Source organism: Variovorax sp. UC122_21 (genome assembly GCF_044056785.1).
Taxonomy (GTDB): Bacteria; Pseudomonadota; Gammaproteobacteria; order Burkholderiales; family Burkholderiaceae_C; genus Variovorax.
On record NZ_CP172004.1, the window covers coordinates 54,827 to 504,795 of the forward strand.

General features: G+C 69.8%; 376 protein-coding genes, 3 tRNA genes, 4 rRNA genes and 47 pseudogenes (2 of these 430 running past the window's edge). 221 read left to right on the top strand and 209 right to left on the bottom strand.

The features are described 5' to 3' along the window. Both ACHMXE_RS12450 and ACHMXE_RS12455 read right to left on the bottom strand, forming a co-directional pair. Positions 1-339, bottom strand: the 5' portion of a protein-coding gene (locus tag ACHMXE_RS12450) for a transposase (RefSeq protein WP_395349623.1). The gene continues 114 nt to the left of window position 1, outside the view; 339 of the gene's 453 nt are visible here — the first part of the coding sequence; the start codon lies at positions 337-339; its stop codon lies beyond the left edge, outside the window. A gap of 147 nt (positions 340-486) precedes the next feature. Then, entirely contained in the window at positions 487-1,083 is a 597-nt protein-coding gene (locus ACHMXE_RS12455) for a transposase domain-containing protein (protein ID WP_395349625.1), read from the bottom strand. 230 nt (positions 1,084-1,313) lie between these two features. Here ACHMXE_RS12455 and ACHMXE_RS12460 point away from each other — a divergent pair. Then, a pseudogene (locus ACHMXE_RS12460) lies at positions 1,314-1,610 on the top strand (transposase); the annotation flags it as partial. Between the two features lie 130 nt (positions 1,611-1,740). Here ACHMXE_RS12460 and ACHMXE_RS12465 read toward each other — a convergent pair. From ACHMXE_RS12465 to ACHMXE_RS12505, 9 genes and pseudogenes are all read right to left on the bottom strand, one after another. Beyond that, on the bottom strand, positions 1,741-2,829 hold the full coding sequence (locus tag ACHMXE_RS12465; RefSeq protein WP_395349626.1) for a pilus assembly protein: 1,089 nt from the start codon (positions 2,827-2,829) through the stop codon (positions 1,741-1,743). Then, positions 2,826-3,377 carry a PilC/PilY family type IV pilus protein gene (locus ACHMXE_RS12470; RefSeq protein ID WP_395353056.1) on the bottom strand — a complete coding sequence of 184 codons (552 nt, stop codon included), beginning with the start codon at positions 3,375-3,377 and terminating at the stop codon, positions 2,826-2,828. Before ACHMXE_RS12470 ends, ACHMXE_RS12465 begins: the two co-directional genes overlap by 4 nt. After that, on the bottom strand, positions 3,302-5,896 hold the full coding sequence (locus ACHMXE_RS12475) for a PA14 domain-containing protein (protein ID WP_395349628.1): 2,595 nt from the start codon (positions 5,894-5,896) through the stop codon (positions 3,302-3,304). The genes ACHMXE_RS12470 and ACHMXE_RS12475 overlap by 76 nt, the downstream gene beginning before the upstream one ends. Positions 5,897-6,031: 135 nt before the next feature. Further along, positions 6,032-6,493 carry a hypothetical protein gene (locus ACHMXE_RS12480; RefSeq protein ID WP_395349630.1) on the bottom strand — a complete coding sequence of 154 codons (462 nt, stop codon included), beginning with the start codon at positions 6,491-6,493 and terminating at the stop codon, positions 6,032-6,034. A 44-nt stretch (positions 6,494-6,537) separates the two neighbouring features. Then, positions 6,538-7,731 (bottom strand): PilW family protein, encoded by a 1,194-nt coding sequence (locus tag ACHMXE_RS12485; protein ID WP_395349631.1) that lies wholly within the window; start codon positions 7,729-7,731, stop codon positions 6,538-6,540. Then, positions 7,728-7,964, bottom strand: coding sequence for a hypothetical protein (locus tag ACHMXE_RS12490; protein ID WP_395353104.1), 237 nt, complete (start codon positions 7,962-7,964; stop codon positions 7,728-7,730). The genes ACHMXE_RS12485 and ACHMXE_RS12490 overlap by 4 nt, the downstream gene beginning before the upstream one ends. 21 nt (positions 7,965-7,985) lie before the next feature. Then, positions 7,986-8,243: pseudogene (locus tag ACHMXE_RS12495) on the bottom strand (prepilin-type N-terminal cleavage/methylation domain-containing protein); the annotation flags it as partial. Continuing rightward, positions 8,197-8,796: pseudogene (locus ACHMXE_RS12500) on the bottom strand (Tfp pilus assembly protein FimT/FimU); the annotation flags it as partial. The pseudogenes ACHMXE_RS12495 and ACHMXE_RS12500, both read right to left, overlap by 47 nt. Further along, positions 8,754-9,218 carry a type IV pilin protein gene (locus ACHMXE_RS12505; RefSeq protein WP_395349632.1) on the bottom strand — a complete coding sequence of 155 codons (465 nt, stop codon included), beginning with the start codon at positions 9,216-9,218 and terminating at the stop codon, positions 8,754-8,756. The pseudogene ACHMXE_RS12500 and the gene ACHMXE_RS12505, both read right to left, overlap by 43 nt. A gap of 190 nt (positions 9,219-9,408) precedes the next feature. Between ACHMXE_RS12505 and ACHMXE_RS12510 the strand changes: the two genes are divergently transcribed. Continuing rightward, complete coding sequence (locus ACHMXE_RS12510) at positions 9,409-11,148, top strand: PglL family O-oligosaccharyltransferase (RefSeq protein WP_395349633.1); 1,740 nt, start codon at positions 9,409-9,411, stop codon at positions 11,146-11,148. Here ACHMXE_RS12510 and moaC read toward each other — a convergent pair. After that, positions 11,145-11,639 carry a cyclic pyranopterin monophosphate synthase MoaC gene (gene moaC, locus ACHMXE_RS12515; protein WP_395349635.1) on the bottom strand — a complete coding sequence of 165 codons (495 nt, stop codon included), beginning with the start codon at positions 11,637-11,639 and terminating at the stop codon, positions 11,145-11,147. The two genes, ACHMXE_RS12510 and moaC, sit on opposite strands and share 4 nt — an antisense overlap. Before the next feature lie 151 nt (positions 11,640-11,790). Between moaC and ACHMXE_RS12520 the strand changes: the two genes are divergently transcribed. Beyond that, positions 11,791-13,281, top strand: a complete 1,491-nt coding sequence (locus tag ACHMXE_RS12520; RefSeq protein WP_395349636.1) for a M48 family metalloprotease — start codon at positions 11,791-11,793, stop codon at positions 13,279-13,281. A 16-nt stretch (positions 13,282-13,297) separates the two neighbouring features. Here ACHMXE_RS12520 and ACHMXE_RS12525 read toward each other — a convergent pair whose 3' ends face one another. The 3 genes and pseudogenes from ACHMXE_RS12525 to ACHMXE_RS12535 form a co-directional block, all read right to left on the bottom strand. Beyond that, entirely contained in the window at positions 13,298-13,651 is a 354-nt protein-coding gene (locus ACHMXE_RS12525) for a phage holin family protein (RefSeq protein WP_203203375.1), read from the bottom strand. Positions 13,652-13,804: 153 nt separating this feature from the next. Continuing rightward, positions 13,805-14,269, bottom strand: a complete 465-nt coding sequence (locus tag ACHMXE_RS12530) for a hypothetical protein (RefSeq protein ID WP_203203374.1) — start codon at positions 14,267-14,269, stop codon at positions 13,805-13,807. A 72-nt stretch (positions 14,270-14,341) separates the two neighbouring features. Further along, a pseudogene (locus ACHMXE_RS12535) lies at positions 14,342-15,087 on the bottom strand (TerC family protein). A 496-nt stretch (positions 15,088-15,583) separates the two neighbouring features. Here ACHMXE_RS12535 and ACHMXE_RS12540 point away from each other — a divergent pair. Next, positions 15,584-16,057, top strand: coding sequence for a DUF3717 domain-containing protein (locus ACHMXE_RS12540; RefSeq protein WP_395349637.1), 474 nt, complete (start codon positions 15,584-15,586; stop codon positions 16,055-16,057). 12 nt (positions 16,058-16,069) lie between these two features. After that, entirely contained in the window at positions 16,070-16,372 is a 303-nt protein-coding gene (locus ACHMXE_RS12545; protein WP_395349638.1) for a DUF2007 domain-containing protein, read from the top strand. 9 nt (positions 16,373-16,381) lie between these two features. Here ACHMXE_RS12545 and ACHMXE_RS12550 read toward each other — a convergent pair whose 3' ends face one another. From ACHMXE_RS12550 to purB, 4 genes are all read right to left on the bottom strand, one after another. Next, entirely contained in the window at positions 16,382-16,942 is a 561-nt protein-coding gene (locus ACHMXE_RS12550) for a YaeQ family protein (RefSeq protein ID WP_208513038.1), read from the bottom strand. Between the two features lie 64 nt (positions 16,943-17,006). Further along, positions 17,007-19,142 (bottom strand): TonB-dependent receptor family protein, encoded by a 2,136-nt coding sequence (locus ACHMXE_RS12555; RefSeq protein ID WP_395353058.1) that lies wholly within the window; start codon positions 19,140-19,142, stop codon positions 17,007-17,009. A gap of 136 nt (positions 19,143-19,278) precedes the next feature. Then, positions 19,279-20,412: a PepSY-associated TM helix domain-containing protein gene (locus ACHMXE_RS12560; protein WP_395349639.1), complete on the bottom strand. Its 1,134-nt coding sequence runs from the start codon at positions 20,410-20,412 to the stop codon at positions 19,279-19,281. Positions 20,413-20,615: 203 nt separating this feature from the next. Further along, positions 20,616-21,995: an adenylosuccinate lyase gene (gene purB / locus ACHMXE_RS12565; protein ID WP_057593677.1), complete on the bottom strand. Its 1,380-nt coding sequence runs from the start codon at positions 21,993-21,995 to the stop codon at positions 20,616-20,618. A 116-nt stretch (positions 21,996-22,111) separates the two neighbouring features. On the opposite strand from purB, the gene ACHMXE_RS12570 reads away from it, so the two are divergent. Beyond that, on the top strand, positions 22,112-22,723 hold the full coding sequence (locus ACHMXE_RS12570) for a glutathione S-transferase N-terminal domain-containing protein (protein WP_203203367.1): 612 nt from the start codon (positions 22,112-22,114) through the stop codon (positions 22,721-22,723). 73 nt (positions 22,724-22,796) lie between these two features. Here ACHMXE_RS12570 and ACHMXE_RS12575 read toward each other — a convergent pair whose 3' ends face one another. From ACHMXE_RS12575 to ACHMXE_RS12590, 4 genes and pseudogenes are all read right to left on the bottom strand, one after another. After that, entirely contained in the window at positions 22,797-24,041 is a 1,245-nt protein-coding gene (locus ACHMXE_RS12575) for a class I SAM-dependent methyltransferase (protein WP_395349641.1), read from the bottom strand. Further along, on the bottom strand, positions 24,038-24,841 hold the full coding sequence (locus ACHMXE_RS12580) for a DUF1365 domain-containing protein (protein WP_395349642.1): 804 nt from the start codon (positions 24,839-24,841) through the stop codon (positions 24,038-24,040). The genes ACHMXE_RS12575 and ACHMXE_RS12580 overlap by 4 nt, the downstream gene beginning before the upstream one ends. Continuing rightward, positions 24,838-26,153, bottom strand: a pseudogene (locus ACHMXE_RS12585) (NAD(P)/FAD-dependent oxidoreductase). Before ACHMXE_RS12585 ends, ACHMXE_RS12580 begins: the two are co-directional and overlap by 4 nt. Positions 26,154-26,480: 327 nt before the next feature. Continuing rightward, positions 26,481-27,083: a glutathione peroxidase gene (locus tag ACHMXE_RS12590; protein ID WP_209540570.1), complete on the bottom strand. Its 603-nt coding sequence runs from the start codon at positions 27,081-27,083 to the stop codon at positions 26,481-26,483. A 160-nt stretch (positions 27,084-27,243) separates the two neighbouring features. On the opposite strand from ACHMXE_RS12590, the gene ACHMXE_RS12595 reads away from it, so the two are divergent. The 3 genes and pseudogenes from ACHMXE_RS12595 to ACHMXE_RS12605 all read left to right on the top strand — a co-directional run bounded on the left by ACHMXE_RS12595 (position 27,244) and on the right by ACHMXE_RS12605 (position 29,639). Next, positions 27,244-28,101: a hypothetical protein gene (locus ACHMXE_RS12595; protein WP_057597796.1), complete on the top strand. Its 858-nt coding sequence runs from the start codon at positions 27,244-27,246 to the stop codon at positions 28,099-28,101. 91 nt (positions 28,102-28,192) lie between these two features. Continuing rightward, a pseudogene (locus ACHMXE_RS12600) lies at positions 28,193-29,087 on the top strand (RNA polymerase sigma-70 factor). A 90-nt stretch (positions 29,088-29,177) separates the two neighbouring features. Further along, the gene (locus tag ACHMXE_RS12605) at positions 29,178-29,639 is read left to right on the top strand and encodes a carboxymuconolactone decarboxylase family protein (RefSeq protein ID WP_203203362.1); all 462 of its coding nucleotides are present in this window, start codon (positions 29,178-29,180) and stop codon (positions 29,637-29,639) included. A gap of 167 nt (positions 29,640-29,806) precedes the next feature. Here the strand turns inward: ACHMXE_RS12605 and ACHMXE_RS12610 are convergent. Together ACHMXE_RS12610 and glnE are read right to left on the bottom strand one after the other, a co-directional pair. Next, positions 29,807-30,796, bottom strand: a pseudogene (locus ACHMXE_RS12610) (septal ring lytic transglycosylase RlpA family protein); the annotation flags it as partial. Positions 30,797-30,842: 46 nt separating this feature from the next. After that, on the bottom strand, positions 30,843-33,560 hold the full coding sequence (glnE, locus tag ACHMXE_RS12615; protein WP_395349644.1) for a bifunctional [glutamate--ammonia ligase]-adenylyl-L-tyrosine phosphorylase/[glutamate--ammonia-ligase] adenylyltransferase: 2,718 nt from the start codon (positions 33,558-33,560) through the stop codon (positions 30,843-30,845). Positions 33,561-33,685: 125 nt separating this feature from the next. Between glnE and ACHMXE_RS12620 the strand changes: the two are divergent. From ACHMXE_RS12620 to ACHMXE_RS12635, 4 genes and pseudogenes are all read left to right on the top strand, one after another. Then, positions 33,686-38,073, top strand: a pseudogene (locus ACHMXE_RS12620) (YhdP family protein). Further along, a complete protein-coding gene (locus ACHMXE_RS12625) occupies positions 38,070-38,885 on the top strand; it encodes a carbon-nitrogen hydrolase family protein (protein ID WP_395349646.1) in 816 nt (271 codons plus the stop codon). Before ACHMXE_RS12620 ends, ACHMXE_RS12625 begins: the two are co-directional and overlap by 4 nt. 11 nt (positions 38,886-38,896) lie before the next feature. Further along, positions 38,897-40,990, top strand: a complete 2,094-nt coding sequence (locus ACHMXE_RS12630) for a nitrogen regulation protein NR(II) (protein ID WP_395349647.1) — start codon at positions 38,897-38,899, stop codon at positions 40,988-40,990. 44 nt (positions 40,991-41,034) lie between these two features. Beyond that, complete coding sequence (locus ACHMXE_RS12635; protein ID WP_203203358.1) at positions 41,035-41,661, top strand: response regulator transcription factor; 627 nt, start codon at positions 41,035-41,037, stop codon at positions 41,659-41,661. A gap of 61 nt (positions 41,662-41,722) precedes the next feature. Here ACHMXE_RS12635 and ACHMXE_RS12640 read toward each other — a convergent pair whose 3' ends face one another. The 3 genes from ACHMXE_RS12640 to ACHMXE_RS12650 form a co-directional block, all read right to left on the bottom strand. Next, positions 41,723-42,295 (bottom strand): OmpA family protein, encoded by a 573-nt coding sequence (locus ACHMXE_RS12640; RefSeq protein WP_395349648.1) that lies wholly within the window; start codon positions 42,293-42,295, stop codon positions 41,723-41,725. Between the two features lie 109 nt (positions 42,296-42,404). Next, positions 42,405-43,067, bottom strand: coding sequence for an OmpA family protein (locus tag ACHMXE_RS12645; protein ID WP_057597447.1), 663 nt, complete (start codon positions 43,065-43,067; stop codon positions 42,405-42,407). Between the two features lie 195 nt (positions 43,068-43,262). Next, entirely contained in the window at positions 43,263-43,424 is a 162-nt protein-coding gene (locus ACHMXE_RS12650) for a hypothetical protein (RefSeq protein WP_203203356.1), read from the bottom strand. On the opposite strand from ACHMXE_RS12650, the pseudogene ACHMXE_RS12655 reads away from it, so the two are divergent. The 3 genes and pseudogenes from ACHMXE_RS12655 to ACHMXE_RS12665 all read left to right on the top strand — a co-directional run bounded on the left by ACHMXE_RS12655 (position 43,423) and on the right by ACHMXE_RS12665 (position 49,237). Next, positions 43,423-44,575: pseudogene (locus ACHMXE_RS12655) on the top strand (murein transglycosylase A). The gene ACHMXE_RS12650 and the pseudogene ACHMXE_RS12655 sit on opposite strands and share 2 nt — an antisense overlap. A gap of 200 nt (positions 44,576-44,775) precedes the next feature. Continuing rightward, positions 44,776-47,007, top strand: a complete 2,232-nt coding sequence (locus ACHMXE_RS12660; RefSeq protein WP_395349649.1) for a PhoX family protein — start codon at positions 44,776-44,778, stop codon at positions 47,005-47,007. 225 nt (positions 47,008-47,232) lie between these two features. Next, positions 47,233-49,237, top strand: a pseudogene (locus ACHMXE_RS12665) (PhoX family protein). Between the two features lie 18 nt (positions 49,238-49,255). Here the strand turns inward: ACHMXE_RS12665 and ACHMXE_RS12670 are convergent. Beyond that, positions 49,256-49,729: an Lrp/AsnC family transcriptional regulator gene (locus ACHMXE_RS12670; RefSeq protein ID WP_057595886.1), complete on the bottom strand. Its 474-nt coding sequence runs from the start codon at positions 49,727-49,729 to the stop codon at positions 49,256-49,258. 105 nt (positions 49,730-49,834) lie between these two features. Here ACHMXE_RS12670 and mdeB point away from each other — a divergent pair, with 105 nt between their 5' ends. From mdeB to ACHMXE_RS12730, 12 genes and pseudogenes are all read left to right on the top strand, one after another. Continuing rightward, positions 49,835-52,489, top strand: a complete 2,655-nt coding sequence (gene mdeB, locus ACHMXE_RS12675) for an alpha-ketoglutarate dehydrogenase (protein WP_395349650.1) — start codon at positions 49,835-49,837, stop codon at positions 52,487-52,489. Between the two features lie 90 nt (positions 52,490-52,579). Continuing rightward, on the top strand, positions 52,580-53,599 hold the full coding sequence (locus ACHMXE_RS12680) for a GlxA family transcriptional regulator (protein ID WP_395349651.1): 1,020 nt from the start codon (positions 52,580-52,582) through the stop codon (positions 53,597-53,599). Positions 53,600-53,602: 3 nt separating this feature from the next. Next, positions 53,603-54,775 carry an MFS transporter gene (locus ACHMXE_RS12685; protein ID WP_395349652.1) on the top strand — a complete coding sequence of 391 codons (1,173 nt, stop codon included), beginning with the start codon at positions 53,603-53,605 and terminating at the stop codon, positions 54,773-54,775. Positions 54,776-54,817: 42 nt separating this feature from the next. Continuing rightward, positions 54,818-55,628, top strand: a pseudogene (locus ACHMXE_RS12690) (FadR/GntR family transcriptional regulator). 82 nt (positions 55,629-55,710) lie between these two features. Next, complete coding sequence (gene ltnD / locus ACHMXE_RS12695) at positions 55,711-56,634, top strand: L-threonate dehydrogenase (RefSeq protein ID WP_395349653.1); 924 nt, start codon at positions 55,711-55,713, stop codon at positions 56,632-56,634. Beyond that, entirely contained in the window at positions 56,631-57,521 is an 891-nt protein-coding gene (locus ACHMXE_RS12700; protein ID WP_395349654.1) for an alpha/beta fold hydrolase, read from the top strand. Before ltnD ends, ACHMXE_RS12700 begins: the two co-directional genes overlap by 4 nt. Positions 57,522-57,555: 34 nt before the next feature. After that, complete coding sequence (gene denD / locus ACHMXE_RS12705; protein WP_395349655.1) at positions 57,556-58,569, top strand: D-erythronate dehydrogenase; 1,014 nt, start codon at positions 57,556-57,558, stop codon at positions 58,567-58,569. Positions 58,570-58,572: 3 nt separating this feature from the next. Then, positions 58,573-59,843: pseudogene (otnK, locus tag ACHMXE_RS12710) on the top strand (3-oxo-tetronate kinase). A 282-nt stretch (positions 59,844-60,125) separates the two neighbouring features. Next, entirely contained in the window at positions 60,126-60,800 is a 675-nt protein-coding gene (locus tag ACHMXE_RS12715; RefSeq protein ID WP_395349656.1) for an aldolase, read from the top strand. A gap of 45 nt (positions 60,801-60,845) precedes the next feature. Beyond that, positions 60,846-61,664, top strand: coding sequence for a 2-oxo-tetronate isomerase (gene otnI / locus ACHMXE_RS12720; protein ID WP_395349657.1), 819 nt, complete (start codon positions 60,846-60,848; stop codon positions 61,662-61,664). Next, entirely contained in the window at positions 61,646-62,854 is a 1,209-nt protein-coding gene (locus ACHMXE_RS12725) for an amidohydrolase family protein (protein ID WP_395349658.1), read from the top strand. The genes otnI and ACHMXE_RS12725 overlap by 19 nt, the downstream gene beginning before the upstream one ends. Next, on the top strand, positions 62,851-63,312 hold the full coding sequence (locus tag ACHMXE_RS12730; protein WP_203203341.1) for a RidA family protein: 462 nt from the start codon (positions 62,851-62,853) through the stop codon (positions 63,310-63,312). Before ACHMXE_RS12725 ends, ACHMXE_RS12730 begins: the two co-directional genes overlap by 4 nt. Before the next feature lie 132 nt (positions 63,313-63,444). On the opposite strand, the gene ACHMXE_RS12735 is transcribed toward ACHMXE_RS12730, so the two are convergent. From ACHMXE_RS12735 to ACHMXE_RS12815, 17 genes and pseudogenes are all read right to left on the bottom strand, one after another. After that, on the bottom strand, positions 63,445-64,110 hold the full coding sequence (locus ACHMXE_RS12735) for a TetR family transcriptional regulator C-terminal domain-containing protein (RefSeq protein WP_296742406.1): 666 nt from the start codon (positions 64,108-64,110) through the stop codon (positions 63,445-63,447). A gap of 8 nt (positions 64,111-64,118) precedes the next feature. Then, positions 64,119-65,090: a PDR/VanB family oxidoreductase gene (locus tag ACHMXE_RS12740; RefSeq protein ID WP_395349659.1), complete on the bottom strand. Its 972-nt coding sequence runs from the start codon at positions 65,088-65,090 to the stop codon at positions 64,119-64,121. Positions 65,091-65,121: 31 nt separating this feature from the next. After that, positions 65,122-65,712, bottom strand: a complete 591-nt coding sequence (locus tag ACHMXE_RS12745; RefSeq protein WP_057595873.1) for an NAD(P)H-dependent oxidoreductase — start codon at positions 65,710-65,712, stop codon at positions 65,122-65,124. A gap of 433 nt (positions 65,713-66,145) precedes the next feature. Beyond that, the gene (locus ACHMXE_RS12750) at positions 66,146-67,183 is read right to left on the bottom strand and encodes an ABC transporter substrate-binding protein (RefSeq protein WP_395353062.1); all 1,038 of its coding nucleotides are present in this window, start codon (positions 67,181-67,183) and stop codon (positions 66,146-66,148) included. A 942-nt stretch (positions 67,184-68,125) separates the two neighbouring features. Then, positions 68,126-68,638: pseudogene (locus tag ACHMXE_RS12755) on the bottom strand (FAD-binding oxidoreductase); the annotation flags it as partial. After that, positions 68,610-69,509 carry an ABC transporter permease gene (locus ACHMXE_RS12760; RefSeq protein WP_395349660.1) on the bottom strand — a complete coding sequence of 300 codons (900 nt, stop codon included), beginning with the start codon at positions 69,507-69,509 and terminating at the stop codon, positions 68,610-68,612. The gene ACHMXE_RS12760 and the pseudogene ACHMXE_RS12755, both read right to left, overlap by 29 nt. Further along, positions 69,487-70,293 carry an ABC transporter ATP-binding protein gene (locus ACHMXE_RS12765; protein WP_395349661.1) on the bottom strand — a complete coding sequence of 269 codons (807 nt, stop codon included), beginning with the start codon at positions 70,291-70,293 and terminating at the stop codon, positions 69,487-69,489. Before ACHMXE_RS12765 ends, ACHMXE_RS12760 begins: the two co-directional genes overlap by 23 nt. A 33-nt stretch (positions 70,294-70,326) precedes the next feature. Further along, positions 70,327-71,148: a creatininase family protein gene (locus tag ACHMXE_RS12770; RefSeq protein WP_203203336.1), complete on the bottom strand. Its 822-nt coding sequence runs from the start codon at positions 71,146-71,148 to the stop codon at positions 70,327-70,329. Positions 71,149-71,264: 116 nt separating this feature from the next. Continuing rightward, positions 71,265-72,428, bottom strand: coding sequence for an MFS transporter (locus ACHMXE_RS12775; RefSeq protein ID WP_395349662.1), 1,164 nt, complete (start codon positions 72,426-72,428; stop codon positions 71,265-71,267). A 19-nt stretch (positions 72,429-72,447) separates the two neighbouring features. Continuing rightward, positions 72,448-74,074 (bottom strand): annotated as a pseudogene (locus ACHMXE_RS12780) (MFS transporter). Positions 74,075-74,119: 45 nt separating this feature from the next. Next, entirely contained in the window at positions 74,120-74,890 is a 771-nt protein-coding gene (locus ACHMXE_RS12785; protein ID WP_057595865.1) for an amino acid ABC transporter permease, read from the bottom strand. A 90-nt stretch (positions 74,891-74,980) separates the two neighbouring features. Then, the gene (locus ACHMXE_RS12790) at positions 74,981-75,751 is read right to left on the bottom strand and encodes a basic amino acid ABC transporter substrate-binding protein (RefSeq protein WP_395349663.1); all 771 of its coding nucleotides are present in this window, start codon (positions 75,749-75,751) and stop codon (positions 74,981-74,983) included. A gap of 191 nt (positions 75,752-75,942) precedes the next feature. Beyond that, positions 75,943-76,275 carry a hypothetical protein gene (locus ACHMXE_RS12795; protein WP_395349664.1) on the bottom strand — a complete coding sequence of 111 codons (333 nt, stop codon included), beginning with the start codon at positions 76,273-76,275 and terminating at the stop codon, positions 75,943-75,945. A 3-nt stretch (positions 76,276-76,278) separates the two neighbouring features. Further along, positions 76,279-76,854: a hypothetical protein gene (locus ACHMXE_RS12800; protein WP_395349665.1), complete on the bottom strand. Its 576-nt coding sequence runs from the start codon at positions 76,852-76,854 to the stop codon at positions 76,279-76,281. Next, positions 76,835-79,330 (bottom strand): DUF2345 domain-containing protein, encoded by a 2,496-nt coding sequence (locus ACHMXE_RS12805; RefSeq protein WP_395349666.1) that lies wholly within the window; start codon positions 79,328-79,330, stop codon positions 76,835-76,837. Before ACHMXE_RS12805 ends, ACHMXE_RS12800 begins: the two co-directional genes overlap by 20 nt. 61 nt (positions 79,331-79,391) lie before the next feature. Beyond that, positions 79,392-81,139 (bottom strand): annotated as a pseudogene (locus ACHMXE_RS12810) (type VI secretion system Vgr family protein); the annotation flags it as partial. Positions 81,140-81,270: 131 nt separating this feature from the next. Continuing rightward, positions 81,271-81,747, bottom strand: coding sequence for an Lrp/AsnC family transcriptional regulator (locus tag ACHMXE_RS12815; protein ID WP_057594358.1), 477 nt, complete (start codon positions 81,745-81,747; stop codon positions 81,271-81,273). A 177-nt stretch (positions 81,748-81,924) separates the two neighbouring features. Between ACHMXE_RS12815 and ACHMXE_RS12820 the strand changes: the two genes are divergently transcribed. The 6 genes and pseudogenes from ACHMXE_RS12820 to ACHMXE_RS12845 all read left to right on the top strand — a co-directional run bounded on the left by ACHMXE_RS12820 (position 81,925) and on the right by ACHMXE_RS12845 (position 91,894). Next, complete coding sequence (locus ACHMXE_RS12820) at positions 81,925-82,089, top strand: hypothetical protein (RefSeq protein WP_395349667.1); 165 nt, start codon at positions 81,925-81,927, stop codon at positions 82,087-82,089. Further along, positions 82,086-85,689, top strand: a pseudogene (locus ACHMXE_RS12825) (indolepyruvate ferredoxin oxidoreductase family protein). Before ACHMXE_RS12820 ends, ACHMXE_RS12825 begins: the two are co-directional and overlap by 4 nt. 331 nt (positions 85,690-86,020) lie before the next feature. Next, the gene (gene yajC / locus ACHMXE_RS12830; protein ID WP_203203328.1) at positions 86,021-86,353 is read left to right on the top strand and encodes a preprotein translocase subunit YajC; all 333 of its coding nucleotides are present in this window, start codon (positions 86,021-86,023) and stop codon (positions 86,351-86,353) included. Between the two features lie 93 nt (positions 86,354-86,446). Further along, entirely contained in the window at positions 86,447-88,339 is a 1,893-nt protein-coding gene (gene secD / locus ACHMXE_RS12835) for a protein translocase subunit SecD (protein ID WP_395349669.1), read from the top strand. A gap of 12 nt (positions 88,340-88,351) precedes the next feature. Beyond that, positions 88,352-89,305, top strand: coding sequence for a protein translocase subunit SecF (secF, locus tag ACHMXE_RS12840; protein ID WP_093351319.1), 954 nt, complete (start codon positions 88,352-88,354; stop codon positions 89,303-89,305). 165 nt (positions 89,306-89,470) lie between these two features. Further along, entirely contained in the window at positions 89,471-91,894 is a 2,424-nt protein-coding gene (locus ACHMXE_RS12845; protein ID WP_395349670.1) for a DUF1631 family protein, read from the top strand. Between the two features lie 13 nt (positions 91,895-91,907). Here the strand turns inward: ACHMXE_RS12845 and ACHMXE_RS12850 are convergent, their stop codons facing one another. The 3 genes and pseudogenes from ACHMXE_RS12850 to ACHMXE_RS12860 form a co-directional block, all read right to left on the bottom strand. Next, positions 91,908-92,423 carry a DUF494 family protein gene (locus ACHMXE_RS12850; protein ID WP_209543227.1) on the bottom strand — a complete coding sequence of 172 codons (516 nt, stop codon included), beginning with the start codon at positions 92,421-92,423 and terminating at the stop codon, positions 91,908-91,910. Positions 92,424-92,559: 136 nt separating this feature from the next. Further along, positions 92,560-93,715: pseudogene (gene dprA, locus ACHMXE_RS12855) on the bottom strand (DNA-processing protein DprA). 16 nt (positions 93,716-93,731) lie between these two features. Continuing rightward, positions 93,732-94,949 (bottom strand): LysM domain-containing protein, encoded by a 1,218-nt coding sequence (locus ACHMXE_RS12860; RefSeq protein ID WP_209543224.1) that lies wholly within the window; start codon positions 94,947-94,949, stop codon positions 93,732-93,734. A 160-nt stretch (positions 94,950-95,109) separates the two neighbouring features. On the opposite strand from ACHMXE_RS12860, the gene def reads away from it, so the two are divergent. The 5 genes from def to ACHMXE_RS12885 are packed head-to-tail and all read left to right on the top strand — an operon-like array spanning position 95,110 to position 98,177. Beyond that, positions 95,110-95,631 (top strand): peptide deformylase, encoded by a 522-nt coding sequence (def, locus tag ACHMXE_RS12865; RefSeq protein WP_209543222.1) that lies wholly within the window; start codon positions 95,110-95,112, stop codon positions 95,629-95,631. A 3-nt stretch (positions 95,632-95,634) separates the two neighbouring features. Further along, positions 95,635-96,138: a hypothetical protein gene (locus tag ACHMXE_RS12870; protein ID WP_203203321.1), complete on the top strand. Its 504-nt coding sequence runs from the start codon at positions 95,635-95,637 to the stop codon at positions 96,136-96,138. Then, positions 96,135-97,094 carry a methionyl-tRNA formyltransferase gene (fmt, locus tag ACHMXE_RS12875; protein WP_395349671.1) on the top strand — a complete coding sequence of 320 codons (960 nt, stop codon included), beginning with the start codon at positions 96,135-96,137 and terminating at the stop codon, positions 97,092-97,094. The genes ACHMXE_RS12870 and fmt overlap by 4 nt, the downstream gene beginning before the upstream one ends. Before the next feature lie 7 nt (positions 97,095-97,101). Continuing rightward, a complete protein-coding gene (locus ACHMXE_RS12880) occupies positions 97,102-97,842 on the top strand; it encodes an AzlC family ABC transporter permease (RefSeq protein ID WP_093351299.1) in 741 nt (246 codons plus the stop codon). Continuing rightward, a complete protein-coding gene (locus tag ACHMXE_RS12885; RefSeq protein WP_093351297.1) occupies positions 97,839-98,177 on the top strand; it encodes an AzlD domain-containing protein in 339 nt (112 codons plus the stop codon). Before ACHMXE_RS12880 ends, ACHMXE_RS12885 begins: the two co-directional genes overlap by 4 nt. Here ACHMXE_RS12885 and ACHMXE_RS12890 read toward each other — a convergent pair. The 8 genes and pseudogenes from ACHMXE_RS12890 to ACHMXE_RS12925 form a co-directional block, all read right to left on the bottom strand. Then, positions 98,161-98,463, bottom strand: a complete 303-nt coding sequence (locus ACHMXE_RS12890) for an NAD-binding protein (protein WP_395353064.1) — start codon at positions 98,461-98,463, stop codon at positions 98,161-98,163. The two genes, ACHMXE_RS12885 and ACHMXE_RS12890, sit on opposite strands and share 17 nt — an antisense overlap. Positions 98,464-98,641: 178 nt before the next feature. After that, positions 98,642-99,106: pseudogene (locus ACHMXE_RS12895) on the bottom strand (NAD(P)-dependent oxidoreductase); the annotation flags it as partial. A gap of 37 nt (positions 99,107-99,143) precedes the next feature. Beyond that, positions 99,144-100,127 (bottom strand): Bug family tripartite tricarboxylate transporter substrate binding protein, encoded by a 984-nt coding sequence (locus tag ACHMXE_RS12900; protein WP_395349672.1) that lies wholly within the window; start codon positions 100,125-100,127, stop codon positions 99,144-99,146. Between the two features lie 47 nt (positions 100,128-100,174). Continuing rightward, positions 100,175-101,149, bottom strand: coding sequence for an MBL fold metallo-hydrolase (locus ACHMXE_RS12905; protein WP_395349673.1), 975 nt, complete (start codon positions 101,147-101,149; stop codon positions 100,175-100,177). Next, positions 101,146-101,355: a DUF2783 domain-containing protein gene (locus tag ACHMXE_RS12910; protein ID WP_395349674.1), complete on the bottom strand. Its 210-nt coding sequence runs from the start codon at positions 101,353-101,355 to the stop codon at positions 101,146-101,148. The genes ACHMXE_RS12905 and ACHMXE_RS12910 overlap by 4 nt, the downstream gene beginning before the upstream one ends. Next, positions 101,352-103,007, bottom strand: a complete 1,656-nt coding sequence (locus ACHMXE_RS12915) for an FAD-dependent monooxygenase (protein ID WP_395349675.1) — start codon at positions 103,005-103,007, stop codon at positions 101,352-101,354. The genes ACHMXE_RS12910 and ACHMXE_RS12915 overlap by 4 nt, the downstream gene beginning before the upstream one ends. Positions 103,008-103,022: 15 nt before the next feature. Continuing rightward, on the bottom strand, positions 103,023-104,144 hold the full coding sequence (locus ACHMXE_RS12920) for an alpha/beta hydrolase family protein (RefSeq protein ID WP_395349676.1): 1,122 nt from the start codon (positions 104,142-104,144) through the stop codon (positions 103,023-103,025). Further along, the gene (locus tag ACHMXE_RS12925; protein WP_057594377.1) at positions 104,137-104,682 is read right to left on the bottom strand and encodes a VOC family protein; all 546 of its coding nucleotides are present in this window, start codon (positions 104,680-104,682) and stop codon (positions 104,137-104,139) included. Before ACHMXE_RS12925 ends, ACHMXE_RS12920 begins: the two co-directional genes overlap by 8 nt. Before the next feature lie 106 nt (positions 104,683-104,788). Here ACHMXE_RS12925 and ACHMXE_RS12930 point away from each other — a divergent pair, with 106 nt between their 5' ends. The 8 genes and pseudogenes from ACHMXE_RS12930 to ACHMXE_RS12965 all read left to right on the top strand — a co-directional run bounded on the left by ACHMXE_RS12930 (position 104,789) and on the right by ACHMXE_RS12965 (position 113,547). Further along, on the top strand, positions 104,789-105,697 hold the full coding sequence (locus tag ACHMXE_RS12930) for a LysR family transcriptional regulator (RefSeq protein ID WP_093351278.1): 909 nt from the start codon (positions 104,789-104,791) through the stop codon (positions 105,695-105,697). A 102-nt stretch (positions 105,698-105,799) separates the two neighbouring features. Beyond that, a complete protein-coding gene (locus ACHMXE_RS12935) occupies positions 105,800-106,993 on the top strand; it encodes a phosphoglycerate kinase (RefSeq protein ID WP_395349677.1) in 1,194 nt (397 codons plus the stop codon). 100 nt (positions 106,994-107,093) lie between these two features. Further along, a complete protein-coding gene (gene pyk, locus ACHMXE_RS12940; RefSeq protein WP_093351273.1) occupies positions 107,094-108,542 on the top strand; it encodes a pyruvate kinase in 1,449 nt (482 codons plus the stop codon). Between the two features lie 556 nt (positions 108,543-109,098). Then, positions 109,099-109,701: an alpha/beta hydrolase gene (locus ACHMXE_RS12945; protein ID WP_395349678.1), complete on the top strand. Its 603-nt coding sequence runs from the start codon at positions 109,099-109,101 to the stop codon at positions 109,699-109,701. A gap of 66 nt (positions 109,702-109,767) precedes the next feature. Beyond that, a pseudogene (fba, locus tag ACHMXE_RS12950) lies at positions 109,768-110,833 on the top strand (class II fructose-bisphosphate aldolase). A gap of 103 nt (positions 110,834-110,936) precedes the next feature. Further along, positions 110,937-111,842 (top strand): phosphoribosylaminoimidazolesuccinocarboxamide synthase, encoded by a 906-nt coding sequence (locus tag ACHMXE_RS12955; protein WP_203203310.1) that lies wholly within the window; start codon positions 110,937-110,939, stop codon positions 111,840-111,842. Between the two features lie 182 nt (positions 111,843-112,024). Then, positions 112,025-113,140: a hypothetical protein gene (locus tag ACHMXE_RS12960; protein ID WP_395349679.1), complete on the top strand. Its 1,116-nt coding sequence runs from the start codon at positions 112,025-112,027 to the stop codon at positions 113,138-113,140. Next, entirely contained in the window at positions 113,032-113,547 is a 516-nt protein-coding gene (locus ACHMXE_RS12965) for a hypothetical protein (protein WP_395349680.1), read from the top strand. The genes ACHMXE_RS12960 and ACHMXE_RS12965 overlap by 109 nt, the downstream gene beginning before the upstream one ends. Before the next feature lie 22 nt (positions 113,548-113,569). Here the strand turns inward: ACHMXE_RS12965 and ACHMXE_RS12970 are convergent, their stop codons facing one another. From ACHMXE_RS12970 to ACHMXE_RS12985, 4 genes are all read right to left on the bottom strand, one after another. Next, positions 113,570-113,983, bottom strand: a complete 414-nt coding sequence (locus ACHMXE_RS12970) for an META domain-containing protein (RefSeq protein WP_395349681.1) — start codon at positions 113,981-113,983, stop codon at positions 113,570-113,572. A gap of 145 nt (positions 113,984-114,128) precedes the next feature. Continuing rightward, positions 114,129-115,430, bottom strand: a complete 1,302-nt coding sequence (locus ACHMXE_RS12975; protein ID WP_395353066.1) for a type II toxin-antitoxin system HipA family toxin — start codon at positions 115,428-115,430, stop codon at positions 114,129-114,131. Between the two features lie 41 nt (positions 115,431-115,471). Next, positions 115,472-115,771 carry a helix-turn-helix transcriptional regulator gene (locus ACHMXE_RS12980; RefSeq protein ID WP_203203307.1) on the bottom strand — a complete coding sequence of 100 codons (300 nt, stop codon included), beginning with the start codon at positions 115,769-115,771 and terminating at the stop codon, positions 115,472-115,474. A 131-nt stretch (positions 115,772-115,902) separates the two neighbouring features. Further along, entirely contained in the window at positions 115,903-116,823 is a 921-nt protein-coding gene (locus ACHMXE_RS12985; RefSeq protein ID WP_395349682.1) for a tetratricopeptide repeat protein, read from the bottom strand. A gap of 36 nt (positions 116,824-116,859) precedes the next feature. Here ACHMXE_RS12985 and purE point away from each other — a divergent pair, with 36 nt between their 5' ends. Genes purE through ACHMXE_RS13000 form a run of 3 tightly spaced genes read left to right on the top strand, consistent with a single transcriptional unit; the run spans position 116,860 to position 119,589 of the window. After that, complete coding sequence (purE, locus tag ACHMXE_RS12990) at positions 116,860-117,402, top strand: 5-(carboxyamino)imidazole ribonucleotide mutase (protein ID WP_395349684.1); 543 nt, start codon at positions 116,860-116,862, stop codon at positions 117,400-117,402. Continuing rightward, on the top strand, positions 117,399-118,580 hold the full coding sequence (locus ACHMXE_RS12995) for a 5-(carboxyamino)imidazole ribonucleotide synthase (RefSeq protein ID WP_395349685.1): 1,182 nt from the start codon (positions 117,399-117,401) through the stop codon (positions 118,578-118,580). Before purE ends, ACHMXE_RS12995 begins: the two co-directional genes overlap by 4 nt. Before the next feature lie 7 nt (positions 118,581-118,587). Further along, positions 118,588-119,589 carry an L-threonylcarbamoyladenylate synthase gene (locus tag ACHMXE_RS13000; RefSeq protein ID WP_203203303.1) on the top strand — a complete coding sequence of 334 codons (1,002 nt, stop codon included), beginning with the start codon at positions 118,588-118,590 and terminating at the stop codon, positions 119,587-119,589. Between the two features lie 69 nt (positions 119,590-119,658). Here the strand turns inward: ACHMXE_RS13000 and ACHMXE_RS13005 are convergent, their stop codons facing one another. From ACHMXE_RS13005 to ACHMXE_RS13015, 3 genes are all read right to left on the bottom strand, one after another. Further along, positions 119,659-121,260 (bottom strand): alpha/beta hydrolase family protein, encoded by a 1,602-nt coding sequence (locus tag ACHMXE_RS13005; RefSeq protein WP_395349686.1) that lies wholly within the window; start codon positions 121,258-121,260, stop codon positions 119,659-119,661. A 157-nt stretch (positions 121,261-121,417) separates the two neighbouring features. Further along, complete coding sequence (gene dacB, locus ACHMXE_RS13010) at positions 121,418-122,869, bottom strand: D-alanyl-D-alanine carboxypeptidase/D-alanyl-D-alanine-endopeptidase (RefSeq protein WP_395349687.1); 1,452 nt, start codon at positions 122,867-122,869, stop codon at positions 121,418-121,420. An 8-nt stretch (positions 122,870-122,877) separates the two neighbouring features. Beyond that, positions 122,878-123,465, bottom strand: coding sequence for an NUDIX domain-containing protein (locus tag ACHMXE_RS13015; protein ID WP_395349688.1), 588 nt, complete (start codon positions 123,463-123,465; stop codon positions 122,878-122,880). Positions 123,466-123,544: 79 nt separating this feature from the next. Here ACHMXE_RS13015 and ACHMXE_RS13020 point away from each other — a divergent pair, with 79 nt between their 5' ends. Genes ACHMXE_RS13020 through pyrF form a run of 6 tightly spaced genes read left to right on the top strand, consistent with a single transcriptional unit; the run spans position 123,545 to position 128,378 of the window. Then, on the top strand, positions 123,545-124,354 hold the full coding sequence (locus ACHMXE_RS13020) for a DeoR/GlpR family DNA-binding transcription regulator (protein ID WP_395349689.1): 810 nt from the start codon (positions 123,545-123,547) through the stop codon (positions 124,352-124,354). Positions 124,355-124,380: 26 nt separating this feature from the next. After that, positions 124,381-125,397 carry a DMT family transporter gene (locus ACHMXE_RS13025; protein ID WP_395349690.1) on the top strand — a complete coding sequence of 339 codons (1,017 nt, stop codon included), beginning with the start codon at positions 124,381-124,383 and terminating at the stop codon, positions 125,395-125,397. Continuing rightward, entirely contained in the window at positions 125,390-126,118 is a 729-nt protein-coding gene (gene tsaB / locus ACHMXE_RS13030) for a tRNA (adenosine(37)-N6)-threonylcarbamoyltransferase complex dimerization subunit type 1 TsaB (protein WP_093351232.1), read from the top strand. The genes ACHMXE_RS13025 and tsaB overlap by 8 nt, the downstream gene beginning before the upstream one ends. Then, positions 126,115-126,669 (top strand): ribosomal protein S18-alanine N-acetyltransferase, encoded by a 555-nt coding sequence (gene rimI / locus ACHMXE_RS13035; RefSeq protein WP_093351228.1) that lies wholly within the window; start codon positions 126,115-126,117, stop codon positions 126,667-126,669. Before tsaB ends, rimI begins: the two co-directional genes overlap by 4 nt. Continuing rightward, on the top strand, positions 126,666-127,499 hold the full coding sequence (locus ACHMXE_RS13040) for a uracil-DNA glycosylase family protein (protein ID WP_395349691.1): 834 nt from the start codon (positions 126,666-126,668) through the stop codon (positions 127,497-127,499). Before rimI ends, ACHMXE_RS13040 begins: the two co-directional genes overlap by 4 nt. Before the next feature lie 54 nt (positions 127,500-127,553). Further along, a complete protein-coding gene (pyrF, locus tag ACHMXE_RS13045; RefSeq protein WP_093351223.1) occupies positions 127,554-128,378 on the top strand; it encodes an orotidine-5'-phosphate decarboxylase in 825 nt (274 codons plus the stop codon). A gap of 94 nt (positions 128,379-128,472) precedes the next feature. Here pyrF and ACHMXE_RS13050 read toward each other — a convergent pair whose 3' ends face one another. Beyond that, positions 128,473-129,207, bottom strand: coding sequence for a helix-turn-helix transcriptional regulator (locus ACHMXE_RS13050; protein WP_057596203.1), 735 nt, complete (start codon positions 129,205-129,207; stop codon positions 128,473-128,475). Between the two features lie 157 nt (positions 129,208-129,364). On the opposite strand from ACHMXE_RS13050, the gene ACHMXE_RS13055 reads away from it, so the two are divergent. From ACHMXE_RS13055 to ACHMXE_RS13085, 7 genes and pseudogenes are all read left to right on the top strand, one after another. After that, the gene (locus ACHMXE_RS13055; RefSeq protein ID WP_395349692.1) at positions 129,365-130,222 is read left to right on the top strand and encodes a hypothetical protein; all 858 of its coding nucleotides are present in this window, start codon (positions 129,365-129,367) and stop codon (positions 130,220-130,222) included. A 70-nt stretch (positions 130,223-130,292) separates the two neighbouring features. After that, positions 130,293-132,225 (top strand): annotated as a pseudogene (locus ACHMXE_RS13060) (MFS transporter). Positions 132,226-132,415: 190 nt separating this feature from the next. Next, positions 132,416-132,916 (top strand): YiaA/YiaB family inner membrane protein, encoded by a 501-nt coding sequence (locus tag ACHMXE_RS13065; protein ID WP_395349693.1) that lies wholly within the window; start codon positions 132,416-132,418, stop codon positions 132,914-132,916. A 31-nt stretch (positions 132,917-132,947) separates the two neighbouring features. Beyond that, positions 132,948-133,428: pseudogene (locus tag ACHMXE_RS13070) on the top strand (hypothetical protein). Positions 133,429-133,445: 17 nt separating this feature from the next. Further along, positions 133,446-134,224 (top strand): annotated as a pseudogene (locus ACHMXE_RS13075) (DUF2145 domain-containing protein). Between the two features lie 37 nt (positions 134,225-134,261). After that, positions 134,262-135,352 (top strand): annotated as a pseudogene (locus ACHMXE_RS13080) (serine endopeptidase). 98 nt (positions 135,353-135,450) lie between these two features. Continuing rightward, the gene (locus tag ACHMXE_RS13085; RefSeq protein ID WP_395349694.1) at positions 135,451-135,834 is read left to right on the top strand and encodes a DUF3597 domain-containing protein; all 384 of its coding nucleotides are present in this window, start codon (positions 135,451-135,453) and stop codon (positions 135,832-135,834) included. 99 nt (positions 135,835-135,933) lie between these two features. Here the strand turns inward: ACHMXE_RS13085 and ACHMXE_RS13090 are convergent, their stop codons facing one another. From ACHMXE_RS13090 to queA, 3 genes are read right to left on the bottom strand one after another with little or no spacing between them, the layout of a single operon-like run. After that, the gene (locus ACHMXE_RS13090; RefSeq protein ID WP_395349695.1) at positions 135,934-136,710 is read right to left on the bottom strand and encodes an SDR family NAD(P)-dependent oxidoreductase; all 777 of its coding nucleotides are present in this window, start codon (positions 136,708-136,710) and stop codon (positions 135,934-135,936) included. A 59-nt stretch (positions 136,711-136,769) separates the two neighbouring features. Then, on the bottom strand, positions 136,770-137,942 hold the full coding sequence (gene tgt, locus ACHMXE_RS13095; RefSeq protein ID WP_395349696.1) for a tRNA guanosine(34) transglycosylase Tgt: 1,173 nt from the start codon (positions 137,940-137,942) through the stop codon (positions 136,770-136,772). Positions 137,943-137,976: 34 nt separating this feature from the next. Further along, on the bottom strand, positions 137,977-139,089 hold the full coding sequence (gene queA, locus ACHMXE_RS13100; RefSeq protein ID WP_395349697.1) for a tRNA preQ1(34) S-adenosylmethionine ribosyltransferase-isomerase QueA: 1,113 nt from the start codon (positions 139,087-139,089) through the stop codon (positions 137,977-137,979). Between the two features lie 141 nt (positions 139,090-139,230). On the opposite strand from queA, the gene ACHMXE_RS13105 reads away from it, so the two are divergent. Further along, positions 139,231-141,390, top strand: a complete 2,160-nt coding sequence (locus ACHMXE_RS13105) for a TIGR01777 family oxidoreductase (protein WP_395349698.1) — start codon at positions 139,231-139,233, stop codon at positions 141,388-141,390. A 136-nt stretch (positions 141,391-141,526) separates the two neighbouring features. Beyond that, positions 141,527-143,575: an ATP-dependent DNA helicase RecG gene (gene recG / locus ACHMXE_RS13110; protein WP_395349699.1), complete on the top strand. Its 2,049-nt coding sequence runs from the start codon at positions 141,527-141,529 to the stop codon at positions 143,573-143,575. Positions 143,576-143,587: 12 nt separating this feature from the next. Here the strand turns inward: recG and ACHMXE_RS13115 are convergent, their stop codons facing one another. The 4 genes from ACHMXE_RS13115 to ACHMXE_RS13130 all read right to left on the bottom strand — a co-directional run bounded on the left by ACHMXE_RS13115 (position 143,588) and on the right by ACHMXE_RS13130 (position 148,030). After that, positions 143,588-144,217 (bottom strand): LysE family translocator, encoded by a 630-nt coding sequence (locus ACHMXE_RS13115; protein ID WP_395349700.1) that lies wholly within the window; start codon positions 144,215-144,217, stop codon positions 143,588-143,590. A gap of 61 nt (positions 144,218-144,278) precedes the next feature. After that, on the bottom strand, positions 144,279-146,066 hold the full coding sequence (locus tag ACHMXE_RS13120; RefSeq protein ID WP_395349701.1) for a cytochrome c biogenesis protein DipZ: 1,788 nt from the start codon (positions 146,064-146,066) through the stop codon (positions 144,279-144,281). Positions 146,067-146,180: 114 nt separating this feature from the next. Then, on the bottom strand, positions 146,181-147,554 hold the full coding sequence (locus tag ACHMXE_RS13125) for a sensor histidine kinase (RefSeq protein ID WP_395349702.1): 1,374 nt from the start codon (positions 147,552-147,554) through the stop codon (positions 146,181-146,183). A gap of 56 nt (positions 147,555-147,610) precedes the next feature. Further along, positions 147,611-148,030 carry an organic hydroperoxide resistance protein gene (locus ACHMXE_RS13130; protein ID WP_057597880.1) on the bottom strand — a complete coding sequence of 140 codons (420 nt, stop codon included), beginning with the start codon at positions 148,028-148,030 and terminating at the stop codon, positions 147,611-147,613. Between the two features lie 266 nt (positions 148,031-148,296). Here ACHMXE_RS13130 and ACHMXE_RS13135 point away from each other — a divergent pair, with 266 nt between their 5' ends. Beyond that, a complete protein-coding gene (locus tag ACHMXE_RS13135; RefSeq protein WP_057597879.1) occupies positions 148,297-149,037 on the top strand; it encodes a response regulator in 741 nt (246 codons plus the stop codon). On the opposite strand, the gene ACHMXE_RS13140 is transcribed toward ACHMXE_RS13135, so the two are convergent. The 4 genes from ACHMXE_RS13140 to ACHMXE_RS13155 form a co-directional block, all read right to left on the bottom strand. Next, entirely contained in the window at positions 149,034-149,162 is a 129-nt protein-coding gene (locus tag ACHMXE_RS13140) for a hypothetical protein (protein ID WP_261212911.1), read from the bottom strand. The two genes, ACHMXE_RS13135 and ACHMXE_RS13140, sit on opposite strands and share 4 nt — an antisense overlap. Before the next feature lies 1 nt (position 149,163). Further along, positions 149,164-149,721 (bottom strand): thioredoxin family protein, encoded by a 558-nt coding sequence (locus tag ACHMXE_RS13145; protein WP_395349703.1) that lies wholly within the window; start codon positions 149,719-149,721, stop codon positions 149,164-149,166. A 135-nt stretch (positions 149,722-149,856) separates the two neighbouring features. Continuing rightward, complete coding sequence (locus ACHMXE_RS13150; RefSeq protein WP_395349705.1) at positions 149,857-150,837, bottom strand: tripartite tricarboxylate transporter substrate binding protein; 981 nt, start codon at positions 150,835-150,837, stop codon at positions 149,857-149,859. Positions 150,838-150,862: 25 nt separating this feature from the next. Then, positions 150,863-151,930 (bottom strand): GntG family PLP-dependent aldolase, encoded by a 1,068-nt coding sequence (locus ACHMXE_RS13155; protein ID WP_395349706.1) that lies wholly within the window; start codon positions 151,928-151,930, stop codon positions 150,863-150,865. 70 nt (positions 151,931-152,000) lie between these two features. Here ACHMXE_RS13155 and ACHMXE_RS13160 point away from each other — a divergent pair, with 70 nt between their 5' ends. The 6 genes from ACHMXE_RS13160 (at position 152,001) to ACHMXE_RS13185 (ending at position 156,781) form a co-directional block, all read left to right on the top strand. Beyond that, positions 152,001-152,933 carry a LysR substrate-binding domain-containing protein gene (locus ACHMXE_RS13160; protein ID WP_261212917.1) on the top strand — a complete coding sequence of 311 codons (933 nt, stop codon included), beginning with the start codon at positions 152,001-152,003 and terminating at the stop codon, positions 152,931-152,933. A 230-nt stretch (positions 152,934-153,163) separates the two neighbouring features. Next, entirely contained in the window at positions 153,164-153,559 is a 396-nt protein-coding gene (locus tag ACHMXE_RS13165) for a 4-oxalocrotonate tautomerase family protein (RefSeq protein ID WP_395349707.1), read from the top strand. A gap of 74 nt (positions 153,560-153,633) precedes the next feature. Beyond that, on the top strand, positions 153,634-154,599 hold the full coding sequence (locus ACHMXE_RS13170; RefSeq protein WP_203203276.1) for a LysR substrate-binding domain-containing protein: 966 nt from the start codon (positions 153,634-153,636) through the stop codon (positions 154,597-154,599). A 157-nt stretch (positions 154,600-154,756) separates the two neighbouring features. Further along, positions 154,757-155,338, top strand: coding sequence for a DNA starvation/stationary phase protection protein (locus ACHMXE_RS13175; protein WP_281080955.1), 582 nt, complete (start codon positions 154,757-154,759; stop codon positions 155,336-155,338). A gap of 57 nt (positions 155,339-155,395) precedes the next feature. Then, positions 155,396-156,235, top strand: coding sequence for a 4-hydroxybenzoate octaprenyltransferase (gene ubiA / locus ACHMXE_RS13180; protein WP_395349708.1), 840 nt, complete (start codon positions 155,396-155,398; stop codon positions 156,233-156,235). Positions 156,236-156,388: 153 nt separating this feature from the next. Further along, positions 156,389-156,781 carry a MaoC/PaaZ C-terminal domain-containing protein gene (locus ACHMXE_RS13185; RefSeq protein WP_395349709.1) on the top strand — a complete coding sequence of 131 codons (393 nt, stop codon included), beginning with the start codon at positions 156,389-156,391 and terminating at the stop codon, positions 156,779-156,781. Between the two features lie 6 nt (positions 156,782-156,787). Here ACHMXE_RS13185 and proC read toward each other — a convergent pair whose 3' ends face one another. Beyond that, entirely contained in the window at positions 156,788-157,645 is an 858-nt protein-coding gene (gene proC, locus ACHMXE_RS13190) for a pyrroline-5-carboxylate reductase (RefSeq protein WP_209543118.1), read from the bottom strand. Beyond that, a complete protein-coding gene (locus tag ACHMXE_RS13195; RefSeq protein ID WP_395349710.1) occupies positions 157,642-158,787 on the bottom strand; it encodes an esterase-like activity of phytase family protein in 1,146 nt (381 codons plus the stop codon). The genes proC and ACHMXE_RS13195 overlap by 4 nt, the downstream gene beginning before the upstream one ends. Before the next feature lie 271 nt (positions 158,788-159,058). Here ACHMXE_RS13195 and rplN point away from each other — a divergent pair, with 271 nt between their 5' ends. The 18 genes from rplN to ACHMXE_RS13285 all read left to right on the top strand — a co-directional run bounded on the left by rplN (position 159,059) and on the right by ACHMXE_RS13285 (position 167,987). After that, positions 159,059-159,427 carry a 50S ribosomal protein L14 gene (gene rplN, locus ACHMXE_RS13200; RefSeq protein WP_009124801.1) on the top strand — a complete coding sequence of 123 codons (369 nt, stop codon included), beginning with the start codon at positions 159,059-159,061 and terminating at the stop codon, positions 159,425-159,427. Between the two features lie 13 nt (positions 159,428-159,440). Continuing rightward, positions 159,441-159,773 carry a 50S ribosomal protein L24 gene (rplX, locus tag ACHMXE_RS13205; protein WP_057593144.1) on the top strand — a complete coding sequence of 111 codons (333 nt, stop codon included), beginning with the start codon at positions 159,441-159,443 and terminating at the stop codon, positions 159,771-159,773. An 11-nt stretch (positions 159,774-159,784) separates the two neighbouring features. Beyond that, positions 159,785-160,324 carry a 50S ribosomal protein L5 gene (gene rplE / locus ACHMXE_RS13210; protein ID WP_093351137.1) on the top strand — a complete coding sequence of 180 codons (540 nt, stop codon included), beginning with the start codon at positions 159,785-159,787 and terminating at the stop codon, positions 160,322-160,324. An 8-nt stretch (positions 160,325-160,332) separates the two neighbouring features. After that, a complete protein-coding gene (gene rpsN / locus ACHMXE_RS13215) occupies positions 160,333-160,638 on the top strand; it encodes a 30S ribosomal protein S14 (protein ID WP_057593146.1) in 306 nt (101 codons plus the stop codon). 20 nt (positions 160,639-160,658) lie between these two features. Further along, complete coding sequence (gene rpsH, locus ACHMXE_RS13220) at positions 160,659-161,054, top strand: 30S ribosomal protein S8 (RefSeq protein ID WP_093351135.1); 396 nt, start codon at positions 160,659-160,661, stop codon at positions 161,052-161,054. 25 nt (positions 161,055-161,079) lie between these two features. Then, positions 161,080-161,613: a 50S ribosomal protein L6 gene (gene rplF, locus ACHMXE_RS13225; RefSeq protein ID WP_203203272.1), complete on the top strand. Its 534-nt coding sequence runs from the start codon at positions 161,080-161,082 to the stop codon at positions 161,611-161,613. A gap of 14 nt (positions 161,614-161,627) precedes the next feature. Beyond that, positions 161,628-161,993 (top strand): 50S ribosomal protein L18, encoded by a 366-nt coding sequence (gene rplR / locus ACHMXE_RS13230; RefSeq protein ID WP_057593190.1) that lies wholly within the window; start codon positions 161,628-161,630, stop codon positions 161,991-161,993. An 18-nt stretch (positions 161,994-162,011) separates the two neighbouring features. Continuing rightward, entirely contained in the window at positions 162,012-162,530 is a 519-nt protein-coding gene (gene rpsE, locus ACHMXE_RS13235) for a 30S ribosomal protein S5 (protein ID WP_093242999.1), read from the top strand. A 35-nt stretch (positions 162,531-162,565) separates the two neighbouring features. After that, complete coding sequence (gene rpmD, locus ACHMXE_RS13240) at positions 162,566-162,751, top strand: 50S ribosomal protein L30 (protein ID WP_009124818.1); 186 nt, start codon at positions 162,566-162,568, stop codon at positions 162,749-162,751. Positions 162,752-162,762: 11 nt separating this feature from the next. Then, entirely contained in the window at positions 162,763-163,194 is a 432-nt protein-coding gene (rplO, locus tag ACHMXE_RS13245) for a 50S ribosomal protein L15 (RefSeq protein ID WP_093351127.1), read from the top strand. A 32-nt stretch (positions 163,195-163,226) separates the two neighbouring features. After that, positions 163,227-164,540, top strand: a complete 1,314-nt coding sequence (gene secY, locus ACHMXE_RS13250) for a preprotein translocase subunit SecY (protein WP_057593152.1) — start codon at positions 163,227-163,229, stop codon at positions 164,538-164,540. A 50-nt stretch (positions 164,541-164,590) separates the two neighbouring features. Next, a complete protein-coding gene (gene rpmJ / locus ACHMXE_RS13255; protein WP_038201958.1) occupies positions 164,591-164,704 on the top strand; it encodes a 50S ribosomal protein L36 in 114 nt (37 codons plus the stop codon). Positions 164,705-164,727: 23 nt separating this feature from the next. Next, positions 164,728-165,093, top strand: a complete 366-nt coding sequence (gene rpsM, locus ACHMXE_RS13260) for a 30S ribosomal protein S13 (RefSeq protein WP_013544105.1) — start codon at positions 164,728-164,730, stop codon at positions 165,091-165,093. Positions 165,094-165,106: 13 nt separating this feature from the next. Further along, positions 165,107-165,511 carry a 30S ribosomal protein S11 gene (gene rpsK, locus ACHMXE_RS13265; RefSeq protein ID WP_009124825.1) on the top strand — a complete coding sequence of 135 codons (405 nt, stop codon included), beginning with the start codon at positions 165,107-165,109 and terminating at the stop codon, positions 165,509-165,511. A 130-nt stretch (positions 165,512-165,641) separates the two neighbouring features. Further along, on the top strand, positions 165,642-166,265 hold the full coding sequence (gene rpsD / locus ACHMXE_RS13270; protein ID WP_203203271.1) for a 30S ribosomal protein S4: 624 nt from the start codon (positions 165,642-165,644) through the stop codon (positions 166,263-166,265). A gap of 145 nt (positions 166,266-166,410) precedes the next feature. Then, positions 166,411-167,400 (top strand): DNA-directed RNA polymerase subunit alpha, encoded by a 990-nt coding sequence (locus ACHMXE_RS13275; RefSeq protein ID WP_009124827.1) that lies wholly within the window; start codon positions 166,411-166,413, stop codon positions 167,398-167,400. Positions 167,401-167,487: 87 nt separating this feature from the next. After that, positions 167,488-167,889 carry a 50S ribosomal protein L17 gene (gene rplQ, locus ACHMXE_RS13280; protein ID WP_203203270.1) on the top strand — a complete coding sequence of 134 codons (402 nt, stop codon included), beginning with the start codon at positions 167,488-167,490 and terminating at the stop codon, positions 167,887-167,889. Between the two features lie 21 nt (positions 167,890-167,910). Beyond that, positions 167,911-167,987: transfer RNA gene (locus ACHMXE_RS13285), tRNA-Met, on the top strand. A gap of 146 nt (positions 167,988-168,133) precedes the next feature. Here the strand turns inward: ACHMXE_RS13285 and ACHMXE_RS13290 are convergent. The 6 genes and pseudogenes from ACHMXE_RS13290 to ACHMXE_RS13315 form a co-directional block, all read right to left on the bottom strand. Next, positions 168,134-168,532 (bottom strand): RidA family protein, encoded by a 399-nt coding sequence (locus ACHMXE_RS13290; RefSeq protein WP_395353068.1) that lies wholly within the window; start codon positions 168,530-168,532, stop codon positions 168,134-168,136. Continuing rightward, the gene (locus ACHMXE_RS13295; protein WP_203203269.1) at positions 168,526-170,178 is read right to left on the bottom strand and encodes an AMP-binding protein; all 1,653 of its coding nucleotides are present in this window, start codon (positions 170,176-170,178) and stop codon (positions 168,526-168,528) included. Before ACHMXE_RS13295 ends, ACHMXE_RS13290 begins: the two co-directional genes overlap by 7 nt. Further along, a pseudogene (locus tag ACHMXE_RS13300) lies at positions 170,175-171,367 on the bottom strand (acyl-CoA dehydrogenase family protein). Before ACHMXE_RS13300 ends, ACHMXE_RS13295 begins: the two are co-directional and overlap by 4 nt. A 4-nt stretch (positions 171,368-171,371) precedes the next feature. After that, the gene (locus tag ACHMXE_RS13305) at positions 171,372-172,226 is read right to left on the bottom strand and encodes an enoyl-CoA hydratase family protein (protein ID WP_209543109.1); all 855 of its coding nucleotides are present in this window, start codon (positions 172,224-172,226) and stop codon (positions 171,372-171,374) included. Further along, positions 172,223-172,702, bottom strand: a complete 480-nt coding sequence (locus ACHMXE_RS13310; protein WP_093351117.1) for a MarR family winged helix-turn-helix transcriptional regulator — start codon at positions 172,700-172,702, stop codon at positions 172,223-172,225. Before ACHMXE_RS13310 ends, ACHMXE_RS13305 begins: the two co-directional genes overlap by 4 nt. A 16-nt stretch (positions 172,703-172,718) precedes the next feature. Beyond that, positions 172,719-175,069: pseudogene (locus ACHMXE_RS13315) on the bottom strand (bifunctional salicylyl-CoA 5-hydroxylase/oxidoreductase). A 187-nt stretch (positions 175,070-175,256) separates the two neighbouring features. Here ACHMXE_RS13315 and ACHMXE_RS13320 point away from each other — a divergent pair. Then, on the top strand, positions 175,257-176,528 hold the full coding sequence (locus ACHMXE_RS13320; RefSeq protein ID WP_057593161.1) for a cyclopropane-fatty-acyl-phospholipid synthase family protein: 1,272 nt from the start codon (positions 175,257-175,259) through the stop codon (positions 176,526-176,528). A 13-nt stretch (positions 176,529-176,541) separates the two neighbouring features. Continuing rightward, the gene (locus ACHMXE_RS13325; protein ID WP_203203265.1) at positions 176,542-176,865 is read left to right on the top strand and encodes a DUF1840 domain-containing protein; all 324 of its coding nucleotides are present in this window, start codon (positions 176,542-176,544) and stop codon (positions 176,863-176,865) included. Positions 176,866-176,956: 91 nt separating this feature from the next. Here ACHMXE_RS13325 and ACHMXE_RS13330 read toward each other — a convergent pair whose 3' ends face one another. Both ACHMXE_RS13330 and ACHMXE_RS13335 read right to left on the bottom strand, forming a co-directional pair. Then, entirely contained in the window at positions 176,957-177,979 is a 1,023-nt protein-coding gene (locus tag ACHMXE_RS13330; RefSeq protein ID WP_395349712.1) for a Bug family tripartite tricarboxylate transporter substrate binding protein, read from the bottom strand. Positions 177,980-178,037: 58 nt separating this feature from the next. Then, complete coding sequence (locus ACHMXE_RS13335) at positions 178,038-178,976, bottom strand: LysR family transcriptional regulator (protein WP_395349714.1); 939 nt, start codon at positions 178,974-178,976, stop codon at positions 178,038-178,040. Positions 178,977-179,088: 112 nt separating this feature from the next. Between ACHMXE_RS13335 and ACHMXE_RS13340 the strand changes: the two genes are divergently transcribed. After that, entirely contained in the window at positions 179,089-179,856 is a 768-nt protein-coding gene (locus ACHMXE_RS13340; protein ID WP_395349715.1) for an SDR family oxidoreductase, read from the top strand. A gap of 21 nt (positions 179,857-179,877) precedes the next feature. Here ACHMXE_RS13340 and ACHMXE_RS13345 read toward each other — a convergent pair whose 3' ends face one another. Further along, positions 179,878-180,777: a LysR substrate-binding domain-containing protein gene (locus ACHMXE_RS13345; protein ID WP_395349716.1), complete on the bottom strand. Its 900-nt coding sequence runs from the start codon at positions 180,775-180,777 to the stop codon at positions 179,878-179,880. Positions 180,778-180,902: 125 nt separating this feature from the next. On the opposite strand from ACHMXE_RS13345, the gene ACHMXE_RS13350 reads away from it, so the two are divergent. Then, positions 180,903-181,589 (top strand): peroxiredoxin-like family protein, encoded by a 687-nt coding sequence (locus ACHMXE_RS13350; RefSeq protein WP_395349717.1) that lies wholly within the window; start codon positions 180,903-180,905, stop codon positions 181,587-181,589. On the opposite strand, the gene ACHMXE_RS13355 is transcribed toward ACHMXE_RS13350, so the two are convergent. The 4 genes from ACHMXE_RS13355 to ACHMXE_RS13370 all read right to left on the bottom strand — a co-directional run bounded on the left by ACHMXE_RS13355 (position 181,511) and on the right by ACHMXE_RS13370 (position 184,827). Beyond that, on the bottom strand, positions 181,511-182,020 hold the full coding sequence (locus ACHMXE_RS13355; protein ID WP_395349718.1) for a MarR family winged helix-turn-helix transcriptional regulator: 510 nt from the start codon (positions 182,018-182,020) through the stop codon (positions 181,511-181,513). The two genes, ACHMXE_RS13350 and ACHMXE_RS13355, sit on opposite strands and share 79 nt — an antisense overlap. Positions 182,021-182,037: 17 nt before the next feature. Further along, the gene (locus ACHMXE_RS13360; RefSeq protein ID WP_203203258.1) at positions 182,038-183,018 is read right to left on the bottom strand and encodes an alpha-ketoacid dehydrogenase subunit beta; all 981 of its coding nucleotides are present in this window, start codon (positions 183,016-183,018) and stop codon (positions 182,038-182,040) included. Continuing rightward, the gene (locus ACHMXE_RS13365) at positions 183,009-184,031 is read right to left on the bottom strand and encodes a thiamine pyrophosphate-dependent dehydrogenase E1 component subunit alpha (RefSeq protein WP_395349720.1); all 1,023 of its coding nucleotides are present in this window, start codon (positions 184,029-184,031) and stop codon (positions 183,009-183,011) included. The genes ACHMXE_RS13360 and ACHMXE_RS13365 overlap by 10 nt, the downstream gene beginning before the upstream one ends. A gap of 100 nt (positions 184,032-184,131) precedes the next feature. Beyond that, positions 184,132-184,827, bottom strand: a complete 696-nt coding sequence (locus ACHMXE_RS13370) for a GntR family transcriptional regulator (protein ID WP_395349722.1) — start codon at positions 184,825-184,827, stop codon at positions 184,132-184,134. A 179-nt stretch (positions 184,828-185,006) separates the two neighbouring features. On the opposite strand from ACHMXE_RS13370, the gene ACHMXE_RS13375 reads away from it, so the two are divergent. The 3 genes from ACHMXE_RS13375 to ACHMXE_RS13385 are packed head-to-tail and all read left to right on the top strand — an operon-like array spanning position 185,007 to position 187,961. Beyond that, on the top strand, positions 185,007-185,810 hold the full coding sequence (locus tag ACHMXE_RS13375) for a hypothetical protein (protein ID WP_209543080.1): 804 nt from the start codon (positions 185,007-185,009) through the stop codon (positions 185,808-185,810). Between the two features lie 43 nt (positions 185,811-185,853). Further along, the gene (locus ACHMXE_RS13380; protein ID WP_395349723.1) at positions 185,854-186,840 is read left to right on the top strand and encodes a tripartite tricarboxylate transporter substrate binding protein; all 987 of its coding nucleotides are present in this window, start codon (positions 185,854-185,856) and stop codon (positions 186,838-186,840) included. A 5-nt stretch (positions 186,841-186,845) separates the two neighbouring features. Continuing rightward, positions 186,846-187,961, top strand: a complete 1,116-nt coding sequence (locus ACHMXE_RS13385; RefSeq protein WP_395349725.1) for a TRAP transporter substrate-binding protein — start codon at positions 186,846-186,848, stop codon at positions 187,959-187,961. 36 nt (positions 187,962-187,997) lie between these two features. Here the strand turns inward: ACHMXE_RS13385 and fahA (ACHMXE_RS13390) are convergent, their stop codons facing one another. The 6 genes and pseudogenes from fahA (ACHMXE_RS13390) to ACHMXE_RS13415 form a co-directional block, all read right to left on the bottom strand. Then, entirely contained in the window at positions 187,998-189,266 is a 1,269-nt protein-coding gene (gene fahA / locus ACHMXE_RS13390; protein WP_395349726.1) for a fumarylacetoacetase, read from the bottom strand. A 121-nt stretch (positions 189,267-189,387) separates the two neighbouring features. Beyond that, a complete protein-coding gene (locus tag ACHMXE_RS13395) occupies positions 189,388-190,362 on the bottom strand; it encodes a tripartite tricarboxylate transporter substrate binding protein (protein WP_203203250.1) in 975 nt (324 codons plus the stop codon). Continuing rightward, positions 190,359-191,669, bottom strand: coding sequence for a homogentisate 1,2-dioxygenase (gene hmgA, locus ACHMXE_RS13400; RefSeq protein WP_395349727.1), 1,311 nt, complete (start codon positions 191,667-191,669; stop codon positions 190,359-190,361). Before hmgA ends, ACHMXE_RS13395 begins: the two co-directional genes overlap by 4 nt. A 21-nt stretch (positions 191,670-191,690) precedes the next feature. Then, positions 191,691-191,888, bottom strand: a complete 198-nt coding sequence (locus ACHMXE_RS13405; RefSeq protein WP_057593179.1) for a DUF2783 domain-containing protein — start codon at positions 191,886-191,888, stop codon at positions 191,691-191,693. Between the two features lie 25 nt (positions 191,889-191,913). Further along, a complete protein-coding gene (locus tag ACHMXE_RS13410; RefSeq protein ID WP_395349728.1) occupies positions 191,914-193,590 on the bottom strand; it encodes an FAD-dependent oxidoreductase in 1,677 nt (558 codons plus the stop codon). A 152-nt stretch (positions 193,591-193,742) separates the two neighbouring features. Beyond that, positions 193,743-194,703, bottom strand: a pseudogene (locus ACHMXE_RS13415) (MBL fold metallo-hydrolase). Between the two features lie 116 nt (positions 194,704-194,819). Here ACHMXE_RS13415 and ACHMXE_RS13420 point away from each other — a divergent pair. From ACHMXE_RS13420 to ACHMXE_RS13435, 4 genes are all read left to right on the top strand, one after another. Then, complete coding sequence (locus ACHMXE_RS13420; RefSeq protein ID WP_203203247.1) at positions 194,820-195,653, top strand: IclR family transcriptional regulator; 834 nt, start codon at positions 194,820-194,822, stop codon at positions 195,651-195,653. Between the two features lie 295 nt (positions 195,654-195,948). Continuing rightward, a complete protein-coding gene (locus ACHMXE_RS13425; RefSeq protein ID WP_395349729.1) occupies positions 195,949-196,908 on the top strand; it encodes a serine hydrolase domain-containing protein in 960 nt (319 codons plus the stop codon). After that, positions 196,905-197,189: a hypothetical protein gene (locus ACHMXE_RS13430; RefSeq protein ID WP_395349730.1), complete on the top strand. Its 285-nt coding sequence runs from the start codon at positions 196,905-196,907 to the stop codon at positions 197,187-197,189. Before ACHMXE_RS13425 ends, ACHMXE_RS13430 begins: the two co-directional genes overlap by 4 nt. Beyond that, positions 197,186-198,223 carry a hypothetical protein gene (locus ACHMXE_RS13435; protein WP_395349731.1) on the top strand — a complete coding sequence of 346 codons (1,038 nt, stop codon included), beginning with the start codon at positions 197,186-197,188 and terminating at the stop codon, positions 198,221-198,223. Before ACHMXE_RS13430 ends, ACHMXE_RS13435 begins: the two co-directional genes overlap by 4 nt. A 134-nt stretch (positions 198,224-198,357) precedes the next feature. On the opposite strand, the gene ACHMXE_RS13440 is transcribed toward ACHMXE_RS13435, so the two are convergent. The 6 genes from ACHMXE_RS13440 to ACHMXE_RS13465 all read right to left on the bottom strand — a co-directional run bounded on the left by ACHMXE_RS13440 (position 198,358) and on the right by ACHMXE_RS13465 (position 203,446). After that, positions 198,358-198,579, bottom strand: coding sequence for a hypothetical protein (locus ACHMXE_RS13440; RefSeq protein ID WP_057593185.1), 222 nt, complete (start codon positions 198,577-198,579; stop codon positions 198,358-198,360). A gap of 55 nt (positions 198,580-198,634) precedes the next feature. Beyond that, the gene (locus ACHMXE_RS13445) at positions 198,635-199,297 is read right to left on the bottom strand and encodes an ABC-type transport auxiliary lipoprotein family protein (protein ID WP_203203244.1); all 663 of its coding nucleotides are present in this window, start codon (positions 199,295-199,297) and stop codon (positions 198,635-198,637) included. 33 nt (positions 199,298-199,330) lie between these two features. Further along, positions 199,331-200,302 carry an MlaD family protein gene (locus tag ACHMXE_RS13450; RefSeq protein ID WP_203203243.1) on the bottom strand — a complete coding sequence of 324 codons (972 nt, stop codon included), beginning with the start codon at positions 200,300-200,302 and terminating at the stop codon, positions 199,331-199,333. Positions 200,303-200,305: 3 nt separating this feature from the next. Next, positions 200,306-201,160, bottom strand: a complete 855-nt coding sequence (locus ACHMXE_RS13455) for an ABC transporter ATP-binding protein (protein WP_203203242.1) — start codon at positions 201,158-201,160, stop codon at positions 200,306-200,308. Beyond that, on the bottom strand, positions 201,157-202,329 hold the full coding sequence (locus tag ACHMXE_RS13460; protein WP_395349733.1) for an MlaE family ABC transporter permease: 1,173 nt from the start codon (positions 202,327-202,329) through the stop codon (positions 201,157-201,159). The genes ACHMXE_RS13455 and ACHMXE_RS13460 overlap by 4 nt, the downstream gene beginning before the upstream one ends. A 220-nt stretch (positions 202,330-202,549) precedes the next feature. Then, positions 202,550-203,446, bottom strand: a complete 897-nt coding sequence (locus tag ACHMXE_RS13465; RefSeq protein WP_395349734.1) for a LysR family transcriptional regulator — start codon at positions 203,444-203,446, stop codon at positions 202,550-202,552. 126 nt (positions 203,447-203,572) lie between these two features. Here ACHMXE_RS13465 and ACHMXE_RS13470 point away from each other — a divergent pair. Continuing rightward, positions 203,573-205,226 (top strand): annotated as a pseudogene (locus ACHMXE_RS13470) (GMC family oxidoreductase). An 80-nt stretch (positions 205,227-205,306) separates the two neighbouring features. Here ACHMXE_RS13470 and tetR read toward each other — a convergent pair. Beyond that, positions 205,307-205,991, bottom strand: a pseudogene (gene tetR, locus ACHMXE_RS13475) (tetracycline resistance transcriptional repressor TetR). A gap of 93 nt (positions 205,992-206,084) precedes the next feature. Here tetR and tet point away from each other — a divergent pair. After that, positions 206,085-207,287 carry a Tet(A)/Tet(B)/Tet(C) family tetracycline efflux MFS transporter gene (gene tet / locus ACHMXE_RS13480; protein WP_395349735.1) on the top strand — a complete coding sequence of 401 codons (1,203 nt, stop codon included), beginning with the start codon at positions 206,085-206,087 and terminating at the stop codon, positions 207,285-207,287. A gap of 21 nt (positions 207,288-207,308) precedes the next feature. Here tet and ACHMXE_RS13485 read toward each other — a convergent pair whose 3' ends face one another. The 7 genes and pseudogenes from ACHMXE_RS13485 to ACHMXE_RS13515 form a co-directional block, all read right to left on the bottom strand. After that, the gene (locus ACHMXE_RS13485) at positions 207,309-208,373 is read right to left on the bottom strand and encodes an ABC transporter substrate-binding protein (protein WP_395349736.1); all 1,065 of its coding nucleotides are present in this window, start codon (positions 208,371-208,373) and stop codon (positions 207,309-207,311) included. A 116-nt stretch (positions 208,374-208,489) separates the two neighbouring features. Continuing rightward, a pseudogene (locus tag ACHMXE_RS13490) lies at positions 208,490-209,620 on the bottom strand (NAD(P)/FAD-dependent oxidoreductase); the annotation flags it as partial. After that, positions 209,617-211,026 (bottom strand): FAD-dependent oxidoreductase, encoded by a 1,410-nt coding sequence (locus ACHMXE_RS13495; protein WP_395349737.1) that lies wholly within the window; start codon positions 211,024-211,026, stop codon positions 209,617-209,619. The pseudogene ACHMXE_RS13490 and the gene ACHMXE_RS13495, both read right to left, overlap by 4 nt. Next, the gene (locus ACHMXE_RS13500; protein ID WP_209543049.1) at positions 211,023-211,319 is read right to left on the bottom strand and encodes a 2Fe-2S iron-sulfur cluster-binding protein; all 297 of its coding nucleotides are present in this window, start codon (positions 211,317-211,319) and stop codon (positions 211,023-211,025) included. The genes ACHMXE_RS13495 and ACHMXE_RS13500 overlap by 4 nt, the downstream gene beginning before the upstream one ends. Further along, positions 211,320-212,114, bottom strand: coding sequence for an ABC transporter permease (locus tag ACHMXE_RS13505; protein ID WP_395349738.1), 795 nt, complete (start codon positions 212,112-212,114; stop codon positions 211,320-211,322). It lies immediately after the preceding gene. A gap of 4 nt (positions 212,115-212,118) precedes the next feature. Then, positions 212,119-212,979 carry an ABC transporter permease gene (locus ACHMXE_RS13510; protein ID WP_395349739.1) on the bottom strand — a complete coding sequence of 287 codons (861 nt, stop codon included), beginning with the start codon at positions 212,977-212,979 and terminating at the stop codon, positions 212,119-212,121. Then, complete coding sequence (locus tag ACHMXE_RS13515; RefSeq protein WP_395349740.1) at positions 212,976-214,046, bottom strand: ABC transporter ATP-binding protein; 1,071 nt, start codon at positions 214,044-214,046, stop codon at positions 212,976-212,978. The genes ACHMXE_RS13510 and ACHMXE_RS13515 overlap by 4 nt, the downstream gene beginning before the upstream one ends. Positions 214,047-214,253: 207 nt before the next feature. Here ACHMXE_RS13515 and ACHMXE_RS13520 point away from each other — a divergent pair, with 207 nt between their 5' ends. After that, the gene (locus ACHMXE_RS13520; protein ID WP_203203229.1) at positions 214,254-215,090 is read left to right on the top strand and encodes an IclR family transcriptional regulator; all 837 of its coding nucleotides are present in this window, start codon (positions 214,254-214,256) and stop codon (positions 215,088-215,090) included. On the opposite strand, the gene ACHMXE_RS13525 is transcribed toward ACHMXE_RS13520, so the two are convergent. Continuing rightward, positions 215,080-215,583 carry a hypothetical protein gene (locus tag ACHMXE_RS13525; RefSeq protein ID WP_057597265.1) on the bottom strand — a complete coding sequence of 168 codons (504 nt, stop codon included), beginning with the start codon at positions 215,581-215,583 and terminating at the stop codon, positions 215,080-215,082. The two genes, ACHMXE_RS13520 and ACHMXE_RS13525, sit on opposite strands and share 11 nt — an antisense overlap. Positions 215,584-215,842: 259 nt before the next feature. Between ACHMXE_RS13525 and ACHMXE_RS13530 the strand changes: the two genes are divergently transcribed. From ACHMXE_RS13530 to ACHMXE_RS13545, 4 genes are all read left to right on the top strand, one after another. Then, a complete protein-coding gene (locus tag ACHMXE_RS13530) occupies positions 215,843-217,384 on the top strand; it encodes an aldehyde dehydrogenase family protein (protein ID WP_395349741.1) in 1,542 nt (513 codons plus the stop codon). A gap of 105 nt (positions 217,385-217,489) precedes the next feature. After that, on the top strand, positions 217,490-218,407 hold the full coding sequence (locus ACHMXE_RS13535; RefSeq protein WP_395349742.1) for an amino acid ABC transporter substrate-binding protein: 918 nt from the start codon (positions 217,490-217,492) through the stop codon (positions 218,405-218,407). Continuing rightward, positions 218,404-219,645 carry a pyridoxal phosphate-dependent aminotransferase gene (locus ACHMXE_RS13540; protein WP_395349743.1) on the top strand — a complete coding sequence of 414 codons (1,242 nt, stop codon included), beginning with the start codon at positions 218,404-218,406 and terminating at the stop codon, positions 219,643-219,645. The genes ACHMXE_RS13535 and ACHMXE_RS13540 overlap by 4 nt, the downstream gene beginning before the upstream one ends. Before the next feature lie 130 nt (positions 219,646-219,775). After that, positions 219,776-221,455, top strand: a complete 1,680-nt coding sequence (locus ACHMXE_RS13545) for a thiamine pyrophosphate-binding protein (RefSeq protein ID WP_395349744.1) — start codon at positions 219,776-219,778, stop codon at positions 221,453-221,455. Between the two features lie 8 nt (positions 221,456-221,463). Here the strand turns inward: ACHMXE_RS13545 and ACHMXE_RS13550 are convergent, their stop codons facing one another. Together ACHMXE_RS13550 and ACHMXE_RS13555 are read right to left on the bottom strand one after the other, a co-directional pair. Beyond that, the gene (locus ACHMXE_RS13550; protein ID WP_281080947.1) at positions 221,464-221,763 is read right to left on the bottom strand and encodes a hypothetical protein; all 300 of its coding nucleotides are present in this window, start codon (positions 221,761-221,763) and stop codon (positions 221,464-221,466) included. 21 nt (positions 221,764-221,784) lie between these two features. After that, entirely contained in the window at positions 221,785-223,020 is a 1,236-nt protein-coding gene (locus tag ACHMXE_RS13555) for an ammonium transporter (RefSeq protein ID WP_203203223.1), read from the bottom strand. 416 nt (positions 223,021-223,436) lie between these two features. On the opposite strand from ACHMXE_RS13555, the gene ACHMXE_RS13560 reads away from it, so the two are divergent. Further along, positions 223,437-224,195, top strand: coding sequence for a sulfite exporter TauE/SafE family protein (locus ACHMXE_RS13560; RefSeq protein WP_395349745.1), 759 nt, complete (start codon positions 223,437-223,439; stop codon positions 224,193-224,195). A gap of 57 nt (positions 224,196-224,252) precedes the next feature. Here the strand turns inward: ACHMXE_RS13560 and ACHMXE_RS13565 are convergent, their stop codons facing one another. The 5 genes from ACHMXE_RS13565 to ACHMXE_RS13585 form a co-directional block, all read right to left on the bottom strand. After that, positions 224,253-225,764, bottom strand: coding sequence for a tripartite tricarboxylate transporter permease (locus ACHMXE_RS13565; protein ID WP_093351011.1), 1,512 nt, complete (start codon positions 225,762-225,764; stop codon positions 224,253-224,255). Between the two features lie 13 nt (positions 225,765-225,777). Beyond that, on the bottom strand, positions 225,778-226,266 hold the full coding sequence (locus ACHMXE_RS13570; protein WP_093351008.1) for a tripartite tricarboxylate transporter TctB family protein: 489 nt from the start codon (positions 226,264-226,266) through the stop codon (positions 225,778-225,780). A gap of 213 nt (positions 226,267-226,479) precedes the next feature. Further along, complete coding sequence (locus ACHMXE_RS13575) at positions 226,480-226,929, bottom strand: RNA recognition motif domain-containing protein (protein WP_395349746.1); 450 nt, start codon at positions 226,927-226,929, stop codon at positions 226,480-226,482. A gap of 190 nt (positions 226,930-227,119) precedes the next feature. Further along, on the bottom strand, positions 227,120-227,356 hold the full coding sequence (locus ACHMXE_RS13580) for a DUF3820 family protein (protein ID WP_203203221.1): 237 nt from the start codon (positions 227,354-227,356) through the stop codon (positions 227,120-227,122). Further along, a complete protein-coding gene (locus tag ACHMXE_RS13585; protein ID WP_203203220.1) occupies positions 227,356-227,742 on the bottom strand; it encodes a translation initiation factor Sui1 in 387 nt (128 codons plus the stop codon). Before ACHMXE_RS13585 ends, ACHMXE_RS13580 begins: the two co-directional genes overlap by 1 nt. Positions 227,743-227,841: 99 nt before the next feature. Between ACHMXE_RS13585 and ACHMXE_RS13590 the strand changes: the two genes are divergently transcribed. Beyond that, positions 227,842-229,137, top strand: coding sequence for a DEAD/DEAH box helicase (locus ACHMXE_RS13590; protein WP_395349747.1), 1,296 nt, complete (start codon positions 227,842-227,844; stop codon positions 229,135-229,137). Between the two features lie 19 nt (positions 229,138-229,156). On the opposite strand, the gene ACHMXE_RS13595 is transcribed toward ACHMXE_RS13590, so the two are convergent. The 6 genes from ACHMXE_RS13595 to ACHMXE_RS13620 form a co-directional block, all read right to left on the bottom strand. Next, entirely contained in the window at positions 229,157-229,459 is a 303-nt protein-coding gene (locus ACHMXE_RS13595) for a Dabb family protein (protein WP_395349748.1), read from the bottom strand. Between the two features lie 153 nt (positions 229,460-229,612). Next, positions 229,613-230,773 (bottom strand): acyl-CoA dehydrogenase family protein, encoded by a 1,161-nt coding sequence (locus ACHMXE_RS13600; RefSeq protein ID WP_395349749.1) that lies wholly within the window; start codon positions 230,771-230,773, stop codon positions 229,613-229,615. A gap of 79 nt (positions 230,774-230,852) precedes the next feature. Next, on the bottom strand, positions 230,853-231,659 hold the full coding sequence (locus ACHMXE_RS13605) for an MHYT domain-containing protein (protein WP_395349750.1): 807 nt from the start codon (positions 231,657-231,659) through the stop codon (positions 230,853-230,855). A 144-nt stretch (positions 231,660-231,803) separates the two neighbouring features. Beyond that, complete coding sequence (locus ACHMXE_RS13610; RefSeq protein WP_395349751.1) at positions 231,804-233,147, bottom strand: hypothetical protein; 1,344 nt, start codon at positions 233,145-233,147, stop codon at positions 231,804-231,806. A 1,286-nt stretch (positions 233,148-234,433) separates the two neighbouring features. After that, on the bottom strand, positions 234,434-235,279 hold the full coding sequence (locus ACHMXE_RS13615; RefSeq protein WP_395349752.1) for an ABC transporter permease: 846 nt from the start codon (positions 235,277-235,279) through the stop codon (positions 234,434-234,436). A gap of 55 nt (positions 235,280-235,334) precedes the next feature. Then, the gene (locus tag ACHMXE_RS13620) at positions 235,335-236,240 is read right to left on the bottom strand and encodes an ATP-binding cassette domain-containing protein (protein ID WP_395353070.1); all 906 of its coding nucleotides are present in this window, start codon (positions 236,238-236,240) and stop codon (positions 235,335-235,337) included. 315 nt (positions 236,241-236,555) lie between these two features. Here ACHMXE_RS13620 and ACHMXE_RS13625 point away from each other — a divergent pair, with 315 nt between their 5' ends. Both ACHMXE_RS13625 and ACHMXE_RS13630 read left to right on the top strand, forming a co-directional pair. Next, positions 236,556-237,431, top strand: a complete 876-nt coding sequence (locus ACHMXE_RS13625; protein ID WP_395349753.1) for a hypothetical protein — start codon at positions 236,556-236,558, stop codon at positions 237,429-237,431. After that, the gene (locus ACHMXE_RS13630) at positions 237,428-238,198 is read left to right on the top strand and encodes a hypothetical protein (RefSeq protein WP_395349754.1); all 771 of its coding nucleotides are present in this window, start codon (positions 237,428-237,430) and stop codon (positions 238,196-238,198) included. The genes ACHMXE_RS13625 and ACHMXE_RS13630 overlap by 4 nt, the downstream gene beginning before the upstream one ends. Here ACHMXE_RS13630 and ACHMXE_RS13635 read toward each other — a convergent pair. Further along, positions 238,114-239,004 carry a LysR substrate-binding domain-containing protein gene (locus ACHMXE_RS13635; RefSeq protein WP_209543020.1) on the bottom strand — a complete coding sequence of 297 codons (891 nt, stop codon included), beginning with the start codon at positions 239,002-239,004 and terminating at the stop codon, positions 238,114-238,116. The genes ACHMXE_RS13630 and ACHMXE_RS13635 overlap by 85 nt on opposite strands. Positions 239,005-239,124: 120 nt before the next feature. Here ACHMXE_RS13635 and ACHMXE_RS13640 point away from each other — a divergent pair, with 120 nt between their 5' ends. Beyond that, positions 239,125-239,772, top strand: coding sequence for a glutathione S-transferase family protein (locus tag ACHMXE_RS13640; protein WP_395349755.1), 648 nt, complete (start codon positions 239,125-239,127; stop codon positions 239,770-239,772). 40 nt (positions 239,773-239,812) lie between these two features. Then, the gene (locus ACHMXE_RS13645; RefSeq protein WP_395349756.1) at positions 239,813-240,802 is read left to right on the top strand and encodes a pyridoxamine 5'-phosphate oxidase family protein; all 990 of its coding nucleotides are present in this window, start codon (positions 239,813-239,815) and stop codon (positions 240,800-240,802) included. 304 nt (positions 240,803-241,106) lie between these two features. Here ACHMXE_RS13645 and ACHMXE_RS13650 read toward each other — a convergent pair. After that, positions 241,107-242,036 (bottom strand): annotated as a pseudogene (locus ACHMXE_RS13650) (cytochrome P450); the annotation flags it as partial. Between the two features lie 82 nt (positions 242,037-242,118). Here ACHMXE_RS13650 and ACHMXE_RS13655 point away from each other — a divergent pair. Next, complete coding sequence (locus ACHMXE_RS13655; protein ID WP_395349757.1) at positions 242,119-242,820, top strand: ArsR/SmtB family transcription factor; 702 nt, start codon at positions 242,119-242,121, stop codon at positions 242,818-242,820. A gap of 12 nt (positions 242,821-242,832) precedes the next feature. On the opposite strand, the gene ACHMXE_RS13660 is transcribed toward ACHMXE_RS13655, so the two are convergent. From ACHMXE_RS13660 to ACHMXE_RS13690, 7 genes are all read right to left on the bottom strand, one after another. Continuing rightward, complete coding sequence (locus ACHMXE_RS13660) at positions 242,833-243,825, bottom strand: Bug family tripartite tricarboxylate transporter substrate binding protein (RefSeq protein WP_395349758.1); 993 nt, start codon at positions 243,823-243,825, stop codon at positions 242,833-242,835. Between the two features lie 147 nt (positions 243,826-243,972). Further along, positions 243,973-245,490 (bottom strand): AMP nucleosidase, encoded by a 1,518-nt coding sequence (locus ACHMXE_RS13665; RefSeq protein ID WP_203203206.1) that lies wholly within the window; start codon positions 245,488-245,490, stop codon positions 243,973-243,975. Between the two features lie 45 nt (positions 245,491-245,535). Then, the gene (locus ACHMXE_RS13670) at positions 245,536-246,084 is read right to left on the bottom strand and encodes a TIGR00725 family protein (protein WP_395349759.1); all 549 of its coding nucleotides are present in this window, start codon (positions 246,082-246,084) and stop codon (positions 245,536-245,538) included. Beyond that, on the bottom strand, positions 246,035-246,856 hold the full coding sequence (locus tag ACHMXE_RS13675) for an ABC transporter permease (RefSeq protein WP_057592579.1): 822 nt from the start codon (positions 246,854-246,856) through the stop codon (positions 246,035-246,037). The genes ACHMXE_RS13670 and ACHMXE_RS13675 overlap by 50 nt, the downstream gene beginning before the upstream one ends. Before the next feature lie 10 nt (positions 246,857-246,866). Then, complete coding sequence (locus ACHMXE_RS13680; protein ID WP_395349760.1) at positions 246,867-247,943, bottom strand: extracellular solute-binding protein; 1,077 nt, start codon at positions 247,941-247,943, stop codon at positions 246,867-246,869. Positions 247,944-247,971: 28 nt separating this feature from the next. Continuing rightward, on the bottom strand, positions 247,972-249,000 hold the full coding sequence (locus tag ACHMXE_RS13685) for an ABC transporter ATP-binding protein (protein ID WP_395349761.1): 1,029 nt from the start codon (positions 248,998-249,000) through the stop codon (positions 247,972-247,974). Further along, entirely contained in the window at positions 248,997-249,773 is a 777-nt protein-coding gene (locus ACHMXE_RS13690; RefSeq protein WP_203203201.1) for an ABC transporter permease, read from the bottom strand. The genes ACHMXE_RS13685 and ACHMXE_RS13690 overlap by 4 nt, the downstream gene beginning before the upstream one ends. Before the next feature lie 184 nt (positions 249,774-249,957). On the opposite strand from ACHMXE_RS13690, the gene ACHMXE_RS13695 reads away from it, so the two are divergent. Together ACHMXE_RS13695 and ACHMXE_RS13700 are read left to right on the top strand one after the other, a co-directional pair. Then, entirely contained in the window at positions 249,958-250,872 is a 915-nt protein-coding gene (locus ACHMXE_RS13695) for a LysR substrate-binding domain-containing protein (protein WP_057592576.1), read from the top strand. 55 nt (positions 250,873-250,927) lie between these two features. After that, positions 250,928-251,842, top strand: a complete 915-nt coding sequence (locus ACHMXE_RS13700; protein ID WP_395349762.1) for a ketopantoate reductase family protein — start codon at positions 250,928-250,930, stop codon at positions 251,840-251,842. A gap of 148 nt (positions 251,843-251,990) precedes the next feature. On the opposite strand, the pseudogene gorA reads toward ACHMXE_RS13700, so the two are convergent. Further along, a pseudogene (gene gorA, locus ACHMXE_RS13705) lies at positions 251,991-253,353 on the bottom strand (glutathione-disulfide reductase). A 139-nt stretch (positions 253,354-253,492) separates the two neighbouring features. Between gorA and ACHMXE_RS13710 the strand changes: the two are divergent. The 6 genes from ACHMXE_RS13710 to ACHMXE_RS13735 all read left to right on the top strand — a co-directional run bounded on the left by ACHMXE_RS13710 (position 253,493) and on the right by ACHMXE_RS13735 (position 261,179). Next, positions 253,493-255,532 (top strand): PEP/pyruvate-binding domain-containing protein, encoded by a 2,040-nt coding sequence (locus tag ACHMXE_RS13710; RefSeq protein WP_395349763.1) that lies wholly within the window; start codon positions 253,493-253,495, stop codon positions 255,530-255,532. Positions 255,533-255,548: 16 nt separating this feature from the next. After that, positions 255,549-256,442 carry a LysR family transcriptional regulator gene (locus tag ACHMXE_RS13715; protein ID WP_093354172.1) on the top strand — a complete coding sequence of 298 codons (894 nt, stop codon included), beginning with the start codon at positions 255,549-255,551 and terminating at the stop codon, positions 256,440-256,442. Between the two features lie 130 nt (positions 256,443-256,572). Beyond that, positions 256,573-257,958, top strand: coding sequence for an MFS transporter (locus ACHMXE_RS13720; RefSeq protein ID WP_395349764.1), 1,386 nt, complete (start codon positions 256,573-256,575; stop codon positions 257,956-257,958). Continuing rightward, a complete protein-coding gene (locus ACHMXE_RS13725; protein ID WP_208514023.1) occupies positions 257,955-259,160 on the top strand; it encodes a CaiB/BaiF CoA-transferase family protein in 1,206 nt (401 codons plus the stop codon). The genes ACHMXE_RS13720 and ACHMXE_RS13725 overlap by 4 nt, the downstream gene beginning before the upstream one ends. Beyond that, positions 259,157-260,164 (top strand): hydroxymethylglutaryl-CoA lyase, encoded by a 1,008-nt coding sequence (locus ACHMXE_RS13730; protein ID WP_209542983.1) that lies wholly within the window; start codon positions 259,157-259,159, stop codon positions 260,162-260,164. The genes ACHMXE_RS13725 and ACHMXE_RS13730 overlap by 4 nt, the downstream gene beginning before the upstream one ends. Positions 260,165-260,210: 46 nt before the next feature. After that, entirely contained in the window at positions 260,211-261,179 is a 969-nt protein-coding gene (locus ACHMXE_RS13735) for a tripartite tricarboxylate transporter substrate binding protein (RefSeq protein WP_057592569.1), read from the top strand. A gap of 64 nt (positions 261,180-261,243) precedes the next feature. Here the strand turns inward: ACHMXE_RS13735 and ACHMXE_RS13740 are convergent, their stop codons facing one another. The 3 genes from ACHMXE_RS13740 to ACHMXE_RS13750 all read right to left on the bottom strand — a co-directional run bounded on the left by ACHMXE_RS13740 (position 261,244) and on the right by ACHMXE_RS13750 (position 265,066). Continuing rightward, the gene (locus tag ACHMXE_RS13740) at positions 261,244-263,199 is read right to left on the bottom strand and encodes a TRAP transporter large permease subunit (RefSeq protein WP_395349765.1); all 1,956 of its coding nucleotides are present in this window, start codon (positions 263,197-263,199) and stop codon (positions 261,244-261,246) included. Further along, positions 263,196-263,825 carry a TRAP transporter small permease subunit gene (locus ACHMXE_RS13745; RefSeq protein ID WP_395349767.1) on the bottom strand — a complete coding sequence of 210 codons (630 nt, stop codon included), beginning with the start codon at positions 263,823-263,825 and terminating at the stop codon, positions 263,196-263,198. The genes ACHMXE_RS13740 and ACHMXE_RS13745 overlap by 4 nt, the downstream gene beginning before the upstream one ends. Before the next feature lie 125 nt (positions 263,826-263,950). Beyond that, a complete protein-coding gene (locus ACHMXE_RS13750; protein WP_203203190.1) occupies positions 263,951-265,066 on the bottom strand; it encodes a TRAP transporter substrate-binding protein in 1,116 nt (371 codons plus the stop codon). 226 nt (positions 265,067-265,292) lie between these two features. Between ACHMXE_RS13750 and ACHMXE_RS13755 the strand changes: the two genes are divergently transcribed. After that, the gene (locus ACHMXE_RS13755; RefSeq protein ID WP_203203189.1) at positions 265,293-265,703 is read left to right on the top strand and encodes a rhodanese-like domain-containing protein; all 411 of its coding nucleotides are present in this window, start codon (positions 265,293-265,295) and stop codon (positions 265,701-265,703) included. 326 nt (positions 265,704-266,029) lie between these two features. On the opposite strand, the gene lysM is transcribed toward ACHMXE_RS13755, so the two are convergent. After that, positions 266,030-266,494, bottom strand: coding sequence for a peptidoglycan-binding protein LysM (gene lysM, locus ACHMXE_RS13760; protein ID WP_209542968.1), 465 nt, complete (start codon positions 266,492-266,494; stop codon positions 266,030-266,032). 135 nt (positions 266,495-266,629) lie between these two features. Here lysM and ACHMXE_RS13765 point away from each other — a divergent pair, with 135 nt between their 5' ends. Beyond that, positions 266,630-267,412, top strand: a complete 783-nt coding sequence (locus ACHMXE_RS13765; RefSeq protein WP_093354459.1) for a type III pantothenate kinase — start codon at positions 266,630-266,632, stop codon at positions 267,410-267,412. A gap of 134 nt (positions 267,413-267,546) precedes the next feature. Here ACHMXE_RS13765 and ACHMXE_RS13770 read toward each other — a convergent pair whose 3' ends face one another. Beyond that, positions 267,547-268,812 (bottom strand): DUF445 domain-containing protein, encoded by a 1,266-nt coding sequence (locus ACHMXE_RS13770; protein ID WP_395349768.1) that lies wholly within the window; start codon positions 268,810-268,812, stop codon positions 267,547-267,549. An 11-nt stretch (positions 268,813-268,823) separates the two neighbouring features. Then, positions 268,824-269,990: an acetylornithine deacetylase gene (gene argE / locus ACHMXE_RS13775; RefSeq protein ID WP_209542966.1), complete on the bottom strand. Its 1,167-nt coding sequence runs from the start codon at positions 269,988-269,990 to the stop codon at positions 268,824-268,826. A gap of 136 nt (positions 269,991-270,126) precedes the next feature. Between argE and ACHMXE_RS13780 the strand changes: the two genes are divergently transcribed. The 3 genes from ACHMXE_RS13780 to ACHMXE_RS13790 all read left to right on the top strand — a co-directional run bounded on the left by ACHMXE_RS13780 (position 270,127) and on the right by ACHMXE_RS13790 (position 273,028). Next, positions 270,127-270,642 (top strand): deaminase, encoded by a 516-nt coding sequence (locus tag ACHMXE_RS13780; protein ID WP_395349769.1) that lies wholly within the window; start codon positions 270,127-270,129, stop codon positions 270,640-270,642. A gap of 74 nt (positions 270,643-270,716) precedes the next feature. Then, a complete protein-coding gene (locus ACHMXE_RS13785) occupies positions 270,717-271,919 on the top strand; it encodes a M20 aminoacylase family protein (protein WP_395349770.1) in 1,203 nt (400 codons plus the stop codon). After that, complete coding sequence (locus ACHMXE_RS13790; protein ID WP_208514011.1) at positions 271,916-273,028, top strand: M14 family metallopeptidase; 1,113 nt, start codon at positions 271,916-271,918, stop codon at positions 273,026-273,028. Before ACHMXE_RS13785 ends, ACHMXE_RS13790 begins: the two co-directional genes overlap by 4 nt. A 27-nt stretch (positions 273,029-273,055) precedes the next feature. On the opposite strand, the pseudogene ACHMXE_RS13795 reads toward ACHMXE_RS13790, so the two are convergent. Further along, positions 273,056-274,184, bottom strand: a pseudogene (locus ACHMXE_RS13795) (ABC transporter substrate-binding protein). Between the two features lie 81 nt (positions 274,185-274,265). On the opposite strand from ACHMXE_RS13795, the pseudogene ACHMXE_RS13800 reads away from it, so the two are divergent. The 3 genes and pseudogenes from ACHMXE_RS13800 (at position 274,266) to ACHMXE_RS13810 (ending at position 277,786) form a co-directional block, all read left to right on the top strand. Then, positions 274,266-276,352, top strand: a pseudogene (locus tag ACHMXE_RS13800) (molybdopterin-dependent oxidoreductase). After that, positions 276,349-277,479, top strand: coding sequence for an aminopeptidase (locus ACHMXE_RS13805; RefSeq protein ID WP_395349771.1), 1,131 nt, complete (start codon positions 276,349-276,351; stop codon positions 277,477-277,479). Before ACHMXE_RS13800 ends, ACHMXE_RS13805 begins: the two are co-directional and overlap by 4 nt. Continuing rightward, positions 277,472-277,786, top strand: a complete 315-nt coding sequence (locus ACHMXE_RS13810) for a polyhydroxyalkanoic acid system family protein (protein WP_203203177.1) — start codon at positions 277,472-277,474, stop codon at positions 277,784-277,786. Before ACHMXE_RS13805 ends, ACHMXE_RS13810 begins: the two co-directional genes overlap by 8 nt. A gap of 12 nt (positions 277,787-277,798) precedes the next feature. On the opposite strand, the gene ACHMXE_RS13815 is transcribed toward ACHMXE_RS13810, so the two are convergent. From ACHMXE_RS13815 to ACHMXE_RS13845, 7 genes and pseudogenes are all read right to left on the bottom strand, one after another. After that, positions 277,799-278,536: an SDR family oxidoreductase gene (locus ACHMXE_RS13815; protein WP_395349772.1), complete on the bottom strand. Its 738-nt coding sequence runs from the start codon at positions 278,534-278,536 to the stop codon at positions 277,799-277,801. A 163-nt stretch (positions 278,537-278,699) separates the two neighbouring features. Then, positions 278,700-280,305: pseudogene (locus tag ACHMXE_RS13820) on the bottom strand (FGGY-family carbohydrate kinase). Further along, positions 280,224-281,360: an alcohol dehydrogenase catalytic domain-containing protein gene (locus ACHMXE_RS13825; protein ID WP_395349773.1), complete on the bottom strand. Its 1,137-nt coding sequence runs from the start codon at positions 281,358-281,360 to the stop codon at positions 280,224-280,226. Before ACHMXE_RS13825 ends, ACHMXE_RS13820 begins: the two are co-directional and overlap by 82 nt. Positions 281,361-281,491: 131 nt before the next feature. Then, complete coding sequence (locus ACHMXE_RS13830; RefSeq protein ID WP_395349774.1) at positions 281,492-282,472, bottom strand: ABC transporter permease; 981 nt, start codon at positions 282,470-282,472, stop codon at positions 281,492-281,494. Beyond that, positions 282,469-283,969, bottom strand: a pseudogene (locus ACHMXE_RS13835) (sugar ABC transporter ATP-binding protein). The gene ACHMXE_RS13830 and the pseudogene ACHMXE_RS13835 overlap by 4 nt, the downstream one beginning before the upstream one ends. A 43-nt stretch (positions 283,970-284,012) precedes the next feature. Next, on the bottom strand, positions 284,013-284,933 hold the full coding sequence (locus ACHMXE_RS13840) for an ABC transporter substrate-binding protein (RefSeq protein ID WP_395349775.1): 921 nt from the start codon (positions 284,931-284,933) through the stop codon (positions 284,013-284,015). A 111-nt stretch (positions 284,934-285,044) separates the two neighbouring features. Further along, a complete protein-coding gene (locus ACHMXE_RS13845; protein ID WP_395349776.1) occupies positions 285,045-285,944 on the bottom strand; it encodes a helix-turn-helix domain-containing protein in 900 nt (299 codons plus the stop codon). Positions 285,945-286,278: 334 nt separating this feature from the next. Between ACHMXE_RS13845 and ACHMXE_RS13850 the strand changes: the two genes are divergently transcribed. Next, on the top strand, positions 286,279-287,526 hold the full coding sequence (locus tag ACHMXE_RS13850; protein ID WP_395349777.1) for a CaiB/BaiF CoA transferase family protein: 1,248 nt from the start codon (positions 286,279-286,281) through the stop codon (positions 287,524-287,526). A gap of 92 nt (positions 287,527-287,618) precedes the next feature. Here ACHMXE_RS13850 and ACHMXE_RS13855 read toward each other — a convergent pair whose 3' ends face one another. From ACHMXE_RS13855 to ACHMXE_RS13870, 4 genes are all read right to left on the bottom strand, one after another. Continuing rightward, positions 287,619-287,876, bottom strand: coding sequence for an acyl-CoA-binding protein (locus tag ACHMXE_RS13855; protein WP_057592544.1), 258 nt, complete (start codon positions 287,874-287,876; stop codon positions 287,619-287,621). An 89-nt stretch (positions 287,877-287,965) separates the two neighbouring features. Next, positions 287,966-288,721 carry a GntR family transcriptional regulator gene (locus ACHMXE_RS13860; RefSeq protein ID WP_203203169.1) on the bottom strand — a complete coding sequence of 252 codons (756 nt, stop codon included), beginning with the start codon at positions 288,719-288,721 and terminating at the stop codon, positions 287,966-287,968. Next, the gene (locus ACHMXE_RS13865) at positions 288,718-290,475 is read right to left on the bottom strand and encodes a glycerol-3-phosphate dehydrogenase/oxidase (protein ID WP_209542941.1); all 1,758 of its coding nucleotides are present in this window, start codon (positions 290,473-290,475) and stop codon (positions 288,718-288,720) included. The genes ACHMXE_RS13860 and ACHMXE_RS13865 overlap by 4 nt, the downstream gene beginning before the upstream one ends. Next, on the bottom strand, positions 290,472-291,998 hold the full coding sequence (locus ACHMXE_RS13870; protein ID WP_395349779.1) for an FGGY family carbohydrate kinase: 1,527 nt from the start codon (positions 291,996-291,998) through the stop codon (positions 290,472-290,474). The genes ACHMXE_RS13865 and ACHMXE_RS13870 overlap by 4 nt, the downstream gene beginning before the upstream one ends. A gap of 177 nt (positions 291,999-292,175) precedes the next feature. Here ACHMXE_RS13870 and ACHMXE_RS13875 point away from each other — a divergent pair, with 177 nt between their 5' ends. The 8 genes from ACHMXE_RS13875 (at position 292,176) to ACHMXE_RS13910 (ending at position 304,103) form a co-directional block, all read left to right on the top strand. Continuing rightward, positions 292,176-293,228, top strand: coding sequence for a substrate-binding domain-containing protein (locus ACHMXE_RS13875; RefSeq protein ID WP_203203166.1), 1,053 nt, complete (start codon positions 292,176-292,178; stop codon positions 293,226-293,228). Continuing rightward, complete coding sequence (locus ACHMXE_RS13880) at positions 293,225-294,748, top strand: sugar ABC transporter ATP-binding protein (RefSeq protein WP_281080941.1); 1,524 nt, start codon at positions 293,225-293,227, stop codon at positions 294,746-294,748. Before ACHMXE_RS13875 ends, ACHMXE_RS13880 begins: the two co-directional genes overlap by 4 nt. A gap of 107 nt (positions 294,749-294,855) precedes the next feature. Beyond that, positions 294,856-295,785, top strand: a complete 930-nt coding sequence (locus ACHMXE_RS13885) for an ABC transporter permease (protein WP_203206372.1) — start codon at positions 294,856-294,858, stop codon at positions 295,783-295,785. After that, complete coding sequence (locus ACHMXE_RS13890) at positions 295,782-296,762, top strand: aldo/keto reductase (RefSeq protein WP_395349780.1); 981 nt, start codon at positions 295,782-295,784, stop codon at positions 296,760-296,762. Before ACHMXE_RS13885 ends, ACHMXE_RS13890 begins: the two co-directional genes overlap by 4 nt. 173 nt (positions 296,763-296,935) lie before the next feature. Continuing rightward, positions 296,936-297,799: a class I fructose-bisphosphate aldolase gene (locus tag ACHMXE_RS13895; protein ID WP_203203164.1), complete on the top strand. Its 864-nt coding sequence runs from the start codon at positions 296,936-296,938 to the stop codon at positions 297,797-297,799. A gap of 173 nt (positions 297,800-297,972) precedes the next feature. Then, positions 297,973-302,688: an RICIN domain-containing protein gene (locus tag ACHMXE_RS13900; RefSeq protein ID WP_395349781.1), complete on the top strand. Its 4,716-nt coding sequence runs from the start codon at positions 297,973-297,975 to the stop codon at positions 302,686-302,688. Between the two features lie 204 nt (positions 302,689-302,892). Next, the gene (locus ACHMXE_RS13905) at positions 302,893-303,450 is read left to right on the top strand and encodes a sigma-70 family RNA polymerase sigma factor (RefSeq protein ID WP_203203162.1); all 558 of its coding nucleotides are present in this window, start codon (positions 302,893-302,895) and stop codon (positions 303,448-303,450) included. Next, the gene (locus ACHMXE_RS13910) at positions 303,447-304,103 is read left to right on the top strand and encodes a ChrR family anti-sigma-E factor (RefSeq protein WP_395349783.1); all 657 of its coding nucleotides are present in this window, start codon (positions 303,447-303,449) and stop codon (positions 304,101-304,103) included. The genes ACHMXE_RS13905 and ACHMXE_RS13910 overlap by 4 nt, the downstream gene beginning before the upstream one ends. 26 nt (positions 304,104-304,129) lie before the next feature. On the opposite strand, the pseudogene ACHMXE_RS13915 reads toward ACHMXE_RS13910, so the two are convergent. The 7 genes and pseudogenes from ACHMXE_RS13915 to ACHMXE_RS13945 all read right to left on the bottom strand — a co-directional run bounded on the left by ACHMXE_RS13915 (position 304,130) and on the right by ACHMXE_RS13945 (position 310,223). Further along, a pseudogene (locus tag ACHMXE_RS13915) lies at positions 304,130-305,688 on the bottom strand (cryptochrome/photolyase family protein). Positions 305,689-305,701: 13 nt separating this feature from the next. Then, a complete protein-coding gene (locus ACHMXE_RS13920; protein WP_203203159.1) occupies positions 305,702-306,271 on the bottom strand; it encodes a lipocalin family protein in 570 nt (189 codons plus the stop codon). A 51-nt stretch (positions 306,272-306,322) separates the two neighbouring features. Then, the gene (locus ACHMXE_RS13925) at positions 306,323-307,141 is read right to left on the bottom strand and encodes a hypothetical protein (RefSeq protein WP_281080939.1); all 819 of its coding nucleotides are present in this window, start codon (positions 307,139-307,141) and stop codon (positions 306,323-306,325) included. Positions 307,142-307,177: 36 nt separating this feature from the next. Then, complete coding sequence (locus ACHMXE_RS13930) at positions 307,178-307,882, bottom strand: TetR/AcrR family transcriptional regulator (protein WP_395349784.1); 705 nt, start codon at positions 307,880-307,882, stop codon at positions 307,178-307,180. Between the two features lie 181 nt (positions 307,883-308,063). Next, positions 308,064-308,585 (bottom strand): phasin family protein, encoded by a 522-nt coding sequence (locus ACHMXE_RS13935; protein WP_395349785.1) that lies wholly within the window; start codon positions 308,583-308,585, stop codon positions 308,064-308,066. A 134-nt stretch (positions 308,586-308,719) separates the two neighbouring features. After that, a complete protein-coding gene (locus ACHMXE_RS13940) occupies positions 308,720-309,169 on the bottom strand; it encodes an acyl-CoA thioesterase (protein ID WP_203203155.1) in 450 nt (149 codons plus the stop codon). A gap of 139 nt (positions 309,170-309,308) precedes the next feature. After that, positions 309,309-310,223 carry a LysR family transcriptional regulator gene (locus ACHMXE_RS13945; RefSeq protein WP_395349787.1) on the bottom strand — a complete coding sequence of 305 codons (915 nt, stop codon included), beginning with the start codon at positions 310,221-310,223 and terminating at the stop codon, positions 309,309-309,311. Positions 310,224-310,403: 180 nt separating this feature from the next. On the opposite strand from ACHMXE_RS13945, the pseudogene gtdA reads away from it, so the two are divergent. The 7 genes and pseudogenes from gtdA to ACHMXE_RS13980 all read left to right on the top strand — a co-directional run bounded on the left by gtdA (position 310,404) and on the right by ACHMXE_RS13980 (position 318,154). Continuing rightward, positions 310,404-311,481, top strand: a pseudogene (gene gtdA / locus ACHMXE_RS13950) (gentisate 1,2-dioxygenase). Between the two features lie 63 nt (positions 311,482-311,544). Further along, positions 311,545-312,249, top strand: coding sequence for a fumarylacetoacetate hydrolase family protein (locus ACHMXE_RS13955; protein WP_395349789.1), 705 nt, complete (start codon positions 311,545-311,547; stop codon positions 312,247-312,249). A gap of 11 nt (positions 312,250-312,260) precedes the next feature. Then, on the top strand, positions 312,261-313,514 hold the full coding sequence (locus ACHMXE_RS13960) for a 3-hydroxybenzoate 6-monooxygenase (RefSeq protein ID WP_395349790.1): 1,254 nt from the start codon (positions 312,261-312,263) through the stop codon (positions 313,512-313,514). A 61-nt stretch (positions 313,515-313,575) separates the two neighbouring features. After that, a complete protein-coding gene (locus ACHMXE_RS13965; RefSeq protein WP_203203151.1) occupies positions 313,576-314,562 on the top strand; it encodes a tripartite tricarboxylate transporter substrate binding protein in 987 nt (328 codons plus the stop codon). A 68-nt stretch (positions 314,563-314,630) separates the two neighbouring features. Next, positions 314,631-315,605, top strand: coding sequence for a tripartite tricarboxylate transporter substrate binding protein (locus ACHMXE_RS13970; protein WP_209542929.1), 975 nt, complete (start codon positions 314,631-314,633; stop codon positions 315,603-315,605). An 8-nt stretch (positions 315,606-315,613) separates the two neighbouring features. Beyond that, positions 315,614-316,954 carry an FAD-dependent oxidoreductase gene (locus tag ACHMXE_RS13975; RefSeq protein WP_395349791.1) on the top strand — a complete coding sequence of 447 codons (1,341 nt, stop codon included), beginning with the start codon at positions 315,614-315,616 and terminating at the stop codon, positions 316,952-316,954. Between the two features lie 306 nt (positions 316,955-317,260). Next, the gene (locus ACHMXE_RS13980) at positions 317,261-318,154 is read left to right on the top strand and encodes an acyl-CoA thioesterase (RefSeq protein WP_395349792.1); all 894 of its coding nucleotides are present in this window, start codon (positions 317,261-317,263) and stop codon (positions 318,152-318,154) included. 9 nt (positions 318,155-318,163) lie between these two features. On the opposite strand, the gene ACHMXE_RS13985 is transcribed toward ACHMXE_RS13980, so the two are convergent. The 7 genes from ACHMXE_RS13985 to ACHMXE_RS14015 all read right to left on the bottom strand — a co-directional run bounded on the left by ACHMXE_RS13985 (position 318,164) and on the right by ACHMXE_RS14015 (position 324,657). Next, positions 318,164-319,303, bottom strand: coding sequence for a porin (locus ACHMXE_RS13985; protein ID WP_395349793.1), 1,140 nt, complete (start codon positions 319,301-319,303; stop codon positions 318,164-318,166). A 154-nt stretch (positions 319,304-319,457) separates the two neighbouring features. Continuing rightward, positions 319,458-320,321, bottom strand: a complete 864-nt coding sequence (locus ACHMXE_RS13990) for a fumarylacetoacetate hydrolase family protein (protein ID WP_395349794.1) — start codon at positions 320,319-320,321, stop codon at positions 319,458-319,460. 1 nt (position 320,322) lies between these two features. Continuing rightward, positions 320,323-321,642 carry a fumarylacetoacetase gene (fahA, locus tag ACHMXE_RS13995; RefSeq protein WP_395349795.1) on the bottom strand — a complete coding sequence of 440 codons (1,320 nt, stop codon included), beginning with the start codon at positions 321,640-321,642 and terminating at the stop codon, positions 320,323-320,325. 41 nt (positions 321,643-321,683) lie between these two features. Next, positions 321,684-322,487, bottom strand: a complete 804-nt coding sequence (locus ACHMXE_RS14000; RefSeq protein WP_395349796.1) for a cyclase family protein — start codon at positions 322,485-322,487, stop codon at positions 321,684-321,686. A 35-nt stretch (positions 322,488-322,522) separates the two neighbouring features. Then, positions 322,523-323,509 carry a Bug family tripartite tricarboxylate transporter substrate binding protein gene (locus tag ACHMXE_RS14005; protein ID WP_395349797.1) on the bottom strand — a complete coding sequence of 329 codons (987 nt, stop codon included), beginning with the start codon at positions 323,507-323,509 and terminating at the stop codon, positions 322,523-322,525. Between the two features lie 60 nt (positions 323,510-323,569). Continuing rightward, positions 323,570-324,061 carry an acyl-CoA dehydrogenase family protein gene (locus ACHMXE_RS14010; protein ID WP_395353073.1) on the bottom strand — a complete coding sequence of 164 codons (492 nt, stop codon included), beginning with the start codon at positions 324,059-324,061 and terminating at the stop codon, positions 323,570-323,572. Positions 324,062-324,063: 2 nt separating this feature from the next. Next, positions 324,064-324,657 (bottom strand): hypothetical protein, encoded by a 594-nt coding sequence (locus ACHMXE_RS14015; RefSeq protein WP_395353075.1) that lies wholly within the window; start codon positions 324,655-324,657, stop codon positions 324,064-324,066. On the opposite strand from ACHMXE_RS14015, the gene ACHMXE_RS14020 reads away from it, so the two are divergent. From ACHMXE_RS14020 to ACHMXE_RS14035, 4 genes are all read left to right on the top strand, one after another. Then, positions 324,571-324,804 (top strand): hypothetical protein, encoded by a 234-nt coding sequence (locus ACHMXE_RS14020; protein ID WP_395353106.1) that lies wholly within the window; start codon positions 324,571-324,573, stop codon positions 324,802-324,804. The two genes, ACHMXE_RS14015 and ACHMXE_RS14020, sit on opposite strands and share 87 nt — an antisense overlap. 241 nt (positions 324,805-325,045) lie before the next feature. Then, positions 325,046-325,390, top strand: coding sequence for a VOC family protein (locus ACHMXE_RS14025; protein ID WP_395349798.1), 345 nt, complete (start codon positions 325,046-325,048; stop codon positions 325,388-325,390). 211 nt (positions 325,391-325,601) lie between these two features. Continuing rightward, a complete protein-coding gene (locus ACHMXE_RS14030; RefSeq protein WP_395349799.1) occupies positions 325,602-326,006 on the top strand; it encodes a flavin reductase family protein in 405 nt (134 codons plus the stop codon). Positions 326,007-326,064: 58 nt separating this feature from the next. Next, on the top strand, positions 326,065-326,748 hold the full coding sequence (locus ACHMXE_RS14035; RefSeq protein ID WP_395349800.1) for a TetR/AcrR family transcriptional regulator: 684 nt from the start codon (positions 326,065-326,067) through the stop codon (positions 326,746-326,748). Positions 326,749-326,761: 13 nt separating this feature from the next. Here the strand turns inward: ACHMXE_RS14035 and ACHMXE_RS14040 are convergent, their stop codons facing one another. Beyond that, entirely contained in the window at positions 326,762-327,484 is a 723-nt protein-coding gene (locus tag ACHMXE_RS14040; protein ID WP_203203138.1) for a GntR family transcriptional regulator, read from the bottom strand. Between the two features lie 148 nt (positions 327,485-327,632). Between ACHMXE_RS14040 and ACHMXE_RS14045 the strand changes: the two genes are divergently transcribed. From ACHMXE_RS14045 to ACHMXE_RS14110, 14 genes and pseudogenes are all read left to right on the top strand, one after another. Then, a complete protein-coding gene (locus ACHMXE_RS14045; RefSeq protein ID WP_395349801.1) occupies positions 327,633-328,412 on the top strand; it encodes an SDR family NAD(P)-dependent oxidoreductase in 780 nt (259 codons plus the stop codon). Positions 328,413-328,472: 60 nt separating this feature from the next. After that, positions 328,473-329,684: an ABC transporter substrate-binding protein gene (locus ACHMXE_RS14050; RefSeq protein ID WP_395349802.1), complete on the top strand. Its 1,212-nt coding sequence runs from the start codon at positions 328,473-328,475 to the stop codon at positions 329,682-329,684. A gap of 16 nt (positions 329,685-329,700) precedes the next feature. After that, positions 329,701-330,603, top strand: coding sequence for a branched-chain amino acid ABC transporter permease (locus ACHMXE_RS14055; protein ID WP_208507742.1), 903 nt, complete (start codon positions 329,701-329,703; stop codon positions 330,601-330,603). Between the two features lie 2 nt (positions 330,604-330,605). Next, the gene (locus tag ACHMXE_RS14060) at positions 330,606-331,571 is read left to right on the top strand and encodes a branched-chain amino acid ABC transporter permease (RefSeq protein ID WP_395349803.1); all 966 of its coding nucleotides are present in this window, start codon (positions 330,606-330,608) and stop codon (positions 331,569-331,571) included. Then, positions 331,568-332,344, top strand: a complete 777-nt coding sequence (locus tag ACHMXE_RS14065; RefSeq protein WP_395349804.1) for an ABC transporter ATP-binding protein — start codon at positions 331,568-331,570, stop codon at positions 332,342-332,344. Before ACHMXE_RS14060 ends, ACHMXE_RS14065 begins: the two co-directional genes overlap by 4 nt. Beyond that, positions 332,337-333,056, top strand: coding sequence for an ABC transporter ATP-binding protein (locus ACHMXE_RS14070; protein ID WP_057594693.1), 720 nt, complete (start codon positions 332,337-332,339; stop codon positions 333,054-333,056). The genes ACHMXE_RS14065 and ACHMXE_RS14070 overlap by 8 nt, the downstream gene beginning before the upstream one ends. A 28-nt stretch (positions 333,057-333,084) precedes the next feature. Next, positions 333,085-333,834, top strand: a complete 750-nt coding sequence (locus ACHMXE_RS14075; protein WP_203203132.1) for an SDR family NAD(P)-dependent oxidoreductase — start codon at positions 333,085-333,087, stop codon at positions 333,832-333,834. A 161-nt stretch (positions 333,835-333,995) separates the two neighbouring features. After that, a complete protein-coding gene (locus ACHMXE_RS14080) occupies positions 333,996-334,739 on the top strand; it encodes an SDR family NAD(P)-dependent oxidoreductase (protein WP_203203131.1) in 744 nt (247 codons plus the stop codon). Continuing rightward, a pseudogene (locus ACHMXE_RS14085) lies at positions 334,739-335,170 on the top strand (FAD-dependent oxidoreductase); the annotation flags it as partial. The gene ACHMXE_RS14080 and the pseudogene ACHMXE_RS14085, both read left to right, overlap by 1 nt. Positions 335,171-335,225: 55 nt before the next feature. Continuing rightward, positions 335,226-336,170 carry an FAD-binding protein gene (locus tag ACHMXE_RS14090; protein WP_395349805.1) on the top strand — a complete coding sequence of 315 codons (945 nt, stop codon included), beginning with the start codon at positions 335,226-335,228 and terminating at the stop codon, positions 336,168-336,170. Next, positions 336,055-336,456, top strand: a complete 402-nt coding sequence (locus tag ACHMXE_RS14095) for an FAD-binding protein (RefSeq protein WP_395353077.1) — start codon at positions 336,055-336,057, stop codon at positions 336,454-336,456. Before ACHMXE_RS14090 ends, ACHMXE_RS14095 begins: the two co-directional genes overlap by 116 nt. 22 nt (positions 336,457-336,478) lie before the next feature. Continuing rightward, the gene (locus ACHMXE_RS14100) at positions 336,479-337,087 is read left to right on the top strand and encodes a glutathione S-transferase (protein ID WP_395349806.1); all 609 of its coding nucleotides are present in this window, start codon (positions 336,479-336,481) and stop codon (positions 337,085-337,087) included. Between the two features lie 329 nt (positions 337,088-337,416). After that, entirely contained in the window at positions 337,417-338,127 is a 711-nt protein-coding gene (locus ACHMXE_RS14105; protein ID WP_395349807.1) for an SDR family oxidoreductase, read from the top strand. A 320-nt stretch (positions 338,128-338,447) separates the two neighbouring features. Then, a pseudogene (locus ACHMXE_RS14110) lies at positions 338,448-339,906 on the top strand (SulP family inorganic anion transporter). Between the two features lie 6 nt (positions 339,907-339,912). On the opposite strand, the gene ACHMXE_RS14115 reads toward ACHMXE_RS14110, so the two are convergent. Beyond that, the gene (locus ACHMXE_RS14115) at positions 339,913-340,860 is read right to left on the bottom strand and encodes an AraC family transcriptional regulator (RefSeq protein ID WP_395349808.1); all 948 of its coding nucleotides are present in this window, start codon (positions 340,858-340,860) and stop codon (positions 339,913-339,915) included. A 75-nt stretch (positions 340,861-340,935) separates the two neighbouring features. Here ACHMXE_RS14115 and ACHMXE_RS14120 point away from each other — a divergent pair, with 75 nt between their 5' ends. After that, positions 340,936-342,159 (top strand): multidrug effflux MFS transporter, encoded by a 1,224-nt coding sequence (locus tag ACHMXE_RS14120; RefSeq protein ID WP_395349809.1) that lies wholly within the window; start codon positions 340,936-340,938, stop codon positions 342,157-342,159. Positions 342,160-342,238: 79 nt separating this feature from the next. Beyond that, positions 342,239-342,874: a class I SAM-dependent methyltransferase gene (locus ACHMXE_RS14125; protein WP_395349810.1), complete on the top strand. Its 636-nt coding sequence runs from the start codon at positions 342,239-342,241 to the stop codon at positions 342,872-342,874. Here ACHMXE_RS14125 and ACHMXE_RS14130 read toward each other — a convergent pair. From ACHMXE_RS14130 to ACHMXE_RS14160, 7 genes and pseudogenes are all read right to left on the bottom strand, one after another. Further along, positions 342,859-343,561 (bottom strand): annotated as a pseudogene (locus ACHMXE_RS14130) (ABC transporter ATP-binding protein). The gene ACHMXE_RS14125 and the pseudogene ACHMXE_RS14130 sit on opposite strands and share 16 nt — an antisense overlap. Before the next feature lie 76 nt (positions 343,562-343,637). Then, positions 343,638-344,393: an ABC transporter ATP-binding protein gene (locus ACHMXE_RS14135; protein WP_057594685.1), complete on the bottom strand. Its 756-nt coding sequence runs from the start codon at positions 344,391-344,393 to the stop codon at positions 343,638-343,640. Beyond that, positions 344,390-345,340 carry a branched-chain amino acid ABC transporter permease gene (locus tag ACHMXE_RS14140; protein WP_395349811.1) on the bottom strand — a complete coding sequence of 317 codons (951 nt, stop codon included), beginning with the start codon at positions 345,338-345,340 and terminating at the stop codon, positions 344,390-344,392. Before ACHMXE_RS14140 ends, ACHMXE_RS14135 begins: the two co-directional genes overlap by 4 nt. Continuing rightward, the gene (locus ACHMXE_RS14145) at positions 345,337-346,257 is read right to left on the bottom strand and encodes a branched-chain amino acid ABC transporter permease (protein ID WP_057594683.1); all 921 of its coding nucleotides are present in this window, start codon (positions 346,255-346,257) and stop codon (positions 345,337-345,339) included. The genes ACHMXE_RS14140 and ACHMXE_RS14145 overlap by 4 nt, the downstream gene beginning before the upstream one ends. Before the next feature lie 166 nt (positions 346,258-346,423). Continuing rightward, positions 346,424-347,617 carry an ABC transporter substrate-binding protein gene (locus ACHMXE_RS14150; protein ID WP_395349812.1) on the bottom strand — a complete coding sequence of 398 codons (1,194 nt, stop codon included), beginning with the start codon at positions 347,615-347,617 and terminating at the stop codon, positions 346,424-346,426. A gap of 232 nt (positions 347,618-347,849) precedes the next feature. Then, positions 347,850-348,089: a F0F1 ATP synthase subunit C gene (atpE, locus tag ACHMXE_RS14155; RefSeq protein WP_057594681.1), complete on the bottom strand. Its 240-nt coding sequence runs from the start codon at positions 348,087-348,089 to the stop codon at positions 347,850-347,852. A 94-nt stretch (positions 348,090-348,183) separates the two neighbouring features. Beyond that, on the bottom strand, positions 348,184-349,071 hold the full coding sequence (locus ACHMXE_RS14160; RefSeq protein WP_209542914.1) for a DMT family transporter: 888 nt from the start codon (positions 349,069-349,071) through the stop codon (positions 348,184-348,186). A gap of 102 nt (positions 349,072-349,173) precedes the next feature. Here ACHMXE_RS14160 and ACHMXE_RS14165 point away from each other — a divergent pair, with 102 nt between their 5' ends. Together ACHMXE_RS14165 and ACHMXE_RS14170 are read left to right on the top strand one after the other, a co-directional pair. Next, positions 349,174-349,944 carry a hypothetical protein gene (locus tag ACHMXE_RS14165; protein ID WP_395349813.1) on the top strand — a complete coding sequence of 257 codons (771 nt, stop codon included), beginning with the start codon at positions 349,174-349,176 and terminating at the stop codon, positions 349,942-349,944. Beyond that, positions 349,941-350,420 carry a type II toxin-antitoxin system VapC family toxin gene (locus ACHMXE_RS14170; RefSeq protein ID WP_395349814.1) on the top strand — a complete coding sequence of 160 codons (480 nt, stop codon included), beginning with the start codon at positions 349,941-349,943 and terminating at the stop codon, positions 350,418-350,420. The genes ACHMXE_RS14165 and ACHMXE_RS14170 overlap by 4 nt, the downstream gene beginning before the upstream one ends. Positions 350,421-350,458: 38 nt before the next feature. On the opposite strand, the gene uvrA is transcribed toward ACHMXE_RS14170, so the two are convergent. Then, entirely contained in the window at positions 350,459-353,554 is a 3,096-nt protein-coding gene (gene uvrA, locus ACHMXE_RS14175; RefSeq protein ID WP_395349815.1) for an excinuclease ABC subunit UvrA, read from the bottom strand. A gap of 47 nt (positions 353,555-353,601) precedes the next feature. Further along, positions 353,602-354,969 (bottom strand): chloride channel protein, encoded by a 1,368-nt coding sequence (locus tag ACHMXE_RS14180; RefSeq protein ID WP_395349816.1) that lies wholly within the window; start codon positions 354,967-354,969, stop codon positions 353,602-353,604. Between the two features lie 138 nt (positions 354,970-355,107). Here ACHMXE_RS14180 and ssb point away from each other — a divergent pair, with 138 nt between their 5' ends. The 3 genes from ssb to ACHMXE_RS14195 all read left to right on the top strand — a co-directional run bounded on the left by ssb (position 355,108) and on the right by ACHMXE_RS14195 (position 359,579). Beyond that, complete coding sequence (ssb, locus tag ACHMXE_RS14185; protein WP_209542910.1) at positions 355,108-355,650, top strand: single-stranded DNA-binding protein; 543 nt, start codon at positions 355,108-355,110, stop codon at positions 355,648-355,650. Positions 355,651-356,187: 537 nt separating this feature from the next. Next, entirely contained in the window at positions 356,188-357,237 is a 1,050-nt protein-coding gene (locus ACHMXE_RS14190) for a ThuA domain-containing protein (protein WP_281080938.1), read from the top strand. A gap of 125 nt (positions 357,238-357,362) precedes the next feature. Beyond that, positions 357,363-359,579 carry a PQQ-binding-like beta-propeller repeat protein gene (locus ACHMXE_RS14195; protein WP_203203115.1) on the top strand — a complete coding sequence of 739 codons (2,217 nt, stop codon included), beginning with the start codon at positions 357,363-357,365 and terminating at the stop codon, positions 359,577-359,579. A gap of 83 nt (positions 359,580-359,662) precedes the next feature. Here ACHMXE_RS14195 and ACHMXE_RS14200 read toward each other — a convergent pair whose 3' ends face one another. Genes ACHMXE_RS14200 through ACHMXE_RS14220 form a run of 5 tightly spaced genes read right to left on the bottom strand, consistent with a single transcriptional unit; the run spans position 359,663 to position 364,471 of the window. Then, positions 359,663-361,105: an ELWxxDGT repeat protein gene (locus tag ACHMXE_RS14200; RefSeq protein ID WP_395349818.1), complete on the bottom strand. Its 1,443-nt coding sequence runs from the start codon at positions 361,103-361,105 to the stop codon at positions 359,663-359,665. Then, a complete protein-coding gene (locus ACHMXE_RS14205; RefSeq protein WP_203203113.1) occupies positions 361,105-362,385 on the bottom strand; it encodes a TRAP transporter large permease in 1,281 nt (426 codons plus the stop codon). The genes ACHMXE_RS14200 and ACHMXE_RS14205 overlap by 1 nt, the downstream gene beginning before the upstream one ends. After that, a complete protein-coding gene (locus ACHMXE_RS14210) occupies positions 362,382-362,936 on the bottom strand; it encodes a TRAP transporter small permease (protein ID WP_203203112.1) in 555 nt (184 codons plus the stop codon). The genes ACHMXE_RS14205 and ACHMXE_RS14210 overlap by 4 nt, the downstream gene beginning before the upstream one ends. A 57-nt stretch (positions 362,937-362,993) precedes the next feature. After that, on the bottom strand, positions 362,994-363,437 hold the full coding sequence (locus ACHMXE_RS14215) for a type II 3-dehydroquinate dehydratase (RefSeq protein ID WP_395349819.1): 444 nt from the start codon (positions 363,435-363,437) through the stop codon (positions 362,994-362,996). Positions 363,438-363,463: 26 nt separating this feature from the next. Continuing rightward, positions 363,464-364,471 carry a TRAP transporter substrate-binding protein gene (locus tag ACHMXE_RS14220; RefSeq protein WP_395349820.1) on the bottom strand — a complete coding sequence of 336 codons (1,008 nt, stop codon included), beginning with the start codon at positions 364,469-364,471 and terminating at the stop codon, positions 363,464-363,466. A gap of 30 nt (positions 364,472-364,501) precedes the next feature. On the opposite strand from ACHMXE_RS14220, the gene ACHMXE_RS14225 reads away from it, so the two are divergent. Beyond that, positions 364,502-364,627 carry a hypothetical protein gene (locus tag ACHMXE_RS14225; protein WP_395349821.1) on the top strand — a complete coding sequence of 42 codons (126 nt, stop codon included), beginning with the start codon at positions 364,502-364,504 and terminating at the stop codon, positions 364,625-364,627. A 1-nt stretch (position 364,628) separates the two neighbouring features. After that, the gene (locus ACHMXE_RS14230) at positions 364,629-365,411 is read left to right on the top strand and encodes an IclR family transcriptional regulator (RefSeq protein ID WP_203203109.1); all 783 of its coding nucleotides are present in this window, start codon (positions 364,629-364,631) and stop codon (positions 365,409-365,411) included. Here the strand turns inward: ACHMXE_RS14230 and rsmI are convergent. Beyond that, a complete protein-coding gene (gene rsmI, locus ACHMXE_RS14235) occupies positions 365,408-366,391 on the bottom strand; it encodes a 16S rRNA (cytidine(1402)-2'-O)-methyltransferase (RefSeq protein ID WP_395353080.1) in 984 nt (327 codons plus the stop codon). The two genes, ACHMXE_RS14230 and rsmI, sit on opposite strands and share 4 nt — an antisense overlap. Before the next feature lie 25 nt (positions 366,392-366,416). On the opposite strand from rsmI, the gene ACHMXE_RS14240 reads away from it, so the two are divergent. The 3 genes from ACHMXE_RS14240 to ACHMXE_RS14250 all read left to right on the top strand — a co-directional run bounded on the left by ACHMXE_RS14240 (position 366,417) and on the right by ACHMXE_RS14250 (position 368,650). Next, positions 366,417-366,800 carry a YraN family protein gene (locus ACHMXE_RS14240; protein ID WP_395349822.1) on the top strand — a complete coding sequence of 128 codons (384 nt, stop codon included), beginning with the start codon at positions 366,417-366,419 and terminating at the stop codon, positions 366,798-366,800. A gap of 217 nt (positions 366,801-367,017) precedes the next feature. Continuing rightward, a complete protein-coding gene (locus ACHMXE_RS14245; RefSeq protein ID WP_395349823.1) occupies positions 367,018-367,662 on the top strand; it encodes an SIS domain-containing protein in 645 nt (214 codons plus the stop codon). Positions 367,663-367,858: 196 nt separating this feature from the next. Further along, positions 367,859-368,650, top strand: a complete 792-nt coding sequence (locus ACHMXE_RS14250) for a BON domain-containing protein (RefSeq protein WP_281080937.1) — start codon at positions 367,859-367,861, stop codon at positions 368,648-368,650. Between the two features lie 67 nt (positions 368,651-368,717). Here the strand turns inward: ACHMXE_RS14250 and ACHMXE_RS14255 are convergent, their stop codons facing one another. After that, entirely contained in the window at positions 368,718-369,626 is a 909-nt protein-coding gene (locus ACHMXE_RS14255) for an NAD(P)-dependent oxidoreductase (RefSeq protein WP_395349824.1), read from the bottom strand. Between the two features lie 104 nt (positions 369,627-369,730). On the opposite strand from ACHMXE_RS14255, the gene ACHMXE_RS14260 reads away from it, so the two are divergent. Beyond that, positions 369,731-371,764 (top strand): MFS transporter, encoded by a 2,034-nt coding sequence (locus tag ACHMXE_RS14260; RefSeq protein WP_395349825.1) that lies wholly within the window; start codon positions 369,731-369,733, stop codon positions 371,762-371,764. Positions 371,765-371,779: 15 nt separating this feature from the next. Here the strand turns inward: ACHMXE_RS14260 and ACHMXE_RS14265 are convergent, their stop codons facing one another. Together ACHMXE_RS14265 and ACHMXE_RS14270 are read right to left on the bottom strand one after the other, a co-directional pair. Beyond that, positions 371,780-372,916, bottom strand: coding sequence for a PilT/PilU family type 4a pilus ATPase (locus ACHMXE_RS14265; protein ID WP_203203103.1), 1,137 nt, complete (start codon positions 372,914-372,916; stop codon positions 371,780-371,782). Between the two features lie 25 nt (positions 372,917-372,941). Further along, entirely contained in the window at positions 372,942-373,985 is a 1,044-nt protein-coding gene (locus ACHMXE_RS14270) for a type IV pilus twitching motility protein PilT (RefSeq protein WP_203203102.1), read from the bottom strand. A gap of 51 nt (positions 373,986-374,036) precedes the next feature. Between ACHMXE_RS14270 and ACHMXE_RS14275 the strand changes: the two genes are divergently transcribed. Continuing rightward, positions 374,037-374,738, top strand: coding sequence for a YggS family pyridoxal phosphate-dependent enzyme (locus ACHMXE_RS14275; protein WP_395349829.1), 702 nt, complete (start codon positions 374,037-374,039; stop codon positions 374,736-374,738). 10 nt (positions 374,739-374,748) lie between these two features. On the opposite strand, the gene ACHMXE_RS14280 is transcribed toward ACHMXE_RS14275, so the two are convergent. Next, positions 374,749-375,216 (bottom strand): Lrp/AsnC ligand binding domain-containing protein, encoded by a 468-nt coding sequence (locus ACHMXE_RS14280; RefSeq protein WP_395349831.1) that lies wholly within the window; start codon positions 375,214-375,216, stop codon positions 374,749-374,751. 112 nt (positions 375,217-375,328) lie between these two features. Here ACHMXE_RS14280 and putA point away from each other — a divergent pair. Further along, positions 375,329-378,305: pseudogene (gene putA / locus ACHMXE_RS14285) on the top strand (bifunctional proline dehydrogenase/L-glutamate gamma-semialdehyde dehydrogenase PutA). 15 nt (positions 378,306-378,320) lie between these two features. Here putA and ACHMXE_RS14290 read toward each other — a convergent pair. Continuing rightward, positions 378,321-378,800, bottom strand: a complete 480-nt coding sequence (locus ACHMXE_RS14290) for a hypothetical protein (protein ID WP_209542897.1) — start codon at positions 378,798-378,800, stop codon at positions 378,321-378,323. A gap of 277 nt (positions 378,801-379,077) precedes the next feature. On the opposite strand from ACHMXE_RS14290, the gene ACHMXE_RS14295 reads away from it, so the two are divergent. The 5 genes from ACHMXE_RS14295 to ACHMXE_RS14315 all read left to right on the top strand — a co-directional run bounded on the left by ACHMXE_RS14295 (position 379,078) and on the right by ACHMXE_RS14315 (position 382,927). Continuing rightward, a complete protein-coding gene (locus ACHMXE_RS14295) occupies positions 379,078-380,352 on the top strand; it encodes a Glu/Leu/Phe/Val dehydrogenase (protein WP_203203098.1) in 1,275 nt (424 codons plus the stop codon). A 120-nt stretch (positions 380,353-380,472) separates the two neighbouring features. Beyond that, complete coding sequence (locus ACHMXE_RS14300; RefSeq protein ID WP_395349832.1) at positions 380,473-381,126, top strand: nucleoside/nucleotide kinase family protein; 654 nt, start codon at positions 380,473-380,475, stop codon at positions 381,124-381,126. Positions 381,127-381,217: 91 nt separating this feature from the next. Beyond that, positions 381,218-381,913 carry a DUF2242 domain-containing protein gene (locus ACHMXE_RS14305; RefSeq protein ID WP_203203095.1) on the top strand — a complete coding sequence of 232 codons (696 nt, stop codon included), beginning with the start codon at positions 381,218-381,220 and terminating at the stop codon, positions 381,911-381,913. 4 nt (positions 381,914-381,917) lie between these two features. Continuing rightward, the gene (locus tag ACHMXE_RS14310) at positions 381,918-382,061 is read left to right on the top strand and encodes a hypothetical protein (RefSeq protein WP_395349833.1); all 144 of its coding nucleotides are present in this window, start codon (positions 381,918-381,920) and stop codon (positions 382,059-382,061) included. Continuing rightward, positions 382,061-382,927: an FUSC family protein gene (locus ACHMXE_RS14315; RefSeq protein ID WP_395349835.1), complete on the top strand. Its 867-nt coding sequence runs from the start codon at positions 382,061-382,063 to the stop codon at positions 382,925-382,927. The genes ACHMXE_RS14310 and ACHMXE_RS14315 overlap by 1 nt, the downstream gene beginning before the upstream one ends. On the opposite strand, the pseudogene rocF reads toward ACHMXE_RS14315, so the two are convergent. Both rocF and ACHMXE_RS14325 read right to left on the bottom strand, forming a co-directional pair. Beyond that, a pseudogene (rocF, locus tag ACHMXE_RS14320) lies at positions 382,924-383,844 on the bottom strand (arginase). The gene ACHMXE_RS14315 and the pseudogene rocF sit on opposite strands and share 4 nt — an antisense overlap. Before the next feature lies 1 nt (position 383,845). Continuing rightward, a complete protein-coding gene (locus ACHMXE_RS14325) occupies positions 383,846-385,906 on the bottom strand; it encodes a prolyl oligopeptidase family protein (RefSeq protein WP_395349837.1) in 2,061 nt (686 codons plus the stop codon). A 206-nt stretch (positions 385,907-386,112) separates the two neighbouring features. On the opposite strand from ACHMXE_RS14325, the gene ACHMXE_RS14330 reads away from it, so the two are divergent. From ACHMXE_RS14330 to ACHMXE_RS14350, 5 genes are all read left to right on the top strand, one after another. After that, positions 386,113-387,807 (top strand): wax ester/triacylglycerol synthase family O-acyltransferase, encoded by a 1,695-nt coding sequence (locus ACHMXE_RS14330; protein WP_395349839.1) that lies wholly within the window; start codon positions 386,113-386,115, stop codon positions 387,805-387,807. Positions 387,808-387,940: 133 nt separating this feature from the next. Beyond that, entirely contained in the window at positions 387,941-388,498 is a 558-nt protein-coding gene (locus ACHMXE_RS14335; protein WP_395349841.1) for a hypothetical protein, read from the top strand. Positions 388,499-388,572: 74 nt separating this feature from the next. Beyond that, a complete protein-coding gene (locus tag ACHMXE_RS14340; protein ID WP_203203089.1) occupies positions 388,573-389,091 on the top strand; it encodes a phasin family protein in 519 nt (172 codons plus the stop codon). Positions 389,092-389,122: 31 nt separating this feature from the next. Further along, positions 389,123-389,758 carry a TetR/AcrR family transcriptional regulator gene (locus tag ACHMXE_RS14345; RefSeq protein ID WP_203203088.1) on the top strand — a complete coding sequence of 212 codons (636 nt, stop codon included), beginning with the start codon at positions 389,123-389,125 and terminating at the stop codon, positions 389,756-389,758. Positions 389,759-389,856: 98 nt separating this feature from the next. Beyond that, positions 389,857-390,630, top strand: a complete 774-nt coding sequence (locus tag ACHMXE_RS14350) for an esterase/lipase family protein (protein WP_395349844.1) — start codon at positions 389,857-389,859, stop codon at positions 390,628-390,630. Positions 390,631-390,648: 18 nt separating this feature from the next. On the opposite strand, the gene ACHMXE_RS14355 is transcribed toward ACHMXE_RS14350, so the two are convergent. The 3 genes from ACHMXE_RS14355 to ACHMXE_RS14365 all read right to left on the bottom strand — a co-directional run bounded on the left by ACHMXE_RS14355 (position 390,649) and on the right by ACHMXE_RS14365 (position 394,779). Beyond that, complete coding sequence (locus ACHMXE_RS14355) at positions 390,649-391,419, bottom strand: winged helix-turn-helix domain-containing protein (protein ID WP_395349847.1); 771 nt, start codon at positions 391,417-391,419, stop codon at positions 390,649-390,651. Between the two features lie 143 nt (positions 391,420-391,562). Then, the gene (locus ACHMXE_RS14360; protein ID WP_395353082.1) at positions 391,563-391,958 is read right to left on the bottom strand and encodes a hypothetical protein; all 396 of its coding nucleotides are present in this window, start codon (positions 391,956-391,958) and stop codon (positions 391,563-391,565) included. Beyond that, a complete protein-coding gene (locus tag ACHMXE_RS14365; RefSeq protein ID WP_395349850.1) occupies positions 391,855-394,779 on the bottom strand; it encodes a cytochrome P450 in 2,925 nt (974 codons plus the stop codon). The genes ACHMXE_RS14360 and ACHMXE_RS14365 overlap by 104 nt, the downstream gene beginning before the upstream one ends. A gap of 374 nt (positions 394,780-395,153) precedes the next feature. Here ACHMXE_RS14365 and ACHMXE_RS14370 point away from each other — a divergent pair, with 374 nt between their 5' ends. The 4 genes and pseudogenes from ACHMXE_RS14370 (at position 395,154) to ACHMXE_RS14385 (ending at position 399,040) form a co-directional block, all read left to right on the top strand. Next, complete coding sequence (locus ACHMXE_RS14370; protein ID WP_203203084.1) at positions 395,154-396,122, top strand: TRAP transporter substrate-binding protein; 969 nt, start codon at positions 395,154-395,156, stop codon at positions 396,120-396,122. Between the two features lie 2 nt (positions 396,123-396,124). Beyond that, entirely contained in the window at positions 396,125-396,658 is a 534-nt protein-coding gene (locus ACHMXE_RS14375; protein ID WP_203203083.1) for a TRAP transporter small permease, read from the top strand. A gap of 7 nt (positions 396,659-396,665) precedes the next feature. Continuing rightward, positions 396,666-397,981, top strand: a pseudogene (locus ACHMXE_RS14380) (TRAP transporter large permease). A gap of 12 nt (positions 397,982-397,993) precedes the next feature. Next, the gene (locus ACHMXE_RS14385; RefSeq protein WP_395349852.1) at positions 397,994-399,040 is read left to right on the top strand and encodes a TRAP transporter substrate-binding protein; all 1,047 of its coding nucleotides are present in this window, start codon (positions 397,994-397,996) and stop codon (positions 399,038-399,040) included. A 39-nt stretch (positions 399,041-399,079) separates the two neighbouring features. Here ACHMXE_RS14385 and ACHMXE_RS14390 read toward each other — a convergent pair whose 3' ends face one another. Further along, on the bottom strand, positions 399,080-399,772 hold the full coding sequence (locus ACHMXE_RS14390) for a GntR family transcriptional regulator (protein ID WP_203203080.1): 693 nt from the start codon (positions 399,770-399,772) through the stop codon (positions 399,080-399,082). Between the two features lie 324 nt (positions 399,773-400,096). On the opposite strand from ACHMXE_RS14390, the gene ACHMXE_RS14395 reads away from it, so the two are divergent. The 3 genes and pseudogenes from ACHMXE_RS14395 to ACHMXE_RS14405 all read left to right on the top strand — a co-directional run bounded on the left by ACHMXE_RS14395 (position 400,097) and on the right by ACHMXE_RS14405 (position 404,217). Beyond that, entirely contained in the window at positions 400,097-400,888 is a 792-nt protein-coding gene (locus ACHMXE_RS14395; RefSeq protein WP_395349856.1) for a LamB/YcsF family protein, read from the top strand. Then, on the top strand, positions 400,888-402,492 hold the full coding sequence (locus tag ACHMXE_RS14400) for a 5-oxoprolinase/urea amidolyase family protein (protein ID WP_395353084.1): 1,605 nt from the start codon (positions 400,888-400,890) through the stop codon (positions 402,490-402,492). The genes ACHMXE_RS14395 and ACHMXE_RS14400 overlap by 1 nt, the downstream gene beginning before the upstream one ends. Then, positions 402,489-404,217: pseudogene (locus tag ACHMXE_RS14405) on the top strand (biotin carboxylase N-terminal domain-containing protein). Before ACHMXE_RS14400 ends, ACHMXE_RS14405 begins: the two are co-directional and overlap by 4 nt. Before the next feature lie 4 nt (positions 404,218-404,221). On the opposite strand, the gene ACHMXE_RS14410 reads toward ACHMXE_RS14405, so the two are convergent. Next, complete coding sequence (locus ACHMXE_RS14410) at positions 404,222-405,481, bottom strand: branched-chain amino acid ABC transporter substrate-binding protein (protein ID WP_395349857.1); 1,260 nt, start codon at positions 405,479-405,481, stop codon at positions 404,222-404,224. 23 nt (positions 405,482-405,504) lie between these two features. Beyond that, on the bottom strand, positions 405,505-406,176 hold the full coding sequence (locus ACHMXE_RS14415; protein ID WP_395353086.1) for a TetR/AcrR family transcriptional regulator: 672 nt from the start codon (positions 406,174-406,176) through the stop codon (positions 405,505-405,507). A gap of 178 nt (positions 406,177-406,354) precedes the next feature. On the opposite strand from ACHMXE_RS14415, the gene ACHMXE_RS14420 reads away from it, so the two are divergent. The 4 genes from ACHMXE_RS14420 to ACHMXE_RS14435 all read left to right on the top strand — a co-directional run bounded on the left by ACHMXE_RS14420 (position 406,355) and on the right by ACHMXE_RS14435 (position 413,209). Continuing rightward, on the top strand, positions 406,355-407,992 hold the full coding sequence (locus ACHMXE_RS14420; protein WP_395349859.1) for an AMP-binding protein: 1,638 nt from the start codon (positions 406,355-406,357) through the stop codon (positions 407,990-407,992). Positions 407,993-408,002: 10 nt separating this feature from the next. Further along, entirely contained in the window at positions 408,003-411,299 is a 3,297-nt protein-coding gene (locus ACHMXE_RS14425) for a carboxyl transferase domain-containing protein (protein WP_395349862.1), read from the top strand. 114 nt (positions 411,300-411,413) lie between these two features. Next, complete coding sequence (locus tag ACHMXE_RS14430; protein ID WP_395349864.1) at positions 411,414-412,688, top strand: SGNH/GDSL hydrolase family protein; 1,275 nt, start codon at positions 411,414-411,416, stop codon at positions 412,686-412,688. 143 nt (positions 412,689-412,831) lie between these two features. Then, a complete protein-coding gene (locus ACHMXE_RS14435; RefSeq protein WP_203203073.1) occupies positions 412,832-413,209 on the top strand; it encodes a YXWGXW repeat-containing protein in 378 nt (125 codons plus the stop codon). 79 nt (positions 413,210-413,288) lie between these two features. On the opposite strand, the gene purU is transcribed toward ACHMXE_RS14435, so the two are convergent. Further along, positions 413,289-414,143, bottom strand: a complete 855-nt coding sequence (gene purU, locus ACHMXE_RS14440; RefSeq protein ID WP_203203072.1) for a formyltetrahydrofolate deformylase — start codon at positions 414,141-414,143, stop codon at positions 413,289-413,291. A gap of 132 nt (positions 414,144-414,275) precedes the next feature. Here purU and ACHMXE_RS14445 point away from each other — a divergent pair, with 132 nt between their 5' ends. The 4 genes from ACHMXE_RS14445 to ACHMXE_RS14460 all read left to right on the top strand — a co-directional run bounded on the left by ACHMXE_RS14445 (position 414,276) and on the right by ACHMXE_RS14460 (position 423,532). Beyond that, a complete protein-coding gene (locus ACHMXE_RS14445; protein WP_395349868.1) occupies positions 414,276-415,610 on the top strand; it encodes an aminotransferase class III-fold pyridoxal phosphate-dependent enzyme in 1,335 nt (444 codons plus the stop codon). A gap of 257 nt (positions 415,611-415,867) precedes the next feature. After that, entirely contained in the window at positions 415,868-416,455 is a 588-nt protein-coding gene (locus tag ACHMXE_RS14450; RefSeq protein WP_395349870.1) for a hypothetical protein, read from the top strand. An 11-nt stretch (positions 416,456-416,466) separates the two neighbouring features. Next, entirely contained in the window at positions 416,467-418,062 is a 1,596-nt protein-coding gene (locus ACHMXE_RS14455) for a CsgG/HfaB family protein (RefSeq protein WP_395349872.1), read from the top strand. Between the two features lie 103 nt (positions 418,063-418,165). After that, positions 418,166-423,532 carry a hypothetical protein gene (locus tag ACHMXE_RS14460; RefSeq protein ID WP_395349874.1) on the top strand — a complete coding sequence of 1,789 codons (5,367 nt, stop codon included), beginning with the start codon at positions 418,166-418,168 and terminating at the stop codon, positions 423,530-423,532. Between the two features lie 61 nt (positions 423,533-423,593). Here ACHMXE_RS14460 and ACHMXE_RS14465 read toward each other — a convergent pair whose 3' ends face one another. Further along, the gene (locus tag ACHMXE_RS14465; RefSeq protein WP_395349875.1) at positions 423,594-424,445 is read right to left on the bottom strand and encodes a ChaN family lipoprotein; all 852 of its coding nucleotides are present in this window, start codon (positions 424,443-424,445) and stop codon (positions 423,594-423,596) included. Between the two features lie 71 nt (positions 424,446-424,516). On the opposite strand from ACHMXE_RS14465, the gene ACHMXE_RS14470 reads away from it, so the two are divergent. Next, positions 424,517-425,572, top strand: a complete 1,056-nt coding sequence (locus ACHMXE_RS14470) for an AbrB family transcriptional regulator (RefSeq protein WP_395349878.1) — start codon at positions 424,517-424,519, stop codon at positions 425,570-425,572. Between the two features lie 54 nt (positions 425,573-425,626). Here the strand turns inward: ACHMXE_RS14470 and ACHMXE_RS14475 are convergent, their stop codons facing one another. Continuing rightward, positions 425,627-425,905 (bottom strand): DUF3567 domain-containing protein, encoded by a 279-nt coding sequence (locus ACHMXE_RS14475; RefSeq protein ID WP_057597632.1) that lies wholly within the window; start codon positions 425,903-425,905, stop codon positions 425,627-425,629. Positions 425,906-426,022: 117 nt separating this feature from the next. Next, positions 426,023-427,207, bottom strand: coding sequence for a DUF3108 domain-containing protein (locus tag ACHMXE_RS14480; protein WP_395349880.1), 1,185 nt, complete (start codon positions 427,205-427,207; stop codon positions 426,023-426,025). Positions 427,208-427,339: 132 nt separating this feature from the next. On the opposite strand from ACHMXE_RS14480, the gene ACHMXE_RS14485 reads away from it, so the two are divergent. Then, positions 427,340-428,437 (top strand): fumarylacetoacetate hydrolase family protein, encoded by a 1,098-nt coding sequence (locus ACHMXE_RS14485; protein ID WP_395349882.1) that lies wholly within the window; start codon positions 427,340-427,342, stop codon positions 428,435-428,437. A 10-nt stretch (positions 428,438-428,447) separates the two neighbouring features. Here ACHMXE_RS14485 and ACHMXE_RS14490 read toward each other — a convergent pair whose 3' ends face one another. Further along, the gene (locus ACHMXE_RS14490; RefSeq protein ID WP_395349883.1) at positions 428,448-429,233 is read right to left on the bottom strand and encodes a response regulator transcription factor; all 786 of its coding nucleotides are present in this window, start codon (positions 429,231-429,233) and stop codon (positions 428,448-428,450) included. Between the two features lie 88 nt (positions 429,234-429,321). On the opposite strand from ACHMXE_RS14490, the gene ACHMXE_RS14495 reads away from it, so the two are divergent. From ACHMXE_RS14495 to ACHMXE_RS14505, 3 genes are read left to right on the top strand one after another with little or no spacing between them, the layout of a single operon-like run. Beyond that, entirely contained in the window at positions 429,322-431,124 is a 1,803-nt protein-coding gene (locus ACHMXE_RS14495; protein WP_395349884.1) for an FAD-dependent monooxygenase, read from the top strand. Beyond that, a complete protein-coding gene (locus ACHMXE_RS14500) occupies positions 431,121-431,342 on the top strand; it encodes a hypothetical protein (protein WP_209542871.1) in 222 nt (73 codons plus the stop codon). The genes ACHMXE_RS14495 and ACHMXE_RS14500 overlap by 4 nt, the downstream gene beginning before the upstream one ends. A 19-nt stretch (positions 431,343-431,361) precedes the next feature. Beyond that, positions 431,362-432,336 (top strand): tripartite tricarboxylate transporter substrate binding protein, encoded by a 975-nt coding sequence (locus ACHMXE_RS14505; protein ID WP_203203062.1) that lies wholly within the window; start codon positions 431,362-431,364, stop codon positions 432,334-432,336. Positions 432,337-432,355: 19 nt separating this feature from the next. Here ACHMXE_RS14505 and ACHMXE_RS14510 read toward each other — a convergent pair whose 3' ends face one another. Together ACHMXE_RS14510 and ACHMXE_RS14515 are read right to left on the bottom strand one after the other, a co-directional pair. Then, on the bottom strand, positions 432,356-433,564 hold the full coding sequence (locus tag ACHMXE_RS14510) for a hypothetical protein (RefSeq protein ID WP_395349885.1): 1,209 nt from the start codon (positions 433,562-433,564) through the stop codon (positions 432,356-432,358). Beyond that, positions 433,561-433,974, bottom strand: a complete 414-nt coding sequence (locus ACHMXE_RS14515) for a VOC family protein (RefSeq protein ID WP_093356034.1) — start codon at positions 433,972-433,974, stop codon at positions 433,561-433,563. The genes ACHMXE_RS14510 and ACHMXE_RS14515 overlap by 4 nt, the downstream gene beginning before the upstream one ends. A gap of 135 nt (positions 433,975-434,109) precedes the next feature. On the opposite strand from ACHMXE_RS14515, the gene ACHMXE_RS14520 reads away from it, so the two are divergent. The 5 genes and pseudogenes from ACHMXE_RS14520 (at position 434,110) to ACHMXE_RS14540 (ending at position 439,127) form a co-directional block, all read left to right on the top strand. After that, a complete protein-coding gene (locus ACHMXE_RS14520; protein ID WP_395349887.1) occupies positions 434,110-435,381 on the top strand; it encodes a TraB/GumN family protein in 1,272 nt (423 codons plus the stop codon). Between the two features lie 11 nt (positions 435,382-435,392). Beyond that, entirely contained in the window at positions 435,393-435,764 is a 372-nt protein-coding gene (locus ACHMXE_RS14525; protein WP_203203061.1) for a DUF2946 family protein, read from the top strand. Between the two features lie 117 nt (positions 435,765-435,881). Continuing rightward, the gene (locus tag ACHMXE_RS14530; RefSeq protein WP_395353088.1) at positions 435,882-438,176 is read left to right on the top strand and encodes a TonB-dependent receptor; all 2,295 of its coding nucleotides are present in this window, start codon (positions 435,882-435,884) and stop codon (positions 438,174-438,176) included. A gap of 44 nt (positions 438,177-438,220) precedes the next feature. Then, a pseudogene (locus ACHMXE_RS14535) lies at positions 438,221-438,883 on the top strand (DUF1775 domain-containing protein); the annotation flags it as partial. Positions 438,884-438,968: 85 nt separating this feature from the next. Continuing rightward, the gene (locus ACHMXE_RS14540; RefSeq protein WP_395353090.1) at positions 438,969-439,127 is read left to right on the top strand and encodes a hypothetical protein; all 159 of its coding nucleotides are present in this window, start codon (positions 438,969-438,971) and stop codon (positions 439,125-439,127) included. Between the two features lie 30 nt (positions 439,128-439,157). On the opposite strand, the pseudogene ACHMXE_RS14545 reads toward ACHMXE_RS14540, so the two are convergent. From ACHMXE_RS14545 to ACHMXE_RS14565, 5 genes and pseudogenes are all read right to left on the bottom strand, one after another. Continuing rightward, positions 439,158-440,940, bottom strand: a pseudogene (locus tag ACHMXE_RS14545) (phospholipase D family protein). A 97-nt stretch (positions 440,941-441,037) separates the two neighbouring features. Continuing rightward, the gene (locus ACHMXE_RS14550; RefSeq protein ID WP_395349889.1) at positions 441,038-441,481 is read right to left on the bottom strand and encodes an ABC transporter C-terminal domain-containing protein; all 444 of its coding nucleotides are present in this window, start codon (positions 441,479-441,481) and stop codon (positions 441,038-441,040) included. Then, positions 441,453-442,046: an ATP-binding cassette domain-containing protein gene (locus tag ACHMXE_RS14555; RefSeq protein ID WP_395349891.1), complete on the bottom strand. Its 594-nt coding sequence runs from the start codon at positions 442,044-442,046 to the stop codon at positions 441,453-441,455. Before ACHMXE_RS14555 ends, ACHMXE_RS14550 begins: the two co-directional genes overlap by 29 nt. Before the next feature lie 100 nt (positions 442,047-442,146). Next, a pseudogene (locus ACHMXE_RS14560) lies at positions 442,147-442,467 on the bottom strand (ABC transporter ATP-binding protein); the annotation flags it as partial. Continuing rightward, a complete protein-coding gene (locus ACHMXE_RS14565) occupies positions 442,368-442,934 on the bottom strand; it encodes an ATP-binding cassette domain-containing protein (RefSeq protein ID WP_395349893.1) in 567 nt (188 codons plus the stop codon). The gene ACHMXE_RS14565 and the pseudogene ACHMXE_RS14560, both read right to left, overlap by 100 nt. Positions 442,935-443,529: 595 nt before the next feature. On the opposite strand from ACHMXE_RS14565, the gene ACHMXE_RS14570 reads away from it, so the two are divergent. The 6 genes from ACHMXE_RS14570 to ACHMXE_RS14595 all read left to right on the top strand — a co-directional run. Then, positions 443,530-445,064: ribosomal RNA gene (locus tag ACHMXE_RS14570) — 16S ribosomal RNA — on the top strand. An 89-nt stretch (positions 445,065-445,153) separates the two neighbouring features. Then, positions 445,154-445,230: transfer RNA gene (locus ACHMXE_RS14575), tRNA-Ile, on the top strand. A 40-nt stretch (positions 445,231-445,270) separates the two neighbouring features. Then, a tRNA-Ala gene (locus tag ACHMXE_RS14580) sits at positions 445,271-445,344 on the top strand. Between the two features lie 317 nt (positions 445,345-445,661). Further along, positions 445,662-448,528, top strand: a 23S ribosomal RNA gene (locus ACHMXE_RS14585). Positions 448,529-448,670: 142 nt separating this feature from the next. After that, a 5S ribosomal RNA gene (gene rrf / locus ACHMXE_RS14590) occupies positions 448,671-448,783 on the top strand. A gap of 538 nt (positions 448,784-449,321) precedes the next feature. Next, positions 449,322-449,969, top strand: a 16S ribosomal RNA gene (locus tag ACHMXE_RS14595); it runs 888 nt beyond the window's last position. The 16S, 23S and 5S rRNA genes sit together here with 2 tRNA genes alongside, the layout of an rRNA operon.

A 449,969-nucleotide genomic window follows, 5' to 3' on the forward strand; every position in this document is an offset into this window, starting at 1 on the left:
GCGCCGAGGCGGCAGCACGAAGTAGCGCGACTGCGCCAGCAAGGCCTCCAACTGCTTGGGCAAGGTTCCCGCAGAGTCAAGACTGGGGATGGCCAGTAAATTCACGATGGCATAGCTGGCCGTGTGGAAGCTGATGCGCTGGGGTTCGACCTTCACATGCTCGGCCATCTTGCCCATCCAGCGGCGCAGCAGCGTGTAGGCGATCAGCACGCCCCACAACTCCTGGCGCACCAACTCGGGCTGCTCGCTGCGCAGCACCGGTTCTGCGTCCTGCAAGGACTGCTTGATCTCCCTGAACCCCAGCTCGATCTCCCAACGCTGGCGGTACAGATCGGCCATGGGCGCGCAGGATGCGCCCGAGCGTCCTGCACGAGGTGATGAAGCGCCGACGTCGCCCGCCCACGCTGACCTCGATCAGCCGGGCCTGCCAGTGGCTGGGCAACTGTGGGCGCAGTTGGCGCGCGCGCTGCGATTCGGGCATGCGGATCAACGCATCGCCCTCGGCGAGTCGCTCGACGACTCGTGGCGCAAGTTGTCCTTGGCCCGCATCAGCCAGTGGCGCTGCTCGCCCGCGGCCTGCCAGTCCAGCAGGAACGCGGCCGAGAAGTACCCTCGATCGAACAGGGTCACGGCGTGATCCACGCCCTTCAATTGCGCCGCCAAGCTCAGCTCGCCGCAGTCCATGCCGCCGATCCTGGCGTCCAGCAGTTCGTGGCTGTGAGTGTCCATCAGGCAGGTGGCGCGGATCTGCGGCCAGGGCAAAGGTCCATGCCGCGTGCTGCAGCTGCCCAATTGCTGGCGGTTGTCGGGCGTGTCCGGGGCTGACCACACCACGCCGTCCACGGCCAGCACCCGCAGCGCCTGCTCGCGCTGTGGCGAACGGCCCCAGGCCTGGGTCCGCAGCTCAAACAGCCGCTGCAGCGGTTCTTCGCCCAGGCGCTGACGGGCTTGCACGCTCACGCTGGGCGCGGGCAGCGCCTGCCCAGCCAGGCTCAACTCCAATTGTTGGACCCCCTGCCATAGCGGTCGCTTGCGAAACAGCGCCAGTCCAGTCACCAGCCACACCGCATGCTCGGCGGGCAACTTGCGCTTGCGGATGGAGGTCTTGCCGCTGGCCTTGAGCGCTGGTCTATCCAGGCTGAATCTATCAGTGCACTGAGTTCATCAACCCGATCGAGCACTCGCGGTAGCGTCTCGCGCAGGGCGCTCTATAGCAGGCTCATCAAGCAAAAAGGGGAACGTGTTCAACACGCTCCCCTTGTACTGGATCAGCTCGTCCCCGGGCTTAACTAACTGGTATTGGGGCTCTGGGCCGCAAGTTCCCCACGGTGGTGGCTGCTTGGCGTCGGGCCTGGGGTCGGGTGATCCCGTTCTTCGCGTTCGCACCGCCCATTCGCCGGGTGATCTACACGACCAACGCCATCGAGAGCATCAACGCGCGGCTGCGCAAGATCATCAAGACGCGGGGTCACTTCCCCGGCGACGACGCGGCTGCCAAGCTGATCTGGTCGGCGCTGTTCAACATCACGGCCGACTGAGAGCGTGCCGCCAAGGAGTGGCGAGAGGCGATGAATCAGTTTGCCATCGCCTATGGCGATCGGTTCATTTGAAGCGCCGCCCTGTAGCATGAGAGCGACTTGCACACAAAAATTCGGACAAGCCCCAGGACACCGGCCCTCTACTCGATATGGTCGACTCAACATATGCTCCTCCGATCACTCAATCTGTAGATCGATCGCGTTAGTCCACTGTTGGTACCTCACGCCAATTCAGCAGACGAAGGCCAAGCACGCCAGGCAATTTGATTGGGTTGTTTTTCATCTCACCTCTTACATCGCCGCTCACCAACCGTGTAGTTCCATCAACGCTCAAGAATCGCAAATCAGTCACAGCCGCTCCCACCGCATTAAATGCAACTATGTTTCCCGAACCATCAACAAGCGTTGATTTTCCAGTGCCGAAGTCGATCGCATAAACACGACTGTTACCCGAAGGCGAGCACGCGTCGCCTGTAGTCTGAAGCGTGGAGAAGGCCACCGCTCCGCTGTTGGATGTCGATGCATTGATCACACGCCAGCCCACGTTGCTGGTCACCCCGAGATCCGTGTACCACCCGCGACTGGTCGCAGACAGCGCGATGCCCTCGGTCAAGTTCGTTACCGCTTGCAGGTCATTTCGAACGATCGGGAAAGTCCCAGAGCTGAACGCGCTGGCCGTGCCATCGATCACGGCGTAGTAGCTCTGCTGTTGAGATGATTGAATATCGCTCGAATCCAACAATCGTCCCGTGCCGACCAGAACAAAGCGCTTCTTGCTCAACGGCTGAATCTCTATCAAAGGCTGTGTGGTGACCGGCTGGGACCGATCGGAGCCATCTGTAAACTTGGCGATCAAGGTGGGAGCTGGATAGTTCGCAGTACTTCCTTTCGCAAGCGTGAGATCGAACCGCCACATCTGGCCGTTGAGATCGCCCGCATAGACGGCGTCCGCCGTGCCATCGGTGAAATCCTGGACATATGCGGCCGCCTGCGCCATGCCTTCCGACTCTGAAGGAGTCGCGATCTTCTGGAGAAGCTGACCATTGGTCGGATTCACGATGTAAAGATAGCTACTCGTTCCGCCACCGTTGTAGCCGCTCGTGAGGATCGCAACCCAGCCATATTTGCGGGTCTTCACTACGACCGGCGCGCCATAGCTATACCCCATGTCCGAATCGGTGAACTCCCAAAGTACCTTGGCTGCAGCTTTTGCCTCTGTATTCATACTTGCAGGATTTGTCACATCCAGGGCATAAAACCCTTTCCCGCCCTTGCCGAGGCCGCCGATCAAGACGGTGCGCCAGTCCGAAGTCGCGGCGGATGTGGTCGTGAACGTACCCCTGCAGATTTGAAGTCGATATCGAAGGTATATGGTGTCGCATCGACGTAAAAACGATGCTGATAATAGGGATTGCCGAGCTTGGCCAGCAACCCGTCGTTGCCCGCAGAATTGCTTCCCCCAAACAGCAAGCTTGGAATGTAGGCAAACTGTTCATTGCCCGCATCCGTTCCAGTGAGCGCGCCATTGAACGCATGCACCATTCCGTCGTTCGCGCCGGTGTAAACCATCACCGGCCGATCCTTCCAAGTGGTCTTGAAGGCGGCATAGCCAGGATTGACCGAATCCGAGAAGTTGAGTGAGGGCGGGCCTGCGGGCGTAACCTTGGCATTGACTATGTCACCGAGCAGCAGATCGCGTTGACGGTAGGACTTGCTCGAGTCGCTTGACGTACGCTCGTTGGTTCTGTCTCCACGCAGCCAATTCAGATACTTCTGGCTATCGTTGCCGACGAAGGCCGTATTGAGAGATCCCTTTGAGCCGCCGTCAGACTGTTGTATCGAAAAGGAATTCCAGCGCTCGCACTCCGTGTTATGACGCGCCGCGCGGTATCCCATCCGGTGCCGGAAAGCTGAGCTTCCAGCTTTGTCTTTGTGTCCCACTTCAGAGTACTTGCTGGATTTCCGCTGGCGTCGAAGGTGATCTGATTCGCGCTCAAAAGGCCAGTCCAACTCTTCGAGTCGTATTGCGCGGCGTAGGAGGCGACACCTGTCGAAGATACCTGTGCGCTCGAAAGTGAAAAAGATGTCGTGTATGCGGAAATCTCGTTGGAGATTCGCTCGAAGGCTTGTTTGAGGCCCGCGACCATCGTGTCGGGACGACCCGCGGCAAAATAATTGTCTGGACGATTCCAAGTCGAGTTGTTTCTGACGTCCTTGAGGGTCTCTCCATTGGTCGACCACCAATCCAATGGAATGGTGCCGTCGAAGGTATAGGGATCGAAACCAGCGGGAATCTTCTTTTGATTGAGTCCGCCGAACTTTGCGGCCATGTAGAACTTGTTGTTTCGCGAGAAAGACTGCTCCAGAACGTCGACCCAATAGGTCTGCACTGTTTGCTTTCCCGTCAGGTCCGGACGGATATCCTTGGTGTTGGCCTCGAGTGCGAGACCCGCCATGTAATCTGTCGAACTCGATGCTCCCGTGAGAACCGTGGCTTGATTCGGTCCCATTGCTTGCAGCGACTTCACGTTGTTGGTGCTGCGGATGGCATCGAACATGGTGTCTGCCGAAACCTCCGTTGGCAATGAGGGCTCTCTGTCCGTCACAGTATTGCCAGGCACATTCTTGTCGCCGTGCGTGTAAATATCGCCAATACCGAGCACGAAATTGCGCTGGCAGGTGTACTGGATCGGATCCGTCCAGTTTGTGATCACAGGAAAGCCATCGGCCCAAGTGGTCTTGGTGGGAGCATCCGCGCCGTCCATGGCGCTCCATGTTGGCACGTTACCCAGATTTCGGTAGTACCGCAGCGCCGCATAAAACAATTCGTTCACCGGGTCATTGCTTTTGTAGCTTCCTGGAACGAGTTGCCCGAACTTGTTGAGATAATTCATTACCCCGCTGTCCGAGATGGTTACGCTGGTATTGGAGGTGGTAGCAGTGGCGTCGGTCGGGTCGGGATTGCGAATAAAGATGCCGGTGGTCGAGTCCCATTCTCTGTTGTCATTGGTCGTGGGGCCCTGGCCCGGCACGGGGTAGGTCGGACCGACGAATTTCTGACGAGCGCGAAGGACGCCGCCATCCCGGGTATAGGTACTGTCGTTCAGATATCCGAATGCGCTGAACCGCATCTTGTCGGCATATTGCTGAATCAGCCCTTCGGGTTTGTAGTTGCTACCGTATGCCTTGCAGTTGGTCTCCAGGCCGCCCGCTGCCGTGGACGCATCGCACACCTTGACGCGCACGGTGAAGTCGTAACTTCGAGTGCCATCACTGAAGCCCACGAACTCGGAGGCTGAAGGTGTTTTCCAGAGCAGTTGAAGTTGCGCGCCGCCCGAGCCTTCGTAGTAATCCATTCGCACTTTGAAGGATTGCCCCTTCGTCATGCTTATCGTTGTCGTGGTGTCCGTAGTGGGACCGTGATCTGTCCAGTTATTAATGACGCAGTTGCCACTCAGACCGGTGGTGCCGGAGCAAGTGCTAAAGCTGCTATTGACATTGGTTGCAACCCAAAGCCTTACGCCATCGTCTGAAATGGTCCGGAACGTGTAGTTTCCTGCTTCCGGGGCAGTAAACGTGCCATCGTAGCGAGCAGAGAAGCTGTCTTCATTGACGCCCGACGCCGGTGAACCGGAGCCCCAATCGTGATACGCGTTGTCATTGCTTACGGTCGCGGCGGCATTGCCGCTGACGGTCTTGTTGTTGTAGTACTTGACCGAAAACCCGCGTGACAATCCATCGTTCATTCCGAGTCGCATCTTGAACCCAAGGCCGTTGATGCTGATGCGAAGCGTACTTGCGGTGTAGGGCGTTGCGCCTGTGATCTCCGTCGCTGGGAGGTTGCGGTCATCGAAAAGCCCTTGTCCCGAATGCCATCCTTTTTCCAGAATGGTTTCGGTGGTCGTGTCGACGACGCGGCGTCCCCCGGTCATTGCCCATCGGAATGGATCGATGGTGGCCGTGGTGGCCCAGTTCAGAAAGTTGCCACTCCATTTTCCGGTGCAGGTGCGATTCGTTGCCTTGCCTTGGGGGTAAAAATAACTCAGATCGCCCTTGTCGGTCGAGCTCACGCCATTCGATGCGGTGTTCGCCTGATAGACATAGCATTTATCCGGATCGAAGTAGCCCAGAAACGTCGCGCTACTCGAATAGGTGTCCGTATGGGCCATGCGCGAGGCTGTCGGCCATTCAACCGACAAAGCCAATGCCAAATTACCGGGGACTTCGGAGGTCGAGAAGATCGGCTGATCGGCAAGTGTCGTTGCCAGCGAAACCGGCGAATGGGTTGCCAGCAGCGCAAATGCCAGCACACTGCACGTGAAAGCGCGGAGCCGGGGATATCTGAAGGAGTGATTCATGGCAATGCTTCTCGTGAGCTTCTTACTGTTCAGGCCGCGCAAAGGAGGCTTGCAAAAACACTTGCGTGTCTCGCGGACCCGTGACTCGCATGCTCAAGCGGTACGTGGTCGAAGGCGGAGGAGGCAGGCGAGTGCTCATCTCCTGACTGCTGCCGCCCCGCACGTCATTGACCGACGGGGGAAAACGCAGCCGGCGGCACCCAACGTGCCAGGTGAAGCAGCGGTACTGCAAAGTCGGTCGATGACATAGCGGATCGTGACTTTCGCAGTGTCGTCCTTGATGTCGTTGGCATCGGTGCCGACCGCATTGAATGCCGTGTTGCTGAGCAGCGCCGTTGGCACGCCGCGATCATTGGTCGCAAGCGCCGTGGCACTGTAGTTCGCCGATTTGAGGTTGCTGTTGCGTGCTGCGGGCGTGACAAGGGCACCGCTTCCGCTGAACTTGACCAGCACGGCATCGATGGCCTGCTCGCCTTGATTGATCAGATCCCGCTTGAAGGCGAGGTTGCCTGCACTGGCGAGCGAGGTGTTCATCGAGCGCACGACCGCGACCCCGCTTGCGAGCAGGATGACGAGGACAATGAGCGCGAACAGCAAGACGACTCCCTGCTGACGGGAGCGCGGCGAGAAAGAGCGAGATTTCATGATGTCGGCAACAAGAGCATGTTGCGAAGGGGAACGGTGAACTCCACCACGCGATGCCGGAAGTGGCGGTCGTCGCTGGAGATGGCATAGCTCTCTTGCAAAGCCGTGCCCAGATCGCTGAACAAGGCGAGGCTGCTTGGTGCCACGACATCCTTCTCGTAGTTGGCGCTCCTGACGACCATTGCGACTCGGACTGCCATGACGCGACGCACCTTTGCAGGAGTACTCATCATGGTGGTGATGTCGTACCCGTCCGCGTCGGGGGCCTCCCATGAATCTCCTGCCGAGGCGTTGAAGTTCCCATCTTCGTTCTTGTCGATGGCGTAAAGCGCGCGCAATTCGATCACCCCATCCGCAATGCCCTGCTGCGCTCGCTCGTCGAGTTCGGTTGCACTGGCCCCGCCAGCCATTTGCATGAAGTCATAGCTGACCAGCGTGCGGTTGGCATTGATGCCGAACATCTGCAATTGCAGATTGGATGCCTTGAAGTTGCCGATCGGGGTGAAGAAGGCGCTTCCACCAGAAACAAGCGTGCTCAAACTTGTGTCCGTGCCACTCGCGGCGTAGTAGGTGCTCCCGAGAGGGAGGTTGTCGTTGCCGGCGGTGTCCGCGAAGTCGGGGCTTGCATGGACTTGCTCGAGCAGGCAGTCGTCGGTTCCGCTTCGGCTCACGAGGCCGATATCGCCCTGCCGCAGTCCAATGGTGTTGTCGAGCCGTAGTGCGCCGGTGCCAGTTCCGGCAGATCGCACCGGCCGCGCGATGTCGCCCGCCGAAGAATTGCCACTCATCACCATCAACACGTCGGAGCCCGAGGCGGGGCGATAGATGAGCACCGGGGCAACGCGTACTTGCTGCGGAAATCCATTGAAGGGCGCGGGGAAGTCGGTCGTCCTCGGCAAGGTCGCAGTGCCTGCGCGCGTGATGTTCAGGCGACAACCGAAGATGCCCAGATCCCATGCTTGGGTGAAGCCCGAGCCCGCGCTGCGCAGCGCACGGTCGAGCACGTAGGCGGCGTAGCTGCCGGATTGATTGGCGTCATTGACGGCCGTGGTGCTGCGTTTCTGGCCTTCGCCGACGATGATCACGCTGGTGACTGCGAGCGTCACCACGAGGCCGATGACGATGGCAACCAGCAGTTCGACGAGCGTCACCCCGCTGTTGGGGTTGATCCGACGGGTCATCGTCTTCATGGCAGCACCACCCGGGTCGTCAGCTTGCTTTGAGCGGCGGCGCCGGGCGACTGCCAGGTGATCGTGACATCGGCCTGTCGGCCGGTCACTTGGTAGTTGCCATCGCCGTTGGGCAGCCCTCCTTTGTTGGGTCCCATATCTGCCACCTTTGCCCGCCAGGCTGTTTTGAACTCGGCCGGCAGAGAAGGCGTGCGCCGCAGCCACATCTCGCTGATCAATTCATTGGCAAGCAAGGCTGCTCGGTTCCGGTCTTCGGCGTCTCCGGAGAGTTGGATCGCGCGCGACTGCAGCCCGATCAGGCCGAGGATTCCGACGGAAAAAATGAGGATCGACACGAGAACCTCGAGGAGGGCCATGCCTTTCTGCGGTCGCGAGCGGAGAGCGGAAGTCATGCGGGCATCCATCGGGGTGGGAGTCCGACATCGTCTTCTTCGGGTCGCACAGGCGCACTTGGCCGCCCAGATTGACAAGAACACGCAATGAGCGATCTGCCCCAGGGAGAGTGATGTCATAGGCAGGCGGAGATGTGATATCCGCGCTGCAGGTCGCGCTTCCGGTTAAGCTGGTCAGCGCTGTGCTTGAGTTGGCAATCAGGCGCCCAACCGAGTTGAAGCAGATCGCGGCGGGGCCGGTGATCTTCACGCCTGCGCCGATGTCGGACAGGATGCCCGAGGAGATGAACACACTGCTTTCTTCGCTGCTCGAACTCATCGATGGCAAGGAGCGGACTGTCCAATAGTTGCCGTCGGCTTTGGCAGTAAACGTCGGACTGCTGGAAGTCGGTTTGCTGTCTGTCAGGGCGAAGACGACCTGGCGGCTGCGCCGCAAGGATTCGCTCCGTGCTTCGCGCAAGCCGTTCTGCAAGGCCTCCGCGACGGCACGAACCTTGCCATTGCGTACCCAGTCCATCATCGACGGAGCGGCGAGCATCATCAGGATGGCCAAAAGGGTGATGGTGACCATGAGTTCCACCAGGGTGAATCCCGAAAGACGTTCGACCGACGGTCTCTCATGGAATGCTTTCAGCACGACTGGCCTTTCTTCAAGACCCAGGCGCTCGTACATGTGCCCCAACCCGAAGAACCGGTGCCTGTGGTCGACCGGTCGCCGGCCTCATTGATCGTGTAGACGAAGTCGGTGGTCGGCCCGCTTCCCGTCGCCAACAACACGTACGTCGTGTCCGTTGGGGTGCCTGCCTTGCAGCTCAAAGTGAAGTTGCCGACCTTTCGCTTCGATTCATCCACCGCACAAGGGGTGGTGAAGTCCCCCGAGGTCTTGTAGGTGCGGTTATCTTGGAAATGCCGCTCCATGTTGGCGCGCATGGCCGCCAGCCCATTCGTTGCGTCGACCACCTGCCCGCGGAGGATGTAGTCGCGGTAGCTTGGCAATGCGATGGCTGCGAGGATCCCGATGATCGCGACGGTGATCATCACTTCGATGAGCGTGAAGCCGCATAAGTGGCGCCGGGGAAGTGATAGGGATTGCAAGGCCGGACCTTTCGTAGAGACGGACAGTCAATCTCGGCGATGAGCTGACGATTGGAAACAATGAGTGACAGATTGTCTCCATTGGTGTGCGGAGGGAGGTTCCGCCTGTCCTGGAAAATTTGCCGCTTGTCGGTGCAGAGAGGTAGATCGTCCAGGACCTCCTGCGCGAGCGGCGCAACAATCCCTCCGAATGACCTTTTCGGCCGCTTCGGGCTCAACGCCTTTTCTTGCCCCAAACCTCGGGCGATTTCGCTCGTGCTTGATCGCCGGGCCATTTCTCTGCCCGCTCGTGGCGGGCCCTTCGGCCAACGCGTGGCAGCTGCTCGCCTCCGGGCTCTGCGCGGCCGTGCTGTTGCTGTTGGCGAGTGGCGGTGCCGTCGATCGGCGCTTGGCCGCTTGGCTGGCTTGTTGCGTCGCGGCGCTTGCGCTTTCGTTCTCAGGCTTCGCGGACCTGCGCTTCATGGCCTGCGCGGCGTTGGCGGGCATCGGGTTGTCGGCGCTCGCCGGAGCCGGCAAAGAGGACCGGGTCGTGTCTATCCCGGCGGCGTTGGCCTGGGGCGTCCTGGCGGCCGGCGTCATCAACGCACTTGTCGGGCTGCTCCAGTACGGCAACCTGGCTGAAGACCTGTTGCCCTGGATCACCTCTCCCACCGCTGGCCGCGCCTGGGGACTGCTGCGCCAGCGCAACCAGTTCGGCACATCGATCAGCTTGGCCTTGGTCGCCGCCTTGTGGCTGTACGCAATGGGAGACTCCGGTCGCATACGGAGCAGCCTCGTCGCTGCTGTCGTGCTGCTCATTGCCGCCACCGCCGCATCAGGCTCCCGCACCGGCTTGCTCCAAGTGGTGCTGATCTCGGTCGCCGCGGGCGTCGTGGCCTGGAAGGAGCGCCGCATTGCTTCCGATCCAATCGCGGTTCGCCGCCTGCCGCCACCCTTGGCATTGCTGGCCATCCTCCCGCTCTACTTCGCCCTGAACTGGCTGCTACCCCAGCTCGCAGCCATCGGCACCCCCAGCAAGGCCATCGCCTCCGCCGGCGCCCTGGTCCATCGCCTCCAACCCGCCGCCCTCGGCAACGAAAGCCGCCTCACCCTCTGGCACAACGTCCTCTCCCTCATCGCCGAGCGCCCGCTCACGGGTTGGGGCTGGGGCGAACTCAGCTACGCCCATTTCATGGCCGTCTACCCGGGCCCGCGTTTCCCGGTGCTCCTGGACAATGCCCACAACCTCCCCCTGCATCTCGCAGTCGAACTCGGCATCCCCGCCGCCGTGCTGATCTGCGGCGGCTTCCTCTGGCTGGTGATTACCGCCCGCCCCTGGCGCGAGCGCGACCCGAACCGGCTCATGGCCTGGGGCCTGCTGGCCGTCATCCTCGTGCACAGCCTGCTCGAGTACCCGTTGTGGTACGGCCCCTTCCAGTTGGTCTTCGGCCTGTGCCTGGGCATGCTGTGGCCCGCGCGCGCCAGCAGCGATCGAGCGTCGCCGTCAGTGAAAAAGGCATGGCTTCCCGACGGCCGAAAGCTTTCGGCTCTGGCAAGCATCGCCCTGCTCTCGTTCGTCGTCTACGCCGCCTGGGACTACACCCGCATCAGCCAGATCTACCTGCCGCGCGACGAACGCCTGCCGCCCTGGCAGGACGACACGCTCGCCAAGGTCCGCGATTCCTGGCTGTTCGCGCGCCAGGTCGATTTCGCCGAACTGACGCTGACGCCGGTCACGCACGAGAACGCGGCGCGGATGCATGCGCTCGCCGAGCGGACGCTGCATTTCTCGCCGGAGCCGCGCGTGATCGTGAAGCTGATCGAGAGCGCCGAGCTCTCGGGCCATGACGAGGAGGCACGGCTGATCGCCGAGCGCTTCAGGGTGGCCTTCCCGCGCGACTACGCGCGCTGGCTCCAGCAGAACCCCGTCGAGACGCTGCCGGCTCCTTAGGCCGCGGGCGCGGCGGTCCAGCTCCCCGACTTACCGCCATGCTTCTCCACCACATGCACCCCGGTGACCGTCATCCCCCGGTCCACCGCCTTGCACATGTCGTACACGGTCAGGAGCGCGATCTGCACGGCGGTCAGCGCCTCCATCTCGACGCCGGTCGGCCCGACGGTCTCGACCGTGGCGGTGCATTGCACATGCGGCGTCGCGTCGCCGGCGTCCGACAGCGCCAGGTCGACCGCCACCCGGGTGATGGCCAGCGGATGGCACAGCGGGATCAGGTCGCTGGTCTTCTTGGCGGCCTGGATGCCGGCGATGCGCGCGATGCCGAGCACGTCGCCCTTCTTCGCGCTGCCCGAAGCGATCAGCGCCAGGGTCTCGGGCCGCATCTCGATGCGGCCGGTGGCCACGGCCACGCGGTGGGTGGCGGGCTTGGCGGCGACGTCGACCATGTGGGCCTGGCCCTGGGCGTCGAAATGGGTGAGTGAGCTCATGGGTGAACGTTCAAGAGGGAGGTGCATCATACGAGCCCGAGTTCTGGACAAGCCATGCCACGCTGGACCCCGCCCCCTCGCAAGAAACGACCTTTCGTCCCCCACTCTGCGGACGATTTGCGCTAGCGTTTTAATAGCATCGCAGGTGCTGATGCCGCCGCTGGCGCGCGCGCAGCTGCTGCCGGGGCTCGGCGACGGCGGCGAGATGACGGCGACTGCCGAGCGCCATCTGGGCGACCAGATCGCGCGCGAGCTCTACCGCGACACCGACTACACCGACGACCCGGTGATCGCCGACTACGTGCAGGAGATCTGGCAGCGCCTGCTGGCGGCGGCGCGGGTGCGCGGCGAGCTCACGCCCGAGCTCGACGAGCGCTATGCCTGGGTGGTGATGCTGGGGCGCGACCGCAACATCAACGCCTTCGCGCTGCCGGGCGGCTACCTCGGGCTCAACCTCGGGCTGGTGGCGGCGGTGGGCAGCCGCGACGAGCTGGCGACCGTGCTCGGGCACGAGCTGTCGCACGTCACGCAGCGCCACATCGCCCGCATGATGGACAAGCAGAGCAAGCAGTTCCCGCTGATGCTCGCGGGCCTGATCCTCGGCATGATCGCGGCGGGCAAGAGCCGCGGCGGCGGCGATGCAGGCCAGGCGATGGTCATGGGCAGCCAGGCGGCGTTCATGCAGAACCAGCTGAACTTCTCGCGCGACATGGAGCGCGAGGCCGACCGCGTGGGCTTCGGCGTGATGACGCAGGCCGGCTTCGCGCCGCAGGGCGCGGCCACGATGTTCGAGAAGCTGCAGTACGCCTCGCGGCTCAACGACAACGGCTCCTTCCCCTACCTGCGCAGCCATCCGCTGACGACCGAGCGCATCTCCGACATGCAGGGCCGCTTCCAGTTCCGCATGGACACGGTGCCGCCGCCGGTGCTGCTGATGGACCACGCGATGGTCTCTTCGCGCGCGCGCGTGCTGACGCGCCCCGGCGTCGACGTGCTGCGGCAATGGGTCGACGCGGCCTCCACCGGCGAGTTCGCCAGGAGCACGCCCGCCCAGCAGGCGGGCACGCTCTACGCGGCGGCACTGTCGGCCAAGCAACTGCGCGACCACAAGGCGGCGCGCGCGCTGGCGCAGCGGCTGGTCGAGCGCACGGCCGACGATGCCCCGGCCGCGCGCCAGGCGCGCTGGCTGCAGGCCGAGATCGAACTGGCGGCCGGCGGCGCGGGCGTGGCCAAGGCGGCCTCGCTGCTCGACGGCAAGGCCAAGTCGCGGCCCGAGATGCTGCTGGCCGCCGACGTCGCGGTGGCGAGCCGCCAACCGGCGCCGATGATCCCGGTGCTGCGCGACTGGGTGGCGGCGAATCCGCGCGATGCCACGGCCTGGCGCACGCTGGCCAATCTCTACGGCGCGCAGAACGACACGCTGCACGCGGTGCGCGCGGACGCCGAGTCGAACGTGGCGATCCTCGACTATCCGGCAGCGCGCGACCGCTTCAAGGCGGCGCAGGAACTGATCCGCCAGAGCCAGAGCGGCCGCCCGGGATCGGTGCCGATCGATCACTTCGAGGCGTCGATCATCGATACCCGCGCGCGCGAGATCGAAGTATTGGTGAAGCGGCAGGCCGAGGAGCCGGCGCTGCGTTAGCCGGCGGGTGGGCGGTTCAGCGGCGCGTCAGCAGCCCGCCGAGCGCGCTCTCGATCAGCAGGCCGAGCACCGAATAGAGCAGCGAACCCACGAGCGCGGCGAGGAAGCCGTTGACGTGGAAGCCCGCCAGCAGGCCGGAGGCGGCCCAGAACATCAGCGCGTTGATCACGAACAGGAACAGCCCGAGCGTGACGATGGTGACCGGCAGCGTGAGCACCACCAGCACCGGGCGCACGATCATGTTGAGCAGGCCGATGACCACGGCCGCGATCAGTGCCGCGCCGAAACTGCTGATCTGGACGCCGCTGTAGAGGTAGGCCACCGCGAGCAGCGCCACCGCGCTGAGCAGCCATTTGAGAAGGATGCGCATGCGGTCCAGGATACCGCAGCGCCGGGGCGGCGGCGAGCCGGACATGCCCGCGAACCCGCGTGGGACGGGGCGTTGGCAAGGCCCCAAAAAAAAACGGCTCCCGAAGGAGCCGTCGCCTGAGCGGGATGGCGCGGCACCGAGGCCGCGACCCTCTTACTCCGCCAGTTCGTTGGCCAGCACCAGCAGCGCGCCCATGCCCATCACGGCACCGGGAAAGGCCCAGCCTTGCTGGCCGGCCGGCTTCTGCTCGGGCGTGACCGGCTCGAGGTCCACGCCGACCTTCGGACGGCGGGCGTCGACCACGTGCGATGCCATGTGCTCGCGCTTGAGCTGCTGGGTGAGCTCGGTCAGCGGACCCTTGGCCAGCACGGCCGTGACCTGCCCACCGTTGCGCTCCAGCAGCGGCAGCAGCTGCGCCTGCAGCTTGCTGAACCACTTCGCGCGCCAGTTTTCGCGCGCGCTGTGGCTCACCCACTTGCTGATGCGATGCGTCATGCGCGGCGCGCAGGCCACGAGCACCCAATGACGCGCCACCACCGTATCGGCGTCCGGCGCCAGTTCGGCGAACTGTTCGCAGGCGTAGACGGCGTCGTCGACGTAAAGAATGATCTTTTCCATAGGGTGCTCCTTCAGGTAGTTAGAGTGGCAGAGACGGGTCGAAATGGATAGGGGACTTTCGTGGGGCCGGGCTCAGCTCGCGGTGGCCGGCGTCGAGGACTTGGCGCGAGCCTGGCGCGCGGCCACCCACTTGCCGATGGCCAGCACGAGCAGCGCGCCGATGATGCCGGAGGCGTACTTCACGACATCGGTCTGCGGCAGCTTCGGCACCCAGGTCCAGGCGGCGGGGTTGACCACGGCGGGGTCGGACACGGCCATGGTGCCGGCGATCCAGCCCAGCAGCATGCCGCCGAGCGTGATGATCATCGGGAAGCGGTCCATCAGCTTGATCACGAGCTGGCTGCCCCAGACGATGATCGGGATGCTCACGAGCAGGCCGAAGATCACGAGCGGCATCTGGTGGCCTTCGCCGGCGCCTTGAGCGGCACCCGCGATGGCGATCACGTTGTCGACGCTCATCACGAGGTCGGCAATGATCACGGTCTTGACGGCACCCAGAGCCTGTCGCTGCCGGCGATGTTGCCGTGCGCGTCGTCATGCTCGGGCGCCAGCAGCTTGACGCCGATCCACAGCAGCAGGATCGCGCCCACGAGCTTCAGGAACGGAATCGCCAGCAGGGTCAGCGCGAAGAAGATCAGGATCACGCGCAGCAGGATGGCGCCGGCGGTGCCCCACAGGATGCCCTGCGTGCGCTGGGCCGGCGGCAGCTTGCGGCAGGCCAGCGCGATCACGACGGCGTTGTCGCCGCCAAGAAGGATGTCGATCATGATGATCTGACCGACTGCGACCCAGAATTCCGGGGTCATGAACTGTTCCATAGTTTCCTCTGTGTCTTCGTGACCGTCCCGCCCCACCATGGCGTGGTGGCCGCGGGCATGGCACGTGCGATGCGTTTCGATTCATCCCGGGCGGGCTGATCGAAGCGAGGAAATGAAACCGGGTGACACCGGGGGATCCAACGACGCTTCGACCAAACCTGCACAGGTTCAAATCGAAGGTCTGGCTCGGCATGCGCATGGCCGCTGGGCGACATGCGCGATGCCCGACAGGCCGGAAGTGTTGTGCTTCGTATTGACGACCTGGCGATGTCCGTCGCTGTCGCGACGGCCGGGAGCTACTCCCCTTCGTGGGCGCGATTAGAGCATCGGCGCTCGCGCGCTGGCAACCGAAAGTTTCAAGCCTTCAAAAGGAAGGCGTTCAAAACCTGCATCGCAGCAAGGTCTATTGCTACAAGTTTGGTAGCAAGGATAACCTTCGGCGGTCTCGGGACATTGGCGGACTATGATCGCCCGCCCTGCCGATCTTTCTGCGTTCATGGCCGCCATCCACATCACCGACATCGAGGCCGCCATCAATCACTGGCGCGAGAAGAGCCCCTCGCCCGATGGCATCACGCTCGCGCCCGAGCTGCGCGCGCTGGCCGAGGTCTATGCGCTCATGGTCTACCACCACGAGGACGAGGTCGACGAGGTCGGCTTCCCGGCCGAGGCCTGGGCCGCCTGGCTGGACTGGTACCAGAGCACGCCCGACACCCCCTGCATCGCGATCTGCTCCACCAGCCAGGGCGACGACGAGTGCAAGGGCTGCGGGCGCAGCTTCGACGAGGTGCAGCACTGGCCCGCGATGACGCCGGCCGAGAAGCGCGTCACCTGGCGCCGCATCACCATGGAGGATTCGGCTTGGCGCTTCAACCGCTATGCCGAGCGCGCGCGCGAGGCCGAGCCGCCGAAGTGGCCCGACGAGCCGGACGATCCCGCCGTGCCCACCGGGCCCGAAGACGCGAGCTGAACGGCCGGCCCGATGCGTCGCCTCGCGCAAGCCCCCAACCTCGCCATCGCGACGCTGTGGGTGCATGCGCTGCGCGAGGATGGCGTGGCCGCCACGGTGCAGCGCGAGTACCTGGGCGCGGCGGCCGGTCAGCTGCCGCCCGACCAGTGCCTGCCCGAGATCTGGATCGACGACGAAAGCCAGTTCGAGCTCGCGCAGCGGCTGCTGCATGCGCTGCAGCATCGGCCGCAGCGCAGCTGGCAGTGCGTCTGCGGCGAGCGGATCGAGGGCGGTTTCGAGCAGTGCTGGCAGTGCGGCAAGATGATGCCGCTCTGAGATTCCAGGCTACTTCCAGCGCAGCAGCTCGATGTCGACGCTGTTCGCGCCGTCGCCGAGCGTCAGCGTGTTCTCCTGGATCGTCGCCTGCAACTGCATCGAGCGCTGCGCCAGCGCCGCGAGCGCCTGCGAGGCGGCCGTGGGCACGCGGTAGACGCTGAGGTTCTGCGGCCGCGAGAGCTTGTTCTCGATGCCGCGCCACCAGATCTCGGCCGCGTGGTTGAAGCAGTAGACGATCACCTGGTCGGCCTTGCCGCAGGCCTTGATGACGGGCTTGTCCTCGGGCTGGCCGACCTCGATCCACAGCCGGGTCTGGCCCGTGAAGTCGCGCAGCCAGACATCGGGCTCGTCCACGTTCGACAGGCCGGCGCCGAAGGCCAGCGTGCCGTCGCCGTTGCAGATGTCCTGCAGCTGGTGCGCGTTGAGCGCCAGCGCGACCAGCCGGATCATCATCCGCTCGTCGGTCTCGCTCGGATGGCGCGCCAGCGTGAGCGCATGGTCGGCGTAGTAGCCGTGGTCGATGTCGGCCACCGCGAGGTTGGCCTTGAAGATGGTGGATTTGAGCGCCATGGGTGCGCGAGTGTATGCGCGCGCTCCCGGGCCGGCGCCGGCCCGGGAGATGCCCGCAGCCCGATCAATAGGCGACCGAGGCCTGCAGGTACACGGTGCGCGGCTGGCCCACGTACTTGCCGCCGTTGTTGTCGACCGAGCGGTTGAAGTAGCGGCGGTCGAACAGGTTCTTCACGCCCACGGCCAGCTTGAGGTTGCGCATCGTCGGGCCGAAGTCGTAGCCGGCGCGCACGTTCATCACCGCGTAGCCGGGGATGTTGCCCAGGCGGCCGGTGCTGTCCTCGAGCGTGACGTAGCGCGCATTGGTGTCGGGCGAGCCCGGCGAGCGCTGCTTCGACTGCGCGTAGACGTCGGCGTTGAAGGTCCACGGGCCGCGCTCGTAGCGCGCGCCCAGCGTCGCCACCTGGCGCGAGTAGAACGGCAGGTCGCGGCCCGCGAAGGCGCCGGCCTTCTGGATCGCCTGCGTGTAGGTGTAGGTCGCCGACACCGACAGCCCCTTGAGGGCCGGGCTCAGATCGCCGAGTTCGTAGCGCAGCGCCGATTCCAGGCCGCGGTGGCGCGTGGCGCCCAGGTCGGTCCACTGGCCGACGTCGCCCGTGATCGAGCGCGCGAGCTGCAGCTCCTTGTCGAAGTTGATGTTGAACAGCGTGAGCTCCGAGCTCCAGGCCTCGCCCTTGTAGTGCGTGCCGATCTCATAGGTCTTCGCCTTCTCGGGATGCAGGCCGTCGGTGGACTGCGCGAGCTGCGCGTACTGCTGCGGGCCGAAGGACACGCCGGCGTTCGCGAACAGCGACCAGCGCTCGTTCATGCGGTACATCACCGACACGGTCGGCAGCCATTCGTTGGAGTCGATCTTCGGCGCGATCACGCTGGTGATGCGGCCGTTGGTGAGCCCCACCACGTCGTTGTGCGAGCGGATCGCCTCGTAGCGCACGCCGGGCGTCACGGTCCAGTTGCCGAAGTCGATGCGGTCGTCGATGTAGAAGGCGTTGGCGGTGGTGCCGCCGGCGCTGGTCTGGTAGGCCGGCTGCGCCAGCGTGGTGGCGTCGAAGCCCGGGCGCGGGCGGTAGTAGCTGCTGCGCGTGGCCACTTCCGAGCTGGACTCCTTGAGGTAGCGGTAGCCCACGCTGACTTCCTGCACCACGCTGCCCGAGTCGATCAGGCGCGAGTAGCGCGGCTCGATCGCGAAGGTGTGGTACTCGCGCGGCGCGGCCGTCAGGCGGCGCTGGTTGGCGCTGGTGCCCGTGCCTTCCTGCTCGAGGTGGCTGCCGCGGAACGAGTCGGTGTAGTAGGTCAGCAGCTCGAACTTGTTGATGCCGTCGTTGTGCGTGTAGCGCAGCGAGCCGTCGGTGCGCCGTCCGGTGAAGTCGTCGAAGGGACGGTCCGACTGGAACGGGTTCAGCGCGTACTGCGCCGTCGTCAGGCCGCCGGGCATGCGGCCCTGGCCTTCGAAGTGGTGCAGCGCCACCGCGATGTCGTCGGTCTTCGAGAAACGGTAGCTGCCCTTGAGCATCACGTCGTCGATGTTGGTCTTGTCGTTGCTCTGGCGGAAGCCCTCGCCGTGCGTGCCCGAGTACAGCAGCGCCAGGCCCAGGCCCTTGTCGTTGGTGCCGCCGACGAACACGCTGGGCGTCGACTTGGTGCCGCCTCCATGGCCCGCGCTCTCCACGCCGATGCTGGCCTCGGCGGCGAAGGTCTCGGGGATCGAGCGCGTCACGAAGTTGATGATGCCGCCCACGTTCTGCGGTCCGAAGCGCACCGAGCCGGCGCCGCGCACCACGTCCACGGTCTCGATGTTGCCCAGCGACAGCGGTGCCAGCGACAGCTGCGGCTGGCCGTAGGGCGCGTAGGCCAATGGCACGCCGTCCATCAGGATGGTGGAGCGCGGCGACAGGCGCGAGGTCAGGCCGCGCACGCCGACGTTCAGCGAGATGTCGCTGCCGCCGGTGCCGTTGCTCTCCTGCACCTGCACGCCCGGGATCTGGCGCAGCACGTCGCGCACGCTCGACGAGCCGCTCTCGCGGATCTGGCGCTGCTCGACGATGGTCCGCGCGCCCGGATGCTCGACGACCTTCTTCTCGGTCGGGCTGCCGAGCCAGTCACCGGTGACGGTGATGGCCTCGAGCGCCTTGCCGTCGGCGCCCGCGGGCGCATCGCCCTCGGCGGCGAAGCCGGGCAGGCTCAGGGGAAGCAGGGCCATCGCGATGGCGGTGCGTTTGAATGCAGACACGGGAACTCCTCGGTTTTCGAAATGGAAGAAGGAACGGGCGGGCGTGGGGCGCGTCGTTCGGGCAGGCCGGCGTCGTCGCGCCGTCGTCGAATCGCTGGGCGTGGGTTCAGGACGAGGGCCGCGCGAGCGCGGCGCTGCGCCGGGCCGCCTCGGCGGCCGTGCGGCGGCGCCGCCACCAGAGCCAGATGCCGCTGAAACCGAGGCCGCCGAGCGCCAGGCCCAGCAGCGCGGTCACGATCTCGTGGACCACGCCGCCGAGCTCGCCGGTGTGCAGCGGGAAGATCACCGCGACCCAGCCGTTGCCGGCATCGAGCTCCTGCCACTTGCGCGCCGCCAGCACCTCGCCGGTGACCGGGTGGAGCCAGGCCGAGCTGATGCCGTTGGGATGCGGGTCGTCGGGCAGCCTGAAGCGAACGCGCACGGGCCGGTCGGCCTTGCCCGGCACCACCACGTAGCCGATCGGCTGGCCCGGATGCACCTGCTGCGCGCGCGCCACGATTTCGTCGAGCGGCAGGCGCGGGCCCTGGGCCGCGCCCTTGGCGATCGTCGGCGCCTTGACCGGCTGCTGCCCCATGGCGGCGGAGATGAAGTCGCCCAGCGGCCGCCAGGCCATGTAGGCGCCGGTGGCGACCGACACCGCGATCAGCAGGCCGAGCACCGCGCCGCCCGTGCGGTGCAGGTCGAACAGCCCGCGCAGCAGGCCGCGGTTCAGCACGATGCGCAGCGACGGTGGCCAGCGCGTCGGCCACCACAGTACCAGGCCCGTCACCAGCAGCACCAGGTAGGCCAGCGCCACGAAGGCCAGGATGCCCTTGCCGGTCTTGTCGAGCAGCAGGCTGTTGTGGATCTTGTAGATCAGGCTGTAGGCACCTTCCTGGGTGCCGCGCCGGCCCTGTTCGGCGCCGGTGAAGGGATCGAGGTAGACCGTGCCGTCCCAGCTGCCGCGCACCAGCACCCAGTAGCTGTCGCCGGGCTGGCGCGGCGGGCGCAGGGTCAGGTTGGTGTCGGGGCCGAACTCGGCCAGCAACCGCTGGCGCAGCGCTTCCAGCGGCAGCCGCGCCGCGGTGGCGTCGCCGGCCGTGCGCGCGACGAAGAGTTCAGGGTGGGCCTGGCGGTCGAGGGGCTGGCCCACGACCAGTACCGCGCCGAGCAGGGCGGTGACGGCGAGGATCGGGCCGAGCGTGAGGCCGACCCAGCGGTGGATCTCGAGCCAGAGACGTCGCAGGGAAGCGCGCAGCATGGACGGCGGGGACGCCGAGGCGTCCGCACGGAAGTGTTGCTGGCTGGCGCACGGCCGGCGGGCGGCGTGCGTTGGCTGGGAAATTGGAAGGAAACCGGAAAGGGCGATCGAAACGGATCGCCCGTCCTTGAGGGGCCTCAGGCCGCCTCAGCGAGCAAACCAACCGCCTGGAAAAAGCGGTTGGTGCATCGATGCACAGGGCGTCAGATTCTACCGGCGAGTTCGGCCGCCTTGCCCACGTAGCTGGCCGGCGTCATGGCCAGCAGGCGGGCTTTTTCCTCTTCCGGAATCGCGAGCGAGCGGATCAGGCCATGCAGCGCCTCGGCGGTCACGGTCTGGCCGCGCGTCACTTCCTTGAGCTGCTCGTAGGCGCCCTGCACGCCGAAGCGGCGCATCACGGTCTGGATCGGCTCGGCCAGCACTTCCCACGAGGCGTCGAGGTCGGCCGCGAGCGCGTCGCGGTTGAGCTCGAGCTTGCCCAGGCCGGTTGCCAGGCTGGCATAGGCCAGGGTCGCGTAGCCGAAGGCCACGCCGATGTTGCGCAGCACCGTGCTGTCGGTCAGGTCGCGCTGCCAGCGGCTGATCGGCAGCTTCTCGCTCAGGTGGCGCAGCAGCGCATTGGCCAGGCCCAGGTTGCCCTCGGCGTTCTCGAAGTCGATCGGGTTGACCTTGTGCGGCATGGTCGAGGAGCCGATCTCGCCCTTCTTGAGCCGCTGCTTGAAGTAGCCCAGGCTCACGTAGCCCCAGACGTCGCGCGAGAAGTCGACCAGGATGGTGTTGGCGCGCGCCACGGCATCGAACAGCTCGGCCATGTAGTCGTGGGGCTCGATCTGGATGCTGTAGGGCTGGAAGCTCAGGCCCAGGCCCAGCGGCGCCGGGGTCTCGACGACCTTGCGGCTGAAGGCTTCCCAGTCGAAGTCGGGCCAGGCCGCCAGGTGGGCGTTGTAGTTGCCGACCGCGCCGTTCATCTTGCCCAGCAGCTGCACCGAGGCGATCTGCGCGCGCGCCTTCGACAGCCGCACCGCCACGTTGGCGATCTCCTTGCCGACCGTGGTCGGGCTGGCGGTCTGGCCGTGGGTGCGCGAGAGCATCGACACGTCGGCGAACTGGTGCGCCATCTCGCGCAGCTTGGCGATCAGGCCGTCGATCGCGGGCAGCAGCACGGTGTCGCGCGAGGCCTGGATCTGCAGCGCGTGGCTGGTGTTGTTGATGTCCTCGCTGGTGCAGGCGAAGTGCACGAACTCGGCCGCGGCCAGCAGCTCGGGGCGGGCCTCGAACTTGGACTTGATCCAGTATTCGACCGCCTTCACGTCGTGGTTGGTGGTCTTCTCGATCTCCTTGATGGCCAGCGCGTCGGCCTCGGAGAAGTGCGACACCAGGCCCATCAGGTACTTGCGGGCGCCGCCGGTCAGCGGCTTGAATTCGGCGAAGCCGCAGTCCGACAGCGCGATGAACCACGCCACTTCGACCTGCACGCGCCGGTGCATGTAGCCCTGCTCGCTCATCAGGGGACGCAGGGCCGCGAGTTTGGCCGCGTAACGGCCGTCCAGGGGGGAAAGGGCGGAGACGGTGGAGAAGCTCATGCCCGAATTTTAGGCGGGCCGCCCGGGGAGGAACCCGGTACACCGAAAGCCCGGCTTTGGCGTTCCCCTAAAATGATTATGAACAAACGTTATCAAAATCGAGGGAGAGCGCCTTCATGAAACTGATCGGATCCGCCGCCAGCCCCTATGTGCGCAAGGTGCGCGTGGTGCTGGCCGAGAAGCGGCTCGACTACCAGTTCGTGATCGAGGACGTCTGGTCGCCCGACACGACCATCGCCAATTCCAACCCCCTGGGCAAGGTGCCGTGCCTGATCATGGAGGGCGGCGAGGCGATGTTCGACTCGCGCGTGATCGTCGAATACATCGACACCCTGTCGCCGGTCGGCAAGCTGATTCCCCAGCAGAGCCGCGAGCGCGCCGAGGTCAAGACCTGGGAAGCGCTGGCCGACGGCGTGATGGACGCCGGCGTGCTGTGGCGCCTGGAGCGCACCTGGACCGGCCGCGCCGACGGCGAGCGCAGCGAGGCCTGGATCGACCGCCAGCGCGCCAAGGTCGAGGCCGGCGTGGCCGCCATGGCCAAGGGCCTGGGCGACAAGCCCTTCTGCAGCGGCATCCACCTGAGCCTGTCGGACATCGCGGTCGGTTGCACCCTGGGCTGGCTGAACCTGCGCTTCCCCGAGATCGAGTGGCGCGCCGACTACGCGAATCTCGCGAAGCTCTACGACAAGCTGATGCAGCGGCCGAGCTTCATCGACACCCAGCCCTGAGCCGCCGAGCGGCTGAACCGCGTTCGCCCATGAAAAAAGCGCCTTCCGGCGCTTTTTTGTCGTTGGCCCGACCTCAGGGCTTGCGCAGCGTGTACTGCACCACGTCGATGCTGCGCTCGGCGAAGGCCGCCTCGCAGTAGGCCAGGTAGAACTCCCAGATCCGCATGAAGCGCTCGTCGAAGCCCAGCTGCAGCACCTGGGCGCGCTGCGCCAGGAAGCGCTCGCGCCAGCGCCGCAGCGTCTCGGCGTAGTCGGCGCCGAAGGCGAATTCGTCGACCACTTCCAGCCCCGCGGCCTCGGCGGCGCGCCGGAACTCGCGCGGGCAGGGCAGGCAGCCGCCCGGGAAGATGTACTGCTGGATGAAGTCGGTGGCGTCCACGTAGCGCTCGAACAGAGCGTCGTCGATTACGATGCTCTGGATGCAGGCGCGCCCGCCCGGCTTGAGCAGCCGGCTCACGCTCGCGAAGTAGGTCGGCCAGTATTCGCGGCCCACGGCCTCGACCATCTCGATCGAGCAGATCGCATCGAAGGGCGTGTCGCCGGTGGTCCGGCCGATGTCGCGGTAGTCCTGCAGCCGCAGGTCGACCGGCAGGCCCTCGGTGCGCTGGCGCGCGTGGGCGAGCTGCTCGTGCGAGAGCGTCACGCCGGTCACGGCGGCGCCGAATTCGGTCGCGGCCTTCTCGGCCAGCGCGCCCCAGCCGCAGCCGATCTCGAGCACCCGGTCGCCGGGACGCACGCCCGCCATCTGGAGCGCGCGCCGCACCTTGGCGTGCTGCGCCTCGGGCATCGGCCGCGTCAGGTCGCCCTCGAACCAGGCCGACGAGTAGTTCATCGTCTCGTCGAGCCAGAGTTCGTAGAAGGCATTGCCCAGGTCGTAGTGCGCCTGGATGTTGCGTGCGCTGCCGGTCCTGCTGTTGCGGTTCAGCAGCAGGTGGCGCAGGCGGTAGAGCAGGCGGCCGGTCCAGCTGCCGTAGAAAACGTTCTCGATCGCGCGCCGGTTCGCCACGAACACGCGCAGCAGCTCGACCAGGTTCGGCGTGGTCCAGTCGCCCGCGATGTAGCTCTCGGCGAAGCCGATGTCGCCCGACTTCAGCGCGGCGCTGCAGACCGTCCAGTTGCGCAGCGTGAGCGAGGCGGTCGGGCCTTCGCCCGGCGCGGCGCCGAAGTGGCGCACCGAGTCGTCGGGCAGCCGCACGGTCAGCGAGCCGTGCGCCAGGCGTTGCAGCAGGCGCAGCACGCTGCGGGCCGCGCGCGGCGCGTCCTGCGGCAGGTGGAAGCCCGAGGCGGGCGAGTCGGCAGTGGTCGTCGTCGGGGTCATGGATTCGCCTGCGGCTGGCGCGGCTCGCCGCGCGACACGGAATGAAGCGGTGGGGCCGGCTTGTGGACGAAGGGCACGCGCTTGAGCCACAGCCGCGCGGCCTGCCAGTGGATGCGCGCGATCAGGCCCAGCGTCATGGCGGGGTAGCGCCAGAGCGCGCGCCGCAGGCTGGCCGCGTCGAGCGCCTGGAGTTCGCCGCCGACGCTGGTCTGCAGCAGCGGGCCGTCGGCGTCGTCGTGGTCGATGCGCACCAGGGTGCGCGTGCGTTCGGCGTCGGTGAAGAAGCGGAAGCGGTAGCTGCCGTCGATGCGGCAGAACGGCGAGACATGGAAGGCCTTGGTCGCGCGCAGCTCGGGGCCGAAGGCCGGCCGGTCGAGCAGGTAGCAGTGGCGCTCGCCGAAGGTGTTGTTGACCTCGACCACGATCGCGCGCAGCGCGCCCATGCGGTCGTGGCAGTACCAGAAGCTGACCGGCTTGAAGGTGTAGCCGAACACCCGCGGGTAGCAGTGCAGCCAGGCCTCGCCGTCGGCGTCGTCGATGCCGTGCGAGGCCAGCAGCTCGTCGAGCCAGGCCAGCGCGCCGCCGGCATCGGGCGCGCGGCCGTCGCCATGGTCGACGTCGTGGAAGGACAGCGCGCCGCGGCGGTTGAACGCGAGCGCCGGACTGCCGTCGCGGCGCAGGGCGCGCATCGGCAGCAGCAGGAAGAAGGTGGGATAGGCGAAGGCATTGCGGGCCGGGCGCAGCCGCGCATGCCGGACCTCGCCGAAGCCGATCAGCGGCAACGGCCCCGCCGTGGTCATGGGGCGGCTTTCCCGGTCGCCAGCTGCGCCTGCAGGCCGCGGGCCGCGGCCAGGCCGGCCTTCAGGCCGTCCTCGTGGAAGCCGTAGCCCATCCAGGCACCCGCGAACCAGGTGCGTTGCCGTCCCTGCAGCGCGGGCACCCGCGACTGGGCCTCGATCGCTGAGAGATCGAGCACCGGGTGGGCGTAGTCGTATTCGGCCATGACCTCACTACGCGCGATCTCGCGAACCGGATTCAGTGAAACGATCACCGGTTGCGACCAGGGCAGCGGTTGCAGCTTGTTGAGCAGGTAGTGCAGGCAGACCCCGCCCGACTCCCGCGCGCCGTCCGCGCGCTGGTAGTTCCACGCCGCCCAGGCGGAGGGCCGTTCGGGCAGCACCGAGGCGTCGGTGTGCAGCACCGCGTGGTTCGGCTGGTAGCGGATGGCGCCGAGCACCGCGGCCTCGGCAGGGCTGGGCTCGGCCAGCAGCGCCAGGGCCTGGTCGGAATGGGTGGCGAGCACCAGGTGGTCGAAGGCCTCGGTGCCGGCGTCGGTGGCGATGCGCACGCCGTCGGCGTCGCGCTCGATGCGCCGCACCGGCGTGTTCAGGCGCGCATCGGACAGGCCCGCGACGATCTTCTCGACGTAGCGGTGCGAGCCGCCGCGCACGGTGCGCCACTGCGGCCGGTTGGCGATCTGGATCAGGCCGTGGTTGTGGCAGAAGCGGATCATGGTCGCGACCGGGAAGGCCAGCATCTGCGCGGTCGGCAGCTCCAGATGCAGGCCATCATCGGCAGGAAATACCAGTCGCGAAACGCCGGGCCGAAGCGGTGGGCATCGAGGAAGTCGCCCAGCGGCTGTGCCAGTTCGCCCTCGGTGCCGGCGAGCGCGATGCGCGTGGTCAGCCGGTTGAAGCGCATCAGGTCGGCCAGCATGCCGAGGAAGCGCGGGTCGACGAGGTTGCGGCGCTGCGCGAACACGGTCGCGAGGCTGCTGCCGCTCCATTCGAGCCGGCCGCCGCTGGGCCGCGTGGCCTGGACCGAGAACGACATGTCCGAGTCGGCGGTCGCCACGCCCAGGTCGGCGAACAGGCGGATCAGCTCGGGGTAGGTGCGGTCGTTGTAGACCAGGAAGCCGGTGTCGACGCCGTGCGCGACGCGTTCGCGCGAGCCGGGCGACGTCGGCAGCGTGACCGTGGCCGTGTGGGCGTGACCACCGAAGTAGTCACTGGCTTCGAAGAGGGTGATGTGGGCCGAGTCGCGCAGCGCGTGGGCCGCGGCCAGTCCCGAGATGCCGGCGCCGACGATGGCGACCCGGGTCGGCGGCCTCATGGCACCGCCCCCGGGTTGGCTGGAAGACAAAAATGCTGCGAGGCGCCCCGACGCGAAGGAGGGAGGGAGGAAGGAGGAGAAGAATCGCCTCGGGATTTCGACCGGACGGCAAGCGCCCGGAAGACCTCGCAACATGAAAACCGTGGGGCATTCACTGCCCACGCGAGTTATGAGCGAGGACTTTGCCGCACGGTTCCCACCGCAGTGGTAAGCGTTTGTGACGATCCGTTCACAATCTGATTGACGCATCGGTAAATAATATTACCGATACGTCGCTGTGTGAACTGATCAGTTTAGATTTTGATCGTGGGTGCCAACTCACCGGCTTCAGCCCGGATTGGCCGCCAACTGCTTCTCGATGATCGAGATGAAGGCGTTCTCGTCCGGCGCCGTCATGCTCGACCAAGCCTGCACCACCTTGCCGTCGCGGCCGATCAGGTACTTGTAGAAGTTCCATTTGGGCGTCGTGCCCGAGGCCTGGGCCAGCTGCTTGAACAGCGGGTTGGCGTCCGAGCCACGGACCGAGGACTTGCCGAACATCGGGAATTTCACGCCGAAGGTGCTTTCGCAGAAGTCGGCGATCTCCTTGTTCGACGCCGATTCCTGGGCGAAATCGTTCGACGGGAAGCCCAGCACCACCAAGCCGCGCGCGCGGTATTTGCTGTCGAGCGCTTCCAGTCCCTTGTACTGCGGCGTGAAGCCGCAGAAGCTGGCGGTGTTGACCACCAGCACCACCTTGCCCGAGTACTGGCACAGCGACTGTGGTTTCTCGTCCTGCAGCCGCGGGAAGGTGTGTTGCAGTATGGCGGGGCAGCCTGCCGCCGCCTGGGGCGCGGCAGCCGGCGCGGGTGCCGCGGGTTGCTGGGCGAAGGCCGGTGCCGTGGCGGTCAACAGGCCGGCCATCAGGGCCATTGCCGACATACGGAGCATCGGGACCGACAATGGGGTGGGGGTTCGCATGGCGGGCTCCTGGTTCACAAAAAGGGGGGGCGCATCCGTGCCGCGACGGCGCACGTATTCGCATCATCGCGCGCCTGTCATGGATGCGCCAAACGTGCCGTTTAAAATCGGCGGCCTTAGAAAGATATAGATGCTCTATCCGGAACTCTTCAGACAGCTCGAATCCGTCCGCTGGGACATGGACAAGGACATCCCGTGGCAGTCGTTCGACGCTTCGCTGCTGTCCGAAGAGCAGGCGCAAACCATCAAGATGAACGCCATCACGGAGTGGGCGGCGCTGCCGGCCACCGAGATGTTCCTGCGCGACAACCGCCACGATAGCGATTTTTCCGCTTTCATGTCGATCTGGTTCTTCGAGGAGCAGAAGCACTCGCTGGTGCTGATGGAGTACCTCAAGCGCTTCAGCCCCCAGCACGCCCCCACCGAGGCCGAGCTGCACGAGGTGCGCTTCGACTTCGACCCGGCGCCCCCGCTCGAAACCCTGATGCTGCACTTCTGCGGCGAGATCCGCCTCAACCACTGGTACCGCCGTGCCGCCCAGTGGCACACCGAGCCGGTCATCAAGCACATCTACACCACGCTGAGCCAGGACGAAGCCCGCCACGGCGGCGCCTACCTGCGCTACATGAAGCGCGCGCTCGAGAAGTTCGGCGACGAGGCCCGTTCGGCCTTCACCAAGGTCGGCGTGCTGATGGCGAGCGCCCGGCGCACCGCCCAGGCGCTGCACCCGACCAACCTGCATGTGAACAAGGCGCTGTTCCCGAACGACACCATCCAGAGCCGCATGCCCGATCCGGACTGGCTCGAGCACTGGCTCGACAAGCAGATCAAGTTCGACGCCGTCTGGGAAACCAAGGTCGGCGAGCGCATCCTGCACAACCTGAGCCTGCTGATGAACCGCAGCTTCAAGACGGTCCAGGAACTGAACCGCTACCGCAAGGAACTGGCGGCCAGCCTCGGCCCCAAGCCCGAATACCAGGGCGCGTAAAGCCAGGACCGCAGAAAATCGCCCCGCACGCCGGGGCGATTTTTTTGGGGCGCCCCTGTCACAAACCGGCAACGCCAGCCGTCTTGCTTCCATGGACGCCGCCACCCTCGCCTTCGACCGCCACCGCCCGCGCCTGCAGGGCATCGCCTACCGCATGCTCGGTTCCGTGGCCGAGGCCGAGGAGGTCGTGCAGGACGCCTGGCTGCGCTGGCACGAAACCGCCACCGAGGCGCTCGACAGCACCGAGGCCTGGCTGGTCACGGTCGTGACCCGGCTCTCCATCGACCGGCTGCGCGCGGCCAAGGTGCAGCGCGAGCACTACAGCGGCCACTGGATGCCCGAGCCCATGCTCACCGAGTCGCCGGTCACGCCCGAGCAGATGCTCGAGCGCGCCGACGACGTCTCGGTGGCCTTCCTGGCCGTGCTCGAGCGGCTGGCGCCCGAGGCGCGCGCGGCCTTCCTGCTGCGCGAGGTGTTCGACACCGACTACGACGAGATCGCGCGCATGCTCGGCAAGAGCGAGGCCGCCTGCCGCCAGCTCGTGCACCGCGCCAAGACCCAGGTGCAGGAAGGGCGGCCGCGCTACCGCGTCTCGCGCGAGACCCAGATGCGGCTGCTGCGCAGCTTCGCCGAGGCCTCGGCCAAGGGCAGCGTGCGCGAGCTCGAGGCCTTCTTCACCGAGGAGGCCGAGCTGGTCGGCGACGGCGGCGGCAAGGTCCAGACCTTCACGCACGGGCTGGTCGGCGCGCGCCGCATCGCGCAGCTCTACTTCGCCGTGCAGCGGCGCCACGCGGGCGGCGAGCCGGAACGCAGCGTGCGCACCGAGCTGGTCGACCTCAACGGCGAGCCGGGCCTGCTGCGCTTCATCGGCGGCGTGCTCGAGTCGGCCCAGACCTTCGAGTTCGACGGCGACCGCATCGCACGCGTCGCGCGCGCAGCGCAATCCCGACAAGCTCGCGCGCATCGCCGCGGCCTTCGCGCGCTGATTTTTTTCCGACTTCGTGTCACAGGCCGGCGGGCCGGCGCGTCTTCAGTGTGTATCCCGATTTCATCGTCAACCACTGGAGAACAGCGCCATGAACACCACCCCCCGCCTCAACTGGTTCAAGACCGTGCCCAAGGCCTTCGAGGCCCTGCTGTCGGTCAACACCGCCATCGCCAACACCACGCTCGAGAAGAAGCTGGTCGACCTCGTGTTCGCCCGCGTCTCGCAGATCAACGGCTGTGCCTACTGCCTCGACATGCACGTGCGCGACCTGCGCAAGGAAGGCGAAGGCTGGCAGCGCATCAACAGCCTCCCGACCTGGCGCGAGATGAGCTTCTACGACGCGCGCGAGCGCGCCGCGCTGGCCTGGGCCGAATCGCTCACGCGCATGGCCGATCGCCACGATGCGCGCGATGCCGAGTACGAGGCGCTGAAGGCCGCCTTCAGCGACCTCGAAATCGCCGAGCTCACGGTCGCGGTGGCGCAGATCAATTCGTGGAACCGCATGAACGTCGCGATGCACGTGCCCGCGCCGGTCAAGCCGCTCGAATAAGTGCAGCGGCGGGCGCTTCTCAGCGCCGCTCGACCACCACCGGCGAGATGCGCAGGCTCTCGCGCACCTGCGACACCGCCTCGCCCGCTTCGCCGCGCGAGGCGAAGGGGACCGGCCTGCAGCCGGTGCGTGCCGGCCTCGCTGAACACGCGCAGCTGCGGTGCCAGGGAGGGCAGGCCGCGCGCGGCCTGGGCGCGCAGGGTTTCGGCGCCGCCGCGTTCGCGGAAGGCGCCGAGCTGGACCCAGAAGCCGGCCGACGGCGTGTCGGGCCCGGCCAGTGAAGCCGCGGCCGCAGCGGCCACCGCGGCGGGCGAGGGCCCGCTCGGCGGCGCGGCCGCGGCCGGTGCCAGCGGTGGCAGGGCGTTCACCACCATCGGCGGGCGCGGTCCCGGCGGCTCGACCTCGTCGTCGGCACCAGGCGCGGGCCCGGCCAGGGTGGACGGCGCCACCGGCATCGTCGACGCCTCGGGCGCGTTCGTTCCCACCGTCGAGACCCAGGCCGAGGGCACGGCCACCGGGGCGGCCACTGACGCGGTGGTTGCGCGCGCCGGCATCGGCGATGGCGGCACGTAGACCGGTGCAGCGGGCGAGGGCGCAGGAACGGGCGTCGCCGCCAGCATCGTGTCCGACCCGCGCCGCCAGGCGCCGGTGCGGATGTCCTCGTTCGTGATGCGCTCGATCTCCACCGGCGCCACGCCGCGCAGCAGGTCGAGCTTGAGCGCGGCCGTGTAGCTCAGGTCGATGACGCGGCCGTCGACGAAGGGCCCGCGGTCGTTCACGCGCACGATCGCCTCGCGGCCGTTGGCCGGGTTGCGCACGCGCACATAGCTCGGCAGCGGCAGCGTCTTGTGGGCCGCCGTCATCGCGTACATGTCGTAGGGCTCGCCGCTGGCCGTCGAGCCCGCGTGGAACTTGCGCCCGTACCAGGAGGCCAGGCCCGACTCGCGGAACGGCCGGTCGTCGGTGATCGGCGTGTAGCCGCGGCCGAGCACGCTGTAGGGCTTGCTGGTGCCGCCGCTGCCGCGGATCGGCTCGATGCGGGGCTCGGCGTCTGGCACGCGCTCGAGGTTCGATGGCGGGCTGCTGCCCGGACCGTCGCGGCCACCGCCGCCGCGCGGCCCGCTCGCGCATCCCGCGAGCACGAGGGCGACAGCCACCGCACAGGCGGCGCAGGCCGCGCTGGGTCGGCGGGCGCCGCGCGCCTCAACCAAACACGGCCCTCCACAGCGCCAGCATCGCCTCGCGCTGCATGGCCAGCGCGGGCGGCGTCACCTGCGTGGGTTCCTCGTTGAGGCGTGCGCGGTGCTGCACGCGCCGCAGCTCGCGGTAGGCCGCGGCCGCATTGCGGCCCACGCCCGCGGGCAGCAGGCCGGCGTCTTCGGCGCGGATCAGCAGCGCGATGTTGCCGAGGTTGGGGATCAGCTCCGGATGCGCGCCCGAGGCCGACAGCACCAGGAACTGCACCGCGAACTCGGCATCGACCATGCCGCCGGGGCTGTGCTTGACGTCGAAGCGGTCGGCCTTCACGGGCCGCGCGCCGCGCAGCTTGTCGCGCATCGCGATGATCTCGGCCTTCAGCGCCTCGCGGTTGCGCGGCGCCACCAGCACCGCCTCGCGCACCTGGTCGAAGCGCGCGCCCAGCTCGGCGCCGTGGTCCTCGCTGCCGAGCACGAAGCGCGCGCGCGTCATGGCCTGGTGTTCCCAGGTCCAGGCGGTGTTGCTGCCGCGGCCGAGCTGGTACTTCTCGTAGGCCTCGAAGCTGGTGGTCAGGAGGCCCGAGTTGCCGTTGGGCCGCAGCGCGGTGTCGATCTCGAACAGGTCGCCCTCGCGCGTCTTCACCGTGAGCCAGTTGATGAGCTTGCGCACGTAGGCCGCGTAGACCTCGCCGGCGCGCTCGTCGTCGTCGTCGTAGACGAACACGATGTCGAGGTCGCTGCCGTAGCCCAGTTCTTTGCCGCCCAGCTTGCCGTAGCCGATGATCGCGAACTGCGCCACCTCGCGGTGCCGGTTGCGCACGTGCGGCCAGCACCAGCGGGCGGTCACGCGCAAGGTGGTGTCGGCCAGCGCGCTCAGGTCGTCGGCCACCTGCTCGACGGTGATGCGGCCGTCCACGTCGCGCGCCAGGGTGCGGAACACCTCGGCATGGTGCGCGTGGCGCAGCAGGTTCAGCAGGCGCTCCTCGTCGGCCTCGCCGGTGCGGCTCAGCGAGGCATGGCGCGCCTCGAGCTCGCGCTCGAACTCGGCGGCCACGAAGCGGCCCGAGAGCATCTCGTCGCTGGCCAGCTCGTCGATCACGCCCGGATGCTGCATCAGGTAGCGCGCCGGCCAGCGCGCCGAGCCCAGCAGGCGCAGCAGCCGTTCCTGCACCGCGGGCCGTTCGACCAGCAGCGCGAGGTAGCTCTCGCGGCGCAGCAGCGGCTCGATCCAGTCGGCCCAGCGCAGCGCGGCCTCGACAGGGTGAGTGGTCTGGCCCTGGCCGTCGCCGTCGGGTTCGCGCAGCCACTGGCCGGTGCGCTGCACCAGCTGGCGCAAGCGCGCACGCGTTTCGTCGCGCAGCGCCATCATGCGCGGCGTCTCGCACCAGTCCTTGATGCGCTCGGCGAAGGCCGGCGGCAGCTCGTCGAGCAGGTCCGACAGCTCGGCCGGCGCGGCCGCCTTGCGCGCGCCGCTGCACTTGCCGTTGCAGGGCTTGTCGCCGCCCAGCAGCTTGTCGAACTCCTGCGCGACGAATTCGCGGTGGGTGTCGAGCTGGGCCAGGAACGGGCAGCAGTCGGCATAGCCGAGCGTCTGCGCGATCCAGCGCAGGTCCTCGTCGGCCACGGGCAGCGCATGGGTCTGCTGGTCGTCGAGGTACTGGATGCGGTGCTCGACCCGGCGCAGGAACTCGTAGGCCGCGGCCAGCGTGTCGGCGGTTTCCTGCGGCATCAGGCCGGCGCGCGCGAGCCGCTGCAGCGCATCGAGCGTGGGCCGGGTGCGCAGCTCGGGGAACTGGCCGCCGCGCACCACCTGCAGCAGCTGCACGGTGAACTCGATCTCGCGGATGCCGCCGCGCGAGAGCTTCACGTCGTTCGCGCGCTCGGGCCGGCCGGCGCTGCGGCGCGCCGACTGCTCGCGGATCTGGCGGTGCAGCACGCGCAGCGAATCGAACACGCTGTAGTCGAGGTAGCGGCGGAACACGAAGGGCAGCACCGCGCCGCGCAGGCCCTGGGCCTGGCCCTGCGCGACCACCTCGGTGGGTGCGACCACGCGGCTCTTCATCCAGGCGAAGCGCTCCCATTCGCGGCCCTGCACCTGGAAATACTCCTCCAGCGCATCGAGCGAGACCACGGGCGGCCCCGAGTTGCCGTTGGGCCGCAGCGCCAGGTCGACGCGGAACACGAAGCCGTGCTCGGTGGTGTCGCCCACCAGCGCGTAGATGCGCTTCACGGCGCGCGCGAAGTACTCCTGGTTCGCGAGCTTGCCGCGGCCCTGCGGGTCGCCGGTGGTGTCGCCGTCCTGGTCGTAGAGGTAGATGAGGTCGATGTCGCTCGACACGTTGAGCTCGCGCGCGCCGAGCTTGCCCATGCCCACGATCCACAGCTGCGAGCGCTGGCCGTCGGCGCCCAGCGGCGCGCCGTGCGCCGCGTCGAGTTCGGCGCAGGCCTCGCGGCAGGCGGTGTCGAGCGCGAACTCGGCGAGCTCGGTGACCGCGGTGGTCACCACGGCCAACGGGGCCTGGCGATCGCAGTCGAGTGTGACAAGGCGTTCCATCACCAACTGCCGCACGATGCGCAGGGCATCGCCCACGCCGTCGCCGCGCGCGCGCAGTGCCTCGTAGGCCTGCGTCATCGATGCGCGGCGCGGCTCCCCCTCGGGCAGCAGCGCGAGCTCGCCCGCATAGCGGCGGCGCAGGCGCTGCACGAAGCGCGAATAGGAGGACAACGCGGGCTTGTCCGCGTCGGGGGCTCGTCGATGCTGTAGCTGACAACTGATTCAAACTGGTGCTGGTTTCGGCGGAACCCGCCCCGATGGTGGCGGTCATAATTCCCGGCACAGCGCGATCCTCAATGAACGACACGGCGTCTTCCCCTTCACGTCTGCTCAAGATCACCGCTGTGACGGCGCGCTGGCTCCTGGGTCTTCTCGTGGCTGCGTGGCTTCTCCTGGCCCTGGCAGTCGTGGTCCTGCACGCGTGGATTGTGCCGCGAATCGGCGATTACCGTGGTGCGCTGGAGGCGCAGGCCAGCAAGGCGATCGGGGTGCCGGTGCGCATCGGTTCGATCACGGCCCGCTCGGGCAGCCTGTTCCCCGCCTTCGAGCTGCGCGACGTGGTGCTGCAGGACGCGCAGCAGCGCGAGGCGCTGCGCCTCGTGCGCGTGGTGGCCAGCGTCTCGCCGCGCTCGTTGTGGCGCTTCAATTTCGAGCAGCTCTACATCGAGGGCCCGGCGCTCGACGTGCGCCGCGACACTCAGGGAAAACTCCATGTCGCGGGCCTGCACATGTCGACCGATACGACCGGAGAGACCCGCGCCGCCGACTGGTTTTTCGCGCAGCGCGAACTGGTGATCGAGGGCGGCACGGTGCGCTGGACCGACGAGCAGCGTCAGGCCGAGCCGCTGATGCTGACCGACGTGCGCTTCGTGGCGCGCAACGGCGGCCGCCGCCATGGCCTGCGTCTCGATGCCACGCCGCCGGCCGGCTGGGGCGACCGCTTCACGCTGCGCGGCGAGTTCCGCCAGCCGCTGCTGTCGGTGCGCACCGGCCGCTGGCAGACCTGGGACGGCCAGATGTACGCCGACCTGCCCTACATCGACGTGACCCGGCTCGGGCGCTACGTGTCGATCGACGCGCGCATCCGCGAGGGCAACGGCGCGCTGCGGCTGTGGGCCGACGTGGACGAGGGCCAGATCGTCGGCGCCGCGGCCGACCTCGGGCTCGACCGCGTCGACGCCTCGCTCGGCCAGGGGCTGCAGCCGCTGGTGCTGCGCGCCGTCACGGGCCGGCTCGCGGGCCGGCTCACGGTCGACACGATGGAGTTCTCGACCACCGCGCTGCAGTTCGACACCGCCGACGGCCTGCGCTGGCCCGGCGGCAACCTCTGGCTGCAGCACACGCCGGCCAAGGGCCGCACGCCCGAGCACGGCGCGCTGCGCGCCGACCGGCTCGACCTCGCGGCGCTGGCGCTCATCGCCGACCGGCTGCCGCTCGGAGACGCCACCCACCGCGTGCTCGATGCCTACGGTCCGCGCGGACTGGTCGAGCGCATCGACCTGAACTGGCAGGGCTCGCTCGGCGCGCCCGACCGCTACCAGGCCAAGGGCCGCATCAGCGGGCTGCGCATCGCCTCGCAGGCTGGCGCGGCACCGGCGGAGACCCCTGCTGTCGCACCCACCACGCCCGCCACGCCCACCACGCCCACCACGCCCACCACGCCCACGGTCAAGCCGCCCGCCCAGACACCTTCCGCACCGTCGGCGAGCACCACGGCCGCCGCCACCCCGCCGCGCGTGCACCCCGGCACCCCCGGCCTCAGCGGCGCCACGCTCGACTTCGACGCCACCCACGCGGGCGGCACCGCCACGCTGGCGATCGCGCAGGGCGGGCTCGAATTCCCGGCGTGTTCGAGGAGCCCGCGATCCCGGTCGACCGGCTCTCGGCCCAGCTGCAGTGGAAGATCGACAACGGCAACACGCAGCTGCAGGTGTCGAAGCTGCGCTTCGCCAACGTCGATGCCGAGGGCGATGCAGAGGCCAGCTGGCGCACCAGCGACCCGGCCACCTCGAGCAGCAAGGCGCGCTTTCCCGGCGTGCTCGACCTGCGCGGCAAGCTGACCCGGGCCGACGGCACGCGGGTCTATCGCTACCTGCCGCTCGACATTCCGCAGCACACGCGCGACTACGTGCGCGACGCGGTCACCAAGGGCGTCGCGAGCAGCGTCGACTTCCGCGTGCGCGGCGACCTGCACGACATGCCCTTCATGGACCCGCGGCTCGGCGAGTTCCGCATCGCGGCCAGGGTGCAGGACGTGCACTACGCCTACGCGCCACCGCACGTGCCCGCGGCCGCCACGCCGGCGCCCGCTGCCGCGCGCGGCACCGCGGCCGCCCGCGTCGCCGCCGCGCCCAACCCGCCGACCGTCGCCCCGCCCGCCGCGCCCGGCGTGGCCCAGTGGCCCGCGATCACCGGCCTGTCGGGCGAACTGATCTTCGAGCGCGCCGGCATGCAGGTGCGCAACGCGCGCGGCCGGCTCGCGGGCGCCACCGCCATCGAGGTGTCGAAAGCCGAAGCGCAGATCCCCGACATGTCGCACCATGCCGCGCTGCTCAAGGTCGACGCACAGGCGCGCGGGCCGCTGGGCGAGCTGCTGCGCGTGGGCGCGCCGCTGGCCGGCGATGCCGGCGAGTTCCTGCGCGGCGTGCGCGCCAACGGCGTGGCCGACTACAAGCTGCACCTCGAGCTGCCGCTCGAGGCCATGGACAAGGCGAAGGTGCAGGCCAGCGTGGCCTTCGGCGACAACAACGAGGTGCAGCCGGTGCCCGAGGCGCCGCTGCTGACCCAGGCCAGGGGCACGCTGAACTTCACCGAGACCGGCTTCGCGCTGGCCGGCGTGCAGGCCCGGCTGCTCGGCGGCGACGTGCGCATCGACGGCCGCGGCCGCTACACCGGCCCGGCCGCGAGCCACGAGCTCGCGATCCGCGCGCAGGGCAGCGTCAGCGCCGAGGGCATGCGCGCCGCGCGCGAGGTCGACTGGCTCGCGCGGCTCGCGAAGAAGGCCACCGGCGCCACGCCCTACACCGCGAGCTTCTCGATGCGCGACGGTGCCTCCGAGTTCTCGGTGGCCAGCAGCCTGCAGGGCCTGGCGCTGCAGCTGCCCGCGCCGCTCGCGAAGAGCGCCGAGGAGCAGATGCCGCTGCGCATCGAGAAGAAGATCGTGCAGCGCGAGGCGCGCGCCGGCTCGGCGGGCAGCGCGGGCGCGGCCAGCGTCGCCACGCAGGACCAGATCGGGCTGGAGATCGGCCGCGTCGGCTCGGTGCAGTACGTGCGCGACATCTCTGGCAGCGAGCCGCGCGTGCTGCGCGGCGCCATCGCGGTCGGCCTCGCGGCCGGCGAGACCGCGAGCGTGCCCGAGCGCGGCGTGCTTGCCAACATCAACCTCGCGCGGCTCGACATGGCGGCCTGGCAGGCGGCCTTCGGCGAAGCCACCGGCGCGAGCGACGCCGATGTGCAGGCCGCGGCCGGCGACGAGGCCTCGCCCTACCTGCCCACGCGCATCGCGGTGCGCGCGCAGCAGCTCGGCGTGGCGGGCCGCACGCTGCACGAGGTGGTGCTCGGCGGCACGCGCGACGGCGCGCTGTGGCGCGCCAACATCGACGCCACCGAGCTCAGCGGCTATGCCGAGTACCGCCACGCCCAGGCCGGCCGGCTCTATGCGCGGCTCGCGCGGCTGAAGATCGCGCCGAGCGAGGCGCCCCAGGTCGAGGCCCTGCTCGACGAGCAGCCCGGCACCCTGCCCGCGCTCGACATCGTGATCGACGATTTCGAGCTGCTCGGCAAGCGCCTGGGCCGCGCCGAGATCGACGCGGTCAACCGCGGCGGCGTGGGCCGCGAATGGCTGCTCAACCGGCTGAGCTTCACCATGCCCGAGGCCAGCTTCGTGGCCAAGGGCACCTGGGCCGCGATCCCGGGCTCGGGCGGCGGCGGCCGCGCCGAGCAGCGCCGCACCGCCATGACCTTCCGGCTCGACATCAACGACGCCGGCGTCCTGCTCGGGCGCTTCGGCATGCCCGGCGTGCTGCGGCGCGGCAACGGCCGGCTCGAGGGCAACGTCGACTGGCGCGGCTCGCCGTTCTCCATCGACTACCCGAGCCTGGGCGGCCAGCTCGGCGTGAACGTCGAGTCGGGCCAGTTCCTCAAGGCCGACCCGGGCCTGGCCAAGCTGCTCGGCGTGCTGAGCCTGCAGGCGCTGCCGCGCCGGCTCACGCTCGACTTCCGCGACGTGTTCAGCCAGGGCTTCGCCTTCGACTTCATCCGCGGCGACGCGAAGATCGCCAACGGCACCGCGAGCACCAACAATCTGCAGATGAAGGGCGTGAACGCCGCTGCGCTGATGGACGGCTCGGCCGACATCGTCCACGAGACGCAGAACCTGCGCGTGGTGGTGGTGCCCGAGATCAACGCCGGCACCGCCGCGCTGGTGGCGACCGCGATCAACCCGGCCATCGGCCTCGGTACCTTCCTCGCGCAGTGGGTGCTGAGCAAGCCGCTGTCGAACGCGGCCACGCAGGAGTTCCAGATCGAGGGCACCTGGGCCGACCCCAAAATAGCGAAGGTGGCGCGCCCGCTGCTGCCCACGATGTCGAACAACCTGCCGCACCTGCCGGCCATCCCCAGCCTGCCGGGCATACCGGGGCTGCCGGCCGCGGGCGAGGGCAGGAGACCGGAGACCACGCAATGAAAGTCGCAGCCATCCAGATGGTGTCGGCCATCGCCCGCGAAGCCAACCTGGCCCGCGCGCACGACCTGCTCGCGCGGGCCGCCGCCGAGGGTGCCGAGCTCGCGGTGCTGCCCGAGTACTTCTGCATGATGGGCGCGCGCGACACCGACAAGCTGGCCTTGCGCGAGACCGCCGGCGCGGGCACGGTGCAGGGCTTCCTGGCCGACGCGGCGCGCGAGTTCGGCCTGTGGATCGTGGGCGGCACGCTGCCGATCGAGAGCCACGATGCCGACCACGTCTTCAACAGCTCGCTGGCGTTCTCGCCCGAGGGCAAGTGCGTGGCGCGCTACGACAAGATCCACCTGTTCTTCTTCGACAACGGCCGCGAACGCTTCGACGAGCGCCGCGTGATCGCGCCGGGCGCCGAGCCGGTGCTGTTCGAGCTGCCCTCGCGCGACGGCCATGCCTGGCGCATCGGCCTGAGCGTGTGCTACGACCTGCGCTTTCCCGAGCTCTACCGCGCGCTCTCGCGCCAGGGCGCCGACCTGCTGCTGGTGCCCAGCGCCTTCACCCACACCACGGGCGCCGCGCACTGGGAGGTGCTGCTGCGCGCGCGCGCCATCGAGAACCTGGCCTGGGTGGTCGCGCCCGCGCAGGGCGGCACGCACGAGAACGGCCGCCGCACCTGGGGCCAGTCGCTGATCGTCGATCCCTGGGGCACGGTGGTCGCGCAGCAGGCGAGCGAGGAGGGCGTGGTGCTGTTCGACATCGACACCGCCCAGCTCGAGCGCGCGCGCACGCAGCTGCCCGCGCTGTCGCACCGCATCCTGTAGGGCCGGGCGCGATGGCGGTGGATGCGTCCGATCTCGCGCCGCCGGAGCCGGCCTATGCGCCGCCACCGCTGCCGGTGCCGCCCTACCGCCGCCTCGTCGTCGGCTTCGCGCGCCTGCGCTCGCTGTGGCAGCGCTGGTTCCTCTGGCTGCTGCTCGCGATCCTGGTGCTGGCGCTGCTGGTCACCGTGGTCTGGCTTGCGGGCAAGCACGAGGTCGAGCAGGTGCAGGCCGCGCTCGACCGCGACACCGCCGATGCCGTGACCGACCTGCGCAGCGGCCTGCAGCGCAATGCCCAGAGCCTGCGCGCCACGCAGGCGCCCGGCCCCGACCGTTCGCACTGGCCCGAGGCCGCGGCCGCGCTGCTGCGCGAGCACCGCGAGTGGCTGCGGCTCGAATGGCGCGACGCGCAGCTGCGCGCGCTCGACGCGGTCGACACGCCCTACCGGCTGCACGTGCTCGATCCCGCGAGCCGCACGGCCGAGCAGTCCGACGTCTCGCTGGCCTGCGCCGCCGCGCGCAAGCTCGGCACGCCCGCCTACTCGCCGAGCCACTACGTGCCGCTGGGCGGCGGTGGCGGCATGGAGGTAATGGAGCTGTGCGTGCCGATGGACACCGGCGGCGGCTTCCTGGTGGCCAGCTACTCGCTGCGCGACACGCTGGCCGAGCTGGTCGGCCCCACGCTCACGCGCGGCCAGGAAGTGGCCTTCACCGAGACCGACGGCACCCGCCTCGTGGCCATCGGCACCGCGCGCCGCGTCGGCACGCGCGTGTTCACCGCGCAGCAGCTGATCGACCTGCCCGGCGCCGCGCTGATGTTGCGCGTGGACGGCTGGCGCGCCGCGCCCGACCTGTTCCCGAACGTGCTGACCGCGCTGGTCACGGCGATCTCGATCGCGCTGGTGTCGGTGCTGGTGCTGCTGGCGCGCGACACGCGGCGGCGCCTGCGCGCCGAGCGCGACCTCGCCGATTCGCTGGCCTTCCGCAAGGCGATGGAGGACTCGGTCATCACCGGCCTGCGCGCGCGCGACCTGCAGGGCCGCATCACCTACGTCAACCCGGCCTTCTGCGAGATGGTGGGCTTCAGCGCCGAGGAACTGATGGCGCGCGAGGCCAACGACGCGCCCTACTGGCCGACCGAGCTCGCGCACGAGTACCAGCAGCGCCAGGCGCGCCGGCTGGCCGGCGGCATGCCGCCGCGCGAGGGCTTCGAGTCGGTCTTCATGCGCAAGGACGGCACCCGCTTCCCGGTGCTGATCTTCGAGGCGCCGCTGCTCAACGCGCAGCGCGTGCAGACCGGCTGGATGAGCGCCTTCATCGACGTCAGCGAGCAGCGCCGCATCGAGGAGCTCTCGCGCGCCAGCCAGGAGCGGCTGCAGGCCAGCGCGCGGCTGGCCACCGTGGGCGAGATGGCCTCGCTGCTGAGCCACGAGCTCACCCAGCCGCTGGCCGCGATCGCCAGCTACGCCACCGGCTCGCTCAACATGCTCGGGCCCGACGCGCGCGGCGAGCAGGGCGAGGTGGCGATGGCGGTGCGCCGCATCGCCGAGCAGGCCGACCGCGCGGGCCAGGTGATCCGCAGCGTGCACGACTTCGTGCGCCGGCGCGACCGCACGCGCGAGGCGGTGGCGCCGCAGGCGCTGATCGATGCCGTGCTGCCGCTGGTGCGGCTGCAGGCGCGCAAGCTCGGCGTGATCATCGAGGTGGTGCTCGAGGACCGCCTGCCGGCCGCGATGTGCGACCGCACGCTGGTCGAGCAGGTGCTGCTGAACCTCGCGCGCAACGCGATGCAGGCGATGGACACGGCCGACAACATCGGCAACCGCGTGCTGCGGCTGCGCGTGGCGCGCGCGGTGGCGGTCGGCGGCAGCGGCGTCGACGATGCGCGGCGCTGGCTCGAGTTCTCGGTGGCCGACCTCGGCAGCGGCATCGGCGAGGAGGTCGCCGCGCGCCTGTTCACCCCCTTCTTCACCACCCGCGCCGATGGCATGGGGCTGGGCCTGAGCCTGTGCCGCACCGTGGTCGAGCAGCATGGCGGCGCGCTGATGTTCGAGCCGAATCGGCCGCGCGGCACCGTGTTCCGGTTTACCCTCCCGGCCGCGGCCTGATGCCGCCGTTCCCGACCCTTTTTTCGATTTTCTTCCCGACCGATATGCAACCGCTGATCGATGGCCTGATCTTCATCGTCGACGACGACGCCAGCGTGCGCGAGGCGCTGGCCTGGCTGCTGCGCTCGCGCCGCCTGGCGAGCGAGCACTACGGCAGCGCCGAGGCCTTCGAGCAGCGCCTGGCCGAGGGCCCGCTGCCCGAGCAGCCGCTGTGCCTGCTGCTCGACGTTCGCATGCCCGGCACCAGCGGGCTGGTGCTGTTCGACCGGCTGGTCGAGCGCGGCCTGCTCGCGGCCATGCCCGTGATCTTCCTGACCGGCCATGCCGACGTGCCGACCGCGGTCGACGCAGTGAAGCGCGGCGCCTTCGACTTCTGCGAGAAGCCTTTCTCGGACAACGCGCTGGTCGACCGCATCGAGCAGGCGCTGCTGCTGTCGCAGGACGCGCTCGAGGCGCGGCGCGCGCGCCGCGGGCTGTCCGACCGCATCGCCGAGCTGACCGAGCGCGAGCGCGACGTGATGCGGCTCGTGATCGAGGGGCTGCCCAACAAGCTGATCGCCGACCAGCTCGCGATCAGCGTGCGCACGGTGGAGGTCCATCGCGCGCGCGTGTTCGACAAGATGGAAGTGAAGTCGGCGGTCGAGCTCGCGAACAAGCTGCGCGGGCTCTGAGCGGCGCGTAAAAAAGCCCTCCGCGCGGGGAGGGCTGGCGATGCGCCGGTCGGGGCGGCGCTCAGGCCTTCTCGGCCACGAACAGTTCGACGCGGCGGTTCTGCGCGCGTCCCGCCACGGTGCCATTGTCGGCCACCGGCTCGCGCGAGCCGCGGCCGTCGGTGGTGACGGCGGTGGTCGACACGCCGCGGCCCACCAGGTGGTTGCGCACGCTGTCGGCGCGGCTCACCGAGAGGCGCTCGTTGCCTTCCTCGCTGCCGGTGTTGTCCGTGTGGCCGATCACGCGCACGCTGGCGGCGGTGGCGCTCTTCAGGCCATCGGCGACCTTGTCGAGCACCTGCGCCAGGTTGCGCTTGACGTTGGCGCGGCCGGTGTCGAACGACAGCTCGTTCGGGATCACGAGGTGCAGCTGGTTGTCGGCCGTCTGCTCGATCACCACGCCCGTGCCCTTGGTGGCGGCTTCCAGGTCGATCTTCAGCGTCGCCAGCCGCGCGGTCCAGCTGTTGGCGGCCGGAGCCTCGGTCTTGGCGGCGGGCGCGGCCCCGTCGGCCGGCGGCGTGGACGATTGCGAAGCGCAACCGGCGATGAACAACAGCACGGCCGCGGCCGCGCTCGAAACAACGAGCTTCCTCATGAATATTCCCTCGAATGAACCATTGGACAAGACGTGGATGTGGGCGCCGGTGGTCCGGCGCGCCTGCCTTCCCTGCAGGTGGTCGGCCGCCTCGGCGGCCGGCCGGTCGTCAGCCGCGCGGACCGCGCTCGCCGACGTAGATCTCGACGCGGCGGTTCTGTGCCCGGCCCGCGTCGCTGTTGTTGTCGGCGATCGGCTCGTGCGAGCCGCGGCCTTCGATGCGGAAGATGGCCGCGTTCACGCCGCGTGCCACCAGGTAGTCGCGCGTGCTCGCGGCACGGTCGACCGACAGCGGGTTGTTGATGGCGTCGGAGCCGGTGCTGTCGGTGTGGCCGATGATGCGCACCTCGGCGGCCGGGTTGTTGCGCAGGCCGCTGGCGAACTGGTCGAGCACCGGCGCGAAGTTGGGCTTGATGTTCGAGCGGCCCACGTCGAAGGAGACGTCGCTCGGGATCGCGAGCTTCAGCTCGTTGTTGGGGGTTTGCGTCACGGCCACGCCGGTGCCCTGCGTGGCGGCTTCCATCTGGCGCTTCTGCGCTTCCATGCGCTGCGACCACAGGTAGCCGCCGAGCGCGCCGGCCGCCGCGCCGACCACGGCACCGGTGCCGATCGCACCGCGGTTGCCGCCGGTGGCCGAGCCGATGACCGCGCCGCCCAGGGCGCCCGCGCCCGCGCCGATGGCGGTGTTGCGTTGCGTGTCGGACATGCCGCCGCCCGCGCAGCCCGCGAGAACGATGGCGAGCGAGGTGGTGGCGAGTACGAGTTTTTTCATGGCGATCCCTTTCGAGGTTGATTCAAGCGGGCACAGCTTAGCCTTGCGACGGCTGCGATGGTACGGCTTCCGAAGCCGCGCTGAAACACCCCAACCCTTGAAAAGCCCCGTGATTCCTCGCTGGATTGCTACCAAAGTAATAGCCGAGACGACCTTCTCCGACAGCGCGCGTCGACCCGGGACTGCACGACGAATTCACGGATGCGGCGGCGGGTCTTGTTCGTCCTTCGCGTCCCCCGTCCGGGGCTCGTCCTCCTCGTGCAGCTCGCCCTTCTTGCGGCCCGAGAACATGGTCCACCAGACGATGCCGATGAACAGGAGTCCGGCCGCGAGGGCTTCAAGCAAAATCAAACCCATGAGAAATGGACTCCAGTGGCTGGTTGGGCTCGCGATCGTAGCAACGCTGGCCGGCTGCTCCGTCGGGCCGCGCGTGCCCGACACCCCCCACCCGACCCCCCGTCGTGCAGCCGCCGCGCGACCTCGGCCCCCTCACCGGATCGATGACCCATCCCAAGAGCCGCTGGGTTCCCGTGGGCTGGGCCGAGCTGCCGGGCTTCGGCGAGGACCCGCTGCACGAGGCCTGGATCGCGCTGGTGGCGAACTGTTCGCGGCCCAATGCCGCCTTTGCGCCGTTGTGCCGCGACGTGCGCCAGCTCGCGATCGCGACCCTGGACGAGCAGCGCCAGTGGATGACGCAGCGGCTGCAGCCCTACCGCGTCGAATCGCTGGCCGGTTCGAGCGAGGGCAAGCTCACCAGCTACTACGAGCCGGTGTACGAGGCCTCGCGCGTGCCGACCGCGCAGTTCAACGTGCCGCTCTACCAAGTGCCGGCGGGCTTCGTGCCGCGCCGTCCCTGGTACACGCGCCAGGAGATCGAGACCCTGCCCGAGGCCCAGGCCGCGCTGCGCGGGCGCGAGATCGCCTGGATGGCCGACCCCATCGACGCGCTGATGCTGCACATCCAGGGTTCGGGCCGGCTGCGCCTGACCGAGCCCGACGGTTCGCAGCGCACCGTGCGCATGGCCTTCGCCGGCACCAACGAGCAGCCCTACCGCAGCGTGCAGCAGTGGCTGATGTCGCAGGGCGTGAGCCGGGTCAGCCGCTGGCCCGACGACACCAAGGCCTGGGTGGCGCAGAACCCGCAGCGCGTTTCGCAACTGCTGTGGAGCAACCCGCGCTACGTGTTCTTCCGCGAGGAGGATCTGAGCGAGGTCGACGCCGCCTTCGGCCCGCGCGGCGCCCAGGGCGTGCCGCTGACCGCGGGCCGCTCGATCGCGGTCGACCGCGAGAGCATTCCCTACGGCACGCCCGTGTGGCTGGCGTCGGCCGGCCCGTCGGCGCAGCTGCAGAAGCTGGTGGTGGCGCAGGACACCGGCAGCGCCATCGTGGGCGCGGTGCGCGCCGACTACTTCGCGGGCACCGGTGCCGATGCCGGGCGCTTCGCGGCGAGCATGAACCAGTCGCTGCGCCTGTGGGCGCTGTGGCCCAAGCAGCTGCCGCCGCCTTGAATCGCCGATCGAATCCACGAAGGGGGCTCGCAGCCCCCTTTTTCGTCCCGGCTGGCGCCGTCGCATGACGGCTTCGTGACAACCTCAAAAACGCGTATCGATTGAACCTGACCGGAGGCTGAGTAATTCACGGGACTGTCATCCGTTCTGCCTAACTTCGCGGGCTGGCTACTTTTCAACCCACGAGAAAGACAGCGCGCATGACCGCACCTACCCGCGACGACCCTTCGTACGATCTCGACGACGTCGGCACCAATCCCAGCAAGAACCCGTCGTTCAACGACCTGATCGCTTCGCGCCTGAGCCGCCGCCATCTGTTCGGCCTGGGCGTCGGCACCGCCGGCACCGCGCTGCTGCAGGCCTGCGGCGGCGGTGGTGGCAGCGGTGGCGGGTTCCTGCCCATCGTCCCGCCCCCGCCCGCGCCGGCACCCCCGCCGCCCGCGCCCCCGGCACCGCTGAAGCTCAACTTCAACCCCGTGGCCAAGAGCCTGGCCGACGTGGTCACCGTGCCCGCCGGCTACACCGCCAGCGTGCTCTATCGCCTGGGCGACCCGATCGCCGCCGGCGTGGCCGCGTACAAGAACGACGGCACCGACGATCCGGCCACCTACGACCGCCGCGCCGGCGACCACCACGACGGCATGACCTTCTTCGGCATGAACGGTTCGAACAAGTGGGACGCGGCCAACGCGACGCGCGGCCTGCTGGTGATGAACCATGAAGCCATCACGCCGTCGTTCCTGCATCCCAACGGCCAGACCGTCGTCGGCGGCGTGCGCACCGTGGCCGACGAGGTCAAGCGCGAGTTCTACCTGCACGGCGTGAGCGTGATCGAGGTCAACAAGAGCGGCAACAGCTGGAGCTACAAGCAGGACTCGAGCTTCAACCGCCGCGTCCACACGCTGACCGAGATGACTTTCTCGGGCCCCGCCGCCAAGACCGACTACCTGAAGACCAAGTTCTCGACCGACGGCAGCAAGACCCGCGGCACGCTCAACAACTGCGCCAACGGCACCACGCCGTGGGGCACCTACCTGACCTGCGAGGAGAACTGGGCCGGCTACTTCCGCCGCACGGCAGGCATGGCCAACGACGACAAGAACCGCACGGCCAAGGAACTCAAGTCCTTCAGCCGCTACGGCGTCGCCAGCACCGGCCGCGAACTCTGGGCCACCGTCACGCCCGACACCGCCGACAACCAGTACGGCCGCTGGAACACCGAGGTGCTCGGCGCCAGTGCCATCGCCGACTACCGCAACGGCCACAACACCTATGGCTGGGTGGTCGAGATCGACCCCTTCAACCCCTCGAGCACGCCGAAGAAGCGCACCGCGCTCGGCCGCTTCGGCCACGAGGGCGCCTGCCTCGGCCCGGTCGTGGTCGGCAAGCCGCTGGTCTGGTACATGGGCGACGACTCGCGCAACGAGTACATCTACAAGTTCGTCTCGACGAAGAACTGGGATGCGGCCGACGTCGGTGGCGGCATGGCCGCCGGCGACAAGTACATGGACGACGGCCGCCTCTACGTGGCCCGCTTCGATGCCGACGGCACCGGCAAGTGGCTCGAGCTCAAGCTCGGCGTCAACGGCATCACCTCGAGCAACACCAACTACGCCTTCGCCGACGCGGCCGACGTGGTGATCAATGCCCGCCTGGCCGCCGATTCCGCCGGCGCGACCAAGATGGACCGTCCCGAGTGGACCGCCGTGAATCCGAAGAACGGCGACGTCTATGTGACGCTGACCAACACCAACGCGAGTTCGCGTCCGATCGCCTCGACCGATGGCGCCAACCCGCGCTTCTACAACGACAAGAAGGGCACCTCTGACCAGAAGGGCAACCCCAACGGCCACATCGTGCGCTTCGCCGACGACAACGCCGACCCGGCCGCGCTGAGCTTCAAGTGGGACGTCTACCTGTTCGGCGCGCGCTCCACCGCCGCGGCCGACGTCAACGTGTCGCAGCTCTCGGCCGACAACGACTTCTCGAGCCCCGACGGCATGTGGTTCAGCCACGCCGCCCCGGGCCTGCTGTGGCTGCAGACCGACGACGGTGCCTACACCGACGTCACCAACTGCATGCTGCTGGCGGCGCTGCCGGGCAAGCTCGGCGACGGCGGCGCGAAGGTGATCACCAACACCGACGGCACGACCACGCTGACGCAGAACACCTTCGTGGGCAAGGCGCCCGGCACCGACGGCCTGCGCCGTTTCCTGGTGGGACCGAAGGACTGCGAGCTGACCGGCATCGCCGAGTCGGGCGATGGCCGCGCGCTGTTCGTGAACATCCAGCATCCGGGCGAGAACACGCCAGTCGCCGACCTCGGCGACCCGGCCAAGTTCATCAGCCACTGGCCGCAGGGCGGCAATGCCCGCCCGCGCTCGGCCACGCTGGTGATCACGAAGGACGACGGCGGCCTGATCGGCCTCTGAAACCCCATACCGCGGACCGGCCTCGCCGGTCCGCGCATGGGGCTCCCGGGGTGGAAGTGACACGCGGATGTCGTCGCATCCGCGTGCGTGGTGTCACGGCCTTGTCATGTGCGATGCACGTCGTCGTCACAGTAGTTAACTAAGGTTCGCGACTGACCGGCGGCGGAGAGAAACAGAGGCTGCACGGTCATCCCACGACACCCCACGACAACTCGGGAGAAATCCATGTCCGATTCCACCAAGGCGCAGTCCGGCGCCTCGCGCCGTCACGCCCTCAAGCTGCTGAGCGCAGCACCGATGCTGCCGCTCGGCGGCGTTGCCTTCCTGACCGCCTGCGGCGGTGGCGGCGGAGGCGGCAACGGCTTCCTGCCCATCGTTCCTCCGGCGCCCGCGCCGGCACCGGCTCCGGCCGCGCAGTTCGTCTCGGCCGAATTCATCGGCATGCCGGCGCCCTCGCTGGCCAATCCCGCCGCCATGGCGACCACCACGGTCGGCTCGACGCTCAAGGTCTCGTTCGACAACGGCAGTTCCACCGAATACCGTCTGGCCTACCACCCCTTCTTCCAGACCGGCGACATGGTGCCGGACGGCAAGGGCGGCAAGATCCTGGCGGGCGGTTACTACGACATCAAGAACCAGCCCATCATCGACAAATCGGTCGTGGGTTCGGAACGCCAGTTCTTCTCCGACGCACCGGACGGCAGCTCGCTGCTGAGCCTGCCCAACGCCAACGTGCCCGGCATCAAGGGCAAGCCGGTGTTCGCGGTCGTGCAGTTCGAGTACATGACGAAGAACCTGAAGGGCGAGGGCACCTACGGCCAGCTGCCGTCGCCGATCGCCGTGCTCACGCTCGACCAGGACCAGACCACCGGCAAGCTCGAACTGGTCAAGTACCACAACGTCGACATGTCCAGCGCCCACGGCCTGTGGATCACCTGCGGCGCGAGCCTCTCGCCCTGGGGCACCCACCTGTCGAGCGAGGAGTACGAACCCGATGCCTTCACCGCCTCGACCAGCGCGCAGTTCAAGGGCTACAGCAAGAACGTGTTCGGCGACGAGACCACGGCCCGCGCCTACCACTACGGCCACCTGCCCGAAGTCACCGTGAATCCCGACGGCACCGGCAGCGTCAAGAAGCACTACTGCCTGGGCCGCATCTCGCACGAGCTGATCCAGGTCATGCCCGACAACCGCACCGCGCTGATGGGCGACGACTACACCAACGGCGGCCTGTTCATGTTCGTGGCCGACAAGGAGAAGGATCTTTCGGCCGGCACGCTGTACGTCGCGAAGGTAGGCACCGGCTTCTCGATCGACCCCGCCGCCGCGGGCGCCGCACTGACCTGGATCCGCCTCGGCCACGCCACCAGCGCCGAGATCGAGGCCTTCGCCAACACGCTGCTGCCGACCGACATCATGGACGTGAAGTTCACCGATCCCGGCCAATGCCTCCTACACCCAGATCTTCGCCGACGGCGTCAAGCAGTGGGTCAAGCTGGTGCCCGGCATGGAGAAGGCCGCCGCCTTCCTCGAGACGCACCGCTACGCCAACCTCGTGGGCGCCAGCATGGCCTTCACCAAGATGGAAGGCACGACCGTCAATGCCAAGGACAAGATCGCCTACTCGGCACTGGCCAACATCCAGTCGTCGATGGTCAAGGGCAACGCTGCGTGGCGCTCGGATCTCAACGTCACGGTCGAAAAGGCGCTCGTGGCCGGCGGCGTGATGGCCCACAACCTGACCGGTGGCCAGAAGGACACCGGCGGCGCCGTGATCAACAGCGAATGGGTGCCCGTGAAGACCAGGGCCCTGATCGTGGGCGAGGACCTCGACACGGCCGACAGCCTCGGCAACAACGCCAATGCGGACAAGATCGCCAGCCCCGACAACATCAAGTTCTCGGAAAAGATGCGCACCCTGTTCATCGGCGAGGACAGCGGCAACCACGTCAACAACTTCCTGTGGGCCTACAACGTCGACACGAAGAAGCTCTCGCGCATCCTGTCGACCCCGACCGGTGCCGAGTGCACGGGCCTGCACGCGGTCGACGAGATCAACGGCTGGACGTACATCATGAGCAACTTCCAGCATCCGGGCGAGTTCATCAAGACCGCCAGCAGCGACGTCAAGAAGCTCGAGACGCTGATCAAGCAAAACTACAACCAGGGCTACAGCGCCGTGGTGGGGTACCTCACGGCCGATCCGGCGCAGCCGAAGCTCTCGAAGTAATCGGCCCCGCGGAAGCGATCAGGACGGCGCCGTCGGCAACGGCAGCGCCGTCTTGTATCGCACCTGCTTGAGCGCAAAACTCGAGCGGATCTTCTCGATTCCCGGGATCGGCGTGAGCTGCTCGAGGATGAATTTCTCGAGCGCCGCCATGTCCGCCACCGCGATGCGGATCAGGTAGTCGCTGTCGCCCGTCATCAGGTAGCACTCCATCACCTCGTCGTGCTCGGCGATGCGCTGCTCGAAGTCGGCCAGCGACTGCTTGCTCTGCGTCGTGAGGCTGATCGAGATGAACACGTTGAGGCCGAGGCCCAGCGCCTTGGCGCTCGCGAGCGCCACGTAGCGGTCGATCACGCCCTCGGTCTCGAGCAGCTTCACGCGCGCGAGGCAGGGCGAGGGCGACAGGTGCACGCGACGCGCGAGCTCCACGTTCGACAGCGCGCCGTCGCGCTGCAATTCGTCGAGGATGCGCAGGTCGATGGCGTCGAGTTGCATGAAATGCCGTGATTTGAAGGAATGACGGAATTTTATGCCGGCAAGCCGTCAAGCCGCGGGCTGCAGCAGTAGCCAATTCTTTTCTTGGCGGCTTAAAGTGCCGGCATGAACGCCCCGATTTCCGCCGACCAGATCCGTGCCCTGCTGCTCGACGAGGCAGCCCTGTCGCACGACCCCGATCCCGCCGAGACCGCCGAATGGCGCGAGTCCTTTCTCGCGCTAGCGCAGGTCCACGGCCCGCAGCGCGCGCGCCAGATGCTCGACGAACTCGCGCGGCTCGCGCGCCAGCAGCGCATCGGCTGGCAGCCGGAGCTGTCGACGCCGTACGTCAACACCATCGCGGCCGAGGACCAGCCGCCGTTCCCGGGCGACCTCGCGGTCGAGGAGAAGCTGGCCTCGCTGATGCGCTGGAACGCGCTCGCGATGGTGGCCAAGGCCAACCAGGCCTATGGCGAGCTCGGCGGCCACATCGCGAGCTATGCGAGCGCGGCCGACCTGTTCGAGACCGGCTTCAACCATTTCTTCCACGCGCGCAGCGCCGCTCACGGCGGCGACCTCGTGTTCTTCCAGCCGCACAGCGCGCCGGGCGTCTATGCGCGGGCCTACCTCGAAGGGCGCCTGAGCGAAGGCGACCTCGCGCACTACCGCCAGGAACTCACCGCGCCCGCCTTCGTCGACGGCAGCGGCGCGCGCGGCCTGTGCAGCTATCCGCATCCCTACCTGATGCCGGACTTCTGGCAGTTCCCCACCGGCTCGATGGGGATCGGCCCGATCAGCTCGATCTACCACGCGCGCTTCATGCGCTACCTCTCGCACCGCAACCTGCTGAACTGCGAAGGCCGCAAGGTCTGGGGCGTGTTCGGCGACGGCGAGATGGACGAGCCCGAATCGATGAGCGCGCTGACCCTGGCCGCGCGCGAGAAGCTCGACAACCTCGTGTGGGTGGTCAACTGCAACCTGCAGCGGCTCGATGGCCCGGTGCGCGGCAACGGCCGCATCATCGACGAGCTCGAAAAGCTGTTCGCGGGCGCCGGCTGGAACGTCATCAAGCTGGTCTGGGGCAGCGACTGGGACGGCCTGTTCGCGCGCGACACCAGCGGTGCGCTGGCGCGCGCCTTCGCCGCCACCGTCGACGGCCAGATGCAGACCTTCGCGGCCAAGGACGGGCGCTTCAACCGCGACAACTTCTTCGGCCAGAACCCCGAGCTCGCGCGCCTGGCCGAGGGCATGACCGACGAGCAGATCGACCGCCTCAAGCGCGGCGGGCACGACCTCGTGAAGATCCATGCCGCCTATGCCGCGGCCGCCGCCCACAAGGGCCGGCCCACCGTGATCCTGGCCCACACCAAGAAGGGCTACGGCATGGGCAGCGCGGCCCAGGGCAAGATGACCACGCACTCGCACAAGAAGATGGGCGAGGTCGACCTGATCGAGTTCCGCGACCGCTTCGACCTGCCGCTGAGCGACGCGCAGGCCGCCGCCATGGACTTCTACCGCCCGGCCGAGGACAGCGCCGAGATGCGCTACCTGCGCCAGCACCGCGAGGCGCTCGGCGGCGCCATGCCGCGCCGCGAAACCGCCTGCGAGCCCGTGCCCAAGCCCGAGCTCGCGAACTACGCGCAGTTCGCGGTCGCGGCCGCCGGCAAGGAGATGAGCACCACCATGGCCTTCGTGCGCCTCTTGGGCAACCTGCTCAAGGACAAGGCGCTGGGCCCGCGCATCGTGCCGATCGTGGCCGACGAGGCGCGCACCTTCGGCATGGCGAACCTGTTCAAGCAGGTCGGCATCTATTCGAGCGTGGGCCAGCGCTACGCGCCCGAGGACATCGGCTCGGTGCTGAGCTACCGCGAGGCCACCGACGGCCAGATCCTCGAGGAAGGCATCAGCGAGGCCGGCGCCATCGCGAGCTGGACCGCCGCGGCCACCAGCTACAGCGTGCACGGCCTGGCGATGCTGCCGTTCTACATCTACTACTCGATGTTCGGCTTCCAGCGCGTGGGCGACGCGATCTGGGCCGCGGCCGACCAGCGCGCGCGCGGTTTCCTGCTCGGCGCCACCTCGGGGCGCACCACGCTCGGCGGCGAGGGGCTGCAGCACCAGGACGGCAGCAGCCACCTCGTGGCCGCGACCATTCCCAACTGCAAGGCCTACGACCCGGCCTACGCGGGCGAGATGGCGGTGATCGTCGACGCGGGCATCCGCGAGATGATGGTCGAGCAGCAGGACGTGTTCTATTACGTCACGCTGATGAACGAGAACTACGCGCAGCCCGACGTGCCCGCGGGCGCCGAGGCCGACATCCTGCGCGGCTGCTATCGCTTCGGCACCTACGCGCCGGCCGCGGGCAAGGCGAAGAAGAAGGTCACGTTGATGGGCTCGGGCGCGATCCTCACCGAGGTGGTGAAGGCCGCGCAGCTGCTGGCCGACGAGGGCATCGAGGCCGAGGTGTTCAGCGTCACGAGCTGGAGCGAGCTCGCGCGCGACGGCCTGGCCTGCGAGCAGCGGGCCATCGCGGGCGAGGATGCCGGCGAGTCCTTCGTCGCACGCCAGCTCGGCCAGGGCAAGGCGCCGATCGTCGCCGCCACCGACTACGTGCGCGCCGTGCCCGAGAGCATCCGCGCCTTCCTGCCCGCGGGCCGCCGCTACCTCACGCTGGGCACCGACGGCTTCGGGCGCAGCGACACGCGCGCCGCGCTGCGTGGCTTCTTCGGCGTCGACGCGCAAAGCATCGCGAAGGCCGCGCGGCACGCGCTGGGCTGACCCGCCACACGGGCCGGCCACGCCGAAAGTGGCCGGATCCGTGGGGTCGTTGTCGTTGCGGCCAATCGCGGCGCGCACGACACTGCCGGCATGCAAACGCCGCGCGCCATCGCCTGCACGATCTACCCCGATGTCCAGGTGCTGGACGTCACCGGTCCGCTGCAGGTGTTCGCCTCGGCCAACGTCGAGCTGCAACGCCAGGGCCGCGCGGCCGGCTACTCGCTGCACCTGCTGGCCGACGCGGTGGGGCCGGTGGCCTGCTCGGCCGGCTTCTCGCTGCTGGCCGAGGCCGCGCGCGAGGACCAGGAACCGGCGCGCTTCGACACCGTGCTCGTGCCTGGCGGCTGGGGCGCCGAGGTCCAGTTGCGCAACGCGCCGCTGCTGGCCTGGCTCCAGCGCGCCGAGCCGCGCGTGCGCCGGCTCGGCTCGGTCTGCTCGGGCGCGCTGATCCTCGCGCAGGCCGGCCTGCTCGATGGCCGTTTCGCCACCACCCACTGGGACAGCGTCGAGGCGCTGCGCACGCGCCATCCCGCGGTCGAGGTGGCGGCCGACCGGCTCCACACCTACGACCCGAGCGGGCGCGAGGGCGACGGCCATGTCTTCACCTCGGCCGGCGTCACCACCGGCATCGACCTCGCGCTGGCGCTGGTCGAGCACGACCTCGGCCGCGCGATCGCGCTGGCGGTGGCGCGCCGGCTCGTGATGTTCCTGCGCCGGCCCGGCGGGCAGGCGCAGTTCAGCCGCTTCCTCGCGCCCGAGGCCACGCATGCGCCGCGGCTGTCGTCGCTGCTCGAATGGATCCCGGGCCAGCTCGCGGGCGACCTCTCGCTCGAGGTGCTGGCCGAGCGCGCCTGCATGCCGCCGCGCACCCTGAGCCGCGTGTTTCGGCGCGAGCTCGGCATGACGCCCGGCCACTACGTCGAGCGGGTGCGCGTCGAGGCCGCCTCGGCATTGCTGGCCCATGCGCAGACCTCGGTGTCGACGGTCGCGCGGCTGTGCGGCTTCGGCCATCCCGAGACGCTGCGGCGCAGCTTCCACAAGCACCTGGCCGTGAGCCCGCAGGCCTTCGCCGAACGCTTCGGCGCGGGCGCGCCGCGTGCGGGAGGCTGAGCGATGCAGCTGCTGCGCAACCCCGCGATCCGGCTGCTGTTCCTCGGCCAGGCGCTTTACTGGTCTTGCTCGATCATCGGCATCACGCTGACCTCGGTCGCGGGCCTGCGGCTCGCGCCCTGGCCCGCGCTGGCCACCCTGCCGCTCGCACTGCTGGTGCTCGGCAACCTCGCGGCCGTATCGCCGCTGTCGATGTTCATGCAGCGACGCGGCCGCCGCCATGGCCTGATGGGCGGCGCGCTGCTCGGCGTGGTGGGCGGGCTGGTCTGCGCCACGGGCCTGGGGCTCGGCAGCTTCGCGCTGTTCTGCCTCGGCGCAGCCTGCATCGGCGGCTACCAGGCCTCGGCCGGCTTCTACCGCTATGCCGCGCTCGAGGCCGTCGAGCCGCGCCACAAGGGCCGCGCCGCCGCGCTGGTGGTCGGCGGCGGTGTCTGCGCGGCCGTGTTCGCACCCGCCATCGCGGTCTGGACGCGCAACGCGCTGCCCGTGCCCTTCGTGGGCGCCTACCTCGCGATCGCGGTGCTCGCCCTGTGCGGCGTGGTCGCCATGTCGCGCTTGCGCGAAGGCGCGGCGCCGCCGGCCGTGGCGCGCGGCTGGGCCCAGATGCGCGCGCTGCTCGCGCGCCCGATGCTGCGCGCCGCCATCCTCATGACCGCCATCGGCCACGGCCTCATGGTGCTGGCGATGAACGCGACGCCGCTCGCGATGGACTTCTGCGGCTTCTCCGCCGCCGCGGCCGCGCAGGTGATCCAGTGGCACGTGCTCGGCATGTTCGCGCCGGCCTTCTTCGCCGGCGCGCTGGTCGACCGCTGGGGCAGCCGCCGCGTCGCGATGCTGGGCTCGGCGATCCTCGCGACCAGCGCCGCGGTCGCGCTCTCGGGCCAGGACTTCGCGCACTTCCTCGCGAGCTCGCTGCTGCTGGGCCTGGGCTGGAACCTGATGCTGATCGCCGGCACCACGTTGCTGGCCGAGGCCCATGCCGAGCACGAGCGCGGACCGGCGCAGGCGCTGATGGAGCTGAGCAACGGCACCACCGCCGTGCTGATGTCCTTCGGCTCGGGCGCGCTGCTCGCGGGCGTGGGGTGGACCGCGATCAATCTCGCGATGCTGCCGCTGCTGGCGTTTGCGTTGACGCTGCTGTGGCTCAATGCGCGGCCGGCGGTCGAACGCGCCTAGCAGGAACCACACGGGGGCCTGCGTTAGAGTCGCACCCCATTCATGACCGCCCGCTTCCAATCGCTCGCCCCCGCCGTCCGCCTGGCCGACCAGGTGGCCGATGCGCTGGCGGCCGAGGTGCGCAGCGGGCGCTTGTCCGAGGGCGATCGGCTGCCGACCGAGTCCGCGCTGGCCGAGCAGTTCGGTGTCAGCCGCACGGTGGTGCGCGAGGCGGTGTCGCGGCTCAAGTCGCTCGGGCTGGTCGACTCGCGCCAGGGCAGCGGCGTCTACGTGCGCGCGGCCGGGGTCGAGCCGTTGCGCTTCGAGATGCCGCACGTGGCCTCGCGCGAGGCCGTGATCCAGATGGTCGAGCTGCGCCGCGCGCTCGAGGCCGAGGTGGCGGCGCTGGCGGCCGAACGCCGCACCGACGAGGACGTGCGCCGCATCCGCGACGCGATCGCGGCGCTGCATGCGGCCGTGGCCGTGGGCGGCAACGGCGCCGAGGAGGACGTGCGCTTCCATCGCGCCATCGCCGAGGCGGCGCGCAATCCGTTCCTGATCGGCACCCTGCAGTACCTGCGCCAGTTCCTGCACGGCGCCACCCGCGTCACGCGCGCCAACGAGGCGCGCCGCGCCGACTTCGCGCGCGAGGTGGCGCAGGAACACGCGCGCATCGTCGAGGCGATCGAGGCCGGCGATCCGCTGGCGCGCGCGCGCGGCCGCCAAGACCCACATGGACAACGCGATCCGCCGCATCGAGCAGGCCGACCCGGCCTTCTGGCAGCAGGAGGGCGCGCAGCTCGCGCGGCCGCTGGTCGAGGGGCTGCAGGAGAGCGCGGCGGCCGGCAAGGGGCGGCGCAAGAAGGCTTCCTGAGGGGCGGGCAGGGAATTCCGGGCAGACAAAGTCATCTCAAATTTGTATGATGACCTGACAAATCATTCAGCCCCTTCCTTCCATGACAACTTCCTCCCCTCCCGTCGTCGGCCTCGTGGGCCTCGGCGCCATGGGCGCCGGCATGGCGCAGTCGCTGCGCCGCGCGGGCCATGCGCCGCACGTGTTCGACCTGCGCCGCGAGGCCGCGCAGGCCTTCGCGCGCGACGGCGGCACCGCCTGCGACACGCTGGCCGCGCTCGGCGCCGCCAGCGACATCGTGATCTCGGTCGTCGTGAACGCGCAGCAGACCGAGGCGGTGCTGTTCGGCGACGGCGGCACGCCGGGCTGCGCGGCTTCGATGAAGCCCGGCAGCCTGATCGTGATGTGCTCGACCGTCGACCCGAACTGGTCGGTGGCGCTCGAGGCGCGGCTCGCGAAGCTCGGCCTGCTCTACCTCGACGCGCCGATCTCGGGCGGCGCCGCCAAGGCCGCGAGCGGCCAGATGACGATGATGACCGCCGGCACGCCCGCGGCCTACGACAAGGCCGGCGGCGTGCTCGACGCGATGGCCGCCAAGGTCTACCGGCTCGGCGACAGCGCGGGCGCGGGCAGCAAGGTGAAGGTCATCAACCAGCTGCTGGCCGGCGTGCACATCGCGGCCGCGGCCGAGGCCATGGCGCTGGGCCTGCGCGAGGGCGTGGACCCGGCCGCGCTCTACGAGGTCATCACCCACAGCGCGGGCAACAGCTGGATGTTCGAGAACCGCATGGCGCACGTGCTCGCGGGCGACTACACGCCGCTGTCGGCGGTCGACATCTTCGTGAAGGACCTGGGCCTGGTGCTCGACGTGGCGCGCGCCAGCAAGTTTCCGCTGCCGCTGTCGTCCACCGCGCACCAGATGTTCATGCAGGCCTCGACCGCGGGCCATGCGCGCGAGGACGACAGCGCGGTGATCAAGATCTTCCCGGGCATCGAACTGCCGGCCGCGAAAGGAAATGCCTCGTGAGCGAACACAGGACCGTCGACACGCCGCTGCTGCGCATCGGCTACGAGGAATGGAACGCCACCGGCGCCGCCACCGTGGTGCTGGTGCACGGCTGGCCCGACAGCCCGCGCGGCTGGCATGGCGTGGCCGCGCGTCTGGCCGCCGCCGGCTGGCGCGTGCTGCTTCCCGCGCTGCGCGGCTTCGCGCCCACGCGCTTCCTGCATGCGGACACGCCGCGCAGCGGCCAGCTCTCGGCGCTGGGCCGCGACCTGCTCGACTTCATCGATGCGCTGGGGCTCGAGCGCCCCGCGCTGGTCGGCCACGACTGGGGCGCCCGCGCGGTGGCCAACGCCTGCGGGCTGCGCCCCGGCGTGGCAAGCGCACTGGCGCTGCTGTCGGTGGGCTACGGCACCAACGCGCCGGGCCAGCCGATGCCGCTCGAGCAGGCGCGCAACTACTGGTACCACTGGTACATGGCCACGCCGCGCGGCGAGCGCACGGTGCACGACGACCGCCTCGCCTTCACGCGCATGATGTGGCGCACCTGGGGCCCGCCCGGCTGGTACGACGAGGCCGAGTTCGACACCACCGCCGCCGCCTTCGAGGACGAGGACTGGGCCCGCGTGGTGGTGCATTCGTACCGCCATCGCTGGGGCTATGCGCCCGGCGATCCGCATTACGCGGCCGACGATGCGGCGCTCGATCCCGCGCCCGTGCTGTCGGTGCCCACGCTGGTGCTGCACGGCGCGGCCGATGCGTGCAATCATCCGGACAGCTCGGCGGGCAAGGAGCGCTTCTTCAGCGGCCCCTACCGCCGCGAGCTGCTGGACGGCGTGGGCCACTTCCCGCAGCGCGAGGCGCCCGACGCGGTGGCCGATGCGCTGCTGCGCTTCCTGCCGGCCCTCTGACCCACTTGCGAACGACCACCGAGACAAGACGACCATGAACATCCTCATCACCGGCGGCTGCGGCTTCCTCGGCGCGCGCCTCGCGCGCACGCTGCTCGCCCAGGGGCCGCTGGCGCTGGCCGGCGCCGCGCCGCAACCCATCGAACGCATCGTGCTGGCCGACCGCGTGGCGCCGCCGGCCGACCTCGCGGCCGACGCACGCGTGCAGTTCCTGCAGGGCGACCTGCTCGATCAGGCGCACAGCGGCGCATTGCCGATCGCGAGCAGCCAGCTCGTGTTCCACCTCGCGGCCGCCGTCAGCGGCGAATGCGAGGCCGACTTCGACCTCGGCATGCGCAGCAACCTCGACACCACGCGCGCGCTGCTCGAGGCCGCGCGCCGCGCCGGCCATGCGCCGGTGTTCGTGTTCTCGAGCTCGGTCGCGGTGTTCGGCGATTCGCCCGAGCAGCGGCTGCCGGCGCTGATCGAGGACACGACGCTGCCCACGCCGCAGAACAGCTACGGCATCCAGAAGTTCGTCGGCGAACAGTTGGTGGCCGACTTCACGCGCAAGGGCTTCGTGCAGGGCCGCAACGTGCGGCTGATGACGGTGTCGGTGCGCCCGGGCCGGCCCAACGGCGCGGCCTCGAGCTTCCTCAGCGGCATGCTGCGCGAACCGCTCGCGGGCGAACGCGCGCGCTGCCCGGTCGCGCCCGACACGCCGGTGGCACTCGCCTCGCCCGGCAACACCATCGCGGGCATCGTGCGCGCGGCCACGGCCAGCGGCGCCGAGTGGGGCGCGCGCACCGCGGTCAACCTGCCCGCGCTGACCACCACCGTGCGCGAGATGGCGCAGGCGCTCGAGCGCATCGCCGGCACCGAGGCAACGCGCCTGATCGATTGGGAACCCGACGCGGCGATCGCGAAGATCGTCACGAGCTGGCCCAGCCGCGTGCATGCGGCGCGTGCCGAGGCGCTGGGCCTGAAGGCCGATGCCAGCTTCGACGCGATCCTGCGCGACTACGTGCGCGAGAACCCGCAGGCGGTCAAACTCGCGGTGAAGGGCTGAGCGATGGCGAAGCTGCTGCTCGGCTGCATCGCCGACGATTTCACCGGCGCCACCGACCTCGCCAACAACCTGGTGCGCGCGGGCATGCGCGTGGTGCAGGCGATCGGCGTGCCCGCGGGCCCGCTGGCCGCCGACGTGGATGCGGTGGTGGTCGCGCTCAAGTCGCGCACCATCGCGCCGGCCGAAGCCATCGCGCAGTCGCTCGAGGCGCTGCGCTGGCTGCAGGCGCAGGGCGCGCAACAGATCTACTTCAAGTACTGCTCGACCTTCGACAGCACGCCGCGGGGCAACATCGGCCCGGTGACCGAGGCGCTGATGGAGGCGCTGGGCTGCGACTTCACCATCGCCACGCCGGCCTTCCCCGACAACAAGCGCACGGTGTTCAAGGGCTACCTGTTCGCGGGCGAGGTGCTGCTCAACGAGAGCGGCATGCAGAACCATCCGCTGACGCCGATGACCGACCCGAACCTGGTGCGGGTGCTGCAGGCGCAGTGCCGGCGCAAGGTGGGGCTGATCGATCACGCGGTGGTGGCGCGCGGCGCGGAAGCGATCGAGGCGCGCGTCGCGCAGCTGAAGGCCGAGGGCGTGTCGATCGCGATCGTCGACGCGGTGTCGAACGACGACCTGCTGCGCATGGGCCCGGCGCTCGCGAAGCTGCCGCTGGTCACAGCGGGTTCTGGCGTAGCCATCGGCCTGCCGGCCAATTTCGGCCTCGCGCCCTCCTCGCAGGCCAGCGCGCTGCCGAAGGCCGGCGGCCGCACGGCGGTGGTGTCGGGCAGCTGCTCGCTCGCCACCAACCGGCAGGTGCTCGACTTCATCGGCCGTGGCGGCGCGGCATTGGCCATCGATCCGCTGCGGATCGCGGCCGGTGTCGACGTCGCGGCCGAAGCGCTGGCCTGGGCCGCACCGCTGATCGACAAGGGGCCGGTGCTCGTCTACTCCACGGCCGAGGCCGGTGCCGTGAAGTCGGTGCAAGGCCAACTGGGCGTGGAAGAGGCCGGCGCGATGGTCGAGCGCACCATTGCCGCGATCGCGCGCGGGCTGGTCGAGCATGGTGTGCGCCAACTCGTGGTGGCGGGCGGCGAAACCTCCGGGGCTTGCGTACAGGCGCTCGGCATCGCGCAATTGCAGATCGGGCCGCAGATCGATCCGGGGGTGCCTTGGTGTCATGCGCGTTCTTCGTTGGCGCCTGACACGGGGGTGCATATCGCGTTGAAGTCGGGGAACTTCGGGGGGATGATTTCTTTACCAAAGCGTTTGCGGTGTTGGGGTGAACTGCCTGGGTCGTGTTCGGGGCGGGCTCACGCCGATGGGGTACTCCCCTCCGCGAATGTCCCCCGCCTTCGGCTCCTCCTTTATTTCGCTGCGGGGAGTACCCCATCGACGTGAGCCTGGACGCAATCGTTGTTGAACCGCCGGCACCACCGCAGCGTCTCCCGTGCACAGGGTATCGGGTGCTTCCCGCAGCGAAATAAAGGAGGAGCCCGAAGGGCGGGGGACATTCGCGGAGGGAAGTACCCGATGCCCTGTGCACGCACCCGAACAAGAAGCCAAAAATGACCGAAACAAAAGCAAGAGAAGAAATCTGCCGCACAGCAAAAAGCCTGTTCGACCGAGGCTACGTCCACGCCACCGCCGGCAACATCAGCGTGCGCCTGGAAGACGGTGGCTTCCTCATCACGCCGACCGATGCCTGCCTGGGCTTCCTCGACCCCGCGCGGCTCGCGAGGCTCGACGCGCAGGGCCAGCAGACCAGCGGTGACCGTGCCAGCAAGACCATCGCGCTGCACATGCGCATCTACGAAGCAGCGAGAGCTTTCGATGCCGATACTGCCTGCGTGATCCACACCCACAGCAGCCACTGCGTCGCACTCACGTTGAGCGGAACCAGCGACGAACTGCTGCCCGCCCTCACGCCCTACTTCGTGATGAAGGTCGGCCACGTGCCGCGCATCCACTACCACCGTCCGGGCGCGCCCGAAGCGGCCGCCGAGGTCGCGCGGGTCATCGCCCAGCGCGGTGCGGCCGGCGTGCCGGTCCGCGCCGTGATGCTCGACCGCCTCGGCCCCAACGTGTGGCACGACACCCCCGCCGCCGCGATGGCCGTGCTCGAGGAACTCGAGGAGACCGCCAGGCTCCACCTCATGACGCGCGACCATGCCACGCCACCCGCGCCGCTGTCGCCCGAACAGATCGCCGAACTGCGCTCGACCTTCGGCGCGCGCTGGTAAGTTCGTTCGAGACCACAATCGCCAGAACTTCAAAGAGACAACGCCATGCCACGCTTCGCCGCCAACCTCTCGATGCTCTATCCCGAGCTGGACTTCCTCGACCGCTTCGATGCCGCCGCGAAGGACGGCTTCGAGGCCGTCGAGTACCTGTTCCCCTATGCCTTCTCCAAGCAGGACATCGTCGCGCGCCTCCGGCACAACGGCCTGCAGCAGGTGCTCTTCAACGGCCCGCCCGGCAACTGGGACGGCGGCGAACGCGGCCTGGCCTGCCTGCCGGGGCGCGACGCCGAATTCCGCGAAGGCATTGCCAAGGCCATCGACTACGCGGTCGCGCTCGACTGCCCGCGCATCCACGTCATGGCCGGGCTGGTGCCCGAGGACCTCACGGCCGATGCCGTGCAGCAGGTGTACGTCGACAACCTGCGCTGGGCCGCCGAGGAGGCCGCGAAGGCCGGGCGCGACGTGCTGATCGAGCCGATCAACACGCGCGACATCCCGCGCTTCTTCCTCAACCGCCAGGACCATGCGCACGCCATCGTCGAAAGCATCGGCGCGCCCAACCTCAAGGTGCAGATGGACCTCTACCACTGCCAGATCGTCGAGGGCGACGTCGCGATGAAGCTGCGCCAGTACCTGCCCACCGGCCGCGTCGGCCACATCCAGATCGCCGGCGTGCCCGAGCGCCACGAGCCCGACATCGGCGAGCAGAACTATCCCTACCTGTTCCAGGTGATCGACGAGGTGTCGGCGCAATCCGGCTGGCAGGGCTGGGTCGGCTGCGAATACCGGCCGCGGCGCGGCAGTGAGCCCGGCGGCACCTCGGCCGGGCTGGGCTGGCTGCGCGCGTGGCGCGAGGCGCAGTGAAGCTCGAGGCGCTGCGCATCCCGAAGCCGCTGCGCGGCTTCGCGTCGGAGGCCGAGCTGTTCGACCTGGTGCTGGACGGCGATCGCGTGGCCTCGGTCGCGCCGAGCGCGCGGCAGGCTTCGGCGCGCGGCATCGTGCTGAGCGCCTGCGTCGACGCGCATGCGCACATCGACAAGAACTACACCGTGCAGGAAGTGGGTGCGGCGCAGGGCAACCTGTTCGCGGCCATCGAGCGCATGAACGGCCACCGCGCCGGCTGGACCGCCGAGTCGCTGCGCCCGCGTATGGAACGCGCGCTCGAGGACGCCTGGCGCAGCGGCACGCGCGCGCTGCGCACCCACCTCGATTGGGTGCAGCCCGAGGCGCCGGTCTCGCTCGCGGTGTTCGAATCGCTGCGCGAGGCCTGGCGCGGTCGCGTCGAGCTGCAGTTCGTCTCGCTCACGCCGCTCGACCTGTTCGCCGATGCCGAGGCCGGCGAGCGCATCGCGCGCGAGGTGGCGCGCGCGGGCGGCGCGCTGGGCGCCTTCGTCTACCGCAACGAGGCCCTGTTGCCCAAGCTCGACCGCGTGTTCGAGCTCGCGCACAAGCACGGGCTGTCGCTCGACTTCCATGTCGACGAGGGCCTCGATGCCGACGCCAGCGGCCTGCGCGCCATCGCGCAGCTGGTGCGCGCGCGCGGCTTCGCGGGCCGCGTGGTCTGCGGCCATGCCTGCTCGCTCTCGGTGCAGGACGATGCCGTGGCGCACGAAACCCTGGCGCTGTGCGCGGGCGCGGGCCTGCACCTGGTCGCGCTGCCCACCACCAACCTCTACCTGCAGGGCGCCTGGGACCGCACGCCGGTGCCGCGCGGCATCACGCGCATCCGCGAGGCCGCGGCACGCGGCTTGCGTGCGTGCCTGGCCACGGACAACGTGCAGGACGCCTTCTATCCCTACGGCAGCTACGACCTCGTCGAGACCTTCGGCCTCGGCGTGCAGGTGGCGCACCTCGCGCCGGCGCTCGACTGGATCGACAGCATCACGCTCGCGCCGGCGCGGGCGCTCGGGCTGGCCTGGGACGGTCGCATCGCCGCGGGTTGTCCGGCCGACCTGGTGGTGCTGGCCGCCACCGACGAACACGAACTCATCGACCCGCGCGGCCGCCGCCGCAGCGTCATCCGCGCGGGCCGGATCCTGGAGCACACCGCATGAGCATGGGCAAGCCGATGGCCAACTATGCCGCCGCCAAGCGCGTCGGCGATTTCGTCTACATGAGCGGCGTGGTCGCCGTCGACCCGGCCACGCGCCGCGCGGTCGCCGGCTACGACGCCATTCCCGAGGCCGGGCGCAGCGCGCTGCAGGGCCTGGGCTACGCCACCGGACAGATGTCGGTCGACGTGTTCGAGGCGCCGATCGTGGCGCAGAGCTGGTTCGTGCTGGAGCGGATCCGCCAGATCGCGGCCGAGCACGGCGGCACCATGGAGGACGTGGTGAAGCTGGTGCAGTACTTCCGCCACCTGCCGCACTACGCCTTCTACAACCGCGTGCGCGGCCTGTTCTATCCGGGCGAGCCGCCGGTCAGCACGGTGGTGGAGGTGTCGCGCTTCCTGCCGGGCGACGAGGTGCTGGTGGAGGTCGAGGCCACCATGTACCTGCCGCAGAAGCGGTGAAGCGCGGAAGTCGCTGCGCAACGATCCGTTCGGGCTGAGCTTGGCCTGTCCTGAGCTTGCCGAAGGATCGAAGCCTCGCGCGGCGCTTCGACAAGCTCAGCGTGAACGGTTCGTAGAGTACCGCCGAGCAAACTACCTGACGCCCGCACCCTTGAACAGGAACGCCGTCACCTGCTCGACCAGGTAATCGCGGTCCTGCGCGTCGCCGTGCTGCGCGGTGTTGCGGAAGTACGCGGCCTGGGTGGCGTGGTCGGCGTAGAACTGGGTCACGGCCCAGATGTGGAACAGCACCAGCATCGGGTCGGCCTCGTCCATCAGGCCCTGGTCCATCCAGTTGCGGATCACGGCGGCGGCCTGGTCGGTGCGCTGCTTGCTCGTGTCCATCAGGGGGTTGAGCACCGGCGCGCCGCGCAGCATCTCGGCCGTGAAGATGCGCGAACGCAGCGGATGCTCGAACGAGAACGCCATCTTGCGGCGGATCAGGTCGCCGAGCACCTTGCGCGGGCCCAGGGCCTCGTCGTCGAAGCCGAAGACCACGATCCAGTCGGTGAGGATGTCCTGCAGGATCTGCCGGTACAGCGCCTCCTTGCTGTCGATGTAGTAGTGCAGCTGCGCCTTCGAGAGCCCGGCCTTGTCGGCGATCGCCTGCGTCGAGGCGCCGGCCAGGCCCTCGCTCGCGAACACCTCGATCGCGGCCTGGTTGATCACGCCGAGCACCTGCGCGTACTTGCGCGAGCGCCCGCGCGTGGCGGGGCCCTCGGCGTCCTCGGCGGTGTCGACGGCGGTGGTCCTGGCCATGCGCGGTCTCAGAGCTGCACCACCAGCTCGGCCCCCTTGGCGCGCGAGCAGCACAGCGCCACCTTGTGGCGCCGCTCGCTGCCCGTGAGGCAGAAGTCGCGGTGCTCGGCGCCCTCGCCTTCGGCACCGACCACGCAGGTGCCGCACAGGCCCTGCTCGCACGACACCGGGATGTCGATGCCGACCTCGTGCAGCGCGTCGACCGCGGTCTGGTCGGCCGCCACCGGCACCGCGATGCCGCGCTGCGCGAGCCGCAGCACGAAGGGCTGGCCCGCGGTGGCGGCGGCATCGGTGGGCGCGGCGAAGTACTCGGCGTGGATCGCGTCCTCGGGCCACTGCGCGGCGGCCGCCGCGTCGCGCACCGCCTGCATGAAGCCGCCGGGGCCGCAGACATAGAGATGGGCGGCACCGGCATGCGCGGCCAGCAGCGCGCGCAGGTCGATGCGCTGCGAGGCATCGCCCTGGTCGAGGTGCAGCCGCACATGCGGTGCCAGCGCCGGAGCGCGCAGCGCCTCGGCGAAGGCCAGGTGCTCCTCGGCGCGCGCGAACACGCACAGCGTGAAGCCCTCGCCGCGCGCGGCCAGCGCCTGCGCCATCGCGAGCAGCGGCGTCATGCCGATGCCGCCGGCCAGCAGCAGGTGATGGCGCGCCTGCGCCTGCAGCGGGAAGGTGTTGCGCGGCGTGCTGATCGGCAGCAGGTCGCCCTCGCGCACGCGCTCGTGCATCGAGGCCGAGCCGCCGCGGCTCGCGGCCTCGCGCTTCACGCCGATCAGGTAGGACGAGACGGCGCCCGCCGAGGGCGCGCGCGCCAGCGAGTACTGGCGCGAGAAGCCGCCGGGCATGTGCACGTCGATGTGCGCGCCGGCCTCGTAGCCGGGCAGCGCGCGGCCCCAGGGATGGGCCAGTTCGAAGGCCAGGATTTCGGGCGTCTGGCGCGCGATGCGCGTCACGCGGACGGTGAGCGTGCGTTCGAGGCTCATGGTGTTTTCTCCCGGATCGTTGGGGTCGTGGTCACAGCGTTTGCAGCTTGCGCGCCACGCGCTCGATGAAGCGCGTGCGGTCGAGCGCGGTCACGGCGTTCATGTCGTGCAGCTGCAGCCAGGTCACCTTGCAGCGCCAGGCGAACAGGGCGCGCAGCGCGCGCGTGAACAGCCGCCGCCCGGGGTCGCCGATGGCCATCACGAACCAGCGCGGCGAGCCGCCCGTGGTGACCACCGTGAGGCGCTGGATGTGGCGCATGCCCGAGCGCGCGGCCTGGCCCTTGCGCTCGGCCGGCAGGAAGGCCACGCCGGGCAGCCACACCCGTTCCAGCCAGCCCTTGAGCATCGAGGGCGGTCCGTGGAACCAGGTGGGATAGACGAACACCAGGTGCTCGGCCCACAGCAGCGCCTCGACGTGGGGTTGCACGCGTTCGCGGATCAATTGGGTGTTGTCGAGGTACGCGATGCGTTCCTCGCGGGTCAGCGTCGGGTCGAAGCCCTCGGCGTACAGGTCGATGGCCCGGACCTGGTGGCGGGGTTCGAGGGCGGCGAGCGCCGTGCGGTAGAGCGCGTGGTTGAAGCTGTCAGGGTTCGGATGGCAATGAACGACGAGCGTTTTCATGGGAGGGCCGGTTCGCCGATAGGACCTGTTAACGCTATGCAAGGGGTCGCGAAGCTCGCCAGAGCCCGCCCATCAAGGCGCGTGACGCCGCGTGTGCGTCCGCACACGCAAGGAACGCAACGCCGAGGGGCGGGCTCTGGCGAGCTTCCCTTCCGGGTTGCCCCGCAAAGGGGCCGTCTGCGGCGTTGCCCGCGCTTGCAAGGCGCCAGCCTTGCTGCGCGCGGGCGCCTTGCATCCAGCCCCTTTGCGGGGCAACGCGACCCCTTGCATAGCGTTAACAGGTCCTAGGCGGCAATACGGGGTCAGAGCCCAGCGAATGAAGAGCCGCACGGTGCCTTATGGCATCCCAGGCGCCGGCATCTGACCCCGGCGCAAGCACCGCGCGGCCCGCGGAGAAATCGGTGTGGTCGTGGATCGGGTCCCTGCGTGCGGCTTACTTGCCCGTGAGCTTCTTGCGCACGTCCAGACCCACGCCCTTGTTGACGAACTGGGTCGTGACCACCTTCGACAGGTCGACCTCGCCGGGCTTGTAGAGGCCGGCCTTGACCATCTTGTCGTAGAAGTCCTTCACGCGTGCCTCGTCCATCGCGCCGATGCCCTTGGTCAGCGACTCGCCGCTGTCGACGATGCCCATCTTCTTCATGAGTTCGATCGAGCCCTGCAGCGCGGCCACGGGCGAGTCGGGATTGGTCTTGGCGATCAGCTCGTTGGCGGCCTTGTTGTCGCCGTAGAGGTAGTTGTTCCAGCCGATGATCGAGGCCTCGACGAACTTGCGCACCGTCTCGGGCTTGGTCTTCACCAGGTCGGCGCGCGTCTCGATGGTGGTCGAGTAGGTCGAGAAACCGTTGTCGGCCAGCAGCTGCACCACCGGGTCGAAGCCGGCCTGGGCCTTGATCGACAGCGGCTCGGAGATCGCGTAGCCCTGCTGGATCGACTTCTTGTCGGCCAGGAACGGACCCACGTTGAAGGTGTAGGGCTTGAGCTGCGAATCCTTGAAGCCGTGCTCCGACTTCATCCACTGCCAGAAGCTGAACTGGCCGTCCTTGCCGATGAAGGCCACGGGCGCCTTGGTCATCTCCTTGAAGCTGTCGAAGCCCTGGCCCGGGTGCGCGAACATGGCTTGCGGGTCCTTCTGGAAGAAGGCCGCGACCACCACCGTGGGCACGCCGTTCTTCACGTTGTCGAAGGACTGCAGCAGGTTGCCGGTCATCAGGAAATCGATCTTGCCGGCCGGCAGCATCGGCCGGTTGTTGACCATCGGGCCGCCCTGCTGGATCTCGACGTCGAGGCCGTACTTCTTGTAGGTGCCGTCCACCAGCGCCTGGTAGAAGCCGCCATGGCCGGCCTGCGCCTTCCAGTTGGTGGCGAACACCACCTTCTCCTGCGCCTGCGCGGCGAAGGCGGCGGCGGTCAGCGCCAGGCCGAGGGCCAGGCTGCCGAGCGGGCGGATGCGGAAAGCGGGGATGCGCATGGGGACGTGCTCCTGTGGAGGTTTTTTGGAAGGGACGCGAAGCCTAAATCTTTTCAGCGGTCGATGGCCATGTCGGGGGTCCAGCCGCGCGTCTTGCCGGGGTTCATCAGCCCCATCGGGTCGCTGCGCTTCTTGAACTCGATCTGCTGCGTGTCGATGGTCTTCATGCCGCCGTCCTCGATGGTCACCACGTGCGGGTTGAAGATCTTGCAGCCGCCCTGCGACTCGATCTCGCGGATCAGCTCGTACTGGCGCGCCTCGCCGGTCCAGCGCACCAGCAGGATGCCGAAGGTGCCGGCCTCGCCGCCCCGCGCGCGCGAAGTCCTGGTGCTGCAGCACCTCGTCGCCGAAGATCTCGAGGTGGCGCTCGACCACCGCGGGATCGAAGGGCTGCGCATAGGCCACCTGCAGGTAGGTCCAGCCGCGGTCCATCTTGAGCGCCTGCAGCGTCGTGTGGTTGAACGCGCATTCGTAGGCCGGCGGCAGGCCGGCCGCGAGCAGCTCGGCCTCGGTGCCGGCCAGCGCGATGTGGCCGCCGTGCGCGGCCGCGAGCGCGCGGAAGTCCTCCATCGACCCGGGCGCGACCATCGTGAAGACCGCGTGCCGGTCGGCGGGAAAGTGCTCGCCCATCGCCGTGTAGTAGGGCGAGAAGCGCGCCTCCACGGTCGACAGCAGGAACAGGTCGAGATCGGGCGTGCTGGCCGCGATGCCGAAGTCCAGCGCCGCGCGGTAGCGCTCGAACAGCACCGTGCAGTGCACCCAGTCGACGGCCGGGCTCAGCGCCACCTCCACGTCGAGGATCACGCCGTTGGTGCCGTAGGCATGGTGCACCTGCTGGATCTCGTCGCCCGCGAGCTCGATCACGCGCGGCTCGCGCTCCACCGTCATCACGCGCGCGCGCAGCAGGTTGCCGGGGTCGCGCAGGATGCCGTGGCGGAACGAGCCGATGCCGCCGAAGCCGCCCGCGATGAAGCCGCCGATGCTGGCCACGTGCCAGGTCGAGGGCCACATGCGCAGCGCCTGGCCGGTCTCGCGCGCGGCCAGGTCGATGTCGTGCATGCGCGCGCCGGCCTCCACCCGCATGCGGCCGTCGCCGATGTCGAGCACGCGGCACAGCTGCGTCACGTCCATCACCAGCCCGCCCTCGAGCGGCACGCACTGGCCGTAGTTGCCGGTGCCGCCCGCGCGCACCGTGAGCGGCAGCTTCCACCTGGCGGCGGTGGCGCAGACCTGGCGCACGTCGTCCTCGGTGCCGACCTTCACGACCAGCTCGGCCACGCAGCCCGAGAGCTGCGCCGTGAGGATCGGGCTGTACCAGAAGAAGTCCTTCGACAGCTGCTTGCGCTGGCCCGGCGCGGTCACCAGGTTCAGGCCCGCGAGGTCGCGGCGCACCGCGTCCCAGTCGACGGCCGGGGCGAGCGAGGTCCTAGCGTTCACGGCGCATTTCGCTTTCATGCCAGTGGCCCAGCACCAGGCGCGACAGCGCGGCGAAGACGATGAAGATCACGATCCCGAGCAGCGACACCAAGAGCAGCGCCGCGAACATCATCGGGATCTCGGTGCGGAAGCTCGACTCGAGGATGCGCGAGGCCAGCCCGGTTTCCTTGCCGGCCGTGCCCGCGGTGAACTCGGCCACCACCGCGCCGATCAGGCTCAGGCCGCCCGCGATCTTCAGGCCCGCCATGAAGTAGGGCAGCGCGCTGGGCGCGAGCAGGTAGCGGAAGGTCTGCCAGGGCGAGGCCTTGTAGAGCTGGAACAGGTCGCGCAGGTTGCTGTCGGCGCTCTTGAGGCCCACCACCGTGTTCGACAGGATCGGGAAGAAGGCCACGATCCAGGCGCACAGCAGCAGTGCCGCGGTGGTGCTCGAGACGTAGATCAGGATCAGCGGCGCGATCGCGATGATCGGCGTGACCTGCAGGATCACCGCGATCGGGAACAGCCCGATCTCCACCCACTTGAACAGCGCGAAAGCGATCGCCAGCAGCACGCCGCCGACGATGGCCGCGGCCAGCGCGAGCAGCGTGAGCCGCACGGTGAACCACAGCGCGCTCGACAGCGTGTCCCAGTTGTCGAACAGCGTCTTCAGGATCAGCGAGGGCGCGGGCAGGATGTAGTGCGGGATGTTGTTGGCGCGCACGGTCCATTCCCACAGCAGCAGCAGCGCGCCGACCACCACCGCGGGCACCACGATGCGCAGCAGCGATTCGCGCCGGCGCTGCCGGTCCTCGTGCGCGCGCTGGGCGTCGGCCGAGGGCGTGGCGGTGTCGTCCTCGTGCAGGGCGGGAGCAACGGGGACCGCGGTCTCAGTGATCGATGTCGACGCCATGCAGGGCTCCATGCAGGGATCGGGACACCGCGGTGCAGTGCGCGTTGTAGCGGCTCGAGGTGCGGAAGGCCTCGCCGCGCGGGTAGGGCTCGTCGATGCGGATCTCGTCGATGACGCGGCCCGGGCGCGCGGCCATCACCACGATGCGGTTCGAGAGGTAGACCGACTCGTAGACGCTGTGCGTGACGAACACCACCGAGAAGCGGTGCTCGCGCCAGATCGCGAGCAGGTCGTTGTTGAGCTTGATGCGCGTCATCTCGTCGAGCGCGGCGAAGGGCTCGTCCATCAGCAGCAGGCGCGGGTGCGTGACCAGCGCGCGCGCGATCGACACCCGCATCTTCATGCCGCCCGAGAGCTCGCGCGGATAGACGTCGGCGAAGCGCGAGAGCCCGACCATCTCGAGCACCTGCTGCACCACGGGCGCGGCGGCATCGCGCTTCATGCCCGCGAGCTTGAGCGGCAGCCAGACGTTGTCGAACACCTTGGCCCAGGGCATCAGCGTGGGTTCCTGGAACACGAAGCCCAGGTCGCGGTCGGTGCGCGCGGCGGCGCCGCCGGTCCAGGCCATCTCGCCGCTGCTGGCGCGCGTGAGGCCGGCGATCAGCCGCAGCGCCGTGCTCTTGCCGCAGCCCGAGGGGCCGAGGAAGCTGATGAAGTCGTGCGCGCCGATGTCGAGCGACATGCCCTGCAGCGCGAGCGTGCCGTTGGCGAAGCGCTTGCCGACATTGCGCAGCCGGACCAGCGGCGCTTCGGCATCGGGGGTGGATGGCGTGGTGCTTTCCATGGGGTGTTCCGGAGGGCGTGGCGGGGCGCGAGCCTAGCGCCAGGCGGGCTCGTTGGCCAGGCGCGACAGCGGGAAGCGGTCGATCTCGTGCAGCAGGTCGACGAAGCGCCGGCCCACGTGGTCGAGCACCGCGGCGCCCTTCTCGGCGGTGGCGCGGGTGGCGTCGCCGGCCGCGCCCATCGGGTTGATGTCGTGCATCTGCCAGCCGAGCTTGCCGCTGGGCGTGATCGAGAGGTACTTGTTCTCGGCCGCGAGGTCCTCGGTCATCGAGTGGAAGTTGCGGAACTGGTCGGCGCGCACGTAGTCGGGCGTGAGGTGCAGCATCACCGAGCTCTCGAGGTCGCCGGCGTGGATGCCATGCTTGCCCTCGTGCGCGGTGAACAGGCCCTCGGGCAGGCCCAGCGTGTACCAGTTGGCGGCCACCACCATCATCCCGTGCGCTTCGCGCAGGTCGCGCGCCACGATGTCCATCACGCTCATCTGGCCGCCGTGGCTGTTGTAGAGCACCAGCTTGCGCACGCCGGCACGCGCCACGCAGGCGCCGATGTCGGTCCACATCGCGATCAGCGTGCTGGCCGAGACCGTGAGCGTGCCCGGGTAGCGCGAGTGCTCGTTGCTCTTGCCGTAGGGCACCGTGGGCAGGAACAGCACGGGCAGGTCGTCGGGCAGATGGGGGAGCGTGGCGCGCACCATGCCGTCGATGGTGGCGGTGTCGGTCGACATCGGCAGGTGCGGACCGTGCTGCTCGGTGGCGCCCACCGGCAGCACGGCGATCAGCCGTTCGCGGTCGAGGCGGGAGAACTCTTCGCTGGTCAGGTCCGACCAGAAGCGGCTGCGCAGGGTGACCGGGTTCATCGGGGTGGTCCTCGTTCGTGGCGACGGCGCGGATGATGACCTAAATTATCCGAATGGTCAAAAAAGTCGCGTCAGGGTTTTCCACGGGCTGCCGCCCCGCGCTCGGGTCGCCGCGCTCAGGTCGTCGCCACCCCGGCCTTGCGCCACGGCCACGGCAGCAGCAGGCAGGCGCCGACCAGCGTCACGCCGCCGGCCAGCGCGCAGAACACCTCGACCGGGAAGCGCGGCACCACGCTGCCGAGCAGGAACGAGACCGAAAAGATGCCGAGGTTGAGCAGGCTCGCGTGATAGGAGTTGATGGTGCCGCGGTAGCGCTCGGACAGCGCGCTGAGCCGCGCATGGTGCAGCGGTCCCGCGCAGCCGTAGCCGAAGGCCCAGGGCAGGCCGAGCAGCACCAGCTGCGTGGTCGAGCCCACCGGCAGCGCCAGACCCAGCAGGCCCGCCGCCGCGGCCAGCGCCGCCAGCGGCAGCGCGGCTTCGCGGAGCGCGCGCTGCAGCCGGCCGCTGGCCAGGTTGCCGGCGATCACGGCCAGGCCGAACAGGCCGGCGATCAGGCCGGTGTCGGTCGACGACAGCACCAGCTTGCGCGCCGCCACCTCGGCCACCACCGCGCCGAAGCCCGCCACCCAGCCGAGCCAGAGGTAGCTGACCGCGAGCCGCCGCCGCACGCCGGGCGTGCGCAGCGCCTGCGCATGGGTGGCGAGGAAGCCCGCGTGCGACGCGGCCGCGGGCACGCGCTGGACGAAGGCGCGCGTCACCGCGAGAAAGGCCAGCGCGGCCATCGCCGCGAGCGTGTAGTAGGCCGAGCGCCAGCCCGCGGTGTCGGTCAGCCAGCCGGCCACCACCGGCGTGAGCACGAAGGCCAGCATCAGGCCGACGAACACGTGGCTGAGCCGGCGGCCGATCTGCTCGGGCGGCGATTCGTCGGCCACCAGCCACAGCGCATTGGGCTGGATCAGACCCGCACACAGCCCGGCCAGCGCCGACAGCACGATCGCCACCGCCAGGCTCGGCGCGCTCGGGAGCGCGGCGCTCAGCAGCGCGAAGCCCAGCAGCCCGGCCTGCAGCGGCCGCCGGCGGCCCCAGCGGTCCGACAGCGGCCCGGCGATCAGCGCGAAGGCGCCGTAGGCGAGCCCGTAGGCGGCCGGCAGGTAGGCGATGGCGCTCGAGCGCACGCCGAGGTCGGCGCTCATCGCGCCCATCATCGGGCCCGCCACCACCTCGGCCGAGCCGATGAGGAACAGGCAGCAGAACAGCGTGGCGACCTGGGTCGTCTTCATGGCTTGGGCGCTCCGTGGATCAGCGGCGCACGACGTAGCGCGTGACCACCGGCGGCGATTCGCCGAGGTGGAAGGCCAGCCGGCGCTCGCGCAGCGCCATGTCGGCGGCGGTCGCGCGGTTGAAGCGGCGCAGGTGCTCGGTCCAGCTCTCGTCGACGATCTGCTCGACGTAGCGGCCCGGCTCGCCGATGTCGTGCAGCAGCTCCCAGCCGATCGCGCCCTGGCTCAGCCGCGCGCGGCGCGTCTGCTGCATCACCAGGTGGAAGGCCGCGGCGCGCGCAGGGTCGATGATGAATTCGACGTTGATCACCACGCGGCCGTTCTCCTGCGGCGCCTCGGAAGGCGGCCCCGAGGCCCAGCCGGCCTTGGCGGGCGTGGTGTCGTCCTCGCCCGAGACGTCGGTGACCCAGCGCAGCGCGGCCAGCATCAGCAGCGTGCCGGTGATCGAGGCCACGATCAGGCTCATCCGCAAGTCGGTGACCGTGGCCACCTGGCCCCACAGCGCGGCGCCGATCGCGCTCGCGCCCATGATCGCCATCTGGTAGGTCGACATGCCGCGCGCACGCACCCAGTCGGGCAGCGCGAGCTGGGCCGACACCGACAGCGAATTGGCCACCGTGATCCAGGCCATGCCGCCGAAGAACATCGCCGGCACCGCGACCCAGGCATTGGGCGCGAAGGCCATCACCGCCGTGGCGGCCGACTGCAGCGCGGTGCCGCGCAGCACCAGCTGGTCGCGTCCCAGCGCCTGGCGCAGCCGCGGCAGGAACAGCACCGCCACGATCGCGCCCGAGCCCATGGCCGCCAGCAGCAGGGTGAAGGTGCCCGCGCCGCCGCCCTGAAGGTTGCGTGCCAGCAGCGGCAGCAGCGCCAGCAGCGCCGTCGAATGGAAGAAGAAGATCGTGATGCGGCTGAGCACCGCGCGCATGCGCTGCGACTGCCAGACGAACTGCACGCCCACGCGCATCGCGCTGATCAGCCGCTCGCGGCCCAGCGGATTGGGCGTGTGCTCGCGGCGCCAGCGCAGCACCACGAAGCCCGAGGCCACCGACAGCACCGCGTTGAGCGCGAACACCCAGACGCTGCCCGCGCTCGCGATCAGCATGCCGGCCGTGAGCGGGCCGATGATGCGCGAGGCATTCATCGCGATGCCGTTGAGCCCGAGCGCGGCCGGCAGCTGCGGGCGCGGCACCAGCTCGGGCACGATGGCCGAGAACACCGGCCAGCGCAGCGCCAGCCCGATGCCGTTCGGCGAAAGTCAACGCCAGCAGCAGCGGCGCCGTCATCATGTCGAGCGCGATCGCGGCGCACAGCACGATCGCCGTGCCCGCGAGCCAGAACTGCGTGGCCATCAGCCAGCGCCGGCGGTCGAGGATGTCGGCCAGCGCGCCGCTGGGCAGGCCGAGCAGGAACACCGGCAGCGTGGAGGCCGACTGCACCAGCGCGACCCAGATCGGCGAGGTGGTCAGCGAGGTCATCATCCACGCCGCCGCCACGTCGTTCATCCACATGCAGATGTTGGCGATCAGCCAGGTGCTCCACAGCATGCGGAACACCGGCAGCTTCAGCGGCTCGAGCGCGGCGAGCTTGGGCGGCTTCGGCCGCGCGGGCGGGATGGGCGTCTCTTCGGGCGATATCGGGGGCATGTGGGGCTATTGTCGCCGCGAGGCCCCGAGCCGGTCAGCCAGCGGTCAGCCGCGGTCGCTGCGCGCGAGCCGGTGCTCGAGCCGGCGCAGCAGCGTGGTCAGCACCAGCGTCATCACCCAGTAGATCACCGAGATCGCGAGATAGGGCTCCCAGTAGCGCGCATAGGCGCCGGCCACCGTGCGCGCCGCGTAGGCGAGTTCGGCCAGGCCGATGGCGGAGACCAGGGAGGTGTCCTTCAGCAGCGCGATCGCGTTGTTGCCCAGCGGCGGCAGCATGCGGCGGAAGGCCTGCGGCAGCACCACGTAGCGCATCACCTGCGCCGGGTTGAAGCCCAGCGAGCGGCCGGCGTCGAACTGGCCGCGCGAGATCGACTGGATGCCCGCGCGGAACACCTCGGAGATGTAGGCCGCCGAATTGAGCGTGAGTGCCACCACGCCAGAGATCAGCGCGCCGTGCTCCTGTTTGAGCGTGCGCGCGAGTTCGCCGTCGATCAGCAGGCCGGACGTGGGGTGGATGAACACCGGCATCACCGCGAAGTGGATCAAGAGGATCTGCACGAACAGCGGCGTGCCGCGGAAGAAGCTCACGTACACCGTGGCCGGCCAGCGCAGGAAGAAGCGCGCCACCCAGGTCCAGGGTGCGTGCCGCGGCTGCGCGAGCCGCGCCAGCGCCAGGCACAGGCCCCAGCTCGCGCCCAGCAGCACGCAGACCACCGTCATGCGCAAGGTCATCCAGGCGCCCTGCCAGAACAGGTCCTTGTATTCGACCAGGATGTCCCAGCGGAACCATCCGAACAGCAACACCGGTTGTTCCATGGCGGCTTCCTTCAATGCAGAGAAACGAACGAAAAGAAAACGAAACGGCCGCGAAGCGCGGCCGTGGGAGCAGAACGGGGGCCGTGCGGCTCAGCGCACGTTCGGGTCCTTGTTGAACCACTTCTTGTAGATCGTCACGTAGCTGCCGTCGGCGCGGATCGCCGCCAGGCCGGCCGTGAGCTTGTCGAGCAGCGCCCTGTCGCCCTTCTTCACCACGATGCCGAAGCCTTCCTCGGGGAAGGACTTGTCGTCGAGGGTCTTCAGCTCGGGGTTCTGCGACACGCGGTAGGCGATCACGCCGTTGTCGCCCATCGCCGCGTCGACGCCGCCGCCGGCCAGCTCGGAGATGATCAGCGGCGTGCTCTCGAAGCGGCGGATGTTCGGGCTGGTCTTGCCGAACTCGCGCGATGCGATGTCGTCGGCCGTCGAGGCGCTCACCACCGCGATCTTCTTGCCCGTGAGGTCCTTGAGCGAGGCGACCGTGCTGTTCTTCGGCAGCGCGATCAACTGGCGCGCCGCGAAGTACGGCGGCGTGAAGTCGTAGCTCTGCTTGCGCTTCTCGTTGATCGTCACGCCCGAGATCACCAGGTCGACGTCGCCGTTGTTGAGCGCGCCGAAGATGCCCGTGAACGGCGTGTTCACGATCTTGATCTTCAGGCCCTGCTGCTTCGCGATGGCGTTGATGATGTCGATGTCGAAACCGACGATCTGCTTGTCCTTGTTCTCGAACGCGAACGGCGCATAGGTGGCGCTGGACGCCACGGTCAGTTCGCGGTTCTGCGCCTGGGCGGGCGCCAGGGCACCGAAAGCCATCACGGCAGCGGCAAAGCCAAGCGCCAGGGCGCGGCGGGTGGGGGTCATGCGGGGTCCTTGGGTGCGCGGGGGGGGGGCGGGGTTGGGGTGGGCGAGGATTTTAGGCTGGCGGCAGGCCTTGCCCTGGAGTTTCGCGATCCCCTATTCGCGCTTGCCCCATTGGCAGCCGGCGTCCGCGAAGCCCGCTGCGACGTCCAGTTCGAACGACTGCACCTTGTTTTTTGCAAAGTTCCTGTAGCTCAGCAGATAGCTGGAAACGCCCAGGCCTGCGCCTTCTCTCGAAAGGATGTACTCCCCGGAGGGCGCGTTGTTCGTGATTTCGATCCAGGCGCTGGCACGGTCCGGATCGGCGGTCTTCCCCGATCGGCAGCGACGAGGGGGATCTTCTTGGTGGACTTCTCGTACTTCACGAAACCCGCGCTCCAGTTCCTCGTGCTGTCGTGATAGAGGCGCAGCTCCAACCGGATGGGGCGTGTCGAGCCGGAGGTGAAGCAGGAGGTTTCGCTCGATGTCCCGGCATTGGCAACCGGTGCCAGGGCCAGGCCGAGAAGCAGCATGAAAAGGGATTGCATGGGCTAGGGAACCTGTCTGGTGAGTGAAACGTTGATCGTGTGATGTGCAAGAACGTATTGGGTCCTGGGCCGAGGCGGGGTGCCGCTCAGCACCGGACGGCCCTGTGCGTCCAAGACGGCTTCCTTTTGGCTGTTCCGTCGCCAGGCAAAGCCGATGCTTTCGCTGCCACTGCTCGAGACGTCTTCCAGAAAAAAGTATTTGAGATGAATGGCGCTCTGAAGACGTGCCTCGAGGCCGTTCAGGTTCTGGATCGCGACATATCCGTTGACGTCGTTGCTCACGCGGATCACGTCTGCCTGCGAAGTCCCGGCATCCAGATGGCTCAGCATGTTCTCTCTCCTGACCACATAGAAGCAGGCGCTGTCGACGCAGTTGTCCGCGTGATGAGTTCCACGATTGTCCGCCGCGATCAGGGCGTCCGGGTTCCATCCGAGCGCTGGAAATGCGGTGGAAGGAGAGGTTCTCGGAAATCCTCGGAAGTCCCCATAGGACTTGTAGTTGCTCAGATGGGTCAGCTGGATCAGGCCCCGGCCGAAATAGGGCGCGTAGTTGGCACGCTCACCGGCGATTTCTTTCACGAGGGCGAGATTTCCGGTTTCGGGAATGACGTGGGAGAAGAAGTGAAGAAGCCTCTGCCTGGCCGCGCTGATTCCATACTTTCTCGCCGCCTTGTTGAACGGCAGGATCCAGTTGTTCGCGCGCGCGATCGCCGTCTGCCAAGGTGTGGTTGCTGGCCTGAAAGTGGTTCCGTGGAGATGCAGCAGCGTCCGGGGAAAGCACTGCGCGAACTCCGTAGCGCTGAGCCACCCGCAGGCGCGCATGTGCGCGATGAACTCTCTGGGATGAAAGCGCCAGTCGGCACGTTTGAGTTCCTGAGGCAAGCCGAGGAAGCTCACGGCCTTGGCGTGTTTCACGAATCGGTCCCGACTTCCGGGCACCCGTGGCATCGTCATCGGCGGGCTTCAGATCCGCGGTTTCCAGCCAGCCATAACTGGCTTCTATTTCCGTTTGATCCCATTCGGTGGGGAAGCGGCAGATCGCGCGACGCAGCCGGGCACGGACTTGTGTTTCCCCGAGGCGTTTGACGAGCTCCTCGCGCTCCATCCGGCGTTTGTTGCTCGGATCCGGATCGCGTATCGACGCTTTGAGGTTGCGGGAGTCGCAACGCAGGTCGGATGGCGTGCCGTCGTCGTCGAAGAAGTTCCAGCCGGCGATGGTCGGAAAGTCGGCATCGCTGAATTTCAGGGTTCCGGCGGCGTTGAGATCCACCCACAGTTCGCCCTCGCTCGTGACGATCTTGCGCCAGTGCACGGCATCGGCCGGTAGTGGATCGGAGCCGAGATTGCGGCCGAAGCGCAGCAGTTCATACCAACCGCTGGCGCTGCTGCGGGCCTGGTCGGCGGACGGCAGGGCGTCATGGCGGTCTTTCGCCGCGGCACAGAGGTCATATTCGAAGCGTCCGCGCGGTGTAGGGCTGGCCGTGTGCCGGATGTAGTCATGCCGGCTGTCGAGACGCGGTGCGCCGATGGGCTGGCCATGCCGGTCGAATGTGGCCAACATGGCATTCCCTTCTTCGTGGGCGATGCGCAACCACAGTGGGACGCGCAAGGTATCGGGTGGGAAGTGGTCGGTGGCCGCGCTGGCGCCACCGCCGGCAGGCAGGGCCGAACGAACATGCATCGACGGGCGATGTGTGGACGTTGGCGTGCCGGCTGGAAGGTAGATGTAGGCGTTGCCGAAGACGCTGTCTGTGCGCCCGTCGGTTGCAGGTACGAACGCGATGTCCGGGTCGGCCCAGCGAGGCGCGCGTCCTGTGAGGTGGCGAAGATTGGTTTCGTCGCAACAGATCTCGAAATGAAGCTGCCCTGCGTGGCCGTAGATCTGGCCTGGCATGCCGATGACTTCCTTGCGGTAGATGGCGTCGCCAGGTGCCCATGGTGCGTTCGTTCGACGGCTGCGGGACAGGCTCTCCAGGTGCATGTAGACGCTGTAGTAGACGACCTCCGTCGCCGTCGCCTGCGCAGCCCCGATCTCTGTCCGATGCTCGATGGCCATGAACCCGTCGCTGGTCCAGGCCGCGGTGGGCGGGCTGGCGCCGAAGGGGTTGTAGTTGAGCGGATGGTGGAGGTCGCTGTTCGGCGTGGTCGGCGCATGCACGAAGACGACCCTGCCGTCGGCGACGGCGCGCACCGGCAGGTAGGCACCGGCGGATTGCGGGGCCTGGATGTGCAGGCCGTTGTGCCAGGCCAGTTGCAGGCTCAGCGGGAACGAGCCTTCGGGCGCCTGCGTGCCGGGCAGGCGCGAGGCCGGCGGGGCCATCGCGACGTCGAGCCAGGCGCTTTCGGATTGGCCGGCGGCACGCTCGGGGAGGAAGGGAGGGCTGATGATCACGGCGCGCGCTCGACGTTTCGCTTTCAGAGCGACACCGGATAGGCCGCGTCCCGGTCGGGCGACCGTCGCCATGGCGCACGCGAAAAGGTCTGGCGCTCGAGGGGCCTCTGCATCGGCCCCACCTGCGCATGCAGCGCCGCATGTTCCTGCCAGGTACCGGCGGTGCCATGCACGATCCCCCTGCGCGCTCCATTCGGTGTAGCTGCCGCCGCCGACGATCACGACCTTCTTGCGGGCGCTGATGTGGAGCTCGCCGTCGATGCTCCGGATCCGCACGTCCTTGTGCGCGAGCAGCACCAGCTCGTCCGCATGGGCTTCGAGGTCGATCGGTCCTTCGGCGGCGATGAAGCGGATGCCGTGCCGCTGCGTGAAGGCGCGGATGCCCTCGGCGGCGCTGGCGAGCCAGCGTTTCGCGCTGCTGAAGCTGAGATGCCCACGGCTCGTGAAGGCCGCGTGGGCCTTGGCGTGCAGGTGCATCGCGCCCGATGTGGAAGCCGCGATGCCGGCGGGGCTCGCGAGCACCAGGTGCGGCGCTTCCAGTTCGGGGAAAGGGGCGCCCGTGTCGACGATGGCCGCGTTCTGCTTCGCGAGCGCCTGCTGCACTTCGTGCTGATCGATACCGGCGTCCTGCGCGCGGTGCAGCCGGGCGGCTTCCGCGAGCATGTCGGTGCTGTTCCTGCGCACCGGCCAGCCGCGCCGTGGTCTCGCCCATGTCCAGCGCATGGTTCGCCGCGTTCGGCCGGGCTTCGGTGGTGATCAGCATCCCGCGCGCTGCCCGCAGCACCCCGTGCCCGTCGGTGCGCAGCTCGAAGCCCTCGCCGCGCTCCTCCTTGCGCCCCGCATGGTCCTCGATGCGCGCGAAGCGCCCCAGGCTCAGCACGCTGCACTGGTGGTCGCTCCTGAGCTGCGCCTGGATCCGGTCGGGCGTGTCGTCGAGCACCAGATGGTTGCTGCGCCCCGCCGCGGCATTGCCGCCGCCCTCGGTCAGCTCGCGGCTCCTGAACCCGCTGAGCGCGGCTTGACCCGGCAGCGCCCACGGCGGCAGGTTGCCCCGGTCGTGCACCCGCCCCGTGCAGATCGGCAGGTCGGCATCGCCGCCGATGAAGCTCACGATCACTTCCTGGCCGATGCGCGGCAGGAAGACACCGCCGAGCTGGTTGCCGGCCCACGGCGCGCTCACGCGCAGCCAGCAACTGCTGTGGGCGTCGTGCGCGCCCTCGCGGTCCCAGGGGAACTGCACCTTGATGCGGCCCAGGGCATCGGTCCAGAGGTTCTGGCCCGCGGGTCCGACCACCCTTGCGACCTGCGGGCCGACGGCCACGGGCTTGGGCCGCACGAGCGCGGGGCGCAGCGGTTCGGCCAGCGGGTGGGCGGTGAAGTCGAGATTCACGCGCCAGTGTTCGCGGCGATTGCTGTCGGCGCCGACTTCCTCGATCAGGAAGCGGGTGTCGAGCGCGAGGTATTCGGTGGCCTCGATTTCCTGGCGTGGGTGGCCATGCAGGCGGAAGGTGTGTCCCGGAGCCAGACCTCGGAGAGGACCGCTCCCCGCACGCGGACCGTTTCGGCGCGCAAGGCCTGCACGCGAAGCAGTGCGAGCTGACGTCCCTCGGCGAATGGGTCGTTCGCCGCCTCCTCGAATCCCCCACGCCCGGCCCTCGGCTGCGCCCAGTGGCTGCCGCCCACCGAGTCATGCCAGTTGTAGACCTCGGCCTTTGAATCGCCCTGGCTGACGGAGAGATCGGCGCGCGGCCGCATGTAGTCGTACTCCCGGCTCGCATACCGCCCGCTGGCCAGCCGATGCATCGGCACGAAGCCGTGGACGTACTCCGCATCGAGCTTCCAGCCCGGTGGGTGGAAGTCCAGGTCGCGGTAGCGCCCGGCGGCGGGAGCAAACGCCCCCGCCCCATCGCCCAGCACCAGCCGGTGCGCCCCGCCCGCATGCTCGAAGTGATAGCCGATGCCCCACTCCTGGCACAACCGCTCGAAGAAGGCGAAGTCGCTCTCGTTGAACTGGGTCTGGTAGTCGCGCGGCGGATAGTGTTCGGCGAGGCGCCAGCAGACGGGGAAGGGGTAGCGCGCGAGCAGGGCCTCGAGGATCTGGACGACCGTCAGGTCCTGGAAGATCCTGCAGTCGGTGCGCAGCTCGGCCAGGTGCAGCCAGGGCCGCAATGTCAGCATGTACTGCGCGTGGCGGCCCGCCTCGCCGAGGAAGGCAGCCTCGGCGACGAGCGCGTTGATCTCGCGCATGCCGTCCAGCCCGTCGTCGAGCGCGATGCGGCAGTGGATCTCGCGGCCGATGAAGGCATCGAGGTCGAGGTCGGCGTCACCGGGCGACTCGAGCAGCAGCTCATAACAAAACAGCGCGTTGAGCCCCTCGCGGCCCGACAGCCGCACGGCCCGCAGCGCGGGCTGACCATCGACGAGGGGAAGCGCCGGTCCAAGGACCGACAGCGTGCGCGGCAGATTCGACATCGGCGTGACCTCCAGGGAAACGAGGTCGCGCAGTGTGCAAGCGCCATCGCGTTGGCACTGCAAACAATGGTCATCCACGCAAGCGAGCGCTCACAAAAGCGCCGCAAGGCGGAGAAATGTCATGGCCGCCGCTACTTCGCCAGGTGCCCCAGCGGCAGCGCGCTGCTCGCCTTCACCTCGCCGAGCGAGAAGCTGGTGTGCAGGTCCTTCACGTTCGGCAGGTTCATCAGGTGCTGCCGCGCGAAGGCGGAGAAACCGTCGAGGTCGCGCGCCACCACCTGCAGCTCGAAGGTGCCGGTGCCGCTGATGTAGTGGCAGGCGACGACCTCGGGCATCTTGCGGATGGCGTCCTCGAGCTTGCGGGTCGCTTCGTTGGTGACGCGCTCGGTGTCGACGCGCACGAAAGCGAGCACGCCCAGCCCGATCTTGTGCCGGTCGATCTCGGCGCGGTAGCCCTTGATGAAGCCGGCCTCTTCCAGCGCACGCACGCGGCGCCAGCAGGGCGCGGCCGACAGGCCCACGCGCTGCGCAAGCTCGGCGTTGGTGAGGCGGCCATCGGTCTGCAGTTCTTGCAGGATGGCAAGGTCGAACTTGTCAATGCTTTCCATAAGGCCCGATGTTAAGCAATCTTCTTTCTGGAAGTGGCTTTTTGGGGGCATGGAAAGCAAACACCTGTCGCGGACCCGGCATACACTTTGCGTGATCATGGGCTCGCGCCCGACCGGGCACAGACCCGCACCTATCAGCCAGGCCCACAAGGCTCTGCCACCACGGAGACGACAGACATGAATGCCCCGCTGCCCGAGCACATCCGCCGCGCGCTAGAAACCGTCACGATCGACGACAACCCGCAACGCGGGTTGCGCCGAAGGCACAAGTACGGCGCGGACGGCGTAGCCGGACGCACTGGATTTGGCGGCGAGCATGTTTGCGAAGGGAGTGCCGTATGAACGCCCCGCTGCCCGAGCACATCCCGCCGCGCGCTCGAAACCGTCACGCTCGACGACAAATACAGCCTCGACTACGGGCGCGCATTCATGAGCGGGGTCCAGGCCCTGGTCAAGCTGCCGATGCTGCAGCGCCTGCGCGACAAGCAGGTCGGCAAGAACACCGCCGGCTTCATCAGCGGCTACCGCGGTTCGCCGCTCGGCGGCTACGACCAGGCGCTGTGGAAGGCCAGCAAGTTCCTCAAGGAACAGAACATCGTCTTCCAGCCCGGCGTGAACGAAGAGCTCGCCGCCACCGCGCTGTGGGGCACCCAGCAGCTGGGCTTCTCGCCGCAGGGCACCAACAAGTTCGACGGCGTCTTCGGCATCTGGTACGGCAAGGGCCCGGGCGTGGACCGCTGCTCCGACGTCTTCAAGCACGCCAACATGGCGGGCACCACCGCCTGGGGCGGCGTGATCGCGGTGGCCGGCGACGACCACATCTCCAAGAGCTCGACCGCGGCGCACCAGAGCGACCACATCTTCAAGGCCTGCGGCACGCCGGTGTTCTTCCCGGCCAACGTGCAGGAAATCCTCGACCTGGGCATCCACGCCTTCGCGCTGAGCCGCTTCTCGGGCGTGTGGTCGGGCATGAAGACGATCCAGGAGATCGTCGAGTCGAGCGCCACGGCCATGATCGACCCCGAGCGCGTCGACATCGTGATCCCGACCGACTTCGAGATGCCGCCCGGCGGCCTGCACATCCGCTGGCCCGACCATGCGCTGGAGCAGGAAGCCCGGCTCATGCACTACAAGTGGTATGCCGCGCTGGCCTACATTCGCGCCAACCGCCTCAACCACAACGTGATCGAGGGCCCGAACGACCGCTTCGGCATCATGGCCAGCGGCAAGGCCTACAACGACACCCGCCAGGCCCTGATCGACCTGGGCCTGGACGACGCGGCCTGCCGCCAGCTCGGCATCCGGCTGCACAAGGTGGGCGTGGTGTGGCCGCTCGAGGCGCAGCTGACGCGCGAGTTCGCCACCGGCCTGCAGGAGATCCTGGTGGTCGAGGAGAAGCGCCAGGTCATCGAATACCAGCTCAAGGAAGAGCTCTACAACTGGCGCTCCGACGTGCGGCCCAACGTGGTCGGCAAGTTCGACGAGGGCGAGGTGCACGCGGCCGAGGGCTACTCGGGCGGCGAATGGTCGATGCCCAACCCGACCGCCCACACGCTGCTGCGCGCCAACGCCGACCTGAACCCGGCGCTGATCGCCAAGGCGATCGCCGGGCGCCTCAAGAAGACGGGCGTGCTGCCCGCCGGCTCCGACATGGCGGCGCGCATCGACGCGCAGCTCGCGATCCTCGAGGCCAAGGAACGCTCGATGCAGGTGATCCAGGCCGAGGGCGTGAAGGACGCGCGCCAGCCCTGGTTCTGCTCGGGCTGCCCGCACAACACCAGCACCGTCGTGCCCGAGGGCTCGCGTGCCATGGGCGGCATCGGCTGCCACTTCATGGCGACCTGGATGGACCGCTCCACCATCGGCTTCACGCAGATGGGCGGCGAGGGCGTGCCATGGGTCGGCCAGCAGCCGTTCACGACCGACCAGCACATCTTCGCCAACCTCGGCGACGGCACCTACTTCCACAGCGGCCTGCTGGCGATCCGCCAGAGCATCGCGGCCGGCGTGAACATCACCTACAAGATCCTCTACAACGACGCGGTTGCGATGACCGGCGGCCAGACCGTGGGCGAGCGCCCCGAGGGCCACTCGGTGCTGCAGATCGCCGAGAGCCTGCATGCTGAGGGCGCGAAGAAGGTGGTGATCGTGACCGACGAGCCCGAGAAGTACGAGGGCGTCAGCATCCCGGGCGACCACGTGCAGGTCAAGCACCGCGACCTGCTCGACGAGATCCAGCGCGAGTTCCGCGCGATGCCGGGTACCACGGCCATCATCTACGACCAGACCTGCGCCACCGAGAAGCGCCGCCGCCGCAAGCGGGGCACGGCCGTCGACCCGGCCAAGCGCGTGGTCATCAACGAGCTGGTCTGCGAAGGCTGCGGCGACTGCGGCGTGCAGAGCAACTGCCTGAGCGTGGAGCCGCTGGAGACCGAGTTCGGCCGCAAGCGCGCGATCAACCAGAGCACCTGCAACAAGGACATGAGCTGCCTCAAGGGCTTCTGCCCGAGCTTCGTCAGCGTCGAGGGCGGCCAGCTCAAGAAGAAGGCGAAGAACAAGGCGGCCACGCCGGCCGAGTTCGGCCTGCTGCCCGAGCCCGCGATCCCGTCGCTGGCCGGCGGCAAGGTCTGGGGCGTGGTGGTGGCCGGTGTCGGCGGCACCGGCGTGATCACCATCGGCCAGCTGCTGGGCATGGCCGCGCACATCGAGGCCAAGGGCATCGTCACGCAGGACGCGGCCGGCCTGGCGCAAAAGGGCGGCGCCACCTGGAGCCACGTGCTGATCGGCGACACCCAGGGCGACATCCGCACCACCCGCGTGGGCACTGCGGCGGCCGACCTGATCCTGGCCTGCGACCCGCTGGTGTCGGTGAACGGCGAGACCATGGCGCGCATGCGCGAGGGCCGCACCCACGTGGCGCTCAACACGCACAGCACGCCCACGGCGGCCTTCGTGCGCAATGCCAACTGGCAGAACCCCGAGGACGCCTGTGCCGCCGAGATCGCGCGCGCCGTGGGCGCCGAGGGCGTGGGCGCCTTCGATGCCGACGCGGCCGCGACCGCGCTGATGGGCGACACCATCTACGTCAACCCGATGATCCTGGGCTACGCCTGGCAGAAGGGCTGGATCCCGCTGGCGCACGAGTCGCTGATGCGTGCGATCGAGCTCAACGCCGTGGCGATCGAGAACAACAAGGCCGCCTTCGAATGGGGTCGCCAGGCCGCCGTGCGGCCCGACGAGCTGCAAAAGCGCGTGCGCCCCGGCCAGGTGATCGAGTTCAAGAAGCGCGAGAGCGTCGACAGCCTGGTGGCGCGCCGCGTCGAGTTCCTGACCGGCTACCAGAACGCGGCCTATGCCGACGAGTACCGCCGCTTCGTCGCCAAGGTGCAGCAGGCCGAGACCAGCCTGACCGGCAAGAGCTCGCTGACGGAGGCGGTCGCGCGCTACCTGTTCAAGCTCATGGCCTACAAGGACGAGTACGAGGTCGCGCGGCTGCACACCGACCGCGCCTTCCTCGAGCGCATCGAGGGCATGTTCGAGGGCGACTTCAAGCTCAACTACCACCTCGCGCCGCCGCTGATCGCGAAGAAGAACGCCAAGGGCCATTTGCTCAAGCAGAAGTTCGGCCCCTCGATGCTGACGGGCTTCAGGCTGCTGGCGAAGCTCAAGGGCCTGCGCGGCACCGCCTTCGACCTGTTCGGCCGCACCGAGGAACGCAAGACCGAGCGCGCGCTGATCGGCGAGTACCGCGCGAGCATCGACGAGGTGATCGGCGCGCTGCGCGCCGACAACCATGCGCTGGCGCTCGAGATCGCCACGCTGCCCGAGCAGATCCGCGGCTACGGCCACGTGAAGGAGCGCAACCTCGACGCCGCGCGCATCCGCTGGAACGAGCTGCTGGCCAAGTGGCGCCAGCCCCGCGCCGAGCGCGTCGCGGCCTGAGCGCGCGCTCGGCCGCGCCGACGCCGGGCCCGCGGGCCTGGCGCCGAAACCGTGCTGTCACAGGCACGGTCTAGGATCGATGCTATTCAAAGCATAGCAATCCAGGAGCGCCTCTCCCCCTTCGAATGCCCACCGCCTCGCGCCGGATAAGCGCGTGGGGCGGCGCGTCGCCACGAATACAATGCCCGGTGCTGTGCGCGGCCCAGCCCGCCGAGCTTCGATTTGGGGCCCGTGCCCGTCGGCCCTTGGCCCCTTGAAGGCCCGGGTGCCGCCAGACCCCGAGCCCGGCTCGCGCCGGCGCCCTTACCTCTTCCCTCTGTTGGAGACTTCCTTGTTCATTTCTACCGCTTTCGCCCAGACCGCCGCTCCCGCTGCCGGAGGTGGCGACATGATGTCCTCGCTGGGCAGCATGCTCCCCCTGGTGCTCATGTTCGTGGTGCTGTATTTCGTCATGATCCGCCCGCAGATGAAGCGCCAGAAGGAAGCCCGCGCCATGATCGAGGCGCTGGTCAAGGGCGACGAAGTCGCCACCGCCGGCGGCGTGCTCGGCAAGATCACCTCGGTCGGCGACCAGTACCTGGGCCTCGAGATCGCCAACGGCGTCGAGATCAAGGTGCAGCGCAGCGCGGTGGTGCAGGTGCTGCCCAAGGGCGCCGTCAAATAAGAAAGAAAAGCGTGGCCCGGTCTTGCGCTTCGTTGCCGCGGACCTCAAGTCACGCCGTGTCCCGTTCCCGCCGTCTCTGAAAAGCGCGATCTCATGAACCGTTACCCGGTCTGGAAGTACGCGATCATCGTGATCGTGCTGCTCGTGGGGCTGATCTATGCCCTGCCCAATTTCTTCGGCGAGGCACCTGCGGTGCAGGTCTCGTCGGCCAAGTCGACCGTCAAGGTCGACGCCGCCACCCAGACCCGCGTCGAGGAGGCCCTGAAGGCGGGCAGCCTCGTGCCCGATCTGATCACGCTCGACGGCGGTTCGCTGCGCGCGCGCTTCGGCAGCCCCGACGAGCAGCTCAAGGCGCGCGACCTGATCCAGCATGCGCTGGTGCCCGATACCGCCGACCCGCCCTACACGGTGGCGCTGAACCTGGTGTCGCGCTCGCCCAAGTGGCTCACCGCGCTGCACGCCTTCCCGATGTACCTGGGGCTCGACCTGCGCGGCGGCGTCGACTTCCTGCTGCAGGTCGACATGAAGGGCGCCATCGACAAGAAGGCCGAGTCCTTCGCGAGCGACCTGCGCACCAACTTCCGCTCGAAGGACATCCGCGGCACCCAGGTGAGCCGCAACGGCCAGGCCGTCGAGGTGAGCTTCCGCGACGCCGCGGCGCTGGAAAAGGCCAGGCAGCTGATCCAGGACCAGTTCCCCGACCTCACGACCACCGACGGTCCGGACGGCAGCAACTGGCGCCTCGTCGCCACCATCAAGCCCGAGGCCGCGCGCCGCCTGCAGGACGCCGCGCTCAAGCAGAACATCACCACGCTGCACAACCGGATCAACGAACTCGGCGTGGCCGAGCCCGTGATCCAGCAGCAGGGCATCGACCGCATCGTCGTGCAGCTGCCGGGCGTGCAGGACACCGCCAAGGCCAAGGAAATCCTCGGCCGCACCGCCACCCTCGAGATGCGCCTGGTCGACGAATCGTCCGAAGGCCGCGCGGCCGAGCTCAGCGGCGGACCGGTGCCCTTCGGTTCCGAGAAGTTCTTCGATCGTTCGGGCCGCCCGGTGATCGTCAAGAAGCAGGTGCTGGTCACCGGCGAGAACCTCACCGACGCGCAGCCCGGCTTCGACCAGCAGAGCAACCAGCCCAAGGTCGACCTGACGATGGATGCCAAGGGCGGCAACATCATGCGCGACGTCAGCCGCGAGAACTACAAGAAGCGCATGGCGATGATGATCTTCGAGAAGGGCAAGGGCGAAGTGCTCACGGCTCCCTCGATCAACGGCGAGCTGGGCAACCGCTTCCAGGTCTCGGGCTCGATGAGCGTGACCGAGGCCAACGACCTCGCGCTGCTGCTGCGCGCCGGCTCGCTGGCCGCGCCGATGGAGATCATCCAGGAACGCACCATCGGCCCGACGCTGGGCGCCGACAACATCGACAAGGGCATCAAGTCCGTGATGTACGGCTTCCTGGCGATCATGGTCTTCATGTGCGTGTACTACGCGCTGTTCGGCCTGTTCTCGTCGATCGCGCTGGCGGTCAACCTGCTGCTGCTGGTGGCGCTGCTGTCGATGATCCAGGCCACGCTCACGCTGCCCGGCATCGCGGCCATGGCGCTCGCGATCGGCGTGGCGATCGACTCCAACGTGCTGATCAACGAGCGCGTGCGCGAGGAGCTGCGCAACGGCGCCTCGCCGCAGGCGGCGATCCATGCCGGCTACGACCGCGCCTGGGGCACCATCCTCGACTCCAACGTGACCACGCTGATCGCGGGCATCGCGCTGCTGGCCTTCGGCTCCGGCCCGGTGCGCGGCTTTGCGGTGGTGCACTGCCTGGGCATCGTGACCTCGATGTTCTCGGCCGTGTTCTTCTCGCGCGGCATCGTGAACTTCTGGTACGGCGGCAAGAAGAAGCTCAAGAGCGTGTCGATCGGCACCGTCTGGCGCCCCAAGACCGATAGCGCCGACGGCACGTCCGTGGCCGAAGCCAAGTAAGGAAAGAAGGCCATGGAGTTCTTCCGCATCCACCGCACCATCCCGTTCATGCGCCATGCCCTGGTGCTGAACATCATCTCCTTCGCGACCTTCGCGCTGGCGGTGTTCTTCCTGATGCACCGCGGCCTGCACCTGTCGGTCGAGTTCACCGGCGGCACCGTGATGGAGGTGGCCTATTCGCAGCCCGCCGACGTGGGCAAGATCCGCGACGCCGTGAGCAAGCTCGGCTATCAGGAAGTGCTGGTGCAGAACTACGGCAGTTCGCGCGACGTGCAGATCCGCCTGCCGGCGCGCCAGGGCATGAGCGCCGAACAGCAGAGCGTGCCGGTGATGGCCGCGCTCAAGGCCATCGACCCTTCCGCCACGCAGCGCGGCATCGAGTTCGTCGGCCCGCAGGTGGGCGAGGAGCTCACCACCAACGGCCTGAAGGCACTGGGCATGGTGGTGGTCGGGATCATGATCTACCTGGCGTTCCGCTTCGAATGGAAGTTCGCGCTCGCCACCGTGCTCGCCAACCTGCACGACGTGGTGATCATCCTGGGCTTCTTCGCCTTCTTCCAGTGGGAGTTCTCGCTCGCGGTGCTGGCGGCGGTGCTAGCGGTGCTGGGCTACTCGGTGAACGAATCGGTCGTGATCTTCGACCGGATCCGCGAGAACTTCCGGCGCTACCGGAAGATGACCACCACCGAGATCATCGACAACGCGATCACCTCGACCATCAGCCGGACCATCATCACCCACGGCTCCACGCAGCTCGTGGTGCTGTCGATGTTCTTCTTCGGCGGCCCGACGCTGCACTACTTCGCGCTGGCGCTCACCATCGGCATCTGCTTCGGCATCTATTCGTCGTGCTTCGTGGCGGCCGCCATCGCGATGTGGCTCGGCATCAAGCGCGAGGACCTGATCAAGGGCCCGGTCAAGCGCGACGGCGATCCGGACGATCCGAACGCCGGCGCGGTGGTCTGAAGCGGCGCCGCTGCGGCGTGCGCTGGGCAAGGTAAAGTCGGGCCCGTCCCTCGCCGCGAGGCGCCCATGCAACGCGACCGGGCGCGCACCCTTGTGCGGATGCGCTTCCCGATGCAAGCTCGCGTCTGTCGGGTGAAACCGGTACCTGCCCCCTGATCTTCCTCAATGAGCATCGCGCGATCAGCCTCGTCCCTGCAGCTCGCTCGCGAGACGCGTGAGCGTTTCGTGCTGGCGACGGAAGGTGCCATCGTTCCGCTGGCCCGCGCCATCCGCGACCGCCTGACCCAGCTGGCTTCCGAGGTCGGCAGCGCGCGCGCCATGCAGGAGAACCGCGACGATTTCGTGGCCTTCCAGGGCCATGCCTCGCAATGGGTGTCGCTCGCGCAGACCGGCTGGCGCAAGGCGCTCGGCGAGAGCGGCGCCAGCGGCTTCCACAGCTCGACCTCGCACACGCAGATGCTGCGGCTCGAGCTGATCGGCGACGAGGTGGTGGAAAGCAACATCCTGTCCTCGCGCCTGGCGCAGAGGATCCACGACCGCGCGAGCTTCGAGCTCAGCGACCTGCGGCTGCGCATCCAGCACCTCGAGGGCACGAGCGAGCTCGACGGCAAGGACGTGCTCAAGCCCGAGACCCTGGCCAAGCTGCTGGTCGAGCAGTGGCTGGCCGCCGGCCTGAGCCGCCAGCTCTGGACCCGCGTGCAGGACACGGTGCAGGCGCAGCTGGTCGACGTGATCGCCAAGGCCTACGAGGACGCCAACGCCCACCTGGTCGCCAACGGCGTGATGCCCGAGATCGACCTCAAGAGTTTCGTGCGGCGCACCGGCGGCGCTGCGGCGGCATCGGGCGGCGCGACCGGCCCGGGCGCGCCGGGAGCATCGGGAGCATCGGGTGCATCGGGTGCATCGGGTGCATCGGGTGTTTGGCAAGCCGGCGGCCCCGCGGCGCCGGGCGGCACGGTGCCGTCGACGGCCTCGGTGCCCGGCACGTTCCAGCGCGGCGGCGGCGCTGCGCCCGCCGCCGGTTCGCCGCTCGCCACGGCCCGCCAGCGCGCGCAGACCGCGCTGCTGAACCTCAAGCGTTTCGTCACCGGCCGCATCGGCGGCGACACGGGCCACAGCACGCAGCCGGCCTCGTCGATCGGCGTCGACGGCCGCGGCAGCGCGGGCGGTGTCGACTTCGGCGCGCCGCGGCCCTTCTCGCGCACCTTCGCGGGCGCCATCGCCGATGCCGAAGCCGCCTACCGCGCGGCCGCCACCCAGTACCTCGAGGCGCCGGGCGAGCAGGCCACGCTGATCCAGCAGAGCGCGGACCTGCGCCGCCGCAGCACCGAGCTCAAGAAGCGCGCGCCGACCACCGCCGACAAGGCCACGGTCGAGATCGTCGCGCTGATGTTCCAGGCCATCCTGGCCGAGGAGCGCATTCCGTTCTCGGCGCGCGTGTGGTTCGCGCGGCTGCAGATGCCGGTGCTGCGCGTGGCCATCGCCGAGCCCGAGTTCTTCGGCACGCTGCAGCATCCCGCGCGCATGCTGATCGACCGCATGGGCTCGTGCGTGATGGGCTTCGACGCGGCCGCGATCTCGGGCAGCGCGCTCGAGAACGAGATCAAGCGCGTGGTGCAGGTGATCGAGCAGTACCCCGAGACCGGGCAGCGCGTCTTCAAGCTCGTGTTCGACGAATTCGTCGCTTTCCTCAACCGCTACCTCACGCAGAGCGACACCGCGCAGCGCGTGATGAGCGTGGCGCAGCAGGTCGAGCAGAAGGAGACGATGGCGATCCAGTACACCATCGAGTTGCGCAAGATGCTCAACGACATGCCGGTGCGCGACGAGATCCGCGAATTCCTGTTCAAGGTCTGGGCCGAGGTGCTGGCGATCGCCGCGCTGCGCTACGGCGGCCAGGACGAGCAGACCGTGACGCTCAAGCGCGCGGCGTCGGAACTGGTGTGGGCCGCGAGCGCCAAGCCCAGCCGCACCGACCGCGCGCGCGTGATCCAGGACCTGCCGCAACTGCTGCAGCGGCTGCGCCAGGGCATGGCGCTGCTGGGCATCGTCGACGAGCCGCAGGAGGCCTACATCAAGACCATCGGCGCGACGCTCTCCGATGCCTTCATGCTCAAGACCGAGGCCATCCCGCAGGCCAAGATCGAGGCCATGGCCGAGCGGCTCGCGCACCTCGAGGACTTCGTGAGCGACAGCGGCGGCGATGCCGAGCTGCCGCTCGATGCCACCAACATCGAGCTGCTGCTGGGCGTGGACGCGAGCGCCATCGAGGTGGTGGCCGACACGCCGGGCGCGCGCGCGAGCGAGGACATGCTGGCCTGGGCCAACGAGCTGCAGGTGGGCACCTGGTTCATGCTCGACCACAACGACCGCGTGAGCCAGGTCCAGTTCGTCTGGCGCAGCGACCGCAAGCAGCTGCACCTGTTCGCCTCGGCCGACGGGCGCAGCTTTCTGATCCAGGCCGGGCGGCTCGCGTCCTACCTGCAGGCCGGGCTGCTGACGCCGGCCGAGGAAGAAACGCTGACGGTGCGCGCCACGCGCGAGGCGCTCGCGAAGCTCGACGCGAATCCCGAGCGTCTGTTGAACTGAGGCGCCGAAAGGCTCAGTGCGCGAGCCGGCCTTCGTGGCTCTCGCAGAGCTCGTCGAGCACCAGCGCATCGGGCTCGATGCCGGTGCTCCAGTGCACCATCAGCACGATGATCTTGAGCTCGTCGAGCGCCACCGGCGCGCCGGGCGCCGCCATCGCGCGCTCGACCACGATCTCGCGCATGTCGCAGGGCAGCACGTTCGAGCCTTCGAGGAACTGGATGAAGCCCAGGCATTCGGCGCCCAGGTGCTCCTGCTCGGACTGCGAGTACACGCGCATCGAATCGGGTGACTGCGGCATCGTGGCCTCGGCGGCACGACGCGGCGCGACCGTGACGCTGCCCTCCTCGTCGTTGCGCGTGAGCTGCACGCCCTGCGTGGCGAGGCTCAGGCCATCGAGCCATTGCAAGGCATCGCGTATCTCCTCGGCCTCGAAGCCGTGGGCGCTGAGCTTGCGGCTCAATTGTTCGGGTTCAGGGCAGGCATCGCTGCGCCAGTAGTTTTCGTAGACGAACACGAGCACTTCGAACATGGGCCCAATATAGCCCACGACGATGGATGCGGCGCGACGCGTGGTGCAAATGCAAGGATCGGCGTAAACACCGATGGCCGCTCGCGAGGCCGTGCGCGACGGTGGCGGGTGGTGCGCGCCGTGCGCCGTCGTGCGTTCAGGCCGCGCCCATGCGCTGGAACAGCCCGCCCGGCAGGCGCGCCACGCGGCCATCGAGCTCGAGCTCGAGCATGCGGGCCTGCAGCGCCGCGGCACTCCAGCCGGTGCGCGCGCCCAGCGCATCGAGGCTCACCGGATCGAAGCCCAGCGCCTCGAGCAACGGATCCCCGTGGGTCGTGTCGCCGTTCCATGGCGTGAAGGTGTCGGGCGACGGCTGCCGCGCCACGGGCTGCAATTCCTCGAGGATGTCGGCCACCGACTCGACCAGCTTCGCGCCCTGGCGGATCAGTGCGTGGCAGCCGCGCCGACTGCGGCGAGTGGATCGAGCCGGGGATCGCGAACACGTCCTTGCCCTGCTCGGAGGTGAGCCGCGCCGTGATCAGCGAGCCCGAGGCGAGCGCCGCCTCGACCACCAGCGTGCCGCGCGCGAGTCCCGCGATCAGCCGGTTGCGCTTCGGAAAGTTCTGCGTGAGCGGCGGCGTGCCGAGCAGGAACTCGCTGACGATCAGGCCCTGCTGCGTGATGCGCTGCGCGAGCTCGCGATGCCGCGCCGGATAGACGCGGTCGAGCCCGGTGCCGACCACCGCCACCGTGGCCAGCCGCGGCCCGGCGCCCGCGGCATCGGCCGCATCGAGCGCACCCTGGTGCGCGGCGCCGTCCACGCCGAGCGCCAGGCCCGAGATCACCGGCAGGCCAGCCTCGCCGAGCGCGCGGCCGAAGGCGCGTGCGTTCGAGGCGCCCTGCGGCGTCGGGTTGCGGCTGCCGACCACGGCGAGGCTGTGGTCGAGCTGGGTCAGGTCGAAGGCTTCGGCGCCCAGCACATGCAGCATCAGTGGCGGGTCGGCGGTCTCGAGCAGCGAGCGCGGATAGCCGGGGTCGCCGAGCGTGACGATGCGGCGCACCACCGCATCCGGGCCGTCCTCGCGCTGGCGCAGCCACTGCTGGGTCTGGTCGATCAGTGCCTGCAGGTTGGTCGGCATCTGCCGCAGCGCCGCGGCCTGCGCTTCGCTCACCACCTGCTGCAGCGCGGCCTCGGTCTGGCCGAAGACGTCTGCCGGCAGGCCGAACGCGGCCAGCAGGCGACGGGCGGTGCCGTCGCCGATGCCCGGCGTCATCGACAGCCGCAGCCAGCCCGCGAGTTCTGCGCGGTCCACGCGGGAACCGGGTGGGTCAGGGGTTGACGATGAAGTCGCCGGCGCGCGGGGTGTCGTTGATTTCGAGCACCAGCGCGTACGAGACCTTCTCGAAGGGGCGGAACACCATCAGCAGGCCGATGCGTTCGTTCGGCAGCTTGATGGTTTCCTTCTTCTCGCCGGTGCGGTCGAGGATGGTTTCGCCGTTCTTGAGGATCGCCAGCACGTGGCCGCTGTCGATGCCGTCGCGCGTGCCCTTGTTGATGGCCACCACCTGGTTCTGCGCCGCGAACTGCACCGCGTTGCCGTAGACCGACACGATGCGGCCCTCGACCTGCGTGGACGGCGCGCGCGGCGCGTAGCTCAGCAGCTGGCGCGGCGGCTCGGGCAGCAGGCGGTCGCCGGCGCGGATTTCCTCGCGCGCCGCGATCACGTCGACGGTGGCGGGCACGACCGTGATGTAGTCCTTGTCGTCCTTGGTCTCGACCGTGGTCGACTCGCCACGCTGCAGCCGGACCTTGCCCAGGTACTGGGCCTCGTAGCCGAGGATCTCGCCGGTGCCGGGGTCCTTGAGCGGCGTGGCGCTGCGGAACACGCGGTAGTGCTGCAGCGGGCCCGGGACCTCGACCAGCGGCGTATCTTTCTCGCCGCGCGCGTAGGCGCGGTCGCCGCGCGACAGCAGCACGCGGCTGTCGTTGCCGGCCACGATGCGCGGCGCGGCCTGCAGCGTGTTCTCGTCGACCACGATCGGTTCGCTGAGGAAGGGCTCGATCAGGCTCGGGTTGAGCGTGGGCAGCGCCATGCCGGCCAGCGAGTCGAAGCGGGTGCGCGGCGTCAGCTTGATGGTGCCGCCCTCGCCGCCGCCGACGCCGCGGCGCGTGGTGAGGCGGGCGCGGCCGCCGCTCTTGTCGAGGTACAGCACCTGGCCCGGGTAGATGCGATGCGGGTTCGCGATCTCGTTGATGTTCATGCCCCAGAGCTCGGGCCAGCGCCAGGGGCGCAGCAGGTACAGGCGCGAGATGGCCCAGAGCGTGTCGCCGGGCTTGACCGTGTACTCGTCGGGCGCGTTGGGCGCCAGCTCGCTCAGCGGCACGCCGGCCTGGGCGGTCTGCTGGGCCGTGGCGCGCTGCTGCGGGGTGATCGGATAATTCTGCGCCCAGGCCGTGGTGCCGACGCCACCCGCCGCAACGACCGCGAGGGCTGCCAGGGAGGCGGAGAGGTTCGGGCGTCGGGCCGGGATTGGGAGCTTTTTCATGTCTGGATGGGTGAGCGCGCGACGTATCGCGGCGCATACGAATCTCACAATTTGCTACGAATTCTGGCGCCAAGCCCCCGGAAGGGCAACGTTTATCCGGCAAACGCGCGGCCTGGAGCCGCCGAATTGGCGAAAATAGCCACAACTTCCCCCCGATTTCATGGCCAAACGAATCATTCTGAGTTACCCGGACAAGCGCCTGCACACGGTGGCCAAGCCCGTGCAGGGCGTGGACGCGCGCATCAAGGCCCTGGTCGCCGACATGCTCGAGACCATGTACGACGCCAACGGCATCGGCCTGGCCGCCACCCAGGTCAACGTGCATGAACGGGTCGTGGTCATCGACGTGTCGGAAGAGCGCGACCAGCCGCTGGTGCTGATCAACCCGGAGATCACCTGGGCCAGCGACGAGAAGATCGTCAACGAGGAAGGCTGCCTCTCGGTGCCCGGCATCTACGACGGCGTCGAGCGTTCGACCTCGGTCAAGGTGCAGGCGCTCGACCTCGACGGCGAGCTGCGCAGCCTCGAGGCCGACGGCCTCCTGGCCGTGTGCATCCAGCACGAGCTCGACCACCTGCTGGGCAAGGTCTTCGTCGAATACCTGTCGCCGCTCAAGCGCAACCGCATCAAGAGCAAGCTGCTCAAGCAGCAGCGCGAGGACGTGCGCGAAGGCAGGGCCTGACCGATGCGCGTCGGTGCCTCGACCCGCCTCCCTCTTCTCTGCGCCGCCGTCCTGCTGGCGCTCGCCGGCTGCGCCAGCGAACCCACCCGCATCGTCCCCGGCACCTCGGCCGCCGAAACCCTGCAGCGCCTGGGCGAGCCCACGGGCCGCTATCCACTGAACGGCGGCGGCGAACGGCTGCAGTACTCGCGCACGCCGGCCGGCTTCGAGGTCACCGACATCGACGTCGACGCCGCCGGCAAGGTGGTCTCGGTGACCCAGGTGCTCGACGAGCGCCGCTTCGACCATGACATCCAGGTCGACAAGTGGCGCCAGAACGACGTCATGGCCTTCTACGGCCGCCCCTACGAGATCCGCCGCGTGACCTCCTTCGACGGCAACGTCTGGACCTGGCGCTACAAGGCGGTGAACGAGCGCCGCCTGCTCCACATCTACATCGACCCCGCCGGCGTGGTGCGGCGCTATCACACGGGCGACGACCTCGACATCGATCGGCTGCGCTGGTGAGCCCGCTGCGCGTCGTTTTCGCGGGCACGCCCGAGTTCGCGCGCGTCGCGCTGGAGGCCATCGCGGCCGCCGGCCACGACGTGGCGCTGGTGCTGACCCAGCCCGACCGCCCGGCCGGCCGCGGCATGAAGCTGCAGGCCTCGCCGGTCAAGCAGTGCGCGCTGGCCAACGGCTGGCCCGTGGCGCAGCCGCGCAGCCTGCGGCTGGACGGCAAGTACCCCGACGAGGCCGCCGCCGCGCGCGAGGCCCTGCTGGCGGCGCGTGCCGACGTGATGGTGGTCGCGGCCTACGGCCTGATCCTGCCGCAGTGGGTGCTCGACCTGCCGCGCCTGGGTTGCCTCAACATCCACGCCAGCCTGCTGCCGCGCTGGCGCGGCGCCGCGCCGATCCACCGCGCCATCGAGGCCGGCGACGCGCGCACCGGCATCACGATCATGCAGATGGACGCCGGCCTCGACACCGGCGACATGCTGTCGGTCGAGGCGCTCGAGATCGGCGACGACAACACCGCCCGTCTGCACGACCGGCTGGCCGCGCTCGGCGGCCGCATGATCGTCGAGGCGCTGGCCGGTGCCGCCGAGGGCCGTCTGGTGCGCACGCCGCAGCCGGCCGAGGGCGTGACCTACGCCAACAAGGTCGAGAAGCAGGAAGCGCTGATCGACTGGCAGCGGCCCGCCGCCGAGATCGTGCGCCGCATCCGCGCCTTCGATCCCTTCCCCGGCGCCAACAGTCCGCTCGAGAACGAGACCATCAAGCTCTGGGCCGCGCATGCCGTGCCCGGCACGGTGTCGGACGCGCCCGGCACCATCCTCGCGGTGACCGGCGACGGCATCGCGGTGGCGGCCGCCGACGCGGTCGTGACCGTCACCGAGCTCCAGCGCCCGGGCGGCAAGCGCCTGGGCGTCGCCGATTTCCTGCGCGGTTTCGACCTCAAGACCGGCCAGGTGTTCGGGTGAGCGCCTGATGTTCCTGTCGGCCGCCATCCGGCGCCGCCCGCAGTTCCGCGTGGGCGTGCGCGACATGACCCCCGTGGCGCTGGGCATCGGCGCCTGGGGCCTGATGACCGGCGTGGCCATGGTCAAGTCGAACATGAGCGTGCTCGAGGCCGTGGCGATGACCCTGCTGGTCTACGCGGGCAGCTCGCAGCTCGCGGCCATTCCGCTGCTGTTCGCGGGCGCGCCGGCCTGGGTGATCCTGGCGACCGGCTTCTGCGTCAACCTGCGCTTCGTGGTCTTCAGCCTGCACCTGCGGCCCTACCTGATGCACATGCCGCGCTGGCGCCGCATGCTGCACGGCTACCTCACGGCCGACATGAGCTATGCGCTGTTCACGAAGCAGTACCCGGCGCCGCCGGTCACCGACGAGGAACGGCTCGCGCAGGAGGCCTACCTCACGGGCAACTACGCCGTGACCTGGTGCGCCTGGATGGGCATGAGCCTGTTGGGCATCGCGCTGGCCAACTTGATCCCGCAGAGCTGGGGCCTGGGCTTCGCGGGCGTGCTGAGCCTGGTGGCGATCGTCTGCTCGATGGCCACGACGCGGCTGCGCATCCTCGCGGCGCTGATCGCGGGCGCCACGGCGGTCGCGGCCTATGCGCTGCCGCTCAAGCTCAACATCGTGGTCGCCATCGGCGTGGCCGTGCTGCTGTGCTTCTGGCTCGAGAAGCAGTTCGGACTCGACCCCGAGGCGGAGGACGACAAGTGAAGGGCGAGACCGACTTCTGGACGCTCGCCGTGATCGTCGGCCTGGCCGGCGTCACCGTGCTCACGCGCTGCTTTTTCTTCATCCTCGACCGGCCCTGGGGCCTGCCCGAGTGGGCGCATCGCGCGCTGCACTACGCGCCGGCCGCCGCGCTGGCCGGCGTGATCGCGCCCGAGATCGTGATGACGCAGGGCCACCTGATCACGTCGCTGCACGACGCGCGCATCTACGCCACCGTGGTCGGCGCGGCCTACTACTACTGGCGCCGCGGCGTGCTCGGCACCATGCTGGCCGGCATGGCGGTGTACCTGCCGCTGCACCTCATCTGGGGCTGGTAGCCGAGCGGATCTCGGTGCCGGCCTCGGTCTCGACCCAGCGCACCAGTTCGCTCACGCTCACGCCCGGACCGCGCGCCGCATCGGCCTGCTGCCATAGCCGGCGGCCCTCCTCGCTGATCGGCGCCGGCATGCCGAGCTCGCGCGCCAGGTCGACCGCGATGCCCATGTCCTTGAGCATCAGCTCGAGCTTGAACGGATCGTCGAAGCTGCGGCTGATCACGCGCTGGTGGATGTGCGTGCGCGTGATCCACGAGCCGCCGGTGGCCTCGTCGAGCACGTCGGTCATCACGGCCGGATCGAGCCCGGCGCGGGGTGCCGATCGCCAGCCCCTCGGCCGTGGCCGTGAGCGTGACGGCGGTGATCAGGTTGTTGAGGCACTTCATGGTGTGGCCGGCGCCGAGCGCGCCCAGGTGGAACACCGCGCGGCCCATCGCATCGAGCAGCGGCCGCGCGCGCGCCACGTCGTCCGGCGCGCCGCCGACCATGAACACCAGCTCGGCCGCCTGCGCGCCCCAGGCCGCGCCCGAGACCGGCGCGTCGACCATCGCGATGCCGCCTTCGGCCAGCCGCGCCGCGGTCTCGCGCGTGATCCACGGTTCGGCCGAGGAGGTGTCGAGCAGCAGGCCGCCACGCGCCCAGCCCGCGAGCAGGCCGTCGTCGGCGAACACCACCTCGCGCACCACGCGGCCGTTGGGCAGCATGGTCACGATGACGTCGCTGTGCGCCGCCACCTCGCGCAGGCCGGCACGTGCCGTGATGCCGGGCTGCGATTCGGCGAGCCGCTGCGCCGCGCCGGGCGCGAGGTCGTAGACCGAGACCGCGTGACCGGCGCGCGCCAGGTGGCCGGCCATGGGCGCGCCCATGACGCCGAGGCCGATGAAGCCGACGCGCTCGCGCGCGGTCGAAGCGGGGGATGGTTCGTTGGACATGAATGAGAGAGAAAAAGCAGTCGGATGAAGAGCGTGTTCAGTCGAGCTGCACGCCCGAAGTCTTGATGACCTGGCCCCAGTACGCGCTCTGCGAACGCGCCATCTCCTGGAACTCCTTCGGCGTGCCGGGCAGCGCCTCGAAGCCGAATTCGCTGAACACCTGCTGGATGCGCGGCGTCTGCAGCGCCTTGTGCAGCTCGGCGTTGAGCCGGTTCACCACCTCGGGCGGCATGCCGGCCGGGCCGATCAGGCCATGGAAGGCGAAGGCGTTGACCTCCGGATAGCCGAGCTCGGCGAAGGTCGGCACGTCGGGCAGGCCCTTGGCGCGCTGCGGCAGCGCGATCGCCAGCGCGCGCAGCTTGCCGGTCTTGAGATAGGGCAGCGCGGCCGTGAGGTCGAGCATCATCATCGGCACCTGGCCGCCCATGATGTCCTGCAGCGCCGGCGCGCCGCCCTTATAGGCCACGTGCGTGATCGACAGGCCGGCCTTCTGCTTGAACAGCTCCATCGCCATGTGGTGCGGCGTGCCGATGCCCGGCGAGGCGTAGTTGGTCTTGTCGCCGTTGGCCTTCACGTAGGCGACGAAGTCCTTGAGGGTCTTGCCCTGGAAGTCGGGCCGCACCACCAGTGCCAGCGGAATGCGGCCGATGGCGCCGATGTAGGTGAAGTCGCTCGCGGGCTTGTAGGGCAGCTTGGCGAACATGTGCTCGTTGAACAGCAGCGCCGCGTTCTCGGCCTGCATGATCGTGTAGCCGTCGGGCTTCGACTGCATCAGCAGGCCGACCGCGATGTTGGTCGAGGCGCCCGGCCGGTTGTCGATCACCACCGGCTGGCCCAGCGAGGGCTGCATCGCATCGGCGAGCTGGCGCGCGATGTTGTCGGTGCCGCCGCCCGCGGCATAGGGCACCAGCCACTTGATCGGCTGGTTGGGATAGGGCCCGCTCTGGGCCGACGCGAGGCTGGCGCCGGCCAGCGCGAAGGCGGCGAGCATGGGGGCGATCAGGGGCAGGAAGCGCTTCATCGGTTTGTCTCCGGGGTGGTTTTTTCTTCAGGGGAAATCGTGGTGGCCTATGCGTGCAGCGTCTGCCAGAGTTCGCGGTCGCGCTCGGCGGTCCACACCACCGGGTGCTCGATGCCGCGCAGCTCGTCGTAGGCGCGCGAGACGTCGAAGGGCAGCACGTGCTGGAACACCGGCCACTGGCCGAAGCGCGGCTTCATCGCGGCCTCGGCGCGCGCGAAGCAGCCCTTGAGCGCCTCGCCCGCGGCGATGCCGGCGCGCACGCTGTCGAGCAGGGTCGAGAGGAAGGCCTGGGTCAGGTCGATCGCCTCGGCGCAGGCGGCCTCGCCCTGCAGCACCGCGCCGCGGCCCGGCACCAGCACGCGCGGGCGCAGCGCGCGCACCGCGTCGAGCGTGCCGGCCCAGTCGCCGATGTAGGCATCGCCCGCGTACACGCCGCAGTGGTTCTCGACCACGTCGCCCGAGAACAGCAGGCCGCAATCGGGCAGCCAGGCGACGGTGTCGCCGCTCGAATGGCCGCGGCCCAGCGCCATCAGCCGCAGCTCGCGGCCGGTGCCGGGGCGCGGGCCGAGCCACAGGCTCATCTCGTTCTGGAAGCTCAGGGTGGGCCAGGTCGGCCCCGGGATCTCCTCGAGGCCCGCGAACAGGCGCGGGAAGCGGCCCACTTCCGAATCGAAGTCGGCCTGGCCGCGCGTGCGGATCCAGTCGAGCGTGCCCGCGCTCGCGACGATCTGCTCGACCTCGTCGAAGGCGCTCGCGCCCATCACGCGCACCGCGTGGTAATGGGTCAGCACGATGGTCCGGATCGGCTTGTCGGTCACCGTGCGGATGGCCGCGAGGAAATCGCGCGCCATGCGCGGCGTGGGGCGGGTGTCGATCAGCACCACCTGCTCGTCGCCGACCACGAAGCCGCAATTGGGATCGAAGTCGCTGATGTAGCCGAAGGCGCCGGGCGCGAGCTCGCGCAGCTGCGGCTTCTGCTCGCGGGTGTCGGAGGCGGAGGCGAAGGAAACGTTGGCGGTCATGCGGGGTGGGGGCTCGTGGAGTGTTCTTCTTCGGCGGCCGCGCTGATGCAGGCCAGCAGCACCGCCTGGTCGGCGCACTGGTTGGCCAGCAGCAGCACGAGGCGGGCGTTGAGATCGGCGCTCTGCGCCTCGCTGCGACCTTCGTGCGCGGCCAAGAGCGCGGCATAGAAGCCGTCGGGATCGGGGATGCGGAGTTCGGTGTTCATGGCGCGGGATCGAGGGCCAGGGCGGTGCGGACGGCTTCGGCGATGGCCTTCGGCGTGGCCTGCGCGAGCACGCGGGCGCGGTAGGCATCGGGGCGCACCAGCACGAAGCTGCCGGGCTCGCCCGCGCCGACATGGGCCGCGAGCCGCTCGTCGGGCTGCAGCGCGGGCAGGCCGTGGCCGGTGCCGCCGACCGCGAGCAGGCGCAGCGGCAGCGCCGCCGTCGCGTCGAGCGCGGCCCGTGCCGCCTCCGCCGTCGGTGCGAACCACAGGCCGATGCAGCGCGTGTCCTCGGCCAGCAGCTGCATCAGCGTGGTCTCGCGGCCGTCGGTCCGGCGCAGCGGCAGGTTCTGCACCGTGCGGCCGCCCGCGGGCAGCTGCGGCGCGGCGGGGTAGTCGTTGGCGACCGACATGCGCCCGGTGTTCACCAGGGCGCGCGCGAACGGAAAGCGCGCGGCCAGCGCGACCACCGCGCGGCGCAGCGTGTGCTCGGCCGGCGAACGCGGCGCGAGGAAGCGCGCCGAGCGGCTCGTGACCTGCAGGTTCTCGCGCGCGGCCGGCTGGCGCTCGGCGTCGTAGCTGTCGAGCAGCGCGTCGCCGGCCTGGCCCCGCGCCACCAGCGCGAGCTTCCAGCCGAGGTTGGCCGCGTCCTGGATGCCGCTGTTGCCGCCGCGCGCGCCGAAGGGGCTCACCACGTGCGCGGCATCGCCGATGAAGAACACGCGGCCATGGCGGAAGCGCTCGAGCAGGTGGTCCCGGTAGCCGTAGGGGCCGATCCAGACGAACTCGAACTCCACGCCCGGCCCGAGCTGCTCGCGCAGCCGCGCGCCCGCCACCTCGGGCCGGCTGATGTAGGCGGTGTCGCAGTCCTCGGGCATCTGGTAGTCGATGCGCCAGACGCCGTCGGCCATCAGGTGCTGCCAGACGCCGCGGCCCTCGTTGAAGGGCGCGTCGACCCAGGTCCAGCGCTCGGTCGGCAGCGGCTTGCGAAAGCGCACGTCGCTGATGCACCAGCGGTCGGTGCTGCGCGAGGCATGGGCCTCGATGCCGAGCCCGGTGCGGATCGCGCTGTTGGCGCCGGTGGCGTCGATCAGCCGGTCGGCCTCGATCGTGTAGCGGCCCTCGGGCGTCTCGACCTCGAGGCGCACGCCGTCGGCGATCGGTTCGACGCGCGTCACGCGGCTTTTCCAGCGCAGGTCGGTCAGGCCGAGCTCGAGGATGCGCTCGACCAGGAACCACTCGATGTAGAACTGCTGCAGGTTGATGAAGGGCGGCTGCCGCGAGACGCTGGCCGCCTGCAGGTTGAAGTTGTAGACCTCCTGCTCGCCCGAGAAGGTGCGCCCGAAGGACCAGGTGATGCCCTTGGCCGCGATGCGCTCGAAGATGCCCAGGCGCTCGAAGATCTCCAGGCTCTTCTGCGCATAGCAGATGCCGCGCGAGGAGGCGCCGCGCACGCCGACGGTGTCGTCCTCATCGAGCAGCACGGCGCGCACGCCGCGCTGGGCGAGGTCGCAGGCCAGCGTGAGGCCCGAGGGGCCGGCGCCGACGATCACGAGCGGGTGGCGCACCACCTGGCCGCTGGCCAGCTCGGGCGGCGGCACGAAGGGCCAGCTCGGCAGTTCGTAGGCGGGCGCGAAAGCGAATTGTTCTTCCATGGCTTGCCTGCGTGACTAGAGCGAATGCGCGAATTCGGCGATCGCGTCGGCCGCCTTCGGCACCAGTTCCGGCTGGCCCGCGAGGTAGTGGTTGCCGCCGACGATGTCGACGTTGCGGATGCGCGCGCCGCCCGCGGCCAGCCAGGCATCGCGCGTGCTCGGGAAGGTCGACTGGTCGCCGGTGTAGGTCAGCAGCAGCTGGGGCACCGTGGTGCGCGCGAGGTTGGTGGGGCCGTCGGCCTGCGAGCGCGAGGACCACTGCGAGAGGAAGGCCGTGAGCGAGGTGGTGCGGCCCATCGCGTTGGCCGAGTAGTTGACCTGGCGCGCGTCGCCCCAGACGCTGCCGGGCAGGCGGTCGTTGGGATCGAGCGAGAGGTCGACGCAGCGCGGATCGGCGTGGGTGCGGTAGACGATAAAGGTCTGGTCGCGCGGCGCGCCCTCGGTGCCGCGCAGCAGCGCGAGCCGGTCGAGGCACCACTGCTCGATGCGCGCGAGCCGCGCCTGCTGCGCGGCCGAGAAGCGCGCGAGGAAACCGGCGTCGTAGGGCACGCGGTGGCGCGCGTCGTACATGTCGAGTTCGGGGTCCACCGACAGCGGGTCGTGCTCGTCGGTGACCGAGGGATCGATCCAGTCGCGCATCAGCCGCGTGCGGCCCAGGTGCGCGGCGCACAGCGCGATGCCGTCGACCGGCGGCAGGTCGTCGGGGTGCAGGTGGGTGGGGTCGCCATCGGCGAAGCGCGTGGCCGTGAGCCGCTCGGCCTGCGCCTGGTAGAAGGCCGCGAGCGCGGCGCCGCCCGAGTTGCCGACCAGGAACACCTTCTCGTAGCCGGCCGCGCGCAGGTACTGCACGCCGGCGCCCAGGTCCTGGATCGCGCGCTCCATGAGCAGCACCGTGTCGTTGCCGGCGTAGCGCGAATTGAGCCCCATGCAGCAGATGCCGCGCTCGGCCAGCGGCGCGATCAGGTAGTGGCCCATGAAGTTGCTGGTGGGATGCATCACGATCGCCGCGATGCGCTTCGGACCCGCGGGCGCGCGGTACGCGCCGTAGATGCGCGGGCGCAGCATCTGCAGGCCCGACTGGCTCTCGAGCGCCGCGCCCGGCTTGACGTCGATGACGGCGAGTTGCAGTTCAGGCATCGGCCGTGCCTTTCGCTGCCAGCAGCTGCGCCTTGCGCGCGGTCCAGGCGTCGAGGTCGGCATGGGCGCGCAGCGCGTGCGCGTCCATCTCGGCCTGCGGCACGGTCGGCGTGGTCAGCTCCACGCGGATGCCGTTGGGGTCGAAGAAGTAGATCGACTCGATGATGTGGTGGTCGGTGATGCCCAGCACCTCGACGCCCGCGGCCTCGAGCCGGGCCTTGGCGGCCAGCAGGTCGGGCACGCCGTCCACGCGCAGCGCGATGTGGTTGACCCACGAAGGCGTGTTGGGCGAGGGCAGCGCGGCGATGTCGTCGCCGAGGTCGAAGAAGGCGATGAACGAGCCGTCGCGCATCCGGAAGAAGATGTGGACGTAGGGGCAGTACTCGCCGGTGCTCGGCACGTGGTCGCTCTTGATCACGTGCACCAGCGGCAGGCCGAGCAGGTCCTCGTAGAAGCGGCGGGTTTCCTCGCTGTCGCGGCAGCGCCAGGCGAAATGGTGCAGGCCCCGGATCGGGGGCGCGGCGGATGGGGTCGGCATCGGGCTTGTCTCCGGGACGGCCATCGGGGCCGTCCGAGCCGCTATTGGGCGATGGCTGGACCTATGATGCAATCGAAATTAATTCATCGATTAATGAAATAGCCATATGAATCTGACCTTGCGCCAGTTGCGCGCCTTCGCCGCCGTCGCCGAGACCGGCAGCTTCACCGCCGCGGCCCAGCAGTTGCATCTGACGCAGTCGGCGCTCAGCGTGCTGGTGCGCGAGCTCGAGCGCGAGATGGGCGTGCAGCTGCTCGACCGCCACACGCGGCGCGTGCTGCTGTCGGAGGCCGGGCGCGAGTTCCTGCCCTCGGTGCACCGATTGCTCGGCGACCTCGCGGGCGCGGTGGCCGGCGTGACCGAGCTGCGCGACAAGAAGAAGGGCCTGCTGCGGCTGGCCGCGCCGCAGCTCATGGCCTGCACCCTGATGCCGCGCGTAATCGCGGTGTATCGCGCGCAATACCCCGACGTGGAGGTGCGGCTGGCCGACACCCTGCCCGAGCACCTGCTCGACGGCATCCTCGCGGGCGAGGTCGAGCTGGCCGTGGGGCAGGACCTCGAGGTCGACCCCGCGCTGATCGAGCGCCGCACGCTGCTGCGCGACCGCCACTGGCTGATCTGCCCGCCCGGCCACGCCTTCGAGGGGCGGCGCAAGGTGCGCTGGGCCGAACTCGCGCCCTACACCTTCATCGCGCCCACGCGCGACTTCCGCCAGCGCGTGCTGCCCGAGCTCGCGAGCGCCGAGCGTGCCTGGATGCAGCGGCCCGGCACCCAGGAGGTGTCGTACATGACGACCGCGCTCGGCATGGTGGCCTCGGGGCTCGGGCTGACCGTGTGCCCGACCTATTCGGCGCCGCTGGTGCAGGCCCACGGGCTGCGCATGGTGCGGCTGGAGGCGCCCGACTTCCACCGCGAGGTCTGCGTCTACGGCGCGGCGCGGCGTTCGCTGTCGCCCGCGGCGGCCAGCTTCGTGCAGATTCTGGAGCGCTTCGCCAGCGAGCGGGGCGAGGCCTGAGACCGCCTTCCGAAAAGCATCGGCCGGCGTCACGAGACGCACAGTCGCGCAGTGAGGCCCTACCTACAATGCGGGGCGACCCGTATCCATCCCATCCAGACCATGAACGTTCTTCGATTCACCGACCTCTGCGCCCAGGGCAAAGCCGCCGGCCAGCGCGTCTTCATCCGTGCCGACCTCAACGTGCCGCAGGACGATGCCGGCAACATCACCGAGGACACCCGCATCCGCGCCTCGGTGCCCTGCATCCAGCTGGCGCTCGATGCCGGTGCCGCGGTGATGGTCACCTCGCACCTGGGCCGCCCGACCGAGGGCGAGATCAAGCCCGAGGATTCGCTGGCGCCGGTCGCGAAGCGCCTGGGCGAACTGCTGGGCCGCGAGGTGCCGCTGGTCGCGAATTGGGTCGACGGCGTCGACGTGAAGCCGGGCCAGGTCGTGCTGCTCGAGAACTGCCGCCTCAACAAGGGCGAGAAGAAGAACGACGAGGCGCTCGCGCGCAAGCTCGCCGCGCTGACCGACATCTACGTCAACGACGCCTTCGGCACCGCGCACCGCGCCGAAGCCACCACCTACGGCATCGCGCAGTTCGCCAAGGTGGCGAGCGCCGGCCCGCTGCTGGCGGCCGAGATCGACGCCATCACCAAGGCCCTGGCCCAGCCCAAGCGGCCGCTGGTGGCGATCGTCGCGGGCTCCAAGGTCAGCACCAAGCTCACCATCCTGCAGAGCCTGTCGGCCAACGTCGACCAACTGATCGTCGGCGGCGGCATCGCCAACACCTTCCTGCTCGCGGCCGGCCTGAAGATCGGCAAGTCGCTGGCCGAGCCCGACCTGGTCGACCAGGCCAAGTCGGTGATCGAATCGATGCGCGCGCGCGGCGCCGACGTGCCGATCCCGGTCGACGTGGTCACGGCCAAGACCTTCGCGGCCGACGCGCCGGCCACCGTCAAGGCGGCCAGCGAGGTGGCCGACGACGACCTGATCCTCGACATCGGCCCGAAGACGGCCGCGCAACTGGCCGCGCAACTGCGCGAGGCCGGCACCATCGTCTGGAACGGCCCGGTGGGCGTGTTCGAGTTCGACGCCTTCGCGGGCGGCACCAAGGCCATCGCCCAGGCGATCGCCGAGAGCAGCGCGTTCTCGATCGCCGGCGGCGGCGACACCCTCGCGGCGATCGCCAAGTACGGCATCGAGAAGGACGTGGGCTACATCTCGACCGGCGGCGGCGCCTTCCTCGAGGTGCTGGAGGGCAAGACCCTGCCGGCCTTCGAGATCCTGGCCAAGCGCGCCGCGGGCTGAGAGCGCGGAAGGCGCGCGCGGATGCCATCGATCCGCGCGGTGTCTTCCACGCGACACATAAATTGTATACAGTAGCGGATACAAAAACGGAGATAGATCCATGAGCACCGACCGCCTTCCCCGCCACGCCACCAAGATCGTCGCCACGCTCGGCCCCGCGTCGAGCACGCCCGAGCTGCTCGAGCAGATGATCATCCACAAGGTCAGCGTGGTCCGGCTCAACTTCAGCCACGGGACGGCGCAGGACCACATCGACCGTGCCACCATGGTCCGCGAGGCGGCGCGCAAGGCCGGCCGCGAGGTCGCGATCATGGCCGACCTGCAGGGCCCGAAGATCCGCGTGGGCAAGTTCGCGCAGGGCAAGATCTGGCTCGAGCCGGGCGCGAAGTTCGTGCTCGACGCCTCGCGCACCGAGCCCGGCGACATCGATGCCGTGGGCCTCGACTACAAGGACCTGCCGCGCGACGTGCGCGCCGGCGACCGGCTGCTGCTCAACGACGGCCTGATCGTGCTGGTGGTCGACGCCGTGCGCGGCGAGGCGGTGCACACCACCGTCAAGCTCGGCGGCGAGCTCTCGAACAACAAGGGCATCAACAAGCAGGGCGGCGGCCTCACGGCACCCGCGCTCACGGCCAAGGACATGGAGGACATCAAGACCGCGATGAGCTTCCAGGCCGACTACGTGGCCGTGAGCTTCCCGAAGAACGCGACCGACATGGAAATGGCGCGCCAGCTGTGCAACGTGGCGGCCGCCGAGTACGGCCACAAGCCCGGGCTCATCGCGAAGATCGAGCGCGCCGAGGCGATCCCGCGGCTCGAGGAGATCCTGCGCGCCAGCGACGGCATCATGGTCGCGCGCGGCGACCTCGCGGTCGAGGTCGGCAATGCCGCGGTGCCGGCACTGCAGAAGAGGATGATCCGCATGGCGCGCGAGATGGACAAGGTGGCGATCACCGCGACCCAGATGATGGAGTCGATGATCACCAACCCCGTGCCCACGCGCGCCGAGGTCAGCGACGTGGCGAACGCGGTGCTCGACGGCACCGACGCCGTGATGCTCTCGGCCGAGACCGCCTCGGGCCGCTACCCGCTCGAGACCGTGCAGGAGATGAGCCGCATCTGCGAGGCCGCCGAGGCCGCGGAGGACAAGCAGCTCGACGCCGACTTCAGCGGCCAGTCCTATGCGCGCATCGACCAGTCGATCGCCATGGGCGCGCTGTTCACCGCGCACCACCTGGGCGCCAAGGCCATCGTCGCGCTGACCGAGTCGGGCTCGACCCCGCTGTGGATGAGCCGCCACCGCGCCCACATCCCGATGTACGCGCTGACCTCGCGCCTGGCGACGCAGCGCAAGATGGCGCTCTACCGCAACGTGCGCCCGCTGCTGATGGATTCGGAGAGCGACCGCGACACCGCGCTCGAGCAGGCCGAGGCGCATCTGAAGAAGCGCGGCATCGTGCAGAGCGGCGACGTGTACGCGATCACCTGCGGCGAGCCGATGGGTGCGCCGGGCGGCACCAACATGCTGAAGATCTGCCGCGCGAGCTGATTGCGGGCGTTGCGCGACAGGAAGCTGTAGGCATCGAGGGCGCGCACGCCGCCCAGGCGTGCCCGCGCGACCCGCCGGGCGTGCGCCAGATCCGGACCTTCGTCATGCCCGAGCAGGCGCTGTCGACGACACAGCGGCCTCTCTGACACGCGGCGCGCGCGCCATGCGTTGCAATCGGCGCTTCGTCGCGCCGCGAAACCGGCGCCCCTTCCCGCGCGTACCCCTTCGATGATCTTTCCCGTCCTTGCGTCGCTTCGCCGGCGCCGCCGTGCCCTGTCCACCGCCCTGGGCGTCGCCGCGGCCACCGTGCTCGCGGCCTGCTCGCCGATCAAGCTGCTCAACGGCCTGGTGCCCACCGACACCTACCAGTTCCAGGGCGACATCGCCTACGGGCCGGCGCCGCGCCAGCAGCTCGACGTCTACCAGCCGCTGCCGGCCACGGCGCCCGCGCGCGGCCGGCGGCCGCTGGTGGTGTTCTTCTTCGGCGGCACCTGGACCACCGGCGACCGCGAGAGCTACCGCTTCCTCGGCGAGGCGCTGGCCCGCGCGCGGCGCGGTGGTGGTGGTGCCCGACTACGGCCTGTCGCCGCGCCACACCTACCCGGTGTTCGTGCGCGACAGCGCGCTGGCGGTGAAATGGGCGCTCGACAACGCGGCCCAGCTCGGGGCCGACCCGAAGCAGGTCTATGTGATGGGCCACAGCTCGGGCGGCTACAACGCGGCCATGGTCGCGCTCGACGGCCGCTGGCTCGGCGAACTCGGCGCCAGTCCGCGCCAGCTCGCGGGCTGGATCGGGCTGGCCGGGCCCTACGACTTCCTGCCCATCGGCGATCCGCAGACCCGCGTCGCCTTCGACTGGCCCCGCACGCCGGCCGACTCTCAGCCGCTCGCGCACGTCACGTCCGGCGCGCCGCGCACGCTGCTGATGGCCGCGGCCAAGGACAACCTGGTCTACCCCGAGCGCAACACCCTGCCGATGGCCGCCGCGCTGCGCGCCGCGGGCGTGCCGGTGGAGGTGCGCCTCTTCGACAACCTGAGCCACGTCACGCTGATGGGCGCCTTCGGCAAGCCCATCCAGTGGCTCGGCGGGCCGGTGCTGCCGCCGGTCGTCGAGTTCCTCGGGTTGCCGTCAGTCCCGTCCCACAAGGGCCCTCGGTAGAATCGCGGCAGTTTTCTCTCGTCTTTTCCCCGTCTTCTCACCCTATTTCCCGCGAGGTATTTCCCCATGGCACTCGTCTCGATGCGCGAACTGCTGGACCATGCAGCCGCCAACGGCTACGGCATTCCGGCCTTCAACGTCAACAACCTCGAACAGGTGCAGGCCGTGATGGAAGCCGCCAAGGAAGTCGGCGCGCCCGTGATCCTCCAGGCCAGCGCCGGCGCCCGCAAGTACGCCGGCGAAGCCTTCATCAAGCACCTGATCCAGGCCGCCATCGAGGCCTATCCGCAGATTCCGCTGGTGATGCACCAGGACCACGGGCAGAGCCCGGCCATCTGCCAGGGCGCCATCGACCTCGGCTTCTCGTCCGTGATGATGGACGGCTCGCTGCACGAAGACGGCAAGACGCCGGCTTCGTTCGACTACAACGTCGACGTGACCCGCAAGGTGGTGCAGCTGGCCCACAAGGTCGGCGTCACCGTCGAGGGCGAGCTGGGCTGCCTGGGCTCGCTCGAGACCGGCATGGCCGGCGAGGAAGACGGCATCGGCGCCGAGGGCGGTGCTCGACCACTCGGCCCTGCTGACCGACCCCGAGGAAGCCGCCCAGTTCGTCAAGGCCACGCAGCTCGACGCGCTGGCCATCGCCATCGGCACCAGCCACGGCGCCTACAAGTTCACCCGCAAGCCCACCGGCGACATCCTGTCGATCTCGCGCGTGAAGGAAATCCACGCCCGCCTGCCCAACACCCACCTGGTGATGCACGGCTCGTCGTCGGTGCCGCAGGACCTGCTCGAGATCATTCGCAAGTACGGCGGCAACATGAAGGAAACCTACGGCGTGCCGGTCGAGGAGATCCAGGAAGCCATCAAGTACGGCGTGCGCAAGATCAACATCGACACCGACATCCGCCTCGCGATGACCGGCGCGGTGCGCAAGTTCCTGGCCGAGAACCCCGAGAAGTTCGACGCCCGCGAATGGCTCAAGCCCGCGCGCGAAGCCGCCAAGCAGATCTGCAAGCAGCGCTACATCGAGTTCGGTTGCGAAGGCCAGGCGCCCAAGATCAAGGGCGAATCGCTGCAGATCGTCGCCGCCAAGTACACCAAGGGCGAGCTCGCGCAAGAAGTGGTCTGAGCCGCTTGCCGTGAATACCCGGCCACCGCTCGCGGTGGCTTTTTTCTGCGCGCACAATCCGCTTCACCGTCTCCCCGTTTTTCACCGTCCGTTGTCCCTGCCCATGACCACCGTCCACACCTCCTCCATCCAGAGCCTGCCCCTGCTTGCGCGCGGGAAGGTGCGCGACAACTACGCGGTCGGCGAGGACCGCATCCTGATGGTCGCGAGCGACCGGCTCAGCGCCTTCGACGTGATCATGGGCGAGCCGATCCCCGGCAAGGGCGAGATCCTCACCCAGATGGCGCTGTGGTGGTTCGAGCGGCTCGGCCAGCTCTGCCCCAACCACCTGACCGGCGACGCGCCCGAGAGCGTGGTCAAGCCCGAGGAAGTCGCCCAGGTCACGGGCCGCTCGATGCTGGTCAAGCGCCTGAAGCCGATCCCGGTCGAGGCCGTGGTGCGCGGCTACCTGGCCGGCAGCGGCTGGAAGGAATACCAGGAGTCGCGCGCGGTCTGCGGCGTGCCGCTGCCCGAGGGCCTGACCAACGCGAGCAAGCTGCCGCGCCCGATCTTCACGCCCGCGGCCAAGGCCGCGGCCGGCGAGCACGACGAGAACATCAGCTACGACCGCGTGGTCGAGATCGTCGGCCCCAAGCTCGCGCAGCAGATCCGCGAGACCAGCATCGCGATCTACGAGACCGCGGCCCAGATCGCGCTGGCCAAGGGCATGATCATTGCCGACACCAAGTTCGAGTTCGGCCTCGACGAGGCCGGCACGCTGGTGCTGATGGACGAGGTGCTCACGCCCGACAGCTCGCGCTACTGGCCGGTCGAGGGCTACGAGGCCGCGCTGGCCGCCGGCACCAACCCGCCGAGCTACGACAAGCAGTTCGTGCGCGACTGGCTCGAGGCCACCAAGATCAACGGCAAGCCCTGGGACAAGACGCCGCCGGCGCCGCGCCTGCCGGCCGAGGTGATCGAGAAGACCGCCGCCAAGTACCGCGAGGCGCTGGAGCGGTTGACGGCCTGAGCGGGCCGGGTTCCCGCCGCTGTCGCCGGCGCCGCCGGCATTCGTGCGCCGGCCTGTTTCGGGGCGATGGCGCGCACGTTCCACCGGTTTCCAGTCATCTGAATAGATGATGCGCCCGCTTCCGGCCGGTTCCATGATCCGGCCCGGACGCCTGCCCTGACAGGCGCCGCAGAGGAGCGAGGATGAACCATCGACATCATGCGCGGGTGCGCTGGCAGCGCCGCGCGGCCGTCTGCCTAACCGTCTGCCTGGCCGTTTCGCTGGCCGGCTGCAGCAGCTTCGATCCCTACCAGCGCAGCCAGCGGGTGGATACGCCTGTTCGCCAGCTTGGCAAGGAGGCGGCGGAACGCTACGGCGACACCGAACTGCTGGCCGGCGACCTGCACGGTGCGCTCGTGGTGCTCAAGGATCAGCGACGCGAGTGGTACGAATCGCTGTCGACGCAGGCCAGGATGCGTGCCATCACGCAACTGGGACTGATCGGCCTGACCGCCGCGGCGTTCTATGGCGGGCTGAAGTCGGGCGTGACCAGCAACGGCGACCGGTCGCGCCTTGCGCTGGCGGGGGGCGTCGGACTCGCTGCGTACACGGGCAGCACCTGGTTCATCAACCCGGCTCAGGAGCAGGCCTATGTGGACGGCATCCGCGGCCTGACATGCGCGATGCTGAACATCGAGCCGCTGCGTGTGAGCGAGGAGGATTTCCGCGCGATGAGGGACGAGCGCGAACATTTGTCCGGCGCCATCAACCAGCTCGACAGGCTGCTTCGCGTGGAGGAGGCCGTCCGGCGCTATCCGCCCGGAGATACCTCGCCCCAGGCGCTGGTTCGCGTCGAGGCACGCGATGCCCTGGGGCGGGCGCGCCGCACGCTCGCCTCCAGCGGCCAATTGCTCGAGCAACTGCGCAACAGCGGCGTCGTCATGATGCGCGAAGGCGACCTGGTCTTCGCGCGCGTCGCTGCGCGCATCAACACGACCCATCGATCCGTGTCCGAGCCGGATTCGCTGTTGACGCAGGCCACGGGCATCGCTGGCAGTTTCCGGGCCGTGAAGATCGATCCGGCCAGCGAGAGCCAGGGAGTGGGTGTCTCTGCGGCCAGCGTTGCCGCGGGAAGCGGAGGGGCAGCTTCAACTCGGCCGCCACGGGTTCGTCTACGGCCAAGGTTTCGAGCAATCCCGATCTGGAGCCCATGCTGCGGCAGATCGCGCGACTTCACCAGCAGGATTCCGATGCCGCCGCCAAAAAAATCGAAGTGCTGGAGAAGCGAGTCGCTCTATTGTCGGCCAAGAAGCCGGTGAGCGAGCGAGACAACCAGATCGCGGTAAAGCTGGCGACCGCCACGTCTTATCTCTATGCATTCCGCCGACCACTGAGCCATCGCCTGCTCGCCTTCCACGAGGCGCGCAAGAGCGTGGGAAAAAACAGCACCTGCTTTGGCGGGGCCAGCGCGATGAACCTGTCGCCCGCCGGAGACGCGAAGGTGAAGCCGGGCGATGTCTACCCGATCACGGTGACCGGCGTGACCGCAGTGCCGAAGATCGCGCTCAAGGGACCCGCGGACCACGAGATCGTGATCGGACCCGGGCCGAACCAGTACATCGTGCGCGTCAACATCAGGCCGGACGCGAAGGGCGTGGTGGACATCGCGGTGTCCGACCAGGCATCGGCCACCGAGGACATCCAGCTCACGGTCGACGACCGATAGGCCCGCCGCGCGTTCCGGGGGCTCAGCGCCCCGAACTCAGCGTCGCCACCGTGCGCCCGCCCGCGTCGAGCAGGATCAGCCGTCCGGGCGCCAGCCGGTAGCTGGTCGTGCCCTGCAGCACCGCGAGGAACTGCGCCTCGGTCGCGCCGCGCACGGGGTCGGCGCAGGCCATGCGGGTGGCGGCGATCTGGCCGATGCGCAGTGCGCTGCCGGTGCGCGTGTACGAACCCGTGATGCGGTTGCAGCCGCCCGAGCCGGTGACGCGGGCATTGGCGCGGTCGAACTGCAGCTGCGCGTCGCTGCCCGGCGCGATCGCCTCCTCGCCCAACTGCGCCAGGCGCCACACCGGGCCTTCGATCGGCTCGTCGAGGTTGATGCCGCTGCCGCAGGCGGTCAGCAGCGCGGCGAGCGCGGTGGCGGCGAGAGTGGGAAGCACGCGCAGGGCGGCAGGGCGGGCGGGAAAGCGCATGGCCGGTCGGTCCTTTTGACGAATCTGCAACAAGGTGAAATCGGTGTGATCGTATGCGAGCCGGCGTGGCTCGCCAACGCCGGGGGGCCGTGGGGTTTTCGCCCCGATGCGCTCAGCGCGGCAGGTCGGCCGCGAGTGCCACGCCGCCATCGAGCCGCGCCTGCACGCAACGCCGCACGGCCGGCGGGATGGCGTCGTCGGCCAGCAGCGCCGGCCATTCGGCGCGCGCCTGGCGCACGGTGTCGCGCGCGATCGCCAGCAACCGCGCGGGACGCAGCAGCCCCGCCTCGCGCAGCAGCGCCTCGAGCGCGGGCCAGCCGAAGCCGCGCAGCCTGGCGTCGATGGCGCGGTTGACCGCGTAGTCGCCGCCGGGCACCTGCTCGAAGAAGGCGGCCACGCAGACCGGGTCGTAGAGCGGTGCGAGCACCGGCGCCACGCCGTCGGGATAGCGCAGCGCCCAGTTCTTCAGGTGCGCGTCGCTGTTGCCCAGCAGGATGAAGGCGACGATGCGCCGCACGCATTCGCGCACGTCGGCCACGGGCTTCGGCGACAGCCGGTCGAGCACGCGCAGCATCGCGGGCCCGTCGATCGCGAGGCCGCGGCCGTATTTCTGGCGCGGCTCGTACTGCAGCACCTGCGCGAACTCCTCCATGTGGATGCGCCCGCCGTCGGGCGTGCGGTCGAAGCGGCGCACCGCGAGGATCTGCTCGAACGGCAGCTGCTCGGGCAGGTCGGCGTCGGCGCGGCCGATCACGCTGGCCTCGGCGCAGTCCAGGCCGAGCGCGCCGCACAGGCGGTAGCCGGCGATCTCGTTGGCGACCAGGTCGGGGTGGCGCACGGTCGGCAGCTTGAGGATGAAGGAGCCGGCCGCGCCGTGGCGCCGCACCACGTAGCGCCGGCCGTCCTGCACGGCCGAGAACTTGGTCACCACGCCGGGGATGGCGGCCGCGTCCTCCACCGGCAGCTCGACGAAGCCGGGCTCGAGCACGTCGAGCCCGAGCGCGGTGTGCCAGTGCCGCACCGTGTCGGGAATGCCCTCGGCCGGCGGCACCGGCTCGACCTCGATCGCGCCCATCAGGTCGTGGCCGGCGGCGGCCAGCAGCTCGAACTCGTCGTCGGCGCGGCAGCCGCGCTGCTGCGCGAGGCGCTCGCGGTTGTGGCCCTCGGGCAGCAGGTTCTGGAAATAGCCGGGCCAGTGGCCGTCGGCGCGCGACACCCGCGCATCGCGCGCCGAGCCCAGGATGGCGCGCGTGGCGGCCTCGTCGGCGCCGCGGTAGGCCAGCGACAGGGTGGGGCGCGCCGGGTCGTCGACGTAGCCGGGCTCGAAGGACACGCGCAGGATGTCGCCGTACTGCGAGAGCCAGCCGATGGCGCGCCGCCGCGAGGCATCGCCGCCCGGGGCATGCAGGTACATCCGCAGGTAGCGGATGCTGGTGCCGAAGGCGGCGCCGGTGCTCAACGCCCGAGGCTCTGGGCGATGGAGGGCGGCGCCTCGATGCCGGCCGGCTGGCCGAGCAGCCGGCCGCCCGCGCGCACGAAGTCCTCGAGCGTGGGGCGCAGCGCTGCCGGCACCGGCATCAGCCCGAGCCCCAGCACGCGCGCCATCTCGAGCAGGGTCGACAGCCGCGGATCGATCTGGCCGCTCTCGATGCGCTGCACCGTCATGCGCGACAGCCCGGCGGCCTTGGCCAGCGCATCCTGGCTCAGGCCGGCGGCCTTGCGGGCCTGCTCGAGTTCCTGGATCAATTCGATCATTGGAAGTATCTTTTCAATAAAAATGAGTATTGATATTAGCTATCTGAGTTCGATCCGACAAATAAAAAAGCGACCCTGAAGTCGCTTTTCGATCAAATTGCGCATCCAAATGCGCTTTTTATAGATTTGCCTCAGCTCAGCACCACGCTGCTGAGCCGGCGCCGGTAGGTCGCCACGGTCGGATCGTCGGGCGGGATCTGGCCGTCGGCCACCTTCACCTTGGGCGGCTCGATCAGTTCGAGGATCGCCACGTAGGTCTTGCGCGCGAGCTCCTCGCTCCAGGCCTTGTCGCGCATCAGGATCTCGAGCAGCTCGTCCATCGCGGCGGTCCATTGCTGCTCCGCGACCAGCAGGCGGGCACGGTCGAAGCGGGCCTGGAAGTCGCGCTTGTTGGCCGCGATCTTCGCGTCGAGCTCGGCCACCGCGGGCGCGGCGCCCGTGGGCGGGGCGGCAAAATCGATGGCGTCCATCCAGCGCTGCAGCGCATCGAAGCGGCGCACCACCGAGGCCTTGGCGATCACGGGCGCGAAAGCCACCTTGGCGTCGTCGGCGCGGCCGAGCTGCAGCAGCAGCTTCACGTAGTCGAAGCGCGCGTCGTCGTTGGCCGGGTCGGTGGCCACCGCGTGCTGCAGCTTCTCGAGCGCACCCTCGGTGTCGCCCTCGGCCAGCGCTTCCTGCGCCGCTTCTTCCTCGGCGGCGGCCTCGGCCTCGTCGGCGCCCGGCACGTGCTTGTCGAGGAACTCGCGGATCTTCTCGGCGGGGATGGCGCCGACGAAGCCGTCGACCGGCTGGCCGTCCTTGAACATCACGCAGAACGGGATGCTGCGCACGCCGAACATCTCGGACAGCTGCGAGGAGATCTGCGGCACCTTGTCGGCGTCGAGCTTGGCCAGCGTGAAGCGTCCGGCGTACTCCACCTCGAGCTTTTCAAGCACCGGCCCGAGCTGCTTGCAGGGGCCGCACCATTCGGCCCAGATGTCCAGCAGCACCGGCCGGGCGAGGGAGGCTTCGATCAGCTCGTCCTGGAAATTTTCGAGAGTGATGTCGATCATCGGGAACAACTGGGGGTGAAACGTAAAATTGAAACCATGAACGAAACCATTCAGGTCGGTGTGGTGATGGGCTCCAACTCCGATTGGGAGACGATGCGCAACGCGGTCGAGATTCTCCAGCAATTCGGCATCCGTCACGAAGCGAAGGTGGTGTCCGCCCACCGCATGCCCGATACGCTCTTCGCGTACGCCGAAAGCGCCGCCGGGCGCGGCCTCGCGGCGATCATCGCCGGCGCGGGGGGCGCGGCCCATCTGCCGGGCATGCTGGCCTCCAAGACCACGGTGCCGGTGCTCGGCGTGCCGGTCGCCAGCCGGCACCTGCAGGGCGTCGATTCCCTCTACAGCATCGTGCAGATGCCCAAGGGCGTGCCGGTCGCCACCTTCGCCATCGGCAACGCCGGCGCGGCCAACGCGGCGCTGTTCGCGGTCTCGATGCTGGCGGTCAACGACCCCGGCCTGCGCGCGAAGCTCGATGCCTTCCGCGCGGCCCAGACCGCCGCGGCCGAGGCGATGGCGCTGCCGCCCGTGAAACCGGCCCCGGTTTCTCCTTTCTCGCCGCAAGGCGGAGGTGCCCTGTGAGCAGCAACAACGGCGACCTGCCGATCCTTCCGGGCGCCACGCTCGGCGTGCTCGGCGGCGGCCAGCTCGGCCGCATGTTCGTGCATGCCGCCCAGCGCATGGGCTACTTCACCGCGGTGCTCGACCCCGACGCCGACAGCCCGGCCGGCCGGGTCAGCCACCACCACATCCACACCGACTACGGCGACGTCGACGGCCTCGCGCGGCTGGCCGGCCTGGCCGACGCCGTGACCACCGAGTTCGAGAACGTGCCCGCGCCCTCGCTCGAGCACCTCGCGGTGGCGCGGCCGGTGGCGCCCGCCGCCCCGGCGATCGCGATCGCGCAGGACCGGATCGCCGAGAAGGCCCATTTCGGCCGCTGCGGCGTGGCCTGCGCGCCCTACGCGGCGATCGAGACCGCGGCCCAGCTCGCGGCGGTCGAGGACCGGCTGCTGCCCGGCATCCTGAAGACCGCGCGCCTGGGCTACGACGGCAAGGGCCAGCAGCGCGTGCGCACGCGCGCCGAGCTGGTCGATGCCTGGCAGGCCACGGGCTGCGTGCCCTGCGTGCTCGAGCAGCTGCTGCCGCTGGACTTCGAATGCTCGGTGATCGTGGCGCGCGGCCGCGACGGCCAGGTGGTGCACTTCCCGCCCCAGCGCAACCTGCACCGCGACGGCATCCTGGCCGTGACCGAGGTGCATCCGCAGAACATGCCCAAGACCGTGGCCCAGGCCGCGATCACGGCGGCGAAGAACATCGCCAACGGCCTCGGCTACGTGGGCGTGCTGTGCGTCGAGTTCTTCGTGCTGGCGGACGGCTCGCTGGTGGTCAACGAGATGGCGCCGCGCCCGCACAACAGCGGCCACTACACCATGGAGGCCTGCGACGTGTCGCAGTTCGAGCTGCAGGTGCGCACCCTGGCCGGCCTGCCGCTGGCCATGCCGCGCCAGCACAGCCCGGCCGTCATGCTGAACCTGCTGGGCGACCTGTGGTTCTCGGCCGGCGACGACACGCCGGTCTCGCCGCGCTGGAGCGAGGTGCTCGCGCTGCCCGGCGCCCACCTGCACCTGTACGGCAAGATCGAGCCGCGCCGCGGCCGCAAGATGGGCCACCTGACCTTCACCGGCGCCGACGCCGACCAGGTCCGCGCCATCGCCTCGCAGGTCGCGTTGCTGCTCGGCCTGCCGCCGGTGGCATGAAGGCCGCATGATCCTCGACGGCCAATCGCCCGCAGCCATCGCCGAGGCGGCGCGCATCCTGCGCGCCGGCGGGCTGGTGGCCTTTCCCACCGAAACCGTCTACGGCCTCGGCGCCGACGCCAGCAACGACGCGGCCGTGGCCGGCATCTTCCAGGCCAAGGGCCGGCCGGCCGACCATCCGCTGATCGTGCACGTGGCCGCCGGCACCAAGGGCACCGAGGCGCTGTCGCGCTTCGCCCAGCCGCTGCCGCCGTTCGCGCAAAAGCTGGTGCAGGCCTTCTGGCCCGGACCGCTGACCCTGATCGTCACGCGCCAGCCCGGCGTGGCCGCCGCCGCCGCCGGCGGGCAGGACACCATCGGCCTGCGCTGCCCCTCGCACCCGGTGGCGCAGACGCTGCTCGAGGCCTGCGCCGAGCAGGGCGTGCCCGGTCTCGCGGGCCCGAGCGCCAACCGCTTCGGCCGCGTGAGCCCGACCACCGCGCAGCACGTGTTCGGCGAATTCGGCGACACCGTGCCGGTGATCGACGGCGGCGCCTGCGAGGTCGGCATCGAGTCGACCATCGTCGACTGCAGCCGCGGCGCGCCGGTGCTGCTGCGCCCGGGGCTGATCACGCGCGCGCAGATCGAGGCCGCCTGCGGCGAACGCCTGCGCGACCGCGAACTCATGGCCATGCCCGATCCGCGCGCCTCGGGCACGCTCGAGGCGCACTACGCGCCCGACGCCAAGGTGCGGCTGATGGACGCCAAGGCGATCCAGACCGGCCTCGACGTGCTCGGCGCCAATGCCGCCCATATCGCGATCTGGACCCGCAGCACGGTGCGCAGCCGTTCGCAGCGCGTGGTGCAGCGGCGCATGCCCGACGACGCCGCCGCCAGCGCGCAGCAGCTGTTCGCGGTGCTGCGCGAGTTCGACGCCCAGGGCGTCAAGCTGATCTGGGTCGAGACGCCGCCCGACACGCCCGAGTGGGAGGGCGTGCGCGACCGCCTGCAGCGGGCCGCCGCGGCCTGAGATTCGCGCACCATGAAAAAAGGCCCGGCAGTACCGGGCCTTTTCTCTCGGGGACCGCCCCGGCGAGCCTCAGCCCCCCGCCGCCAGCACGCCCTGGAAGAAGCCGCGTGCCGCCGCCAGGCAGAACGGCGGCGCCAGCGTGCCGTGGTAGGCCAGCATCACGGCGCGGTCCTTGTCGGCATCGCTGCCCTCGGTGCCCTGCTTGAGCACATCCTTGGCCTGCGCGAAGCCGGCGCGCGCGGCCGAGTAGGCGTCGGTCGTCGCGTTGTCCTCGAGGTCGACCACGGTCAGCTGCTGCGCCGGCATGCCCTTGGCGCGGAAGTAGCCGGCGGTAGCGCGCGTGCTCAGGAAGTTGACGGTCGGGTCCTGCGCGCCGCCGCACATCAGCACCGGCTTGGCCGGCACCCAGTTGCGCAGGTCGTTGGCGCGCGCCGCCTTGCGGAAGCCCAGCGTGGGCGCGCAGTCGAGCGGCGTGGCCGAGCTCAGCGAGGCCGGCGTGGCCGGCAGCGCATTGCCGGGGCAGCGACTGCCGTCGATGTCGTTGGAGGCGCGCGTCAGGTAGCTCTGGCGCACCAGGTTGCCGGCGCCGTAGAAGATCGACAGCGAGGGATCGACCGGGCCGGGCGTGGCGCCGGCCGGGTACAGCGCGAGCTGCGGCAGCTTGCCCTGCGCGATCAGCGTGCTGGTGGGCGTGAGGCTCGGCAGCAGGGTGTCGATGCCGGTCGCGTACTGCGCCTCGTAGATGTCGCTGGTGCTGCCGTAGACGTCGCCGAACTGCTGCTGCCAGCTGGTCGACAGCAGCGGCACGAACAGCGTGCTGCCGAGCGCCGGCCAGCCCTTGAAGTTGTAGTCCACCAGCAGGCTGATGGCCGAGGGCGCCGACAGCGGCGCCGAGGCCGTCACCGTCTTGCCCGTGGCCTGCAGCTCGCGGTGCGCGGCCAGCGCCACGTAGCCGCCCTGCGAATAGCCGGTGACGAACAGCGAGCCCGCGTCCGAGGCGTCGATGTTGGCGAAGGTCTTGCGCGCGGCGGTCAGCGCGTCGACCATGTCCTTGCCCTGCTGGTCGCCGTTGAGGTAGGGGTGGTAGGGCAGCGTCGACTTGTCGTAGCCCGCGTAGTTGGGCGCCACCACGATGAAGCCCTGCGCCGCCAGCATGGCCGCGACCACCACGCCCTCGCCGGCGGCAGCCTGGTTCACGTCGGCCCACTTGGCGATGTTGTAGTCGCGCGCGGCATTGGTGCCGTGGGCGTACAGCACGATCGGGCGCGGGCCGCTGCAGGCCGCGTCGCCGCCGCGCGGCACCATGATGGCGGCCGTGGCGTTGGTGGCCTCGCCCTTGCCGCCGACGGTGCGGTATTCGAGGTAGCGCGTGTCGATGCCGCACTTGGGCTGGCCCGACACCTGCAGCAGCGCCTTGCCCTTGTCGTCGAGCTGCAGCAGCGCGCGGAAGTCGCCGGCCGACAGGCTCAGCACGCGCTCGGGCGGGTTGGTCACCACCGAGCCGCGGCCGGTGTCCTCGGGCGGCGGCGTGGTCGGCGGGAAGATGCCGATGCCGCCCCCACCGCCGCCGCCTCCGCAGGCCGAGAGCAGCAGCGCCGCGCCCGCGAGGACGACGGCGAAAAGGTGGCGGGAAGAGGCGGATGGCCTTGCGGGCGGCACGGTTCTTTGCACGTCTTTGTCTCCTGGATCGATGGGGTGCGCGATGCGCACCGTGGCCCGGCGCGGCGGGCGAACGGGCGTTCGATTCTGTCAGCGCCGCCGCGGCGCGCAAGCGGTGGCGGCCTACACAACGTTTTCAGTACAGGCCGCGCGCCTCGGCCTTCAACCTTCAGTTGTCCTGCGCGGTCCAGTCGACCAGCGCGTCGAAGGCCGCGCGCGCCGCGCCCGCGTTCTCGGCGTTGGCGATCGCCACCAGCACGTAGCGCCGGCCGCTCGCGCCATGCACGTAGCCGGCGATGCCCGAGGCGTCGCGCAGGGTGCCGGTCTTCAGGTGCGCGGCGCCGCCCGAGCGCAGCGTGCGCTTGCGCAGGGTGCCGTCCACGCCGAGCGAGGGCAGCGAGCCCACGAGCTCGGGCATCACGGGCGAGCGCCAGGCCACCTGCAGCATCTTGCCGAGCGCGGCCGCGCTGATGCGTTCGTCGCGCGACAGGCCCGAGCCGTTCTCGAACACCGGCGGCGCCTCGCCGGTGCCGATGCGGTCGCGCCACCACTGGACCAGCGCGCCGCGCGAGGCCTCGAAGGTGCCGCGGTTCTTCTGCGTGAGGCCGAGGGTCAGGAACACCTGCTGCGCCATCACGTTGTTGCTGTACTTGTTGATGTCGCGGATCACCTCGGGCAGCGGCGGCGAGGCGAAATCGAACGCCGGCTTGAGCCCCGCGGGCACGCGGCCCTCGCGCATCTGGCCGCCCACGCGCCCGCCCATCTCGGCCCACAGGCCGCCGATGGCGCGCAGCGCGTAGCTGCGCGGATCGGCATAGGCCACGGCCCAGCTCTTCTCGCCGCAGGCGGCGGGAAAGCCGCCGTTGAAGCGGATGCGGTTCGGATCGCCGTAGTCGGCGCGCAGCGCCGTGCGCCAGTCGCCGCATTCGCCGGGCGACAGCGGCACCGTCGGCGGCATCGCCACGGCCGCGAGCGGCGGCTCGTAGCTCACGCGCGCGAACTGGCCGCCGCGGTCGGGCACGAAGCTCATGTTGACCGACTTGAAGTTCAGCAGCAGCGCGTCGGGCGAGGCGTTGTAGGGCCGCAGCGGCTCGCCGTCGAAGGCGCCCGGGTCGTTCTCGACCGTGTTCTCGAACGCGCTGCGGTCGATCACGATGTCGCCGCTCACGCTCGTGATGCCCAGGCCCTGCACGTGGCGCAGCAGCAGCCACATGCGCTCGATCACCAGCTTGGGATCGCCCTGGCCCTTGATGTAGAGGTTGCCGTTGAGCACGCCGTTGGCGATGCTGCCCTCGACGTAGACCGGCGTGTTCCAGGTGTAGGCCGCGCCCAGCAGGTCGAGCGCGGCGTAGGTGGTCACCAGCTTCATGATCGAGGCGGGATTCACCGGCACCTGCGTGCGCCAGGCCAGCCGCGGCGGCCGCACGCCGTCGGCATCGGCGACCAGCATGGTCACGGCGTCGCGCGGCAGCTTGGCGCGGGTGAGCGCGGCATCGACCTCGGCCGGCAGCGGCTGCTGGGCGTGGGCGCCGGCCGCCAGGCACAGCGCGAAGGCGCAGAGCGCGCGGGAAGGACGGGAAGGATGGGGGAGGGGGAGGCGTGCGACGGTGACAGCGGGCATGTGGCCCATTATCCCGGCGCGAAAAGATGCAGCCGCGCGTGGTACAGCAGCAGGATCGTCTTCGCGTCCGCGATGCGGCCGTCGGCCACCATGGCCAGCGCCTCGTCGATGCCGAACTCGAGCACCTCGATGTCCTCGCCCTCCTCGGCCAGCCCGCCGCCCGCGCCCACGCGCATCGAGGGCTCGTACTCGGCGACGAAGAAGTGCAGCTTCTCGGTCACCGAGCCCGGGCTCATGAAGCATTCGAAGACCTTGTGCACCGCGCCCAGCCGGTAGCCGAGCTCCTCCTCCACCTCTGCGCGGATGCGTTCCTCGGGCGCCGCGTTGTCGAGCAGGCCGGCGGCGGCCTCGATCAGCAGGTCGTCCCAGCCGTTGACGAAGGCCGGGTAGCGGAACTGCCGCGTCAACAACACCGTGCGCCGCGCGCGGTTGTAGGCCAGCAGGGTGGCGCCGTTGCCGCGGTCGTAGGTCTCGCGGTGCATGCGCTGCCAGCTGCCGTCGTTGCGGCGCCAGTCGAGGGCCGTGGTCTTCAGCGTGTACCAGTTGTCGGACAGGAGGGTGACTTCGTGCACCCGGACGCGGTCTTGCAAGGTCATGGCGGCGAGCATAGGCGCGAATTCGTGCAATAACAAGAAAAATCGTGCAATCGCGTGAAGCCGCCGCTACCATCGGCCCATGCTCACCCGCCAGCGCAAGCAACACATCCTCTCGGTCCTGGCGCGCGACGGCCAGGTGGTCGCCAAGCCGCTCAGCGAGGCGCTGGGCCTGTCGGAAGACACGATCCGGCGCGACCTGCGCGAGCTCGCGGCCGAGGGCCGGCTGCAGCGGGTGCACGGCGGCGCGCTGCCGCTGGCGCCGGCCGAGGCCGACCTCGCGGGCCGCCAGCGCATCGCGCCCGGGGAGAAGGTGGCGATCGCCCGCGCCGCCGCGCGCATGGTGCGCCCGGGCCAGGTGGTGTTCGTCGACGGCGGCACCACCGCCGTGCAGCTCGCGCGCCACCTGCCGCTGGACCTGCGCGCCACGGTCGTCACCCACAGCCCGCTGGTGGCGGCCGAACTGGCCGGCCACGAGCGGCTCGAGCTGCTCTTGATCGGCGGGCGGCTGTTCCGGCATTCGATGGTGGCGGTGGGCGCGGCCGCCATGGACGCCATCTCGCGCGTGCATGCCGACCTCTACTTCATGGGCGTCACCGGCGTGCATGCCGAGGCCGGCCTGACCACCGGCGACAGCGAGGAGGCCGAGATCAAGCGCGCGTTGATGGCCGCGGCCGCCGAGACCGTGGTGCTGGCCTCGTCCGAGAAGCTGGGCGCGGCCTCGGCCTGGGTCGTGAACCCGGTGCGCGCGGCCGCGCGGCTGCTGGTGTCGCCCGAGGCGGCCGAGAAGGCGCTGGCGCCGCTGCGCCGGGCCGGGGTGGCGATCGTGCGCGGCGATGCCGCGGACCGCGATTCGCCCCCGCCGGGCGGGGGCCGCGAGGCCCCTCGATAATCCGGGGGATGCCCGCCGCGCCCCCGATGCCTTCCCCTGCCCGCCTGTCCCCCCGCGCCGTCGGCATCGGCGCGGCCGCGATCACCGTGCTGGTGTGGACTGCCTTCATCGTCATCGCGCGCGCCTCGGCCGGCCGCTCGCTGTCCCCGTTCGACATCGCCTTCGCGCGCATCTGCGGCGCCAGCCTGGTGCTGGTGCCCTGGGGTGCCTGGCTGGTGCTGCGCGCCCGCGCCGGCGGCGCGCAGGCGGCCGCCTCCTTCTTCGGCCTGTCGCCGCTGTCGCTGCGCGTCACGGCCATGGCCGGCGTGTCCGGCGGCGTCGCCTATGCCGTGTGCGCCTACTGCGGCTTCTTCTTCGCGCCGGCCAGCCACGCCTCGGTGCTGCTGCCCGGCAGCCTGCCGCTGTGGACCACGCTGCTGGCCGCGCTGGTGCTGCGCGACCGCATCACGCCGGCGCGCGCGCTCGGGCTGGCGCTGATCGTCGCGGGCGACCTGCTGGTGGGCGGGCGCAGCCTGCTGCATGCCTTCGAGGGCGGCGAGGTCTGGAAGGGCGACCTCCTGTTCATGGGCGCGGCCTTCTGCTGGGCCTGCTACAGCATCGTGGTGCGCCGCCACGGCCTCGACGCCGTGCGCACCACCATCGCCATCACCGTGTTCGCGCTGCTGAGCTACGTGCCGGTCTACAGCCTGCTGGTGGCCGCCGGCTGGGTCGCCAGCCGCATCGGCAGCGCGCCCTGGGGCGAGCTGGCGTTCCAGATGCTGTTCCAGGGCATCGGCTCGGTCGTGGTGTCGGGCATCACCTTCACGAAGATGGTCCAGCACTTCGGCCCGGTGCGCACCACCATGATCACGGCGCTGGTGCCCGGCCTGTCGGCGCTGGGCGCGGTGCTGTGGCTCGACGAGCCGCTCTACTGGAACCTGATCGCCGGCCTGCTGCTGGTGACCGCCGGCATCCTGTTCGGCGTGCAGAAGCCGGCGCCCGCGCGCGCCGCCGGCCTGGTGCCGGCCGTGGCCGCGGTGGCGGGAGGGCGTCGCGATGCCTGATGTGTTGGCCTTCGACACCAGCACCGAGCAGCTGTCGATCGCGGTGCGCCGCGGCGAGCGCGTGTGGACCCACGAGGGCGCGGGCGGCGCCCAGTCCTCGGCCACGCTGATCCCGCTGATCCAGCAACTGCTGGCCGAGGCCGGCCTCGCGCTGGCGCAGCTCGATGCCATCGCCTTCGGCCGCGGCCCGGGCTCGTTCACCGGGTTGCGCACCGCCTGCGCGGTGGCGCAGGGCCTGGCGCTCGGCTCGGGCGTGCCGCTGCTGCCGGTCGACACCCTGCTGGCCGTGGCCGAGGAGGCGCGCCATGCCTTCGGCGCGCAGCGCACGGTGGCGCTGCTCGATGCGCGCATGGAGGAGATCTACGCCGCGCGCTACGACTTCGAGGCCCATGGCCCGCTCGGCGAGCCCGCCGCCGGCGCCGAGGGTCCGCTGCTGATGGCGCCCGAATCGCTCGCGGTGCCCGCCGGCTGGGCGCTGGCCGGCAATGCCTTCGCCGCCTACGGCGAGCGCCTGCCGGCCGCGGCCGCGCGCCACGCCGTGCTGCCCACGGCCGCCGCCCTGCTGCGCCTGGCCCCCGCGCTGTTGGCGGCAGGCCGCACCGTGCCCGCGGCGCAGGCCTGGCCGCTCTACGTTCGCGATAAAGTGGCGCAAACCACCGAGGAACGTGCCGCCATCAAGGCGGCCGCCGCCCACCACAACACACCGCCCGCGACCGCATGAGCGCCCTCCCGCAACCCGTGGAAGCCCGCCTCGAGCCGCTCACCATCGAGCGCCTCGACGCCGTCTGCGCCGTCGAGCAGACGGCCTACAGCCATCCCTGGACGCGCGCCAACTTCACCGATTCGATCGCCGTCGGCTACCACTGCCAGTGCCTGCTGGCGCCGGTCGCCGGCACCGGCATCGAGGCGGCGCGCTTCTCTCCGGTCACCAGCCTCGGCGAGATGCTGATCGGCTACTTCGTGGCCATGAAGGGCGTCGACGAGGTGCACCTGCTCAACATCACCGTGGCGCCGGCGTTCCAGCGCCAGGGCTGGGCGCCGCTGATGCTCGAGGCGCTGACCGGCTGGTCGCGCGCCCAGGGCGCCCAGTGGCTGTGGCTCGAGGTGCGCCAGAGCAACCGGCGCGCGCTCGACATCTACCTGCGCCAGGGCTACCGCACGGTCGGCGTGCGCAAGGGCTACTACCCGGGCGCCGAGGGCGGCCGCGAGGACGCGATCGTCATGAGCATGCGCCTCAACGAAACAGGCAGTGCCTGGGGAGCCTTGCGATGAACGCCGCCGTGCAGACCCTGCGGCTCGATGCGCGCCAGCGCGCGATGCTCGACGAGATGGGCGTGAAGGTCTGGTGGCCGGTGCCCGAGGCGGTCGAGGCCGTCGAAGCCCCGGTCGCCGTGGCGCCCGCGCCGGTGGCGGAGGACGAGGCCGAACCGATCGACATGCCGCCGCCGGACGCCCGCCACGACACCCGTTACGATCCCGCCCCCGAACCCGAACCGGTCGCGCAGCGCGCCCCGGCCGCCGCGCGCGCGCCCGTGGCCGCGCCGCCGCCGCGCCCGGCGCCGGTTCCCGCCGGCCACGGCGCGGCCGTGCTGGTCGAGGCGCCGCGCCGCCTCTATGCCGATGCCGCCGAGGGCGTCGCGCCCCAGGGCGGCTGGCTGGTGCTGGCCGACATGCCGCCCGAGGCCGACGGCCGCCACGGCGAGCCCTTCGCGGGCGATGCCGGCCGGCTGCTCGACAACATGCCGCGCGCGCTCAAGCTGCACGAGGGCGGCGTGCCGGTGCACCTGATGCGCCTGCACCGCGGCGTGGCCTCGGGCCAGCCCGGCGGCCCGCGCCCGCTCGACGAGGCCTTCGCCGAACACGCCGCGGCGCTCGCGCCCCGGCTGGTGCTGGCCATGGGTCCGCTGGCCGCGCAGGGCTTGATGCAAAGCGGCGAGCCGCTGGGCAAGCTGCGCGGCCGGGTCGGCGAGGCGGCGCAGCTGGCGGGCGTGCCGGTGGTCGCCACCTACCACCCGGCCTACCTGCTGCGCAACCCGGTCGACAAGGGCCGGGCCTGGGCCGACCTGTGCCTGGCGGCCGCGCAGCAGCCCGAGGCGGGCTGAACCTGGGCTGAGCCTGGGCGGGGCCGGGCCGGGGGCCCCCTTTAAAATCGCCCCATGACTTTCCTCGACAAGCTTGCCGCCGCGCAGCAAACAAACGGTTCGTTGCTCTGCGTGGGGCTCGATCCGGAGCCGGCGAAGTTCCCGGGGCAGTTCAAGGGCGACGCGCGCCGCATCTACGACTTCTGCGCCCGCATCGTCGACGCCACGGCCGACCTCGCCATCGCCTTCAAACCGCAGATCGCCTACTTCGCGGCCCACCGCGCCGAGGACCAGCTCGAGCAGCTCATGGAGCACATGCGCCGCAACGCGCCGCAGGTGCCGACCATCCTCGACGCCAAGCGCGGCGACATCGGCTCCACCGCCGAGCAGTACGCCATCGAGGCCTTCGAACGCTATGGCGCCGACGCGGTCACGCTCTCGCCCTTCATGGGCTTCGACTCGGTCGAGCCCTACCTGCGCCACCACGGCAAGGGTGCGTTCCTGCTGTGCCGCACCAGCAACCCCGGCGGTTCCGACCTGCAGGGCCAGCGGCTCGCGAGCGTCGAAGGCCAGCCCTTCCTCTACGAGCACGTGGCGCGGCTGGCGCAGGGCCCGTGGAACCTCAACGGCCAGCTCGGCCTCGTGGTCGGCGCCACCTACCCGGCCGAGATCGAGCGCGTGCGCGCGCTGGCGCCGACGGTGCCGCTGCTGATCCCGGGCGTCGGGGCCCAGGGCGGCGACGCGGTCGCCACGGTGCGCGCCGGCTGGCGCGCCGACGCGCCGATCGTCGTGAACTCCTCGCGCGCGATCATCTATGCCTCGTCGGGCGACGATTTCGCCGAGGCCGCGCGCGCCGCGGCGCGGACCACGCGCGACACGCTCGAAGCCGCCAAGGCCTGAGACCCCCAGCCGTTCAGGCTGAGCCTGTCGAAGCGCCGCGCAGGGCTTCGACAGGCTCAGCCTGAACGGTGCGGGAGCGTCCTTCCGCTCGTTCTCAGGCCCGCCGCAGCCGCGTGAACAGCTCGAACTCCCAGTTGCGCATCCCCAAGAGCAGCGTGTAGCCCTCGCGGTCCTTGGGCGACAGCTTCTGGTCGGTCTGGTGCTGCTGCGCGAAGTCCTGCGCCACGCGCTGCAGCCGCTCGAGGAAGGCCGGCGCCAGCGAACGGCTGATCGAGCCGTGCACCAGCAGCAGGCCCTCGGCCGGGCCGTCGAAGCCGCCGCGGTAGTAGTCGAGCACCACGTTCTCGCGGAAGAACTCCATCACCGGCCCGTGCGGGCGCCAGCGGAAGGTCTTGGCGAGCTTCAGGCGATACCGGTTCAGCGGCCGCAGCTCGATGATCCCGATCCGGTCGAGCTGGGCCAGGAAGCCGATGCACTCGGCCTCGCTGATCCGGTAGGCCGTCACGATCTGCTCCAGCGTCCACTGGCTCAGCACGCTGATCGCCACCAGCAGCAGCTTCTTGTCCTTGACCACGGCCTTCTCCTGCTCGTGCGTCAGCTCCTTGAGCAGCGGCTGGGCGTCGGCCACGCGCCGCGCCAGCTCGGCGAAATCGATCTTCAGCGCGCGGCAGATGGCGTCCACGCGCGACAGCGGCATGTCGCTCTTGGCCAGCATCCGCTTGACGCTGGACTCGGCCATGTCGAGCGAACGCGCCAGGTCGGCGTAGGTCATGCGGGCGCTCTTGAGTTCGTTCTTGAGGGCCTGGACGAGGTCGACGGTGGTGCTCATGAAGGTGGCGGGGTTCCGGTTGGGTATCGGTTGGAGATACCGATGGGTGTGAAATAGTGCCTCGTATCGATTCTCGATGCCTGGGGAGAGGCTGGCAACTAAATTCCGCCCGCCAACCGATCGGCCATCCCGCCATCACCCAACTTCGAGAACAGACATGCTCCTCCACTCCCTGACACGTCGCGAACGTGGCCTGGCCTTCTTCCTGGGCCTGCTGCTGCTGATCGGCATCGTCGGCCCCGCGCTGCCGGCCGCCGAGGTCGCGATCGCCCTGGTGTTCGCCGACACCCGTTCCTGGCACGGCCTGCCCAACGCCATGGACGTGCTGAGCAACCTGCCCTTCGTCTTCATGGGCTGCTGGGGCCTGTACTGGCTCAACCGCATCGACCGTGCGCACCACGAGGCGCTGGCCGGCTTCCCGCTCGCGCCGCCGGCCAGCGATCCGCCCGACAACACGCTCGACTGCGCGTGGCTGTTCTTCGCCGGCCTGATCGCCACCGCCGCCGGCTCGGCCTTCTATCACCTGGCGCCCGACGCGCCGCGGCTGGCGGCCGACCGCGCCGGCATGGCGGTCGCCTTCGCCGGCCTGATCGGGGTGGCGGTCTGCGAGCGCGTGAGCCAGCGCGCCGGCTGGCCGGCCGCCTGGTTCGTGCTCACCACCGGCCTGCTGTCGGCCGAGATCGCGCAGGAGACCGGCAACGTGCTGCCCTGGGCGCTGGTGCAGTTCGGCGGCATGGCGCTGGTGCTCACGCTGGCGCTGTCGCGGCCGATGCCCGGCGCCGTCGGCCTGCGCCTGGGCTGGGTGATCGCGGCCTACGTGCTGGCCAAGGCCTTCGAGCTCGCCGACCAGCCGATCTACGAGGCCACGCACGGCGTGATCTCGGGCCACACGCTCAAGCACCTGTGCGCCGCCCTGGCCGCGCTGCCGGTGCTGGCCGCGCTCAAGCGGCTCGACAGCGGCTGGCGCGCCGTGGCCCTGCGGCACAATCCCGGCGCGGCCGCCCTGACGGCCTGACGACAGCCCCCGGCCCCGCGAGCCTTCCCCGCGCAGGCCGCGCGGAGCCGCCAAGAGGAGAAGCTTCCGAATGACCACGCCCGCTGCTGCCCCGTCCGAGGCGAATGCCCATGCCAACCAGTTCGCGCTGCTCGGCCAGCGGCGTTTCGCGCCCTTCTTCTGGACCCAGTTCGCGGGCGCGGCGAACGACAACCTGTTCAAGTTCGCCTTCACCGTGATGGTGACCTACCAGCTGCAGCTCAGCTGGATGCAGCCCTCGATGGCGGGGCTGGCGATCGGGGCGCTGTTCATCCTGCCGTTCCTGCTGTTCTCGGCCACCGCGGGCCAGCTCACCGACAAGTTCGACAAGACGAAGATGATCCGCTTCGTCAAGAACCTCGAGATCGCGATCATGCTGATCGCGGCCTGGGGCTTCGTGCGCGCCGACGCGGTGATCCTGCTGGGCTGCGTGTTCCTCATGGGCCTGCACTCCACCCTGTTCGGCCCGGTCAAGTTCGCCTACCTGCCGCAGGTGCTCGACGCGCGCGAGCTCACGGGCGGCAACGGCATGGTCGAGATGGGCACCTTCGTCGCGATCCTGCTGGGCCAGGTGGCCGGCGGCCTGCTGGTGGCGGTGCCGCAGATCGGCCACCTGAGCGTGGCGATCGCCTGCGTGGCGGTGGCCCTGATCGGACGCGCCGTGGCCCAGGCGATCCCGCCGGCGCCGGCCACCGACCCGGGCCTGGTCGTCAACTGGAACCCGGTCAGCGAGACCTGGCGCAACCTCCAGCTCGCGCACGAGAACATCGTGGTGTTCCGCTCGCTGCTGGGCATCTCGTGGATGTGGTTCTTCGGCGCCGTGTTCCTGAGCCAGTTCCCGAGCTTCGCCAAGGAGGTGCTGCACGGCAACGAGCAGGTCGCCTCGCTGCTGCTGGTGGTGTTCTCGATCGGCATCGGCGTCGGCTCGCTGCTGTGCGAGACGCTGAGCCGGCGCCAGGTCGAGATCGGGCTGGTGCCGCTGGGTGCCATCGGCATGAGCGTGTTCGCGATCGACCTGTACTTCGCCGCGCGCGGCCTGCCCGCGGTGCCCGAGATGGGGCTCGGCGCCTTCCTGCGCCAGGCCGCCCACTGGCGCGTGATGGCCGACCTGGCGCTGCTGTCGCTGTTCGCGGGCCTCTACAGCGTGCCGATGTACGCGCTGATCCAGCTGCGCAGCCAGCCCACGCACCGCGCGCGCATCATCGCGGCCAACAACATCCTCAACGCCCTCTTCATGATCGGCAGCTCGGTCATCGCGGGCGCGTTGCTGGGCGCGGGCTTCACCATCCCGCAGATCTTCCTGTTCACCGGCATCGCCAACGCGGTGGTGGCCTTCTACATCTTCATGCTGGTGCCCGAGTACCTGCTGCGCTTCGTGGCCTGGGTGCTGTCGCGCTTCGTCTACCGCTTCGACATCCGGGGCGACGAGCACATCCCCGTCGAGGGCCCGGCCGTGCTGGTGTGCAACCACGTGAGCTTCATCGACGCGGTGCTGCTGATGGCCGCGAGCCCGCGGCCGATCCGTTTCATCATGGACCACCGCATCTTCAAGGTGCCGGTGCTCGGCTGGCTGTTCAAGCTCGCCAAGGCGATCCCCGATCGCGCCGCAGAAGGAGGACCCGGCGGCCTACGAGGCGGCCTTCGCCAAGGCGCTCGGCGTGCTGCGCGAAGGCGACCTGCTGGCGATCTTCCCCGAGGGCGCGATCACGCGCGACGGCGCGCTGCAGCCCTTCAAGGGCGGTGTGATGAAGATCGTGGACAGCGCGCGCGCCGAGGGCCTGGAGCCGCCCGTGATCCCGATGGCGCTGACCAACCTCTGGGGCTCGTTCTTCAGCCGCATCGAGCTGCGCGGCGGCGAACCGGTGGCGATGGTCAAGCCCTTCCGCCGCGGCTTCTTCAGCCGCGTGGGCCTCAACGTCGGCGCCGCGGTGGCGCCGGCCGAGGTGCGGCCCGAGCTGCTGCAGCAGCGCGTGGCGGGCTGCTGAATCCCTGAGGCTGGGCTGCACGCACGGACCAGGCCGCCTTCGGGCGGCTTTTTCTTTGGGGGCGGGATCCCCCGAAAAGTATCCGTTGGAGATACCGCCGGAGCCGAAACGCTGAACCGGTCGAATCATTCGAGTCCCGCGGCGCGGGCGGACCATCATCCGCCCACCTTCACTACGCCGCGAGGCACTCATGCAAACTCATTTAGCCAACACCATCACCAACGCCCCGGTCCAGCGCGACACGCGGGCCTGGCAGTTCCAGGTCTGGGCGTCCTTCGGGATCGCCGTCTTCCTCTGCGCGACCGGCCTGAGCTGGCTGCCGGGCGAGGCACTGGACCGGGCCTTCATGGTGATGGGCTATGTGTTCTGCCTGAGCACCGCCTTCGTGCTGTCGAAGTTCGTGCGCGACAACCAGCATGCCGCCGGCCGCGACCTGCCGATGTGGAAGCTGGTCGTCTGGGGCAGCTTCTTCGTCGCGATGCTGCTGACCGGCTGGGGCCTGCTGCGCATGGAGGTCAACGACACCTACAAGGCCTTCCTCGGCGTGAGCTGGCTGTTCCTGATCAGCTCGGCCTTCACGCTGGCCAAGACCCTGCGCGACCGCCACGAGGCCGACCTCGCCGAAGCCCGCCTGCAAGGCCGCCACGCCGCCCGCGTCGAAGCCGCCCAGACCCCGGCCGCCGCCGAGTGACCGCCCGAACCCCCACGCAAGGAGTCCGCTCATGAACACCGCTTTCGCCCGCAAGTCCCTGGCCACCGTCCTCGTGGCCGCCTGCACCGCCTTCGCCGCGCTCGCGGCGCCCGTGGCCCGCGCCCAGAGCGATGCCTCCATCGCGCTGTCGATGCTGCCCGTGGCCTCGGTGCTGGTCGGCGCCTCCGCGGTCGGTGCCGCCGGCGCCTCGGCCGCCAAGGCCAGCGAAGTGCCGGCCGCGCTCTCGGTCGGCGGCGCGATCCTGACCGTGGTCGCCGTCGAGGCCTCGGCCGACGGTACGGTCTACGTGCTCGAACGCGCCGCCGACGCGCGCGCGCGCCAGCGTCAAGGTGGCGGGCCGCGTGGCGCAGGGCGCCTCGACCGCGGTCGGCACCGCCATCGTCGTCAGCGTGATCGGCACCGGCGTCGTGCTCTCGGCCGCGGGCGAGGTGCTGGCCTTCGTGCCCAACGCCATCGGCCGTGCGCTGCTGGCCAACGAGAGGCTGTCGTGAAACGCGCCGCCGTCGTCATGGCGCTGGCCCTGCTGACCGCGGCGGCCCTGCCGCTGCAGGCGCAGGCCGGCCGCTCGTGCGAGCAGGTCAAGCCCGGCGCCGCGCTGATCGCCAAGGGCATGGAGTTGGCCGAGCGCACCTCGCAGCAGCTCGATGCCAGCGGCGCGCGCGTCGTCGTGCTGGCGCGCGCCGGCCAGGACCTCAGCAAGTACGGCCTGCGCTACTCGCACCTCGGCCTGGCCTACAAGACCGAGGCCGGTCCGTGGCGCGTGGTGCACAAGCTCAACCAGTGCGGCACCGCGGTGGCGGCGGTCTATCGGCAGGGGCTCGGCGAGTTCTTCCTCGACGACCTCTGGCGCTACGAGGCCGCGTGGGTCGTGCCCACGCCGCAGGTGCAGGCGCAGCTGCTGGCCGCGCTGCAGGAGCCGACGCCGCGGCTGGTGCGGCTGCATGCCGCGCCTTACAGCGTCGTCAGCTATGCCTGGGGCCGCAAGTACGCAGCAGTCGAACCAGTGGGCGCTCGAGACGCTGGCCGCCGCGATGGAACCCGCCACCATCGCCAACCGCTCGCAGGCGCAGGCCTGGCTGCAGTTCAAGGGCTACGCAGCCCACCACCTTGAAGCTCGGCCCGCTGACCCGCCTGGGCGGGCGTGTCGGCTCGGCCAACATCGCCTTCGACGATCACCCCAACGACAAGCGCTTCTCGGACCGCATCGAGACCGTGACCGTCGATTCGGTGTTCGAATGGCTGCAGCGCGCGGGCCTGGGCGCGGCGCCGGTGGCGTTCAAGCTGTGAGCGCGGCCCGCGCGAGAAGAATGGAAGGAACGACGACATGAGCAAATCCCTGCGCCTCTCCGAGAAATGGTTCCGCCGCGGCCTCTGGCTGGTGGCGCTGGTGTTCGCGGGCTTTTTGATCGGGCTGGGCAGCACCATCGTGGGCGACCTGCCGCAGGTCGAGCGCGTGCGCACCATCGAGGACTTCATCGACCATCGCGCGGCCGATCCGCTGCGCGCCACCGTCAAGGCCTCGGAGGCGGCCGAGCTGCAGGCCTCGCGCGACCTCGACCAGATCCGGCTGCAGCTGCAGGCGGCGCAGCAGGCCGGCGCCAATGCGCGCGAGACCTTCGGCAACTGGATCGCCACGCGCCGCGCCACCGCGCAGCCCGACCAGGATCCCGAGCTGATCGCGCGCACCAAAGCGCTCGATGCCATCAAGCAGAAGGAGGAGGCGGTGCAGCGCCAGGTCAATGCGCAGCAGCAGCGCATGCTCGACGCGCGCCAGGCCGAGCAGCGCGCGCGCACCGCGCTGGCCGAGCTGGAGCGCGACGCGCAGCTCAAGCTCGACGCCGAGTACCGCCGCATCGAGCTGCGCGTGTTCGCCTACCGGCTCGCGCTCACGCTGCCGCTGCTGGTGGTCGCGGGCTGGCTGTTCGTGAAGAAGCGCAAGAGCACCTGGTGGCCCTTCGTCTGGGGCTTCATCCTGTTCGCGCTGTTCGCCTTCTTCGTCGAGCTGGTGCCCTACCTGCCGAGCTACGGCGGCTACGTGCGCTACGCGGTGGGCATCGTGATCACGGTGCTGGTGGGGCGCTACGCGATCGTCGCGCTCAACAACTATCTCGCGCGCCAGAAGCTGGCCGAGCAGCAGCCCGACCAGGTGCGGCGCGAGGAGCTGAGCTACGACACCGCGCTGGCGCGGCTCGACAAGGGCGTGTGCCCCGGCTGCGAACGGCCGGTGGACCTGAAGAACACCGCGATCGACTTCTGCCGCACTGCGGCATCGGCCTGCACGACCACTGCGAGGTCTGCGAGACGCGCAAGAGTGCCTTCTCGCGCTTCTGCCATGCCTGCGGTGCCTCGGCCGCGGCGTCGGAGCCGGATGCGAAGTCCTTCACGCCCCGGACCCCGCCGCAACCCGCCACCTGAGGAGGGCGGTCACGCGCTCGTGCTACAACCCCCCGCTGCGCCGCGTTCGCGGCCGCAGCCCGGTCCGTTCCATGCCTCACCTCGAAGGAGTACGCGCAATGAGCATCTTCGGCAGCATCCTTTCCAAGATCTTCCCGTCCGCGCAGGCCGCGCAACCGCCGGCCGCGGCACCCGCCGCGCCGGCGCCCGCGGGCGCACCGGCCGCCGCGGCGCCGCCGCCGGCCATCACGGTGGTCGACGTCGAGGCCCTGCTCGACGGCATGCCGGGCGCGAAGCAGCTCAACTGGCGCACCTCCATCGTCGACCTGATGAAGCTGCTGGGCCTGGACAGCAGCCTCGACGCGCGCAAGCAGCTCGCGGCCGAGCTGAGCTACGGCGCCGACACCAGCGACAGCGCCAAGATGAACATCTGGCTGCACCGCCAGGTCATGACCAAGCTGGCGGCCAATGGCGGCAAGGTGCCGGCCGAACTGCGCGACTGATGCGCGATTGATGCGCAACTGATCCGCGCGGCCCGCGTCCAGCAAAAAAGCCCGGCAGTCGAACTGCCGGGCTTTGCTTTTTCGGGGGCGTGCTGGCGCTCAGGTCCAGCCCGCGTCCACCACGTAGTCCTGCGCCGTGCACATGCGCGAATCGTCGGCCGCCAGGAACAGCGCCATCGCCGCGATGTCCTCGCCCATCACGCGGCCCGGCAGGCACTGGGCCGTGTCGATCTCCGCGCCCGACTCGGGCTTGACCCACAGCCGCAGCTGCCGCTCGGTCATCACCCAGCCCGGCACGATCGTGTTGACGCGGATGTTCTGCTTGCCCAGGTCGCGCGCCAGCGAGCGCGTGAGGCCGCGCACGGCCGCCTTGCAGGCCTGGTAGACCGGATAGCCGCGGCCCTTCATCATCCAGCTGACCGAGCCGAAGTTGACGATCGAGCCGCCGCCCAGCGCGCGCATGTCGGGCGCCACCGCCTGCGCGGCGAAGAACTGGTGCTTGAGGTTCACGGCCACCAGCCGGTCGAAGTCCTCGTCGGTGACGTCGGCCATCTCGTGGCGGCGGTCGTTGGCCGCGTTGTTGAGCAGCACGCCCACCGGCCCGAAGCGCGAGCGCACCGCATCGATGGTGGCGCCCAGCGCGGCCGTGTCGGTCACGTCGCAGGGCAGGAACAGCGCGGGATGGTCGCCCTGCAACCGGCCCGCGAGCGCCTGGCCCGCGGCGGCGTCGAGGTCGCAGAAGCCGACCTTCGCGCCCTGCGCATGGAAGGCCCGCACCAGCGACTCGCCGATGCCGCTCGCGCCGCCCGAGATGAAGACGGTGCGCTCGGCGAGCGAGGGATAGCGCGCGGTGTAGGGCGAGGGTGCGGTGCTCATGGGCGTGGAAGACGACAGCCTGGAAGCCCGCGAGGTTAGCGCGGAACGCCCGTCGCGTCTCAGACCCCGCGCGCGCGCTCCGACTTGAAGCGCGCGCGGAATGCCGTGAACGTGCCCGCGTCGAGCGCCTCGCGGATCTCGCGCATCAGGTTCAGGTAGTAGTGCAGGTTGTGGATGGTCGTGAGCATCGGCCCGAGCATCTCGCCGCAGCGGTCGAGGTGATGCAGGTAGGCGCGGCTGAAGCCCTCGCGCCCGCCGTCGTTCCAGCTCACGCCCGAGCTGCCGGCGCAGGCATGGCAGGTGCAGCTCGGATCGATGGGCTGCGGATCGCTCTTGTGGCGCGCGTTGCGCATCTTGAGGTCGCCGAAGCGCGTGAACAGCGTGCCGTTGCGCGCATTGCGCGTGGGCATCACGCAGTCGAACATGTCGACGCCGTCGGCCACGCCCTGCACCAGGTCCTCGGGCGTGCCCACGCCCATCAGGTAGCGCGGCTTGTTCGCGGGCAGCCGGTGCGGCGTGTGGCCCATGATGTGCAGCATCTCCTCCTTGGGCTCGCCCACGCTCACGCCGCCGATGGCGTAGCCCGGGAAGTCCAGCTCGACCAGCGCCGCCAGCGATTCCTCGCGCAGGTTCTCGAACATGCCGCCCTGCACGATGCCGAACAGCGCGTTCGGGTTCTGCAACCGCTCGAACTCGGCCTGGCAGCGCTTGGCCCAGCGCAGGCTCAGCTCCATCGAGGTGCGCGCCTCGGCCTCGGTCGTGATGTGGCCCTTGGTGTCGTAGGGCGTGCACTCGTCGAACTGCATCACGATGTCGCTGTTGAGGATGGTCTGGATCTGCATCGAGACCTCGGGCGTGAGGAACAGCTTGTCGCCGTTGACCGGCGACGCGAACTTCACGCCCTCCTCGCTGATCTTGCGCATCGCGCCCAGCGACCAGACCTGGAAGCCGCCCGAGTCGGTGAGGATCGGCTTGTTCCACTTCTCGAAGGGATGCAGTCCGCCGAAGCTCTGCATCACGTCCAGGCCCGGGCGCATCCACAGGTGGAAGGTGTTGCCCAGGATGATCTGCGCGCCCATCTCCTCGAGGCTGCGCGGCATCACGCCCTTGACGGTGCCGTAGGTGCCCACGGGCATGAAGATCGGCGTCTGCACCACGCCGTGGTTGAGCGTGAGCGTGGCGCGGCGCGCGTGGCTGTCGGGGTCGGTCTTGAGGAGTTCGAAGGAGAGCATCGGTGTTCCAGGAATTGGGCTGAGCCGTGCGACGTCAGAAGCGCTCTTTGTCGTCGACGATGGTGGTCGGGATTCCTCGCAATTCGGCCTGCAGTTCTGCAAGTGTTGGCGTCTCGCGCTCCAACAGCATCGCATCGCCATAGCTGAAGAAGCGGTAGCGCTGCGCGATGGCGTGCGCATACAGCGCCATCACGCGCTCGTAGCCCGCGAGGGCCGAGACCAGCATCATCAGCGTGCTCTTGGGCAGATGGAAGTTGGTGACCAGCAGGTCGATGTGCGCGAAGGCGAAGCCCGGCGTGATGAAGATGCGGGTGTCGCCCGCGGCCTCGCCGCTCCTGGCCCACGACTCGAGCGTGCGCACGGTGGTCGTGCCCACGGCCACGATGCGGCCGCCGCGCGCCTTGCATTCGGCGATGGCGCGCTGCGTGGCCTCGGGCACCTCGTAGCGCTCGGCGTGCATGGTGTGCTCGGCGATGTTCTCGGTCTTCACGGGCTGGAAGGTGCCGGCGCCCACGTGCAGCGTGACGTTGGCGCGTTGCACGCCGCGTGCCTCGAGCGCGGCCAGCAGGCCCTCGTCGAAGTGCAGGGCGGCGGTGGGCGCGGCCACGGCGCCGGGCACGCGCGCGAACACGGTCTGGTAGCGGCGCTCGTCCTCGGCCGAGTCGTCGTGCGTGATGTAGGGCGGCAGCGGCACGTGGCCGCAGCGCTCCATCAGCAGGTAGGGGTTCTCGCCCGTGTCGCTCTCGAAGGCGAAGCGGAACAGTGCGCCGTCCTCCTCGGGCCAGCGGCCGAGCAAGGTGGCGCGGAAGCCGCCGACCATTTGCAGCGTGGTGCCCACGGGCGGCTTCTTGCTGACCTTCATGTGGGCCACCACCTCCTGCCCCTGCAGCACGCGCTCGACCAGCAGCTCGAGCTTGCCGCCGGTCGGCTTCTCGCCGAACAGGCGCGCCTTGACGACGCGGGTGTCGTTGAAGACCAGCAGGTCGCCCTCGCGCAGCAGCGAGGGCAGGTCGCGGAAGATGCGGTCGGACGGTGCGGGGCCGGTGCCGTCGAGCAGGCGGGAGGCGGTGCGTTCGGTGGCCGGGTGTTGCGCCACCAGCTCGGGCGGCAGGGCGAAATCGAAATCGGAGAGCGTGAAGGCGCGCATGATGCTTGAGGGCCGGACGGGCCCGTTCCAAGAGGGGGGCCGCGAGGGGCCGTTCGGAGAGCGAGGCGGCGATTGTCCCATGGCGCGAAAATCGTCCGCCGCCGCGGGGTCGGGCCAGAGCCGGCGAGGCAGAATCGCCGCATGGTCGATACACATGCAGCGCGCGTCACGCCGGAGGCCGGGTCCGCGCCCGGACCCTCCGAGGGCGAGCTCTTCAAGAAGATCCTCGGCGCCGCCTGGCAGGGCCTGCATGCCGACATCCGCCGCCGCTTCGACAAGAACCCCTCGCCCGGCAAGGCGCTGCATTACCGGGGCACGCTCAGCGAGCTGCGCTGCTCGCGCTTCGGCCGGCTGCTGGGCCATCTCACGCAGCCGCTGATCCAGGGCGCGCTGATCCCCTACAGCGACGCCGACTTCCCGGTCGAGATCCAGGTCTACGCCAAGCCCGGCGACCCCGCGATCTACAAGCAGCGCATCTACCGGCTGCACGGGCGCCGGCCGATCCAGTTCACCAGCTTCATGCGCGAGAGCGAACGCGGCGAGGTGCTCGAGTACGTCGGCATGGGGCTGGGCATGAAGCTGGTGCTCAGCGTGGAGAACGGCAGCCTGCATTTCCGCAGCGACGGCTACTTCTGGCAGCTGTTCGGCTGGCGCCTCCCGCTGCCGGGCCTGCTCACGCCCGGCAAGACCTTCCTCTGGCATCACAACGAGACGCCCGAGCGCTTCAACATCCGCATCGAGATCCGCCACCCGCTGATGGGCACCACCTTCACCCAGGTCGGCGTGTTCGAGGAAGTGTCCGCCCCCCGCATGATCGACACGCACCTGCTGGCGCTGCAGCTGATGGCGGCCCAGGGCGCGCTCGGCGCCTTCGACACGCTCTACCACCACGAGGGCACCGAGGCGCTGCCGCGGCGCGCCTCGGCCGGGCGCGAGCTCGCGATCCACGCCACGCGCTCGTCGATCTACTGCCTGCTGTTCATCGGCCTCTCGTCCTGGGCCTGGCATGGCGCCTGGGCCTGGGTGCTGCTCGCGGTGTTCGGCGTCGAGATCGTGCTCACGCTGTGGGACTTCGTGGTCGAGGACCGCAGCCGCCTGCTGCCGGCCACCGAGCGCGTCACGCACACGGTGCTGGCGATCAACGCGGGCGCCTTCATCGCGCTGCTGGCGCTGGCGGCGGTCGGCTGGGCCGCCGAGCCGACCGCGCTCGCGTGGCAGCCGCAGGGCTGGCTCGGCGCCTTCCTCGCGCTGTGCGGCGTGGGGGTGGGCGTGTCGGGGCTGCGCGATGCCTTCGCGGCGCGCGCGCTGCTGCGGCGCCGGCGCCAGGCACGGGTGCGCGAGACCGAGGCGCCGGTGCGCTTCGGCGCGCGGCCGCGGCGCGTGCTGGTCACGGGCGGCACCGGCTTCATCGGCCAGATCCTCGTGCGTCACCTGCTGGCCGACGGCCATGCGGTCACGGTGTGGACGCGCGACGCGCGCGCGGCGGCCTGGAACTTCGGCGGCGCGGTGCGCTGCGTGCAGTCGCTGGCCGAGCTGCCGGCGGCCGAGGAGATCGAGGTGGTCGTCAACCTCGCGGGCGCGCGCATCCTCGGCGCGCGCTGGAGCGAGCGGCGCCAGCGCCAGTTGCTGGCCAGCCGCGAGGGCCTGACGCGGCAGCTGGTCGAATGGATGGCCGCGCGCCCGCGCAAGCCCTGGCTGCTGCTGTCGGGCTCGGCCATCGGCTACTACGGCGTGCAGCCGCAGGGCGATGCCACCGCGCTCGACGAGGACGCGCCGCCACAGGACATCTTCATGTCGCGCCTGTGCCAGCGCTGGGAACAGGCGGCGCAGGCCGCGGTCGCGCTGGGCGTGCAGGTGGCCTGCATGCGCTTCGGCTTCGTGCTGGGCCACCAGGGCTCGCTGCCGCAGCTGCTGCTGCCGGTGCGGCTCGGTGTCGGCGGGCGGCTGGGCAGCGGGCGGCAGTGGCTGTCGTGGGTGCATGTGCACGACCTGGTGCGCGCGCTCGCGCATGCCTGGAGCCGGATCGAACGCGAAGCTGGCACGCCGGCCGCGCAGGCCTTCAACGTGACCGCGCCGCAGGCGCTGAGCCAGCACGACTTCACGCGCGTCGCGGCCAGCGTGCTGCACCGCCCCTGCTGGATGCCCACGCCCGCGGCGCCCGTGAAGCTGCTGCTCGGCGAGCAGGCCGACCTGCTGCTCGAAGGCCAGCGCGTGGTGCCCGCGCGGCTGCAGCGCGAAGGCTTCGCGTTCATGTTCCCCGATGCGCGCGGCGCCTTGACGGACCTTTGCCGTCCACGCTAGAAGACCTGTCCGTGCCCGCCAGAAGAAAGCCTCCCCACCCGCCGCCGCGCCGAGCGCACCGGGCGCCGCCACGCCTGCGTCCGCTGCTCCCGCCGCTCCCGCGGCCCCGGCCGGGCCACCGGGCAGCGGCCTCAGCGTGGTGCAGCGCGCGCTGCGCAAGCTCGGCCTGGTGCGCGACATCGACTTCGCGCTCTACCTGCCGATGCGCTACGAGGACGAGACCCGCGTGGTGCGGCTGGCCGACACGCGCGACGGCGACACCGCGCAGATCGAAGGCGTGGTGACCGAGGCCGAGGTGGCCTACCGGCCGCGGCGCCAGCTCATCGTCACCATCGACGACGGCGGCGAGACCTGCCAGCTGCGCTTCTTCAACTTCTATCCCTCGCAGCAGAAGCAGCTCGCGGTGGGCGCGCGGGTGCGCGTGCGCGGCGAGCTGCGCGGCGGCTTCGTCGGGCGGCAGATGATGCATCCCATGGTCAAGGCCGCGGGCACCGCGCTGCCCGAGGCGCTCACGCCGGTCTACCCGACCGTGGCCGGCCTCGCGCAGCCGGTGCTGCGGCGCGAGGTGCGCTCGGGCCTCGCGCGCGCGGTGCTCGACGAGACCATACCGGTGCAGATCGGCCTGCGCGGCGCCTGGGACCTGCGCGCCGCGCTGAGCTTCCTGCACTACCCGACGCCCGACGTGGCGATGGCCACGCTCGAGGACCACAGCCACCCGGCCTGGCAGCGCATCAAGGCCGAGGAGCTGCTGGCGCAGCAGCTGTCGCAGATGCAGGCGCGCATGGAACGCGCGGCGCAGCGCGCGCCGATGCTCGACATGGCGGCCGCGCCCGTCGGCGGCAAGGGCTCGCTGCACGACGCGCTGCTGGCCGTGCTGCCCTTCGGCCTGACCGGCGCGCAGGCGCGCGTGGGCGAGGAGATCGCGCGCGACCTCGGGCGCGAGCTGCCGATGCACCGGCTGCTGCAGGGCGACGTGGGCTCGGGCAAGACGGTGGTGGCCGCGCTCGCGGCGGCGCGCTGCATCGACGCGGGCTTCCAGTGCGCGCTGATGGCGCCGACCGAGATCCTCGCGGCCCAGCATTTCGGCAAGCTGGTCGGCTGGCTCGATCCGCTGCTGGCCGAGCGCGGCCTGCGCGTGGCCTGGCTCACCGGCAGCCAGAAGAAGAAGGAGCGCGACGCCATGGGCGCGGCGGTCGAGAGCGGCGAGGCCGCGCTGGTGATCGGCACCCATGCCGTCATCTCCGAGAAGGTGCGCTTCCACAACCTCGCGCTGGCGATCATCGACGAGCAGCACCGCTTCGGCGTGGCGCAGCGGCTGGCGCTGCGCGGCAAGGCGCGCGACGAACTCGAGCCGCACCTGCTGATGATGAGCGCCACGCCGATCCCGCGCACGCTCGCGATGAGCTACTACGCCGACCTCGACGTCTCCACGCTCGACGAGCTGCCGCCGGGCCGCACGCCCATCGTCACCCGGCTGGTGGCCGAGCACCGGCGCGACGAGGTGATCGCGCGCATCCAGTCGCAGATCGAGCAGGGCCGGCAGGTCTACTGGGTCTGCCCGCTGATCGAGGAGAGCGAGGCGGTCGACCTGCGCAACGCCACCGCCACGCGCGACGAGCTGGCCGACCTGCTCGGGCCGCAGGTCCACGTCGGGCTGCTGCATTCGCGCATGCCCACGGCCGAGAAGCAGGCGGTGATGGCGGCCTTCACCGCCAATGAGATGCACGTGCTGGTGAGCACCACGGTGATCGAGGTCGGCGTGGACGTGCCCAATGCCTCGCTGATGGTGATCGAGCATGCCGAGCGTTTCGGCCTGTCGCAGCTGCACCAGCTGCGCGGCCGCGTGGGCCGCGGCGCGGCGGCCTCGGCCTGCGTGCTGCTCTATGCGCCCGGCGACAGCGGCCGCGTCGGCGAGGCCGCGCGCGCGCGGCTGCGCGCGATGGCAGAGACCGGCGACGGCTTCGAGATCGCGCGCCGCGACCTCGAGATCCGCGGGCCCGGCGAGTTCCTCGGCGCGCGCCAGTCGGGCGCGCCGCTGCTGCGCTTCGCCGACCTCACGACCGACACCTTGCTGCTCGACTGGGCGCGCGAACTCGCGCCGCGCATGCTCGAGCAGCATCCCGAGCTGGCGCGGCGGCACATCGACCGCTGGCTCGGCACCAAGGCCGAGTATCTGAAGGCTTGAGGGGGGCGTCGTTCAGCCCGGCCGCCGCGTCAGCGCCAGCAGGCAGCCGAAGCCGATCATCATGCTGCCGCTCACGCGGTTGAACCAACGCATCGCGCGGCTGCCGCCGGCCAGCCGGCGCATGCGCGCGCCGAGCAGCGCATAGAGCGCGATCGCGACCACCTCGAAGACCAGGAAGGTCAGGCCCAGCAGCAGGTAGCTCGAGGCATAGGCGCCCGGCACCACGAACTGCGGGAAGAAGGCGGTGAACACCAGGATCGCCTTCGGGTTGCCCGCGGCGACGGTGAACTCCTGCCGCACCAGCACGCGCATCGGCGGCGGGCCCGCGAGCTCGCGCGCCTGCCGCGCCAGTTCGGGCGCGGGCGCGCGCAGCAGCCGGATGCCGATCCACACGAGGTAGGCGGCGCCGATCCACTTGACGACGTCGAAGGCCAGCTCGGACGCGACCAGCACCGCGCCCATGCCCAGGCCGGCGATCGCGATCATCAGCGCGAAGGCGACCAGGCGGCCGACCGCGGCGGTCACGGCCTGCGCGATGCCGTAGCGCGCGCCGTTGCTCACCGAGAGCAGGTTGTTGGGGCCGAACGCCATGTTGATGGCGAAGCAGGCCGGCAGGAACAGCAGGTAGGCGGACAGGGTCATGGCGTCTGCGGTGGGAGGCGGGGGAGGCGACCATTATCCGCAGCGCCGCGGACCGCCGGCTTCAGCCGAAGGTGAAGGCATAGGCCTGCGCGCCGGGGTCGAGGAACTCGATCTCGAACAGCCGCTCGCGCGCGCCCTGCTGCTGGCGCACCAGTTGGTAGAGCCGCTGCGCGTCGACCGTGCCCACGCCTTGCGCGTCGGTGTCGAAGCCGTGGTCGGCCAGCGGCGGCTGGCCGTCGATGCGCACGCGGAAGCGCACCGGCTTGCCGTCGGCCGCGGGGCCGAGCACCAGGTGCAGGTCGCGCGCCTGGAAGCGGTAGGCGATGCGTCCGCCCGGGCGCGCGAGCACCGCGCGCTCGGCATCGACCGCCCAGTCGCCCGCCAGCGCCCACTGGTTGATGCGCAGCGCGGCCGGTGCCTGGTAGGCATGGGTGCGGCCCGCGACCAGCCCGCCCGGCGAGGCGAAGCCCTCGGCGCGTTCCTGGCCGATGTAGGTCTCGCCCGAGCGCACGGGCTCGGTGCCGGGCGCGGCCTGCGTGCCCAGGCCCTGCGGCGCGACCAGCCCCGCGGCGACGCGCGACTGCCCGGCCTCGGCCAGCAGCTGCTGGATCACCTGCTCCGACTTCGCGTACTGGCCCTCGCCGAACAGCTGGTGGCGGATGCGCCCCTGCGCGTCGACGAAGTAGAAGGCCGGCCAGGCCTGGTTGCCGAAGGCGCGCCAGATCGCGTAGTTGCTGTCGACGGCGACCGGGAAGCCGATATCGAGGTCCTTGACCGCGCGGCGCACGTTGGCCGGGCGCTTCTCGAACGCGAACTCGGGCGTGTGCACGCCCACGACCACGAGGCCGGCGTCCTTGTACTTCTCGGCCCAGGCGCGCAGGTAGGGCAGGGTGCGCAGGCAGTTGATGCAGGAGTAGGTCCAGAAGTCGACCAGCACCACCTTGCCGCGCAGCGCCTCGGGCGTGAGCGGCGGCGAGTTGATCCACTCGGTGGCGCCGGCCAGCGCGGGGAACGGGCCCTGGTCGCGCAGGGGGCGCGGCGTGAAGGCGGGGGTGGGTGCTTCGGCGCTGACCCGCATCAGGCCGCCCTGGTCCTCGCGCGCGGACTGCGGCATGGCTTGCGGTGCGGCGGGCTTTGGCGGGCCGAGGCGGTCGAGCAGCGCCTGTTCGAGCGCGTTGGTGCCGCCGCCCGAGAGCTGGCTCAGCAGGCCAGTGTCCAGCCCGAGCGCGATCGCGCCCACGCCCGCGAGCACCGCGGCGCCGGCCGCGCGGCGCAGCCATTCGCCGGTGCGCAGCGAGGCCTTCATGCGTGCGAACACGCGGTTGCCGAACAGCAGCGCGCCGGCCAGCGAGGTGCAGGCGCCGGCCGCGTAGGCCAAGAGCAGCAGCGAGGTACCGGCGCTGGCGCCGTTGAGCGCGGCGCCGGTCAGGATCAGGCCCAGGATCGGTCCCGCGCAGGGCGCCCACAGCAAGCCCGTGCCCACGCCCAGCAGCAGCGGCGTGAACGCCGAGCCGCCGGTCGGCGCATCGGCCAGCCGCAGCCCGAGCGCCACCAGCGGCCGGCTCAGCCGGTCGGCCAGCGCGGGCAGCAGCAGCGTGAGGCCGAACAGCGCGAGCAGCGCGATCGCCGCGTAGCGCCCCCACTCGTTGAGCGCCACCACCCAGCCACCGCCCACGGCCGCGAGGGTGGCGACGGCCGCGAAGGCCAGCGCCATGCCCGCGAGCATCGGCAGGCCATGCGAGCGGAACGGGCGGTCGGCGCGCGCGAACACGAAGGGCAGCACCGGCAGGATGCAGGGGCTCAGGATGGTGAGCACCCCGCCGAGGTAGGCAACGATGAGAACGAGCATGGTGGCGCTCCTGGTTGGGTCGTGGATGGATCGGTGGGGAAGGGGCGTGCACATCCCCCGCGGCCTCGCGTCGCGGGGCCGCCGTCGGGTGTCGCCGTGGTGGGTTGTGTGCGCTCAGTCGCCCGGCGCGGGCCGCGTGCCGAGCAGCAGGCTGGCCTCGAGCCCGCCCTCGGGCCGGTTGGCCAGCCGCAGCTGCGCGCCCATCGCGGTAGCGAGCTGCTGCGCGATCGCGAGGCCGAGGCCGGTGCCGCCGGTGTCGCGGTTGCGCGAGCTCTCGACGCGGTAGAAGGGCTTGAGCACCGCGTCGAGCTCGTCGGCCGGTATGCCCGGGCCGTTGTCGACCACCGCGATGCGCAGCTGGCCGCCCGCCGCCTCGGGCTGCACGCGCACGCTGACCTCGGTGCCGAACTTGAGCGCGTTGTCGATCAGGTTGGCGAGGATGCGGCGCAGCGCGTTGGGCCGGGTCACGATCGGCGTGCCGGCGCGGCCCTCGAGCCGCACCGGCTGGCCGGCATCCTCGTAGTCGGCGAGCATGCTCTGCACCAGCGCATCGGCATCCACGCGCAGCGGCGGCTCGGTCGCGCCGTGCAGCGTGCGCGCATAGGTCACGCCCTCGCGCACCAGCGACTTCATCGCGTCGAGGTCCTGGCGGAACTTGTCGCGGTCGGGCGTGGCGTCCATCAGCTCGGTGCGCAGCCGCATGCGCGTGATCGGCGTCTGCAGGTCGTGCGAGATCGCGGCCAGGATCTCGACGCGCTCCGACATGTAGCCCGAGATGCGCTGCTGCATCGCATTGAAGGCGCGCGCGGCATGGGCCACCTCGCTCGGGCCGTGCTCGTCGAGCGGCCGGCCCTTGAGGTCGGGCCCGAGCTCGTCGGCCGCGCTCGCCAGCTGCGCCAGCGGCCGCGTGACCAGCCGCACCGCGGCCCAGGCGCACAGCGCCAGCACCAGCAGCTGCACCGCGAGGCCCCACACCAGCCAGGGCGACATCGGCATGTCGACCCGGCGCGCATGCACGATCAGCGCCGAGCCGTCGTGCAGCCGCACCTGGATCTCCAGGCCGCCGGTGGGGTTGCCGACCTCGCCGATCTTCACGATCTCGAACGGGCGCATCGCGTCCATGATGGCCTCGCCGAACTGGCGCAGCGAGGCCGAGGCCGGCGCCTTGCCACCGGCCTCGCCGCCGAGCGTGAAGTGGTAGTTGCGCCGCTCCAGCCGCGCGAGCCAGTCCGCGCGCTCGCCGGCCGGCAGGCGGTCGAGCAGTGCCACCGAGCTCGCGATGTCGCGCTCGATGCCGATCATCATCAGCTCGCGCATCGCGAGGCCGCGCTCGTAGTTGATCGCGCCGAAGGTCAGGGCCTGTGCGATCGCGAGGCCGACCACGATGATCAGCGTGACGCGCGCGAACAGCGAGCGCGGGACCAGCCGGCGCAGCCCGCGGCGGACGGGGGCGGCCTGGCTGGCGGCGGGGCTGGCGGGGGTGGACATGGACGCCTTTATAGACGGGTGGACGAAGGCGCCGGCGTCGGCCGGCGCGCCGCGGCTCAGACCAGGCGCAGCGTCACGTCGATGTTGCCGCGCGTGGCCTTCGAGTACGGGCAGGTCTGGTGCGCCGCGTCGACCAGGCCCTGGGCCACCTCGCGGTCCAGGCCCGGGATGCTCACGTCGAGCCGGGCCTGCAAAAAGTAGCCGCCCGTGCCGGTGCCGAGGTCGACCTCGGCGTTCACGCTCAGGTCGGCCGGCAGCGCGATCTTCTGCTTGGCGGCGGCCAGGCCCATCGCGCCGATGAAGCAGGCCGACCAGCCGGCCGCGAACAGCTGTTCGGGGTTGGTGCCCTGGCCGGCGGAGCCGGGCGAGGACAGCTGGATGTCGAGCCGGCCGTCGCTGCTGCGCGCGCTGCCGTCGCGGCCGCCGGAGGTGGTGTGGGTCTTGCCGGTGTAGAGGACCTTGTCGATCTGGCTCATGGTGGTTCCTTGGATGGATGAAGAAGGGGTTGTTCGTCGAACGGAACGGATTCTTGGGCCGCGGCCACCGGCGCGGCGCGCCTTGCGTATGCCTGTGTATCCGCGCGAAAAACGCACACAGTACGTTTCACGTCCCCGGGTGCGGGCAGCCCCGAGTGCAACGGCATGTGGCGTCCTGCCGCGCCGGATACTTGGGCATACAAAAGCCGCTCTCGCGCGCCGGCCGGCGGCTACATTGCGCTGCACGACAACCCAGAGACCGCGCCATGAACACCAGGCCTTCCGACCACATCCTCATCGTCGACGACGACCGGGAGATCCGCGAACTGCTGAGCACCTACCTGGTGAAGAACGGCCTGCGCGTGGTGGCGGTGCCGACCGGGCGCCACATGCGCGCGGCGCTCGAGGACTCGGGGCCCTTCGACCTCATCATCCTCGACCTGATGCTGCCGGGCGAGGACGGCCTGACCCTGTGCCGCGACCTGCGCACCGGCAAGTACAAGGCCACGCCGATCCTGATGCTGACCGCGCGCAGCGAGGAGGCCGACCGCATCCTGGGCCTGGAGATGGGCGCCGACGACTACCTGGCCAAGCCTTTCTCGGCGCGCGAGCTGCTCGCGCGCATCCGCTCGGTGATGCGCCGCACCCGCATGCTGCCGCCCAACATGGGCTCGGCCGAGGCCGCGCGCAAGCTGGTGTTCGGCGAATGGCAAGTCGATACCGTGGAGCGCCACCTGCTCGACGAGAGCGGCACCATGGTCGCGCTCAGCGGCGCCGAGTACCGGCTGCTGCGCGTGTTCCTCGACCATCCGCAGAAGGTGCTGAGCCGCGACCAGCTGCTGAGCCTGACCCAGGGCCGCGAGGCCGAGCTGTTCGAGCGCTCGATCGACCTGCTGGTGAGCCGGCTGCGCCAGCGCCTGCGCGACGATGCGCGCGAGCCGCGCTACCTGAAGACGGTGCGCAGCGAAGGCTACGTGCTGGCCGCGGCGGTCGAGGCGCGCGACTAGGCGCCTTTTCGCTTCGAGGGACCCGTCGCCGAACGGGTCGAGATGCATTGGCAGTTCGTCGGCTGGCGGACTTCGTGCGCGAAGCCGCCTGCCAGGAACAGCAGGGCGAACCAGAGCTTCTTCATCTCAGGACGCCGGCGCGGGTTCGGCCAGCAGTGCCTGGATCTTCTTCTCGGTAGCTCCGTAGCTGCCCTCGCCGAAGTGCGAATAGACGATGCGGCCCTGCTTGTCGATCAGGTAGACGGCCGGCCAGTACTGGTTGCGGAAGGCCTTCCAGGTGCCGTAGCTGTTGTCCTGCGCCACCGCGTGGCGGATCTGCAGGCGCTGGATCGCGTCCTTCACGTTCTGCGTCGACTTCTCGTAGGCGAACTCGGGCGTGTGCACGCCGACCACGACCAGCCCCTGGTCCTTGTACTTCGCGTCCCAGTCCTTGACGTAGGGCAGGTGGTTCAGGCAGTTGATGCAGGTGTAGGTCCAGAAGTCGACCAGCACCACCTTGCCGCGCAGCGCCGCCATGTCCAGCGGTGGCGAGTTGAGCCAGGTGTCGATGTGGGTGAAGGCCGGCGCGGGCGCGGCCTGCGCGGCGGGGATGTCGCCGCCGCCGGGCGGCGCGGCGAGGGTGACGAAAGCCACCGAGGCGGCGATGGCGGCGGCGATGGCGAGCGGTGCGGCGGGGATGCGCATGGCGGTTCCTTCGGGTGAGAAAGAGGCGGTGGAAGAATCGATGCGGCGATTCTTCGACGCCCGCCACCGCTGCCGCGCGTGCTGCGTATGCCTGTGTATCCGTGGGGCGCAAGCCGCACAGTACGTTGCACGCTGCTAGCTGTTGAGCGTGAACCCCGTCTGCTTCACCACCGCCTGCCAGCGCGCGATCTCGTCGTTCAGGTGCTTCGCGAAGGCCTGGCTGCCGCGCGGCATCGGGTCGATGAAGGCATCGGCCAGCCGGGTCTTGACCTCGGGCAGGTCGAGCACCTTGGCGAGCGCGGCGTTCAGGCGCTGCTGCACGTCGGCGGGCGTCTTCGCGGGCACCATGAGGCCGTACCAGACGCTGCCGACGATGCCGGGCGCGCTCTCGGCGAAGGTCTGCACCTGCGGCAGCTTGGGATCGCGCGCCGTGCTCGCGATGGCGAGCACCTTGAGCCGCTTCGCCTCGATGTGCGGCATGCAGGCCGGCACCGAGTTGATCACCATCGGCACCTGGCCGCCGATGGCATCGGTCAGCGCCAGCGCGCCGCCCTTGTAGGGCACGTGCACCAGCTCCATCCCGGTCTTGAGCTTGAGCAGCTCGTAGAGCAGGTGCGGCGCCGAGCCCTGGCCCGGCGTGCCGACGCCGTACTGGCGCACCTGCTCGCGCGGCAGCGCCAGCAGTTCCTTGAGCGAGTTGGCGGGGAGCGACGGATGCGCCACCAGCAGCTGCGGCGAGGAGCCGATCAGCGTGAGCGGCGCGAAGTCCTTGGTCGAATCGAAGGGCAGCCGCGGCTGCACCGCCGCGTTGGTGGCGTGCGCGGCATCGGCGATCAGCAGCGTGTAGCCATCGGCCGCGCTCTTGGCCACGGCGTCGGTGCCGATCATGGCGGATGCGCCGGCCTTGTTGTCGACGATGACGTTCCAGCCGCTGGACTCGGTGAGCTTCTGCGCCACCAGACGCCCGACCACGTCGGAGCCGCCACCGGGCGCATAGGGCACGACCAGCCGGATCGGGCGGCTCGGGTAGTCATTGGCGAAGGCGGGGCGGCCGAGCGACAGGGCCGCGGCCGAGAGGGTGGTGGCGACGAAGTCGCGGCGGGACAGGGTGGGCATGGTGGATCTCCTGGAAGGGGGCGGCTCAGCGAAGCAGGGTGTCGGCGGCGCGGCGGAAGCCGGCGATGGCGGCGTCGACGGCGGCGGTGTCGATGTGGCGGTGCGTCACGAGGCGCAGCCGGTGGCTGCCCCAGGCGCGCACCAGCACGCCGTGCTCGCGCAGCGCGCGGGTCCATGCCGCGCTGTCGGGGCCGTGCGCGGGCAGGTCGGCGAGCACGATGTTGGTGACGGGCGTGTTGGTGCGCAGCGCGCCGGGCCGGATGTCGGCGAGGCCCTTGGCCAGCCGGCGCGCCTGGCGGTGGTCGTCGGCGAGCCGGCCGGCCATGGTCTCGATGGCCTCGAGCCCGGCCGCCGCGACCACGCCGACCTGGCGCTGCGTGCCGCCGAGCATCTTGCGCAGCCGGCGCGCGCGTTCGATCGTCGCGGCGGTGCCGACCAGCACCGCGCCGGCCGGTGCGCTCAGGCCCTTCGAGAGGCAGACGGACACGCTGTCGGCGAAGCGCGCGATGGCGGCGGGCGCCACCTCCAGCGCGACCGCCGCGTTGAACAGCCGCGCGCCGTCGAGGTGCACGCGCGCGCCCGCGCCCCGCGCAGCCTCCATCACCGCGCGCATGTGCTCGAGCGGCGGCACGGCGCCGCCCGCGTTCGCGTGCGAGGTCTCCATGCCGACGAGTTCGGTGCGCAGGCCGCCGGGGCGGCGCAGGGTGCGCTCGAGTTCGTCGAGGTCCATCGCGCCGGCCGTGCCCGCGATGCCGAGGTAGGCCAGGCCCGCGAGCGTGGCGCCGCCGCGCTCGGTCAGGAACATGTGGGCCGTGGCCTCGAGCAGCACCTGGCCCTGGCGCTCGGTCTGCGCGAGCACGGCCAGCAGGTTGCCCATGGTGGCCGTGGGCACGTAGAGGCCGGCCTCCTTGTCGAGCGTGCGCGCCACCAGCGCCTCGAGTTCGCGCGCGGTCGGGTCGCCGTCGAGGCCGTCGTCGCCCAGCGGCGCGCTGCGCATGCGCTCGTACATCGCGGGCGTGGGCCGCGTGACGGTGTCGCTGCGCAGGTCCACGCCGGGAGGATCGGAGGGTGCGGTCGCGTCGGTGCCAGTCATGGCGGCGAGTATTCGCGCGGCCCGCGGATACGCAAAATTCCTTGTAGAGGGTGCGTCATACAATTTTGATATGACGACCCGCCGCATGACGCTCAAGCACATCGAGGCCTTCCGCATCGTCATGCAGACCGGCTCGATGACCGAGGCCGCGCGCCGGCTCCACACCTCGCAGCCCCAGGTCAGCCGGCTGGTGTCGCAGCTCGAGGCCATCGTCGGCTTCCTGCTGTTCGAGCGCCGCGGCACGCGCCTTTTGCCCTCGCTCGACGGCAAGCGCTTCTTCCAGGACGTGGAGAAGGCCTTCGTCGGGCTCGAGGGCCTGGAGGGCGCGGCCTCGAACATCCGCTCCTTCGGCGGCGACCGGCTCGCGGTGGCCGCCATGCCGCGGATCGCGGGCGGGCTGCTGAGCAAGGCCGTCGCGCAGTTCAAGGCCGAGCATCCCGAGACCCTGCTCACCATCCACTCGGGCGCGGCCGCCACCGTCAACACCTGGGTCAGCTCGGGCCTGTGCGAGCTCGGGCTGGCCATCCTCTACGGCGACGACGTGCCGGGCATGCAGGTCCAGACCCTGCTGACCATGGACTGCGTGGCCGTGCTGCCGATCGGGCACCGGCTCGCGAAGCGCAAGCAGGTCGCGGCGGCCGACCTCGAGGGCGAGGCCTTCGTCTCGTTCCCGCTCGGCAGCGCGCCGCGCGAACGCATCGACCGCGTGCTGGCGGCCGCCGGCGCCCGCACGCGCACGGTGCTGGAGTCGGACCTCGGTGCCTCGGTCTGCGCGCTGGTCGCCGCGGGCCTGGGCGTCAGCGTGCTCAACCCGCTGGCGGCGCTCGAGGAGCGGCGCAACCTCGAGCTCGCGGTGCGCGCCTTCGTGCCCGCGATCCCGGTGCGGCTCGCGCTCCTGCTGCCGCCCGATGCGCCGGATTCGCGGCTGGTGAGCGCCTTCGCGGACCAGGTGCGCGCGGTGATCGCCTCGGATCTCGAGGTGATCCGACCGTACCGGCGCTGAGGCCGCCGGCTACACCAGCTCGGCGTTGGCCGAGATGCGCTGGATCGCCTGCGGCGGCTGCCCGAAGGCACGCAGGAAGGCCTGCCGCATGCGCTCGCGGTCGCCGAACCGGTCTCGCTCGCGATCACCTCGATCGGGCGCCGCAGAAGGAATCGGCCAGCACCATCCCGGCCGCGCGCTATGGTCTGGCGCGCTGAGTCCTCCTTTCTTCTTCTTTTCAGGAGCCCCGCATGCCGTACCTCCAGCTGGACGTCAACGACCACTACCCGAGCGAACTCAAGCAGCGCCTGGCCGAACGCATGAGTCGCACCTACGCCGAGATGATGTCGGTGGACATCCGCCGCATCAGCGTCGCGGTGCGCGAGCTCGGCGAGGGCGGGCTCTGGCGCATTCCCGACCCGGAGGGCCCGCCGGTGCCGGTGTCGCTGATGATGCTGGACATCCGCCACGGCCGGCCGCCCGAGCTGCGCATGGCGCTCGCCAAGGCGCTGTGCGCTCACTGCATCGAGCTGCTGGGCCTGCGCGAGGACCGGCTCAACGTCGAGTTCACCCAGCACACGGGCGACGAGATGTACCACCCCACGCTCGGCGGCTACAGCCCGGACTGGACGCCGGGCAAGTCCTGACGCGTGCCGCTCCGGCGGCGCCCGACCCCTGACGGCGAGCGGTCACGGTGCCTTGCGCATAATTGACGCAAGCTATGACCCTCACCGAACTCAAATACATCGTTGCCGTGGCCAGGGAGCGCCATTTCGGCAAGGCGGCCGAAGCCTGCTACGTGTCCCAGCCCACGCTCTCGGTGGCCATCAAGAAGCTCGAGGACGAACTCGAAGTCAAGCTCTTCGAGCGCAGCGCCGGCGAAGTCACGGTCACGCCGCTCGGCGAGCAGATCGTGCAGCAGGCCCAGAGCGTGCTCGACCAGGCGGCCAGCATCAAGGAGATCGCCAAGCGCGGCAAGGACCCGCTGGCCGGGCCGCTGAACCTCGGCGTGATCTACACCATCGGGCCCTACCTGCTGCCCGACCTCGTGCGCCAGGTGATCGCGCGCACGCCGCAGATGCCGCTGGTGCTGCAGGAGAACTTCACCGTCAAGCTGCTCGAGATGCTGCGCGCCGGCGAGATCGACTGCGCGATCATGGCCGAGCCCTTTCCCGACACCGGCCTGGCGATGGCGCCGCTGTACGACGAGCCCTTCGTGGCGGCGCTGCCGGTCAAGCACAAGTTCGCCGACCGCGAGTCGATCACCTCCGAAGAGCTGCAGAGCGAGACCATGCTGCTGCTGGGCACGGGCCACTGCTTTCGCGACCACGTGCTCGAGGTCTGTCCCGAGTTCGCGCGCTTCTCGAGCAATGCCGAGGGCATCCGCAAGAGCTTCGAGGGCTCGTCGCTCGAGACCATCAAGCACATGGTGGCCTCGGGCATGGGCGTGACGCTGGTGCCGCGGCTGTCGGTGCCGGCCGAGGCGCTCAAGCCCCGGGGCAAGGGCCGCAAGGAATCGGAGCAGATGGTGCGCTATCTGCCGGTGCGCGACGCGCAGGACCGCGATCCACCCACGCGCCGCGTGGTGCTCGCATGGCGGCGCACCTTCACGCGCTACGAGGCGATCGCGGCGCTGCGCAATGCGATCTATGCCTGCGAACTGCCGGGCGTGAAGCGGCTTTCCTGAGCCGATGCGGCGCGGGAGCGGGCGAATTCGCGACCTCGGCCTACGCCGCCGCAAGCCTGGAATATCGAACGCTGCGATAGAGTGACGCTGTTGCGAAGCCGCGCGCCGGCTTCGAGAATTCCGGTGTCACTCCCAACTTGAAGAAAGATCTTTTGCCATGGCCAAAGCTCCCAAGAAAACCAAGCCCTCTCCCGCTTCCTCCGCCGGCAAGGTGCCCAAGAAGGGCGGCACCGTGGTTGCGCAGGAGTCCGGCAGCCGCAATGCGCCGATCATCAACATCGGCATCGAGCGCCAGGACCGCGCGGCCATCGCCGAAGGCCTGAGCCGCGTGCTCGCCGACACCTACACGCTCTACCTCACCACGCACAACTTCCACTGGAACGTGACGGGTCCGCACTTCAACTCGCTGCACGCGATGTTCATGGCGCAGTACACCGAGCTGTGGAACTCGACCGACGTGATCGCCGAGCGCATCCGCGCGCTGGGCCACTACGCGCCGGGCTCGTACGCCGAGTTCAGCAAGATCGCCACCGTGCCCGACGTGCCGCAGGACCCGCCCAAGGCGATGGAGATGGTGCGCATCCTCGTGAAGGGCCACGAGACCGTGTCGCGCATCGCGCGCGAATTCATCCCCGTGGCCGAGGAAGCCGGCGACGATCCGACGGCCGACATGCTGACCGCGCGCTGCACGGTGCATGACCAGACCGCCTGGATGCTGCGTTCGCTGCTCGAGGATTGACCTCCCATCCCGCCCCCCCACGGCCTCACGCCCGCGTCACGCCGCGGGCGTTTTGCCGTGTATCTCGACCTGATCCGCTGGAACCGTCCCGCGGGCTGGCTGCTGCTGCTGTGGCCCAGCCTCGGCGCGCTCTGGTTCGCGGCCGACGGCTGGCCGGGCTGGCACCTGGTCGCGGTGTTCGTGCTCGGCACGATCCTGATGCGCAGCGCGGGCTGCTGCGTCAACGACGTGGCCGACCGCGACTTCGACCGCCACGTGAAGCGCACCGCGCAGCGGCCCGTGACCAGCGGCGAGATCTCGGTGCGCGAGGCGCTGCTGCTCGGCGCCGTGCTCGCGCTGGTGGCCTTCGGGCTGGTGCTCACGACCAACCGGGTCACGGTGTACTGGTCGTTCGCCGCGCTCGCGGTCACGCTGGTCTATCCCTATGCCAAGCGCTTCGTGTCGATCCCGCAGGCGGTGCTCGGCATCGCGTTCAGCTTCGGCATTCCGATGGCCTTCGCGGCCGTGCAGGCCACCGTGCCGGCCTTCGCATGGTGGCTGCTGGCGGGCAACCTGTTCTGGGTGCTGGCCTACGACACCGAGTACGCGATGGTCGACCGCGACGACGACCTCAAGATCGGCATGAAGACCTCGGCCATCACCTTCGGCCGCTACGACGTGGCGGCGGTGATGGCGAGCTATGCGGTCTTCCTCGCCGTGTGGACCTGGGCCGGCGCGAGCCGCGGGCTCGGCGCCGTGTTCTACCTCGCGATCGCGATCGCGGCGGGACAGGCGGCCTGGCACTGGCGGCTGATCCGCGCGCGCACGCGCGAAGGCTGCTTCCAGGCCTTCCGGCTCAACCACTGGCTGGGCTTCGCGGTCTTCGCCGGCGTGGTGGCCGGCTACGGCCTGCGCTGATCCACGGCCGGCAACGGAAACGAGACCGCATGCAGCCCACGCCCGACGCCGAGGCCACGCTGGCGAATCTGCGCGCCCGGATCGGCCGCGAGGCGCATTCGGAATGGCACCGCATCACGCAGGACATGGTGGCGCGCTACGCCGAGCTGTCGGGTGACGGCGAGGGCGAATCGGATCCATCTCGATCCGGAGCGCGCCGCGCGCGAGGCCGGCTACGGCGGCGCCATCGTGCAGGGCTTCTTCCAGGTCTCGCACCTGATCAAGCTCAGCGGCGAGGCGATGCGCAGCCTGCTGCCCTTCGACACCAACCATGCGCTGAACTACGGCTTCGACCGCCTGCGCTTCGTGCGGCCGATGCCGGTGGGCGCGCGCTTCCGGGCGCGCGTGCGCATCGCGGAGGTCACGCCCAAGCCCGGCGACAGCTTCCTGCTGAAGGAAGCGCTGCAGCTCGAGCTGGAGGACGGCACCGTCACGCTGGCGGCCGACTGGCTGTTCTTCCTCGGCCCGCGCGCGCTGGCGGGCACCTTCGACGCGCCGCCGGCCTGAGGGCCCTCAGCCGCGGCCGAATTCCTCGCCGAGCTCGGCCGCGCGCTTCTGCGCCGCACGGATCGCGGTCTTGAACTGTCCCTTGACGTCGGCCTGCTGCAGCGCGCTGATCGCCGCGTAGGTGGTGCCGCCCTTGGAGGTCACGCGCTCGCGCAGCACCGCGGGCGGCTCGTGCGCGCTGTCGGCCAGCGCCGAGGCGCCGGTGAAGGTGCCGATCGCCAGGCGCTGCGCCTGGTCGGGCGCGAGGCCCATCTCGATGCCGGCCTCGGTCATGGCCTCGATGAAATAGAACACGTAGGCCGGGCCCGAGCCCGACATCGCGGTCACCGCGTCGAGCGCGGGTTCCTCGTCGACCCAGATCAGCTCGCCGGTGGGCGTCAGCAACTGGCCGACCAGCGCGCGGTCGGCGCCGTCGGCACCGGCGCGCGCGAACAGGCCCGTCATGCCCTGGCCGACCAGCGCCGGCGTGTTCGGCATGGCCCGCACCACGCGCTCGGTGGCCAGCCAGCGGGCGATGCTGTCGGACGGGATGCCCGCGGCCACGCTCAGGTGCAGGGCGTTTTCGGCGAAGGGGCGCACCGGGCGCGTGGCCTCGGCGAAGGTCTGGGGCTTGACCGCCCAGACCACCACCGCGCAGCGCGACAGCGCCGCGCCGGCCTCCGCCTGGGCCGCGATGCCGAAGGTGTTGGACAGCCTGGCGCGCGCCTCCTCGAAGGGCTCGACCACCTCGAAGGAGGTGGCCGGCGTGCCTTGCTGGATCAGCCCGCCGATGATGGCGCTGGCCATGTTGCCGCCGCCGATGAAGGCGATGGGCGGCAGCGGCGCGGGGGCGTTGCGGGGCAGGAAGGTGGCGGCGATGGTCATGGTCGGTCGAGGAATTCGAAGGCGGCGAACTGCGTGATCTGCAGCGGGTTGAAATTGTCGTCGCTGACGATCATCAGCGTCCGCCCGCCACCGGGCAGCGGCGGTCCCCAGCACATGCCCTCGCTGTTGTCGAGGCGCGAGAGGCCGTTGTCGGCCCCGAGCCGGGAGAAATCGGCGACCAGGGTCTTGGCGACCGGCCGGTGGTTGCCGGGGGCCAGCGCCTCCAGGCCCAGCACGTCGCTGCCGCCGCGGGTGTCTATCTCATAGAGGCGCAGCGAATTCCCGGTGCCGGCGGCGTAGGCGCGCTCGAGCACCAGCATGCGGTGCGCGTCGATCATCAGCACCTCGCTCACGCCGTTGTCGGCATAGGTGCCCGGCACCAGGGGGCGCAGCGGAATCGCGTCGGGCACATAGGCGATCTGGCCGGTCGCGCGGCCGCTGGCCAGGTCGATGTGCGTGAAGCGGCAGGGGCCGCCGGCGGCGTCGACCGTGGGCACGGGGCCGTCCTGGATCAGCGCGTTCTCCATCGCCAGCCAGGCCGTGCGGCCGTCGGGCACCAGCGCGAGGCCTTCGAAGGCGAGGTTGTCGCGCGCGCCGCGGCGCTGGGCCGGATCGGGTTGGAACAGGGCGGGCAACGCGAATTCGCGCAGGAAGCGGCCGTCGCGCGCCGATTCGTAGAGCGCGGGGCCGAAGCCGCGCGCGAGGTCGCCCTCGCTGCTCCACAGCAGGGTGCCGGTATCGGGGCGCAGGCGCAGCGATTCGGGGTCGGGCACCGGCAGGCCGGCAATGGCCTGGCGGCGCGAAGGCCAGGGGCCGCCGCCCGGGCGTTGCAGTTCGACGACACCGGTGGGTTCGGGCGCGGCGCTCCAGGGCGCGGGCCAGCGCGCCCTATAGAAGCGCACGGGCGCCAGCTCCGACCGGTCGTCGCTCAGGAGCAGGTACTCACCCGCGCTGGCGTCGAAGTCGATGCCCGAGAGTCCGCCCGCCGGCGTGCCGCCGATGGAGAACCGGTGCGGCCAGCGTGCTTCCGCGAGGCGGCGCAGCCGGACGGGCGCCGGCGAACCGGGCGCGGCCGCCGGGGCGCCGCAGCCGGCCGCGCCCAGCGCCAGGGCGCCAGCGGCCCCCGCGAGGCCGCCCAGCACGAGACGGCGGGTGGTCGAGAACGAGGGGGAGGGGCGGGAGGGCGCACGGGCCAGAGTCTAGTGTCTTGGCGGGTGGCGCAAAGAAGGCAGTTGACATCGAAGCAGGCGGGTGCCACAATCGCGGGCTTCGCTTCAAAAAGGCGAAGATTTCAGCCCAAACGGGAAGCGCTTCGAGTGGTTCGAAGCGCGGACGGCGGGCCCAAGACTGACCGATGCGAGACACGCGAATCCCTCCGGGCCGCGCATTGGTACAAGTTGGGAATATCAAGAAATGATCCAAACTGAATCCCGGCTCGAAGTGGCCGACAACACAGGCGCGAAGTCCGTCCTGTGTATCAAGGTGCTCGGTGGCTCCAAGCGGCGTTATGCCAGCGTGGGCGACGTCATCAAGGTCAGCATCAAGGAAGCCGCTCCGCGTGGTCGCGTCAAGAAGGGCGAGATCTACAGCGCTGTGGTCGTGCGCACCGCCAAGGGCATCCGTCGCGCCGACGGCTCGCTCGTCAAGTTCGACGGCAATGCCGCCGTGCTGCTCAACGCCAAGCTGGAGCCGATCGGCACCCGCATCTTCGGACCGGTGACGCGCGAACTGCGCACCGAGAAGTTCATGAAGATCGTGTCGCTGGCACCCGAAGTTCTCTAAGGACAACAACGCCATGAACAAGATTCGCAAAGGCGACCAGGTCATCGTGTTGGCCGGCCGCGACAAGGGCAAGCGCGGCGTCGTGACGCTGCGCAAGGACGACTCGCACGTGCTCGTCGAAGGCATCAACCTCGTCAAGAAGCACACCAAGCCGAACCCGCTCAAGGGTACGACCGGTGGCATCGTCGAGAAGGCCATGCCGATTCACCAATCCAACGTGGCGATCTTCAATGCCGCGACCGGCAAGGCCGATCGCGTGGGCATCAAGGTGAGCCAGGATGCCGAAGGCAAGCGCGTCGCAGTGCGTGTCTTCAAGTCCAGCGGCGAAGAAATCAAGATCGCCTAAGAGGTACTCAGATGGCACGTCTCCAACAACACTATCGCGAAAAGATCGCCAAGGACCTTACCGAGAAGTTCGGTTATGTCTCGCCGATGCAGGTCCCGCGCCTCACCAAGATCACGCTCAACATGGGCGTGGGTGAAGCCGTCGCCGACAAGAAGGTCCTCGACAACGCCGTCGCCGACCTGACCAAGATCGCCGGCCAGAAGCCCGTGGTCACCAAGTCGAAGAAGGCCATCGCCGGTTTCAAGATCCGCGAGAACCAACCCATCGGCTGCATGGTCACGCTGCGCGGCGTCCAGATGTACGAATTCCTGGACCGCTTCGTGACGGTGGCTCTGCCCCGCGTTCGCGACTTCCGCGGTATCTCGGGTCGTGCCTTCGACGGTCGCGGCAACTACAACATCGGCGTGAAAGAGCAGATCATCTTCCCCGAGATCGAGTACGACAAGGTCGACGCCCTGCGTGGTCTGAACATCAGCATCACGACGACGGCTAAGACCGATGAAGAAGCCAAGGCGCTGCTCGCCGGCTTCCGTTTCCCGTTCAAGAACTGAGGTGATCCGTGGCTAAAGCATCTTTGATCCAGCGCGAACTCAAGCGCGACAAGCTGGTTGCCAAGTTCGCCGCCAAGCACGCCGAACTGAAGGCCGCCTCGAACGACCTCAAGAAGACCGAAGAAGAGCGCGCAGCCGCCCGCCTGGCACTGCAAAAGCTCCCGCGCAACGCGAACCCCACGCGTCAACGCAACCGTTGCGAAATCACCGGTCGTCCGCGCGGCACCTTCCGTCAATTCGGTCTGGCCCGCGCCAAGATCCGCGAACTGGCCTTCAACGGTGACATCCCCGGTGTCATCAAGGCCAGCTGGTAAGCCAGGCAGGAGCAAACAACATGAGCATGAGTGATCCCATTGCCGACCTGCTGACGCGTATCCGCAACGCGCAGATGGTGGCGAAGCCCACCGTGTCGGTCCCGTCTTCCAAGGTGAAGATCGCGATCGCACAAGTCCTGAAGGACGAGGGCTACATCGACGGCTTCCAGGTCAAGACCGAAGCCGGCAAGAGCGAACTCGAAATTTCGCTGAAGTACTACGCTGGTCGCCCGGTCATCGAGCGCATCGAGCGCGTGAGCCGCCCCGGCCTGCGCGTCTACAAGTCCAGCACTGCCATTCCGCAAGTCCAGAACGGCCTCGGCGTTGCGATCGTCACGACCCCCCAGGGCGTGATGACCGACCGCAAGGCACGCGCCTCCGGTGTCGGTGGCGAAGTGCTGTGCTACGTCGCCTGACCGAGACATCGAGGAGAACACTGAAATGTCCCGAGTAGGAAAATCGCCGGTCGCCATCCCCCAAGGCGTGGATGTGCAGATCAAGGAAGACCAGATCAGCGTCAAGGGCACGGGCGGTTCGCTCAGCCTCGCGCGCAACGCACTGGTCAACGTCGTCAGCAAGGACGGCAAGCTGAGCTTCGAGCCGGCCAACGATTCGCGTGAAGCCAACGCGATGAGCGGCACGATTCGTCAGCTCGTGAACAACATGGTGGTCGGTGTGACCAAGGGCTTCGAGAAGAAGCTCAACCTGGTCGGCGTGGGCTACAAGGCCGCCGCCCAAGGTGCCAAGTTGAACCTGCAAGTCGGTTATTCGCATCCGGTCAACATCGACATGCCGCAAGGCATCACGGTGGCCACCGCGACCCCGACCGAAATCGTGATCAAGGGTGCCGATCGCCAGCGCGTCGGCCAAGTGGCCGCTGAGATCCGTGCCGTTCGTCCGCCCGAGCCCTACAAGGGCAAGGGTATCCGTTATGCGGACGAGAAGATCGTGATCAAAGAGACCAAGAAGAAGTAAGGGGCAGCAAAATGATGTTGACCAAAAAAGCACAGCGTCTCCGCCGTTCGCGCCAGACCCGCATCCGCATCGCGACGCAGGGCGTGGCTCGCCTCACGGTGAACCGCACCAACCTGCACATCTACGCGACCGTCATCTCCGGCGACGGCTCGAAGGTGCTGGCCACGGCCTCCACCGCCGAAGCCGAAGTGCGCACCGCGCTCGGCGGCTCGGGCAAGGGTGGCAACACCGCTGCAGCCACCGCCATCGGCAAGCGCATCGCCGAAAAGGCGAAGGCCGCCGGCGTCGAGAAGGTTGCCTTCGACCGCGCAGGTTTCGCGTACCACGGCCGCGTCAAGGCGCTGGCCGATGCAGCCCGCGAAGCCGGCCTGCAGTTCTAACCGGACACGAGATTCAAAATGGCAAAGATTCAGGCAAGAACGCAGAACGAAGGCCCCGAGGACGGTCTGCGCGAGAAGATGATCGCGATCAACCGCGTCACCAAGGTGGTGAAGGGTGGTCGTATCCTCGGTTTCGCAGCACTCACCGTGGTCGGTGACGGCGATGGCCGCGTCGGCATGGGTAAGGGCAAGTCGAAGGAAGTGCCCGCGGCCGTGCAGAAGGCGATGGAAGAAGCCCGTCGCAACCTGTTCAAGGCTCCGATCAAGAACGGCACGCTGCACCACCAGGTGCAAGGCCACCACGGTGCCTCCACCGTCGTGATGTACCCGGCCCCCAAGGGTACCGGCATCATCGCCGGCGGCCCGATGCGCGCCGTGTTCGAAGTCATGGGCATCACCGACATCGTGGCCAAGAGCCATGGTTCGTCGAACCCCTACAACATGGTTCGCGCCACGCTCGACGGGTTGAAGAACTCGACGACCGCGTCCGCAGTGGCTGCCAAGCGTGGCCTCACCGTCGAAGAAATCTTCGCCTGAGCGCGAGCTCTTGCAAGGCTGAAGGAAGCATTCAAATGACGACGCAACAACAAACCCTGAAGGTGCAATTGGTCAAGAGCCCGATCGGCACCAAGGAATCGCACCGCGCCACCGTCCGTGGCCTGGGCCTGCGCAAGCTCAACAGCGTGAGCGAACTGCAGGACACCCCCGCGGTGCGCGGCATGATCAACAAGATCAGTTATCTGGTCAAAGTTCTGTAAGAGAGACTGATATGGAACTCAATGGCATCAAGCCGGCGGATGGCGCCAAGCACGCCAAGCGTCGCGTTGGCCGCGGTATCGGCTCCGGCATCGGCAAGACCGCGGGTCGCGGTCACAAGGGCCAGAAGTCGCGCGCAGGCGGTTTCCACAAGGTCGGCTTCGAAGGCGGTCAAATGCCGCTGCAGCGTCGCCTGCCGAAGCGTGGCTTCAAGTCGCAGACGCTCAAGTTCAACGCCGAAGTCACGCTGGCCGCTCTCGAGCAGCTCGGCCTGGCCGAAGTCGATGTGCTCGCCCTGAAGCAAGCCGGCCTCGTGGGCCAGCTCGCCAAGGTGGTGAAGATCATCAAGACCGGTGAGCTCACCAAGGCCGTCAAGCTGACGGGCGTCGGTGCCACCGCTGGCGCCAAGGCCGCGATCGAAGCGGCCGGCGGCAGCGTCGCCTGATCGACAGACCTTCGGACTGAAAGAAGCTCCTCGTGGCAACTAACGCGGCAACGATCGCAAAGACGGGCAAGTTCGGCGACCTGCGTCGCCGGCTGGTCTTCTTGCTGCTCGCGCTCGTGGTCTACCGGATCGGCGCGCACATTCCCGTGCCCGGCATCAACCCCGACCAGCTCGCGGCGTTGTTCCAGGGGCAGCAGGGCGGCATCCTGAGCCTGTTCAACATGTTCTCGGGTGGCGCGCTGTCGCGTTTCACGGTGTTTGCGTTGGGGATCATGCCGTACATCTCGGCGTCGATCATCATGCAGCTGATGACCTACGTGCTTCCGAGCTTCGAGCAATTGAAGAAGGAAGGCGAGGCGGGCCGTCGCAAGATCACGCAGTACACCCGTTACGGTGCACTGGGTCTGGCGCTGTTCCAGTCGTTCAGCATCGCAGTGGCGCTCGAGTCGTCGGCCGGCCTGGTCATCTCGCCCGGCTTCGGCTTCCGCATCACCGCCATGGTGAGCCTGACGGCAGGTTCGATGTTCCTGATGTGGCTCGGCGAGCAGATCACCGAACGCGGCCTGGGCAACGGCATCTCGATCCTGATCTTCGCGGGCATCGCCGCCGGTCTGCCGAACGCCATCGGCGGTCTGCTGGAGCTGGTGCGTACCGGCGCCATGAACGTGATCATCGCGCTGTTCATCGTCGCGGTGGTGGTGCTGGTCACCTACTTCGTGGTGTTCGTCGAACGCGGCCAACGCAAGATCCTCGTGAACTATGCGCGGCGCCAGGTCGGCAACAAGGTGTATGGCGGTCAGTCGTCGCACCTGCCGCTGAAGCTGAACATGGCCGGTGTGATTCCGCCGATCTTCGCGTCCTCGATCATTCTGCTGCCGGCAACGGTGGTGGGCTGGTTCAGCACCGGCGAAGGCGGGTTCCGCTGGATCAAGGACGTGGCGAGCGCTCTGCGCCCGGGCGAGCCGATCTACGTGCTGCTGTATGCCGCCGCGATCGTGTTCTTCTGCTTCTTCTATACGGCCCTCGTGTTCAACAGCCGCGAGACCGCCGACAACCTGAAGAAGAGCGGTGCGTTCATTCCGGGTATCCGCCCGGGTGACCAGACGGCACGCTACATCGACAAGATCCTGGTTCGCCTGACGTTGGCCGGCGCGGTGTACATCACCTTCGTCTGCCTGCTGCCCGAGTTCCTGATCCTGAAGTACAACGTTCCGTTCTACTTCGGTGGCACCTCCCTGTTGATCATCGTGGTCGTCACGATGGACTTCATGGCCCAGGTGCAGAACTACATGATGTCCCAGCAGTACGAGTCGCTGCTGAAGAAGGCCAATTTCAAGACTTCGTAAGGCACAGGGCACCGTCCCCCGCCGGTTGAACAGAGATTTAGGAGAGTGAAATGAGAGTTTCGGCTTCGGTCAAAACCATCTGCCGTAATTGCAAGATCATCCGCCGCAAGGGTGTGGTGCGCGTGATCTGTACCGACCCGCGCCACAAGCAGCGCCAGGGTTGATCAAAGAGTATTAGAGGACGCACATGGCACGTATTGCTGGCATCAACATTCCGCCGCACAAGCACGCTGAGATCGGCCTGACCGCCATCTTCGGTATCGGTCGCACCCGCGCCCGTCAAATCTGCGAAGCGAGCGGCATCGAATATTCGAAGAAGATCAAGGATCTGACCGACGCCGATCTCGAGAAGATCCGCGACCAGATCGCCTTGTTCACGATCGAAGGCGACCTGCGCCGCGAGACGACGATGAACATCAAGCGCTTGATGGACATCGGCTGCTACCGCGGCTTCCGTCATCGTCGCGGCCTGCCGATGCGCGGCCAGCGCACGCGCACCAACGCCCGCACCCGCAAGGGTCCGCGCAAGGCTGCGCAGTCCCTGAAGAAGTAAGGATTGAAACAGCATGGCTAAAGCTCCTGCCAACAACGCCGCACAGCGCGTTCGCAAGAAGGTTCGCAAGAACGTTGCGGACGGCATCGCCCACGTGCACGCCTCGTTCAACAACACCATCATCACGATCACCGATCGCCAGGGCAACGCCCTGTCGTGGGCTTCGTCGGGTGGCCAGGGCTTCAAGGGCTCGCGCAAGTCGACCCCGTTCGCTGCGCAGGTCGCTTCGGAAGTGGCCGGCCGTGCTGCTGTCGAACAAGGCATCAAGAACCTCGACGTCGAGATCAAGGGCCCCGGCCCCGGTCGCGAATCGTCGGTGCGCGCACTGGCTGCGCTCGGCATCCGGATCAATTCCATTGCCGACGTGACGCCCGTTCCGCACAACGGCTGCCGCCCCCAGAAGCGTCGTCGCATCTGATCGTCAGCCCCCTCAGGCGCAGCCGTTTCAAAGCGGCTGCGCATTTGTTTTTTAACTAAGCCCACCGCCATCGGCAATATCTTGTCGATGGCTCCCGCAGGCGACTGCGGCAGCAAACAAAGGAAAAGACGTGGCACGCTACCTCGGCCCCAAGGCCAAACTTTCCCGCCGCGAAGGCACCGACCTGTTCCTGAAGAGCGCCCGCCGCTCGATCCAGGACAAGGCCAAGTTCGACTCCAAGCCCGGCCAGCACGGCCGCACCTCGGGTCAGCGCACCTCGGACTACGGTCTGCAGCTGCGTGAGAAGCAGAAGGTCAAGCGCATGTACGGCGTGCTCGAGAAGCAGTTCCGCCGCTACTTCGAGGAAGCCGATCGCCGCCGTGGCAACACCGGCGCCAACCTGCTGTTCCTGCTCGAATCGCGCCTGGACAACGTCGTCTACCGCATGGGCTTCGGTTCGACCCGCGCCGAAGCGCGCCAGCTCGTGTCGCACAAGGCGATCACGGTGAACGGCCAGTCGGTCAACATCCCGTCGTACCTGGTCAAGACCGGCGACGTGATCGCCGTGCGCGAGAAGTCGAAGAAGCAGAACCGCATCGTCGAAGCGCTGCAACTCGCCCAGCAAGTCGGTATCCCCGGCTGGGTCGACGTGAATGCCGACAAGGCCGAAGGCACCTTCAAGAAGGTCCCGGATCGCGACGAGTTCGCTGCGGACATCAACGAATCGCTGATCGTCGAACTGTATTCGCGTTGATTTCCACTCCCGCACCGCGCAAGCGGCGGCGGGAGTCCTGTTTTTGTTGTTCACGTTCCTGGTTCGTGCCGCACTCGCGCTGCGGGCCAGGCGCTTCACCAGCCTTACCGGTGTAACGAGCCGGGGGTATTGAGAGGAAGTCTGCATGCAAACCACCCTGCTGAAACCCAAGACCATCCAGGTCGAGCAACTCGCGGCCAACAAGGCCAAGGTGACGCTCGAGCCTTTCGAGCGCGGCTACGGCCACACGCTCGGCAACGCGCTGCGTCGCGTGCTGCTGTCGTCCATGGTCGGTTATTCGGCCACCGAAGTCACGATCGCCGGCGTTCTGCACGAGTACTCGTCGATCGATGGCGTGCAGGAAGACGTCGTCAACATCCTGCTGAACCTCAAGGGCGTGGTGTTCAAGCTCCACAACCGCGATGAAGTCACGCTGAGCCTGCGCAAGGACGGCGAAGGCCCGGTCCTGGCATCGGACATCCAGACCCCGCACGACGTCGAGATCATCAATCCCGACCACGTGATCGCGCACCTGTCGCAAGGCGGCAAGCTCGACATGCAGATCAAGGTCGAGAAGGGCCGCGGCTACGTGCCCGGCACGATGCGCCGCTATGCCGACGAGCCGACCAAGTCGATCGGCCGCATCGTTCTCGATGCTTCGTTCTCGCCCGTGAAGCGCGTGAGCTACACCGTCGAAAGCGCCCGCGTCGAGCAGCGCACCGACCTCGACAAGCTGCTGGTCGAAATCGAGACCAACGGCGCGATCACCGCCGAAGACGCCGTGCGCGCCTCGGCCAAGATCCTGGTCGAGCAGCTCGCCGTGTTCGCGCAGCTCGAAGGCGGCGAACTGGCCGCGTTCGATGCGCCGGCACCGCGCAGCGCACAGCAGTTCGACCCGATCCTGCTGCGCCCGGTCGACGAGCTCGAGCTCACCGTGCGTTCGGCCAACTGCCTGAAGGCCGAAAACATCTACTACATCGGCGACCTGATCCAGCGCACCGAGAACGAGCTGCTCAAGACCCCGAACCTGGGTCGCAAGTCGCTCAACGAAATCAAGGAAGTGCTCGCCTCGCGCGGCCTGACCCTGGGTATGAAGCTCGAAAGCTGGCCGCCGGCCGGCCTCGACAAGCGTTGATTTTTTTAACGGCCCTCTGAAAAGGGCCAGTGCACCGGGCAGTACCTGACACGGCTGCCCGTTCTTCAAAAAGCAAAGGAAAGCACCATGCGTCACGGACACGGACTCCGCAAACTCAACCGCACCAGCTCGCACCGCCTCGCGATGCTGCAGAACATGATGAACTCGCTCATCGAGCACGAAGTCATCAAGACCACGGTCCCCAAGGCCAAGGAACTGCGCCGCGTCATCGAGCCGATGATCACGCTCGCCAAGAAGCCCACCGTCGCCAACAAGCGCCTCGCCTTCGACCGCCTGCGCAGCCGCGACTCCGTCGTGAAGCTGTTCGGCGAACTGGGCCCGCGCTTCGCCGCGCGTCCCGGTGGCTACACCCGCATCCTCAAGATGGGTTTCCGCGTGGGCGACAACGCGCCGATGGCGCTGGTCGAACTCGTCGATCGCCCTGAAGTGAGCGAAGTTTCTGCCACCGAGCAGAACGCCGCGGAATAAGTGCTATAATTTATCTCTTGCCGCGCGATGGAGCAGCCTGGTAGCTCGTTGGGCTCATAACCCAAAGGTCGCAAGTTCAAATCTTGCTCGCGCAACCAAATTGATAAGGGTCTTTCGGAAACGAAAGACCCTTTTTCTTTTCCGGCCGTGGATTCGCAAGCGCGTTGCAACAACGCAAAGCGCGCACCCCGAAAAAAAAGCCCTCGCGAGAGGGCTTTGTCGTTGATGGGGCGAAGTGCCTTCGTCAGTTCGGCACGACCGCCGTGACCTCGATCTCGATCTTCGCGCGCGGCTCCACCAGCGCCGCGACCTGCACGCAGGTCATGGCCGGGAAGTTGCGGCCCATCGCATCCCGGTACACCGGGCCGAGCTCGGCGAGCCGGCGGCTGTACTCGTCGCGGTCGACCACGTACCAGGTCATGCGCACCATGTGCTCGGGGCCGGCACCGGCCTCGCGCAGCACCTCGACGATGTTGCGCAGCGCCAGGCCGCACTGGTCGATGAAATCGTCCGACTCGAACTGCTGCTGGGCATTCCAGCCGATCTGTCCGCCGACGAACACCATGGTGCCGCGCGCCGCGACGCCATTCGCATAGCCCTTCGGGGGCAACCAGCCCGGAGGCTGCAAGAGTTTGATCATGATGTGGTGGACCTGTTGTCTTCGGTTTGTCTCAGTTTGAAGCGTTGCAGCTTGCCGGTTTCGGTGCGTGGCAGCACGGACACGAACTCGATCTCGCGCGGGTACTTGAACGGCGCGATCGTGGCCTTCACGTGGTCCTGCAGCGCCTTCACGAGGCCGGCATCGCCGGTCTGTCCGGGCTTCAGCACGCAGAAGGCCTTGACGATCATGCCGCGGTCGGCATCGGGCTTGCCGATCACGCCGCACTCGGCCACGGCCGGATGCTTGAGCAGCGCGTCCTCGACCTCGGGGCCGCCGACGTTGTAGCCGGCGGTGATGATCATGTCGTCGGCGCGCGCCTGGTAGAAGAAATAGCCGTCGTCGTCCTGGACGAAGGAATCGCCCGGATAGTTCCAGCCGTTCTTCACGTAGTCGGCCTGGCGCGCGTCGTCGAGGTAGCGGCAGCCCACCGGCCCCTGCAGCGCCAGCTTGCCGACCGTGCCGCGCGGCACCTCGTTGCCCTCGGCATCGACCACCTTGGCGATGAAGCCCGGCACGGCCTTGCCGACGGCGCCGCGGCGCACCTCGTCGCCCGCGGCCGAGATGTAGATGTGGAACACCTCGGTGCCGCCGATGCCGTCGAGCATCTCGAGGCCGGTGGCCTCCTTCCAGAGCTGGCGCGTGGCGTCGGGCAGGGCCTCGCCCGCGCTCACGCTGATGCGCAGCGTGGGCGCACCGTGCTGCTTCACGAACGGCGCCATCTGGCGGTAGAAGGTCGGCGCCGTGTAGCAGATGGTCGCGCCGACCTCGTTGATCAGCTTCACCAGGCCTTCGGGCGTGAAGGGCGCGTCGGGGAAGTAGATCGAGGCACCCGCGTACATCGGGAACACCAGCAGCCCGCCGAGCCCGAAGGTGAAGGCCAGCGGCGGCGAGCCCACCACCACATCGTCGGGCCGCGCACGCAGCACGTGGCGCGGCCAGGTCTCGCACATCGCGAGCACGTCGCGATGCGTGGTCACGGGCGCCTTCGGCTTGCCCGTGGTGCCCGAGGTGAAGGCCAAGAGCGCGATGTCGTCGGCCGCCGTGGGGCAGGCCTCGAAGATGCCGCTCTTGGCGGCCGCACGTGTCGACAGCGAATCGGGCGCATCGGGCCGGTTGAAGGCGACGATGTCGGCGAGCACCGGGTGCGCCTGCTGCGCGGCCACCAGCTCGTCGAGCAGGCGGCCGTCGCACAGCGCGGCCACCGGCTGCGACTTCTCGATGATGTCGCCGAGCTCCTTGGCGCGCAGCAGCGGCATGGTCGCGACGGCGATCAGCCCCGCCTTCACCACCGCGAGCCAGGCCAGCGCCATCGCCACCGAGTTGCCGCCGCGCAGCAGCACGCGGTTGCCGGGCACCAGGCCCAGGTCCTCGGTCAGCACCTGTGCGATGCGGTTGACCTCGATGGCGGCCTGCGAATAGCTGAGCGTGCCCTGCGGCGAGCGCAGCAGCGGCCGGTCGCCGAAGCCCTTGGCGGGCGCCTTGTCGAGCAGTTCCTCGACCAGGTTGAGCCGGTCGGGCAGTTGCAGTTCGGGCCGGTCGTAGCGAAAGACCGGCAGCTGCGCCGCCGGCGGCAGCCGGTCGTGCACGAAGCGGTCGACTTGGGCGGATGGAGCGGTCACGGTGTTCATCCCCGCAGTACGGATTTGCCGATGATCAGTTGCTGCACTTCCGTCGCGCCCTCGTAGATGCGCAGCGAACGGATGTCGCGGTAGAGGGCCTCGATCTTGGTGCCGACCTTGACGCCGAGGCCGCCATGCATCTGCAGCGCCATGTCGATGACGCGGCTGGCGTTCTCGGTCGCGGCCATCTTGGCCATCGCGGCCGCGGCCGACACGTCGCCCACCGGCGCGCCGCCGCGCTGCTCGGCCTCGTCGCGCATCCAGGCCGCGCGGTAGGTCGAGCAGCGCCGCGCCGTCGATCAGCGCCGCCATCTCGCCGAGCTTGGCCTGCGTGAGCTGGAAGTCGGCCAGCGTCTGGCCGAACATGCGGCGGTTCTTCGCACTGCGAGATCGCCTCGGCCAGCGCGCGCCGGCCCATGCCGAGCGCGGCACCGGCCACCGAGGCGCGGAAGATGTCGAGCGTGCGCATCGCGAGCTTGAAGCCGCCGTTCAGTTCGCCGAGCTGGGCGCCGCGCGGCACCACGCAGTCGTCGAAGCGCAGGGTGGCCAGCGGATGCGGCGCCATCACGTCGATGTGCTCGGAGGTGTCGAGGCCGGGCGTGGTCGCGTCGACGATGAACACCGTGATGCCGCGCGTGCCGCCCGCGGGATCGGTCTTGGCGAACACGCAGTAGAAGTCGGCGATGCCGCCGTTGCTGATCCAGGTCTTGCTGCCATCGAGGCGCCAGCCGTCGGCCGTGGGTTCGGCGCGCATGGCCATCGCGGCCACGTCGGAACCGGCCTCGGGCTCGCTCAGCGCGAAGGCCGCGATCTTCTCGCCCTTGCCGACCGCGCCGAGGTAGCGCGACTGCTGCTCGGGCGTGCCGGCGAGCGTGATCGCGCCGCTGCCCAAGCCCTGCATCGCGAACGCGAAGTCGGCCAGCGGCGAGTGGTAGCCGAGGGTTTCGCGCAGCAGCACCAGCGCGCGCGAATCGAGGCGCTCGAGCGCGCCGCCGGCGCTGCCGGGCACCGCGTAGCGCAGCCAGCCGCCGTCGCCGAGGCGGCGCACCCATTCGCGGCAGGCCGCGCGGTCGTCGCGCTCGTCGACCTCCTGCGCGGCGCACCAGGGCAGCAGGTCGCGCGCGAGCGCGCGATGCGCCTCGTCGAAGAAGGGCAGCGCCAGGTGCGCGGTGGAAGGAGGAGCCGGGATCTTCGCCATGGCCTCAGTCCCCGCCGAACACCGGCTTGCGCTTGGCCGCGAAGGCCTCGTAGGCGCGGCGGAAATCCTCGGTCTGCATGCAGATCGCCTGCGCCTGCGCCTCGGCCTCGATCGCCTGGTCGATGGTCATCGACCATTCCTGCGCCAGCATGGTCTTGGTCATGCCGTGCGCGAAGCTCGGGCCCTCGGCCAGCTCGCGCGCCACCTTGGTCGCGGCCTCGAGCAGCGCGTCGCTCTCGTGCAGCGCGTTGAAGAAGCCCCAGGCATGGCCTTCCTGCGCGGTCATCGCGCGGCCCGTGAACAGCAGCTCGGAAGCGCGGCCCTGGCCGATCACGCGCGGCAGCAGCGCGCAGGCGCCCATGTCCGCGCCAGCGAGGCCGACGCGCGTGAACAGGAAGGCGGTGCGCGTGGCGGGCGAGCCGTAGCGCAGGTCGCAGGCCAGCGCGATCATCGCGCCGGCGCCGGCGCACACGCCGTCGATGGCGCCGACGATCGGCTGCGGGCAGGCGCGGATCGCCTTCACCAGGTCGCCGGTCATGCGCGTGAACTCGAGCAGCTCGGGCATGCGCATGCCGGTCAGCGGGCCGATGATCTCGTGCACGTCGCCGCCCGAGCAGAAGTTGCCGCCCGCGCCCGTGACCACGATCACCTTCACGTCGCTCGCGTAGTTGAGCGCGCGGAACAGGTCGCGCAGCTCGGCATACGAGTCGAAGGTCAGCGGGTTCTTGCGCTCGGGGCGGTTCAGCGTGATGGTGCCCACGCCGTTGTCGTAGTGCCAAGCGAAGTGCTTCGCGGCATAGGCCGCCTTCGCTTCGAATTGCGCGTGCATGGGATTGCCCGCGCCGATGTAATGCTTCATTCGGCCTCCGCCAGTGTCTGGCTCTGTGAGTGTTGCTTGACCTTGCCGAGCAGCTTGTGCAGCTGCGCGATCTCCTTGCCCGTAAGGCCCGCGAAGGCCCCGACGATCCAGTCCTCGTGCTGCTGCGCCATCTCGTGGAACAGCTTGCGGCCGCGCGGCGTGAGCCGCACGCGCCAGGCGCGTCGATCGCCCTCGACGTCGACGCGCTCGACCAGGCCCTCGGTCACGAGCTGGTCGGTGATGCCGGTCACGTTGCCGCCGGTCACCATCATCCGGCGCGACAGCTCGTTCATCTTCAGCCCCTCGGGCGAGCGCTCGAGCTGCGACATCAGGTCGAAGCGCGGCAGCGTGGTGGTGAACTGCGCGCGCAGCCCGTTGCGCACTTCCTTCTCGATCAGCTGCGTGCAGGTCAGAAGGCGCAGCCACAGCCGCAGCGCTTCGGGATGTTCGGCGTGGGCGCGGGCTTCGAGGTCCATGGGGTGCCGCCGTCGTTCAGTGCGTTTCTTCGCCTTGCGCCGCGGCCATCGCCGCAGTGGCGGCGGCCGCCATCTGCTGCTGCTTGGCGATCTCGCGGTACATCTGGTCGCGCCCGCTCAGGTACTGCTTCGGCCACTCCACGGCGCGGCTCTGCAGCTTGGCGGCCTCGTGCAGCGTCCAGGCCGGGTCGGCGAGGTGCGGCCGCGCGATCGCGCAGAGGTCGGCGCGGCCGGCCGCGATGATGCTGTTGGCCTGGTCGGCCTCGGTGATCGCGCCCACGGCGATGGTCGAGATGCCGACCTCGTTGCGGATGCGGTCGGCGAACGGCGTCTGGTACATGCGACCGTAGACCGGCTTGGCGGCGCGCGTGGTCTGGCCCGAGGACACGTCGATGAAGTCGGCGCCCGCGTCCTTGAAGAAGCGCGCGATCGCCACCGCGTCGGCATCGGTGTTGCCGCCGGGCGCCCAGTCGTGGGCCGAGATGCGCACGCTCATCGGCCTGTCGGCCGGCCAGGCGTCGCGCATCGCGCGGAACACCTCGAGCGGATAGCGGCAGCGGTTCTCGAGGCTGCCGCCGTACTCGTCCTCGCGCAGGTTGGTCAGCGGGCTGATGAAGGCCGACAGCAGGTAGCCGTGCGCGCAGTGCAGCTCGAGCCAGTCGAAGCCGGCCTCGGCTGTGCGCCGTGTCGAGGCCACGAACTGATCGCGCAGCGTGTCCATCTCGGCGCGCGTGATCGCGGCCGGCAGCTGGTTCTGCTCGCCGTAGGGCAGCGCGCTGGCGGCCAGCAGCGGCCAGTTGCCGCTGGGCAGCGGCTCGTCGGTGCCTTCCCAGCCCACCTGCGTCGAGCCCTTGGGACCGCTGTGGCCGAGCTGCATCGCGATCTTCGCGCTCGACTGCGTGTGCACGAAGTCGACGATGCGCTTGAACGCGGCCTGCTGCGCGTCGTTGTAGAGACCGGTGCAGCCGGGCGTGATGCGGCCTTCGGGCGTGGGGCTGGTCATCTCGACGAACACCATCGCCGCGCCGCCGAGCGCGCGCGCGCGCCCAGGTGCACCAGCAGGAAGTCCTGCGGCACGCCGTCGACCGCGCTGTAGGTCGCCATCGGCGACACCAGGATGCGGTTCTTGAGCTCGAGGCCGCGCACCTTGAGCGGCATCAGCATCGGCGCGACGGCCTTGCCGCCGGCCAGCCACTGCTCGTAGCCGCCGAGCCACTTGGTGTCGCGCAGCCGCAGGTTCTCGTGGCTGATGCGCTGCGAGCGCGTGAGCAGCGAATAGGCGAACTGCTCGATCTCCATGCCGGTGTAGCGCGGCACGTTCTCGAACCATTCGGTGGAGTTGCGCGCGGCGTTCTGGATCTTGAGCACCTCGACGCTGCGGCGCGCCTCGTACTGCTCGAGCACCTGGTCGGTGCTGCCGCCGGCGGCGAATTCGTTGGCCAGGTCGATCGCGTCCTCGAGCGCGAGCTTGGTGCCCGAGCCGATCGAGAAGTGCGCCGTGTGCGCGGCGTCGCCCATCAGCACCACGGGCACCGAGCGGCCGCCGACGTCGACGCGGTGCGTCCAGTGCTCGCACACCACGCGCGGAAAGCGGATCCAGTTGGCCGAGCCGCGCAGGTGCGTGGCGTTGCTGATCAGCGAGTGGCCGTCGAGGTACTTCGCGAACAGCTTCTCGCAGAAGGCGATCGCCTCGGGCTGCTCCATCTTGTCGAGGCCGTGGGCCTGCCACACGGCCTCGGGCGTCTCGACGATGAAGGTCGAGGTGTCCTTGTCGAACTGGTAGGCGTGGGCCTGGAACCAGCCGTGCTCGGTCTGTTCGAAGGCGAAGGTGAAGGCGTCGAAGGTCTGGTGCGTGCCGAGCCAGACGAAGCGGCACTGGCGCAGGTCGATGTCGGGCTGGAACACCTCGGCATAGCGCTGGCGGATGCGGCTGTTGAGGCCGTCGCTCGCGATCACCAGGTCGGCCTCGTACTTCGCGGCCAGCGCCTGGTCGTCGGTCACGTCGGTCTCGAACACCAGCTCCACGCCGAGCGCGAGGCAGCGCTCCTGCAGGATGTTGAGCAGCCGCTTGCGGCCGATGCCGCAGAAGCCGTGGCCGCCCGAGCGCACCTGGCGGCCCTTGAAGAAGACCTGGATGTCGTCCCAGTGGTGGAAGTCGTCGCCGATCAGCGCGGCCGATTCGGGGTCGGCCGCGCGCAGGTTGGCGAGCGTCTGGTCGCTGAGCACCACGCCCCAGCCGAAGGTGTCGAAGGGGCGGTTGCGCTCCACCACCGTGATCTGGAGGGCCGGGTTGCGCGCCTTCATCAGCAGCGCGAAGTACAGGCCGGCGGGCCCGCCGCCGATGCACAGGATGCGTTGGAGGTCCATGGACGGGGCGTGGGCGATGCTGTTCATGGTTGAATAGTTTAGACATAAACAATCTGGTGTCAAACGGATTTACCCGCAGCACATCGGCCCGTCCGCTGCCGGCGCCGGTCGCCGTCCCCGCGACGCGATCCGGGCCGCTCGATGCAACGGCATGCAAGAAGATCGAAAAATCAATACCATGCGGCCCATGCAAAGCTTGATACCCAAGATCGAGTCGCAGCTGGCTTCGCTACCCGTGCCCGTGGCACTGGAACTGCCCGATGGGCGACGGGTTGCCGCAGCCGGTTCGCGTGTCACGCTGGCTTTTTCGGAGTGGTCGGCACTGGCCAAGCTCGCGGCCCGACAGGTGGGCGCGATCGGCGAGGCCTACGTGGAGGGCAAGGTGCAGATCGAGGGCGCCATGCGCGACCTGATCGATGCCGCCGTCGGCCTGCTGCCCGGCAACCCGGCCGAGACCGACACCGGATGGTGGAGCCGCCTGCAGCACCTGGCCAAGTCCCGCGGCTCGCACTCGCTGCGCAAGGACGCCGCCCAGATCGAGTTCCACTACGACGTCTCCGACGACTTCTACGCACTGTGGCTCGACCCGCGCCGGGTCTACTCGTGCGCCTACTACGCGACGCCCGACCTCACGCTGGCGCAGGCGCAGGAAGCCAAGCTCGACCACATCTGCCGCAAGCTGATGCTCAAGCCCGGCGAGCGCTACCTCGACGTCGGCTCGGGCTGGGGCGGCCTGCTGCTGTGGGCGGCCGAGCACTACGGCGTCGACGCCACCGGCATCACGCTGTCGCGCAACCAGCATGCGCACGTGCAGCGGCTGATCGAGGAGAAGGGCCTCACGGGCCGCGTGCGCGTCGAGCTGCGCGACTACCGCGAGCTGTCGGCCGAGCGGCCGTTCGACAAGATCTCCTCGGTGGGCATGTTCGAGCACGTGGGCGCGGCCAACATGCCGACCTACTTCGCCAAGATCCATTCATTGCTGGCGCCCGGCGGCCTGCTGATGAACCACGGCATCACCTCGGGCCAGCTCAACTACCGCCAGCTCGGCAATGGCATGGGCGACTTCATCGAGAAGTACATCTTCCCGGGCGGCGAGCTGCTGCATGTCACGCACGTGCTGCGCGAGACCGCGGCGGCCGGCCTGGAGATCGTCGACGTCGAGAGCCTGCGGCCGCACTATGCCCGCACCTTGTGGGCCTGGTCCGACGCGCTCGAGGCGCAGCTCGAAACCGCGCGCGCCGTGCTGCGCAACGGCGGCAGCGAGCGCCAGCACGCCAACGCCGAGCGCATCCTGCGCGCCTACCGGCTCTACCTCGCGGGCTCGGCCATGAGCTTCGAGCAGGGCTGGATCGGCCTGTACCAGATGGTCTCGACCAAGCCCGACGGCAAGGTCGATCACGGCACCTTGCGCGGTGCGCAATCGGTGTACCCTTTCACGCGTGATCATCTCTACAAGTGAAAGGGACAACCCCATGCTCTATCGTTTCCAGTCCAGGGCCTCGTCGGATTTCGTGATGCTCGAGACGCACGCGCGCCAGTTGTTCGACATCGTCGGCAAGTCGCCTTCCGCGCAAGGAATCATCACGGTCGAGCAGATTCCCGGGGCGATCTCGGCCATCGAGGCCGCGCTCGCACGCGAAAAAGCCAACACCCACAACCATGACGAATTCGCCGTCGAGGACCACAACCACGACGCCGAAAAACAGCATGTGGCGCTGCATCAGCGCGCCACGCCGCTGCTGCACATGCTCAAGGAATCGCTGGCCGAAAACAAGGACGTGACCTGGACCACCTGAGTCCGGGTCGGACAACCGGCCGCGCGGCGGCCGGTTGCCAACGCCAGTCCGCGACGGACGGGCGCTGAATCTTCACTCGGGCAGGACCCTCTCAGTCCACCTTCGCGCCCGAATCCTTCACCACCTTCGCCCACTTCACGTGCTCGCTCGCGATGAGCTTCGTGAAGTCGGCCGGCGTGTTGCCGCTCGGGATCGCGCCCTGCGCCAGCATCTTCTCCTTGATCGCCGCCGTGCCGAGCGACTTGGCGACCTCCTGCTGGATGCGGTTGACGATCTCGGGCGAGGTGCCCGCCGGCGCCAGCAGACCGAACGACGAGCTGGCCTCGAAGCCCTTGAGCGTCGGGCCGCCGGCCTCTTCCACCGTCGGCACGTCGGGCAGCGCGGGCGAACGCTGCGCGCTGGTCACGGCCAGTGCCGTGAGCTTTCCGGCCTTGATCTGCGCCATCGACGAGGGCAGGTTGTCGAACATCACGTCGGCGTTGCCGGCCACCATGTCGAGCAGGGCCGGGCCCGAGCCCTTGTAGGGGATGTGGGCCATGAAGGTACCCGTCATGCTCTTGAACAGCTCGCCCGCGAGATGGATCGAGGTGCCGCTGCCGCTCGAGGCCATGTTGAACTTGCCGGGGTTGGCCTTGCTGTACTTGATGAAGTCCTGCACGTTGTGGATGCCGAGCGTCTTCGCCTTCTCGGCGTTCATCTCCATCACGTTCGGCACCGCGGCCACCATGGTGATCGGCGCGAAGTCCTTGATCGGGTCGAAGGGCAGCTTCGGATAGAGCGCGCGGTTGATGCCGTGGGTGCCCACCGTGCCCATCAGCAGCGTGTAGCCGTCGTTCGGCGCGCGCGCCACGATCTCCGCGCCCAGGTTGCCGCCGGCGCCCGCGCGGTTGTCGACGATGAACTGTTGGCCGAAGGCCTTCGAGAGCTCGGGCGCGATCGCGCGCGCGAGGATGTCGGTGGTGCCGCCCGCGGCGAAGGGCACGACGATGCGCACCGGCTTGGTGGGCCAGGTGCCCTGTGCCCACGAGGGTGCGGCGAGCAGCGTCGCGGCGGCGGCGACCGAGGCGGCGAGCAGCGCGCGCCGGGACGGGAAGTGGAGAGGGGAAGAAGTCATGCGCGCCTTTGTACAGGCGCGTGCCGCGGCCGTCGCGGGTGAAAACCCCGGGCGTGGCTCAGCTCACCTGCATGCGCTGCGCAAACCGCTCCGCACGGAAGCGCTCGAGCACGAAGTCGACGAAGGCCCGCGTCTTCGGCGGCAGCAGTTTCTTGCTCGGGTAGTAGAGCCAGACCGCGCCCGCGTCGTGGTGCCACTCGGGCAGCAGCCGCAGCAGGCTGCCGTCGCGCAGTCCCTGTTCCACGAAGGGCATCGGCAGCATCGCCACGCCCAGTCCCATCAGCGCGGCCTGCGCGATGGCCTCGGGGTCGTTGAAGATCGCGCGCGGGCGCGGCAGCTCGACCGTGACCTCCGCTTCCTTCGCCGCGCCGCGCGCATGCCGCAAGGTCCAGCTGCGCAGCCGGCCCGTGGGCGAGGAGCGGCGCACCAGCGCGTCGAGCGCCGCCAGCTCCGACGGATGGCGCGGCATCCGCCGCTGCGCCATGTAGGCCGGCGCTGCCACCGCCACCACGTGGATGCGCGCCAGCTCGCGCGCCACCAGCCCGGCCGACAGCTCGAAGCCGCCGCCGATGGCCGCGTCGAAACCCTCGCCGACGAGGTCGGCCTGCAGGTTGTCGAAATGCCAGTCCGGCACGATCGCCGGGTAGCGCGCGAGGAAGTCGCCCATCATCGGCAGCACGTGCGTGCGGCCGAAGGCCTGGCCCATGCTGACCTTGAGCGTGCCCGAGGGCTGGCCGTCGTCCTTGTCGATGCCGGCCACCGCGTCCTGCAGGGTGGCGAGCGCGCCGCCGATCTGGGCCAGGAAACGCTCGCCGCCCTCGGTCAGCGTGAGCCGGCGCGTGCTGCGCTGGAACAGCCGCACGCCGAGCCGCGCCTCCAGCCGCGCCACGTTCTTGCTGACCGCGGCCGGCGTGAGCCCGAGGCGGCGCGCGGCGGCCGAGAAGCTGCCGCCCTCGGCGCTCTGCACGAAGGACGCGAGATGGTTGAGCGGTTCCATCGTTCTATTTTCAACCAACGGTTGAATTTGATGGGACCGATTGATGGCTACCGCAAACGCAATCGAAGGCAGAGACTGGAGGCCTTCCAACACACTCACCCAGGAAAAAACCATGACCTCCACCACCACCTCCCCGACCCCCGTCCTCGCCGGCAAGGTCGCCTTCGTCGCCGGCGGCTCGCGCGGCATCGGCGCGGCCATCGTGCGCCGCCTGGCGCGCGACGGCGCCGCCGTGGCCTTCAGCTACAGCAGCTCGCAGGCCGTCGCGGAGGAACTCGCGCGCAGCCTCGAGGCCGAGGGCGGCCGCGCGCTCGCGCTGAAGATCGACAGCGCCGATGCCGAGGCGCTCAAGGCCGGCATCGACCAGGCCGCGCGCCACTTCGGCGGCCGCATCGACATCCTGGTCAACAGCGCCGGCGTGCTGCACCTGGGCCCGGTCGAACAGCTCACGCTGGCCGATTTCGACCGCACCATCGCCGTCAACGTGCGCGCCGTGTTCGTCGCCATCCAGGCCGCGCTGGCGCACATGGGCAGCGGCGGGCGCATCGTCAACATCGGCAGCACCAACGCCGAGCGCATGCCCTTCGCGGGCGGCAGCATCTACGCGATGAGCAAGTCGGCGCTCACGGGCCTGGTCCAGGGCCTGGCGCGCGACCTCGGCCCGCGCGGCATCACGGTCAACAACGTGCAGCCCGGCCCGGTCGACACCGACATGAACCCGGCCAACGGCCCCATGGCCGCGACCATGCACAGCTTCATGGCGCTCGACCGCCACGGCCATGCCGACGAGATCGCGGGCATGGTGGCCTACCTCGCGAGCCCCGAGGCCGCGTTCGTGACCGGCGCCGGGCTCAACATCGACGGCGGCTTCGCGGCCTGAGCGCGCGGTTCAGCGCGCGCTTCAGCGGCCGGGCACCGCCCGCGCCGCCAGCGCCGCGGCCACGTGTTCGGCCAGCGCGCGCGCCGAGGGCTTCGCGGCGCGCCCGGCCGGAAACACCGCATGCAGCTCCACCGGCGCCATGCGCCAGTCCGCGAGCACTCGCACCAGCGCGCCGCTCGCCAGCTCGGCGCCGCAGCCCAGCTCGCTGGTGTGCGTGATGCCCAGGCCCGCCACGGCCGCGGCGATCGAGCCCTCGTTCATCGTGCTGCTCAGCAGTGCGCCCGCGATGCGCACCGACGCCTGGCGGCCGCCGCGCTCGAAGGACCAGGTCGCGCCGCCGCTCGGGCCGGCCACCACTGCATGCGCCGCGAGCTCGGCCGGCAGCGCCGGCGTGCCGGCGCGGCGCAGGTAGGCGGGCGCGGCCACCAGCAGGGTCTGGAACAGGCCCAGGCTGCGCGCGGTGGCGCTGGAGTTGGGCAGCGCGCCGAAGCGGAAGGCCAGGTCGGCGCCCTCGCTCACCAGGTCCTGCAGCTGGTCGTGCATCAGCAGCTTGATGCGCAGCGCCGGATGCCGCGCGGTGAACGGTGCCAGCGCGGGGATCGCCTCGCGCACCGCGAAGCTCGAGGACAGCGCCACGCGCAGCACGCCGCGCAACTCGCCGGTGCCGCGCGCCGCATGGTCGGCCTCCTCGAGCGCGGCCAGGATCGGCTCGATGCGCGCGAGGTAGTCGGCACCGGCCTCGGTCAGCGTCACGGCGCGCGTGGTGCGCGTCAGCAGCGCCGCGCCGACCTCCTTCTCGAGCGTCGCGATCACGCGCGAGGCCGAGGGCTGCGAGAGCCCGAACTCGCGCCCCGCGCGCGAGAAGCTGCCCGCGTGCGCGACGCGCGTGAACAGGCGCAGGGCGAGCAGCCGGTCGCTCATCGTTTCTGATTGATTTGCATGGCGAATGGATCTTAGTCGTGCCAGCTGGCTACCGGCCAGACGGCGAATCAAAGACAGTCACGGCACGGCACCGCCGGTGCCTTCAACCTGCTGGAGCAATCGCCATGTCACTGCCCGAAAAACTCGCCGCCTTCCGCGCCAACTTCGAAGCCGGCGGCCCGCCGTGGAACGCGCCCGCCTTCATCCACGAACCCATGCACCGCGCCACCGACGAGCTGATCGCCTCGGGCGCCGCCGACCGCGCGCTGCGCGCCGGCGATCGCGCCCCGGCCTTCATGCTGCACGACGCCGACGGCCGCGCCTGGTCGTCGCAGGAGCTGCTGGCCCGCGGCCCGCTGGTGCTGAGCTTCTACCGCGGCGTCTGGTGCCCCTACTGCAACCTCGACCTGCAGGCGCTGCAGGAAGCGCTGCCGGGCCTGCAGGCGCTCGGCGCGCAACTGGTGGCGGTGTCGCCGCAGACGCCCTCGAACAGCCGCAAGTCGGCGCGCGACAACCAGCTCGCCTTCCCGATCCTGTCGGACACCGGCAATGCCGTGGCCGCCGCCTTCGGCCTGCGCTTCGAGCTTCCGGGCTACCTGCGGGACCTCTACCGCGACGTGTTCAGGAACGACCTCGCGGTGGTCAACGGCGAGCCGAGCTGGACCCTGCCGATGCCCGCGCGCTACGTGATCGCGCGCGACGGCACCATCGTCTATGCCGAGGTCAACCCCGACTACACGCAGCGGCCCGATCCCTCGGAGCTGCTGCCGGTGCTCGAGCGGCTGCGCGCGACGGCCGGCGCCGGCGCCTGAGCCTGGCCCTCGGCATCGCCGCCCACCGAGGCGATCAGCCGGTCGAGCGTGGTGCCCAGCCGCGCGAGCTCGTCGGCGCCCACGCCCGCGAACAGCGCGGCCTCGCGCTCGCGGCCCAGTTCGCTCACCGTTGCGTGCAGCGCCTTGCCCGCGGCCGTGAGGTGCAGCCGGCTCCTGCGCTGGTCGGTCGGATCCTCGCGGCACTGCACGCGCCGGTGGCGCTTGAGGCCGGCCAGCGCGCGGCTCACCGCCATCTTGTCGAGGCCCGTCTGGTCGGCCACCTGCGAGGCCGTGAGCCCGGGCTGCGCGCCCAGCACCGCCATCGTGCGCCACTCGTTGAGCGTGAGCTGGTGCTCGCGGCCCACGCGTTCGTGGAAGGGCCGCGCCGTGAGGTTGACCACACGCACCAGCTTGAAGAACAGCGGGTCCATGGGTGCGCGGGGCCGCGTCAGCCCGCCAGCTTCTTCGCCGCCGCGACGATGGCGTCCACGCCCACGCGCGACTGCGCCTCGAGCACCGGCGCATAGCCGACCGGGATGCGCGGCGCACCGAGCCGCGCGATGCGGCAGCCGGTGGCCTCGGCCGCACTGGCCGCGATCTCGGCGCCGAAGCCCGCGGCCTGCACCGCCTCGTGCGCCACCAGCAGTCGGCCGGTGCGCGCGCACGATTCGAACACCGTCTCGCGGTCCCAGGGCCAGAGCGTGCGCAGGTCGATCAGGTCGACCGCGATGCCCTCGGCCGCGAGCCGCTCGCAGGCCTCGGCGCAGACCTGGGCCTGCCGGCTCCAGCTCACCAGCGTGAGCGCGTCGCCCTGGCGCAGGCGCGCCGCCTTGCCCAGCGGCACCGCCAGCGTCTCGTCGACCGGGCCGCGCGCGCCCCACAGCGTCTTGTGCTCGATGTAGACCACCGGGTCGCCGCACTGCAGCGCCGCGCGCAGCAGCGAATGGTTGTCCTGCGGCGTCGACGGGCTCACCACCACCACGCCCGGTAGGTGCGCGAACCAGGCCTCGAGCGACTGCGAATGCTGCGCCGCCGAGGCGTCCCAGATGCCGCCCGGCATGCGCGCCACCAGCGGCACGCGGCCCTGGCCGCCGAACATGAAGCGGTTCTTGGCGGCCTGGTTCACCAGCTCGTCCATGCCGCACAGCGCGAAGTCGACCACGCGCATCTCGACCACCGGCCGCAGGCCCGCGAGCGCCATGCCCACGCCCGCGCCCATGATCGCGGCCTCGCTGATCGGCGTGTCGATCACGCGCCGCTCGCCGAAGCGCTGCTGCAGCCCCTTGTACTGGCCGAAGATGCCGCCGCGGCCCACGTCCTCGCCGAGCACGACCACGCGCGCGTCGGCCTCCATCTCGCGCGCGATCGCGCGCACGGCGGCTTCGGCATAGCTGAGTTCTTCCACGGTGTTCGCTGCGTTCAGTGCCATTGCCCGGCTCCCGTGGTCTGCACGTCGGTGAAGGCGGCGCCGGCCTCGGGCCAGGGTGCCGCGTCGGCGGTGGCGAGGGCGGCCTCGACCTCGGCCGTGGCCGCGTTCTCGATCGCATCGAGCGCCGCCGCCTCGAGCCCGGCTTCCAGCAGCCGGCCGCGCGCGCGGGCCAGCGGATCGGTCTCGAGCGCCGCCGCCAGCTCGGCCGGATCGCGGTAGGCCGCGAGGTCGACCGACACGTGGCCCTTCACGCGGTAGGTCAGCGCATGCAGCAGCCGCGGCCCGCCGCCGCCGCGCACTTCGGCCACCAGCCGCGCCGCGGCCGCATGCACCGCGAACACGTCGTTGCCGTCGACCTGCGTGGCCGCGATGCCCAGCGCTTCGGCGCGCGCCGAGGCGCCTTCGCCCGCGGTCATCGGGCCGCTCGCGGTGGTCGCGCTCCAGCGGTTGTCCTCGCAGACGAACAGCACCGGCAGCTCGTACACGCGGGCCCAGTTCAGCGCCTCGAGGAAGGGGCCGCGGTTGATCGCGCCGTCGCCGAAGAAGCAGACCGTGAGCGCGTCGCCCTGGCCTAGCACCTTCTGCGCATGCGCCGCGCCCACCGCGATCGGCAGACCGGCCGCCACCACGCCGTTGGCGCCCAGCATGCCGACCGAGAAATCGGCGATGTGCATCGAGCCGCCCTTGCCGCCGTTGAAGCCCGTGGCCTTGCCGAACAGCTCGCACATCATGCGTGCGAGGTCGGCGCCCTTGGCCAGCGTGTGGCCGTGGCCGCGGTGGGTGGACGTGAGGTAGTCGCTCGCGCGCAGGTGCGCGCAGACGCCGGCCGGCACCGCCTCCTGCCCGGTCGACAGGTGCAGCGGCCCGCGCACCTTGGCCGCGCCGCCCGCCTGCTGCCCATAGGCGCTCACGCCGCCCTGGCTGGCCGTCTCGGCCGCGTTCTCGAACGCGCGGATGCGCACCATGGTGCGGTACAGCGCCTCGGCGGCGCCGCTGGGGATGTCCAGGTCCATCTTGTCTCCGACGCCTGTGGAATGGGCGTTTGCGGAAAAATCGTATCAAGCGTGACGGACTGGGGGCAGGGGGCTTTCCCGGGGAGGCGGTCCTGCGCGTTCAGGCCGCCTTGCGCCGCGATCCACTGGCAGCCTGCCCCGCGGTCGCATCGGCCGTGGCCTTCATCCCCTCGAGGATCGCCTCGCACTTGTGCTTCAGGTGGGTCTTGAGGATGCCCGACAGCGAGGCCGCGTCGCGCCGCGCCAGCGCGTTCAGCATGCCCTCGTGTTCCGCCATCGCGCGCGACCAGATCTCGGGCGTCATCGGGGAGTTGAAGCGGATGCGCCGGATGCGCGCGTTGATCAGCGCGTACTGGTCGAGCAGCACCGGGTTGCGCGTGGCCTGCACGATGGTCTCGTGGATGCCGCGGTTCAGCGCGTAGTAGCTCGCCATGTCGCGCGCGGCGAAGGCACCGCGCATGCGCTCGTGCAGCGCGGTGATCTCCGCGAGCTGCGCGTCGGTGACGCGCGCGGCCGCCTGCTCGCCGGCCAGCGCCTCGAGCGCGCCGGCCACCGCGAACAGCCCCTCCACCTCCTCGAGCGACAGCTCGCGCACGCGCGCGCCGCGGTTGGGCAGCAGCTCGACGTGGCCCTCGGCGGCCAGCACCTTGAGCGCCTCGCGCAGCGGCGTGCGCGAGATGCCGAAGCGCTCGCACAGCAGGGCTTCGGGCACCTTGCTGCCCGGCGGGAACTCGCCCTGCACGAACACCTCACGCAGGTTTCCGAGCAGGTCGTTGTGAACGAATTCTTTGGCCATGGGCAATTATGAATTCATTTTTCGATGAATTCGCCGATCAAAGCCCTTGAAAGAGAGAATTTTCGGTCATTTGAATTCAAAGTGTTGACCGAGCCGGTCGGCCTCCGCTACATTGAACGCATTCATTTGCAGCACTTGAACCCCCGAAACTCTCCCAATCCAGCTTCAAAAGGCAATTTATGAATGCATTCCAGCAAGGCATCGTCGAAATCGCAGGCTCGACCCACGACACCGACCGCTACACCAACGCCCTCGGCCCGCGCGGCGTGATCGGCGTGATGACGCCGGGACCGAACGTGAACGTCGAGAACGAGATGATGGACATGCGCCCGCGCGGCGTAATCAACGCCATCGACCGCTACTACGTGCCGAACCAGAAGATCGCGCAGGACGAGGACTGGTCGGTGATCATGCGCAACGTCACGGCCAACCTCGACGACTCGGTGCGCCGCCTCAAGGAAGCGCTGATCGACCACCTCGTGCTCGGCATGTCCTCGCAGAGCTACATGGGCGGCGAGAAGGGCAGCTTCGCGCTGCTCGAGCACCTCGAGAAGCTCTCGGGCGTGCCGGTGACCATGGGCGCGCAGTCGGCCGAGCAGGCCTTCAAGCTCTGCGGCGCGAAGCGCATCGCGCTGCTCACGCCCTACTACCCGGTGATCGAGACCAACGCCATCAGCTACTTCACCTCGCGCGGCTTCGAGGTGGTGCACGTCGAGGGGCTCAAGTGCAAGAGCATCATCCACGTCGCCTCGCAGACCTACGAGCAGCTCGCCGAGGCCACCCTGCGCTGCGAGGCCGCCAAGCCCGACGCGATCCTGCAGCTGGGCACCAACCTGGCCTATGCGCGCGTGGCCAACGATGCCGAGAAGTGGCTCAGGAAGCCGGTCTTCGCCTCGGGCCCGGTGATCTATTGGTCGGCGCTGCGCAGGATGGGCATCACCGACCAGTTCCCGGGCTTCGGCAGCCTGACGGAATTCCACTGAGTCCGGCGCGCGCGCACAGACACACAGAACGAAGGAGACACGCATGACGACGAGACAACGCATGCGCGCGGCCGGCGCCGCGCTCGCTGCCTGGGCGCTGCTGGGGCTGCTGCCCGCGGCGGCCGAGGAGCACTGGCCGGCCAAGCCGGTCACGCTGCTGGTGGGCTTCGCGCCCGGCGGCGGCACCGACCTGATCGCGCGCCAGGTCGCGCCGCGCCTGTCCGAGCTGCTGAAGCAGCCGGTGATCGTCGAGAACCGCGCCGGCGCCAGCGGCACCATCGCGACCGCTGCCGCGGCGCGCGCGCGGCCCGACGGCTACACGCTGCTGCTGGGCCACGTGAGCTCGAACGCGATGGTGCCCGCGATCATGCCGAAGCTGCCCTACGCGGCGGCGCGCGACTTCACCGCCATCACGCTGATCGGCAGCGTGCCGCAGGTGGTGGCCGTGCCCGCGAGCCTGCCCCCGAAGACGCTGCAGGAGTTCATCGCCTTCGCGAAGACCAAGCCGGGCGGCGTCAACTACGCCTCCTCGGGCGCGGGCACGCAGCAGCACTTCGCGGCCGAGCTGTTCCAGCAGGCCACGCGGACCACCATGACGCACGTGCCCTACAAGGGCAGCGGTGCGGCGCTGGCCGACCTGATCGCGGGTCAGGTCGACGTGAACTTCGACACCGTGCCCACCGTGCTGCAGCAGGTGAAGGCCGGCAAGCTGCGCGCGCTCGCCGTCACCTCGCGCCAGCGCGCGGCCAGCCTGCCCGAGGTGCCGACGGTGATCGAGGCCGGCGTGCCCGACTACGAGATCGGCGCCTGGTACATGCTGATGGGCCCGGCCGGCCTGCCCAAGCCGGTGGTCGATGCGCTGGCCGATGCGATGAACCGCACGCTTCAGTCGCCCGAGGTGCGCGACAAGCTCGCGGCGCTGGGCACCGACGTCGCGGGCGGCACGCCGGCCCAGGCGCAGGACTACCTGAAGGCCGAGATCGCGCGCTGGAGCAAGCTGGCCGCGGACAAGCGGATCGTGGCGGAGTGACGGCCATGCCCGGGAACTTCGCTCTCCTGCGCCGCGGCCTGGCCGCGCTCCTGCTGCCGTTCGCGTTCGCCCTCTCGCTCGCCCTGTCGCTCGCCGGCTGCGCCGCACCCGCCGCCGCGCCACCGGCCACCCAACCCATCGTGTGGCGCATGGGCACCTCGTGGCCCACCAGCCTGCCGCTGCTGCACGAAGCCGCGCTCGACTTCGCCGACACCGTGAACACCGCCTCGGGCGGGCGCCTGCGCATCGAGACCATCGATCCCGCGCGCCATGGCAAGCCCGCGGGCCTGCTGCAGGCGCTGCGCGGCGGCGAGTTCGACCTCGTTCACACCACGGCGCAGTACTACGCCGCCGAAGTGCCCGCGATCGACTTCTTCACCGCCGTGCCCTTCGGCCTGCTGCCGGTCGAGCAGGAAGGCTGGCTCAACGAGGGCGGTGGCCAGGCGCTGTTCGAGGCGGTGCTCGCGCCGCTGGACGTGCTGCCGCTGACCGCGGGCCACACCGGCATCCAGATGGGCGGCTGGTTCGCGAAGCCGTTGCGCACGCCCGAGGACCTGCGCGGCGTGCGCGTGCGCATCGCGGGCTTTCCGGGCCGCGTGCTGGCGCGCGTGGGTGCGGTGCCGGTGAACCTGCCGCTGGGGCAGATCGTGCCGGCCTTCGCCGAGGGCCGCATCGATGCGGCCGACGTGGTCGGTCCCGCGATCGACGCGACGCTGCCGCTCGCGCGCTATGCGCCGCACTACGTCGCGCCCTGGCACGAGCCCGACGTGGCGATGCACCTGTTCATCGGCCGCGCGAAGTTCCTCGCGCTGCCGGCCGACCTGCAGCAGATCGTGCGGCAGTCGGCGCAGGCGGCGGCGCTGCGCTCGATCGCGCGCGCCAACGACCGCAACGCGGTGGCGATGCGCGAACTCGAGGCGCGCGGCACGCGCGTCGAGCCGCTGCCGCCGGCCGTCGTCGAGGCCCTGCGCGAGGCCACGCGCGTGGAGCTCGATGCCAGCGCGCGCGCCGATGCCGATGCGCGCCGCGTGATCCAGAGTCTGCTGGCGTACAAGGCGCGCGTGGCGCCCTACAGCCTGCAGGCCGACCAGGCCGACCAGGCCGTGTTCAGGGTGCGCTGAAGGCCACGCCCTTGCGCATGCGCAACGCCGGTGGCGTCAGACCACCGTGCCGCGGACCTCGCCGAGCCCGATGCGCACCGCGCCCGCGCGTTCGCACCAGCCGCGGATCACCAGCGTGTCGCCGTTCTCGAGGAAGACGCGCTTCTCGCCGTTGGGCAAGGTCACGGCCTGCTTGCCGCCGAGCGTGAGCTCGATCAGCGAACCGGCCTGGTCGGGCTTCGGGCCCGAGAGCGTGCCCGAGCCCAGCAGGTCGCCGGGTTGCAGGTTGCAGCCGTTCACCGTGTGGTGCGTCACCAGCTGCGCCGCGGTCCAGTAGGCGGCCTCGGTGGTGTTGCCGAGCGTGAGGCGCACCGGCGCTTCGCCGGCTTCGCGCATCTTCGCGGTCTGCAGCAGCACCTCGAGCGTGATGTCGAGCGCACCGGCTTCGCGGTTCGAGGGGGCATCGAGGTAGGGCAGCGGTTGCGGATCGCCCTCGGGCCGCTCGAACTTCGCGCGGAAGGGCGCGAGCGCTTCCATGGTCACGATCCACGGCGACAGCGTGCTCGCGAAGTTCTTCGCGAGGAAGGGGCCGAGCGGCTGGTATTCCCAGGCCTGCAGGTCGCGTGCCGACCAGTCGTTGAGCAGGGTCACGCCGAACAGGTGCTCCTCGGCCTCGCCGATGGCGATCGGCTCGCCGAGCGCATTGCCGCGGCCGATGAGGAAGCCGAGCTCGAGTTCGTAGTCCAGGCGCTTGGACGGGCCGAAGCTGGGCTCGGCGGCATCGGGCGCCTTGGTCTGGCCCTGCGGGCGCTTGAAGACCTGGCCGCTCACGCCGATCGACGAGGCGCGGCCGTGGTAGCCGATCGGCACCCACTTGTAGTTGGGCATCAGCGGCTGGTCGGGACGGAACAGCTTGCCGATCGTGGTCGCGTGGTGGATGCCGGTGTAGAAGTCGGTGTAGTCGCCGATGCGGCAGGGCACGGTCATCTCGGCCTGGGCCTGCGCGAGCAGCGCCTTCGACCAGGCGGCCTGCTTGTCGCTGCCTTCGGCGAGGCCGGCCGAGAGCGCGGCGCGCAGCGCCTGGCGCTCCTTGGTGCCCGCGGCCATCAGCGCGTTCATGTCGTCGCTGTCGACGAGGCCCGCGGCGCGCAGGTCGAGCACCTGGTCGCCGATGGCGACGCCGATGCGGAAGGCCTCGGTGCTGCCGGCGGCGCGGAAGCGGCCGAAGGGCAGGTTCTGGATCGGGAAGTCGCTGCCGGCTTCATTGGCCGAGGCGACCCAGCTGCGCAGCTTTGGGTCGTGGGTGGCGTTCAGTGCGGTGGTCATGGATGTCCTTCGGTTCTGTATTCGGTTCTATCGTCACGGACCGTTCGGGCTGAGCTTGTCGAAGCCGCGCGCGGCGCTTCGACAGGCTCAGCGTGAACGGACCAGGGTGTTCATCGGGCGCTCACTCGGCCGTCATCCCGGCCTTCTTCGCCACCTCGCCGAGCCGCTGGTACTCGGTCTGCGTGAGCGTCGCCAGTTCCTGCGCGCTCGAGCCGCGCGGCGAGAAGCCGGCCTGCGCCAGCTTGGCCTTCACGTCGGGCTGCGCGAGCGCCTCCACGAAGGCCTCGTTGAGCGCCTTCACGATCGGCGCCGGCAGGTTGGCGGGGCCGTAGACGCCGAACCAGGGCTCGAGCGCATAGCCCTTGAGGCCGGCCTCGGCGATGGTCGGCACCTCGGGCAGCGAGGGCGAGCGCGTGGGACCGGCGACGGCCAGAGCGCGCAGCTTGCCGGCCTGGATGTGCGGCAGCGAGGCCGGCAGGTTGTCGAACATCAGGCCGATGTTGTTGCCCAGCATGTCGGTGATGGCCGGGCCGCTGCCCTTGTAGGCCACGTGGGTCAGCTCGGTGCCGGTCATCTGCGCGAACATCACGCCGGCCAGGTTCATCGAGGTGCCCGCGCCCGCGGTGGCGTAGGGCATGCCGGGGGTCTTCTTCGCGGCCGCGATCAGGTCGGCCACCGACTTGATCGGCGAGGCCGCCGGCACTTCGAGCACGATGGTCGAGGTGCCCAGCAGGCTGATGGCGGTGAAGTCCTTGCGCGGATCGAAGGCCATCGACTTGTAGATGTGCGGGTTCAGCGCATTGGTCGAGATGGCGCCGAAGCCGATGGTGTAGCCGTCGGGCGCGGCCTTGGCCACGGCATCCATGCCGATGTTGCCGCCCGCGCCGCCGCGGTTGTCGATCAGCACCGGCTGGCCCAGCTTCTCCGACACCTTCTGGCCCACGGTGCGCGCCACCAGGTCGGTGGTGCCGCCCGGGGTGTAGGGCACGATGAAGCGGATCGGCTTGGCGGGGAAGTCCGCAGCCTGCGAGAACAGGGGCGCGGCGAGCAGCGCGAGGACCGCGGCGCGGCGCGTCAGTGCGAAGACGGGGTTCATGGCTTGAACTGATCCTTGAGGCCGGCCCAGCAGTCGGCGTAGTCGGTGTCGAGCGCCTGGCTCTGCAGCGCGAAATTGGTCGGGATGAAACGGTAACGGCTCTCGAACATGAAGGCCAGCGTGTTGTCGAGCTTGTGCGGCTTGAGGTCGGCGTGGGTGGCCTTGTCGAAGGCTTCCTCGTCGGGACCGTGCGGCACCATGCTGTTGTGCAGGCTCGCGCCGCCGGGCTTGAAGCCGCCGGGCTTGGCGTCGTACTCGCCGAGCACCAGGCCCATGAACTCGCTCATCAGGTTGCGGTGGAACCACGGCGGACGGAAGGTGTTCTCCATCACCATCCAGCGCGGCGGGAAGATCACGAAGTCGCAGTTGGCGGTGCCGGGCGTGTCGCTGGGCGAGGTCAGCACGGTGAAGATCGAGGGATCGGGATGGTCGAAGCTGATCGAGCCGATCACCATGAAGTGCGCGGTGTCGTACATCACGGGCGCGAGGTTGCCGTGCCAGGCGACCACGTTGAAGGGCGTCTGCTTCATCGGCGCGTGCCAGAAGCGGCCGCCGAACTTCTTGACGATCTCGTAGCCGCCTTCTTCCGCTTCGAAGGCCGCCACCGGCGCCTGGAAGTCGCGCGCGTTGGCCAGGCCGTTCGAACCGATCGGGCCGAGCTCGGGCAGGCGGAAGTGCGCGCCGTAGTTCTCGCAGACGTAGCCGCGCGAGAGGCCGTCGGGCAGCGCCACCTTGAAGGCCATGCCGCGCGGCAGCAGCGCGATCTCGCCGGGCTTCACCTCGAGCACGCCGAGCTCGGTGGTGATGACCAGCCGGCCCTGCTGCGGCACCACCAGCATCTCGCCGTCGGCGTTGACGAAGGCGCGCTTGTCCATCGAGCGGCCCGCCAGGTACATCAGCGAGCCGATGCCGACCTGCGACTCGGCATCGCCGTTGGCCGCGATGGTGTGCATGCCGTCGACGAAGTCGTGCTCCCCCGCGCCGTCCAGCGGCTGCGGATGCCAGCGCATCGGCTCGGGCGGCAGCGCGATCTCGCGGTCGGCGCCGGTGCTCCAGTGCGCCTGCGCATAGGGCTGGTAGCGGCCCGACACCACCGAGGGCTGGCGGCGGTAGAGCCAGGTGCGGCGGTTCTCGTGGCGCGGCGCGGTGAAGGCGGTGCCCGAGAGCAGCTCCGTGTAGAGGTCGAAGGGCCCGCGCTGCGGGTTGTTGCGGCCCTGCGGCAGCGCGCCGGGCACGGCCTCGGACGCGTATTCGTTGCCGAAGCCGCTCTGGTAGCGGCGCTCGGTGGCGGGAGTTGCGGCGGTCATGGTGTCCTCACTGGGTGGTGTTCATTTCGCGGCCGCGAGCGCTTCGCGCAGCACAGGCAGCGAGCCGATGTGGTTGGCCAGCAGCAGCACGAGGCGCGCGTTGTACGCGTGGCTCTCCTCGGTGCTCAGGCCCTGGTGCGCCTCGATCAGCGCTTCGTAGAAATCGTCGGGCGCCTCGAGGTGCGCGTCGGTGATCAGCGTGGGGGTGGATGCGGTCATGGGCAATGTCTCGCTGCGTGTCGTCTCAGGCCTTGCCGAGCGCGCGGTCGAAGGCCGCGCGGATCTGCGCGGACGATGGCGCGCGCCAGCGCGCGCTCACATGCTGGTCGGGGCGCAGCAGGTAGACGGTGCCGGGGTGCGCATCGTAGCGCCGCACGGCCAGTTCGCTCGCCTCGCCCGCGGGCACGCGCACGGTGCGCAGCGGCAGCGCCGCGGCCTCGATGGCGCGCAGGCTCCGCGCGACCGCCGCGTCGTCGGTATCGCCGAACACCAGCGCCGTGAAGCCGTGCGCGCGGCCGAGCTCGCGCAGCAGCCAGCCGCTGCCGCCGTCGGCGAGCGCCACCGGCGCGTCGGCCGCGGCCGCGCCCGGCACCATCGCGCCCGCGAAGCCGTCGCCGTGTGCGTCGGGCGTGTTGAGCGGCGAGCCGCGCAGCACCGAGGGCACCGACAGCCGGCCGCTGTTGACCAGCGTGCGCGCGAAGGCGTGCCGCCGCGTCAGCGCCAGCACCGCGTCGCGGAACAGCCGGCTGACCTCGCTCTTGGGCGTGATGAAGTCGGTGGCGCGCGTGGAGTTGCGGATGTTCTCGTCGGCCGCGTATTCGCGTTCGCCCGCATAGCTGTCGAGCAGCGCGTCGGGCGCCTCGCCGCGCACCACGGCGGCCAGCTTCCAGGCCAGGTTGTCGGCGTCCTGCACGCCCGAGTTGGCGCCGCGCGCGCCGAACGGCGACACGCCGTGCGCCGAGTCGCCCGCGAACAGCACGCGGCCGTGGCGGAAGCTGTCCATGCGCTGGCAGGCGAAGGTGTAGACGCTGGCCCAGCCGATCTCGAACTGCACGCCCGCGTGGCCGATGCTGTCGAGCAGCGCGCGCACGCGCGGCACGATGCGCTCGGGCTTGCGCTCCTCCACCGGGTCGGCCTCCCAGCCGAGCTGGAAGTCGATGCGCCACATGCCGTCGGCCTGCTTGTGCAGCAGCACGCTCTGGCCCGGATGGAACGGCGGGTCGAACCAGAAGCGGCGCTCGGTCGGCAGCTGCGCGTCCATCGTGATGTCGGCGATCAGGAAGCGGTCGCGGAACACGCGGCCCTTCGATTCCTGGCCCAGCAGCTGGCGCAGGTTCGAGCGCGAGCCGTCGCAGGCGCTCACGTAGTCGGCGGCCAGCCGGTACTCGCCCTCGGGCGTCTCCACGGTCAGCGTCGCGCCCGCGGCGTCCTGCGCGATGCCGGTGACCTTGTTGTTCCAGCGGATGTCGATCAGCGGCAGCTGCGCCGCGCGCTCGGCCAGGTAGCCCTCGACGTAGTACTGCTGCAGGTTGATGAAGGCCGGGCGCTCGTGGCCGGGCTCGGGCAGCAGGTCGAAGCGGTAGACCTGCTCGTCGTGGAAGTAGACCTTGCCGATGTTCCACGACACGCCCTTGTCGACCATGCGGTCGCCGCAGCCCAGACGGTCGAAGACCTCGAGCGTGCGCTTGGCGAAGCAGATCGCGCGCGATCCGGTCGACAGCGTGTTGTCGTTGTCGAGCAGCACCACCGGCACCTGGTGCAGCGCGAGGTCGATGGCCAGCGCCAGGCCCACGGGGCCGGCGCCGACCACCACCACCGGGTGGCGCGCGGGCGGGGCCGCGTCCTGGTCGGGGTGGCGGCGGTAGTCGAAGCGCAGGCTCTGGTAGTCGACCTGCGCGGCTTCGGTGGCGAGTGCGTTCACGTCCGTTGTCTCCGTCTCTGTGCCGTCTTCGTCTCTCTTGTCTTGCGCCTTCCCCCTCTGGGGGAAGGTGGGGATGGGGGCAGGCCGCGCATCGTGCGGTCGCCGCGTGCCCCCACCCGGCCCTCCCCCAGAGGGGGAGGGAGGCATTCATCTCAGCCTTCGAGCGCCTTCCACATCTCCACGTCGCGCTCGGCCGTCCACACGCGCGGGTCGAACATGGCCCGAGGCCTCGTCGTAGGCGCGGCTCACGTCGAAGGGCATGCAGTGGTCGAAGATCACCCACTGGCTGTACTTGGGCTTGAGCTTCTCGTAGGTGTCCTTGTAGACCGCGTTCAGGTCGCGCCCGGCCTTCACGCCTTCCTGCACGCTGGCGTAGACGTCGGCGATGAAGTCGCGCGTGCCCGTCAGGCCCTCGGCCACGGCCTCGGGCGTGGTCAGCGCGGCGCCGCGGCCCGGCACCAGCGCGGCGGGCTTGAGGGCGGCGACGTTGTCCAGCGTCTGCGGCCAGTCCTTGAAGTAGGCGTCGCCCGCGTACGGCGTGGCGCCGAACTCGACCAGGTCGCCCGAGAGCAGCGCGCGTTCCTGCGGCAGCCAGGCCACGGTGTCGCCCTTGGTGTGGCCGCGGCCGAGCTGCAGCAGCTGCACCTCGAGCTTGCCGAGCCACAGGGTCATCTTGCCGGTGAAGGTCATGGTGGGCCAGGTCAGGCCCGGCGGCACCGTCTCGACGTTCTGGAACAGGCGCGGGAAGCGGCCGATCTCGCTGGCCTTGTCCTGCTCGCCGCGCTCGACGATCAGGTCGCGCGTGTCCTGGCTCGCCAGGATGTGCTCGGCGCCGTAGCCGGCCGCGCCCAGCACGCGCACCGCGTGGTAGTGCGTGAGCACCACGTACTTGATCGGCTTGTCGGTCACTTCGCGGATGCGGCGCACCACATCGGCCGCCATCGCGGGCGTGGCCTGGGTGTCGGCCACCAGCACGCAGTCGTCGCCGATCACGATGCCGGTGTTCGGGTCGCCCTCGGCGGTGTAGGCCCACGCGTGTTCCGAGATCTGGCTGAAGGTGACCTTCTTCTCTTCCATGTCGGCCTGGCTGGCGAATTTCTTGGCTTGGCTCATCGTGTGTCTCCGTGGAGTGTTGGGGGGGAGTGAATTCGTTTAGGGCGAACGAATTTGCAGTTAACGAATTTCCGCGAGTGTAAGCCTCGAATCGCTTCATGTCTAATCCCCACTCCATGAACGAAGCACAACCCGACGCCGACCGCGCCCAGCGTGGCATCCAGAGCATCGAGGTCGGCGGCCAGCTGCTGCGCGCGCTGGTGCACCACGGCCGGCCGATGGCGCTCAAGGACCTGGCCCGCGAGGCCGACATGACGCCCGCCAAGGCGCATCCCTACATGGTGAGCTTCGGCCGGCTGGGGCTGATCGAGCAGGACCGTGCGAGCGGCCACTATCTGCTCGGCCCGCTGGCGCTGCAACTGGGCCTGATCAGCCTGCAGCAGGCCGACCCGGTGCACATCGCCACGCCGGCCATCGCCCAGCTCGCGCAGCAGACCGGCCACACCATCGCGCTGGCGGTCTGGGGCGCGCGCGGCGCGACCATCGTGCGCACGGCCGAGTCGCCCTCGCCGGTGCACGTCAACATGCGCCACGGCACGGTGTTCTCGCTGACCAACACGGCCTCGGGCCGGGTGTTCGCGGCCTACCTCGACGCCGGGCGTGTGCGCGACCTGCTCGAGGCCGAGCGCCAGCGCCAGAAGCAGCGCAAGGCCGAGCCCGCGCCGCCGGCCGGCATGCCGCCGGTGCAGCCGCTGCCCTCGTGGGCCGATTTCGAGCGCCAGCTGCAGGAGGTGCGCGCGCACGGCATCAGCCGTTCCGACGGCGAGGTGATCGAGGGCGTGAGCGCCATGGCCGCGCCGGTGTTCGACCACACGGGCGCGATCGTGCTCGCGATCACCGCCATCGGCCCGGCCGGCATCTTCGACACCGCCTGGGACGGCGCCATCGGCACCGCGCTCAAGGGCTGCGCGGACGCGGTGTCGCAGCGGCTGGGGGCGAGCCGCCGATGAGGGCGTCGCAGACCGTGGCCGCGGGCCTGCAGGCTCTTTCGCTGTCGGTGTCGCTCGCTTTCGCCGGTGCTGCCGCCGCGGCCGACGACGGCCCCTGGCCCACCGCCGGCTGGACCGTCGCCACGCCCGGCTCGCAGGGCATGGACCCGGCCGAGCTCGCGCGGCTGGTCGAGCTCGGCGCCACCCACCAGCTCGACAGCCTGCTGGTGGTGCGCCACGGCCGCATCGTGGTGGAGGCCTACTACGCGCCGTTTCGCCCGGCCTGCGCCACGCGGTCAACTCGGTCACCAAGGCCGTGGTCGGCACGCTCGCGGGCATCGCCATCGAGGAAGGCAAGCTGCGCCTCGGCGACCCGGTGTTCGACGACGCCACCGATCCCCGGCGCGCCGCGGTCACGGTCGCGCACCTGCTCGACATGACCTCGGGCATCGACTGGACCGAGCCGCTCAACGACCGCGGCAAGCCGGTCTCGCTGATCGAGATGGAGCGTTCGCGCGACTGGGCCGCCTACGTGCGCGGCCGTCCGATGGCGCAGGCGCCCGGCGCCGGCTTCAACTACAACAGCGGCAACTCGCAGTTGCTGTCGGCCCTGCTCGCGCGGCGCACCGGCGGCGATCTGCGGGCCTATGCCACCGAGCGCCTGTTCGAGCCGCTGGGCATCGCCGACCTGCGCTGGCGCCAGGACCCGCAGGGCCTGCCCGTGGGCGGCTTCGGCCTGGCGCTGCAGCCGCGCGACATGGCGAAGATCGGCCAGCTCTATCTGCGCGGCGGCCGCTGGGAAGACCGCCAACTGCTGCCGGCCGCCTGGGTCGCGAGGAACCTCGCGGCCACGGTCGAGATGAAGGACCTCGGAACGCCGGGCTTCTTCTATGCCAACGGCTGGTGGACCCTGCCCGCGCGCCGCATCTACATGGCCATGGGCCACAACGGCCAGGGCATCGTGGTGCTGCCCGAGGCGGACGCGGTGGCGGTGTTCACGAGCACGCGCGCGGCGCCGGTGCCGCTCTTGATCGAACGCATCCTGCGCTCGGTCAAGGCCGGCGGCGCCGTTGCCGACGATGCCGCGGCCCAGGCCGCGCTCGAGGCCTCGGTGGCCAAGGCCACGGCCGAGAAGCCCTCCGAGGTCGGCCCGGTGCCCGAGGGCGGCGCGGCAACGCCTGGCGGGCCGCACCTGGCGCTTCGCCAGCAACCCCCATCGGACTGCGCAGCCTGCGGCTCGCGCTCGATCCCGCGAACCCGCACTACGAGATCGTGACCGCCGCGCGCGCACCCGGCGGCGCCGACGAGCGCTTCACCGCGCCGATCGGCCTCGACGGCCTGTTCCGCACCAGCCCCGCGGGCGGCCCGATGCCGGTGGTCGCCACCCGGGGCCGCTGGAGCGATGCGCGCAGCTTCGACGTGGAGGCACGCATCCTCGGCGAACCGCTGCGCACCCGCTACCTGCTGCGGCTGCGCGACGATGGCACCGAGGGCATCGACCTCGTCTTTTCCAACTCCTATGGCTTCCAGGCCGAACTGCGCGCGGAGGCGCCATGACAGTGAAACCCCCCTTCGCCAGGCTGTGGCTCGGGATCTTCGGCGTCGGCTATGCGGTGCTGTTCGGCCTCGTGATGCAGACGCTCTTCACGCCCGTGCCCTATGGCGACCTCTCGCGCCTCGGGCGCATCTCCGAACACGACTTCGGCTGGCGCATCGATCCGCCGCGCGTCGATGCGGCGCTGCTGCGCGGCACGCCGATCGAGCAGGCCGACATCCTGGTCATCGGCGACAGCTTCTCGCTCACGCGCCGCTGGCAGTCGCGGCTGGTCCAGGAAGGCTGGGGCGTGGCCTCCACGTCCTGGCTGGAGGTCGGCGAATCGCTGTGCGACGACTTCGATCGCTGGCTCACGGACGGCGGCTTCCACGGCAAGCTGGTGATCATCGAGAGCGTGGAGCGGCTCGTCGATGCGCGTCTCGAGCGCTCGCAGGGCTGCGTGGAGATGAGGAAGCCGATGGTCACCGAGCGCGAGGTGCCGTTGCCGCCGCTCGACAAGGTGCCGGGCTTCGCGCTCAACTGGGACGGGCAGTTCTACGCGGGCTTTCTCACGGCGCGCTGCACCCGCGCCGCGATCGCCGGCGAGGAGCGCAGCGGCTGCGACCCGCAGGTGCGCGCGGCGGCCGTGCCCGACGGCTGCGCGCTGTTCAGCAACCGGCGATGCGGGATGGCGCTGTTCCTGTCCGTCGACGCGACCGGCCGCGAACTCACGGCGGAGCACGCGGCGCAGCTGCAGGCCTTCGCCAAGGCCCGGGACGGGGTGACCATCCTGTGGATGGTGGTGCCCGACAAGACCACCACCTACCTCGATCCCACGCATTCGCAGGCCTTCGTGAAGGCCTTCAACGAAGCCGGGCTCGGCCCCGACCTGTTCGCCTTCGCCCAGCGGCAGAAAGACCGCGATCCGCGACTTCTACATGCCCAACGACACCCACTTCTCGATGCATGGGCAACTGGCGCTGGGCGACCGCATGGTGGAGGCGGTGAAGGAGAAGCTGGCCGTGCCGCGCGGCGGTGGCTGACAAGGTATGAATAAACGCACCTGCGCGCCCCGATCTCGCACCTGCGGTCCTCACCGTACAAGGTACGGCTCCGGTCCTCGGCGCGACCTCGGGGCGCTCGCTACGGTTTCTTCACACCTTGTGAGGCCGCTCGAGCCGCTCGAGCCGCTCAGCCCTTGCGGCCGCCGAACAGCACCAGCACGCCGCCCACCACGATCGCCGCGACGCCGGCCCAGGCCGGGAAGTTCACGGTCTGCTTCTCCTTCACCGACAGCTCGATCGGCCCGAGCTTGGCCTGGTGCGTCTCGCGCGTGAAGCTGAAGCCGCCGAGACCGAGCCCGGCGATGCCGGCGACGATCAGGATGATGCCGACGATGCGGGTGGCGTTCATGTGCGTGTCCTCCGTCCGTGGGCCGATGCGGTGTGCCGCGGCTGGCGGCAGCTTACTACCGCGGCTGCTGTTGCTGCTGCTGATCCACCCACTGCACGAGCTCGGCGATCGCCGCGTCGCTGGCCGCGGCCAGTGCCTTCACGCCGCCGGGCGCATCGGCGCTCGGCGCGGGCCGGCGCACGGTGATCAGCTTCTGGCCCAGCACGCGGTCGCCGCCGGTGCCGCCGCGCACGAGCGTGGCGCGCAGCCGCACCAGGCCCACGCTGGCCGCGGGCGATTCGAAGTAGTGGCTGAACTCGTCGAGCGACAGCCGCAGCGTGTCGGGCACGCGGCCCTCGCTGCGCGCGATGGTCGCGCTCTCCTCGGGGCCGAGCACGGTGCGGCGCTCGGCCAGCGTGTCGCGCAGCCGCTGGCGCAGCAGTTGCGCGGGCGACAGGCTCCAGCGCGACTGGCCATAGGGCTTGAGTTCGTTGGCGTCGGCATAGCCGAGCCGGTAGAGGATCTGCGTGCCGTCGAGCCGCGGACTGGCCTCGATCTCGGGCAGCGCGATCATGGCCTGCGGCGTCGGCGCGCTGCTCGCCTGCTGCGCGGCCATCGGCCCGGGGCCGAAGTCGTAGAGCGTGGCGCGCTGGGGCTTGTCGGGCAGCGCGCCGCAGCCGGCCAGCAGCAGCGCGAGGCCGAGCGCGAGGGCGGAAAGAGGATGCGTGGCGTTCTTCATGGTCGTTGTCCTGCCATCGTGGATGCCGCGGCCTCAGGGCCTGGCGCCGTTGCCGCTCGCGGCCGGCGGCGAGAAGCCCGGCTCGCCCGGTCCGGCCGCCGCGCCGCCGTTGCCGAACAGCAGCGATTGCGGGTTGTCGTTGATGCTGTCGGCCGCGCGGCCGAGCCGGCGCACCGCGTGCGAGGTGTCGTCGGCCACGCGGTTCACGCGCGGCAGCGTGGCGGCGTTGAAGGAGTCGACCGCCTGCGCCAGCGCCTTGGTGCCGTCGCCCAGCCGCTGCACCGGGCCGTCGGGCGCGTTGAGCCGGGTCACGGTGCCGTTGAAGTTGTTGGCCACGCGCGAGACGTCGCCCGCGGCCTTCTTCACCGAGTCGAGCGTGTCGGGCAGCCGCTGCAGCACGGGCGCGACGCCGGTCTTCACGGTGCCGTCGAGGCGCAGCATCAGCTGGTTGGCGCTCGAGGTCGCGGCCGCGATGTTCTCGAGCGCGTCGGCCACGCGCTTCTGGTTGTCGTCGTTGAGCAGGCGGTTGGCGCGCTTGGTCACCTCCTCGACCTGGTTGATGATCGCCTCGCCGCGGTCCTGCAGCTGGGCCAGCATCGAGGGCTTGAGCGGGATGCGCGGCGGGTCGCCGTTGTCGGGCTTGAGCGCCACGTTCGATTCGCCCTTGTCGTCCAGCGCGATGAAGGCCAGGCCGGTCACGCCCTGGTAGCTCAGGGTGGCGAAGCTCGAGGTGGTCAGCGGCACGCGTTCGTCGACCGTGATGCGCACGCGCACGTTGCCCTTCACCTTGGGGTCGAAGTCGATCAGCGTGACCTTGCCGACCGCGATGCCGCGGTAGCGCACCATCGCCTGCGGCTGCAGGCCGCTGACCGCGTCGCGCGTGGAGAGCTCGTAGATGTTGCGCACGGTGTTGTCGCGCGTGAACCAGATCACCAGCCCCACGAGCACGGCGAGCAGGCCGAGCACGAAGGCTCCGGCGGCGAGGGCATGGGCCTTGTTTTCCATGGACTACCTTTCGGCGCCGCCGGCCTCGGGCCGCGGCGCATGTCGTTCGGGGGCGGGTCGGTCGTGCAGCGCCTCCAGGGCGCGTTGGCCGCGCCCTCCGAGAAAGTACTCGTGGATGAAGGGATGCGGGTAGGCGATCACCTCGCGCGCGGTGCCGCTGGCGATGACCTTCTGGTCGGCCAGCACCGCGATGCGGGTGCTCAGGTCGAACAGCGTGTCGAGGTCGTGCGTGACCATCACCACCGTGAGGCCGAGCTCGCGGTGCAGCCCGCGCAGCAGGTCGCAGAAGCTGTCGGAGGCCTCGGGATCGAGGCCGGCCGTGGGTTCGTCGAGCAGCAGCAGCGGCGGGTCCATGATCAGCGCGCGCGCCAGCGCCACGCGCTTGATCATGCCGCCCGACAGGTCGGCCGGGCTGCGGTTCGCATGGCGCGGCTCCAGGCCCACCATCTGCAGCTTGACCAGCGCCGCGTTGCGGATCAGCTCGTCGGGCAGCAGCTTGAGCTCGCGCAGCGGAAAGGCGATGTTCTCGAGCACGCTGAAGGCCGAGAACAGCGCGCCGTGCTGGAACAGCATGCCGACGTTGGCCGCGCCGGCCGCGCTGAGCTCGCCGGGCGCCTGGCCCAGCACCTCGACCGTGCCCTTCGAGGGCTTCTCGAGCCCGAGGATCTGGCGCAGCAGCACCGTCTTGCCGGTGCCCGAGCCGCCGACGAGCGACAGCACCTCGCCGCGCTCGATGCGCAGGTCGAGGTCGCGGTGCACCACCTGCTCGCCGTCGGTGTTCTTGAACACCGTCCACAGGCGACGGATGTCGACCACGGTCTCGGACGCGGCGGAAGAGGGCGTGGCCTGCGTGTTCATCCGCGGAACCCGATGCCCTTGAACAGCACGGCGAACAGCGCGTCGACCAGGATCACCGCGGTGATCGAGGTCACGACCGACGAGGTGGTGCCGCGCCCCAGGCTCTCGGTGTTGGGCTTGACCTTCATGCCGAAGTAGCAGCCGATCAGCGCGATCAGGATGCCGAACACCGCCGACTTGGCGGTGGCCAGCCAGAGGTTGGCGATCGGCACCGCGCGCGGCAGCGCCGAGAGGAAATAAGCCGGCGAGATGTCGAGCGCTGCGTCGGCCGCGAGCATGCCGCCCAGGAGCGCCGCCATCGAGGTCCACAGGCTGATCAGCGGCATCGCGATGGCGAGCGCCAGCACGCGCGGCATCACCAGCCGGAAGCCGTGCGGGATGCCCATCACGCGCATCGCGTCGAGCTCCTCGGTCACGCGCATCACGCCGATCTGCGCGGTGATCGCCGAGCCCGAGCGGCCCGCGATCAGCACCGCCGCGAGCACCGGACCGAGCTCGCGCACCAGCGACAGGCCGAGGATGTTGACCACGAAGGTCTCGGCGCCGTACTGGCGCAGCTGCTGCGAGATCAGGTAGGCCAGCACCACGCCGATCAGCAGCCCGACCAGCGCCGTGATGTGCAGCGCCGTCGCGCCGAACTGGTAGAGATGGCCCGAGAAGTCGCGCCAGGGCCCGCGGTGCGGTGCCGCCAGCAGCCTGCCGACGTCGATCGTGAGCTGGCCGATCAGGCCGACGAAGTCGCGCGTCACGCCCATCGCGCGCGGGCCGTTGTGCGAGAAGTCGCGCAGCCGTTCGACCAGCGTCTTGGGCGGTTCCTCGGGCGTGCCGACGGTGTACTGCGCCACCTGGTCGAGCACCGCCTTGTGCTGCGGCGCCAGCTCGAGCGTGGCCGGCCAGTCGTGGTGCCAGCGTTCCCACAGCAGCTGCGCGCCGATGTGGTCGAGCTGCGCGATCGGGCGCAGGTCCCAGGCCGCGTCGTCCTGCCTGGGCAGCGCGTCCAGGCTCTTCGCGAGCGCCTGCCAGTCGGACGGCGAGGACATCGCCAGCGTGGTCCAGCGGCCGCTCGCCACGATCCAGTGCTTGCCGTCCTGCTCGCGCGACTCGATGCGGGGGCTCGCGCCGACGTCGGCTGCAGCGGGGCTGTCGGCAGGCGGCGTGGTGGAGGGCATGGTCCGGGGGAGCGGGTGGGAAGAGGAGGAGGAAGAAGGCGGAAAGAGGCGCGGGACGAACCAAAGGTTTCAAAATGCAGCGCGCATCGTAACCGTAGGCCCCGGGGCGCCATGTGCGACCGAACCCTGGATTACGTAGGGAAGCACGCCGTTTTTCCTGAGGCCTTTCTTAACTTTTCGTGAGACCGATCGGGGCGCGCAGCGGGTCATCCGTACCTTCTCAGCTCCAGGCGCGGGTCAGCGCATCCCAGGCACTCGCGATCACCGGCTCGTTGCGCCGCGCCGCCAGCGACACGAAGCGCAGCGCGCAGTCGAGCTGCACCCGGTCGGCCAGCACCAGGCCGTGGGCCTGGCTCTCGCGGATCGCGATCGAGTCGCGCAGCAGGCTCAGGCCCACGCCCGACTTCAGCAGGTCGAGCATCGAGGCCTCCTGGTCGACCAGCGCCACGCGGCGCGGCGCCAGCCCCAGCGGCCCGAACACGCGTTCGAGCAGCCGGTGGTGCGCCGACTCGGGCGGCGTACCGAGCCAGGGCAGCGCGGCCAGCGCCTTCCAGTCGCGCCCCGTCACCTGCGGCCCCCAGCCGGCCGGCGCCACCACGCGGTAGGTGAAGCGCGTGAGGGTGCGCGCCGCCAGCGCCGGATCGCCGCCGGCCGCGTGCGCATCGCCGTCCGCATCGAGGTGGAAGCCCACGTCGAGCTCCCCGCGCAGCACCTGCGCCAGCACCGTGCCGCTCATGCCGTGGCGCAGCTCGGTCTCGATCTGCGGCGCCGACTCGACCAACTCGCGCAGGAACATGCCCAGGCGCGTGAATTCGGGATCGAGGATGGTGCCGATGCGCAGCGCGCCACGCACCGTCGACTGCAGGTTGCGCGCCGCCTGCTGCAGGTCGCCCACCGCGGCCAGCACGCGCTCGGCCTGCGGCAGCAGCGCCGCGCCGTCGGCCGTGAGCGCCAGCCCGTGCGGCGTGCGCGTGAACAGCTGCAGGCCGGTGTCCTCGGCCAGCCGCTTGAGCTGCAGGCTCACGGCCGGCTGCGTGAGGTGCAGCCGGGCCGCGGCGCGCGAGACGCTGCCTTCGCGCGCGGCCAGCACGAAGGCGCGCAGAATTTGCAGGTCCATCGCGGCGGCAGTCATATAAATCGGATTTATACGCCATCTGATTCGATTTCATTGGCATTCCTGGCGTGGATTGGGCCAAATCAGGCGCAGCGGCTCACGGCCGATCCATGAGTACGGGAAATATCGATGACGGAGACAAGCCCCTTGAGCAACGACACCACCTTCGACTACATCGTCATCGGCGCGGGCACCGCCGGCGCGCTGCTCGCGAACCGGCTCAGCGCCGACAAGGACAAGCGCGTGCTGCTGGTCGAGGCCGGCCGCAAGGACGACTACCACTGGATCCACATCCCGGTGGGCTACCTCTACTGCATCGGCAACCCGCGCACCGACTGGCTCTACAGCACCGAGCCCGACGCCGGCCTCAACGGCCGCGTGCTGCGCTATCCGCGCGGCAAGACGCTGGGCGGCTGCTCGAGCATCAACGGCATGATCTACATGCGCGGCCAGTCGCGCGACTACGAGCAGTGGGCATCGCTCACCGGCGACGAGGAATGGCGCTGGCAGAACGTGCTGCCGGCCTTCAAGAAGCACGAGGACTTCTACCTCGGCGCCGACGAGATGCACGGCGCGGGCGGCGAATGGCGGGTCGAGAAGCAGCGGCTGCGCTGGGACATCCTCGACGCCTTCGCGGCCGCCGCGGTCGAGGCCGGCGTGCCGCACACCACCGACTTCAACCGCGGCAGCAACGAGGGCGTGGGCTACTTCCAGGTCAATCAGAAGAACGGCTGGCGCTGGAACACGGCCAAGGCCTTCCTGCGGCCCACCTGCTACGGCCGGCCCAACTTCGAGCTCTGGACCGGCGCGCAGGTCTCGCAGCTGGTGCTCGAGCGGCAGGCCGACGGCACGCAACGCTGCACCGGCGCCCGGATCTGGAACGGCCACGAGATGGTGACGGCGCACGCCACGCGCGAGGTGATCCTGAGCGCGGGCAGCATCGGCTCGCCGCAGATCCTGCAGCTCTCGGGCATCGGCCCGGCCGAGCTGCTGCGCCAGCACGGCATCGAGGTGGCGGTCGACGCGCCCGGCGTCGGCGCCAACCTGCAGGACCACCTGCAGATCCGCGCGGTCTACAAGATCGACGGCGCGCCCACGCTCAACGTGCTGGCCTCGTCGATGGTCGGCAAGGCGCGCATCGGTCTCGAGTACCTGCTGAGCCGCAGCGGCCCGATCGAGCATGGCGCCCTCGCAGCTCGGCGCCTTCACGCGCAGCTCGCCCGACCGCGAGTGGCCCAACATCCAGTACCACGTGCAGCCGCTGTCGCTCGATGCCTTCGGCGAGCCGCTGCACGCGTTCCCGGCCTTCACCGCGAGCGTGTGCAACCTCAATCCCACGAGCCGCGGCACGGTGCGCATCCGCTCGAATCGCTTCGCGGACGCGCCGGCGATCGCGCCCAACTACCTGAGCACCGACGCCGACCGCAAGGTGGCGGCCGACTCGCTGCGCGTGACGCGCCGCATCGCCGCGCAGCCCGCGCTCGCCAAGTACAAGCCGCAGGAATGGAAGCCCGGCGTGCAGTACCAGAGCGACGAGGACCTCGCGCGCCTGGCCGGCGACATCGCGACGACCATCTTCCATCCGGTGGGCACCACCAGGATGGGCGCCGACGGCGACCCGATGGCGGTGCTCGATGCGCGGCTGCGCGTGCGCGGCGTGCAGGGGCTGCGTGTGGTCGACGCGGGCGCGATGCCGACGATCACGAGCGGCAACACCAACAGTCCGACCTTGATGATGGCGGAGAAGGCGGCCGGCTGGATTCGCGCGGACGCCGGGCGCTGAGAGCGAGGAACCGTTCGGGCCGAGCCTGGCCTGTCCTGAGCCTGTCGAAGGGCGAAGCCTTGCGCGGCGCTTCGACAAGCTCAGCGTGAACGGGTTGGGTTTTCCTTTCTGGAACGCAACGTGGCAGCTGGGGCACGTCCCCGGCCGGCGGCTTCTTCGAGCCGCACCTTCGCCCCCTCGAGCATCAGGTCCACCCCGATCTCGAACAACGCATCGGGCCCCGCCGCGCGGTAGCTCGCGAAAGCCTCCGCCAGCAACGGCCGCGAGGCCGCTGCGGCATCGAGCGTCTGCTGCTGCATCGCCGCGTCGGCCGGCGTCGCCTGCTGCTCGAGCACGCAGCCCACGGTGTAGCGGCCCAGCGCGATCAGCAGGGTCATCGCCTGCGCGGGCGGCACGCCCAGGCGCACCACGGCCGCGAGCTGGGCTTCCACCATGTCGAGGTCGCCCGGGGTCGGGCTCGGAGCCCGCATGCAGGCGCGCGCCGTCGCGCCGCGCCAGCAGCGCGCGCCGGAAGCTGCGCGCGTTCTCGCGCAGGAAGCCCTCCCAGCTCTCGTCGGGCAGCGGCAGCTTGCGGTGATGGCTGCGGCGCAGGATCTCGCCGTTCATCGCGTCGAGCAGCGCGCGCTTGTTCTTGAAGTGCCAGTAGAGGGCGGGCTGCTGCACGCCGAGCCGCTCGGCCAGCAGCCGGGTGCTGAGCTTGTCCATGCCGACCTCGTCGAGCAGCGCGAGCGCCGCCTGGAGGATCACGTCGCGGTCCAGTTTCATTCAGATGTCGTGCTTGCCGGGTGTCGATCCGGGAGGGTACTTCACAGCCCAAAATTTATCGCTGATAATTCCTTATCAACGATAAATTCTGACATGTCCTCCACTTCCATTCCATTCGCCGGAGGCCGCCATGCGCAGGCGGTGATCCTGGCGATCGTCACGCTCGACGCCATCGGCATCAGCCTGGTCATGCCGATCGTGCCGAGCCTGCTGCGTGAGGTCGGCCACAGCGGCGAGCTCGGCTGGCACTTCGGCGCCTTCCTCTCGCTCTACGCGCTGATGCAGTTCCTCTGCGCGCCCGTGCTCGGCGCGCTCAGCGACCGCTTCGGCCGCCGGCCGGTGCTGCTGATCTCGGTGCTGGGCGCGGCGATCGACGCGCTGTTCATGGCCTTCGCGCCGTCGCTGTGGCTGCTGTTCGTGGGCCGCGCGATCGCCGGCATGACGGGCGCGAGCATGGCCGTGGCCTCGGCCGCCATCGCCGACCTCACGCCCGAGCACCAGCGCGCGCGCTGGTTCGGCCGCATGGGCGCCTGCTTCGGGCTGGGCTTCATCGCCGGGCCGGCGCTCGGCGGCGTGCTCGGCGACCACGGCGTGCGCCTGCCCTTCATCGCGGCGGCCGCGCTCAACGGCCTGACCTTCCTGGTCGGCCTGCTGGTGCTGCGCGAATCGCGGCCGCCGGCGCTCGCCGCGCAGCCCTTCGACCGCGGCGTGCTGCATCCGCTCGCGCCGCTGCGCTGGGCCACGAGCTTTCCCGCGCTGCTGCCGCTGCTCGGCGTGTTCCTGCTGCTGGTGCTGGTGGGCGAGGTCGCGGGCACCACCTGGGTGCTCTACGGCCAGGACCGCTATGCCTGGAACGGCACCATGGTCGGCTTCTCGCTTGCGGTCTTCGGCCTGCTCCATGCGCTGGTGCAGGGCTTCGCGGCCGGCCCGCTGGTCGAGCGCTGGGGCGAGCGCGCGGCGATCGCCGTCGGCACCATCGCCGACGGTACCGGCTATGCGCTGATCGCCTTCGCCTCCCAGGGCTGGATGGCCATCGCGCTGCTGCCGCTGCTGTGCATGGGCGGCGTATGCGCGCCCGCGCTGCAGGCCACGCTGTCGGCGCGCGTGGGCGAGGCGCAGCAGGGCCGGCTGCAGGGCGTGCTCGCGAGCATCACCAGCCTGGCCGCGGTGTTCGGGCCGCTCCTGATCAGCCCGCTGTACTTCGCGTTCCGCACGCGCTTTCCGGGCATCGTGTGGCTCGCGGGCGCCTCGCTCTACCTGTTGTGCCTGCCGGTGCTGCTGCGCCGCACGCGCTGAGCCGCTCCGCCGGCGGCGCGGTCACTTCTCGATCGTCTTGTTCCAGCGCGCGTTCCAGGCCGGCCGGTTGGCGTTGATGCTCTCCCAGTCGATGGTGATCGCGGTCTTCATCCACTGGTTGATCTCGGCCACCTGCGTCGCGCCCTCGCCCACGGCCGGGGCCTTGGGATTGGTCGGGATCTGCGCGCCGTACTGCAGCACGTTGGCCTGCGCCAGCGGGCTCAGCAGGAACTCGGCGAGCTTCTGCGACAGCTCGGGCTCGCTGTTGTTGGCGATCACGCACTGGCCCACCATCAGCACCACCGCGCCTTCCTTGGGCGGCGCGTATTCCACCGGGATGCCCTTGACCTTGAGCGCGGCCACGGCCGTCGGCGTGAGCGGGAAGATCGCGGCTTCGCCGGTCTGCACCATCTCCGAGAGCTTGGCCGAGCTCGGGATGTACTCGAGCACGTTCGGGCCGACGGTGGTCGGCCAGGCCTTGAAGCCGGGCTCCACGTTCTTGTCGTTGCCGCCCTGGATGCGGTTGAACATCAGGAAGCCGTGCAGCCCGAAGGACGAGGACGACATCGACTGGAACACCACCTTGCCCTTGAACTTCGGATCGGCCAGGTCCATCCACGAGGTGGGCGCGGCCCAGCCCTTCTCCTTGAACATCTTGGCGTTGTAGGCCAGGCCGGTCATGCCCAGGCTCACGCCGCTGGCCATGTCGTCCTTGAAGCGCGCGGCCGGGTAGATCTCGGCCAGCGAGGGATTGGGCTTCTGCTTCTGGCACAGGCCCATGCCGATGGCGCGCACCATGATGCCGTCGTCGAGGAACATCACGTGCATCTGCGGCCGGTCCTTGTTGGCCTGCGCCTTGGCGAGGATGTCGGAGGAGGTGCCGGGCACCACCACCACCTTCGCGCCGTAGAGCTTCTCGAAGGCCGGGAAGACGTACTGCGTGTACGCCTTCTCCATCGTGCCGCCGTTCATGCCGATGTAGAGCGTCTTCGTCTGCGCGTGGGCCGCGCCGCCGAAGCCCGCGAGGGCGGCCGCCGCGGTGGCGGCGAAGGTGAGGAAAAAGGAAGTGCGGTCGCGTCGTGCCATGGTGGGACTTTCCGTTCAGTGTCGAGGGTGGATCTGCGGTTGCGGTGGGTTGCTCTTGTCGTGTTCAGTGCGATGCCGATGCGGCGGCTTCGACGGGCCGCTCGGCCTTCGCGTCGGGGAAAGAAGCGCTCGATCGCGAAGGCCTCGATCGGCGTGGTGCTGCGGCCATCGCGCGCCAGCTCGGCCAGCACCTCGCCCGCGGCCGGGCCGATCTGGAAGCCCGCGCCCGCGAAGCCGAAGCCGTGGAACAGGCCGGGCGTGGTGCGGCTCGGTCCCAGCACCGGCTGGCGGTCGGGCAGGTAGCCCTCGGTGCCGCTCCAGGTGCGGATGAAGTGCGCATGCGCGAGCCGCGGCAGCAGCTCGATCGCCTGCGTCGACAGCGTGGCGATGGCGTCGCGCTCGGAACGCGCGCGCTCGGCATCGAGCCCGATGCCGGCGCCGCCGCCGAGCACCAGGTTGCCGCGCGCGACCTGGCGGCAGTAGATGCCGCCGCCCTCGACGCCGAGGCTCCAGTCCATGAAGAAGGGCAGGGGCTCGGTCACCGCCATCGCGGGATGGCCCGACTGCAGCGGCACGGCCTCGCCGAAGTGGGTGGCGATCGGGCCCGACCAGGCGCCCGCGCAGTTCAGCAGCACCGGCGAGCGCACCTCGAGCGTGCCCTCGGCATGCGTGGCGCGCAGCCGGAACAGCGTGCCGTCGTGCGCGACCTCGTCGACGCGGTGGCGCTCAAGCACCTGCGCGCCCGCATGGCGCGCAGCGAGCGCGAAGGCCGGCGACACCAGCCGTGGATTGGCCTGCCCGTCCTCGATGCACAGCGAGCCGCCGAGCGCGCGCGCGCCGAGCCAGGGGCAGTGCTCGCGCAGCCGCGTGCCCGTCACCAGCTCGAGCCCGAGGTCGAAGCCGGCGTCGCGCACGCTCGCGCGGTAGCGCTCGAGCGCGGCCATGTCGTCCTCGCTGCGGCCGATCTTGAAATGGCCCGAGCGCTGGTACTCGCCCTCGGTGCCGATCAGCTCGCCGAGACGGCCCCAGATGCGGTGCGCGCGCTGCGCCAGCGGCAGCTGGCTCAAGGGCCGGCCCTGGCGTCGCACGCCGCCGTAGTTGACGCCGCTGGAGCGCGAGCCGCAGAGGTCGCGCTCGAGCAGCACCACGTCCAGGCCCATGCGCCGCAGCGCGAGCGCGGCCGACGAACCCACGATGCCGCCGCCGACGATCGCCACGTCAGTGCGCAGGGTGCGGGTGGTGCTCATGCGCTGACTCCATCGGCGGGGGCCTGCGTGACGAGCCGGATCGGTATCGGCTTGACCGGCGCCTGCCCGCGCAGCCGGCCGACCTGCGCGAGTGGCTGGCCGGTTTCATGCGCGAGGATCTCGGCCGCGGCCACGCCGCACATGCGGCCCTGGCAACGGCCCATGCCCACGCGCGACAGCGCCTTGAGGCGGTTGAGCTCGTCGGCGCCATTGACGGCGACGGTCTGGCGCAGCGTGCCGGCCGTGACGTTCTCGCAGCGGCAGACGACGAGCTCGTCGGGTGCGTGGGCGGCCCAGTCCTGCGGCAGCGGAAACGCGCGTTCGAGCCCGCGGCGAAAGCCCGTCAGCGCATCGAGCTTGCGTTCGAGCAGCGCGGCGCGCGCGCCATCGACGGCCACGCCCTGGTCCGCGAGCAGCGCGAGCGCCGCGCGTTCGCCGGCCCACTCGGCCGCGTCGGCACCCATGATGCCGGCACCATCGCCCGCGAGGTACACGCCCGCCACGCTCGAGCGGCCCGCCGCGTCGCGCACCGGCAGGTGGGCGCGGTGCATCGGCGCGAATTCGAAGCGGCAGCCCAGCAGGTCGGCGAGCTGGGTCTCGGAACGCAGCGCGTAGCCGAAGCCGACGGCATCGCAGTCGATGCGGCGTTCCTCGCGCCCGTCGTGCCAGGCGACGCCGGTGACGCGGCTCGCGCCGTCGTCGCCGAGCACGCGCAGCGGCCGCACGCCGCCATGCAGCGGCACGCCATGCGCGCGCAGCCAGGCAACGAAGTAGACGCCCTTCGCGAGCACCGCCGGCTGCCGCAGCATCGCGGGCGTGGCCGCGACCTGGTCCGCGAGGCGCGCGGTGTCGAGCACGGCCGCGACCCGCGCGCCGGCCTTCGCATACTGGTAGGCCACGAGGTAGAGCAGCGGCCCCGTGCCCATGAACACCACGCGCCGCCCGATGGCGCAGCCCTGGAACTTGAGCGCCACCTGCGCGCCGCCGAGCGTGTAGACGCCGGGCAGGGTCCAGCCCGGCAGCGGCAGCACGCGGTCGGTGGCGCCGGTGGCCACGATCAGCGGGCCATGCGGCACGCGCGCGGTGCTGCGCGTCGGGCCGTGCAGCACGTCGAGCACGCCGCCCTGTGCGTTCCACACCAGGCTGTCGGGCCGGTGGTCGATGCGATCGCGCAGGCCGTCGAAGGCCGCGTGCACCGCGTTCGCACGTGCCGCCTCGAAGCCGTAGAGCGTGGCCGCCGCGCGTTCGACGAAGTTGGCGGGCGGGCGGCGGTAGATCTGTCCGCCGGCGCGCGCGGCCTCGTCGATGACGATCGGCCGCAAGCCATGCGCGACCAGCGCCTGCGCGGCGCGCACGCCGGCCGGTCCGGCGCCGACGATCACGGGAGGAAGTGCCGTCGTCGTCATGCCTCGCTCCGCCCGGTGACCAGCGCCATGCCCGGCGCGATGAAGGTGGAGCAGGCGCGCAGCCGCTCGCCCTCGGCGGTCGCGATCCAGCAGTCCTGGCAGGCGCCCATCATGCAGAAGCCCGCGCGCGGCGCGTCGCTGAACTCGTTGCGGCGCAGCTGGGCGGCCTGCGTGAGCACGGCGGTCAGCACCGTGTCGCCGGCCAGCGCCGACGCGGGCGCGCCGTCGAGCGTGAAGGGCACCGTGGCGCGGCCGGTCTCGGCCACGCGGTGCAGCAATGCGTGGGTCGCCATCTACTTGCGCCCCACCAGCACGCGGTCCAGGCCATAGAGCCGGTCGAGCACCACCATCGCGACGGCGGTCACGGCCACCATCAGCGCCGACACCGCGGCCATCAGCGGGTCGATCGATTCGGTGGCGTACATGTACATGCGCACCGGCAGCGTCACCGTGCTCGGCGAGGTGACGAAGATCGACATCGTCACTTCGTCGAAGCTGTTGATGAAGGCCAGCATCCAGCCGCCGGTGACGCCCGGCAGGATCATCGGCAGCGTGATGCGGCGGAACACCGTGGCCTGGCTCGCGCCCAGCGAGAGCGCCGCCTGCTCGGCGCTGCGGTCGAAGCCCACCAGCGCCGCCACCACCAGCCGCAGCGTGTAGGGCGTGACGATCAGCGCATGCGCCATCACCAGCCAGCCGAAGCTGCCGGTGCCGCCCACCAGCGCGAACAGCCGCAGCAGCGCGACGCCGAGCACCAGGTGCGGAATGATCAGCGGCGACAGGAACAGGCCGTTGAGGAAGTCGCGGCCCGGGAAGTCGTAGCGCGTGATCGCCATGCCGGCCGGCACCGCGAGCAGCGTTGCGATGGTGGCCGCGCTCAGCGCGAGCCACAGGCTGTTCCAGAACGACTGCATGAAGTCCGGATGCGCGAACACCGCCTCGAACCAGCGCAGCGAGAAATGCGTGGTCGGGATGGTCAGCGTGTTCTCGGGCGTGAACGCGACGATGCAGACCACCAGCAGCGGGGCCAGCATGAAGGTGATGACGAGCGCGTTGAACGCGAGGGCGATGGGGCCGTTCCTGCTCATGCGATCACCCCAGCGCTTTCTTGTAGCGGCCTTCCACGAGCCGGTTGTAGCTCAGCATCACCACGAGGTTGGCCACCAGCAGCGTGAGCGCCACCGCCGCGCCGAGCGGCCAGTTGAGCTCGCTCAGGTACTCGTCGTAGACCACGGTCGCGACCATCTTGAGGCGGCGCCCGCCGAGCAGGCCGGGGATCGCGAACGAGCTCGCCGCGAGGCCGAACACGATCAGGCTGCCCGAGAGGATGCCGGGCATCACCTGCGGCAGCACGATGCGGCGCAGGGTGGTGAAGGGCGTGGCATTGAGCGAGAGCGCCGCGTTCTCCACGCCGGGATCGAGCTTCTGCAGCGAGGTCCAGACCGGGATCACCATGAACGGCAGCATCACGTGCACCAGCGCGATCACCACGGCCGCGCTGGTGTAGAGGATCTTCACCGGGCCGATGCCCACCAGCTGCAGCAGCGCGTTGACCGCGCCCTCGGGGCCCAGCAGCATGCTCCAGCCGAAGGCGCGCACCACCACCGACACCAAAAGCGGCGCCAGCACCACCAGCAGCAGCACCGAGCGCCAGGGGTTGCGCATGCGGCTCAGCACATAGGCCTCGGGCGCACCGATCAGCACGCAGATCAGCGTGACCAGCGCCGAGATCCAGAAGGTGCGCCAGAAGATGCCGTGGTAGTAGTCGTCGCCGAACACCTGCGCGTAGTGCGCGAGCGTGAACTCGCCGGCGCGCGGGCCGCTGGCCGGGTCGTAGACGTTGAAGGACAGCACGGCCGTGAGCAGCAGCGGCACCACGAGCAGCGCGATGAACAGCACCAGCGCGGGGCCCGAGAGCCACCACGGCGTGGCCTTGCGAGAGATGCCGCTCATGCCGCCACCGCCGCGTCGTCGCGCAGCAGGCGCGTGCAATGCGCGGGCCAGTCGATGCCGGCCGCGTCGCCTTCGTCGAGCGCGGCGCGGCCGTCGTTGGGGCTCAGCACCATCAGTTCGCCGGCCGGCGTGGCGAGCCGGTAGAGCCACTGGCTGCCGAGGAAGAAGCGCTCCTGCACCGTGCCGTCGAGCCGGCCGCTGCCCGCGGGCACCAGCTGCAGCTTCTCGGGGCGCACGCTCATCAGCACGGCGGCGCCGCTGTCGTAGCCGCCTTCATCCACCTCGACCGCGAGCGGCCCGACCGCCACGTTGCAGCTGCCCGTGCCGCAGGCCGTTACCCGGCCCGGCAGCAGGTTGGCCTTGCCCACGAAGGTGGAGATGAAGCGCGTGCTCGGATGCTCGTAGACGCGGTGCGGATGGTCGATCTGCGTCGCGCGGCCGGCTTCCATCACCACCACGCGGTCGCTGATCGACATCGCCTCGCTCTGGTCGTGCGTGACCATCACCGTGGTGGTGCCGACCTTGCGCTGGATCTGGCGCAGCTCGAACTGCATCTCCTCGCGCAGCTTGGCATCGAGGTTCGACAGCGGCTCGTCGAGCAAGAGCACCGGCGGCTCGATCACCAGCGCGCGCGCCAGCGCCACGCGCTGCCGCTGGCCGCCCGAGAGCTCGCGCGGATAGCGCGTGGCATGTGCCTCGAGGTGCACCAGCGCCAGCGCCTGCTGCACGCGCTCGCGGCGCTCGGCCTTCGGCATCTTGCGCATCTCGAGGCCGAAGCTCACGTTGTCGGCCACCGTCATGTGCGGAAACAGCGCATAGCTCTGGAACACGATGCCCAGGCCGCGCGTGTTGGCCTTGGCATGCGTGATGTCCTGGCCCGCGAGCTCGATGCGGCCGCTGGTCACGGCCTCGAAGCCCGCGATCATCTGCAGCGTGGTGGTCTTGCCGCAGCCCGAGGGGCCGAGCAGCGAGACGAACTCGCCCTTCTCGACCGAGAGGTTCATGGCCGTCACCGCGCGGGTGCCGCCATAGGACTTGGACACGTCGGTGAGCCGCAGGAATGACATGGAAACGCCTTTCGTCGGGGGTCGGAATCCACGGCCGGCGCGCGGGCGCCGGGGCCATGAATGCGTGAGTGCTTTCGGTTCACTCTATTGCAACGATCGCGCCAGACCGCCACGGGTATTCCATTAATCAGAATATTTATTCAATTTATTCCGTTCAATGGAATATGATGGCCCGAGCAAGATCGACGTATTCCAAGGAAACGGGACATGGAAACCACAACCGCGGCCAGCGGCGGCGTGCCGCGCATCTTTTCGGTGATCCGGGCGCTCGGCGTGGTGCAGGCCGAGGGCGGCCGCGTCACCCAGATCGCGCGCGCCGTCGGCCTCACGCAGGCCACCACGCACCGCCTGCTGCAGTCGCTGATGGCCGAGGGCGTGGTCGAGCAGGACGAGCGCAGCAAGCTGTACCGGCTGAGCATCGAGTTCTTCGCGCTCGCGGCCAACGCCGGCAATCCCGGCGACCTGCGCACCCTGTGCCGGCCCGCGCTGCTGCGCCTGTGCGCGAGCCTGGGCGACAGCATCTTCCTGCTGGTGCGCAGCGGCTTCGACGCCGTGTGCCTCGACCGCAGCGAGGGCCCGTTCCCGATCCGTTCGTTCACCGGCGACATCGGCGGACGCATCGCGCTCGGCGTGGGGCAGGGCGCGCTCGCGATCCTGGCCTTCCTGCCCGAGGGCGAGCGCGAGGAGGTGATCCGCTTCAACCTCTCGCGCGTGCGCGAGTACGGCGTGTACGACGAGGTCTACCTGCGCACCGAGATCGAGCGCGTGCGCCAGAGCGGCTTCGCGGGCCGCAACACCGGCCTGCTCGAGGGCATGGCCGGCGTGGCCGTGCCCATCCTCGACCGCGAGGGCCGCGCCGTGGCCGCGCTGAGCGTGGGCACCATCGCCGACCGCCTCAACGCCGACCGGCTGCCGACCGTGGTCGACCTGCTGCAGCGCGAAGCGCTGGCGATCGGGCCGAGGATCAATCCCTTCGATGCCTCGCTGCGCCGGCCCGCGCAAAGCCTGGCGGGGTCGCCGGCGGGGCAGAGGATCACTGCTTGAGCTTGCGGTCCTCGTTCTTCGCTTCCTGCATCGCCTCGGGCTCCAGTTCCTCGGCATAGCGGTTGAGCCGGATGAAGAGGCCCCAGCCGGCCATCATCAGCCCGACCGCGCCCAGCATGGCGGCCGCGTGCAGCATCAGCTCCGGCGCCTCGCGCGCCTTGAAGGTCGCGACCAGCCCTTCGACCGCGACGGCCACCACGATCACCACCATGAAGCGCGACAGGAAGCGGCGCACCCGGGTCGGCGCGCCGATGTGGGCGTCGCGCACCACCTCCTCTTCGACCACGGTCTGGGAGATCTGCAGCGCCACGACGGCAGCCGCGAGCAGGCCCACCGCCTCGATGATCGCTTCGGCGGCCGGCAGGTCGAGGTCGTGCACGACCGCGCCCCAGCCGGCGCGTGCCGCGATCACGATCAGAACCAGCGACGCGATGGCGAAGGCGAGCGCCATCAGCGCATGGACCGCGGCATAGAGGGTGTGGATCAGCTTCATGGCAGGGGCGGCGAAGTGAGGGTGCCGCATCGTCGGCGCCGGGCGCGGATCGGTGCGTAGGCGCGCGAGCCGTTTCGAGGAACGCGCGCGGCGGGTGATGCGGACGCGCGCTTCGGCGGCCGAGTTCCTTCGCCAAACGCATCAGGTCCTTCCATATTTTCACTAGCCAACCCCGCCCACTTCGCAGATATTGGCGCGGTTCCCCCGACCCCGGTCGCCTTCCTTCTTCCTTCTTCCCGACTCCCCCGCGGAGCGCGCCATGTCCGAAGTCCACACCTCCGTCTCCCTCCCTTCCGAAGTCGAACAACTGCTCCAGCGCCTGGGCGTGCCGCGCGAGTCCCACGTCGGCGGCGCGCTGACGGTGCGCTCGCCGCTCACGGGCGAGGTGATCGCGCAGGTCGCGCAGACCGCGCCGGCCGCGGCCACCGAGACCATCGCGCGCGCGCATGCCGCCTTCAAGGCCTGGCGCGCGGTGCCGGCGCCGCGGCGCGGCGAACTGGTGCGGCTGCTCGGCGAGGAACTGCGCGCGGCCAAGCGCGACCTCGGCCGGCTGGTCACGCTCGAGGCCGGCAAGGTGCCGTCCGAGGGCGCGGGCGAGGTGCAGGAAATGATCGACATCTGCGACTTCGCGGTCGGCCTCTCGCGCCAGCTCTACGGCCTCACGCTGGCCACCGAGCGCGCCGAGCACCGGATGATGGAAACCTGGCATCCGCTGGGCGTGTGCGGCGTGATCTCGGCCTTCAACTTCCCGGTCGCGGTGTGGTCGTGGAACGCGGCGCTGGCGCTGGTGTGCGGCGATCCGGTGGTGTGGAAGCCGTCCGAGAAGACGCCGCTGACCGCGCTCGCGGTGCATGCGATCGCGGCGCGCGCCATCGAGCGCTTCGGCGCCGACGCGCCCGAGGGCCTCCTCGGCCTGCTGCTGGGCCAGCGCGACATCGGCGAGCTGCTGGTCGACGACCACCGTGTGGCGGTGCTGTCGGCCACCGGTTCCACGGCGATGGGCCGCCAGGTCGGTCCCAAGCTCGCGGCCCGCTTCGCGCGCGCCATCCTCGAACTCGGCGGCAACAACGCGGCCATCGTCACGCCTTCGGCCGACCTCGATCTCACCTTGCGCGCGATCGCCTTCGCGGCCATGGGCACGGCGGGCCAGCGCTGCACCACGCTGCGCCGGCTGTTCGTGCACGAGAGCGTGTACGACAAGCTGGTGCCGCGCCTCGTCAAGGTATACAGCGGCGTGAAGGTCGGCGATCCGCGCGAGGCCGGCACGCTGGTTGGTCCGCTGATCGACCGCGCGGCCTTCGAGGGCATGCAGAAGGCGCTCGACGAGAGCCGCGATGCCGGCGCCGTCGTGCATGGCGGCGGCCGCGTCGAGGGCATCGGCGGCGCCGAGGCCTACTACGCGCGCCCGGCCCTGGTCGAACTCAAGGCCCATGCCGGCGCGGTGCTGCGCGAGACCTTCGCGCCGATCCTCTACGTGGTGCGCTATGCCTCGCTCGACGAGGCGATCGAGCAGCACAACGCGGTGGGCGCGGGCCTGTCGTCGTCGATCTTCACGCTCGACATGCGCGAGGCCGAGCGCTTCCTCTCGTGCGCCGGCTCCGACTGCGGCATCGCCAACGTCAACATCGGCCCGAGCGGCGCCGAGATCGGCGGGGCTTTCGGCGGCGAGAAGGAAACCGGCGGCGGCCGCGAGGCGGGCTCCGACAGCTGGAAGGCCTACATGCGCCGCGCGACGAACACCATCAACTACTCGACGGCACTGCCTCTCGCTCAAGGCGTGACCTTCGACATCGGCGACTGATTTCCCGAGACGCAGGCATCGGCCGCGGCGGCGCATGAGCGTCGCCGCGGGCGGGTGCCTGCGCGAGCGCCAGACCCATCACCACAACGACGAGGAGACGACGACATGAATTTGATCCCATCCCTGCACCCGCTCAAGGCCGCGGCCGCCACGCTGCTGCTGGCCCTGGCCGCCACGGCCGGCGCGCAGCAACCTGCGCCCGCGGGCACGCTCGAGAAGATCGCCGCCAGCGGCAAGGCGGTGCTCGGCGTGCGCGAGGCCTCGCCGCCCATGGCCTACATGCTGGGCGCGGGCGAGAAGTACGTGGGCTACCACGTGGAGCTGTGCGAGCGCGTGCTCAAGGACATCGTGCCGGCCGCGAAGCTCGAGTACATGGCGGTCACCGCGCAGAACACCATTCCGCTGGTGCAGAACGGCACGCTCGACATCGGCTGCGGCCCCACCACCAACAACCTCGCGCGCCAGCAGCAGGTGGCCTTCGCGCTCACCACCTACGTGAGCGAGGTGCGCATGGCCACGCGCGTCGACTCGGGCATCACCACGCTCGACCAGCTCGCGGGCCGCACCGTGTCGGCCTCGACCGGCACGACGGCGGTGCAGCTGCTGCGCAAGCGCGAGCGCACCAACAACGTGAGCATCAACACCATGCTCGGCAAGGACCACCTCGAGAGCTTCCTGCTGATGGAGTCGGGCCGCGCCGATGCCTTCGTGCTCGACGACAACCTGCTGGCCGGGATCATCGCGAACTCGAAGAACCCGACGGCCTACCGCATCGTCGGCGAGCCGCTGGGCTCGGAGCCGATCGCGCTGCTGTTCCGCAAGGACGACCCGGCCTTCAAGGCGGCGGTCGATGGCGCGCTGCGTCGCCTCATGAAGAGCGGCGAGCTCGAGCGCATCTACACCAAGTGGTTCGTGGCACCGATCCCGCCGAAGAACACCAGCCTGAACCTGCCGATGAGCGCGGTGCTCAAGCAGCTGGTGCTCGAACCCAACGACAAGCCACTGGAGAGCTACGCCAAGTGAGTCCCGATTCCGCCGTCTCTTCGTCCTCTTCCTCGGACTTCGTGCCGGCGCAGCGCGTGCGCGCGCTCGGCGTGTCGGAGATCCTGCGCATCACCGACCATGCCAATGCGCTCAAGCGCGCGGGCCGCCCGGTGATCGTGCTGGGCGCGGGCGAGCCCGACTTCGACACGCCCGACAACGTGCGCGAGGCCGCGGTGCGCGCCATCGGGCGCGGCGACACGCGCTACACGGTGCTCGACGGCAGCCCGGCGATGAAGGCGGCGGTGCAGCTCAAGTTCAGGCGCGACAACGCGCTGGACTTCGGCCTCGACGAGATCAGCGTGAGCGCGGGCGCCAAGCAGGTGATCTTCAACGCGCTGATGGCGAGCCTGGATCCCGGCGACGAGGTGATCCTGCCCGCGCCCTACTGGACCTCGTACGCCGACATCGTGCGCATCTGCGGCGGCGTGCCGGTCGGCGTGCCCTGCGGCGACGCGCAGGGCTTCCGGCTCGAGCCCGCGCAGCTCGAGGCGGCGATCACGCCGCGCACGCGCTGGCTGTTCCTGAACTCGCCCTCGAACCCGAGCGGCGCGGCCTACGGCGCCGACCAGCTGAAGCCGCTGTGCGAGGTGCTGCTGCGGCATCCGCGCGTGTGGGTGCTGGCCGACGACATCTACGAGCACATCCTCTACGACGGCCTGGCCTTCGCCACGCCGGCGGCGGTGGAGCCGCGGCTGCGCGAGCGCACGCTGACGATCAACGGCGTGTCGAAGGCCTATGCGATGACGGGCTGGCGCGTGGGCTACGGCGCCGGGCCGCGCGCGCTGATCGCGGCGATGGCCGTGGTGCAGAGCCAGACCACCTCGTGCCCGTCGTCGGTGAGCCAGGCCGCGGCGATCGAGGCGCTGACAGGGCCGCAGGGCATCGTGGCCGAGCGGCGCGACGACTTCCAGCGCCGGCGCGACTTCGTGGTGGCCGCGCTCAACCGCATCGACGGCCTGCATTGCCCGCGGCCCGAGGGCGCGTTCTATACCTTCGCGCGTTGCCAGGGCGTGCTGGGACGGCGCACGCGCAGCGGCGCGCTGCTGGCCAGCGACGCGGACTTCTGCCGCTACCTGCTCGAGGATTTCGAGGTGGCGGTGGTGCCGGGCAGCGTGTTCGGGCTGGCGCCCTATTTCCGCATCTCGTACGCGACCTCGATGGCGCAGCTCGAGGAGGCCTGCGCGCGCATCGCGGCGGCCTGCGCGGCGCTCGAATGACTTCGCATGTCTCCCTCCCCCACTGGGGGAGGGCCGGGGTGGGGGCTCGCGGCGCATCCATCGCCCGGTGCCCCCATCCCGGCCTTCCCCCAGAGGGGGAAGGAGCAAAACCCTTCCTTGGAGAAAGCACTTGAATCACTCCCCCCGCACCGGCGGCCAGCTCCTGGTCGACCAGCTCGTCCTGCACGGCGTCGAGCAGCTGTTCTGCGTTCCCGGCGAAAGCTTCCTCGCGGTGCTCGATGCGCTGCATGACGCCTCGATCGCCGTCACCGTCTGCCGCCAGGAAGGCGGCGCCACCATGATGGCCGAGGCCCAGGGCAAGCTCACCGGCCGGCCCGGCGTGTGCTTCGTCACGCGCGGACCGGGCGCGACCAATGCCTCGGCCGGCGTGCACATCGCGCACCAGGACTCGACGCCGCTGCTGCTGTTCGTGGGCCAGGTGGCGCGCGAGGCGCTGGGACGCGAGGCCTTCCAGGAGCTCGACTACGGCGCGGTGTTCGGCACCATGGCCAAGTGGGTGGTGCAGATCGACGACCCCGCGCGCGTGCCCGAACTGGTGTCGCGCGCCTTCCACGTGGCGACCTCGGGCCGGCCCGGCCCGGTGGTGATCGCGCTGCCCGAGGACATGCTGACCGAGGCCGCCGCGGTGGCCGACGCGCTGCCCTACGCCCTGACCGAAACCCATCCGGGCGCGGCGCAGCTCGCCGAGCTGCAGCAGCGCCTCGCGCAGGCCGAGCGGCCGGTGGTGGTGCTCGGCGGCAGCCGCTGGTCGGCCGAGGCCACGCGGCAGTTCGCGCAGTTCGCCGAGGCCTTCTCGCTGCCCGTGTACTGCTCGTTCCGGCGCCAGATGCTGCTGTCGGCCGAGCATCCCTGCTACGCGGGCGACCTGGGGCTGGGTGCCAATCCGCGCATGCTGCAGCGCATCCGCGAGGCCGACCTGGTGCTGCTGGTCGGCGGCCGGCTGTCGGAGGTGCCGTCGCAGGGCTACGAGCTGCTGGCCATTCCGCAGCCCGCGCAGGCGCTGGTGCACGTGCATGCCGACGCCGACGAGCTCGGCAAGCTCTACCGGCCCGCGCTGGGCATCCATGCCACGCCGCGTGCCTTCGCCGAGGCGGTGGCCGGGCTGAAGCCGGCGCAGGCGCCGGCCTGGAAGTCGCGCACTGCCGAAGCACGCGAGGAGTTCCTGCGCTGGAGCGATCCGGCGCCGATCCGCGTGCCGGGTCCGCTGCAGATGGGCGAGGTGATGCAGCACCTGCGCGAGGTGCTGCCGCACGACACCATCTTCTGCAACGGCGCGGGCAACTTCGCGACCTGGGTGCACCGCTTCTGGCCGTTTCGCGCCTTCGCGAGCCAGCTTGCGCCCACCAGCGGCTCGATGGGCTACGGCCTGCCGGCCGGCGTCGGCGCGAAGCGGCTGTGGCCGCAGCGCGAGGTGGTGGTGTTCGCGGGCGACGGCGACTTCCTGATGCACGGCCAGGAGTTCGCGACCGCGGTGCAGTACGGGCTGCCGATCCTCGTGGTGCTGCTCGACAACGCCATGTACGGCACCATCCGCATGCACCAGGAGCGCCACTACCCGGGCCGCATCAGCGCCACGCAGCTCAAGAACCCCGACTTCCGCGGCTATGCCGAGGTGTTCGGCGGCCACGGCGAGCGCGTGACGAGCACCGCCGAGTTCGGCCCCGCGCTGGCGCGCGCGCGGGCCAGCGGCAAGCCCGCGATCCTGCACTGCGTGCTCGATCCGGAGGCGATCACGCCGTCGACCACGCTGCAGGCGATCCGCGATACCGCGCTCGCGAAGAGCGCCTAGCAGAGCGCCTAGCGCAGGCCGCCGATGTACTTCGGCGGCGGCTGCCGCCCGCTGCCGTCGGGCAGCCGCGCCGCGGCCTCGAGCCGCGCGGCGCGTGCCAGCGGCTCCATCGCCTGCTCGAGCCGCAACGCGATGGCCGCGAGCTCGTCGTCGTGGGTCTCGGCCGCGTGCGCGCGTGCGAAGCGCACCATCTCGGTGGCGTACTCGGCATTGACGGCCATCCACTCGGTGTCGGTCACGCGGCCGTGCTTGCGGCGCAGGGCCACGTGCAGGCGTGCCGCGAGCGCGATGCGCTCGCTCTCGGACATGACGTGGCCATCCATCTCGGTTCAGCCTCCGATGTGTTCGCGGTGCTGGGCCAGGTCGAGCCCCTGCACCTCGCTGTCGGGATCGACGCGCAGCCCCACCAGCGCGCGCACCAGGAACAGCACGATCGCGGTGCCGGCCGCGCTGTAGACCGCCACGCCGCCGACCGCGATCGCCTGCGTCAGCACGTTGCCGCTGGCGCCCGAGATGGCCTTGTCGGCGAACACGCCCGTGAGCAGCGCGCCCACGATGCCGCCGATGCCGTGCACGCCGAACACGTCGAGCGAATCGTCCGCGCCCAGCAGGCGCTTGAGGCCGGTGGCGCCCCAGTAGCAGGCCAGGCCGGCGATGGCGCCGATGGCCAGCGCCGAGGGCGGCGTGACGAAGCCCGCGGCCGGCGTGATCGCCACCAGCCCCGCGACCAGGCCCGAGCACAGGCCCAGCAGCGAGGGGCTGCGGCGCACCGTCCACTCGGCGATCATCCAGCTCGCGGCACCCGCGGCCGCCGCCACGTGCGTGACCAGCATCGCGAGGCCCGCGCGCCCGTCGGCCGCCACGGCCGAGCCCGCATTGAAGCCGAACCAGCCCACCCACAGCAGGCTGGCGCCGGCCATGGTGAAGGCCAGGTTGTAGGGCTCGAAGGGCTCGCGGCCATAGCCGCGGCGCCGGCCCAGCGCATAGGCGCAGACCAGCCCCGCCACGCCCGCGTTGACGTGCACCACCGAGCCGCCCGCGAAGTCGAGCGCGCCCATCTGCGCGAGCCAGCCGCCGGGTTCCCAGACCCAGTGCGCGATCGGCGCATAGACCAGCACGCTCCACAGCAGCGCGAACCACAGCACGGCCGAGAAGCGCATGCGCTCGACGAAGGCGCCGAGCACCAGCGCGGTGGTGATGATCGCGAAGCTCAGCTGGAACATCGCGTAGACCGTCTCGGGCACGTTGGGCGCCACGTGGCTCACGGCCAGCGTGCCGGCGTCCTTCAGGTAGTCGAAGCCCGCGAACCAGAAGCGCCCGGTGCCGCCGAGCCAGGGCCAGCCGGGCGTGAAGGCCAGCGAGTAGCCGAGCGCGAACCAGGTGAGCGACACCACCGCGGCGATGGCGACCACGCAGGCCATGGTGGCGAGCACGTTCTTGCGCCGCACCATGCCGGCGTAGAAGAGCGCGATGCCCGGCAGCGTCATCAGCAGCACCAGCACCGTGGAGGTCATCATCCACGCGGTGTCCGCGGCGCTGATGGAGGCTTGCGGTACCAGGGCCATGGCGGCGGTCTCTTCTTGGAGTGATGGTCCGGACTCTGTGCACAAGTCGTGCCACATCGTTAACTGCATGAAACACTTTGGTTTGCTACGCCGTGCGCGAAAGTAAGGCAAAGCGGGTAATTCCCAATGCACTGCGGCGGTGCACCCCCTAAAGTCCAGCCACTCGCGAACGGGCCCTGCTCGTGCTGCCGAGGGCCGAGGAGACAAATTCCCGATCGACAAGAACAATCATCCAAAAGGCTACATCCGAGAGCCGGGTTGAAAAATTCAGAAGCGCCGCTGGTCGGCGCTTTTTTTTGCCTGTCGCTGTCGCATCGGTGCCCCGATTCCTTGCCTTGAAAAGCGGCCAAAGGGTCGGCTGTGTCGACATCTGTAGCTACTCTTTCGATAGCGATGCCGGTGCGACAATCGTGGCCATGGAAATGTGGCTGATGACCGCGGCCTCGCTGCTCGCGGGGTTCGTGGATGCGATCGTGGGTGGCGGTGGACTGATCCTGGTGCCGGCGCTGTTCGCCGCCTTTCCCGGCGCGCCGCCGGCCACGTTGCTGGGCACCAACAAGAGTGCGTCGATCTGGGGCACGGCCGCTTCGGCGGCGCAGTTCAGCCAGCGCGTGCAGATGCGCTGGGGCGCGCTGTGGCCGGCCGCGCTGGCCGGTTTCTGCGGCGCGCTGGCCGGCGCCTGGGGCGTCACCCAGTTCCCGGGCGACTTCCTGCGCCGCGCGCTGCCCGCGATCCTGCTGGCGGTGCTGCTCTACACGCTGGCGCGCAAGGACATGGGCCGCCACCACGCGCCGCGCTTCACCGGCCGCGCCGAGACGCTCGCGGCCTGCGCCATCGGCCTGGGCATCGGCGTCTACGACGGCTTCTTCGGCCCCGGTACGGGCAGCTTCCTGGTGTTCCTGTTCGTGCGCTGGATGGGCTACGACTTCCTCAACGCCTCGGCCTCGGCCAAGGTCATCAACGTGCTCACCAACGGCGCGGCGCTGCTGCTGCTCGCGCTCAAGGGCCACGTCTGGTGGCACTACGGGCTGGCGATGGCGGTCGCCAACGTGGCCGGCAGCCTGATCGGCACGCGCGTGGCGCTCAGGCACGGCGCGGGCTTCGTGCGGATCGTGTTCATGGTCGTGGTCAGCGTGCTGATCCTCAAGACCGCGTACGACGCCTTCCTCCAATGAAAAAGGCCCCGGGGCGAACACCGGGGCCTCTTGCTCAGTCGGACAGCGCGGTGGCGCTCAATCCTCGACGAAGGCTTCCTCGCGCTTCGACTTCACGGCCGGCAGCAGCACGATGCCCAGCAGCAGCGCCGCGGCCACCAGCAGGCCGGCCGACAGCGGCCGCGTGACGAACACGCTCCAGGCGCCGCGCGACAGCAGCAGCGCGCGGCGCAGGTTCTCTTCCATCATCGGCCCGAGGATGAAGCCCAACAGCAGCGGGGCCGGCTCGGTGCGCAGCTTGAGGAACAGGTAGCCCACGAAGCCGAAGATCGCGACCATCCACACGTCGAAGGTGTTGTTGTTGGTCGAGTACACGCCGATGGCGCAGAACAGCACGATCGCCGGGAACAGGAACTTGTAGGGCACCGTCAGCAGCTTGATCCACATGCCGATCAGCGGCAGGTTCAGGATGATCAGCATCGCGTTGCCGATCCACATCGAGGCGATCAGGCCCCAGAACAGCTCGGGGTTGCTGGTCATCACCTGCGGCCCGGGCTGGATGTTGTGGATCGTCATCGCGCCCACCATCAGCGCCATCACGGCGTTGGGCGGAATGCCCAGCGTCAAGAGCGGAATGAAGGAGGTCTGCGCGCCGGCGTTGTTGGCCGACTCGGGCGAGGCCACGCCGCGGATGTTGCCCTTGCCGAAGGGCACTTCGCCCGGGCGCATCTTGATCTTCTTCTCGAGCGCGTAGGCCGCGAAGGCCGCCAGCAGCGCGCCGCCGCCGGGCAGGATGCCCAGGGCCGAACCGAGGGCCGTGCCGCGCAGCACCGCGGGCGTCATGCGCTTGAAGTCGTCCTTGGTGGGCCACAGGCCCTTGACCTTGTGCGTGAAGACCTCGCGCTCGTCGTCGGGCTGCGAGAGATTGCCGATGATCTCGCCGTAGCCGAACACGCCCATGGCGATCACCACGAAGCCGATGCCGTCGGTCAGTTCGGGGATGTCGAAGCTGAAGCGCGCCACGCCCGAGTTCACGTCGGTGCCGACGATGCCCAGCAGCAGGCCCAGCACGATCATCGCCACCGCCTTGAGCAGCGAGCCCGAGGCCAGCACCACGGCGCCGATCAGGCCCAGCACCATCAGCGAGAAGTACTCGGCCGGGCCGAACTTGAAGGCCAGCTCGGTCAGCGGCGGCGCGAAGGCGGCGAGGATCAGCGTGCCGACGCAGCCCGCGAAGAACGAGCCCAGGCCCGCGGCCGCGAGCGCCGGGCCCGCGCGGCCCTGCCTTGCCATCTGGTAGCCGTCGATGCAGGTCACGACCGAGGACGACTCCCCGGGCAGGTTGACCAGGATGGCGGTGGTCGATCCGCCGTACTGCGCGCCGTAGTAGATGCCGGCCAGCATGATCAGGGCCGAGACGGGCGGCAGCGCGTAGGTCGCGGGCAGCAGCATCGCGATGGTCGCGACCGGGCCGATGCCCGGCAGCACGCCGATCAGCGTGCCCAGGATGCAGCCGACCAGGCAGTACAGCAGGTTGGTGAAGGTGAAGGCGACGCCGAAGCCGGTCGCGAGGTTGTGGAACAGTTCCATGGCGGTGTGCTCCTCAACCGGCGATGAAGGTGGGCCAGACCTGGATCTGGAGCTTGAGCGCCCAGATGAAGGCCACGTAGCTGCCCGCCGCGAGGATGGTGGCGAGCACCAGCACGTCGCGCAGGTTGAAGTGTTCGCCCGCCATGCTCGAGATGATGGTGAGCGCGTAGATCGCGATGATCATTCCCATGGCCGGCAGGCCGATGCTCGGCAGGCCCCCGAGCAGCACGCCGAACGCGAGGTTGGCGCCCAGCACGTAGGCCAGCGGCTTCCAGGCCCATTTGCCGATGGGATCGCCGTCGGTGGTCTCGACCACCATGGCCTGGAACATGATCCCCAGCCCGAGCAGCGCGAGCAGGATGCCCAGCATGAGCGGGAAGTAACCGGGACCCATGCGGGCCCCGTCGCCGATGTTGTATGCGGTGGCGCCGATGGCGAAGGCGCCGCCCACGGCCGTGAACATGACTCCTGAAAAGAAGTCGGCCTGGCTCTTGATTTTCATGTCTCTCGACCCTCTGTTTTGGAGGGATGAGGGTCGTTTCCGGCGACTGACCGCTGGCTGACCTGACCGGTAGGGACTAATGCGTAGCGCTTACTACGGGTAAGCCCGCGCGGCCCCGGTGCACGGGTGGCGCAGAAACGAAAAAAGCTCCCGAAGGAGCTTTTCAGTGAAAGGCGGCCGGGCCGCCATTCGATGGGTGGGTGCTGCGAGAGCTTAGTAGCCGCCGCGGCCGTAGCCGTCGTCGCTGCCACCGCCGCCGCCGTAGCCACCGCCGCTGCGGCCACCGCCGCCGCCGCCGTAGCCGCCGCCACCGCCGCTGCGACCACCGCCGCCGCCGCCGTAACCGCCGCCGCCGCCGCCGTAGCCGCCGCCGCCACCACCGTAGCCGCCGCCACCGCTACGGGGCGGGCGGGCTTCCATCGGACGGGCTTCGTTCACGGTCAGGGCGCGGCCCTGGACCGGCTGGCCGTTCAGGCCGGCGATCGCGGCTTGCGCCTCGGCGTCGGTACCCATTTCCACGAAGCCGAAGCCCTTGGAGCGGCCGGTGTCACGTTCCATCATGACCTTGGCGCTGACGATGGCACCGTAGGCGCCGAAAGCTTGCTCCAGGTCGTTGTCACGGATCGAGTAGGCGAGATTGCCCACGTAAAGTTTCTTGCCCATGAAAGGGACTCCTCAACTCAAAAAAACCAAATAACAGAAAAAGCGATGGAGTCCCAGAATCACAACAAACAAAGGCGCTGTGCGCGAAACTGACCGATCACCGGATAACGTGCACGGGAGCCGGTGGCTCACTGACACGTAGCGGCGATTATCCCGGTTTGGCCGGGAAATCAAGCTTTTAATTGCACATTCATCGGGAAACCTCTGATCCCGACGGGCGGTTTCGCAACGGTTTGAGCAGACCGGAGAGCCCGTTGTGGTCTATTTCATGCATCAGGGCGAGCAAGCGGCCGATTTCTCCCGCGGGAAAACCCTCGCGCGCGAACCAGGTCAGGTAGTTGCCCGGCAGGTCGGCGATCAGCGTTCCCTTGTATTTGCCGAAGGGCATCGCCAGCGTGACCAGGCGCTCGAGGTCCTCGGGCTTCATCAGCGGCCTCCCGCGCGCTTGACCGTGTGGCCCAGCTTCGTGAGCGTGGCGATCACCTGTTCGCGGTGGTCGCCCTGGATCTCGATCGTGCCGTCCTTCACCGTGCCGCCGGTGCCGCAGGCCGCCTTGAGCTGCTTGCCGAGCGAAAGCAGGCCCGCCGCGTCGAGCGCCACGCCCTTCACCACGGTCACGCCCTTGCCTTTTCTGCCCGCGGTCTCGTGCGACACACGCACAATGCCATCGGCGGCGCGCAGCCGCGCCTGCTCGGCGAGGTCCTTGCAGCGGCATTGCGCCAGCGGTTCGCCGCAATCGGGGCACATGCGGCCGCCGGCCTCGGTCGAATACACCAGCCGGGTGGCCGCCGGGTTGTCCTTGTGGGTTGCCATGTTCTTGCGTTCTCTTCGTTCCCGATTTCTTTTCCACCAGCCCAGACGAGCCTTTCCGATGCATCTGCCGCCCGCCTTCTTTCAAGTGGAGACCGCCGCTTGACCGCTGCGCCCACCCCGTCCTTCGCATCGCTGGGGCTGGCCCCGGCGCTCGTGCGCGCCGCCGCCGAACGCGGCTACGACGAGCCGACCGCGATCCAGGCCGCGGCCATTCCCGCGATTCTGCAGGGACGCGACCTGCGCGGCTCGGCCCAGACCGGCTCGGGCAAGACCGCGGCATTCTCGCTGCCGCTGCTGCACCGGCTGGCCGCCGACTCCGCCGGGGGTGAGCGCCGGCTTCGCGCGCTGGTGCTGGTGCCCACGCGCGAGCTCGCGGCCCAGGTCGGCCAGACCCTGCGCGACCTGGCGCGCGCGCTGCCCGACCGCTTGCGCATCGCCGTGGTGTTCGGCGGCGTGTCGATCAACCCGCAGCTCATGGGCCTGCGCGGCGGTGCCGACCTGATCGTCGCCACCCCGGGCCGGCTGCTCGACCTGGTCGAGCACAACGCGCTGCGGCTCGACGCGATCGCCACCCTGGTGCTCGACGAGGCCGACCGCCTGTTCGACCTGGGCTTCGCCGAGGAGCTGGGCCGCATCCTCGCGCAACTGCCGGCGAAGCGGCAGAACCTGCTGTTCTCGGCCACCTTCCCGCAGGCCATCCAGGCGCTGGCCGACCGCATGCTGCGCGACCCCGAAACCATCGACGTGCAGGGCGAGCCCGGCACCGCGCCCGACATCGTGCAGCGCGCGATCGAGGTCGACAGCACCCGCCGCACCCAGCTGCTGCGCCACCTGCTCGAGCAGCACGGCGAGGCCTGGGGCCGCGTGCTGGTCTTCGTCGCGACCCAGCATGCCGCCCAGACCGTGGCCGAGAAGCTCTACCGCCATGGCATCTATGCCGTGCCCTTCCACGGCGACATCTCGCAGGGCGCGCGCACCGACATCCTCGACCAGTTCAAGCAGAGCCGCTGGGACGTGGTGGTGGCCACCGACCTGGCCGCGCGCGGCCTCGACATCGCGCGGCTGCCGGTGGTCGTCAACTACGACCTGCCGCGCTCGCCCACCGACTACGTGCACCGCATCGGCCGCACCGGCCGCGCGGGCGAGAGCGGCCTGGCGATCAGCTTCGTGACGCCGGCCTCCGAGGCGCACTTCCGCCTGATCGAGAAGCGCCAGGACCGGCGCGTGCCGCGCGAGCGCATCGAGGGCTTCGAGCCCACCGAGGTCGCGCCGCCCCTGGTCGATGCGAGCGGCACGGGCGGGATCAAGGGCACGCGGCCGAGCAAGAAGGACAAGCTGCGCGCGGCGCAGGCCGCCGAAGCCGCGAAGGCCGGCAAGCCGCCGGCCCAGGATTGACGGTACGGATCTCGCGAGCCTATTCGGCCGCGAAATCCACCTGGTGCCGCGCGATCCGCAGATCGCCGAGCGCCTCGCGCACGCGCAGGTGCGCCGGATGCGTGGCATAGCCGTCGAGCGCGGCCTGGCTGTCGAACTCCGAATACAGCACCACGTCGCAGGCATAGGCGACGCGGCTCGAATCGATGCCGACCTCGATGCGCAGCAGGCCCGGGACCTGGCCGCGCAACGACTCGAACTGCTGCTTCACGAACTGCGTGGCGCGTGCCTTCTCCTCGGGCGTGTCGGCGCGCAGGTCCCACATCACGATGTGCTTGAACATGGCGCGGGGGGATGAAAGACGAAGATCACGCGAGGCCTCCAGCTGCAGCGGGGCAGGGAAGGGGCCCGCGGCGTGCGGACGATGGTATGCAGGCGCGGCGCGAAACACCGCGTCGCCGCTGGAGAACAGTTTTCCGCTGGCGGCGCTCCGGGCTCAGCCGCGCGGCGGCCGCTTCGCGATGCCCATGGTCTTCGCGAGGATGCCGAGCATCACCTCGTCGGCGCCGCCGCCGATCGAGCCCAGGCGGCCGTCGCGGTACAGCCGCGAGACGCGGTTCTCGAGCGTGAAGCCCATGCCGCCCCAGAACTGCAGGCAGGTGTCGGCCACCTCGCGCGTGAGCCGGCCGGTCTTGAGCTTGGCCATCGAGGCCAGCTCGGTCACGTCCTGGCCCTGCACGTGCAGGTCGCAGGCGCGGTAGGTCAGCGCGCGCAGCGCCTCGACCTCGGTCTTGAGCTCGGCCAGCTTGAACTGCACCCACTGCTGGTCGGCCAGCGTGCCGCCGAACATCTTGCGCTGCTGGGCCCATTCGATGGTCTGCGCGATGCAGTCGTCCATCGGCTCGAGCGAGCTGGCCGCGCACCACAGCCGCTCCTCCTGGAACTGCTGCATCTGGTAGACGAAGCCCTGGCCTTCCTCGCCGATGCGGTAGCGCTGCGGCACGCGCACCTCGTCGAAATGGATCAGGCCGGTGTCGCTCGAGTGCATGCCGATCTTGCGAATCTTCTTTGCCTTCTCGATGCCGGGGCTGTCCATCGGCACGATCACCAGCGACTTGTTGCGGTGCACCGGGCCGTCGCCGGTGTTGACCAGCATGCACATCCAGTCGGCCTGCAGGCTGTTGGTGATCCACATCTTCTGGCCGCTGATGAGGTAGTCGTCGCCATCCTTGCGCGCATGGCTCTTGAGCCCCGCCACGTCGCTGCCCGCGCCCGGCTCGGACACGCCGATGCAGCCCACGGTATCGCCCGCGATCGCCGGCGCGAGGAACTCGCGGCGCAGTTCGTCGCTGCCGAAGCGCGCGAGCGCGGGGGTGCACATGTCGGTCTGCACGCCGATCGCCATCGGCACGCCGCCGCAGCTCACGTGGCCCAGCGCCTCGGCCAGCGCCATCGCGTACGAGTAGTCGAGGCCGCCGCCGCCGTAGGCCTCGGGCTTGTTGAGGCCCAGCAGGCCCAGGTTGCCGAGCTTCTTGAAGACCTCGTGCGCGGGAAAGGCCTCGGCCGCCTCCCACGCGTCGACGTGCGGATTGATCTCCTCGTCGATGAAGCGGCGCAGGGTCTTCTGGATCTCGAGGTGTTCGTGCGTGTAGTGCATGGTGTCCGTACGGGCGGGGCGCTCCCGGCCCCGATCGCAGGCACTCTAGGCGCGCCCCGGCCCCCGGGGCTTGCGCCAACTAGCTGGTGCGCGCGCGGCGCGCGGTGGCCGGTGCCGGCCGTGCGTTCGAGGCGGCCGAGATCGGCGACTCGATGCTGTTGCCGGTGAGCACCCAGTAGATGAAGATCAGCACCGCGCCGGCCGTGCCGAACACCGTGAGGCCCATGTAGCTGCCGCCAATCGCGAGCGCGTCGACCGGGGCGGCGGCGGTGCAGACCATGGTGGCCGCGCTCATGCCCACGTAGTGCATGGTGCACACCGCCAGGCCCATCACGGCCGCGGCGCCGATCTGCAGACTGAGCTTGCGCACGTTGAAGGCCAGCCACAGCGCGGCGGCGGCGGCGCTGATGGCGATCAGCACCGACAGCCCGACCGCCATCGGATCGAACTGCATCGACGCGCGCATGTTCATCGCGAACATGCCCATGTAGTGCATCACGCACACGCCCAGTCCGGCCAGCAGGCTGCCCGCGAGCCAGCCCGCGCGGCTGAACCTGCGGCGCCCGCCCGCGAGGTAGAGCGCGATGCCCGAGATCAGGATCGCGGCCACCAGCGAAACCACGGTCAGCGGCATGTTGTAGGCGATCGAGATCGGCAGCCGGTACGCCAGCATGCCGATGAAGTGCATCGACCAGATGCCGATGCCGCCGAGCGCCACCGCGGCGCAGGCCACGGCCGCGAGGTTCGGGCGGCCGTCGGCGCCGACCATGCGCCCGGCGCAGATCAGCGCGGTCAGCGAGCCGGCGAAGGAGATGAAGTACGACAGTGCCACCAGCCCCAACGAGTATTCGGGCGACAGCAGCTGGCCTGCGACGAGCGGTGTCATGGGATGTCCTTTCGACAGCAAGACGGCACCGCTCGCCCCCGGGAATCGGTGGTACCGGACCGTTCCGGGCGAGTTTGTAATGTTTGTTTTTAAAAGTAAACTGGTGTTTTACAGTTCTGTTTAGATTACTTTTTTCTTAATTTTTCAGCGCTGAGGCCGGATCCGGTATATCGCGTTGTTCCGGTCCGCCGCCAGGTAGACCGTGCCGTCGGGCCCGACCGCCACGCCGGTCACCACGTAGGGCGGCGGCAGTCCGGGCCCGGGCGCCAGCCCGATCGGCAGGTTCTCGGCGATGGTGCGGCGCGAGCCATCGGCCGGGTCGATCTCCACCAGCCGCCGCGCCGCGCTCTCGGCCACCACGAAGCTGCCCCAGGGCGTCTGCGCCAGGCCCTCGGGCAGCGCGAGCTTGTCGGCGATGGTGCGCAGCGGCGCGCTGGCATCGAGCGGAATGCGCAGCAGCTTGCCGGCCGCCTCGGTGACGTAGAGCGCGCCGTCGCGGCCGATCACCATCTGCACCGGCCCGTTGAGCCCGCTCGCGATCACCTGCCGCTCGGCGAACTTCGCGCCGCTCGCGCGCGTGATGCTGCCGGTGGCGATCTCGGCGTAGATCACGCTGCCGTCGGGCATCGGGATCGCGTCGAACGGCGCCTTCAGGCCGTGGATCGTCTCCACCGTCTTCAGCGTCTGCCGGTCGACCAGCTGCACGGTGCCCGTGAACCACGAGCTCAGCGCGAACAGCCGCGCCGAGAGCCCGACCGCGAACGGGTACTCGAGCTCGGGCTCGCGCTGCATGCGGAACACGTCGCGCACCGCGCCGTTGCGCACGTCCACCCGCCGGAAGCCGAACACGTCGGCGACCCAGAGGTCGTTGCCCTCGAGCTTCATGCCGGCCGGCACCGCGAGCTTGCCGCCGGTGAGCGTGCGCAGTTCGCCGGTGGCCGGCTCGAAGGCCATGACCTCGTTGTCGGCCATGTTCGAGATGTAGATCGTGCCCTCGGGCGCGATCGCGAGGTTGTCGAGCGAGGCCTTGAGCTGCTTCGCGACCGTCTTGCGACCGGTGGCGAGCTCGACCTTCACGAGCTCGCCGCTGCGCGCGTCGACCACCCAGAGGTTGCCCTTGCCGTCGAGGTTGGCCGCGGCCGGGATCTGGAAGCCGTCGGCGATCGGCGTGATGCGCCCGTCGGCCGGATCGATCTTCACCACCTGGTTCTTGAACCACAGCGGCCCGTAGAGCATGCCGTCGGGCCCGACCTCGAAGCCGTTGAAGCCGCCCATGTCCTTGCGGATGAGTCGCGGCGGCTTCTGGCCCGCGCGGTCGATCTCCCACAGCGCATCGCCGAGGAACACCTGCGAGGCGTAGAGCTTGCCGTTGCGCGGGTCGAAGGCCAGCGAGTTGAGGCCGGGCAGGTCCTTGGCGAGGACGCGCATGGGGGCGCTGTCGTGCTCGCGGTAGCGCAGCATGCCCATGAGGTAGTTGGTCCAGGCCATCTCGCCTTGGGGGCCGATGGCGATGTCGTCGGATTGGCCTTCGGGGGCGTCGATCAGGATCTTTGCTGCGCCGGTTTTTCTGTCGACTTCCCAGAGGGTGTTGCCGAGGACCGAGCCTGCGAGGAGGCGGCCCTTCTGGTCGATGGCGAGGCCGTGGACGCCGGAGAAGGACGAGGGTTGGACCAGGGGCTCTGGGGGGTGCCAGGCTGTGGGTCTTGTGGTGACGAGAGCGGTGGCTGCTGCGGGTGTTGGCTCTGGTGTCTGTGCGACTGCTGGGGGCGTTGACGGTTGGCTCGTTGTGGTTGTTGTCGTGCTGCAGGCTGCGAGCAGGGTGGCTACGGCGGCAGTGGCCAGGTGACGGAACAGCGGGGGGATGGGCACGGGGTCTCCTTCTCTCTTCTCTTTGTTCGGCGTTTTTTGGGGCGCGCGGGGGAGTCTAGGGAATGTGGAGGGGAATTGGTCGCTGGTGAGACAGGGGTTTGGGTTTTCTTAAGGTGCTTGTGTCTTGGTTAGGCCGTTGGCCGGGTCTCGCCCCGGCGGGCGAGTCACTTTCTTTTGCTTCGCCAAAAGAAAGTAACCAAAGAAAAGGCGACCCACTGTCTGCGTCCCTCCGCTTCGCTACGGGCAACCTGCGGTGCTCGCGTTTCGCGGGGTCTCGCAGAACTCGCTTCGCTCAAACAGCTGCGAGCCCTGATCCGCGAAACGCTGCGCTCCTCGGCGCAGCCAGAGGGGTGGGTCGGGCCTTTGCTTCGCTCGGCCTTGGAATGCCGCTCGGGCCATCGCTTCGCTCGGCCTTGTGTTTGTCTTGTCCCCTCTCCCTCTGGGAGAGGGTTAGGGGTGAGGGCACCGGGGCCTCACCAAGGGTCTGACGGTATCCACCGCCCCGGAGCCCTCACCCCAGCCCTCTCCCAGAGGGAGAGGGAGCAATACCAATGCCGAGCGAAGCGATGGCCTGTTAGGTACCCGCGGCCGAGCGCAGCGATGGCCCGTGGGGTATGTCAGGCCGAGCGAAGCAAAGGCCCGAATCACCCCCCTCTGGCTGTGCCGAGGAGCGCAGGGGAAAGCGGGATCAGGGCCGCAGCTGTCTGAGCGCAACGAAGTGGAGCGAGTTCTGCGGACCCCCGCTTTCCCCGAGCACCGCAGGTTGCCCGCAGCGAAGCGGAGGGACACAGACAGCGGGGTCGCCTTCTTTTGCTTACTTTTCTTGGCGAGACAAGAAAAGTGAGTCGCCCGCCGGGGCGAGACCCGGCCAACGGCCTAACCAAAAAGCGCACCCTCAAAAGACATCAAGCCCTGAACCGATTCCGAGTCAAAGCCAACGCCACCCAAAACGCCACCCCCGCATACACAACCAGCACAGCAGCATGCCGCCCCCACCCCACAGGCCACTGATCCATGAACAAGGGCCGAACCAACGCCACGGCATTAGCCAACGGCAACCACCCAGCCACCACCTGCACAGCCCCAGGCAGTTGCTCCAGAGGAAAGAACACCCCACTCAAGAACATCATCGGCGTCATGAACAAGGTGAAGTAGTAGGTGAAGAAGTCATACCCCTTCGCCAGCGCATTGAAGATCAGCGCGATCGATGAAAACGTGACCCCCGCCCCCGCCAGCACCAGCCAGGCCACGAACAGCTTCGGACTGTGACTGATCCCCAGCCCCAGCATCACGAACAGGATCGCCGTCACCGTGAAGATCGACTTGAACGCCGCCCACAGCATCTCCGCCAGCACGATGTCGTCCAGCCCCACCGGCGCGTTCATGATCCCGTCCCAGGTCTTCTGCACGTGCATGCGCGAGAAGGCCGAATAGAGCGCCTCGAACGAGGCCGCGTTCATCGCGCTCATGCAGATAGAGCCGCTCGCCAGGAACAGGATGTAGGGCACCTTCGTCTCGCCCACGCTCACCTGCCCCACCAGCGCCCCCATGCCGTAGCCGAAGGCCACGAGCCAGATCAGCGGCTCGGCGATGTTGCCGATCAGGCTCGGGATCGCGAGCTTGCGCCACACCAGCAGGTTGCGCAGGAACACGGGCCACCAGCGCATCGACAGCTGCGGCGGCCGCCACGCGGAAGGCGAGGGTGGCGAAGAAGAGGAGGAGGGCTCGGTGGCGAGGGTCGGGGTGGTCATGCGATGCGCTCGGTGGGTGTCTCTGATGTTCTCGTGGCGTGGCGCGTCACAGGCGTCAGCCGTCCTCGCGAATCTGCCGCCCCGTGAGCTTGAGGAACAGGTCCTCGAGGTTCGCGGGCCGGTGGAAGGTGCGCAGGCCCGGATGCCCCGACAGCGCCTCGAGCAGGCGGCGCGCGTCCTGCGTGTAGAAGAACACCGTCTCGCCGCTGACCTCCACGCGCGCGGCCAGGGCCCGCAGTGCGTCGACGTTCGCCAGCGCGAGCGCACCGTTGCCATAGACCTCGACCACGTCGGGCTCGAGGTGCTCGGCGATCAGGTCGCGCGGGCGGCCTTCGGCGATCTTGCGGCCGTGGTCGAGCACCAAGAGGCGCGAGCACAGGCGCTCGGCCTCGTCCATGAAATGGGTGGTCAACAGGATCGACTTGCCCTGCTGCAGCAGCACCTGCAGGCGCTCCCACATCAGGTGGCGCGCCTGCGGGTCGAGGCCGGTGGTGGGCTCGTCGAGCAGCAGCAGCTTGGGGTCGTTGACCAGCGCGCGCGCCAGCGAGAGCCGGCGCCGCATGCCGCCCGAAAGCTCGCCGGGCTTGGCATCGGCCTTGTGCGAGAGCGCCGCGAACTCGAGCAACTGCGGCACGCGCTGGCGCACCTCCTTCTTCGCGAAGCCGAAGTAGCGGCCGTAGACCACGAGGTTCTCGGCGCAGCTGAAGTCGGGGTCGAGGGTGTCGAACTGCGACACCACGCCGAGCTGCGCCTTGATCGCGAGCGCGTCGCGCGGCATCTGCAGGCCCAGCGCCTCGATGCTGCCGCCGTCGGGCGCGGTGAGACCCAGGCACATGCGGATGGTGGTGGTCTTGCCGGCGCCGTTCGGGCCGATCACGCCGAGGCACTCGCCGGGCGCGATGTCGAACGAGAGATCGTCGACCACCGTGGTGTCGCCGTAGCGCTTGCGCAGGTTCGTCACGCGAAAGAGCGGCGCGGCAGGCGCGGTGGCCGGCGAGGGAGCGGAGGCAGCTTGGGAGGCGGAGGTGTACACGGGCGGGACCGGAAGAAGGGAGATGAGGAGGACCGCGGAACGCGACGATTCTGACGCAGGCCCGCGCGCGGCGCCGTCCGTCGGGGGACCAGGGTTCACCGCGAGTCCACGGCGCGTGCAAGCGATACACAATCGCGGCTTCGCCGGCCCCGGCCGTAGTCCGTTCACGCATTCTTTCGTCCGACCTTCCATGCCGACAAGCCACAGGCCGTGCACTTCCTTCTTCTTCCGGGGCCGCGGCCGATGAGGGCATCGACCTCGTCGCGGCCGTGGCGCGCGCTGCTGCTCGTGCTGTGCAGCGCGCTGCTCGCGGCCTGCGCGCCCTTCCATCGTTCGATCGGCGCGGCGGAGCGCGCGAAGCTGCCCGAGGTCGACGTGCGCGTGGTGGTCGCGCAGGAGAGCTTCATGTTCTCGGCCCAGCCGCCCGGCGCGGCCGCGGCGCTCGGCGGCGGCATGATCGGCGCGCTGATCGATTCCTCGGTGCAGCAGGCGCGGCAGAAGGAGATGAGCGCCGAGGTCGGCGCCACGGTCGGGCCGCTGCTCGATTACGACTACCGCACCGAGGCCGGCATCGCGCTCGGCGAGATCGGCGCCACCGGCCTCTATCCGCCGCTGCGCATCGCCTCGGCGCAGGTGCTGCCCGCGATGCCGCCCAAGGCACAGCACGAGGCGCGCATCGCGGCCACGCGCAACGGGCCCGCCTATCTCGTGCTGCTGCTGCAGTACGCGCTCGAGCCGGGGCTCGGCGCCTTCACCACGCGCACCACCGCGCTGCTGTGGCAGGACGGCGGCAGCGAGCCGGTCTACCGCGCGGGCGCGATCTACCAGTCGCCGATCGGCGGCGGCACGCGGCCCACGGTGGTGCGGCGGCTGGTCGCCAACGATGGGCAGGCGCTGCGCGCCGTGATGCGCGACTCGGTGGCGCAGACGATGCGCCTGTTCGCGCTCGACATCGCGGGCGCGCGCGCGGGCCCGGTGAAGACCGGGCGCTTCAACGTCAACGGCACCTGGGTCGTGATCGGCGGCCAGGGCATCGAGGACACGCAGGCCGGTCCGCCGCGCGTGCTGTTCCGCGACGAGGACAAGGCGCTGTATTCGATCCGGAGCACCGTGCCATGACGCGCCTTCGCTTCCATCGCACCGCGGCGCTCGTGCTGCTGGCCTGCGCGCTGACGCCGATCGCGCACGCGGTCGACGAGAACGAGCCGCTGAGCATGGTCTTCGAGTCCTCGCCCGAGCCCGGGCAGCGGCCCGACGAGGCACCGGTGCTGGCGTTCCGCATCGCGCAGCGCTGCACCTTGTTCGTCGCGCGCGTCGACGACATCCGCCGCAACAAGAGCCACATGGGCAACCTCACGCGCATGCTGCCGACGGTGCATGCCACGCCGCGCCGCGTGGAGTCGCTGCGCGGCGGCGATGCCGTGCCCTGGGTGCGCGACGCGTTGCTGGCCACGCGCCGCTACGGCTTCGACACGCTCGCGGCCGTGCCGCCGGCCGCGGGCCTGGCGCGCCGCCAGCTCGGCGCCGAGGTCTCGCTGCGGCTCGCGCATGCCTGGTCGGTCGACCTCAACCTGGTGTCGCACGTGGCGATCAAGGTCGCCTACCGGCTGCCGGGCGGCGCCACCGTCTCGCGCCAGTACCACGGCATGGGCACGCGCGCCAACTGGACCAGCGCCAACGGCGAGTTCATGGCGGTGCTGAACCTCGGCCTCGAGGAAGCGGTGCGCGGCATGGTCAACGACGCCGAGCGGCTGTGCGACGGCCGGCCGCTGCCGCCGAGGCGCCCTGAGCCCGGCACCAGCTACATCCGCAGCCCGGTGAACTCGTCCTTCATCCAGTCGATGAAGGCACGCGTGCGCGCCGGCAGCAGCCGCGCGTTCGGATAGATCACGCTGACCGGCCGCGGCGGCGGCTCGAAGTCCTCGAGCACCAGCGCAAGCCGGCCCTGCGCCACCAGCGGCAGCACCTGGTAGGAGAAGAAGGTGCCGAAGCCCATGCCCGCGGCGCAGGCCTCGACGGCCGGCGCGAGGTGGTTGAACTCCAGCCGCGTGACGGTCGCCACATGGATCGTGCGGCTGCCTTCGTGGAAGCTCCATTGCGCGGGCGCATCGAGCCGGCCGCGCACCGCGGGCGCGCCGGCCAGGTCGCGCGGGTGGCGCGGCGTGCCGTGGCGCTTCAGGTAGTCGGGGCTCACGGCCACCACGCGGCGGATGCTGCCGAGCGTCTGCGCGACCAGCGAGGAGTCTTCGAGGCTGCCGATGCGGATGCCCACGTCGATGCCTTCCTCGAGCAGGTTCACCGTGCGGTCGTAGAGCAGCACGCTGCAGCGCACGCGCGCGTGGCGCTGCATGAAGCGCGTGATCGCGGGCGCCACGTACATGTGGCCGAACAGCACCGGCGCGGTGATCGTGAGGCGGCCTTCGGGCTCGCGCGCCTCGGCCTGCAGCGCGAGGTCGGCGGCGTCGGCCGCCAGCAGCACCTCGCGCGCGGCGGGCAGGTAATGGCGGCCCTCCTCGGTCAGCGACAGCCGCCGCGTGGTGCGATGGAACAGCCGCACGCCGAGGTGCGCCTCGAGCGCCGCGAGCGCGCGCACCACCGCGGGCAGCGAGCTGCCGAGCGCCTCGGCGGCGCGGGTCAGGCTGCCCTGGTCGGCAATCTGCACGAAGGTCTGCATGGCCTTGAAGCGATCCATCGGGCGATTAGATCGGATTCATCCGAAAAACGCAGCAGTCAAATCCGATGACGTGTATTCCTTCGATCGACGCAAGAGAGAAGAATCCATTCCGACGCCACCACTTCGAGGATTCCGACCATGACCGCTTCGCGCCAACCGGCCCAGTTCATCAAGCTCCACGGCACGCCGATCTCGGGCCACGTGCACCGCGTGCGGCTGTTCCTGTCGCTGCTGGGCCTGCCCTTCGAGGCCATCGACATCGACATGCGCGCGCGCGCCAACCGCACGCCCGAGTTCCTCGCGCTCAATGCCTTCGGCCAGGTGCCGGTGATCGAGGACGGCGAACTCACGCTCGCCGATTCGAACGCGATCCTGGTCTACCTCAACGAGCGCTATGCGCCCGATCCCGGCCGCTGGATGCCGCGCGATGCCTTCGGCGCGGCGCAGGTGCAGCGCTGGTTCTCGGTGGCGGCGGGCCAGCTCGCCTTCGGGCCGGCGGCCGCGCGCGTGTTCGCGCTGTTCGGCCGGCCCGACGATCCGAGCGAGGTGCGCAAGCGCGCCCATGCGCTGTTCGAGGTGATGGAGCAGCACCTCGCAACCCGGCCCTTCCTGGTGGGCGAGTCGGCCACGCTGGCCGACATCGCGAACTACGCCTACGTGGCCCATGCGCCCGAGGGCGGCGTGTCGCTCGATCCCTATCCCCACGTGCGGCAATGGCTCGCGCGCGTCGAGGCGCTGCCGGGCTTCGTGCCGATGGTGCGCTCGCCCATCGCGCTGGCCGCCTGATCGCCTCCACGCTCACCGAAGAAACTCGCGGAGGTCCGCCATGATCGATGTTCCCTTCCACGCCGGCGAACGCGCGATGCAGCTGCAGGCCGGCTCGCGCGAGGTCATGGCCGCGGCCGGCTCGCGCGTGATCCGCGACTTCATGCCCGACCAGCACCGCGACTTCTTCGCGCTGCTGCCCTTCCTGGTCACTGGCAGCATCGACGCGCAGGGCCAGCCCTGGGCCAGCATGCTGGCCGCGCCGGCCGGCTTCGCGCATTCGCCCGATCCGACGCACCTGCGCATCGATGCGCTGCCCGCTGCCGGCGATCCGCTCGCGGCCTCGCTGCGCGACGGCGCGACGCTCGGGCTGCTCGGCATCCAGCCGCACACGCGGCGGCGCAACCGCATGAACGGCACGGTCGAGGCGCTCGACGCGGCGGGCTTCACGCTCGAGGTGCAGCAGAGCTTCGGCAACTGCCCGAAGTACATCCAGGCGCGCGAACCCGCCTACCGGCCGCCGGCCTCGGCGCCCGCGGCGGTGCAATGGCTCGACGGGCTCGACGACGCGGCGCGCGCGCTGATCCGGCGCGCCGACACGCTGTTCATCGCCAGCGCCCATCCCGCGAGCGCGGCCACCGAGGGCGACGAGGTCGATGCCAGCGCGCGCGGCGTCGACGTGTCGCACCGCGGCGGCCGGCCCGGCTTCGTGCGCGTGGACGACATCGGCGGCGGCGTGCTGACGGTGCCCGACTTCACGGGCAACCGCTTCTTCAACACCTTCGGCAACCTGCTGGCCTATCCGCGCGCGGGCCTGTTGTTCGTCGACTTCGACAGCGGCGAGATGCTGCATGTCGCGGCCACGGCCGAGATCGTGATCGACGGGCCCGAGCTCGCGTCCTTCGAGGGCGCCGAGCGGCTGCTGCGGCTGCGCGTGCAGCAGGTGCTGCGCCGGCCCGGCGCGCTGCCGCTGCGCTGGGGGGCAGCGCAGCTGTCGCCGTTCCTGGCGCGCATGGGGCAGTGGGCGGAGTCCTCCAGCCGTTCGGGCTGAGCTTGTCGAAGCCTCGCGCGACGCTTAGACGAGCTCGGCGCGAACGGTGGGGGCTCAATCGAACGAGGGAATGCGCCCGTTGACCGAGGGCCGGTAGCGCCAGCCGCGCTCGAGCCTCCGCTCGACCTCCGCCCGGCGCTCGCCCAGCAGGGCCTCGAGCCCGGCCGCCGCGAGCGTGCAGGCCAGCGCCTGCCCCGGGCACGCATGCAGCCCATGCCCGAAGCCCAGCATGCGGCGCCCGCGCGCGCAGCGGCTGGAAGCGATCGGGCTCGGGATTGAAGGCCGGATCGCGGTTCGCGGCCGCCAGCACCAGCAGCACGGCATCGCCCGCGGCCAGCGTCGTGCCCGCGATGTCCACCGGCTCGGCCACGAAGCGCCGCGTGTTGTGCACGGACGGGTCGTGGCGCGCGGTCTCCTGCACCATCCTCTGCAGGCCGTCGCGCGTGGCCGCGGCCTCGCGCGCGGCCGGTTCGCGCCGCCAGGCGATCAGGCTATTGCCGAGCAGGCCGGCCGTGGCATCGCAGGTCTGCGACAGCAGGCCGACGAGGTTCGCGAGCAGCGCGCGCGAGGGCGGCGTGTCCGCGGGCTCGGCCTCGCGCACCGCCGCGAGCAGCGTGCCGCGCGCGGCCGGTGCGTCGGCCACCAAGGCTTCGAAGCGCGTCATCAGCGCGGCCGCCGCAACGCTCGCCGCGCTCAGCTGCGCTTCGTTCGACAGCGGCGACAGGCAGGCCACGAAGTCGCGCATCCAGCCATCGACCCGCGGCAGCGCCGCATCGCCGAAGCCCAGCAGCCGCGCCACCGCGCGCAGCGGGATCGAGAACAGCGCGTCCGACAGCGGCAGCGCGCGCGTGCCCGTGGCCGCCTCGAGCGCGGTGGCATGCGCGCCCTGCAGGTCGAGGCCCGCGAGCGCGCGTTGCAGCGCGGGCCGGTGCGCCTGGTGCGCCGCGCCTTCGTTCATGCGCACCAGGTGGCCGAAGACCTCGCCCGCGGGCTGGCCGACGATGGCGCGCGGCACCGGCTCGGTGGCCGGCCGCACGCGCAGCGCGCCGTGGACCTGCAGCAGCGTCTCGATGACCTCGGCGCGGCTCGCGACCCACAGGCGCAGCGTGGCGTTCCAGACCAGCGGCGGGCCGTCGCGCAGGGTGGCGTAGAAGGGATAGGGATCGGGATGCACGACGGCCTTGACGGGGTCGGTCGGGGCCGTCGTCTCGAGGGTGGGGTGCGGCGTGCTCATGGCCGAAGTCTGCGCCGCGCGTGTCCGTCACACTTCGCTCGCGGCCGAAGTGTGGGATGGCATGGCGCCTTAGGATCGCCGCATGAACACCGCCGCCTCCGCGAACCCGGACCTCCAGCTCGCCCGCCTCGCCGGCGCCATCGCCGAGCCCGCGCGCGCCCGCATGCTCAGCTGCCTGATGGATGGCCATGCGCGCACCGCCACCGAGCTCGCGACCGTGGCCGAGGTCGCGCCCTCGACCGCGAGCGCGCACCTCGCGCGGCTCAGGGAAGAGCGGCTGGTCGCGCTGCTGGTGCAGGGCAAGCACCGCTACTTCCGGCTCGCCGACGACGACGTGGCGGCCGCGCTCGAAGGCCTGATGGTGGTGGCCGGCGCGCCGCGCGTGGCCGGGTTCAAGCCCAGCACGCCGAGTCGGCTGCGCAGCGCGCGCACCTGCTACGACCACATGGCGGGCACGGCGGGCGTCGTGCTGCACGACCGGCTGCATGCACAGGGCTGGCTCAGCGGCCTCGCGAGCGGCTCCTACGAACTCACCGTCGAAGGCGCGGTCGCGCTCGAAAGCCTGGGCGTGGAAGTCGACGCGGTGCGGCGTTCGCGCCGCCGCTTCGCCTGCGCCTGCCTCGACTGGAGCGAGCGCCGGCCGCACCTGGGCGGCGCGCTCGGCGCCGCGTGGCTGCAGCTCTCGCTGAAGCGCGGCTGGGTGCGCCAGGAGCTCGACGGCCGCGCGCTCGCGCTCACGCCCAAGGCCGTGCGCGAGATGCCCGAGCTGTTCGCCGGTGCCTGATCGGGCCTCGAATCAGGCCTTGAGCTTGAGCAGGTAGATCAGCGGGCCCGCCATCGCGGTGTCGAGCTCGAGGAAGCCCTCGAAGTCCTTGCCCGCCATCCAGTAGGCGTCCCAGTTGTTCTTCCGGATGGTCTTCTGCCAGAGGTCGGCCACGGTCGCGCGGCGCACCGCCTCGAGCAGCACGGCGCGCCGCTCGGGTGTCACCTTCTTGCCGGTGAGCACGCCGCGCCAGTTGGCGAGGTCGGCGTCCACGCCCTGTTCGCGCACCGAGGGGATGCCGAGGAAGGGCCGCCTGGCCGACACGCCGATCGCGCGCAGCTTGCCGCTCGCGAGGGCCTCGCTGAATTCGCTGTAGCCCGAGATGCCGGCCGCGGACTTGCCCGACTCGAGCGACTCCACCACCTGCGCGCCGCCCGGGTGCGGCTGGTAGACCAGCGCCGCGGTGTTGCCCGCCACGCGCGCCAGCATGCCGGCGTACATGTGGTCCACGCCGCCGGCCGAACCGCCGGCGATCACGGTCTTGGCGGCGTCGGCGCGCAGCTGGGCGATCAGGTCCTTGGGCGTCCTGATCGGCGAATCGGCGCGCACCGCCACCACCTCGTAGTCGCTCGTGAGGCGCGCCACCGGCGCCACCTGGGCCAGCGTCACGGCCGGCTTCTGCAGCGCCACCGCGCCGACCATCACCATGCCGCTCATCAGGATCGCGTCGGGGTCGGCGTCGTACTTCTCGACGTACTTCGCGAGGCCGATGGTGCCGCCCTTGCCGCCGATGTTCTCGTAGACCACGTCGCCCACCGCGCCCGAGGCCAGCATCGCGGCGCCGAGCGCGCGGCCGGTCTGGTCCCAGCCGCCGCCCTCGTTGGCGGGGATCACGATGCGCAGCTTCGCGGTCAGCTGCGGCTCGGCCGCGCGCACCGCCCCCGTTCCCAGCACGGCCAGCGCGCCCAGCCAGGCATGGAAGCGCCGGCGTCCGGGCGAAGGTGGCAGGGCGGTCGGGTGCGGCATGTTTGTTTCCGATTGTCTAAAAAGGTAAACAAATGATGACGCACGGCGTCTGTCGTGCCCGTGACAGACGCCCAGGGGAAAACCCTGGGAATGGGCCTCCAGTCGCGCCAAATGCGGAACTAAGTCACGCTTTTGGCGGGTCGGACCTCACTGGAACGCCACTTCCGCGAAGCTGCGCAGCTTGCGGCTGTGCAGCCGGGTCGAGCCTTCCTGGCGCAGGATCTCGATCGCCCGCATGCCGATGCGCAGGTGCTGCTCCACGCGCTCGCGGTAGAAGTGGTTGGCCATGCCGGGCAGCTTGATCTCGCCGTGAAGCGGCTTGTCGCTGACGCACAGCAGGGTGCCGTAGGGCACGCGGAAGCGGAAGCCGTTGGCCGCGATGGTCGCGCTCTCCATGTCGAGCGCCACCGCGCGGCTCTGGCTGAAGCGGCGCTGCGGCTGGTTGCCGGGCAGCAGTTCCCAGTTGCGGTTGTCGGTGCTCGCCACCGTGCCGGTGCGCATGATCTTCTTGAGCTCGGGCCCCTCGCACTTCGTGACGTCGGCCACCGCCTGCTCGAGCGCGAGCTGGATCTCCGACAGCGCGGGGATCGGCACCCACAGCGGCAGCTCCTCGTCCAGCACGTGGTCCTCGCGCACGTAGGCATGGGCCAGCACGTAGTCGCCGAGCTGCTGCGTGTTGCGCAGGCCCGCGCAGTGGCCCAGCATCATCCAGGCATGCGGGCGCAGCACGGCGATGTGGTCGGTGATGGTCTTGGCATTGGCCGGGCCGACGCCGATATTGACCATGGTGATGCCGCTGTAGTCCTCGCGCACCAGGTGGTAGGCCGGCATCTGCGGCAGCCGCGGCGGCGCCGTGCCCTGGCTGCCGTCGAGCAGGTGGCCGAAGGTGGCGCTGGCGCCGGCCGAGAGCCCGCGCCGGCGCGTCACCACGTTGCCGGGCTCGATGAAGGCGATGTACTCGCTGTTCTCGTCGGCCATCGCCTCGTGGCCCAGGCGCACGAACTCGTCGATGTAGAACTGGTAGTTGGTGAATAGCACGAAGTTCTGGAACCAGTCGGGCAGGGTGCCCGTGTAGTGGCGCAGCCGGTGCAGCGAGTAGTCGACGCGCGCGCCCGTGAACAGCGCCAGCGGCTGCGCCTCGCCGGGCAGCGCCTCGAAGGTGCCGTTGGCGATGCCGTCGTCCATCGCGCCGAGGTCGGGCAGGTCGAACACGTCGCGCATCAGCGCGCGCCGCTCGGGGCTCATCGTGCCCTCGATGTGGTCGTTCTCGGCGAACGAGAAATGGATCGGGATCGGCTGCGTGCTGGTGCCCACCTCGAGCTCGACCTGGTGGTTCTCGAGCAGCAGCCGGAACTGGTCGAGGTAGTAGCGCGCATAGAGGTCGGGCCGCGTCAGCGTGGTCTCGTAGCGCCCGGGTCCGGCCACGAAGCCGTAGCTCAGGCCGGCATTGGCCGGCGGCGTGTGGCGCGCCACCGTGTGGGTGTGGACCCGCACGAAGGGGTAGCAGGCACGCACGCGGCCCGGCAGCTCCTCGCCGTCCACGAAGCGCAGCATCGAGGCGCGCAGATGGGCGAGGCCGCCCTGGTAGATGGCCTTCACCTGGTCGAGCGCGGCGGCGGCGTCGGTGAAGCGGGCGGGTGCGACGAAGGGGGGCATGTAGGGCATGGCGGCATTGTGCAATGCCGTCGTGACCGCCCGCGGGCTGGAACCTCAGGCCAAGAGGCAGCCCAGCACCTTCGCGAGCATGTCGTCGACATCCGCCACCGGCACCGCGCCCGGCAGCGCGATGTCGCCGTGCATCACGAACACCGGCTTGCCCCACTTCAGGCCCATCGCCATCTCCGACAGCGTGCCCATGTTGCCGCCGATGGCGACCAGGCACAGGCCGCTGCGCGCGACGATGCCGTTGCGCAGCTCGCCCATGCCGGTGGGGATGGCCACGCCGAGCCATTCGTTGGCGTTGCGGTCGTCGTCCTCGGGCAGGATGCCCACGGCGATGCCGCCGGCCTCGGCGGCGCCGCGCGAGGCCGCGGCCATCACGCCGCCGCGCCCGCCGCACACCACCGCCATGCCCGCGCCGGCCAGCGCATGCGCCACCGCATAGGCGGCCTCGCACTCGGCGGGCCCGCCATCGCCCGGGCCGATGATCGCCACCGGCTGGCGATGGCGATCGGGCCCGCGCTGCCGCTGCGAGAGGCGCGCGAGCGCCTCAATGACCGGCGCCGACCGCACCGCGTTCCCGCCTTCGCGCAAGCACATCGCCCACTCCCATCACGATCACACACACCACCATCAGCACCAGCGACAGCGCCGCCGCCACCGCGAAATCGGAACCGCCGTCGCCCACCTGCGCCAAGAGCATCAGCGGCAGGATGTTGAGCTGCGTGCCCACCAGCGCCAGCGCCGTGCCGTAGGTGCCCATCGCGATCGCGGCCACCATGCAGGCGTTCGACAGCACCGAGGGCGCGACCTCGGGCAGCACCGTGTCCCAGAAGGCCCTCGCGCGCGAGGCGCCGAGCGTGCGCGCGGCCTGCGCCGGGCGCGGGTCGAGGTTGGCGAACACCGGGTACAGCGACAGCGCCACGCGCGGGATCAGGTAGTAGGCATAGGCGAAGCCCAGGCCCGACACGCTGTAGATCCAGCTGCCGAGCACGGCCGGGTCGGCGCCGAGCCCGGCCATGAGCTGGGTCACGAAGCCCGCGCGGCCGAAGGCCAGGATGAAGCCGTAGGCGATCACCAGCCCCGAGAAGGCCAGCGGCAGGCCCAGCAGCGTCATCAGCCACTGGCGCCGCGCGGCCGGCTGGCGCGCGAGCTCGATCGCGATGCAGGTGCCGACCAGCGCCGACACCGCGCCCGCCGCCAGCCCGAGCGCCAGCGTGTTGCGCAGCGCGCCGAAGAACAGCGGGTTGCCCACCAGCCGGCCGAAGGCGCTGCCGCGCTCGGCGAAGGCCTCGGGCAGCAGCGCCGCCAGCGGCACCGCGAAGAACAGCGCCATGAAGGCCCAGGCGGGCCAGGCACCGAAGCGTCTCATCACGAAGCGCCTACTTCCCCAGCGCCGCCTGGGCCCAGAGCCGGTCGAGCTCGGCCTTGCGTTCCGAGGCCTTCACCACGTCGAGCGGCTTGATCTGCGGCGCGGCCGGCATCTTGGCCGCGACATCGGCGGACAGCGGCGTGCCCGGCACCGCGGGCCGCACGAAGCCCTGCGCGAACAGCGACTGGCCGGCCTCGCTCATGATGAAGTTGAGCCACAGCTTGCCGGCGTTCGGATTCGGGCCGTTCTTCACCAGGCTAATCGCATAGGGCGCGGCCACGCTGGCCTCCTTCGGGATCAGGACCTCGACCGCGTCGCCCATGCCGTCGACATGCTTGGCCTTGAGGCCGTCGTTCTCGTAGCTGATCCAGACCGGGATCTCGCCCTTGAGGAACTTGGCGTACGGCGTGGTGCCTTCCACGCGCAGCACGTTGCCGGCCGCATGCAGCTTGCCGAGGTAGTCGGTGCCGGGCTGCACGTTGTCGACGCCGCCGCCGTTGGCATAGGCCGCGGCGAAGGTCAGCACCTGGCCGATGCCGGTGGAGCGCGGGTCGAGATAGACCACCGTGCTCTTGAACTCGGGCTTGAGCAGGTCGGCCCAGCCGGTGGGCACGTTCTTCACCAGCTTCCTGTTCACGAGGAACGCGATGTTGAGCGTGTGGATGGTGAACCAGCGGCCCTCGGCCTCGCGGAACACGGCCGGCAGCTTGTCGAAGTTGACGGGCTTGAACGGCGCGACCACGTCCTTCTTCGCGGCATCGACGGCCGAGGCCGCGAAGTAGTAGGCGGTGTCGGCCTGCGGGCGGCGCTTGGTCTTCTCCAGCGCGACCACGGTGGCGGCCGAGCCGATGTCGTTGTAGGTCAGCTCGATCTCGGGATAGCGCTTCTTGAAGTCGCGGAACAGCGACTTCCAGTTGGCCCATTCGGGGCCGGTGTCGAAGGAGACGCACAGGCCTTCCTTCTGCGCCTCGGCATAGAGCGCCTTCTCGCCCGCGTAGAGCTCGGGGCCGTCGAAGGCGAAGGCGGTGCGCGCGAGCGCCAGCACGGGCAGGGCGCCGGCGGCCTGGATCAGATGTCTGCGTTGCATGGAAGTGGCTCCTGGGGAGGAAGGGATGTCAGTGGTCGAGCAGGCGGAGGTGTTCTGGAGCGATCGCGATCGCCTCGGTGGCCGGCCGCGCCGATTCGGCGAGAAAGGGCTTGGGCGCGCCCGGCACCTCGAAGTCGTAGCGCGTGAGCGAGCCCAGGTAGCGCTGCGCGCCGCAGCGGCCCGCGATGCGGTTCGGCGTGCCGGGCGCGGGATCGGCCGCGATGTGCTCGGGCCGCACCAGCACGTGCAGCGCGGTGCCGGGCGCGCGCATGCCGGTGGGCGCCGCGAGCTGGGCGAAACCCAGGTCGAGCTTGTTGAGGCCCGCGACCCTGGCCGGCAGGATCGTCGAGAGCCCGACGAACTCGGCCACCGCGCGGCTCGCGGGCTCTTCGTAGATCTCGCGCGGCGTGGCGATCTGCAGCAGCCGGCCGTCCTTGAGCATCGCCACGCGGTCGGCCATGGCGAGCGCCTCTTCCTGGTCGTGCGTGACCAGCAGCGTGGTGGCGCCGAAGCGCTGCTGGATCGCGCGGATCTGGTCGCGCAGGTGGCCGCGCACGCTGGCATCGAGCGCCGACAGCGGCTCGTCGAGCAGCAGCGCGCGCGGGTCGATCGCGAGCGCGCGCGCCAGCGCCACGCGCTGCTGCTGCCCGCCCGAGAGCTGCGCGACGGCGCGCTGCGCGTACTCGCCCAGGCCCACGGTGTCGAGCAGCGTCTGCGCGCGCTGGCGGCGCTCGGCGGTCGCCACCTTGCGCAGCTTGAGGCCGTAGGCCACGTTGTCGAGCACGCTCAGGTGCGGGAACAGCGCATAGCTCTGGAACACCATGCCGATGTGGCGCCGGTGCACCGGCGTGCGCGACATGTCCTCGCCGTCGAGCGCGATGCGGCCCGTGTGGCCGGTCTCGAGGCCCGACACCAGCTTGAGCAGCGTGGACTTGCCCGAGCCGCTGGGCCCGATCACCGCGACCAGCTCGCCGCTGCGCACGTCGAGCGAGACCTCGTGCAGGCCGTGCGTGCTGCCCGGGTAGTTGTAGCTGACCGTGTCGAGGAGGAGGCTCATGGCGTGACGGCGCGTTGCTTCACCAGGGAGGAGGAAAGAAGCGCCGACGCGCTCGCCAGCACCAGGAGGATGACCGTGGCCGCGCAGGCGAAGCCCGTGGCGCCGTAGAAGGCCTGCAGCAGCACCACCGGATAGGTGCGGTTCTGGAAGCTGGTGAGCAGGTTCGACACGCCGAACTCGCCGACCGAGATCGCCGCCACCATCACCAGCCCGCTGATCAGGCTCTGGCGCAGGCTCGGCAGCACGATGCCGCTGAACTGCTGCCAGCCCGAGGCGCCGAGCGTGGCCGCGGCCTGCTCGAGCCGGTCCAGGTCGAGGTGGCGCAGGTCGGTCAGCAGCGTGTTCGTGAGGTAGGGCAGCGTGAGGATCGCGTGCGCCGCGATCAAGAGCGGCATCGAGCCCAGCCAGGGCGCGAGGTCGGTGTTGAACACGATCATGTAGCCGAAGGCCAGCGTGATCGCCGGCACCGCCACCGGCGTGGCGCTCACGATGCGCGCCGCCAGGCTGCCGCCGCGCCGCGCGCCGTGATAGAGCGCATAGGCCAGCGGCAGCGCCAGCACGGTGTTGATCGCGCAGGCCGAGAGCGCCACCACCAGGCTGCTGACGAAGGCCTTGCGAAACGAGGTGTCGAGCCAGAGGTCGACATACCACTGCCCGGTCAGGCCCGTGGGCAGCAGCGTGTTGGTCCAGTTGCCGCCCACGCTGCCGACCAGCAGCAGGGCGATGGGCAGCAGCAGGTACAGGCCGTAGAGGAGCGAGATGCCGCGAACCAAGGGTTGTCTCCGTGTCACGCGCGGCCGGCATACTTTCCGGATGCGCTACTGTCTGCGCCGGGTCTTCCGCCGCATCGGCCTGAATTCTAGGAAGCGCCTTGGTATTCATGGGTGAAAGTTGGATGACGACACTTGAGCTGTTGGCAACTGTTTTTCACCGAACTTTCATCAACCGGAGCCATGCATGAAGCGCGACTGCCCCACCATCCAGGAGCTGCTGGCCTTCGACGCGGTGGCGCGCCACGAGAGCCTGACGCTCGCGGCCGGCGCCCTGTGCATCACCGTGAGCGCGGTCAGCAAGCAGATCGCGGGGCTCGAGGCCTTCCTCGGCCGCGCCCTGCTGCAGAAGAACGGGCGCGGCGTGCAGCTCACGCCGCAGGGCCGCGTCTACTGGCAGAAGATCGCCGGCGGCCTGCGCGCGATCGAGACCGCGACCTTCGAGGCGCGCTCGGGCGATGCCGGCGCCGGCCTGCTCACGCTCGCGAGCGTGCCCACCTTCCTCACCAAGTGGCTGATCCCGCGGCTGCCGGCCTTCAGCCAGAAGAGCCGCCATGTCATGCTGAGCTTCAGCCGCCATCTCGAGCCCAGCGACGGCATCCCGGCCGGGGTCGACGCGGCGATCCGCTACGGGCCCGATGGCTGGCCCGGCGTGGTGTCCGAATACATCGCGGGCCGCGAGTTCGTGCTGATCGTCGCGCGCTCGCTGGTCGAGGGGCGGCACCGCATCGCGCAGCCGGCCGACATCCTCGGCCACACGCTGCTGCACCACGAGGGCGCGCCCACCGCCTGGCGCCAATGGGCCGCGCAGCACGGCGTGCCCGAGGTGCAGACCGTGGCCGGCCCGCGCTTCGCGCAGTACTCGGCGCTGATCCAGGCCGCGCTCAACGGCCTGGGCATCGGCCTGGTGCCGAAGCTGCTGGTGCAGGAGGAGTTCGCCGAGGGCTCGCTGCTGAGTCCCTGCGGCACGCCGGTCGGCGTGAACCAGGGCCACTACCTCTGCTACCGGCCCGACCGGCTCGACCTGCCGGCCTTCGCGGCCTTTCGCGCCTGGCTGCTCGACGAGGGCCAGAAGTCGCGCGGCGTCGAGGCCGAGGCATGAAAACGCGCGAGTGGTTACGCTCGCCATCCCTCATCACGACAAGGACGATGCATCGATGAAAGTCGCAGTCATGGGCGCCGGCGCGGTCGGCTGCTATTACGGCGCCATGCTGGCGCGCGCGGGCCACGAGGTGGTGCTGATCGGCCGGCCCGCGCACGTGGAAGCCGTGCGGGCGCGCGGCCTGCGCCTCGAGGCCCAGAGCTTCGACGAACACGTGCCCATGGCCGCGAGCACCGAGCCCGATGCCGTGCGGGGTGCCGACCTCGTGCTGTTCTGCGTCAAGTCGACCGACACCGAGGCCGCCGCCGCGCAGATCGCGCCGCACCTCGCGCCCGGCGCGCTGGTGCTCACGCTGCAGAACGGCGTGGACAACGACGAGCGCGCGCGTTCCGTGCTGCGGTCCCACGAGGTGGCCGCGGCCGTGGTCTATGTCGCGACCGGCATGGCGGGCCCGGGCCACGTCAAGCACAACGGCCGCGGCGAACTCGTGATCGCGCCCTCGGCCCGCGGCGAGGAAGTGGCGCAGGCGTTGCGCGCGGCCGGCGTGCCGACGGAGATCTCCGACAACGTGCGCGGCGCGCTGTGGGCCAAGCTGGTGCTCAACTGCGCCTACAACGCGCTGTCGGCGATCACGCAGCTGCCCTACGGCGTGCTGGTGAAGAACGAGGGCGTGCCCGGCGTGCTGCGCGACGTGGTGGCCGAATGCCTCGCGGTCGCGCGGGCCGAGGGCGTGACGATCCCGGGCGACATCGATGCCGCGGTGGCGGGCATCGCGCGCACCATGCCCGCGCAGTTCTCCTCGACCGCGCAGGACCTCGCACGCGGCAAGCGCAGCGAGATCGACCATCTCAACGGTTTCGTGCTGCGCCGCGGCGAGGCGCTGGGCGTGCCGGTGCCGGCCAACCGGCTGCTGTGGACGCTGGTGCGGCTGCTCGAGGACAAGGCGTCGGGAGCGTCGGAGAAGGGGTGAAGCCAGACCCCTGTACGTTCGGCCCAGACCGTTCACGCTGAGCTTGTCGAAGCGCTGCGCGAGGCTTCGACAGGCTCAGCCCGAACGGATGGGGGCCACCGTCCCGGCAGACCAAGGCTCAGCCCGAACCGATGGTGCCCGATCGACCTCAGCCCGGCATCGGCTCGCGCATCGTCACGAACTCCTCGGCAGCAGTGGGGTGGATGCCCACCGTGCTGTCGAACATCGCCTTGGTGGCGCCCGCGCGCATCGCGACCGCGAAGCCCTGCACCACCTCGCCCGCGTCGGCGCCCACCATGTGCAGGCCCACCACGCGGTCACTCTTCGTGTCGACCACCAGCTTCATGAAGGTGCGCTCGCTGCGGCCCGACAGCGTGTGGCGCAGCGACTTGAACTCGCTCGAGAACACCGTGACCTGGCCGAACTTCGCGCGCGCGTCGAGCTCGCCGTAGCCGCAGGTGCCGATGTTCGGGTGCGTGAACACGGCGGTGGGGATGAACTCGTAGTCGAGCCGGCGCTTGCCCTTGCCGAACAGTTCGTCGACCACCACCATCGCCTCGGCCAGCGCCACCGGCGTGAGCTGCACGCGCGTGGAGACGTCGCCCACCGCGTGGATCGAAGGCACCGAGCTGCGGTAGTGCGCATCGACCGCGATCGCGCCGCGCTCGTCGAGCGCCACGCCCGCGGCCTCGAGGCCCAGGCCCTGTGTGTTGGGCACGCGGCCGGTGGCGAACAGCACCGTGTCGGCCTCGATCTGCTGGCCGCGCGCGAGCGTGGCCACCAGGCCGTCGGCGGTGCGCGTGACCGAGGCCACCTCGCAGTTCAGGCGCACGTCGACGCCGGCCTTGCCCATCTCGCTGGCGAGGAACTGCCGCACGTCGTCGTCGAAGCCGGTCAAGAGGTGCGCGCGGCGGTGCAGCAGCGTGACCTTCGGCGTCGAGCCCGTTGAAGATCGAGGCGAACTCGCAGGCGATGTAGCCGCCGCCCACCACCAGCAGGCGGCGCGGGAACGGGTCGAGGTCGAACATCGCATCGGAGGTCACGATGTGCTCGCGGCCCGGGATCTCGGGCACGAAGGGCGTGCCGCCGGTGGCCACCAGCAGGTGGCGCGCGGTGTAGCGCTTGCCGTCGACCTCCACCGTGTGCGCATCGGCGAGCTGGGCCCAGCCCGTGACCAGCGTGACGCCCGCGTTCTTGAGCAGCGAGCCGTAGATGCCGTTGAGCCGCGAGATCTCCCTGGCGCGCTGCGACTTCAGGTGCGACCAGTCGAACACCGGTTCGCCCGGCAGCTGCCAGCCGTAGCCCGCGGCTTCCTCGAAGGACTCGGCATAGCCGGCCGCGTAGCTGTAAAGCTTCTTGGGAATGCAGCCGACGTTGACGCAGGTGCCGCCGAGCTCGGCGGCCTCGGCCAGGCCGACGCGGGCACCGGTCTGCGCGGCCATGCGCGCGGCGCGCACGCCGCCGCTGCCGCCGCCGATGACGAAGAGATCGAAGTCGTAGGGGGTGGACATGGAACAAGGCTCTCCTTTGCGAGCGCACTGTAGCCCGCGTCGATGACCGCTGCCCGGCACGGGGCTTGGGGCCCGCGCGCGCCGACGGCGGTCGAGCGAGAATCCGCGCTCGTCGGCAAAGAAGGACAGAGACATCCGCATGAAGAACAACGACCCCAGGCACCTTCCACGCGGCGCGGTCGCGCGCCGGCTCGCGCTGCTCGTGTCGTGCCTGTCGGTTCTCGCGCCCCTGTCCGCCGATGCGCAGCTCGCGCGCAAGCCCTCGTTCTATGACGCGCAGAAGCGCGATGAGGCGCTGGCCTCGCCCGTGCGCCCCGCCGGCGGCGCCTCGTCGCTGCCCGCGCTCGCCAGCCGCGCCGACTTCGACGCGCTCGCGCGCACCTACGACGCCGGCACGCCGATGGCGCTGCCGCATGTGCTGTTCGTGATCGACCGGCGCGCGAAGCCGGCGCCGCGCGTCTACTACCTCGACACGCCGCGCTGGCAGCTGCATGTGCGCTTCGTGCGCGACACCGGCCTGGCGCCCCACGCGGGCAAGCGCGAGATCGACCGCAACTACCTCGTGCCCGACCGCCGCTTCCTGTTCGGCACGCTGAGCTGGCAGCAGAACGTCGCGGGCTTCGGCTACGAATTCTGGGAAGGCGACCGCCTCACCGCGCCGCTGCTGCGCGAGGCCGACCGCGCGGTGAAGGCCAGCTTCTTCGCGCCCGTGAAGTTCAAGACCAACGCCACGCTGCACGAACGCGTGGCATGCGAGGCCGGCGTCGACTTCGTGACGCAGGAGGCGCTGATCCGCGAGCAGCCCTACCTGCCGATGAACCTCGGCACGGCCAGCGGCCGCGTGCGCATCGTCGAGGACGAGGGCGCGGTCAACGCGCTGCTGCCCGAGGACATCGCAGTGCTGCGCCAGGTGCCGATCGCGCTGCCGCCGGTGGCGGGCGTGCTGACCGAGCGGCCGTCCACGGCGCTGTCGCACGTCAACCTGCTGGCCAAGGGCTGGGGCATTCCCAACGCCTACGTGCGCGACGCGGCCGAAGCGCTGCGCGCGCATGCGGGCCAGTGGGTGGCGCTCAAGGTCGCGGCCTCGGGCTACCAGGTGCGCCCGCTCACGCCGGAAGAGATCGCGGCACTGCCCACGCGCGCCGCGCGCACGGCCGCCATGGGCCGCGGCAGCGCCGCGCCAGGCGGTGCCGCGGCCGTGCGGCCCGACCTGCGCGAGGCGCGGCTGCTGCCGCTGGCCTCGCTGCGCGCGCGCCACAGCGCGCAGTGCGGCGTAAAGGCCGCCAACCTCGGCGCGCTGCAGGCCGCGCGCATCCCGTCGACCAGCGTGCCCGACGGCTTCTGCATTCCGTTCGCGCACTACGACCGCTTCATGCGCGCCCACGGCCTGGCCGAGCGCATCGCGCGCATGCAGCAGGCGCCGGGCTTCGCGGCCGACCCGCTGGTGCGCCAGCGCGCGCTCGAGGCGCTGCGCGCCGAGATCGTGCAGTGGCCGGTCGATCCCGCCACCGCGGCCGCGTGGCGCGCGGCCTGGCAGTCGCAGCTCGGCGGCGGCGGCGTGTTCGTGCGCAGCTCGTCCAACTCCGAGGACCTGCCGGGCTTCAGCGGCGCCGGCCTCTACACCACCGTGCCCAACGTGAAGAGCGGCGACGCGCTCGAGCTCGCGGTGAAGAAGGTCTGGGCCTCGGTCTTCAATGCCGAGGCCTGGGAGGCGCGCGGCGCCGCGGGCTTCGGTGCCGAGTCGGTGCTGATGGGCGTGTTCGTGCAGACCGCGATCGACGCCACCAGCGCGGGCGTGATGATCACGCGCGACCCCTTCGACGCGGGCCATCCGCACGTCACCTACATCTCGGCCAAGCGCGGCATCGGCATCCGCGTGGTCGAGGGCCGGCGCGTGGCCGAGCAGCTCATGTACTCGAGCTGGTCGAAGGCGATCCAGGTGCTGAGCCGCTCGGCCGAGGACAGCGCGCTGCAGCTCGACAAGGACGGCGGCGTGAAGGAGGTGCCGCTGGAGGCCGGCCGCGGCGTGCTGACCGACGAGCTCGTGGTGCGGCTCGCGAACGTGGGCGCGGCGGTCAAGCGCGGCTTCGGCGGCGTCGACCAGGACATCGAATGGGCCACCGTGGGCGAGCGCATCGTGCTGCTGCAGGCGCGGCCGTACGTCGAGCGCCGCCGCTGAAGCAGGGACCGGCGCCATGAACCTGCACCGTCTCGACCTGGTCTCGCTGTCGCTGTTCAACCTGGTGGTGCGCACCGGCAGCATCAGCAAGGGCGCCGAGCTCGCGCACCTCGCGGTGGGCGCGGCCAGCAAGCGCATCTCCGACCTCGAGGCGGCCGTGGGCACGCCGCTGCTCGAGCGCCATTCGCGCGGCGTCACGCTCACGGTCGCGGGCGATGCGCTGCACCGCCATGCGCAGCGCATCCTCGACGACGTCGACCAGCTCGCGGCCGACCTGTCCGACTACGCCTCGGGCGTGCTCGGCGTGGTGCGGCTGTGGGTCAACACCTCGGCCGTCACGCAGTTCCTGCCGCGCGGGCTGTCGGGCTTCGTGGCGGCCAATCCCGGCATCCGCATCGAGCTCGAGGAACGCAACAGCAGCGAGATCGTGCTCGCGGTGCTCGACGGCCGCGCCGACGCGGGCATCTTCGCGGAGGGCACGCCGAGCCTCGGGCTGCACCTCGTCAACTACCGCATCGACCGGCTGGTGATGGTGGTGCCGCGCGGCCATCCGCTGGCGCGCCGGCGCAGCGTGCGGCTCGAGGAAGCGACCGAGTACGACTTCGTGAGCCTGCCGGCCGAGACCTCGCTCGCGCAGCGGCTGCAGGCCGCGGCCGAGGCGCTGGGCCGGCGGCTGCGGCTGCGCATCCAGGTGCGCAGCTTCGATGCCGTGTGCCAGATGGTGGCGGCTGGCATGGGCGTGGCCGTGCTGCCGCACGCGGCGATCCAGCCGCACCTGCGCTCGATGGGCCTGCGCGAGATCGCGCTCGACGACGCCTGGGCCGAGCGCCGGCTGCTGATCGGCCTGCGCGACGCCGGCGTGGTGCCGCGCCACGTGCGCACCCTGATCGACCACCTCTGCCAGGGTTAACCCTCGGGCGCTTTCGCGTTCCGCGAAAGCTGCGTGCGCGCCTTTGTCGTTCTCCCGCGCGGCCGCGCTGCCCAGAATCCGGGCAACGAATGCGGCGTCGTGCTGGCGAGCCGCTCAGACAAAGGCTCCCATGGCTACCCCCACCTCCCTCCTCGACGACGACGGCGCCATCGTGCGCAAGGTCGCGTGGCGAATCATGCCGCTCATCATGGTGTGCTATCTCTTCGCCTTCTTCGACCGCATCAACATCAGCTTCGCCAAGTTCGCGCTGCAGAGCGACCTGGGCCTGAGCGACACCGCCTACGGCTTCGGCGCCGGGCTGTTCGTGGTCGGCTACGTGCTGTTCGAGGTGCCGAGCAACCTGATGCTCTACAAGGTCGGCGCGCGGCGCTGGATCGCGCGCATCATGGTCTCGTGGGGCGTCGCCACCGCGCTCATGATGTTCGTGCAGACCGAGTGGCAGTTCTATGCGCTGCGCTTCGTGATCGGCGCGATGGAAGCGGGCTTTGCGCCCGGCGTGCTGTTCTACCTCACGCTGTGGTTCCCCGCCGCGCACCGCGGCCGCATCACCTCGATGCTGTTCCTGGCCTCGGCCTTCGCGGGCCTGTTCGGCGCGCCCGCCGCGGGCCTGGTGCTCGCGCACTTCGACGGCCTGCTCGGCATGGCCGGCTGGCACTGGCTGTTCCTGGTCGGCGGGCTGCCGTGCATCGCGCTCGGCCTGCTGGTGTTCGTGCGGCTCGACGATCGCATCGCCGACGCGCACTGGCTCACGCCCGGCGAACGCACGCGGCTGTCGCAGCGCATCGCCGAGCAGGGTGGCGCTGCAGGTGCCCACGGCTCGCTGCTCGACGCGCTGAAGACGCCGGGCTTCCTCATGCTCGGGCTGATCTATTTCCTGATCCAGGTCGCGTCGTATGGCCTCAACTTCTGGGCCCCGCACCTGATCCGCGCCTCGGGCAGCACCGATCCCACGGCGATCGGCCTGCTGACGGCCGTGCCCTACCTGTGCGGCGCGATCGCGATGGTGGTGGTCGGGCGGCTGTCGGACCGCAGTGGCGAGCGCCGCCGCTTCGTGATCGCGCTGCTGCTGCTCGCGGCCATCGGCTTCTTCGCGGCCGGCCTGTTCGACCACCACACCGACCTGCTGGTGCTCGCGCTGGCCGTGATGGGCGCGGGCGTGATCGCCTCGATCCCGGCCTTCTGGGCGCTGCCGCCCAAGTTGGTGAGCGGCGCGGCTGCGGCCGGCGGCATCGCGCTGATCAACACGCTGGGCCAGCTCGGCGGCATCGTGAGCCCGGTGATGGTGGGCCGCATCAAGGACCTGAGCGGCAGCACCACCCCCGCGCTCTACGTCATCGGCGCGCTGGCGCTGCTGTGCGCGGCGCTGCTGGCCTTCGCGCTGCCCGAGTCGCTGCGCCGGCGCGAGCCGCGCCCGTCGGCCGCTCCACGTTCCCCCGCGAGCGGCGCGCTACATGCGTCCGGCATCGCCTTCGCCGAGAAAGCCCCCAAGCCATGAACCTTCCCCTGAGTCCCGGCGCGCTGCAAGGCCTGCGCGTCATCGAGATGGGCCAGCTGATCGCCGGCCCCTTCGCCGGCAAGACGCTCGGCGAATTCGGCGCCGACGTGATCAAGATCGAGCCGCCCGGCAGCGGCGACCCGCTGCGCAACTGGCGCCTGCTGCAGGACGGCACCTCGGTCTGGTGGCAGGTGCAGTCGCGCAACAAGCGCTCGCTGGCGCTCGACCTGCGCAGCGAGGAGGGCCAGCAGATCGCGCGCCGGCTGATCGCCGAGGCCGACGTGCTGATCGAGAACTTCCGCCCCGGCACGCTCGAGGGCTGGGGCATGGGCTACGAGGTGCTGCGCGAGCGCAACCCGGGCCTGGTGATGCTGCGCATCTCGGGCTACGGCCAGACCGGCCCCTACCGCGACCTGCCGGGCTTCGGCGCCATCGGCGAGGCCATGGGCGGGCTGCGCCACCTCACGGGCGAGCCGGGCCGGGTGCCGGTGCGCTGCGGCATTTCGATCGGCGACACGCTGGCCGCGCTGCACGGCACCATCGGCGTGCTGACCGCGCTCTACCACCGCAAGGTCAACGGCGGCCAGGGCCAGGTCATCGACGTGGCGCTCAACGAGGCGGTGTTCAACGTGATGGAGAGCCTGGTGCCCGAGTACAGCGCCTTCGGCGCGGTGCGCGAGGCCGCGGGCAGCGCGCTGCCGGGCATCGCGCCCTCGAACGCCTACCGCTGCGCCGACGGCTACGTGCTGATCGCGGGCAACGGCGACAGCATCTTCCGCCGCCTCATGCAGAGCATCGGCCGCGACGACCTCGGCGCCGATCCCGCGCTCGCGAACAACGCGGGCCGCGTGGCGCGCGTGGCCGAGATCGACCAGGCGATCGAGGCCTGGACGCTGCCGCAGTCGGTGGCGACGGTGCTCGAAGTCCTCGGCGCGGCGCGTGTGCCCGCGGGCAAGGTCTACACCGCGAAGGACATCGCCGAGGACCCGCACTACCGCGCGCGCGAGATGCTGCTGCGCCAGTCCACGCGCGACGGCCACGAGATCGAGGTGCCCGGCGTGGTGCCCAAGCTCATGGGCACGCCGGGCACGGTGCGCTCCTCGGCGCCGCGGCTGGGCGACGACACCGACGCGGTGCTCGGCGAGATCGGATTCACATCGGAAGACATCGCCGCCTTGCGCGGCAGGAAGGTGGTTGCATGAACGACGCTGTCTGGAACGGAAGAACATTCGACGGCGATCGCCGCGTGCGGATGTGCGAGGTGGGCCTGCGCGACGGCCTGCAGGTCGAGGCGGCCTTCGTGCCGACCGAGGACAAGATCGCGCTGTGCAACGCGCTCTCGCGCGCCGGCATGGCGAAGATCGAGGTCTCGGCCTTCGTCTCGCCGCAGGCCATTCCCGCGCTGCGCGATGCCGAGGTGGTGCTGCGCGAGATCGAGCGCGTGGACGGCGTGGCCTACACCGCGCTGGTGCCCAACGTGCGCGGCGCCGAGCGCGCCATCGATGCGCGCGTGGACGAGATGAACCTCGTGATGTCGGCCAGCGAGAGCCACAACCTCGCCAACCTGCGCATGATGCGCGAGCAGTCGTTCCGTGCGCTGGCCGAGGTGGCGGCGCTCGCGCGCCAGGCCGGCGTGGCGGTCAACGTCTCGCTGTCGTGCAGCTTCGGCTGCCCGATCGAGGGCGACGTGGCCGAGGCCGGCGTGCTCGGCTGGTGCGAGCGTTTCGTCGAGGAGCTCGGCGCCGGCGGCGTCACGCTGTGCGACACCACGGGCATGGCCTGGCCCGGCCAGGTGCACGGGCTCGCGCGCGCCTTCCTGCAGCGCTGGCCCGGCACCGAGCTCACGCTGCACTTCCACAACACGCGCGGCATGGGCCTGGCCAACGTGCTGGCCGGCATCGACGCCGGCGCACGCCGCTTCGACGCGTCGATCGGCGGCATCGGCGGCTGTCCCTATGCGCCGGGCGCCACCGGCAACGTCTGCAGCGAGGAGATCGTGCATGCGCTCGAGCTCTCGGGCTGGGACACCGGCGTCGACCTCGCGCGCGTGATCGATGCCGCGCGCCGGCTGCCGGCGCTGATCGGCCACGACATCCCGAGCCAGATCGTCAAGGCCGGCCGCCGGCTCGACCTGCACGCGCCGCCCGCGGACTTCGAGGCCACGCGCGAACGCGCGCTGGCGCGCGAGGCCGCGCGCGCGCACTGAGACCGCTTCGCTTCCCTTTCATCCCACAAGACCAGGAGACATTCGCATGCAACCCCTTCGCTTCATCGCCGCGCTGGCCGCGGCCGCGCTGCTCGCCGGCCCGGCCCTGGCCCAGACCTATCCCTCCAAGCCGATCACGATGCTGGTGCCCACGGCCGCCGGCGGCACCACCGACATCGCCGGGCGCATGCTCGCCGACCCGCTGGGCAAGGCGCTCGGCCAGCCGGTGGTGGTCGACAACCGCGGCGGCGCCAGCGGCGTGATCGCGGCGGTGGCGGTCAAGCGCGCCGAGGCCGACGGCCACACGCTGCTGATGCAGTACTCGGGCTACCACGTGATCTCGCCCCACGTCACGAAGCAGAAGGCCCAGTGGGTGCCCGAGGACTTCCGCGCCGTGGCCAACGTGCTGAGCGCGCCGCAGGTGGTGGTGGTGCGCGAGGGCCTGCCGGTGAAGACCATGGCCGAGCTGATCGCCTATGCCAAGGCCAACCCCGGCAAGCTGACCTATGCCTCCTCGGGCCCGGGCTCGCTGCAGCACGTGACCGGCGCCATGCTCGAGCAGCAGGCCGGCATCCAGCTGACGCACATCCCCTACAAGGGCACCGGCCCGGCGCTGCAGGACCTGCTGGGCGCGCAGGTCGACATGACCTTCGGCACGCCGCCGCCGTTCATGCCCTTCATCCAGTCGGGCAAGCTGCGCGCGGTGGCCGTCACCGGCAAGGCGCGCGTGGCCTCGCTGCCGAACGTGCCAACCGCGGCCGAGGTCGGGCTGCCGAACCTCGACGCGACCTCGTGGTTCGCCGTGTTCGCGCCCGCCAAGACGCCGCAGCCCGTGATCGACAAGCTCAGTGCCGAGATCGCCAAGGTGGTGGCCACGCCGGCCTTCCAGCAAAAGGCCGCCGAGCTCGGCGCCACGGCCGACTACATGAACCCGCAGAAGCTCGCCGACTACAGCAAAGCCGAGTACCTGCGCTGGGGCAAGGTGGTCGAGGCGGCCAAGATCGAAGGCGAGTGAGACCGCGCGCATGGCGGCGGTCGGTGGTCGGCCGCCGCCATGCGTTTCCCCTCCGCCGTCGTCTTCACTTGTAGAGCAGCTGCGGCAGCCACAGGCCGATCTGCGGCCACATGTAGAGCAGGAAGATCGCGAGGACCTGGATGCCCATGAAGGGCAGCATGCCGAGGAAGATCTGGTTCAGCGTGACATGCGGCGGGCTCACGCCCTTGAGGTAGAAGGCCGCCATCGCCACCGGCGGCGACAGGAAGGCGGTCTGCAGGTTCAGCGCCACCAGCAGGCCGAAGAACAGCGGATCGACGCCGAAGTTGTCGAGCAGCGGGATGAAGATCGGCATGAAGATCACGATGATCTCGGTCCACTCGAGCGGCCAGCCGAGCAGGAAGATGATCACCTGGCTCAGCAGCAGGAACTGCACCTTCGTGAGGTTCATGCTCAGCACCCATTCCTCGACCAGCGCCTGGCCGCCGAGCAGGGCGAAGGCGGCCGAGAAGATGGCCGAGCCCACGAACAGCCAGCACACCATCGCCGAGGTCTTGGCGGTGAGGAACACCGACTCCTTGAGCACCGTGAAGTTGAGCCGCCGGTAGGCCGCCGCCAGCAGCATGCCGCCGAGCGCGCCCATGGCCGCGGCCTCGGTGGGCGTGGCCAGGCCCAGCACGATCGAGCCCAGCACCGAGAGGATCAGAAGCAGCAGCGGGAAGAAGGAGGCCAGCAGCATCTTGAAGATCTCGAGCCGCGCGAAGCTCAGGAACAGGTAGAACAGCGCCGTGATCGCGCCCAGCACCGAGAAGGTCGCGACCCACCAGGTGGGCGGCGGCCTGGTGCTGGCGCCGGCCGGTGCGGTCTGCGCGCTCTCCGCGGCGGCGGGCGCGGGCGCCGCCGGTGGTGCTTCGGCGCCCGGCGGTTCCGCGACGGCGCCGGCCGCGGGTTCCTCGCTCGGCGGTTCCTGCAGCCCGCCTTCGCTCGGCGGCTCCTGCAGGCCACCCTCGGCCGGTGGTTCCTGCAAGCCGCCCGAACTGCTGCCGCTGCCGCTGCTGCTGCCGCGCGAGGCGCCGATCTCCTCGATGTCGTAGCGTGCCTCGGCCTCGACCGTGGTCACGGCCTTGTAGCTCGACAGCGCGAGCAGCGCGTAGATGACGGCGGGCAGCGCCACGATGCCGAGCTGCTTGAGCACGTGCGAGAACGGCACGTCGCCGTTGCGCTTGCCCTTGAGCAGGCCGACCAGCGCATGCGCGGTCGGGCTGCTCGCGAGCCGCTGCGTCAGCGGCGGCAGCGGCACCACGCGCTCGGCGGCCGACAGCGGCGGCGCCCACTGCGGCTTGAGCTTCGCGATCAGGATCACGTAGAGCACGTAGAGGCCCGACAGCATCAGGCCCGGGAAGAAGGCGCCCGCATAGAGCTGCACCACCGACACGCCGGCCGTGGCGCCGTAGACGATCAGCAGCACCGAGGGCGGCAGCAGGATGCCCAGGCAGCCGCCCGCGGTGATCGCGCCCGCGGCCAGCGGCACGCTGTAGCCGCCGCGCAGCATCGCGGGCAGCGCCAGCAGGCCCATCAGCGTGACCACCGCGCCGACGATGCCGGTGGCGGTCGCGAAGATGGTGCAGGTCACGAGCGTGGCGACCGCGAGCGCGCCCGGCAGCCGCGCGAGCGCGAGGTGCAGGCTCTTGAACAGCGACTCGATGAGGTTGGCGCGCTCGACCAGGTAGCCCATGAAGACGAACAGCGGCACGGCGATCAGCACGTCGTTGGCCATGGTCTTGTAGGCCGACTGCACCATCAGGTCGAGCGTGCGGTGCCAGTCGCGGTCGTAGGCCAGGAAGGTGAAGAGCATGCCCATGCCCATCAGCGTGAAGGCGGTGGGGAAGCCCAGCATGATCGCCACCACCACGAGCGACAGCATCAAGAGGCCCAGGTGGCCGTTGGTGATGGTCTCGGCGCGCAGCAGCACGGTGGCGCCGCCGATCACGATCAGGGCCATGAAGGTGAGGCCGAACCAGAGTTCGCGGCGGATCTTCATCGCGCGCCCTCCCGTGCCTCGTTGGCGACCACCACGCGGTCGAGCGCGGCGATGTCGGCGTCCTTCACGTGCACCATCTCCTTGAGCTTCTCGACGTCGACCTCCTCGACGTCCTCTTCGCGCGAGGGCCAGGCGCCGTCGCGGATGCACTGCACGCAGCGGATGATCTCGACGATGCCCTGCAGGAGCAGCGTGAAGCCCGCGAGCGGGATGACGAACTTGAACGGGTACAGCGGCAGCGGCTCGGCCGAGAAGGTCTGTTCGCGGATCGCGAGCGCCTCGCTCGCGTAGATCCAGCCGGCCCAGGTCAGCGCGACGATGCCGGGCAGGAAGAAGACGATGTAGAGCACCAGGTCGACCAGCGCCTGCGTGCGCGGCATGAAGAAGCCGTAGAGCACGTCGCCGCGCACGTGGCCGTTCTTCGAGAGCGTGTAGGCCCCGGCGGTCATGAACATGGCGCCGTAGAGCATGATCTGCGCGTCGAGCACCCAGGCATGCGGCCGGTTGAGCACGTAGCGCGAGAACACCTCCCAGCTGATCAAGAGCGTGAGCAGCAGGGCACACCAGGCGAAAGTCTTGCCGATCCACGTCGAGAACCGGTCGACCGCCAACAGGAAGGATTGCATCGGGACGAACTCCTCGCCGGGCGCGGCGCGCGTCGTGCGCGGCCAGCGTCAGGCGAAATCGGGAATGAGAAGAGGGCACCCGCCTCGGGGTGCCCTCGCGTTCTTTCTCTGGCCGGAAGACCCGTTCAGGTCTTCTTCGCCTGGCGTCCGAAGTAGTGGTTGTAGGCCATCTTGAAATCGACCGAGTAGTCGTTCTGCCACTGGCCCGCGCGCTCGGCGAAGGCGCGCTGCGAGTCGAGCACCTTCTTGAACAGCGGGTTCTCGGCCGACTTCTTCGCGATGGTCTTGTCCCACGAGGCGAGCTGCGCGCGCAGCACCGAGTCGGGCGTCTTGTAGAACTTGATGCCGCTCTTCTTGAGCTCCTCGTAGTCCTTGGAGTTGCGGTCGATCGCCTTCCAGCTCATGTCGGCGCTCGCGGCCTGGGTCGCGTACTCGATCACGGCCTTGAGTTCGGGCGGCAGCGCGCGCAGCTTGGAGCCGTTCCACAGCACCTCGAACTGCTCGCCGCACTGGTGGAAGCTCTGCAGCATGCAGTTCTTGGCCACGTCGGGGAAGCCCAGCACGCGGTCGCTCGAGGCGTTGTTGAACTCGGCCGCGTCGATCAGGCCGCGGTCGAGCGCGGGCACGATCTCGCCGCCGGGCAGCGGGTTCACGGCCGCGCCCATGTCGGTGAACACGTCGACCGCGAGGCCCACGGTGCGGAACTTCAGGCCCTTCATGTCCTCGGCCTTGGACACCGGCTTCTTGAACCAGCCCAGCGGCTGCGTGGGCATCGGGCCGTAGAGGTACGAGGCGACGTCGAGGTTGAGGCTCTTGTAGATCTCGTCCATCAGCGCCTTGCCGCCGCCGTAGGTGTGCCAGGCCAGGATCATGTTGGCGTCCATGCCGTAGCCCGGGCCCGAACCCCAGAGCGCGAGCGCGGAGTTCTTGCCGTACCAGTAGGCGACCACGCCATGGCCGCCGTCGAGCGTGCCCTTGGCGACGGCGTCGAGCAACTGGAAGGCCGGCACGACCGAGCCCGCGGGCAGCACCTCGATCTTGAGGCGGCTGCCGGCCATGTCGTTGACCTTCTTGGCGTAGTCCTGTGCGTACTCGTGGAAGATGTCCTTGGCCGGCCAGGTGCTCTGGAAGCGCAGCGTGGTGGTCTGGGCCATGGCGACCATCGGCGCCGACATGGCGCCTGCGGCCACCGCGGCGCCCTTGAGCAGGCTGCGACGGCGGGTCGGTTTGCTGTCTGTCATGTTGTCTCTCTCCATAGGTCTGACTGGGGAAATCCCAGGCCGCCGTCTTGGAGTTATGGTTGACAGGCCCAAGCCGCCATCTTTGGCGCGCAGCAAAACACGACAAACAGGGTTTTCACGAACCGGTGAAAAATTCCACCATCCGGCGGCCACCGGGACCGGTAAAGATGGCCGCCGCTGCGTGGGAACCCTCTTGCCATCGAACGAATTGGAAGGAATGCAGAAGATGACCGAACCCGTGGGTGAAAAAGGCTATGCCGGCGACGTGACGCCCGAACAGGCGGCGCAATGGATGGCCAGCGGCGAGGCCGTGCTGGTCGACGTGCGCACCGATGCCGAGCGCGAGTGGGTCGGCTTCGTGCCGGGCGCGGTGCCGCTGGCTTGGAAGCAGTGGCCGGGGATGGCGCTGAACCCGGGCTTCGACGAGGGCGTTCGCGCGGCTGGCGAGGGCGGGAAGAAAGTGGTGCTGCTGTGCCGCAGCGGCGTGCGTTCGATCGCGGCCGCGAAGCGGGCGACGGAGCTGGGGGTGGAGGCTTACAACATCCTCGAGGGGTTCGAGGGGAATCCGGATGAGAACGGGCACCGGGGGTTTGTTGGGGGGTGGCGCAAGCGTGGGCTGCCCTGGAAGCAGAACTGAAATTCGGGCGAGGTCTGGGGCGGGCTCACGCCGACGGGGTACTCCCCTCCGCGAATGTCCCCCGCCTTCGGCTCCTCCTTTATTTCGCTGCGGGGAGTACCCCATCGACGTGAGCCTGGGCACGGCCGTAGAACCGGCCGCACCACCGCTGCGCCTCCCGTGCACAGGGCAGTGGGTGCTTCCCGCAGCGAAATAAAGGAGGAGCCGAAGGCGGGGGACATTCGCGGAGGGAAGTGCCCACTGTCCTGTGCACGCGCCCCCAACCGTCGAAAGCCCCAAAAAAAACCCCTCGAAAAATCGAAGGGCTTCCGGGGCAAAAGAGCCTGTCAGTTCAACGGCGGAATCCGCAGCTTCTGCCCCGGATAGATCTTGTCCGGATGCGACAGCATCGGCTTGTTGGCCTCGAAGATCGCGTTGTACTTGTTGGCGTCGCCGTAGTACTTCTTGGAGATGGCCGACAGCGTGTCGCCCTTGACCACGTCGTGGTACTGCGCGGGCGGTGCCGCGGGCGCGACCAGGTTGTTCTCCACGCTCGTCACGTTGGCCACGTTGCCGGCCGCGAGCGAGGCCTTCTCGCTGGCTTCCTGCGAGGGCGCATTGCCCGCGAGCGTCACGATGCCGGTGCTCGCGACATAGGTCACGGCGAGGTTCGTGAGGCCGAGGTTCTGCGTCTCGATGTAGGTCTTGATGGCGGCCGCGGCCTTGTCGTTGGCATCGGGTTCGGCCGCGTGGGCCGACGAGCCGCCGAACAGCTTCTCGCCCGCTTCCTTGATGAAACTCAGCAATCCCATGGTTCTCTCCTTGATCGGGTGGTCGATGGAATTCGCGAATGTAGCGGCGCGACATGGGCGCTCCGCGTAGTCCCCGACCGCGACCGACAACACCGCGACAGCAGGAATAGTCACAAAGTCGCAATAATGCCGCGCATGTCCGCAGCCACCGCTCCCTTTCTCGCGATCGACATCGGCAACACGCGCCTCAAGTGGGCGCTCTACGATGCGGCTCGCCCCGGCGCCGCCCTGCTGGCGCAGGGTGCCGAGTTCCTCGATCACATCGAGCGGCTCGCCGACGGCCCCTGGGCCGACCTGCCATCGCCTTCCAGCATGCTCGGCTGCGTCGTCGCCGGCGACGCGCTGCGCCGCCGCGCCGAGGAGCAGGTGGTCGAGCGCTTCGACTGTCCGCCGCGCTGGGTCATGCCCAGCCTCGCCGAGGCCGGCATCGTCAACGGCTACGACCATCCCACGCGCCTCGGCGCCGACCGCTGGGTCGCCATGATCGGCGCGCGCCACCGCATGCTGCGCGAAGGCGCGCCACGGCCGATGGTGGTGGTGCTGATCGGCACCGCGGTCACCGTCGAGGCCGTCGATGCCGACGGCAAGTTCCTCGGCGGCCTGATCCTGCCGGGCCACGGCATCATGCTGCGCGCGCTCGAGTCGGGCACCGCGGGCCTGCACGTGCCCACCGGCGAGGTGCGCGAATTCCCCACCAACACCAGCGACGCGCTGACCAGCGGCGGCACCTACGCCATCGCCGGCGCGGTCGAGCGCATGGTGCAGCACGTGCGCTCGCACTGCGGCGCCGAGCCGGCCTGCTACATGACCGGCGGCGCGGGCTGGAAGATGGCGCCCGTGATGAACGGCCACTTCGAGCTGGTCGAGAGCCTGATCATGGACGGGCTGCTGGTGATCGCGCAGCAGCGCGCCGGCTGAGAAGGTGTGAATGAACCTGCTGCGCGCCCCGATCTCGCATCTGCGGTCCTCGCCGTACGTGAGTACGGCTCCGGTCCTCGACGCGACCTCGGGGCGCTCGCGACGGTTCCTTCACACCTTCTGAGGCTCTCCGCTCAGGCGCGCAGCAGCTGCGTCGCCGCGTGGATGACCAGCCCCACGAGCCCGCCCACCAGCGTGCCGTTGACGCGGATGAACTGCAGGTCGCGCCCGATGTTGCGCTCGAGTTCGGCCGTCATCTCCTCGGTGTTCCACTGCGCCACGCGCTCCACGATGTAGCGCCGGATGTCCTCGCGGTAGCGCTCGATCGCGAGCGGCGCCGCGGCCTCGATCTGCTCGTTGATCCAGCGCCGGATCGCCTCGTCGCCCGAAAGCCGCTGGCCGAGCGCGGCCGCCATCGACGCGATGCGCCGGCGGATCGTCGAATCGCCGCGGCCGAGGTCCTCGTGCAGCCAGGCCAGCAGCTCGCCCCACAGCCCGTGCAGATAGTCGCCCAGCGCCGGGTGCGCGATCAGCTCGGCGCGGATGCGCTCGCCGCGCGCATGGAACTCGGGGTCGTGCCGCAGCCGCACGATGAAGTCGTCGACGAAATGGTCGAAGCGCCGCCGCATCGGATGGTCGGCCTCGGCCGCGAGCTCGGCGATGGTGTGGGCCACGGCCGCCACGATCTTGCGCGTGGCCAGGCGCGCCGCTACCTGATCGAGGCCGACGAAGCGCAGCGTCTTGATCTCGCGCGCGATCGCCTCCGTGATGTGCGCCTGCACCTCCTCGCCGTCGAGCACGCCCGCGAGCTGCTCGAGCACGCCGTCGAGCAGCGCCTGGTGGCGCCCGCCCGCGGTCAGCGCGTCCAGCGTCTGGCCCATGAGCTGCGACAGGTCGATCTTTTCGAGCCCGGCGGCCGCGGCCTTGCCGATGAAGTCGCGCACGCGCGCGTCGTCGAAGGCCGAGAGCCCGTAGCGCGTGGCCGTCACGCCCCATTCGCCGAGCCGCTCGCCGCTGGCCGGGCGCGCGAGCCACTCGGCCATGCGGCCGGCCGGATCGAACTCGCGCAGCTTCGCGAGCACCTGCGCGGTGCTCAGGAAGTTGTTGCAGATGAAGCCCGCGAGCTTGGCGCCGATGCGGTCCTTGTTGCTCGGGATGATCGCGGTGTGCGGGATCGGCAGCCCCAGCGGATGGCGGAACAGCGCCACCACCGCGAACCAGTCGGCGATGGCGCCGACCATCGCGGCCTCGGCGAAGGCCGCGAGGTAGCCGAACACCGGGTGCCGGTCGTGCAGCACCGTGGCGACCGCATAGAGCGCCGCGGCGGCGCACAGCAGGCCCAGCGCCACGCGCTTCATGCGCCGCAGCGCGTCGTCGCCTTCGGCCGCCGGGGTCGTCAACGAAGGCCTGTTCAGCCGATGGCCGGCGAGGACGCCAGGCGGTGCATGAACAGCTCGCAGCGCGCGAGCTGATCGAGGCTCACGTACTCGTCGGGCTGGTGCGCCTGCTCGATGCTGCCGGGGCCGCACACCACGGTGGGGATGCCCGCGTTCTTGAACAGGCCCGCCTCGGTGCCGAAGGCCACCAGCGTGGTGCGCTCCTCGCCCGCCAGGCGCTGCGCGAGCTTGGTGATGGCGTCGTTGGCGCTGCCGAGAAAGCTCGGGATCTCGCAGATGGTGTCGAAGCTGAAGCCGGCGTCGGGCGCGACCTTCTTCATCGCCGGCTCGAGCGAGCCCGCATAGGCCAGCACCTCCTGCTGCATGCGCTTCGCGTCGGCGGTCGGCAGGTCGCGGAACTCGTAGCGGAACTCGGCGTCGCGCGGCACCACGTTGTCGGCGATGCCGCCGTGGAACTGGCCCACGCTGGCGGTGCTGAAGGGCACGTCGAAGCCCTCGTAGCGCGGCTCGTCGCGCTCGAAGCCCTCGGCCATGTCGCGCACCTTGCCGATCACGCGCGCGGCCATCTCGATGGCGTTGACCGACTTCGGCGTGAGCGAGGAATGCGCTTCCTTGCCGCGCACGCAGCACTTGTAGCGGTACACGCCCTTGTGCGCGATGGCCGGCACCATGCTCGTGGGTTCGCCCACGATGCAGGCCAGCGGCTTGATGCCCGCGTCGCGCATGTCGGCGATCAGTTCCTTCACGCCGAAGCAGCCGATCTCTTCCTCGTAGCTGAAGGCGAAGTGCACCGCGAAGGGCGCCTCGCTCGCGAGGAAGCGCTCGGCATTCGCGAGCGCCACCGCGATGAAGCTTTTCATGTCGGCCGAACCGCGGCCGTACAGGCGGCCGTCGCGCACCGTGGCCGAGAGCGGGTCGACGCTCCAGTCCTGGCCGTCCCAGGGCACCGTGTCGGTGTGGCCCGAGACGATCACGCCGGCCGGCTTGCCCTCGCCCAGCGTGGCGAACAGGTTGGCCTTGGTGCGCTCGGCGTTGTAGGTAATGCGGCTCTTGACGCCCAGGGCCGCGAGATGCGACTGGGCCAGCTCGATCAGCTGGAGGTTGCTGTTGGCGCTGATGGTGTTCATGCGCACCAGGGCCTGGGCCAGTTCCAGGCTGCGGGGGGAAAGCGTGAGGGACATGCGGCGCATTGTCCCGGAACTCGGCGCGGCGCGCGCGGATGGCCGCGACCGCCGGTTTCCGGTATCTTGGGGCGAGCCGGGCACGGCGATTGCTGAGATCGTCGGTCCGCCGCGACCTGCAACGGATTCCATCGACATGAACACACCCGCCTCCCCATCCGCCGACCTGTCTCCCCGCGACCTCGAACTGCTGCGCATGACGATCGCGCTGTCCGAGGAATCGAAGGCCCGCGGCCGCCACCCGTTCGCGGCGCTGGTGGCCAACGAGCACGGCGAGGTCGTCGTCAGCGCCGGCAACAACTCGATGCCGCCCGAGGGCGATCCCACGCAGCATGCCGAGCTGGTCGCGGCCGCGCAGGCGGCGCGCCTGCTCGCGCCCGAAGCGCTCGCGCGCTGCACGCTCTACACCAGCGCCGAGCCCTGCTGCATGTGCGCCGGCGCGATCTACTGGACCAACATCGGCCGCGTGGTCTACGCACTGTCGGAGCACGCGCTGCTCGGCCTCACCGGCGACCATCCCGAGAACCCGACCTTTTCGCTGCCCTGCCGCGAGGTCTTCGTGCGCGGCCAGCGGCCCATCGAAGTGATCGGGCCGGTGCTCGAGGACGAGGCCGCCGCGCCGCACCATGGCTTCTGGAACCACGCCCGATGAAGCCCCTGGATCGGGTGTTTTCCGGTGTGCCCGGAAATCCCTTAGTGGATAGACTGGCGTTTTGAGAGCAAGCCATGAAACTCATCGATTCGCTCGTCACGCAGGCGGCCGGCATCGCCGCCGTTCGACGTGACCTCCACGCCCACCCCGAACTCTGCTTCGAAGAAGTCCGCACCGCCGACGTGGTGGCAGGCAAGCTCACCGAATGGGGCATCCCGATCCACCGCGGCCTCGGCACGACCGGCGTGGTGGGCATCGTCAAGAACGGCACCAGCAACCGCGCGGTCGGCCTGCGCGCCGACATGGATGCGCTGCCGGTCACCGAGCTCAACACCTTCGCGCATGCGAGCAAGCACCACGGCAAGATGCACGCCTGCGGCCACGACGGCCACACCGCGATGCTGCTTGCCGCGGCGCAGCATCTGGCCAAGAACCGCAACTTCGACGGCACCGTCTACCTGATCTTCCAGCCGGCCGAGGAGGGCGGCGGCGGCGCGCGCGAGATGATCAAGGAGGGGCTGTTCGAGCAGTTCCCGATGGACGCGGTGTTCGGCATGCACAACTGGCCCGGCATGAAGGCCGGCCAGTTCGCGGTGAGCCCGGGTCCGGTGATGGCCTCGGGCAACAAGTTTTACGTCAACGTGGTGGGCAAGGGCGGCCATGCCGCACTGCCGCAGACCGGCGTCGACCCGGTGCCGATCGCCTGCGAGATCGTGCAGGCCTTCCAGACCATCCTCACGCGCAAGATGAAGCCGACCGACTCGGCCGTGATCTCGGTCACCACCATCCATGCCGGCGAAACCAACAACGTGATCCCCGACAACTGCGAGCTGTCGGGCACGGTGCGCACTTTCTCGCTCGAGGTGCTCGACATGATCGAGGCGCGCATGAAGAAGATCTGCGACCACATCTGCGCGGCGCACGACGCCACCTGCGAGTTCCGCTTCGAGCGCTACTACCCGCCCACCATCAACACCGAGGCCGAGGCCGACTTCGCACGCCGCGTGATGGGCGGCATCGTCGGCCCCGAGAACGTGCTCAAGCAGGAAGCCGCCATGACCTCGGAAGACTTCGCCTTCATGCTGCAGGCCAAGCCCGGCGCCTATGCCTTCATCGGCAACGGCGACGGCGCGCACCGCGACGTGCACCACGGCGAGGGCCCGTGCACGCTGCACAACGCGAGCTACGACTTCAACGACGACCTGATCCCGCTGGGCGCCACCTGCTGGGTGCAGATCGCCGAGCAGTTCCTCGCCACCGGAGACGCTCCGAAATGATCGGCATCGGCGAGGCTTTCGCGCCGCGCTATGCGCAGGCGCGCCAGAAATTCCTGCAGGCCTGCCTGAGCGCGGGCCTGACCGTGGAACCCCACCTGCTGCCGATGCGCGGGCGCGACGGCGAGGAACTCTCGTGCGACGTGGCCTTCGACGGCGCGCCCGACGCCGACCGGCTGCTGATCCTCAGCAGCGGCTGCCACGGCGTGGAAGGCCACTGCGGCAGCGGCGTGCAGGTGTTCGCGCTGCACGACGCCGAGTGGCGCGAGAAGGCGCGCTCGGCCGGCGTGGCGGTGCTCTACGTGCATGCGCTCAATCCGCACGGCTTCTCGTTCGGCCGCCGCGTCACGCAGGAGAACGTCGACCTGAACCGCAACTTCGTCGACTTCACGCAGCCGCTGCCGGTCAATGCCGCCTATGCCGAGCTGCATGCGCTGCTCGTGCCCGACACCTGGCCGCCCACGGCCGAGAACCAGGCCGCGGTCAATGCCTGGATCGAGAAGAACGGCATCGGTGCCTACCAGACCGCGGTGAGCGGCGGCCAGTACCAGTTCGAGGACGGCCTGTTCTTCGGCGGCAAGGCGCCGACCTGGAGCCACCGGATGATCCGCGCCGTGCTGCGCCGCCACACGCGGCGCACGCGCCGGCTGGCCTGGATCGACCTGCACACCGGCCTGGGCCCGAACGGCATCGGCGAGCGCATCTTCGCCTGCCGCGACGACAAGACCGCCTACGAGCGTGCCAACGCCTGGTGGGGCAACGGTGCCGGCCAGGCCGACGCGGCGCCCGTCACCTCGATCTACGACGGCTCCTCGACCTCGGCGCTGCTGCGCGGCCTGATGTGGGATGCCGTCTACGACGAATGCCCGCAGGCCGAGTACACCGGCATCGCGATGGAGTACGGCACCGTGCCGGTGCTCGACGTGCTGACCGCGCTGCGCGGCGACCACTGGCTGCACCGCCATCCCGAGGCGCCGGCCGACCTGTCGGACGCGATCCGCCGGCGCACGCTCGAGGCCTTCTACACCGACACCGATGCCTGGCGCGGCCAGATCGTGAGCCAGGCGCGGCAGGCCATGTTCCAGGCCGCCGACGGGCTCAGCGGGCGCTGAGCCGCCAACCGAACCGCGCGGCCCGCTTCAGGTCCGCACCTTGCCGTCGCCCGTGAGCATCGAGAGCTCGACGAACTTCGAGCCCACGTGGTTCTTCGCCGAGAACGAGACCTCGAAGCCGCCGAGCTGCAGCCGGTCGATGCTCTCGAGGCCGGTGATCAGTCCCTCGCGCGACAGCTTGCCGGGCGCCTTGCGCAGGCCCTCGACCAGCAGCTTGGCCGCGAGATAGCCCTCGAGGCTCGAGAAATTGGCGCTGGCGCCGTTGCCGGCCTTGCGCACCGCCTCGGTGAACTCGCGCGCGATCGCGTTGGCCTGGCTGTAGGGCGAGGGCACGACCTGGGTCACGAGCACGCCCGCGGCCTCCTTGCCGAGCTCGTCCGACAGCGCCTGGGTGCCGACGAACGAGAGGTTGAAGAAGGTGCCGCCGAAGCCGGCCTTGCGCGCCTCGCGGATGAAGGCCGCGCAGGCCTTGTAGGCGCCGACCTGGACCACCGCGTCGGGCCGCGCGGCCAGCAGCGTCTTCACAGCTGGCGCCACCTCGACCGAATTGCGTTTCCACCGTGGCCTGCGCGATCGGCTTGAGCTGCTGCTCGGCGAGCGCCAGCGTCACGCCGTCGAGGCCGGCCTTGCCATAGGCGTCGTTCTGGTGGAACACCGCAATCTTCTTCAGGCCCAGGTGGGTGAGCTGCCTGACCATCAGCGCGGTCTCGTCGTTGTACGAGGCGCGCAGGTGGAACACGTTCTTGTGGAAGGGCTCGCGCAGCGCCATCGCGCCGGTGAAGGGCGCCACGAACGGCACCTTGTCCTTCACCGCCAGCGGCAGCGCCGCCAGGCTGGTGGGCGTGCCGATGTAGCCGAACAGCGCGAACACGTCCTCGTCGATCAGCTTCTGCGTGTTGGCCGCGCAGCGATCGGGCTCGTAGCCGTCGTCGAGCGTCTTGATCTGCACCGCGCGGCGGCCCGATTGGGCGTTGTAGGCGTCGAGGAACACCTTCGCGCCCTGGTGGAACTGGATGCCCAGCTGCGCCGCCGGGCCGGTGAACGGCGCCGACTGGCCGAGCACGATCGGGCCGTCGCCCTGGGCCCGGGCGACGGCGGCGAAACCGCCGAGCGCGGCGGCACCGGCCGCGATCGAGAAATGCCTGCGATGGATCATTGCGAAAACCCCCTCCTGCCATACGTCATGCGACGGACCCCGCGCATGCCTGGAAAACCTTAAAAACTTTAGACTCGCCCGATGGCCCTCGCCTCGAACGACACCCCCCACGAATCCCCGCCCGCCGACACCGCCACGGTGCTCGGCGCCTGCCCCCACGATTGCCCCGACACCTGCGCGCTCGTCACCACCGTCAAGGACGGGGTGGCGGTCAAGCTGCAGGGGAATCCGGCCCATTCGCACACGGGTGGCGTGCTGTGCACCAAGGTGTCCCGCTACATCGAACGCAACGACCATGCCGAACGGTTGGTTCAGCCGCTCAAACGCGTCGGCCCCAAGGGCAGCGGCCGCTTCGAGCCGGTGAGCTGGGAGGCCGCGCTCGACGATATCGCCGCGCATCTTCGGTCATTGCAGGCCGATCCCGAGAGCATTCTCCCCTACAGCTATGCGGGAACCATGGGCCTGGTGCAGGGCGAGTCGATGGACCGGCGCTTCTTCCACAAGCTCGGCGCCAGCCTGCTCGACCGCACCATCTGCTCGATGGCCGGCGGCGAGGCCATGGTCCACACGCTGGGCGGCAAGGTCGGCATGCGCATCGAGTTCTTCGCCGAGGCGAAGCTGATCCTGATCTGGGGCAGCAACTCGATCGCGAGCAACCTGCATTTCTGGCGCCATGCCCAGGCGGCCCGGCGCGCCGGCGCGCGGCTGGTGTGCATCGACCCGCGCCGCACCGAGACCGCCGACAAGTGCGACGAGCACATCGCGCTGCTGCCGGGCACCGACGCCGCGCTGGCATTGGCGCTGATGCACGAGCTGATCGTGCACGACTGGCTCGACCACGACTACATCGCCCAGCACACGCTGGGCTGGGAGCAGTTGCGCGAGCGCGCGCTGCAATGGCCGCCCGCGCGCGCGGCACGCGTGTGCGGCGTGCCCGAGGAACAGATCGTGGCGCTGGCCCGGGCCTATGGCACCACCAAGCCGGCCGCGATCCGCCTGAACTACGGCATGCAGCGCGTGCGCGGCGGCGGCAACGCGGCGCGCGCGGTCGCCTGCCTGCCGGCGCTGGTGGGCGCCTGGCGCGACCGCGCGGGCGGGCTGCTCTTCGAGCAGCTCGGGCCACTACCCGGTCGACCGCGCCGCGCTGCAGCGGCCCGACCTGCTGGCGGGCCGCCGGCCGCGCACCATCAACATGAGCACCATCGGCGACGCGCTGCTCGACACCGCGAAGCCGATCCAGGCGATCGTGGTCTACAACAGCAACCCGGTGGCGGTGGCGCCCGAATCGGCCAAGGTGGCGGCAGGCTTCGCGCGCGAGGACCTGTTCACCGTGGTGCTCGAGCAGTTCCGCACCGACACCGCCGACTACGCCGACTACCTGCTGCCGGCCACCACGCAGCTCGAGCACTGGGACATCCACTGCAGCTACGGCCACACCGACGTGCTGCTGAACCGCCCGGCCGTGGCGCCGCGCGGCGAGGCGCGCAGCAATGCCTGGGGTGTTTCGCGAGCTCGCGCGCCGGATGGGCTTCGACGAGCCCTGCTTCGCCGAGAGCGACGAGTCGCTGTGCCGCACCGCCTTCGCCGAGGGGAGCATCGACTTCGCGCAGCTGCTGGCGCAGGGCTTCACCAGCGTGAAGCTGGCCGAGGCGCCGTTCGCAGAGGGCCGCTTCCCCACGCCCTCGGGCCGCTGCGAGTTCCACAGCGCGCGCCTGGCGGCCATGGGCATGGACGGCCTGCCCGACCACGTGCCCAACTGGGAGCCGGCGGGCAGTTCCACCGAATTCCCGCTCGCGATGATCTCGCCGCCGGCGCGCAACTTCCTCAACTCGACCTTCGTCAACGTGACCAGCCTGCGCGCGATCGAGGTCGAGCCGCTGCTCGAGATCCACGCCGACGACGCCGCCGTGCGCGGCATCGAGGACGGCGCGCTGGTGCGCGTGTTCAACGGCCGCGGCGAGCACCGCTGCCGCGCCGAGGTCTCGCGCCGCGCGCGCCCCGGCGTGGTCAACGGCATGGGCATCTGGTGGCGCAAGCTCGGCATGGACGGCACCAACGTCAACCAGCTCACGAGCCAGCGCCTGACCGACATCGGCCGCGGGCCCACCTTCTACGACTGCCTGGTCGAGGTCGAGCGCGTGGCCGGCACGCAGGCGGCGACGGCGTGAAGGCCGCCTCGGTCGCGGTGCTGGCCGGTGCGCTGCTGCTCGGCGGCTGCGCCGACCTGCGCTACTACTGGCAGTCGGCCAGCGGCCACATCGGCATCATGCGCGCGGCCAAACCGGTGCCCGAGTGGCTGGCCGACCCGGCGGTGCCGGCGGCGCTCAAGGCCAAGCTCGAGCTCACGCAGCGCATCCGCCGCTTCGCGAGCGCCGAGCTGGGCCTGCCCGACAACCCCAGCTACACCGCCTACGCCGACCTGCACCGCGCGGCCGCGGTGTGGAACGTGGTGGCCGCGCCGCCGTATTCGCTCACGCTCAAGAGCTGGTGTTTCCCCGTCGCGGGCTGCGTGGGCTATCGCGGCTACTACAGCGAGGACGCGGCCAAGGCCGAGGCCGAGGCGCAGCAGCGGCAGGACCTCGAGGTCTCGGTCTACCCGGTGCCCGCCTACTCCACGCTGGGCTGGATGAACTGGGCCGGCGGCGACCCGCTGCTGTCGACCTTCATCGGCTACCCCGAGGGCGAGCTCGCGCGGCTGGTGTTCCACGAGCTCGCGCACCAGGTGCTCTACGTGGCGGGCGACACGGTGTTCAACGAGTCCTATGCGACGGCGGTCGAGCGCATCGGCGGCGCGCTGTGGCTGCAGCGCGAGGCCGGCGAGCCGGCGCGCCGCGAGTACGCGCAGTTCGACGCGCAGCGCCAGCAGTTCCGCGCGCTCGCGCTCGACACCCGGCGCGCGCTCACGCGGGTCTACGAATCGCCCGAGGCCAAGGCCCAGGACTGGAAGGCCGTGGCCGCGATGAAACAGGCCGCGATGAACGACTTCCGCGCCCGCTACGCGGCGCTGCGCGAGGGCTGGACCGGCCCGCGCCAGCATGCCTACGACGGCTGGGTGGCGCGCGCCAACAACGCGGCCTTCGGCGCGCAGGGCGCCTACGACGACCTGGTGCCGAGTTTCGAGGCGCTGTTCGAACGCGAGGGCAGGAACTGGCCGCGCTTTTACACTGAGGTCCGCCGCATCGGCAGACTGCCGACCATGGAGGAGCGCCGCCAGGCGCTCGCCACGGCCAGCGGCATCCAGCAGACGCGGCGCGGCCGCGGCCACGACAACAACGGAGAACACGACGGTGCCTGACATCCATATCGAACGCCAACACACCCTGGGCATCGCCCGCGCACGCCAGGTGGCACGCAAGTGGGTGCGGCAGGCCGAGCAGGAGTTCGGGCTCGACTGCGTCTACACCGAGGGCGAGGAACGCGACGTGGCGACCTTCACGCGCGCCGGCATCGACGGCACGGTCGAGGTGACGGCCCAGACCTTCACCTTCGACGCGACGCTCGGCTTCCTCTTCAGCAGCTTCAGCGAAATGATCGAGCAGAAGATCAGCCGCAACCTCGATGCGTTGCTGGGGCCGGCCGAGGGCGGCAACCGCTTCGCCTGAAGCGCCGCCGTTTCAGGCGATGGTGTAGCCGCCGTCCACGGGCAGCGATGCGCCGCTGATCATCGACGCGCCCTCGCTCAGCAGGAAGAGGATCGGCGCGACCACTTCCTCCACGCGCGCGAAACGCCCGAGCGGGATGCCCGCGATGGCGGCCGCGCTCTTGGCCGGATCGGCCCAGGCCTGCTCGGCCATGGGCGTGAGGGTGACGGTGGGATTGACGCTGTTGACGCGGATGCCGTGCGGCCCGAGCTCGAGGCACAGCGAGCGCGTGATCGCGTCGAGCGCGGCCTTGGAGGCGCAATAGCAGAGGTGGTCGTCGAGCGCGACCAGCGCGGCCTGGCTCGAGACATTGACGATGCTGCCGCGCACGCCGGCTGCGGCCATCGCCTTGCCGCAGCGCGCGGCGACCAGCGCGGCGGCACGCGCATTGACGGCCATGACGGCATCGAAGCTCTGCGCCTTCAGTTCGAGCGCCGGTTCGAGCAGCGCGATGCCGGCGCAGTTCACCACGAGGTCGAAGGCGGGGAGCTCGGCGAATGCCTGGTCGAGGGCTTGCGGGTCGGCCACGTCGAGCACTTGCGGTGTGCAGCCTGTCTGCGCTGCCAGTTTCTGAAGCGCCTCGGCGTTGCGGCCCACGGCCGTCACGGCGGCGCCCGAGCGCGCGAGCTGCGTGGCCACGGCGTGGCCGATGCCGCTGCTGGCACCGGTGACCAGGGCTTTGCGGTTGCTGAAATCGAAGGTGAGGGTCATGTCGGGTGGCTCTTGTTCGGGGGGCGTGCACAGGACAGCGGGTACTTCCCTCCGCGAATGTCCCCCGGCCTTCGGCCTCCTCCTTGATTTCGCTGCGGGAAGCACCCACTGCCCTGTGCACGAGAGGCGTGATGGTCGTGCGGCCGGTGCTGGGGTCGTGCGCTCATTGGAGGCGGTGCATTGCGTCGCGCAATGCCGGGTAGAGCGACTTGTAGATCTCGAAGCGCTCGCGGTAGACGGCCTGCGCCTGGGGCTCGGGCCTTGCGCGTTCCACCAGCGTGACCCAGCCTCGCTCGGCCGTCGCTGCATCGACCAGGCCCGCGCCGAGCGCCGCGAGCATCGCCGCGCCGAGGGCAGCCTCGACTTCCTCCTCGATGGTGAACACGGGATAGCCGGTGATGTCGGCCACGATCTGCATCCAGAGGTCGGAATGGGCCGCGCCGCCGACCACGATCAGGCGCGGGTCCAGCGGCTGGCCGCTTTTGGCGCCCGGCCTCGATGTTGTGCTGCAGCGCGAAGCTCACGCCCTCGAGCACGGCGCGGTAGAGGTGGGCGCGGCCGTGCGCGAGCGAGAGGCCGATGAAGGCGCCCTTGGCCTGCGCATCCCAGATCGGGCTGCGCTCGCCCATCAGGTAGGGCAGGAACACCAGGCCCTGCGCGCCGGGCGGCACGTCGACGGCCTGGCGCTCGATCAGCGCATGCGCGTCCTCGCCGGTGCGCGCGGCCTCGGCCAGTTCGGCCTGGCAGAAGGTGTCGCGAAACCAGGTGACGGCCGCGCCCGCGGCGATGGCGCCGCCGAACACGTAGCTGCGGTCCGCGCCTCGGTACACGTGCGGCATGCCGATGAGCCGGTGGCGCGCATCCGCGCCCGGGCTCACGAAGCCCCAGCACATGCTGGTGCCGATCATCGCGACATGGTCGCCGCTGCCGGTCACGCCCGCGCAGAAGGTGGCCACCGCGGCATCCACGCCGCCGCCCATCAGGGGCATGCCTTCGGCGAGGCCGAGCTTCGCGGCCCATTCGGCCTTCAGGCCGCCGACCACGTCGCTCGATTCGACCAGCCGCGGCGGCATCATGCGCGCCGGAATGCCCAGCATGCCGAGCGCCTCGTGGGACCAGCCGCGCCGCGCCGCGTCGTACACGCCGCCGATGTTGCCGGCCGAGCTGTGGTCGACCGCGAGCTCGCCGGTCAGGCGCCAGTTGACGTAGCTGTTGGGCGGCAGGAACCAGCGCGTCCTGTTCCACACCTCGGGCCGGTGCTCGCGGATCCACAGCATCTTGGTGTAGCCGTAGTAGCTGTCCACGCCGTTGCCCGTGATCGCCTGCAGCTTCTCGACGTCGACGGTCGCGTTCACCGCATCGACCTGCGCGGTGGCGCGCCGGTCCATCCAGATCAGGCAGGGATGCAGCGGCTGCATGGCCTCGTCGACCGGGATGCCGGCGCCGCCATAGAGGCTGCTCACGCACATCGCGGCGATGTCGGCGGGCGCGACGCCGCTCTTCGCGACGCAGGCGCGCACGCTCTCGCACACGGCGTCGAACCACACGGCACAGTCCTGCTGCGCCCACAGCGGCTTCGGCGTCTCGGGCTGGTAGGCCACGCCGGCCTGCGCGCGCACGCGCCCGTCGACGCCGACCAGCAGGCACTTGGTGCTCTGCGTGCCGATGTCGACGCCGATCACGTACTTCATGGCGCGGTCCGCGGCTGCGGCTTGAGCAGCACCTTGATCGAGTCGAGCGAGTTGGCGAGCGCGAAGGCGCGTTCCCATTCGGTCAGCGGGAAGTCGTGCGTGACGATGCCCTTCGAGGTCACGAGCCCGCGTGCCAGCAGGTCGATGGCGATCGGGTAGCAGTAGGGGCCGAGGTGGGCGCCGCGCACGTCGAGCTCCTTGCGGTCGCCGATGATCGACCAGTCGGCGCTGGTCTCCGCGCCGAAGACGCTGAACTCGACGAAGCGGCCGAGCTTGCGGATCATCTCCAGGCCCTGCGTCACGCCGATCGGCGCGCCCGTGGTTTCGATGTAGACGTCGCAGCCATAGCCTTCCGTCAGGCCCTTGACGATGGCGTCGGCGTTCTCGGTCTTCGGGTTGATCACGACGTCGGCGCCGTACTGCTTTGCCAGCGCGAGGCGCTCGGGCACGAGGTCGATCACGATCAGCTGCCTGGGCGTCTTGAGCGCCGCCACCTGCGTCATCATCAGGCCGAGCGGGCCGGCGCCCGCGATCACCACCACGTCGTCGAGCTGGATGTCGCCGCGGTTCACGGTATGGATCGCGCACGACAGCGGCTCGATGATGGCCGCGTCCTCGAGCGCGATGCCATCGGGGATCCTGTGCACGCGCGCGGTCGGCGGCAGCCGCATGTAGTCGGCCATGCCGCCGTCGGCCACGATGCGCTGGAAGCCGAAGATGTTGTGCACCTCGCACATCCAGTACTTGCCCGAGGTACAGAAGCGGCACTTGCCGCAGGGCACGATCTGCTCGGCGATCACGCGGTCGCCCTTGCTGACGCCGAAGTGCTCGGCCGCGCCTTCGCCGAGCGCCTCGACGTAGCCGAAGAACTCGTGGCCCGGGATCACCGGCGCCTTGACCCACGAGGGCTGGCCGTCGCCGCCCCAGAACATCTTCGCGCCCGAATGGCACTTGCAGTCGGAGGCGCAGATGCCGCAGGCCGCGATCGAGATCAGCAGTTCGTTGGCACCGATGGCGGGCACCTCGACGGTCTCGAGGCGGTAGTCCTTGGGGCCGTGGCAGACGACGGCCTGCATGGAAGCGAGTTGCGAGATGGCGCCCGACGTACCGGGCTGGAGTTTCTGGTAGCTCATGGTTCTTTCTGGTCAGAAGGATTGCGGTTCTTTCGCGGAACACCGCGGAACCGGCTTTGCCGGGCCGCTGGTGTTGCCCCCGGTAGGGGGTGGGAGAAGCGACACGAAGTGCGCGAAGCCTGGGGGCGAGCTCATTTTTTTGCTTCGCGGCTGATGAAGATCGCCAGCAGCACGATGCCGCCCTTGATGATCAGTTGCAGGTACGGCGACACGCCGATCATGTTGAGCCCGTTGTTGAGCACGCCCAGCAGCAGCGCGCCGACGAGGGTGCCGACGATCGCGCCGCGGCCGCCGGCGATCGAGGTGCCGCCCATCACCACGGCGGCGATGGCGTCGAGCTCGAAGCCCACGCCCACGCCGGGCTGGCCGCTGGTCACGCGCGAGGCCTGCACGATGCCGGCGATGGCGGCCGTGAAGCCGCTGAGCGCATACACCAGCAGCTTGTAGCGCGCCACCGGCACGCCCGACAGCCGCGTGGCTTCCTCGTTGCCGCCGATGGCGTAGACGTAGCGGCCGAAGGGCGCCATGTTCAGCAGCACGTAGGCCGCGAGGTAGGTGGCGAGCATGAGCAGGATCGGCACCTTGATGCCCGCCAGCGTGCCGCCGCCGAGGAAGGCGAAGGACTCGGGCAGGCCGTCGATCGGGTAGCCGCCGGTGTAGATCAGCGCGATGCCGCGCGCGATGCCCATGGTGGCCAGCGTCACGATGATCGGCGGCATGCGCAGGTAGGCCACGCAGTACCCGTTGAACAGGCCGATGACCGCGCCCACGGCCAGGCCCAGCGGCACCGCGAGCAGCGGCGGCAGCCCGAACTGCACCATCAGCCCCGAGGCCAAGGTGCCCGACAGTGCCACCACCGCGCCCACCGAAAGGTCGATGCCGCCGGTGAGGATGGCCGCGGTCATGCCGACCGCGATGATGGCGTTGATCGAGGACTGCAGCGCGATGTTCTGCAGGTTGCCCCAGGACAGGAAGTTGTCGGTCGCGACGATCATGAAGACCGAGATCGCGATCAGCCCGACCAGCGGCAGGAAGGCCGTGGAGCGGCGCAGCTCGGTGAGGAATCCGCCGGCGGGAGCGGGCGGCGCGGGATGGCTGGCGGTGGCGTTCATGGCGAACCCCCTGTGGTTGCGTGGCGCATGATGTCGCCGGAGTGGATGGAGTCGCCCTCGAGCGTGGCCACGATGGACCCGCCCGAGAACACCGCGACGCGGTCGCACATGCCGACGATCTCGGGCAGCTCGCTCGAGATCATCAGCACCGCCTTGCCCTGGCGCGTGAGCTCGCGCATCAGGGCGTAGATCTCGGCCTTGGCGCCGACGTCGATGCCGCGCGTGGGCTCGTCGAAGATCAGCACTTCGCAGTCGTGGCCGAGCCAGCGCGCGATCACCACCTTCTGCTGGTTGCCGCCCGAGAGCGTGGCCACGCGCGTCTCGAGGTCGGGCGCCTTCACGCCCACGCGGCGCGCGAGCTCGGCGGCCTCGCGCTTCTCGGCGCCCTCGCGCACCAGGCCCGCGCGACGGTGCCGGCCCAGGTTATTGAGCGTGATGTTGAAGCGGATCGTGAAGTCGGTGATCAGCCCCTGCACCTTGCGGCTCTCGGGCAAGAGACCGATGCCGTGTGCCAGCGCCTGCGTGGGATCGTCGAGCCGCACGGGCGTGCCGTTGCGCAGCACCGTCTTGCGGTGCGCGCGGTCGGCGCCCATCATGCCGAGCGCGAGCTCGGTGCGGCCCGAGCCGACCAGGCCCGCGAAGCCGAGGATCTCGCCCGCATGCAGTTCGAAGGCGTTGACCGGCCCGCCCTTCGCGAGCTGGATCGCGGGCACCTCGAGCAGCTTGCGCGCGCCGGCCGCATGCGGTGCCGGCTGCGGCTTCGGGCGGAAAGCTCTGTTCGATGCGCCGGCCCACCATCATCTCGACCAGCGCGTCGATGTCGGTCGCGCCGACCTCCGCATGGCCCGCGTTGGCGCCGTCGCGCAGCACGCTGATGCGGTCGCAGACCTCGAAGATCTCGTCGAGGTGGTGCGAGATGAAGATCATCGCCACGCCGCGCTCGCGCAGCGAACGCATGATGCGGAACAGGTGGTCCGCCTCGTTCGGCGTCAGCGTGGCGGTCGGCTCGTCGAGCACCAGCAGGCGCGCCTTCAGCGACAGCGCCTTGCCGATCTCCACGAACTGCTGCTGCGCAACCGAGAGCCGGCACACCGGCACGCGCAGGTCGATGCGCACGCCGAGCTCGTCGAACAGCTGCCGCGCCGCGCGCCGCATCGCGGCCCGGTCGATCAGGCCGAAGCGCCGCGTGGGATAGCGGCCCAGGAAGATGTTCTCGGCCGCGTCCAGGTGCGGGATCAGGCTGAATTCCTGGAAGATGATCCCCACGCCCGCCGCGATGGCGTCGGCGTAGCCCGGGAAGCGGCGCTCGCTGCCGTCGATGTAGATGCGGCCCTCGTCGGCCTGGTGGATGCCGCAGAGGATCTTCATCAGCGTCGACTTGCCCGCGCCGTTCTCGCCGAGCAGCGCATGCACCTCTCCCTTGCGGATCGAGAGGTCGATGCCCGAGAGCGCCTGCACGCCGGGAAAGCGCTTCGAGACGCCCTCCAGCCGCAGCATCTCGGCGGTGTCGTTCATGGTCACGGCCAGGGTCCGCCCGCGCTTACCAGCTGAAGCTCTTCGCGCCTTCGGCGTCGATCAGCTTCACGTCGACCGGCACCGCCGCCGGCACGTTGGCGCCCCACTTCCTCGCGAGCGCGATGCCGATGGCCAGGCGGATCTGGTCGCGCGGGTACTGCGCGGTGGTGGCGATGAACTTCGAGCCCGGCTTCTGCATCGCCTTGATGGCCTCGGGCGCGCCGTCGACGCTGGTGAGCTTCACGTCCTTGCCGCTGGCCTCGATGGCCGCGAGCGCGCCCATCGAGCCGCCGTCGTTGACGCTGAACACGCCCTTGAGGTCCTTGTTGGCCTGCAGGATGTTCTCGGTCACGGTGAGCGCGGTGGCGCGCTCCTGCTTGCCGTTCTGCGTGCTCACCACCTTGATGCCCGGGTACTTCGCGAGCGCCTCGCGGCAGCCCTTCACGCGCTCGAGGATCGGCACCACCGGAATGCCGTCGAGGATCGCCACGTCGCCCTTCTCGCCGATGGCCTTGGCCAGGTACTCGCAGGCCAGCCGGCCCGCGTCGGTGTTCTTCGAGCCGACGAAGGAGTCGACCGGGCCCTGCGCGTTGGCATCGACCGCCACCACCACCAGCCCGGCCTTCTTGGCCGAGCGCACCGCCGACTGCACGCCGGTGGAGTCGGTTGGATTCAGCAGCAGGATGTCGACCTTCTTCTGGATCATGTCCTCCACGTCGCCGATCTGTTTGGCCACGTCGTGGCGCGCGTCGGTCGCGACCACGCTGGCGCCGATGCTCGCGGCCGCTTCCTCGAGCGCCTGCTTCATGGTCACGAAGTAGGGGTTGTTGAGCTCCTGGAAGCTCATGCCGATGCGCAGCGGCTGCTTCGGTGCCTGGGCCTGCGCGGCGGCGGCGGCGCACAGCAGCGCGGCGAGGGTGGCGGTGGCGAGGATGTTCTTCTTCATGGCTGGTCTCCTTGGGTGATGACGGTTGAAACGACGCGGGCAAGGCTTCGCCCCGCGCGGTGCCCGAACGGGCCCGCGCCGATGGCGATGCGGGAAACGGGGAAGGGTCGCCTACGGCGGGCTGGCGCCGCGCAGGTGCGCGGCCTGCGCCGCCTGCATGCGGTGGAAGTTGCGGAACTTGGTCGGCGGCATGCGCTTGTGCAGCAGGAACTGCCGGTTGAAGTTCGACACGTTGTTGAAGCCCACGTCCATGCAGACGTCGAGCACCGGCTTCTCGCTGGTGGTCAGCAGCTCGCAGGCGCGGCTGATGCGCAGCCGGTTCACGTAGCGCACGAAGGACTGGCCGGTGTGCTTGCGGAAGGCGCGCGAAAAGGCGCTCGGGCTCTGGCCCACGAGTTCGGCCAGCATCGGTTCGCGCAGCTCGTCGCCGAGGTTGGCGGCGATGTGGGCCAGCACGTTGTTGATGGCGTGCGACATGAAGGCCTTGGGGTCGGGCTTGAAGGCCGGGCTCGCGAGCCGCTGGCGGTCCTGGCTCGCGGCCAGCAGCTCGAGCAGCGACAGCAGCAGGATCACGCGGCGCAGCCCGCGCGCCTCGAGCAGCGCCTCCATCAGCGGCTTGGCGGCCGCCGCGGTCTCGGCCGAGAACAGCAGGCCCGCGCCCGACTCGGCGATCAGCGGCGCGATGCGCGCGAACTCGGGGAAGCTCGCGGCCATGTTGCGAACCAGGCCGGCCGGGAACTGGATCACGATGCCGCGCCGCTCCACGCTTTGGCCCGCGGGCACGTCGCTGATCCAGTTGTGCGGCAGGTCGGGGCCCATCATCACGAGGTTGCCGGGCTCGAAGTGGCCGACGTGGTCGCCCACGAAGTACACGCCCTGGGTCTCGACGATGAGCTGGATCTCGTACTCCGGATGGAAGTGCCAGCGCACGGTGCGGTAGGGGTAGCCGTGGGCCCAGCAGGCGAAGGATTCGTCACCGCGGACTTCGACGATTTCCAGATCGGGTTGCATGGCGCTCGTTGTTCCTCGGGCAGTGTTCGGTTGGGGGTGCGTGACAGCGTGGGGCGGACTGTACGAACCGCTCCCGATGCCAACAACCAGAGATGGCGGCCCGAATCGATACTTTTTTGATGCCGGATGCGGGCCGCGCGGCGTGCTTCGCGGGCCGCGCTGCGGCGCAGCAAAGGGCTTTCTCCCCGAGGGAAGCGGCCGCCGCCGATCGATATTGCTGCGCTGCGGAAGAGCGGGCGTGGCGGCGCCGTGCCAGCGTCAAGAATTCATAGGTGTTTTCCCGCCCCGACGCCGCCCGGAACCCGCGCGACGGCACGCGGCACACTCGCAGGCCATGACGACATCCTCCGCTTCCTCTCCCGCTGCCGGCCCGCTCGCCGGCCTCAAGGTCATCGAGCTCGGCCAATTGATCGCCGGCCCCTTCGCGGCCCGCACGCTGGCCGACTTCGGCGCCGAGGTGGTCAAGATCGAGCCGCCCGGCGCGGGCGATCCGCTGCGCAGCTGGCGGCTGATGAAGGACGGCACCTCGGTCTGGTGGCAGGTGCAGTCGCGCAACAAGCGCTCGCTGGCGCTCGACCTGCGCGAGGCCGAGGCGCAGGCCATCGTGCGCCAGCTCGCGGCCGAGGCCGACGTGCTGATCGAGAACTTCCGCCCCGGCGCGATGGAAGGCTGGGGCCTGGGGCCCGACGCGCTGCTCGCCGCCAATCCCGCGCTCGTGATGCTGCGCATCAGCGGCTATGGCCAGACCGGGCCCTACCGCGACCGGCCGGGCTTCGGCGTGGTGGCCGAGGCCATGGGCGGCCTGCGCCACCTCACGGGCGAGCCGGGCCGGGTGCCGGTGCGCGTGGGCGTGTCGATCGGCGACACACTGGCCTCGCTGCATGGCGTGGTCGGCGTGCTGATGGCGCTGCAGCACCGCCACGCGACCGTGAGCGCCGAGCATCCAAAGGGGCTGGGCCAGGTGGTCGACGTGGCGCTCTACGAGGCCGTCTTCAACTGCATGGAGAGCCTGCTGCCCGAGTACGGCGCCTTCGGCGCGGTGCGCGAGGCCGCGGGCAGCGCGCTGCCGGGCATCGCACCGACCAATGCCTACCGCTGCGCCGACGGCGGCTATGCCATCGTCGCGGGCAACGGCGACAGCATCTTCCGCCGGCTCATGGGCTGCATCGGCCGGCCCGATCTCGCGGCCGATCCCGCGCTGGCGAACAACGCCGGCCGCGTGGCTCGGGTGGAAGTGCTCGATGCCGCCATCGGCGACTGGACCGCCAGCCGCACCGTCGACGAGGTGCTGGCCGCGCTCGATGCCGCGCACGTGCCGGCCGGGCGCATCTACACCATCGCCGACATCGCGGCCGACCCGCACTACGCGGCGCGCGGCATGCTGCAGCGGCTGCGCATGGACGACGGCAGCGAGCTGTCGGTGCCGGGCTTCGTGCCCAAGCTCTCGCGCACGCCGGCCGCGCACCGGCTCAACGCGCCCGCGCTGGGCGCGGACACCGACGCGGTGCTCGAGGAGATCGGATTGACCGCCGGCCAGATCGCGGCGCTGCGCGAGCGCGGGATCATCGGCGGGGCGGGGTGATTCGACTCAGGGAGGCACGATAAAGAACCGTTCACGCTGAGCTTGTCGAAGCGCCGCGCGGGGCAGGCTCAGCCTGAACGGTTGTTGGGCGCTCAGCCGCGCAGCGACTCGATCAGCGCGATGTACTGTTCCTTCGCCTCGTCGCCGCTCAGGCCCTTGCGCGAGGTCCAAGCGTCCCACTTGGCGCGCGCGACGATGTCGCTGAAGCTGGGCTTCTTGGCCGTGTTGTCGCCCTCGGTCGCCTGCTTGAACAGGCCGTAGATCTTCAGCAGCGTGGGGTTGTCGGGGCGCTCGGCCAGCAGCTTGGAATTGGCCTGGGCGGTCTGGAAGCGTTCGTCGAGGTCGGACATGGCGGGGGGGGCGGAAGTGGGTGGAAAGAATCGGTCATCTTACTGACCCGACAGTCACCCTCGTTCGAGCCCGCGCCGCGTGAGGGGACTCAGGTCGTGGTCTGCACGTGCAGCCGGCTCGACTTGGAACGGTGCAGCGCAAGGTAGTGCTCGAGCGGCCGGCCGTTGAGCCCGTAGGCGATCGACTCGATGCGCAGCAGCGGCTCGGGCGCGGACAGGTTCAGCAGCTCGCAGGTCTGGGCGTCGGGCAGCACCGCATCGATCCAGCGCTCGGCGCGCACCGGGCGCAGGCCGTACTGGCGGCGCAGCACGTCGTAGAGCGAGCGGTCCTCGAGCCGGATGCGGTGCAGGCCCGGCGCCATGTCGGCCGGCACCACGGTCTCGACCAAGAGGCGCAGCTCGCCGTCCACGCTGCGCAGGCGCTTGAGCGCGACCACCTGCGTGTCCTCGGTCAGGCCGAGCGCGCCGGCCTCCAGCGCGGTGGGCAGGCGCAGCTCCTGGGTCAGGATCTGGGTGCGCACCGAGCGGCCCTTGCGCTCCATCTCGTCGGAGAAGCCCAGCACGGTGGAAACGAAATCATCGTCGCGCTCGCGCGATGCGACGAAGGCGCCGCGGCCCTTGATCTTGTAGATGAGGCCGTTGCGCACCAGATCGGCCAGCGCCTCGCGCACCACGATGCGCGAGATGCCGTACTGGTCGCCGAGCTCGGCCTCGGACGGCAGCTTGGCGCCGATCGGCAGTTCGCCCTGGAGGATCTGCCGGCGGAGCAGGTCACGGAACTGGGCCCACAGGGGCGATTCGGAATTCCGGTCGAGGGCGGGCGCGGTCAAGGTCGGGCTGTTCACGTGAGGATGGGCTTGGAGGCCATCAATGATGCATCCAAAGCGGAGTCCGTTGCCGGGGCGGTGGTCTGCAGGCGCACGCCGTGGCGTTCGCGCAGCGCGGTGGCACAGGCATGGAGCTCCTCGCGCTGGCGCTGCGCGTCCCAGCCCAGGGCCTCGGCCGCGATGCCGGCGATCTCGGCCAGCGCGGCATCGGTGACCTGGCCGCGGATCGCCAGCAGGGTGCGGCGCACCACCAGGTCCGACAGGTGGATCACGCCGGTCTCGAGGCACAGGTAGCCGATCTCGGCCACCGAGTAGTCGGGCGCATGCAGCAACGGCACGTCGCCCGAGGCCGCGAGCCGCTGCGCCAGCGGCAGCGCCTTGGCGCCGTAGCGCGCGAACAGCGCCTGGGCGCGGCGGCGGTTCGCGCCGGTGGCCATCAGGCGCTCGAGCAGCCGCTCGGTGGCGGCCGCGTCGGCCGGGAACTCGGCACCGCCGCCGATCGGCAGCATGTCGGTGGAGGCGGTGCGCGCGCGGCCGAGGTGGCGCAGCACCGCGTCGGTGGCCTCCTCGGCCAGCGCGCGGAAGGTGGTCCACTTGCCGCCCACCAGGCAGACGATCGGGATGTCGCGCGTGGCGTTCGGCGGATCGATGGCCACCGAGTGGTCGCGCGAGATCTGGCCCGGCTTGTCGGCATCGGAGCGCGCCAGCGGCCGCACGCCGACATAGGTGTAGACCACGTCGGCCGGGTCGAAGGCGAGGTTCGGGAACACCTCGCGCAGCACCTCGAGCAGGTAGTCGACCTCCTCGGGCTCGGTGGCGATCTGGTCGGGGTCTTCCACCGGGATGTCGGTCGAGCCGACCAGCACGCGGTCGAGGAAGGGATAGACGATGCACACGCGCCCGTCCATCGCCTCGAAGTAGGCCATGCGGCCGTCGAGCGCATCGCGCAGCGCGGGATGGTCGAGCACCAGGTGCGAGCCCTTGGTGCCCATCACGCGCGGGCCGCTGCCGCCGAGCACCGCGGTGCTGCGGTCGAGCCAGGCGCCGCTGGCGTTGACCACCGTGTCGGCCGTCACGCGCACCAGCTCGCCCGTGATCTCGTCGCGCAGGGTGAGGATGTTGCCGGCGCAGCCCATCACGCGGCAGTGGTTCACCGCGGTGGAGCGCGGCTGGTCGCGGCAGGCATCGGCGATCAGCTCGAGGATCAGCCATTCGGGATGGCTGATCCAGGCGTCGAAGAAGGTGGCGGTCCAGCGGATCGCCGCGCGGAACAGCTGGCGGTCGCGCGGCGGCACGCGGTCGATGCGGTGGCCCGGCATCACGCGCTGGCGCCGGCCCAGCAGGTCGTACAGGCGCAGCCCCAGCGCCACCGCGAGCAGGCCGCGCGTGCGCGGCGAGGCCGGCCGGCCGAGGAAGCGCAGCGCGCTGCCGAGCATGCCGCCGAACAGGCTCGCGAGCGGCACCACGGTCTTCAGCGGCTTCACCAGGTGCGGCGCGTTGCGCAGCAGCAGGTTGCGCTCGCGCGTGGCCTCGGCCACCAGCGAGAAGCTGCCGTTCTCGAGGTAGCGCAGGCCGCCGTGGATCATGCGTGAGGGCGCGCTGCTGGCGCCGGCGCCGAAGTCGCCCTTGTCGACGATCAGGCAATCCACGCGCTGCAGCGAGAGGTCGCGGAACACGCCCACGCCGTTGATGCCGGCGCCGACGATGACGGTGGAGAAATGGCGTCCGGCGAGCGAGGCGGGACGGGTGAAGGGCAGTTGCCAGGCGCTCATCGTGCGGAATCCGGCATGCGGGTGGTGCCGGTGGTCAGGGTGAAGGCCGGTGCGAGGCTGTCGAGCAGCGCATCGAAGCCGGCCAGGAAATCGGCGCAGGCCGGGATGTCGCCCGCTTCGGGCGCGAGGGTCTCGCAGGGCGCGAGCAGGTGGGCGTTGGCGGGCGCGTCGAGGTCGAGGCCCTGCGAGATGGCGGCATAGAGCGCCGCGCCGCGCGCGCCGGTCTCGTCGTCGCCGCAGCGCGCGACCGGCCGGCCGAGGAAACCGGCCAGCAGCCGTGCCAGCCGCGCATCGCGCGCGCCGCCGCCGAGCATGGTGAGCGCTTCGGGCAGCAGGCCGTGGGCCGCGAGCCGTCCCAGGTGGCGCGCATGCAGCGCCACCACCGCGTCGACCACCGCGCGCGCCATGTCGGCGCGGCCATGGTGGCTGCGCAGGCCGACGAAGCCTGCGCTCGCGCCCGGCGGCGCGCTGCCGCCGTTGACGAAGGGCAGGAAGCGCACGCCATGCGCGCCCAGCGGCGAGCCCATGGCGGCATCGATCACGGCCTGCTCGCTGCCGAAGCCCAGCGCCTCGGCGGCCCAGGCGATGTTGGCCATCGACGAGGGGCTGTTCTCCATGTAGAGCCGGCGGTCTGTCGGCCCGAAGTTCACCACCCCGGCCACCGGCGGCTTGGGCGTGCCCGCGGGCGTGGCCGCTCCGATCGCCGCGTTCACGCTCCAGGTGCCGAACACCGCCACCGCATGGCCGCGCGCCTCGGCGCGGATCGCGGTCATCGAGGCCAGCAGGTCGATCGCGCCCATGGCCACCGGCACGCCCGCGGGCAGGCCGCAGGCCGCGGCCTGCGCCGGCAGCAGCCGGCCGTACACCTCGCCGCTGGGCACGATGCGCCCGAGCATGCGCGGCGACAGGTCCGACAGGCCCGCGGCGTCGAAGGCCTGCTGCGACCAGCGGCCGCTGGCCAGGGTCACCAGCCCGGCGGTGCTCGCATCGCTGAGGTCGGTGGCGGTCTCGCCGGTCAGGAGAAAGCCCAGGTAGTCCTTCGCGAACAGCAGGCGCTGCAGTTCGCCGCGCTGCACCGCGTCGTGGCCGAACAGCTCGGCCGCGATCAGCGTCGGCTGCCCGGGCCAGGGCCCGCAGCCCACGTCGTCGAACAGCGCCGCGCCGTGGCTGCGCGCAAGCTTCAGTGCACGCGCGGTGGCGCGCTGGTCGGTGGAGGCGACCGCGCTGCCGCCGACCAGGCGGCCCGCGCCATCGAGCGCATAGAGGCCGGCGCCGTGGCCGGTGCAGCCGATGGCGCGCACCGCGGCGGCCAGCGGGCCGAGCTGGCCCGCGATGGCGCCGAGCACGCGGCCCAGCGCCGCATGGATCGCCGCCTCGGCCACCTCGCAGCCGCCGCCGGGGCGCCGGTCGTGCGGTAGCGCGGCGCGCGCCAGCGCCATCGTGCGGCCGCTGTCGGCATCGAGCGCGAGCGCCTTCAGGCTGCTCGACCCCATGTCTATACCCAGGTAGATGTTCGTCGTCATGTCATAACAGCTTCGGGCAATTTGGTTCAGATCGCAGTAGCGTTTCCCCTAGTATTCCAGCCAAAACGAGCCGCATACATTCTGACCTGTCATGACAACAAGCATGACGACTAGAGATCCAAAGCCACCCGCCAAGGCGGCCCATCTGCCAGGTCAGAGCAACACGAGGAGACAGAAGTGAGAAGAGATTTCCTGAAGTCCGCGGCGGCCGCCGCAGCCACCACCGGCCTGGGCCTGGCCGGCTCCAGCGCCTTCGCCCAGCAACCTGCCGCACCGGCGGCCACCGGCCTGCGCGGCAACGCGAGCGACGTCTACGTGATGAACGTGATGGTCTCGGGCGTCGAGTACTGGTTTCCGGTCTACGAAATGATGAAACAGCTGGGCCGCACGCTGGGCGTGCGCACCCGCTACACCGGCACGCCCGAGTACGACGTGAACAAGCAACTCGCGTCCTTCGAGCAGGAACTCGCGCGCAAGCCCGCGGGCATCCTGCTGCACCCGATGAACCCCGATCCGTTCATCGAGCCGATCAACCGCGCTGTGGCGGCGGGCATCCCGGTCGTGACCTTCGCGGCCGACTCGCCGAACTCCAAGCGCGCCTCGTTCGTCACCTCCGACAACGACCGCGAGGGCACGCAGGCGGCCGACGCGATCGCCGCCGCGCTCGGCGGCAAGGGCGAGTACGCGGTGCTCGAGAACCCGGGCCAGGACAACCACGACCGCCGCATCGCCGCCTTCATCAACCGCATGAAGTCCAAGCACCCGGGCATGAAGCTCGCGGGCCGCGCGGCCAGCAACCAGGACCCGAGCAAGGCCTACCAGGCGGTGCTGAGCCTCGCGCAGGCCAACCCGAACCTGGGCGCGCTGTTCATGCCCGAGGCCAACTCGGCGCTGGGCGCGGCGCAGGCCAAGATCGAGACCAAGAAGAACATCCGCGTGATGTGCTGCGACGTCAACGCCAAGATCCTCGACATGATCAAGGCCGGCGACGTGTTCGGCGCCATCAATCCCAACCAGGGCATGCAGGGCTACATGGGGATGATGATGCTGTTCCTGGCCAAGAACCCGCAGCTCATCGACCCGATGAACGACGCCAAGCGCAACGGCACCAACCCGATGTCGGTGCCCTTCCTCGACAACGGCCTGTCGGTGGTGAGCAAGGCCAACGCCGACGACTTCTACTGGGACAAGTACCTGGCGCGCCGCGGCACCAAGGGAATCGGCGAGTGAGCGACGACCCGAAGCCGCTGCTCTCGCTGCGCGGCATCAGCAAGCGCTTCGGCGCCTCGCGCGCGCTCGCGGGCGTGGACTTCTCGCTGCGCGCCGGCGAGATCCACGCCCTGTGCGGCGAGAACGGCGCCGGCAAGTCGACGCTGATGAACATCATCGACGGCATCCACCAGCCCGACGAGGGCACGATCGCGCTCGACGGCCGCGAGGTGCGCATCGACGGCCCGGCCCACGCCATGCGGCTGGGCATCGGCCTGGTGCACCAGGAGATCGCGCTGTGCGGCGACGCCACCGTCGCCGAGAACATCTTCATGCCCGAGATCAACGCGGGCGGCCGCGCCCTCATGGACTACGGCGGCCTCAACGCGCGCGCCGCGAAGGTGCTGCGCCGGCTCGGCCAGGACATCGACCCGGCCGCGCGCGTGGACGAGCTCGGCATCTCGAGCCAGCAACTGGTGGAGATCGCCAAGGCGCTCACGCTCGACTGCAAGGTGCTGATCCTCGACGAGCCCACGGCCGCGCTCACCGAGCTCGAGTCGGCCGCGCTGTTCCGCGTGCTGCACGACCTCAAGGCGCAGGGCATCGGCATCATCTACATCAGCCACCGCATGGCCGAGATCTTCGCCAACTGCGACCGCGCCACCGTGCTGCGCGACGGGCGCAACGTGCACTGCGGCGCGCTCGCGGGCACCACGCCCGACGAGCTGGTGCGCCGCATGGTGGGCCGCGACCTCGGCAACTACTACCCGCCGCGCGCCACGCTGCCCGAGGCGCCCGAGACGCTGCTGCAGGTCGACGACATCGCCGACGGCGAGCGCGTGCAGGGCATCTCCTTCGCGCTCCGGCGCGGCGAGATCCTCGGCATCGCGGGCCTCATGGGCGCCGGGCGCAGCGAGCTCGCCGAAACCGTGTGCGGGCTGCGGCCCGCGCGGCGCGGCAGCGTGCGGCTCGGCGGCAAGACGCTCGCGATCCGCAAATACGCCGACGCGCTGCGCCACGGCATCGCCTACCTCAGCGAAGACCGCAAGGCCGCGGGCGTGTTCCTCGACCTGCCGATCGCGCAGAACGTCTGCGCGATGGCGCTGCGTCGCGTGAGCTCGCGCTTCGGCCTGATGGAACGCGCGGCCGAGCGCAAGCTGGCGCAGGACCTCGGCGCGCAGCTCAACCTCAAGTCCGACGGCGTGGCGATCGAGGTCGCGAGCCTGTCGGGCGGCAACCAGCAGAAGGTGGCGATCGCCAAGCTGCTGGCCACGAAGCCGTCGGTGCTGCTGATGGACGAGCCCACGCGCGGCGTCGACGTGGGCGCGAAATCCGAGATCCACCACATCCTGCGCGCGCTCGCGAACCAGGGCGTGGGGGTGATCGTGATCTCATCGGAACTGCCGGAAATCATCGGCCTGTGCGACCGCGCGCTGGTGATCCGCGAAGGCCGGCTGGCCGGCGAGCTCGGCACGGCCGAGATGACGGAAGAGGGCCTGCTGCGGCTGGCCTCGGGACTGGGCGAACAGGAGATGCAGTGAGCTACCAATTCAGAATAGACGGCACCAATCCCGCGAGCAGCGCCGGCACCGGCACGGCCGCGGGGGCCAAAGGAGACGCCGTGAACCTACCCTTTCGACTCGGCAGCATGCGCGAGGCCGGCCTGCTGCTGATCATCGCGGTGCTGTGCGTGGGCATGAGCTTCGCGTCGCCGTACTTCCTCACCTGGGAGAACGTCCGCGCGATGCTGTTGTCGTTCTCGATCGAGGGCATCGTGGTGGTCGGCATGACCATCCTGCTGATCGTGGGCGGCATCGACCTCTCGGTGGGCTCGGTGGTGTGCCTCGCGATGGTGATCACCGGCAAGCTGTTCCTCATGGGCGTCGACCCCTGGCTCGCGAGCGCGGTGGCGATCGGCGCCAGCGCGATGATCGGCGCGATGATCGGCGGCTGCGTCACGCGCATCGGGCTGAACCACTTCATCGCCTCGCTGGCCTTCATGGTGATCGTGCGCGGGCTGTGCCTGGCCTTCACGCAGGGCACGCCGCAGTCGCTGTTCTCGCTGCCGGCCGAGTTCAAGTTCATCGGCCAGGGCACGCTGTTCGGCATCCCGGCCGTGATCCTGATCTTCGTCGCGATCGTCGCCATCAGCGACTTCGTGCTGCGCCGCGCCACGCTGCTGCGCAAGGTGTTCTACGTTGGCAGCAACGAGAAGGCCGCGCTCTATTCGGGCATCCGCGTGGGCCGCGTGAAGTTCTGGGTCACGGTGCTGTGCTCGGCCTCGGCCGGCCTGGCCGGCGTGATCTACACCGCGCGCTTCGGCGCCGCCACGCCCACCTTCGGCATGGGCATGGAACTCAACGTGATCGCCGCCGCCGTGATCGGCGGCGCCAGCCTCAAGGGCGGCTCGGGCACCGTGCTCGGCGCGGTGCTCGGCCTGGCGCTGCTGTCGGTGGTGACGAGTTCGCTGATCCTGCTCGACGTCTCGCCCTACTGGCAGGACGTGATCAAGGGACTGATCCTGCTCGTGGCCGTGACCATCGACCACCTGCTCAACGTGAGGAAGACCAAGAGATGAAGACGACGACGCTGGGACCGTCGGGCATACGCTGCTCGGCGATCGGCCTGGGAACCTGGGCCATGGGCGGATGGATGTGGGGTGGTGGCGACAACGCGGGCGCGACGCTGGCGATCCAGGCCTCGCTCGACGCGGGCGTGACGCTGATCGACACCGCGCCGGCCTACGGCCTGGGCCGCTCCGAGCGGCTGGTGGGCAGCGCGCTCAAGGGCCGGCGCCACGAGGCCGTGATCGCCACCAAGTGCGGCCTGGTGTGGCATACGCAGAAGGGCACGCACTTCTTCGAGGAGGACGGCCATCCCGTCTACCGCTACCTCGGCCGCGATGCGATCGCGTACGAACTGGAGCAGAGCCTCGCGAACCTGCAGACCGACTACATCGACCTCTACATCACGCACTGGCAGGACGCCACCACGCCGGTGGCCGAGACCATGGGCGCGCTGCTCGACCTGAAGAAGCAGGGCAAGATCCGCGCGATCGGCGTGAGCAACGTCGATGCCGCCACGCTCGCCGAGTACCTGCGCCACGGCCCGGTCGACGCGGCGCAGGAGCGCTACAGCCTGATCGACCGCGAGATCGAGGCCACGCTGGTGCCCCTGTGCAAGGCGCATGGCGTGGCAGTGATGGGCTATTCCTCGCTCGCGCTGGGCCTGCTCGCGGGGCCGATCGATCCCGCGCGCGCCTTCACGGGCGACGACCAGCGCGCGAGCAATCCGCGCTTCAGCGCCGACAACCGCGCGCGGCTCGCGGCCTTCTTCGCCGACCTCGAACCGTTGCGCGCCGCGCTGGGCTGCTCGTTCTCCGAAATGATGATCGCCTGGACGCTGGAGCACGGCGCCGTCTCGCTGTCGCTGTGCGGCGCGCGCAACCGGCAGCAGGCGATCCAGAACGCCGCGGCCGGCTCGGTCGAGCTCGGCGCCGACGCGCTGCTGCAGATCGATACCGCCGCGAAGCGGCACCTGGGCGCGCTGGCGTGATGTCCGGTCGCCGCCCACTCGACGGGCCGTTCACGCTGAGCTTGGCCAGCCCTGAGCTTGCCGAAGGGTCGAAGCGCCGCGCGAGGCTTCGACAGGCTCAGCCCGAACGGTCTTGCAGATAACGGACGCACAGCGTTCATCGTTTCTTACCCACCTTCAAGGAGTTCTTTCGTATGTCGAAAGGCAAAGAGGTCCGCATCGCCCGCCTGCTGAAGGCCGGCCGCGGCCTGGACATCGCGCTCGATCACGGCGTGTGCAACGAGCCCAGCTTCCTCGACGGGCTCGAGGACATGCCGGGCGTCATCGACCGCCTGGTGGCCGCGGCACCCGATGCGATCCAGCTCAACTACGGCCAGGCCGACCTGCTGCAGCTGCGCCCGGGCCATGAACGCCCGGCGCTGGTGATGCGGCTGGACATGGGCAATCCCTACAACGCCACGCGCCACCGCTCGATGTGGGCCGTGCTGCAGAACGAGCACGACCCCGTGCTGCCCGCGGTGCAGATGGACGCGGCCTGCGTGGTCGTCAACCTGTTCATGCTGCCCGACGAGCCCGAGCTGTTCCGCCAGTGCGTGCAGAACATCGCGCGCGTGCGCGCCGACTGCGACCGCTACGGCATGCCGCTGATGATCGAGCCGCTGGTGATGCAGGCGCACGGCGCGGGCCGCGGCGGCTACATGGTGGACGGCGACGCCGAGAAGATCGTGACCCTGGTGCGGCTCGCGCGCGAGATGGGCGCCGACATCGTCAAGGCCGACCCGACCAGCGACCCCGAGGACTTCCATCGCGTGGTGCAGGCCGCGCGCTGCCCGGTGCTGGTGCGCGGCGGCGGCCGCGAGGACCTGCAGCAGGTGTTCGCGCGCTCGCGCGTGCTGCTCGACCAGGGCGCGGTGGGCATGGTCTACGGCCGCAACGTCTACCAGCACGCCAACCCGTTTGCGGTGGTGAGCGCGCTGATGGCGATGATCCACGAGGGCGCCAGCGCGGAAGCGGCCTGGGCCCTCTACGAATCGGGCGGCGCGGCGCGAAGCCGATAGCCCGGCTTCGGCGCGGCTTTTCGCGCGGCTTCCGGCGAACAGGTTTTTTGTCACGGCAGGCGACGCCCGTCGCCCGCCGGGGTGCGCGCTGCGCGCGCATGTCGTGATTCGAGCCAGAGAAGAACGAGCCAGCAGATTCCCCTGCGAACTTCCAACAACACTTGGAGGCAACGATGAAGATCCGGTATTACGTGATGGCATTGATGGTGCCGTTCGTCACCCTGTTGACGCACGCGGCGATCACCGGGGTCAGTCCGATGACGACCCTCGGCAACATGGCGACCGCGGTGTCCGAGGCCGTCGCCGATCCGCTCCCGCTGCAGGGGCCGGGGCTGGGCAACCTCACCTACACCTCGGAGGAACTGTTCAAGCCGGTGTCGATGATCACCAGCCCGGCGCATCCGCTCGACCCCGCGCACAGCAGCGCCCACGAGTCGCGCGAGGTGCCCGCCACCTACCCGGGCCGCAAGGACTACGGCATGAACGCCGGCATCATGGTCAACGGCTATTTCCTCACGTCCTTCGCCCCCGACAGCGGCCTCGGCCCCGGCGGCTTCCTGCTGTACGACGTGTCGAACCCGCGCCAGCTCCGGCTCGTCAAGAAGATCTACGAGCCCGAGGGCCGCACCAGCGAGTTCCGCGAAACGCACTCCTTCGGCACCGCGCGGATCGGCGACAAGACCTACGTGGTGCTGCCCAGCATCAACGGCGTGGAGTTCTGGGACTTCACCGACGTCAACGACATCAAGCAGGTGAAGAAGCTGGCGCTGCCCGGCGTCAATGCCGGCGACTACGAGAACGTCGCCTGGCAGCTCTGGTGGCAGGCGCCCTACCTGTACGTGGCTTCGGCGGGCCGGGGCATGTTCATCGTCGATGCCGCCGACCCCGCGAACGCCGTGCTCGCCAACCGCGGCGCCGGCAAGGCCAACCCGGTGTCCACCGGCGAACTCGGCGGCTTTCGCATCGGCCCGATCTTCACGATGGGCAACCACATGGTGCTGACCGCGATGGAGAGCAACGGCGGCTTCGCGAGCCTCGACATCTCCGACCCGCTCAATCCCAAGGTGCTCGACGCCATCGTGGGCACCACGCCGTTCTACTACGCGACCTGCTTCGACGGCCGGAACCTGCATGTCTCCACGCGCAACAGCGGCGCGAAGATGTACAGCTACGACCTGATCGACCGCTCGAGATTCGTGGCCGAGGACAACCGCCTGGTCATCGACGAGCAGCTGTACTGCGCCACGCAGGACCACTACGTGATCCAGGGCGCGCAGACGCGCATCCACAAGGTCGACGTGAGCAATCCGCTCAATCACGTGGAGGTGGGCCGCGGCAGCATCCTGCGCGAGGACGATCCGAACTTCTCGCATTCGGACAACGGCCAGGTCGCGATGTTCGGCAACCTCGTGTTCGTGGGCAACGATCACGGCTCGGGCAGCGGATTCGTCGTGCACCAGGTCGACCCCGACACCACCCGGCCCGAGGTCAAGCAGGTCTCCCCCGCCAACGGCGCGAAGCAGCAGGCGCTGACCTCGCGCATCGGCCTGGGCATGACCGACAACATCCGGCCCGAGAGCGTCAACGCCAACACCTTCATCGTGCGCCCGGTGGGCGGCAACACGCTCGCGGGCACCTACAGCGTGCAGCTGGGCATCGTCAACTTCCATCCCACGCAGCCGCTGCAGCCGGGTACCAGCTACGAGGTGTTCCTGCCAGCCAATGGCGTGAAGGACTATGCGGGCAACGCCATCGGCGCCGACTTCAAGTCCACCTTCAACACCGGCAACGCGGCCGAGGTGGGCCTGAGCTACCACTGGGCGCTCAACGGCAAGCTCAGCGACCCGATCTCGAACAACGACGGCACGCCGGCATCCGGCGACGCCTTCGAGAGCATCGGCCTGAACTTCGCGAACCGCGCGGGCGGCGTGCAGCTCAAGAACGACGGCGTGGCCACCGTGCTGGGCGGCACCGCCTCGCTGAGCTTCTACATGAAGACCACGCAGAACGGCAGCGCCAACGCCTGGACCGCGCCCGGCATCTTCGGGCGCGACCAGTCGGGCGGCGCCGACGACGTGTTCTGGGGCTGGCTCGACAACACGGGCCGGCTCAACCTGTCGGTGGCCAATGCGGCCGCCAACAACCCGGGCACGCGCTCGAGCGCGCCGGTCAACGACGGCAACTGGCACCACGTGGTGCTCACGCGCGACGCCGGTTCGGGTGCGCAGACCATGTACATCGACGGCGCCAAGACCAGCTCGACCGGCCTCACCGGCGTGAAGGGCCTCGCGACCAAGTTCCAGTGGCTGGGCCAGATCCAGGGCAATGCCGACTTCTTCAAGGGCACGCTGGCCGATGTGCGGGTGTTCAACCGCGTGCTCGGCGACGCCGAGGTCGCGACCCTGCGCGGCCAGGCGATCATCGGCGACCCCGGCATCGGCGGCGGGCCGAAGGTGGTCAACGGCACGCTGAACTTCAACCCGGCCACGCTCGGCAGCGGCGGCGCGCAGTTCCGCTGGAACTTCGGCAACGGCACGGTCACGGCCTTCTCGAGCCAGGCCGGCTACAGCTACACCTACACGACGCCCGGCCACTACACCGTGACACTGACGGTGAAGGACAGCGCGGGCCGCGAGACCTACTACACCTACAACGTGACCATCATCGCGCCCGTCACCGCGAGCGCGCCGCGGCACACCGGCAACATCGCGGGCGATGCGAACCGGGTCTACGCGGTCAATCCCGACAGCGGCACGGTGGCGGCGATCGACGCCCAGAGCCTGGCCAAGCTGTGGGAGGTGTCGGTGGGCAGCGAGGCCAAGACGCTGGCGCTCGGGCCCGACGGCCGCGTCTGGGTCGCGGTGCAGGGCGAGGACAAGCTGGTCGCGCTCAACGCCGCCGACGGCAGCGTCTCGGTCACCGTGCCCTTCGACTACGGCAGCGGTCCCTACGGCGTGGTCTTCACGCCCGACGGCGCCAAGGGCCTGCTGACGCTGGAGAGCAAGTCGCGCCTCGTGAGCTTCAACCCGTCCACCGGCGCGGTCACGGCCACCTTGCCGCTCGACGGCACGGTGCGCGGCATCGCGGTCACGGGCGATGCGCAGATCGCCTACGTCACGCGCTTCAAGTCGAAGATGACCGGCGGCGAGCTCTACAAGGTCAACCTGGCCTCGATGAGCGCGCTGTCGACCATCGCGCTGCCGGTGGACACGACCACCGTCGACACCGAGGCCGGCGCGCGCGGCGTGGCCAACTACCTGAGCCAGGTCGTGATCTCGCCCGATGGCAAGCGCGCCATCCTGCCCTCGAAGAAGGACAACATCGTGCGCGGCCGCTTCCGTGACGGTCGCGACCTGGTGCACGACCAGACCGTGCGCTCGATCCTGTCGCAGGTCGACCTGCAGTCGGCGGCCCACGTGGCCGGCGAGCAGATCGACTTCGACGACCGCGCGCCGGCGCGCGCCGCGCTGTTCTCGCCCGCGGGCGACTACATCTTCGTGGCGCAGATGGAAGGCAACCGGGTGGCGATCGTCGATTCGTACACGCGCTCGGTGCGCGGCGAGATCGACACCAGCAGCGCGCCGCACGGCCTGTTCCTCGACGCCGCGCGCAAGCGCCTGTTCGTCAACAACTTCCTCGCGCGCTCGGTGTCGGTGCACGACGTGGCGGCGGTGCTGGCCTCGGAGAGCAACGCGGCGGTCTTCGTGCGCAACGTGCAGACCGTGGCGACCGAGCCGCTGGCCGCGGCCGCGCTGCGCGGCAAGCAGGTGTTCTACAACGCGGCCGACCGGCGCATGAGCAAGGACAACTACATCTCGTGCGCGAGCTGCCATGCCGATGGCGGCGACGACGGCATGGTGTGGGATTTCACCCAGCGCGGCGAGGGCCTGCGCCGCACCATCAGCCTGCAGGGGCGGCGCGGCACGAGCCATGGCCGGCTGCACTGGAGCGCCAACTTCGACGAGGTGCAGGACTTCGAGAACGACATCCGCAACGAGTTCGGCGGCACCGGCTTCCTGAGCAATGCCGACTACGCGGCCACCTCCAATCCGCTGGGCACGCCCAAGGCCGGACGCAACGCGCAGCTCGACGACCTCGCGGCCTACCTCTCGTCGCTCGACAAGTTCATGCGCAGCCCGGCGCGCGCGGCCGACGGCAACCTCAGCGTGGAGGCCGCGCGCGGCCAGACGGTGTTCAACACCGCGCAGTGCGCGACCTGCCACACCGGCGGCACCTTCCGCGACGGCCAGCGGCACGACGTGGGCACGATCCAGCTCTCGTCGGGCAAGGGCGGCAACCAGCCGCTGGCGGGCGTGGGCTTCGACACGCCGACGCTGTCGGGCACCTGGAGCGTGACCTCGTTCTTCCACAACGGCCAGGCCGCCTCGCTGCAGGCGGTGCTCGACAGCGGCCACGGCAACGCCAACGGCCTGCCGCCGGCCGACGTGGTGGCGCTGCGCGAGTACGTGCGCTCGCTCGACACCGCGCCGCCGCTGGTCGCGCGCATCCGCTCCGACGCCAGCACCCTGTGCGTGAACATCAAGGGCGTGTCGACCGCCAGCGGCGCCACCGCGGTGCAGTGGCCCTGCGGCAACGATGCCAACGAGAAGTTCACCGTGACCAGCAGCGGCGGCTACGTGCAGTTCGTGGCGCAGCACAGCGGCCTGTGCCTGGCGCAGAGCGGCAACGCGACCACCAATGCCGCCGTGGTGCAACTGGCCTGCACGGCCGGCAATGCGACGCAGTGGACGGTGGTCGGCTCGACCCTGCGCAACCGCGCCTCCGGCTCCTGCCTCGACGTCCCGAACGGATCCACCACGCAGGACACGGCGCTGATCACCTGGACCTGCAACGGCGGCAACAACCAGAACTGGACCCAGCTGCCCTGAGCGGCGCGGTCGAAAAGGGGAGGGCGCGCCCGCGGGCGCGCTTTTTTTTGGGGCCGCCCTGCCCATCCGCGCGATCCGAACCCGTGGCCGCCGCGTACAGCGGGCATGCGCACCGCCCCCAAAGCCATAATCGCTGCCAGTGCCGCAGCCGGTTCCCCATCGCCCTGGCTGTCGATCGTGACCCAGGACCAGCGAAAAAGACCCGTGCCGACACCTGACCAGCTCGCCGAATGGCTCGAAGCCGTCGCGCGCGATGGCAACCGCCAGGCGTTCGCCGCGCTGTTCAAGCATTTCGCGCCGCGCGTCAAATCCTTCCTCATGCTCGCGGGCGCCAGCGATGCCCTGGCCGAGGAACTGACGCAGGAGACCATGGTGAACGTCTGGCGCAAGGCCCGGCTGTTCGACCCGCAACGCGCATCGCCCTCGACCTGGGTGTTCGCGATCGCGCGCAACCGGCGCGTGGATTTCATGCGCCGCCAGGGCAACCACCTGCTGGCCGACATCGACGACGAAGCGGCCGAACTGCCCGATCCGGCGCCGGCGCTCGACGAGCAGGTGCTGGCCTGCGAGAACGAGGCGCGCATCCGCTCGGCCATGGCGCGCCTGTCGCCCGAGCAGGTGCACATCCTGCGCCTGTCCTTCTTCGAGGACCAGGCGCACCCGAAGATCGCGCAGGCGCTGAACCTGCCGCTGGGCACCGTGAAGTCGCGCATCCGTGCCGCCATCGGGCGCCTGCGCCAGCTGCTCGAAGGAACCCCATGACCATCCATCACCACCCCGGCGACGATCTGCTGCTGGCCTTCGCGGCCGGCACGCTGGCCGCGGGGCCTTCGCTGGTCATGGCCACGCACCTCGAAGCCTGCGCGCAGTGCCGCGCGCGCGTCGGCCTGCTCGAGTGCGCGGGGGGCGTGCTGCTCGATCAGCTGGAGCCGGGGCTGCTGTCGCCGCAGGCCCTGGCCAACACGCTCGCCGCCATCGACGCGCCGCCGCGCAAGGTGCCCGCGCGCAGGCCGGCGTCCTCGCTGCCGGCGCTGCCGGCCGGCATGGCCTGGCCGCGCGCCCTCGAGGCCTGTAGCGCGACCGGGTGGCGTTTCCTGGCCCCGGGCATGCGCTGGAGCCGGCTGCGCCTGCCGTCGGACCCCGGCGCCAGGCTGTTCCTGCTGCGCATCGCCGAAGGCCGCGGCCTGCCCGTGCATTCGCACAGCGGCAGCGAGTGGACGCAGATCCTGCACGGCGCCTTCGACGACGGCCGCGAGGTGTTCGGCGCCGGCGATTTCGACGTGGCCGATGGCAGCGTCCATCACCAGCCGACCGTGCAGGGCGGCGGCGAATGCATCTGCCTGGCCGCGGTGGAGGGGTCGATGCGCTTCGACAGCCCGATTGCGCGCGCGATGGCCGGCCTGATAGGCATGTAGGAAGCGGCGGCGGCGGGACTGCTCGCTCAGGCCACGCTCTCGCCGCTGGCCGCGACCTCGCGGATCGCCGTGGCCTGCTGCGCGATGCGCGCGCGCTCGGGCGCGTCGATGCGCGCGAGGCCTTCGAGCTGCATGCGCATGCGCGGGTTGGCCGCGAGGCGCGCATGGTGGCGCATCAGGAAGTCCCAGTAGAGGGTCGTGAAGGGACAGGCGCGCTCGCCCACGCGCTCGCCGGGCCGGAAGCGGCAGTTCGCGCAGGCGCTGCCGCCGCTCATGCGCTCGATGTAGCGCCCGCTCGCGACATAGGGCTTGCTTCCCATCAGGCCGCCATCGGCCGACTGGCTGATGCCCAGCGTGTTGGGCAGCTCGACCCATTCCACGGCATCCACGTAGACCGCCAGGTACCACGCGTGCAGCGCCTTCGGATCGACGCCGAGCAACTGGGCGTAGAGGCCCGTGACCATGAGGCGCTGGATGTGGTGGGCGTAGCCGTGCGCCAGGGTCTGGCCGATCGCGTCGGCGAGGCACGACATCGCGGTCGCTCCGGTCCAATAGAAGCGCGGCAGCGGCAGCCGGGCATCGAGCGCGTTGAGTTCGAGGTAGCCGGGCATCCGGGTCCAGTAGATGCCGCGCACGTACTCGCGCCAGCCGAGGATCTGGCGGATGAAGCCTTCGGCGCTTTCCAGCGCAACGTCGCCGCCGCGATAGGCGCTCTCCGCGGCCCGCACCACTTCGCGCGGGTTCAGCAGCTTGAGGTTGAGCGCGGCCGACAACTGGGAGTGCCAGAGCCAGGGCTGCCCATGCCAGATGGCGTCCTGCCAGCGGCCGAAGAAAGGCAGGCGCTCGCGCACGAAGCGCGCGAGCGCCTGCAGGGCCTGCGGGCGGGTCACGGGCCAGGCGAAGGACTCGAGCTGGCCCGGGTGATCGGCGAAACGCCGCGCGACCAGCGCGAGCACCTCGCGCGTGAGCTCATCGGGCTCGAAGCGCGGCGGCGCGGGCAGTTCCTCGGGGCCGCCGCGCCCGAAGGGCTTGCGGTTGCTGTCGTCGTAGTTCCAGCGGCCGCCGCACGGTTCGTCGCCGTCCATCAGCACGCCATGGCGCCGCCGCATCTCGCGGTAGAAGAACTCCATGCGCAACGTGGCGCGCGTGGCGGCATGGGCCGCGAACTCGCGCACCGTGCAGAAGAAATGCCGGTCCTTCTCGATCCGCAGCGGCAGGCCGTGCGCGCGCGCGCCACCGCGCGCAGCGCCCGCAGCACGCGGTGGTCGCCGGGCGCGGTCAGCGCCAGTTCCTGCGGCCGCAGCCGGTCGATGGCCGACGCCAGCGCCTGTCCGAGGCCAGGGTGCGCGTCCGGGTCGTCGAGACGGCCGTAGTGCACCGTGCGGCCCAGCGCCGCGAGGGTGGCGGCGAAGTGGCGCATGGCCGCGAGGAACAGGGCGATGCGGGGCTGGCTGGACCACACATGCGTCGACTCCTCGGCCACCTCGGCCATCCAGACGGCATCGCGGGCGTTGTCGAAGCCGTCGAACGCCGCGGCGTCGGCATCGAGCTGGTCGCCGAGCACCAGCACCAGCCGGCGGATCATGCGCAGCCTCTGCTCACCGCTCCGGCCAGCGCTGCGGCACGCGGCGCAGCTTCGCGAGGTCGTAGCCCAGCGCCTCGATCTTGCGCAGCGCCTGCGCGTAGGCCTCGGGCGTCAGTTCGGGCGTGCGCGCCATCAGCCAGACGTAGTCGCGCTTGCTGCGCGCGACGATGGTGCTCTGGTAGTCGGCCGACACGTCGGCGATCACGTACTCGGCCTGGATCGGCCAGATGAACTGCATGCCCCAGACCGCGTTGCCGGTGTCGGGCCGCACAGTGCCCACGGGATGCAGGGTCTTGACCGGCGCCTCGAAGCTGCCGTCGCGGTAGCGGAAGTCGGTCTGGATGCGGCCATCGGGCCGCTGAGCGTAGGACTCGACGGCATTGAACGCGTTCTTCTCCGGAAAGGTCGGGATGTGCGCGATCACGTACCAGTCGCCCATGAAGCGCGCGATGTCGACCTGGGGCGCCGGCGCGATCGACGGCGTCGGCGTCGCGCAGGCCGTCAGCGCGGCGCACAGGCAAGGGGCCAGCCAGGCGGCCGTGCGCTTGAGATCGACGCAAGAGGCGAGGGAAGGTGGGTTCATGCCCTCCGTACGCGGGCGCGCGCTCACCGGATCATCGGTCGCGGCGCCGTCCTACTCGGACAGGCCGGCGCGCGCGAGCTCCACGTCCAGCCGCTCCTTCGCGTCGGCCGGCTGGAGCGCCGCGGCCTTCTCGTAGAGCCGCGTGGCCTCGGCCATGCGCGCGTCGCCATGCAGCATCAGCAGCGCGCGCGCGTACTCCATCAGCGCGCTGGCCGAGTGCGGATGCAGCGCGATGCCGTGCTCGAACAGCTCGACCGCGGTCTCGGACCGCACGCCGTAGGTCATGCGGCCGACCAGCGCGCCGACCTTGTCGATCACCTCGGCATGGAAGGTGGCGAGCGCGACGTGGGCGTCGGCATGGCGCGGCTCGAGCGCGATCACGCGTTCGAGCGCCTCCTTGAGCCGCGTGCCCAGGCCCTGCGCGAGCGCGCGCGCCACGCTGATGCCCTGGCTGTAGCGGCCCATCGCATAGGCCTGCCAGTACAGCGCCTGGCAATCGTCGGGCTCGGCCGCGACCCGCGCGCCGGCGCGCTCCACCACCTGGCGGAACATCGCGAGCCGCACGGCCTCGCGCGGCTCGAGGTAGTTGGCATAGATCGCGGTCGCCTGGTTGGCCAGCGCGAGGCCCTCGGCGCCATGCAGCAGGCCGATGGCGGCAGCGCGTTCGAACTCGCCGCTGTGATAGAGCGCCCAGCCCTCGGCCAGCGCCTCGTTGTGCTCGGGCGCCGGCATCTCGTGGCCGGCATGCAAGCGCTTCCAGTGGGCGATCAGGCTGCGCGCATCGAAGCGCGGCACGTCGGCGTAGGGCAGCGGCGCCCAGGGGCTGGAACCGGTGCCGCCGGGCGCGCCGCCGGCCGTCGCCGTGGGCATCAGCGGGAGGGGTTTGAAATCGTGGGGAGACATGGTTCAGGCGGCCATATCGGCGGGGGACGAAGCCGTGGGGCCGCTGGCGGCATCTTCGCCGCCGTAGGCCCGGCCCAGTGTCAGCAAATGGCGCCGTTGCTCGGCGCCGAGGTAGGGCGCGAGCTGGTGCAGGGTGTGGCGGGCGCCGCGCAGCAGCGCGGCCTGCGCATGGGCCGGCTCGAGCGCCTGGCGCGGGTTGCGCACGTACTCGTAGCTGAGCCAGTAGGTCAGCACCACCACCATGCTCTGCGCCAGCGTGTCGACCTCGTGGGCATCGATCTCGAGGTGGCCCGCGCGGCCCAGGCCCGCGATCAGCTGGCGCATCGCGCGCACCTTGTGCTTGAGCACGAGCTGGAACTGGGTCTCGAGGTGCCGGTTCTTGCTCAGCAGGTCGTTGAGGTCGCGGTAGAGGAAGCGGTGGCGCCAGATCAGCTCGAACAGGCTGTGCATGAAGAACCAGGCGTCCTCCACGTCGTGGATGCCCTCGCTCGCATGGAGCAGCTCGCCGAGCTCGGTCTCGTAGCCCTCGTAGAGCTTGTTGATCAGCTCTTCCTTGGCCGGGTAGTGGTAGTAGAGGTTGCCGGGACTGATGTTAAGCTCGCCGGCCACGAGCGTGGTGGAGACGTTCGGCTCCCCGAAGCGGTTGAACAGGTCCAGCGCGGCTTCGAGAATGCGTTGTGCAGTGCGGCGTGGCGCTTTCCTGGCCATGTCGGTGCTCCCGGGTTGTCTCTTGGAAACACTCTAGCGCAGGAACGCCGCGCGAAGCGCGCAGGGGGACATTGATTTGCGGGGCACTGCGTTTGTGCAGTGCCGCATGCGCGTGGCGCCGTGCGGCGCCTCGGCGCGCATTCGGCGCCGGAATCGGCCGCTTCGTGGCCGGAAAGCGGCTTTATTCGGCGCCGCTCGATTTGTTGCGCCGCACCGTGGCCTTGCGTGCCGGCGTCTCGACCGACTTGGCATGGCGCGCGGCGCGCGCACCGCGCGCCGGGCTGGCGGCGGGTTTCGCGCTACCGGCCGCGCCGCGCAGGGCGGCCAGCTCGGCCTCGAGCGCCGTCACGCGTGCCTGCAGCGCGGCCACCTCGGCCGGCGGCGGCATGCCGAGCTTGTCGAGCGCGCGCGCCACGCGCTCCTCGAAGATGTTCTCGAGCTTGCCCCACTGGCCCGCGGCCTTGGTGCCGAACTCGTTCGCGAAGCCGGCCATGCGGGCCTGGGCCTGCGACAGGGTTTCTTCCGCGGCCTGCTGGGTGCGCTTCTGCATGCCGGCGCCGTCCTTGACCAGCGACTCGAAGGCCTTGCTGCCCTCCTGTTGCATCTTGGCGAAGGCGCCGAGGCCGGCCAGCCAGATCTGCTGCGCGGAATCCTTGATGCGGTCGGAGGTCTTGTCGAAGCGGTCGTCGTCCTGGGTGGCCATGTGCGGTCCGAATGGGTGGGGAGCGGAAAAGGGGGAAGGGGCAAAGGGGCGGTCTGCCGGAAACCGCCGAACTCTAGCCGCGCGGGCCGTGCGCGGTTAGAGCCTTTTGCCTATTCGGGTCTTTGGCGGACCGCTCAGGGGTTGCCCGAGGCCGCGCGGCTCGCGTCGAGGTGCGCCCGCGCGCGCTCGGCCAGCGCCATCTCGCCCGGCGTGCCCGGCACGTAGGCCTCGACCGGCAGCGGGCGGCCGTGCGAATCGACCGAGACGAAGACGATCAGGCACTCGGTGGTCTTCTCCATCGCGCCGCCCTTCATGTCGCCGCTGCGCACCTCGACCGAGATGTTCATGCTGGTCTTGCCGGTGTAGGCCATGCGCGCCTCGACCTCGACCAGGTCGCCGATCATGATCGGACGGTGGAAGCGGATGCTGCCGATGAAGGCGGTGACGCAGTAGCGCTTGGCCCAGCTCGTGGCGCAGGCGTAGCCGGCCTCGTCGATCCACTTCATGACCGTGCCGCCGTGGACCTTGCCGCCGAAGTTGACGGTGTTGGGTTCGGCGAGGAATCGCAGGGTGATGGAAGACATGCTGTGCCTTTGTGCTTTCGGGAAGGGGCCGTGGGGGCCGGGACGTGGGGGAGGCGATTATGCGAGGGCGCGCATGACGGTTCGGCCGCCGCCCGTCGTCCGGGCATGCCCGCCGGGCCGCAAGCGCCATGCCACCGGCTCAGGCCGGGCCCGCCGCCTCGCCCTCGTTGAACAGCTGCGCCAGCGTGCGCCGCAGCCAGGCATTGCCGGCGTCGGCATGGAAGCGCTCGTGCCAATGCTGCTTGACCGCGTACGAGGGCAGCTCGAACGGCGGCTCGAGCAGCTGCACCGGCTCCTGCGTGGCCAGCACCTGGCCGAGGATGCGCGGCACCACCACCAGCAGCTCGGTGTGGGCCACGATCCGCGCCACGCTGAGGAAGCTCGACAGCCGCGTCACCACGTGGCGCCGCAGCCCGAGCCGCGCGATGGTCTTGTCGACGATCGCATGGCCGGTGCCCGAGGAGGCCACCACCGCATGCGCCTCGGCCTCGAAGCGCTTGCGCGTCAGCCGCTCGCCCACGCGCGGATGGTTGCGCGCGGCCAGGCAGACGAAGTTCTGCATGAACAGCGTCTGCTGGTAGAAGCCGGCCTCGAGCTGCGGCATGAAGCCCACCGCGAGGTCGACCGCGCCGTCCTCGAGCCGGCGGCCGCTCTCGGTCGAGATGATCTCGGTCTCGATGCGCACGCCCGGCGCCACGTGCCGCAGGTGGTCGAGCAGGCCCGGCAGCAGCACCACCTCGCTGATGTCGGTCATGCAGATGCGGAAGCTGCGCTCGGCCGTGGCGGGGTCGAACACCGCGCGCCCGCCCTTGGCGCGGTTGAGCCGGTCGAGGATGTCGAGCACCAGCGGCTGGGTCTGGCGCGCATAGGGCGTGGGCTCCATGCCGCGCGAGGTGCGCACGAACAGCTTGTCGCCGAAGTGGGTGCGCAGCCGGGCGAGCGCCGTGCTCGCGGCCGACTGCGAGATGCCGAGCCGCTCGGCGGCGCTCGAGACGTTGGCGGTCTTGTAGACCTCGTCGAACACCAAGAGCCATTCCAGATCGAGTTGTGCCATGGGCGCGGCCCTCGCCGTGTGCGGCCCGCGGGCCACCATTATCGAAAAACAGGATCGGAGCTATCGCCGGTCCCCCATTGCGCCAATAGTAGTGCGGGCGGATGATCCCGTTGATTCGGAAGTTCTAACCAGGCCGGCGCCCAAAGTCGCCGCCGCGCCATGCACCGCGAGAGACACGCCATGAACCCCTCCACCGCCCGCGCCGCGCCCTCCAATGCGCAGGAGCGCCGCGACTACTACGACCGCATCCGCCCGCTGCACCTCACGCCGCTGTGGGAATCGCTGCATGCGCTGGTGCCGCGCGAGCCGCAGACGCCCTGCGTGCCCGCGCTGTGGCGCTACGACGAGATCCGGCCGCTGCTGATGGAGTCGGCCGACCTCATCACGGCCGAGGAGGCCGTGCGCCGCGTGCTGGTGCTCGAGAACCCGGCGCTGCCCGGCAACTCGTCGATCACGCAGTCGATCTATGCCGGGGCTGCAGCTGATCATGCCGGGCGAGGTGGCGCCCTCGCACCGCCACGTGCAGTCGGCGCTGCGCTTCATCGTCGACGGCCAGGGGGCCTACACCACCGTGGGCGGCGAGCGCACCACCATGTACCCGGGCGACTTCATCATCACGCCCTCGTGGGCCTGGCACGACCATGGCAACGAGGGCATCGAGGGCGTGGTGGAGCCGGTGGTCTGGCTCGACGGCCTCGACATCCCGATGCTGCGCTTCTTCGACGCCGGCTTCGCCGAGAACGACGACGCCAAGGTGCAGCACGTGGCGCGGCCCGAGGGCCACAGCCTCGCGCGCTTCGGCCACAACATGGTGCCGGTGCGGCACGACCACGCGTCGCAGACCTCGCCGATCTTCAACTACCCCTATGCACGCAGCCGCGAGGCGCTGGCCCAGCTGCAGAAGCAGGAAGCGCCCGATGCCTGGCTGGGCCACAAGCTGCGCTACATCAATCCGCTGACCGGCGGCTCGCCGATGCCGACCATCTCCACCAACCTGCAGCTGCTGCCCAAGGGCTTCGCGGGCAAGACGCACCGCGCCACCGACGGCTCGGTCTACAGCGTGGTCGAAGGCCATGGCAGCGCCGAGATCGCGGGCCAGCGCTTCGAGTTCGGGCCGCGCGACACCTTCGTCGTGCCCTCGTGGGCGCCGCTCACGCTGCATGCGCCCAACGGCGACTGCGTGCTCTTCAGCTTCTCGGACCGGCCGGTGCAGCAGGGCATGGGGATCCTGCGCGAAGCCTTCCTCGAGAACGCCTGAGCCCCGGCCCTTTCGTTTTTTTCTTTCCCTCGACCGTTGCCGTCCCACGCGGCAGGAGCCCTCATGTCCTTCGTCTTCACGCCCCCTTCCATCGTCGGCCTGCCCATCGTCGGCAGCGACAAGCAGTTCCCCGTGCGCCGCGTCTACTGCGTGGGCCGCAACTACGCGGCCCATGCGCGCGAGATGGGCTTCGATCCCGACCGCGAGCCGCCGTTCTTCTTCTGCAAGCCCAACGACGACGCCTCGGTGGTGCCGGTGGCCGAGGGCACGACCGGCGCCATTCCCTATCCGGCGCTGACCGCCAACTACCACTACGAGGCCGAGCTGGTGGTGGCCATCGGCGAGGGCGGCCGCGACATCCCGGTGGAACAGGCCGCGAGCCACATCTACGGCTATGCCGTCGGCCTCGACATGACGCGCCGCGATCTGCAGATGAAGATGCGCGAGCAGGGCCGGCCCTGGGAGATCGGCAAGGCCTTCGACTTCTCGGCGCCGATCGCACCGCTGCGCACGCTGGCCGAGGTGGGCGAGATCGATGGCGGCGAAATCCGCCTCGAGGTCGACGGCGAGGTGCGCCAGAAGAGCGACATCACGCACCTGATCTGGTCGGTCAACGAAGTGATCGCCAATCTGTCGACCCTGTTCGCGCTGCAGCCCGGCGACCTGATCTTCACCGGCACGCCCGAGGGCGTGGGCGCGGTGAAGCCCGGCCAGACGATCAAGGTCAGCATCGAGCGCCTGCCCTCGCTGAGCGTTCGCATCGACTGAGCGAGCCGCGCATGAGCCCGACCCCTTCCCCCACCGTGCTGCTGGTCGGCGGCGGCATCGGCGGCATGGCCGCCGCGCTGGCGCTGGCACGCCTGGGCGTGTCGATCGACCTGCTCGAGCAGAGCGCCGCCATCGGCGAGATCGGCGCCGGCCTGCAGCTCGGCCCCAATGCCTTCGCCGCGCTCGACGCGCTGGGCGTGGGCGAGGCGGTGCGCCGGGGCTCGGTGTTCACCGACCGGCTGGTGATGATGGACGCGGTCGACTGCTCGGAGGTGGCCTCGGTGCCGGTCGGCGAGGCCTTTCGCGCGCGCTTTCGCAACCCCTATGCGGTGAGCCACCGCGCCGACCTGCACGGCGCGATCCACGAGGCCGTGAAGCAGCATCCGCTGATTCGCTTCCACACCTCGGCGCAGGTCGAGACCCTCGACACCCGGGGGCAGGGCGTGGTCGCGGTCACGCGCGACGGCCGGCGCTTCCAGGCCGATGCCATCGTCGGCTGCGACGGCGTGAAGTCGGTGGTGCGCGCCGCGCTGATCGGCGACGCGCCGCGCGTCTCGGGCCACGTGGTCTACCGCGCGGTGGTACCGGCGGCCGACATGCCGGCCGACCTGCGCTGGAACGCGCCCGTGGTCTGGGCCGGCCCGGACTGCCACCTGGTGCACTACCCGCTGCGCCATGGCGAGCAATACAACCTGGTCGTCACCTTCCACAGCCGCGAGCGCGAGGAATGGGGCGTGACCGACGGCAGCAAGGACGAGGTGCTGTCGTACTTCGAGGGCGTGCATGCGCGCCCGCGCCAGCTGCTCGATCGCCCGACCTCGTGGCGCCGCTGGAGCACCGCCGACCGCGATCCGGTCGAGCGCTGGAGCGAGGGCGCGGCCACGCTGCTGGGCGATGCGGCGCATCCGATGATGCAGTACCTGGCGCAGGGCGCCTGCATGGCGCTCGAGGACGCGGTGACGCTGGGCGAGGCCGTGAAGGCCTGCGACTTCGACCTGCCGGCGGCCTTCAGGCTCTACGAGGCGGCGCGCGTGGCGCGCACGGCCCGCGTGGTGCTGTCGGTGCGCGAGATGGGCCGGCTCTACCATGCCAAGGGCGTGGAGCGCCTGGTGCGCAACAGCCTCTGGCCGGGCCGCACGCCCGAGCGCTTCTACGATGCGGTCGAGTGGCTCTATGCCTGGCGCCCCGAGCGCTGCCTGGACGACGCGCCCGAGGCGCTGCGCCGATCGGCACGCACCGAGGCCACCGCGCTTTCGCCACACTGACACCCGACGCCTTCATCATCCACAACCATCGAGGCCCCAGGCCCACCGGAGACAAACGACCATGAACTTCCCGCGCGCACTGCTGACCGGCCTTCTCGCCCTGACCTCGCTGGCCATGGCCGGCGGCGCGGCGGCCCAGGCCGGCGACTATCCGAACAAGCCCGTGACGCTGGTCACGCCCTTCGCGGCCGGCAGCGGCCCCGATGCGGTGCTGCGACTGGTCTCGGACAAGCTCTCGCGGCTGTGGAACCAGCGCGTGCTGATCGACAACCGGCCCGGCGGCGGCGGCTTCATCGCCATCGACCAGGCCCGGCGCGCCGCGCCCGACGGCTACACCCTGCTGCAGCTCGACAGCGAGCACGTGGCCGCGCTGCCGCACCTGTACAAGTCGCGCAACTTCGTGACCTTGCAGCACTTCGACCCGGTGGCCTCGCTGTTCCGCACGCCCTTCTTCGTGGCCGTGGGCAGCGACTCCAAATGGAAGAACATGGCCGACCTGATCGCCGCCGCCAAGGCCGATCCCGACGCCATCGTCTACGGCTCCTGGGGCGTGGGCAGCCCGGGCCACCTGGGCGCGCAGCAGCTCGAGGCGCTGAGCGGCATCCGCATGCGCCACGCGCCCTACCGCGAGGTCTCGCAGCTGTATTCGAACGTGGGCACCGGCGAAGTGCCGTGGGCCTTCGCGAGCATTCCCTCGAGCCAGGGCATCTACAAGGCCGGCAAGCTGCGCTACATCGCGGTGGCCGCGGCCAAGCGCATCCCGCAGATGCCCGAGGTGCCGACCATGGCCGAGGCCGGCGGCCCGGCCGGGCTGGAGGTCAATTCCTTCGTCTCGCTGCTCGCGCCCAAGGGGGTGCCGGCGGCCATCAAGGCGAAGATCAACGCCGACGTGGCGAAGGTCATCGCCGACCCCGAGATCCGCGCCCGTTTCGACACCTTCGCCTTCGAGCCGCTGGCCTGGTCGCCCGAGGAGATCGAGCGCCAGGCCGAGGCCAAGTCCAAGGTCTACGGCGAGCTGGTGCGCAGGGGCAACATCAGCCTCGAATAGCGGCCCGTGCCTTGCTGGGGCAGTTAAGCTGCCCGCCTGTTTTGACACTTTTTGACATTTCTTCCTTCATGCAAGCCACCAAGAGAGCCCTCCTGATCGCCTGCGGCCTGGCTGCCGCCACGCTGCCGCTGGCCGCGAGCGCGCAGACGCCCGCCTGGCCCACCAAGCCCATCCGCCTGCTCGTCGGCTTCCCGGGCGGCTCCACGCCCGACATCGCCGCGCGCACCATCGCCGAGCCGCTGTCGAAGGCGCTGGGCCAGCCGATCGTGGTCGACAACAAGCCCGGCGCCTCGGGCAACATCGCGGCCGACACGGTGGCCAAGGCCAGCGACGACCACACGCTGGGCGTCGTCATCAACGGCAACCTCACCTCGTCGAAGCTGCTCTATCCGAAGCTGCCCTACGACCCGGCCAAGGACTTCACCTACCTCTCGCTGCTCGCGACCGCGCCGCTGGTGCTGGTGGCGCAGAACAACCTGCCCTCGGGCGATGCCTTCTTCGACGCCGGCCGCAAGGCGGGCAACAAGTGGAACTACGGCTCGGTGGGCATCGGCTCGGTCGGTCACCTGGGCATGGAACTGCTCAAGAGCCGCGTGCCGGGCTTCAACCCCGAGCACGTGCCCTACCAGGGCAATCCGCAGGTCATCACCGGCATGCTCGGCGACCAGATCCAGATGGGCCTGATCCCGCCCGGCGTGGCGATGCCCCAGATCAAGGCCGGCAAGCTCAAGGCCATCGGCCTGACCGCCGGCCGCAGCGCGCTGGTGCCCGAGGTGCCGCCGCTGGCCAATGCCGGCGTGCGCGACTTCAACCTCGAGGTGTGGGTGGCGCTGCTGGGCCCGTCCAACCTCTCGAAGGCCGCGCAGGCGCGCATCGGGCGCGAGCTCGAGGCGGTGATGAAGCAGCCCGAGGTGCGCCAGAAGCTGTTCGAGCAGGGCTGGCAGGCCGTGGGCACCTCGCCCGACGGCATGCGCGCGCGCGTCAACGACGAGGCCGCGATCATGACCAAGATCATCTCGACCAAGGGCATCACTCTCCAATGACGGCTGCAATGACGATGGCCGAGCCGTCGCGTTCGCTGCCGGTGTTCGGCAGCTACGACGTGGTGGTGGTCGGCGGCGGTCCGGCGGGCATCGCCGCCGCCGTGAGCGCCGCGCGCCACGGCGCCAGCACCCTGCTGGTGGAGCGCTACGGCTTCCTCGGCGGCATGGGCACGGCAGGCGGCGTCACCAACTTCGCGGGCCTGTACGGCAAGCGCCGCGGCCAGATGACGCAGCTGGTGCGCGGCGTGGTCGACGAGCTGGTCGAGCGCATCGCGTCGCTCAACGGCATGAACGATCCGCAGGACGGCATGGGCGGGCGCATCCGCGTGCGCTCGTACGACACCTCGGCCTACAAGCTCGCGGCCGACCAGTTGCTCGAGGCGGCCGGCGTGAAGCTGCTGTTCCATGCGCTCGCGGCCTCGGTGATCCACGACGGCGAGCGCATCGCGGCGCTGGTGGTCGAGACCAAGTCGGGCCGGCAGGCGATCCGCGCCAATGCCTTCGTCGACGCCAGCGGCGATGCCGACGTGGCGGCCTTCGCGGGCGTGCCCTTCGAGGTCGGCGACGGCCACGGCAGCGGCCTGTTCCCGACCACCATGTTCCGCATCGGCCAGGTCGACGCGCCGGCCGCGCTCGAGGCGGTGGGCGAGTTCAAGGCCATCAACGACTTCATGGCGCGCGCCGAGGCGAGCAAGCCCGGCGCCTACCGCTTCCCGCGCGAGGGCGCGATCCTGCGGCCCAACAAGGACCCGCGCGAATGGCGCGCCAACGTCACGCAGATCCGCAATGCCGAGGGCCGCGCGATGAACGGCGTCGACGCGCGCGAACTGACCGAGGGCGAGCTCGAGGGCCGGCGCCAGATCGCCGAGTACTTCCGTTTTCTCAAGGCCGAGGTGCCGGGCTTCGCGCAGTCGGCCATCGTCGAGATCGCGCCGCAGGTCGGCATCCGCGAGACGCGGCGCATCCAGGGCCTGTACGCGCTCGAGCGCGAGGACATCCTGTCGTCGGCCAAGTTCGACGACGCCATCGGCCTCAATGCCTGGCCGATGGAGATGCATGCCGACGGCCGCATCGAGTGGGCCTTCCCGCGCGATGCCGACAACGCCTACAACCACCTGCCCTGGCGCATGCTGGTGCCGCGCACGGTCGCCAACCTGCTGGTGGCCGGCCGCTGCGCCTCGATGACGCACGAGGGCCAGTCGGCCGCGCGCGCCAGCGGCGGCTGCTTCGTGATGGGACAGGCCGCGGGCACGGCGGCGGCCACGCTCGGCGGCGGCGCGTTCGCCGACGTGGACGTGGCGGCGCTGCAGGCGAAGCTGGCGGCGGACGGGGTCGACCTGGACCGCTGAGGGAGCGGGAGCGGGAGCGGACAGCCGAACGCAGAGGGCGCGAAGGTTTCGCGAAGGACGCAAAAAAGAAACCTGAAAAAGGTGGGCTGTCGTCGAGGCGCCGCCGCGCTCCCTTCGAGGCGAGCCTTGCTCGGGGCGCCGTGGTCGATCAGGCGCGGCTCACATCATTTCGGCTGTTCTTTCGCGTCTTTCGCGAAACCTTCGCGTCCTCTGCGTACGGTTCCCGCTTTCGGGCTTCCTGCGCGACAGCCCTTTGGGCTCCATGTTTGCTATCGTTTGCGGCTCTCTTTCGTCCAGCCGCTCCCGATGACCCCCGATACCGCCACCGCCGCCCGTCTCGTCGACGACCTCGTCGCCCTCATGCAGCTCGAACCCCAGGGCGGCGACCGCTTCCTGGCGCAGAGCGAGGACATCGGCACGCCGGCCGTGTTCGGCGGCCAGGTGCTGGGCCAGTCGCTGATGGCGGCCAACCTCACGGTCGGCGCCGATCGGCCCGTGCATTCGATGCACGCCTACTTCCTGCTGCCGGGCGAGCATGCGCCGATCGAGTACAGCGTCGACCGCGTGCGCGACGGCCGCAGCTTCACCACCCGCCACGTGGTGGCACGCCAGCAGGAGCGCATCATCTTCGAGATGTCGGCCTCGTTCCAGACCGTGGACGACGGCGTCGAGCACCAGATCGACATGCCCGAGGTGGCCGGCCCCGACGGCCTGGTCAGCGAGCTCGACCAGCGCATCGCGCTCGGCGACCGGCTGCCCGAGCCCTGGCGCAGCAAGGCGATCGAGCCGCACGGCATCGAGTACCGCCGGGTCCAGCCCGACGACCTGCTCGCGCCGGTGCCGCGGCCCGCGTCCGACAGCGCGATCTGGCTGCGCGCCGTCGCGCCGCTGCCCGACGACCCGATGGTGCACCGCGCGCTGCTGGCCTACGCCTCCGACCACGGCCTGCTGCGCGCCGCGATGCTGCCGCACGGCCTGAGCTTCATGACCGGTCAGGTGCGCCCCGCGAGCCTCGATCACGCGATGTGGTTCCACCGCGATTTCCGCCTCGACGACTGGCTGCTCTACGTGCTCGATTCGCCGAGCGCGAGCGGCGCGCGCGGCCTGTGCCGCGGCAGCATCTACACGCGCGACGGCCGACTGGTGGCCTCGACGGCGCAGGAAGGCATGCTGCGGATCCGGGCGCTGAAGAAGGGGTAGACCCCGGCCTCAGAAGGTGTGGGCGATGCCGAACTCGAAGCCCGTCGACCGGCCGCCCGCGAAGTTGCCCGCGTTGACCGCGGGCCCGCCGGGCAGCGCCATGAACGAACGCCCGCGGTTCTCGATGCGCGCCGCCTGCGTGTAGAGCGTGGTGCGCTTCGACAGCGAATGCGCATAGCCCAGCACCCACATCGCACCGCCGTTGCCGTCGACGGGACCGGCCACGGTGCCGGGCGCGAGCTGGGTCGTGACCGTGCCCGACAGCCGCGTGCGGCCATGCGAGAGCTCGATCTTGCCGCCAGACACCGGCACCGTCGCGGCCAGCATCCAGTTCGCCTGCCGGCTGCCGGCCGCGCGGAACTGGCGCCAGGTGCCGGCCAGCCGCACGACGCCGAAGTCGTAGGCCACGGTGGCGACCGAATCGTCGAGCCGGTTCGTCGGCGTTCCGGCGCGCAGCTGCGCGTCCGAGACCGCATGCGCGACCGCCGCGCTGAAGGGCCCGCCGGCGTTGTAGCCGAGCCGGATCAGCCGCAGCCGGGCCGCGCCGGTGGCGACGGTCTCGTTCTCGCGCGGGGCCAGGGCCAGCGTGCCCGAGAAGCCATGGAGGCTGGGGCTGAAGTACTGCAGCATGTTGCGCGCGTAATGCAAGGTGGTGTCGTTCTTGGAGAGCGGGCCGAACACCGCGCGCAGCGGGCCGTTCTGCAGCGTGTCGTAGAGATTGCCCGAGCTGCCCATGCCGATGTTGAGCCAGGGATCGTTCTCCATCCAGGTGACGTAGACCGGATGGAGGTCGTAGCCCAGGCGCAGCGTGCCCCAGCCGCGGTCGAGGATCTCCACGTAGGAGCCGCGGTTCCAGAACTGGCCCGGCATGCTGGTCGAGCCGAGGTTGCCGGTGTCGACGCCGATCAGGGTCTCGAGCTTGATGCCCACGCGCAGGCCGCCGCCGAGGTCCTCCGAGCCGCGGATGCCGAGGCGGCTGGTGCGGTAGCCGCCGCTGGACAGGCTGTCGATCGAGCCGACGCCGCTGTTGCTCACGTGGCGAAAGCCCGCGTCGACGATGCCGTAGAGCGTGAGCGACGACTGCGCCTGGACCTGCGATGCAAGGCCCGCGCACAGGGGCAGCGCGAACCGGAAAGCTCCGAACTTCATGATCTCCTCCTTGGGGTGACGTGGAATGGGCGACAGCGCGCCGCCCAGGGGCGATGCGCCCCTGGGGTGTGGTTCTTCGCGGCCCGCGGGCCGTGGATGGGAAGGGAGGCGCCTGCGCGGCGCTAGGTGCCCGGTTTCGGGAAGGCGCGAGCCTTCACTCGGGCGCGGCCTCGGCGGCCACGGGGTTCGACAGCAGGCCCACGCCTTCGATCTCGATCTCGATGCGGTCGCCGGGCTTCATCCACACCGGTGGGTTGCGCGCATAGCCCACGCCCGAAGGCGTGCCCATGGCCACCACGTCGCCGGGCTCGAGCGTCAGCGCCTCGCTCAGCAGCACCAGGGCCTGCGCCACCGTCACGAGCATGTGGTCGGTGCGATCGCTCTGCATCACGCCGCCGTTGAGGCGCGATTCGATCCGCAGCCCGCTCGCGCCGGGCGGCAGCACCGAGGCGGGCACCAGCCACGGGCCGAAGGCGCCGGTGCCGTCGAAGTTCTTGCCGATGGTCCATTGCGCGGTGCGGCGCTGGTAGTCGCGCAGCGTGCCGTCGTTGAAGCAGGCGTAGCCGGCCACGGCGTCGAGCGCCTGCGCGGGCGTGAGGTGCCGGGCGCGGCGGCCGATGACGACGGCCAGCTCGGCCTCGAAGTCGAGCTTGTCGGACACGCGCGGCCGCACCAGCGGTGCCTCGTGCGCGATCAGCGAGGTGGCCCCGCGCAGGAAGAAGCTCGGGTAGTCGGGCGCGGCATTGCCGCCCTCGGCCGCGTGCGCGGCGTAGTTGAGGCCCAGGCAGATCACCTTGCCGGGGCGCGCCACCGGCGTTTCCCAGCGCAGCCGCGCGGGGTCGAGCAGGGTGGCGCGCGACAGCATCGCCGCGCCGGGACCCGAGGCCACGAGTTCCTGCCAGGCCGTGTCGTGCGCGCCGGCCGGAACCTCGGCGCCCAGGCCCCAGAGTTCGCCATGGCGTTCCACCGCCCACTGGAGGACGCCGTCCGCGGGCGTCACGCGTGCATAGCGCGTCATCTCAGAGGCTCCCCGCCGGATGCGCGGCCAGCACCGTGCCGGCCGCTTCGCCGAAACCCACGCGCGCGCGTCCCGGCGCCTCGCACCAGCCGCGCAGGATCACGCGGTCGCCGTCGTGCAGGAAGGCGCGCCGGTCGTCGCTGTTCGCCAGCGCGACCGGTTCGCGGCCGCGCCGGCTCAGCTCGATCAGGCTGCCGGCCTCGGGCGCGGTCGGCCCCGAGATCGTGCCGGTGCCCAGCAGGTCGCCCGCGCGCAGGTTGCAGCCGCCCACCGTGTGGTGCGCGATCATCTGGCCGATGCTCCAGTACTGGTGGCGGAAGTTGGTGCGGCTCAGGCGCGAGGCTGGCTTGCCTTCGGGCTGCAGCCAGGCCTCGAGCTCGATGTCGAGCGCGCCCGCGGCGCGATGGCCCGCGGACTCGAGATAGGGCAGCGGCTGCGGATGATCGGCCGGCCGGCGCCACGGCACGCTGAACGGCGCCAGCGCATCGAGCGTGACGATCCAGGGCGAGAGCGTGGTCGCGAAGTTCTTGGCCTGGAACGGGCCCAGCGGCGTCATCTCCCAGGCCTGCACGTCGCGCGCCGACCAGTCGTTGAGCAGGGTGAGGCCGAACACATGGTCCATCGCATGGGCCAGCGCAACGGGCGTGCCGCGCGCGTTGCCCCGGCCGATGACCACGCCGAGCTCGAGTTCGTAGTCGAGCATCTCGCAGGGCCGCAGCACCGGCGGCTCGTCGCTCGAGGGCCGGGCCTGGCCCCAGGGGCGATGGATGCGCTCGCCGCTCACGCCCAATGACGAACTGCGGCCGTGGTAGGCGATCGGCATCCACTGGAAGTTGGGCGCGAGGCCCGCGGGCGGGTTGCGCAGGCGGCCGCCGTTCTCGGCATGGTGGATCGAGGTGTAGAAGTCGGTGAAGTCGCCGACGCGGATCGGCAGCGCATGCTCGATGTCCGCGAGCGGAACCAGCGCGGCCTGCAGCGCCGCGGCCTTCGGATGCGGCTGCTGCGCATCGAGCAGGTTCACCAGCGCATGGCGCAGCGCGCGCCATGCGGGCGGGCCCAGCGCGAGCAGCTCGTCGAGCGTCGAGCCGCCCGCGGCGCTCGCGGCCTGGCCGGCCAGGCCGTCGAAGCAGCCGCGCGCCTGCGCCTCGGCCAGGCACAGGGCCTGGTCGCCGATCGCGATGCCGCCCTGGAACGGGTCGTTGCCGCCCTTGCGGCGGAACACGCCGAACGGCAGGTTCTGCAAGGTGAAGTCGCAGCCGGGCGCATGCGCGGACGCGACGATGCAGCGGCGTGCGGGGTCGTGGGTGAAGTCGAGTGGCATGGAATCCTCGCTGGAGTGGATGGGCGGTGCGTGGACGACGATCAGCCCGCGTTCAGGCGCTCGTCGAAGATCGCGACGGCGCGGGTCCAGCCGGCGGAGGCGCTGCGGATCTTGTGCGGGAAGCAGGCGACGTGGAAGCCGTCGGCGGGCAGCGCCTCGAGGTTGTGCAGCTTCTCGAGGTGGCAGTAGCCGATGTCGCGGCCGGCCTTGTGGCCCTCCCAGATCAGGCCCGCGTCGCCGGTCGCCTCGTACTTCTTCGCGGTGTGGACGAAGGGCGCGTCCCAGCTCCAGCCATCGGTGCCCGTGAGCCGGATGCCGCGTTCCAGCAGGTACATGGTGGCTTCGTAGCCCATGCCGCAGCCCGAGCTCACGTAGACCGGATCGCCATAGAGCGCGCCGGCGCGCGTGTTGATCATCACGATCTCGAGCGGCCGCAGCGCATGGCCGATGCGCGCAAGCTCGGCCTCCACGTCCTCGGGCTGGACCACGTAGCCGTCGGGCAGGTGGCGGAAGTCGAGCTTCACGCCGGGCTGGAAGCACCACTCGAGCGGCACCTCGTCGATGGTGATCGAGGGCCGGGGCTCGCCGAGCGCCTTGTCCATCGTGCTGTGGAAGTGATAGGGCGCATCGAGGTGCGTGCCGTTGTGCGTCGACAGCGACACGCGCTCCACGGCCCAGGCCTCGCCGTCGGGCAGGTCTTCCTTCTGCAGCTTGGGAAAGAAGTTCGTGAGCTGGTGGTGCGAGTTCTGGTGGTGGAAGTACTCGATCTTCGGGCCCTTGCCGGGCGGGTCCGAGAGCACGTCGTTCTCGAGGTAGATGGACAGGTCGACGAACTTGCGATGCATGGCGGTCTCCGGGGTGGGGGTCGTGGGGGTGGGGTTCATTCGGGCGCGATGCCGGCCGCGGCCAGTGCCTTGGCCCACAGCGGTTCCTGGTCCTTGATGAAGCGGGCGAACTCGTCGGCCGACATCGGCATCGGCTCGCCGCCGAGGCCGCGCAGGAAGCTCGCGGTGTCCTCGCTCGCGAGGATCTGCTGCAGGGTCTCGTGCAGCTTGTCGACCACGGCCCTGGGCGTGCCGACCGGCACGACGAAGCCGCTCCAGCCCGTGAACTCGGTGGCGCCGGGCAGCACCTCGCGCAGGGTGGGAACGTCGGGCAGCAACGCGGAGCGCTGCGCCGAGGTGACCGCCAGCGCCTTGAGCTTGCCGGCGCGGATCTGCGGCAGCACCGCGCCGAGGTCGGTGAACAGCAGCGGCATCTCGCCCGAGAGGGTTTCGACCACCGCCTGCGGGCCGCTCTTGTAGGGCACGGCCACGATGTCGATGGCCGCGGCCTGCTTCACGCTCGCGCCCGCCACCGCGCCGGTGGCATGCGAATAGGCGTACGACAGCTTGCCCGGGTTGGCGCGGGCGTAGGCCAGCATCTCGGCGAAGCTGCCGAACGCATTGCCGCGGGGATTCGTGACGACCGCCGACGGTATCTGGAACAGGCTCGCCACCGGCACCATGTCCTTGCGCGGATCGAAGGGCAGGCGCTTGAACATGTGCAGCGCCGCCACCGTGTTGGTGTTCGAGATCTGCGTGATCGTGTAGCCGTCGGGCGCGGCGCGCAGCCCCTGGGCGAGACCGATGGTGCCCGCCGCGCCGACCACGTTGTCGACCACGAAGGGCTTGCCGAGCGCCAGGCTCATCTTGTGGGCGAGGTGGCGCGTGACCGCGTCCGCCGTGCCGCCGGCCGGGAACGGCAGGATCAGCCGCACGGGCCTGGCCGGGTAGGCCTGGGCCTGGCAGTCCAGCGCGGGGAGGACCAGCGCGAGTGCCGTGAGACCGGCGCGAAGCCAGCCGCGGCGTTGCATCGAAGAAATCATGTCTCCTGCTCCTTGTGGTTGCCGGCGCATCGAGGCGGCCGGTCGCGATGAATCGAAGGTCTAGACGCCCAGCCCCGGCATGCCGCTCGGCAGGCCCAGCCGCACCCGGCCATAGGCCGGGCCCGACACGTCCCACTGCAGGCCGAACTGCGCGGCGCCCGCATGCACGTCGCGCCACATGCGCTGGATCGGATCGGCCTCCTGCAGGCCGGCGCCGCCGGTGCCCGCGAACACCAGGTCGACGGCCTGCGTGACGAGGCGCGCGCAGAAGGCCGAGTCGCGGCGCAGGCGCGCGCCGAGGGCGCCGGGGATGGCGGGATGGCTCTCGAGCGAGTCCATCGCATCGCACCAGCTGCGCCGCGCGACGAGCTGCGCCGTGTCGAGCAGCGCCTCGACATGGGCGACGCGGTCCTGCACGCCGGGCAGCTCGGCCTGGCTGCGCGTGCCGACCGTGGTCTTGCGCTGCCGCGTGCGTTCGACGTACTCGTTGGCCGCCGCGCGCGCGGCGCCGAGCAGCACCGGCAGCAGCACGAAGCCGCCGACGCCCTGCATGGTCACGCGGAACAGCGGCGCCGCGTGCAGGGCCAGGCCCGGTGCCCGCGCGGCGGCGACCTCGTCGAAGGACAGGCTGCGGTAGCCCGGCACGAAGGCCTTGCCGACGGCGACGTCCTTGCTGCCGGTGGCGCGCAGGCCCACCACGTGCCAGGTGTCGAGCACCTCGTAGTCCTCGCGCGGCAGCAGGAAGTAGCGCGGCCGCGGCGGCTCGTCGGGCGCGTCGCTGGCCATGGCGCCGAGCACGCACCAGCCGCAGGGATCGATGCCGCTCGAGAACGGCCACTGGCCCTCGAGCTCGTAGCCGCCGTCGACCTGGCGCGCCGTGCCGCGCGCGAAGATGTACGAGGAGCCGACCAGCGTGTCGGGGAGGGGCCCCAGACCTCCTGTTGCGCCCGGTCCGGCCAGAGCGCGAGGAACTGGTGGTGGTAGGCCAGGTTCGACAGCACCCAGGCGCTCGAGGCGCAGCCCTGCGCGACCTCCGCGCAGATGTCGAAGAAATCGGCCGGGTGCAGCTCGGCGCCGCCCGCGCGCGCCGGCTGCAGGGCGCGGAACAGGCCCGCGCGATGGAAGTCGTCGATGGTCTCGTCGGGCACGCGGCGCAGCCGCTCGGCCTGCGCGGCGCGTTGCCGCAGCACGGGCTGGAGTTCGCGCGCGCGCGCCGCAGCAGTTCGCTGGCGGCGGTGTCGGATGAATCGGGCAGGAGGGCCTGTGTTTGCATGGTCGGATGCGGCGGGTGGTGAGTCATGGCGATCGGATGCTAGTGATAGAACTATCATTTATTTATAGGGTTATCACCATGCGTGCGGGCATCCAACGGATCCTGAATCAATCGTTAATGCCGATGGTTAGGAGTGAGAGCTTCTCGAAGCCGTGAGAGGCGATCGGAATTTTGGTGATAACCCTATAAAGAAAGATCGGGGCCGTCGCTACGATCGCCCGAGGCCGGCAATCGCGCCCCAGGCCACTCACGGGAGTTCTTCAATGGGCATTCGCAGACTCGAACACTTCAACATCCGCACCGAACGGCTCGAGGCCACGCTGGATTTCTATACGCGCGTGCTGCTGCTGCGCGACGGGCCGCGGCCCGGCAATCCGCCGCGCGCGACCGGCGCCTGGCTCTACGACGCGGACGACGTGCCCGTGGTCCATGTCACGGCCTTCGACCGCAACGATGCGCAGCGGATGGCCTGGATCGACGACTACCTGGGCCCGCGCGATCCCGATTCGCTGCACGGCAGCGGGGCCATCGACCACGTGGCGCTGCTGGCCGAGGGCTACGAGGACACCATCGCGCGCTGCCGGGCGCTCGGCGTGCCGGTACCGTGAACGGCTGGTCGCGGCGCTCGACCTGCGGCAGATCTTCGTCACCGATCCCAACGGGATCTCGATCGAACTCAACTACCGCTGAGCCGCCACGCCATGCACGCAGCCACCCCTTCCGCCGCCGACCGCCGGCAGTTGCGCGACGTCTTCGGCGCCTACATCACGGGCGTCGCCGTCATCACCACGCTCGACGCCGAGGGCCGCCCCCTGCGGCGTGACGGCCAACTCCTTCAGCTCGGTGTCGCTCGATCCGCCGCTGGTGCTCTGGAGCCAGGCGCTCAATGCGCGCAGCTTCCCCGCCTTCAGCCGGCACGAGCGCTTCGTCGTGAACGTGCTCGCGAAGCACCAGCTCGAGCTCTCGCAGCGCTTCGCGATTCCGGGTGCCGACAAGTTCGCCGGCGTCGATTGCCGCCCGGGCATCGGCGGCCTGCCGGTCCTCGCGGACTGCTGTGCCCATTTCGAATGCCGCAAGGTCACGACCTGGCCCGGCGGCGACCACGCGGTGTTCCTGGGGCTGATCGAGCGTTTCGAGCGCTCGGACTTGGAGGGCCTGGCCTTCGGCGGCGGCCGCTACCTGGTCACGCGGGCCCATGCGGAGGCGGCGGGCGCGCCCGGGTGAACTGGTATCGTGCCGGCTCCCGCCGCACCGGCACCGGCCACCTTCCCAGCGATCTCGCATGCCTCGCGCCCCTTCCGCCCCCAGACCCTCGGATTCCGCGGCCCCCGCCAGCGGCGGCGTGGTGCGCCTGCGGCGCGCCGATCGCGAGCGCGAGATCGTGCAGGGCGCGATCCAGTACTTCGCCGACGTCGGCTTCGCGGGCGACACCACCGGCCTGGCGCGCCAGCTCGGCGTGGCGCAGCCGCTGCTCTACCGCTACTTCCAGAACAAGGAGGCGCTGATCGAGCGCGTGTTCCAGGAGACCTTCCTGTCGAACTGGAATCCGCTGTGGGAGGAAATGATCCTCGCGCCCGAGCAGGCCGTCGCGCAGCGCCTGCTCGAGTTCCACCGCGACTTCGCGCGCGTGCACCTGCGGCGCGAGCGCGTGCGGCTGTCGCTGTTCTTCGCCCTGCACGGCTGGGACATGTCGCCGTACTTCCGCGTCATGCGCCAGCGCGTCTACGAACCGATCGCGCTGTCGCTGCGCCAGTACACGGAAGCCGGCCGCGATGGCCAGCCCTTCGCGGTGCAGGAGATCGAGCTCGCGAAGACGGTGGTCGAGAAGATCCAGTACCACGGCATCCGCCAGTGGGTCTACGGCCTGCCGGTGCCCGAGATCGAGCCCGTGATCCAGGCCAGCGTGGCCAGCCTGCTCGACGGCGTGGGCGCGGTGCTGGGCAAGCCGGCGACCAAGCCCTCGTGAGCGCGGGCGCCGCCTAGGCGCCGTTGCTCAGGGCCAGCGGCGGATCCTGCGCGACCGCGCTGCCCGCGCGCTCGTCGAGCACGCGCTGGTAGTTGTCGCGCAGCAGGATGCCCGCGTAGTACACGTGCTCGCGCATCAGCTGCTCGGCGCGCGCCGCGTCGCCGTCGATCACGGCCTGCACGATGCGGTGGTGGTCGTCGTGCGAACGCAGGATCACGCCGTGGTCGTGCCACAGCATGATGCGGTCGGAGGCGAAGGGCACGGCCTGCGCCTGGGCGCCGAAGCGCACCACCCACGGATTGCGCGCGCCCTGCATCAGCGTGTTGTGCAGCGTCACGTTCATCTGCTGGTAGGGCGCGAGGTCGTCGAGCAGCAGCTGTCCCTTGGCCAGGATCTCGTCGCCGGTGCGCAGGCAGTCGCGCAGCAGCGCGGCGGTCGCGTCGTCCACGCCGAGCGCGGCGAAGCGCCGGCAGGCCAGGCCCTCGAGCACCGAGCGCACCTCGTAGGCGGCCAGGATGTCCTCGAGCGCGAAGGCGCGCACCAGGTAGCCCTTCTTCGGCTGGTGATCGATCAGCCCTTCCATCGCCAGCGCGGCGAGCGCGGCGCGTACCGGCGTGCGCGACACCTTGAGGGTCTCGGCGATCGGCACCTCCTCCACCCGCGTGCCCGGCGTGAGCCGTCCGTGCAGGATCCAGGTGCGCAGCGTCTCGGTGACTTGTTGGGAGAGTGTGTCCATGTCAGGTATACATGATGCCGTGGAAATTGGTTAAATAGGGATCGAATAAGGGAAAACGAGGGCGTAAGAAGATCATCATGTATACACAATGCGGTCCTCGATCCACTTTCACGCCGCATCCGACGCGGCTTCGGAGACCTCGCATCCCATGGCGGAACATCATGCACAAGCCCCCGGCCGGCTGGCCCTCGTGACCGGCGGCGGCCGCGGCATCGGCGAAGCCGTGTGCCGGCGCCTCGCGGCCAGCGGCCTGCGCGTCGTCGTGGCCGACATCGACGCAGACAACGCGCGCGCCGTGGCCGCCTCGCTCGGCGCGGGCCACCATGCGCGCCAATTCGACGTGAGCGACGAGGCCGCGGTCGAGGCCGCCTTCGAGGACATCGAGGCCGGCATCGGCCCGGTCGGCGTGGTGGTCTGCGTGGCCGGGCTGCTGCTGATGCCCGGCGGCGAGCGCTCGCCGATCAAGGACACCTCGCTCGAGGACTGGGAGCGCACCTTCGCCGTGAACGCGCGCGGCGTGTTCCTCTGCGGCCGTGCCTACCTGCGCCGGCGCGAGGCGCGGCCGGTGGCGCACGGGCGCATCGTCACCTTCGGCTCGGTGGCCGCGCAGCTCGGCGGCTACCGCTCGAGCGCCACCTACATCGGCGCCAAGGCCGCGGTGCTGGGCCTGACCAAGGCCATGGCGCGCGAGTCGGCGCACCTGGGCGTGACCGTCAATTCGGTCGCGCCGGGCCTGATCGACACCGAGATGCTGCGCGGCACCGTGCAGAGCAGCGGCGCGCTGACGGCCGCGGCCGCCAACATCCCGCTCGGGCGCATCGGCACGGTGGACGACGTGGCCGGCGCGGTCGACTACCTGGTGTCGGAGCAGGCGGCGTACATCACGGGCAATGTGATCGACGTCAACGGCGGCTACCGCATGCAGTAACGCCCGGCGCCGGCGACCGGGCGGCGCCTTTCACTCACCCATACCAACGGAGACAACGTCATGAAAAAGAACTTCCTCGCCCTGGCATTCGGCGCCGCGCTGTGCGCGCTGGCGGCCAATGCCGCCGCGCAGGCCGAGCCCGGCCTGACCGACAAGACCATCAAGATCGGCGTGTTCTCGCCGATGTCGGGTGCGTCGATGAACTACGGCTTCGACGTCATCAACGCCGCGAAGATGTACTACGACAAGATCAACAAGGAAGGCGGCGTGAACGGCCGCAAGATCGAGCTCGTGGTGGAGGACGACCGCTGCAACGCCAACGACCTGCTGGCCGCGGTCAAGAAGCTCACCGAGCAGGACCAGGTGTTCCTGCTCAACGGCCGCTCCTGCTCGGCGGCCGTGGTCGGCGCGCGCGAATACGTCGAGCGCGCGAAGATCCCGCTGGTGATGCTCAACGCCTCGGGCGACGGCGCGCTGTACCCGCCTTCCAAGTACATCTACGGCGCGTTCTCGATCTCGCAGCATGCGGTCGGCGGCTCGATGGTGCAGTTCGCGAGCGAGCACCTGAAGGCGAAGAAGATCGGCTACATCAACCACGACGACGCCTACGGCGGCTGGAACCTCGAGTCGGCCCAGGCGCAGGCCAAGGCGCTCGGCGGCGTCGACCTGCAGGTGCAGTCGGTCAACCCGAACATCACCGACGTCACGGCGCCCATGCTCAAGATCAAGGCCGCCAACCCCGACGTGCTGCTGCTGACCACCTACGCGCGGCCCGTGAGCCTGATCGTCAAGCGCGCCTTCGAGCTCGGCTTCAACAAGCCGATCGTGCTGGCCGTGAACTCCACCGCCGACCTCAAGCAGTTGGTGGAGAACGTCGGCAACAAGGACGCCTTCAAGAACGTCTACATCCAGGAAGTGCTGGCCGACGTGCCCGGCGGTCCCAAGCTCAAGTGGGTCTACGACATGTACAAGGCCGCCTACCCCGAGCTGGCCGCCAAGCCCGGCTACCCGCAGACCTACATGCCCTACGGCATCCCCTCGGCCATGGCGGTGGTCAATGCGCTGAAGGCGGCCGGCCCCAGCCCCACGCGCGAGAAGGTGCTCGCGGCGCTGTCGACCATGAAGTTCGACTCCGGCGTGATGGCCGGCCCGATCGAGTTCGGTCCCGACGACCGCGCGGCGCAGGAAGCGGCCATCTACATCAAGTTCGACGCAACCAACATGACGCTCGTGCCCGGCAGCTACAAGAGCGTGTGGAAGTACAAGCCCTGACGGCGGCTGCGATCTCATGAGCCTTTCCGACATCTGGCTGTTCGTGCAGCAGGGCGTGCTGTCCGGCATCGTCACCGGCAGCGTCTACGCGCTGCTCGCGGTGGCGATCGTCATGGTCTTCAAGACCACCGACGTGCCGAACTTCTCGCAGGGCGAAATCTTCATGGCCGGCGGCTACCTCGCGCTGTTCCCGCTGGTGGTGTGGGGCTGGCCCTACTGGGGCGCGGTGCTCGCGAGCCTCGCGGTCACGGCGCTCGTGGCCGCGCTGTTCCAGCGCGTGGTGATGCAGCGCGTGACCGCCTCGCGCGGCGTCGGCGTGCAGCTGGTGATCGCCACGCTGGGCTTCGCCTACCTGCTCAAGGGCCTGGTGCGCAAGACCGGGCTGGGCGACACGCCGCGCTCGCTGCCCTCGCTGGTGCCGCAGGACCCGATCACCATCGGCCAGGCCTCGCTCACGCTGCTCGACCTCGCGATCTTCGGCACCGCCGTGGTGGTGATGGTGCTGCTGTACCTGATGTTCACGCGCACCCGCACCGGCCAGGCCATGCGCGCGGTCGGCATGAACCCGCGCGGTGCGCAGATCGTGGGCGTGAAGCTGGGCACCATCCGCATGAAGATCTGGGCCCTGACCGGACTGCTCTCGGCCATCGCGGCGCTGCTGATCACGCCCAAGATCCTGATCACGCCCGACATCGGCCACATCGCGATCCTGGCCTACGCGGCCGCCATCGTCGGCGGCTTCACCAGCCTGCCGGGCGCGGTGGTCGGCGGCTTCGTCATCGGCATCGTCGAGAACCTGGTGGGGCTGTTCGTCTCCTCCAACGCCATCGTGGTCGCGCCCTTCGTCGCGATCATGGTGGTGCTGCTGGTGCGGCCGCAGGGCCTGTTCGGCGGCAAGCCGCAGGTGAAGAAGGTATGAGCATGCAGACGACTTCTCCCTGGTGGGATCGCGGCGTGCTGATCGCCATGGCCGCGGTGCTCGCGGTGCTGCCGTTCGCGGCCAGCGGCTACGTGCTCTACGTGGTCAACCTGCTGATGGTGTTCAGCGTGCTCGCGCTCGGCATGCACCTGGTGATCGGCGAGACCGGCCAGTTCGCGCTCTCGCACGCGGCCTTCTTCGGCATCGGCATCTACACGGCCGGGCTCATCAACAACCAGTGGCAGCCGCCGTTCGTGGTGTCGATCCTCGCGGGCGCGCTGCTCGCGGCCGCGCTGGGCTGGGTCATCGGCCTGCTCGCGCTGCGCATGCGAGACATCTACCTGGCGCTCGCCACCTTCGCCTTCGGCGAGGCGATGCAATGGGTATTCCTCAACTGGGAGCAAGTGACCAACGGCTCGAACGGCCTGCAGATGAAGCCGGCCGCGCTCGGCGGCCTGCGGCTGATGAACGACCTGCAGGCCTATCCCTTCGTGGTCGCGATCGCGGCGCTGATGCTGTGGCTCACGGTGGCGCTGTCGCGCTCGCGGCTGGGCTCGTCGTTCCGCGCGGTGCGCGAGAGCGACGTGGCGGCGATCGCGATGGGCGTGAACACGCGCGCGGTCAAGGTCACGTCCTTCGTGCTGTCGGCCGCCTTCGCGGGCGTGGCCGGCGGCATGTACACGCTGTTCACCTCCTTCATCCATCCCGAGAGCCTGGGCTTCCAGACCACCATCCTGATCCTCACCATGGTGGTGGTCGGCGGGCTGGGCTCGGTGCGCGGCGCGGTGGCGGGCGCCATCGTGTTCGGCCTGGCCTCGGAACTGCTGCGCCAGGCACCGTCCTACCAGGAGATCATCTACGGCGGCATCCTGATGCTGTTCATGATGTTCCTGCCCAAGGGCATGGCCTCGCTGTTCGCGGCGCGCAAGGCCACGCGCCGCGCGGCCCCGGCGGGAGGCGCGCGATGAGCACGGGCGCCTTCCTCGACGTGCGCGACATCAGCGTGGTGTTCGGCGGCCTCAAGGCGGTCAACGGCCTGTCGTTCCAGGTCGAGCAGGGCCGCATCCATGCGCTGATCGGGCCCAACGGCGCCGGCAAGTCGACCACCTTCAACTGCATCTCGCGCTTCTACACGCCCAGCAGCGGCAGCGTCGTCTTCGAGGGTCGCGAGCTCACGCGCGTGTCGCCCTACCGCATGGCCTCGCTGGGCATCGCGCGCACCTTCCAGAACCTCGAGCTGTTCGCCGAGCTCTCGGTGCTCGAGAACGTGCTGCTCGGCACCCACGCGCGCGGCACCGGCACGCTGGGCCGGCTGCTGCGCCGCCCCGACCGCGAGACCGAGGACTTCGCGCTGCACCTGCTCGAGCGCGTGGGCCTGGCCGACGAACGCCACCAGCCGGCGCGTGACCTCGACTTCGGCCGCCAGAAGCTGCTCGAGCTGGCGCGCGCGCTGGCCATCAAGCCGAAGCTGCTGCTGCTCGACGAGCCCGCGGCCGGCCTGCGCAACCGCGAGATCGAGAGCCTGGACCGGCTGCTCAAGGAGCTGGTGGCGCGCGACGGCATCACGGTGCTGCTGGTCGAGCACGTGATGCAGCTCGTGATGTCGATCTCGGACCGCATCACCGTCATGGCCTTCGGCGAGAAGATCGCCGAGGGCACGCCCGCGCAGATCGGCAGCGACGCGCGCGTGATCGAGGCCTATCTGGGCAAGGGAAGTGCAAAGGGGGCCGCGCATGGCTGAATCGCTGTTGTCGTTGCGCGCCATCTCGGCCGCCTACGGCCGCATCCAGGCGCTGAGCCATGTCTCGGTCGACGTGCCCGAGGGCGAGATCGTCGCGCTGCTCGGCAGCAACGGCGCGGGCAAGACCACCACGCTCAACTGCATCTCGAACATCGTCGACTGCACCGAGGGCGAGGTGCGGCTGGCCGGCGAGCGCATCGACCGGCTGGGCTCCGACGCGCTGGTCCAGCGCGGCATCGTGCAGGTGCCCGAAGGCCGGCAGGTGTTCCGCGACATGAGCGTGCGCGAGAACCTCGACCTCGGCGCCTACCTGCGGCGCGACCGCGCGGGCATCCGCAACGACCTCGAGGCCGTGTATGCGATGTTCCCGCGCCTGAAGGAGCGCCAGGGCCAGATGGCGGCCACGCTGTCGGGCGGCGAGCAGCAGATGCTCGCGATCGGCCGTGCCGTGATGGCGCGCCCGCGCGTGATGCTGTTCGACGAGCCCTCGATGGGCCTGTCGCCGCTGCTGGTGGAGCAGATGTTCGAGATCATCGAGCGGCTGCACCGCGAACAGAAGATCACCATCCTGCTGGTCGAGCAGAACGTGCAGCTCGCGCTCGCGGTGTCGAGCTACGGCTACATCCTCGAGAACGGCGAGATCTCGCTGCATGGCCCCGCCGCGCAGCTGGCCAACGACGAGGCCGTGCGCCGCGCCTACCTCGGCGTCTGAACGACGCCGCTTTCGCAAAGGAATTCCCATGCTTCTGAAGGACAAGCTCTCGCTCGTCACGGGCGCCGCGCGCGGCCTCGGCGAGGCCATCGCGCGCCGCATGGCGGCCGAAGGCGCGCACGTGCTGGTGGTCGACCGCGACCTCGAGCCCGCGCAACGGGTGGCGGCCTCGATCCGCGCCGCGGGCGGGCGCGCCGATGCCGACAGCGTCGACGTCAGCGACGCGGCGGCGGTCGACGCGCTCGCCGCGCGCATCGCCGCGGCGCACGGCGACATCGACGTGCTGGTGAACAACGCCGGCATCTCGGCGCGCTCGAAGTTCGACGAGCCCGGCGCGCGCGAGGCCTGGGACCGCGTGCTGTCGGTCAACCTGCAGGGCGTGTTCAACGTGACGCAGGCCTTCGTGCCCGCGCTCAAGCGCACGCACGGCAGCATCGTCAACCTGTCGTCGATCGTGGCCTTCGGCGCGGGCATCTCCTCGGCCGGCTACGTGGTGGCCAAGGGCGGCGTGCGTTCGCTCACGCAGGTGCTGGCGCGCGACCTCGCGCCCTGGGGCGTGCGCGTGAACGCGGTAGCGCCCGGACTCATGGTGACCGACATGACGGCCGGCCAGCGCGAGACCGAGCACGGCACCGACTGGTACATGAGCCGCGTGCTCACCAAGCGCCACGGCGAGGCCGACGAGATCGCCGGGCCGGTGGTCTTCCTCGCCTCGGCGATGGCCAGCTACGTCAATGGGGTGGTGCTGCCGGTCGATGGGGGCTATCTGGCGGCATGACGCGAACGCGGACAGCCGTACGCAGAGGACGCGAAGGTTCCGCGAAGGTCGCAAAAGGGAAATTCAAGAAGATGTCTCTTGAATCTTTTTCGCGTTCTTTGCGGAACCTTCGCGTCCTCTGCGTCCGGCTGTTGGCTTCCTGAACTTATCAAGGAACAACGATGAACGACAGCAGTGAAGACAAGCCGCTGGTCCTGGTGACCGGCGGCGCCAGCGGCATGGGCCGCGCCATCGTCGAGCGCCTGGCGCGCGACGGCTGGCGCGTGGTGATGGCCGACTACAACGGCGCGCTGGCCGAGCGCGAGACCCAGGTGCTGCGCGCCGCCGGCCTCGACGTCGACTACCGCGCCATCGACCTGACCGACGAGGCCGCGGTGCGCGCGATGGTGCAGTCGCTGCCGCCGCTCGCCGCGCTGGTGAACAACGCCGGCATCTTCGACGAGCGCGCCTTCATGGACGTGAGCTCGGCCGACTTCCGCCGCATGTACGAGGTGAACCTGCTCGCGGTGGCCACGCTCACGCAGGAGGCCGCGCGCAAGATGGCCGACGGCGCGCGCATCGTCAACATCGCCTCGCGCGCCTACCTGGGCGCGAAGAACCATCCGCACTACGTGGCCTCGAAGGCCGCGCTGGTGGGCTACACGCGCGCCAGCGCGATGGAGCTCGCGCCGCGCGGCATCCTGGTGAACGCGATCGCGCCGGGCCTGATCGACACGCCGCTGCTGCGCGCGCTCACGCCCGAGCGCCGCGCCGCGCAGCTCGCGCTGCAGCCCACGGGCGCGGCCGGCCGGCCCGAGGACATCGCGCAGGCGGTGGCCTTCTTCGCCTCGCCGGCCACCGGCTTCGTCACGGGCCAGGTGCTGTTCGTCGACGGCGGCAAGTCGCTCGGCGGCTCGGGGGCGTGATGGCGCAGCCCCAGGAGAAGACCGGCTACGACGTGGTCGTGATCGGCAGCGGCGCGGGCGGGCTCGCGGCCGCGCTCACGGCGAAGCTCGAAGGCCTCGACGTGCTGGTGATCGAGAAGACCGACCGCATCGGCGGCTCGACCGCGATCTCGGGCGGCGCGGTGTGGGTGCCGCTCAACGACCAGGCCGAGGCCGCGGGTCATCCCGACACGCCCGAGAAGGCGCTGACCTACCTGCGCAACACGGTGGGCGCGGCCGGCGACGAGGCGCTGCGCCAGGCCTTCCTCGAGGCCGGGCCGCGCGCGCTGCGCTACCTGCGCGAGCGCACCGACGTGCAGCTCGCCGCGCGCACCTACTCGCCCGACTACCACCCCGACCGCGAGGGCGCCGCGATGGGCGGCCGTTCGCTCGATCCGATCGAGTTCGACGGCCGGCTGCTCGGCCCCCCACTTCCGCGCCCTGCGCGATCCGCTGCCCGAGTTCTGCGTGCTCGGCGGGATGATGGTCAACATGACCGACGTGAAGCACCTGCTCGCGGTCACGCGCTCGTTCGCATCGTGGAAGCACGGCATGAAGCTGGTGCTGCGCTACTTCGCCGACCGCTTGAGCGGCCACCACCGCGGCACGCGACTGCTGCTGGGCAATGCGCTCGCGGGGCGGCTGTTCCACGGGCTGCTGAAGCAGAAGATTCCGTTCTGGCTCGAAACGCCCGCGCTGGCGCTCGAACAGGATGCGGGCGGTGCCGTGACCGGCGTGCGCGTGAAGCGCGACGGCCGCGAGATCGTGCTGCAGGCGCGGCGCGGCGTGGTGGTCGCGACCGGCGGCTTTCCGTGGAATGCGCAGATGCGCGCCGAGCACTATCCGGCGCCGACCGGGCCCTACTCGATGTCGCCGCAAGGCAATGTCGGCGAGGGCATCGCGATGGCGCGGCAGGCCGGCGGTGTGCTCGGCACCGGCCATGTGGGCCCGGCGCTGTGGGCACCGGTGTCGATGATGCAGCGCCCCGACGGCAGCATGTTGCGCTATCCGCACCTGGTGTGGGACCGCGCCAAGCCCGGGCTGATCGCGGTCGATGCGCGCGGCGAGCGCTTCGTCAACGAATCGACCTCGTACCACGAGTTCGTGCGCGGCATGTACCAGGCCAACGAGGCCGGCACGAGCGTTCCGGCGCTGCTGGTGTGCGACAGCGACTTCATGGAGAAGTGGGGCCTGGGCCTCGCGCTGCCGGGTGGGCGGTCGCGCGAGCACCTGGTGCGCGCCGGCTACCTGTACCGCGCCGACACGCTCGAGGCGCTGGCACGCCAGGCCGATGTCGATCCCGACGGCCTCGCGCGCACCGTGGCCGCGTTCAACCCACCGGCCCGCGCGCGGCGAGGACCCGGCCTTCGGCAAGGGCAGCACGGCCTACAACCGCTACCTCGGCGACCCTGAGCACCAGCCCAATGCCTGCGTGGCACCGGTCGCGAAGGCGCCGTTCTACGCGGTCAAGGTCTATCCCGGCGACATCGGCACGGCCCTGGGCGTGCGCGCCGATGGCCATGCGCGCGTGCTCGATGCGCGCGGCACGCCGATCGCGGGCCTGTACGTGGCCGGCAACGACATGCACTCGGTGATGGGAGGCGAGTATCCTGCGCCCGGCATCACGCTGGGACCGGCCCTGACCTTCGGCTGGGCCGCCGGCATGCACCTGGCCCATGGCCATGACGAACACGCCTGACCCCACACACTTCACACCCATCATGAAGATCTTCTATTCCCCTGCTTCCCCCTTCGTGCGCAAATGCATGGTCGTCGCGCATGAGCTCGGCATCGCCGAGCGCATCGAGCGCCTGCCGAGCGCGGCCGGCCCGGTGAAGCGCGACGCGACCATCCTGCCGACCAACCCGCTGGGCCAGGTGCCGACCTTCCTCACCAACGATGGCCAGGCGCTGTTCGACAGCCGCGTGATCTGCGAGTACCTCAACGACCAGCAGGGCGGCACGCTGTTCCCCGCCTCGGGCAAGGCGCGCTGGGCCCGTCTCACCGAACTCTCGCTGGCCGACGGCATGACCGCCGCCGCGCTGCTCGCGCGCTACGAGAACGTGCTGCGTCCACAGGAATTCCGCTGGGCCGACTGGACCGACGGCCAACTCGCCAAGGTGCGCACCGGGCTCGAATGGCTCGAGAAGGAAGCGGCTGGATTCGGCGAACGTGTGGACATCGGGACCATCGCCTTCGGCTGTGCGCTGGGGTACATGGACTTCCGGTTTCCGGATGTGGATTGGCGTGCTCAGGCGCCTCGCAGCGCGGCTTGGTTCGAGGCTTTCAACCGGCGAGCCTCCATGCAGGCGACGTTGCCCACTGCTTGAGGTTGGAGCGGGCTCACGCCGACGGGGTACTCCCCTCCGCGAATGTCCCCGGCCTTCGGCCTCCTCCTTTATTTCGCTGCGGGGAGTACCCCGCCGACGTGCGCCAGACGCGCAGCAGTTGATCGGCCGGCACCACCGCTGCGCCTCCCGTGCACAGGGCAGTGGGTGCTTCCCGCAGCGAAATAAAGGAGGAGCCGAAGGCGGGGACATTCGCGGAGGGAAGTACCCGCTGTCCTGTGCACGCGCCCCGAAACAAAAAACGCCCAACCTGGCAAGGCAACCAATTCCTTGGCTAAATGCCACCCTCCGCAAGAAACCAAGGACCCCGAATGTCTTCTGAGCAAAAAAAGGTAGCCATCGTCACCGCAGGCGGCAGCGGCATGGGCGCCGCCGCGGCCCGCAAGCTCGCGCAGGACGGTTTCCGTGTCGCCATCCTGTCCTCCTCGGGCAAGGGCGAGGCCCTCGCGAAGGAGCTCGGCGGCATTGGCGTGACCGGCTCCAACCAGTCGAACGACGATCTCAAGCAACTCGTCGACCGCGTCATCGCCGAGTGGGGCCGCATCGACGTGCTCGTCAACAGCGCCGGCCACGGCCCGCGCGCGCCCATTCTCGAGATCACCGACGACGACTGGCATCGCGGCATGGACGTCTACCTGCTGAGCGCCGTGCGTCCCAGTCGGCTCGTCACGCCGCACATGGTCAAGCAGGGGGGTGGCGCCATCATCAACATCTCGACCTTCGCCGCCTTCGAACCCGATCCCGTGTTTCCGACCTCGGGCGTGTTCCGTGCCGGCCTCGCCGCCTTCACCAAGCTCTTTGCCGACCAGTATGCAAAGCACAACGTGCGCATGAACAACGTGCTGCCCGGCTTCATCGACAGCCTGCCCGAGAAGGAAGTGTTTCGCGAACGCATTCCCATGGGACGTTATGGCCGCAGCGACGAGATCGCCGCCACCATCGGCTTTCTCGCTTCCGATGGCGCCGGCTACATCACCGGCCAGAACCTGCGCGTCGACGGGGGCATCACGCGCTCCGTCTGAGGCCCTCATGGGGCGCTGCCTACAATCGGCGCCCATGTGCCCGAGGACGTTCCACCACCTGAACACGCTTCGCGCGGGACGTCCTTCTCTTCAGCCGGCACGCCCGCCGGCGCGCCTCCTGCTATGCGCTCGCTCGCATCGCGCGCGACAGCCAGTCCCGGCAATCGGGCTGCTCGCGGCTGACTCCCCCTTGAGCCTGGCGCATTGAATGCAGCGCGGCGGCAGCGCCCGCCGCTTTCTCCCTTGCGCCATCAGTCGGCGCGATGCCTTCCAACGTCCCGCGATGCCTTGTCCGCAGCGGGCTGCTTTCCGCTTTCTCCATGTCTTCCCGCTACAGCCGCCTGCGCACCGAGTGGTGTCCGAGCATTCCGCGCGAACTGATGGCCGGCGCCGTCGCCACCTTCGCGCTCATTCCCGAGGTCATCGCCTTCTCCTTCGTCGCGGGCGTCGATCCCGCGGTGGGCCTGTTCGCCTCCTTCGTCATCGGCATCGTCATCGCGTTCACCGGCGGGCGCCCCGCCATGGTCTCGGCCGCGGCCGGGTCGGTGGCGCTGGTGGCCGCGCCGCTGGTGCATGCGCACGGCCTGGCCTATCTGCTCGCGGCCGGCCTGCTCGCGGGCGCGATGCAGATCGTCTTCGGGCTGCTGCGCCTCGGTGTGCTGATGCGCTTCGTGTCGTCGTCGGTGCGCACCGGCTTCGTCAACGCCCTCGCGATCCTGATCTTCGCCGCGCAGATGCCGCACTTCATCGGCGCCAATGCCGCCACCTGGGCGATGGTCGGCCTCGGGCTCGCGGTCATCTACCTGCTGCCGCGCTTGACCACCGCGGTGCCGTCGCCGCTGGTGTGCATCGTGGTGGTCACGCTCGCGGGCCAGTGGCTGGGCCTGCCGCTCAAGACCGTGGCCGACCTCGGCCAGCTGCCCGATGCCTTGCCCATGTTCGCGCTGCCCGCCGTGCCGCCGACCCTCGAGACCCTGCGCATCATCGCCTTGCCCGCCTTCGCCATCGCGATGGTCGGCCTGCTCGAATCGATGATGACCGCGAGCGTGGTCGACGAGCTCACCGACACCCCGAGCTCGAAGAACCGCGAGTGCGGCGGCCTCGGCCTCGCGAACGTGGCGGCCAGCTGCTTCGGCGGCATCGCGGGCTGCGGAATGATCGGCCAGACCGTGAGCAACGTGCGCTACGGCGGCCGCGGCCGGCTCTCGACCCTGTTCGCCGGGGCCTTCCTGCTGATCCTCATGGTGCTGCTCAAGCCCTGGGTGTCGCAGGTGCCAGTGGCGGCGCTGGTCGCGATCATGGTGATGGTCTCGGCCTCGACCTTCGACTCGGGGTTCGCTGCGCACGCTGGTGCGCCATCCGCGCCTGTCGAGCGTCGTGATGCTCGCCACCGTGGCCGTCACCGTCGCCACCGACAACCTGGCCGCGGGCGTGGGCATCGGCGTGCTGCTCAGCGGCGTCTTCTTCACCTTCAAGGTGGCGCGGCTGCTGCGGGTGCAGGCGCGGCAGGACGACGAGGGCGCCTGGCGCTTCGCCGTCAGCGGCCAGGTCTTCTTCGCCTCGGCCGACATGCTGGTCGATGCCTTCGACGTGCGCGAGATCGACGGCGCGCCGGTGCGCATCGATGTTTCTCAGGCGCACTTCTGGGACGTGACCGCCGTGGCGGCGCTACGCAAGGTGGTCGAGCGGCTGCGCAAGCATGGCAGCGCGGTCGACGTGAGCGGCATGAACCAGGCCAGCCGCGACCTCGTGCTGCGCCTCGACGCGGCGCCCGAGTGAAGCAGCTCAGGCTGCGGCCGCCTCGGCGCGCACCTGGCTGCGAAAGCGCCCCGGGCTCTCGCCCACCGCGCGCCGGAAGGCCGCGCTGAAGGCCGTCTCCGACTGGTAGCCCACGCGCTCGGCGATGCGCGCGATGCCCTCGTCGCCATGCCGCAGCGCATGGCGCGCCACCGTCATGCGCCAGCCGCCGAGGTAGTCGAGCGGCGTCGAGCCCGTCAGCGCCTTGAAGCGCAGCGCGAAGGCCGTGCGCGACATGCTGGCCGTCTGCGCCAGGCGCTCCACCGTCCAGGGCTGGGCGATGTCGGCATGCATGCGCGACAGCGCGGTGCCGATGCGCGCATCGGTCATCGCGCCGAGCCAGCCCTCGGGCTGCGGCGCGTTCGCGAGATGCACGCGCAGCGCCTGCACCAGCACCAGCGCCGCGAGGTGGGTGCGCGCCAGGGTCGAGCCCGGGCGCGGCTCGGCCGTCTCCCAGCCCATCAGGTCGAGCAGGCCCACGAGCGGCCGCGCGCCCGGATCGCTTGCGCGCAGGTGGATCAGCGGCGGCAGGTGGCGCAGCAGCAGTTCGCCGGCCTCGCCCGAGAGCGCGAAGCGCCCGCTCGCGAGCACCACGCGCGTCGCGTCGCTCGCGTCGAGCCCGTCGTGGCGCAGCACCCCGTCGGGGCCGCGCTGCTCGCGGTTCAGGCGCGTGCCGTCCTGCAGCGGCCCGGGCGGATCGCTCGCGGCCGAGAAGGGCAGGCCGTTGGTCAGCAGGAAGAAGTCGCCGGCCTCCAGCATCACCGGCGCGGCCGCGCCCTCGACCTCGATGCCAAGGCGCCCCTCGAGCAAGCAGCCCAGCTTGATGTGCGAGGCGTAGTGCCCATAGCGGAAGGCCCAGCGGCCGCGCGCCTCGAAGCGCGACGAGAGCGTGCTGCTCACCGTGAGCATGGCCAGCACATCGGACAAGGGATCCATGATTCTGTACGAATGAATAGGAAATGCGTGCTGATGATTATTCAATCATTCAGGCTGACGAGCGACCATCGCGGCATGTCCTCCTCGAACGCTCCAGTTTTCCGTCACGCCGTCGTGCTGGGCCTGCTCACCACCATCGGCCCCTTCGCCATCGACATGTACCTGCCCGCGCTGCCCGCCATCGGGCGCGCGCTGGGCGCCGATCCGCATGCGATGCAGGTCAGCCTGATGGCCTTCTTCATCGCGGTCGGCGCCGGCCAGCTGGTCGCGGGCCCGCTGTCGGACATGTTCGGCCGCCGCCGGCCGATGGTCGCGGGCCTCGTGCTGTTCATCCTCGCCAGCATCGGCTGCGCCTTCGCGCCCAGCGCGGGCGTGCTGGTCGCGCTGCGCTTCGTGCAGGGGCTCGGCGCCTGCGCCTGTATGGTCACGCCGCGCGCCGTGGTGCGCGACCTGTACACCGGGCCCGAGGCGGCGCGGATGATGTCGCTGCTTCTCATGGTCTACAGCGTGTCGCCGATCCTCGCGCCGCTGGCCGGCAGCCTCGTGGCCGAGAGCCTGGGCTGGCGCGCCGTGTTCGTCGCCGTCGCCGCCGTCGGGCTCGCGGGCCTCGCGATGCTGCTGGCCCTGCTGCCCGAGACCCGGCCCGCCACCGCGCGGCTGTCGAGCAACTTCCGCAGCGCCATGGCCGGCTACGGCGTGCTGCTGCGCGACCGCCACTTCATGGCGCTGGCCTTCATGGCCTCGTTCACCGTCTCGAGCTTCTTCGTCTACGTGGCCAACTCGCCTTTCGTGATGAGCACGCATTTCGGCGTCTCGCCGCGCATGTACGCGGTGCTGTTCGCGCTCAACGCGGTGTCGCTGCTCGCGCTGTCGCAGGCCAATGGCCGGCTGGTGGCGCGCTTCGGCATCCGGCGCGTGCTGCGCACGGCGGTGATCGCGCAGGCCGCCACCCTCGGGCTGCTGCTGGTGCTCACGGTCGCGGGCGTGGACCGGCTCTGCGTGCTGGTGGCGCTGCTGATGATCGGCTTCGGCCTCAACGGCCTGATCGTGCCCGGGGCCTTCGTGCTCGCGATGGAAGGGCATGCCGCGCTCGCGGGCACGGCCTCGGCGCTGATCGGCACGATGAACTTTGCGGGCGGCGCGGTGATGGTGGCGCTGGTCGCGCCGTTTGCAGACGGCAGGCCGCTCTCGATGGTGGCGGGCATCGCCGGCTGCGCCGCGGTCGTGCTGACGCTGGCCTTGCGCACCCTGCGGCCGGTGCGGCGCGTGCCCGGTGTCATGCAGGGGTTCTCTAAGTGATTGCCCCGTGAGCAAGGCGCGGCCTTGGGCCTAGCCTTCGCGCATTCCATCGGAGCTTCGATGGACTGCAAAGGCTTTGATGAACATCCCCGCCCCGGTGCTCGACAGCATGCAGCGAACCCTCCGGTCCTACGAGGCGTCCGCGCGCGACTACGACGCGATCGTGGCGGACCATCCGCCGCCCGAGATCGAGGACGCGCTGCGCCGCATGGTGGCGTGCATGCCCGCGGGAGGCAGCGTGCTCGAGGTCGGCTCGGGCACAGGGCGCGACGCCGACTTCGTCGAATCGCTGGGCGTGATCGTCAGGCGCACCGATGCGACGCAGGCCTTTCTCGACCTGCAGGCCGAGCGCGGCAAGCAGGGCGCGCTGCTCAATGTCGTCACCGACCCGCTGGGCGGGCCCTTCGACGCCATCCTCGCGATGGCCGTGCTGATCCATGTCGATCGCGCGCAGATCGCGCCGGTGCTGCGCAAGGTGTTCGACGCGCTCGCGCCCGGTGGCGTCTTCCTCGCGGGGCATGCGCATCGGCGAGGGCGAGACCAACGGCGACTACCAGACCGTGTACTGGGACCGGGACCGGTTCGCCGCGCAGCTCGCGGCGGCCGGGCTGCGACTGGATTGGGAGCGGCAGTGGATCGGCCGCGAGGACGTGCGCTGGGCCAGCTTCCTGGCCTGCCGTCCGCGCGGATGAAGACGACCTACACGCCCAGGTAGCGCGTCCACAGCGAACGGTCGGCATCGAGCGCGGCCGAGTCGCCCTGCCACACCACGCGCCCGCGCTCGAGGATCACGTGCCGGTCGGCCAGCGGCAGCAGGCGCTGCACGTACTTGTCGACCACCAGGATCGCTTCGCCCTCGGACTTGAGCGTGGCGATGCAGTGCCAGATCTCCTCGCGGATCACGGGCGCGAGGCCTTCGGTGGCCTCGTCGAGGATCAAGAGGCGCGGATGCGTGGACAGCGCGCGCGCGATCGCCAGCATCTGCTGCTCGCCACCCGAGAGCTGGTTGCCCGCATTGGCCTTGCGCTCCGCGAGGCGCGGGAACAGGCCGTAGAGCGCCTCGACGGTCCAGCGCGGCGCGCTGCCGGGGGCGCGGGCGCGCGAAGGCGCGCAGGTGCTCGTCGACGCTGAGGTTGGGGAACACGTGCCGGCCCTCGGGCACGATGGCCACGCCGCGGCGCGCGATGGCGTCGGGCTTGTGGCCGCCGATGGCCGCGCCGCCGAAGCGCAGCTCGCCGCGCATCGGCGCGAGCATGCCGGTGATGACCTTGAGCAGGGTGCTCTTGCCCATGCCGTTGCGTCCCAGCAGCGCGAGCACCTCGCCCGCGCCGATGCGCAGGTCGATGCCGAACAGCACCTGGCTGGCGCCATAACCGGCCTCGATGGCCTGTGCCTCGAGCAATGTCGTCGAACTCATTGAAGTACCTTCGTGCTTCGCACTGCGGTGCGAGCTTGCTTGGGGCGGCCCGGTGCGGCGCTCATGCGTGACCTTCCGCTTCGGTGCCCAGGTAGACCGCCTGCACGTCGGGATGCCCGCGCACCTCGTCGGCCGTGCCGCTCATCAGCACGCGGCCCTGCACCAGCACCGTGAGCCGGCTGGCGAGGCGGAAGACGGCGTCCATGTCGTGCTCGATCAGGAGGATCGCCATCGAGGCGCGCAGCGACTCGATCAGGTCGACCATGCGCGCCGACTCGTCGGGGCCCATGCCGGCCATCGGCTCGTCGAGCAGCAGCAGCTTGGGCTCGGCCGCGAGCGCCAGCGCCACGTCGAGCGCGCGTTGCGCGCCGTGCGGCAGCGTGCCGGCGATGCGGTCGCGCTCGCGCGCCAGGCCCACGCGCTCGGCCAGCGCCGCGGCGCGGTCGGCCAGGTCCTTCTCGCGCGAGCGCGGCGCGAGGAAGCGCAGGCTGCTGCCCGCATGCGCCTGCGCGGCCAGCATCAGGTTGTCGTGCACCGTGTCCTTGGCGAACACGCGCGTGACCTGGAAGCAGCGCGACATGCCCGCGGCCACGCGCTGGTGGTCCTTGAAGCCGGTGATGTCCTTCTCGTCGAGCAGGATGCGGCCCGCGTCGGCCTTGAGCAGGCCGGTGATGAGGTTCACCAGCGTGGTCTTGCCCGCGCCGTTGGGGCCGATCAGCGCATGCACTTCGCCGCGCTCCACCGTGAGGCTCACATGGTCGGTCGCCAGCAGGCCGCCGAAGCGCTTGACCAGTCCTTCGATCCTGAACAGGCTCATGGCGTGGCCTTCGCGAGCGGTGCGCGGCGGCGCGACAGCGCGGCCAGTCCCTTGGGCGCCCACAGGGCGACGGCGATCAGCAGCAGGCCCAGCGGCATGTGCCAGTGTTCGGTGTGCTGCTTGAGCGCTTCCTCGAGCAGCAGCCACACGGCGGCGCCCACCGGCCCGCCCCAGCTGCGGCCGAGGCCGCCGATCACCACCATCACCAGCAGCGTGGCCGACTGCGTCCAGTGCATGATGGCCGGGCTCACGAAGCCGTTGCCGCCCGCGAGCAGCGCGCCCGCCAGGCCGGCGATGGCGCCCGCGATCGCGAAGGCCGCGAGCTGCAGCCGGAACACCGGGTAGCCGAGTGCGCGCATGCGCGTCTCGTTGTCGCGGATGCCCATCAGCGCATGGCCGAAGCGCGACTGCGTGGCGCGCTGCAGCCACCACAGCGCGAGCGCCACCAGCGCCAGCACCACCCAGTAGAAGTTGCTCTCGTTGCCGAGGTCGAGGCCCGGCAGCAGGGTGGGGCGGCTCATCAGCGTGTAGCCGTCGTCGCCGCCGTACTTGCGCAGCGAGACCGCGACGAAGTACAGCATCTGCGCGAAGGCCAGCGTGGTCATGATGAAGTAGACGCCGCGCGTGCGCAGCGCCACCGTGCCGATCAGCGCGGCGGCCAGGCCGGCCGCCACCACGGCCGCGGGCCACAGCACCCAGGCCGAGGTCGTGCCGGCGTCGCTGAGCGCCACCACCGTGTAGGCACCCACGCCGATGAAGCCCGCGTGGCCGAGCGCGACCATGCCGCCGAAGCCGAGGATGAAGTTGAGGCTGGCCGCGGCCAGCGCGACGATCAGCACGCGGCGCACGAAGCCGATGTAGAACTCGAGGCCGAACAGCGGTGCGATCAGGGGAAAGGCGGCGAGCAGCAGCAGGAGCAGCCCGAGGCCGATGTGACGGGTTTTCATGCGCGTGCCGAGAAGAGGCCCGAGGGCCTGAAGAGAAGGACCGCCACCATCAGCGCGTACATCGCGACCTCGGCCACCAGCGGACCGAGGTCGGCCGCGGTGGCCGGCGGCAGCGTGGCGCGCAGCAGCATCGGCACGAAGGCGCGGCCGATGGTGTCGACGATGCCCACCAGCAGCGCGGCCACGAAGGCGCCGCGCACCGAGCCGATGCCGCCGATCACCAGCACCACCAGCGCCGGGATCAGGATCTGTTCGCCCATGCCGACCTGCACCGCGACGATCGGTCCCATCAGCGCGCCGGCCAGCGCGGCGAGTGCCGCGCCGAGCAGGAACACGCCGTTGAAGATGCGGCCCACGCGCACGCCCATCAGCTCGGCCATCGGCCGGTCGGAAGCGCCCGCGCGCACCCGCATGCCGATGCGCGTGTGGTTCACCAGCAGGTAGAGCGCCAGCGCGACCAGCATGCCGCCGACCAGGATCACCAGCCGGTACGAGGGATAGGGCAGGCCGTCCATCAGCTCAACCGGGCCCGAGAGCGCGGCGGGCGTCGGCGCCATCACCGGCGACGGGCCCCAGATCATCTTGACCAGGTCGTCGGCCACCAGGATCACGCCGAAGGTCGCGAGCACCTGCGCGAGGTGGTCGCGCGTGTAGAGGCGGCGCATCAGCAGCACCTCGAGCAGCAGCGCCACCACCACGGTGACCGCCACCGCGATGACGATGGCCGCGGCGAACGAGCCGGTGCGCGTGTGCGCCTCGGCCGCGACGTAGGCGCCGGCCATGAACAGCGAACCGTGCGCGAGGTTCAGCACGTCCATGATGCCGAATACCAGCGTGAGGCCCGCGGCCAGCAGGAACAGCATCAGGCCGTAGCCGAGGCCGTTGAGCAGCTGCTCGAGAACGAGGATGGGGGTCATTGGATGAGAGTGGAATGCGGGCAGCCATACGCGAAGGGCGCGAAGGTTTCGCGAAGGACGCAAAAGAAAACCTCGAAAGTTTTCCCCTGTCTCTTTCGCGTCCTTCGCGGATTCTTCGCATCCTCTGCGTCCGGAAGTTCGGGAATCCGAATGGCGCGGGCGCCGCTTACTTCATCGGGCACTTGTCGGCGTAGCTGTCGCCGTAGTTCGTCAGCACCGTGTTGATCAGCTTGTTCGTGACCTTGCCCTGCGCATCCTTGCCGATCACGCGCAGGTAGAAGTTCTCTACGGGGTAGTGGTTGTTCGCATACTTGAAGTTGCCGCGCGTCGAGGCGTAGTTGGCCTTCTTGAGCGCCGCGATCACGGCCTCGCGGTTCTGCGCGTTGCCGCCGGCCTGCTTCACGGCGGCGTCCATCGCGAGGATGGCGTCGTAGGCCTGCGCGGCGTAGACCGACGGATAGCGGCCGTTGTACTCCTTGCGGAACGCGGCCACGAAGGCCTTGTTGGCGGCGTTGTCGAGGTCGTGCGCCCAGTGCGAGGTGTTGAACAGGCCCAGCATCGGCTCGCCCACGGCGCCGATCACGTCCTCGTCGGCCGAGAAGCCGCTGGTGACCAGCGTGATGTCCTTCGACAGGCCCGCGCCCACGAACTGCTTGATGAAGTTGATGCCCATCGCGCCGGGCAGGAAGAAGTAGATCGAGTCGGGCTTGGAGGCGCGCAACTGCGCGAGTTCGGCCGCGTAGTCGATCTGGCCGAGCTTGGTGTAGAGCTCGTCGGCCACCTGGCCCTTGAACTGGCGCTTGAAGCCGCCGAGCGCGTCCTTGCCCGCGGGATAGTTGGGCGCGATCAGCACGATCTTCTTGAAGGCGCGGTCCTGCGCGAACTTGCCGGCGGCCTCGTGGAACTGGTCGTTCTGGTAGGCGGTGCCGAAGAAGTAGGCATTGCACTGCGCGCCCGCGAACTGGCTCGGGCCGGCATTGGCCGAGAGGTAGGGCACCTTGGCGTTGAACAGCGTCGGGCCGACGGCCAGCGCCACGTTGGAGCCGATCGGGCCGCTGAAGATGTCGATCTTGTCGCGCTGGATCATGCGGTCGACCAGCTGCTTGGCCTGGTCGGGGCTGCCGGCCATGTCGGCCTGCACGAACTCCACCTCCTGCCCGCCGAGCTTGCCGCCCAGCTGCTTGATGCCGAGCGCGAAGCCGTCGCGGGCCTCGGCGCCCAGCGCCGCGAACGGGCCCGAGATGTCGAGCGCCAGGCCGACCTTGACCGGCGCGGCCAGGGCCGAGGCCGCGGCGCCGCACAGCAGCAGCGAAAGCAGGGTGCGCGGCAGCGCGGACGATTTCGGGGACGGTTGGCTCATCGGATTCTCCGGCAGGGATGGGGTGAAACGGTGTCGAACCGTTGATAGCTAAATACTTTAGCCGTAAACAATTCGGTGTCAACGGTACTAGCACGAATGGTGCCAGTGACCGCCTCGTGCGCGGCCCCGATGTCCCCAAAAAAAGGAGCGGCATCGACCCGGGTCGATGCCGCCTGCGATGCCTTCGAAGAGGGCGCGGCGCCCGCGTGGTGCGCCGCCTTCTTCGCGCCGATCAGCCGAAGGGGCTGGCCGTCGCGAACCACAGGCCGATGCCGGTGGCGATGATGAAGGCCCCGTCGGTCACGCCCGCGACCAGGAAGAACTTGGTCTGCAGCGTGTCGACCATCTCGGGCTGGCGCGTCGTGCCCTCGAGGAACTTCTGTCCCACCAGCGCGATGCCGATGCACGAGCCCAGTGCCGCGATGCCGATCAGCAGGGCGACCGCGAGGGGAAGGATGTTGAAGCCGTTCATGGTGCTTTCTCCAGTGGTTGATGCCTGGACGTACTGTCCTGCATCGACTGCACCGGGTCCATGACCTCGCGGGTCATGCGCGCGCGGCGGCGGCTCAGGTGCGCGCGGCGCGCGAGGGCCACAGCACCGAGGCGATCGCCACCATCATCAGCGCCACCGCCACCCAGTCCTGCCAGTGCACCGCCTCGCCGAGCCACACCGCGCCGCTGAACACGCCGAGCACCGGGATGAACATCACGCTGAGCGTGGAGGCCACGGGCGGCAGCCCGCGCGCGAGGTAGAACCATGCCGCGTGCGCGAAGCCGAAGATCAGCACCGCGTTGTAGAGGATCGCGCCCCAGGTCACGCTGCCGGGCCAGCGCCACTGGTCGCGCTCGAACAGCGCCGACAGCACCGTCATCACCACCGCGGTGAGCGCCGTCATCCAGAACGAGAGCGTGAGCGTCGGCAGCCCGATGCGCGTGTGGCGCAGCAGCTGCGTGCCCAGCGCCCAGGTGGCGGCCGCCACCAGCGCGAGCGCGACATAGCCGGGCCGCCCCGCGAGGTCGGTGAGCTCGTGCCACAGCAGCAGGCCCACGCCGATCGCGCAGGCGCCCACGCCGGTCCAGGCGCGGCGCGAGAGCGCGGCCGAGAACAGCAGCGCGCCGATCACGGCCGAGAACACCGGCATGGTGTAGCCGAGGATGGCCGCGCGCCCGCCCGACAGCGCCTTCACCGCGAGGATGATGCAGGCGTGCCAGACGAACATGTTGGTGGCGCCCAGCCAAAGCAACTCGGGCCAGGCGCCGCGCGGCACGCGGAACGGCACCTTCATCCACGCCAGCGCCAGGCCCAGCACCGGCAGCCCGAGCCAGATCGAGATCGCGCGGAAGGCCAGCGGCGGATAGTCCGCCACGCCGAGCTTCATCACCGGCCAGTTGAGGCCCCAGGCGAGGGTCAGCAGGACGAGGATGACGAACTGGCGCGGGGTGAAGGAAGGCATGGGGCGCGATTGTGGCGCGGACCGTGGTTCCGTGCCTGGGGCCGCGGAAGACGCAGTGGGCCTCCTCTGCAACGAAATGACCTCGACACCTAAAATGGCCCGATGGAAGCGCAAGCCTTGCTGATAGCTTTGCACGACGAGTCGGCCGGATACGAAATCTCGCCGGAGCGGGTGCCGCTGTCCGTGTTGCGCGGCTTTGCCAGGGACGTCGACGAGTTCCTGCGCGGCGATGGCAACGATGTCGACACCAGCGCGCTGGATGTCTCCATCGAGCAAGGTTCGCTCGCCATTCGCACGGCACCGACGGCCAACCCGGTGCTGATGAACGACCTGCGAAGACTCGCGGGCAGCCAGCAGATGGAAGGCATCGCGGCGAAGCGCCGCGCCGTGGTCGAGCGCTGGCAGAAGAGTGCGCGCGGCGGTCGCCGCTGGCGCGTGAGCATCGCGGCGGATTTCCTGTCCGCCGCCATCGTGATCGACAGCGAATCGGACTTCAGGGCCGACGATGCGGACCAATGGGTGCGCGTCGAGCGCTATGTGCGCGGCGAGATCGAGGACATGGGCGGGCACACCAAGCCCAATGCCCACATTCGCCTGCCGGACGGCAAGACCTTGCTGGTCGATGCAGCCCGCGAGATGCTGCGGGACGAGAAGGTCAACCGCCTCTACAAGCCCGCCATGATCCGGATCGTCGCCGAATACAACGTCATGACGCGCGACTACCGGAACGCGAGGCTGCTCGAATTCGTCGAGCACGAAAGCCGGCTCGACGAGAAGGAACTCGATCGCCTGACCCAGCGCGGGGCGAAGGCATGGCGCGATGTGCCCGATGCCGGTGCGTGGGTCGACGAGCTGCGGGGAAGCAAGGAGTGAGCGCCATCCTGCTCGACACGAGCTACCTGATCTCGCTCGCCGACCCGGCACGCGCGCATCATCCGGCGGCGGTCGGCTATCTGCGCGAAGCGCTCAAACGCGGCGTGCCGCTGTACCTCTCGGCCATCGCCGCATCGGAGTTCCAGGTCAAGCAGGCCGTGACCGATCTGCCCTTGCGCAACTTCGAGGTGCTCCCGTTCAACATCGACCACGCGATGACCGCGGGCCTGCTGATGCGCGGGTTGGCTCGGGACGCGGCCGACGATCGAAGCGCCGTCAAGGACGACATCAAGCTGATCGCCCAGGCCATCTGCGAATCGCTGACGCACATCCTCACCGAGGATGCGCATACGCTGGTGAAGTACCTGCGCAGGCTGAACGCGGCGGGCACCTGTGCCGTGCAGCCGATCCTGCTGGCCGATGGCTTCGATTCGGCCTGGTTCGACAACGGGCAACGCGGCCTGCTGAGCGAATAGGCGACGAAGTGGCGAAGGGGCTCCCGGAGCCCTTCGTATCAGCCCGGCAGCAGCCGCTTGAGGTAATGCCCCGTGTGGCTCGCCTCGTTCGCCGCCAGATCCTCCGGCGTGCCCGCGCCCACCACCGTGCCGCCGCCGGCGCCGCCCTCGGGGCCCATGTCGATCAGCCAGTCGGCGGTCTTGATGACGTCGAGGTTGTGCTCGATCACGACGATGGTGTTGCCCGCGTCGCGCAGCTGGTGCAGCACCTTGAGCAGCAGCTCGATGTCGGCGAAGTGCAGGCCGGTGGTCGGCTCGTCGAGGATGTAGAGCGTGCGGCCGGTGTCGCGCTTGCTGAGCTCGAGCGCGAGCTTCACGCGCTGCGCCTCGCCGCCCGACAGCGTGGTGGCCGACTGGCCGAGCTTGATGTAGCTCAGGCCCACGTCGAGCAGGGTGCGCAGCTTGCGCTCGATGGTCGGCACGGCCTTGAGGAACTCGTGCGCGACCTCGACCGTCATGTCGAGGATCTGCGCGATGTTGCGGCCCTTGTACTGGACCTCGAGCGTCTCGCGGTTGTAGCGCTGGCCGTGGCAGACCTCGCAGGGCACGTAGACGTCGGGCAGGAAGTGCATCTCGACCTTCACCACGCCGTCGCCCTGGCAGGCCTCGCAACGCCCGCCCGCCACGTTGAAGCTGAAGCGGCCCGGCCCGTAGCCGCGCTCGCGCGCGGTGTTGGTCTCGGCCATCAGTTCGCGGATCGGCGTGAACAGGCCCGTGTAGGTGGCCGGGTTGCTGCGCGGCGTGCGGCCGATCGGGCTCTGGTCGACGTTGATGACCTTGTCGAAGTACTCGATGCCTTCGACCGCCTCGTGCGGCGCGGGCTCCTCGTGGGCGCGGTAGAGGGTGCGTGCGACGGCGCTGTAGAGCGTGTCGTTGACCAGCGTGGACTTGCCCGAGCCCGAGACGCCGGTGACGCAGGTCAGCAGGCCGACCGGGAAGGCCACGCTCACGTTCTTGAGGTTGTTGCCGCTGGCGCCGACCACGCGGATCTCCTGCAGCGCGGTCTGCGAGGCGAGGTGCGCGGCCTCGCGCGCGGCGCGGCGCTCGGCCGCGGGGCTCTGCGGAAAGCGCGAGGCCTTGCGCGGCTCGGCGGGCACGTCCTTCTTCACCACCGGCAGCCAGGGCGTGCGGCGCTTCGGCACCTCGATCTTCTTCGCGCCCGACAGGTACTGGCCGGTCAGCGACTCGGGGTTGGCCGCCACCTGCGCGAAGCTGCCCTGCGCCATCACGCGGCCGCCGTGCACGCCGGCGCCCGGGCCCATGTCGATCACGTGGTCGGCGGCGTGGATCATGTCCTCGTCGTGCTCGACAACGATCACGCTGTTGCCGATGTCGCGCAGATGCTTGAGGGTGCCGATCAGGCGGTCGTTGTCGCGCTGGTGCAGGCCGATGCTGGGCTCGTCGAGTACGTACATCACGCCGGTCAGGCCCGAGCCGATCTGCGAGGCAAGGCGGATGCGCTGCGCCTCGCCGCCCGACAGCGTCTCGGCGCTGCGGTCCAGGCTCAGGTAGTTGAGGCCGACGTCGTTGAGGAACTTGAGGCGCAGGCCGATCTCGCGCACCACCTTGTCGGCGATCTCGGCCTTGGCGCCGCGCAGCTGCAGGCGCTGGAACCACGCGAGGCTGTCGCGCAAGGTGAGTCGGCTGAGTTCGAAGATCGCCATGCGCGGCGGCTCGCCGCCGTCCGCCGGGCGCGCCGACTCGTCGACCAGGAACACGTTGCGCGCCTCGCGCCGCAGCCGCGAGCCGCCGCATTCGGGGCAGGGCTGGAAGCTGCGGTAGCGCGCGAGGTCCTCGCGCACCATCACCGAATCGGTCTCGCGGTAGCGCCGCGCCATGTTCGGGATGATCCCCTCGAAGGGATGCTTCTTCGTAAGCTTCTTGCCCGCGAAATTGCCCGACTCCATGGTGTAGTTGAACTTGATCTCCTCGCCCGCCGAGCCGTGCAGCAGCACCTGCTGCACCGAGGCCGGCAGCGATTCGAAGGGCGCGTCGACGTCGAACTTGTAGTGCTTCGCGACGCTCTCGATCATGCTGAAGTAGTAGCCGTTGCGGCGGTCCCAGCCCTTGATCGCGCCGCTGGCCAGCGACAGCGTGGGGAAGGCCACCACGCGCGCCGCGTCGAACACCTCGCTGTGGCCCAGGCCGTCGCAGCTCGGGCAGGCGCCCACGGGCGAGTTGAACGAGAACAGCCGCGGCTCGAGCTCGGCCAGCGAGTAGTGGCAGATCGGGCAGGAGAACTTGGCGTTGAACAGGTGCTCGCGGTCGGGCTGGCCCTCGCCGCCGAGCTCGAGCACCAGCGCGCGGCCCTCGGCCAGGCGCAGCGCGGCCTCGAAGCTCTCGGCCAGGCGCTGCTGCATGTCGGGGCGCGCGCGCAGCCGGTCGATCACCACGTCGATGTCGTGCTTCTCGGTCTTCTTGAGCTTGGGCAGGTCGTTGTATTCGTAGGTCTGGCCGTCGACGCGAAAGCGGATGTAGCCCGCGGCCTGCATCTCGGCGAACAGCTCGACGAACTCGCCCTTCTTCTCGCGCGCCACCGGCGCGAGGATCATCAGCCGCGGCTCCTCGCCCAGGCCCAGGGTCGCGTCGACCATCTGCGAGACGGTCTGCGCCTGCAGCGGCAGGTGGTGGTCGGGGCAGAAGGGCGTGCCGGCGCGCGCATAGAGCAGGCGCAGGTAGTCGTGGATCTCGGTCACCGTGCCCACGGTGGAGCGCGGGTTGTGGCTGGTGGCCTTCTGTTCGATGCTGATCGCGGGCGACAGGCCCTCGATCACGTCGACGTCGGGCTTGTCCATCAGCTGCAGGAACTGCCGCGCATAGGCCGACAGGCTCTCGACGTAGCGCCGCTGGCCCTCGGCATACAGCGTGTCGAAGGCCAGGCTCGACTTGCCCGAGCCCGACAGGCCGGTGATCACCACCAGCTTGTTGCGCGGGATGTCGAGGTCGACGTTCTTGAGGTTGTGGGTGCGCGCGCCGCGGATGCTGATGCGCTGCTGGGCCAGCACGGCGCCCAGGTACGCTTCGCGTTGGGCGTCGCGCTCGCTTTCGCGTTCGGCTTCTGCTTGCGCAGTGTCTTCGGTGGCTTTTGAATTCAAGGGGCGATCGTCCGAGGGCAACCGGACATGATAGACCGCCCGGGATGTCATGGCGAGCGGGGCGGTTCTTCGCGGGCGACGGGCTCCTGCGGCTGCGCCGCGAGCCGCCCGGTGGCCGCGCCCACCATGTGCTCGGCCAGCGTCTCGTACAGCGGCCGGCTGATCATGCGCGAGACCAGGCTCGCGAGCATGGCCGAGGCCATCAGGCTCAGCACCATGGCGTGGCCGTCGACCATCTCCATCACGATGATGAAGGCCGTCAGCGGCGCCTGCGTGACCGCGGCCAGGAAGCCGGCCATGCCGAGCGCGATCAGCGCGGGACCGAATTCGGGGCTCGCGAGCCGCGCGATGGCGTCGCCGATGCCCGCGCCGATCGACAGCGAGGGCGCGAAGATGCCGCCGGGCGCGCCGCTCCAGGCGGTGAGCCAGGTGGCGATGAACTTCAGCAGCGTGTAGAGCGGCGAGAGCGGGGCCTCGCCATGCAGCATCCGCTTGACGGCCTCCGAGCCCGCGCCGTAGGTGACGCCGCCCGTGGCCAGCCCGATGACGGCCACGGCCAGCCCGCAGGCGGCCGCGAAGCGCACCGGATAGCGCCGGCGCCAGTGGTTCAGGCGCTGCGGTGCGCCGGTCAGCGAGGCGATCAGCAGCCGCGCGAACAGCCCGCCCGCCACGCCGCTGAGCAGCGCCACCGCCAGGCCCGGGCCGAGCAGGCTCCAGTCGAGGTGCGGCACGCGGATCACGCCGAAATAGCTGAGGTTGCCGAAGGCCGACACCGCCACCAGGCCCGCGAGCACGATGCCGGTGATGATCACGCCGCTGGCGCGTGCCTCGAGCCGGCCCGACAGCTCCTCGATGGCGAACACCACGCCCGCGAGCGGCGCGTTGAACGCGGCCGCGATGCCCGCCGCGCCGCCGGCCACCAGCAGCGCGCGCATGTCGATCGTGATGCCGGGCGACAGCCAGCGTTTCGCGTGCTGCATCACGCCGGCCGCCACCTGCACCGACGGCCCTTCGCGCCCCACCGACAGGCCGGCCGCGAAGCCCGCGGCGCCGAGCCCGATCTTGGCCAGCGTCAGCCGCAGCGAGGCGAACAGGCCGCGCCGGTCGGAGGGCAGATCGGGATCGAGCGCGGCCTTGATCTGCGGGATGCCCGAGCCCGCCGCGCCCGGGAACCAGCGCCGCGTGGCCCAGACGATGGCGGCCGTGAGCGCCGGCGTCCACAGCAGCACGGCCCAGGGATGGCGCCGGAACAGGCCCTCGAACAGCGCGAAGGCCCATTCGGCCGCATGCGTGAAGCCCACCACGAACAGGCCCGCGAGCACCGCGTAGCCGAGCACGATGGCGCGGTCGATCCACAGGCGCCAGCCCGAAAACTCGGCGCGCAGGTTCTGCAGGAAGTCGGGCTCGTGATTCATCGGTCCAGCCCGCCATTCTGCCGCGCGGTATCCGGCCGCCGTGCCAGCGGAGGCCGCGTCGCCCGGTCCATCGGGCACAATGCGTGTCCTCCTTTTTCCTTCAAACCTCCTCTTACTCATTCATCAGGGGCAGCGCACATGGCATCGGTCAACAAAGTCATCCTCGTCGGCAACCTCGGCCGCGATCCCGAAACCCGTACCTTCCCGAGCGGCGACCAGGTCTGCAACGCGACCCTCGCGACCACCGACAAGTGGAAGGACAAGCAAAGCGGCGAGATGCGCGAAGCCACCGAATGGCACCGTCTCGTGTTCAACGGCCGCCTGGCCGAAATCGCCGCGCAGTACCTGCGCAAGGGCTCGCAGATCTACGTCGAAGGCCAGATCCGCACGCGCAAGTACACCGACAAGGACGGCGTCGAGAAGTACGCGACCGACATCCGCGTCGACCAGATGCAGATGCTCGGCAGCCGCCAGGGCCAGGGCGCCCCGGCGGGCGGCGGCTACGACGACGGCGGTTATTCGCAGGGCGGCAATGGCGGTGGCGGTGGTGGCGGCGGCTACGCCCCGGCACCGGCGCGCGCCCCGGCCGCCGCGCCGCGCGCACCGGCGCCCGCACCGCGCCAGGCACCGGCCAAGTCCTCGTCGGGCTTCGACGACATGGACGACGACATTCCGTTCTGACCGGACCCCGCGGCGCGAGGCTTGCCTCCCGTCGCCCCCGCCAGCCGGCCAAGGGCCGATCGCCATGCGCGATCGGCCCTTTTTCTTTGCGCCTTCCGGGGCACGAAAGCGCGAAGCCGCAAAAGAGGAAGGGATTTCTATAGTGGAAATACTTTCCAATTCTGCTTATGATCGTCCGCAGCCGGGCCCCCTGGCCCTGCGCTTTCAGCCCTGGAGACGATCCGTGCCACTGCCTCGCCCGTTGTCCGTGTCCGATCTGCGGCGCGTGCCGAACGCGCCGTCCTGAGCGTTCGCCCGCGTCCCCCGCGCGTCTTTCGCGCGCCCGCTTCCGCCGTGCACCCGGTCCTTCCTTCGCTCGCCGAGGGAGGGTGGCCTGCTGCACCCGATCGAGGCAGGGCGGCGCTTTCCCGCTTTCCCGTCTGAGGCCGGCATTCCTTGGTGCTTCGTCGGCTGCTTCCCCGGCCATCGGAAGCAGCCGAGCCATCCCGGCAGGGCGCGCCCGCGCGGCCCCGGCCACGACTACAAGTAGGAGACTTCGTGAAACCAGCTCATTCCCTGACCCTCGGCCTCGTGTCGAGCGCGGCGCTCGCCCTGGTCCTGACCGCCTGTGGCGGCGGCAGCGGCGGCGGCGGTGCCGGCTTCGTGCCGGTCGCGGTGGCACCGCCACCGCCGCCCGCGGCGCCCGAAGAACCGGTGGACGACCGACCCACCGATCCCGTGGCCGAGGCGCCCGACACCAGCTTCGACACCTACTACAACGTCTGCCGCGGCACCGACCGCAAGTGCTACAACGACTGGGGCGCCTTCGCCACCACGCCCGACCGCGTGCTGATCTACTCGCGCACCGCCGGACCGCGCCACGCCAACCTCGGCACGCCGATGGGCACCGGCCTCAACCCGGTCATGAACCCCGACAACGTGATGCAGGCCGGCCTGGTGCGCATGCTCAAGGACGCGGGCATCACGGCCGACTGGACCGAGGACGTGGCCGTGCTCGGCAGCCGCATCAACAACTACAAGGCCGTGATCTTCGCGAGCTCGAACCGTGACACGCTGTGGAACGGCTCGGTCGCGACCAGCAACGACGCCGCGCGCACGGCGCTGCGCAACTACATGCGCCGCGGCGGCGGCTTCGTCGGGCTGCACAACGCCTTCGGCGCCGAATACAACTGGCCCTACTACGAAGGCCTGCTGGGCAACGCCAACTTCTACAACCACGGGCCCAACCGCTCGGGCGACGTCGAGATCATTGCCGACGACCCCTCCACCGTGGACCTGCCCAAGCGCTTCACCTTCCAGGACGAGTGGTACAACCTCGCGCCCTTCCCGACCAACGTGAAGTTCCTCGCCAAGGTCGACACCTCCACGCTCAAGCCGCTGACCTCGCCGCCGCATCCGGGCCATGCGGACTTCCACCCCGTGGCCTGGTGCCAGTACTACGACGGCGGCCGCGCCTGGCTCAGCACGCTGGGCCACAACGACCATTCGTTCACCGCCAGCTCGACCGGACCGGGCGCGGACCAGTTCCAGAAGCTGGTGGTGCAGGGCGTGAAGTCGGCCATGGGCCTGACGCCCTTCTGCACCTGAGCTGACCCCTGACCCCAGTGGCCTCGCGGCCCGCACGGCGCCCCGGCGCCGTGCGCGCGTCCCTGCGCGCCGCCTTCCTCTTTCCCATCGCGGACAACCCTTCCTTCGGAGCGGAGATCTTCACCATGCGACTCACATCACTGGCAGCGACGCTGCTCGCCTGCGGCGCGATCGGCGCGCCCCTGCTGCTGGCCGGCTGCGGCGGCGGCGACTCGGGCGGCGGCGCCTTTCCCTGGTTCGCGGCGCCCCCGCCGGCACCCAACCCGCCGGCCCCGCCGCCGGCACCGCCCGCGGCCGGCCCCTCGGCCGCCGAACTGGCCGACTGCTGCACCGCGGGCGACCGCGACTTCCCCAAGGTGGGCGGCAACCTCGGCAACCAGAACTACTCGAGCCTCGCGAAGATCGACAAGGCGCGCGTCGGCCAGCTCGGCGGCGCCTGGCTCAACCGCATCGAGGGCGGCACCAACACCGGCAACAGCCAGAGCACCACGGTGGTGGTCGACGGCGTGATCTACATCGAGTCGGCGCTCGGCAACCTGATCGCGGTCGACGGCAAGACCGGCGTTACCAAGTGGAAATGGACCACGCCCTATGGCGCGATCACGCGCCGCGGCGCGGCGGTCGCGAAGGACCTGGGCCTGGTCTACACCGTGGCCACGGGCAACCGGCTGGTGGCGCTCGACACGAAGACCGGCAAGCCGGTCTGGATCAAGCAGTACCCGAGCAGCACCACCGACCCCGACTACCAGGGCGCGGTGCAGAAGGTGGCGCTGGTCTATCACGACAAGCGCCTCTACGTGGGCACCAACGACGGCAACCGCGGCGCCGCCTTCTCGGCCGACGCGGCCACGGGCAAGGTGCTCTCCACCTTCTGGGGCGTGCCGCGCGTGGGCGAGCGCGGCTACGACACCTGGGGCGGCGCGCCCGAGTCGGACCGCACCGGCGCCACGCCGTGGATCCACCCGGCGGTCGATCCCGAGCTGGGGCTCGTCTACTGGACCTTCGGCAACGTGCGCGGCGGCTCCTCGCAGAACGGCTCCACGCGGCCGGGCCTGAACCTGTTCGCCAACTCGATCGTCGCGCTCGACCTCAAGACCGGCGAGTACAAGTGGCACTTCCAGTCGGTGCACCACGACATCTGGGACATGGACAACGTGATGTCGCCGGTGCTGGCCAACGTGAGGATCGCGGGCCAGGAGCGCAAGGTCGTGATCTACGGCAGCAAGACCGGCATGTACTACATCCTCGACCGCAAGGACGGCAGCGCGCCGCTGGGCATCGACGAGATGCCGGTCAAGCAGGACGCCCGCCAGGCGAGCTGGCCGACCCAGCCCTTCCCGCGCCAGGGCGCGTGGACCGAGACCTGCATCGTCGACCAGCCGCTGGGCACCGCGATCCCGGGCGACCCGAACCGCGCCGTGCCCAACTACCTCAAGGGCTGCCTCTACGACGCGCACTGGGACGTGCCGCTGCTGTCGATCCCTGGCCACGGCGGCGGCGCCAACTGGAACCACCAGTCCTTCAGCCCGCGCACCGGCCTGGTCTACACCGGCATGGGCTACGTCTCGGCCGCGCACTCGCTGACCGAGTCGAGCAACGGTCTGCGCCCGCCGGGCACCTACATGACCGGCGCGGTGGTGGCGGTCGACCCGGGCACCAACCTGGTCAAGTGGAAGAAGCCCATGCCCTACTCGCTGGCGCACGGCAACGGCATCCTGAGCACGGGGGCCGACCTGCTGTTCATCGGCCAGCCCGACGGCAACCTGCTCGCGCTCGACGCGGGCGACGGCAACGAGCTGTGGCGCTTCCAGACCGGCGCGGCCATCGCCGCGAGCCCGGTGGCCTACGAGGTCGACGGCGAGCAGTACATCGCGGTCTACGCGGGCGGCACCAGCATCCCCTACGGCGACTCGGCGCCGCGCGGCGACTACCTCTGGGCCTTCAAGGTCGGCGGCACGGTGGCGCCGGCGGCCACGCCCAGGCCGCCCGAGGTGCGCCGGCCGGTGTCGGGCCAGCCGGTGGAAGGCGCGGCGCTGCCCACGCCCAACACCGTGTTCCTCGCGCGCGTGCAGACCGCGGCCAACGCGCCCGGCACCAGCGAGAGCACCGCGGTCAACGCGATGACGCCGACCTGGATGCGCGTGCCAGCGAACACCACCGTGACCTTCACCAACCCCGCCGGCAATGCCAACCAGCACTGCGCCACGCAGTTCTTCGAGGGCCGCTTCGACTTCAAGCTCGCACCGGGCCAGTCGGCGCAGCACCGCTTCGACACGCCCGGCGAGTACTTCTACAACGACTGCCACAGCGCGCGACCGACCGGCAAGATCGTCGTGTACTGAGCCCGCGCGCGATGCACGAAGGCCCCGGTGCGAACCGGGGCCTTTTCGTTGGCGCGCGAAAGGAGCCGGCCAGCCGGCGCGGCTCAGCGCAGGCGCTCGCGCAGCGGATCGCCGATCAGCGTGGCGCGGCGCGCGCCGCCCTTCGTGCTGCGCGACCACAGGCGCTCGTTGCCGAGGCCGTCGTCGGCCACGAACAGCACCGCGTCGCCGAGCGCGACGAAGCCCAGCGGCATCGCATGGCGCGGTCCGGGCGCGACATCGGCCGCGAGCCGCGTGCCGGCCGCGCTGCCATCGGTGGACCAGGGCTCCACGCCGTGCACGCCGTCGTTGGCCGAGAACCACAGCCGGCCGGCGGCCTGCGCGAAGCGCGCGGGCGAGCCGCTGCCAGGTCCCGGCCCCAGGTCCTTCACGAGCCGGGTGCCGGCCGCGCTGCCGTCGCTGGTCCAGAGTTCGGCGCCGGCCTCGCCGTCGGTGGCGGCGAAGTAGAGCCGGCCGCCGAAGGCCGCGAGCGGGCCGGGCACCGAGCTCGCGGCGCCGGGCCGCAGGTCCTTCACCAGCCGCGTGCCGGCCTCGGTGCCGTCGCTGCGCCAGAGCTCGATGCCGTGCGTGCCGTCCTCGGCCGCGAAGTAGAGCGTGCCGCCCACGGCCGTGAGGTGCGCGGGCCGCGACGCGGCCTCGCCGGGCCGGATGTCCCTGACCATGCGCGTGCCGGCTTCGCTGCCGTCGCTGGTCCAGAGTTCGATGCCATGCCGGCCGTCGCTCGCGGTGAACCAGAGCCGATCGCCGATCGCCACCAGGTTCTCGAGGTTGCCGTCCTCCGCGCCGGCGCGGATGTCCTTCACCAGCCGCGTGGTCTCGGGCGTGCCCTCGCTGACCCAGAGCTCGTGCCCATGGGCGCGGCTGGTGGCGGTGAAGAACAGCCGCCGGCCGGCCGGCGTGAGCTGGCGCACCACCGCGCCCGGGCCCGCGTCGATCGAGGACACGCGTTGCGTGCTGCGCGCATCGCCGCCGGTCTTCCACAGCTGGAAGCCGTGGCGGCCGTCGTTGGCGACGAAGTACAGCGCATCGCGCCAGGCCGTCAGCTCGGCCGGCATCGCGTCGGCCTCGCCGGGATTCAGGTCGGTCACGCGCTGCGTGCCGCGCGCCGTGCCGTCGCTGCGCCACAGCTCGAGGCCGTGCGCGCCGTCGGTGGCGGTGAAGTAGACATGCGCGCCGAAGCGCGTCTGCCAGCTCGGGAAGGCGCCGCGAAAGCCGGGGCGGATGTCCTTCAGCGGCACGGTGCCGGCGGTGGTGCCGTCGCTGCTCCAGAGCTCCTGCCCGGTGGTCACGTGGAAGGCCGAGAACAGCACGCGCGGGCCCAGCCGCACCAGGCCGGTCGGCCCGACGAAGGCGCGCGGCTGCAGCTGCTCGGGCAGCACGTCGCGCGCCGGATCCTGTGCCGACGCCGCCAGCGGAGCGAGCAACGCGAGCGCGGCGCACAACGCGCGCAGCCGGCAGCGCGCAGGGAGAAGGGCGGGCGCGCGCATCAGCCGCCGAACCATTTCGCGGGCACCGTCACCAGCTGCGGGAACAGCACCATGAGGAACATGATCGCGAACTCCGCCGCCATGAACGGCAGCACGCCGCGCGTGACCTCGTCCATGCGCATGCGGCCCACGCCCGCCACCACGTTGAGCACCACGCCCACCGGCGGCGTGATCAGCCCGATCGAGTTGTTGATGATGAACATCACGCCGAAGTAGACCGGGTCGATGCCGGCCGCCGCCACCACCGGCATCAGCACCGGCGTGAGGATCAGGATGGTCGGCGTCATGTCCATCGCCGTGCCCACCGCCATCACCAGCAGCATGATCGCGATCATCAGCACGATCTTGTTGCCCATGAAGGGCTCGAGCAGCGCCACCACCTTGGCGGGCAGGTCGGCCACCGTGATCAGCCAGGCGCTGACCATCGCCGCGGCGATCAGGAACATCACGACCGCGCTGGTCTTGGCGGCGCTCACGAAGATCTTGTAGAGATCGGGAAAGCGCAGCTCGCGGTAGATGACCGTGGCCACGAAGAGCGCGTAGACGGCGGCCACCACGGCCGCCTCGGTGGGCGTGAACACGCCCATGCGCAGGCCCACCAGGATGATCACCGGCAGCATCAGCGCCCAGCCGGCCTCGCGCGCCGCGCTGGCGATCTCGCGGCCGGACTTGCGCGGCGGCGGCTCGATCTTCTCGTGCCGCACCAGCCAGGCCCAGGTGATCCACAGCGCGCCGCCGATCAGCAGGCCGGGCACGATGGCCGCGAGGAAGAGCTTGGAGATCGAGACGTTGGCCGCCACGCCGAAGATCACCAGCCCGATGCTCGGCGGGATCACGGGGCCGATGATGCCGGTGGCCGCGATCAGGCCGCCCGCGCGGGCGCGGTCGTGGCCGGCCGAGACCATCATCGGCAGCAGCAGCGCGGTCAGTGCCGCCGCGTCGGCCACGGCCGAGCCCGACAGCGCCGACAGCAGGCAGCCGGCCATGATGGTCACGTAGCCCAGGCCGCCGCGCACATGGCCCACCAGCGCGAGCGCCAGCGCGACGATGCGGCGCGACAGGCCGCCCGCGTTCATGATCTCGCCCGCGAGCATGAAGAAGGGCACGGCCAGCAGCGGGAAGCTGTCGGCGCCGCCGATCAGGTTCTGCGCCAGGATCTGGGCATCGAACAGGTCGAGCTGCCACATCAGCGCCACGCCGCTGGCCAGCAGCGCGAACGCGATCGGCATGCCGAGCGCCATGGCCAGCAGCAGCGATCCGAGGAAGACGGCGATCGTCATGCGCGGCGCTCCCGTTCGTGGTCGAGCACCTGCGCGAGCGCGGCGGCCTCTTCCGATTCCTGGATCGCCACCAGCTGGTCGTCGGCCAGCTGGCCCGTGAGCAGGCGCAGCAGTTCGATCAGCAGCAGCGCCGCGGCCAGCACCGAGAACACCAGGCCCGAGGCATAGACCACGGCCATCGAGGCGCCGGTGACCGGCGCCTCCACGTCCCAGTTGATCCGCGTCTGCGCCAGGCTGCCCTGGAACAGCAGCCACAGGATGTAGAGCATCAGCAGGTGGCTCGCGCCCAGGCACAGCTTGCGGCCCAGCGGCGGCAGCTTGCCGACCACCATGTCCACGCCGAGGTGGGCATGCTCGCGCAGCGCCACCAGCGCACCCAGGAAGGTGATCCAGATGAACAGCCAGCGCGAGACCTCCTCGGACACGGTGATGCCCGAGTTGAGGCCGTAGCGCAGCACCACGTTGCCGAACACCAGCACCACCATCACGGCCAGGAAGGTCGCGATCAGCGCCTCCACCACGCGGCAGGCGCGATCGATCCATCGATTCATGTCGTCCTCTTCAATCCAGTCGGTGGGCGCGCGCCGTGCAACGGCGCACGCGCGGGCTCACTGCTTGTCGTCGCGCACGATCTCGACCAGCGCGCGCAGCGCCGCGAGATAGGACTGCGGCCCGAGCCCCTGCACCGTGCCGCGCACGGCCGGCGAGATGATCGAGTGCGCGCGCCAGGCCTCGCGCGCCGCGATGTTCGACATGTGGACCTCGACGGTCGGGAACGGCATGGCCTTGATCGCGTCGTGCAGCGGCACGCCGTGCTGCGTGAGACCCGCGGGATTGACCAGCGCGCCCTGCGCCTCGTCGATGTGCTGGTGCAGGAAGTCGACCAGCGCGCCTTCGTGGTTGGACTGGATCGTCGCCACCGTGATGTCGAGCTCGCGCGCGAGCTTGTCGATGCGCGCGTCGATCTCGGCCAGGGTGGTGCGGCCGTAGATGTGTGGCTCGCGGCGGCCGAAGAGGTTGAGGTTGGGGCCGTGCAGGACGAGGAACTTCATGATGGATGCTCGCGGTTGCGGTGCGCTCACTGCTTGCCGCCGCGGATGCGCGCGAGCTCGTCGTTGTAGAGCTTGACGATGGCCGGGTCGTACTGGGCCGCGAACTTGTCGATCACCGGCTGCGCGATCTCGCGCATGCGCACCTGCTCCTTCGGCGCCACCTCGTTGAACTGCGCGCCCTTGGCCTGCAGCTCGCCGACGGCCTTCTGCGCCGCGGCGCGGCTGGTCTGGCGCTGGTAGCCGCGCGCCTCGTCGGCGGCCTCGCGCATCCACTTCTGCTCGGTGGGCGAGAGCTGGTCCCAGAACTTCTTGCTCACGAGCACGATGTTGGCCGCGTACACGTGGTTGGTCGCGCTCACGAACTTCTGCACCTCGTAGAACTTGTTCGACAGGATCACGGCGAACGGGTTCTCCTGGCCGTCGACCGCCTTCGACTCGAGCGCGCCGTAGAGCTCGGCGAAGGGCATCGGCACCGGGTTGGCCTTGAAGGCCTTGAAGGTGTCGAGGAACACCGGGTTCGGGATCACGCGGATCTTCAGGCCCTGCAGGTCCTCGGCCTTGGTGATCGGGTGCTTGCTGTTGGTCACGTTGCGAAAGCCCAGGTCCCAGTAGCCGAGCGCCACCAGGCCCTTCTCGGGCAGCTTGGCGATCAGCGCCTGGCCCAGCGGGCCGTCGAGCAGCTGGTCGGCCTGCTCGAAGCTGGCGACCGCGAACGGGAAGTCGACCAGGCCGAACTCCTTGACGATGCCCGCGAGCGAGGTGGTCGCGGGCGCCGACATCTGCTGCACGCCGCCCTGCAGCGCCGACTGCTGCTGCATCTCGTTGCCGAGCTGGTTGGCCGGGTACTCCTGTACCTTCATCTTGCCGCCGCTCTTGGCCGCGAGCAGCTCGGCGAAGCGCTTCACGCCCAGGCTCACCGGGTGGTCGGTGTTGTTGAGGTGGCCGAAGCGGATGGTGCGTTCCTGCTGCGCCAGGGCGGGCGCGGCGAGGCCGATGCAGAGGCTGGCGAGGGCGAAGGTGCGAAGGAATTTCACGAAGGACTCCAGGGAGGGACGGAAGGCGGCATGGCCGATGCGATGGAAGGCATTCTGTGGGAAATCGGAAAATCTTTCCACTATGGAAATCCCTTCCCTTCATCTGCTAGAGTTCGCCTGTCGCCATCGGTCCGCGACATGAACCGGGAGTACTGACATGAGCGAAATGCTGGGACGCAGCTTCAGGGTGCTGGAATATCTGGCGTCCCATCCCGAGGGCGTGCCCCTGTCCCTGCTGGCGGGCGATCTGCAGATCCCGCTGAGCGCCTCGCACCGCCTGCTGACGGAGCTGATCCGCTACGGCTACGTGCGGCAGGAGCAGCGCGACGGCCACTACGTGCTGACCATCAAGCTGGTGTCGATCGGCCTCTCGTTCCTCAGCAACTCGGGCGTGGTCGATGTCGCGCAGCCGCTGCTCGACCAGCTCGCCAAGGCCTCGGGCGAACTGGTGCGCCTGGCGGTGGTCGACGGCGACGAGCTCACCTTCGTGGCCAAGGCGCAGGGCGCCACCCACGGCCTGCGCTACGACCCGGACATGGGCCTGTCGGTGGCGCTGTCGTGCAGCGCGGCCGGCCATGCCTGGCTCTCGACCCTGCCTGAGGACGACGCGATGGCGCTGGTCGCGAAGAAGGGCCTGGGCAAGCCCGAGGACTTCGGCCCCAAGGCGCCGACCACGCTCAAGGCCGTGATGGTCTACGTGAAGGCGGCGCGCCAGCGCGGCTTCAGCCTGATCAACGAGGTGTTCGCGCCCGGCATGACCGCGATGGCGGCGCCGGTCTTCGGTCCGTCCGGCCCGGCGATCGGCGTCATCACCATCGCCGGTCCCGCGGTGCGGCTGACGCCGCAGCGCATGGAGACGCTCGGGCCGACGCTGATGCAGGCCGCGGCCGAGGTGGCGACGGCGAGCGGGGCCTCGGCGCTGTTCAAGAAGCGAGCTTAGTCCGCGTCTTCGTCGCCCGCGTTGCGGATCCGCAGCGCCGTGTCGTAGAGCGTGTTGCGCGGCGCGCCCGTGATCTCGGCCGCGAGCTTCACGGCGCTCTTGACCGGCAGCTCGGCCAGCAGCAGGCGCAGCACGCGCTCGCCCTCGGCGCCGTCGTTGGCCGCCACCGCCACCGGATGCAGCACCAGCGCGAACTCGCCGCGCGTGCGGTCGCGTTCGGCCGCGAACCAGGCGGGCAGAGCGCCGGCCGCCAGGGTCGCGATCTCCTCGAACTGCTTGGTGAGCTCGCGGCCCACGGTGACGCGGCGCTCGCCGAGCACGGCCAGCGCGCGCGCCAGCGGCTCGATGCGGTGCGGGGCCTCGAGCAGCACCACGGCGCGCGGCTCGTGCGCGAGCGCCTGCACCGCGGCGTCGCGCTCGCCGGCCTTGCTCGGCAGGAAGCCCGCGAACACGAAGGCGCTGCTCGCGCTGTCGCCGCTGCCGTCGGACACCAACCCGGCCGCGCCGACCAGCGTGGTGACGCTGCTCGCGCCCGGCAGCGGCAGCGCGCGCAGGCCGGCCGCATGCACCGCGGCCACCAGCCGCGCGCCGGGATCGCTCACGCCCGGCGTGCCGGCGTCGCTGACGTAGGCGATGCGCTCGCCCTGCGCGAGCCGCGCGACCACGGCCTGCGCGGCCTCGGCCTCGTTGTGCTGGTGCAGCGCGAGCAATTGCGCGCCGGGGCGGTCGATGCCGTAGGCGCGCAGCAGGCTCTGGGTGTGGCGCGTGTCCTCGCAGGCGACGGCGTCGACCAGCTGCAGCACGTGCAGCGCGCGCAAGGTGATGTCGGCCAGGTTGCCGATCGGCGTGGCGACCACGTAGAGGGTGCCCTGCGGATAATGCTGCGCACCGGCGGCGTCGCGCGCGGCCCCGAGGGCGGCACCGAAAAGAGGCGGGTGCGAGTGAGGCCAAGCGCTTTTCTCCGAGGGACGTCGACACAAGAACAAACGGGAACAGGGAGCGGTCATGAAGACCACGACGACGGCATCGGCCGTCACGACCAAGCGCCGCGGCGACGCGGCGGAGGACGCCGCACTGGCGTACCTGGAACGCGCGGGGCTGCGGCTGGTCGCGCGCAATTATCGGACGCCGGGACGAGGCGGCGGCGAGATCGACCTGATCATGCGCGATCCGCGCGACCGCACGCTGGTGTTCGTCGAGGTGCGCCAGCGCAGTTTCACGGGCCACGGCGGCGCGGCCGGCAGCATCACGGCGGCCAAGCAGCGGCGCATCGTGTTCGCGGCGCGCCACTATCTCGCCCGCCTGCGCGAGCCGCCGCCGTGCCGCTTCGACGTGGTGCTGGTCGAGGAGCGCATCACCTGGTTGCGCGCGGCTTTCGACGCGGGCTGACAAGGTGTGAATAAACCTACTGCGCGCCCCGATCTCGCACCTGCGGTCCTCACCGTACGTGAGTACGGCTGCGGTCCTCGGCGCGACCTCGGGGCGCTCGCTACGGTTTCTTCACACCTTGTGAGCGGCCCGCGCACCGGCGCGCGATGCATGAAGGTGTAGGGCGGATCACAGCGCGGGGTCTTTCGCTGCATCCCCGCAGTTATCATCCCGCCCCATGCTCGAGCAACGGATTCAGCAGCACTTCATCGACAGTGCCGACCTCAAGTACCAGGCCGGCCCGGTTCTGAGCAAACCCATTTCGCAGGCGATGCAGGCGATCCTGGCGTGCGTGACCAGCGGCGGCAAGGTGCTGGCCTGCGGGTCGGGCGTGTCGGGCCTGCTGGCCACGCAGTTCGCCTCGCAGTTCGTCGGCCGCTTCGAGCGCGAGCGGCCCGAGCTCGCGGCCATCGCGCTGCCCGGCGACAGCACCGATCCCGCGGCCGACGGCGCGAATGCCGTCGACGGCGACCGCTTCGCGCGCCCGGTGCGCGCGCTCGGCCAGGCCGGCGACGTGCTGCTCGCGCTCAGCGTCAGCGGCCAGTCGGCCCCGGTGCTCGCGGCGGTGCATGCCGCGCACGAGCGCGACATGACCGTGGTGGCGCTGCTCGGCAATGCCAACGCGGGCGCCTCGGCCGCGCCGGGCACGGGCGGCGTGATCGGCCGCGCGCTGCGCGAGACCGACGTGCAGATCAGCGTGCCGCACGAGCGCGGCGCGCGCATCCACGAGATCCACCTGCTCGCGCTGCATTGCCTGTGCGACGGCGTGGACGCGCAGCTGCTCGGCGATCCCGACAGCGACGTGCTGTCGCCGTCGAGCTGAGGCCACGAGTGCGCAGAGGCGGCGTAGGCCGCCTCCCACAGGCGCCGGCGCGCCCGCGCGGGAACTCCGGCGCCTTCTCCGTTTCTACCAACAAGCCGTAACGGAGCGGCAAATCCGCTGGGCTAAACTCGCCGCGAACCCGGGCCAGGGCCTCGCGGCAGGGCCCGTCTCGCACCTCCATTCCAGGGAATCACACATGCAGAAGACCGCCTCGACGCCTCGCGCCATGCACCGCCTCGTTCTCGCACTCGCCTCGGGCGCGGCATTGGTCGCGGGCCTCTCGGCCTGCGTGCCGCTGGTGGTCGGCGGCGCGGCGGCGGTGGGCGTGGGCATGGTGGCGACCGACCGCCGCAGCTCGGGCGCCCAGCTCGACGACCAGGGCATCGAACTGCGCGCCGCGGCCCGCGTGCGCGACATCGCCAACGACCAGATGTACGTCAGCGTGACCAGCTACAACCGCCAGGTGCTCTTGACCGGCGCGGTGGGCAACGAGGCCGACCGCCGCCGCGTCGAGGACGTGGTGCGCGGCGCCGAGAACGTGCGCTCGGTGGTCAACGAAATCACGCTGGGCGCGCCCAGCACCTTCCAGGACCGCTCCAACGACCTCTACATCACCGGCAAGGTCAAGGCCTCGCTGCTCGATGCCAAGGACATCTTCGCCAACTCCTTCAAGGTCGTGACCGAACGCGGCACGGTCTACCTGATGGGCATCGCCACGCGCCGCGAGACCGACCGCGCGACCGAGGTGGTGCGCAGCGTGACCGGCGTGCAGAAGGTGGTGCGCGTGGTCGAGGTGGTGAGCGAAGCCGACCTGAGCGGCGCCCAGCGCGGCGGCACCGGTGTCTCCACGCCCGCGCCCGTGGCGCCGGCCTCGCAGCCGCAGCCCGGCACCTCGTCGCGCGTGCCGCTGCCGCCGATGGAGCCGCTGCCGAATGCGGCACCGGCGCCCGCGCCGGCCGGTGGCGTGACGACCAGCCCGATCCGCTGAAGCGTAACGTTGCCCCAAGAAGAAAGGCCCCGTTCAGGGGCCTTTGTCATTCACGGGGTGTGCGTCGTCACTTCAGCCGCGTGATCAGGCTCGAGGTGTCCCAGCGCTGGCCGCCCGACTGCTGCACATCGGCATAGAACTGGTCGACCAGCGCGGTCACGGGCACGCGCGCGCCGTTGCGCTTGGCCTCGTCGAGCACCAGGCCCAGGTCCTTGCGCATCCAGTCGACCGCGAAGCCGAAGTCGAACTTGCCCTGGATCATGGTCTTGCCGCGGTTGTCCATCTGCCAGCTCTGGGCGGCGCCCTTGCCGATGACCTCGAGCACCGCCTGCATGTCGAGCCCCGCGCGCTGGCCGAAGGCAATGGCCTCCGACAGGCCCTGCACCAGGCCCGCGATCGCGATCTGGTTGACCATCTTCGCGAGCTGGCCCGCGCCGCTCTCGCCGAGCAGCGTGACCGCGTGCGCGAAGGCCGCGGCCACCGGCTTGATGCGGTCGAAGGCGGCCGCGTCGCCGCCGCACATCACGGTGAGCGCGCCGTTCTGGGCGCCGGCCTGTCCGCCCGACACCGGCGCGTCGATGAACTGCAGGCCGCGTTCGAGCGCGGCCTTGGAGAGTTCGCGCGCCACGTCGGCCGAGGCGGTCGTGTGGTCGACGAAGACCGCGCCCTTCGCCATGCCGGCGAAGGCGCCGTCGTCGCCGAGCACCACCGAGCGCAGGTCGTCGTCGTTGCCGACGCAGCAGAACACGATGGTGGCGCCGGCCACCGCCTCGCGCGGCGTGGCGGCATGGCGGCCGGGGGCGCCGAACTCATCGACCCAGGCGCGGGCCTTGGCTTCGGTGCGGTTGTAGACCGTGACGCTGTGGCCGGCCTTGGCCAGGTGGCCGGCCATCGGCCCGCCCATGACGCCGAGGCCCAGGAAGGCCACCGTCTGCGCGGGAGTGGATTCGTAGGTGCGGGTGTTGATGCTGCTCATGGGCCCGAGCTTAAAGCCATTCGGCGACAGCCCGCACCCTGGAGGACATGGCCGTGCCGGCCCAAACATGTACGTGAACGTACACGTTGGAGTAGAATCGCCCCATGAGCTCCCCGGCCCCCCCGCCCAAGTCCCTCACCGTTCGCGATGCCGCGGCGCAGCTCGGCGTGACGCCGCGCACGCTCAAGTACTACGAGGAACTGGGGATCGTGGTGCCGGTGCGCAGCGAGGGCCGCTACCGGCTCTACGAACCGGCCGACCTCGAGCGGCTGGCGCGCGTGCTGCGCATGCGCTCGCTGGGCTTCTCGCTCACCACCATCACCGAGATGCTGCGCCAGCCGATGGAGGGCGCCGGCCGAGGGCGGTCGCCCGCGGCTGTCGAATGCCTCGCTCAAGTCGCTGCGCGAGACCCTGGGCGCGCAGCTCGCCACGCTCGACACCCGCGTGGCCCAGGTGCGGCGCGAGCTCAAGGAAGCCGCGGCCCTGCAGGCCCAGCTGCGCCGCGACCTCGACTACGTCGAGCGCCGCCTGGCCGGCGAACCGGTGGAGGAGGCCCTCGCGCAGCGGCGCGCGGAGCGGCCGGCGCCATGAACGCGCCGGCCCTCGCCAGGCATCCGCGCGGCCTCTCGGCCGTGGCGTGGATGCCCTGGGCGATCGGGCTGGTCACGGCGGTCGACTACTTCGACAACGCGCTGTTCGCCTTCTTCGCCAGCTACATCGCCGGCGGCGTCAACGCCTCGACCGACGAGCTGGTGTGGGCCTCGAGCGCCTACGCGCTGGGCGCGGTGCTCGGCATCCTGCAGCAGCATGCGTGGATCGAGCGGCTCGGCTATCGCCGCTACCTCGCGCTGTGCATGTTCGCCTTCGCCGCGGGCGGCCTCGGCGCCGCCTGGTCCGACAGCGCCACCCAGCTCGCGCTGGCGCGCGGCGTGCAGGGCTACTTCGTCGGGCCGATGCTCGGCGCCTGCCGCATCCTGATCCAGATCGGCATGCCGGCCGAGCGCCGCGCCAGGGCGCTCAAGGCCTTCATGGTGCTGATCGTCTTCGGCGGCGCGCTGGCGCCTGTGGCCGGCGCCTTCCTGGTCTCGAACTTCGACTGGCGCTGGCTGTTCGGCAGCACCGTGCCGGTGGCGGTGTCGATCGGCCTGCTGGTGCTGTGGGCGCTGCCCGACCTCGGCGACGTCGAGCCGCACGAGCGCACCGCGCCGCACCATGCGCCCTACCTGGTGTTCGCGCTCGCGCAGGCGGCGCTGCAGGTGGTGCTCACGCGCACCCACTTCGAACTCTTCACCGGTTCGCCCGCGCTCGTCGGGCTGGCGCTGGCCGGCCTCGCGGGGCTCGCCTGGTTCGGCTGGCACCAGTGGCACCATCCCGCGCCGCTGGTGCGGCTGCATGCGCTGCGGCAGCCGGGCTTTCGCGTCGGGCTCGCGCTCTACGTCGTCTACTACTACCTGTCGACCGGCTTCAGCTACCTGCTGCCGCGGCTGATGGAAGGCGGGCTCGGCTTCAGCGTGGGCAACACCGGCTACTTCACGGGCGCGATGTCGCTCGCCACCGGGCTGCTGGTGTTCGTCTACCTGCGCTACTCGGCGCGCCTCGCGCGCAAGAAGTGGCTGATCGTCGCGGGCTTCGCGATCGCCGCGCTGGCCTCCGCCTGGCTCGCGCGCGTCACGCCGCAGTCGGGGCGCGAGGCGCTGGTCGGGCCGCTGCTGCTGCGCGGCCTGCTGATGCTGTTCGTGGTGCTGCCGGTCGCGAACCTCACCTTCCGGCCCTTCGCGGCCGAGGACTTCGCGCACGGCTACCGGCTCAAGAACCTGGTGCGGCAGCTCGCGATCTCCTTCGCCACCTCGAGCGTGATCGCGCTGCAGCAGCACCGGCTCGCGCTGCACGAAACCCGGCTCGCCGAATCGGCCAACCCCGGCAACGCGGGCTTCATGCAGGCGCTCGACGGGCTGACGCGGAATTTCGCGGCGCTCGGCCATGCGGCCGGCGAGGCGCATGCGATGGCGCTCGGCACCCTGTGGCGCACGCTCGAGCAGCAGGCCACCTTCATGGCCTCGCTCGACGGCTTCACGGCGATCGCGGTGGTCGCGCTCGCGGCGGGCGTGTTCGCCGCCTGGCAGCGGCAGATCGACTGAAGGCGGCGCGCCGGCTCAGACGATCGCGAAGTGCTCCGTGCCCGCGGCCAGGTCGGTGCTGCGCGCGCGCTGGCTGTTGAGCTTGATCTGCAGCCGCAGGTCGTTGGCCGAGTCGGCATTGCGCAGCGCATCCTCGAAGCTGATCGCATGGGCCTCGAACAGGTCGAACAGCGCCTGGTCGAAGGTCTGCATGCCGAGGTTGCGGCTCTTCTTCATGATCTCCTTGATCTCGCCGACCTCGCCCTTGAAGATCAGGTCGGAGATCAGCGGCGTGTTCAGCAGGATCTCGACCGCCGCCACGCGGCCCAGGCCGTCCTCGGTCGGCACCAGGCGCTGCGAGACCAGCGAGCGCAGGTTCAGCGACAGGTCCATCAGGAGCTGCGCGCGGCGCTCCTCGGGGAAGAAGTTGATGATCCGGTCGAGCGCCTGGTTGGCGCTGTTGGCGTGCAGCGTGGCCATGCACAGGTGGCCGGTCTCGGCGAAGGCCACCGCGTGCTCCATGGTCTCGCGGTCGCGGATCTCGCCCATCAGGATCACGTCGGGCGCCTGGCGCAGCGTGTTCTTGAGCGCCGCCTCCCAGCTGTCGGTGTCGATGCCCACCTCGCGCTGCGTCACCACGCAGTTCTTGTGCGGATGCACGAACTCCACCGGGTCCTCCACCGTGACGATGTGGCCGAAGGAGTTCTCGTTGCGCCAGTCGATCATCGCGGCCAGCGTGGTCGACTTGCCCGAGCCGGTGGCGCCCACCAGGATGCACAGGCCGCGCTTGGTCATCGACACGTCCTTGAGCACCTGCGGCATGCCCAGGTCGTCGATGGTCGGCAGCTTGGCGGGAATGGTCCGCAGCACCATGCCGACCTTGCCCTGCTGCACGAAGGCGTTGACGCGGAAGCGGCCGATGCCGGTCGGCGAGATCGCGAAGTTGCACTCCTTGGTGCGCTCGAACTCGGCCGTCTGGCGGTCGTTCATCACCGAGCGCGTGAGCGCCAGCGTGTGCTGCGCGCCCAGCGCCTGCTGCGAGACCTTGGTGACCTTGCCGTCGACCTTGATCGCGGGCGGGAAGTCGGCCGTGATGAACAGGTCGCTGCCGTTGCGGCTCACCATGAGCTTGAGCAGGTCGTTGATGAACTGGCTGGCTTGATCGCGTTCCATGATGGGGGCTCCGGAGGGCTGGGGTTCAGCCGGGGAAGTTTTCGGGGATCTTGGCCTTGCTGCGGGCTTCCGCGGCGGAGATCGTATTGCGCCGCACCAGGTCCGTGAGGTTCTGGTCCAGCGTCTGCATGCCCTGGCCCTGGCCGGTCTGGATGGTGGAGTACATCTGCGCCACCTTGGCCTCGCGGATCAGGTTGCGGATGGCCGAGGTGCCCAGCATGATCTCGTGCGCCGCCACGCGGCCCATGCCGTCCTTGGTCTTGCACAGGGTCTGCGAGATCACCGCCTGCAGCGACTCCGACAGCATGGCGCGGATCATCTCCTTCTCCTCGCCCGGGAACACGTCGATGATCCGGTCGATGGTCTTGGCGGCCGACGAGGTGTGCAGGGTGCCGAACACCAGGTGACCGGTTTCGGCCGCGGTCATCGCCAGGCGGATGGTCTCGAGGTCGCGCAACTCGCCGACCAGGATGGCGTCGGGGTCCTCGCGCAGCGCCGAGCGCAGCGCGTTCGAGAACGACAGGGTCATCGGCCCGACCTCGCGCTGGTTGATCAGGCACTTCTTCGACTCGTGCACGAACTCGATCGGGTCCTCGACCGTGAGGATGTGGCCGTACTCGTTCTCGTTGAGGTAGTTGATCATCGCGGCCAGCGTGGTCGACTTGCCCGAGCCCGTGGGACCGGTCACCAGCACCAGGCCGCGCGGCTTGAGCGCGAGTTCGCCGAAAATCTTGGGCGCATTCAGCTGCTCGAGCGTGAGGATCTTCGAGGGAATGGTCCGGAACACCGCGGCCGCCCCGCGCGCCTGGTTGAAGGCGTTGACCCGGAAGCGCGCCAGGCCGTCGATCTCGAACGAGAAGTCGACCTCCAGGAACTCTTCGTAGTGCTTGCGATGGGTGTCGCTCATGATGTCGTAGACCATGGCGTGCACCGCCTTGTGGTCCAGCGCATCGACATTGATGCGGCGCACATCGCCGTGAACGCGGATCATCGGCGGCAGGCCGGCCGACAGATGCAGGTCGGAAGCCTTGTTCTTGACGCTGAACGCGAGCAGTTGGGTGATGTCCACGGGGCTCCTCGATCGGGTTTCGGTGACGTTTTGATACGAATTTGGACGATTATGACGATGATTGGCGACGACCTCCAGCATGTGCGACAGCGGATCGCGAAGGCCTGCGCCGACGCCGGCCGCGACCCCGGCGCGGTGCGGCTGCTGGCGGTATCGAAGACCTTCGGGCCCGAGGCGGTGCGCGAGGCGCATGCCGCCGGGCAGGCGGCCTTCGGCGAGAACTACGTGCAGGAAGGCCTGGACAAGATCGCCGCGCTGGCCGACCTGCGCGCCGGCCTCGAATGGCACTGCATCGGCCCGCTGCAGAGCAACAAGACGCGGCCCGTGGCCGAGCAGTTCGACTGGGTGCACGGCATCGACCGGCTCAAGATCGCCGAGCGGCTCTCGGCCCAGCGCCCGGCCCACCTGCCGCCGCTGCAGGTCTGCCTGCAGGTCAACGTCGACGGTGGCGCCAACAAGTCCGGCGTGACGCCCGAGGAGGCGCTGCCGCTGGCGCGCGCTGTGGCGGCTTTGCCACAGCTGGTGCTGCGCGGGCTCATGGCGATCCCCGAACCGGCGCCCGATTTCGAGGCCCAGCGCGCGCTGTTCCTGCGCGCGAAGGCGCTGTTCGACGAGATCCGCGGCGCCGGCATCGCGCTCGACACCCTGTCGCTGGGCATGAGCGCCGACCTCGAGGCGGCGGTCAGCGCGGGCAGCACCATGGTGCGCATCGGCACGGCGATCTTCGGCGGCCGCCCGCGGAAGGTGGCCTGAGCGGCACGGCTCAGATCCCCAGCGGGATCCGCGCGCTGCTCTTCACTTCCTCCATCACCGCATAGGTGCGCGTCTCGCGCACGCCCGGCAGCTGCCACAGCACCGTGCCCGCGAAGTCGCGGTAGGCCGCCATGTCGGCCATGCGCGTCTTCAGCAGGTAGTCGAAGCCGCCGGCCACCATGTGGCATTCGACGATCTCCTCGCGCACCTGCACCGCGGCCTTGAACTGGTCGAACACGTTGGGCGTGGTGCGGTCCAGCAGCACCTCGACGAAGACCGTGAAGCCGCGGCCCAGCCGCTCGGCGTCGAGCCGCGCCTCGTAGCCCCGGATGAAGCCTTCGCGCGTGAGGCGCTGCACGCGCGCGAGCACCGCCGTCGGCGACAGCGCCACCGCCTCGGCCAGCTTGAGGTTGGTGATGCGGCCGTCTTCCTGAAGAATCTTCAAAAGCCGGAGATCGACGCGGTCCAGGTCGGTCATGGAATGCGGGGTGGCAAGGGGTTCTGGTGAATTATCCGGAAAAGCAACCGAATTTTGGTGAAAGATTCGCCGTCAAGGCATGGACCATAGCCAATCCAACCAAGGAGAAGACATGCGCCTGCCCGACCCCTACCGACCCGAGACCGAGGTCGTCGCCCATCGACTCGCCCTGCTCGAGGGTGCGCTCGACTGGACCGCGGCCTCGACCGTTGCCACGCCCTGGGTGCAGGCGGTGCGCGACCATCCGCCGCCGTTCTGGGCCATGGAGAGCCTGCTGCGCGAATACCCGATCTCGAGCGCCGAGGGCCTCGCGCTGATGCGCCTGGCCGAGGCGCTGCTGCGCGTGCCCGATGCCGAGACCGCCATCGCGCTCACGGCCGACCAGCTCGGCCGCGCCGATTTCGAGGGCGCGGCCGATTCCACGCTGTCGCGCCTGTCGTCGGCCGCGATCGCGATGTCGAAGCGCTTCCTGCCCGAGGCCGACCATCCGCCCGGCCTGATGGCCCGGCTCGGCGCGCGCACCGTGGTCGCCGCCACGCTGCGCGCGGTGCAGTTGCTGGGCCGGCAGTTCGTGCTGGGCCAGACCATCGCCGAGGCGATGGACGAGGCGCGCGCCGCGCACCGCAAGCAGTCCGCCCTGTGCTTCAGCTACGACATGCTCGGCGAGGGCGCGCGCACCGACGAGGACGCCCTGCGCTACCTCGAGAGCTACACCCGCGCCATCGCCGCGATCGCCCAGGGCGCCGATCCCACCGCCGCGCCCGAGCGCAACGACGGCATCTCGATCAAGCTCAGCGCGCTGCATCCGCGCTATGAGGACGCGCAGCGCGACCGCGTGCTGCGCGAGCTGGTGCCGCGCGTGTGGCTGCTGTGCGAGCGCGCGGCCGCGGCCAACCTCAACCTCACCATCGATGCCGAGGAGGTCGACCGGCTCGAGCTCTCGCTCGACGTGTTCGACGCGCTCGCGGCCCGCGTCGCCGCCGAGCATCCGCAATGGCGCGGCTTCGGCCTCGCGCTGCAGGCCTACCAGACGCGCGCGCTCGAGCTGATCGAGCACGTGACCGCGATCGCGCGCCGTTACGGCCTGCGGCTGATGTGCCGGCTGGTCAAGGGCGCCTACTGGGACGCCGAGATCAAGCGCGCGCAGGAACTCGGCCTGCCGCACTATCCCGTGTTCACCCACAAGCACCACAGCGACGTCAGCTACCTGGCCTGCGCGCAGGCACTGTTGGCCGCGCCCGACGCGATCTATCCGCAGTTCGCCACCCACAACGCGGGCACCATCGCGGCCATCCTGCAGATGGCGCAGCGGCAGGGCGCGCCCTTCGAGTTGCAGCGGCTGCATGGCATGGGCGAGGGTGTCTACCGCGAGGTCATGAAGCACACCGGCGCCTCGGTGCGCGTGTACGCGCCGGTCGGCCGCCGCAAGGACCTGCTGGCCTACCTGGTGCGCCGCCTGCTCGAGAACGGCGCCAACTCCTCCTTCGTCAACCAGCTCGGTGACCCCGGCGTGCCCATCGCCACGCTGCTGGTCTCGCCGCTGTGGCTGGAACGCGAGAGCCCGCAACTGCCGCTGCCGCCGCTGCTCTACGGTCCGGCGCCCGCGCGGCGCAACAGCGACGGGCTCGACCTCACGGTCGACGCCATGCGCGTGCCGCTGTTCGCCGCGCTGGCCGCGACCGCGGTGCCGGTCGTGCTCGAGGCCGATCCCGCGAGCGCCGCGCGCGCCGTGGCCGCGAGCGCCGCCGCCTTCCGCGCCTGGCGCAACACGCCGGTGGCAACGCGCGCCGCCGCGCTGCGCCGCGCGGCCGACACCTTCCAGGCGCAACTGCCGCGCCTGTGCGCGCTGCTCGTCAAGGAAGCCTTCAAGACCTGGGGCGATGCGGTGTCCGAGGTGCGCGAGGCGATCGACTTCCTGCGCTACTACGCCGACGAGGCCGAGCGCCTGATGCAGCCCGTGCTGCTGCCCGGCCCGACCGGCGAGCGCAACGAGCTGCGGCTCACCGCGCGCGGGCCCTGGGTCTGCATCAGCCCGTGGAACTTCCCGCTGGCCATCTTCACGGGCCAGGTCGCGGCCGCGCTCGCCACCGGCAACACCGTGCTCGCCAAGCCCGCCGAGCAGACGCCGGCCATCGCGCGCGAAGCGGTCGCGCTGCTGCATGCCGCGGGCGTTCCGGCCGACGCGCTGCAGCTGCTGCACGGCGCTGGCGAGACCGTGGGCGCCGCGCTGGTGGCCGCGCCCGGCGTGGCCGGCGTGGTGTTCACCGGCTCGACGCAGGTGGCGAAGATCATCCATCGCACGCTGGCGGGCAAGGACGGCCCGATCGTCCCGCTGATCGCCGAGACCGGCGGCATCAACGCCATGCTGGTCGACTCGAGCGCGCTGCCCGAGCAGGTGGCCGATGCCGTCGTGCAGAGCGCCTTCCGCTCGGCCGGCCAGCGCTGCTCGGCGCTGCGGCTGCTGGTGCTGCACGAGGGCATCGCCGACGGCGTGATCGAGATGATCCGCGGCGCGGCGGCCGAGCTGTCGGCCGGCGATCCCGCGCTGCTCGCGACCGATGTGGGCCCGGTGATCGACCGCGAGGCGGCCGACAACATCCGCCGCCATCTGGCGCGGCTGGACCGCGAAGCGAAGCGCGTGCTGGCGCCCGCGGCAACGGACGACGCATCGTCCACCCTGATCGCGCCGGCGGCCTATGAAGTGGGTGCCATCGAGGACGTGCGCAGCGAGATCTTCGGCCCCGTGCTGCAGATCGTGCGCTGGGGCCGGGGCGCATTGAGCGACCCGGCCGAGGTCATCGAGCGCATCAACGCGCTCGGCTACGGCCTCACGCTCGGCATCCAGACGCGCATCGATTCGCGCGCCCAGGCGCTGGCCGTGCGCGCCCACGTGGGCAACGTCTACGTCAACCGCAACATCATCGGCGCGGTGGTCGGCGTGCAGCCCTTCGGCGGCGAAGGGCTCAGCGGCACCGGGCCCAAGGCGGGCGGCCCGAACTTACCTGCCGCGCTTCTGCGCCGAGCAGACCGTGACGGTCAACACGACGGCCGCGGGCGGCAACGCGGCCTTGTTGAGCACGGTGGCGTAGCGCCACCGCGCGCCTTCAGCGCAGCGTGCTCTGGCCATGCGCGGCGGCCTGGCGATCGAGCTGCTCGATCAGCGCGCCGTAGGCCGGGCTCGCGCGCAGCCGCGTGTATTCCGCAACCGCCTGGCGATAGCCCGGGCGCGTGGGGTCGGCGCCGGTCTCGCCCGACTGCTTCGCCGCCAGCCCCGACCGCATCCACAACCGCGTGTCGGCGGCCACCGCGGCGCGGCTGTTGGCCGACACGGTGGTCACCTGCTGCTGCGGCGTGCCGTCGGTGTAGCCCTGCGTGGGCGCGGTCCTGAGCCATTGGCGCGTCTCGGCCGTCACGGCCTCGCGCGTGGTCGACGAACTGAACGACGCGGGACGCGGATCGCCCTCGCCGTAGTTGCCCGCGAAGCTCGGCGCGGCGGTGGCGGCCAGCAGCGCGGCGAAGGCGGCGCTGCCCAGCAGGCGGGTGGCGCGGACGGTGCGGGTGGGGCGGTGTTGCGAAGTCTTCATGTCGTCGTTCCTTTCGATGGGGGGACGTGGTGGTTGAACCCGGTGGGAGCGAAGCGCGTGGTCTTCGTCCTTCCTTGCCATCGACTCTAGGGAGCGCAAACCGGCGGTCGATAACCGGTCGATGACGATTTCGTCATCTGCCGCGCCGCCGCGAAAAAGCCCCGCGCGAGGGCGTCAAGCGACTCTTGCATAACCGCCTGTCGCGGCATGCATAAGCCATGGCGCGGCGCGCGAGACGGGACTATCGTTCGCCCATCATTCCAACCAAGGGACTCTCATGAGCGAAAAACTCTCCTTCGTCACGCCGACGGCCAACAGCCCCTGGGGCACCTACCTGTCGCAGGTCGATCGCGTGGTGCCCTACCTGGGCCCGCTCGCCCGCTGGGTCGAAACCCTCAAGCGCCCCAAGCGCGCGCTGATCGTCGACGTGCCGATCGAGATGGACGACGGCACCATCGCCCACTTCGAGGGCTACCGCGTGCAGCACAACATGAGCCGCGGCCCGGGCAAGGGCGGCGTGCGCTTCCACCCCGACGTCACGCTCGAGGAAGTGATGGCCCTGTCGGCCTGGATGACCATCAAGACGGCCGCCGTCAACCTGCCGTACGGCGGTGCCAAGGGCGGCATCCGCGTCGACCCGAAGAAGCTGTCGCAGAACGAGCTCGAGAAGATCACGCGCCGCTACACCAGCGAGATCGGCATCATCATCGGACCGCACACCGACATCCCCGCGCCCGACGTCAACACCAACGGCCAGATCATGGCGTGGATGATGGACACGTACTCGATGAACGTCGGCGGCACCGCCACCGGCGTGGTCACCGGCAAGCCGCTGCACCTGGGCGGTTCGCTGGGCCGCGTCAAGGCCACCGGCCGCGGCGTGTTCGTCACCGGCCGCGAAGCCGCGCGCCGCCTCGGCCTCGACCTGCGCGGCGCGCGCATCGCGGTGCAGGGCTTCGGCAACGTGGGCTCGGTCGCGGCCGAGCTGTTCGCCGAGGCGGGCGCCAAGATCGTCGCGGTGCAGGACCACACCGGCACCATCGTCAACGACAAGGGCCTCGACCTCGCGCAGCTGGTGCCGATCTCGCGCACCGACGGCGTGGTCGGCTTCAAGGCCGGCGGCGACATCGTGCCGAACGAGGACTTCTGGAGCGTCGCCTGCGACATCCTGATCCCCGCCGCGCTCGAAGGCCAGATCACGGCCGAGCGCGCGAAGACGACCACCGCCAAGCTGGTGCTCGAGGGCGCCAACGGCCCCACCGTGCCGCAGGCCGACGACATCCTCGCCGAGCGCGGCGTGCTGGTGGTGCCCGACGTGATCTGCAATGCCGGCGGCGTGACCGTCAGCTACTTCGAATGGGTGCAGGACTTCTCGTCCTTCTTCTGGGACGAGGACGAGATCAACGTGCGCCTCGACCGCATCATGATGAACGCCCTCAACCAGATCTGGGACACGGCCGACAAGCACAAGATCACCCTGCGCACCGCGACCTACGCGGTGGCCTGCGAGCGGATCCTGATGGCGCGCCAAGAGCGCGGACTGTACCCCTGATGTTTTTTGTCGCCGGGCCGCCCCAAGACAAAAAGCGGCCCCCTCGGGGGGCAGCGGACCTTGCGTAGCAAGGGGAGCGTGGGGGTATTTTTTGACGGCGCGCGCGGCTACGCTCGGGGGATGAGTACTTCCCCCTCGCCGCCTTCCCCCTCGCTTCCCGCCGACAGCCTCGCGCGTCTGCGGTCCCTCACGGCCGGCGGCCAGCGCAAGCTGCTCGGCCTGGTCGGCGCCCCCGGCGCCGGCAAGTCCACGCTCGCGGCGCTGCTGCGCGACGCGCTCGGCGCCGAGCGCGCGCAGGTGGTGCCGATGGACGGCTTCCACCTCGCCAACGTCGAGCTGCAACGGCTCGGCCGCGCCGACCGCAAGGGCGCGCCCGACACCTTCGACAGCGCCGGCTACGTGGCGCTGCTGCAGCGGCTGCGCGCGCAGCGGCCCGGTGGCGACATCGTCTATGCGCCCGAGTTCCGGCGCGAGATCGAGGAGCCGGTGGCCGGCGCGATCGCGGTGCTGCCCGAGACGCAGCTCGTGATCACCGAGGGCAACTACCTGCTGCACGACGCCGGGCCCTGGGCCGGCGCGGCCGCGCTGCTCGACGAGGTCTGGTACGTGGACATCGACGATGCGTTGCGCGAGGCGCGGCTGGTGCGCCGGCACGAGCAGTTCGGCCGCAGCGCCGAAGCGGCGCGCGCGTGGGTGGCGCAGACCGATGCGCCGAACGCGCGGCTGATCGCGGCCACGCGCGCGCGGGCCAGCCACGTCGTCGTGCTTTCCTGACCGGCGCCTGATCCCGAATCGCCGGGGAACGCGCGGCGCTCATCGCGCTCGAAGCCAGGCCGGCGGCCCGCCGGTTAGCATCCGCCACGCCATGCCGACCCTGCCTTCGACCTTCCTCCGCCCCCGTTCCTCCGTCCTCGTCCTGGCGCTCTTGTCGGCGCTGGTGCTCGCGGGCTGCGGCAGCAGTGCGCGCCGCGTCTCCTACGACACCGAGGAGTTCGACTCCACCACCACCCACACGCGCAGCTACGAGGCCACCGAGGCCCAGACCTGCGAGGCCGCGCGCCGCGCGCTGCTGAGCCAGGGCTACATGGTCACGGCCGCCAATGCCGACCTGGTGACGGCCCGCAAGAGCTTCCAGCCGGCGGCCGAGGTGCATGTGGAGGTCGAGTTCCGCGTGGTCTGCGCGGCCGAGGGCGGCCGGGGCGGCAAGGGCGCCAGGCCGAAGAGCACGGTGGCCTTTGCCACCGCGCTGCAGGACCGCTACGGCCTCAAGAAGGTCAACAACTCGGCGAGCCTGGGCGTGGGGGCCTTCGGCTCGCTGTCGCTGCCGCTGACCGGCAGCGACGACGCGATGGTCAAGGTGGCGAGCCAGACGCTGACCGACGAGCGCTTCTACGACCGCTTCTTCGCGCTGCTCGACCGCTTCCTCGAAGGGCAGGAGCCGGGCGCGGAAGAGCCCGAGGACCTGCCCGAGCCCGCGCCGCCGGCACCCGCCGCTACCCCGGCCCCGTCCCAGGCTCCGGCCACCACCTTCCCGGTGCCGACCTCGCCCAACCGCGGCTGACGGCATGGCCACCCTCCCGTTCGCGGACCGGCTGGCCTTCCTGCGCGAGCCCGGCCGCTGGCGCGCGGGCGCGCAGCTCGCGGCGGCGGTGGCCATCGCCTGGGCGTGTCGCGCGGGATCGGGCTTCCCGAGAGCTTCTGGGCCGTGATGAGCGTGCTGATCGTGATGCGGCCGAGCGCCGGCTCCACGCTCGAGGCCGGCTGGGACCGCGTGCGCGGCACCCTCGCGGGCGCGCTGGCGGGCCTCGCGGGCGTGTCGGCTCGCGCACCATGGCGTGCCGATGCAGGCCGACGCGCTCGCGATCGTGCTGCTGCTGGCCTTCGTCGGCGCCGCCGTGCCGGGCCTGCGCAGCGCGCCCGTGGCGGCGCTGATCATCCTTTCGGCCGGCAGCCTGCCGGGCCATTCGGCGCTGCAGGTGGCGCTGCTGCGCATGGCGCAGATGGGCATCGGCGTGGGCGTGGCGCTCGCGATGGCGCTGGTGACGGCCGAGTACCGGGCCGGCGCGCGCGCTTCGACGCCGGCTGCGCGGCGCTGCTGCGCGGCATGGCGAAGCGCTTGCTGGCGCTGGCCGCGGGCGATGCGCTCGAGAGCGATGGCGAACGTGCCCGCGCCGCGCTCGCGCGGCTCACGGTGCTGGCGGGCGGCGCCGACCTCGAATCGCGTTGGCCCTGGCGTCACCGCACGGTCGGTGCGCCGAAGGACGCGCACCGGCAGCGCGCGCGCACCATGGCGCGGCTGATGCAGGACGTGGCACTGCTCGGCCGTGCCATCGAGCCGCAGCAGCCGGCATCGAACGAAGAGATTGCGAAGGCCGCGCGCGCCTCGGCCGGCGCGCTCGCCGCGCTGGCGGATGCGCTCGAAGGCAAGGGCATGGCGCCCGATCTGTCGGTGCTCGAGCGGCTCGCGGCGCGCCATGCGTCGCGCGACGACGCGGCCCGGCCGCTGCTGGCGGCGCCGCTCGCGCTGCTGCTGGAAGATCTGCGCGCGCTGCAGGCCACGCGCGTCGTGGCCTAACGCACCAGCGTCGACTTCCGAACAGGCTCTCGATCAGCTCCACCGCGATCTCGGCCGTCTCGGTTGCGCACGTCGAGCGCGGGATCGAGTTCGACCACGTCGACCGAGCCGAGCCGGCCGGTGTCGGCGATCATCTCCATGCACAGCTGCATCTCGCGGTAGGTCGGTCCGCCGCGCACGCCGGTGCCCACGCCGGGTGCGATGTTCGGGTCGAGGCAGTCGAGGTCGAAGCTCACGTGCAGGTGCGTGTCCTCGTCCACGTCCTGCAGCGCCTCGGTCATGGTGGTGCGCATGCCGTGCTCGTCGATGTGGCGCATGTCGAACACGTGGAGGCCCAGCGTGCGGATCGCCTCCTTCTCGTCGGCATCGACGCTGCGGATGCCGATGAAGCGGATCGCCTCGGGCGGCAGCGCCGCGCGCTCGCCGCTCCAGCCGGTCAGCACCGCGGGCCCGTGGCCCAGCAGGCACGACACCGGCATGCCGTGCAGGTTGCCGCTGGGGCTGGTGGTCTCGGTGTTGACGTCGGAATGCGCGTCGAGCCACAGCACGCGCAGCTTGCGGCCGCGCTTGCGCGCATGCCAGGCCACCGCGCTGATCGAGCCGATCGCCAGGCAGTGGTCGCCGCCCAGCATCAGCGGCACGTGGCCCGCGCCCAGCACCTCGTCGACCGCCGCGTACACCGCGCGGTTCCAGGCGATCACCTCGTCGAGATGGCGCAGCCCGTTGGCCGGCGGCGCCCAGGGCGTGGCCGGGCCCGCGAGGTTGCCGCGGTCGACCAGCGCGAAGCCCTGGCGCACCAGCGCCTCCGCCAGCCCCGCCACGCGCAGCGCATCGGGGCCCATGCCCGCGCCGCGCACGCTGGCGCCGACGTCGGTGGGCGCGCCGATCAGTTCGAGGGTGGTGCCGGCGTTGTTCATGTCAGGTCTCCAGGTGGTCCCACAGGTAGGCGTAGCCCAGCGCGTCCATGAACGCGGACTGCTTGTTGTCCGAGGCCGCGCTGTGGCCGCCCTCGAGGTTCTCGTAGAAGGCCGTGTCGTGGCCCTGCGCGGCCAGCTTCGCATGCATCTTGCGCGCATGCACCGGACCCACGCGGTCGTCGCGCGTCGAGGTGGTGAACAGCGAGGGCGGGTACTTGGCGCCGGGCTTCGCGTTCTCGTAGGGCGAGAAGTGGCGGATCCATTCCCACTCCTCGGGCACTTCGGGGTCGCCGTACTCGGCGATCCACGAGGCGCCGGCCGACAGCTGCGTGTAGCGACGCATGTCGAGCAGCGCGACCTCGCTCACGATGGCGCCATAGAGCTCCGGATGGCGCGTGAGCATGTTGCCCATCAGCAGGCCGCCGTTGCTGCCGCCCATGGCGCCCAGGTGCGCGGGCGAGGTGATGCCGCGCGCGATCAGGTCCTGCGATACCGCGGCGAAGTCCTCGCTGCTGCGCAGGCGGTTCTGCTGCAGCGCGGCCTGGTGCCAGCGCGGGCCGTACTCGCCGCCGCCGCGGATGTTGGCCACCACGTACACGCCGCCCTGCTCGAGCCAGGCGCGGCCGATGCCGCCGCTGTAGCTGGGCGTGAGCGAGATCTCGAAGCCGCCGTAGGCGTACTGCAGGGTCGGGTTGCGGCCGTTGGCCACCAGGTCCCTGGGCGCGATCTCGAAGTAGGGCACGCGCGTACCGTCCTGCGAGCGCGCGAAGTGCTGGCTGACCGTGTAGCGCGAGGCGTCGAAGAAGCCCGGGCTGTGCTTGAGCGGCTCGGCCTCGCCCTGGCCCAGGGTGCCGATGTAGAGCGTGGTCGGCTGCAGGAAGCCGCTCACGGTGAGGAAGTAGTCGTCGTTCTCGTCCTCGTCGATGGCGCCCGCCGCGATGGTCGACAGCGCGGGCGCGCCGCCCAGGCTCTCGCGCTGCCACGGGCCCTGGCCGTCGGCCGGGGGCGTGAGCACCTCGATGCGGTTCACCACGTCGTGCATCGCGTTCACGATCAGGTGATGGCGCGTCCACGAATGGCTGTCGAGCGCGCTGGTGTCGGTGGGTTCGAACAGCAAGGTGAGTTCGCGCGCGCCGGCCATGTAGGCGTCGAAGTTCGCGGCCAGCAGCGAGCCGGCCTTGTAGCTGGCGCCGCCCACCTCCCAGTCGCTGCGCGGCTCGATCAGCAGCCATTCGCGCGTGACGTCGACCACCGCGTCGTCGGGCACCTCGATCTTGGCGAGCGTGCCGTCGGCCGCGCGCACCCAGGTCTCGCTGTCGTAGAAGTCGATGGCGCGCGAGACGAAGTCGCGCTCGAAGCCCGGCGTGGCGTCGCGCCAGCCCGAGGCCGAGAGGTCCTCGGTGTCGGCCTCGTAGACCGTGACGGCCTCGGCCAGCGGCGTGCCGCGCTTCCATTGCTTCACGATGCGCGGATAGCTCGAGGTGGTCATCGAGCCCGGGCCGAAGTCGGTGGCCACGTAGAGGTGGTCGATGTCCTTCCAGGCCACCGTGTTCTTGGCCTCGGGCAGCGCGAAGCCGCCCTCGACGAAGGCCTTGCGCACCGGGTCGAACTCGCGCACCACGTCGGCATCGGCGCCGCCGCGCGAGAGCGAGACCAGGCAGCGGCCATAGCCGGGGTAGAGCCAGTCGGCTCCGTGCCAGACCCAGTTCTCGCCCTCGGCCGCGGCCAGCGCGTCGAGGTCGAGCACCGTCTCCCAGGCCGGTTGCGGCTTGCGGTACTCCTCGAGCGTGGTGCGGCGCCACAGGCCCTTGGGATGGGCCTTGTCGCGCCAGAAGTTGTAGTAGAGGGTGTCGACCTTGTAGACCATCGGGATGCGGTCGTCGGAGTCGAGCACCTCGAGCAGGCCCTGCTCGATCTGCTTGAAGCGCGCCGACTGCGCATGGCGCTGCACCGTCTCGGCGTTGCGGGCCTTGGCCCAGTCGAGGGACTGCGTGCCGTCGATGTCCTCGAGCCAGAGGAAGGGGTCTTGGTCTTGCGCTTGCGGGCGGGGGGAAGAGGTCATGGTCACAGTGTACGAACGCACCGTGACGGACATCGATCCATGGACTTTCGCATTACCGGTGGACGGTCCCAGAACATCGCTCGGTGCAAACCCGGGTGCGCTCCCCGGTGGAAACACTGAAGGGCGCGGCCCCCCGGCGCAGCGGCCGCACGGTATCCTGCCGAAGCCGAATGCGACGGCATTCCACGACCTAGGAGACACAACACATGAAACACCTGAGCGGTCTCGATGCCACCTTCCTGCATCTGGAAACGCCGGAGATGCCGATGCACGTGGGCTCGCTCAACGTGCTCGACCTGCCCAAGGGCTACAAGGGCGACTTCTACGAGGACGCGAAGCAGTTCATGGCCAGCCGCATCCACCTGGCCGACGTGTTCACGCGCAAGCTCGCGCTGATGCCCTTCGACATGACGAACCCGGTGTGGGTCGAGGACGACGACATCGACCTCGACTACCACGTGCGCCACATCTCGCTGCCGCGGCCCGGCACCAATCGCCAGTTGCAGCAGTACGTCGCGCGGCTGCACTCCTCGCTGATCGACCGCAGCCGGCCGATGTGGGAGTTCTACATCATCGACGGCCTGAAGAGCGGCCAGGTCGCGCTCTACACCAAGGTGCACCACGCGGGCATCGACGGACAGGCCGGCGTGGAAGTGGGCAAGGCCATCTTCGACCTCGAGGCCACGGGCCGCGTGGTGAAGCCGCCGCGCTCGCGCCCGCGCAACAGCGGCTACCAGCTCGGCATGGCCGAACTCGCGAGCGCCGCGCTGCGCAACACGGCGCAGCAGTACGTCAAGCTGTTCAAGATGGCGCCGGCCATCGTGCGTGCCATCAGCGGGCTGGCCAAGCCCGACGAGAAGGCGGCCGAGAAGCTCACGACCACGGCGCCGAAGAAGTTCAATCTGTTCGCGCCGCGCACCTCGCTCAACGTCTCGATCACCAACCAGCGCACCTTCGCGGGCCGCACCATCTCGCTGGCCGAGACCAAGTACATCGCCAAGCACTTCGGCGTGTCGCTCAACGACGTGGTGATGGCCACCGTGGCCGGCGCGCTGCGCCACTACCTGGCCGACAACAACGAGCTGCCGGCCAAGCCGCTGGTGGCGGGCGTGCCCGTGAGCCTGCGCGAGGCCGGCGACGACACGGCCAACAACCAGGCCAGCATGATCCTCGTGAGCCTGGCCACCGACATCACCGATCCGCTGCAGCGGCTCAAGGCCATCAATGCCTCGTCGACCTCCTCGAAGTCGACCATGAACCGCTTCAAGGCCGTGATCCTCGACGACTTCCCGACCTTCGCCGCGCCCTGGCTGGTGTCGGGCATCGCCTCGATGGTGGGCCGCTCGGGCCTGGTCAACATGCTGCCGCCGGCCGCCAACGTGGCGATCTCCAACGTGGCGGGCGCGCCGTTCCCGATGTACTTCGCGGGCGCGCTGGTCACCTGCTACTACCCGGTGTCGATCGCGAGCCACGGCACCGCGCTCAACGTCACGGTGCAGAGCTACAACGGCCGCATGGACTACGGCCTGATCGCCTGCCGCCGCGCCGTGCCCGACATCACCGAGATCGGCGACTACCTGCTGGCCGAGCACAAGCTGCTGATGGAGCTGACGCAGAAGCATCCGTCGGTGGCCGGTGCACCGGCGCCGAAGCCCGCGGCCGTCGTCGAGGCGCCCGCCGATGCGGAACCCGTGGTCAAGGCGGCCGCGAAGAAGGCCCCGGCGCGCAAGGCCGCCGCGAAGAAGACGCCGGCAGCCAAGAAGGCGCCCGCGAAGAAGGCGGCGGCCAAGACCCCTGCCAAGGCCGTCCCGAAGCCCGCTGCGAAGCCCACCGCAAAGACCCCCACCCGAAAGGCCCCCGCGCGCAAGAGCGCGCCCCGCGCCGCGGCCGCCGCCGCTTGAGGACCGCCCGGGCCCGAAAAATTGGGGCAGTTGGACTAGTTTTCCGACGCTTCTAGTTTTTCAGGCCTAGGCCCTTGGGAAGAAGATCACCCCATCGCGAATCCGCGACCGATCAACTTCCAGGAACAACCCCATGTCCACCTCGCAAACCTCCATCGCTTCCGCCGCCGTCCACGTCATCGGCCAGTACAACGACGCCGGCAAGACCCTGGTCGGTGCCTACCGCACCGGCGTGCAGCGCCTGCTCGACGGCGCCGCTTCGCGCTACAGCGACTTCATCGGCCAGCGCGAGCTGCCGCTGGTGAACGACAAGATCAAGGCCAACCTGATCGGCGCGCAAGCCAAGGTCAACGGCTTCCTGGCCAACCGCCTCGAGATCGACACCGGCCGCATCGTCTCGGTGATGGACCGTGTCGCCACCGGCACCACCAGCGGCATCGAATCGGTTGCCCACCGCGTGGCCCAGGTCGAGTCGCCGGTCGCCACCTCGGTGATCAACGCGCTGTCGGCCGTGAACCAGCCCTTCGCGACCGTGTCGGTGCAGATCGCCGACCGCATCGCCGCCGGTGCCAGGCAGATCGAAGTCCGCGTCGCGGGCAGCGAGGAAGCCAAGCCCGTGCGCACCGTGAAGGCCAAGGCCGCCGCGGTCAAGAAGCCGGTTCGCCGCGCTGCCGCCCGCAAGGCGGCCTGAGTTCCGCAGGCGCCTTCGGGCGCCTTTTTCTTTTGCGGTACCGTCGAAGGTACCGAGTTCCCCTGGAGCGATGCATGGCGACCCGCCGCGATGAACCCGCAGAACTGAAGAAGAAGGCGACGCCCGCGAAGAAGACCGCCGGCGCCAGGACCACCCCCGCGAAGAAGACCGCGGCGCCGCGCAAGCGCAGCGCCGCCAAGGCAAAGAGCAGCAAGGCAGGCACGGGCACCAAGCCCGCGTCCTCCGGCGAAGGCCTGCTGCGCGCCGGCCTCAAGGCGCTCGACAACGTGCGCAACGACGTCGCCAAGCGGCAGGCCAGCGTCACCAACGTGATCGAAGGCCTCCTGGGCATCGGCGGCAAGGGCGGCGAGGAAGCGAGCGGCGCCAAGGCCGTGCTGACGCGCGGCTTCCCGGGCCTCGACAGCTTCGGCATCCGCAAGTTCGAGGACGTGTTCGACCAGCGCGTGGCCACCGCGCTGCAGCGCCTGGGCATGCCCACGGCCGAGGAAGTGCAGGCGCTGCAGTCGCAGATCGCGGCGCTCGCCGAGCGGCTCGATCGTCTCGAGCAGGCCGCGCGCGGCGGCAAGCGCTGATCGATCCCCGCACGACCCGCAAGATCCGCCAGTGGCCGGCTCCAACACCACGCGCGACCGCATCCTGCTGACCAGCCTCGCGCTGTTCAACGCGCAGGGGCTCGCGGCGGTGTCCACCCACAAGATCGCGGCCGAGCTCGGCATGAGCCCGGGCAACCTGCACTACCACTTCAAGGCCAAGCAGCTGATCGTGGAGTGGCTGTTCCGGCGCTTCGAGCAGCGGCTCGAATCGCTCAACGGCTCCTCGGCCGGCATCGCGGCCATCGACGACCTGTGGCTCGCGCTGCACCTGCGCTTCGAGGCGATCAACGAGTACCGCTTCATCTACCGCGACATGGCCTTCCTCGCGAGCGAGTATCCGGTGCTGGGCCAGCGCGCGCAGGCCCTGACCGCGCAGAACCTGCTGGCGGCCCAGGCGCTGTGCGAAGGGCTGGTGGCCTCGGGCGTGATCGAGACGAGTGCCGAGCAGGCGCGCATCCTGGCGCTGCAGATGGTGTTCACCACCACCTGCTGGCTGTCGTTCGAGCGCCTGGTGCCGGGCCGTGACGCGGTGGCGCAGGCCGATCCGGGACTGGCGGCCTTCTACACGCTGACCCTGGTTTCGCCGTATGTTTCGGGCGAATCGAGGGCTTACCTCGATTACCTAAGGGCCAAATACCTCGGATAACAGACGACACCGTCCGACGGGTGGGCCGCGCGGCGGAACCCCAGACTGGCAACGAAGAACCAACAGAAGCGCAGAGACACGCAAGAAAGGACCCGCACATGACCACCGCCACCCGTGAACACATCTCGCCGCCCTCGCGCCTGCTGCTGCTGGCCGAAGGCCGCGCGCTCTGGGAAACCGGCGCGGGCCTCGCCATGTGGCCGCTGCTGCAGCTCACGCCGCGCGGCGACGGCCATCCGGTGCTGGTGCTGCCGGGCCTGGTGGCCGGCGATGCCTCCACGCTGGTGCTGCGCCGCTATCTCGCGAGCCGCGGCTACGACGCGCATGGCTGGGGCCTGGGCCGCAACTTCGGTCCGCGCGAAGGCGTGGAAGACGGCATGGTCACGCTGCTGCGCAAGCTGCACGACGACAGCGGGCAGAAGGTCAGCCTGGTCGGCTGGAGCCTGGGCGGCGTGTATGCGCGGCTGCTGGCGTCGGCGCATCCCGATCTCGTGCGCGGCGTGGTCACGCTCGGCAGCCCGTTCTCGGGCAGCCCGCGTGCCACCAACGCCTGGCGCGTCTACGAAGGCGTGAGCGGCCAGAGCTCGCACGACCCGCGCCGCATGAAGTTCGTGCAGCCCACGCCCTCGGTGCCCACCACCTCGATCTTCAGCCGCACCGACGGCGTCGTGGCCTGGCGCTGCAGCATCGAGAAGACCGGTCCGAAGTCCGAGAACATCGAGGTCATCGCGAGCCACCTGGGCCTGGGCGCGCATCCCGCGGTGCTCTATGCGCTGGCCGACCGGCTGTCGCAGCCCGAGGGCGGCTGGAAGCCCTTCAACCGCGGCCTGCTGGGGCCGCTGGTCTATCCCGATCCCGATCGCCAGAACTGAGGTCCGCCGCCGGAGCCTTCAGGCCTCGGCGTAGCCGGCCGGCTCGCAGGCGAACTCGGCCTGCGAGCGCACTTCCTGCAGCATGTAGCCGCGCCCGTAGGCGGCGCGCAGCACCAGCCCGCCATCCTCCTGCAGCGCAAGCTTCTTGCGCACGCTCGCCGCGGCGATGTTGAGCGCGCGGGCGCCCTCGTGCGGCGGGCGCTTCCACAGCGCGATCCAGAGGAATTCGCGCGTCAGCAGCTGGCCCAGGTGTCGGAACAGCATCAGCGCGAGGTCGAACTCGCGCGGATCGAGGCGCACCTCGCGCCCGCGCCGCAGCACCAGCCGTTCGTCCTCGAGCAGGCGGTAGTCGCCGCAGACCAGCTCCTGCGCCCCGGCGCTCGGCCGCGCCGGCATGCGCGAGCGCGACAGCAGGGCGCGCAGACGCCATTCGAGTTCGTGGTCGGCCAGCGGCAGCGGCGCGAAGTCGACCAGGCCGTGGCCATGGCACAGCGCCTCGACCGCGGGCGGCGTGCGCCAGGCCGAGTCTTCGGCGAGCAGCAGCACCGGCATGCGCCGCAGCCTGCAGGCGGCCGAGAGGTCGGCCCAGGCGGTTTCGTGTGCGGGATGGAGCAGCAGCAGGTCGAAGCGCCAGCCGCCCTGCAATGCCTTGAGCAGGCCGGTGGCGCCATGGAACGGCATCGCGCCGTAGCCGCGCCGCGCCATGCGCTGCGCGAGCGCCGCACCCCGGACGGCATCGCCGTCCACCACCGCCGCGCGCAGCGGTTCGTCTGCCTGAGCATTCGCCATGCCTCCCGGTTGTTGATCGGATCGCGGATCCCGTGGATCTCGCGAGAGGCCGATCTTCGGCGGGAGGGTCTAGGCGTGAAAAACCAGAACCGGCGGAAAGTTAGTCCAACTGCTCCAACTTTCTTCGCGCGGCGACGGGCGCTTCAGCTGCCGGCCCAGACGTCGAGCACGTAGCGCTGGTCCGCGATCATCCGGTCCATCCAGGCGGCGCTGTCCTGGCCGTGCTCGCGCGCGATGTCGGACAGGGCGCGCCGCACGTCGGGCTCCATGCGCGAGCCGTCGCCGCAGACGTAGACCACGGCGCCGGCTTCGAGCAGCGCCCACACCTGCGCCGCCTGCTCGCGGATCAGGTCCTGCACGTAGACCTTGCGCTCGCCCGCGCGCGAGAAGGCGGTGTGCAGCTTCATCAGGCCGCGGTGCGACCAGGCCTTCAGCTCATCGGCGTAGATGAAGTCCTGCTCGGGATGGCGGCAGCCGAAGAACAGCAGCGCCTCGCCGAGCGCGGTGCCGGCCTCGGCCTGCGCCGCGCGCTCCTGCAGGAAGCCACGGAACGGCGCGAGCCCGGTGCCGGGGCCGATCATGATCAGCGGGCGCTGCGCCGTCCTCGGGCAGGCGGAAGCCCTCGGCCGTGGTCTCGCGCACCACGCCGTGCACGGTGTCGCCGGCCTCGGCGCGCGCCAGGAAGTTGGAGCACACGCCCTCGAAGGTGCCGAGGCCCGACTTGGCCGGACCGCTGACCACGCCCACCGTCACGCTGCACTTGCCGGGCGTCATCGTGGGCGAGGAGGAGATCGAGTAGTAGCGCGGCGACAGCGGCGACAGCATCTCGAGGAACACCGCGAACGGCACCTGGCAGGCGCGGTGCTCCTCGAGCAGGTCGAGCAGCGACTTGCGCTTGTGCAGCACCTCGGCCTTGTAGGCCGCCTGCGAGGCCTCGTCGCTGCCCGACAGCGCCACCAGCTTCGGCTTGGTGAACGGGCATTCGGTGTAGGCCGCGAGCGTGGCGATCTGCTTGCGCGTGGCCACGTCCTGCAGCTCGACGTAGTCGCCCAGCAGGCGGTCGACCGCGATCACCTGCTCGACCGGCAGCGCCGGCTTGCGGCCCGCGATCGCATGCAGCCGCACGTGGGCCGTGCGGTCGAAGCCGAAGCGCGCCATCGCGCGTTCGACCTGCCTCGGGCTGTTGCGCGGCACCACGCTCAGGTGGTCGCCGGCGCGGTAGACCAGGCCCTCGGGCAGCATCAGCTCGACGTGGCGCGTGGAGCGGCCGGCCTCGCCGCCGGCGTGCTGCAGCTCGCGGTTCTCGATCACGCGCAGCGCCACCGCGCCCAGCGCGTCGACGATGGCGTTGTTCTGCGGCGGCGGCAGTTCCTCGAGCGTGTAGAGCGGCTCGCTCTGCGCGGGCGTGTCGGCGCCGGTCTTGATGCCGAAGGCCTTCACCAGCTCGGGCCACAGCGCGTCGCTCCAGTCCTGGAAGGCGCCGTCCATGTCCTCGCGCGCATCGCCCTCGCCGCGCGGATGCACGCGCGTGGCGCCCAGCGCCTCGAGCCGCTCGTCGATGCGCCGCGGCACCGCCTGGTAGGTGGCGGCCCAGTCGGTGTTGCCGCAGCCGAAGACGCTGAAGCGCACGCCGTTGAGCGCGTCGTCGGCCTTGTCGAGCCAGCGGTGGAACTCGGCCGCGTTGTCGGGCGCCACGCCGTTGTACGAGGCGCAGACGATGGCCACCGCGCCGTTGGCCGGCAGCCGCTCGGCGTAGTCGTCGAGCGAGGCCAGCTGGGTCGAGAAGCCGCGTGCCTCGCCGGCCTCGGCGAGCTGGCGCGCGAGGTCTTCGGCGGTGCCGAGGTTGGAGCCCTGCAGCACCAGCAGCGAGGTGCCGTGGCGCGCGGCCTGCGGCTTGCGCGCCGCCGGCTGCACGGGCTGCACCGGCGCGGCGGCCGCGTCGTTGATGTTGCCGCGCGGGCGCGTCGCCGGGTCGCGCAGCAGCGCCTTGATCCTGAAGCCCTCGGGCTTGATGGTCAGCGCTTCCTTGATCTTGAGCTTGTAGCCGGTGTGGTCGACCAGGTTGAAGCGCTGCAGGATCATGCCCAAGGTCAGCACCGCTTCCTGCAGCGCGAACTGGCGCCCGATGCAGGCGCGCTGGCCGTTGCCGAAGGGCTTGAAGGCGTTGACCGGCCGCTCGCGCTCGGCCTCGCGGCTGAAGTTGTCGGGATCGAACTGGTCGGCGTTCTCGCCCCAGATGCCCTTGTCGCGATGCAGCGCCAGCGCATGCATGATGACCATGTTGTTCTTCTTGATCGTGTACTGGCCACCGATCTGGGTGTCCTCCTTCGCGCGCATCGAGATCGCGGGCGCGGTCGGGAACATGCGCAGCGACTCCTTGAGCACCTGCATCACGTACTGCAGCCTATTGACCTGCGCATAGGTGGGCTTGAGCGAGGTGTCGGGCCCGAACACGTTGTCGACCTCGGCCTGCGCCTTGGCCAGCGCCTCGGGATTCTTCAGCAGGAAGTAGATGGCGAACGAGAGCAGGCCGCTGGTGGTCTCGTGGCCCGCGATGAGGAATTCGATGCACTCGTCGCGGATCATCTTGTCGGTGAGCTGCTCGCCGCTCTTCTTGTCCACGCCCGCGATCATGTAGCTCAGCAGGTCGGGCTTGGTCGCGATGTCGGCACCGCTCGCGCGCCGCTCCTCGATGATGTCCTCCACCATCTTGTGCATGTAGCGGATGTCCTTGCGCTGCTGCGCCAGCTCCTTCTTGAGCATCAGCTCCTCGAGCGGCAGGCCGCGCCGGTTCTGCACCGTCTCGAGCGTGCGCACCATCGCGTCGACGAAGGGATGGAAGCCCTCGCGGTAGAACGAATTGAAGCGGTATCCGAAACCGCACAGGCCGATGGTGTCGAGCGTGAGCGCGGTCATGTCGCGCACCACGTCGACCTCCTCGTCGAAGTTCAGCCGCTCCCACTTGGTCACGAGCTGCCCCGCGATGTCCAGCATCATGGGGTGGTAGGCCTGCATCGCGCGCTGGCTGAAATTCGCCAGCAGGATGTTGTGCGGCTTCGACCAGGTCTCCTCGTGGGTGTCGGAGGTGAACAGGCCGTGCGAGGCGGCGCGCAGCCGGCGCAGCGCGCCGCGCGTGCTCTTGTCGAAGCGCGCCTCCTCGCAGAGTTCGTCGACCAGCGCGGGCGACGACACCACGATCACCGGCATGCCCGGCATGTCCAGCCAGTAGATGCCGCCCAGCTCCTGGGCGATCTTCCACATGTCCAGCACCGGGGAGTCGGAGCCGATCGACAGCAGGTTGCCCACGAAGGGCTTCTTGGCGGGATGGGGGATCGGGTGGAGCGAGTTCTTGCCTGCCATGGTCTGGATGTTGTGCTTCTGCGGGAGACGGCCGCGGGGCGCGCCTGAGGGGGACGACCACTGGAGTATCGAAGCGGCTCCCCCGGCGGCAGGACGGGGTTTCCCTTAGCAAATGTCAGGGCGCGAGACGGCGCTGGCTGCGGCATGGGGAGGCCGGGAACCCGCACGTATTCGGGTTTTCATCACGCCTCATTGTTGGGCATACGCACGAGAATTGTTCAACAATAAATTCAAAAGGCCAGAAACCGCCGCCGAAGTTGTTCATTTATTTGGCATGGGCCTTGCATTGAAGGGGCAGGCCGGGGACTGGCCTGGACCCGCCGTTTCGCTTCCACCCATCACCGGTCACGTCACTTTCTCGAGGAGTCCCGTTCATGTTCCGTCAGTCTTTCGCCGCACTCGCGCTCTCCTGCCTCGCCGCCTCCGCGCTGGCCCAGACCAAGTGGGACTTGCCCACGGCCTACCCGGCCAACAACTACCACACGGAGAACATCGCCCTGTTCGCCAAGGACGTGGAGGCCGCCACCGGCGGCAAGCTCAAGATCACCGTGCATGCGAACGCCTCGCTGTTCAAGGCGCCCGAGATCAAGCGCGCGGTGCAGAGCAGCCAGGCCCAGGCCGGCGAGATCCTCCTGGCCAACTTCGCCAACGAGAACCCGATCTACGCGCTCGATGGCGTGCCCTTCCTGGCCACCACCTACCCCGAGGCGAAGAAGCTCTACGACGCTTCCAAGCCCGCGATGGAGAAGCTGCTCGCCGCGCAAGGCATCAAGGTGCTGTTCGTGGTGCCGTGGGCCCCGCAGGGCATCTACTCGAAGAAGGAAGTCGCCTCGGTGGCCGACCTGCGCGGCATCAAGTGGCGTGCCTACAGCCCGGCCACCGCCAAGATCGCCGAGCTGATCGGCGCGCAGCCGGTGCAGATCCAGCAGGCCGAGCTCAGCGCCGCCATGGCCACCGGCGTGATCGAGAGCTACATGAGTTCGGCCTCCACCGGCTACGACACCAAGACCTACGAGAGCCTGAAGAACTTCTACGACACCAAGGCCTGGATCCCGAAGAACGCGATCCTCGTCAACGCCAAGTCCTTCGACGCGCTCGATGCCGCCACCAAGGCCGCCGTGACCAAGGCCGCGGCCGATGCGGAAGCCCGCGGCTGGAAGGTCGCGGTCGAGAAGAACGACGAGTACAAGCGCCTGCTGGCCGAGCGCGGCATGAAGATCCACCAGCCCTCGGCCAAGCTCGACACCGACATGCGCCAGGTCGGCGGGATCATGCAGGCCGACTGGCTCAAGGCCGCCGGTGCCGATGGCGCCGCGATCGTCGACGCCTACAAGAAGAACTGATCGTGCGCCGCTTCCTCGATCGCCTGTACGACGGTGCAGGCGCGCTCGGTGCGTTCTGCGTGTTCCTGATCTTCGTGCTGATGATCGTGGCCGGCGTGGGCCGGCAGATGAACTGGCACGTGAGCGGGCTCAACGACGTGGTGGCGTGGCTCTGCGCCGCGGCGGCCTTCTTCGCGATGGCCCATGCCTTCCGCCACGGTGACTTCGTGCGCGTCACGCTGCTGCTCGAGGCCGTGCCCGAGAAGATGCGCCGCGCGCTCGACGTCACCTGCCTGCTGATCGCGGCGGTGTCGGTGGCCTACCTCACCTACTGGGCCACCAGCTTCACCTGGGAGAGCTACGAGTTCGCCGAGATGGCCACGGGCCTGGTCGTGATCCCGATCTGGATTCCGCAATCGACCTTCGTGATCGGCTGCTGGCTGCTGCTGATCGCCATGGTCGACGAGCTGGTCGGCGTGCTGCGCGGCCACAAACCCAGCTACCAGCGCGCGGTCGAGGAACGACACGCCGCCGGCGATTTTTCTTCCGAGGTCTGAGCCCGTCATGATCGAAACACTTCTCATCGGCGCGCTGCTGCTCGTCATCATGGTGGTGCTGCTCGCGGGCGGCGTCTGGATCGCGATGACGCTGGCCATCGTCGGCTGGATCGGCCAGGCCTTCTTCACCAACACGCTGCCCGGCAAGAACCTGTTCTCGGCCTTCTGGGAGTCGAACGCCTCCTGGGAACTGGCGGCCTTGCCGCTGTTCATCTGGATGGGCGAGATCCTGTTCCGCACCAAGCTCAGCGAGCAGATGTTCGATGGCCTGCGGCCCTGGCTCGAACAACGTGCCGGGCCGGCTGATGCACACCACCATCCTGGGCTGCGGCGTGTTCGGCTCGGTCTCGGGCTCCTCGGCCGCGACCTGCGCCACCATCGCCAAGGTCGCGCTGCCCGAACTCAAGCGCCGCGGCTACAACGAGAAGCTGGCGATCGGCTCGCTCGCCACGGCCGGCACCCTCGGCATCCTGATCCCGCCCTCGATCACCATGGTGGTCTACGCGGTCGCGGCCGACGTCTCGATCATCCGCATCTTCCTCGCCGGCTTCCTGCCGGGCTTCCTGCTGATGCTGCTGTTCTCGGGCTACATCGGCTGGTGGAGCCTGCGCAATCCCGACAAGGTGCCGCCGGCCGACCCGCCGACCACCTTCATCGAGAAGATCCGGCTCTCGGGCAACCTGATCCCCTGCGCGCTGCTGATCGTGTTCATCGTCTGGGTGCTGGTCGCGGGCTGGGCCACGGCCACCGAATGCGCGGCCTTCGGTGTATTGGGTTCGCTCGCGATCGCGGCCTGGGGGCCGCAGCCTGACCTGGAAGAACTTCAGCGACGGGATCATGGGTGCCACGCGCACCAGCTGCATGATCATGTTCATCCTCGCGGGCGCGGCCTTCCTCACCAAGACCATGGCCTTCACCGGCATCCCGCGCGAACTGGCCGAATGGGTCGACGGCATGCACCTGTCGCCGTATGCGCTGATCAGCGTGCTGGTGCTTGTCTACCTCGTGCTCGGCACCGCGCTCGACGGCATCTCGATGATCGTGCTGACCAGCGCGGTGGTGCTGCCGATGATCCAGAAGGCGGGCTTCGACCTCGTGTGGTTCGGCATCTTCGTCGTGCTGCTGGTCGAGATCGCCGAGGTCACGCCGCCGGTTGGCTTCAACCTATTCGTGCTGCAGAACATGACGGGCAAGGACAGCAACGTGATCGCCAAGGCGGCGATCCCGTTCTTCTTCTGCCTCGTGCTGTGCATCGCGCTGGTCACCTTGTTCCCGAGCATCGTGACGATATTGCCCAACGTCTTCATGGGCGTGGAGCGGTAGCGCCGTCTCACCATGAAGCGGACTCTCACGACCAAGGATGTGTCGACCGCGGCAAACGCCGCTCGGCTGCGTGCTGGCGGCGCCGCGATCACGCGCCGAGGCTTTGCCTTGCTGGCCTGCGCCGGGGCGGCCTTGCCGCAGGCGCGAGCCGCCACGGTCTGGCGGCTCGCGACCGGCTACCCGGCGGAGAATTTCCACACCGTCAATCTCATGACGATGGCCAAGGAAGTCGAACTCGCGGCACAGGGCCGGTTGCGCATCGACGTCTTCCCGAAGAACGCCCTCGTCGCGCTCAACGACATCCGGGCCGCGGTGCAGGCCGGAAAGATCGAGGCCGGCGAGACGATCATGAGCAGCCTCATCGCCGAGATGCCGATCGCCGGCGCGGATTCGGTGCCCTTCATCACCGACAGCTATGCCGATGCGCTGCGGCTCTGGCGCATTCAACGGCCGTTGATCGAGCGTGCCTTCGAGCAGCGCGGCATGCGCGTGCTCCATGCCGTGGCATGGCCTCCGCAGGGCCTGTTGTCGGTGCGGCCGCTCGCCGGCATGAGCGACCTGCGCGGCATGCGGATGCGAACCTACAACGCCACCACCGCGCGCATCGCGACGCTGATGGAGGCCGTGCCGGTCGATGTTCCGGCCACGGAGCTCGACAAGGCGCTGGCCGAAGGGCGCATCGACTGCATGCCGACCTCCGCCGTCACGGCCATGGAAAGCCGCGCATGGCAGTCCATGCACTACTTCTACGAGATCAACGCGTGGTTCCCGAAGAACATCGTGTTCGTGCATGCGAAGGCATGGAGCGCGCTGGATGCCTCGAGCCGGCAGGCGCTGCAGGCCGCCGCAGCATCGGCCGAGACGCGCGGCTGGGCCGCGAGCGAGGCGGCCGCCGCGCGATCGATGAACGAGCTGCGGCGCAACGGCATGAAGATCGAGGCGGCATCGTTTCTCTTCGGCCGCGATCTCAAGCGCCTCGGGGAGCGCTTCTCACGAGAGTGGATCGAGCGCGTGGGCGCGTCGGCCAACGACATCTTCATCCCCTACTTCACCAGGTAGGAATGCGATGCGGGACCCAGGTGCGCTGCGAGTGCGTCCTCAAACGCTCCAGCCCGAATCGTTGATGTGCCGCGCGTACACCGCGAGCACGATGCGTTCGGAATGCACGAGGTAGTCGTTGAGTGCCGCGGCGGCGCGGGCGAATTCGCCGGCCTCCGCGAGCGCGAGGATGTTCTCGTTCATCTCGACATAGGGCGCGTGCAGGAACTCGGCGTCGCGCAGCAGGCCGAAGGCCAGCCGCAGTTCGGCCAGCACCGAGCCGAACAGCAGGTTGAGCCGCTCGCTGTCGGCGAGCTCGACCACGGCCATGTGGAAGGCCATGTTCGCGGTGCCCACGCCGAGCCAGTCGCCGCCGTCGCGGCAGGCCTTCGCGCGATCGACCGCCTCGCGCATCTTCTTCTTCGCGGGATGGCGCGGGTAGGCCTGCGCGAGCGCCTGGCACTCGATCAGGCGGCGCACGCGGTAGATGTCGATGATCGACGCGATGCTCGGGATGACCACGAACACGCCGCGGTTCGGCGCGTGCTTCACGAGGCCGTCCTTGGCGAGCATGCGGAACACCTCGCGCAGCGTGTTGCGCGAGATGCCGAGGCTCTCGCTGAGCGACTGCTCCGACAGGCGCTCGCCGGGCATGAACTCGCCCTGCGTGATCTTCTGCCGCAAGGCTTCGGCCATGCGCTCGCTCAAGGCCTGGGCAGGGGGAGTCAGCGGTTCGGAAGCGGCGGAGGTCATGCGGATGGGGGATGTCGGGGGTGAGGGGTTTTAGCAGATTCCGTTCCTCGCGCCGCGCCGCCCCACGCCCTGGATCAGGGTTTGCCCCTGCGAGTCGGCATGCATATTGCTCAACCGATTGATTGAATTGTTCAACAATCAAATAAACTTCGTTCCAACAAAACGGCCAGATTCGAGTCGATTCCATGTTCTCCATGCGCCCTCCGAAGCCCTCCCTCCCGCGCCCGGCCCGGCGTGCCCTTCTGCCGGGCACCGCAGCGTGAGCGCCGCGCCGGGCCGCCCCAGGCAAGCTCGCACCGCAGTGCGAAGCACGAAGGCCCTCCAATGAGCACGCTCGACCTCAACAGCGACCTGGGCGAGAGCTTCGGCGCCTGGCGCATGGGCGACGACGCGGCGATGTTCGGCATCGTGAGCAGCGCCAACGTGGCCTGCGGCTTCCACGCCGGCGACGCGGCCGGCATCCTCGACACGCTGCGCCATGCCAAGGCCCATGACGTGGCGGTCGGCGCCCATGTGTCCTATCCCGACCTCGCGGGCTTCGGTCGCCGCGCGATGGCGATGGGCAGCGCCGAGCTCATGGCGGACGTGATCTACCAGATCGGCGCGCTGCAGGGCCTGGCCCGCGCCGCGGGCACCTCGGTGCGCTACGTCAAGCCGCACGGCGCGCTCTACAACGCGATAGCGCACGACGAGCGGCAGGCGCGCGACGTGATCGCCGCGATCCGCGCGATCGACGACCGGCTCTGGCTGGTCGGCCTCGCCGGTTCGCCGCTGCTCGACTGGGCGCGCGCGAGCGGGCTGCGCACGGTCTCCGAGGCCTATGCGGACCGCGCCTACCGCGCCGACGGCACGCTGGTGCCGCGCAGCGAGCCGGGCGCGGTCCTGCACGACGCGCGGGCGGTGGCGCAGCGCATGCTGCGGCTGGCCACGCACGGCGAGGTCGAGACCATCGACGGCAGCACGCTGCGCCTGCAGGCCGATTCGGTCTGCGTGCATGGCGACAGCCCCGGCGCGGTGGCGATGGCGCGCGAGGTGCGCGCCGCCTTCGAGCATGCGGGCGTCGCGGTGCGGGCCTTCGCCCGCGAAGAAGACGAGCCGGCGGGAGCGCCACGATGATGCGTTTCCTGCCCGTCAACCTCGACGCGCTGCTGGTCGAGCTCGACGACCTCGCGCAGACGCTCGCGCTGCTGGCCTCGCTGCAGGCCGAGCCGATCGAGGGCATCGAGGAACTGGTGCCGGCCGCGCGCACGATCCTGGTCCGCTTCCGACCCGGCGCGGTCACGCACGAGGCGCTCGCGCGGCGCATCGGCGAGCGCCGCCTCGACGGCACGGTCGAGCGCGCGGGCCGGCGCATCGAGATCCCGGTCGACTACGACGGCGAGGACCTCGACGAGGTCGCGCGGCACCTGGGCCTCACGCGCGAGGAAGTCATCCGCCGCCACACCGGCAGCGACTACACCGTGGCCTTCACCGGCTTCGCGCCGGGCTTCGCCTACCTGAGCGGCGGCGATCCCAGCCTCGACGTGCCGCGCCGCACCACGCCGCGCACCCGCATCCCGGCCGGCGCGGTCGCGCTCGCGGGGCGCTTCAGCGGCGTCTATCCGCAGGCCAGCCCCGGCGGCTGGCAGATCATCGGCGTGACCGCCACGCCGATGTGGGACCTGGCCCGCGCGCAGCCCGCGCTGCTGCAGCCGGGCTATACGGTGCGCTTCATCGATGTCTCGGGGCAAGACGCGCCAGCCATCGCGCCACCGGTTCCAGTCGCGCCGCCATCGGCCACGCACGAAGGGCCGGCGCTCGAGGTCCATGCCACCGGCCTGCAGGCGCTGTTCCAGGACCTGGGCCGCCACGGGCTCGCGGGCCAGGGCGTCTCGGCCTCGGGCGCGATGGACCGCGGCGCGCTGCGCACGGCCAACCGCCTCGTGGGCAATGCCAGCGACGCGGCCTGCATCGAGATCGTCGGCGCGGGTTTCCGCTTCAGCTGCCGCGGCGATGCGGTGCTGGCCTTCGCCGGTGCCGACGTGCCGCTGCAACTGCGCAGCGCCGGCGGCGCGCGCTGGACGGTGCCCGTGGGCGAGGCGATCGCGCTGGCCGATGGCGACAGCCTCACGGTCGGCGAACCGCGCGCGGGCCTGCGCAGCTACCTCGCGGTGCGCGGCGGCTTCGAGCTCGCGCCCGTGCTCGGCAGCGCCGCCACCGACACCCTGGCGCACATCGGCCCGCCTCCGATCGCCGCCGGCGATCGTCTCGTGTTGCGGCCGGTGGCGCGCGGCGCCGTCGTCGGCCTGCCCGACGCGGCGCCGCCCGCGCTGCCGACGCTGCACGAGGAGGTGGTGCTCGACGTGGTGCTGGGCCCGCGCACCGACTGGTTCACGCCCGAGGCGGTCGCGCTGCTCGCGAGCCAGCGCTGGACCGTCACGCCGCAGTCCAACCGCGTCGGCCTGCGGCTCGCGGGCGAGACACCGCTGGCGCGCCTCGACACCGCCGAGCTGCCCAGCGAGGGCACCGCGCTCGGCGCGATCCAGGTGCCGCCGAGCGGCCAGCCCGTGCTGTTCCTCGCCGACCATCCGCTGACCGGCGGCTACCCGGTGATCGGCGCCGTCGCCACCCACCACCTCGATCGCGCCGGCCAGATCCCGGTCGGCGCGCGCCTGCGTTTCAACCCGGTGCGCGCCTTCGACGCGCACTGCCTCCCCGTTCCTTGCTCCGACACGCCATGAAGAAAGTCCTGATCGCCAACCGTGGCGAGATCGCCGTGCGCATCGCGCGCGCCTGCGCCGACTACGGCGTGCGCTCGGTGGCCGTCTATGCCGACGCCGATTTCGACGCGCTGCACACGCGCGTGGCCGACGAGGCCCATGCGCTCGAGGGCACGCGCCCGGCCGACACCTACCTGGCCATCGACAAGCTGCTGGCCGCGGCCGCACGCAGCGGCGCCGACGCGGTGCATCCGGGCTACGGCTTCCTCTCGGAGAGCGCGGCCTTCGCGCGCGCCGTGATCGACGCCGGCCTGTGCTGGATCGGCCCGCCGCCTTCGGCCATCGAGGCACTGGGCGACAAGGTGCAGGCGCGCCGCATCGCGCTCGAGGTCGGCGCGCCGCTGGTGGCCGGCACGCCGGCGCCGGTGCGCGACGCGCGGGAGGTGCTGGCCTTCGCCGAGGCGCACGGCCTGCCGATCGCGATCAAGGCGGCCTTCGGCGGCGGCGGCCGCGGCCTCAAGGTCGCGTGGCGGCTCGACGAGGTGGCCGAGCTCTACGAATCGGCGGTGCGCGAGGCCGTCACTGCCTTCGGCCGCGGCGAGTGCTTCGTCGAGCAGTTCCTCGACCGGCCGCGCCACGTCGAGGCGCAGGTGATCGCCGACACGCACGGCCGCGTGGTGGTGCTCGGCACGCGCGACTGCTCGCTGCAGCGGCGCAACCAGAAGCTGGTGGAGGAGGCGCCCGCGCCCTTCCTGAGCGAGGCGCAGCGCGAGCGCATCCACCGCGCCGCGCACGACATCTGCGCGCGCGCCGGCTATGTCGGCGCCGGCACGGTCGAGTTCCTGCTCGGGCCCACGGGCGCGATCTCCTTCCTCGAGGTCAACACGCGGCTGCAGGTCGAGCATCCGGTGACCGAGGAAACCACCGGCATCGACCTCGTGGTCGAGCAGCTGCGCATCGCCGACGGGCTGCCGCTGTCGATCACCGAGACACCCGTGCCGCGCGGCCATGCCTTCGAGTTCCGCATCAACGCCGAGGACCCCGGCCGCGGCTTCCTGCCCACGCCCGGACCGGTGCGCCTGTTCGAGCCGCCGTCGGGCCCCGGCGTGCGCGTCGACACCGGCGTGGTCTCGGGCTCGAGCGTGCCGGGCAGCTTCGATTCGCTGATGGCCAAGCTGGTCGTCACCGGCGCCACGCGCGCGCAGGCGATGGCACCGCGCGCGCCGCGCGCTGCGCGAGTTCCGCATCGAGGGCGTGGCCTCGGTGCTGCCGTTCCATCGCGCCGTGGTCGAGGCGCCCGACTTCGTGGCCGAGGACGGCTTCAAGGTCCACACGCGCTGGATCGAGACCGACTTCGCGCAGCCGCTGGCCGCGGCCGTGCGCGCCGAGCCCGTGCGCGATGCTGCGCTGCTTCGCACGGCGGTGGAGATCGACGGCCGGCGCGTGACGCTGGGCCTGCCGCCGGCGCTGCTGCGCGGCATCGGCGACGCGCCGGCCGCGCCGTCGTCATCGCCGCAGCCCGAGGAGGCTGCCGACCCCGCCGCCGTGGCCGCGCCCATCACCGGCACGCTTCAGGCGTGGACCGTGGACGAGGGCGCGCCGGTCGCGCAAGGCGACCCGATCGCGGTGATGGAGGCGATGAAGATGGAGGTGCAGGTCGTGGCCCACCGCGCGGGCCGGCTCGCGCGGCTGGCGGCGGGCGCGGCGCCGGTGGTGGCGGGCGCGACCATTGCGCGCATCGGCTGAGCGTTCAAGGGCGGACCATCTTGCAGTCGGTGCCCTGCGCGAGTTCGTTGCCGCTGTAGACCGCGTCGGTGCGGAAGCCGTAGTTCGTGCCTTCCCAGCCCAGCTTCACGGCCTTGCCGTCGACCGGCGCGATGGTGTTGACCACCTGCGGCAGCAGCAGCTGGTGGTCCTCGCCGCGCATGCGCACCGGGCCGACCACCGAGTCGTAGCTCAGGTCCTCGAGCGCGCGCGCCACCTTCACGGTGTCGGTGCTCGCGGCCTTCTCGATCGCGGCCGCGAGCAGGCGCGGCGTCATGTCGATGCGCGGCGCGAGGAAGTCCTTGCCGGTCTTGGCCTTGTAGGCCTTGGCCAGCGCATCGACCTTCGGCGTGCCGGCCTGGCCCGGATGCCATTCGGCGACCCAGGTCAGCTGGCCCAGCTTCGCCTGCGACACCGCCGTGACCGTGCCCGGCACCGAGCCCGCGCTGTGGTTGAAGTAGCGCAGGTCGTGGCCGGCATCGCCCGCGGCCTTGAGCAGCAGCGTCATGTCCTGGCCCCAGTTGCCGGTGATGACCGAGTCGGCGCCGCTCTGCTTGATGTTGGCGATGTAGGGCGAGAAGTCCTTGACCCGGCCGATCGGATGCAGCGCCTCGCCGACGAACTGGATGTCGGGCCGCGCCAGTCCCACGAGCTGGCGTCCGTAGCTGGCCCACTGCTTGCCGTGCGCATAGTCCTGGTTCAGCAGATAGACCTTGCGGATCTCGGGCGTCTTCTTGATGTAGTTGGCCAGCGCTTTCATCTTCATCGCGGTGTTGGCCTCGGTCTGGAAGTGCCAGAAGCTGCAGGCCTTGCCGGTCATCTCGGGATCGATCGACGAGTGGTTGAGCACCAGCAGCTCCTTGCCCGGGTTGCGCTGGTTCCAGCGCGCGACCGCCTGCACCAGCGCCGTCACCACCGAGGAGCCCGAGCCGCCGGTCACGATGGCCTTGGCGCCCTGGTCGATCGCGGCCTGCAGCGCGCTCTGGCTCTCCTGCGCCGAGAGCTTGCTGTCGAACTGCAGCAGCTGCAGCTTCGTGCCGCCGAGCACGCCGCCCTTCGCGTTGATCTCCTCGATCGCGTACTGCGTGTGCATCAGCATCAGCTCGCCGACGTTGGCGAAGGGGCCCGAGAGCGGATCGATGTAGGCGAGCTTGTAGGTCTGCTGGGCCTGCGCGGTGCCGGCGGAACCCGTGGCGATCAGGCAGGCGAGCGCGAGCCGCGCCAGGGGCGCTGGGTGAAACTTCATGGTGTGTCTCCTGGGATGGGGGGTCAGTGGCCGGCGCGCAGCCCGATCACGCGGCTCGCGAGCTTCGTGAGCTCGGCCACCACTTCGTCGGGCGAGAGCCGTCCGCCCGGGCGGTACCAGCTGTAGAGGAAGCCCGGCAGGCTGCAGGCCGCGAGCGCGGTGATCTTGGTCTCGTCGAAATCGAGGTCGCCGTCGCGCCGCGCCTGTTCGAGCAGCGGGCACAGCAGGTCGTAGAAGTGGTGCGCGAGCTTCTTCTGCGCGGCCAGGTACTCGGGCCGGTAGACCTGCGGTTCGCGGTAGGGGAAGAAGGCGGCCGGATGGTGCGCCACGGTGGCGCGGATCAGCCGCTCGATGCCCTCGAGCACCTTCTCGCTCGCGCGGCGCGGATCGTCGGCCGCGAAGTCGAGCGCGGTGAAGCAGTCGACCGCGGGGCGCCAGGAGAGGGTCTCGAAGATCTCCTGCTTGTCGCGGAAGTAGTAGTAGACGAAGGGCTTCGTGACACCGAGCGCGCGCACGATCTGCGCCATGGTGGTGTTGGCGTAGCCCTGCGCCGCGAACAGTTGCGTGGCGGCCTGCAGGATGCGCTCGCGCTGCAGGTCGGTGCCCTGCGTGGCGGCGCGCTGGCGGCCGGTGCCCTGCGGCAGGTCGGGGCGCGCCGTGAGGGCCCTGGCCTCCGTCGCATGCGCCTCGTGCATGCCCTGCATGCCTGGCACGCGTGGGGGATCGTCCTGCTCCGCGCGCGCCTTGCGCCCAGAGGGTTTGTGCCGTGTCGCGGAAGTTATACCCATGGGTAGGATTGTTCGTGCACCATCCGGCGATGGCAAGCGCCCGCCAGGCGCGAGCGGCTATCGATAACCCTGAGAAAGTGACGCCATGGAGACAACCGACGAACCCTTGCTGCGCGCGCTCCCGCCGCGCGCGCAACAGCCGCTGCACGACTACCTGCGCGCCCATGCGCGCGAGCGCGGCGAGCATCCGGCCTGCCACTGGTACGGCCATGCGATGAGCTGGCATGAGCTCGACCGCGCGAGCGATGCCTTCGCCGCGCGGCTGCAGGCCCTGGGCGTGCGCAAGGGCGAACCGGTGGTGCTGTTCCTCAACAACTGCCCGCAGTACCTGGTGGCGCACTTCGGCATCCAGAAGATCGGCGCCATCGTCTGCCCCAGCGGCCCGCTCAACAAGGAGCACGAGCTCGCCTACCAGGTCAACGACCTGAAGGCGCGCGTGATCGTCGCGGCCGCGCCGCTGCTGCCGGTGGTCGAGAAGGTGAAGCCCGGGAGCGCGCTCGAACACGTGTTCGTCGTGCACTACGCCGATTTGCTGCCCGAGACGCCCGCGCTCGACCTGCCGGCCGAACTCGTGGCCGAGCGCAACGCCGAACGCACGGTGCCCGCGGGCTGCGAGGACTTCCTCGCCGTCATGAACGCCGATGCGCGGCCGCAGCCGGTGGCCATCGACATGGACGACGTCGCGCTCATGACCTACACCTCGGGCACCACCGGCCTGCCCAAGGGCGCGATGCTCAGCTACGGCAATGCGCTGTTCAAGACCCGCGCCGCGGCCGACTGCAACGGGGTCGGGCCCGACGATGTGCTGCTGTCGATCGCGCCGCTCTATCACATCGCCGGCATGCTGATGGGCGTGAACGTGCCGGTGCTCACGGGCGCGGCCTCGGTGCTGCTGCACCGCTTCGATCCGCGCGCGGCGCTGCAGGCCATCGCGCGCCACGAGGTGAGCTGGTGGTACAGCATCGCGCCGATGAACGTGGCCTGCATGCAGCTGCCCGACATCGCGGGCTTCGATCTCGCGAGCCTGCGCATGAACCCGGTCACCAGCTTCGGCATCGCCTTCACCGAGCCGCTGGCCGCGCAGTGGCGTTCGCATGCGCCGAACTGCACCTCCTTCGAGGCCGCCTACGGCCTGAGCGAAACCCACACCTGCGACACCTACACGCCGCGCCATGCGCCGCGGTGGGGCACGCAGGGCGTGGCGGTGCCGGGCGTCACGATCCGCATCGTCGACACGGAAACGCAGGCCGACCTGCCCACCGGCGAGGTCGGCGAGATCGTGCTGGCCAGCCCGGGCTCCTTCAAGGGCTACTGGAACAAGCCCGAGGCCACGGCCGCCACGCTGCGCGACGGCTGGGTGCACACGGGCGACATGGGCAAGCTCGATGCCGAGGGCTACCTGACCTTCATCGGCCGCTTCAAGGAGATGATCAAGGTCTCGGGCTACAGCGTGTTCCCCGAGGAGGTCGAGACCATCCTCATCAAGCATCCGGCGGTGGCGCAGGCCGCGGTGATCGCCCAGCCCGATCCCGAGAAGGGCGAGGTGGTCAAGGCCTTCGTGGTGCGCAAGCCCGGTGCCGAGGTCGCGGCCGAGGCGCTGATCGCCTGGTCGCGCGAGAACATGGCGAGCTACAAGGCGCCGCGCTCCGTGAGCTTCATCGATGCATTGCCCACCACCGGCGCCGGCAAGGTGCTGCGCCGGCTGCTCGAAGACAAGAACTGAAAGACCCCGCGTGTTTTCCAAAGTCCTGATTGCCAACCGCGGCGAGATCGCCGTGCGCCTGGTGCGCGCCCTGCGCGACCTCGGCATCGCCAGCGTGGCCGTGCATGCGCGCGACGACGCCTCGGCCCTCCACGTGCAGCTGGCCGACGTGGCGCTCGCGCTCGACGCGACCGGGCCCGCGGCCTACCTCGACATCGGCGCGCTGATCGCGGCCGCGAAAGCGCAGGGTTGCGACGCGGTGCATCCGGGCTACGGGTTCCTCAGCGAGCGCGCCGACTTCGCGCGGGCCTGCGCCGATGCGGGGCTGGTGTTCATCGGGCCCACGCCCGAGCAGCTCGCGCTCTTCGGCGACAAGGCGCGCGCGCGCGAACTGGCCACGCGCTGCGAGGTGCCCGTGATGCCCGGCAGCGCGGGCGCGGTGACGCTCGCGCAGGCGCAGGCCTTCTTCGCCGAGCAGCAGGCGCAGGGCGCGGGCGTGATGGTCAAGGCCATCGGCGGCGGCGGCGGGCGCGGCATGCGCGCGGTGCACGAGGCGGGCGAGCTGGCCGAGGCGCATGCGCGCTGCATGTCGGAAGCGCGCGCGGCCTTCGGCATCGAGGGCGTGTACGTCGAGCGGCTGATGCGCGATGCACGCCACATCGAGGTGCAGGTGCTCGGCGACGGCCAGGCGGTGGCCAGCCTCGGCGAGCGTGAGTGCACCTTGCAGCGGCGCTTCCAGAAGCTGGTGGAGATCGCGCCCAGTCCCTCGCTGCCCGAGGCGCTGCGCGCGCAGCTCACGCAGGCCGCGCTGCGCATGGCGCGGGCCGTGGGCTATCGCGGGCTCGGCACCTTCGAGTTCCTGGTCGACGCGGCCTCGGCCACGCTGCCCTTCGTCTTCATCGAGGCCAACCCGCGGCTGCAGGTCGAGCACACGGTGACCGAGGCCGTGACCGGGCTCGACCTGGTGCAGCTGCAGATCGCGGTGGCGGCCGGCGAATCGCTGGCCGCGCTCGGCATCGAGGCCGACCGCACTGCGGCGCAGCGCGGCTTCGCGCTGCAGTGGCGCATCAATGCCGAGACCCTCGATGCGCAGGGCCACGCGCGGCCCTCGGGCGGCACGCTCGCGCGCTTCGAGCTGCCCGCCGGGCCCGGCGTGCGCGTCGACACGCACGGCTATGCGGGCCTTGCGCCCTCGCCGCACTACGACACGCTGCTGGCCAAGCTGATCGTGCATGCGCCCTCGGCGCGCTTCGCCGATGCGCTGCGCCGCTCGCTGCGTGCGCTCGACGAGTGCCGCATCGAGGGCATCGCCACCAACCTGCCGCTGCTGCACGCGATCGCCGCGCGGCCCGAGTTCGCGACGCAGGCGGTGCACACGCGCTTCGTCGAGGCGCACCTGGGCGACCTGCTGGTGGCCGCAACGGCCTTCGAGAAACGCGCGAAGGAGATCGCGCCGGTCGTCGCGCAGACGGCCGGCCCCGTGATCGATGACGTGGACGATGGCCTCACGGTCAAGGCCCCGATGCCCGCGAAGCTGGTGCAGTTCGAGGTCGCGGTCGGCGACGTGCTGCCCGCGGGCGGGCAACTCGGCGTGCTCGAGGCCATGAAGATGGAGCACCTGCTGCATGCGCCCACCGCGGGCCGCGTGGTGGCGCTGCTGGCCGCGCCGGGCGACTACCTGGTCGAGGGCCAGTCGCTGCTGCGGCTGGAGGCGGTCGACGCGCAGGCCGTGGACACCGAGGCGTGCGCCGACCACGACGTCGACGCGATCCGGCCCGACCTCAGGAAGGTCATCGATCGCCATGCGTTCACGCTCGACGAGAACCGCCGGGCGGCCGTCGACAAGCGCCATGCTCAGGGCGGGCGCACCGCGCGCGAGAACATCGCCGACCTCTGCGACAGCGCGGCCGATCCCGGCAACTTCATCGAGTACGGCGCGCTCGCCATCGCGGCGCAGACGCGCCGCCGCACGCTCGAGGACTTGGTCGCGAACACGCCGGCCGACGGCATGGTGACCGGCATCGGCAGCATCAACGCTCGGCAGTTCGGCCCCGAGAAGTCGCGCTGCGCCGTGCTGGCCTACGACTACACGGTGCTGGCCGGCACGCAGGGCATGCGCAACCACCACAAGACCGACCGGCTGCTCGCGGTGGCGCACCAGCTGCGGCTGCCGGTGGTGCTGTTCGCCGAAGGCGGCGGCGGCCGGCCCGGCGACACCGACATGCCGATCGTGGCGGGCCTCAACAACCACACCTTCAGCCAGTTCGCCGCGCTCTCGGGCAAGGTGCCGGTGGTCGGCATCGTGCATGGCCGCTGCTTCGCGGGCAATGCGGCCTTGCTGGGCTGCGCCGACGTGATCATCGCGACGAAGGGCAGCAACATCGGCATGAGCGGCCCCGCGATGATCGAGGGCGGCGGCCTCGGCAGCTTCGCGCCCGAGCAGATCGGGCCGAGCAGCGTGCAGTCGCGCAACGGCGTGATCGACATCCTGGTGGAGGACGAGGCCGCGGCGGTCGCGGCCGCGAAGCAGTACCTGTCGTACTTCCAGGGCCCGGTCGCCGACTGGCAGTGCGCCGACCCGCGTGCCTTGCGCCACGTGGTGCCCGAGAACCGGCTGCGCGTGTACGACGTGCGCGCCGCGATGCGCGGCGTGGCCGACACCGGCTCGCTGCTCGAACTGCGCGCGGGCTTCGGCGCGGGCATCGTGACCGCGCTCGCGCGCATCGAGGGCAGGCCCGTGGGCCTGATGGCCAACAACCCGCACCACCTGGGCGGCGCGATCGACGTGGAGGCGGCCGACAAGTCGGCGCGCTTCATGCAGCTGTGCAATGCGCATGGCCTGCCGATCGTCTCGCTGTGCGACACGCCGGGCTTCATGGTCGGCCCCGAGATCGAGGCGCAGGCGCAGGTGCGCCATGTCTGCCGCATGTTCATGGTGGCCTCGCACCTGCGCGTGCCCTTCTTCGCGGTGGTGCTGCGCAAGGGCTACGGCCTGGGCGCGCAGGCGATGACGGCCGGCGGCTTCGACGCACCGGTGTTCACCGTGGCCTGGCCCACGGGCGAGTTCGGCGCGATGGGGCTCGAGGGCGCGGTGCGGCTGGGCTTTCGCAAGGAGCTCGCCGCGGCCGCCGAGGGGCCCGAGCGCGATGCGCTGTTCAAGCAGCTGGTGGCGCAGCAGTACGAGAACGGCGAGGCGATCCACATGGCGCAGACGCTGGAGATCGACGCGGTCATCGATCCCGCGCAGACGCGCGACTGGCTGGTGCGCGGGCTGGCCTCGGCCACGCGGCCCCACGAGGCGCCGGCGCCCTACGTAGACACCTGGTAACCAGGCGGCAGACCCTGTCGCGCGAAGTGGCACGGCGGCTCCGTACACTTTGGCGCTTTCGCTTGACGGGGCATGACGCTGGTTTCACAAGGATTCGCCAGGCGGGCGACGGGCATGTTGTGCCTGGCGCTGTTCGCCGTTTTCGCGCACGCCGCGCCGCCCTCGGAGGCGGCCGTGCCCGTTGCACCGGCCGCCGCCGAGCGCTGGATCGGCAGCTGGGCCGCCGCGCCGCTGGATTTTCGCCAGCTCGCGCCGTTGGGCACGCCGCCGCCGGTGGCGCCCGATGACCGTGCCTCCTCCGGCCTCACGCTGCGCCATCAGTTGCAGCCCAGCGTGGGCGGCTCGCGCGTGCGCGTGCGTTTCTCCAACCGCTTCGGCACCGTGCCGCTGCAACTGAGCGCCGCGACCGTGGCGCGTGGCACCGGTGGCGGCGCGATCTCGCCGACTTCGCTGCGGCCGCTGCGCTTCGATGGCCGCCCGGGCCTCGCGATCGCGCCCGGCGCCGAGGCCTGGAGCGACGGCATCGACTTCCCGGTCGAGGCCGGGCAGACGCTGGTGGTCAGCAGCTACTACGAGCGCGCCGCGCCGCTGTCGACGGTGCATCTGCAGCCGAGCAACGCCAGCTGGATGTCGAACGGCAACGCGGTGGCGGCGCCGCGCCTGCCCGATGCGCAGCGGATGCCGGCCAATGCCTTCGTGACCGGCGTCGACGTCTGGGCCGCTCGCGAGATCCGCACGGTGGTGGCCTTCGGCGACTCGATCACCGCGGGCGCGCTCGACGGCGAGGGCGGCGGCAATTCCTATCCGCACCAGCTGGCCACGCTGCTGCGCAGGAGTCCGGGCCCGGACGCCGCGCGCGAGGTGGCGGTGCTCAACCTCGGCATCGGCGGCAACCGGCTGCTGCATGGCGGCGCGGGCCGCAGCGGCCTCGTGCGCTTCGGCGACGACGTGCTGGGCCAGAGCGGCGTCACGCACGTGATCGTGCTGCTGGGCACCAACGACATCGGCCGCACCGCGTTCATCGGCCTGCCCGGGCAGGCGGTGGCCGCGAGCGAGATCCCCACGCCCGAGCAGTTGCAGGCCGGGCTGCAGCAACTGGTGCGGCAGGCGCGCGAGAAGGGCGTGAAGGTGCTGCTGGGCACCATTCCGCCGTTCAGCGGCTCGCCGTACGGCAACGAGCACACCGAGGCGCTGCGCGCCGCGGTCAATCGCTGGATCCGCGGCCGCCAGGACGTGGACGCGGTGGTCGACTTCGACGCCGCGCTGCGCGATCCGGCGCGACCGCTCGCGCTGCTGCCGGCCTACGACAGCGGCGACCATCTGCATCCCAATGCCGCGGGCCTCACGGCCATGGCCGGCGCGGTCGATCTGCAGGAATTGCGGGAATAGGCCTACGCGCGTCGGCGGCCGCCTGCAGGCGGCGCGCCGGGCGCCGCGTCACAGCTCTACACAAGATTTCGCGTGGCGCTTACAGGCGGTTCACAAGGCACCGGCAGCATGAAGGCTCCTCCAACAACTCATGGAGCCTAGCCATGAAGAAACTCGCAGCCATCGCTTTTTCCGTCGCCGCCACCTCGCTGTTCTCGGTGGGCGCGCTCACGCTGCCGACGGCCGCCCAGGCGCAGCCGGTGGTCACCATCCAGGTGCCTCCGCCGCCGCCGCGCTACGAGCGGGTGCCGCCGCCGCGCCGCGGCTATGTCTGGGCCCCGGGCCACTACGAGTGGCGTGGCGGCCGCCACGTGTGGACCAACGGCGTCTGGGTGCGTGCCCGCCCGGGCTACGCCTACCGCGCGCCCGAATGGCGCCAGGAGGGCGGCCGCTGGGCCTACAGCGCCGGCCGCTGGGACCGCGACGGCGACGGCGTGCCGAACCGCTACGACCGTCGGCCGAACAATCCGAACCGCAACTGACGCGGCCGGCATGAAAAAGCCCCCGGGGCGACCTGCGAAGGCCGCCCCGGGGGCTTTGTTCTTTCCGCGCGACGCCCGCTCAGCGGAACACGACCGTGCGATGCCCGTTGAGCAGCACCCGGTGCTCGCTGTGCCACTTCACCGCGCGCGCCAGCACCTGGCTCTCGGTGTCGCGGCCGCGGGCCGTGAGGTCCTCGACGGTGTCGGTGTGGTCGGCGCGCGCCACGTCCTGCTCGATGATCGGGCCCTCGTCGAGGTCGGCCGTCACGTAGTGGGCGGTGGCGCCGATCAGCTTCACGCCGCGGTCGTGCGCCTGGTAGTAGGGCTTGGCGCCCTTGAAGCTCGGCAGGAACGAGTGGTGGATGTTGATCGCGCGGCCGGCCAGGCTCTGGCACAGGTCGTTGCTGAGGATCTGCATGTAGCGCGCCAGCACCACGAGCTCGGCGCCCTCGGCCTCGATGATCTCGAGCTGCTTGGCCTCGGCCTGCGCCTTGGTCGCGGCCGTCACCGGGATGTGGTGGAAGGGCACGTTGTAGCTGGCGGCCAGCTGGTAGAAGTCGCGGTGGTTCGAGACGATCGCGCGCACGTCGATGGCCAGCAGGCCGCTCTTCCAGCGGAACAGCAGGTCGTTGAGGCAGTGGCCTTCCTTGCTGACCAGGATCACCGTCTTCATCGGCTGGGCGGCGGCCTGCAGTTGCAGGGTCATGCCGAAGCCCTGGGCGAAGGCGGCGAGCTGCTCGCGCAGCGCGGCCTCGCCATGCTCGGCGCAGGCGAAGCGCACGCGCATGAAGAACAGGCCCGTGTGGTGGTCGTTGTACTGGGCGGCCTCTTCGATGTTGCCGCCGCGCTCCAGCAGGAAGCCCGAGACGGCATGCACGATGCCCGTGCGGTCGGGGCAGGAGAGGGTGAGGATGTAGGCAGGGGTGGTGGTCATGGTCAGGGGCGTGATTGTCGCAGGGGTGCCAGAATGCCGTTCTCCCCGTCCGCCACGTCCCTTTTCCCCGGGGCGCCGGCCGTTCGGCGACGGGGCCTTCCACATCCCGACGAGACACACAGGAGCACGCGCATGGCCTACCAGGACTTCAACATGGACAACCAGTGGTTGCCCTTCACCCCGAACCGCCATTTCAAGAAGGACCCGCGGGTCTTCGTGGCGGCCGACGGGATGGAGTTCACCACCCACGACGGCCGCAAGGTGATCGACGGCATCTCGTCGCTGTGGTGCGTGGGCGCAGGCCACAACCGCAAGCCGATCAACGAGGCGATCAAGCAGCAGCTCGACACGCTCGACTACGCGACCGCGTTCCAGATCAGCAACGACAAGGCCTTCCGCGCGGCCGAGATGATCGCCGCGCTGGCCCCCGGCGACCTCAACAAGGTGCTGTTCTGCAACTCCGGCAGCGAAGCCGCCGACACCTCGATGAAGGTGGCGCTGGCCTACCACCGCGCGCGCGGCGAGGGCCACCGCAACGTCTTCATCGGCCGCGAGCGCGGCTACCACGGCGTGGGCTTCGGCGGCATGTCGGTGGGCGGCATCCCGGGCAACCGCAAGGTGTTCGGCTCGGCCTTCCTGCCGCGCGTGGACCACATGCGCTTCATCCACGACCCGGTCAACAACGCCTACATCCACAACCAGGAACCGGTGTGGGCCGAGGACCCGCTGGTCGAGCTCGAGACCCGCATCCTGCCGCTGCACGACCCGAGCAACGTGGCCGCGATCATCGTCGAGCCGGTGGCCGGCTCGGCCGGCTGGTACCTGCCGCCGCAGGGCTACCTCAAGCGCCTGCGCGAGATCTGCGACAAGCACGGCATCCTGCTGATCTTCGACGAGGTCATCACGGGCTTCGGCCGCATGGGCACCAACTTCGCGTCGGACTACTTCGGCGTGGTGCCCGACATGCTGAACTTCGCCAAGTGCGTGACCAACGGCGTGATCCCGCTGGGCGGCGTGATCTGCCGCGACAAGCTCTACGACGCGATGATGAAGACCGACGCGCCCGAGCACGTGGTCGAGTTCTTCCACGGCTACACCTACTCGGGCCACCCGGTGGCCTGCGCGGCGGCGATCGCCACGCTCGAGCTGTTCGAGAAGGAAAGCCTGTTCCCGCGCGCCGGCGAGATGGGCAAGCTGCTGGGCGACGCCTTCCACAGCACCTTCAAGGGCCTGCCCAACGTGATCGGCATCCGCAGCCTCGGCCTGGCCGCGGCGGTCGAGCTGGCGCCGATCGCGGGCGCGCCCGGCAAGCGGGCCTACAACGTGTTCCTCGACTGCTTCCACAAGGGCGCGCTGGTGCGCCCCGCGGGCGACGTGCTGGTGATCGCGCCGCCGTACATCGTCGAGAAGTCGCACATCGACACGCTGGTGAACACGCTGGCGGATTCGATCAAGGCGCACGCCTGATCCCAGGCCTTCCCCGCGGCCCGCAACGGGCCGCGGACGCGCCCCCGCCATGGGGGCGCGAGCCCCGATCGGCCCCAGCAAAGCGCACGAAATCGGGGCGGCCGCACTGTCTGGCCACCCAGTGCTCACCGCTGGTTTGTACGCATAGGTACTACTGGTTTCCGGAATATCCAGCCCCACGGGCCGATCCATAGCATCCACCTTCACAAAGAAGTAGCACTTTTCGTTTAGTGCTCTTCCTCCTGAAGGAGCCTGCCATGCCTCGTGCATCTCGTGTCCCCGTACCACGGTGCGCCGATCGTCGTCGTGGTGCGCACTGGGCCGCCACGGTGCACGTGGCCCTGGTGGTGGCGCTGCTGCTGGTGGCGGCGCCGCGCGCGCAGGCCAACAACGTCGGCGAGAACGCGGCCTGGCAGTTCCAGACCAGCACCGACAAGGTCAACCAGGCCGCGGTGCAGGACATGATCCGCAAGCAGAAGAGCGGCTACTACGCGGCGCCGGTCTACAACACCACGGTCGGGCGCCAGTACAACTGCAACGTCTCGGCGAGCTCGACCGGCAACGACGGCAACAACAGCACGGTCGCCAACTCGCCCTCCAACGCCGGCGCGCGCTCGGGCGCCACCGGCAACGACAGCAACAGCGCGGTCGGCACGCTCGGTGCCGCGGTGGTGGGGACCAACCAGGCCAACGCGGGCACGGTGGGATCGGCGGTCGTCGGCGGCACCAGCACGCAGGTGCAGGGCGCGGCCTGGCAGGCGCTGAACTCGGCCCAGGGCAACACCGGCGCGCAGACGGCGGGGGTGAGCGGCAGCGCCGCCTGTGCCTTCGGCGTGCTCAACTGAACGGAGGCGCCATGCACAGCATCTCGCCCCACCCCCGCCGGGCGGTCTTTCTCGCGGCGCCGCTGGCCGGCGCGCTGGTGCTGGCCGGCTGCACCTCCGCGCCGCAGCAGCGCTTCGCGCCCAACGAGGCACCGGTGGTGCTGGGGCCCTCGGTGCGCGACAACGTCACGCCGATGGAGCCGGTGCTGGCCTGCTTCGCCGACCACATCGCGGCCACGCGCCGTCCCGAGGTGGTGATCGGCGTGGGCGACGTGAAGGACTACACCGGCAAGTACAGCATCAACGAAGGCAACGCGATCACGCAGGGCGGCGCGCTGATGGTCTATTCGGCGCTCGGCAAGCTCGGCGGCGCGGTGCGCATCGCCGAGCGCTTCGACCCGGTGATCGCCGAGCGCGAGCTGGCCTACGCCGACCGCCGCCAGCTCGGCGACGGCCGCACGCACCAGCTCGGCGGCGGGCCCGGCGGCGGCGCGCAGGTGGTGCCGTGGCTGCCGTACTTCGGCGGCACGATCAACAAGTCCGACTACTTCATCGTCGGCGGCATCACCGAGCTCAACTACAACATCAACTCGGGCGGCGCCGAGGTGGCGGTGAACCAGGTCGGCGTGAAGGCGCGCACCTTCACCCAGTCGGTGGGCGTGGACCTGCGCATCGTCGACACGCGCTCGCTGATGGTGGTGCGCACCGTGAGCCTCACCAAGCAGTTCAACGGCTACGAGGTCGGGCTCAACGTGTTCCGCTTCTTCGGCAGCCGGCTCTACGACGTCGACATCGGCGCCAAGGGCCAGGAGCCGGTGCAGATGGGCGTGCGCGCGGCGCTCGAGGAAGGCGTGGTGCGGCTGATGGCCGCGGTCACGCAGGTCGACCATCGGCCCTGCATGACGCTGCGTCCGGGCGGCGGCGAGCAGATCCCGCTGGTGCCGGCCGAGCAGCTGCGCAAGGTGCAGAACCCGGCCGATGCCGGCGCGGCCGGCGGCGCGGCGGCGCCGGTGGTGCAGGCGAGCCCGGGCTTGGCCGTCAATGCCGCGGGCTCGGGCGGCGCGCGGCTGACCGGCGCCGCGCTGCAGGTGGCCTTCGACTTCGGCGCCACCGCGCTCGGCGGCAGCGCGCTGGCGCAGATCGACCAGGTCGCGGGCGCCGCGAAGAAGGGCGCCACCGACATCGTGCTGGTGGCGCGCGACACCGAGAACTGGGACGCGCGCAAGCGCGACGAGCTCACCGACCAGCGCATCGCCGCCGTGACCTCGGCGCTGGCCAACCGCGGCATCGCGCCGGCCGCGATCACGGTGCTGTGGCGGCCCGACGCGGCCGACACCTCGATCCACCGCGACGGCCCCGGGCTGCAGGAGATCGCGAAGCTGCGCATCGGCGCGCCGGTGGTGGGCAACGGCCCCGCGCCCGCCACGCCGCAGGGCGCCGCCACGGTCGCGCCCCTGCCCAGCGCCTCCGTCGCGCCCGCGCCGGCACCGACCGGCGACAGCGCGGTCGCCCCGGCCGGCGCCGCCAGCACCGCCGCCGTGCCCGACGCGGCCCAGACCGTCAGCGCGAGCGGCCCCGCGGCCGCCGCCAGCCCCGATCCCGCCGCCGCCCCCGGCCGCGGCAGCTGACACCCCCGTTCCCTCGGACCGTGCGCGCCCGCGAGGGCCGCCCGGTTCCCCTGCGTTCGTCCGTCCCTTTCGTCCACAACGTCTTCACACCAGGAGTCACGCCATGAAAGCTCGCAAGATCCGCAACCGGGGCGCCCGCAGGCCCGCCACCAGTCTCAGCCGCATCGGTTCCGCGGTCGCGGTCGCGCTGCTCGCCGCCGGCGCCGCGCAGGCGGCCGACACCACCGTGAGCAACACGCTCAACGGCTCGGTGTCGGGAACGTCGATGGCGAACTCGCAGCCCTCCAACACCAACGGCGTGACGGCGAGCATCACGGGTGCCGTCGGCGGCACCACGGTCAGCGGCACGCCGGCCAATCCGAATCCGATCGCGGCCAGCACCAGCGGCAACCTGATCGGCGCCAGCGCCGCCGGCAACGACTTCGCGAACGCGATCCAGCCCGCCTCGGGCAGCCCGGCCTCCACGCCGGTCGACAACGCGGCCTCGCTGGGCGTGGCCACCAACAGCGGTGCCATCGCCGCCGGCGTCGCCAAGAGCAAGCTCGCGGTCGAGCTCAACAACTTCACGAACGGCAGCGCGGCCGCCACCGACAACACGATCTCGGCCTCGAGCGTGATCAACAAGGGCAGCTCGCTGGTGACCGGCGGCGCGATGGCCGGCGCCAAGGGCATCACCGGCGGCGCGGCGCTGGTCTACCCGGGCGGCACACCGCTGTTCGACGCGCAGGGCAACATCGTCGTGACCTCGCTGCAGCTGGGCACCGGAGCGGCCTCGGGCGCGGGCCTGGCCAACAACAGGATCGACCTGGCGCTGACCTCGACGATGGCCAACACCGTGACCGCCGGCGCCACCCTCGAGCGCAACACGCTGTCGGCCACGCTGCGCGGCAACAGCGCGAGCAGCGCGGCCGAGATCCAGGCGGGCGCGGCGCCGAGCTTCGCGGGCTCGGCGGTGGTGTCGAACCTGCAGGCCAACGGCAACGGCATCCTCGCGGCGGTCACGCACGCGGCCGACAACTCCAACTCGACCGTGCAGGCGCTGGTCACCGGCGCACCCGCGGGCGTGGTCAACGAACTGCGCGGCTCGCTCTCGGTGCAGGGCAACACCATCTCGAGCGCCGCCACCGGCAACGAGGCACTCGCGGCCAGCGCCGGCAGCGCGGGCAACCGCATCGTGATGAACGGCGTCTCGGTCGCGGGCGCCGGCACCACGCCGGTGAACGACACCGTGCACGGCGGCACCGCCGTCACCAGCACCCTCAATGCCGACCTGGCCGTGCTCAACAGCCAGGGCAACCTGCGCTCCAGCGTGCTGGCGCAGACCGTCAACGGCCAGGTGCTCGCGGGCGTGCAGTCGATCGACGGCGGCAGCGTCACGCTCAAGGACAACAGCGTGAGCGCCGCGGCCACCGGCAACATCGCCTCGAGCGCGATCCTGCCCGGCACCACCGCGGCCAGCTTCGCGGGCACGGCAGGCATCTCGAACCAGCAGGCCAACACCGAATCGGCGGTGTCGGCGGTCGCCAACGGCACCATCGTCGCGGTGCAGACCGGCGACGCCACCGGCCAGACCAAGGCCAGCAGCGTGACCGTGGCGAACAACAGCGCGTCGGTCGCGGCGCGCGGCAACCAGATCAACCAGGGCCTGGCGCTCGACGCGAACACCGTGGCGCTGGGCAGCGACGCGGTGGCGCTCGGCGGCGGCACCAGCGCCGATGGCCGCGTGTCGGCCAAGGGCGCCGTCACCCTGACCAACCTGCAGGGCAACTACAACGCCAGCACCGTCACGGCGATCAACGGCACCTCCAAGGTCTGGCTGGTCGCGAACGGGCCGGCCACGGTGGCCGACAGCGGGCTGTCGCTCACCGGCAACCGGCAGGAGGCGGTGGCGGTCGGCAGCGGCGCCGCGAGCGACCTGTCGATCAAGGGCAATGCGGTCGGCACCGGCGCCGGCATCGCCAGCGTGCAGATGAACGATGCCACCTCCTCGACCGGCGCGGTGCTCAACGTGCCCGAGGCCCGCGTCGCGGTGGCCGGCAACCTGTCGGGCGGCTCGGCCACGGCCAGCGACAACCTGCAGCGCGCCATCGCCTACGGCAACTCGGCCACCAGCACGCTGGGCGTGCAGGCCGGCAACGTGACGGTGAACCCCTCCACGGACACGGCCTCGACCATCACCGCCAACCTCGGCAACAACCTGCCCTTCGACAACAGCCTGGCCACGCAGCCGGCGGTGAATGCCTCCTACGCCATCCTCGGCAGCCAGTCGATCCAGTCGACGGTCGGCGCCACGGCGGTCAGCGTGAATTCCATCGCGGCCACGGTGAGCGGCGACGTCGCGTCGGCCAGCCTCGGCAACGACCGCAACGCCTTCGTCGCCGCCAGCTATGGCAACGACGCGGCCAACGGCCTGAAGCTCGGCGCCAACCAGATCGCCTCGAGCGACTTCGCCTCGGTGGCCAACGTGACCAACGTGCAGTCGGTGGCCGGCGCCAACACCAAGGTCGAGGCCAACACGGTCGGCGGCAACGTGGTGCGCACGGTGGTCGACGGCGGCGTGCAGGACGCCTCGGTCTCGAGCAGCGGCAACACGACGCAGGCCCTGGCCTACGGCAGCCGCGCCACCGGCAACACGGTGGACGTGACGGCCACCTCGATCGGCACCGCGGGCCTGGTGCTCTCGGGCGCCACCGTGACCGGCGGGGTCGCGACCACCGATGCCTCGTTCAGCGTGCAGAACGCGCAGTCGGGACAGGGCACGGTGGCGGCCACGCGCAGCGGCGGGCCCGAGGTGCTGACGCAGTTCGGCACCGGCGGGGCGGGCGCGGGCGTCCACGACTCGAAGCTCGATGCCGACAACAACACCACCGCGGCCGCCGCGACCAGCAACAGCGCGGTCAACGGCGTGCGCCTCGCCGCGGCCGGCATCGCCACCACCACGGCGGTGCAGAACCTGCAGATCACCACGGCCAAGACCACCTCGCAGCTCGGGCTCGAGGGCGGCGCGCTGACCGACCAGGCCGGGGTGCAGCTCGCGGTCAGCGGCAAGGGCATCACCGATTCGCAGCTCTCGGTGGACGGCAACGCGGTGCGCGGCACGGCCACCGGCAACACGGCCGTCAACGGCATCGAGGTGAAGGGCAACGCCATCGACACGGGCGGCGTGCTGCCGGTGGCCGCGGCGGCCAACGCCGCGGTGCTGAACGGCGCGCTCGGCGACCATGCGCTGTCCAACGCGCAGCTGATGCTGAATACCGCGGCGATCTCGTCCAAGGCGGCCGGTGCCTTCGGCATCGGCACCGCGCCGGGCGGGGGGGTCGATGGCAGCACGCTCAGCGTGTCGAACAACGCCCAGAGCGCGAAGGCGGTGGCCAACAGCGCCAGCAACGACATCGCGCTGGCGGCCGGCAGCGTCTCGGCCACCTCGGCGCTGCAGTCGGGCCAGGCCAGCCTGGCGGCGGTGGAGGCGCGCTCGTTCGCGCAGGCCTACGCGCCGGCCTCGGCGTCGAATTCCTCGGTGACGATCTCGGGCAACGCCAACAGCGCGCAGGCCGTGGTCAACGACGCGACCAGCCGCATCGCCGTCGCGGCCGACACCACGGCCAACGCGATCCTGCCCACCCTGGTGCTGCAGACCGCCGGGCCGGGCGACGGGGGCACCGTCGCCATCCATGCGCTGATGAACCGCCAGTCGGCCATCACCTCGGCCAGCGCGACCGCCGACAGCGCGATCTTCAACGACGACCGCGCCGTGCCGGCCGGCCCGGGCGTGGTCGACAGCGCGGTCGCGATGTCGGGCAACCAGACGCTCGCCGAGGCGGCGGGCAACCGCGCGGGCAACGCGGTGTCGCTCACGGGCGGTGCCTCGCAGGGCGCCACCACCGGCCTGCTGAACTCCCAGCTCAGCGCCGCCGCCGTGAGCGGAATCGCCAACAACACGACCCGGCTGACCCCTGAACGGCACCACCGCGCTGATCGACAGCAGCGCCACGCTCGAGGGCAACGTCACCGGCGCGGCCGCCACCGGCAATGCCTCGACCAACAGCATCGAGGTGAAGGGCGGCGCCATCGCCACCGGCCTGGCGGGCTCGGCGCTGACCACGGCCGCGGGCTCGGCGGTGCTCGCGAGCGCCGACCATGCGCTGGTCAACGTGCAGGTGGGCGCCGGCCCGGTGGGCGCGATCGCCACCGGCAGCATCGGCATCGACACCCTCGGCACCGCCGCGGTGCAGGGCGCGACGCTGAGCCTGTCGGACAACCGTCAGAGCGCGCGCGCCGCCTCGAACACCACGGTCAACGCCGCGACGCTCTCGGGCGCCAACGTCGATGCGCGCGCGGTGGTCCAGTCGACGCAGGTCGGTCAGGCGCCGGTCACGGCCAGCTCGAACTCCGAGCTGTTCGCGCCGGCCGCATCCTCGGGCTCGTCGGTGCGGCTCTCGGGCAACACCAACACGGCGCTGGGCGTGATGAACGACGCGACCAACACGCTCGACGTGAAGGCGGCCAACCTGCAGCCGGCGGCGTCGACGGGCAGCGTGACGCTGTCGGAAACGGCGGCGGGCGGGCAGACGGCCACGGGCGACCACCTGGTGGCGAACCGCCAGGCCGCGGCGACCTCGGTCACCAGCACCGCCACCACCGCGATCTACAACGACGACCGGCTGGTGCCGAACACGGCGGGGCTGTTCAACGGCGCGGCGACGATCTCGAACAACAGCACGCTGGCCGAGGCCTCGGCGAACCGCGCGATCAACGCCGCCACGGTGGCGGGCGACGCGACGCAGGGGGCGAGCGTGGGCGTGTCGAACGCGCAGACCAGCAGCGCCACGGTGACCTCGTCGGCCGTCACGGCCGCGGGCGTGACCCTCGCGGGCAGCGATCCGCTCAACGCGGGCAGCGTGGCCCTCAACGGCAACACCACCTCGGCGCTGGCGCGCGGCAACGCGGCCACCAACCTGGTCGACTCGAGCGCGGGTGGCAGCTACGGCGGCGCGCTCCCCAACGGCAACGTGGTCTTCGTGGCTTCGCCGCTGGCGCTCAACCTCGGTGCCAGCGTGGGCGTGCTCAACAGCCAGACCAACAGCGGCGCGGTGAACGCGTCGAGCACGGGCACCAGCTACCAGGTGGCGCTCAACGCGACCGGCCCGGGCACGCTCAACGGCAGCGTCGGCGTCAACGGCAACACGCTGAGCGCGCAGGCCTTCGGCAACAGCGCCACCAACCGCGTGACGCAGACCGCGCTGAACACCGGCACGGCGAGCGCGGCGGTCGGCAACTACCAGGTCAACAGCGGCATGGTGTCGGCCACGGTGACGACGGTGAACTTCGGTGCCGGCGTGATGGGGCCGGTGGGCAGCAGCACGCTGCGCACCACCGGCAACCAGGTCACGGCCTCGGCCACCGGCAACTCGGCGACCTCGTCGATCCTGTCGCGCTGAAGCGGGCGCGGGCCCGCGGGCCCGCCGCATGAAGAAAGACGAAGGCCGCGGCCGGACGCTCGTCCTGCCGCGGCCTTCGCACGTCCGGATCGCTCAGGACTTCTTCGCCGGGCCCATCGACTTGCGGAGCTCCGCGCAGTAGTCCTTCTCGGGCAGCGGCGGCGTGCGCCAGGTGCGGTCGTAGCCGGGCGAGGTCGCCGTGGCATCGGGGGGCGCGGCGAGCAGGCGCACGGTCTTGAACGAGACCTCGTCGGGCAGGTGCTGCGCCACGCCGAGCTGGCGGTCGACATGGCCCGCACCCGCGATCAGCAGCACGGTGCGGCCCGGCTGGCGCGCCTTGACGATGGCCTGGGCCATGGCGCGGTCGCGACCGACCTGGATCCGGGTCATGGGCACGATCTGCGATTCGGGCAGCAGCTTGCAGTGGCCCTCGCGCACGGCGTCCTGCTGCGCGGTGTAGGCCTCGCCGTTGAGCTGCACGTCGAGCGAGACGTCGGCCATCGCGTCCTTCATGCGCGCGCGCGGCAGGTTGGCGCCGACCACCGGCACGCCGGCGCGCACCGCGGCCATCACGGCCGGACCGTAGTCGGCCCAGGGCCAGGCCTTGTCGTTCCAGCTCAGCGCGGTACGCACCTGGGCTTCGGTGGCCGCGGCCGGCAGGTGCGCGGTGCCGTTGCCTTCCTCGGCCATCTCGAGCGCCAGCGCGGCGAGCCGGCCGCGCGCGGTCAGCGCCTCGACCGTCTCGCGCTCGATCGCATGGTGTTCGGGGGCGTCGTGTTGCTCGCCGAGCAGCAGGGCGTCGGTGGGCAGCAGGGCCTCGACGCGGCGGGCGATGGGTGCGTCCGGGGCGTCGGCGCCACCGGGCCAGCCCGCGCAGCCGGCGATGAGGGTGCTGCCCAGAAGAGCAAGCAGGAGGGAGGAGACGGGCCGGTGCGCGAAAGACATCGCGCCATACTACGCAACGGCGCCGCGCGCGCTGCCGTCCTTTGCCCCTACCGCCTGTCCGTCCGTTCCGCGTGTCCCTTTCCTTCCCGGTCCGCGTGCTGGCCACGCTGCTGCTCGCCTTCGTGGCGGCCCAGATCTGCCTCGCGCTCCACACCCCGCTGCCCTGGATGATCGGCCCACTGCTGGCGGTGTCGCTGGCCTCGATCGCGGGTGCGCCCATGGCCAGCCACGTGCCGCTACGCAATGCCGGGCAGTGGACCATCGGCACCGCGCTGGGCCTGTATTTCACGCCGCACGTGGTCGCGCTGGTGGCCAGCGTCTGGTGGGCGATCGTGCTCGCGATCGCCTGGGCGCTGCTGCTGGGCTGGGGCTTCGGGCGCTGGCTCTACGGCCTGCATGCACCGCGCATGCCCCAGGTGCCGGAGCGTTCCATGAGAGCCACGACTTACTTCGCGGGCGCGATCGGCGGCGCCTCGGAGATGACCTTGCTGGCCGAGGCCAAGGGCGCGCGCACCGACCTGGTGGCCGCGGCCCACAGCCTGCGCGTGCTGATCGTCACGGTGACGATCCCGTTCGCGATGCAGTGGAGCGGGCTGCATGGGCTGGAGATCAGCCCGCCGAGCGCGCGCGAAGTGAACCCCGGCGGCCTCGCGCTGCTGGCCGTGGCCACCGGCGCGGGCGGTTTGGCGATGCGCGCGCTGGGCCGCACCAACCCGTGGTTCATGGGGGCGCTGCTGGTGGCGATGGGTTTCACCGTCGCCGGGCTGTCGCTGTCGGCGGTGCCGGGCTGGATGTCGAATGCCGCGCAGCTGCTGATCGCCGTGAGCCTGGGCGTGCGCTTCAGCCGCGAGTTCCTGCACACCGCGCCGCGCTGGCTCGGCTCGGTGACGCTGGGCACGCTGGCCATGCTCGTGGTGTGCGCCGGCGTGGCCTGGCTGCTGGCCTGGGCCACCGGGCTGCATCCGGCCACCATGATCCTCGGCACCTCGCCGGGCGGCATCGCCGAGATGTCGATCACGGCCAAGGTGCTGCAGCTCGGGGTGCCGGTGGTGACGGCGTTCCAGGTCTGCCGGCTGGTGGCGGTGCTGCTGCTGGTCGGGCCGATGTTTCGCTGGATCTACCGGTAGAAGCCAAAGAAAAAGCGCCCCGCGGGGCGCTTCGTTGCTGGCACGGGACTCGGCTCAGTGCACCAGAAGCGGCGTCTGCGCCAGCTCGGCGTAGCCCTCGAGCGTGTCCTCGACCTCTTCCTGGGTGGGCGTGTTGAGCTGCCAGGCCGCGATCTGCTGGCGGAACAGCTCGGCCCAGGAACCGTCGAGGTAGAGCTCCTTGCCGGAACGCTTGTCGACGATCTCGAAACCGTGGCGCTCGAGCACCGGCACGTTGGGTTCAGCCGGAACTTCGCCTTCGTTCGGCTGCACGTGCACGACGACGAAGGAATCCGAGTCGTAAAGCATGTTCATGGCGGGGCCTGTGAGGATGTCGAGGGCGTTCATGAGGGTTACATAGCAATCAACGCGCCAGTTTCAAGATGGGTTGTCGTGTTGCCATTAAAACGTTTGGATGACTGGTTTTTCGCATCAACCGGGGGGCGTGGCGGGTAGGGGTTTGCGCAATCGGGCGTCAGCGAAGTCGCCATTCGGCTCGGTCTGGAGGATTCGCACCGGCAGATAGCCGTAGGCCGGGGCCAGCCAGAGTTCGACCTTGCGGTCGAAAGGCTTGCGCGGATCGCGCGTGAGCTTGCGCGCCAGGTACTCGCCGGCCGGCAGGCTCAGTTTTTCCTCGTCGCCGACCACGAACACCCAGACGTCGGCGTCACGCGCTCCCACGGTCTGGATCGCGATCCGGGTGCCGGCCGGGTAGCGCTCGGGGCTGGCCGCCAGCAGGCCGCCGAGCTGCATCATGACGCTCATGCGGTCCTGCGCGCCGGGCTTCAGCGGCACGGTGGGGGCGTTGTTGCTGAACACCACCTCGCCGCGGTCGCGCGCGAAATGCGAGGCCTGCTCGGATCTCCGGCTTTCGGAATAACGCTCGGGCTCCAGTCCCGAAGGGCCGATCACCCCGGTGCTGTGCCAGTTCAGCAGTGTGAAGAACGTGGCCTTGAGGGTCAGCCGGCCGTCGTAGCGGGTGCCATCCTGAAGCCAGACCAGTTCGCCGAAGAAGCCGCTTTGCGGCGCGGCTCCACGTTGACCGACGGCATCGAAACTCAGCGTGACCGAGCCCGGAATGCGCAGCGACTGGGTGCCGGCCATCGTGGTGGGCGCTTCGCCGGCGCCGGCGGCGGGCGCGCTGCCCGGCGTGGCCGACGGGGCGGCGGCCGCGCTGGCGGGCGGCTCGGGCGTGGGTGCTGCTCCTGAATCGGGAGCGGCCTGCGCCACCAGGTCGGGCGATTCCGGGTCCTTGGGCGCCATGGCCTCGGGCGTTGGGTCGGGCGAGGGGGCGGCCGCCGCGGGGACCGGATCGGGCTTCGGCCGCGGCGCATGCACCGCGCGCGGCCGCAGCGGCCTGGTCGCCGCGGGCGGGGCGGTCGCGGCCGGTGGTGGTGGCGCCGCCGCGGGCGTTTCGGCCACCGGCGGTGCGATCACGATGGTGCGCGTGCTGAACTTGGTGATCGGCGACGCGGGCTCGGCGCCGAGGCCGGCCGGCGCGAGGCCCAGCAGCGCCATGTGCGCGAGCGCCACCAGCAGCGTCAGCAGCGCCAGCGCCCGCCACGAAGGCCGCCAGGGCGCCGCGGAGGAGGGTGGGGAGGCGACGGTCGTCGGCATGGAGGGTGGAGTGGGCGCCGCGGCCGAGGTTCATCGGGGCCACCTCGGTACACTGCCGCCCGTCCAACCAGTTTAGGGGAGCGGCGCGCGGCCCGGCGCGGCGCCCCGTCGCCTTTTTCCCAGCACCGCACCATGAAACTCGCCACCCTCAAGGACGGCTCGCGCGACGGCCAGCTCGTCGTCGTGTCGCGCGACCTCACGCTCGCCCACTACGCCACCGGCATCGCCCACCGCCTGCAGCAGGTGCTCGACGACTGGGGTTTCATGGCGCCGCAGCTGCAGGACCTGTATGCCGCGCTCAACGCCGGCCGCGCGCGCCACGCCTTTCCCTTCGACCCCGCCCAGTGCATGGCGCCGCTGCCGCGCGCCTACCAGTGGGCCGACGGCTCGGCCTACCTCAACCACGTCGAGCTGGTGCGCAAGGCGCGCAACGCCGAGGTGCCCGAGAGCTTCTATCAGGACCCGCTGATGTACCAGGGCGGCAGCGACGACTTCCTCGGCCCGACCGACGACGTGGTCGTGCCCAGCGAGGCCATGGGCATCGACTTCGAGGCCGAGATCGCGGTCGTCACCGGCGACGTGAAGATGGGCGCCACGCCCGAGCAGGCGCTCGACGGCATCCGCCTCGTGATGCTGGCCAACGACGTCAGCCTGCGCAACCTGATCCCGGCCGAGCTCGCCAAGGGCTTCGGCTTCTTCCAGAGCAAGCCCGCCACCGCCTTCAGCCCCGTGGCCGTGACGCTCGACGAGCTCGGCGAGGCCTGGGCCGGCGGCCGCGTGCACCTCGCGCTGCAGAGCAGCTGGAACGGCCGCAAGGTCGGCCTGTGCGAAGCCGGTCCCGAGATGACCTTCCACTTCGGCCAGCTCATCGCCCACGTCGCCAAGACGCGCAACGTGCGCGCCGGCAGCATCGTCGGCAGCGGCACCGTGAGCAACAAGGGCGTGGAGAAGAACGGCCGCATGGAATGGCCGCGCGGCTATTCGTGCATCGCCGAGAAGCGCTGCATCGAGACCATCCAGGACGGCGCGCCCTCGACCGAGTTCATGCGCTACGGCGACACCATCCGCATCGAGATGAAGGGGCTCGACGGCCGCTCGATGTTCGGCGCGATCGACCAGGAGATCGTGGCGCCGGGCGGGCGCGCGAAGGCGGCGGCGGACGAGGCCGCGAAGCCCGCGCCGGTGGCGGTGCCCGACGACGCGGCCGAGGCGCAGGCCTCCGAGGACTGAACGGCCCGCCTCACTGCGCCGCGGGCCAGCCGCGCAGCAATTCCTTCTGCGACCGTATCCCCAGCCGCCGGAACGCCCGGTACTGATGGGTGCGCACGGTCGTGAGCTCGACGCCGATCTCGCGCGCCGCCTCCTTCGCGGTGCGCCCGGCCATCAGATGGCCGATGACCTCGCGCTCGCGCAGGCTCAGCGTGAGCAGCCGCGAGGCCAGCGCCGGTGCCGTGGCCTCGCGTGCGGCCACGGCGCTGCGGCCGTGGGCGGTGGTGGCGTCGGCCAGCAGGGTGGCGTGGCGCTCGATGACGGCGAAGTCGCCGGCGCCGAACTCGGGCTGCGCCAGGCTGCGGTAGAAGCTCACGGCCACGCGCTGGCCCGTGGGCAGCAGCAACAGCACCGAAGCGCGCTCGCGGATGCCGACGTCGCCATAGCAGGCGGCGCGGTAGGCCGGATCGGCCACCTCGTCGCCGAGCTGGTGGCCCAGCCACAGTTGCGCGCGCCGCGGCAGCTTGCGCGCGGCCAGCCAGGCCATGTTGGGATCGAGCAGGTCGAAGCGCTGCGCGACGTAGCGCTCGGCCGTGCGCTCCGCCGTGCTGCCGTAGCTGCTGGCGGCCGAGACGGTCTCGATGCGGCCGCTGGCGCCGACCGCGAACACGGTGCAGAAGGTGACCGGCATCACGCGCTGCATCGCGGCGAGGTAGCTGGCCGCGAGGTGCGGCGTGCCGACGCCGGCGAGCACGTCGCCGACCACGCCGGCCGACAGCGTGGCCTCGGGCGCGGCGGGAAGGCGCCAGCGTTTCATGGGGCAGGGAAGGGGTGAGGGATCCGGGTAAACACTTCGTACGAAGTTATGACAATGCGGCGCCGGGCGCGTCGGGACAATCCCGGGCATGAACCGCCCCGTTGCTCCCTCGAACCCAACGCCCGTTGCTCCGGCCGCGCGCCCCGGCGACGCCGCCGGCGGACCGCTGCCGCCGCCAGCGGCCGGCCTGCCGCCCTCGGTCGGCGCCTTCGACTACACGCGCTACCCGGTGCGCCTGCCCGCGCTCGCGGCCGACGGCCTCGAGGCGGTGGCGAGCGGCAGCCATCCGGTGGTGATCGCGGGCGGCGGCCCGGTCGGCATGGCGCTCGCGCTGGGGCTCGCCAACCACGGCGTGCGCAGCGTGATCCTCGAGGCCGACGACACGGTCTGCGTCGGCAGCCGCGCGGCCTGCATCTCGCGCCGCAGCTTGGAGATCATGGCGCGGCTGGGCGTGCTGCCGGCCTTCCTGGCCAAGGGCCTGCCGTGGACCGGCGGGCGCAGCTTCTACAAGACCGAGGAGGTGTTCCGCTTCGAGATGCCGCACGACGCGCGGCAGAAGCTGCCGCCGATGATCAACCTCGAGCAGTACTACGCCGAGCACTACCTGCTCGAGGAGATCGAGCGCCGCAACGCCGCGGCGCCGGGGCTGATCGACATCCGCTGGGGCACCGAGCTCACCGGCCTGTCACAGGACGACGCGGGCGTGCTGCTCGAGGCGCGCAACGCGCAGGGCGAGTACCAACTGCGTGGCCAGTGGCTCGCGGCCTGCGACGGCGGCCAGAGCTTCGTGCGCAAGGCACTGGGCCTGGCGCTCGAGGGCACGGGCTACGAAGGCCGCTACGTGATCATCGACATCGAGCTCAGGAGCGGCCATCCGACCGAGCGCCGCGCCTGGTTCGACCCGCCATGGAACCCGGGCTCGACCGTGCTGATGCACCGGCAGCCCGACGACATCTGGCGCATCGACTACCAGCTGCGCGCCGGCCAGAGCACCGAGGAGGCGCTGCAGCCGCCGGCCGTGGCCGAGTTCGTGCAGCGCCACCTCGACGCGATCGGCGAGGGCCACCTGCCGTGGAAGACGGTCTGGACCTCTGTCTACCGCGCCGGCGCGATGACGCTCGCGAGCTACCGCCACGGCCGCGTGCTGTTCGCGGGCAACGCGGCGCATGCGATGCCGATCTTCGGCGTGCGCGGCCTCAACTCGGGCTTCGACGATGCCGACAACCTGGCCTGGAAGCTGGCCTTCGTGGCGCGCGGGCTGTCGGATGCCGCGCTGCTCGACAGCTACTCCACGGAGCGCATCGCCGCCTTCCACGTCAATGCCGAGAACGCGATGCGCAGCACCGAGTTCATGTCGCCGCCCTCGCGCGGCTTCGACCTGCTGCGCGAGGCCGCGCTGTCGCTGTCGGGCGTGCACCGCGGCATCGCGCAGCTGATCAATCCGCGCCAGACGCAGGCGGTGCGCTACGACCATTCGCCGCTGTCGAGCGCGGACGGCGACGCGCTGCCCGCCGGCCCGCTGCCCGGCGAGGCGATGCCCGAGCAGCAGCTCGCGCAGGGCCATCTCACCGACCGGATCGGTGCGCGCTTCACGCTGCTGGTGCTGCAGCCCACGCACGGTGCCGCCATCGAATTGCCGGCCGACGACATCGCACGGGCGCAAGAGGGCCCCCTGCCGTTCGCGCTGTGCACGATCGCGGCCGACGGCCCCGCCGATGCCCATGCCGACGCGCGGGTGTTCGACGCCCTCGGCGCGCGCGAGGGCGCCGTCTACCTGCTGCGCCCCGACGGCCACGTGGCCGCGCGCTGGCGCCACCTGAGCGCGGGCGCGCTGCCGCGCGCGCTCGAACGCGCGGCCGCCGCCGTGCAACTGGAGACCCTCGCCGCATGACCACCGCACTTCCCACCCTGGCCCCCGAGGCCCGCGACCGCCTCTACGCCGACTGCGCGAACGCCATCAGCGAGGCCGGCACCGAGCGCGAATCGCTGTTCCTCGCGCGGCTCGCGCTGCTGCTGTTCGAGCAGGTCGGCGACGAGGCGCGCTGCCGCGCCGCGCTGGCCGACGCGCTGCATGCGCTGCCCGTACCATCGCTGTCCGCAACCGAATGACAACCTGGAGATGACCCTCATGGACCGCCGTACCCTCCTTGCCACGCTCGCCTCGGGCGCCGCCGTGGCCGCCGCGCCCTTCGCCCGTGCGCAGGACTATCCCTCGCAACTGATCCGCTGGGTGGTGCCCTATCCCGCGGGCGGCGGCACCGACGTGATCGCGCGCGCGCTGGCCGAGGCCATGCGCCAGACGCTGGGCCAGCAGATCGTGATCGACAACCGCCCCGGCGCCTCGACCAACATCGGCGCCGACATGGTCGCCAAGAGCAAGCCCGACGGCTACACCGTGCTGTCGGCCGACAACGCGGTACTGGCCTTCAACGAGCACCTGTTCGGCAAGCTGCCCTTCAACCCCGAGAAGGACTTCAGCTACATCGGCGCGATCGGCAAGTTCCCGCTGGCGCTGGTGGTGCACCCGGACTTCCCGGCCAAGAACTTCAAGGAGTTCCTGGCCTACGTGAAGGCCAACCCGGGCAAGGTCAACTACGCCTCGCCGGGCAACGGCTCGCCGCACCACCTGGCGATGGAGATGTTCAAGGTGCGCACCGGCACCTTCATCACCCACATCCCCTACCGCGGCGCCGCGCCGGCCATGGCCGACGTGATGGGCGGCCAGGTGCCGTGCATGTTCCTCGACCTGGCCTCGGGCCTGTCGATCATGAAGGGCAACAAGGTGCGCGTGCTGGCCATCGGCTCGGGCGCGCGCAGCAAGCTGCTGCCCGAGGTGCCGACGCTGGCCGAGGTGGGCGTGTCGAACTCCGAGGTGTTCGCGTTCCAGGGCGTGCTCGGCCCGGCCGGCCTGCCCGCGGCGGTGGTGAACAAGCTCAACGGCGACCTCAACCGCGCCTTCGGCAATCCGCAGGTGCAGAAGCGCTTCGAAGACTTCGGCATGGAAGCCATGCCCGGCACGCCGGCCCAGTTCGCGGCGCTGTCGCGCGCGGAGTCGAAGCGCTGGGGCCCGATCATCAAGCAGGCAGGCATCAAGCTCGACTGATCGCCCCGGAGGGCGGCTCTCAGCGCGCGTAGGCCTTGCGCGAGCCGTCCTCGAACACCTCGTCGTCGCGCACCAGCTCGCCGTTCTCGTCCCAGCTGCGCTCGCGCGTGACGCGGCCGCGCGCGTCGAAGCTCGATTCGGCGACCAGCGCGCCCTTCTCGTCGAAGCGCTGGTGCGTGCCCTGCGGCAGCTGCCGCGCGCCGCGCCCGCCCACGAGGTAGCGGCCCAGCGCGGCGCGCTGGCCGTTGTCGTGGAACTCGGTGACCAGCACCGTGCGCGCGCTGCCCGTGCCGCCGTAGACCGACCTGGTGTGCGGCTGGCCGTTGAGGTAGTAGCTGTCGTCGCCGATCGGCTCGCCGGCGCTGTTCCAGCGCTGGTCGCGCACCAGCGTGCCGCGCTCGGAGAACTCCTGGTCGCGCAGGCGGATCGCCGAGCGCGCCGCCCCCAGCAGCGAGACGGTCTCGCGGCGCTTCACGCCCTCGGACGAGAACTGGCGCTCGGTGCGCTGGTTGCCGCTGATCTCGTCGAGCAGCGAGGGCTTGCCGTTGTCGTAGAAATCCTGCGTGCGCACGCGCTTGCCGGCCAGGTAGGACTGGCGCGAGCGCAGGGTGCCGCGCGCGTCGAACAGCTCGACCTGCGAGGGCGTGCCGCCGAAGCCGCACAGCCGCGCGTCGTCGGCCGCGGGCGCCAGTACCGGCGCGTTGCCGCAGCGCAGCGCCGAGAGCTGGCCGCGTTCGGTGAACTCGGCCGAGGCCCGGTCGCCGCCCTGGTCGGGATAGAAGCTGGCGCGGCGCAGCTTGCCGCCCGGATAGAAGCTGCGCACCAGGCCGCGTTCCTGGCCGTCGTCGTAGGTGGCCTCGCGCAGCACCTGGCCGTCGGGCGCGAACTCGCGCGCCGGGCCTTGCATGTTGCCCTTGGCGTTGAGCGTGTGCTCCTTCGCGAGCCGGCCGTTCTCGTAGACGCGCACCAGGCCCATGAAGACGCCGTTCTGGATCTGCTCCTCGCGCAGCAGCTGGCCGCTGCCGCGGTCCTTGCAGCGCAGCAAGCCGGTCTTGCGCGCGGTCTCGTTGCCGTTGGCGGGGTTGACCGGCTGGCCGTTGAGTTCGCAGTCCTGCGCCGCGCGCGCGGCGGCAGTGCCCACCAGCAGCGGCAGGGCCAGCGCCGCGGCCAGGGCCAGCCGCGCCGCGAGCCGCGGAACATCGACCGGCCGGACCGGAGCGTGGGTCACTTGTCGTAAAGCGCGTCGAGCGAGCGGAAGCCCTTTGCCTCGATCGGATTGCCGAAGGGGTCGCAGAAGAACATGGTCCACTGCTCGCCCGGCTGTCCTTCGAAACGCACCTGGGGCTTCAGCACGAAGTCGGTGCCGGCGGCCTCGAGCCGCGCGGCCAGTGCCTGCCAGTCGGGCAGGGCCAGCACGATGCCGAAATGCGGCATCGGCACCATCGCGTCGCCGACGCGACCGGTGCGCGTGGTGGCGAAGGGTTCGCCCAGATGCAGCGAGATCTGGTGGCCGAAAAAGTCGAAATCGACCCAGGTGTCGGTGCTGCGGCCTTCGGTGCAGCCGAGGGCCTCGCCATAGAAGCGGCGTGCGGTGTCGAGGTCGCGCACGTGGAAGGCGAGATGGAAGATGCTCTGCATGTTCCGGATTATGGGCAGCGGTGCTGTTGTAATGCCGGACTTTCTTTCTTCATGGAGCGAGCCTTGCGGATACTCCGGGCACTGGTTGCACCGAGGCGCGAAATCGACAAGCCGGCCGATCGGTCGGCACGGCGCATGCGCCTGGTCTCCTCTTCTTTCCTCTCCTCCTTCCGTTTCTCCTTCTCCTGGGCGCGTGGCGCGCTGCCGGCCCTGGTCGGCGCCTGCTGCGCGCTGGCCGGCGTGGCGGCGCAGGCGGCCTGCCCGCCCTCGGCCATCGGCAGCCTCGAGCGCTCGCGCAGTTCGAGCGACCAGCGCAGCGGCGCCGACCGCGGCCTGCTGTGGCGCATCGAGAAGGACGGCCGCACCTCGTGGCTGTACGGCACCATCCACCTCGGGCGCGCGCCCTGGCTGCGCCCCGGCCCGACCGTGCAGCGCGCGCTCGGCCAGAGCGACGCGCTGGCGCTCGAGATCGACGTGCGCGATCCCACCGCGATGAAACCGCTGACCCAGCCGGCCGACCCGGCGCTGATCGCGCGGCTGCTCAGCGGCGAGCGCGCGCGGCGGCTGGCGCGGCAGAACGAGATCGCCTGCGTGACGCCGGGCGCCAACGCGGCGCTGCAGCCGATCCTGCAGGTGACGGCGCTGACCGGCCTGGCCGGGCGGGCCGACGGCCTCTATCCCGACTTCGGCATCGACGAGATGCTGGCCGTGTGGGCGCGCAACGCCAACAAGCCGGTGTTCGCGCTCGAGAACCCGGCGGCCCAGCTCGAGATGCTGACCGGCGGCTCCGAGGAGGAGGAGGCGGCGCAGATCGATTCGGCGCTCGACGAACTCGAATCGGGCCAGCTGCGCACCCAGCTCAAGGAACTGGCCGACGCCTGGGCGCGCGGCGACCTCGCGCGGCTCGCGCGCTACCCCGAGTGGTGCGACTGCATGCGCACGCCGGCCGAGCAGCGGCTGATGACGCGGCTGCTCGACGACCGCAACCCGATCCTGGCGACCGGCATCGCGCGCATGCACGACGGCGGCCAGCGCGTGTTCGCGGCCGTGGGCGCGCTGCACATGATCGGCGCCCAGGGCCTGCCGACCCTGCTGGCGGCGCGCGGCTTCACGGTGACCGAGGTGCTGCCGGGCGAGCGCGGCACGCTGCCCACCGCGGCCGAGGAGCCCGAGGCCGAAGCCGCGGCGGCACCGCCCGTGCGCTCGGCGCGCGCCGCGCGCGGCGGCCGCTCGGCCAAGGCCGCGCCGGTTCGCGGCAAGGCGGGCGCGCGCGCGGCGGCGCCGGCCAAGGGCGGCAAGGCGGCGCCGAAGGGCGCCAAGCCGGCGGCCAAGGCACCGGCCAGGTCGACGGCCAAGCCGGCCGCGAAGGCGCCGGCCAAGCCCGCCGCGTCCAAAACGCGCCGATAATCGCGCCCGCCATGCACCTGATGCGCCGCCACACCCGCTTCCTCGGCCTCGCCGGCCGCTGGGTGCTGCTGTGGTTCGCGCTCTCGCTGGGCGCGGCCATCGCCTCGCCGCTCGTGCATCCGCAGGCGATCGAGCTGGTCTGCTCGAGCGCCGGCGCCGTCAAGGCGGTGGTCCACACCGAGGACGGCGTGCAGGAAATGGGCGTCTCGCACATGGACTGCCCGCTGTGCGTGCTGACCGGCGCGCCGCCGCCGGTGCCGCCGGTCGCCAGCCTCGACCTTCCCCTGCCGCTGGGGCGCGTGCTCCAGCCGATTCCCGCCGCGCGCCTGGCCGCGGCCACCGCGGCGCCGCTGCCCGCGCGCGGACCGCCTTCGCGCTCCTGAAACCCTCGAGTCCATGACTGGATGCGCCCGTTCGACGGGCGTCTCCGGTCCTTCCTGGCCAGCGTTTCGTGGAGCAGCCTCCCTGTGAACAAGCATTCCCGCGCCGTGGCGATCGCCATGGCATTCCCGCTGGGCGCCTCGCTCGGCGCGCCCGCCTGGGCGCAACCCGCGTCGGCGTCTGATAGCGCCGGTGCCGAGCGCGCGCTCGGCGCCATCACCGTCACCGGCGGCCGGCCGACCTCGCTGCCGGCGCAGATCCCGACCACCATCGAAGGCACGACGCACGCGCAGATCGTCGAGACGGTGAACGCCACCGACAGCGAGGACGCGCTCAAGTACCTGCCGAGCCTGGTCGTGCGCAAGCGCTACATCGGCGACTTCAACCACGCGGTGCTGGCCACGCGCGCCTCGGGCACCGGCAACAGCGCGCGCTCGATGGTCTATGCCGACGGCATCATGCTGTCGAACCCGCTGGGCAACGGCGCCACCTACGCGCCGCGCTGGGGCATGGTCTCGCCCGAGGAGATCGAGCGCGTCGACGTGCTGTACGGGCCGTTCTCGGCCGCCTACCCCGGCAACTCGGTGGGCGCGGTGGTCGATTACGTGACGCGCATGCCCGAGAAGTTCGAGGCCCACGTGAAGCTCAGCGGCTTCGTCTCGAACTTCGACCTCTACAACAGCCATTCCTCGCCGGCCGGCCAGCAGCTCGACCTGTCGCTGGGCAGCCGCAGCGGCGACTGGTCGTGGTGGCTCAGCGCCTCGCGCACGCAGAGCAAGGGCCAGGCGCTGGTGTTCGGCAACCGCCTGCTGAGCGCGGGCACGCTCGGCAATGCGGGCACACCGGTCACCGGCGCGGTGCTGGGGCTCAATCCGTCGAACCAGCCCTGGTGGCTGGTCGGCGGCGCGACGATCTACGACACCACGCAGGAACAGGCCAAGCTCAAGCTGGCCTACGACTTCTCGCCCACGGTGCGCGCCACCTACACGCTGGGCGCCTGGAACAACACCACGCACGGCAGCGTCGACACCTGGCTGCGCGATCCGCTGGGCCTGCCGGTCTACGGCGGGCGGGTCAACATCGCCGGGCGCAGCTACAACCTCGACGCACCCAGCGGCGCGCTGGTGCCGACCGAGACCCGGCTCACCCACTACATGCACGGCCTCTCGGTCAAGAGCCACAGCGGCGGCGTGTTCGACTGGGAAGTGGCGGCCAGCCTGTTCGACTACGCGAGCGACACCTCGCGCACGCCGACCACGCCGCTGCCCGGCGCCTTCCTCGGCGGGCCGGGCCGCACCACCGACATGGGCGGCAGCGGCTGGCACACCTTCAAGGCCGCGGGCACCTGGCGGCCCACCGGCTCGGCCGAGGGCGTGGGCGCGCACGTGGTCGACTTCGGCTTCCAGCAGGACGCGGCCAGGCTGCGCACCAGCGTCGGCACCACCGTCGACTGGATCGGCGGCCCGCCGGTCACGCCGTTCTCGGCCTTCAACGGCAACACCCGGCTGCAGTCGCTCTACCTGCAGGACACCTGGCGCTTCGCGCGCGACTGGAAGACCACGCTGGGCCTGCGCCACGAGCGCTGGGAGGCCTGGGGCGGCCAGCTCGGCAACGCGACCCGGCTGCTCGACTTCGCGCCGCGCAGGAACAGCTACGACTCGCCCAAGGCCGCGATCGCCTGGCAGGCCACCTCCGACTGGCTGTTCAAGGCCTCGACCGGCCGCGCGGTGCGCATGCCGACCGTGAGCGAGCTCTACCAGGGCTCGATCGACGGCAACCGCATCGTCAACACCGACCCCAACCTGCGGCCCGAGCGCTCGTGGACCACCGAGCTCAGCGCCGAGCGCGGCCTCGACGGCTGGGGGCTCGACGGCGTGCTGCGCACCACGCTGTTCTTCGAGCGCACGAAGGACGCGCTCTACAGCCAGGCGCTGACGAACCTCGTGAGCACGGTGCAGAACGTCGATGCCATCCGTACCCGCGGGCTCGAGGTGGCGCTGAACGCCACCGACGTCGGCATCCGCGGCCTCGACCTCGGCGGCAGCCTCACGCTCGCGAACTCGAAGATCACGGCCAACCGCGGCTTTCCGGCCAGCGTCGGCCAGCAGCAGCCGCGCGTGCCCAAGGTGCGCGCCACCCTGCTGGCCACCTACCGGCCCGACGCCAACTGGAGCTACACCCTGGGCATGCGCTACAGCGGCAAGCAGTACGGCACGCTCGACAACAGCGACCCGAACGGCTTCGCCTACATGGGCTTCTCGAAGTTCTTCGTGGCCGACCTGCGCGTGCGCTACCGCATCGACCGCCAATGGAGCGCATCCTTCGGCATCGACAACCTGAACAACAACAAGTACTGGGCCTTCCACCCCTATCCGCAGCGCACCTACGTGGGCGAACTCAAGTTCGACCTCTGACGCCTGCCCTGTCCTTCACCGTCTTTCCTCAAGGAGTACCCCTCATGAACCGTCACCTCACCCTGCGCACCGTCGCCGCCGCCGTCCTGCTGGCCGGCAGCGCCGCCGCCGTGCTGGCCCATGTCACCTTGCCGCCCGGCGGCGTCACCGTGGGCAGCGACTACGACGCCGCCTTCCGCGTCGGCCATGCCTGCGAGGGCGCCAAGGCCACCACCGGGCTGGCGGTGAAGCTGCCGCCGGGCTTCGTGCTGAGCGAGGCGCAGGCGCGCAAGGGCTGGAAGCTCGATGTGCAGAAGGGCGCTGGCGGCGAGGTGCGCTGGACCGCCGAGAACGCGCAGGCCGCGCTGCCCGGCACCGAGAAGGCCGAGTTCGTGGTGCGCGGCAGGGCGCCGGCCACGCCGGGCACGCTGTGGTTCAAGGTGCTGCAGACCTGCGACGTGGGCAGCGCCGACTGGGCCGAGGTGCCGGCCTCGGGCAAGTCCACCGCGGGCCTGAAGCGCCCGGCCGCCAAGCTGGACGTGGTGGCGCAGGGCGTGGCCACGGTCGACGTGCGCGACGGCTGGGTCCGTCAGTCGGTGCCGGGCCAGAGCGGCACCGGCGCCTTCATGAAGCTGACTTCGCCCACGGGCACGAAGCTCGTGAGCATCTCCACGCCCGCGGCCGGCGTGGCCGAGGTGCACGAGATGAAGATGGAAGGCGACACCATGAAGATGCGCGAGCTGAGCGCCGGGCTCGACCTGCCGGCCGGCCAGACGGTGGAACTGAAGCCGGGGCGGCTTCCACGTCATGCTGATGGACCTGAAGGGCGCGGTTGCCAAGGGCACGAACGTGCCGCTGACCCTGAAGTTCGAGGACGCGAAGGGCGTGAAGACCACGCTCGACGTCACGCTGCCCGTGGGTGCGCCGGCCGGTGCCGACGCGGGCGGGGCCGCGCATCAGCACAAGCACTGACGCGGTTGAAGCGGTCGAAGTGGCGTCGGACTAGAGCAACTGGTCTGGCGCCAGCGGCCCGAAGAGCTTGAGCAGCAGGCGCAGGCTCAGGCTGGCATCGGGCTCGGTCCGGCTGTCGGGCAGGCCGCTGCCCTCGGGCGCGTGCCAGACCAGCGAACCGTCGACGAGCTCGACGTGCCACGCGCGCTCGCGCAGTCCGCGCTCGATCTGCTCGGCCGCCAGGCCCGACAGCTCGCCGCTGCGGATCAGCAGCGCGATCTCGGTGTTCTGCAGTTGCGAGCGCAGGTCCAGGTTCATCGAGCCGACCACCAGCAGCCGGCCGTCCATCACCAGCACCTTCGAATGCAGCATCGCGCGCGACTCGCCGGTCACGCTGCTGCCGCCGGTCGAGCCGGTGGAGCCGCCGAAGGCGCTGCCCAGGCCGGCCTGCTCGCTGCGCAGCTCGTACAGGCCGATGCCCATCTTCAGCAGCTCCTCGCGATGGCGTGCGTAGCCGACGTGGGCCACCGGCGCATCGTTCGAGGCCAGCGAGTTGGTCAGCACCCGGATGCGCACGCCGCGCGCGCGGGCGGCGGCGAAAGCCTGCTTCATGTCGGCGCCGGGCACGAAGTAGGGCGAGATGATCAGCAGGTCGGAGCGCGCCTGGCCGATGAGCTGCAGCAGCCCCTCGACCACCGTCTCGCTGCCGGCCGCCAAGTCCGAATCGGCCGTGAGCGCGGCCGCGCTGCGCGAGACCCTGGCTTTGTCCTCGGGCTGGCTCACCACCAGGCCGGGCGCGCGGGCACCGTCAGGGCCTCCGGGCACGTCGGCCGGGATCTTGCCGGGCTGGTCGGCCAGCATCGCGGCCGGTGCCCAGACGAAGCGCGCGCTGCGCAGGTCGAGCGGCTTCTCGTCCCAGGCGCGCGCGCGCTGCGCGGCGGTGGGCGGCCCGTCGGGGCGGGGCTCGCCGTCGGGCGGCTTGGGCTGATCGCCGGAGGTCGCCGGGGCGGCGTCGGCGTCGCGCGCGCGGGCCGATTCCTCGGCCAGCTCCCGGTCGGTCTGGCGCGCACGGTCGCGGATCGCCTGCAGCTCCTCGCGCGAGACCAGCGACTGCGCCGGATAGGCGCGCTCGTTGTTCCAGTAGCTGTCGAAGCTGCGCGAGAGGTCCTGCACGATCGGGCCGGCCGCGAGCACGTCGACATCGATGAAGTTGCCGTTGAGCGAGTTGCCGAAGTAGGCGTCGCCGAGGTTGCGCCCGCCGGTCACGCCCAGCACGTTGTCGGCCAGGAACAGCTTGTTGTGCATGCGCTGCTGGATGCGCGAGGCGTCGCCGGCCGAGTTCAGCAGCCGGCTGAAGGTCGAGCCGCGCGCGCCCGCGAGCGGGTTGAACAGCCGCAGCTCGATGTTCGGCACGAAGGCCAGGCCCAGCACCAGCGCGTCGCGGCCGGTGCTGTGGAAGTCGTCGAGCAGGATGCGCACCCGCACGCCGCGCTCGGCCGCGGCGCGCAGGCCGCGCACCAGGCGCCCCGGTGCTGGCGTCGACGTGGATGGCGTAGTACTGGAGGTCCAGCGTCTTCTGGGCGCCGTCGATCAGCGCCAGCCGGCTGCCGTAGGCCGCCTGCGGGCCCGCGAGCAGCAGGAACCCCGATTCGTAGCGCGCCGCGTCGGCCCGGCGGCGCTCCTGGACCAGCGTGGCGAGCGGCGTGCCGGCCGGGGAGGCCAGCGCGGTGGACACCGGGCGGTCCACGTTCTGGGGCAGTTGGGCGCAGGCGCCGAGGACGAGCAGCAGGGCCGCCGCCATCGATCGGCCGAGGAACGCTGGAATGAACGGCATGCGGTGGACTCCCCCGGCGCTTTCTGTTGTCTGGATTGGGTGGGAGCCGCATGTATAGCCGAGGTCGCGGCCGCCCGGCGTCGGACGGCAGGCGGACTCAGCGGCTCGCGCCCAATTCCTCCTGCCGTTCCATCGCGCTCAGCAGTTCGTCGTCGATCTGGGTATGGCGCGCGGCCAGCTCGGTGGCGCGCGAGGCATCGGTGGCGTAGATCGCGCCGCCGTCGAGCGCGAGGATCTCCGCGATGCGCTTCTGCTCGCTTTCCAGCGATTCGATCAGCGCGGGGAGGGCGTCGAACTCGCGCTGTTCCTTGTAGCTGAGCTTCTTGCGCGATGCGCTGGCGGGGGCTGGTGCCGCGCTGGCGGCGGGCGGCGGGGCGCCACGGCGGGCGTGGCGGTCGCGGCCAGGCGCTGCTCGGCGATCTCGCGCGCGCGGCGGGACTGGATCAGCCAGTCCTGCACGCTGCCCTCGTACTCGCGCCAGCGGCCGTCGCCCTCGTAGGCGATGGTGCTGGTCACACGTTGTCGAGGAAGGTGCGGTCATGGCTCACGAGGAACACCGTGCCGTCGTAGTCCTGCAGCAGGCCTTCGAGCAGCTCCAGGGTGTCGATGTCGAGGTCGTTGGTCGGTTCGTCGAGCACCAGCACGTTGGCCGGGCGGGCGAACAGGCGCGCCAGCAGCAGCCGGTTGCGCTCGCCGCCGCTCAGCGAGCGCACCGGGGAGTTGGCGCGCGCGGGGGAGAACAGGAAGTCCGACAGGTAGCTCTTGACGTGCTTGCGCTGGCTGCCGATCTCGATCCATTCGCTGCCGGGGCTGATGAAGTCCTCGAGCGTGGCGTCGAGGTCGAGCTTGTCGCGCATCTGGTCGAAGTAGGCGACCTCGAGGTTGGTGCCGCGGCGGATCTTGCCGCTGTCGGTTCGAGCTCGCCGAGGATCAGCTTGAGCAGCGTGGTCTTGCCCGGCGCCGTCGGGGCCGAGCAGGCCGATCTTGTCGCCGCGCAGGATGGTGCCGCTGAAGTTGCGGATCACGGTCTTCTCGCCGAAGGACTTGGAAGCCTCGGTCAGCTCGGCCACGATCTTGCCGCTGGCCTGGCCGGTGGCCACGTCCATGTTGACGCTGCCCTGAACTTCGCGGCGGGCGCTGCGGTTGGCGCGCAGCGCCCTCGAGGCGGCCGATGCGGCTCTGGCTGCGGGTGCGGCGGGCCTCGACGCCCTTGCGGATCCAGACCTCCTCCTGCGCCAGCAGCTTGTCGGCCTTGGCGTTGATCACCGCCTCCTGGGCCAGCTGCTCTTCCTTCTGGAGCAGGTACTGCTCGAAGTTGCCGGGGTAGGAGCCGAGCTTGCCGCGGTCGAGCTCCACGATGCGGGTGGCGACTCGGTTGAGGAAGCTGCGGTCGTGGGTCACGGTGACCACGCTGCCCTTGAAGTCGATCAGCAGCTGTTCGAGCCACTCGATGGAGTCGAGGTCCAGGTGGTTGGTGGGCTCGTCGAGCAGGAGCACGTCGGGCGCCGCGACCAGGGCCTGTGCCAGGGCGACCCGCTTGCGGGTACCGCCGACAGGTTGCCGACGCGGGCATTGCGGTCCAGATGGAGGCGGTGCAGCGTCTCTTCGACGCGCTGCTCCCAGTTCCAGGCATCGAAGGCCTCGATTTGGGACTGGAGTGCGTCCAGGTCCAGGCCGTCCGCGCCCGACAGATAGAGGTCGCGCACGGCGATCACCTCGGACAGGCCGGCACTGGCGGCGGTGAACACGTCGGCCTCCATGTCCAGGGCGGGTTCCTGTGCCACATAGGAGACGCGCAGGTGCTGCTGGTATTGGAGGGCGCCGTCGTCGGGCTTCTCCAGCCCCCCCAGTATCTTGAGCAGGGAGGACTTCCCCGCGCCATTGCGGCCGATCAGGCCGATGCGCTCCGATTCGAGCAGAGAGAAGTCCGTGTGATCGAGCAGCGGGACGTGACCGAACGCCAATTGGGCGTCGAGGAGTGTGATGAGTGCCATGTGGGGCGGATTATCCGAGGAGCCTGTCTGCCTGCGGCAGCGCGTAGCGCTGCCGCAGGCAGGAAAGCCGGGGCGGTCGATTTGTCGGCGGCGCTCTTGCAGGGCCGAATAAATGGCATATACTCGCTGGCTCGGCTGACGATGCGGCAACGCAAATCAGGTCGACAGGCCCGAAGGCGAAAGCCGAGGGCAGGTTGATGAAGCAGTCGAAAAAAACTTCTCTCGAAGTTGACGCATGTTGAGAAATCTGTGCATAATCGAGGGCTTCGCTGACTGGCTTCGGCGGTGATGACGAAAGTCATCGGGTTGGAGTCAAGCGGTGAAGAGGGTGAAAAAAGTTTTGACGGTTCTTTAAAAATCGTGTTAGACTACAAGGCTTCGCTGATCGCAGCGAGCAAGACGAAGTAAACGACAAGTTGCTTCGGTGATCGTTAAAAAATTACAGCCGATAAGCGTGGGCGTTTGAAGGTAATTGCGTAAGTTCTTCGGAACAAGTCGCAAGACTTAAAACGCTCATGAGAATAGAAGTGAAGTTCACTTCAATTCCGTTTTGCTGAGTTTTGCCTGATTGTGAGATCAGGCGCAAATCAAGATCGAACTATAGAGTTTGATCCTGGCTCAGATTGAACGCTGGCGGCATGCCTTACACATGCAAGTCGAACGGCAGCGCGGGAGCAATCCTGGCGGCGAGTGGCGAACGGGTGAGTAATACATCGGAACGTGCCCAATCGTGGGGGATAACGCAGCGAAAGCTGTGCTAATACCGCATACGATCTACGGATGAAAGCAGGGGATCGCAAGACCTTGCGCGAATGGAGCGGCCGATGGCAGATTAGGTAGTTGGTGAGGTAAAGGCTCACCAAGCCTTCCATCTGTAGCTGGTCTGAGAGGACGACCAGCCACACTGGGACTGAGACACGGCCCAGACTCCTACGGGAGGCAGCAGTGGGGAATTTTGGACAATGGGCGCAAGCCTGATCCAGCCATGCCGCGTGCAGGATGAAGGCCTTCGGGTTGTAAACTGCTTTTGTACGGAACGAAACGGCCTTTTCTAATAAAGAAGGCTAATGACGGTACCGTAAGAATAAGCACCGGCTAACTACGTGCCAGCAGCCGCGGTAATACGTAGGGTGCAAGCGTTAATCGGAATTACTGGGCGTAAAGCGTGCGCAGGCGGTAATGTAAGACAGTTGTGAAATCCCCGGGCTCAACCTGGGAACTGCATCTGTGACTGCATTGCTGGAGTACGGCAGAGGGGGATGGAATTCCGCGTGTAGCAGTGAAATGCGTAGATATGCGGAGGAACACCGATGGCGAAGGCAATCCCCTGGGCCTGTACTGACGCTCATGCACGAAAGCGTGGGGGAGCAAACAGGATTAGATACCCTGGTAGTCCACGCCCTAAACGATGTCAACTGGTTGTTGGGAATTCACTTTCTCAGTAACGAAGCTAACGCGTGAAGTTGACCGCCTGGGGAGTACGGCCGCAAGGTTGAAACTCAAAGGAATTGACGGGACCCGCACAAGCGGTGGATGATGTGGTTTAATTCGATGCAACGCGAAAAACCTTACCCACCTTTGACATGTACGGAATTCGCCAGAGATGGCTTAGTGCTCGAAAGAGAACCGTAACACAGGTGCTGCATGGCTGTCGTCAGCTCGTGTCGTGAGATGTTGGGTTAAGTCCCGCAACCAGCGCAACCCTTGTCATTAGTTGCTACATTTAGTTGGGCACTCTAATGAGACTGCCGGTGACAAACCGGAGGAAGGTGGGGATGACGTCAAGTCCTCATGGCCCTTATAGGTGGGGCTACACACGTCATACAATGGCTGGTACAAAGGGTTGCCAACCCGCGAGGGGGAGCTAATCCCATAAAACCAGTCGTAGTCCGGATCGCAGTCTGCAACTCGACTGCGTGAAGTCGGAATCGCTAGTAATCGTGGATCAGAATGTCACGGTGAATACGTTCCCGGGTCTTGTACACACCGCCCGTCACACCATGGGAGCGGGTTCTGCCAGAAGTAGTTAGCTTAACCGCAAGGAGGGCGATTACCACGGCAGGGTTCGTGACTGGGGTGAAGTCGTAACAAGGTAGCCGTATCGGAAGGTGCGGCTGGATCACCTCCTTTCTGGAAACAAGCAATTTAATTTAAACGCCCACACTTATCGGTTGTTGGAAGAAGTCGGTTGTCTTCGATTTTGAAGGCGATTGGCGAATGGGTCTGTAGCTCAGCTGGTTAGAGCACCGTCTTGATAAGGCGGGGGTCGTTGGTTCGAGCCCAACTAGACCCACCAAATCTTCTGATACCTCGTGTGAGAGAAAACTGAGGGATTTGGGGGATTAGCTCAGCTGGGAGAGCACCTGCTTTGCAAGCAGGGTCGTCGGTTCGATCCCGTCATCCTCCACCACAACCAATCATCGGTTCCCCTCGGAACGTTTCAACACCAAAGCGGCTTCCTGCGTAGGCATGAGGCTTCTTTGTTGTTGATCGGGATCTCCTGATCAATCGGCTGTTCTTTAAAAATTCATAGAGTTGAATCAGCGTTGCTGACGGAAAGAGCTTCATGGCTCACCGTGCCGTCAGCAACTTGAATTTTTGATTGCGTCAATATGAACTTCAATTTCGAGTCAAATCGATTTATGAAGACGGCATAACGCGCCAGGTGAAAGACCTGGCAATTCCTTGATCCACTTTGGTTTCTGTGAAGAAACGTCAAAGTTATAGGGTCAAGTGAATAAGAGCACGTGGTGGATGCCTTGGCGATGATAGGCGACGAAGGACGTGATAGCCTGCGATAAGCTTCGGGGAGCTGGCAAATTAGCTTTGATCCGGAGATTTCCGAATGGGGAAACCCACCGAAAAGGTATCGCATGATGAATACATAGTCATGCGAGGCGAACCGGGTGAACTGAAACATCTCAGTAGCTCGAGGAAAAGACATCAACCGAGATTCCGAAAGTAGTGGCGAGCGAAATCGGAAGAGCCTGCTAGTGATAGCACAAGACTTATCAGAACGGCTTGGAAAGGCCGGCCATAGTGGGTGACAGCCCCGTACGTTAAAAGACTTGTGTGGTACTGAGCTAGCGAAAAGTAGGGCGGGGACACGTGTAATCCTGTCTGAATATGGGGGGACCATCCTCCAAGGCTAAATACTCATCATCGACCGATAGTGAACTAGTACCGTGAGGGAAAGGCGAAAAGAACCCCGGGAGGGGAGTGAAATAGATCCTGAAACCGCGTGCTTACAAAAGTAGGAGCCCGCAAGGGTGACTGCGTACCTTTTGTATAACGGGTCAGCGACTTACATTCAGTGGCAAGGTTAACCGAATAGGGAAGCCGTAGAGAAATCGAGTCCGAATAGGGCGATCAGTCGCTGGGTGTAGACCCGAAACCAAGTGATCTATCCATGGCCAGGATGAAGGTGCCGTAACAGGTACTGGAGGTCCGAACCGACTAGCGTTGCAAAACTAGCGGATGAGCTGTGGATAGGGGTGAAAGGCTAACAAACTTGGAAATAGCTGGTTCTCTCCGAAAACTATTTAGGTAGTGCCTCAAGTATTACCTTCGGGGGTAGAGCACTGTTTTGGCTAGGGGGTCATGGCGACTTACCAAACGAAGGCAAACTCCGAATACCGAAGAGTACAGCTTGGGAGACAGAGCACCGGGCGCTAACGTCCGGACTCAAGAGGGAAACAACCCAGACCGCCAGCTAAGGTCCCTAAAATTGGCTAAGTGGAAACGAAGTGGGAAGGCTAAAACAGTCAGGATGTTGGCTTAGAAGCAGCCATCATTTAAAGAAAGCGTAATAGCTCACTGATCGAGTCGTCCTGCGCGGAAGATGTAACGGGGCTAGCCAGTTACCGAAGCTGCGGATTTGCAATTTATTGCAAGTGGTAGGAGAGCGTTCTGTAAGCCTGTGAAGGTGCGTTGTAAAGCGTGCTGGAGGTATCAGAAGTGCGAATGCTGACATGAGTAGCGTTAAAGGGGGTGAAAGCCCCCTCGCCGTAAGCGCAAGGTTTTCTACGCAACGTTCATCGGCGTAGAGTGAGTCGGCCCCTAAGGCGAGGCAGAGATGCGTAGCTGATGGAAACAGGTCAATATTCCTGTACCGTTATACAGTGCGATGTGGGGACGGATCTTAATAGGTCATCCGGGTGTTGGATATCCCGGTTTAGTTGGATGTAGGCGTGCATTAGGCAAATCCGGTGCACATATACCGAGGCCAACGATCGAGCGAGCTTGCTCGCGAAGTGACTGAACGAGGTTCCAGGAAAAGCCACTAAGCTTCAGCTGTATACGACCGTACCGCAAACCGACACTGGTGCGCGAGATGAGTATTCTAAGGCGCTTGAGAGAACTCAGGAGAAGGAACTCGGCAAATTGACACCGTAACTTCGGAAGAAGGTGTGCCCTATTAGTGTGAAGTGAACAACGGAGCATGAATGGGTTGCAAAAAATCGGTGGCTGCGACTGTTTATTAAAAACACAGCACTCTGCAAACACGAAAGTGGACGTATAGGGTGTGACGCCTGCCCGGTGCTGGAAGATTAAATGATGGGGTGCAAGCTCTTGATTGAAGTCCCAGTAAACGGCGGCCGTAACTATAACGGTCCTAAGGTAGCGAAATTCCTTGTCGGGTAAGTTCCGACCTGCACGAATGGCGTAACGATGGCCACACTGTCTCCTCCTGAGACTCAGCGAAGTTGAAATGTTTGTGATGATGCAATCTCCCCGCGGAAAGACGGAAAGACCCCATGAACCTTTACTGTAGCTTTGTATTGGACTTTGAACAGATCTGTGTAGGATAGGTGGGAGGCTTTGAAGCAGGGTCGCTAGATCTTGTGGAGCCAACGTTGAAATACCACCCTGGTGTGTTTGAGGTTCTAACCTAGGTCCATTATCTGGATCGGGGACAGTGCATGGTAGGCAGTTTGACTGGGGCGGTCTCCTCCCAAAGCGTAACGGAGGAGTTCGAAGGTACGCTAGTTACGGTCGGACATCGTGACGATAGTGCAATGGCATAAGCGTGCTTAACTGCGAGACTGACAAGTCGAGCAGATGCGAAAGCAGGACATAGTGATCCGGTGGTTCTGTATGGAAGGGCCATCGCTCAACGGATAAAAGGTACTCTGGGGATAACAGGCTGATACCGCCCAAGAGTTCATATCGACGGCGGTGTTTGGCACCTCGATGTCGGCTCATCTCATCCTGGGGCTGTAGCCGGTCCCAAGGGTATGGCTGTTCGCCATTTAAAGAGGTACGTGAGCTGGGTTTAAAACGTCGTGAGACAGTTTGGTCCCTATCTTCCGTGGGCGCTGCAGATTTGAGGAAGCCTGCTCCTAGTACGAGAGGACCGGAGTGGACACACCTCTGGTGTATCGGTTGTCACGCCAGTGGCATTGCCGAGTAGCTAAGTGTGGAAGAGATAACCGCTGAAAGCATCTAAGCGGGAAACTCGTTTCAAGATGAGATCTGCCGGGGCCTCGAGCCCCCTGAAGAGTCGTTCAAGACCAGGACGTTGATAGGTCAGGTGTGGAAGCGCAGTAATGCGTTAAGCTAACTGATACTAATTGCTCGTGCGGCTTGACCCTATAACTTTGATCAGTCAGATCAAGGTGTTATGCCAAGTTGACGCATTCAAAATACATTCAAATAACGCCACCGCGCGTGCTGATTCAAAACTCTATGAATTCGCTTGGTTGATCACGTGATCAGCCGGGCAACCGTTTAATGCCTGATGACCATAGCGAGTTGGTACCACTCCTTCCCATCCCGAACAGGACAGTGAAACGACTCAGCGCCGATGATAGTGCGGGTTCCCGTGTGAAAGTAGGTCATCGTCAGGCTCTTACAGCCCGGAAAGGCCCAACACAGTGTGTTGGGCCTTTCTTATTTATGTGAGCACCTCATAAGTGCGAGCAAGACAAGCGAAGCAGTCGGCACTATGCAGGCTGTCAGCGCTGCCGGCAGCGAGTCTTCGGGCGAGCTGCAGACAGGTCGAAAAAACTTCTCTCGAAGTTGACGCATGTTGAGAAATCTGTGCATAATCGAGGGCTTCGCTGACAGGCTTCGGCGGTGATGACGGAAGTCATCGAGTTGGGGTCAAGCGGTGAAGAGGATGAAAAAAGTTTTGACGGTTCTTTAAAAACCGTGTTAGACTACAAGGCTTCGCTGATCGCAGCGAGCAAGACGAAGTAAACGACAAGTTGCTTCGGTGATCGTTAAAAAATTACAGCCGATAAGCGTGGGCGTTTGAAGGTAATTGCGTAAGTTCTTCGGAACAAGTCGCAAGACTTAAAACGCTCATGAGAATAGAAGTGAAGTTCACTTCAATTCCGTTTTGTGAGTTTTGCCTGATTGTGAGATCAGGCGCAAATCAAGATCGAACTATAGAGTTTGATCCTGGCTCAGATTGAACGCTGGCGGCATGCCTTACACATGCAAGTCGAACGGCAGCGCGGGAGCAATCCTGGCGGCGAGTGGCGAACGGGTGAAGTAATACATCGGAACGTGCCCAATCGTGGGGGATAACGCAGCGAAAGCTGTGCTAATACCGCATACGATCTACGGATGAAAGCAGGGGATCGCAAGACCTTGCGCGAATGGAGCGGCCGATGGCAGATTAGGTAGTTGGTGAGGTAAAGGCTCACCAAGCCTTCGATCTGTAGCTGGTCTGAGAGGACGACCAGCCACACTGGGACTGAGACACGGCCCAGACTCCTACGGGAGGCAGCAGTGGGGAATTTTGGACAATGGGCGCAAGCCTGATCCAGCCATGCCGCGTGCAGGATGAAGGCCTTCGGGTTGTAAACTGCTTTTGTACGGAACGAAACGGCCTTTTCTAATAAAGAAGGCTAATGACGGTACCGTAAGAATAAGCACCGGCTAACTACGTGCCAGCAGCCGCGGTAATACGTAGGGTGCAAGCGTTAATCGGAATTACTGGGCGTAAAGCGTGCGCAGGCGGTAATGTAAGACAGTTGTGAAATCCCCGGGCTCAACCTGGGAACTGCATCTGTGACTGCATTGCTG

Excerpts from the sequence above, each read along its gene's own strand:
- ACHMXE_RS12475 (WP_395349628.1), bottom strand. The coding sequence starts at position 5,896 with ATGAATCACTCCTTCAGATATCCCCGGCTCCGCGCTTTCACGTGCAGT.
- ACHMXE_RS12485 (WP_395349631.1), bottom strand. The coding sequence starts at position 7,731 with ATGAAGACGATGACCCGTCGGATCAACCCCAACAGCGGGGTGACGCTC.
- ACHMXE_RS12510 (WP_395349633.1), top strand. The coding sequence starts at position 9,409 with ATGACCTTTTCGGCCGCTTCGGGCTCAACGCCTTTTCTTGCCCCAAAC.
- moaC (WP_395349635.1), bottom strand. The coding sequence starts at position 11,639 with ATGAGCTCACTCACCCATTTCGACGCCCAGGGCCAGGCCCACATGGTC.
- ACHMXE_RS12520 (WP_395349636.1), top strand. The coding sequence starts at position 11,791 with ATGCCGCCGCTGGCGCGCGCGCAGCTGCTGCCGGGGCTCGGCGACGGC.
- ACHMXE_RS12525 (WP_203203375.1), bottom strand. The coding sequence starts at position 13,651 with ATGCGCATCCTTCTCAAATGGCTGCTCAGCGCGGTGGCGCTGCTCGCG.
- ACHMXE_RS12530 (WP_203203374.1), bottom strand. The coding sequence starts at position 14,269 with ATGGAAAAGATCATTCTTTACGTCGACGACGCCGTCTACGCCTGCGAA.
- ACHMXE_RS12540 (WP_395349637.1), top strand. The coding sequence starts at position 15,584 with ATGGCCGCCATCCACATCACCGACATCGAGGCCGCCATCAATCACTGG.
- ACHMXE_RS12545 (WP_395349638.1), top strand. The coding sequence starts at position 16,070 with ATGCGTCGCCTCGCGCAAGCCCCCAACCTCGCCATCGCGACGCTGTGG.
- ACHMXE_RS12550 (WP_208513038.1), bottom strand. The coding sequence starts at position 16,942 with ATGGCGCTCAAATCCACCATCTTCAAGGCCAACCTCGCGGTGGCCGAC.
- ACHMXE_RS12555 (WP_395353058.1), bottom strand. The coding sequence starts at position 19,142 with ATGGCCCTGCTTCCCCTGAGCCTGCCCGGCTTCGCCGCCGAGGGCGAT.
- ACHMXE_RS12560 (WP_395349639.1), bottom strand. The coding sequence starts at position 20,412 with ATGCTGCGCGCTTCCCTGCGACGTCTCTGGCTCGAGATCCACCGCTGG.
- purB (WP_057593677.1), bottom strand. The coding sequence starts at position 21,995 with ATGAGCTTCTCCACCGTCTCCGCCCTTTCCCCCCTGGACGGCCGTTAC.
- ACHMXE_RS12570 (WP_203203367.1), top strand. The coding sequence starts at position 22,112 with ATGAAACTGATCGGATCCGCCGCCAGCCCCTATGTGCGCAAGGTGCGC.
- ACHMXE_RS12575 (WP_395349641.1), bottom strand. The coding sequence starts at position 24,041 with ATGACCCCGACGACGACCACTGCCGACTCGCCCGCCTCGGGCTTCCAC.
- ACHMXE_RS12580 (WP_395349642.1), bottom strand. The coding sequence starts at position 24,841 with ATGACCACGGCGGGGCCGTTGCCGCTGATCGGCTTCGGCGAGGTCCGG.
- ACHMXE_RS12590 (WP_209540570.1), bottom strand. The coding sequence starts at position 27,083 with ATGCTCCGTATGTCGGCAATGGCCCTGATGGCCGGCCTGTTGACCGCC.
- ACHMXE_RS12595 (WP_057597796.1), top strand. The coding sequence starts at position 27,244 with ATGCTCTATCCGGAACTCTTCAGACAGCTCGAATCCGTCCGCTGGGAC.
- ACHMXE_RS12605 (WP_203203362.1), top strand. The coding sequence starts at position 29,178 with ATGAACACCACCCCCCGCCTCAACTGGTTCAAGACCGTGCCCAAGGCC.
- ACHMXE_RS12625 (WP_395349646.1), top strand. The coding sequence starts at position 38,070 with ATGAAAGTCGCAGCCATCCAGATGGTGTCGGCCATCGCCCGCGAAGCC.
- ACHMXE_RS12630 (WP_395349647.1), top strand. The coding sequence starts at position 38,897 with ATGGCGGTGGATGCGTCCGATCTCGCGCCGCCGGAGCCGGCCTATGCG.
- ACHMXE_RS12635 (WP_203203358.1), top strand. The coding sequence starts at position 41,035 with ATGCAACCGCTGATCGATGGCCTGATCTTCATCGTCGACGACGACGCC.
- ACHMXE_RS12640 (WP_395349648.1), bottom strand. The coding sequence starts at position 42,295 with ATGAGGAAGCTCGTTGTTTCGAGCGCGGCCGCGGCCGTGCTGTTGTTC.
- ACHMXE_RS12645 (WP_057597447.1), bottom strand. The coding sequence starts at position 43,067 with ATGAAAAAACTCGTACTCGCCACCACCTCGCTCGCCATCGTTCTCGCG.
- ACHMXE_RS12650 (WP_203203356.1), bottom strand. The coding sequence starts at position 43,424 with ATGGGTTTGATTTTGCTTGAAGCCCTCGCGGCCGGACTCCTGTTCATC.
- ACHMXE_RS12660 (WP_395349649.1), top strand. The coding sequence starts at position 44,776 with ATGACCGCACCTACCCGCGACGACCCTTCGTACGATCTCGACGACGTC.
- ACHMXE_RS12670 (WP_057595886.1), bottom strand. The coding sequence starts at position 49,729 with ATGCAACTCGACGCCATCGACCTGCGCATCCTCGACGAATTGCAGCGC.
- mdeB (WP_395349650.1), top strand. The coding sequence starts at position 49,835 with ATGAACGCCCCGATTTCCGCCGACCAGATCCGTGCCCTGCTGCTCGAC.
- ACHMXE_RS12680 (WP_395349651.1), top strand. The coding sequence starts at position 52,580 with ATGCAAACGCCGCGCGCCATCGCCTGCACGATCTACCCCGATGTCCAG.
- ACHMXE_RS12685 (WP_395349652.1), top strand. The coding sequence starts at position 53,603 with ATGCAGCTGCTGCGCAACCCCGCGATCCGGCTGCTGTTCCTCGGCCAG.
- ltnD (WP_395349653.1), top strand. The coding sequence starts at position 55,711 with ATGACAACTTCCTCCCCTCCCGTCGTCGGCCTCGTGGGCCTCGGCGCC.
- denD (WP_395349655.1), top strand. The coding sequence starts at position 57,556 with ATGAACATCCTCATCACCGGCGGCTGCGGCTTCCTCGGCGCGCGCCTC.
- ACHMXE_RS12715 (WP_395349656.1), top strand. The coding sequence starts at position 60,126 with ATGACCGAAACAAAAGCAAGAGAAGAAATCTGCCGCACAGCAAAAAGC.
- otnI (WP_395349657.1), top strand. The coding sequence starts at position 60,846 with ATGCCACGCTTCGCCGCCAACCTCTCGATGCTCTATCCCGAGCTGGAC.
- ACHMXE_RS12730 (WP_203203341.1), top strand. The coding sequence starts at position 62,851 with ATGAGCATGGGCAAGCCGATGGCCAACTATGCCGCCGCCAAGCGCGTC.
- ACHMXE_RS12735 (WP_296742406.1), bottom strand. The coding sequence starts at position 64,110 with ATGGCCAGGACCACCGCCGTCGACACCGCCGAGGACGCCGAGGGCCCC.
- ACHMXE_RS12740 (WP_395349659.1), bottom strand. The coding sequence starts at position 65,090 with ATGAGCCTCGAACGCACGCTCACCGTCCGCGTGACGCGCATCGCGCGC.
- ACHMXE_RS12745 (WP_057595873.1), bottom strand. The coding sequence starts at position 65,712 with ATGAAAACGCTCGTCGTTCATTGCCATCCGAACCCTGACAGCTTCAAC.
- ACHMXE_RS12750 (WP_395353062.1), bottom strand. The coding sequence starts at position 67,183 with ATGCGCATCCCCGCTTTCCGCATCCGCCCGCTCGGCAGCCTGGCCCTC.
- ACHMXE_RS12760 (WP_395349660.1), bottom strand. The coding sequence starts at position 69,509 with ATGGCGTCGACATCGATCACTGAGACCGCGGTCCCCGTTGCTCCCGCC.
- ACHMXE_RS12765 (WP_395349661.1), bottom strand. The coding sequence starts at position 70,293 with ATGGAAAGCACCACGCCATCCACCCCCGATGCCGAAGCGCCGCTGGTC.
- ACHMXE_RS12770 (WP_203203336.1), bottom strand. The coding sequence starts at position 71,148 with ATGAACCCGGTCACCCTGCGCAGCCGCTTCTGGTCGGACCTGACCAGC.
- ACHMXE_RS12775 (WP_395349662.1), bottom strand. The coding sequence starts at position 72,428 with ATGAAGACGACCCAGGTCGCCACGCTGTTCTGCTGCCTGTTCCTCATC.
- ACHMXE_RS12785 (WP_057595865.1), bottom strand. The coding sequence starts at position 74,890 with ATGGAACAACCGGTGTTGCTGTTCGGATGGTTCCGCTGGGACATCCTG.
- ACHMXE_RS12790 (WP_395349663.1), bottom strand. The coding sequence starts at position 75,751 with ATGACCCCCACCCGCCGCGCCCTGGCGCTTGGCTTTGCCGCTGCCGTG.
- ACHMXE_RS12795 (WP_395349664.1), bottom strand. The coding sequence starts at position 76,275 with ATGCAATCCCTTTTCATGCTGCTTCTCGGCCTGGCCCTGGCACCGGTT.
- ACHMXE_RS12805 (WP_395349666.1), bottom strand. The coding sequence starts at position 79,330 with ATGCTCGCGGAAGCCGCCCGGCTGCACCGCGCGCAGGACGCCGGTATC.
- ACHMXE_RS12815 (WP_057594358.1), bottom strand. The coding sequence starts at position 81,747 with ATGGAAAGCATTGACAAGTTCGACCTTGCCATCCTGCAAGAACTGCAG.
- ACHMXE_RS12820 (WP_395349667.1), top strand. The coding sequence starts at position 81,925 with ATGAATGCCCCGCTGCCCGAGCACATCCGCCGCGCGCTAGAAACCGTC.
- secD (WP_395349669.1), top strand. The coding sequence starts at position 86,447 with ATGAACCGTTACCCGGTCTGGAAGTACGCGATCATCGTGATCGTGCTG.
- secF (WP_093351319.1), top strand. The coding sequence starts at position 88,352 with ATGGAGTTCTTCCGCATCCACCGCACCATCCCGTTCATGCGCCATGCC.
- ACHMXE_RS12845 (WP_395349670.1), top strand. The coding sequence starts at position 89,471 with ATGAGCATCGCGCGATCAGCCTCGTCCCTGCAGCTCGCTCGCGAGACG.
- ACHMXE_RS12850 (WP_209543227.1), bottom strand. The coding sequence starts at position 92,423 with ATGTTCGAAGTGCTCGTGTTCGTCTACGAAAACTACTGGCGCAGCGAT.
- ACHMXE_RS12860 (WP_209543224.1), bottom strand. The coding sequence starts at position 94,949 with ATGAAAAAGCTCCCAATCCCGGCCCGACGCCCGAACCTCTCCGCCTCC.
- def (WP_209543222.1), top strand. The coding sequence starts at position 95,110 with ATGGCCAAACGAATCATTCTGAGTTACCCGGACAAGCGCCTGCACACG.
- ACHMXE_RS12870 (WP_203203321.1), top strand. The coding sequence starts at position 95,635 with ATGCGCGTCGGTGCCTCGACCCGCCTCCCTCTTCTCTGCGCCGCCGTC.
- ACHMXE_RS12880 (WP_093351299.1), top strand. The coding sequence starts at position 97,102 with ATGTTCCTGTCGGCCGCCATCCGGCGCCGCCCGCAGTTCCGCGTGGGC.
- ACHMXE_RS12890 (WP_395353064.1), bottom strand. The coding sequence starts at position 98,463 with ATGACCGACGTGCTCGACGAGGCCACCGGCGGCTCGTGGATCACGCGC.
- ACHMXE_RS12900 (WP_395349672.1), bottom strand. The coding sequence starts at position 100,127 with ATGAAGCGCTTCCTGCCCCTGATCGCCCCCATGCTCGCCGCCTTCGCG.
- ACHMXE_RS12905 (WP_395349673.1), bottom strand. The coding sequence starts at position 101,149 with ATGACCGCCAACGTTTCCTTCGCCTCCGCCTCCGACACCCGCGAGCAG.
- ACHMXE_RS12910 (WP_395349674.1), bottom strand. The coding sequence starts at position 101,355 with ATGAACACCGAACTCCGCATCCCCGATCCCGACGGCTTCTATGCCGCG.
- ACHMXE_RS12915 (WP_395349675.1), bottom strand. The coding sequence starts at position 103,007 with ATGGAAGAACAATTCGCTTTCGCGCCCGCCTACGAACTGCCGAGCTGG.
- ACHMXE_RS12920 (WP_395349676.1), bottom strand. The coding sequence starts at position 104,144 with ATGCCTGAACTGCAACTCGCCGTCATCGACGTCAAGCCGGGCGCGGCG.
- ACHMXE_RS12925 (WP_057594377.1), bottom strand. The coding sequence starts at position 104,682 with ATGCCGACCCCATCCGCCGCGCCCCCGATCCGGGGCCTGCACCATTTC.
- ACHMXE_RS12930 (WP_093351278.1), top strand. The coding sequence starts at position 104,789 with ATGAATCTGACCTTGCGCCAGTTGCGCGCCTTCGCCGCCGTCGCCGAG.
- ACHMXE_RS12935 (WP_395349677.1), top strand. The coding sequence starts at position 105,800 with ATGAACGTTCTTCGATTCACCGACCTCTGCGCCCAGGGCAAAGCCGCC.
- pyk (WP_093351273.1), top strand. The coding sequence starts at position 107,094 with ATGAGCACCGACCGCCTTCCCCGCCACGCCACCAAGATCGTCGCCACG.
- ACHMXE_RS12955 (WP_203203310.1), top strand. The coding sequence starts at position 110,937 with ATGACCACCGTCCACACCTCCTCCATCCAGAGCCTGCCCCTGCTTGCG.
- ACHMXE_RS12960 (WP_395349679.1), top strand. The coding sequence starts at position 112,025 with ATGAACCATCGACATCATGCGCGGGTGCGCTGGCAGCGCCGCGCGGCC.
- ACHMXE_RS12965 (WP_395349680.1), top strand. The coding sequence starts at position 113,032 with ATGCTGCGGCAGATCGCGCGACTTCACCAGCAGGATTCCGATGCCGCC.
- ACHMXE_RS12975 (WP_395353066.1), bottom strand. The coding sequence starts at position 115,430 with ATGTACCTGCATGCCCCGGGCGGCGATGCCTCGCGGCGGCGCGCCATC.
- ACHMXE_RS12980 (WP_203203307.1), bottom strand. The coding sequence starts at position 115,771 with ATGATCGAATTGATCCAGGAACTCGAGCAGGCCCGCAAGGCCGCCGGC.
- ACHMXE_RS12985 (WP_395349682.1), bottom strand. The coding sequence starts at position 116,823 with ATGATCGACATCACTCTCGAAAATTTCCAGGACGAGCTGATCGAAGCC.
- purE (WP_395349684.1), top strand. The coding sequence starts at position 116,860 with ATGAACGAAACCATTCAGGTCGGTGTGGTGATGGGCTCCAACTCCGAT.
- ACHMXE_RS13000 (WP_203203303.1), top strand. The coding sequence starts at position 118,588 with ATGATCCTCGACGGCCAATCGCCCGCAGCCATCGCCGAGGCGGCGCGC.
- dacB (WP_395349687.1), bottom strand. The coding sequence starts at position 122,869 with ATGCCCGCTGTCACCGTCGCACGCCTCCCCCTCCCCCATCCTTCCCGT.
- ACHMXE_RS13015 (WP_395349688.1), bottom strand. The coding sequence starts at position 123,465 with ATGACCTTGCAAGACCGCGTCCGGGTGCACGAAGTCACCCTCCTGTCC.
- ACHMXE_RS13020 (WP_395349689.1), top strand. The coding sequence starts at position 123,545 with ATGCTCACCCGCCAGCGCAAGCAACACATCCTCTCGGTCCTGGCGCGC.
- ACHMXE_RS13025 (WP_395349690.1), top strand. The coding sequence starts at position 124,381 with ATGCCTTCCCCTGCCCGCCTGTCCCCCCGCGCCGTCGGCATCGGCGCG.
- tsaB (WP_093351232.1), top strand. The coding sequence starts at position 125,390 with ATGCCTGATGTGTTGGCCTTCGACACCAGCACCGAGCAGCTGTCGATC.
- rimI (WP_093351228.1), top strand. The coding sequence starts at position 126,115 with ATGAGCGCCCTCCCGCAACCCGTGGAAGCCCGCCTCGAGCCGCTCACC.
- ACHMXE_RS13040 (WP_395349691.1), top strand. The coding sequence starts at position 126,666 with ATGAACGCCGCCGTGCAGACCCTGCGGCTCGATGCGCGCCAGCGCGCG.
- pyrF (WP_093351223.1), top strand. The coding sequence starts at position 127,554 with ATGACTTTCCTCGACAAGCTTGCCGCCGCGCAGCAAACAAACGGTTCG.
- ACHMXE_RS13050 (WP_057596203.1), bottom strand. The coding sequence starts at position 129,207 with ATGAGCACCACCGTCGACCTCGTCCAGGCCCTCAAGAACGAACTCAAG.
- ACHMXE_RS13055 (WP_395349692.1), top strand. The coding sequence starts at position 129,365 with ATGCTCCTCCACTCCCTGACACGTCGCGAACGTGGCCTGGCCTTCTTC.
- ACHMXE_RS13065 (WP_395349693.1), top strand. The coding sequence starts at position 132,416 with ATGCAAACTCATTTAGCCAACACCATCACCAACGCCCCGGTCCAGCGC.
- ACHMXE_RS13085 (WP_395349694.1), top strand. The coding sequence starts at position 135,451 with ATGAGCATCTTCGGCAGCATCCTTTCCAAGATCTTCCCGTCCGCGCAG.
- ACHMXE_RS13090 (WP_395349695.1), bottom strand. The coding sequence starts at position 136,710 with ATGAGCACCGCACCCTCGCCCTACACCGCGCGCTATCCCTCGCTCGCC.
- tgt (WP_395349696.1), bottom strand. The coding sequence starts at position 137,942 with ATGCTCTCCTTCGAACTCCTCAAGACCGACCCCGACAGCCACGCGCGC.
- queA (WP_395349697.1), bottom strand. The coding sequence starts at position 139,089 with ATGCGCGCCTTCACGCTCTCCGATTTCGATTTCGCCCTGCCGCCCGAG.
- ACHMXE_RS13105 (WP_395349698.1), top strand. The coding sequence starts at position 139,231 with ATGGTCGATACACATGCAGCGCGCGTCACGCCGGAGGCCGGGTCCGCG.
- ACHMXE_RS13115 (WP_395349700.1), bottom strand. The coding sequence starts at position 144,217 with ATGACCCTGTCCGCCTACCTGCTGTTCCTGCCGGCCTGCTTCGCCATC.
- ACHMXE_RS13120 (WP_395349701.1), bottom strand. The coding sequence starts at position 146,066 with ATGCTCGTTCTCATCGTTGCCTACCTCGGCGGGGTGCTCACCATCCTG.
- ACHMXE_RS13125 (WP_395349702.1), bottom strand. The coding sequence starts at position 147,554 with ATGTCCACCCCCGCCAGCCCCGCCGCCAGCCAGGCCGCCCCCGTCCGC.
- ACHMXE_RS13130 (WP_057597880.1), bottom strand. The coding sequence starts at position 148,030 with ATGAGCCAGATCGACAAGGTCCTCTACACCGGCAAGACCCACACCACC.
- ACHMXE_RS13135 (WP_057597879.1), top strand. The coding sequence starts at position 148,297 with ATGAACACCAGGCCTTCCGACCACATCCTCATCGTCGACGACGACCGG.
- ACHMXE_RS13140 (WP_261212911.1), bottom strand. The coding sequence starts at position 149,162 with ATGAAGAAGCTCTGGTTCGCCCTGCTGTTCCTGGCAGGCGGCTTCGCG.
- ACHMXE_RS13145 (WP_395349703.1), bottom strand. The coding sequence starts at position 149,721 with ATGCGCATCCCCGCCGCACCGCTCGCCATCGCCGCCGCCATCGCCGCC.
- ACHMXE_RS13150 (WP_395349705.1), bottom strand. The coding sequence starts at position 150,837 with ATGCCCACCCTGTCCCGCCGCGACTTCGTCGCCACCACCCTCTCGGCC.
- ACHMXE_RS13155 (WP_395349706.1), bottom strand. The coding sequence starts at position 151,930 with ATGACTGGCACCGACGCGACCGCACCCTCCGATCCTCCCGGCGTGGAC.
- ACHMXE_RS13160 (WP_261212917.1), top strand. The coding sequence starts at position 152,001 with ATGACGACCCGCCGCATGACGCTCAAGCACATCGAGGCCTTCCGCATC.
- ACHMXE_RS13165 (WP_395349707.1), top strand. The coding sequence starts at position 153,164 with ATGCCGTACCTCCAGCTGGACGTCAACGACCACTACCCGAGCGAACTC.
- ACHMXE_RS13170 (WP_203203276.1), top strand. The coding sequence starts at position 153,634 with ATGACCCTCACCGAACTCAAATACATCGTTGCCGTGGCCAGGGAGCGC.
- ACHMXE_RS13175 (WP_281080955.1), top strand. The coding sequence starts at position 154,757 with ATGGCCAAAGCTCCCAAGAAAACCAAGCCCTCTCCCGCTTCCTCCGCC.
- proC (WP_209543118.1), bottom strand. The coding sequence starts at position 157,645 with ATGACCATCGCCGCCACCTTCCTGCCCCGCAACGCCCCCGCGCCGCTG.
- rplN (WP_009124801.1), top strand. The coding sequence starts at position 159,059 with ATGATCCAAACTGAATCCCGGCTCGAAGTGGCCGACAACACAGGCGCG.
- rplX (WP_057593144.1), top strand. The coding sequence starts at position 159,441 with ATGAACAAGATTCGCAAAGGCGACCAGGTCATCGTGTTGGCCGGCCGC.
- rplE (WP_093351137.1), top strand. The coding sequence starts at position 159,785 with ATGGCACGTCTCCAACAACACTATCGCGAAAAGATCGCCAAGGACCTT.
- rpsH (WP_093351135.1), top strand. The coding sequence starts at position 160,659 with ATGAGCATGAGTGATCCCATTGCCGACCTGCTGACGCGTATCCGCAAC.
- rplF (WP_203203272.1), top strand. The coding sequence starts at position 161,080 with ATGTCCCGAGTAGGAAAATCGCCGGTCGCCATCCCCCAAGGCGTGGAT.
- rplR (WP_057593190.1), top strand. The coding sequence starts at position 161,628 with ATGTTGACCAAAAAAGCACAGCGTCTCCGCCGTTCGCGCCAGACCCGC.
- rpsE (WP_093242999.1), top strand. The coding sequence starts at position 162,012 with ATGGCAAAGATTCAGGCAAGAACGCAGAACGAAGGCCCCGAGGACGGT.
- rpmD (WP_009124818.1), top strand. The coding sequence starts at position 162,566 with ATGACGACGCAACAACAAACCCTGAAGGTGCAATTGGTCAAGAGCCCG.
- rplO (WP_093351127.1), top strand. The coding sequence starts at position 162,763 with ATGGAACTCAATGGCATCAAGCCGGCGGATGGCGCCAAGCACGCCAAG.
- rpmJ (WP_038201958.1), top strand. The coding sequence starts at position 164,591 with ATGAGAGTTTCGGCTTCGGTCAAAACCATCTGCCGTAATTGCAAGATC.
- rpsM (WP_013544105.1), top strand. The coding sequence starts at position 164,728 with ATGGCACGTATTGCTGGCATCAACATTCCGCCGCACAAGCACGCTGAG.
- rpsK (WP_009124825.1), top strand. The coding sequence starts at position 165,107 with ATGGCTAAAGCTCCTGCCAACAACGCCGCACAGCGCGTTCGCAAGAAG.
- ACHMXE_RS13275 (WP_009124827.1), top strand. The coding sequence starts at position 166,411 with ATGCAAACCACCCTGCTGAAACCCAAGACCATCCAGGTCGAGCAACTC.
- rplQ (WP_203203270.1), top strand. The coding sequence starts at position 167,488 with ATGCGTCACGGACACGGACTCCGCAAACTCAACCGCACCAGCTCGCAC.
- ACHMXE_RS13295 (WP_203203269.1), bottom strand. The coding sequence starts at position 170,178 with ATGAACACCGTGACCGCTCCATCCGCCCAAGTCGACCGCTTCGTGCAC.
- ACHMXE_RS13305 (WP_209543109.1), bottom strand. The coding sequence starts at position 172,226 with ATGAAGCATTACATCGGCGCGGGCAATCCCATGCACGCGCAATTCGAA.
- ACHMXE_RS13310 (WP_093351117.1), bottom strand. The coding sequence starts at position 172,702 with ATGGACCTCGAAGCCCGCGCCCACGCCGAACATCCCGAAGCGCTGCGG.
- ACHMXE_RS13320 (WP_057593161.1), top strand. The coding sequence starts at position 175,257 with ATGCAAAGCTTGATACCCAAGATCGAGTCGCAGCTGGCTTCGCTACCC.
- ACHMXE_RS13325 (WP_203203265.1), top strand. The coding sequence starts at position 176,542 with ATGCTCTATCGTTTCCAGTCCAGGGCCTCGTCGGATTTCGTGATGCTC.
- ACHMXE_RS13330 (WP_395349712.1), bottom strand. The coding sequence starts at position 177,979 with ATGACTTCTTCCCCTCTCCACTTCCCGTCCCGGCGCGCGCTGCTCGCC.
- ACHMXE_RS13335 (WP_395349714.1), bottom strand. The coding sequence starts at position 178,976 with ATGGAACCGCTCAACCATCTCGCGTCCTTCGTGCAGAGCGCCGAGGGC.
- ACHMXE_RS13340 (WP_395349715.1), top strand. The coding sequence starts at position 179,089 with ATGACCTCCACCACCACCTCCCCGACCCCCGTCCTCGCCGGCAAGGTC.
- ACHMXE_RS13345 (WP_395349716.1), bottom strand. The coding sequence starts at position 180,777 with ATGAGCGACCGGCTGCTCGCCCTGCGCCTGTTCACGCGCGTCGCGCAC.
- ACHMXE_RS13350 (WP_395349717.1), top strand. The coding sequence starts at position 180,903 with ATGTCACTGCCCGAAAAACTCGCCGCCTTCCGCGCCAACTTCGAAGCC.
- ACHMXE_RS13355 (WP_395349718.1), bottom strand. The coding sequence starts at position 182,020 with ATGGACCCGCTGTTCTTCAAGCTGGTGCGTGTGGTCAACCTCACGGCG.
- ACHMXE_RS13360 (WP_203203258.1), bottom strand. The coding sequence starts at position 183,018 with ATGGCACTGAACGCAGCGAACACCGTGGAAGAACTCAGCTATGCCGAA.
- ACHMXE_RS13365 (WP_395349720.1), bottom strand. The coding sequence starts at position 184,031 with ATGGACCTGGACATCCCCAGCGGCGCCGCCGAGGCGCTGTACCGCACC.
- ACHMXE_RS13370 (WP_395349722.1), bottom strand. The coding sequence starts at position 184,827 with ATGGCCAAAGAATTCGTTCACAACGACCTGCTCGGAAACCTGCGTGAG.
- ACHMXE_RS13375 (WP_209543080.1), top strand. The coding sequence starts at position 185,007 with ATGAATGCATTCCAGCAAGGCATCGTCGAAATCGCAGGCTCGACCCAC.
- ACHMXE_RS13380 (WP_395349723.1), top strand. The coding sequence starts at position 185,854 with ATGACGACGAGACAACGCATGCGCGCGGCCGGCGCCGCGCTCGCTGCC.
- ACHMXE_RS13385 (WP_395349725.1), top strand. The coding sequence starts at position 186,846 with ATGCCCGGGAACTTCGCTCTCCTGCGCCGCGGCCTGGCCGCGCTCCTG.
- fahA (WP_395349726.1), bottom strand. The coding sequence starts at position 189,266 with ATGACCACCGCACTGAACGCCACCCACGACCCAAAGCTGCGCAGCTGG.
- ACHMXE_RS13395 (WP_203203250.1), bottom strand. The coding sequence starts at position 190,362 with ATGAACCCCGTCTTCGCACTGACGCGCCGCGCCGCGGTCCTCGCGCTG.
- hmgA (WP_395349727.1), bottom strand. The coding sequence starts at position 191,669 with ATGACCGCCGCAACTCCCGCCACCGAGCGCCGCTACCAGAGCGGCTTC.
- ACHMXE_RS13405 (WP_057593179.1), bottom strand. The coding sequence starts at position 191,888 with ATGACCGCATCCACCCCCACGCTGATCACCGACGCGCACCTCGAGGCG.
- ACHMXE_RS13420 (WP_203203247.1), top strand. The coding sequence starts at position 194,820 with ATGAACGAAGCACAACCCGACGCCGACCGCGCCCAGCGTGGCATCCAG.
- ACHMXE_RS13435 (WP_395349731.1), top strand. The coding sequence starts at position 197,186 with ATGACAGTGAAACCCCCCTTCGCCAGGCTGTGGCTCGGGATCTTCGGC.
- ACHMXE_RS13440 (WP_057593185.1), bottom strand. The coding sequence starts at position 198,579 with ATGAACGCCACCCGCATCGTCGGCATCATCCTGATCGTCGCCGGCATC.
- ACHMXE_RS13445 (WP_203203244.1), bottom strand. The coding sequence starts at position 199,297 with ATGAAGAACGCCACGCATCCTCTTTCCGCCCTCGCGCTCGGCCTCGCG.
- ACHMXE_RS13450 (WP_203203243.1), bottom strand. The coding sequence starts at position 200,302 with ATGGAAAACAAGGCCCATGCCCTCGCCGCCGGAGCCTTCGTGCTCGGC.
- ACHMXE_RS13455 (WP_203203242.1), bottom strand. The coding sequence starts at position 201,160 with ATGAACACGCAGGCCACGCCCTCTTCCGCCGCGTCCGAGACCGTGGTC.
- ACHMXE_RS13460 (WP_395349733.1), bottom strand. The coding sequence starts at position 202,329 with ATGCCCTCCACCACGCCGCCTGCCGACAGCCCCGCTGCAGCCGACGTC.
- ACHMXE_RS13465 (WP_395349734.1), bottom strand. The coding sequence starts at position 203,446 with ATGGACCTGCAAATTCTGCGCGCCTTCGTGCTGGCCGCGCGCGAAGGC.
- tet (WP_395349735.1), top strand. The coding sequence starts at position 206,085 with ATGTCCTCCACTTCCATTCCATTCGCCGGAGGCCGCCATGCGCAGGCG.
- ACHMXE_RS13485 (WP_395349736.1), bottom strand. The coding sequence starts at position 208,373 with ATGGCACGACGCGACCGCACTTCCTTTTTCCTCACCTTCGCCGCCACC.
- ACHMXE_RS13495 (WP_395349737.1), bottom strand. The coding sequence starts at position 211,026 with ATGACGACGACGGCACTTCCTCCCGTGATCGTCGGCGCCGGACCGGCC.
- ACHMXE_RS13500 (WP_209543049.1), bottom strand. The coding sequence starts at position 211,319 with ATGGCGACCCACGCATTGCTGCACCGCGTGGCCGAGACCGGCCGCGCC.
- ACHMXE_RS13505 (WP_395349738.1), bottom strand. The coding sequence starts at position 212,114 with ATGAGCAGGAACGGCCCCATCGCCCTCGCGTTCAACGCGCTCGTCATC.
- ACHMXE_RS13510 (WP_395349739.1), bottom strand. The coding sequence starts at position 212,979 with ATGAGCGGCATCTCTCGCAAGGCCACGCCGTGGTGGCTCTCGGGCCCC.
- ACHMXE_RS13515 (WP_395349740.1), bottom strand. The coding sequence starts at position 214,046 with ATGTCATTCCTGCGGCTCACCGACGTGTCCAAGTCCTATGGCGGCACC.
- ACHMXE_RS13520 (WP_203203229.1), top strand. The coding sequence starts at position 214,254 with ATGGAAACCACAACCGCGGCCAGCGGCGGCGTGCCGCGCATCTTTTCG.
- ACHMXE_RS13525 (WP_057597265.1), bottom strand. The coding sequence starts at position 215,583 with ATGAAGCTGATCCACACCCTCTATGCCGCGGTCCATGCGCTGATGGCG.
- ACHMXE_RS13530 (WP_395349741.1), top strand. The coding sequence starts at position 215,843 with ATGTCCGAAGTCCACACCTCCGTCTCCCTCCCTTCCGAAGTCGAACAA.
- ACHMXE_RS13535 (WP_395349742.1), top strand. The coding sequence starts at position 217,490 with ATGAATTTGATCCCATCCCTGCACCCGCTCAAGGCCGCGGCCGCCACG.
- ACHMXE_RS13550 (WP_281080947.1), bottom strand. The coding sequence starts at position 221,763 with ATGTCCGAGAGCGAGCGCATCGCGCTCGCGGCACGCCTGCACGTGGCC.
- ACHMXE_RS13555 (WP_203203223.1), bottom strand. The coding sequence starts at position 223,020 with ATGGCCCTGGTACCGCAAGCCTCCATCAGCGCCGCGGACACCGCGTGG.
- ACHMXE_RS13560 (WP_395349745.1), top strand. The coding sequence starts at position 223,437 with ATGGAAATGTGGCTGATGACCGCGGCCTCGCTGCTCGCGGGGTTCGTG.
- ACHMXE_RS13565 (WP_093351011.1), bottom strand. The coding sequence starts at position 225,764 with ATGGAACTGTTCCACAACCTCGCGACCGGCTTCGGCGTCGCCTTCACC.
- ACHMXE_RS13570 (WP_093351008.1), bottom strand. The coding sequence starts at position 226,266 with ATGAAAATCAAGAGCCAGGCCGACTTCTTTTCAGGAGTCATGTTCACG.
- ACHMXE_RS13575 (WP_395349746.1), bottom strand. The coding sequence starts at position 226,929 with ATGGGCAAGAAACTTTACGTGGGCAATCTCGCCTACTCGATCCGTGAC.
- ACHMXE_RS13580 (WP_203203221.1), bottom strand. The coding sequence starts at position 227,356 with ATGAAGCCCGAGGACCTCGAGCGCCTGGTCACGCTGGCGATGCCCTTC.
- ACHMXE_RS13585 (WP_203203220.1), bottom strand. The coding sequence starts at position 227,742 with ATGGCAACCCACAAGGACAACCCGGCGGCCACCCGGCTGGTGTATTCG.
- ACHMXE_RS13595 (WP_395349748.1), bottom strand. The coding sequence starts at position 229,459 with ATGTTCAAGCACATCGTGATGTGGGACCTGCGCGCCGACACGCCCGAG.
- ACHMXE_RS13600 (WP_395349749.1), bottom strand. The coding sequence starts at position 230,773 with ATGCACTACACGCACGAACACCTCGAGATCCAGAAGACCCTGCGCCGC.
- ACHMXE_RS13605 (WP_395349750.1), bottom strand. The coding sequence starts at position 231,659 with ATGACACCGCTCGTCGCAGGCCAGCTGCTGTCGCCCGAATACTCGTTG.
- ACHMXE_RS13610 (WP_395349751.1), bottom strand. The coding sequence starts at position 233,147 with ATGGCCTGGACCAACTACCTCATGGGCATGCTGCGCTACCGCGAGCAC.
- ACHMXE_RS13615 (WP_395349752.1), bottom strand. The coding sequence starts at position 235,279 with ATGACCACCCCGACCCTCGCCACCGAGCCCTCCTCCTCTTCTTCGCCA.
- ACHMXE_RS13625 (WP_395349753.1), top strand. The coding sequence starts at position 236,556 with ATGAGGGCATCGACCTCGTCGCGGCCGTGGCGCGCGCTGCTGCTCGTG.
- ACHMXE_RS13630 (WP_395349754.1), top strand. The coding sequence starts at position 237,428 with ATGACGCGCCTTCGCTTCCATCGCACCGCGGCGCTCGTGCTGCTGGCC.
- ACHMXE_RS13635 (WP_209543020.1), bottom strand. The coding sequence starts at position 239,004 with ATGGATCGCTTCAAGGCCATGCAGACCTTCGTGCAGATTGCCGACCAG.
- ACHMXE_RS13640 (WP_395349755.1), top strand. The coding sequence starts at position 239,125 with ATGACCGCTTCGCGCCAACCGGCCCAGTTCATCAAGCTCCACGGCACG.
- ACHMXE_RS13645 (WP_395349756.1), top strand. The coding sequence starts at position 239,813 with ATGATCGATGTTCCCTTCCACGCCGGCGAACGCGCGATGCAGCTGCAG.
- ACHMXE_RS13655 (WP_395349757.1), top strand. The coding sequence starts at position 242,119 with ATGAACACCGCCGCCTCCGCGAACCCGGACCTCCAGCTCGCCCGCCTC.
- ACHMXE_RS13660 (WP_395349758.1), bottom strand. The coding sequence starts at position 243,825 with ATGCCGCACCCGACCGCCCTGCCACCTTCGCCCGGACGCCGGCGCTTC.
- ACHMXE_RS13665 (WP_203203206.1), bottom strand. The coding sequence starts at position 245,490 with ATGCCCTACATGCCCCCCTTCGTCGCACCCGCCCGCTTCACCGACGCC.
- ACHMXE_RS13670 (WP_395349759.1), bottom strand. The coding sequence starts at position 246,084 with ATGTGCTTGCGCGAAGGCGGGAACGCGGTGCGGTCGGCGCCGGTCATT.
- ACHMXE_RS13675 (WP_057592579.1), bottom strand. The coding sequence starts at position 246,856 with ATGAGACGCTTCGGTGCCTGGCCCGCCTGGGCCTTCATGGCGCTGTTC.
- ACHMXE_RS13680 (WP_395349760.1), bottom strand. The coding sequence starts at position 247,943 with ATGCAACGCAGACATCTGATCCAGGCCGCCGGCGCCCTGCCCGTGCTG.
- ACHMXE_RS13685 (WP_395349761.1), bottom strand. The coding sequence starts at position 249,000 with ATGAGCCTCCTCCTCGACACGGTCAGCTACAACTACCCGGGCAGCACG.
- ACHMXE_RS13695 (WP_057592576.1), top strand. The coding sequence starts at position 249,958 with ATGAAGCGCGACTGCCCCACCATCCAGGAGCTGCTGGCCTTCGACGCG.
- ACHMXE_RS13700 (WP_395349762.1), top strand. The coding sequence starts at position 250,928 with ATGAAAGTCGCAGTCATGGGCGCCGGCGCGGTCGGCTGCTATTACGGC.
- ACHMXE_RS13710 (WP_395349763.1), top strand. The coding sequence starts at position 253,493 with ATGAAGAACAACGACCCCAGGCACCTTCCACGCGGCGCGGTCGCGCGC.
- ACHMXE_RS13715 (WP_093354172.1), top strand. The coding sequence starts at position 255,549 with ATGAACCTGCACCGTCTCGACCTGGTCTCGCTGTCGCTGTTCAACCTG.
- ACHMXE_RS13720 (WP_395349764.1), top strand. The coding sequence starts at position 256,573 with ATGGCTACCCCCACCTCCCTCCTCGACGACGACGGCGCCATCGTGCGC.
- ACHMXE_RS13725 (WP_208514023.1), top strand. The coding sequence starts at position 257,955 with ATGAACCTTCCCCTGAGTCCCGGCGCGCTGCAAGGCCTGCGCGTCATC.
- ACHMXE_RS13730 (WP_209542983.1), top strand. The coding sequence starts at position 259,157 with ATGAACGACGCTGTCTGGAACGGAAGAACATTCGACGGCGATCGCCGC.
- ACHMXE_RS13735 (WP_057592569.1), top strand. The coding sequence starts at position 260,211 with ATGCAACCCCTTCGCTTCATCGCCGCGCTGGCCGCGGCCGCGCTGCTC.
- ACHMXE_RS13740 (WP_395349765.1), bottom strand. The coding sequence starts at position 263,199 with ATGAAGATCCGCCGCGAACTCTGGTTCGGCCTCACCTTCATGGCCCTG.
- ACHMXE_RS13745 (WP_395349767.1), bottom strand. The coding sequence starts at position 263,825 with ATGCAATCCTTCCTGTTGGCGGTCGACCGGTTCTCGACGTGGATCGGC.
- ACHMXE_RS13750 (WP_203203190.1), bottom strand. The coding sequence starts at position 265,066 with ATGACAGACAGCAAACCGACCCGCCGTCGCAGCCTGCTCAAGGGCGCC.
- ACHMXE_RS13755 (WP_203203189.1), top strand. The coding sequence starts at position 265,293 with ATGACCGAACCCGTGGGTGAAAAAGGCTATGCCGGCGACGTGACGCCC.
- lysM (WP_209542968.1), bottom strand. The coding sequence starts at position 266,494 with ATGGGATTGCTGAGTTTCATCAAGGAAGCGGGCGAGAAGCTGTTCGGC.
- ACHMXE_RS13765 (WP_093354459.1), top strand. The coding sequence starts at position 266,630 with ATGTCCGCAGCCACCGCTCCCTTTCTCGCGATCGACATCGGCAACACG.
- argE (WP_209542966.1), bottom strand. The coding sequence starts at position 269,990 with ATGTCCCTCACGCTTTCCCCCCGCAGCCTGGAACTGGCCCAGGCCCTG.
- ACHMXE_RS13780 (WP_395349769.1), top strand. The coding sequence starts at position 270,127 with ATGAACACACCCGCCTCCCCATCCGCCGACCTGTCTCCCCGCGACCTC.
- ACHMXE_RS13785 (WP_395349770.1), top strand. The coding sequence starts at position 270,717 with ATGAAACTCATCGATTCGCTCGTCACGCAGGCGGCCGGCATCGCCGCC.
- ACHMXE_RS13790 (WP_208514011.1), top strand. The coding sequence starts at position 271,916 with ATGATCGGCATCGGCGAGGCTTTCGCGCCGCGCTATGCGCAGGCGCGC.
- ACHMXE_RS13815 (WP_395349772.1), bottom strand. The coding sequence starts at position 278,536 with ATGACCCTCACCTTCGATTTCAGCAACCGCAAAGCCCTGGTCACCGGT.
- ACHMXE_RS13825 (WP_395349773.1), bottom strand. The coding sequence starts at position 281,360 with ATGAGCTACCAGAAACTCCAGCCCGGTACGTCGGGCGCCATCTCGCAA.
- ACHMXE_RS13830 (WP_395349774.1), bottom strand. The coding sequence starts at position 282,472 with ATGAACGCCACCGCCAGCCATCCCGCGCCGCCCGCTCCCGCCGGCGGA.
- ACHMXE_RS13840 (WP_395349775.1), bottom strand. The coding sequence starts at position 284,933 with ATGAAGAAGAACATCCTCGCCACCGCCACCCTCGCCGCGCTGCTGTGC.
- ACHMXE_RS13845 (WP_395349776.1), bottom strand. The coding sequence starts at position 285,944 with ATGCAACCCGATCTGGAAATCGTCGAAGTCCGCGGTGACGAATCCTTC.
- ACHMXE_RS13850 (WP_395349777.1), top strand. The coding sequence starts at position 286,279 with ATGACGACATCCTCCGCTTCCTCTCCCGCTGCCGGCCCGCTCGCCGGC.
- ACHMXE_RS13855 (WP_057592544.1), bottom strand. The coding sequence starts at position 287,876 with ATGTCCGACCTCGACGAACGCTTCCAGACCGCCCAGGCCAATTCCAAG.
- ACHMXE_RS13865 (WP_209542941.1), bottom strand. The coding sequence starts at position 290,475 with ATGAGCGCCTGGCAACTGCCCTTCACCCGTCCCGCCTCGCTCGCCGGA.
- ACHMXE_RS13870 (WP_395349779.1), bottom strand. The coding sequence starts at position 291,998 with ATGACGACGAACATCTACCTGGGTATAGACATGGGGTCGAGCAGCCTG.
- ACHMXE_RS13885 (WP_203206372.1), top strand. The coding sequence starts at position 294,856 with ATGCGCGAGGCCGGCCTGCTGCTGATCATCGCGGTGCTGTGCGTGGGC.
- ACHMXE_RS13890 (WP_395349780.1), top strand. The coding sequence starts at position 295,782 with ATGAAGACGACGACGCTGGGACCGTCGGGCATACGCTGCTCGGCGATC.
- ACHMXE_RS13895 (WP_203203164.1), top strand. The coding sequence starts at position 296,936 with ATGTCGAAAGGCAAAGAGGTCCGCATCGCCCGCCTGCTGAAGGCCGGC.
- ACHMXE_RS13900 (WP_395349781.1), top strand. The coding sequence starts at position 297,973 with ATGAAGATCCGGTATTACGTGATGGCATTGATGGTGCCGTTCGTCACC.
- ACHMXE_RS13910 (WP_395349783.1), top strand. The coding sequence starts at position 303,447 with ATGACCATCCATCACCACCCCGGCGACGATCTGCTGCTGGCCTTCGCG.
- ACHMXE_RS13920 (WP_203203159.1), bottom strand. The coding sequence starts at position 306,271 with ATGAACCCACCTTCCCTCGCCTCTTGCGTCGATCTCAAGCGCACGGCC.
- ACHMXE_RS13925 (WP_281080939.1), bottom strand. The coding sequence starts at position 307,141 with ATGCCCACGGCGACGGCCGGCGGCGCGCCCGGCGGCACCGGTTCCAGC.
- ACHMXE_RS13930 (WP_395349784.1), bottom strand. The coding sequence starts at position 307,882 with ATGGCCAGGAAAGCGCCACGCCGCACTGCACAACGCATTCTCGAAGCC.
- ACHMXE_RS13935 (WP_395349785.1), bottom strand. The coding sequence starts at position 308,585 with ATGGCCACCCAGGACGACGACCGCTTCGACAAGACCTCCGACCGCATC.
- ACHMXE_RS13940 (WP_203203155.1), bottom strand. The coding sequence starts at position 309,169 with ATGTCTTCCATCACCCTGCGATTCCTCGCCGAACCCAACACCGTCAAC.
- ACHMXE_RS13945 (WP_395349787.1), bottom strand. The coding sequence starts at position 310,223 with ATGGCACAACTCGATCTGGAATGGCTCTTGGTGTTCGACGAGGTCTAC.
- ACHMXE_RS13955 (WP_395349789.1), top strand. The coding sequence starts at position 311,545 with ATGTCCTTCGTCTTCACGCCCCCTTCCATCGTCGGCCTGCCCATCGTC.
- ACHMXE_RS13960 (WP_395349790.1), top strand. The coding sequence starts at position 312,261 with ATGAGCCCGACCCCTTCCCCCACCGTGCTGCTGGTCGGCGGCGGCATC.
- ACHMXE_RS13965 (WP_203203151.1), top strand. The coding sequence starts at position 313,576 with ATGAACTTCCCGCGCGCACTGCTGACCGGCCTTCTCGCCCTGACCTCG.
- ACHMXE_RS13970 (WP_209542929.1), top strand. The coding sequence starts at position 314,631 with ATGCAAGCCACCAAGAGAGCCCTCCTGATCGCCTGCGGCCTGGCTGCC.
- ACHMXE_RS13975 (WP_395349791.1), top strand. The coding sequence starts at position 315,614 with ATGACGATGGCCGAGCCGTCGCGTTCGCTGCCGGTGTTCGGCAGCTAC.
- ACHMXE_RS13980 (WP_395349792.1), top strand. The coding sequence starts at position 317,261 with ATGACCCCCGATACCGCCACCGCCGCCCGTCTCGTCGACGACCTCGTC.
- ACHMXE_RS13985 (WP_395349793.1), bottom strand. The coding sequence starts at position 319,303 with ATGAAGTTCGGAGCTTTCCGGTTCGCGCTGCCCCTGTGCGCGGGCCTT.
- ACHMXE_RS13990 (WP_395349794.1), bottom strand. The coding sequence starts at position 320,321 with ATGACGCGCTATGCACGCGTGACGCCCGCGGACGGCGTCCTCCAGTGG.
- fahA (WP_395349795.1), bottom strand. The coding sequence starts at position 321,642 with ATGCCACTCGACTTCACCCACGACCCCGCACGCCGCTGCATCGTCGCG.
- ACHMXE_RS14000 (WP_395349796.1), bottom strand. The coding sequence starts at position 322,487 with ATGCATCGCAAGTTCGTCGACCTGTCCATCTACCTCGAGAACGACGTG.
- ACHMXE_RS14005 (WP_395349797.1), bottom strand. The coding sequence starts at position 323,509 with ATGATTTCTTCGATGCAACGCCGCGGCTGGCTTCGCGCCGGTCTCACG.
- ACHMXE_RS14010 (WP_395353073.1), bottom strand. The coding sequence starts at position 324,061 with ATGCAGGGCGTCGGCGGCTTCGTGCTGCTGCCGGTGCTGCTCGGCGCC.
- ACHMXE_RS14025 (WP_395349798.1), top strand. The coding sequence starts at position 325,046 with ATGGGCATTCGCAGACTCGAACACTTCAACATCCGCACCGAACGGCTC.
- ACHMXE_RS14035 (WP_395349800.1), top strand. The coding sequence starts at position 326,065 with ATGCCTCGCGCCCCTTCCGCCCCCAGACCCTCGGATTCCGCGGCCCCC.
- ACHMXE_RS14040 (WP_203203138.1), bottom strand. The coding sequence starts at position 327,484 with ATGGACACACTCTCCCAACAAGTCACCGAGACGCTGCGCACCTGGATC.
- ACHMXE_RS14045 (WP_395349801.1), top strand. The coding sequence starts at position 327,633 with ATGGCGGAACATCATGCACAAGCCCCCGGCCGGCTGGCCCTCGTGACC.
- ACHMXE_RS14050 (WP_395349802.1), top strand. The coding sequence starts at position 328,473 with ATGAAAAAGAACTTCCTCGCCCTGGCATTCGGCGCCGCGCTGTGCGCG.
- ACHMXE_RS14055 (WP_208507742.1), top strand. The coding sequence starts at position 329,701 with ATGAGCCTTTCCGACATCTGGCTGTTCGTGCAGCAGGGCGTGCTGTCC.
- ACHMXE_RS14060 (WP_395349803.1), top strand. The coding sequence starts at position 330,606 with ATGCAGACGACTTCTCCCTGGTGGGATCGCGGCGTGCTGATCGCCATG.
- ACHMXE_RS14065 (WP_395349804.1), top strand. The coding sequence starts at position 331,568 with ATGAGCACGGGCGCCTTCCTCGACGTGCGCGACATCAGCGTGGTGTTC.
- ACHMXE_RS14070 (WP_057594693.1), top strand. The coding sequence starts at position 332,337 with ATGGCTGAATCGCTGTTGTCGTTGCGCGCCATCTCGGCCGCCTACGGC.
- ACHMXE_RS14075 (WP_203203132.1), top strand. The coding sequence starts at position 333,085 with ATGCTTCTGAAGGACAAGCTCTCGCTCGTCACGGGCGCCGCGCGCGGC.
- ACHMXE_RS14080 (WP_203203131.1), top strand. The coding sequence starts at position 333,996 with ATGAACGACAGCAGTGAAGACAAGCCGCTGGTCCTGGTGACCGGCGGC.
- ACHMXE_RS14100 (WP_395349806.1), top strand. The coding sequence starts at position 336,479 with ATGAAGATCTTCTATTCCCCTGCTTCCCCCTTCGTGCGCAAATGCATG.
- ACHMXE_RS14105 (WP_395349807.1), top strand. The coding sequence starts at position 337,417 with ATGTCTTCTGAGCAAAAAAAGGTAGCCATCGTCACCGCAGGCGGCAGC.
- ACHMXE_RS14115 (WP_395349808.1), bottom strand. The coding sequence starts at position 340,860 with ATGGATCCCTTGTCCGATGTGCTGGCCATGCTCACGGTGAGCAGCACG.
- ACHMXE_RS14120 (WP_395349809.1), top strand. The coding sequence starts at position 340,936 with ATGTCCTCCTCGAACGCTCCAGTTTTCCGTCACGCCGTCGTGCTGGGC.
- ACHMXE_RS14125 (WP_395349810.1), top strand. The coding sequence starts at position 342,239 with ATGAACATCCCCGCCCCGGTGCTCGACAGCATGCAGCGAACCCTCCGG.
- ACHMXE_RS14135 (WP_057594685.1), bottom strand. The coding sequence starts at position 344,393 with ATGAGCCTGTTCAGGATCGAAGGACTGGTCAAGCGCTTCGGCGGCCTG.
- ACHMXE_RS14140 (WP_395349811.1), bottom strand. The coding sequence starts at position 345,340 with ATGAAAACCCGTCACATCGGCCTCGGGCTGCTCCTGCTGCTGCTCGCC.
- ACHMXE_RS14145 (WP_057594683.1), bottom strand. The coding sequence starts at position 346,257 with ATGACCCCCATCCTCGTTCTCGAGCAGCTGCTCAACGGCCTCGGCTAC.
- ACHMXE_RS14150 (WP_395349812.1), bottom strand. The coding sequence starts at position 347,617 with ATGAGCCAACCGTCCCCGAAATCGTCCGCGCTGCCGCGCACCCTGCTT.
- atpE (WP_057594681.1), bottom strand. The coding sequence starts at position 348,089 with ATGAACGGCTTCAACATCCTTCCCCTCGCGGTCGCCCTGCTGATCGGC.
- ACHMXE_RS14160 (WP_209542914.1), bottom strand. The coding sequence starts at position 349,071 with ATGCCTTCCTTCACCCCGCGCCAGTTCGTCATCCTCGTCCTGCTGACC.
- ACHMXE_RS14165 (WP_395349813.1), top strand. The coding sequence starts at position 349,174 with ATGGAAGCGCAAGCCTTGCTGATAGCTTTGCACGACGAGTCGGCCGGA.
- ACHMXE_RS14180 (WP_395349816.1), bottom strand. The coding sequence starts at position 354,969 with ATGAATCACGAGCCCGACTTCCTGCAGAACCTGCGCGCCGAGTTTTCG.
- ssb (WP_209542910.1), top strand. The coding sequence starts at position 355,108 with ATGGCATCGGTCAACAAAGTCATCCTCGTCGGCAACCTCGGCCGCGAT.
- ACHMXE_RS14195 (WP_203203115.1), top strand. The coding sequence starts at position 357,363 with ATGCGACTCACATCACTGGCAGCGACGCTGCTCGCCTGCGGCGCGATC.
- ACHMXE_RS14200 (WP_395349818.1), bottom strand. The coding sequence starts at position 361,105 with ATGCGCGCGCCCGCCCTTCTCCCTGCGCGCTGCCGGCTGCGCGCGTTG.
- ACHMXE_RS14205 (WP_203203113.1), bottom strand. The coding sequence starts at position 362,385 with ATGACGATCGCCGTCTTCCTCGGATCGCTGCTGCTGGCCATGGCGCTC.
- ACHMXE_RS14210 (WP_203203112.1), bottom strand. The coding sequence starts at position 362,936 with ATGAATCGATGGATCGATCGCGCCTGCCGCGTGGTGGAGGCGCTGATC.
- ACHMXE_RS14215 (WP_395349819.1), bottom strand. The coding sequence starts at position 363,437 with ATGAAGTTCCTCGTCCTGCACGGCCCCAACCTCAACCTCTTCGGCCGC.
- ACHMXE_RS14225 (WP_395349821.1), top strand. The coding sequence starts at position 364,502 with ATGGCCGATGCGATGGAAGGCATTCTGTGGGAAATCGGAAAATCTTTC.
- ACHMXE_RS14230 (WP_203203109.1), top strand. The coding sequence starts at position 364,629 with ATGAGCGAAATGCTGGGACGCAGCTTCAGGGTGCTGGAATATCTGGCG.
- ACHMXE_RS14240 (WP_395349822.1), top strand. The coding sequence starts at position 366,417 with ATGAAGACCACGACGACGGCATCGGCCGTCACGACCAAGCGCCGCGGC.
- ACHMXE_RS14245 (WP_395349823.1), top strand. The coding sequence starts at position 367,018 with ATGCTCGAGCAACGGATTCAGCAGCACTTCATCGACAGTGCCGACCTC.
- ACHMXE_RS14250 (WP_281080937.1), top strand. The coding sequence starts at position 367,859 with ATGCAGAAGACCGCCTCGACGCCTCGCGCCATGCACCGCCTCGTTCTC.
- ACHMXE_RS14255 (WP_395349824.1), bottom strand. The coding sequence starts at position 369,626 with ATGAGCAGCATCAACACCCGCACCTACGAATCCACTCCCGCGCAGACG.
- ACHMXE_RS14260 (WP_395349825.1), top strand. The coding sequence starts at position 369,731 with ATGAGCTCCCCGGCCCCCCCGCCCAAGTCCCTCACCGTTCGCGATGCC.
- ACHMXE_RS14265 (WP_203203103.1), bottom strand. The coding sequence starts at position 372,916 with ATGGAACGCGATCAAGCCAGCCAGTTCATCAACGACCTGCTCAAGCTC.
- ACHMXE_RS14275 (WP_395349829.1), top strand. The coding sequence starts at position 374,037 with ATGACGATGATTGGCGACGACCTCCAGCATGTGCGACAGCGGATCGCG.
- ACHMXE_RS14280 (WP_395349831.1), bottom strand. The coding sequence starts at position 375,216 with ATGACCGACCTGGACCGCGTCGATCTCCGGCTTTTGAAGATTCTTCAG.
- ACHMXE_RS14290 (WP_209542897.1), bottom strand. The coding sequence starts at position 378,800 with ATGAAGACTTCGCAACACCGCCCCACCCGCACCGTCCGCGCCACCCGC.
- ACHMXE_RS14295 (WP_203203098.1), top strand. The coding sequence starts at position 379,078 with ATGAGCGAAAAACTCTCCTTCGTCACGCCGACGGCCAACAGCCCCTGG.
- ACHMXE_RS14300 (WP_395349832.1), top strand. The coding sequence starts at position 380,473 with ATGAGTACTTCCCCCTCGCCGCCTTCCCCCTCGCTTCCCGCCGACAGC.
- ACHMXE_RS14305 (WP_203203095.1), top strand. The coding sequence starts at position 381,218 with ATGCCGACCCTGCCTTCGACCTTCCTCCGCCCCCGTTCCTCCGTCCTC.
- ACHMXE_RS14310 (WP_395349833.1), top strand. The coding sequence starts at position 381,918 with ATGGCCACCCTCCCGTTCGCGGACCGGCTGGCCTTCCTGCGCGAGCCC.
- ACHMXE_RS14315 (WP_395349835.1), top strand. The coding sequence starts at position 382,061 with ATGAGCGTGCTGATCGTGATGCGGCCGAGCGCCGGCTCCACGCTCGAG.
- ACHMXE_RS14325 (WP_395349837.1), bottom strand. The coding sequence starts at position 385,906 with ATGACCTCTTCCCCCCGCCCGCAAGCGCAAGACCAAGACCCCTTCCTC.
- ACHMXE_RS14330 (WP_395349839.1), top strand. The coding sequence starts at position 386,113 with ATGAAACACCTGAGCGGTCTCGATGCCACCTTCCTGCATCTGGAAACG.
- ACHMXE_RS14335 (WP_395349841.1), top strand. The coding sequence starts at position 387,941 with ATGTCCACCTCGCAAACCTCCATCGCTTCCGCCGCCGTCCACGTCATC.
- ACHMXE_RS14340 (WP_203203089.1), top strand. The coding sequence starts at position 388,573 with ATGGCGACCCGCCGCGATGAACCCGCAGAACTGAAGAAGAAGGCGACG.
- ACHMXE_RS14350 (WP_395349844.1), top strand. The coding sequence starts at position 389,857 with ATGACCACCGCCACCCGTGAACACATCTCGCCGCCCTCGCGCCTGCTG.
- ACHMXE_RS14355 (WP_395349847.1), bottom strand. The coding sequence starts at position 391,419 with ATGGCGAATGCTCAGGCAGACGAACCGCTGCGCGCGGCGGTGGTGGAC.
- ACHMXE_RS14365 (WP_395349850.1), bottom strand. The coding sequence starts at position 394,779 with ATGGCAGGCAAGAACTCGCTCCACCCGATCCCCCATCCCGCCAAGAAG.
- ACHMXE_RS14370 (WP_203203084.1), top strand. The coding sequence starts at position 395,154 with ATGTTCCGTCAGTCTTTCGCCGCACTCGCGCTCTCCTGCCTCGCCGCC.
- ACHMXE_RS14385 (WP_395349852.1), top strand. The coding sequence starts at position 397,994 with ATGAAGCGGACTCTCACGACCAAGGATGTGTCGACCGCGGCAAACGCC.
- ACHMXE_RS14390 (WP_203203080.1), bottom strand. The coding sequence starts at position 399,772 with ATGACCTCCGCCGCTTCCGAACCGCTGACTCCCCCTGCCCAGGCCTTG.
- ACHMXE_RS14395 (WP_395349856.1), top strand. The coding sequence starts at position 400,097 with ATGAGCACGCTCGACCTCAACAGCGACCTGGGCGAGAGCTTCGGCGCC.
- ACHMXE_RS14400 (WP_395353084.1), top strand. The coding sequence starts at position 400,888 with ATGCGTTTCCTGCCCGTCAACCTCGACGCGCTGCTGGTCGAGCTCGAC.
- ACHMXE_RS14410 (WP_395349857.1), bottom strand. The coding sequence starts at position 405,481 with ATGAAGTTTCACCCAGCGCCCCTGGCGCGGCTCGCGCTCGCCTGCCTG.
- ACHMXE_RS14415 (WP_395353086.1), bottom strand. The coding sequence starts at position 406,176 with ATGCACGAGGCGCATGCGACGGAGGCCAGGGCCCTCACGGCGCGCCCC.
- ACHMXE_RS14420 (WP_395349859.1), top strand. The coding sequence starts at position 406,355 with ATGGAGACAACCGACGAACCCTTGCTGCGCGCGCTCCCGCCGCGCGCG.
- ACHMXE_RS14430 (WP_395349864.1), top strand. The coding sequence starts at position 411,414 with ATGTTGTGCCTGGCGCTGTTCGCCGTTTTCGCGCACGCCGCGCCGCCC.
- ACHMXE_RS14435 (WP_203203073.1), top strand. The coding sequence starts at position 412,832 with ATGAAGAAACTCGCAGCCATCGCTTTTTCCGTCGCCGCCACCTCGCTG.
- purU (WP_203203072.1), bottom strand. The coding sequence starts at position 414,143 with ATGACCACCACCCCTGCCTACATCCTCACCCTCTCCTGCCCCGACCGC.
- ACHMXE_RS14445 (WP_395349868.1), top strand. The coding sequence starts at position 414,276 with ATGGCCTACCAGGACTTCAACATGGACAACCAGTGGTTGCCCTTCACC.
- ACHMXE_RS14450 (WP_395349870.1), top strand. The coding sequence starts at position 415,868 with ATGCCTCGTGCATCTCGTGTCCCCGTACCACGGTGCGCCGATCGTCGT.
- ACHMXE_RS14455 (WP_395349872.1), top strand. The coding sequence starts at position 416,467 with ATGCACAGCATCTCGCCCCACCCCCGCCGGGCGGTCTTTCTCGCGGCG.
- ACHMXE_RS14460 (WP_395349874.1), top strand. The coding sequence starts at position 418,166 with ATGAAAGCTCGCAAGATCCGCAACCGGGGCGCCCGCAGGCCCGCCACC.
- ACHMXE_RS14465 (WP_395349875.1), bottom strand. The coding sequence starts at position 424,445 with ATGTCTTTCGCGCACCGGCCCGTCTCCTCCCTCCTGCTTGCTCTTCTG.
- ACHMXE_RS14475 (WP_057597632.1), bottom strand. The coding sequence starts at position 425,905 with ATGAACATGCTTTACGACTCGGATTCCTTCGTCGTCGTGCACGTGCAG.
- ACHMXE_RS14480 (WP_395349880.1), bottom strand. The coding sequence starts at position 427,207 with ATGCCGACGACCGTCGCCTCCCCACCCTCCTCCGCGGCGCCCTGGCGG.
- ACHMXE_RS14485 (WP_395349882.1), top strand. The coding sequence starts at position 427,340 with ATGAAACTCGCCACCCTCAAGGACGGCTCGCGCGACGGCCAGCTCGTC.
- ACHMXE_RS14490 (WP_395349883.1), bottom strand. The coding sequence starts at position 429,233 with ATGAAACGCTGGCGCCTTCCCGCCGCGCCCGAGGCCACGCTGTCGGCC.
- ACHMXE_RS14495 (WP_395349884.1), top strand. The coding sequence starts at position 429,322 with ATGAACCGCCCCGTTGCTCCCTCGAACCCAACGCCCGTTGCTCCGGCC.
- ACHMXE_RS14500 (WP_209542871.1), top strand. The coding sequence starts at position 431,121 with ATGACCACCGCACTTCCCACCCTGGCCCCCGAGGCCCGCGACCGCCTC.
- ACHMXE_RS14505 (WP_203203062.1), top strand. The coding sequence starts at position 431,362 with ATGGACCGCCGTACCCTCCTTGCCACGCTCGCCTCGGGCGCCGCCGTG.
- ACHMXE_RS14515 (WP_093356034.1), bottom strand. The coding sequence starts at position 433,974 with ATGCAGAGCATCTTCCATCTCGCCTTCCACGTGCGCGACCTCGACACC.
- ACHMXE_RS14520 (WP_395349887.1), top strand. The coding sequence starts at position 434,110 with ATGCGCCTGGTCTCCTCTTCTTTCCTCTCCTCCTTCCGTTTCTCCTTC.
- ACHMXE_RS14525 (WP_203203061.1), top strand. The coding sequence starts at position 435,393 with ATGCACCTGATGCGCCGCCACACCCGCTTCCTCGGCCTCGCCGGCCGC.
- ACHMXE_RS14530 (WP_395353088.1), top strand. The coding sequence starts at position 435,882 with ATGGCATTCCCGCTGGGCGCCTCGCTCGGCGCGCCCGCCTGGGCGCAA.
- ACHMXE_RS14540 (WP_395353090.1), top strand. The coding sequence starts at position 438,969 with ATGGACCTGAAGGGCGCGGTTGCCAAGGGCACGAACGTGCCGCTGACC.
- ACHMXE_RS14550 (WP_395349889.1), bottom strand. The coding sequence starts at position 441,481 with ATGACCGCACCTTCCTCGACAACGTGTGACCAGCACCATCGCCTACGA.
- ACHMXE_RS14555 (WP_395349891.1), bottom strand. The coding sequence starts at position 442,046 with ATGGACGTGGCCACCGGCCAGGCCAGCGGCAAGATCGTGGCCGAGCTG.
- ACHMXE_RS14565 (WP_395349893.1), bottom strand. The coding sequence starts at position 442,934 with ATGGCACTCATCACACTCCTCGACGCCCAATTGGCGTTCGGTCACGTC.